This is a genomic window from Nonomuraea sp. NPDC050404 (assembly GCF_040655495.1).
Classification (GTDB): Bacteria; Actinomycetota; Actinomycetes; order Streptosporangiales; family Streptosporangiaceae; genus Nonomuraea.
This window is the reverse complement of record NZ_JBFAKB010000012.1, coordinates 1-396,833: the sequence shown is the minus strand read 5'-3', so window position 1 is coordinate 396,833 and position 396,833 is coordinate 1. Positions and strand designations below refer to the sequence as shown.

The window sequence follows — 396,833 nt, the reverse complement described above, 5'->3', positions numbered from 1 at the left end:
CCGGAGGCGGTCATGGTCTTGCCGAGGGCCAGGTTGGTGCCGCCGGGATTGTCGGGGGCGCTGCCCCAGACCTCGAACTCCGACAGCTGGCCGGCGGGCCATTGGCTGTTGGCGGTGATGTGCAGGCGCAGGTAGCGGGTGGTGGTGGCGGGGAAGGTGATGGTGGCGGCCGGGTTGAAGGTACGGGCGGCCGAGGCGGCCAGGGTGGTGAAGGTGGAGCCGTTGGCGCTGGCCTGCACGGTGAGGGTCTGGGTACGGCTGGGCCAGCCGGTGGGCAGCTTGAGCACCAGCCTGGTCACACTCGCGCTCACACCGAGGTCGACCTGGATCCACTGCGGGAAGGCGTTGTTGGCCGATTCCCAGTAGGTGGCCTGGTTGCCGTCGGTGACGTTGGCGGCGCGGTAGACGTCGGTGAAGCTGCCGGCGGTGGCGGCCTTGCCGGCCGCGAGGTTGACCTCGGCGGCGGCCTGCGCGGGCGGGGCGATGAGAAAGGCGAGCAGTAATGTGAGGGCGGCTAACAGAGCTCTCATGGGGGTGGCCCTTCGGGTAAGGCGGATGGCCGAACCATAAGATGTCGAGCAGATAGCCGCAATATTTCGACTGCATTTCGCAAACAGTTGACTGGCTTCGATCAGATCCCGCCGCGTTTCTGCGCTGGTCAGGGTGCGGAGATGGGCGGGAAGTCCGTACGAACGCGATGCAAGCCCTGACGTCCGATCCACGTAAGCCGTTGCAAGCGCTTGCGCTCAAGGCCGTATAGTTTGCGCATGACGCGACGACTCGCAGAGGTGGCCAAGAAAGTCGGAGTGAGCGAGGCGACCGTGAGCCGTGTGCTCAACGGCAAGCCGGGGGTGTCCGACGCGACCCGCGAGGCCGTGCTGACGGCGCTCGACGTGCTCGGCTACGAGCGGCCCACGCAACTGCGCGGCGACCGGGCCCGGCTGGTCGGCCTGGTGCTGCCCGAGCTGCAGAACCCGATCTTCCCCGCCTTCGCGGAAGTGGTCGGCGGCGCGCTGGCCCAGCAGGGCTTCACCTCGGTGTTGTGCACCAGGACGGTCGGTGGCGTGTCCGAGGCCGACTACGTGGACCTGCTGCTCCAGCAGCAGGTCAGCGGGGTGGTCTTCGCCGGCGGCCTGTACGCCCAGGCCGACGCCTCGCACGGGCACTACGAGCTGCTGCACGAGCGCAAGCTGCCGACGGTGCTGGTCAACGCGGCCGTGCGGCACCTGGACTTTCCGCAGGTGTCGTGTGACGACGTGGTGGCGGCGGAGATGGCCATCGCCCATCTGCGGGCGCTCGGGCACGAGCGGATCGGCATGGTGCTCGGGCCGAAAGATCATATGCCGTCGCGGCGCAAGCTGGAGACGTTCCAGGCGGCGGGCGGGGACGTGGAGCTGGTGGAGCACACGATGTTCTCGCTGGAGGGCGGGCACGCGGCGGCCGCCCGGCTGGTCAAGCGGGGGGTGACCGGGGTGATCTGCGCCAGCGACCTGCTGGCGCTGGGGACCGTGCGGGCGGCCCGGCGGGCGGGGCTGAGCGTGCCGGCGGACGTGTCGGTGATCGGGTTCGACGACTCGGCGCTGATGAACTGCACCGAGCCGCCGCTCACTACGGTGCGGCAGCCGATCGACGCGATGGGGCGCGCGGCGGTGGACCTGCTGGTGGCGCAGATCGACAAGGCGGTCGTGCCCGCCGACGAGCTGCTGTTCGAGCCCGAACTGGTGGTCCGCGCCTCCACGGCGAGGGTCCCATAATTTACGCGGTGCCATGGCCCGCCGCCCGCCACACTCGGGATGTCCTTCTGTTACGCGCTGCCGTGGCCCGCCACTCGCCTTACTCCGGCTGATGGCCCTCCAGGAAACGCCCTCTGATCCCTTCAGTGGTGGCCCGCCGTTACGCGAGCCCAAGTTGCCCGGCTCCGTGGTTTGAGGTGCCCCAGCGCGGCGTAACTCAGTCGTTATCTTGCAAAATGAAGTCGAAATATTGCGCTGATTGGTCGCTGATCCTATGGTGTGGGCACCTCGCATTAGAAGGGTCAGACCATGCAGAGATCCACCGGACTCTTGCTCGTAACCGCCCTGAGCCTCACCGCCACGGCAGCGTGCGGCTCGGGCGAGCCCGCCACCCCGTCCGCCTCCGGCGGCGCCAAGGCCGTGTCGATCACGGTGGCCTGCCAACCGGCGAAGTCCGCGCCGAAGGAGCGGCAGGCCTGGGACGACGACGTGGCCGCGTACGAGAAGGCGCACCCCGGCGTGACGGTCAAGAGCACGGACCAGCAGCCGTGCTTCGACCCCAAGACCTTCGGCCCCAAGCTGGCGGGCGGCCAGCTGGAGACGGCGTTCATGGTGCCCGTGACCAACTACGACGACGTGATCGCCAAGGGCCAGGCGCTGGACATCACGGCGTACACGAACGTCATCAAGAACTGGGCCGACCTGCGCGCCGACCACAAGGAGCTGGTCACCAAGGACGGCAAGGTGTACGGCGTCCCCAACGTGCACTACAGCGTGGGCCTGGTCTACAACCGCGCCCTGTTCACCAAGGCCGGGCTCGACCCCGACAACCCGCCGAAGACGTGGGCCGAGGTCCGTGAGGCGGCCAAGAAGATCGCCGGGCTCGGCGGCGGAAACGTCGGGTTCGGCGAGTACTCCGGCGGCAACACCGGCGGCTGGCACTTCACCCAGGCCCTCTACGGCCGCGGCGGCAGCGTCCTGACCCCGGACAACAAGCAGGCCGCCTTCAACTCGCCCGAGGGCAAGGCCGTGCTGCAGGCCCTGCACGACATGCGCTGGACCGACAACAGCATGGGCACCAAGCTGCTGGTCGGCTGGGAGTCGCTGATGGTCGCCATGGGCAGCGGCAAGGTCGGCATGATGCTGGGCGCGCCGGACGTGGTCACCGACGTGGTCACCAAGTTCAAGGGCAAGGTGGACGACTACGGCATCACCGGCTTCCCCGAGGCCAAGGCGTCGCTGAGCGGCGGCGAGGCATTCATGATCAACCCGAAGGCCACGCCCGAGGAGGCCAAGGCCGCTCTGGAGTGGATCGACTTCCGCTACAACACCGTCGGCAAGGGCCGCTTCGACTTCGCCCGCGGAAAGAGCCTGGGCAACCCCGTCGGCGTGCCCGACAACGCCGTCTTCGGCGACTCGCCCACCGGCCAGGCCATCCAGGCCGACCGGGTGAAGAACGCCTCGCTGCCGGTCACCAACTACGAGTCCTACGTGCAGGCCGCCGGCACGGTGCCGCCGAAGGCCGAGCCGCTGTTCGCCCAGGAGCTGTACGCCATCCTCGACGTGCCCATGTCTGGCGTGCTGAGCCGCAAGGACGCCAGCATCGACCAGCTGCTCAAGGACGCCGAGACGAAGGCGAACTCGGTGCTGGCGGCCAAGGGCTGACCTCAATGGCTTTCCTGAGGCGCAATCTGACGGCCTACGGGTTCTTGTGCGGCGCGCTGTTCTGCTTCACGGTGTTCGCCTGGTATCCCATGGTCAGGGAGTTCATCCTGAGCTTCCAGAAGACCGACCTGATCAACGAGCCGATCTGGGTCGGCCTGGACAACTTCACCACCGCGATCCAGGACCCGGCCTTCGGCGAGGCGTGGCTGAACACCCTTGAGTTCACGTTCCTCGCGCTGGTGTTCGGCTACGCCGTGCCGTTCGTCGTCGCGCTCGTGCTCAACGAGTTGCGCCACGCCCGGGCCTACCTGCGGTTCGTGGTCTACCTGCCGGTCATGTTGCCGCCGATCGTGGCGGTGCTGCTGTTCAGGTGGTTCTACGATCCGGGGCCCGGGCTGTTCAACCAGGTGCTCGGCGCCTTCGGGCTGCCGCCGTCCGCCTGGCTCGACAGCTCATCCACCGCGCTGATCTCGCTGGTCATCGTCTCGACGTGGATGAACATGGGCAGCGCGACCCTGATCTACCTGGCCGCGCTGCAGAACATCTCGCCGGAACTGTACGAGGCCGCCGAACTGGACGGGGCCGGCATCTGGAAGCGCATCAGGCACGTCACGATCCCGCAGACCCGGCTCATCCTGCTCCTCATGCTGATGTTGCAGATCGTGGCCACCATGCAGGTGTTCATCGAGCCGTACATGCTCACCGGCGGCGGCCCGGAGAACGCCACCGTCACCGTCGCGTACCTGATGTTCCAGAACGCGTTCACGCTGCAGGACTACGGGTCGGCAGGGGCGCTCGGCATGATGCTGATGATCGTGCTGCTCGTCTTCGCCGCCTTCCAGCTCCGGCTGACCAGGGAGGACAAGGCATGATTTCGGTCGGCGCCCGTGCCACCGCCGGGCGGAGACGGGGCAGGAAGCGGTCGCCGAAGCCGATCGAGGTGCAGTTCCGCACGATCGTCTCCCCGCACCAGCTCAACAGCCCGTGGGGCCGGCGCGTCTACTGGCTCGTGCTGGCCGCGGTGCTCGTGCTGTTCACGCTGGCCTTCGTCTTCCCGCTCTACTGGATGGCCACCGGCGCGCTCAAGACGCCGGAGGAGCTGGCGCAGATGCCGCCGACGCTCTTCCCCGCCGACCCGACGCCGGACGCCTTCTTCGAGGCGTGGGACCTGTTCGACATCGGCACGCTGCTGGTCAACACCGTCTGGTACTCGCTGGGCGGCTGGGCCGTCTGCATGGCCGTGGACGTTTCGGCGGCGTACGCGCTGTCGAAGCTGCGGCCGGCGTTCGGCAACGTCATCCTCGGCATGATGCTGGCCACGCTGATGATCCCGGCGATGGTCATCCTCATCCCGCTGTACGTCACGGTCGTGGACCTCGGCCTGCTCAACAACCCGTGGGCGCTGTGGCTGCCCGCGGCGGCCAACGGGTTCAACATCTTCCTGCTCAAGCGCTTCTTCGACTCGATACCCCGGGAGCTGATCGAGGCCGCGCAGATCGACGGGGCCGGCCCGGTGCGCATCCTGCGCTCGGTGGTCCTGCCGATCTCCAGGCCCATCCTCGGCGTGGTCTCGATCTTCACGATCGTCACCTCGTTCAAGGACTTCGTCTGGCCGCTGCTCGTCATGACCGACAGCGACAAGATGACGATCAGCGTGGGCCTGTCACAGACGGCCGGGGCCGTCACCCAGAACCAGGTCATGGGCGGCCTGCTGATCACCAGCATCCCCATGGTCATCGTCTTCTTCATCTTCCAACGACACATCATGGCGGGGCTCACCGCCGGAAGCATCAAGGGATAACGCATGTCGCAAACGTGGTGGCGGGGGGCCGCGATCTACCAGGTCTACCCGCGCAGCTTCGCCGACGGGAACGGCGACGGCGTGGGTGACCTCGCAGGGCTGCGATCTCGCCTGCCGTACCTGAAGGATCTCGGAATCGACGCGATCTGGCTCACCCCGTGGTACCCGTCGCCGATGGCGGACGGCGGCTACGACGTGGCCGACTACCGCGACATCGAGCCGGTGTTCGGCACGCTCACCGAGGCCGAGCGGCTCATCGAGGAGTCGCACGAGCTGGGCATCAAGGTCATCATCGACGTGGTGCCGAACCACAGCTCCACCGAGAGCGCCTGGTTCAAGCAGGCCCTGGCCGACCCGGCCGCGCGGGACCGCTTCTGGTTCGCCGACGAGCCGCTGAACGACTGGCAGTCCATCTTCGGCGGCTCGGCCTGGACCCAGGTGCCCGACGGCCAGTGGTACCTCCACTTGTTCGCCCCCGAGCAGCCGGACTTCAACTGGGCCAACCCGGAGGTCCGCCAGGAGTTCGAGGACGTGCTGCGCTTCTGGCTGGACCGGGGCGTGGACGGCGTGCGCGTCGACTCCGCCGCGCTGCTGATCAAGTCGGAGACCGGCTACGAAGACCTCGACGAGGTCCATGACGTCTACCGTCGGTGGCGCGAGGTGGCCGACGAGTACGGCGAGCGCATCCTGATCGGGGAGGTGTGGCTCCCCGACCAGGAGCGTTTCGCGCTCTACCTGCGCCCCGACGAGATGCACACCGCCTTCAACTTCGATTTCCTGTCCTGCGCCTGGGACCCGGCGGACCTGCGCAGATCCATCGACCTGACGCTGGCCACGCACACCCCCATCGGCGCCCCGCCGACGTGGGTGTTGTCCAACCACGACGTGACCCGCCCGGTCACCCGGTACGGCCGCGCCGACACCACCTTCGCCCACGGCGGCGCCCTGCACGGTAGCCCGACGGACCTGGAGCTGGGCTACCGCCGTGCGCGCGCCGCGGCCCTGCTGGCCATGGCGCTGCCCGGCTCGGTCTACGTCTACCAGGGCGAGGAGCTGGGCCTGCCGGAGGTGGAAGACCTGCCGGACGAGGTCCGCCAGGACCCGATGCACGCCCGCTCCGGCGGTACGAACCCGGGCCGCGACGGCTGCCGCATCCCGCTGCCGTGGTCGGGGGAGGAGCCTCCGTTCGGCTTCGGCGCGGGCACACCGTGGTTGCCGCAGCCGGAGGGCTGGCGCAAGCTGACGGCCGAGGCTCAGCGTACGGACCTCGGCTCGATGCTCAACCTCTACCGCACGGGGCTGCGCCTGCGCAGGGAACTGCTCGGGGACGGGACGCTGACCTGGCTGCCGATGGGTGAGCAGGTTCTGGCCTTCACCCGCGACTCGGGCCTGACCTGCGTCACGAACCTGGGCGCGGAACCGGTGCCGCTGCCCGCCGGCGAGATCCTGCTGGCCAGCGGCCCGATCGAGGACGGCCGCCTGCCCTCCGACACCACGGCCTGGTTGTCGGGAGGCTGACCGGTATGGCTCCGGCGCGAACCGGCGTCGGCGAGTCCCGCCCCCCGGCCACCGCACGGGGGGCGTGGCTCATTCCTCGTCCATGAGCCGGACCAGGATGTCCCAGGCCGGGGACGAGGCTCCGGGCTGGGACCGCTCGGCCAGGCGGGCGATGATGGGATTGTTGACGGCGCGGCTCTCGGACTGGCCCTGGTGGCCGGCGACCCACTTCTGGGTACGCTCCGCGAGCGCGACCAGGCGTGGATCGTCCGGCGGCCAGCCGTAGGCGGCGTCGTGTTCGAGGTAGAGCGCGCGGAACTCGGGATCGGCCATGGCCGCGCGCTTCTCGGCGATCCACACGGCGGCGTCCTCGGGCGAGGCGGTCTGCATGAGGATCCAGCCGTCGCGTTCCAGCTTGATCTGACGCTCGCTGATCCCGAGCCCGCGCAGGTCGTCGAGGTGGTCGGCGACCTCGGGGGAGACGTAGAGCCGGTCGCCGCCGCGCAACTGGGCGAGTTGACCGCGGACCCGCCGCAGTTGCGCGATGCGCTCATCGATGCCCTGGTCGACCTCGGCGATGGCCGCCGTGAGCGTGTCCTGGTCGGCGTCGAGCAGGTCCTTAACGCGGGCCAGCGGCACACCCGCACTGGCCAGGGTCCTGATCTTGACCAGGGCGATGGCGTCCTCGGCGGTGTAGCGCCGGTAGCCGGAGGAGTCGCGGTCGGGCTCGGCGAGCAGGCCGCGCTCGTGGTAGTGGCGGATGGTCTTGACACTCACCCCGGCGTACTCCGCGAGCTGCCCAATCGTGATCACGCCTGCCATCCTTTCACCCGGCCGAACTAAGCACGCCGGGTCATGCGGCCGCCGCCGTTGCGGAAGCGCGCCTGCCCGTCGCGGACGTCGTGGTAGGAGACCAGCAGCAGCCGCACGTACCCGTCGAACGCCTCCAGCGGAAAGCCGGCGGGCGCGAAGAGGCCGGGCCTGATCGGCACGTAGCGCTGCGGCGGAGCCGAGGTATTGCCGCCGGCGAACTCGGTGAAGATGCGCTCCTGCGTCTCGTCCTCCGGCTCGTACGTGGTCCGCTCCTCCAACTGGCCGTCCACGATGCTGACGTCGATGCGGAGCTGGTCGGAGCGGTAGGTGCCCACGTACGGGGACAGATCGACGTCCTGCTCCACCTCGGTGATCAGCGTGGGGATGCGGACGCCGAGATGCTCGCTCAGCAGCCATTCCAGGAGCTGGTCCTGCAGCATGAGCGCGGCCGGGGTGTTGCCGAAGGCGGCGAAGACCAGGTCGTGTTCGGGGATGACGCACAGGATGGACACGCCGCCGGGCGACGCGCCCGACATGGCCGCGACCGTGGTCTCGCCGAACGGGTACAACACCCAGCCCAGGCCCATCGGCGGGGAGTTCGGAGTCTGAAGGTCCCGCGAGACCTGCCGCATGAGAGCGGTCGACTCGGCCGACAGGACGCGCGCGCCGGCGGGGGACACGCCGCCGTTCAGGTGGGTGCGGCCGAAGGCGAGCAGGTCGGCGATGGTGCCGATCGGCGTGCCGCCCGCCGGTCCCCAGGCGTCGGGCAGCATGAACATGTTTGTGGGCCTGGGCGCCATGGTCTCGGGGTCGGGGAAGTGGCCGATCGCGGTGCCGCGCAGGATGGCCTGCTCGGCCGAGGTGCTGGAGTCCTTCATGCCGACGGGCGCGTAGATCTCGCGTTCGAGCAGGTCGGGGAAGGGCAGGCCGGTCACCACCTCCAGCAGACGGCCCGCGACGATCATGCCGCCGTTGGAGTAGCTGAGCTGCTCGCCGGGCTCGAACAGGGTGCCGCGGCTCGCCAGGCCGCTGACGTAGGTCTTCAGCGCGTCGCGGCCCTTGGCGTCGGGGAAGTACAGGTCGGCGTCGATGCCGTTGGTGTGCGAGATCAGGTGCCGGACCAGGATCGTGCTCAGCGCGAAGTCCGGCAGGTACTTCACCACCGGCGCGTCGAGGTCCAGCAGCCCCCGCTCGACCAGCCGCAGGACCAGCGTGGTGGTCAGGACCTTGGTGACGGAGCCGAAGAGGAACCCGGTGTCCTCGCGCATCGGCGCGCCGGTGGTGACGTTCGCGGTGCCGTGGGCGACGATGACCTGCTCGCCGGCGTGGTGCACGCCTGCGACGAACCCGGGGATGTGGTTGGCCTCGCAGTAAGCGGTGATCTGCTGCTTCAGGTTGTTCTCCATGCAGAGCATCGTCGAACCCTGCCCCAGGGGCGGGGTCAAGCCTCTTTCTCCGGGGATGTCAAAAAGCGCGGCACGGCACCGACCTTCCTGTGACAGACCCCCCGAAGACAGGAGCGACCATCATGGGCAAGGTGTTCTTCGACCTCGGCATGTCCCTGGACGGCTACGTGGCGGGGCCGAACGCGCGTCCCGGCAACCCGATCGGCGACGGCGGCCCCAAGCTGCACACCTGGATGTACCGCACGGCGGCCTTCGCCGAGCTGATCGGCGGAGCCCCGACCGACCGCCCGGCCACCGAGGACGACGCCCTGATCCGGCGGACGATCGAGCGGAGCGGCGCGACGGTGATGGGCCGGAACATGTTCGACGAAGGCGAGGTCGGCTGGCCGGAGGACGCGCCGTTCCGCCACCAAGTCTTCGTGGTGACCAACCGCGCCCGCGAGCCGTGGGCCAGGAAGGGCGGCACCACGTTCCACTTCGTGACCGACGGCATCGACAGCGCGCTGGCTCAGGCCAAGCATGCGGCCGGCGACAAGGACGTGCGGATCGCGGGCGGCGCGGACATCGTACGGCAGTACCTGGCCGCCGGGCTCATCGACGAGGGCAACCTCCACGTGGCCCCGGTGCTGCTCGGCGCGGGCGTGCGGCTGTTCGACGGGCTGCCGGACCCGGGCGCGGTCAAGCTGACGTCGCCGTTCGCGCACCTGAGGTTCCAGATCTCCTAGGATCACGGGATGGCACGGCTGCGCAGGACACCTCCGTACGAACTGGACCCGGACGCGCGGGCGCTCTACGACAAGATCACCTCAGGCCCGCGCGGCCGGTTCATGGTCGATGGCGACGGCGGCCTCACGGGGCCGTTCAACGCGATGTTGCTCAGCCCGCCGGTCGGCGATCCGCTCCAGGAGCTGGGAGCCGCCATCCGCTACCGCACCACGCTCACCGACCGGGCGCGGGAGCTGGCGATCCTGGTGGTGGCCGGCCACCACGACAGCGCGTTCGAGCGGGCGGCCCACGAGCCGATCGCCCGCGAGCTGGGGTTCACCGACGACCAGCTCCAGGCCCTGCGCGACGGCTCACCCCTGGACCTCGCCGACCCGGCCGAGGCGGCGGTGCTCGGCGTGGCCCGCGCCCTGGTCGCCAAGGGGGACCTGGACGAGGAGGAGTACGCGGCGCTGGGAGAGCGGGAGTTGTTCGAGCTGACCACGCTGATCGGCTACTACTCCACACTCGCCCTGCAACTGCGCGTCTTCAGGGTGTGAGCTAGGCGGACTCCCTGATCACCAGTTCGGTGGGCAGGATGATCGGATCGGTCGGGCCACCCTCGAACAGGTTGAGCAGCAGCTTGACCATGGCCGCCGCCTGCTCCGACACCGGGTGCCTGAGCGTGGTCAGCGGTGGTTCGGTGTACTTCGCCGCCTCGATGTCGTCGAAGCCCACCACCGCCACGTCGTCGGGCACCCGCCGCCCCGCCTGCCGCAACGACTGCAGCGCCCCGACCGCCATCAGGTCGTTGGCCACGAACACGGCGTCCAGCGCGGGATCGTCGCCCAGCAACTGGCGCATCGCCACCGCCCCCGACTCGCGCGTGAAGTCGCCGACCGCCACGATCGAGCGGCGGTCGGAGTCGCGCAGCACGTTGCGGTAGCCGGCCAGCCGGTCCTGGCCGGCGATCATGTCCTGCGGCCCGGCGATCGTGGCGATCCTGCGCCGCCCCGTCTCCACCAGGCGCCGGACCCCGGCCTCGGCCCCGCCCACGTTGTCGTTGTCCACGAACGGGATGTCCACCGGCACGGCGGGCCGCCCGTAGGAGACCACGGGCACGCGCAACCGCGACAACGCGGACGGCAGCGGGTCGGCGCCGTGCATGGACAACAACATCACGCCGTCCACGTGGCCGCCCGAGATGTAACGCTCCACCCGGGCGTGGCTCTTGGGGGAGGAGGCCAGCATCAGCACGACCTGCTTGTTGATCGCCTCCAGCTCCACCGACGCCGACCTGATCGCCGTGGAGAACAGCGGATCCTCGGAGAAGACCCTCGTCCCCGGCTCGCTGACGACCAGGGCGACCGAGTCGGTGCGCTGGGTGACCAGGCTGCGCGCGGCCGAGTTGGGCACGTAGCCCAACTCGTCGATCGCGCGCTGCACGGCGTCGCGGATGTGCGGCGCCACCGTGGTCTGCCCGTTGACCACCCGGGAGGCGGTGGCGCGCGAGACGCCCGCACGGGCGGCGACCGCCTCAAGCGTCGGGCGTCTCATATCCGCACCTGCCGGGATCGGAAGGGCCGCACCTGTCCGAAGGGCCGTGCCTGCCGGGAGAGCCGCACCTGTTGGGAGAGCACGTGAAAGAATCTACAGCCCGTTCCTGCCGATCACGTCCCGGTACCACAGCGCGCTGTCCTTGAGCACCCTGGTCTGCGTGCCGTAGTCCACGTGCACGATCCCGAAGCGCCGCCGGTAACCCTCGGCCCACTCGAAGTTGTCCAGCAGCGACCACACCAGGTATCCCCGCAGGTCGGCCCCCGCCTCGATGGCCCGGCGCACCTCGCGCAGATGCCCGTCCAGGTAGGCCACCCGCTGGTCGTCGTGCACCCGGCCGTCCTCCACGACGTCGTCGAAGGCCGCGCCGTTCTCCGTGACCATCAGCCCGACCTGCGGATAGTCCTGCGAGAGCCGGACGAGCAGCCGGGAGAGCCCGTCGGGCACGATCGGCCAGCCCATCGCCGTCGTCGGCGCGTCCGCGGCGGTGAACTTGACGTTCTCCGAGCCCGGCCACGCCGGTTCGGCCGGCAGGCCGGGGCCGGACTCGACCACGCACGGGTTGTAGTAGTTCACGCCGACCAGGTCGATCGGGGCGTTGATCAGCGCCAGGTCGCCGTCCAGGATGTGGCCGGTCCCGCCGTTGCGCGCCGCCGCCTCAAGGACCTCCTCCGGGTACGTGCCGTACACGGCCGGGTCCAGGAACTGCCTGGTCAGCAGCGCGTGGATGCGCTGCACGGCCGCCGCGTCCGCCTCGGAGGGCACCGCCGACGGGTCGTTGACCTGGGCGGGCGTGAGCACGGGAGCGGAGTTGACCACCAGCATGATGCTGCGGGCCCCCGCCTCGCGCAGCCGTCGCGCCGCCAGGCCGTGGCCGAGCAGCAGGTGGTGCGAGGAGCGCATGGCGCGGGCCGCGTCGTGGTGGCCCGGCGCGTGCACGCCGCTGCCGTAGCCGAGAAAAGCCGCCACCCAGGGCTCGTTCAGCGTGGCCCAGTCGGCCACCCGGTCGCCGAGCCGGTCGTAGACGGCCTGGGCGTAGTCGGCGAAGCGGTAGGCGGTGTCCCGGTTCGTCCACCCGCCCCGGTCTTCGAGAGCCTGCGGCAGGTCCCAGTGGTAGAGCGTTACATACGGCGAAATTTCGGCGGCTAGTAGTTCATCTACGAGCTTGTCGTAGAAAGCCAGGCCACGGGGGTTGATCGAGCCCTCACCGTCCGGCTGGATGCGCGGCCAGGCCACCGAGAACCGGTAGGCCCCCAGTCGCAGCTCGCGCATCAGGCCGATGTCGTCCCGGTAGCGGTGATAGTGGTCGCAGGCCACGTCGCCGGTGTCGCCGTCGGCCACGTTCCCGGGGGTGTGGGAGAAGGTGTCCCAGATCGACTGGCCCCGCCCGTCCTCCTTGACCGCCCCCTCGATCTGGTAGGAGGCCGTGGCGGCGCCCCAGACGAAGTCCTCGGGAAAGATCATCCCTTAACAGCTCCTTGCATGATTCCACCGATGATTTGCCTGCCGAACAGGGCGAACACGGCCACGAGCGGCAGGGTCCCGATCGCCGTTCCCGCCAGCCCCAGCACGTAGTCGTTGACGTATCCGCTGGCCAGGGTGGACAGCGCCACCTGGACAGTCGGATTGTCCGGGGTCAGCACGACCAGCGGCCAGAAGTAGTCGTTCCAGGCCGACATGAACGTCAGCATGCCCAGCACCGCCGCCGCGGGCCGCGCGGCCGGCAGCACGACGTGCCAGAACAACCCCCACGTCGTGCACCCGTCCACCCGCCCCGCCTCCAGCAGTTCGGTGGGCAGGGCGCGCGAGAGGTACTGCGTCATGAAGAACACGCCGAACGCGTTGACCAGCGCGGGCACGATCAGCGCGTAGTTGGTGCCGGTCCACTCCAGCTTCACCATGAGCATGTAGAGCGGGATGATGCCGAGCTGCGCCGGGACCATCATGGTCGCAACCGTGATCACGAGCATGATGTTCTTGCCCCGGAAGCGCAGCTTGGCGAAGGCGAACCCGGCCAGCGTGGAGAAGAACATCACCGCGACCGAGATCGACCCGGCCACGATGACCGAGTTGATCAGCGCCAGCCCGAACGGCACGGTGTCGAAGACCCGGGAGACGTTGGCGAAGAAGTTGCCGCCCGGGATCAGCGGGGGCGGCACCTGGCCCAGCGCCGAGTTGTGCCGGGAGGCCACCACCACGCTGTAGTAGAGCGGGAAGGCCGAGAAGAAGGCGACCGCGGTCAGGGTCAGGTAGCGCAGCCTCATCTTGACTCCTTAAGGCTGGAGACCCCCGGCTTCGGCCGTGGGGAGGAAGTCAAATCAGCCCGCCCTTCACCCTGCGCGTGATCAGGAAGTTGATCCCGGCGACGATCACCACGGCCACGAACATCAGCCACGACGCCGCGGAGGCGTACCCGAAGTCGAACGAGCCGCTGGCGAAGCCCTGCTCGTAGACGAACAGCGCCAGGGTCTGGAACTGCCGGTCGGGGCCGCCGGAGGCGATGCCGCCACCGCTGCCGGTGCTCTGCCCGAACAACATGGGCTCGGCGATGATCTGCATCGCGCCGATCGTGGAGACGATCACCACGAAGATGATCGTCGGCCGGATCATCGGGATGGTGATCTTGCGGAGCTGGGTGAAGCTGCTCGCGCCGTCGAGCCGCGCGGCCTCGTACAGATCGCGCGGTACGGCCTGCATCGCGGCCAGGAAGATCAGCGCGTTGTACCCGGTCCAGCGCCACATGATCATCACTGATAGCGCGATGTGCGAGGTGGCCGTGCCCGCCGCCCAGTCGATGTTCCCGGCCCCGAACCACGACAGCATCCAGTTGATCATGCCGAAGTCGCGGCCGAAGAGCTGGCTGAAGATCACCACCACCGCCACCACACTGGTGACGTTGGGCAGCAGCAGCGCGACCCGGAAGAAGGTCTGGAACCGCAGCCGCCGGTTCAGCAGGTGCGCCAGCCAGATGGCGAGCGCGAGTTGCGGCACGGTCGACAACACGCCGATGGACAGGGTGTTGAAGGTGGCGTTCCAGAAGTAGCCGTCGGCGAGCAGGGTGGAGAAGTTGTCCAGCCCGATGAACTCTTGCGTCTCCGACAACAACGTCCACTCGTGCAGGCTCACCCAGGCCGTGTAGACCAGCGGGAACAGCCCGAAGGCGCAGAACAGCAGGAAGAACGGGGCCACGTAGGCGTACGGCGACACCCTCACGTCGAGGGTGTGCCGCACGCTGCGCCTACGCCGTCGCGTGACCGCGATGGGGAAGGTGCTCATTTGATTTTCTTGACGTCCTCGAGCACCTGCGCCCACGCCTCGTCGGGGGTCTGCTTGCCCTGCTCGACGCGGCCGAGGCCGTTGCCGATGGCCACGCGCACGTCGCCCTCCTTGGGGCCGAGGTGCTGCGGCTTGAGTGACTTGGCGGCGTCGGAGTAGATCTTGCCGATGGGGGCGTCGCCGAAGAACGGCTTGGTGAAGTTCTGGATCGACGGGTCCTCGTACAGGGCCGGGATGGAGGGGAAGGTGCCCTCCTCCTTGAAGACCTTGGCCTGGTTCTCCTTCGAGGTGAGGAAGTTGATCAGCTCCGCCGCCTCCTTCGGGTGCTTGCTCTGCTTGGGCACCATCAGGTGGGAGCCGCCGCTGTTGCCGGAGCCGCCGGGCACGGTGGCGATGTCCCACTTGCCGGAGGCGTCCTTGGCCTGCTCCTGGATGAAGCCGGTCATCCAGGCCGGGCAGATGATCGTGGCGAACGAGCCCTTGGCGAAGCCGGTGTTCCACGGCGGGGAGAAGGCCGCCAGCTTGGCGGTCAGGCCCTCCTGGGTGAGCTGGTTCGACAGGTCCCAGGCCTTCTTCACCTCGGGGTTGGACTCCACGATGATGTTGTCCTGGGTGTCGTACAGGCCGGTCGCGGCCTGGTTGACCATGGCGCGGAAGAGCTCACCGGGGGAGTCGGTGAACTTGGCGCCGTCCACGTCCGCGCCGGCGAACTTCTTGCCGGTCGCGATGTAGTCCTCCCAGGTCGGCCAGAGCGCCGACACCTCGTCGCGCTTCTCGGGCAGCCCGGCCTTCTTGAACAGGTCCTTGCGGTAGCACATGGCCAGCCCGCCGACGTCGGTGCCCAGGCCCAGCACCTGCGAGCCGTCCTTGCTCATGCCCTGCTGCCACTTCCAGTCCAGGTAGTCGGCCTGCCGCTGGTCGAGCCCGAACTGCTTGAGGTCGGTGAACCTGCCGGGCTGGGCGGTGAAGGTGCTGATGTAGCCGACCTCGACCGCCTCGATGTCACCCGCCCCCGCGTTCGTGGCCAGCCGCTTGACCAGGTTGCTGTGGTGGTCGTTGAACTGGGTGACGTTCTCGACGATCTCGATGTTGGGGTGGGTCTTCTTGTACTCCTCGTAGAGCGGCTTGAAGCCGAAGTCGCCGAACAGGCCGATCGTCAGCTTGATCTTCTCACCGGGCTTGGCACTCGACTGGGCAGCGGTCTCTCCGCCGCCGCCGCCACCGCACGCCGTCGCCAGAGCGAGCAGGGACGCGGTGAGCAGGGGCAGGCCGAGCCGCCGGATGCGAGGGGTCATGGAAACCGTCCTGGGGTTCACGGTCGTGGAACTGATGAGAGAGCGCTCTCTCACGAGAGTCCCGGCGTTCACATGCCTGTGTCAACGGTGGTTAAATAACGATCCGTGTTACCCAAGAGAGCGCGTTCACGGACCGGCTATCCGGTGAGGGCGCGTCCGGCCATCCGGGCGTACATGCGGCCCGGGCTTGGGGCCTGGGTCAGGAAGCCGGGCAACATGGGCAGGCCGACCGCGAACGGGTCGAGCCGCCCGTACAGCTCGTCGGCGTCCGCGGGGCGGTCGTCCGGCTTCTTCTCCAGCAGTTGCGCCAGCAGCGCGCCCAGCGGCTCCGGCAGGCCGGGGATGACCGGGGGGCGCTGCTTGACCTGCTTCTCGAAGACCACGTAGTCGGTGGGCCCGGTGAAGAGTTGCCGGCCGGTGAGCATCTCGTGCAGGACGCAGCCGAGGGAGTACAGGTCGCTGCGCGGCTCGGCGATGCCGTGCTGGATCTGCTCGGGCGCCATGTACGCCGGCGTCCCCAGGATCTGCCCGATCCGGGTGAACGTGACGTCCGACTCCCGCAACATGGCCAGGCCGAAGTCGAGCACCTTCACGCTGCCGTCCGGGCAGAGCATGAGGTTGGTCGGCTTGAGGTCCCGGTGGCAGATCGCCAGCGCGTGCGCGGCCGACAACACCGCGCACGCCTGCGCCGCGATCGCCGCCGCCCACGACACCGGCAGCGGCCCGTGCTCGTGTACGAGGTCGGCCACCGTGACGCCTTCGATGAACTGCATCACCTGGTAGAGCCGCTGCTCGTGGGTGCCGAAGTCGTAGAGCACGGGCGCGCCGGGATGCTCAAGCCTGGCCAGGATGCGCGCCTCGCGGATGAACCTGCGTTCCAGCTCATGATCGGGGCCGCTGGGCAACCGCAGCAGCTTCACCGCGACCCGGCGATCGAGGTGGCGGTCGTGGCCCGCGTACACGGCTCCCATGCCGCCCTGCCCGAGGGGAAGGTCGTCGAGGTCATAACGGTCACCGATAACCATTGACCCCCCTCCCACGCCTACCGGAAAAAGTTACACCGTCAGGGCGGCGGCATGTGGCGACCAAGCCCGCCTCAAGGGGTGAGCCCGTGACCGGGCGGATGGAGGTGGCCGTCGGCCAGGCCGTCGAGACCCAGCCTGATCAACGTCTGTCCCAGCGTGGAGGTTTCCCTGATGGCGTCTTCGAGCACGGCCAGTTGCCTGAACGCCTCGCCGTAGGCCCGCTGCTCCTTCAGCGACAGCCGTGGCAGGCGCGTACGGCGCACGTCGAACCTGCTGGAGCCGGTCGTCACCCGGCCGCCGGCCGCGCGCAGGAAGCCGGCCAGGAAGTCGGGGTCCAGCCGGCGCGCGTCCACCCGGTACAACGTCAGGTGGGGCCCCAGCGCCGCACCCCCGCCGTCCTCCACCACCCGCACGGCCGAGTAGGAGGCCACCACGTCGCCGGGCCTGATCAGCACCAGCCCCTGCTGCATGGTGGTGTGCCCGGACGGCGCGCCGCCGTTGAACACGTCGTCGGAGGTCAGGACCGGTACGTCGCCCCCGTCCGCGGCCATCTTGGCCGGGGCCTGCGAGGTGGCCACCAGCCCTTCCTTGATCAGGTCGCCCAGCGTGGTGGCGGGCTGGTCGAGCGGCTGCTCCAGCACCTTCAGGTCCGGCGGCACCGCGGCGGCGGTCAGGAACCGGTCGCGCGCCTCGGCGAAGGCCCGTCCCACGTCGTCGTGCCGCTGGTGCCGGGCCGGCGTCATGTCGACCTCGTCGGCCAGCAGGTCGATGATGCGTACGGTCTGGTCGGAACGGTCCTCCAGGTACGCCTGCCAGGCCGGCTCCACGACGGACAGGTCGGCCGTGGCGTCCAGGATCAGCACCTCGGACGGCGGGCGCTCGCCCGCCGCCGGGCGGCGCAGCAACCACAGGTCGGAGCCGGGCAGTGCGACCACCGCCCGCAGCGCGCCCGCGCGCAGCAGGTTGGCGCGGATCCGGCGGCCCGCCTTGCGGCTGGCGGCGGCGGGCGGCATGAGGATGGCGACCAGGCCGCGCGGTTTGACGTGGGTGAGGCAGTGCTGCACCCAGGCCAGCTCGGGCTCGCCGCGCGGCGGCAGCCCGTACTCCCAGCGGGGGTCGCCGGTCAGCTCCTCATAACCCCAGGCCCGCTCGTTGAACGGCGGGTCGCACACCACCGCGTCGGCCCGCTCGCCGGCGAAGCCGTCGTGGCGCATGGAGTCACCCGCCACGACCCTGGCCTCGACGCCGCGCAGCCGCAGCCTGGCGGCGGTGATGGCGGCCGAGGTCTCGCTGAGCTCCTGCCCGAGCACCTTGCCCGCACCGGCAGGAGGGAACAGCAGTGTGCCGACGCCGCAGGCGGGGTCGAGCACGGTCGCGCCATCGCCGCTCACGAGCCGGACCATCAGCTCGGCGACGTCCTCGCGGGTGACGGAGAGCTGGCGGGAGTGGGCTTCGAGATAACGCTCACACAGGAACTCGTACGCGGCCGGCGCGCCGTGCTGCTCACCCAGCTCCAGCACGAGCCCCGCCAGCTCCGCGTCCAGCGCGCCCGATGTATCCAGCGAGCCCAGCGCGTCCGGCGCGCCCTGCCCGCCCGGCGCGCCGGGTCGCCGGTCGAGCTCGCCCGAATTGGCGTCAGCTTGGTGTGAGCCGTCCTGCCGGGAGCCGTCCACCTGGGGGCCGGCCGGGCCGAGGCCGTCGCCCGTGGCGTCGGCGGCCCTGGTCAGCAGGGCTCCGGCCTGGGCCACCAGCTCGCCCAGGCGCAAATCGCCCGCGGCTTTCAGGCGTTGCCAGACACGATCTCCCAGCGATACCTGGTAGGACTTCCCATAGCGACGCAGCCAGGACTCGACCTGCCGCAGTGAGAACAGCGGCTGGTTGGCGGTGCCGCCGATGGGCTGGGGGAAGTCGTCGTGGCGACGTCGCCAGTTGCTCACCGCGGCACGCCCGACACCCGCGAGCCGGGCGATGTCCCCGGCGTTCACGGTCGGGTCGTGGCTCATGAAGCCCACAGTAGTTCACAAGAGTCTTCAGCGCATCTGCTTGTGAAGTCTTTCAACCAATGATTTACTGCAAGGTATGAAGCACAACATCCGCTATGCCGCCGGATCAGACGTGGGCCGCCGCAGGGAGCAGAACGAGGATTCCGGCTACGCGAGCGGCCGGCTGCTCGTGGTGGCTGACGGCATGGGCGGGCACGCCGCCGGCGAGCTGGCGAGCTCGGCGGCGATCGCCGTCATGCGCGAGCTGGATGCCACGCTTCCCGAGACGGGCGCCGACCTGGAAGGCTCGCTGGAAGGCGCCGTCCACGAGGCGGCGCGCAGGCTGGTCGAGCTGGCCGACATCGACCCCGCACGCAGGGGGATGGGGACCACGGTCACCGCCATGCTGTGGGACGGCTACCACTTCTCCCTGGCTCATCTGGGTGACTCCCGTGGGTACTTGCTTCGCGACGGTGCGCTCTACCAGATGACCAAGGATCACACACTTGTGCAGTCGATGGTGGACGAAGGCCGGATAACGGAGGACCAGGCCGCCGTGCACCCCCGCCGTTCGATGGTGCTGCGCGTACTGGGCAGCGAGGGCAGGGCCGAGCCTGACATGGCGCTGCGCGAAGCCGAGCCTGATGATCGCTACCTCCTCTGCTCAGACGGGCTCACGACCGTGCTCGGGCCCGAGGTCCTGCACGAGGTGCTGACCACGGTGACAGACCCGGGGGCGGCAGTCCAGCGGTTGATCGATCTGGCCAACGAAGGCGGCTCTCCCGACAACGTGACCGTGATCGTGGCCGACGTGGTCGCGCCGGGCGCGGGGGACGCGGGCGTCTACCGCGTGGGCGCCGGCTCCTAACACGCGTAGTAGCGAGTCACACCAGTCACATCTGTCACTCTGCCTATATTTCGGCTCATATCAAGACACTTTCCCGGCGATGCGCGCAATTTCGCGATGGCGCTACTACAGTCCATCGTGATTTGTCGGTTTTCTGGGAGGAGTCACCCTGGACCCGATCGCGGATGAGCTGCTGAAGACGGTGCGGCAGGAACTCGGCTACAAGGAGAAGAACGGCCAGGTCACCAAGTTCGGCCAGTGGTACGCGGATCGCGTCCAAGACACCCAGTACCGCGACGCGCCATGGTGCGACATGTTCCTCGCCTGGGCCGCGGACAAGGCGGACCTGTCCGACTACGTCGGTGAGTTCGCCTGGACGCCCTCGCACGCGGCCTGGTTCATCCAGCAGGGCGCCTGGACGCAGAAGCCCGAGCCGGGAGCGCTGGTCTTCTACGACTGGCGCGGCGGCAAGAGCTACAAGGGCATCGACCACGTCGGGGTCGTGGAACGCGTCAGCGGCAAGAAGATCCACACCATCGAGGCGAACGTCGACCGCGTCTGGCTCAAACGCAAGACCAGGGAGACCGACAAGGTCGTCGGGTACGGCATCCCGCGCCTGGTCAAGGAGAACGTGGACCGGCTGGAGGAGATCCGCTCGACCGAGCGGCCGTTGGTGGGCCCGCCGCGTTCGGAGACCGGCGGTTCGGCGCTGGACTTCTTAGGCACCCCGCCCGCGCTGCTCGCCGCGATGGTGCTCATGACCGTCCTGCTCTCCCTCCGCGTGACGGGCCGCCGCCGCGGCCACCGCCGCCGCCCGTCCTGGCTCCCCTGGAGAACCACCCGCCCCCACGACGACCCCCAGCCGCCCGCGAGAATCCCGTCCCCCAGAAACCCCCTGGCCGGCGACGGAACGGCCGATGAACGGACGGCGCGGGTGCCGGCGGGCTCCGGCCGGCCCGCCCCCAAGAGACGCAAACCCTACGACCCGTCCTGAGCCGCGCCAGAGTCCTGGGCCGAGTCAGAGGCTCGGGCGTCAGGTCCGGGTCGTCAGGTCTGGGTCGTCAGGTCGATGATCGCCTTGATGTCGTTGTCGGCCGGTTCAAAGACCTCCGCGGCGCGCGCCAGCGGCACCCTCCGCGTGATCATCCGCTGCAGCCACTCCGCATCGGCCTGGGCCAGTGCCGCCGCCGCGTCGCGGAAGTGCCGCAGGTTCCCGTTGACCGTACCGAAGATCACGTCGTTCTCCAGGACGATGTCCCGGTTGATCACCCCGGCGTCCACCCGGTGCGAGCGCCCACCGGGTGAGAGCCCGCACAGGCAGACGATGCCCGCGGCGGCGGTGCAGGTCATGGAGTCGATGACGAGTTGCCCCGCGCCCGTGCACTCGATGATGACGTCCGGTTTGGCGGCGGCGAACGTCTCCAGGGTCGAGGCCGAGTGGTAGATTCCGCCCAGCGCCTCCACCAGGTCCGACTTGAGCCCGCGTCCGGCCCGGTCGAGCACGTGCACCTCAAGCCCCCGCTGCCGCCCGAGCAGCGCCGCCAGCAGCCCGATCGGCCCGGCGCCGGTGACCAGCAGCACGCGCGGCTCGTACCAGGCCCGCGAGCCGATCCGCTCGATCTGCTCCCACGCCTTGGCCACCACGGACGCGGGCTCGACCAGCACGCCGACGGCCGCCAGTGACGGGTCCAGCTTCACCGCGTAGGCGGCCTCGACGGTCCACAACTCGCTGGCGTACCCGTCGATCTCCTTGATGCCCCGTTCGGTGTAGCGGCCGTTGCGGCACATGTCGAACTCGCCGCGCGCGCAGGCTCCGCACGGTTCGGGGTCGGGCCTGCGTACGACGCCGACGACCAGGTCGCCGGGCGAGAACGCGGAGCCCTGCGGCACCTCCAGCACCCGGCCGAGCGACTCGTGCCCGATGACCATGCGGTCCCTGCCCGGCGGCGGCCAGCCGTACTCGGCCCGTTCCAGTTCCCTGTCGGTCCCGCAGACGCCCAGGGCCAGCCCCTGGACCAGCAACTCGCCCTGGCCCGGCTTGGGATCGGGCACCTCTTCCACCTCTAGCGTGCCCTTCACACCGGGCACGAACGTCAGCGCGCGCATCGCCGTCACCCCCTCGGACTGCCTCCTACCCAGGAGGCTGTTGGGAAATAGTAGGACGTCCTAGTATCTTCGTAGGTGAGGCCTCACGAAGGAGTGATCAGGCGTGCACGTCCCGGTACACCCCGTCCGTTTCGTCACCGCCGCCGCCCTGTTCGACGGTCACGACGCGGCGATCAACATCATGCGGCGCATCCTGCAGGCCCAGGGGGCCGAGGTCATCCATCTCGGGCACAACCGCTCCGTGGATGAGATCGTCACGGCCGCCATCCAGGAGGACGCCCAGGGCGTGGCGATCAGCTCGTACCAGGGCGGGCACGTGGAGTTCTTCTCCTACCTGGTGGAGCTGCTGCGCGAGCGCGGCGCCGGGCACGTCAAGGTGTACGGCGGCGGCGGGGGCGTGATCGTCCCCGAGGAGATCGAGCTGCTGCACTCACGAGGCGTCACCCGCATCTTCTCGCCCGAGGACGGCCAGCGCTACGGCCTGCCCGGCATGATCAACCAACTGATCGAAGAGTGCGACGTCGAGCTGGGCGACCCGCCGTCCGTGGAGGCCGTGGCCTCCGGCGACCAGGCGGCGCTGGCCCGCGCGATCACCCTCATCGAGTCCGGCCGCACCCCCGCCGGGCTGCTGGAGGGGCTCGCCACGGAGCGGCGCGCCCCGGTGCTCGGCATCACCGGTACGGGCGGCTCGGGCAAGTCCTCGCTCACCGACGAGCTGGTCCGCAGGTTCCGCGTCGACAACGACGACAAGCTGCGCATCGCGATCATCGCCATCGACCCCACCCGCAGGCGCGGCGGCGGCGCCCTGCTCGGCGACCGCATCAGGATGAACAGCCTCGGCCCTCAGACCTACTTCCGCTCCCTGGCCACCAGGGGCGCCGTCAACGAGGTGCCCGCCTGCCTCGACGACGTGATCACCGTCTGCCGGGCCGCCGGATACGACCTGGTGATCGTGGAGACGCCCGGCATCGGCCAGGGCGACGCGGGCATCGTGCCGCACGTGGACGTGCCGATCTACGTGATGACGCCCGAGTTCGGGGCGGCCTCCCAGCTTGAGAAGATCGACATGCTGGACTTCGCCGAGGCCGTGGTGATCAACAAGTACGAGCGGCGCGGCGCGGAGGACGCCCTGCGCGACGTGCGCCGCCAGCTCGTACGCAACCGCGAGGCGTTCGGCGTCTCACCCGACGAGATGCCCGTCTACGGCACCATCGCCGCCCGCTACAACGACTCCGGCGTCACCGCCCTCTACCACCACCTCAAGCCGCTGCTCCCGACCGGTTCCGGCAGCCCCGGGCTGCTCGCGCCGGTCGAGGGCCGCACGTCCACGGCGTCGGCCGCGATCGTCCCGCCCGCCAGGTCCCGCTACCTGGCCGACATCGCCGAGACCGTGCGCGCCTACCACGCCGAGACCCTCGCCCAGGCGGAGGTGGCCCGCCGCCACCAGCAGCTGACCGCCGTACGCGACCTGCTCGGTGCGGGAAGCGGCGGGCCGGCGGACGGGGGCGAGTCCGGCAGGGTGGCCGAGCTGATGGAGCGGGCCGGGCGGGAGTTGTCCGACGAGAGCCGGGAGCTGCTGGCCGGCTGGCCGGCGATCAAGGAGCGTTACACCGCCGACGAGCTGGTGGTGAAGGTCCGCGACCGGGAGATCCACACCCCGCTCTGGCGCGAGACGTTGTCGGGCAACCGCATCCCGAGGGTCGCCCTGCCCCGCTACACCGACCACGGCGACCTGCTGCGTTTCCTGCGCGGCGAGAACCTGCCGGGGATGTTCCCGTTCACCGCGGGGGTGTTCTTGTTCAAGCGCGACGACGAGGATCCGACCAGGATGTTCGCCGGAGAGGGCGACCCGTTCCGTACCAACAGGCGCTTCAAGCTGCTGTCCGAGGGCCAGCCGGCGACCAGGTTGTCCACGGCGTTCGACTCGGTGACGCTGTACGGCCACGACCCTGACCTGCGGCCCGACATTTACGGAAAAGTCGGCACTTCGGGGGTCTCGATCGCGACGCTCGACGACATGAAGGTGCTCTACGACGGGTTCGACCTGGCCGCTCCGAGCACGTCGGTGTCCATGACGATCAACGGCCCGGCCCCGACCATCCTGGCCTTCTACCTCAACGCCGCCATCGACCAGGCCAGGGACCGCTTCCGCGCCGAGCAGGGCCGCGACCCCGACGAGCACGAGGACGACCAACTGCGCGCCCGCACGCTCGCCACGGTCAGGGGCACGGTGCAGGCCGACATCCTCAAGGAGGACCAGGGCCAGAACACCTGCATCTTCTCCACCGAGTTCTCCCTGCGCATGATGGCCGACATCCAGGAGTGGTTCATCCGCAACGGCGTCAGGAACTTCTACTCGGTCTCGATCTCCGGATACCACATCGCCGAGGCCGGGGCGAACCCGATCAGCCAGCTCGCCTTCACGCTGGCCAACGGTTTCACGTACGTGGAGGCGTACCTGGCCAGAGGCATGAAGATCGACGACTTCGCGCCGAACCTGTCGTTCTTCTTCTCCAACGGCATGGACCCCGAGTACAGCGTGCTGGGCCGGGTGGCCCGCCGCATCTGGGCGGTGGCGATGCGCGAGCGCTACGGCGCGGGCGAGCGCTCGCAGAAGCTGAAGTACCACATCCAGACCTCGGGCCGCTCCCTGCACGCCCAGGAGATGAACTTCAACGACATCCGCACCACCCTGCAGGCCCTGATCGCCATCTACGACAACTGCAACAGCCTGCACACCAACGCCTTCGACGAGGCCGTGACCACGCCGTCGGCCGACTCGGTGCGCCGCGCCATGGCCATCCAGCTCATCATCAACCGCGAGTGGGGCCTGGCCAGGAACGAGAACCCGTTGCAGGGCGCGTTCATCGTCGAGGAGCTCACCGACCTGGTGGAGGAGGCGGTGCTGCGCGAGTTCGAGCGGCTGTCGGACCGGGGCGGCGTGCTGGGCGCGATGGAGACCGGCTACCAGCGCGGCAAGATCCAGGACGAGTCCATGTTGTACGAGATGCGCAAGCACGACGGCTCGCTGCCCATCGTCGGCGTCAACACCTTCACCAAGGACGACACCGGCGAGCCGGAGCCGCACAAGCTGGAGCTGGCCAGGGGCACCGAGGAGGAGAAGCGCTCGCAGCTCGACCGCCTGCGCGCCTTCCACGAACGCAACCGTTCGCAGGCGCCCGCCCGGCTCGCCAGGCTGCGTGAGGTGGCGATGACGGAGGGCAACGCGTTCGAGGCGCTGATGGAGGCGGCCCGCGACTGCTCGCTCGGCCAGATCACCGAGGCGCTGTTCGAGGCGGGCGGCCAGTACAGGCGCAACGTCTGAACAGAGCTGGCGGGGTTGTGACAAGGCGGGTTTTCGCCAGCCGGATGACCTTCACGGCGTCGGCATGAACCGGTGGAATCCGGTTCATGCCCCTCAAGAAGTTACCCGTCAGCCTGCTCGCCGTCGCCGTGGCGGCGACCGGCCTGGCCGCCATCCCCATGGCGGCACACGCGGAGACCGGCACCTCCCGGGATCCCGCGCTCCGCGAGACGGAGCTCACGCTCATCACCGGCGACCGGGTCCGGTACGTGGACGGCCCCGGCGACCAGGACACCGTCACCGTGGACCGGCCGGAGGGCGCCCAGGGCGGCGTCCAGGTCCAGCAGTCGGGCGGAGACGTCTACGTCGTCCCCGACGAGGCGGAGCCGCTGATCGCGGACCGGCGGCTGGACCGGCGGCTGTTCAACGTCACCGGCCTGGCCGAGATGGGATACCACGGCAGCCCGCCGGTGATCGTCTCCTACGAGGGCGCGACGCCGCGCTCGACGGCCGGAGCCCAGGTCGTACGCGCGCTGCCCAGCGTCAAGGGCGCGGCCCTGCGACTCGGCGCCGACCCCCGCCCGTTCTGGACCGCCCTGAGCGCCCCCGCCGCCAGATCGGGCGTGGCCAGGGTCTGGCTGGACGGCAAGTCGCGGGTCGCGCTGAAGGAGAGCGTGCCCCAGGTCGGCGCCCCGCAGGCGTGGGCAGAAGGGCTCGACGGCGCGGGCGTCAAGGTCGCCGTGCTGGACACCGGCGTGGACGACACCCACCCCGACCTCAAGGACCGCATCGCGGAGTCCACCAGCTTCGTGCCCGGCCAGGAGGTCAAGGACGTCAACGGCCACGGCACCCACGTGGCCTCCACGGTCGCGGGCACCGGCGCGGCCTCGGGCGGCGAGAACAAGGGCGTCGCGCCCGGCGCGCAGCTGCTCGTCGGCAAGGTGCTGGGCGACGACGGCTACGGCCAGGACTCCTGGATCATCGCGGGCATGGAGTGGGCGGCGGCCAGGGCCAAGGTCGTCAGCATGAGCCTGGGCAGCGACGTCCCCGACGGCGGCGACGATCCCATGGCCCAGGCCGTGGACGCGCTGTCGGAGCAGCACGGGGCGCTGTTCGTGATCGCGGCGGGCAACAGCTATGACGCGTACACGATCGGCGCGCCAGGGTCGGCCGCGTCGGCGCTGACCGTGGGCGCGGTGGACAAGAAGGATGAGCGGGCCGGGTTCTCCAGCATGGGGCCGCTCGACCGTACGCATGGGCTCAAGCCGGACATCTCCGCGCCGGGGGTGGCCATCAACGCGGCGCACTCGTCGTACAACACCGAGGCGTCGGGGCCGTACTGGAAGCTTCAGGGCACCTCCATGGCCACGCCGCACGTCGCGGGCGCGGCGGCCATCCTGCTGCAGCGGCATCCCGGCTGGACGTGGCAGCAGGTCAAGGACGTGCTGATGAGCTCGGCCAAGGCGCTGCCGTACGCGCCGTTCGAGCAGGGGACGGGGCGGCTCGACGTGGCGGCGGCCGTCAAGGCCACGATCACCGCGACCGGCTCGGTGCCCTCGGCGTTCTACGACTGGCCGCACGCCGCCGACGACCCCAAGGCGGACCGCACGATCGCCTACCGCAACGACGGCGACGCCGAGGTGAGCCTCGACCTCGCGGTCAGCGGCTCCGACGCGGCCACGCTGTCCGCGCCGCGGGTCACCGTGCCCGCCGGCGGCACCGCCGAGGTCACGCTGAGCATCGACCCGGCCAGGCTGGACCCGGACACCACGGTCTCCGGCCTGGTGACCGCCACCTCAGGGGAGACGTCCGTGCGCACCGCGTTCGGCGCGGTCAAGGAGCGCGAGCTGTACGACCTGACGCTGAAGCTGCGCGACCGGCAGGGGAAGGCCGCCGCCGGGCGGGTGGTGCTGGCCGGGCCGGACGGCAACATGGCGCCCTACGCGGTGGACGGTGAGCGGGTGCTGCGCCTGCCGCCCGGCGCGTACATGGCGTACTCGCTGCTGGAGGTGACGGGCGAGCGCGCCGACGCGCGCGGCATGGCGCTGCTGGTCGACCCCGAGACGGTGCTGGACGGAAACAAGGAGATCGTGCTCGACGCGGCGCGGGCCAGGCAGGTGCGCGCCACCACGCCCAAGCTCGCCGAACGCCGCCAGACCCACCTCGACTTCGCCAGGACCCTGCCGGGTCAGGAGGATCCGATCAGGCTCGGGTACGTGCTGCCCATCTGGTACGACAGCGTGTACGTCTCACCCACCGAGAAGGTCACCCAGGGCTCCTTCGACTACCTGACCCGCTGGCGCGTCGGCGAGCCGAACCTCACCCTGGACCTGCCCGGCCGCGACAAGCTGGTCACCACCGTGCAGGGCGGCTCCACCCTCACCGACGGCCGCTCGCTGCTGCGCACGGTCAGCGCAGGCAAGGGCGCGGCGCAGGACTACGCGGGCGTGGACGCCAGGGGCAAGGCCGTGATCGTGACCCGCAGCGCCGAGGTCTCCGCCGCGGAGCGGGCCGAGCAGGCCGTCGCGGCCGGCGCCAAGCTGCTGGTGGTCGTCAACAACGAGCCGGGACGCCTGTACGAGTCCTACGGCCAGGCGCTGCCGATCCCGGTCGCGCTGGTCACCCGCGACGCCGCGGCCGGGCTGGCGGGCAAGCTCGCCGTGGTCGAGCAGCGCAGGTACGCCTCCTACCTGTACGACCTGGTCGACCTGCACAAGGACGCCGTCCCCGACCGTGACCTGACCTACCGCGCCCGCGGCCTGGCCCAGGTCCGCGGCGTCTACCGGGGGGCCACGACCGGCCAGGAGGGCGGCGGGTTCCGCTACAGCCTGATGGAGGGCTGGGGCCCGGCGTTCGGGTTCCGCGAGCGTGAGTACTTCCCCGGGACGCGCACCGAATGGGTCTCCACCGGGACGACCGGCCAGAGCTGGTACGAGAACCACTTCATCGGCGGTGACGACGACTGGGAGATGCGGCAGAAGCCGCAGACCTACCGCGCCGGGCAGCACGTCACCCACGAGTGGTTCGCGCCGATCGTCAGGCCGCGGCTCAGCACCGAGTACTGGGGGCCGTTCCGTGACACCGGCAACGGCATGCAGTTCAACATCCCGCCGGTGGCCGACGGCACGCCGGGGCACTCCGGTGGCGGCGGCGACGAGTACGCGAACATGTCGATCGCGCTCTACCAGGGCGACAAGCTGCTGAAGAAGTCCGCGGGGCGCGCCCTGTCGTTCTGGGACGGGTTGCCCGAGGAGGCGGCGCCGTACCGGGTCACGCTCGACGTGAACAGGGACGCCGCCAGGTGGCGCACCTCCACCCGCACCCACACCGAGTGGGGTTTCACCTCGGCCGCGGTCGATCCCGAAGGCCCGTACAAGGTGGACATCCCGATGATGCAGCTCGACTACGACGTCAGGACGCTCGGCCCGATCGTCAAGATCGGCCTGTCGGCGACCACGCAGGAGTGGCTGGACTCGGCCAGCAAGGCCCGCAGGGCCACGCTCTCGGTCTCCTACGACGACGGAAAGACCTACCAGCCGGCCGTGCTGGTGCCGGTCGGCAAGGGTAAGTGGACCACCGCCGTCCGCGCCGGCTCCCTGTCGCTGAAGGCCACCGCCTCCGACGACAAGGGCAACACGGTGAGCCAGGAGATCATCCGGGCGCTCGTCAGCTGAATAACCGTGCAGTCACGATTCGGGGCCGAAGACGGCTATGTCGCCTTTGGCCCCATTTTCTCTCCCATACTTATCGGCGATCCGGCCGTTATCGGCGTTCCGGCCGAGCAGAGGGAGACGGGCACCGTGCTGGAGGCGCTGGGTCTCACGGCGGGCGAGGAGGCCGTCTACCGCTGTCTCATCGAGATGCCCGCGGCCGCCGCCGACCTCGCCGCGGCCCTCGACCGGCCACCCACCTCGGTGGAGGCGGACCTCACCGCCCTGATCGCCCGCGGCCTGGTCTCCCACCACGGCGGACGCCACGTCGCCGCCCCGCCGTCCGTGGCGCTCGGCGGCCTGCTCACCGCCCGCAGGGAGGAACTGCACACGGCCGAGCTGGCCATCGTGGCGCTGGCCGAACAACACCGGATGGCCGCCACCGACCGCGCCGCCGGCGACCTGATCGAGGTCGTCACCGGCGTGGAGGCGGTACGCCAGCGGTTCCTGCAGATCCAGTGGGCGGCCCGCGAACGGGTCCGCTCCTTCTCCACGGCGCCGTTCGTGGCGGTGCCGCCGAGCGACAACACCGCCGAGGACCGGGGGGTCGATCGCGGCATCGAGTACCAGGTCGTGATCGAGCGCGAGGTGCTGGCCACGCCCGGCGTGGTGGCCGGCATCGTCGACTCCGTGCGCAAGGGCGTGCAGGTCAGGGTGGCCGACAAGCTGCCCATCAAGCTCATGATGGCCGACGGGGAGCTGGCGCTGGTCCCGCTGACCACCGAGCCCGGCGGAGAGCCCGCAGCCGTGCTGCTGCACCGCAGCGGGTTGCTGGCCGGAGTCGAGGCGCTGTTCGAGGCGGTGTGGCGGCACTCCTACCCGCTGCGGGCCTCCGCTTGGGGCGAGTTGCAGGAGCAGCGGGAGCCGGTGATCGGCGAGCTGGACAGGAAAATCCTCGGACTGCTGCTCGCGGGCCTGACGGACGAGTCCGTGGCCGGGCAGCTCGACCTGTCGCTGCGCACTCTCCAGCGGCGGCTGCGGGCGCTCATGGATTTGGCCGGCGTACGCACCCGCGTGCAGCTCGGCTGGCACGCCGCCCGTAACGACTGGGCCTGACCAGGCCGTACGGTGGACGCCGATAGGATCAAAACCCCTGGGAAACATCGTTAACAGGAGGCTTTTCATGTCCGACGTCACCTTCAAGGGCAACCCCATCACCGTGGCCGGCACCTTCCCCAAGGCCGGCGACACCGCTCCCGCGTTCCGCCTGGTGGGCGCGGACCTGGCCGAGCGCACGCTCGACGACTTCGGCCAGAAGACCAAGGTGCTCAACATCTTCCCGAGCCTCGACACCGGCGTCTGCGCCGCCTCGGTGCGCCGCTTCAACGAGGTGGCCGCCGAGCACCCCGACGTGGCCGTGCTGTGCATCTCGGCCGACCTGCCCTTCGCCCAGAAGCGCTTCTGCGGCGCCGAGGGGATCGAGAGCGTGACCACGCTCTCGCTCATGCGGGGCCGTGAGTTCCTCGGGGACTACGGCGTCTCGCAGGAGAGCGGGCCGCTGGCCGGGCTGGCCGCGCGGGCGGTCATCGTGCTCGACGGGGACAACAAGGTGGTGTACTCGCAGCTCGTGCCGGAGATCACGACCGAGCCCGACTACGACGCCGCCCTGGCCGCCCTCAAGTAATCACCCTGCCTCACCCGGACGGCCGACCACGGCCACCGTCCAAGTGAGCCGCACCTCACCCGGACGGCCGACCACGGCCACCGTCCAAGAGAGCCGCACCTCACGCGACCCATACGCCGGGCCGCGTGAGGTGCGTGCGTACTCGGATCACTTGAGGCGCGTGCTCAGGTCGGATGTGAAGGCGGCGGCCAGGTCGAGCAGGTGCTGGTCGTCCGTGGCGGTTTGCTGGAAGTCCAGGATGAACTCCTGGGCCCCGGCCTCCGCCGCGTCGGCGAGGTAGGCGCAGTAGTCGGCCACCGATCCGCTGCCGGGCGGCGTACCGTGCTCGGTGATCATCGGGTTGGCGCGCACGATCATGCGCAGCCCGCCGGGATCGCGCCCCGCCTCCTCCGCCGCGCGGCGCACGACCTGCCACATCGACGTGAGCACGGGCAGCGGCACCGGAGCCGCCAGCCAGCCGTCGCCCCTGCGGCCGACGCGGCGCAGCGCCGCCTCGGTGAAGCCTCCCAGGTAGAGCGGCGGGCGGCGGGCCGGCTTGGGCTGGATGTTGCTGGGCGTGATCGTCCACAGCTCGTGCTCGAACGAGACGGGATCGGCGCCCCAGATCGCCTCCAGCGCGTCGAGAGTGGCGTCGTACCGTTTGCCCCGGTCCCGCCACGGCACCCCGACCGCGGCGTACTCGTCGGAGGACCAGCCGAGTCCGAGCCCGGCGTCGAGCCGCCCGCCACTGAGGCGGTCGATCGTGGTGAGCGAGCGCGCCAGGACGACCGGTGGATACCAGCAGGCGTTGAGCACGCTGGTGCCCAGCCGTACGGTCGAGGTGACCGAGGCGGCCACCGACAACACCGCGAACGGGTCGAGGTAGACCCGGTAAGCCTCGGGCATGTGCCCGTCGCCGCCCGGATAGGGGTCCTTCGGCGCCAGCGGCGTCAGCAGCCGGTCACTCGCCCACAGGCTGTGCAGGCCCATCGGCTCCGCCTCGCGCGCCACTCGCAGCACGCTGGACAGCGCCGCGAATCGGCCGTACTGCGGCACGGCCAGTCCGATCCTCATGCGTCAGTCCTTCCCGCCGACCTCGCGCAAGGTACGGCCGGCCTGCTCCCATGCTTCGGTCCTACCGCCCACCACCCCGACCAGAAGACGGTCTTCAGTCTTCACCAGCTTCGACCCTTCCCGCCCCCTCCGAAAGGGCGAAAGCGTCCGGAGATCTAAGCTGCGGTTGTGGATGACACCGGTGTGGCTGTGAAGATCCCCCCGACCGTACGGCGGATCGTGTCGCTGGTGCCGTCGCTGACCGAGTCGATGGCGGCGACCGTGCCGCAGGCGCTGGTCGGGGCGACCGACTGGTGTTCGCATCCGGCGGACCTCGACGTGGTCAGGGTCAGGGGCACCAAGAATCCCGACCTGGAGGCGATCAGGCGGCTGCGGCCCGACGTGGTGCTGGCCAACGCCGAGGAGAACCGGCCGCCCGACATCGAGGCCCTGCGCGAGTCGGGTCTCTCCGTCTGGGTCACGAAGATCGAGACGGTGGAGGAGGCGTTCGCGTCGCTGGAGCGCATGTTCGCCGTGGCGTGCCGTACGGAAGCGCCCGGGTGGTTGTCGCGGGCGCGGGAGGCGTGGCGCGCGCCCTGGGACGGCCCGCGAAGGACGGCGATCGTGCCGATCTGGCGCCGCCCGTGGATGGTGGTGGGCCGCGACACCTTCACCGGGGACGTGCTCAAACGCCTCGGCGTGGACAACCTCTACGCGGGCCACTCCGAGCGCTACCCCAAGATCCCGCTCGCCGAGCTGAACGAGCGCCGCCCCGACCTCGTGGTCCTGCCCGACGAGCCCTACGCCTTCACCCCGACCGACGGCCCCGAGTCCTTCCCCGGCCTGACCTGCGCCCTGCTCAGCGGCCGCCTGCTCACCTGGTACGGCCCCTCCCTCGTACAGGCCCCCGCCCTACTGAGACAGGCCCTCGGCTGACCCACACGCGGGTTCTCAGCTGACCGCGTCGGTCTTGTCGGCCAGGGCGCTGTCCACGGAGGTGGGGGAGAGCACGTGCTCCATGACGATCACCGCCATCCCCACGATCCCCGCCCGATCCCCCAGCGAACTGGTGACGATCTCCAGATTCCTGGTCGTGTACGGCAGGCTGCGCCGATAGACGACCTCCCTGATGCCCGTCAGATAGTGCTCCCTGGTCTCCGCCATGTCCCCGGCCAGCACCAGCACGCCCGGATTGAGCAGGCTGACCGCCGTGGCCAGCACGAGTCCCAGCGTGCGCCCGCCCTCCTGGACGCAGGCGATGGCCTCGGGATCGCCCGCCTGCGCGAGCCTGACCACCTCACGGCTGGAGGGCATGCCCAGGTCGGTGGCCAGGGCGTGGCCGCTGGCCAGGGAGGCCACGCAGCCGCGCGAGCCGCAGGTGCAGACGCGGTCGTCGGTCTCGCGTAGCCGCACGTGCCCGATATTTCCGGCAGCCTCCTCAACGCCGCGATAAATCTGTCCATCGAGGATGATTCCGGTTCCGATTCCCGTGGAGACCTTGACCAGGATCAGCGAGGCGGTGTCCCGCCAGAAGGACCACCACTCGCCCAGCGCCATCGCGTTGGCGTCGTTCTCCACCAGGATCGGCACGTCGTACATCTCGCCGAGCGCCTGCCCCACCGGGTGGTCGTCCCACCCCGGCATCAGGAACGACCTGATCACCCGGCCCGTGGTGTGATCCACCGAGCCGGGCAGGTCCAGGCCGATCCCGCACACCTCGTCGGCCGGCCGCCCCACCCGGTCCAGCAGTCGCTGGAAGGCGTCGCGCACCCACGACAACACCGCCTCGGGGCCGAGTTCGATGCGCATCTCGGTGCGCGCCTCGGCCATCGGGCGGGCGGCCAGGTCGGTGAGCGCCACCCTGGCGTGGGTGGCGCCCAGGTCGGCCACCAGCATCAGGCGCCTGGTGGCGTCCACGTCGAGCACCGAGGGCGGTCGCCCGCCCCCGGAGGTCCCGACGCCGGACTCGTGGATGTAGCCGGCGTCGATCAGCCGGTCGACCCGGTCGGTGATCGTCGACCGGGACAACCCGGTGTACTCGATCAGTTCTTTGCGCGTACGGCAGGAACCATTGCGGATGAGCTGGAGGATCTGGCCTGCCGTGAGCATGGTCTATCCCTTCTCCGCGCCTGCTGTGAGGCCCTCCGTCAGCAGCCGTTCACTGGCGAAGAACACGATCACGATGGGCAGCGTGAGCACCACCGATCCTGCCATCAGGACCGTCGTCGGGATCTCTATACTTCCCGCGAGCTGGGAGAGCCCGAGCGAAACCGTCCAGTTCTCTCTCCTGTCCACCAGGAAGAGCAGGGCGAACAGGAACTCGTTCCACGCGATCATGAACGCGTAGAGGCCGGTGGCCATCAGCGCGGGCTTGGAAAGCGGCAGCACCACGCGCCAGATGGTCGACAACCTCGTGCACCCGTCGATCGCGGCCGCTTCCTCCACGCTTTGCGGCACGGTCTCGAAGTAGTTGCGGAGCATGTATACCGTGACAGGCACCGTTTGCGCGATATACACGAGGATCAGCCCGACCAGTGACCCGCGCAGCCCGATCATGGTGAACAACACGAACAGCGGGATGGCCAGCACGATCGCCGGGAACAGGTAGACCGCGAGGAACAGGAAGTGCACCTGCCGCCGGCCGAAGAAACGCAGCCGCGCGACCGCGTACGCGCCCGGGATCGAGATCAGCAGCGTGACCGCCACCGAGGCCACCGCGATGATCGCGCTGTTGCGCAGGAAGTCCAGGAAGCCCTGCCTGGTCAGCACGTTGACGTAGGTGTCCAGGGTGAAGGCGCGCGGCCACAGCGAACCCGGTTCCAGGATGAGCTCCTGGATGTCGCGTACCGACAACATCACCATGTAGAAGAACGGGAACGCGGTGATCAGGAAGAGGAACGCGATCACCAGCGGCCTGAGCACCGCGAGCAGGCCCCGCTCGAACCTATCCCTGCTCATCGCGTTCACCTCCTCCGAAGAACCTCAGATAGATGACCAGGAAGACGACCAGGAAGATCGCCAGCACGATCGCCTGCGCCGCCGAGGCGCCGATGTCGTCGCGCGAGGTCAGGAAGTTGTAGACCCGCACGCTGACCACCTCGGTGCCGGCTCCGCCGCCGGTCAGCAGGTAGACGTCGTCGAACTTGGTGAAGGTGAACACGAAGCGCAGCACCGACAGCAGGGCGATGATCCGCCAGAGTTGCGGCATGATCACGTACCGGAAGCGCTGGGTGGGCGTGGCGCCGTCCACCACCGCGGCCTCGTCCAGCTCGGCCGGCAATGCCTGCAGCCTGGCCAGGATGAACAGGAAGGCGAACGGGAAGTACCGCCACGCCTCGAACGCGATCACCGTCAGCAGCGCCACGGGCACCTTGATGCCCAGGAAGTCGCCCTGGGCCTGGGTGAGGAACGCGATCGGCTCGCTCAGCCAGGTGTTGACGATGCCGTACTGCGGGTTGAGCATCGTTTCCCACAGAAAGGCCACCGCCACCACCGGGGCCACGTACGGGATCAGGATCGAGGCCCTGATCAAGGTGCGGCCGACGAACCTGTCACGCAGTGCCAGCGCCGTCACCAGCCCGATCGCGATCGACAACGCCGTCCCCGCGACGGTGTAGACGAGCGTGTTGACCAGTGACGACCAGAAGCCGGGCTCGGACATCACGTACGTGAAGTTCTCCAGCGTGTAGTGCCCGAAGACACCCACCCGCCGGATGTTGATCAGCCGCGCGTCCTGGAACGCCAGCATGATCGCCCACAGCAGCGGCAGCACCACCACGACCAGCGTGATGATCAGGGTCGGCGAGATGAGCGCGAGCCCGGCCCGCCCCTCCTGCTCCCGCAGCGTCCGTCCCCGCCGCGCCCGGTGCGCCGGCGACGGTGGCTTCGGCCCCGTCGTACGAGCGGGTGCCGTGGTCACTGCCTGATCCCGCGCTTGATGCTCTCCATGTCCGCCTTGGCCTGGGCCGCGGCGGCCTGGGGAGTCAGTGACCCGTCCACGACCGAGCTGAGCGCCTTGGGCACGGGCAGTTCGCCCATCGCGGCGCCGACCAGCTTGCCCTGGCCCTGCGGGATGCCCCACCTGGCGAAGGTGTCGGGGCTCTTGCGCAGGGCTTCCAGCACGTCGGCCGGGTAGGTGTCGGCCAGCGGCTTCTTGGCGTCCACGCCGGCGGGCAGCTTGTTCCACTTGTCCTCGAAGCCCTTGCGGGTCGGGAACTTGCCCTCCGGCGCCATGCCGATCCAGCGCTCGTAGCCCTCGTTCATCAGGTAGGCGACGAACTTGCCCGCCGGGTCCTTGGCGGCGTCACGGGTGATCACCCAGGAGACGATCTCGCCGAACTGCGCGGGCGCGCTCCCGTCGGGCCCCTTCAGCGCGGTGACCACGCCGGTGTTCTTGGCCAGCCACTCCGGATCCTTGCGACATTCCGGGCAGCTCGGCAGCGCGTCGTTCCGCAGCCCCGCCATCTCGTCGAGGATGAACGACGACCAGATCATCATGGCCGCCGTGCCCGAGAAGTACGTGGCCCTGGTGGAGTCGACGTCCTGCTTGCCCTTGACGGAGTAGGTCTTCGCAAGCTTCGAGTAGAAATCGAAGGCTCTGACGCACTGCGGCGAATCAAGGGTGATATTTCCGGAACTGTCGACCAGCTGGCAACCGTTCGCCAGCGCCACGTGCTCGAAGCTCTGCGCGGTGAAGCCGTCCTTCGGCGCGATGGCGAGGGTGATGCCCGCGACCCCGCCGGTGTTGAGCTTGGCCGCGGCGGCCTCCAGCGCCTCGTAGGTGTCCGGCGGCTGCAGCCCGGCCTTCTCGAACAGATCCTTCCGGTACAGGATGAGCTGCGCCCACCCGTCACTGGGCACCGCGAGCAGCTTGCCGCCCGAGGTGTTCAGCTCCAGCGCCCGCGGCGAGAAGGTGTCGCGGCCGAGCTGGTCGACGACCTTGCCCGGGGTCTCGGTGTCGAGCAGCTCGTTGGCCTCCAGCTCGCGTACGGAGGCCAGCTGGGTCGCGCCGATCACGTCGGGCAGGTCATCGGCCGCCGCGGCCGCGGTGAGGGTCTGGCTGAACTGGTCCTCGTCCACGCCGACCAGCTTCACCTTGATCCCGGTCTTCTGGGTGAACTCGGCGACGATCTTGTTCTGCACGGCCATCCGGTCTTCGATGTTCTCCAGGGTCCAGACCGTGATCTCGTTGGTGGCCGGCTGCTCGCCACCGCCGTCGCCGCAGGCCGCCAGGGAGGCGGCGGCCAGCAGCGCGACGGAGAGGACGGCGGTTACCTTCTTCGGCATGGCACGCTCCTCTGCTTGGGGAATATGCCGCCTTTACCCGTGGACGAGAGGCCGCAACGTGCGGTAGGCGATACCGAGACCGGTCTGTACTCTCTCCGTGCTTCCGCTCCATACGGGATCTTCGTGCTCGACGGAGACCACACCGTCATAACCCCCCTCATAGAGCGTGTCGATCACCCGGGTCCAGCCGACCTGCCCCAGTCCGGGCACGCGGAAGCGGTACCAGCCCTTCTCGCCGCTGATCGGCCCGTGGAAGCCGTACCGGTCGATCGCGCCCGGCAGGATCTGGGTGTCCTTGGCCTGGACATGCGCGATGTTCCGGACATACGGCACCAGTGCCGCGACGGGGTCGATCCCGAGCGCCACCAGGTGCGAGGGGTCGTAGTTGAGCTTGAGCCCCAGCGTGAACATCCACTCCCACAACTCGGGGGAGTAGGCCAGATTGCCCGGATACCCATCTGGATGCCAGCTCTTCATCGTGCAGTTCTCGATGACGATCTCGACGCCGCGCTGCCTGGCGTACTCGACCAGCGGGCCGAACACGTCGGTGGCCAGCTTCAGGTTCTCGCTGACCGGCCGCCCGGGATCCCGGCCGACGAACGTGCCCACCGTGGGACAGCCGAGCGCGGCGGCGGCGTCCACACAGCGCCTGACATGCGCGTTCACCTCCGCCCCAGCCTGCGGGTGCAGATTGTTCTCGTAGTACGCGATCGAGGAAAGCGTCAGTCCGGTCTCCGCGAAGATTCGCCCGACTCGGGCGTATTCAGCGTCGTCGAAACGATCCACTCTGATGTGATTTCTGGCATCAGAAGATGGCCATCCGGCGACCTCCAAAGCCTGGAATCCCAGGTGTACGGCCCAGCGTGCTATGTCGGTAAGATCACTTTCCGGAAGACACGCAGTCAGAAACCCCAATTTCATCAGCCACCTCCGACGGAAGTCGTAGACTTAAGAGTGTTACGCGCGCAACTATCGCGTGCAAACCAGCACTAAATCTTTGACTTTTGTTTGATCATTAAGCGTAAGTGTGGGGAATGCGCGTCATCACCTTCCAAGAGCCAGGCAATGTCCGCGTCAGCCTGGAGTCGCCCGCCGAACTGGTCCCGGGCACAGTGCGAGTTCGCACTCTCTATTCAGGAGTCTCAGCGGGCACCGAACTCACCGCCTATCGCGGTACAAATCCATATCTCACTCGCAAATGGGACACCGAGCGCCGGCTCTTCGTCGAGGGGCAGACGCACACATATCCGCTGTCGGGGTGGGGCTATCAGGAGGTCGGCGAGGTGGTGGAGGCCGCGCCCGATGTGGCCGACCCGCCGGTCGGCAGCCTGGTGTGGGGCATCTGGGGCCACCGCACCGAGGCCGTCGTCGCGGCGGACAAGCTCGTCGGCCACGTGCTGCCGCCCGGCGCCGACCCCCTGACCGGCGTCTTCGCCAGGGTGGGCGCCATCGCGCTCAACGCCGTGCACGCCGCCGACGTACACCTCGGCGACCAGGTCGCGGTCTTCGGCCAGGGCGTCATCGGGCTGCTCGCCACCCGCCTGGCCGTGCTCAGCGGCGCCAGGGTGGTCGCCACCGACGCCATCCCCGACCGGCTGGAGCTGGCCAGGAGGTTCGGCGCGGCCGAGGTGCTCGACGTGGCCGCCGGCTCGGTCGCCGAGTTCATGCGCAAGCGCGTCGAGGGCGCCGACACCGTCATCGAGCTCAGCGGCAGCCACTTCGGCCTGCACGAGGCGATCAGGTCCGTCCGCAAGGGCGGCCGGGTCGTGGCCGCCGGCTTCTACCAGGGCGACGGCATCGGGCTGCGGCTCGGCGAGGAGTTCCACCACAACCAGGTCCAGCTCATCTCCTCCCAGATCGGCGGCGTCGCCTCGTGGCTGGCCCACCGGTGGGACGTCGAGCGCCTGCAGCGCACGTTCATGGGGCTCGTGCACCGCGGCGAGATCGACGCCGCCGGGCTCATCAGCCACGTGATGCCCATCGACCGGGCCGCCGAGGCTTTCGACCTGCTCGACAAGCACCAGTCCGAGGTGCTCCAGCTCGTCTTCGACTTTGAGGAGTCACAGTGAAGCTCGCCGCACAGGAGCAGCTTCTGCCCGGTCGTTCGCTCCAGGAGAAGTACGCCTTCGCCCTCGATGCCGGCTTCGACGCCATCGAACTACGCGGCAAGGGCGACTTCCACTTCGCGGGCCGGCTCACGGAGCTCAAGAGGGCGCTGGCCGACGGCGTGGTGATGCCGACGGTGTGCGTGGACATGCCCCATTTCATCGGCGACTTCGATCCGGCCAAGCGCAAGGACGCCATCCAGCAACTGCGCTCGCAGCTCACCGTGATCGGTGAGCTGGGCGGCATCGGCGTCATGACGCCCGCCTCCTGGGGCCAGTTCTCGCGCCGGCTGCCCCCGTTCGAGCCGCCGCGCAGCCCCGAGGAGGACCGCGAGGTGCTGGCCGAGGCGCTGGGCATCCTCGGCGAGCACGCGCACCGCAACGGCGTGCTGATCATGCTTGAGCCGCTCAACCGCTACGAGAACCACATGGTCAACACGCTCGCGGAGGCCGTCTCCTACTGCGCCATGGACTCCATCAGGATCGTCGGCGACACCTACCACATGAACATCGAGGAGGACGACCCCTGCCGCGCGCTGGTCGAGGCGGCCCCCTACCTCGCGCACATGCAGATCAGCGAGTCCAACAGGAACCAGCCGGGCACCGGTCACCTCGACTGGGGCGCGCAACTGGCCACGCTCGACGCGATCGGTTTCGACGGCTACCTCGCCCTGGAGTGCCGGCTCCGCGGCGAACCCGAGATCGTCCTTCCCCAAACCGCAGCATTCGTCAGGAAATACCTATGATCCTCCGCGACGCCGTGCGCATCCTGGTCAGCAACTGGGACGGCAGTTACACGGTTCCCTCCCGTCGCCTCTACCCCCACCAGTGGAGCTGGGACTCCGCCTTCATCGCGATCGGCAACGCCCGATGGTCGCCGCGAAGGGCCAGGTCGGAGCTGCTGACGCTGTTCGGGGCCCAGTGGCATGACGGCAGGGTGCCGCACATCGTGTTCAACCCCGAGGTCCCCGAGGGCGCCTACTTCCCCGGGCCCGAGTTCTGGCGGACACGGGCCCCGTCGGGGGTCAGCACCTCCGGCATCGTCCAGCCCCCGGTGCACGCGCTGGCCGCCTGGAAGATCCACCTGGCCGAGCCCGATCCCGCGTTCCTGCGCCGGATCTACCCCCGGCTGGTGGCGCAGCAGGAGTTCCTGCGCGACGCCAGGCGCTCGGCCGAGGGGCTGATCTCGATCGTGCACCCGTGGGAGTCGGGCATGGACAACAGCCCGGCCTGGGACCTGCCGCTGGCGGCCGTGACGCCGGGGCCGCTGGGTTTCGTGCGCCGGGACCTCGACAGTGTCAGCGCCGAGGAGCGGCCCACCGACCGCGACTACTACCAGTACATCGAGCTGGCCAAGGCCTACCGTGAGTCCGGCTACCGCGAGCCTGGCGCGTTCCAGGTCGAGTGCCCGCTGTTCAACGCCGCCTACGGGATGGCGGAGGCGACGCTGGCCAAGATCGCCGAGGTCATCGGCCTGGACTCCGGGCCGCACGAGCGCGAGGCCGCGGCCATTACCCGCGCCATGGTCAAGCACCTGTTCGACGGGCGCCTCTTCCAGGCCCGCGATGTGCCGTCCGGCACCGTGTTGCGTTCCAGTAGCGCCGCCGGGCTGACGCCGCTCATGTTGCCGGGGTTGTCGCCCGAGGTCGCCGACGCGCTGATCGGGACCGCGCTCGACCGGTTCGGCATCAAGGAGATGCCGCTGCCCAGCTATGCCCCGGACGCGCCCGAGTTCGACGCCGCCCGCTACTGGCGCGGGCCGAGCTGGGTCAACGTGAGCTGGCTGGTCTGGCAGGGCCTGCGGGAGCGCCGCCCCGACCTGGCCAGGACGCTGGCCGACTCGATCATGCGGGCGGTGTGCCTGTCGGGCTTCCGCGAGTACTTCAACCCGCTCACGTTGCGCGGTCACGGCTGCCGGGACTTCAGCTGGTCAGCCGCCCTCATCCTGGACATCGTGGCGGAGCACAGCCTGAACGGACTGAAGCCGTCGTGCCGCGAGATCGGTCAGGAACCGGGGGCCGTCAGAAAAAGCGACGACGTCGGTGATCACGTGCTCGCGTAGCCGCCCGCCGCACTTCCTGAGCAGGGCGATGGTCTCGTACGAGAGCCGTTCCCTGTCCCAGGCGTGGGCCAGGCCGCGCGGCACCCGGCCGATCTGGGCGCAGCGCAGGGCCAGCCCGTTGTGGTGGAACTCCTCGCCGAGCCGTACCTCGTCGGCGCCCTGGGTGTAGAAGGCCAGGTCGACGAGCGTGCCCTGCGGGCGCAGCAGCCGCAGCCCGAGCGCCAGCGCCCTGGCCTGGCCGCGGCACTGGAAGACCACGTCGGCGCCGCGGTCGCCCGGGGCGTGCCGCCAGCGCTGCTTCAGCGTGACGGCCGGGTCGTCGCCGGCGGTCAGCGTGCCCGCGCCGAGCGCCGCGGCGATCTCCAGCCTGGCCGGGGTCTCGTCCACGACGACGACCTCGGCCGCGCCGCCGGAGATGGCGAAGGAGGCCGTCAGCAGGCCCACCACCCCCGCGCCGACGACCACGACCCGCCGCCCCTGTACGCCGTCCCCGAGTTGTCGCACGGCAGGGCCGTGCAGGTCGTGTGCCGCGTGCAGGAGGCCGTTGGCGCAGATCGGGCCCATGTGGGCGACGTAGATGCCGAGCATGGGGTCGAGGTCGCCCGGCAACTCCACGAACCTGTCGGTCATCGGGTCGGCCACGTACGCCGTGCGGTGCCCGTAGGCCATCGCGACCAGCGCGCCCTCGCGCACGGCCCGGGTACGCGTCTCGACCACCCGGCCGACCTGCATGTACCCGATGCCCCGCACCGGATACGACACCGACGGCTCCCCCTCGGAGAAGAGCCCGAGCGCCGGGTCCCAGGTGGCGGAGAGGTAGGGGTTGGTGCCCTTGACGAAGGTCAGCTCGGTGCCGGCGGAGATCCCGCTGTAGACGGTCCGCGCCAGGAACCCGCCGTCGGGCACGCCGGGCAGCTTCTCCTCGACCAGGCAGACCTCGCCCGGCTTCTCGATACTCAGGACTTCACTCGTCATCGAGCATCACCGGCCTCTGTTCGGCGGCGGACCGGGCGAGCGCGAGCGCCAGGCGGTGGGTGCGCAGCGCCTCACCGTACGGTACGCGCACATCGGCCGGCCTGCCCTGTACGGCGTTGATGAACTCCCGGTCCACCCGCACCTTGGCCTGCCCGTCGTCCTCGATCACGCGTTCGCCGTCCACGAGCAGCCGCGTCTCGCTGAGCTCCAGCGCTATCCCGTCGGCGCAGACCTCCAGCCCGACCCGGTGTTTGTGGGCGAGCAGGCAGGAGGTGGCCAGCAGCCCGGCCGCCCCGCCCGCGAAGCGCATCACGGCGGCCGTGGCCTGGTCGACCTCGCCATCGACGGTGCTCCCATCCGGTACGGCGTGCACCATGGACACCTCGCCCACCAGGAGCCGCGCCAGGTCCAGGACGTGGACCGCCTGCTCGACGATCTGCCCGCCCGACATATCGGGATTCCGCCACCAGGCCACCGGGGGCACCTTGTCCAGCCAGTGGCCGAGCGCGAGGCGTACGGGGCGTTCGGCGAGCAGGTCGTGGGCCTGCTGAACGATGTTCAGGTAACGCCAGTGATGCCCGACGGCGGAAACCAGAGATCTCTGCTCGATTTCGGACGCGATCTTTTCTGCGGTTTTGAGATCCAGCGAAAGGGGTTTTTCCACGAAAATCGGGAGATTGCACGACAGAACATCATGTTCCGGGTTACCGTGCGCGAAAGGAGGCACGCAGACGTAGACAGCGTCAAGACCGCCGGCACTGAGCAGGTCCGCATGGCCGCCATAGGCGGGGGCCCCATGCTTTGAGGCCAGCTCCCCGGCCCGTTGGGGGTCCGTGTCGGCGATTCCAGCGATCGTGACATCGGGGAACCCGGACAGGACGTTTGCATGGCGAACGGCGACATTTCCGGCACCTACGATGCCGACTCGGGTCATAGGGGACACAACCCGGCATATGCCACGTCCAGGTCGAATCAAACAAACATGTTCGATCCCCTATAGACCGGGCAGAAGCCGTGACCTTATGAGATCGGGGCTGATGCATGGAGAGAGAGATGCGAGCCTTGGCCAGGGTCCAGGAGTGGTACGGTCCGCACTCCAGCACCGCAGCCGAGTGGCCGGTGGACGCCTTAATGATGGCCAAGGGAGAGACCACGATCAGCGTGGTCCTGCCGGCACGTGACGAGCAGGAGACGGTGGGTGACATCGTCTCGGTCATCCGCCGTGACCTTGTCGAGCGCGTACCACTCGTCGATGAGATCCTCGTCGTCGATTCCAACTCCACCGACGCCACCGCGCAGCGGGCCCGTGAGGCCGGCGCCCGCGTGGTGGCACAGAACGAGGTGCTCTCCCACCTGCCGCCCCTTACGGGCAAGGGAGAGGCGCTGTGGAAGGGGGTGGCCGCCTCCAAGGGGGACATCATTGTCTTCGTCGACGCGGACCTGCGCAGTTTCGGCCCGCACTATGTGTCGGGACTGGTCGGTCCGCTTCTTGTGGACGGCGACACCCATTTCGTCAAGGCAACCTACGAGCGGCCGTACATCGGCTCGGACGGCATCGCCCAGCGGGGCGGCGGCGGACGCGTGACCGAGCTGGTGGCCAGGCCGCTGCTCAACATGTTCTGGCCGGAACTGGCGGGTTTCGCCCAGCCGCTCGGCGGTGAGTACGCCGCACGGCGCGAAGTGCTCGAACGGGTGCCCTTCGTCACCGAGTACGGCGTGGAGTTCGGACTCCTGGTGGACCTGCTCCAGCTCGTCGGCCTGGACGCGATGGCCCAGGTGGACCTGGGGCACCGCACGCACACCCACCAGTCGATGACCGCGCTCGGCCGCATGGCCGGGCAGATCATGTTCACCGCCTGGTCACGCCTGGAGCGCCAGGGCCGCGTGCTGGCGTCGGAACCCCCGGCGCACACGCTGCTGCAGTTCGGACTCGAAGGCCAGGCGGGCCTGGTGGACGTGGCGGTGGCGGAGCGACCTCCGCTCGTCTCCCTCGTGCTTGAGGAGGATGTGGCATGAAAGTCCTGGTGAACGCGGGGCCGTGGCTTGAGGTCCCGCCCGCCGGCTATGGCGGGATCGAGAACGTGGTGGCCACCCTGGTCCCGGCGCTGCGCGAGCGCGGGGTGAGCGTGGTGCTGGCCTCGGTCGGCTCCAGCACGCTGGCGGTGGACGAGCTGATCAGCACGTACGACGAGGGGCAGTTCGCCGAGTTGCAGAAGCCGTACAACCAGGTCATGGGCATCACCCACGCGCACCTGGCCAGGGTGGTGAGCGAACTGCGCCGGCGCGACGACATCGACCTCGTCCACGATCATGTGGAGGTGGTCGGCCCGGCGGTGCTGTCGGCGTACGGTGGCCCGCCCGTCCTGCACACCCTCCACTGGGACCTGCACAAACATCCGGCCTTCTACGGCGACTTCCCGCCGTCGATCGCCGTCAACGGCGTCTCGGCCTCCCAGATCGCCCGCGCCCCCGCGTCCCTGCGCGCCGCCTCGCTCGGCTCCATCCACCTGGCCACCCCGCTCGCGGACGCGGACCTGCGCGTCGAACGGGGCCAGCACCTGGTGGTGATGGGCCGCATCTGCGGGCTCAAGGGCCAGCACGTGGCCGCCAGGATCTGCCAGAAGCTCGGCCTGCCGCTGGTGCTGGCGGGCCCGGTGAGCGGCCACAACAACGCCGCCGAGCTGGACGTCGTCGCCCAGGACCCCTACCACCCGCTGCACAGCCACCCCGACGTGCGCTACCACCTCGACCAGGTGTCCAGCTACCTCGACGGGGAGCTGGTCAGATGGGTCGGTTCGGTGGGCGGCCAGGAACGGGACCACCTGTACGCCTCGGCCCGCGCGGCCCTGTTCCCGATCCAGTGGGACGAGCCGGGGGGCACGGCCGTGGTGGAGGCGCTGGCGCTGGGGGTGCCGCCGGTGGGGCTGCGGCGGGGCTGCCTGCCGGAGATCATCGACCACGGCCGCACCGGCTTCCTGGCCGACACGGAGGAGGAACTGGCGGAGTGGGTGCTGCGGGTGGACGAACTCGACCCGGAGGAATGCCGCCGCGAAGCCCGCCGCCGCTTCTCACCATCGGTGATGGCCGACCGCTACCTGGAACTGTACGAGAAGGTCACGCGCGGTCGATGAGCCTGGCGTTCAGGAGAACGCGCGGGGCAGGACGGTGACCGGGCAGGTGGAGGCTCGTAGGACCTTCATGGACAGTTCGCCGAGGAAGACGCGGTGTGGCTGGGCGTCCTCGCTGGCCGCGCACACCAGCAGTTCGCCGGGCAGCCACTCGACGTCCCGTAGCGCGGTCGCCACGTCATAGCCCTCGGCGACCTCCGAATCCGCCTCGATCCCGGTCGTCTCCCACGCCAGCCGGACGGCCAGCGCGAGATCGTCGCGCAGCAGGCTCTGGTCCTCTGTGCGCAGGTCGAGCGTGATCAGGCGGAGCGGTACGCCGAGTCGCAGCGCGGCCTGCGCCACCTGCTCGACCGCCGCGTCGCACTGCGGCCGGTGCACGTAGGCCAGCGTGAGGCGGTCGGGCTCGGCGGGCGGCACGTAGTCGGCCGGCGCCAGCATGACCGCCTCAGAGGACAGGTGGAGCAGGTGGTCGGCGGCGGTGCCGATCGCGATGCGGCCGTGCTGCCCGCCGGCCGCCGAGCCGATCACGATCAGGTCGGCCCTGATCCTGCTGGCCAGCACCGTCAGGCCGCGTCCCGTGCCCCTGCTCTCGAAGGTGAGGAACTCGGCCGGGATCGGGTACAGCTCCTCGGCCGCGTGCGCCAGGTTGGCCTGCGCCTCGACCGCCAGCCCCGGGCTGCCCGGCGGGTAGATCGTGGCGATCGTGAGCTCGCCGGCGGTGACGCGGGTGATCGCGGCACCGAGGGCCAGCGCGTCACGACCGCCTGAGTCGTTCGCGTACCCGACGACCACGTGAGCACCGATCACAAATGCCCTCTTACCCGCTCTGAACTGGGAATACGCGGTCTTGATCCGAACGTTGTAAACGTCCGGAGGCGCAAAAAAAGTGAAGATCACTCTTGATACCCGTTTCAACGGGTCCGCCGGAGCCGTCACGCTTCGTGAAGCGGTTCAGCAGCTGAAGGATCGGGACCTGGCCTGCACCGTGGGCGTGGACGCCCTGGAGCAGAAGGTCACCGTCTTCTCCGACTGTGTGCAGCGTGGGTTCACGCCGCTGCGGAGCGAGATCATGGCCGCGTACTACGTCGCCGAGCGTGACGCGACCGTCGAGGCGTTCGACCGAGGGTTGATCACCCGGGCCGAGCTGGAGATGAAGCAGTCCGCGCTGGCGCGGCAGTTCCTGTCCTGAGAGTTTCGGTTTTTCCGGGAGTTTCGGCCGATAGTTGGAGGCGGTTGACGCGTCCAGTTCGTAAAGTCGTGTCCATTGATCGTTCACGGATTGGACACGTGTGTACCAGGACATCGTCGACTTCGCCCTATCCACGCCCGCGTGGCTGCACACCTTCGCCGAGGTGGGCACGGACGCCGGGTTGTTCGTGTTCGCGGCGCTCTTCGTGGTGGCCGCGTTGCGGGCGTGGCGGGCACCGGCGCGTGACCTGGCGCTCGTGATCGCGGGGCCGGCCGGGATCGTGCTGACGTACGTGTTCAGCGAGATCGTCAAGCTGCTCGTTCAGGAGGATCGGCCGTGCCGGGGCGGGGTGACGACGATCGCCGCCTGCCCGCCCCTGGCCGACTGGTCCTTTCCCAGCAACCACTCCGTGATCGCGGCGGGCGCGGCGGCCACTCTCGTGCTGGTGTGGCGTTCGCTGGCGTGGGTGGTGTTCCCGCTGGCGGCGCTCATGGCGTTCTCGCGGGTGTTCGTCGGGGTGCACTATCCGCACGACGTGGCGGTGGGGTTCGCGCTGGGGGCTACGCTGGCGCCGCTGCTCGCGTTGCTGATGGTGGGGGCGGTCACTCCTGCGGTGCGTCTGGTGCGCGCCCGGCTGACCGGTGCCGTTCACGCGGCGGATCCGGTGGTACGCGTCCCGTCCGCCCCGCGACCGGCCCCCGTTCCTCAAATGGCGCAGCCTTACGGGATGGAGCCTTATGGGATGGAGCCTTATGGCGTGGAGCTGCCCCAGCGGTCTGTTGCCTCGACGAGCCGGTCCAGGACGCCGGGCTCCGAGTAGGCGTGCCCGGCGTCGTCCACCACGAGGAACTCGGCCTCCGGCCACGCCTGGTGCAGGTCCCAGGCCGTGGCCATGGGCGTACAGACGTCATAGCGGCCCTGGACAATCACGGCCGGGATGTGCCGGATCTGGTCCACGTTCCTGATGAGCTGGTCGGCGGGGTCGAAGAAGCCGCCGTGGCGGAAGTAGTGGTTCTCGATCCTGGCGAAGGCGACGGCCATCTTGTCCTCGCCGAACTCCTCCACCAGCGCCGGATCGGGCAGCAGCGTGACCGTGCCACCCTCCCACTGCGACCACGCCTTGGCCGCCGCCAGCCTGGCCTCGCCGTCCTGCCCCTCCAGCCTCCTGCCGAAGGCGGCGATCAGGTCGTCCCGCTCCTCCTCGGGGATCGGGGCGACGAACCGTTCCCACAGGTCGGGGAACAGTCGGCTGGTGCCCTCCTGGTAGAACCAGCGCAGTTCCTCCGGGCGCAGGGTGAAGATCCCGCGCAGGATCAGCTCGCTCGTCCTGTCGGGGTGGGTCTGCGCGTACGCCAGCGCCAGCGAGCTGCCCCACGACCCGCCGAACACCTGCCACCTGTCGATGCCCAGGTGCTCGCGCAGCCGTTCCAGGTCGGCCACCAGATTCCATGTGGTGTTGGAGCTCAGGTCGGTGGCCGGGTCGGAGGCGTGCGGCAGGCTCCGGCCACAGTTGCGCTGGTCGAACAGCACGATGCGGTACAGGGCGGGATTCCACTGACTGCGGTGCTTGGCGCTGCACCCGCCTCCCGGGCCGCCGTGCAGCATGACGGCGGGCTTGCCATTGGGGTTGCCGCAGACCTCGTAGTAGATCTGGTTGCCGTCGCCGACGTCGAGCAGGCCGGAGTCGTACGGTTCAATGGGCGGGTACAGAGTCCTCATACGCCCTGATCCTGCCGCATCCAGGGGCGCGAATCGAAATACCGGGGCCGTTTCTCAGGACCAGGCGTAACGGTTGAGGAACGAGCGATCGCCCGTCGCGTACTCGTTGAACGCCTGCCGTACCTCCTCCAGCTCCGTCACCATCGCGCGGACCAGCGTGCCCTCCTTGTACTCCAGCTCGAATCCCGGCGAGACTTGCAGGAAGTGCTGCCCGAAGTTCACCAGCGCCACGAACGGGTTCTGCGCCGACATCGTGCCCAGCACGTCACGTACCAGCCCCAGGTCGGGATCGTGGACGAGCATCCCGTCACCGGTGTGCAACTGCATGCCCTCATACACTCCCAGCGGAGCCACGTTGTGCACGAGGTCCCGCTGGGGGTCGTAGCAGACGAGGCCGTGCGCCCGCGCGACCGTGAACACCTGCGCCGACATCTCGTCCATCGTGTCCAGGTCCATCGTCACCAGCACGTGCCCCTGGTAGATCGTGACTTCGCCGGGCAACTCCTTGGCGACGTCGGGGACCGTGCCCTCCGCGCCGGGCGGGTTCCGCTTGACCGCCAGGTACGTCGCGCGCGCCTGGTCCCTGCTGATCGGCACCGGCTCGTCCCAGACCATCAACTCAACGCTCATCGGTCCATCTTGACTGACCGGCGCCGTGCGCCGCGCACCCCTAGCTGGGTTTTTCCGAATCCGGCACCAGCTGGGCGGTGCAGTTCGCGCAGCGGCGGGCCTCGGTGGGAATGTCGGACAGGCATTCGGGGCACTGCTTGGTCGTGGCCGACTTGTTCCGGTCGAGCAGGCTGATCAGCCGGGTCATCGGCGCCACGACCAGCCAGTAGATGATGGCCGCCATGATCAGGAAGCTGAGCAGGTGATTGAGGAAGTCCCCGTACATGAATCGGCTGCCGTTGATCGTGAAGGAGTACTGCGCGAAGTTCGGCTGCCGGCCGCCGGTCACCGCGCCGATCAGCGGGGTGATCAGGTCGCGGACGAGGGCCTGTACGAGGCCGCTGAAGGTGGCGCCGACGATCACCGCGATCGCCAGCTCGACGATGTTGCCGCGCAAAATGAATTGCTTGAATCCGCCCATGACACCCGCAAGTAGCCCGTAATAGCGACGGCAAACGGGGTAGAGCGCATGCTGTGTGCGTGGGTCGCCCTCGATACCGCGCCGTCGGGGGCGGCCCGCCCGGCCTCGAAGTCTGGTTCACCCCCTCTGACCTTGGACGGAGTAACTACATGCCGAGTGTGGGAAGGAACAAGGTGATCAGCGGGGCCCGGGGTTGTCGGGGGGAGCGGGGGAACGGAACATGGGGAGAGACCGCAAGGGAGCCTCGATGATCGAGATCTGGCCGGGAGACCCCTATCCACTCGGGGCCACCTATGACGGCGCCGGAACCAACTTCTCGCTCTACACCGAGGTCGCCGACCAGGTCGAGCTGTGCCTGTTCGATGAGGACAACGTCGAGTCGCGGGTGCTGCTGCCCGAGGTGGACGGGTTCATCTGGCACGGCTACCTGCCGGGGATCGGGCCTGGGCAGCGTTACGGCTACCGCGTGAGCGGGCCCTACGATCCGGCGCACGGGCTGCGGTGCAACCCCAACAAGCTGCTGCTCGACCCGTACGCGATGGCCATCGAGGGTGGTGTGAACTGGAACGAGGCGGTCTACGGCTACCGCTTCGGCTCGCCGGACATCAGGAACGACCGCGACTCGGCCTCGTACGTGCCGCGCTCGGTGGTGATCAACCCGTTCTTCGGCTGGGGGCACGACCGGCCGCCCGCGACCCCGTACCACGACACCGTGATCTACGAGGCGCACGTGCGGGGGCTGACCATCAGCCACCCCAAGATCCCCAAGCACCTGCGCGGTACGTACGCGGCGCTCGGCCACCCCGAGATCCTCGACCATCTCACCAGGCTCGGCGTGACGGCGCTGGAGCTGATGCCGGTGCACCAGTTCGTCACCGATCACATCCTGGAGCAGCGCGGGCTGTCCAACTACTGGGGCTACAACTCGATCGGGTTCTTCGCGCCGCACAACCGCTACTCCAGCCAGGGGCAGCGGGGCGGGCAGGTGCTGGAGTTCAAGGCGATGGTGCGCTCGCTGCACGAGGCGGGCATCGAGGTCATCCTCGACGTCGTCTACAACCACACGGCCGAAGGCAACCACCTGGGGCCCACGCTCGGGTTCCGGGGGATCGACAACATCAACTACTACCGGCTCGTCGAGAACGACAAACGGTACTACGTGGACACCACGGGCACGGGCAACAGCCTGCTCATGCGTTCCCCGCACGTGCTGCAGATGATCATGGACTCGCTCCGGTACTGGGTCATCGAGATGCACGTGGACGGCTTCCGCTTCGACCTGGCCTCGACGCTGGCGCGGGAGCTGCACGAGGTGGACCGGCTGAGCGCGTTCTTCGACCTGGTGCAGCAGGACCCGGTGTTGTCGCAGGTCAAGCTCATCGCCGAGCCGTGGGACGTGGGTCCCGGCGGGTACCAGGTGGGCAACTTCCCGTCCCGGTGGACGGAGTGGAACGGGCGTTACCGCGACACGATCCGCGACCTGTGGCGGGGGCAGGCGGCCACGCTGCCGGAGTTCGGCTCGCGGTTCACGGGGTCGAGCGACCTGTACAAGGACGACAGCCGCCGCCCCGCCGCCTCGATCAACTTCGTGACCTGCCACGACGGCTTCACCCTGCAGGACCTGGTCTCGTACGACCACAAGCACAACGAGGCCAACAAGGAGGGCAACCGCGACGGCACCGACGACAACCGGTCCTGGAACTGCGGCGAGGAGGGGCCGGCGGGCATCAACATCGAGTCGCTGCGCGAGCAGCAGAAACGCAACTTCCTGACCACGTTGTTCCTGTCGCAGGGCGTGCCGATGCTCTCGCACGGGGACGAGCTGGGGCGCAGCCAGCGGGGCAACAACAACGGCTACTGCCAGGACAACGACCTGACCTGGGTGGACTGGTCGGACGTGCGGGAGAACTGGTTGTTGCTGGAGTTCACCCAGAGCCTGGCTGAGCTGCGCAAACGACATCCCGTCTTCCGGCGGCGAAGATTCTTCTACGGCAAGCCGGTACGGGGGTTGCGCGACGTCGCGTGGCTCACCCCGTCCGGGGAGGAGATGAACGACGGCGACTGGAATGTCGGGTACGCGAAGTCGCTGGCCGTCTTTCTCAACGGTGACGCGATCACCGAGCCGGATCGGCGGGGGCGGCCGATCAGGGACGACTCGTTCCTGCTGCTGTTCAACGCCCACTACGACACGATCAAGTTCACGATCCCCAAGGATTATGGCGAGATGTGGCACACCGAGATCGACACGGCGATGCCTATCAGGCTGGACGCCCGGATGGTCAAGGCGGGCGATGCGATCGCGGTGCCGGGCCGCAGCGTGCGGGTGCTGCGCCGTGTCTAGCCCCCCCGACCCCCACCCCGCCACCCCCACCAGCCCCTCCACCCCCGACCATGCCGCTGTCTCTGGCCGCTCCTCCGTCTCCGGCCATCTCGCTGACGCCGGCCACTCCTCCAGCTCCACGCCATCCAGCGGCGCCGGCTACTCCCTTGGGCCAGCATCTTCCAGCGGCTCCGCCCCCGACCACTCCTCCGCCCTCGACCGCTCCTACGCTCCCGGTCACCCCGCTACTTCCGGCCGCTCCTTCAGCCCTGCCCCACCCAGCGGCCCCGTCTCCGGCCCCGCTCCGCCCAGCAACTCTGCCTCCAAGGCCGCTCCGTTCAGCAATTCCACGACAGCCGATCCAACCGGTGCCTCCTCCGGCCGACGGCCAGAAGGCTCCTTTGCGGCCGATCCGCAGGGCGGTTCCTCGGAATCTGGTCCGCATGGTCGGTCTGCTGGGGCCGATCCGCAGGGCGGTTCCTCGGAATCTGGTCCGCATGGTCGGTCTGCTGGGGCCGATCCGCAGGGCGGTTCCTCCGGATCTGGTCGGTATGGGCATGGAGGGTCATCCCGGCCGAGCCCGTACCACCGATCCCTTGGGCCCGGTCGTCCGTACGGGGGTGCTGTGGCGTCCGGCCCCGTGCTGCGGCCCATCTCCACGTACCGCGTGCAACTCACCCCCGACTTCGGGTTCGCCCAGGTTGCCGAGATCGCCGGATATCTGCGCGACCTCGGGGTGAGCCACGTCTACCTCTCACCCATCCTCCAGGCCACGCCCGAGTCGCAGCACGGCTACGACGTCACCGACCACTCCAGGATCAGGGAGGAGTTCGGCGGCGCCACGGGCTTCAGGGAGATGGCGCAGCAGTTGGCGGCCCAGGACCTGGGCATCGTGGTGGATATCGTGCCGAACCACATGAACACGGTGAACGCCCAGTTCTGGTCGGTGCTGAAGGACGGGCCCGGCTCGCCGTACGCGCACTGGTTCGACATCGATTGGGTGGACGGGAAGGTCGCGCTGCCCGTGCTCGGCGACGACACGCCGCCGGTCGTGGACGGCGACGTGCTGCGCTACTACGAGCACACCTTTCCCCATCCGGGCCACTATCGGCTGGTCGACTGGCGCGAGGGGCCCGGATACCGGCGCTTCTTCGACGTGTCGACGCTGATCGGGCTGCGCGTGGAGGACCCGTCCGTGCTGTTCGCCACGCACGAGGTGATCTTCTGGCTGCTCGATGAGGGGCTGGTGGACGGGCTGCGCGTCGATCACCCCGACGGGCTGGCCGACCCGCGCCGCTACCTCGAACGGCTGCGTAACCGGGTGGGCAGCGCGTGGACGGTCGTCGAGAAGATCCTCATCGGCCCCGAACAACTACCCGGCGACTGGCCGTGCGACGGCACCACCGGCTACGACGTGCTCAACCGGGTCAACGGCCTGTTCGTCGATCCTGCGGGCAAATCACCTCTGATCAAGACTTTCACCGAAATGACGGGGCAGCCGACCGAGTACCGGCAGGTCATGGCCCAGGCCAAGCACGAGGTACTCGACCTGTTCTTCGGCGCCGAGGTGAACCGCCTGGCCACCTGCGCCTCCTGCGACCCCGCCGCCGTACGCGAACTGCTCGCCGCGATGCCGGTCTACCGCGCGTACGTGGTGCCGGGGCAACCGCCGCCGCCCGAGTCGGCCGAGATCGTCGAACTGGCCGCCGAGTCCTGCTCACCCGCCGTACAGCCGCTGGTCCGCGAGGTCCTGCACGGCTCCGCCGAGTCGATCATCCGCTTCCAGCAGTTGTGCGGGCCGGTCATGGCCAAGGGCGTGGAGGACACGGCGCTCTACCGGTGGTTCCCGCTGGCCTGCCTGAACGAGGTGGGCGGCGAGCCGGACGCGTTCGGGTTGCCGGTCGAGGACTTCCACGACTTCTGCGCGACGATGCCGCCGTACGCGATGACCACCCTGTCCACCCACGACACCAAACGCTCAGAGGACGTACGGGCCCGGCTGTCGGTGTTGTCGGAGATGCCGGGGGAGTGGGCGGCGGCCGTGGCCGAGTGGTCGGCGCAGGTGAGCTTCGACCCGCACCTCGACTACCTGGCCTGGCAGAACCTCATGGCCGCCTGGCCGATCTCCGCCGAACGCTTCACCGACTACCTGCTCAAGGCCGCCCGAGAGGCCAAGACCGCCATCTCCTGGCTCAACCCGGACCCCGCCTACGAACGACGCCTGCGCGCCTTCGCCGAGGCCGCCGTACGCCTGCCGGTCGGCGGCTTCACCGAACGCATCGACCCTTACGCCATGTCCAACTCCCTGGGGGCCAAGCTGGTACAGCTCATGATGCCGGGGGTGCCCGACGTGTACCAGGGCAACGAAACCACCGACTTCTCCCTGGTCGACCCGGACAACCGACGGCCGGTGACCTACCCCAGCAAGCCCGAGACCCCGTGGGACTCCGCCAAACTCCTGCTCACCACTCAGGCACTGCGACTGCGCCGACGACTCGAGGGCGCGGGCCCGTACCTGCCGCTGTGGGCCGAGGGCGAACACGCAGACCACGTAATCGCCTTCGCCCGCAGCACCGCCACCCCCACCGACCACCCCCACCCCACCGAAACCACCACCAGCTGGCCCCACACCGCCACAGAAAACGAGACCGCCCCGGCCCTCAGCGGAGAGGCCATCCCAGGACGTCGCCCCGGGGCGGAGGGTGACTCCGCAGTTCGTCCTGGGGCGGAGGTTGGCTCCGCGGTACGTCCTGGTCCTGGGAAGGAGGGTGATTTCGCGGTGCGTCCTGGGGCGGCGGATGGCTCTGCAGTACGTCCTGGGGAGGATGGTTCCGCGGTGCGCCTTGGGACGGAGGATAGCTCCGCAGTGCACACCGGGACGGAGAGTGGAACTGGGGCGCATGCTGGCGTGGCCGGCCTGGATGCCGACGTTCAGGGTGATGCCGGACCGGGAGTTGCAGCGGGAGGTGGCCTCGCGCTGACCCTGGAGGCGTCATCCGATGCCCGGATCCGGGCCGCCGCGACGGTCGTCGGCTCCCACACGCATGCCACTGGGATAAGTGGCGGTGCCCACACGCATACTGCCGTGGATAGTGCTGCCCGAACACGTGTTGCTGCTTCGGGCGGTGGCGTCCACGGGCATGGCGCTGTGATGGACGGCGATGTCCACCGGCATGGTGCTGCGGCGGGCGGCAATGTCCACGCGCATGGCGCTGTGGCGGGCGGCGATAAATACGCGCATGGCGCTGCGGCGGGCAGCGTTGTCCACGCGCATGGAGCTGAGGCGGGCGGTGATGGATACGCGCATGGCGGTGCCGAAGATTGTGGTGCGTCGGGGCTTGGCGATGCCGTCGATGGGGGCGTGCAGGCGCTGCGGGCGCGTGGCGATGGTGAGGACGCGGGGCGGGGTCGGGAATCGGGGAGTGCTGTTGCCGGGGAGCGGGCGTGGGCGGGGGTCGATGCTGGGGTTCGGGTGCGGGCCGTCGTGGTTGCGACCCGGCTTCCTGTACGCCTGGCTGCGGCGGGGGGATGGGGTACCACCACACTGACGCTGCCCCCGGGCACCTGGCGGGACCTGCTCACAGGCGGCCTGTACACCGGGCGGATTCCGCTCGCGCACCTGCTCGGTCAGTATCCGGTCTCACTCCTGGAGAGACATGATCTTTAAGGTCTGGGCACCGAAGGCCACGGCGGTAGAAGTGGACGTCCTGGATGGGCGCCGGGTGATGTCGCTCGGGGAAGGGGGCTGGTGGTCGGCGGAGGTGGAGGGTGCCGGGCACGGCACTCGGTACGCCTTCGTGGTGGACGGCGACGGGCCGTACCCCGATCCGCGCTCCCGGCGGCAGCCGGAGGGGATCTTCGGGCAGAGCGCGGTGTACGAGCACGCCCGCTTCACCTGGTCCGACCATGACTGGAAGGGCCGTGACCTGCGCGGGGGCGTGATCTACGAGCTGCACATCGGAACGTTCACCCCTGAGGGGACGTTCTCGTCGGCCATCGAGAAGTTGCCCCATCTGGTCGAGCTCTGCGTGGACTTCGTGGAGATCATGCCGGTCGCGCCGGTGCCGGGCGGGCGGAACTGGGGCTACGACGGCGTGGACCTCTACGCCGTGAACGAGACGTACGGTGGCCCCGACGGGCTCAAGTCGTTCGTGGACGCCTGCCACCGGGCCGGGATCGGGGTCATCCTGGACGTGGTCTACAACCATCTCGGTCCTTCCGGGAACTTCCTGCGGCCGTTCGGCCCGTACTTTTCTGGATTCGATGGCAGTTACTGGGGTGAAGCGGTCAATCTGGACGGGCCGGAGTCCGATGAGGTGCGGCGCTACTTCATCGGGAACGCGCTGCAGTGGCTGCGCGACTTCCACATCGACGGGCTGCGGCTGGATGCCGTGCACGCGCTGCACGACAAGCGCGCCACGCACCTGCTGGCCGCGCTGTCGGAAGAGGTGGACGCGCTGTCCTGCTTCGTCGGCCGGCCGCTGTCGCTGATCGCCGAGTCCGACCTCAACGATCCGCGCATGGTGCAGCCGCTCGAAGCCGGCGGGCTGGGCATGACCGCGCAGTGGGACGACGACGTACACCATGCTCTGCACTGCGCCGTCAGCGGCGAGAGCCACGGCTACTACCAGGACTTCGCCCAGCTCTCGGCCCTGGCCAAGGTGCTGACGCACGGAGTCATGCACGACGGGACCTACTCCAGCTTCCGCGCCCGTGCGCACGGGCGCTCCTTCGCGGGCGTACCGGGGCATCGGCTGGTGGCCTGCCTGCAGAACCACGACCAGATCGGCAACCGGCCCGCCGGCGACCGGCTGTCTCTCCAGGCGCTCAAACTCGGCGCGGGACTGCTCCTGACCTCGCCGTTCACGCCCATGCTGTTCATGGGCGAAGAGTGGGGGGCACGTACGCCGTTCCTGTTCTTCTCCGATCACGTGGAGCCGGAACTCCGCGATACCGAGGGAGTGCGGAGGGAGCGGGAGTTCGATGGGTTCGGGTACGTGTGGGAGGCGCCCGATCCTTCGGACGAGGAGTCGTTCCTGCGGTCGAAGCTGGACTGGAGCGAGGTGAAGGAGGAGGCGCACTGGTCGCTGCTGTGCTGGTATCGCGACCTGATCGCCCTGCGTAAGGCCCTGCCCGAACTGTCGGACCCACGGCTGGACCGGGTCCGGGTGGAGATGGATCCGCTGGGCAAGTGGCTGCTGGTGTGGCGGGGGGAACTGGCGGTGACGGTGAACTTCTCGCAGGAGTCGGTGACGCTGCCGCTCTCGCCCGGAACGGTGTTGCTGGCCTCCGACGAGCCGGTGGTGGCGGACGAGGAAGGGTTGAGGTTGCCCGGCCAGTCCATGGTCATCAGCCGCCCCGCTTCCCGCTGAATCCGGTTGGTCGATCCTTCGCCTGGCAGTAAGCCTCTTTCGGGCTTGGGCGCTACTTGGGATCGAGGCTTTCGTCGCGTCTGCATCGCGTGGACGGACGGGTTCACTGAGGCGGCATTCCTTTCGGGATGAGCGTCTTTTTGGGGTTGGTGGTTTTAGGTCGGTGCGGGGATGCGTCTGGCGAGTGCGAGACCACGTCTGGTGAGCGCGGGGGATGCGTCTGGCGGATGTGGGGTCGGGACAGGATGCGCCCGGTGGGAGTGAGGGTCGGCGTGCGTACACGTTCGGTGGGTGTGGGTACACGTGTGGCGGGGGTGCGGGGGCGTGGGGTCGGTGTGGGTGCGCGTCTGGCGGGTGCGGGGTTGGCGGGTGTGGGGTTGGGCGTTGCGGGTTAGGCGGCCAGGACTTGGGCGAGGTCGGGTGGGCGGAAGTCGACCGAGGTCAGGGTGGTGTTCGGGGAGGCCTGCGTGGCGCAGAGCCAGTCGTTCAGCGAGCCGGTGAAGCCCGGCGGTGGGCCGACCTTGAGGCAGGTGACCTGGCCGGTGCCGGGGGTTGGTCCGATCTTCAGGCGGCGGATGCTGCCGGTGCGGCCCAGTTCTCCCATTTCTGTGTCGTACGGCGTGAGCCCGACGCCGAACGGGAGGCCGCCGTCCGGCTGGTCTGAAGGCTGGATCAGGAGGAAATCGTCGATCTTGCGGTTCGTGGCCTCCGGGTGGGTGGTGATGTAGGCGAGGTGGTCCGTCAGCAAGCGGTTGGCCACTGTGCGCAGGAGGTTGGTCGCGCACAGGTTGTGGGCGCAGGCGGCGCCGTCCAAGGTGATCTCTGGGAGAGCGAAGCGGCGCAGGCCCCGGGACGTGACACGCAGGCAGTCGCACACCCCCAGGTCGGCGGGGTTCCAGGGTGGGCAGGTGGCGGCGTCGTGGACCTGGACGTCCCAGGACAGCCAGTCGTCGTCGAGGTGGAACAGCGTGGGCTCGCCGGCGCATCTGCCGCATGTGAGGATGGCCGAGCCGATCAACGGGTCTATCAGCAGGCCGTCGCACTCCCTGGTCAGGGCCCTGGCTGCGGCGCGGGCCGCCTGAATGACCGACGGGAGCTTGTGCGGGGGTGCGGTGGAGGACACCACGACATGGTGTTTCGTACGGCGTAGACGGCGTCTTTCGTCGTCCGAGAGGCTGACTCCGGCCGGCTTCCATGGGGTCGTGTAGTGGGTCACCGCCAGCATGCCGTTGGCTGCTGAGCTGATCGCGGTCCTCTTGTACGGGCCGGTGATGCGCCAGGGTACGAATGACTCCACATCGAACGGCACTTGCTCCATGGCGATGACGAACAAGGAAGTCATGGTGCCGGGCAGCGGGAGAGTGATCTTCATGGTGATGGCCTCCATGCGGGTCGGATCGGGCTCGGGTCGGTCGGCTGGGTCAGGTTGATGCGGTCGGTCGGGTTGGGCGGGTCGGGGTCACGTTGGTTGGGTTGGGTGGGTCGGGGTCACGTCGGTCGGGTCACGTCGGTCGGGGTGGTGGTGGGGCTAGAGGTTGGGGTCGGGCGGGAGGCACTCAGGATCGTTGATGGGTGGTGGGGGCGGAGGGCTAGAACGGGATTCTGTGGATGGCGCTCGTGGGAAGGGGAGGGTCTGTGGAAAACCATGTGAGGGCTGGTGAGGGGCAGCGTTTGGGAAGGGTTGGGTTGGTCTGGACTGATTTGGTGGGAAAAGTCCAAGGTCGTCCTGAACCGAATGGGGACGTACCGCCGTCAAAGTGACGTGATCCCGTTTGAGATGATCGACGAAGATCTGCGCACGGCGCGTCGGCGGGCGCGGCGCTGGGATGAGCTGACCGAGAGCCGCACGGCGATCACTGGGCTGATGCGGGAGATGCGGCAGGAACTCGACGCCGCCGGGGTGTGGGATCAGGAGCGCGAGGCTGTGGCGGAGGCCAGGCTGGGGGCCTACACGATCGGATTGGCGAGGGTGGAGCGGGAACTGGCCGAGGTGGGGCCGGCGCGGGAGCTTTACGAGGAACTGCTTGTACGTGAGGAGCGTCGCCTGACCGGGTCGGCCGACCCGCGGGGTGCGGAATTGTTGGAGATTGGGCGGATGCTGGCCGAGCTGGAAGTGGAGTTGCCGGCTGGGGAGCGTGCCAGGGCGGCCGGGCTTGTGGCGCTGGGCGATGACGGCGACCGGGAGGGGGCGGTGGCCGGGTTCGTTCGGCAGGTTGAGGCGCTGGGCATGACTGTGGCGGCCGGGACCGGTGTGGGGGAAGTCGAAGGGGTCATGGAGAGGCTCGGGGAGCGTCGCGGAGAGCTCGAACGGCTGCGGGACGTGCTGCGCGCCCGGCGAGAGGAACTACTGCTTTCCTGAAACGCAGCTGCGGGAGCAACTGCAGGCGTCCAACTGCAGGCGTGCGACTGTAAGTGGCAACTGCAGGTGTGCGCCTGCAAGAGGCAACTGCAAGTGGCGGCCGCAGGTGGCGACCCCAGGAGGAGCGTAGGAAGGGCGGCTGGTCCTGCCATCACGGTCCCGGGTGCGAGAGAAGGCCGCTGGTGGTCGTATGCCAGGGCCTCGGGTGCGGGAGATGGTGGCTGGCCCTGCGACAAGTGCACTGTGAGATGCGGCTGGTCGAGCGAGAGGGCACTTGAGGATGCATTGGTTCGGGTTCCCGTGATGGGGCGCACGGGGGATGTGGCTGGTGCCGGCGGCAGGCGCACGAGGGGATGTGACTCGTCCCGGCGGCAGGCGCACGGGAGGGAGTGGCTGGTCCCGCGGCAGGTGTAGGAGAATGCGGCTGTTGGGCTTGTGGCAAGGGGTCGGGCGTAGAGGAGAAGGCGGGAGGCTCCGTAGGAGGGCTTTGCGCCGTCAGCCCTAGAGCGCGGAATTCTGGGGGCATCCGGCCTGGCGGAAGCGTCTGGCCTGGCGGACGGATCCGGCTGGGGCAGTATGGGTCGCTTGGGACCAATGATTGCGTCCGGGCCCAGGGATCGCGCTCGGGGCCCAGGGATCGCGCTCGGGCCCAGGGATCGAGCCTGGGATGAGGACCCCGCCTCGGGGTGAGGACGTCCGCGTGGGTGAGGACGCTCGCGTGGGGTGAGGACGCCCGCGCGGGGGTGATGATCCCGTGTGGTGAAGGCCGCGCTTGGGCTGAGGACCACCGCGTGGGGTTGAGGACCACCGCGTGGAGGGTGACGATCCCGCCTGGGGTGAGGGCCCGGCCGGGGTGAGGGGCCCCCTGGGGTGACGATCCCGGCTGGGGTGGGGAGCTCGGCTGGGGTGGGGGGACCCCGCCTGGGGTGAGGGTCTGGCTGGGGTGAGGAGCCGCCTGGGGTGAGGAGGTGGCGGGGGTGAGGATTGCGCTTTGGGTACGGGTCCGGCCTGGCCACGAGGATGGGGCTTTGGATTCGGGTTGGGCCGAGGGGCGGGGCTGGGGTTGGGCTTGGGTGGTGATGAGGTGGGGAGGAGGGTTGGGGGTCAGTGGTTGAGGAGTTGGCGGAGGACGTGTTCCAGGGTTGCTGCTGGGTTTGGGTCTGAGTCTGGTGAGCGCCAGGCCACGTAGCCGTCTGGCCGGATTAGTACGGCGCCGCCCCCGCGCACGCCGTACTGCTCTGGGAAGCGCCCGTCCACGTCCAGCAGTTCGTCATTCACCAGCAACCGCGTGAGCTGGATGCCGAGGCGGTCCTTGACGAGGCGGCCTGCCTCCATCCATGCGTGCCCGCCCGGTTTGGTGGCCATAAGGACGTACCCGGAGCCGAACAGGTCGAGGGTGGAGATGCGTTGTCCGTCCCAGTCGAGTGCCACGTGGGGAGCCGGGCTGCCGGGACGGCCGTCCGTGGTGTTCGGGTCCGTGGTGTTCGGGGGCGCTGGGGTTGGGGCGTCGAGGGTTTGGGCCGGGTGGCGCTCGACGTGCTTCATTGAACTCACCTCCGGGTACGCGTAATATCGCGTCTGTTGGGCGACACGATATGTCGGATGTCGGGAGGCGGTCAAGATATATCGTGTAAGGGTTAGGAAAGGTGGCGTTCGAGGGATTCCAGTTTGGAGGTCATGCCGTCTGTGACTCCCTGACGTACGTCGGCCTTGAGTACCAGGCTTACGCGGGGTGCGACCTCGGCCACGGCGTCCACGGCGCGCTTGATTACGTCCATGACCTCGTCCCATTCGCCCTCGATGGTGGTGAACATGGCGTCGGTTCGGTTCGGCAGGCCGCTGTCGCGGACGACCTTGACGGCGCGGGCGACGGGCTCGGCGACCCCTTCGCCGACGCCCAGCGGGGTGATGGAGAAAGCGACGATCATCAGAGAACCTCTTCTCGTGTCGAGTTGACCAGAGGTTTCTGATCTTAGGCAGCGCGCCTATCGGATCGGGTCGCGCGGGGGCGTGGTCCAGGAGGTCCAGGGCGCAGGGGGTCGAGGGGGCAGTTCGCCGCCGGTCGTGCAGCGCCACTCGACTGACAAGCCTTGGTGGCCGGGGGCGGTCGCGGTGCTGCCGCGCAAACGTTGCCGGGTGGACGTTGCCCGGCGGTTGCGGTCCTGTGGGTGGGCCGTTGCCGAGCGGACGTTGCCGGGCGGTGACGGTCCTGCAGGTGGAGGTTGCCGGGCGGTGGCGGTCCTGCGGGTGGGAGGCGGCCGGGTGGGGGCCGGTGGTCGGGCTGGGGGTGCGGGGTGTCAAGTGTGCTTGACATTGGTGTGGGTGCCTCGTACCGTGTCAAGTGTACTTGACATCACGCTCCGGAAAGGGGCAACTCGTGCAAGCGCACAACCAGACCGGTGACTACCGGGAATCGCTCAGAACAACCGTCCGGCTCCTGCTCTGGACGCTTGCCTGGCTGGGGACCCTTGCCTTAGCCAAGTTCGGCCCAGACCTGTCGTGGGGTTCAGGGCAGCCGCTGGCTAGCTGGGCCGCAGTCGCCGTCAATCTGCTTGCCGGCATCGGATGGATCGTCGCTTTCACGCGCTTCCTCCAAGGGCAGGACGAACTGCAGCGGAAGATTCTGCAAGACGCGCTGGCGATCACCCTCGGAGTGGGATGGGTGGGTGGATTCGCCTATGTGGTCGCGGATGCCGCCGATCTCGTCGCCTATGACGTGAATATCGCGGTCCTCCCCGCGTCCATGGGAGTCGTCTACGTGATCGCCGTCATGGTCGGCAAGATCAGATACCGATGAAGAATCGCATCACGGAACTTCGTGCCGAACACGCCTGGACGCAGGCCGACCTGGCTCAGCGGATCAGTGTGTCCAGGCAGACGATCAACGCCATCGAAACAGGGAAGTTCGACCCGAGCCTTCCCGTCGCCTTCCGTCTCGCCAAGGCGTTCAACCTGAAGATCGAAGAGGTCTTCCTCGACGATGACGATCAATGAAGAAGGAAATCGTCAGTGAGCGCGGATCGCAGGCAGCACAGCGAAAGCCAGCCGCGCAGCGAAAAGCCACGACGTTCGGCGAACGTCGTGGCCACCGCCGTACGTCATACGTCACGCGTGGTCGTGCGCTTCCTCGTCATCTTCCTCGCTCGGCCCCTCGGACGGCTCCACTCCGAGCACGGCCTCCCTGGGCTCGATCTCGCTGATGTGATCGACGAGCTGCAGCACGTGGTCCGGCTCGATCAACCACTGCAGCGCCGAGGCGCCGCTGTCGTCGGAGGCGACCAGTTCGGCCTGCTCCGTACGCTCCTCTTCGGTGAGATCGGCGTCGGGGTGCCTGATCTCGGCGAGCGCCGCCGCCTGCAGCGCATCCATGTCGAGCACCTCCACGGTCAGTTCGACCGTGAGGCGCAGGTAGTTGGGTTCATCCTTCATGGCGAAGATGCTAGGGCAGCTTCCACTCGACCGGTGCGGCGCCTTGCTGGACGAGGAGCTCATTGGCCCGGCTGAACGGCCGCGAGCCGAAGAAGCCGCTGCGCGCCGACAACGGGGAGGGGTGGGCGGACTCGACGCGCGGGATGCTGCCGAGCATGGGCGCCAGGTTGCGGGCGTCGCGGCCCCACAGGATCGCCACCATCGGCTTGCCGCGCCCGACGAGAGCGCGGATGGCCTGCTCGGTGACCTGTTCCCAGCCCTTGCCCCGGTGCGAGGCGGGCTTGCCTGGCATCACGGTCAGCACCCTGTTGAGCAGCAGTACGCCCTGGTCGGCCCACGGTGTCAGGTCGCCGTTGGCGGGGCGGGGCAGCCCGAGGTCGGTCTCCATCTCCTTGTAGATGTTGACCAGGCTGCCGGGCAGCGGCCGCACGTCCGGGGCCACCGAGAACGACAACCCGACGGGGTGACCGGGCGTGGGATAGGGATCCTGGCCCACGATCAGCACCTTGACGTCGTCGAAGGGCTGGCTGAACGCGCGTAGCACGTTCGCTCCCGCGGGCAGGTACTGCCTGCCTTCGGCGATTTCTTTGCGCAGGAACTCGCCCATCTGGGCGATCTGCTCGGAGACGGGCTCAAGGGCACGGGCCCATCCCGCTTCGACGACTTCGTTAAGTGGACGACCGGCCATGGCCGTTGAGCTTAGTCAGGTCTGGTACGGCTTGCGGCCCAAACCCGGGGACAAGCCGTACCAGAATGATCACATCGCCGGTTTGCCCGGCTTGAACAGCCACGCATCGAAGAGCGTGTCGAGCTGCTCGCCCGAGACGCGCTCCGACAGGGCGACGAAGGCCGCGGTGTCGGCGTTGCCGTACTTGTGCCTGCCCGCCCAGGCCCGCAGGATCGCGAAGAACGCGTCGTCGCCGACCTCCAGCCGCAGCGCGTGCAGCGTCATCGCGCCGCGGTCGTAGACGGGCGCGTGGAACAGGTTCTCGGGGCCGCCCGGGTCGGCGGGCGGGCTCTGCCAGAACTCGTCCTCGGCCGGGCGCGCGTACGCCTCGTCGAAGGCGGCCTGTACGGTCTGCGTCCCGAGCTTGTCGGCCCACAGCCACTCGGAGTAGGTGGCGAAGCCCTCGTTCAGCCAGATGTCGCGCCACAACGTCGGCGTCACCGAGTTGCCGAACCACTGGTGCGCCAGCTCGTGCGCGAGCAGCGACTCGCTGGGCGCCCTCGGGTAGATGGGCCGGGTCTGCGTCTCCAGCGCGTAGCCGACCTCCGGCGCGTTGTCCACGATCCCGCCGGTCGAGGAGAACGGGTACGGCCCGAAGAGCCCGGTGAAGAAGTCGAGCACCGGCGGATGCCGCTCGGGGAAGCCAGGTGCCTGAACCGTGGGATCGACGGCCGTGGTCACCCGGTACCCGCCGATGCGGCGGTCGGTGAGGTCGAACCTCCCGATCGACACCGTGGCCAGGTAGCTGGCCATCGGCTCGCGGGAGTTCCAGACGTACGTCGTCCGCCCGCCCTTCGACACCTTGGCCACCAGGTCCCCATTGGCCACCGCCACCCGGTCGCGCGGCACCGTCACCGTGAACCGGTAGGCGGCCTTGTCGGTCATGTGATGGTTGCCGGGGTACCAGGTCATCGCGCCCTGGGGCTCGTTGGCGTTGAACACGCCGTCGCCGGTCTTGATCCACCCGTCCATGGAGCCGTCGGGGTCGATGACGTGGGCGGGCAGGCCGTCGTACCGTACCGTGATCGAGAAGTCACGGCCGCGGCGGAGCGTTCTGGCGGGCGTGACCACCAGTTCGGAGCCGCTCTGCGCGTGCGTGGCGCGCCTGCCGTCCACGGTCACGGACCGCACGGTGAGCGTGTCGACGAGGTCCAGGTTGAAGCGGCTCAGCGCCTGCGTGGCGCGGGCGGAGATCCGCGCGAGGCCGGACAGGCGGCCGGAGGACGGGTCGTAGTCCAGCGTGAGGTCGTAGCGGGCGGCGTCGTAACCGCCGTTGCCCTGGCCGGGGAAGTAGGGGTCCCCGGCGCCCGGGGCGCCGGGGGTGCCTGCCGGTGTGGCGATGGCGGGAGCGAGCGGAAGCGAGAGGAAGGCTGCTGCGGTGAGAGCGACGAGACGCTTCATCAGGTCTCCTTGAGAGTGTGGATACTCCCGCCTTGGGACGGGGAGGTAACCCGCGGAACGGTGCCGGACTGTTATGGGATGACTTCTCTCTGTTAAGATCCGAACATGCGTACGGCCTACAAGGTCCGGGTGTACCCCACCCCGGCGCAGGCGGCGGTGCTGAACCGCACGTTCGGCTGCGTACGCTTCGTCTGGAACCGGACGCTGGCCTGGCGGCAGGCGCGCTATCGCAGCGAGCGGGCAAGCACGAGCTTCAGCGAGGCCAGCGCCTACCTGACGGCGATGAAGGCCACCGATGAGCTGGCGTGGCTGGGTGAGGTGTCGTCGGTGCCGCTGCAGCAGATCCTGCGCCACCAGCAGAGCGCCTTCACCGGCTTCTTCGCCCGGCGGGCCCGGTATCCGCGTTTCAAGGCGCGCGGCGGGCGGCAGAGCGCCGAGTACACCCGGTCGGGGTTCCGCTACCGCGACGGGCGGTTGTGGCTGGCCAAGATGGACGCGCCGCTGGCGTTCGTGTGGTCCTGGCCCGGCACCGACCCGATCAGCCTCGACCCGAGCACCGTCACCGTGTCCCGCGACCCGGACGGCCGCTGGTACGCCTCCCTCGCCGTGGACACGCCCGACCCCGGCCCGGCGCCCGACCCCGGCCCGGCGCCCGACCCCGGCCCGGCCGCCTGCCCGGCCGCCGGCCCGGCGGTCAGCGCGGCGGTCGGCATCGACCTGGGCGTCACGAACTTCGCCGTCACCTCCACCGGCGACACCATCGCCAACCCCCGTCACCTGGCCAGACGGGAGCGCAACCTGGCCCGCTACCAGCGGCGCCTGGCCCGCACCCGGCGCGGCTCGGCCAACCGGGTCAAGGCCAGGGCGAAGGTGGCCCGCGCGCACCGCAAGGTCCGGGCGTCCCGCGCGGACTTCCTGCACCGCACCTCGGCCCGGCTGATGCGCGACCACGACGTCATCGTGATCGAAGACCTCAACGTGCGCGGCATGGTTCGCAACCGCAAACTGTCCAAGGCCATCTCCGACGCGAGCTGGGGCACCTTCCGCGCCCTGCTGGCCTACAAGGCCGCCAGGCATGGCCGCCACCTGATCGTGATCGACCGCTGGTATCCCTCCAGCAAGACCTGCTCGGCCTGCGGGCACCTGCTCGCCGAACTCGCTCTCGGCACCCGGACGTGGCAGTGCCCGTCCTGCGGCACCCGGCACGACCGGGACGTCAACGCCGCCAAGAACATTCTGGCGGCAGGTCTTGCCGCAGCTGCCTGTGGAGGTGACGTCAGACATGCCGGGTCTCCCGGGGTGCGGTCGCCGGCGAAGCAGGAACCCCAGCCCGCGAGGGCTGGAATCCCCGTCCTTCAGGGCAGGGAGTAGTCAAGAAGAAGCATCGACGGCAGGTGAAGCCTTGTTACAACGGAAGGGCGCCCGCACAAGGCGGGCGCCCTTCACCACGGACAAGGCGGGCTCACTTCACGGAGCCGGCCATCATCCCCTGCACGAAGTACCGCTGGAACGCGAAGAACATGATCAGCGGAATGATCAGCGACATGAACGCGCCGGACGAGAGAATGTCCACGTTCGACCCGAACTGTCGCATCTGAGACTGCAGATACTTGGTCATCGGCTGGTTACCGGTGTCGGCGAAGACCAGCGCGATGAGCATGTCGTTCCACACCCACAGGAACTGGAAGATGCCCAGCGAGGCGATGGCGGGCTTGCCCAGCGGGAAGACCACCGACACGAAGATCCGCCACTCCGGCGCCCCGTCCATGCGCGCCGCCTCCAGCAGCGACGCCGGGATGCCGACGAAGAAGTTACGCAGCAGGAAGATCGCGAACGGCAGGCCGAACGCCACGTGGAACAGCACCACGCCTGGAATGCTGCCGAAGATCTGGGCGCCGCCGTAGAGGGCGGCGACCGGGATCAGGGCGATCTGGATGGGCACGATCAGCAGGCCGACCACGATGAGGAAGCCCAGGTCGCGGCCGGGGAAGTCCATCCAGGCGAACGCGTACGCCGCCATCGCCGCGATGCCGATCACCAGGATGGTGGTGGGCACGGTGATGAGGATGGTGTTCCAGAAGGACGCGGTGAACCCGCTGCCCAGCAGGTTGGCGTAGTTCTGGATGGTCAGCTCGGCCGGCTTGGTGAAGATCGTCCACCAGCCCTCGGCGTTGTTGACCTGGTTCGTACGCATCGAGACGACGAGCAGGCCCAGGGTCGGCACCAGCCAGAACAGGCCCAGCACCACCATGACCACCTGGACGGCACCGCTGCCCAGCCGATCGACGATCTTGCCGACCACACCCCTGCGCGGCGCGCCCGTCTCCAGCCCCGACGGCCCCGACGGCCCCGACGACGCTCCGGAAGGCGCGGTGGCGGTCGTGGACGTCATGATTCTCCCCTCCTGAAACGCCGGATGTTCATGATCATGAAGGGAAGGACCAAGATCAGCAGGAAGATGGCCAGCGCGCTGCCCAGCCCCTGATTGTTCCCGCCGCCGAACGACACGCGCCACATCTCCAGCGCCACCACGTTCGCCTGTGGCTGGACCGAGGAGGGCGCGATGATGAACACCAGGTCGAACACCTTCAGCGTATTAATGATCATCGTCACGAAGACGACGAGCAGGACCGGCGACAGCAGCGGCACGGTGATCTTGCGGAACACCTGCCACTCCGAGGCGCCGTCGATGCGGGCCGCCTCCAGGGCGTCGCGCGGAATGGCCGCCAGGCCGGCCGCGAGCAGCACCATGGCGAACCCGGCCCACACCCAGACGAACGCGCCGATGATCGCGGGCGTGATGAGCGTCGGGCCCAGCCAGGTCAGGCCGCCGTACGCGGCCTCGAAGTTCGACTGCGGCAGCCGTACGGTGTAGGAGCCCTCGGGCAGCCCGCTGAAGCTGAAGGAGCCGTTCTCCGTCGTCGTGGCGGTGCCCGCGACCTGGCCGTTCTGGCCGACCGCCTCCACGGTCATGCCCGGCAGGCCCTTCTCGCCGGTGTCCACGGCGTTGTTGCGTCCGCCGCCGCCCTGCGTGAAGTCGAACCAGATGACTCCCGACAGTCCGCCGCCGGACACGTTGGCCGGCGCGGCCTGGGCGTTGGCGGGCATGACGTCCGGCTTGACGCCGACGATGGGGATCAGCACCGGCTGCCCCGCCTGGGCGGGCTGCTTGGTGACGACCGCGCCGTCCTGGGCCGCGACCGGCGACTCGTCGCCCTCGCGCGGCCGGGCCTCCGGGTAACCCTGGGAGGAGGAGAAGGTGTCCTGCACGGTGGTGAGGATGGCGTTGGCCAGGCCCTTGTTCGGGTCCTCCTCGTACACGAGCCGGAAGATCACGCCGGCCGCCATGAGGGAGACCGCCATCGGCATGAACACGATCAGTTTGAACGCCGTCGCCCACCTGATGCGCTCGGTCAGCACCGCGAAGATCAGGCCGAGCATGGTGACGATGATCGGTGCGATGACCACCCAGATCAGGTTGTTGCGGATGGTGGTGAGCATCCCCTGATCGGTGAAGATCGTCACGTAGTTGCCAAGGCCCACGAATCCGTTGCCCGTCGCGTCGAACAGGCTGCGGAACAGGGAGTAGACGATCGGGTAGACCACCCAGATGCCCAGCAGCAGCGCCGCGGGGAGGAGGAAGGCTATGGCGACCGCCGGCGAGGGGCCGAGGCGTAGCGTCTTACGGGGGGATTCAGCCGGTCCGGTGGAAGGGCCGCCCGTGCTCTCCTTCACGGGCGGTTCCTGCCGGCCGTCCAACCGTTCGGTCACGGCCTTACCTCTTTACTTCCAGGCCTTCTTGGCCTCGGCTTCGAGCGCGTCCTGCGCGCCCTTGACGTCGCTCGGGTTACGCAGGAAGTCCTGCAGCACCTTCCATTCGCCCTTGCCGTCGGTGGCACCGAAGGCGCTCGGCGCAAGGTCGGACATGTCGTAGCGGACCGCGTCGCCGGCCGAGACGATCGTCTGGCCGAGCTGCTTGGTCAGCTCGTCGGGGTAGTTGTCGGGGGAGACGTTCTTGTTGGGGGACAGGTAGCCGGGCAGCTTGGCCCAGATCTCGCCGCCCTCCTTGGAGGCCAGGAACTGCACCAGCGCCATGGCGCCGGGGGAGTCCTTCATGGCCACCGCGACGTCGCCGCCGAGCACGACCGGGGCCGTGTCACCGACCTTGGGGAAGGGGAAGTACTTCGCCTGCTCGCCCACCTTGGCGCCGGACTGCACGGCCTCGACGGCCACGAAGTCGGCCTCGATGATCATGGCGCCCTTGTTGTTGCTGTAGACCTCGCTCACGCAGGTCGGGAACTCGGTCTGCAGCGCGCCGGAGTTCCCGTCGACCATGAGCTCCTTCTTGCCGAAGATCTGCGCCATCTTCTCCAGCGCGGTCTTCACGCTCGCGTCGGTCCACGGGATCTCGTGCTTGGAGAGCTTGTCGTAGTTCTCCGGGCCCGCGCTGGACAGGTAGACGTTCTCGAACAGGTCGGTCAGCGTCCATCCGGACGCGCCGCAGAGCGAGAACGGCGGCGTGCCGGAGTCGGCGATGGTCTGCGCGTTCTTGACCAGTTCGTCCCAGGTCGTGGCCGGCTGCACGCCCGCGTCGTCGAACGCCTGCGAGCGGTACCAGACCAGCGACTTGTGCGCGGCCTTGACCAGCACGCCGTACACCTTGCCGTCGACGGAGCCGAGCTCCTTCCAGTACGGCGTGTAGTTGGTGTCGATCTCCTGGGTGACCTCCGGGGTCAGCGGCTTGAGCGCGTCCTGCTCCACGTACTGCTGGACCAGGCCGGGCTGAGGCAGGATGGCGACGTCCGGCGGGTTCTTGCCCTGGATGCGCGGGCCGAGGTAGGCGCCGGTGTCCTCGCCGGTGGAGGCGTAGGTGACCTCCGCGCCGGTCTTGTCGGAGAACGCCTTCAGCACCTGCTCGAAGTTCTTCTGCTCGGCGCCGGTCCACTTGGCGGCTACTTCGAGCTTCACGCCCTGGAGCGTCTTGTCGCCGCCGCCGGTGGCGGGGGCCGACTCCGACGCGGTGGGCTGGGTGGTCGTCGGCGCGTTTCCGCAGGCGGCGACGGCTACCGCGAGCCCGGCCAGGATCGCTGCTGCTCTGCCTTTTCGCATGGCTGCCTCACTGGGTTCTGATGATCTCTTCGAGTTCTGACTTCATGGAGACCGCCACGTCGTCGGCGGTCTCCGGTGTGGGGTTGCCGAGCGCCTTGGCGACCGAACTGGCGATCACCAGGCTCAGCTGGTTGTAGTTGGCGCTCGCCGGCCGCGGCTCGGCGGCCAGGATGGTCTCCTTGAGCACGGGCAGGTACGGGAAGCGCTTGATCAGGGCAGGGTCGTCGTAGAGCTCGCTCCACACCGGCGGGAACGAGCCCTCGGTGAGCACCCGGCGTTCGTTCTCCAGGCTCGTGAAGTAGCGGATGAACTCCTGCGCGGTCTGCTGGTGCTTGGAGTAGGCGCTGATGGCCAGGTTGGCGCCGCCGAGCGTGCTGGACCCAGGCCCGTTGAGGCCGGGCAGCCTGGTCACGCCCAGGTTTCCGCCCAGCTCGGCCTTGGCGGGTCCGTACGCGTGCGGCCAGTTCCTGGCGAAGGCGAGCCGCCCCTCCTGGAAGGCCAGGCGCGACTCCTCCTCCTTGTAGCTCAGCGACTCCTTGGGAATCCAGCCCTCACGCAGTCCCTGCAGAAAGAATTCGAGCGCGGTCCCGCCCTTGACCGGGTCGAGGGCCACCTTGGTGCCGTCGGGGCTGACGATCTGCCCGCCGGCCGACTGCACGGCCTCGGAGAAGTTGACCGTGAGCCCTTCGTAAGCCAGAAACTGCCCGGCATAGCCCTCTATGTTGCGCTTTTTCGTGATCGCGCGGGCTTGGTCGCGTAGCTCGGCCCATGTCCTGGGTGGCTTCTTGACCAGGTCCTTGCGGTAGTAGAGCAGGCCGGCGTTGCTGGTGTAGGGGACGGCCCAGAGCTTGTCCTTGTAGATCGCCGTCTCCACGACGGGCGGCAGGAACCTGTCGAGCGGGAACAACCCGCGCTCCAGGGGGATGATCCAGCCGTTCTCCGCGAATTCGGCGGTCCACATCACGTCGAGCCCCAGCACGTCGTACCGGCTGCTCTGGGCCTGAAGGTTGGCCACCATCTGGGCGCGCTGCTCGTCGGCGGCCTCGGGCAGCTCCAGCAGCGTCACCTTCTCGGCCGGGTGGGCCTGGTTCCAGCGATCCAGCAAGGGTTGCAGGTACGCCGTGGTGTCGCGTCCGGTGGCGAAGGTGATGGGCCCGGTTCCGCCCGTCCCCGTCTCGCCGCGGCCCTCGTCGCCCGCCACGGTGCAGCCGGCCGCCAGGGTCACGGCGAGCAGCACTGAAAGCGAGCGAAGCACCCTGTTTCCTCCGTGTTCAAGTGGTTTTACATTCGTGTTAGGTAGATGCATTCATGTTATGCACACCTGTAATCTGTAGGTCAACGGATGACTCCGTAACGCATACGTAACAGGCGGGGAGGTGAAGTGGTGCGGCCTCACCTGCTGGCGCTTCTGGCGAAGGAGCCTGCCCACGGCTACGAGCTCAAACAGGCCCTCGAACAGACCTTCGGCAGCGCCTATCCCTCTCCCAACATCGGGCAGATCTATGTCACCCTCGGCAGGCTGGAGAAGGACGGCCTGGTGCGGGCGGTGGACGTGGAGCAGTCCAACCGGCCCAACAAGAAGGTCTACTACCTGACCGCCAAGGGCCGTGACTCCCTCGTGGCCTGGGTGGACGAGCCGACCGAGGGCCCCAGGGTGCGTGACGAGTTCTTCATGAAACTCGTGCTCGCGCCGCTCACCGGCATCGCGGACCGGATGGCGCTGATCAGCCGCCAGCGTCGCCATTACCTGTCGCTGATGGGCGATCTGCGCGAGCTGCAGTCCCACACGCCGGACACCGATCGGGTGGCGTTGTTGCTCATCGAGGGGGCCATGCTGCACCTGCAGGCGGATCTTGACTGGCTGGAGCGTTGCCAGGAGGATCTGGCATGAGCTCGGTTGTGAAAACGGTCAATCTGGTCAAAATCTACCAGGATGGGGCGGTCCCCGTACCTGCCGTCCGGGGGGTGGACCTGCAGGTCGAGCCGGGCGAGTTCGTCGCGATCATGGGTCCTTCCGGCTCCGGGAAGTCCACGCTCGTGCACATGCTGGGCGGCCTGGACACCAGGACCAGCGGGGAGATCTGGCTCGACGACAAGCGCGTGGACACGCTCTCCGAGAGCGCCTGGGCGCTGCTGCGGCGCAAGAAGGTCGGGTTCGTCTTCCAGTTCTTCAACCTGGTCGCCAACATGACCGTCGGCGACAACGTCGAACTGCCCGCGCTGCTGGCCGGGGCCTCGCCCAAGGTGGCCCGCGAGCGGCGGGAGAGCCTGCTGGCCGCGCTCAACCTGACCGACAGGGCCGACGCCGCGCCCGCCCAGTTGTCCGGCGGTGAGCAGCAGCGTGTGGCGCTGGCCAGGGCGCTGGCCAACGAGCCCAGCCTGCTGCTGGCCGACGAGCCCACCGGCAACCTCGACAGCCGCAACACCCGCGACGTGCTGCGCCTGCTCGGCGACGTGCACAAGGAGGGCCAGACCATCGTCATGGTCACCCACGACGCCCGCGTGGCGAGCCTGGCCGACCGGCTGGTGTCGCTGTTCGACGGGGAGATCGTGGACGACGGGCGCATCGCGCGCCGGCGTACGCGCACGGCCGGAGAGGTGATCGACCTCCGATGAGTGCCGCTCTGGCCGGGAGCCGGTGGATCAGGGCCGACCTGCGGGCCAGGAAGGGCCAGGCAGTGCTGACTGTGCTGGCCGTGGCCGGGATCGTGGCCGCGCTGATCACCGCGGCGACCCTGCTGGAGGACGGCACGAACCCGTGGCGCAGCCTGTCGGCCCAGACCGACGGGGCCCACGTCTGGCTCTACACCAAGGACAGCCCCCAGGTGGACCTGGGCGGCATCGACGGCGTGACGCGGACCGCCGGCCCGTACCGGTCGGCTCCCGTGACCGTGGCGCAGGACGGCCAGAAGGAGCCTGCGGCGCTGCGCGCGATGCCGGCCACCCTGCCCGCGGTGGCGCACCCCGTGCTGGCCGAGGGTCGCTGGCTGGACCCCGCCAGGCCCGACGGGGTGGTGGTCGAGCGCTCGTTCGCCGACTCCCTGGGGCTCAGGCTCGGCGCGCCCCTCTCGCTCATCGCGCTCAGCGGGGAGCGGCACACCCTGTACGTGCACGGCATCGCCGACACCGCCGAGCAGGGCTTCTACCCCGAGTGGACGCCCGGCCTGGCCTACGTGCTGCCCACCACGCTGGACCGCATCGAGCCCATGCTGGGCCGCAGCGAATGGGTGACCGGGCTGCGCCTGGGCGACCCCGAGGCGGCGCAGGTCGTCTCGCAGCGCGCGGTCGTCATGCTGGAGGACCGCCTCCAGCGCGTCTACACCTGGCGCGAGGTCAGGGCCGCCATGGAGCTGGACAACCGGCTGCTGGGCACGCTGCTGGCGCTGTTCGGCGTGGTCGGGCTGGTGGCCGCCGCGCTCGCGCTCGCCAACGCCGCCGGCGGCCGGGTGCTCGGCCAGCTCCGCGACCTGGCCACGCTCAAGGCCATGGGCTTCACCAAGCGCCAGGTCGCGCTGCTGCTCCTGGTCGAGCACGGCGCGCTGGGGCTGCTGGGCGTGGCGGCCGGCGCCCTGGCGGGCTGGGGCGTGATGGCGGCCGTGCTCGGCGCCGGCTCCGTGGCGCCCATCCCCGTGCTGGCCATCATCGCGGGCACGGCCCTGGCGGTGCTGGCCGCCGTCGGGGTGCCCGCCTGGCGGGGCGGGCGCACGCCGCCGATCCCCGACGTGCCCACCGGGCCGCCGCGCGGGCACCTGTCCAGGCTGGCCAGGCTGGCCCTGCTCGTACGCCTGCCGCCCGCCCTCATCCTGGGCACCAGAGACGCCTTCACCCGGCGGGTGCCGGCGTTCCTGACCGCGTTCGGCCTGGCCGTGCCGATGATGATGATCACCATCGGGCTCGGGGTGTGGGCCACGCTGGACAACTTCCTGGCCCACCCCGAACAGGTGGGCCAGCACGCCGCCCTCTACGTCAAGCCGGGCAAGCTGGAGCCCGCCGTGGCCGAGCGGATCGCCGGCCAGGACAAGGATGTGACCGCGCTCTACCCGGGCACCGACGTGAACGCGCTGGCCCCCGGCGAGGCCCGCTCGGTCAGGGTGCGGGCGATCGGCAGCTCGACGAGCCCGTACCCGTTCCCCGTGGTCGAGGGCCGCATGTACGGGCGTCAGGGCGAGGCGGTCGCCGGGCAGGGCCTGCTCGACCTGCTCGGCGTCAAGATCGGCGACCGGGTGCGGCTGACCGTGGGCGGCACGCCGCTGATCGTCAGGATCGTCGGCAGGACCGTCGAGCCCGAGCAGGACGGCGAGGTGCTCTCGGTGGGGCTGGACAGCCTGGCGGCCAAGGACTCGGTGCCGCCGGAGTACTACGCGCTGGCCCTGCGGCCCAACGCCGACCCCTCGGAGGTGAGCGGCCGGCTGCAGGCGGGCACCGGTCAGGGCCTGGACGTGCAGGCGGCGGTCAACCCGGCGCATCGCCTGGCGATCATCAGATGGGTGATCGTGGGCCTGATCGCGGTGCTGGCGCTGATCGGGCTGGCCAACCTGCTCACCGCCAGCGCGCTCGGCCTGCGCGACCACGCCTTCGACCTGGCCGTGCTCAAGGCCATGGGGCTGACCCCGCGCCAGGTCATGGCCACGCTCGTGACCGGCACCGGCCTGCTGGTGGTGCTGGGGGTCGGCGTGGGCGCGGCGGCGGGGCTGTTCATCGTCACCTGGCTGATCGACCTGCAGGGCCACACCAGCGGCGTCGGCGCGGGCATCGGCCGCGCGCCGTCGCCGCTGACATTGACGGTGACGGTGCTGGTCGCCGTGGGCACGGCCCTGGCGGTCGCGCTCATCCCGGCGCGCCGCGCGGCCCGTGCCCAGGTGCCGGTCACCTCTCGCTGAGGCTCCCGGCACCTTGCCCGGTCACCTCTCGTCGATGCTGTCCTCGGGCTTGCTCTTGAGCGCGAACCAGTAGAAGCCGTGCCCCGGCAGCGTGAGCAGGTAGGGCAGCTCCCCGATGGCCGGGAACGGCACCCCGCCGCGCGCCTCGACCGGCACCATGCCCTCGAAGCGCCGCAGGTCCAGCTCCACCGGCTGCGGGAACTTCGACAGGTTGTTCACGCACAACATCACGTCGTTGTTGTCCTCGCGCACGTACGTGAGCACGCACGGGTTCGAGGACCACATTTCCGTGTAGGCCCCGATGCCGAAGACCGGGTGCCTGCGCCTGATCTCCAGCATCTTGCGGGTGAAGTGCAGCAACGACCCTTCGTGCCGCTGCTGGGCCTCCACGTTGACCGCCTGGTAGCCGTAGATCGGGTCCATGACCGCGGGCAGGTAGAGCCGACCGGGGTCGGCCGAGGAGAAGCCGGCGTTGCGGTCGGGGCTCCACTGCATCGGCGTGCGGACCGAGTCGCGGTCCTCCAGCCAGATGTTGTCGCCCATGCCGATCTCGTCGCCGTAGTAGATGACCGGCGAGCCGGGCAGCGACAGCAGCAGCGCCGTGAACAGCTCGATCCGGTCCCTGTCGTTGTCAAGCAGCGGGGCCAGGCGGCGGCGGATGCCCAGGTAGGCCCGCATGCGCGGGTCCTTGGCGTACTCCTTGTGCATGTAGTCGCGCTCTTCCTCGGTCACCGTCTCGAGCGTGAGCTCGTCGTGGTTACGCAGGAAGATGCCCCACTGCGCGGTGTCCGGCAGCTTGGGCGTGCGCGACATGATCTCGGAGATCGGCTCGCGGGTCTCCTTCTTGACCGCCATGTAGATGCGCGGCATGAGCGGGAAGTGGAAGGCCATGTGGCACTCGTCGCCGCCCGTGGTGGGGTCGCCGAAGTACTCCACCACGTCCTCGGGCCAGCCGTTGGCCTCGGCCAGCAGCACCCGGTCCGGGTAGAGGCGGTCCACCTCCGCGCGGATCTTCTTCAGGTACGCGTGCGTCTCGGGCAGCCCGGAGCACGCGGTGCCCTCCCGCTCGAACAGGTACGGGACCGCGTCCAGCCGGAACCCGTCGATGCCCAGGTCCAGCCAGAACCGCAGGACCTCCAGCATGGCCTCCTGCACGGCAGGGTTGTCATAGTTGAGGTCCGGCTGGTGGTGGAAGAAACGGTGCCAGTAGTACTGCTTGCGCACCGGGTCGTAGGTCCAGTTTGACTCCTCCGCGCCGATGAAGATGATCGGTGCGTCGGGGTAGGCGCCGGGGTTGTCGGACCAGACGTAGAAGTCCCCGTACGGCCCCTCGGGATCGTGCCTGGAGGCCTGGAACCACGGGTGGCGGTCACTGGTGTGATTCATCACAAGGTCGGTGATGATCCGCAGGCCACGCTCGTGCGCCGCCTCGATCAACTGCACGAAGTCCCCCAGGTCCCCAAAATCGGGGAGGATCTTCATGTAGTCCGAAATGTCGTACCCGCCGTCACGCAGCGGCGACTCGTACAGCGGCAACAACCACAGGCAGTCCACGCCGAGCCACTCGAGATAGCCGAGCTTCTCGATGAGACCGCGCAGGTCGCCGGTGCCGTCGCCGTTGGAGTCCTTGAACCCCCGGACGAGGATCTCGTAAAACACCGCCCGCTTGTACCAGGCAGGATCCTCCGAGACGAACGCCTCGGAGATCGGCTCTGGAAATGGGGATGCGTTGTTCATGATGTCGCTCACAGGAAGAGATGTGGGCAGGACGAAGTCACCGGTTGCCCCGGCGTATTTATCTGGTGACCGCGCCGCGTGGAGTCGTCATCCCTGCGAACTCCACTGCCCTCAACGGGACCGGATTTGTGATCTGGTGCCCGTTTGTGCGGCGCTTACGGGCCGAACACTACCAGCCCGTTGGCTATCCGGAACCCGCTTCTGCTGTGCGACCTGTAATACCCACGAGATCGGGATGTAATCGCCCTGTTACCCAGAGTTCACGAAAAAGGTGTGGTCAAGTCCGCGAGATCGTTCTCGAAGTCGCTCAAATATAGCCCGAACAGCACCAGACCGCGCACCCAAAAACGATCGTTCCACCCGTTGAACCTGGTCAGCGCGTCAGGACCACCGGCGACCACCTCGTGCAACTCGTCAGAGAGCAGGCCGGGCACCCGGGTCGCCAATGTTTCCAGCATGTTGTGGGCGTAACTCCGGGCCGGCGCCGCCGTCGAACGCAGCGGCATGCGCTGGAGCGGCTGCTTGATCACGTTCGTCGAGGGCAGAGCGGCCACCCGCGGATTTGCCGCGTACAGCACCTCGCGGTAGAAGCGGCCCTTGTCCTTGCGTGCCACGCCGACCGACAGGGCGGCGTCGAAGAACTCCGGATGGATGAACGGCGCCGCGAACGACGCCTCGGGGCCCACGAGGTTCACCGCCGAGCGCGCGATGCCGCGCACGGTCCTGGTGTGCAGCACCGACAGCGGCAGCTCCGCGCGATGCCCGTGGAGCATGGACGTGGCCGCCGCGAACTGCTCGCGCACGGTCTCCTCCATCCACTGCGCCGCCGCCTTGGACAGGAACGGCTGCGAGGGCTGCCCGAGCGACAGCGAGCCCAGCACGGCGGCCGACCGCTCCGCCTGCGTCGTGGCCTCCAGCGCGGCGCCGCTGACCATGAAGTTCTTCAGCAGCGGCCCGCCGGCCAGGCCGTCGATGAGGATCCGGCCCGCGCCGTGCACCTCCTTGGCGAAGGGGGCGTACCAGGCGTGGTGCGGCGTCAGGTACTCCAGCCTGCGCGCCACCTCCATCGCGTCGGCCGGATAGGCGGCGGCGTCCTGCCCGACCACCCGGTGCGGGATGCCCAGCTCCCTGGTGATCGACCTGGCGAACGCGATGTCGGTGTCGGTGCCGTCGTCGGGGCTGGTCGTCCACGACTCCACGTCGAAGCCGCGGGCCATGGCCACGCTCGCCAGCAGCCGCGAGTCGTACCCGCCGCTGACCGGGACCAGCAGCTTGCGCCCCGCGTAGTCCTCGTAGACCCGGTGCAGCAGCTCCACGATCTCCTGCGGGCTGGTCCACGCCTCGTACGGCTCGGTGCGCAACCAGCGCGGCAACCGCCGCTCGGTCGCCAGCCTGCCGTGTTCGAACACCAGCGCGCTGGCCCCCGGCAGCCGTTTGATCTCGGTGAACGGGGTGGCCTCGCCCAGCGGGAAGGTCACCTGGAGGATCGAGGCCCACGCCGACCAGTCGATCGCCACGGGCACCAGGCTGAGCAGCGGCTGGATCAGGGAGGAGAAGTAGATCGCCTCGCCCAGGCGCACGTAGTAGACGTCCACCAGGCCGAGCGCGCCTGTGTGCAGGCTCACCCGGCGGCTGTCGCCGATCAGCCCGGGAGTCTCGTACGTCTCCGCGACCGTGATCCAGTCGTCCTCGGCCGCGTTCGGCCCGCGTTCGCCCCAGGCGAAGGCGTAGGAGTCGCCCGCACGGTGGTAGGGCGGCAGCGGCGTGGAGCTGAACAACGCCGCGTCCGGCGACTGCAGCGCGGGCCTGACCTTGGGCCCCGCGGCCATCAATTTGCCCAGCAGGGCGGTGTCGATCCGGCCGAGAGCGCCGCAGACGTAGGGCCGCACGTTGAACTGCACCGGATCTCAATCCCTTCGAGACGCTTCTTGCAAAAGAGTATCCTTTGCCGGGCTACGAGAGCGGAGGTCCGGTTCGCGAGCGTAGCGAGTGAACGATTAGACGCAGTGTCTTGTCACCGGGCCGACGGAGGAGGACTGGTGACCACGGAGCTGGAGAGCACGAGGCGGGCGTTGCGTGACGCGGTCGCGCAGGCCGAGCGGGCTGCTGAGCTGGCCAGGCTGCTGGACGCCGCCCAGGCGAAGCTGGCCGCGGCGGAAGAGAGTGCGGAGGAGGCCAAAGCGCTGGCCGAGCAGCTCTCCGAGACCGAGGAACTGCTCTCGGCCGAGCAGGCCGTCGCCGACAGGCTGCGTAAGGAGCTGGCGGAGCAGCGTTTCCAGGCCGAGGTCGCGCAGTGGAAGTTGTCGTCCATGAAGGTCGCGCGCTGGAGCAGGCTCGGCGACGCCATCAAGAGCGGCAAGAGCAACCCCGTGCGGCTGGCCAAGGGACTAAGGGGCGCCGCGAAGCCGGTCAAGCGCCCCAGCGCCCCCAAGCGCAAGCCCGTGGCCGCCGGGGTCAAGGTCAAGGACGATCGCCCGGGAGCCTCGTTCCAGGCCACCCACACGACCAGGACGCTCGAAGGCGCCTCCTTCAAGCTCAAGCCGTACCGCGTGCCGACCGGCCCCAACACCCGCCCGCACCTGACGGCCGCGGTGATCGCCGACCCGCACGCCGAGGCGCTGCTGCGCTACGAGTGGCGGCAGACCACCGGCTTCACGCCCCGCGACTTCGCCAGGGTGCTTCCCCTTGAGGTGCCCCACCTGCTGGTCGTCGAGTCCGTCACGCAGGGCCCGTGGGTCGAGGAGATCACCGGCGAGCCCGGTGAGAAGCTCAGGGCGCTGCTGGCCTGGTGCGCCGAGCGCGGCATCCGCACGGTGTTCTGGCACACCCAGGGCGAGGTGTCGGCGTACGCGGCCGCCGCCGAGCTGTTCGAGCACCGCTTCACCACGGACCTGACCGTGGCCTGGCCCCGGCTGCAGTTCGGCGTGCAGCCCCGGGTGCACAACCCGCTGCCGCTGGCCGGGGGCCGCATCGACCGGGTGCTCACGCTCGACCAGCTCCTGCCCGGCCACCTCGCCTACCCCGACGTGCTGACCTCCTACCGCTGGCCCGCCGCCGCCGACTGCCCGCCGGGCACCCCGCAGTGGCGGCTGGCCGAGATCGCCGCCTGCGGCACGCCCATCGGCACCGAGGTGGACTCGCGGCGCGCGCACGTGGCGCTGCGCAGGGCGTACTCGATGGGCACGATGAGCGAGCGCATCGACGAGATGCTCGACGCGATCGGGCTGCCCAGCGCCCGTCCCACCCTCAACACCTCCGTCATGCTGCCCATCCTCGACCCCTTCCTGATGGAGCACGCGCTGGCCCAGGTGGCCAAGCAGTCCGGGGTCGACCAGCTCATCGTCATCGGCCCGCCCGAGGCCGAGCTGCGGGCCCGTGACGTGCTGCCGGACGTGGAGATCATCTACCGCCGCCCGCAGCCCTCGATGACCGAGGGCGCGATGCTGGGCGCCGGCATCGACCTGTGCGAGGCCGACCTCGTGGCGGTCATGGACCCGCGCGACGTCTACGGCCCTCACTACCTGTCGGACCTGCGCCGCGCCTTCCTGTTCAGCACGGCCGACGTCGTGGGCAAGGCCGCCTTCTACGCCCACCTGCGCAAACCCCAGGCCACGCTGCTCAAGCAGCCGGAGACCGAGTACTCCTACGTGCCGGAGATCACCGGCGGCACCCTCCTGGCCCGCCGCAACGCCCTGCGCGAACTGGGCTTCGCCGACCTCACCGAGGGCTGGGACGAGGTCCTGATGCGGCAGTGCCGTACGGACGGGATCAAGGTGTTCTCGGCCGACCGGTTCGGCTACGTACGGGTCCGCGACGAGGATCGGTGGCTCCTGGGCGCGGCCCACCTGGTCGAGTACGGCTCGGCGGAACCGCACGCGCTCATCTGAGTAACCGGACCGGCATAGGGTCGTCGCATGACGACGCTCGACGAGCTGGCCGGGGTGCTCGGGGAGCCGGCGGTGCCCGAGGGGACGTGGGAGCGGGAGGCGTCGTACGTGTCGGCGGCGGCGTTGCGGCGGCGGGTGCCGGCCGAAGGGCTCGCCGAGCGGGTGCGGGCGATCGACGGGGTGGCCTCCGTGGAGGTGCGGGGGAAGGGGTTTCTGCGGATCGTGGTGGCCGTGCCCGGCGTGCTCGTGGAGGAGGAGCCGGTACGGGTGCCCTTCGAGGCGGAGTGGCCGGACTTTCCGCGTACCTGGGAGAATCCCGGCTTTGTGGTGCGGTACGGGCATGTGCGGGCCTGTGCCGTGCGGAGGTGGGCACGGGAGCTGGGGGTGGCCGAGGGCGGGTTCCGGGGCGAACTGCTCGATGATCCCTGGCATCGGCGGGTCCTGCGGGTGCTGGCGGAGTTGCCGGGGCGGCGGGTCAGCAGGGAGCCGGGGTGGGAGAGCTATCTGGTGCGGCTGGCGATGGCCTACCACGACGCCCATGAGCGGGCTCCGGCCGTTCCGGTCGGGGATGAGGAGCCGGGGGCGGTGCACACGGCGCGGGTGCGGGTGGCGGCGGTGGTGGGGAAACTGTTGCCAGGGCCTGACCGATTGTGAAGTGTCACAAAATATCCGGCTAAACGGCCAAAGAGCGTAAAAATATCCCTTCTGGGGCGTGATCGCGTCTCGATACGTGGTCACGGGGTCATGGCGCACTAGCGCTTCCGATAGCCTCGATCGGGTGAGTCGATTCGCCCATCCCGCCGGGGACCGGCACGCTGAGATGCTGCCCCACGAGCGCCCTCCGCTGGCGCCCGCCGACCTCAACCGGATCAACCCCGCGATCTGGCCGCGAACGTCGACCCGGGCCGATGGCGCGCTCACGGTCGGCGGGGTGGACGTCCGTGACCTGGCCCGCGAGCACGGCACGCCGCTCTACGTCATCGACGAGGACGACGTGCGCTCCCGCATGCGCGACTACGCCACCGCGTTCGCCGGCTCCGAGGTCCACTACGCCGGCAAGGCGTTCCTGTGCAAGGAGATCGTGCGCTGGTTGCAGGCCGAGGGCCTCGGGCTCGACGTGGCCAGCAGCGGCGAGCTGGCGGTGGCGCTGAGCGTCGGTTTCCCCGGCGAGCGCATCACCATGCACGGCAACAACAAGTCCCTGGCCGAGCTCGGCAAGGCGCTGGAGGCCGGGGTCGGGCACATCGTGGTCGACTCCTACGACGAGATCGCCAGGCTCGGCTACCTCGCCGAGCAGCAGGGCAAGCGGCCCAAGGTGATGATCAGGGTCACCACCGGGGTCGAGGCGCACACGCACGAGTTCATCGCCACGGCGCACGACGACCAGAAGTTCGGCCTGTCGCTGAACACGGGGGCGGCGGCCGAGGCCGTACGCAGGATCCTGGCCCTGCCCCAGCTCGACCTCGTCGGGCTGCACTCCCACATCGGCTCCCAGATCGTCGACACGGCGGGGTTCGAGGTGGCCGCGCGGCGGCTGGCCTCCCTGCTCGTGCAGATCAAGGAGGAGCACGGCGTGGTGCTGCCCGAGCTGGACCTCGGGGGCGGCTACGGCATCGCGTACGTGGAGGGTGACGAGGCTCCCGACATCAAGGAGCTGGCCGACGGCCTGCGCGAGATCGTCTCCAAGGTGTGCGTGGACGCGGGCCTGCCCGTGCCCCGCCTGACCGTCGAACCCGGCCGCACCATCGTCGGCCCCGGCGGCATCACCCTCTACGAGGTCGGGACGATCAAGGACGTCGAGGGCCTGCGTACGTACGTGAGCATCGACGGGGGCATGAGCGACAACGTGCGCACGGCCCTGTACGGCGCCGAGTACACCGCCGTGCTGGCCAGCCGGGCCAGTGAGGCCGAGGCCATGCTCAGCCGCCTGGTCGGCAAGCACTGCGAGAGCGGCGACATCATCGTGCGCGACTTCCACCTGCCCGCCGACCTCGCCCCCGGCGACCTGATCGCCGTGGCCGCGACCGGCGCCTACTGCCGTTCGCTGGCCAGCAACTACAACTACCTGCCCAGACCCGCCGTGGTCGCCGTCTCCGGCGGCGCGTCCCGTGTGATCGTGCAGGGTGAGACCGAGGACGACCTGTTGAGGGGGCAGCTGTGAAACCGCTGAAAGTGGCTCTGCTGGGCTGCGGCGTCGTCGGTTCCCAGGTCATCAGGCTCATGCACGAGCAGGCCGACGACCTGGCCGCGCGCGTCGGGGCACCGCTGGAGCTGGCCGGGGTCGCCGTGCGCAGGCTAGGCCGCAAACGCGACATCGACGTCGATCCCGCCCTGCTGACCACCGACGCCGAATCGCTGGTCACCCGCGACGACGTGGACATCGTGATCGAGGTCATCGGCGGCATCGAGCCCGCCCGCTCGCTGATCGTCGCCGCCCTGTCCAGGGGCAAGTCGGTGGTCACCGCCAACAAGGCGCTGCTCGCCGAGGACGGCGCCACCCTGCACGAGGCGGCCCGCACCGGCAGCGGCGACCTGTACTTCGAGGCCAGCGTGGCCGGCGCCATCCCGCTGCTGCGGCCCCTGCGCGAGTCGCTGGCCGGCGACCACGTCAAGCGGGTGCTGGGCATCGTCAACGGCACCACCAACTACATCCTCGACAAGATGGACTCCACGGGCGCGTCCTTCACCGACGCCCTGGAGGAGGCCCAGACGCTCGGCTACGCGGAGGCCGACCCGACGGCCGACGTCGAGGGCTTCGACGCCGCCGCCAAGGCCGCCATCCTGGCGGGGCTCGCCTTCCACAGCCGGGTACGCGCCGGGGAGGTGCACCGGGAGGGCATCACCGAGATCACCGCCACCGACGTGGCCTCGGCCAAGGCCATGGGCTACGTCATCAAGCTGCTGGCCATCTGCGCCCGCTCCGACGACGGCCGCTCCTTCGGCGTACGGGTGCACCCGGCGATGATCCCGCGCTCGCATCCGCTGGCCGGGGTGCGGGAGGCGTACAACGCGGTCTTCGTGGAGGCGGCTTCTGCGGGGCAGCTCATGTTCTACGGCAAGGGCGCGGGCGGCGCCCCGACGGCCTCGGCCGTGCTCGGCGACCTGGTGGCCGTGGGCCGCAACCGGCTGGCCGGCACGCGCGGGCCGGAGGAGTCGACGTACGCGGACCTGGCCGTGCACCCCATGGGCGAGACCGTCACGCGCTGCCACGTGGCGCTGGACGTGGCCGACAAGCCGGGCGTGCTGGCGCGGGTGGCGGAGCTGTTCGCCAAGCACGACGTGTCGATCCAGACGGTACGCCAGGAGGGCCACGGGGACGACGCCCAACTCGTCATCGTCACCCACCGGGCCACGGACGCGGCCCTGTCGGCGACGATGGAAGGGCTGCGGGAGCTGGATGTGGTACGGGCGGTGGCGAGCGTGATGCGCGTGGAGGGCGACGAGTAAGCGGATTGACTTCGGAATTACTTCCGAAGTACCGTCGGTCTATGAGTGCGCCGACTGTACCTTTCAGCGATCTCTCGAAGCATTCCAAGGAGGTCGCTGAGACGGTCAGTCGCGTACATCGCGTACATGTCAGGCGGCGGGACGGTGAAGATCTCTACCTCACGACCGCGCGGCACGACCATGAGCGGGAAGAGACCGCGAATGTTGTGGCCAACCTGCTCTCCGCGCTCGTGGTGAGCAAGGAGGGCGTTCGTGTGGTCGAGAACGCGCTTCCCGCCGTGTTCTCGTGGGCTCGGCACCTGTCGGACAGTGAGCGGCGCGAGTTCGTCCAGGACCTCGTCAATGCCACCAGAGACGCCGTGGAACTGGACGTTCACGCCACGCTGCACAGAGTCATCGTCGAATGGCGGGCCACCGCCCGGATTCTGGCCGACCCCACCCTGACGGCCGAGCTCACGCGCCCCCTGCCCGACGAGGACCACGGCGAGGTGCTCGCTCCGTGAGCCCCAAGCGCGGGGACGACGTGGCGCCTCTGCCGATCGGTGACGAGTGGCGCATGCGGTTCGCCACTAACGAGGCGGCGAAAGGATGGGCGGCGTTGTGCGCGGAGGTCCCGGCTAACGCTCGCCGATGCTTCGATGCCCTGCGAAGCGATCCGCTTTCCACCGACAACCCTGATCGGCAACACCGGCTTCGGGGCCGTCTGGCCACCTCGGCCATCGGTGGCCAGGTCCTTCCGCAATGGGAATACGAGGTCACCTCCGGTGGTCGTGTGAGGTATCTCATCGACGTGGACCGACGGACCGTGCACTTCGTGTACGCCTCCTCCCAGCATCCGAAGGACACCGACGTAACCGGTTAGTTGCCGGGGGAGGTCAGGTTGCGGATTCGGCGGACGGCCCGGTTGAGGAGGGTGCGGTTCTGTTCTCTGGTCAGCCGCATGGCCTCGCGGCGCCACGCCTCCGCCTTTTCGCGCCACCGTGCCGCGTCTCTGCCGTTCTTGCCCGACTCCCTGCGCAGTTGGGCGAGTTCGGCCCTGAGGGTGGCCACGCGCTTGCGGTAGAGGGCGATCTCCTTGTCGTGGGCGGTGGTGAGCTGGGCGAGCTCTGACGGCGGGCGTCTGCGGGGCGGGTAGGTGGCGGGGCGGCGGGTGAAGGCCCAGGTCTCCGCGTCCACCCATTCGAGGCCGAACAGGGCGTCGATCAGGTCGTCCCGGTGGTCGTCCGGTGTGGCGACCAGGTCGGCGCGGGACAGGGCCGCCGTGCGGTCCAGGCGGGCGGTCAGCACGCCGTTCTCCGGCGTCTCCTCCAGGGCCACGCAGATCGTGCCCAGGTCGTGTTGTTCCAGGCGCTCCACCAGGCGTTCCACCGTGTCCTTGGCCGCGACCCAGCCCGGCGGGACCGACAGGCGGAACGGGGCGGTGCCGGGGAGAGGGGTGAACCGCACGCGGGGGTCGTGTTGGAAGTTCGCGTGGATGAGGCGGAGGTCCAGGCAGGGGTCGGCGAGGGGGGAGCGGCGTTCGGCGGTCAGGAGGTGCCAGGGGGCCGTCACGGTGATTCTCAGGTCCGGGAGCGAGGAGGCCAGGAGGGAGTCCACGGTGGCCCGTACGTCCTCGTACGAGCCCTGCGGCACCGTCACCTCCACGTACGGCACCAGCCACTGCCGGCCCGCCTCCGCGCGCAGGTAGCGCCGGTACGGCACCCGGTCGGCGACATACGGGTCGTTGTGACGCTTCAGCGCCCGCCAGTCGCGCATCGCCGTGGGCAGCCCGAGATGCCACGCCCTGGAGTCGGGGTCGGGGACATACACGGCGCCCGCCTGCGTGAGCCGGTAGCCCAGCTCCGTGTCCTCGGCCAGGACCAGGGAGGTGTCCAGGCCGCCGACCGAGCGCAGCAGCGCCGCCGGGTAGGACGCCGTGGCCCCCACGTGGATCCGGGTGGCCAGGGAGTTCGGGGCGGTGCGCAGGCCGTCGTGGTCGCGGATGATCTGCTCAGCCCAGTCGTGGCGGTGCGGCGAGAGGGGGAAGAGATCGGGTTCCGTGCCGGTCCCCAGCGCCCGTACGACCTGCTCCTGGGTGGGCAGCGGGCCGTCGGTGAAGTCGATCCAGCCCAGCGCCACCACGTACGGGGCCAGGTGGTGCCAGCGGAGCTGGGCCTCCACGTGATGGCGGTGCGGCACCATGTCGGCGTCCAGCACGAACACGACCTCGCCGCGCGCCGCGTCGATGCCCGCCTGCACCGCCCAGGCCCGCCCCCAGCCGCCCGGCGGGCTGGAGATCAGTTTCGTCCTGGCCGGGACGATCTCCGGCAGGCGCAGCGGGGTGGAGCTGCCGTCGTCCACCACGATGACATCGAGCAGGCGCTCCGGGTAACTCTGCGCCGACAGCGCCGCCAGGGTCAGGTCCAGGGTCTCCTGACGCTCGTGGGCCGGGATCACGACGGTGACGGTGAGCGTGGGCTCCCAGGCGCCGAGGGCGGGCGGGGTGAGCACGCCGAAGTCGTTGTGCGGGATTCGGATCATGGGAGCGCGCTCTCGTCCATGGCCATCAGGGCGCTCGGGCGGAAGCCGCGCCACTGCCGCCTGTTGCGCCGCAGGAACGTCCCGATGGGCTCCTGCCAGGTGTGATTCGCCGCAGGGCCCCTGCGCAGGACGTACCCGAGCCCGTGCGTACGGTAGATCTGCCCGCCCGCCGCCTGCAGCGCCTCCTGGAACTGGGTGTCCACCGAGCGCCGCAGCGGCCTGAACCCGCCCACCGCCTGGAACGCCGACCGCTCGGCCAGGATCGTCCCGCCCGCCACGAAGCTGGTGATCTGCTCGGTGGTCTGCCGCCGGTGCACGGTGACGTCGATGGAGGACAGGTAGACGAACTCGGGGACGGTGCCGACGACCTGCGCTCCCGAGTACGAGTGCGCCAGCAGCAGATCGGCCAGGAAGTCGGGCCCGTACCAGTCGTCGTCGTCCATCTTCAGCAGGAACGAGCCCGAGGCCCTGGCGGCGGCGTCGTTCAGCACCTCGCCGAACACGGCCCCCGGGTCGGCCTCGAACACGGTCAGCGGCCCGTCGAAGGCGGCGATCGCGGCGGCCACGTCCGGATGCTCCCGGGGCACACCGTGCAGCGCCAGGATCACTTCGAGCCGGGCGTCGCGCTGGCGGGCGACCTGGTCGAGGGCGAAGGCGACCATGCCGGCGCGGCGCGTGGCCAGCAGCACCGAGGTGAGTGGGGGAGCGGGGGCCGGCGCGCCGAGTTGCTCCCATCTCGCCGCGACCCCATGGGTACGCAGCGCGGCGCGGCGCAGGCGGATGCTGTGCTCCTCGCGCCGCAGTTCGTCGGAGAGGTCGGGGGTGCGGGTGAGTAGATCGGCCAGGTCGTCGCCGAGCGCGCCCGCCCAGCGCGGCACCGCGTCGCTCACCAGCGGAACCCCGGCGGCGCTCAGCCCGGCCAGCACCCGTACGGCCGCCAGCGGGCCGCTGTGCGCCCGCCGCCAGTCGACCTCCACGCCCCTGATCTGGCGCAGCCTGGCCACGTCCGCGTCGGTGACGCCTCCCGACTCGGCGAACGACGTGACGACCTTCCCGTCCAGCAGCACCGACCAGCGCCCGTCGCGTTCGGCCAGGGACGCCATGGCGCGGGACGGGCTGGTCACGAAGCCCTGGGGGTTGACCAGGCGTTCGTCCACCGGGGGGATCATGGACGGCTCGGCCAGCACGTCGGGGTCGGCCAGCGGGGAGTCGGTCATGCCGGGGCGTCCCAGGTTCTCCCAGCTCACGGTCCGCAGTGTCGGCCGCTCGACGGGCCTCTCGTCCCCGGCCCATCGGTTGTCCGGCTCCGTTGTGAGTGTGCGCAACACCACATCGCCGCCCGGCGCGCCCACCCGCTCCGGCACGGGTCCGCTCACCTCGGCCGGCGTCGCGTTGGGATCCCCTGGCCGCCAGTCCGCCGCCCCCACGCCCGCGATCACCGCCGCGGGCGCCGTGATGACGTCCAGGCGGTGCCCGGCGAAGGCGCGGGCCATGGCCGTCACCGTGCGCCCGGCGGGCGTGGCGGCGGAGAAGCGCGCGTCCACCACCCAGACCCGGGCCTGTGGCTGGTGAACCCGCAGGTCCGTGAGCGACCGCCACCGATGCGCGGGAGTCGGCGTGGGTACGGGGGCGGGGTGCGCGGCCGGGGTGTCGAGCACGGCCACGACGACCCGCTCGGCCGGGGGCAGCAGCTTGTGCAGGGTGGCGATCCTGCGCAGGTCGGCGGGGGTCTTGGCGAGCACGAGCACGTCACGCGCCCGCTCCGGCTCGGCCACGGGAGCCAGCAGGTCCCGGTCCAGGTCCACCACACCAGTCCCGGTGGGGTCGGTGCCGGCAGGGCCGGTCTCCGCACGGTCGGTGCCGGCAGGGCCGGTCTCCGCACGGTCGGTCCCGGCAGGGCCGGTCTCCGCACGGTCGGTCCCGGCAGCGGCGATTTCGGTGGGGGCGATTCCGGCGGTGAACACCCGCGCGCCGGGCAGGTCCGCCAGCAACCGCTGGATCATCCGGCGCTCCGCAGGTGGCGGATGATGGTGTCCAACGGGCCCCGCCGCTCCCGCTCCGCGTCGGCCTGATCCGGCTCGGCGGTCAGGCGTTCGACCTCGCCGCGCAGCCGTTCCACCTCGGCCCGCAACTCCTTGACCTCATCGAGCCGCCGCCCCGCCAGGGCCCGCCACTTGGCGGGATCCCCGGCCGGCGCCTCCGCCTCGTCGGCCGGCGCGAAGCCGTACTCGGCCCCGCTGACCCACTCCGACCCGAACAGCTCATCCACCAGGTCATCCGGGGCCTCACCGGGAAACAGCAGCGCGGCGCGGGCGAAGGCGGACGTGCGCTCCAGCCGGGCGGTCACGACCCCGTCGGAGTCCTCCGCGAGCGCCGCGCAGACCAGCCCGAGCAGTTCGCCGTCGGCGTGCCGGACGAGCCCGGCGAGCGTGTCGGCGCCCAGCACCCAGCCGGTGGGCAACGTGAGCAGGAAGGGGGCGGGCGCCGCCGAGGCGATTACGCTCTCAGCGAAATCCACCCGGGGCTCGTGGGCGTAGAGGTTGTGCAGCAGCCGCAGCTCCAGCAGCGGCTCGTCCAGGCTCGCGCGACGCTCCCCGGTCAGCTCGCTCCAGGGCCCGACGAGCGTGACCGCCGCGTCGGCGAGCGTGCCCGCCAGCGCCGAGTCCACGGTCGCACGCGTCTGCTCGTACGTCGTGGCGACCACCGCGACCCGCACGTACGGAACCCGCCACTGCCGCCGCGGATGCGCCCTCAACCAGCGCAGGTCCGGGATCAGGTCACCGAGGAACGACCAGTTGTGCCGGTGCACGTCCTGCTCGCGCACCATCACGGTGGACGGCCCGACGTGCCACGCCCTGGCCTCCTCGTCCGGGATGAAGACCGCCCCGGCCTGCGCCAGCCGGTACCCCAGCTCGGTGTCCTCGGCCATGTTCAGGGAGGCGTCCACGCCGCCGGCGGCGCGCAGCAGGCCGGTTCGCACGGAGGAGGAGGCGCCCGTGTGCAGCAGGTACGGGTTCGCCCCCGCGTCCCTGAGCCGCCCGGTGGAGTCCAGGATCTTGCGCGTGTACGCGGACTGCGTGCCCTCCTGGCCAGGCTCGTCCACGAACCGCGTGTCGCCGATCACCACCGCGTAGTCGATCAGGTGGTGCCAGCGCATGTGCGCCTCGATGTGGTCGTCGGCCAGGAGCATGTCGGAGTCCAGCCAGTGGATCACGTCCCCGGTGGCCGCGAGCTGGCCGGTCTGCCGGGCCGCGCCGCGCCCCCACCCCTCGGACACCCGTACGACCCGCGCCCCCGGCACCTCCAGCGGCGGGCTGCTGCCGTCGTCGGCGACGATCACCTCGACCAGTTCGGCCGGGTACGTCTGCCGCGCCAGCGCAGGAACCAGGCGCGCCAGCGCGTCCGCGCAGTCGTGGGCGGGGATGATTACGGACACCCGCAACGACGGCTCCCACGAGCCGAGCGCGGGCGGTCGCAGCACGCCGTAGTCGTTGTGCCTGACCCGCGCCGTGCCCAATTCGCGACCCGTTTCGCGGTCGGCGCTCCGGCCCCGCGTCATACGCGGTCCTTGGCCAGCCCTCTGACCTCCTCGCGCAGCTCCGCCACCTCGCGCGCGGCCACCCTGGCGTTCACGCGGTCCTCGCCGAGCGAGGCCAGGATCGCTCCGACGTCGTCGGCCCGCCGCCCGGCGGAGTCCTCGACGGCCCGCACCAGCACGTCGATCCTGGTCTCGATGCTCTTCAGCGTGGCGGTGGTCCTGGCCAGCTCGGTCTCGTGTTTCTTGATCCGCAGGTCGATCCGGTGCGCCTTGCCGTCGAGGCGGCGCACGATGAGCACGAGCAGGGCGAGCGCCGCCAGCGCGATCATGAACGCGACGGCCGAGACCGCCGCGCCGAACGTGATCAGATCGGCGAATACGAGGAGCGCGAGCGCGCCGAGAGCCAGTGCTGCGAGTGGTGCGGCGGTCGCTGCCAGACGGCGGGGCGAGGGCATCCGCGCTTACCTTTCGTCGTTCATGACTTCAAGGACATCGGAGGTGTCACGGACATCTGGGGATTAACGGACACCTTAATAAACTTCAGGCACTGGCGTACAAGTTCCTGATCGAGCACGGCGAATCCGGAGCCGCTTCGCCTATGCCGCCGGGCCTGCCGAATCTGGCACCCGCGTCTACCCGTCAGTAAAACGGGCGTAATGTAGGCGCCGATTAGATCCCAAAGCGGTCGAGGAGCGCCCCAGCCATGTCCGTAACCCCTTGCGGCTTCACCCGTACGCCGGAGAAGGGGCTGGCCCGCCTGCACTGGGCCGGCAGCGGCTGGGAGGTGGAGGGCGGCCCGCTCGACCTGCCCGCGCTGCGCCCCCTGCTCGGCCTGGAGATCGAGTGGCCGGACGCGCCGGTCCCGCTCGCCGCGCTGCTGGAGCAGGCCGCCGCCGGAGTTCCGCTGACGGCCGCGCACGCGCCGCCGTGGGTGCCCGCCGACCTGGCCACGCTGCTCACCGACCGCGGCTGGCTCGGCCACGCCGCCGACAAGACCCCGCGCTCGCTGTCCGACCTGCGGCGCGAGGAGCACAGCGTACGCCTGCGCCGCCTGGCCCACGCCGTCGGAGCGACCCCGCAGGTCAGCATCGTCATGGCGACCAAGCGGCCCGGCCTGGCCGGCGTGGCGCTGGCCCAGATGGAGCGCCAGCGCGGGGTCGAGGCCGAGGTGCTGCTGGGGCTGCACGGCGTGGCCTTCGAGCAGGTGCGCGAGGCCGTCGAGTCCTGCTCGTTGCCGGTGAAGTGGGTCGAGGCGCCCGAGTCGACGCCGTTCGGCGAGGTGCTCAACCGGGCCGCCGGCCTGGCCTCCGGCGACTACCTGGCCAAGTGGGACGACGACGACTGGTATGGTCCCCGCCACCTGGCCGACCTGTTCATGGCCCTGGGGTACGCGCAGGCCGACGTGGTGGGCACCACGGCCGAGTTCTTCTACCTGGAACCGCTGAAGGCGACGATCAGGCGTACGACGTTCGCGAGCGGGGCGAGCTATCCGAGCGAGGTCTATGCCGATCACGTCGCCGGCGGCACGATCATGACCTCTCGGGCGAAATTCCGTGAAATAGGCGGATTTCCCGGATTGCCGCGCGCGGTCGATCTTGAATTCCTGAAAGCGGCACAAAAGGCGGAGGCCCGCATCTATCGCACCCACGGGCTGGGCTACGTCCTGCGCAGAGGGCTCAGCGCCGACCACACCTGGCAACTCCCGCTGGCCCACTTCGTCAAGGTGGCCGCCAACCAGTGGCGCGGCTTCCGGCCGAGCCTGCTGATGAAAGCCGCATGACCGTGCCCGGCAGGGTGCGCGGCAACGACTACCGCGTGCTGGCCCCCGACGAACACTTCACGCCCCGGCTGACGGTCAGTGTCGTCATCCCGGCCTACGGCGGCCAGGACAAGCTCGACCTGGTGCTCGCCGCGCTGGCCAGACAGAGTTATCCGGCCGGCCTCACCGAGGTCATCGTCGTCGACAACGGCACCTCACCGCCGTTGCGCCTGCCGGCCGGATCCGCCGCCCGCCTGATCGTCTGCGACCGGCCCGGCCGCGCCAGCGCCCGCAACGCCGGCCTGGCCGCCGCCACGGGCGAGGTGATCCACTGGCTCGACTCCGACGTGGTGCTCACCCCGGGCGCGATCGAGGCGCACATGCGCTGGCACCACGCCGCCCCGTACCTCGTCGTGACCGGCTACATCAGGTTCACCGACGCGCAGGTGCCCGCCGAGCTGCCGGAAGACCTTGAGAAGCACTTCGAGCCCGCCGAGCCGCACACCTGGATCGTGGACCTCGTCGAGCGCACCGGCGGCCTCACCGACAACCCCCAGCGGCCCTTCAGCCTGCACGTCGGGGGCGCGACCTCGGTCGGCGCGCGGCTGATCGAGGCGGCCGGGCCCATGGACGAGGAGCTGATCCTCGGCCAGGACACCGAGATGGGCTACCGGCTCGGGCAGGCGGGCGCGGTCTTCGTACCGGAGCCCGCGGCCCGCGCCTACCACCTCGGGCCGACCATGCGGATGCGCGACAAGCAGCCCATCGACCGGGTGAGCCACGCGTTCGTGGCCGACCGCATCCCGGCCTACCGCTGGCTGAGGGGTCATCCCGGGCGGCAGTGGAAGGTGCCGTACGTCACGGCGGTCGTGGACGGCACGGCCGGGTACGACGAGGTGCGCGCGACCGTGGACGCCCTGCTGGCCGGTACGGTGCCCGACCTGTCCGTGCTGCTCGTCGGCCCCTGGGACGGCCTCGACCGCGACCGTCGCGCCCCGCTCAAGGATCCGGACCTGGAGCTGGTGCTGGTCCATGGGCACTACCGGCACGAGGGCCGGGTACGCCTGGCCGCCACGTCCGAGGTGGATCCGGCCGTGCCGTTCGTCCTGCGCCTGCCCGCCGGCTGGGTCCCCGGTGAGGACAGCCTCGCCGGGCTGCTCGAACTGGCCCGCGAGGAGGGCCTGGGCCTGGTCAACGTGCTGCTGGACGAGTCGTCCGACGGCGTGGTGGCGGCCCGGCTGGAGCGCGCGGCCGCCTTCGCCAGGGCGCGTTTTGTGGCGGAGCCGGGAGAGGACCTGGACGACGTCGTGGACGCGGTGTCGGGCGTGTCCTGGGTGGCGGGCGAGACCACCGGGTTCACCAACGGGGCGGAGCCGCCGGTCGGGCGGCGGGGGGCGTATAAGGCCAGGGTGGCGGCGCAGGCCGAGGCGGCCAGGCTGGCCAAGGAGGTCGAGCGGCTGCGGGCGCAGGTGGCCAAGTGGAAGGACGAGTCGAGCAACTGGCGCAAGTCGGCCGTGGAGCTGCGCCGCGAGGTCGGCACGCTGCGCCGCCAGCTGCACGCCGCCAACCGCGCCCAGCAGAACCTGCGCACGCTGGTGTCCACCAAGATGAGAACCGCCCTGCGCAAACGCCTGCGCGACTGAACCGCGACGGCGCGCCGGCCGGCCGTGCGCGCCGCTCAAAGACCGTCCACGAGCCGGGCCGCCTGTCACGCGGCAGGACCGGGGGCCGGGCCGCCTGTCACAGGCGGGACCGGGGGCCGGGCCGCCTGTCACAGGCGGGACCGGCGGCAGGACCGGGGAGCCGTCAGTTGGGGCGCAGGGCCGACTTCAGGCGGCGCAGCAGCTTCTTCTCCGGCGTTTCCACCGGTGACGCCGGGGCCGGAGCCGGTGGCGGGGCCGGGATGGTGACCGGTTCCGGCTGCGTCGGGGCGGGCCAGTAGCGGTCCGGCGGCTCGTGGCGTACCCCGTGGGTGGTCTCGATGATCTCGTCGAGGTCGTCGCCCGGCTCGGTGAGCAGGGCGGCCCGGCCGAGGGCCGAGGTGCGCTCCAGGCGGGCCGTGCGCCCGTCGGGCAGGTCCACGATCAGGACGCCCGCCAGGTCCTTCTGCACCGACTCGATCATGCGCTCCAGCGTCGCCCGGTGCAGCGGCACGTCAACGGGCCCGCGATAGCGGAACGGGCTCGGCGCGGGCGTCGGGGCGGCCTCGTCGATGAGGCGGATGCGTTCGTCGCGGGCGAACAGGTCACGCATCAGCCGCAGCTCGAAGCACGGGTCGGACAACGCGAAGCGGCGCCCGTCGGCCAGCCGCGACCACGGCCCCACCAGCGTCACCACGACGTCCTGCAGCTTGCCGTCCAGCGCCGCCGCCACCGCCTGCCGCACCACGGACTCGGAGGTGTCTGTGACATCCAGCACGATTTCGACGTACGGCACCAGCCACCGCCGCCCCCGATCCTTGCGCAGGTCCCGGCGCAGCGGGATCCGGTGCGCCAGGTACGGCTCCACCGCCCGCACGGCCCGCTCCCGGTCGCGGTGCTGCGAGGGCAGCCCCAGGTGCACGGCCTGGGCATCCAGGTCGGGCACGAAGACCACGCCGTGCATGGCCAGCCGGTAGGAGAACTCGGTGTCCTCGCCCCGCGCCACGGTCGGGTCGAGCCCGCCCACGGCGTGGAAGACCTCCCTGGGCAGCGCGAATGTCGGGCCGGTGCACACGTGGTACGGATTGCGGCTCTTGCGCAGCCCGTCGGTCTTGGCGATCGTCGCCTCGGTCGAACTCGGCACGGCCGCGGCCAGGTCGAAGAGCTCACCCAGATGTCCCGCCTGGAAGATCTGCTCCGGTGTGACGGCCGGCGGCTCGATGAACTTCTTCATGCCGATCGTGACCAGGTAGTCCGTCACGTGGTGCCACCTGGCCAGGGCCTCGATGTGCTCGCGGCAGGCCACCATGTCGGAGTCGAGCCGCTGGATGATCTCGCCGTCGGCGGCCTTGGCGCCGGTGTTGACCGCGTTGGAGATGCCCCAGCCGTCGGTGACCCGTACGAGACGGGTGCCGACCGGTCGGATCTCGGGCAGCCGGATCGGCGGCAGGCTGCCGTCGTCGACGACCAGGACCTCCATGAGGTGTGCCGGATACGTCTGCGCGGCGAGCGCGGCCAGCGTCAGGTCGAGCTTGTCCTGCCCACCGTGCGCGGGTATCACCACGCTCACGGAAAGGGCGGGTGACCAGGCGCCGAGTGGCGGTGCCGCTACAGGTGAAAAGTCGTTCTGCCTCAGAGCAGGACGCGCGTTCATGGTCGTGACCCCCTGCCCCGACCTTATCGGGAGATGCTGAGAATTTCCTGAATAGCGCCCCTGTCCAACGGGCGAGTACCGGGCGTGTCCGACTCGTGGGACGCGGCTCCGCGACGACCCCCCGAACCCCGTACACTCGGTGCCCAACACCGCAGGTAGGGAGTCATCATGAGCAGGTCGTGGCGTGGCCTCATCGAGGAGTACCGCGAGCGCCTTCCGGTCACCGCGAAGACGCCGGTCATCACGCTGCTCGAGGGCGGCACGCCGCTGGTGCCCGCGCACCGCGTCTCGGCCCTCACGGGGTGTGACGTCTACCTGAAGGTGGAGGGGGCCAACCCGACGGGCAGCTTCAAGGACCGCGGGATGACCATGGCCATCAGCAAGGCGGTCGAGGAGGGGGCCAAGGCGGTCATCTGCGCCTCCACCGGCAACACCTCCGCGTCGGCCGCCGCCTACGCCGTGCGCGCGGGGCTGACCTGCGCCGTGCTGGTGCCGAAGGGGAAGATCGCCATGGGCAAGCTGGCCCAGGCGCTCGTGCACGGGGCCACGCTGCTGCAGGTCGAGGGGTCGTTCGACGACTGCCTGGAGATGACCAGGAAGTTGTCGACCAGCTATCCGATCGCGCTGGTCAACTCGGTCAACCCGTTCAGGCTGCAGGGGCAGAAGACGGCGGCCTTCGAGATCGTGGACACGCTGGGCGACGCGCCCGACATCCACTGCATCCCGGTGGGCAACGCGGGCAACATCTCGGCCTACTGGATGGGTTATCAGGAGTACTTCGACGACGGGGTGTCGACGAAGCGCCCGCGCATGTTCGGCTTCCAGGCCAGCGGCGCGGCGCCGATCGTCGGGGGAGCGCCCGTCGCCCATCCGCACACCATCGCCACCGCGATCCGCATTGGCAACCCGGCCTCCTGGTCGCTGGCCACCTCGGCCCGCGACGACTCGGGCGGGGCCATCCAGGCGGTGACCGACCGGCAGATCGCGGCGGCGTACAAGCTGCTGGCGCAGGAGGAAGGCGTGTTCGTGGAGCTCGCGTCCGCCGCGAGCGTAGCGGGCTTGCTGCAGGCCCACGCACAGGGCATGGTGGAGTCGGGGCAGCGCATCGTCTGCACGGTCACGGGCAACGGGTTGAAGGACCCTGACTGGGCCATTTCGGGGGCACCAGCGCCGGTGGTCATCCCTATCGACGTCCACGCCGCCGCGGCGGCTCTCAACCTCGCCTGACGGGGGCGCACGGGGAGTGACGAGGGAAAAGTGAATCAATGAGGAACGTTGACATTCGCGTACCCGCGACGTCGGCGAACCTGGGGCCCGGGTTCGACGCGCTCGGGCTCGCGCTGGGCCTCCACGACGAGGTGAGCGCCGCTCTCACCGGGGAGCGCGGCGTGCACGTCACCGTGGAGGGCGAGGGCGCGGGGGAGGTGGATCTCGGAGAAGGGCACCTGATCGTCAAGGCCATGCGCATGGCTTTCGACCGCATGGGACAGCCCCAACCCGAGGGCATACGCCTGCACTGCCGCAACAGGATCCCGCACGCGCGCGGGCTGGGATCGTCGTCGGCCGCCGTGTGCGCGGGCATTCTCGCCGCGCGCGCTTTGGCCGATAGCGAACTTGCCGCCAATCTTTCCGACGACGGCGTGTACGCGCTCGCCACCGAGATGGAGGGCCATCCCGACAACGTCGCCCCCTGCCTGGCGGGCGGGCTGACCGTGTCGTGGTCCGACCACGACGGGCTGCCCCATATGCTGAAACTGGCTCCCGACCAGCGGATCCGTCCAGTCGTCGCGATTCCGCGCACACGGCTGTCCACGGAGGCCGCGAGGGGGCTCTTGCCGAAGGACGTGCCCCACAAGGACGCCTCCTTCAACGCCGGCAGGGCCGCGCTGCTGATCGCCGCGCTGACCGGACGGCCCGAGCAAGGGCTCCTGCTCGCCGCCACGGAAGACCGGCTCCACCAGCATTACCGCGCGCCTGCGATGAAGGCGAGCGCAAATCTGGTAGAACGTCTCCGTGCAGTGGGCGTGCCCGCGGTCGTTTCGGGAGCGGGTCCCACGGTTCTTGCGTTTTCGACATCGGATACGCAGGATTTGATCGCGCCAGAAGTGGGTAATGACTGGCACATCCAGCAAATGGACGTCGACCCGGTTGGTGCGAACGTTCAGTTCCCCGAGACACGCTGATGCCTCTTTAGACCTTCAGGGAATAGCCGTGTGCGCTGGTGATGTTAGGCTGATAGCCGCACCAGATGCCCCCTTGGTGGGTGCGTGCTTGTCAGCCATACATCGCTGCATCATGTTTCACGTCGCGAGGCGTGAGCAGCGCGGCTGTCTCCCCGGAATCCGTTGCCTCCGGTTGGCCCACACCCGGTTGGCTCAACGTGAGGTGGCGACGACGGGGATCTGCGCGTTCGAATCATCTCGACATCTGGTTGGCGACAGCAATCTGGGGGCGTCTGCCACGCGCCAAGGGCCATCGGCGGCGTGGACGAGCCCTCACTCAAGAGTGGCGGCAGTCTCCATTGGCAGCCGAAGATCGCAAAAGTGCACCCCGACCCGGTCTGTCCCGCCGGATCGCAAGCACCTCCGGGACGCCCGGAAGAACAAAACCGGCGCCCGACCCCTGGGAAGGACCTTTTAGTTGAGCGACACCACCGAACTCCTCTCCGACGCATCAGGCGCTGAGCCGGCGTCCGGCGACACCCCCACCCGCGCAGCGGCCAAGCCGCGTGCGCGTCGCTCCGGCACCGGCCTGTCCGCCAAGGTGCTGCCCGAGCTGCAGAAGATGGCAGCGGAGCTGGGCATCAGCGGGACCGGGCGCATGCGGAAGAGCCAGCTCATCGCGGCCATCCAGGAGAAGCAGGGTGGCGGTTCCGGAGATGGCGCACCGACGGCCGCGCCCGCGGCCGAGGCTCCCGCCGCCGCCTCGACGGAGGCGGCCCCCGCGGCCGAGCGGCCCACCCGTACGCGCAGGGAACGTTCCCGCACCAAGACCGCCGACAAGCCGGCTGAGGAGCCCACTCCGCAGCCCGCCGCGGCGCAGGTCACCGAGGCCGCGCCCGCGCCCGTGGTCACCGCGCCCGAGCCGGTCGCCGCCCCGGCGGAGCCGGTCGTCGAGCAGCAGTCCCAGCCCGTGGAGGCCGGACAGGGCGAGACGCGGGACCGTGGCGAGAGCCGGCGTGAGCGCCGCAGCCGCGGCGAGCGCCGCGAGCGTGGCGACCGCAGCAGTGACCGTGGCGAGAACAGCCGCGATGGCGGACGTGACGGCCGTGACGGCGGGCGCGACGGTCGTGACAGTGGTCGCGATGGCCGTGACGGCCGTGGCGAGCGTGACGGCGGGCGCGGCGAGCGCGTCGCCGCCGACTCGGGCAGCCGCAGTGACCAGCGCGGTGACCAGCGGGGCGACCAGCGCAACGACCAGCGGGGCGGCGGCGACGATGACGACCGCGGCGGCCGCAGCCGCAGGGGCCGCTTCAGGGAACGCAACCGTGGACGCGGCCGCGAGCGCTACGACAGCAGCGAGCCCGTCATCGGCGACGACGACGTGCTCATCCCGATCGCCGGCATCCTCGACATCCTCGACAACTACGCGTTCGTCAGGACCAGCGGCTACCTGCCGGGCAGCAACGACGTCTACGTCTCGCTGGCCCAGATCCGCCGCAACGGCCTGCGCAAGGGCGACGTCGTCACCGGCGCCGTCAGGCAGCCGCGCGACGGTGAGCGGCGCGAGAAGTTCAACGCCCTGGTCCGCCTCGACACCGTCAACGGCATGGACCCGGAGCAGGCCCGCAACCGGCCCGACTTCAACAAGCTCACGCCGCTCTACCCGCAGGAGCGCCTGCGGCTGGAGACCGAGCACAACATCCTCACCACGCGGATCATCGACCTCGTCTCGCCGATCGGCAAGGGCCAGCGTGGCCTCATCGTCTCGCCGCCCAAGGCAGGTAAGACGATGGTGCTGCAGGCCATCGCCAACGCGCTGACCCGCAACAACCCCGAGTGCCACCTGATGGTCGTGCTCGTGGACGAGCGGCCAGAAGAGGTCACCGACATGCAGCGGTCGGTCAAGGGCGAGGTCATCCACTCGACCTTCGACCGTCCCGCCGAGGACCACACCACGGTCGCCGAGCTCGCCATCGAGCGGGCCAAGCGCCTGGTGGAGCTGGGCCACGACGTGGTCGTCCTGCTCGACTCGATCACCCGGCTCGGCCGCGCCTACAACCTGGCGGCCCCGGCGTCCGGGCGCATCCTGTCCGGTGGTGTCGACTCCACGGCGCTCTACCCGCCCAAGCGCTTCTTCGGCGCCGCCCGCAACATCGAGAACGGCGGCTCGCTGACGATCCTCGCCACGGCCCTGGTCGAGACCGGGTCGAAGATGGACGAGGTCATCTTCGAGGAGTTCAAGGGCACCGGCAACATGGAGCTCAAGCTCAACCGGTCCCTGGCCGACAAGCGGATCTTCCCGGCGGTGGACGTCGACGCGTCCAGCACGCGTAAGGAAGAGATCCTCATGGGCAAGGACGAGCTGCAGATCGTCTGGAAGCTGCGTCGCGTGCTGCACGCGCTCGACATGCAGCAGGCGCTGGAGCTGCTCCTGGAGAAGATGAAGGAGACCAAGTCCAACGCCGAGTTCCTCATGCAGGTCCAGAAGACCACCGTGAGCAACGACCGCGACTAGCGGCTTCGCCTTTCCGGCAAGGGGCGGTGGGAGTTTCCCGCCGCCCCTTCGCCATGCCGGGGTGGGGGTAGCCCCACCCCGGGACGGTTGTCAGCCGTATTCACTCGGCCGGGCCGCCGGGGCACGCTGTCAGCATGCGAACGGTGGCGTTGAAGGACCGCGTGCCGTTGGGGCCGATGGGTCCGTTCGGTGTGCTGGTGGATCCCATGACGTGGCGGGCTGTGCCGTACCTGCTGGTCAGTGCGTTTTTCGGGTTGTTGTGGTACGCCGTGCTGGCCCTCACGGTCCCCGGCTCCCTCGTGCTCTCCGTCGTCTGGGTCGGAGTGCCGCTGGCGATCGCGACCGTGCTGCTGTGGCGCGGCGGGGCCCGGCTGGAGCGGCGGCTGCTGCGGCTGGCGTTCGGGCTCGACCTGCCCGACCCCTACCGGCCGCGGCCGGAGCGCGGGGTGGGCGCGCACATCCAGTGGCTGATGAAGGATCCGGCGACCTGGCGGGATCTGGGCTACCTGCTCATGTTGCTGCCGCTCGGGGCGGTGGAGTTCATGGTGTCGCTCGGCATGTGGATGGGGACGGGCGGGCTGCTGCTGGCTCCCTTCCTGTACGGGATGGAGAACGCGTACGGGGACGGCGGGTACTTCATCTCCGACTGGACGGGCGCCTGGGTGGCCGCCGCCTTCGGACTGCTGTTGCTGGTGCTGAGCGCGTACCTGGCCAGGGGGATGGCCTGGTTGCACGCGACGCTGGCCACGGTGCTGCTGGGCGGCGGTGAGGAGGAGCGGCTGCGGGTCAGCAGGGCCAGGGGCATCGACGCCGCCGAGACCGAGCGGCGCAGGATCGAGCGCGACCTGCACGACGGCGCCCAGCAGCGGCTGCTGTCGGTGGCGGTTGACCTCGGGCGCGCGCAGTCGAAGTTCGACCACGATCCCGAGGAGGTCAGGGAGCTCATCGCGCAGGCGTACGCGGGCACCAAGGCGGCCATCGCCGAGCTGCGGAACCTGGCCAGGGGCATCCATCCGGCCATCCTGAGCGACCGCGGGCTGGACGCGGCGCTGTCGGGGCTGGCCGCGCGGGCGCCGATCCGGGTGGACGTGTCCGTGGAGCTGCGGGAGCGGCCACCGGCGGCGGTGGAGAGCATCGCGTACTTCATCGTGGCGGAGGCGCTGGCCAACATGGCCAAGCACTCCGGCGCCACCGAGGCGTCGGTCACGGTGGTCAGGGAGCAGCGCGGGGTGATCGTGGACGTGTGGGACAACGGCATCGGCGGCGCGATCGTCACTCCGGGCGGCGGCCTGTCCGGGCTGGGCGACAGGGCGGCCACCATCGACGGCGTGCTGGTCGTGCACAGCCCGGGGGGCGGGCCCACGCTCGTCCGCGCGGAACTGCCGTGCGAGTGGTAGGCGCGCGACGGTGGCCGGGAGCTCTGCGGGGGCGGGCTCCGCGGGCGACTGTGAGGCGCTGGGCGGGGGCCGCTGGCATCATGTGGCCATGCGCGTGGTCATCGCCGAGGATTCCGTACTGTTACGCGAAGGGCTCGCGCGGCTGCTGGCCGACGGCGGCATCGAGACGGTGGCGACCGTCTCCGACGGGTCGGCGCTGGTGGCCGCGGTCGCCGAGCACGAGCCCGACCTGGCCATCGTCGACGTACGCATGCCGCCGACGCACACCGACGAGGGGCTGAGGGCCGCGATGCGGGTCCGGGCGGCGCGGCCGGACTTCCCGATCCTGGTGCTTTCGCAGTACGTCGAGGAGCGCTACGCCGGCGACCTCATCGGCAAGGGCGTCGGCTACCTGCTGAAGGAGCGGGTGGCGGACGTGGCCGAGTTCCTGGAGACGGTGCGGCAGGTGGCGGCCGGCGGCACCGTCATCGACCCCGAGGTGGTCGTGCAACTGCTCAGCCGCCAGCGCCGGGGCGCGCCGCTAGACTCGTTGTCGCCCCGCGAGCGCGAGGTGCTCGCCCTGATGGCCGAGGGCCGCTCCAACACCGCCATCGCGGCCAGGCTGGTCGTCACCGAGGGCGCGGTGGAGAAGCACATCTCCGGCATCTTCACCAAGCTGACGCTCGGACCGGCGCCGGAGGACCATCGGCGCGTGCTGGCCGTGCTGACGTACCTGGGGCGCTCGGAACCGCCCCGCCGCGTGTGACGGCCGTTGCCGGTGAGCCTGATGTGGCCACTTGGCAAGACCAAGGGGAATGCGCGATGGCCTGGGATGGTTGCACGATCTGGCACACTGGTAGCTGACCATTTTGCGGTTCCGGTTCACGCCGTGCGTGAAGGCGACCCGGCGGCCGCACCCCGAAAGGACAGCGATGAAGCGCGACATCCACCCCGACTACCACGTGACCCAGGTGTCCTGCTCCTGCGGTAACACGTTCACCACCCGTAGCACCGCCAAGAACGGCGTCATCCACGCCGACGTGTGCTCCGCCTGCCACCCGTTCTACACGGGCAAGCAGAAGATCCTGGACACCGGCGGCCGGGTGGCCCGCTTCGAGAAGCGCTTCGGCAAGAAGGCCACGGGCAAGTAGCTCCACTCACGCCGGCCCGGACGCACCCCGTGCGCCGGGTCGGCGTTCTTGGTGAAGCGGCCATACCTTACGAAAAAGGACCTCACGGTGAACCTCGACGAGTTGCTCAAGGAGTATTCCGAGCTGGAGCTGCAGCTCGCCGATCCCGCCGTGCACGCCGACCAGAACAAGGCCCGCACGCTCGGTCGCAGATACTCGCAGCTCACCCCGATCGTCGGCACCTACCGCGAGCTGGACTCCGCCCGCGAGGACCTGACGGCCGCCAAGGAGCTGGCCGGCGAGGACGAGGCGTTCGCCGCCGAGGCCGCGGAGCTCGCAGAGCGCATCCCGCAGCTTGAGGAGAAGCTCAGACACCTGCTCATCCCGCGCGATCCCAACGATGACAAGGACATCATCATGGAGATCAAGGCGGGCGAGGGCGGTGAGGAGTCCGCGCTGTTCGCGGGCGACCTGCTGCGCATGTACCTGCGCTTCGCCGAGCGGCTCGGCTGGAAGACCGAGGTCATCGACAGCCAGCCCTCCGACCTCGGCGGATACAAGGACGTCACGGTCGGCATCAGGGCCAAGGGCGACGAGGGCGTGTGGTCCAGGCTGAAGTTCGAGGGCGGTGTGCACCGCGTGCAGCGGGTGCCCGTCACCGAGTCCCAGGGCCGCATCCACACCAGCGCCGCGGGCGTGCTCGTCTATCCGGAGGCGGAGGAGGTCGACGTCCAGATCGACCCCAACGACCTGCGCATCGACGTCTACCGCTCCAGCGGCCCGGGTGGCCAGAGCGTCAACACCACCGACTCTGCGGTCCGCATCACCCACCTGCCCACCGGCGTCGTCGTCTCCTGTCAAAATGAGAAGAGCCAGCTCCAGAACAAGGAGTCGGCCCTGCGCATCCTGCGCGCCAGGCTGCTGGCCATCGCGCAGGAGGAGGCCGAGGCCGCCGCGCAGGCCGAGCGCAAGTCGCAGGTGCGCACCGTCGACCGCTCCGAGCGCGTACGCACCTACAACTTCCCGGAAAACCGCATCTCCGACCACCGCGTCGGCTTCAAGGCGTATAACCTCGACCAGGTTCTCGACGGTGAACTGACCGCCGTCACCCAGGCCCTCATCGACGCCGAAATGGCGGAGAAGCTCGCACAACACTCATGACATTTCTGCTGGACGAGATCGCGCTCGCCACCGCCCGGCTGGCCGAGGCAGGCGTTCCTTCGCCGCGCACCGACGCGGAGGAGATCGCGGCGTTCGTCCACGCCGTGCGCAGGAGCGAGCTGCACACGGTCAAGGACTCCGAGTTCGACGCGCTGTTCTGGGAGGGCGTCGCCCGCCGCGAGGCCCGCGAGCCGCTGCAGCACATCACCGGCCACGCCTACTTCCGCTATCTGGAGCTCTCGGTCGGTCCCGGCGTGTTCGTGCCGCGGCCGGAGACCGAGGTGATGACCGGCTGGGCCATCGAGACGCTGCGCGAGATGGACGTGACCGCGCCGCTCGTCGTCGATCTCGGCACGGGCTCCGGCGCGATCGCGCTGTCCATCGCCCAGGAGGTGGCGCTGGCCGAGGTGCACGCCGTGGAGGTCGATCCGGCGGCGTACACGTGGGCCAAGCGCAACATCTCCGAGCTCGGCCAGGGCCGCACCCACCTGCACCCCGAGGATCTCGCCGAGGCGCTGCCCGAGCTCAACGGCAAGGTGGACCTGGTCATCTCCAACCCGCCCTACATCCCGCCCGGCGCCGTCCCGCGCGATCCCGAGGTGCGCGACTACGATCCCTCCAGGGCTCTGTTCGGGTCGGGCGACGACGGGCTCGGCGAGGTGCGCGCGGTGGAGCGCACGGCCCGCCGGCTGCTGCGTCCTGGCGGCTGGATGGCCGTGGAACACGCCGATGAGCAGGGCCGGGCCGTTTATCTGACCTTCCCCGAGGACAACGGCTGGCGTGACGTACGCCTGCGCCAGGACCTCACCAGAAGAGACCGCTTCGTCACGGCCAAACTGGGCCAGGATTAGGATTTCGCCGTGGGACGACGTTTCGACTGCTCTGACGTGGACAAGCGGGCCGAGGGCCTGACGGAGGCCGCGGCCGCCGTACGACGTGGAGAGCTCGTGGTGCTGCCGACCGACACCGTCTACGGCATCGGGGCCGACGCCTTCACGCCGGCGGCCGTCACGGCGCTGCTCGACGCCAAGGGCCGGGGGCGCGACATGCCGCCGCCCGTGCTGGTGGGCACCGTCAGAGCGGCCACAGCGCTCATAGACGACCTGGGGCCGTACGGGCAGGACCTGATAGACGCCTTCTGGCCGGGGCCGCTCACGCTGGTCTGCAAGGCCAACAGGGCCCTTTCCTGGGACCTGGGGGACACCAAGGGCACGGTGGCGGTGCGCATGCCGCTGCATCCCGTGGCCCTCGACCTGCTCAAGGAGACCGGGCCGATGGCCGTCTCCAGCGCCAACCGCTCGGGCTCGCCCGCCGCGACCACGGCGGAGGAGGCCGAGGAGCAACTCGGGGAGTCGGTCGCGGTCTACCTCGACGCGGGCAAGACCAACGAGAACACGCCCTCCACCATCCTCGACCTCACCACGGCCGTGCCCCGGATGTTGCGGCGCGGGGCCATCCCGGTGGAGAAGCTGCGCGGCATCATCGGGTACGTCGCCACCGACGACTGAGGTATACCGGCTGCTTATTCCGGCTGCGGTCGCGCTCTGACCATGATTACGGTGAGGCCCGGAGCGGTGATACGTCCGGGAGTGGCGCATGGGCAAGTTCGACGGCATGGATCCCAAGCTGGTCCGTGACCTGCTGGCCGAGGTGAAGGGCGCGGCCACGCACATGCGTACGGCCGAGCTCAAGGTCCGGGCGGCCATGAACAGGGCCGGGCTCCTCAACGAGGCCAACCACCGGCCCGTCCAGATCGCCGACATGGTCGATGAGATGGTCAAGGACGTCGACACCCGGCTCCAGGACCTGGAGAAACGCGTCGATTCGCCGGGGATGGGGACTGGACCGGCTCCGGGCGGAAGCGAACGCGGAGAGCATGGCGGGCTTGGGGGTCCGCGCGCCGGTGAGCCTGAGGGCAAGACGGGCTCGGAGGGCAAGACGGGTTCGGAGGGCAAGACGGGCTCCGAGGTCAGACCTGGCTCCGAAGGCAGGCCCGGCTCCGAAGGCACGACAGGCTCCGACGGCACGACAGGCTCCGACGGGAAGACTGGCTCCGACGGGAAGACTGGCTCCGACGGGAAGACTGGCTCCGACGGGAAGACTGGCTCCGACGGGAAGACTGGCTCCGACGGGAGGCCCGGCCTCGACGGGCAGGACTGCGGCGACGCCAAGGACACGGGAGTCGGCCAGCCCCCCGGAACCGGTCAGGGCACTGGGATCGGGCAGGGCACGGGCGTCGGGGTCGGGTCTGAGGTCGGGCAAGGCGGGGGCACTGGAGTCGGAACCGAGGTCGGGCAGGGCGCGGGTGTCGGGGTCGGAACCGAGGCCGGGTACGGCGCGGGTGTCGGGGTCGGATCTGAGGTCGGGCAGGGTGCGGGCGCCGGGGTCGGAACCGGAATCGGACAGGACGCCGGGACGGGGCAGGGCTCGGGGAACGGGCAGGTCACCGGGTCCGAGCAGGGCACCGGGGTCGGGACCGGGGTCGGGCAGGGCACGGGCACGGGGCAGGAAACGGGTACGGGGCGGGACACCGGGGCGGACGGCAGTGTGACGGGTGCTCCTGTCCAGGACGGGCAGGAGGCGACCAAGGCGCAGGTCGTGGTGGTCGATGGGGTCAAGGTCCTGCAGGTGCCACTGGAACCGCCCGCGGCGGCGGCGATCGAGGACATGCTCGAAAACCCGAGCGCCGTGCAACCAGCCGAAATGCCCCAAGTGCCGGTAGATGCCGGGACCGCGGCGAACGCCACAACCGGCAACGGCGGCTCGGTGCCACCCCCGTCGGCGGAGGTGCCCGGCAGCGGCGTCCCATACGGAGGTTCGTCGGCGGAGACTCCCTCCAGCAGCGCCTCGTACGGCGGCTCGACGGCGGGGACGCCGGACACCGTCACCACGCCGGACAGTCGCACGGACGCCGATGGCGATGGCTGTGCGCAGGACAAGGACACGAACCCGCCGCCGACCGGCAAGGACACCATCCCGGAGCAGCCACCGACGACGGGTGACCGACCGGATCGGGGCACTGGCGACGGCCAGGGGAGCGCTGACCGTGGTGTGGGTGGCCAGGGTGGTTCCGATCAGGGCACCGGTGGCCGAGGTGGTGCCGATCAGGGTGGCCAGGGTAGGCCGGTCGCGATCCCGCCGACCAACCCCGGCGAGACGCCCACCGGCACGATCACCGACACCCCAGCCACGGGCGGTCAGGGAGGCTCTGATCGCGACGCCGGCGGTCAGGGATGCGACGATCAGGGCGCGGGTGGCCAGGGAGATGCCGATCGGGGTACGGGCGGCCGAGGCGGTGCCGATCAGGGCGTGGGTGGCCAAGGTGGTTCCGATCAGGGCACGGGTGGCCGAGGTGATGCGGATCAGGGTGGCCAGGGTAGGCCGGTCGCGATCCCGCCGACCAACCCCGCCGAGACGCCCACTGGCGCCGCCACCGACACCCCGCCCACGGCCACGGGATCAGGGACAGGTACAGGGACGGGGACGGAAACCGGCACGACAGGCCGGACAGGCGACGGCACCCAACCAGGCGCTTACGGCACAGGGTCGGTGTCCGGTCCGGAAGCTGGTTATGGCGCGGGGTCGGTTTCCGGTTCGGAGGGTTACGGGGCGGGGTCGGTTTCCGGTTCGGAGGGTGGTTACGGCGCAGGGTCGGTGTCCGGTCCGGAGGGTGGCTACGGCGCGGCATCGATGCCCGGTCCGGAAGCTGGTTACGGCGCGGGGGTCGGGGGCGGTGGGGATCCGTACAACGGTGGTGGGGATCCGTACAACGTTCTGATCGCGTATGACGTGGAGCCGGGATATGTCACGACCTCCGGTGAGGGTGGCGGGGACGTTGTGAGCAGGGAGGCGAGGCCGCCGGATATGGGGGCGCTCGGGACGGTGGTCGAGGATCATCGCGACATCCCGCCCCAGGACATGCCCTCGGTCCAGATCCCGCCCGGTGAGTACGGCAGCGGCGAGTGGGCCGCGCGGGACGTCGGGCCGGACGGTCGGCCGGGGGCCGTTGAGCCCGGGCGGCCGGAGAGGAGTGCGTGATGTACGTCGATCCGCAGCCCCCCAGGGCCAGGGAGCGGAACGAGGCTCCGCCCCAGCCGCCGGGCGGCCTGGAGGCAGGTCAGCCGCCCTATATGTTCAACCCCGAATACCAGAAGCTGATCGACGCCTGGGACAGCGTCAAGCCGCAGCTCGAAACGCTCAGCGCGGCACTCGACAAGGCGTACCTGCTGGCCAGGAGCCCCCAGACGTGGGACGCGCCGGTGGGGGAGCGGTATGTGGAGACCATCCGCGAGTGGCGCAGGAGGCTCGCGGCCTACCGTAATTCCGTGCTGACGGAGATCAGTGACACGGCGCTGGAGACGCCGCGGTGGGTGCGGACGACGGAGACGCCGAAGCCGTTCTGGTGAGATGAAATCTCGGGGAATCATCGGCTGCTGGGAGAATCGGACATTGGGGCGTACAGTGGGGAAATGGGTGCAGTGCCCTACTACGGTCCGGACTTCGGGCTGCTCCGGCAGCGGGATCCCGAGATCGCGCAGGTCCTGATCGACGAGCTCGATCGGGTGCGCGGCGGGGTCCAGTTGATCGCGAGCGAGAACTTCACCTCTCCCGCCGTCATGGCGGCCCTGGGTTCCACGCTCACCAACAAGTACGCCGAGGGCTACCCGGGCAGGCGCTACTACGGCGGCTGCGAGGTGGTGGACCGGGCCGAGTCGCTGGCGGTCGAGCGGGCCCGCGGGCTGTTCGGGGCCGAGCACGCGAACGTCCAGCCGCACTCGGGCGCCTCGGCGAACCTGGCCGCCTACGCGGCGCTGCTGCAGCCCGGCGACACCATGCTGGCCATGGCGCTGCCGCATGGCGGGCATCTCACCCATGGCTCGAAGGTGAACTTCTCGGGAAGATGGTTCGACGTCGTATCGTACGGCGTGCGTCGCGACAGCGAACTCATCGACTACGACGAGGTGCGGGATCTGGCGCTGCGGCACCAGCCGAAACTCATCGTGTGCGGCGCCACGGCGTACCCGAGGCTGATCGACTACGCGGTCTTCCGCGGCATCGCCGATGAGGTGGGGGCCTGGTTGCTGGCCGACGCGGCGCATCCGATCGGGTTGATGGCGGGCGGCGCGATCCCGTCGGCGGTGCCGTACGCGGACGTCGTCACCTTCACCACCCACAAGGCCCTGCGCGGCCCACGCGGCGGCGCGATCCTGTGCACCGGCGAGCTGGCCAGGAAGATCGACCGGGCGGTGTTCCCGTTCGTGCAGGGCGGGCCGCTGATGCACGTGGTGGCGGCCAAGGCGGTGGCGTTCGGGGAGGCGATGCGGCCGGAGTTCGCCGACTACGCCCGGCGGGTGATCGCCAACGCGCGGGCGCTGACCGAGGCGCTGGCCGTGGAGGGGATGCGGGCGGTTTCCGGCGGCACCGACACGCATCTGGCGCTGATCGACCTGCGCGGGGTGGGGGTCTCGGGGGCCGAGGCGGAGCGCAGGTGTGCGGCGGCGGGGATCACGCTCAACCGCAACGTGGTGCCCTACGACCCCGAGCCACCCGCCGTGACCTCGGGCATCCGGGTCGGCACGCCCTGCGTGACCACCCAGGGGATGGGGCCCCAGGAACTTAAGGAAATCGGCACCCTGGTGACCCGGGCGGTGCTCCATCCTGGCAGTTCGGAGGAGGTCAGGGAAAGAGTATCGGCGCTTCTGGCCATCCATCAGCCATATCTCAGCGAATATTAAGCGGGTCTGTGTCGATTTCCGGTCACAGCGGGCCGGAGCATCCGGGAAACTAGGTACGTGCGCGAATACCTCTTCATGGCGCTCATCTCAGCAGCGGTGACCTACTTGCTGGTCCCGCTGGTGCGGCGCTTCGCCATCCGCATCGGCGCCATGCCCGAGGTCCGTGAACGGGACGTGCACACCACGCCCACACCCAGGCTGGGCGGCCTGGCGATGTACGGCGGCCTGGTCGTCGGCCTGCTGGTCGCCGGAGCTCTCACCCACACGGGCGGGGAGCTGGCCGCGTTCAAGCTCGAGTCCAAGGCGGACGTGGTCACGGCGCTGATCGTGGCCGGGGCGCTCATCACGGTGACCGGGTTCCTCGACGACTGGTGGGGCATGGACGCCTTCATCAAGCTCGGCGGGCAGATCGCGGCGGCGGGCGTGCTGGTCTTCTTCGACCTGCGGCTGCTCTACATCCCGCTGCCGAGGGACTGGGGCGGCTCGATCAGCCTCGACCCCACGCTCAGCACCATCATCACGATCCTGGTCGTGGTCGTGACGATCAACGCGGTCAACTTCGTCGACGGGCTCGATGGGCTCGCGGCCGGCATCGTGTGCATCGCCGCCATGGCCACCTGGGCCTATTCGATCTTCCTGGCCCAGAGCATGGCCGCGGGCAACATCACCCCGACCGCCGCCATCGCCGCCGTCCTCATCGGCACGTGCCTGGGCTTCCTGCCGCACAACTTCCATCCCGCGAAGATCTTCATGGGGGACACGGGGGCCATGCTGATCGGCCTGGTGCTCGCCTCCTGCATCGTGACGGTGACCCCGCTCGACCCGGCGGCCATCGACGACATGAACAAGGTCGGCGTCCTGGTGCCGATCCTGCTGCCGGGCGCGGTGCTGATCCTTCCGCTCGTCGACCTGATCACCGCCGTGGTGCGGCGCACCTCGCAGGGACTGTCGCCGTTCTCGCCCGACCGCGGCCACCTGCACCATCGCCTGCTGGACTTCGGCCACTCGATGCGGCGCTCGGTGCTGATCATGTACGCGTGGGCGTTCCTGTTCGCCTTCGGCGTGGTGCTGATGTCCCGGGTGGGCGTGCCGGTGTTGTTGTTCCCGGTCGTCATCGTGCTGGCGCTGGCCGTGCTCGTCCTGATGGCGGCTCCGCGCTGGCGGGGAAGGGGCAGCGGGGGCTCGCACTCCGCGCGGAGGGGCAAGCAGCCGGATGACGACGATGGCCCGCCGACGGGGCCGATGCCGCCGGTCCCGCCGGATCCGCAGGTCGGGCGCCAGATGCCCCGGGCGGACGGCCCTCCGCGCGAGCGGGCGTCGGCCGACGGTAAACCGGTCATTCCGGCATTTCCGAGCCGTCCTTGATCGTGAACTAGAAACGGCAGGTAAAAGCGGTCTTCCGTGAGCTTGTGATATCTTTCACGAGCAGGGACTCCAGACGCACCGCTTCTGGAGGTAGCAAACGCTCGCTTGATAACTCGTTGATGGAGCACCGATGCAGGCCAACGACGTGCGCGTACTCAAAAGCGCCGCGATTCCGACCGCACTGGTTGGAGTGGTCGCGATCATCGTGGCGTTCCTGACGGCAGGCGGCAAGGGAGCGCTGGGCGCGGGCATCGGAACCCTGCTCGTCGGAGTCTTCTTCAGTATCAGCGTCGTGGCGGTGTCCTACGCCGCCCGCGTCTCCCCGCAGATGATGGCGATCGCCGCGATGCTCAGCTACCTCGTCAAGGTCGTCGCCATCATGCTCGTGCTGAGCGTCTTCGGTGACACGACGGCCTGGAACAACGTGGCCTTCGCCTGGTCGGTCGTGGTCTGCACGCTGGTCTGGACGGGCTTCGAGGTGCGTGCCTTCATCAAGACCAAGATGCTTTACGTCGACCCCGAAGCCAGGGTCCCCGGTAAGGGCGACTCATGAGGCTGGTTTCCGGACGGGGTCCGATATGACTAGTCCTCTACTCGCCTGCTATCGTCGGGGCCGCGATGAGCGCACAGGAACGCCGACCGGAAGAAGACGGTCGCGACTTCGCCGACGCCATGTGGTCTATCCCCAGCTCCTTGCTCGCCGGGATGGCGATCTATGGCGGCCTCGGGTGGTTGCTGGACCGGTGGCTCGACATGTCCGCGTTCTTTCCTATAGGCACCGTCCTGGGGCTGGTGCTTGCCGGCTATCTGGCCTACCGGAAGTTCTCTCGCTAGTCCGACGTAGCGACAACTTCGCCGAGGAAACCCTTGTGATCCAATACGACGTTGAAGGGAACGCCGCGTGATTACGCTGACGGCCCCAGCCCACGGTGACGAGTTCAGCGCGCCGACGCCAGACGAACTCTTCAACCTGCCCCCGATCATTGCCGGGGTCGACTGGTTCACCAAGCCGGTTCTGCTGGCGATTCTCAGCGCGATCCTGGTGATCGGCGTGTGCTGGGGCGCCTTCTCCAAGCCGAAGCTGGTGCCCAGAGGTCTGCAGAACGTTGTCGAGTACGGCTACATGTTCGTCCGCGACCAGGTCGCCCGCCCCTTCCTGGGCAAGGACAGCGACCGGTTCATGGGCCTGCTGGTGACCATGTTCTTCCTGGTCCTGGTCTGGAACCTGATGGGCGTCGTCCCCTTCATCCAGTTCCCGGTGGCCTCGCACATCGCCTTCCCGGCGGTGCTCGCCATCTCGGTCTACGTGCTCAAGATCTACCTCGGCGTCAAGTACCAGGGCGCGGGCGGCTACTTCAAGAACATGATGTTCCCGCCGGGGCTGCCCAAGCCGATCTACCTGCTGCTCTCGCCGATCGAGTTCTTGTCGAACATGATCATCGCGCCGTTCACGCACATGGTGCGACTGTTCGCGAACATGTTCGCCGGGCACATGCTGCTGGCCTTCTTCAGCATGGTCGGCTTCTGGTTCCTGTTCGAGAAGCTCACCCCGCTGGGCGCCGGTGTCGGTGTCCTCGGTGTGGTGATGACGATCATCTTCACTGGTTTTGAGATCTTCATCCAGTTCCTGCAGGCATTCCTCTTCGCGATGCTGGCATCGATGTACATCGGTGGCTCATTGCACGCAGAACACTGAGAACCACATACCGGAATATCCATGACCGGTGAGACTCCACTTCACCGGCCGTCCAGTAAAGGAATAACAGTAATGAGCGTTCTCGCTGAGGTCTCCGGCAACGTCACCGCCATCGGTTACGGTCTCGCCGCCATCGGCCCCGGCATCGGCGTCGGCATCATCTTCGGTCAGGGCGTGCAGGCCATCGCCCGCCAGCCGGAGGCGTACGGCCTGATCCGCCAGAACATGCTCCTTGGCTTCGTCCTCACCGAGGCCCTCGCCCTGATCGGTCTGGTCGCGCCGTTCCTCTTCGCGAACCTGTAAAGGCCAGAAGAATCCCTGACGAAAGGCTGCACCCATGAAACTGGCAGCTACGCTCGCCGCGGAGGAGGGTTTCAACCCTCTCATGCCGCACATGTACGAGCTCGTCGTCGGTATCTTCGCGTTCCTCGTCGTCTTCTTCGTCGTCGGCAGGATGCTCGTCCCGCGTATTCAGAAGACGCTGGCCGAGCGTACCGACGCCATCGAAGGCGGCATCAAGAGGGCGGAAGAGGCCCAGGCCGAGGCGCAGGTCCTGCAGCAGCAGTACCGCGACCAGCTCGCGGAGGCCAAGCTTGAGGCTGCCCGGCTGCGCGAGGAGGCTCGCGAGCAGGCCGCGCAGATCAAGGCCGAGCTCCGTGAGGAGGCGCAGGCCGAGGCCCGTCGCCTCGTCGAGGCCGCGCACGCGCAGATCGAGGCGGACCGCCAGGCGGCCTTCTCGCAGCTGCGCACCGAGATCGGCCGCCTGTCGACCGACCTGGCCGGCCGCATCGTCGGCGAGTCCCTTGAGGACGATGCCCGTCAGAGCCGCATCGTCGACAGGTTCCTCGACGAGCTGGAGAACTCGAACGCGCAGGCGGTGCGCTGATGCGCGGTTTGAGCAGGACCTCGCTGGCCGAAGTCGAAGAGCGGTTCAACGCGGTCGCCGGCAGCGCCGACCTCGGCGCGCTCTCCGACGAGCTGTTCGCGGTCGCGGATCTGCTCGACCGTGAGCACGGCCTGCGCCGCGCCCTGTCCGACCCGGCCAGGCCCGGCGAGCAGAAGGCGGACGCCGTCCGCTCGCTGCTCGGCGGCAAGGTCGGCGAGGCGGCGCTGGCCACCGTCGAGGCCGCGGTCGCGGCCAGGTGGTCGCGCGCGGGTGACCTGCCCGACGTGCTCGAACGGCTCGGTGTCGTCGGCTCGGCGGCGGAGGCGGAGGGCCAGTCCCGGCTCGACGAGGTGGAGGACGAGCTCTTCCGCTTCGGCCGCATCGTCGCCGCCAACCCCGGCCTGCGCCGGGCGCTGACCGACCCTGCCGCGCCCGAGGCGGGCAAGCGCGAACTGCTGCGCGACCTGCTCGACGGCAAGGTCGCCCCGACCAGCCTGCGACTGGTCACGCAGATCGTCGTCCATCCGCGTGGGCGTAGCCTGGAGAGCGGCCTGGAAGAGGCCGGCCAGCTCGTGGCCCAGCAGCGGCAGCGTCTCGTCGCGGTGGTACGCAGCGCGGTCGAGCTGTCGCAGGCGCAGAGAGAGCGCCTGGCAGTGTGGCTGCGCAACTCGTACGGCCGTGATGTGCACCTGAACGTCGAGGTGGACAAGCGGGTGCTCGGTGGGTTCTCGGTCCGCATCGGCGACGAGATCATCGACACCACCATCGTGGGACGAATCGAAGAAGTCCGCCGCCGGTTGGCCGGCTGAGGCGCGCATTGGGCGCGAATGAATAGGGAGACAGAGTAGAGATGGCGGAGCTTACGATCCGGCCGGACGAGATCCGGGACGCGCTTGAGCGCTTCGTCCAGGCGTACGAACCGGAAGGCGCCGCGCGCGAGGAGATCGGGACCGTTGTCGACGCGGGCGACGGCATTGCCCATGTCTCCGGCCTTCCCTCGGCGATGGCGAACGAGCTGCTCGAGTTCGAGAATGGCACGCGCGGCCTGGCACTGAACCTCGACACCCGCGAGATCGGTGTCGTTATCCTGGGCGACTTCGCGGGCATCGAGGAGGGCCAGACGGTCCGCAGGACGGGCGAGGTCCTGTCCGTGCCCGTCGGCGACAACTTCCTCGGCCGCGTGGTCGACCCCCTGGGCAACCCGCTCGACGGCAAGGGCGCCATCGAGGCCGAGGGCACGCGTGCCCTTGAGCTTCAGGCCCCCACGGTCGTCCAGCGGCAGCCCGTGAAGGAGTCGCTGGCCACGGGTATCAAGGCCATCGACGCCATGACGGCGATCGGCCGTGGTCAGCGTCAGCTGATCATCGGTGACCGCGGCACCGGCAAGACCGCGATCGCCGTGGACACCATTCTCAACCAGCGTGAGAACTGGGCCTCCGGCGACCCCACCAAGCAGGTGCGCTGCGTCTACGTCGCGGTCGGCCAGAAGGGCTCGACCATCGCACAGGTGCGCGCCCGCCTGGAGGAGGCCGGCGCGATGGAGTACACCACCATCGTGGCCGCTCCCGCCTCCGAGGCCGCCGGCTTCAAGTACATCGCCCCCTACGCCGGGTCGGCGATCGGTCAGCACTGGATGTACCAGGGCAAGCACGTCCTGATCGTCTTCGACGACCTGACCAAGCAGGCGGACGCCTACCGCGCCGTCTCCCTGCTGCTGCGCCGCCCGCCGGGCCGTGAGGCCTTCCCCGGCGACGTCTTCTACCTCCACTCCCGGCTGCTGGAGCGCTGCGCCAAGCTCTCCGACGACATGGGCGCCGGCTCGATGACGGGTCTGCCGATCATCGAGACCAAGGGCAACGACGTCTCGGCGTTCATCCCGACCAACGTCATCTCCATCACCGACGGCCAGGTCTTCCTCGAGACCGACCTGTTCAACGCCGGTGTGCGCCCGGCCATCAACGTCGGTGTGTCGGTGTCCCGAGTCGGTGGTTCCGCTCAGGCCAAGGCCATGCGGAAGGTCGCGGGCACGCTGCGTCTGTCGCTGTCGCAGTACCGTGACCTTGAGGCGTTCGCGTCCTTCGCCTCCGACCTGGACGCCGCCTCCAAGGCTCAGCTCGAGCGCGGCCAGCGTCTGGTCGAGCTGCTCAAGCAGGCCCAGTACAGCCCGTTCGCGCTGGAGCGCGAGGTGGCCTCGATCTGGGCGGGCACGACGGGCGAGCTGGACGAGGTGCCGATCGAGGACATCCGCCGCTTCGAGAGCGAGTTCCTGGACTACATCCAGTCCTCGAACAAGGGCATCTTCGACACCATCCGGGAGACCAGGGAACTGGTCGACGACACGGTGACCGCGCTCAAGGACGCCATCACGGAGTTCAAGAAGGGCTTCACCACCTCCTCGGGTGAGCTGCTGGTCAAGGACGAGCCGGTGGCGCCGCTGGCGGCCGGAGAGGTCGGCCAGGAGAAGATCAAGAAGGTCGTCCGGTCTGCGGAGAAGAAGTAAGACATGGGTGCCCAGCTAAGACTGCTGCGGCGGCGGATCAACTCGGTCAAGTCGATCACGAAGATCTCCCGCGCGCAGGAGCTCATTGCCTCTTCACGGATCGTGAAGGCGCAGCAGCGGATGCAGGCGGCGCTGCCGTACGAGCGCGAGATCACTCGCGCCGTCACCGGCGTCGTCAGCAACGCCGCCAGCGTCGACCATCCGCTGACCGTGGCGAAGGAGAACCCCGCCAAGGCGGGCGTCCTCATCGTCACCTCCGACAGCGGGTTCTGCGGTGGCTTCAACGCCAACGTGCTGCGTGAGGCCGAGGCCCTGCGCGGGCTGCTCGAAAGCCGCGGGCTGACCGTGGTGCCGTTCGTCACCGGGACCAAGGGTGTCGTCTGGCACTCCTTCCGCAACCGGGAGATGGGTGGCAGCTGGGTCGGGTTCACCCGCAAGCCGGCCTACTCCAACGCGAAGGAAGTCGCGAGCACGCTGATCGACTCCTTCAAGGACGACAACGGGATCGACGAGATCCACATCGTCTCGACCGAGTTCGTCTCGATGCTCACGCAGAACGTCGTGGTCAAGCGGATTCTGCCGCTGGAGATCGAGGAGACCGAGGCGACGGAGTCGACCGCGATCCCGCCGTACTTCGAGTTCGAGCCCACCGCGGCGGACGTGCTGGAGTCGCTGCTGCCGCGCTACGTGGAGTCGCGCATCTTCAGCGCGCTGCTCCAGTCGGCCGCCTCCGAGGAGGCCGCGCGGCGGCGTGCGATGAAGGCCGCGACCGACAATGGCAACGAGTTGATGCGGGTGCTCACCCAGCAGATGAACCAGGCTCGCCAGGCCGACATCACCCAGGAAATCAGCGAGATCGTCGGTGGCGCCAACGCGCTCGCTGACGCCGCAGCGGGGAAAGAGTGAAATGACTGCAGAGGCTGTTGAAACTGTAGAAGCCCCCGCGGCCGGCACTGGCCGCGTGGCACGTGTCACCGGCGCCGTCGTCGACGTGGAGTTCCCCGTCGAGGCGATGCCCGACATCTATAACGCGCTCAAGGTCGAGGTGACCCTCGGCGGCGAGACCAAGACCCTGACGCTCGAGGTCGCCCAGCACCTGGGTGACAACCTCGTCCGCGCCATCTCCATGCAGCCCACCGACGGCCTGGTCCGCGGCCAGGCGGTCGTCGACACCGACGCGCCGATCTCGGTGCCCGTCGGCGACGTCGTCAAGGGCCACGTGTGGAACGCGCTGGGCGAGACGCTCGACGTCCCGACCGCGTCGCTGAAGATCGAGGAGCGGTGGGGCATCCACCGTCCCTCCCCGGCCTTCGACCAGCTCGAGTCCCGTACCGAGCTGCTGGTCACCGGTATCAAGGTCATCGACCTGCTCACCCCGTACGTGCAGGGTGGGAAGATCGGCCTGTTCGGCGGCGCCGGCGTGGGCAAGACGGTTCTCATCCAGGAGATGATCCGTCGAGTCGCCCGTAACTTCGGTGGCACGTCGTGCTTCGCCGGTGTGGGCGAGCGTACCCGTGAGGGCAACGACCTCTGGCTGGAGATGGAGGAGGCGGACGTCCTCAAGGACACCGCGCTCGTCTTCGGCCAGATGGACGAGCCGCCGGGCACCCGTCTGCGGGTCGCCCTGTCGGCGCTGACGATGGCGGAGTACTTCCGCGATGTGCAGAAGCAGGACGTGCTGCTGTTCATCGACAACATCTTCCGCTTCACGCAGGCCGGTTCCGAGGTCTCCACGCTGCTCGGCCGTATGCCCTCCGCCGTGGGTTACCAGCCCACGCTGGCCGACGAGATGGGTGTGCTGCAGGAGCGCATCACCTCGACGCGCGGTCACTCGATCACCTCCATGCAGGCGATCTACGTCCCCGCGGACGACATCACCGACCCGGCCCCGCACAACGCGTTCGCGCACCTCGACGCGCAGACCGTGCTTTCGCGGCCGATCTCGGAGAAGGGCATCTACCCGGCGGTGGACCCGCTGGACTCCTCCTCCCGCATCCTCGACCCGCAGATCGTGGGCGAGGAGCACTACGCGGTGGCCCAGGAGACCAAGCGGATCCTGCAGAAGTACCGCGAGCTCCAGGACATCATCGCGATCCTCGGTATCGACGAGCTGCCCGAGGAGGACAAGGTCACCGTCCAGCGGGCCCGCCGCATCGAGCGCTTCCTGTCGCACCCGATGTACGCGGCCGAGGCCTTCACCGGCCAGCCGGGCGAGACCGTGCCGCTCGACGAGACCATCGCCTCCTTCAAGGGGCTGTGCGCCGGTGACTACGACCACCTGCCCGAGCAGGCGTTCTTCATGGTCGGTGGCATCGAGCAGGCCATCGCGAAGGCCGAGGAACTCAAGCGCCGCTAATCGCCCCATGGTGATGGCGCGGCCCGCGGGTCGTGCCATCACCTGATCGGAAAGGAACCTACACAAGTGGCGAAGCTACGCGTAGGGGTTGTCTCACCCGAGCGTGAGATCTGGTCGGGCGAGGCCGACATGGTGATTGCCAAGACCGTGGACGGCGAGATCGGTATTATGCCGCAACACGCACCTGTGCTCGGCGTCCTGGTCGAGGGCGGCGTGCTGCGCGTGAAGCGGGAGGGCGAGGGCGACCTCGTGGCGGCGGTGCACGGCGGTTTCATCTCCGTGGCCGACGACGAGGTGTCCGTGCTCGCCGAGGTGGCCGAGCTCGGTTCCGAGGTCGACGTCGCGGCTGCCCGCGACGCTCTCGACCGGGCCCAGGCCTCGATCGAGGCCAACCAGGAGGATGCCGACGCGGCGATCGAGGCCAAGCGTGCCAAGGCCCGGCTCCGCGCGGCGGGCGAAGAGGTTTAATACATACAAGCGGGCATTCGGGGGGCGGCATGGTAGAGACGGTTGTGATTGTCCTAGTGCTGCTGGCCGCCCTCGTCGTGCTCCGCGGGGTGATGCTCGCCCGGTCGAGGGGCAGCGTGCCCTGTCGCCTGCGTGTTGGTGACCGCGGGTGGCAGAGCGGAGTGGCCCGGTATGCCGACGGGGAGCTCCATTGGATCCCGCTCGTCGGCGTCCGACTCAGGCCGCGCCACGCTATCGCGAGGCGCGGCCTTGTCGTTTCCGCCCGGCGGGAGATCGACGGCGGGCTGTTCGCGGTGGACTTCGAGGGCTCCACGCGGGGGATCTCGCTCGCGATGAGCGCCGATGCCCTGACTGGATTCCTGGCCTGGCTCGAATCAGCTCCCCCCAGCGCCTACCTGGATGTGGCTTGATTTTTTACGGCACAGCGGTGGTTTTCCACCCGCCGTACTTCGGCTGATGGCATTCCAGGGGAACGGCCTCTGACCCTTCAGTGGTGATCCGCCGTCACGGAGCGTCTTCTTGGCCGGTTACCGGGTGCCACCCGGTTTCCACAGGATCTCGTTGCCGGCGTGGGCTACCCGGCAGGCGACGAACAGCAGGTCCGACAGGCGGTTGAGGTAGGTGGCCGTCAGCGGGTTCATGTCGTTGTGCTGCTGTAGGGCTGCCCAGGTTGTGCGTTCTGCTCTGCGGACTGTTACGCGGGCTACGTGCAGGGCCGCCGTTGCGGGGTCGCCGCCGGGGAGGATGAAGCTGCGTAGGGGCTTGAGGGCCTCGTTGAAGTGGTCGCACTGTTCTTCGAGGCGGTCTATGTAGGACTGTTCCACGCGGAGTGGGGGGAACTCCGGGTTTTCTATGACGGGGGTGGCCAGGTCGGCGCCCACGTCGAACAGTTCGTTCTGGATGCGGACCAGGGCCTGGGCCAGGTCGTCGGGGAACGTGCCGTGGGACAGGGCCAGGCCCAGGTGGGCGTTGGCCTCCTCCACGTCGGCGTAGGCGGCCAGTCGGGTGTCGGTCTTCGGTGTGCGGCTGCCGTCCACCAGCGCCGTGCTGCCATCGTCGCCCGCGCGGGTGTAGATGTGTGAGAGGACGACCGGTTTGTCCTTGTCGGCACGCGTCATGGCCTCAGCGTAATGACAAATGTCATCCAGATCTTCCGCGGGATCCACATCGCGCCGATGATTTACACGACTACCTGGGCGAACGCGGCAAAAGACATCATTGAGCCATGACAAAGGAGATGACCTGATGCTCGAGATCAGCGAGCTGCGCAAACGCTTCGCCGGAGGCCCCGACGCCCCCGGCGGCAAGGTCGCCCTGGACGGGATCAGCTTCGCCGTACGGCCGGGCGAGATGTTCGGGTTCGTCGGCGCGAACGGTGCCGGCAAGACCACGACGATGCGCATCGTGATGGGAGTTCTTCAGGCGGACTCCGGCTCGGTGAACTGGCAGGGCGTGCCCCTGGCCTATGACGCCCGGCAGCGGTTCGGATACATGCCGGAAGAGCGCGGGCTGTACCAGAAGATGCGGGTCGCCGAGCAGATCGAGTACTTCGGGCGGCTGCACGGACTGAGCGCCCCCGCCGCGAAGCAGGCCACCGACGACCTGCTTCAGCGGCTCGGGCTGACCGAGCGCAGGAGCGACACCGTGCAGGCGCTGTCGCTGGGCAACCAGCAGCGGGTGCAGCTCGCCGTGGCGCTGGTGCACGATCCCGAGGTGCTGATCCTGGACGAGCCGTTCTCCGGTCTGGACCCGATCGCGGTGGACGCGCTGGCCACGGCGCTGCAGGAGCGGTGCAGGGGCGGCGTGCCGGTGATCTTCTCCAGCCATCAGCTCGAACTGGTCGAGCGGCTGTGCGACTCCGTGGGCATCGTCTCCTCCGGCCGGATGGTGGCCACCGGCACGGTGTCCGGCCTGCGGGAGGCCGAGGGAGACACGTTGCGCGTGGTCGTCCGCGACCCGGCCGCCGGCTGGGCCGACGGCCTGCCCGGGACGGTGACCGTGGACGGCGACCGGCACACCCTGCGTACGACGGGCGGCGACGACCAGGAGATCCTGCGCCGCGCCGTCAAGGCGGGTCACGTCGAGCACTTCGGCGTCGAGCACCAGACCCTCACCGAGATCTTCAAGGAGGCCGTGGCGTGAACGGACTGTTGCTGATCGCCCGGCGCGAGATCGCCACGCAGGTCCGTACCAAGGCGTTCGTGATCGGCCTGCTGGTCACGGTGGTGCTGGTGGCCGCGGTGTCCTTCCTGCCCTCGGTGATCGGCGGGAACGACTCCTACACCATCGGCACCGTCAACTCCCAGCAGCTTCCGCTGCACACCGCCGCGCCCGACGTGGAGTTCGAGTGGCGCAAGTTCGCCGACGAGGCGGCGGCCAAGAAGGCGGTGCTCGACGGGGACGTGGACGCGGCGCTGGTCAACGGCACCAAGGTGCTCACCGACGGTGAGATCGACTCCCAGCTCGGCGTGTTGCTGCAGAGCGTCAACCGGGAGTTCAAGCTGGGCGCCGCGGGCGTGGCCATCCCGCCGCTGGAGATGCAGTCCGTGGGCGCCGACACGCGCTACGAGGCCGCCCGCACGGGAATCGCCACCTTCCTCGTCTTCGTGCTGTTCCTGCTGCTCATGCAGCAGATGGTGGGGGTGGCCATGGGCGTGGTCGAGGAGAAGAGCAGCCGCATCGTGGAGATCCTGCTCGCCTCCGTACGGCCGTGGCAACTGCTCGGCGGCAAGATCCTCGGCCTGGGCGCGGTGGGGATGATCAACCTGGTCACGATCCTGGTGGTCGCGCTGGGCGGGTCGGCGGCCTCCGGGCTGATGGCCGAGTTCCCGCCGGGCGTCGCGGGGCTGGTGGTCTCGGTGCTGGTGTGGTTCCTGCTCGGTTACGCCTTCTTCGCCACGCTGTCGGCCTCCCTGGCCTCGCTGGTCTCGCGGCAGGAAGAGGTGAACAGCGTGTTGTCGCCGCTCACCATGCTGATCATGGGCACGTACTTCGTGTCCTTCTACGTCGCCAATGACCCCGCGGGCACGCTGGCCACGGTGCTGTCGTTCGTCCCGCCGTTCTCCGCGATGGTCATGCCGGTGCGGATGGCCGCCACCGAGGTGCCGCTGTGGCAGGTGGGCGCCTCCATGGCCGTGATGGCGCTGGCCGTGCTGGCGGTGCTCAAGATCGGATCCACCGTGTACGAGCGGGCCGTGCTGCGGACGGGGGCCAGGCTGAAGTTCGGCCAAGTGTTGCGCAGCCGGTAGTGAACGAGATCGAGCGGGCACGGCGCACCACCTGGCAGGTGCTGGTCTCGGGGTTCGTCGCCCTGTGGGTGCTCATCGCCGTGAGCGTCATGACGGCCGCCCAGAAGGACCTGCTCGTCTGGTGGCGGGTCGTGCCCGCGCTGGTCACCGCGATCGCCTTCACCTGGCTCTGCCTGCGCATCATCGACGCGCTGCTGAACCGCCGTTACCCCACCCGATGGATGGTGGTGGCGGCGGTCCTCGCCGTGATCACGGCCGGCCTGGGCGGCGCCGACGCGGTGGGATGGGGGTGGGCGATCGTGTGCTGGTTGTCCCTCGCCACGCTTGAGGTGCCCCGGCACAGGGCCTACCTGATCGCGGCCGGCACGTGGCTGGTCGGATCCGCGCTGTTCCCGCTGGGGTGGGAGACCGGCCTGGCCGCCGTGGGCTTCGACCTGACGATGGGCGCGGCGCTGTTCTTCAACACGCTGGTACTCGGCGTGCTCTGCTGGGTCCAGCCCGTGTCCAACAGGATCTGGGTCTGGATCTGGCAACTGGCCGTCGAGGCGCACCAGGGCCGGGCGGCGCACACGAAGCTCGCCGTGGCCGAGGAACGGCTGCGCTTCTCCAGGGACCTGCACGACCTCGTGGGACACCAGCTCTCGGCCATCGCCGTCAAGACCGATCTCGCGGTACGGCTGTCGGATATGGACGCGGCGAAGGCCGAGATGGCCGAGGTGAACAGGCTGACCAGGAAGGCGCTGAAGGAGCTGCGGCAGGCCGTGCGCGGCTACCGCGAGCTTGACTTGACCGCTGAGCTGAATAGCGTGAAAGGTGTGCTCGAAGCGGCAGGAGTCCGCTGTGAGGTGCGCCTGCCGCACCGCGAGCTGCCGGACGAGGTGGGGCCGGTGTTCGCGTACGCGGTACGCGAGGCGGTGACCAACGTGCTCAAGCACAGCACCGCGACGTCCTGCGAGATCACCATCCGCCTGGCCGGGCACGAGGCCGAGCTGAGCGTGCGTAACGACGGCGCGGCCCGGCAGCAGGCCCTCGACCTGGGCAGTGGCCTGGCGGGCATGAGAGAGCGGCTGGGCGCCCTGGGAGGCGAGATGACGGCCAATCCGACCGGAGACGGACAGTTCGTGCTCAGGGCGGTCGTGTCACTGCCGCTGAGTGGGTAGGGGACTTCGTACGGGAGGTTGACCTTGGCAAGCGCTTGGCAGGGGACGACCGCCGTGACTGAGGAGGTGGCATGCGCGTCCGGGGCAATCCGAGTGCCCAGGTGGTGCGGATCGGTGCCCGGCTCGACGCCGGCACGTCGGCGGGAGTGCGCGAACGCCTGCACAAGGCGATCGACTCCGGTGAGGGCGACCTGATCCTGGATCTCTCCAAGCTGGAGATGATCGACGCGACCGGGCTCGGAGTGCTGGTGGGTGCGCATCGGCGCGCGCTGAGCGTGCAACGCCGCCTCGTTCTTCGGGGGGTGCCACCGAGGATCATGCGGATACTCGCGGTGACCCGGCTGAATCGGGTCCTGAACGTCGAGGCTCCGGCGGCCGCGGTGGCCTGATGTGACATATTACTGAGCGGGTGACGATCAGCCGTTACCCGCTCTTTTCTTATGTAGACAAAATGTAGATTTCGGTTGGCCGGGTTGGGTAAAGGCCCGATGAATGAGTGGTGGATAACGCGTTCAGCCGCCTCCGAGACTCTGGTTGAAGATATGGACGGCGACGGCGACGAGTTCGTCGATCTCCGGTTGCTCTTCCGAGAGCAGCCATTCGATGAGCAACTCTTGTAACGCTCCGACCACTCCGAGTGCAAGCAGCCGCCGATTCAAGTGGGTGGTCTGAGGGAAATCCGACGACGCCTCCTCCACCAGTCGGGCGAACGCGTCCACCGCGCGCTGCCGGGAGAGCGTCAGGACGTCTCCCGATCTGCGTACCTCGACGTGCATGATGCGAGCCCGGCGCCAGTCCGCCGTTGTGAATTCGATATAGGCGCGAATCCCAGCCTTGACCCTGCCCTCAAGCGTGTCCGGCGCCTCCTGTAACGCCTTGGCGACGACGGCCAGGCTTTCCTCCACGCAGCGCCCGTGTAACGCCTGCAGGAGCTCCTCCCGGCCGCCGAAACATTCGTAGAAGGCGCGGTTGGAGATCCTGGCCTCCGAGCACAGTCTTTCGATCGTCGTCGCCGTGAAACCTGGCTTCGCGTATAGCGTGTAGGCGGCCGTCATCAGCCGCTCGCGTCTGTCTGCCAGCCTTTGCTCAGCCGACATTCCCCGGTAAGACCGGTTCACATTCCACCCGTCCAACATGATCGTGGCCCCCAGAGCACACAATTATGGACGGATGATCGGAATAGGGAAAGGGCAAGAAGATTATCTTTTACGTCGACCGTGCAAGAACGTGACAAGCCTGACCAGTCGCTCAAGCTCCGCGGGGCCCCTGCTGAACGATGTGAGGTTCATACCCGGCATTGCGAAGCGCTGCCGCGTGATGGCCTTCGGCCGGGTGAACTCGCGTAGTCCGTCGGCGCCGTGAATGCGGCCGAACCCCGAATCGCCGATCCCGCCGAAGGGCAGAGAGGGCACTCCGGCGAAGGAGATGACCGAGTTGATGGCGGTCATTCCGGTGCGCATCAGGCGCGCCAGCTCCATCGCGCGGCGGGCGTTGCGGCTGAAAATCGTGCCGCCCAGCCCATATGCCGAGGCGTTGGCCAGCTCCAACGCCTCCTGAGCGTCGCGGGTGCGGCGCACCGTGATGGTCGGGCCGAACGTCTCCTCGCGCACCGCGGGGGAGTCCTCCGGCACGTCCTCGACGATCACCGGGTCCACGTAGGGGGCGCGCACCGAGCCGGGGCCGCCGGTCACCGTCCTGCCCGCCTTGGTGGCGTCGTCGATGTGCCGCTTGATGATCTCCACCTGGCCGGGCATGGTGATCGGGCCGTAGTCCTCGCCGGCGCGCACCTCCGTGACCCGCCGGGACAGCTCGCGCATGAAACTTTCATAGACGGCGTCCACGACGTAGACGCGTTCGACGCCCGTACAGGTCTGGCCGGCGTTGGACATGGCGCCCCACAGGCAGGCCGCGGCGGCGGCTTCGAGGTCGGCGTCGGCGTCCACGATGAACGCGTCCTTGCCCCCGCACTCGGCCACGATCGGCGTCAGGTTCTCGGCGCAGGCCGCCATGACGCGCTTGGCCGTGGCGGTGGAGCCGGTGAAGGCGACCTTGCGCACCCGGGGGTCGGCCGCCAGGGCCGCGCCGGTCTCGCCCAGGCCCGTGACGGTCTGGAAGACCGGGTGCTCGGGCACGGACTCGGTGAACAACTCGGCCAGGCGCACGCCGATGCCGGGGGTCAGCTCGCTGGGCTTGAACACGATGGCGTTGCCGGCCGCCAGCGCGTAGGCGATGGAGCCCATGGGCGTGAAGATCGGGTAGTTCCACGGGCCGATCACGGCGACGACGCCGAGCGGCAGGTATTCCAGCGTGGCGGCCAGGTTGACGCCGACCATGCCGGGGGAGACGCGGCGGCGGCCGAGCACCTTCTGGGCGTTGCGGGCGGCCCAGTCGAGGTGGGTGATGGCCAGCACGATCTCCAGCGTGGCGTCGCCCACCGGCTTGCCCGTCTCCTCGTGGACGAGCGCCGCCAGCTCCTTGATGTGCTGGGTGAGGACCGCCTTGTAGTCCAGCAGCCGGCGCCTGCGCTCGGCGTGGCCCAGGCCGGCCCACCACGCGGCGGCCTCCTCGGCCCGGCCCACGGCCGCGTGCACGGCGTCCGGGGTGTGCTTGGGGTGACTGCCGACGACCTCGCCGGTAGCCGGATTGAGTGAGTCGAACGTCAGCGTCGTCATGGCGTCACGATAATGCGGTAAGGCGTCACTTACCAGAATCGAACGCCACGGATCCGGCCCCTTTGTGCCCGGGGCGCCTGGAGGGCCCTCACGGGTGCCCCAGAACCCCGAAGAAGGTCAAGGTGGGCTCGCGTGACGGCGGGCCACCACTGAAGGGTCAGAGGCCGTTTCCTGGAGGGCCCTCAGCCGGAGTGCGGCGGGTGGTGGGCCATGGCAGCGCGTAAAAGATCAGAAGAGGGTTGGATTTTCCGGTTCGATGCCGCGCAGAGCATCGTAATCCAGCGTCACGCAGGAGATCCCCCGGTCGGCGGCGAGGACGCGGGCCTGCGGTTTGATCTCCTGGGCCGCGAACACCCCCCGCACCGGCGAGAGCAGCGGGTCGCGGTTCAGCAGCTCCAGATAGCGGGTCAGCTGCTCCACCCCGTCGATCTCGCCGCGGCGCTTGATCTCCACCGCCACCGTCGCCCCCGCCGCGTCCCTGCACAGGATGTCCACCGGCCCGATCGCCGTCATGTACTCCCGGCGGACCAGCGAATACCCCTCGCCCAGCGTCGTGATGTGCTCGGCGAGCAGCTCCTGCAGGTGCGCCTCCACCCCGTCCTTGATCAGCCCCGGGTCCACCCCCAGCTCGTGGCTGGAGTCGTGCAGGACCTCCGCCATGGTCAGGACCAGCTTCTCGCCGGTCTTGCCGTGGGTGACCGTCCAGGTCTCGCCGTCCTCCTTGAGCTTGCACGGCGGGTTCATCCAGTTGAGTGGCTTGAAGGCGCGGTCGTCGGCATGAATGCTCACACTGCCGTCCGCCTTGATGAGTACGAGCCTCGGCGCCATCGGCAGATGAGCCGTGAGCCGTCCGATGTAATCCACGCTGCAGCGCGCGATGACCAGCCGCATGACTGTTCACCTTAGTGCCTCTGGAAAACTGGACGCATGGCGTTTGAACGGGTGAGAGGTGTCGGTGTGAACAGGTTCCCCAGCCGATGAGCCCGCGTCGCGCCCGCCGCAGGGAGTCCTCCCGCCCTTTCGGCTTCCCGACCGGCATGGACAAGGTCGAGCAGTGGCCCGACGGCGAGTGGAAGGTTCGCATGCTCACCGGCGCCTCCTCGGCCAAGAACTACCGTTGCCCCGGCTGCGAGCAGGAGATCCGCGGCGGTCAGCCGCACGTGGTCGCCTGGCCCAACTGGCCGGGAGGCGACGAGGAACGCCGCCACTGGCACCAGACCTGCTGGCGTAAGAGACTCGACCGCGGCCCCGGCCGCACCCGCTACTGAAGGGATCCTTGGTGGAGATTCGCGCGGCGACCGAGCTGCCCGCCCGGCGTGAGCCGATCGAACTGCACACGGCCGACGGCCTCACCCTGGTCGGCGAGCTGGCCCAGCCCCTCGACCGGCCGCCCGTGGCGACGCTGGTGACCCTGCACCCGCTGCCCACCCACGGCGGGTTCATGGACAGTCACGTCTACAAGAAGGCCGCCAACCGGCTGCCCGCGCTGGCCGACCTGGCCGTGCTGCGCTTCAACACCCGCGGCACCTCCTCCGACCGCGGCACCTCCGAGGGCGCCTTCGACGGCGGCGAGGGGGAGCGGTTCGACGTGGCCGCGGCGCTGGAGTACGCCGAGTTCCACGACCTGCCGCACGTGTGGGTGGTCGGCTGGTCCTTCGGCACCGAGCTGGCGCTGAAGTGGGCGCACGATCCCCTGGTGGAGGGCGCCATCCTGCTGTCGCCGCCGCTGCACAGGGCCACCGACGCCGACCTGGACTCCTGGGCCGGGTTCGGCCGGCCGCTGACCGCGCTGGTGCCGGAGTTCGACGACTACCTGCGCCCGCAGGAGGCCCGCGAGCGGTTCGCCCGGGTGCCGCAGGCCGAGGTGATCGGCGTGGACGGCGCCAAGCACCTGTGGGTGGGTGAGCCGTACGTGCGCATCGCACTGAACGAGATCGTCAAGCGGGTCAACCCCGCCGCCTGGCCGCTCCCGACCGAGGTCTGACGATTTCCTCCCATTTGAATATCGGGCATGAAAGAAACTTTGAGCAAAAGGCACAAAACTCTGGACCTACGGCCGGGGCCAGGGTGAGAATCCGATCGTCAACCGAAGATCGTGGAGACGCCGGGCGCTGAACTGTCCGCGCGTAACCCCTGCTCAGCATGGGCGAGGCACGTATGCGGTTAGTGCATGGTCTGGTCGCGGCGGCGTTATCCATCACCACGTTGGCGGTGATCCATCCGGTGGCGGCGGAACAACGCCCACCGGTTGCGATCCGGCCACCGTCCGATCCCCGATTGTCCGATCCCGAGGAGAGCGCCACCGCGCTGGCGCGCGGCAGCGGCCGGCCGGTGGAGGTCGAGTCGTTGCGCAGCGAGACCCGCACGGTCTTCGCCAAGCCCGACGGCACTTTGTCCATGGAGCTGAACGTTCGCCCCATCCGCGTGCGCAAGGACGACCGCTGGGTCCCCGTGGACACCACGCTGCGCCTGCGCCCCGACGGCGCGATCGAGCCGGTCGCCACCGCGGTCGGGCTGACCTTCTCCGGCGGGGGTTCCGCCCCGCTCGCCCGCCTGTCGCGCGGCGCCAAGTCCATGGCGCTGGGCTGGACGGGCACGCTGCCCAAGCCCACGCTGAACGGTGACACCGCCACCTACGCCGAGGTCATGCCGGGCGTGGACCTCCAGGTCACCGCAGATGTGGACGGCTTCTCCCACCTCCTGGTCGTCAAGTCGAGGGCCGCCGCCGCGAACCTGACCGAGCTGGCGTTCCCGCTGGCCGCCGAGGGACTGACACTGGAGTCGGACAAGGCGGGCAACCTGGAGGCCACGGACGAGAACGACGGCACGATCTTCATCGCGCCCACCCCGAAGATGTGGGACTCCGAGGGCATCACGAGCCCGCAGGCACTCAAGGAGGGCCGCTCACCCGAGGCCCGCGAGGCCACGATGGGCGTCGAGCTGAAAGGCAGGCAACTGCGGCTGCGGCCGGACCGCGCGATGATGACGGACCCGAAGACGGAGTTCCCCGTCTACCTGGACCCCTACTTCTCAGCCGCCCGCAACGCCTGGACCGCGGTCTGGAGCAACTGGCCCAACTCCAACTACCTCAACTCCAGCGACGTCGCCAGGGTCGGCCACGTCGAGTCGCAGAAGAACCGCACGTTCTACCAGATGAACACCGGCTCGACGATCCACGGCAAGCAGATCATCAAGGCGACGCTGCGCACGTACGAGACGTGGTCGTACTCGTGCTCCGCCCGCAAGGTCGAAGCCTGGGCCACCAACACCATCAGCAAGAGCACGACCTGGAACAAGCAGCCCACCTGGGTCACCAAGCTCGCCACCGTGAACGTGGCCAAGGGCTGGGGCCCCAGTTGCCTGCCCGGCGGCGTGGAGTTCGACGTCACCTCGCAGGTCGTCAACGCCGCCGCCAAGAAGTGGCCGAACGTGACGATCGGCCTGCGGGCCACCAGCGAGACCGACGTCTACGCGTGGAAGAAGTTCAAGAACAACCCGAGCCTGGTCATCGAGTACAACTCCACGCCCGCCGACCCCGTGGCCGCCGACGTGTGGTCGGACCCGGGCGGCCCCTGCCTCTCGGGCGACGACCGCCCGATCATTCCCACCGCCGCCCCCAAGCTGTGGGCGAAGCTGAAGGACACTGACAACTCGGTCAAGGGCCGCTTCGAGTGGTACGACGAGGCCGGCGTGAAGACCGGCGAGTACGTCACCCCCCTCGGCTCCACCGGCACCGCCTTCTACGCGACGATCCCCGCGGCCCTGTACTCCGACGGCGGGCTGATCCGCTGGCGTGTGCGCGCCGAGGACGGCAAGGCCACCAGCGCGTGGAGCCCCTGGTGCGAGGCCACCGTGGACGCCACGGCCCCCGGCCGCGAGCCCGAGGTGTCCTCACCCGACTTCACCGAGAATGCGTGGAGCGACGGCGTCGGCCTGCCGGGCACGTTCGCGTTCGGCCCGAACGGCATCGCCGACGTCTCCCACTACCTGTGGGGCCTGGACGGCACGCCCAGGACGGAGGTCGCGGCCGGCCAGGACGGCTCGGCCACGATCGCGCTGACCCCCCGCCACGACGGCCCGAACGTGCTCGCGGTGCGCAGCAAGGACCGCGCGGGCCAGCTCGGCCCGATCCGCACCTACGTCTTCAACGTCAACCCGGGCCGGGGTCCCAGCGGTCACTGGCCGATGGACGAGGGCCAGGGAAGCACGGCCGCCGACGCCACCGGCGCACACCCGGCCACGCTGAGCGGAGCCACGTGGACCCCCGGCAGGACCGGCACCGCGCTCAGGCTGGCCAACGCCCACGCGCAGACGGCGGGCCCGGTCATCGACACCAGCCGCAACTTCACCGTCACCGCCTGGGCCCGCCTGACCGGCACCGCGGCCTCCGCCACCGCCGTCACCCAGGAGGGCGGCAGGACGGGCGCGTTCGCCCTGCAGTACTCCAAGGCCGACGGCCGCTGGGCGCTGACCGTGACGGGCTCCGACACCGACGCCGCGCCCGCCACCCGCGCCCTGTCCGCCGCCGCCCCCAGGCTGAACGAATGGACCCACCTGGCCGGCGTCTATGACAGCGCGGCTGGTCAGATCTCGCTCTACGTGAACGGCCGGCTGGAGTCCACGGTCGCCGTCGCGCGGCCATGGAACGCCACGGGCCCCCTGACGATCGGCCGTGGCAAGACCGGCGGGGCGGCCTCCGAACCCTGGCCGGGAGACGTGGACGAGGTGCGCGTCTATGGCCGCGCCATGTTCGCCGACGAGGTCGCCGACCTGGTCAACAGCGCCGCCACGCTGGTGGGCCACTGGAAGCTGGATGAGGAGTCCGGCACGTCGGCGGCCGACTCCTCGGGCCGCGCCACCGCCGCGACGTTGTCCGGAGCCGCCTCGTGGACCGGCGGCTGGCTGGACGGGGCACTGGCGCTCGACGGCGTGGACGGCCACGCCCAGGCCGCCGCTCCCGCGCTCAACACCAGGACGGGCTTCACCGTCGCCGCCTGGACCCAGCTCGACTACCTGCCCGCCCGCGACACGGCGGTCGTGGCGCAGCCGGGCAGCAGGGCCGCGGGCTTCCAGCTCGGCTTCGACAAGGAGCAGGGCCGGTGGACCCTCGGCATGGCGGCCGCCGACACCGACACGGCCGCCCTCGTGAAGACGCGCTCCGACGCGATCCCCACCCCTCTGGAGTGGACCCACATCGCCGGCGTCTATGACTCGCTGGCAGGTCAGCTCCGCATCTACGTCAACGGCCGCCTGTCGACCGTCACCGCCACCGATCACCTGAGCGCCTGGAACGCCACCGGCCCGCTGCAGCTGGGCCGTACCAAGGCGGCGGGAGCCTTCACCGGCCACTGGCCGGGAACCGTTGACGACGTCCGCACCTATGACGGCGTGCTGAACGCCGAGCAGATCGCCCAACTAGCCGCCCAGTAATCCTCGACCGCACCCTCCGACTGGGAGAGATGGTTCATGGAATCGCCGGATGAGTTAGAGCTGCCAGAATCCCGCTGGAATCGTTTTCAGCAACCCGAGGAAACCGAGAATCCCGACCCCTCCTGGAACCGATTCCGGGAGGCCAAGCCCGAGTCCGCCTGGCCCCGCAGGCTGGCGGGGGTCCTGTCGATCGCCCTGGTCGTGCCGCTGGTGTACGCCATGCCGGCCTACGCCGCTCCCCGCGAGGCCCCGGCCACGCAGCAGGAGAAGCCGGTCACCGGAACGAAGGTGCCGGTGCTCCCGCCGCTGGCCGACCCGGTGCAGAAACAGGCATGGACAGCGCCGCCGGGCGTGACCTGGCCCAAACCGCAGAAGGCCGAGCTGGGCGGGGCCAAGGCGAGCACGCTGGCGGCCGGCTTCCCGGTGCGGCTGGCCCCGCAGAAGGGCGTCAAGGCCGCGGCGGCCGACCCGGTGAGCGTCGAACTGCTGGACACCGACCTGCTCGGCCTGGCGATGCGGGTGTCGCCGGGACAGGGAGCCACGCTCAAGGCGGCGAAGAAGACCCGCCTGGAGGTCGACTACTCCGGTTTCCGGCACGCCTACGGCGGCGACTACGGCGCCCGCCTGCGCATGGTCAAGGTGCAGGACTGCGCGCTCAAGGCCGCGACCGTCACGAACTGTCCGCAGCCGGAGCCGGTCTCCTCCAGCAACGACGCGGGCAAGGGCACGCTGACCGCCGAGGTCGAGACCGGCGCGGTGTACGCGCTGGCCGCAGCCCCATCCGGCCAGTCCGGCGACCACTCGGCCACCTCGCTGGCCCCGTCCTCGGACTGGAGCGTCGGCACCCAGACCGGCGACTTCAACTGGAGCTACGACATGCGCACGCCGCCCGCGCTGGGCGGCGACGAGCCGGAACTCTCCCTCGCCTACTCCTCCCAGAGCCTGGACGGCCGTACCGCCTCCACCAACAACCAGGCGTCCTGGGCCGGCGACGGCTTCGAGCTCAACCCGAGCGGCTTCATCGAGCGCAAGTACAAGTCCTGCATGATCGACGGCAAGAAGACCGGCGACCTGTGCTGGGACCAGGACAACGCGACCATGTCGCTCGGCAACTCCTCCGTCGAGCTGATCAAGGACGCCGCGACCAAGCAGTGGCGGCCCAAGCGCGACGACGGCACCAGGATCGAGGCGCTCACCGGCGCCGCGAACGGTGACAACAACGGCGAATACTGGCGGGTCACCACCCCTGACGGCACGCAGTACAGCTTCGGCCTGAACCGCCTGCCCGGCTGGGCCAGCGGCAAGGCGGAGACGAAGTCGACGCAGACGGTGCCGGTGTTCGGCAACAACAGCGGCGAGCCCTGCTACTCAGGAACGCCGGCCAACGCCTGGTGCCAGCAGGCCTACCGGTGGAACCTGGACTACGCGGTGGACACCCACGGCAACGCCACCACGTACTGGTACACGCAGGAGAAGAACTACTACGGCCGCAACATGAAGCCCGAACAGGGCACCGTGTACGACCGTTCCGCCTACCTCAACCGCATCGACTACGGCTACCTGAGCACCGAGCTGTTCACCAAGTCGCCCGCCGCGCGGGTGGTCTTCGACGTGGCCGAGCGCTGCCTGCCGAGTGGCACCGTGACCTGCGCCGCCGACCAGCTCAAGAAGGAGACCGCGAGCCACTGGCCGGACGTCCCGTTCGACCAGATCTGCAACTCCGGCGTGAAGTGCACCGACCGCCTGGCGCCGACGTTCTTCACCCGCAAGCGGCTGACCAAGGTCACCACCCAGGTCCGCAACGCGGCCGGTCAGTACGCCCCGGTGGACTCCTGGGCGCTGGGCCACCAGTTCCCCGCCACCGGCGACGGCCTCAGCCCGGCCCTGTGGCTGGCCTCGATCCAGCAGAGCGGTCACGTGGGCGGCACGCTCACGCTGCCCAAGGTCACCTTCACCGGCGTCCAGCTGCCCAACAGGGTGGACGCGACCGAGGGACGCGCCCCGCTGGTCAAGTGGCGCGTGCAGGCGGTCAACAACGAGTCCGGCGGCGAACTGCGGATCAACTACAAGCCCGCCGAGTGCAAGCCGGGCGAGCTGCCGGCCGCCGACAAGAACAGCAAGCTGTGCTTCCCGCAGCGCTGGGCGCCGCCGAACGAGTCCGAGGTCACCGACTGGTTCCACAAGTACGTGGTCGCCCAGACGATGGAGGTGGACCGCGTCGCGGGCTCGCCCGGCGTGGTGACCAGCTACGAGTACCTTGACGGCGCCGGCTGGCGTTACGCCGACAACATCCTGGTCAAGCCCGAGCACCGCACGTGGGCGGACTTCCGCGGGTTCGGCCGGGTCCGGGTGCGTGAGGGCGACGGTCAGGACACCAAGCGCACGCTGACCGAGTTCCGCTACTTCCGGGGCCTGCACGGAGACAAGCAGGCCGACGGCTCCAAGCGGGTCGCGCAGGTCGAGGACACCGAGGGCGTCAAGATGGACGACCTCGATCAGTACTCCGGCTTCGAGCGCGAAGAGATCATGCATGACGGCGACGGCGGGCCGATCACCACCGCCACCGCCGAGCAGCCCTGGTCGCTGAAGACCGCCGAGTCCACGCAGGGCGGCGTCACCAAGACCGCGCACCTGGTCGAGGCCAAGTCCATGGTCACCAGGACCGTCCTGGCCGACGGCAAGTGGCGGCGCACGGGCGAGGAGCGCGCCTACGACACCAAGGGCCTGCTCACCCAGGTCGAGGACAAGGGCGACCTGGCCACGGCCGACGACGACCAGTGCACCCGCTACACCTACGCCCGCAACGACACCTCCTGGATGCTCGACTTCCCCAGCAGGATCCAGAAGGTCGCGGCGGGCTGCGGCACCAGCGTGTCCACGCTGGCCGCCGGAGAGGTGATCTCCGACGAGAAGGCCCTGTACGACAACAAGGCGTTCGGCCAGGCGCCCAGCAAGGGCGACGTGACCAGCGTCCAGCAGACCGTCTCCGGGGACGGCGCGACGATCACCGACAGCGCCCACACCTACGACGTCTACGGCCGTGAGATCAGCGAGACCGACCCGGTCGGCACCAAGTCCACGACCACCTACACCCCCGCCACCGGCCTGCTGCCGACGGAGACCACCGAGACCAACCAGCTCGGCCACGCCGAGCGCACCATCCTGGAGCCGGCCTGGGGCGAGGCCGTCGCCGAGATCGACGCCAACAACCGCCGCGTCGACATGGAGTACGACGCCCTGGGACGCCTGGTCAAGGTCTGGCAGCCCGACCGCAGCAAAGCGGGCAACCAGTCGCCCAGCACCGAGTTCTCCTACACGATGCGCACCGACGGCCCCAGCATCGTCACCACCAAGACGCTGGGCAGCGACGGCGACTACACCAGCAGCCACGAGCTGTACGACGGCCTGATGCGCGAGCGCCAGACCCAGGAGCCCGCCCCCAGGGACGAGCAGGCGCAGGACCCCGCGCTGCGGGACGGCCGCACGATCACCGACACCTTCTACAACTCCCACGGCGAGAAGTACAAGGCGAACACCGGCTACTTCGCCACCGGGACGCCCGCCACCGAGCTGCTGGCGGTGGCCGACACGGACGTGCCGACGCAGACGGTGTCCTTCTTCGACGGCACGGGCGAGGTCAACGCCCAGGTGCTCAAGACGAAGGGGGAGGAGAAGTACCGGGTCACGGCCAAGCAGGAGGGCGACAGGATCCACCTGACGCCACCGCCCGGCGGTACGGCGACCACCCGCATCGGTGACGCCGAGGACCGGCTGGTCGAGCTGCGCCAGTACAAGGGCGCGACCCCGACCGGCGCGTACGAGGCCACCAAGTACACCTACGACCACGCCGGCCGCCTGTCCACGGTGACCGACCCCGCCGGGAACGTGTGGCGTCACCACTACGACTTCCGCGGCAGGGAGATCAAGAGCGAGGACCCGGACAAGGGCGTCACCACGACGACGTACAACGACGCCGACGAGGTCGTCTCCACCACCGACGCCCGCGGCAAGACGTTGTGGTACGGCTACGACCAGCTCGGCCGCAAGACGGAGATGCGCGACGGCTCCGCGACCGGCACGCTGCTGGCCGAGTGGAAGTACGACGCGCTGGCCAAGGGGCACATGAACGCCGGCATCCGGTACGTGGGCGGGCAGGCGTACAAGGCGGAGATCAACCAGATCGACGCCGACTACCGCACGCTGCGCCAGACCGTGACGGTGCCCGAGCGGGAGGGCAAGCTGGCCGGCTCGTACGTGCTCAACACCCGCTACACCCTGGACGACCAGGTCCAGTCGGTCACCTTCCCCGGCGTGGGCGGGCTGGCCGAGGAGCAGGTCGTCTACAGCTACGACCAGCTCAGCCAGCCGACCAAGGTCACCGGCCTGTCGGCGTACGTGAGCGCGACCCGCTACAACAAGATGGGCGAGACGCTCCAGTACGAGCTGGGCGAGGGCACGAAGAAGACCTGGCTCACCTACACCCACGACGAGTCCACCCGCCGCCTGACCGGCATGCGGCTGGACCGGGCCGGCACCACCGCGACCGACCTGGACCTCAGCTACGGCTACGACGCGGCCGGCAACATCACCAAGGTCGCCGACAAGGCCAACCAGGACACGCAGTGCTTCAAGTACGACCATCTGCGCCGGTTGACCTCGGCGTGGACGGCCACGGACGACTGCGCCTCCGGTTCGCCGCAGGCCGGCACGATCGGTGGCGTGGCGCCGTACGCGGTCAGCTACGCCTATGACGCGACCGGCAACCGTACCAAGGAGACCAAGCACGCCTGGGGCGGCGGCGGCGAGCAGGTCCGCGACTACGTCTACCCCGAGCAGGGCGGCAAGCAGCCGCACGCGCTGAAGAGCGTCGGCGCCGACCTGTTCGAGTACGACGCCACCGGCAACACCACCAGGCGCAAGGTCGGCAACTCCGACCAGAGCCTGGTGTGGGACGCCGAGGGCAACCTGGAGTCGGTGACGGAGGCGGGCAAGACGACCTCGTTCGTCTATGACGCCGACGGCGACCGGCTGCTGCGCAAGACCCCGTCCGACGCGACGCTCTACATCGACGACATGGAGCTGCGTCTCGACTTCGCCAAGAACGCGGTCGAGCAGACCCGCTACTACACCGTCAACGACCAGCCCATCGCGGTACGCACCCCGGACAACCAGCTCTACTTCCTGGCCAACGACCACCAGGGCACTGCCCAGGCCGCGGTGAACGCCGGCAACGGCGAGCTGGCGGTGCGCAGGCAGACCCCGTTCGGCGAGGAACGCGGCACACCACCGCCATGGTGGCCGGGACAGCGCGGATTCGTCGGCGGCACCAAGGATCCGACGACCGACCTGGTGCACCTCGGTGCCCGCGAGTACGACCCCAAGTTCGGCCGGTTCATCTCGGTCGACCCGGTCATCGACGAGGAGGACCCGCAGCAGCTCAACGCCTACGCCTACGCCAACAACAGCCCGGTCAGCGCGAGCGACCCCGACGGCCAGCTCTTCTGGTTCGCCGTGGGCATCGCGGCCAGGATCGCGGCCCGCGCGATCGCCAGGAGGCTGGCCCAGGCCGCCGCCAGGCGGGCGGCGGCAGCGGCGGCCCGCCGGGCGGCGGCCAGGCGTGCGGCCATCGCGGCGGCACGGCGCCGGGCGGCTGAGGCCGCCAGGAAGAAGGCCGCGGCGCTGGCCAAACGGCGGGCGGCAGCGGCGGCGCGGCGCAAGGCGGCCGCGGCGGCCAGGAAGAGAGCGGCGGCGGCGGCCAAGAGGGCGGCCCAGGCGGCGGCCAGGCGGCGGGCGGCGGCGGCTGCCCGCAGGGCCCAGGCTGCCAGGGCGCGGGCGGCCGCGGCTGCCCGGCGGGCCAGGGCGGCCGCCAGGTCGGCGGCGCGCAGCAGGCGGGCCAGCAGGGCGCCGGCGCGCACCCAGCGCTCGCGTCCGTCCCAGCGGCCGACGAGCCACCGCGCGACGCAGCGGCAGTCTCCGCCGAAGGTGAACAGGGCACCGGCCAGGCCGAACCCGGTTCAGTCGCGGCCGAGCCAGGTCTACCGGAACGACGGCACCGTACAACCGACCCAGTCCTTCACCGTCTACCGCAACGGGCGCATGTACCCGGACGGCCCGCCGCCGTCCAACCTCGCGCGGCCCGGCGGTTCGGGGCAGGGCGAGAAGCAGCTCTACAGGTTCGAGGAGCTCGAGCTTGAAGGGAGGAAGACGGGGACGATCGCTCAGACGGGCGCACAGGTGACCCGGTGGTTCGACAAGAGCGGTCTCGACGACTTCTTCGGGTTCTTCTTCTGATCCACCTTTGATCTGATCCACATTTGATCCGTCGGCGCGAGGCCCTCGTGGCTCCGCGCCGACGGCGTTCGTGTCCGATCAGGCGAGTTCGCCCACATGCTCGGCTGCCCCATGTGTTCGGTCAGGCGGGCTTGCCCAGCGGTTCGAAGACGAACACTATGTACGTCTCCTCCGCCTTCGAGCCCTCGCCTGCCACGCGGGCGGCGCCCATGGCCGTGGTGGCCTCCGCTACCAAGTGCCCTAAGTCGCCGTACCAGGAGTTCACCGCCTGTGCGGCGTCGCCCATCTCCTCGCCCTCGCTCCAGAACACGCTCTCGCCGGTGCCGGCGCGCAGCCCCTCGTGCCCGGCCCGCAGCCCCTCGTGCCTGGAGAGGGCGGCGGCCCTGGCCTTGGCGTACTCGACCAGCAAGGGGTCCATGGCCAGGGGCGGCACGTCGTGCGCGGCGCGGCGGGCGTTCACCTCGCGCAGCGCCTGGAGGAGGAAGTCGCCGTTGGTGGCGTCGGGGAGGGCGGGACGGGTTCCGGTGGTTCCTGTTCCTGCCATGCCTGTTTCACCTCGGGATGCACGGTCCTTCTGTCCTGCATTGTGCGTGGGAATTATTGCTCGGGCAATGTCAGATTTATGGCGGTCATTGGTGGAGTGCGGCTTTTATCGAAGTGGTCGGGACTCTGAGCGGATATCGGCATGCGACATTGAGTGCTCACCGCCGTGAACCGGGCTACCGTGTGGTCTTGTGCAGCTCTACACGAGATCTGCCGGGACCGGGGTCCCGGTTGTGCTGCTTCACGCGTTCCCGCTGTCGTCGGCCATGTGGCTGGCCCAGCGGGAAGGGCTGGCCAAGGTCTGCCGGGTCATCACCCCTGACCTGCGCGGCTTCGGCGGGTCGCGGCTGGGTGAGGACGAGCCGTCGCTCGACCTGATGGCCGACGACGTCGTCAGGCTGCTCGACGAGGAGGGCATCGACAGGGCGGTGGTCGGCGGATTGTCGATGGGCGGCTACGTGACCATGGCGTTCTGCAGGCGGCATCCCGACCGGGTGCTCGGCGTGATCCTGGCCGACACCAAGGCGAGCCAGGACCCGCCCCCCGCCAAGGAGAACAGGGAACGCATCGCGCAGGCCGTGCTCGCCGGCGGCAGCGACGTGCTGGTCACCGAGGTGCTGCCGGCACTCATCGGGCCGACCACCAAGGAACGGCGGGCCATGGTGTTCGGCCGGGTCAAGGGGCTGGTGCAGTCCGCCCCGCCGCGGGCCGTCGCCTGGGCGCAACGGGCCATGGCCGAGCGGCCCGACTCGTTCGAGACGCTGAACGCGCTGAAGGTGCCGCTGCTGGTCGTCGTGGGCGAGGAGGACGAGTTGTCCCCGCCCGCTGACGCCGACGCCATGGCTCAGGCGGCGCCCGACGGCCGGATGGAGATCATCCCCAAGGCCGGTCACCTGAGCGCGGTCGAGCAGCCGGAGGCGTTCAACACGGCCGTGGCGGAGTTCCTCACCTCGGAGCTGGGCGCCGGACGGCGATGAGACTCAGACCAGGTCTTGGCGGGGTAGTACGAGCTCGCGGATGATCAGCGCGATCGCCGCCGCCACCGGGATGGCCAGCAGGGCGCCGACGATGCCCAGCAGCGCGCCGCCGAACAGCGCGGCGATCACCGTGACCGCCGGCGTCACGTCCACCGAGCGTTTCATCACCTTGGGGTAGATGAAGTAGTTCTCGATCTGCTGGTAGAGCAGGAAGAAGATCGCGCACGCGATCCCGGCGGGCCACGACTCCAGCAGCGCCACGCAGGTCACGAGCGCCGCGCCGATCGTGGCGCCCACCAGCGGGATCAGGTCCGTCAGCGCCACGACCAGGGCGAGCGCGAGCGCGTACTGGACGCCGACGATCGACAGGAAGATCCAGGTCACCACGCCCGCGATGACCGAGATCAGCACGTTGCCCGCCACGTATCCGCCGATGCCGCCGAGGATCTCCTCGCTGATCGCGCGGGTACGCGGCCTGCGCGAGGCCGGGACGAGCTGGAGCAGGTAGTCCTTGATCGTGTGCAGCGAGCCGAGGAAGTACAACATGAGCACCAGCAGCGTCACGGTGGTGAACACGCCGTTCAGCACCACCAGGCCCGCGCCCATGATCCCGGTCGCCAGAGACGGCCCCAGCGTGTTCGTCACGAACGTGCGCAACTGCGGCAGGATCTGGTAGTCGGCGTCCAGCTGGCGCAGCGTCGGATGGTTGCTCAGCTCGGTGATGTAGCCGGGCACCGCGTCGATGAACTCGGTGAGCTGCTTGCTGACCGGCGGCACGATGGCCAGCCCGAACAGCGCGAACGCCACGACGACCCCGATGAACACGATCGAGATCGCGCCCCGCCTGGCCAGGCCGCGCCGCTGCAGGGCCTCGACGGCCGGGTTCAGCCCGACGGCCAGGAACATCGCCACGACGACCAGGATGATCGTGCTGAGCGAGGCGACGATCATCTGGGCGAGCGCGATCGCCGTCAGCACCCCGAGGCCGCCGACCAGACCGAACAGGAAAGGGCCGCGGGCGAACGGCTTGCCCGGCAGTCCGTACGGCATCGTGCCGCCGGACTCGGCCCGGTTCTTCTGCGGCGGGTCGTTCTGCTGCTCGGTCACGGGCTCGACGTCTGCTGACAAAGGTGCACTCCAGGGGGATCGGCGACGGGGATCGGCGACACAGCATGACGGACTCGTACCAGCTTGTACACGCCCGACGGCAAAGGAAGAGCCTAGCGACCACTCGGCCGCCAGGCTCTGCCCAGCCGTCGTCAGCCCCCGTGTATGGCTTGCGGCGTTACTCCTGCCACCACTCGGCGTCGTCCTCGGACTTGGGCTTGGACTCGACCCTCGCGGCCGGCGTCGTGGCCGGAGCCGGCTGCTCGATCACGGGCGCGGGCGCCGGTGCGGCGAGTGCGGGCTTCGGCGGGGCCGCCGTGACCGCGGGCTCCTGCGCCTCCATGCCCGGCAGGGCGGCCCCGCCGAGGAGCTGGCGCAGCTGGGCCAGGTGGCTGGTGATGCTGTCGCGCTGGCGGGTCAGCTCGTCGACCTGGCGCTGCATCGCCGTACGGGTGCGCTCGGCCTCGTTCTTGGCCTCGGTGACGATCGTGTCGGCGCTGGACTTGGCGTCGGCGACGATGGTCTCGGAGCTCTTACGGGCGTTCGCGACGAGCTGCTTGGCGTGCAGGTCAGCCTCGCGGCGGGTCTGGTCGGCCTGCTGGGTGGCCTTCGTGGCCCGCGACTCCGCGGTGGCGGCGCGCTGCTCGGCCTCGGCGACCAGCTTCTGCGTGGCGGCCTGGGCGGTGGCGTGCCGCTCGGCCTCCTGGCGCTCGGCCTCCTCGCGGCGCGAGGCGAGCTGGATCTCGAACTCCGCCTCGTCCTGCGCCCGCTTGGCCTCCGACTCCTCCAGCACCCGCTGCGCCTGCGCGCGCATCTCGTCGGCCTGCCGCTTGGCGGTGGTCAGCACCTCGTCGCGCTCACGCTTGGTCGAGGCGCGCAGCTGGGCCACCTCGCGCTCGGTGGTGGTGCGCAGCTTGGCGATCTCCCGCTCGGCGTCGGCCCGCTTCTCCGCCACCTCGTGGTCGGCGGTGGCGCGCAGCTTGGCGGCCTCCCGCTCGGTGGTGTTGGTCAGCTCGTCGGCCTCGCGGCGGGCGGTCGAGCGGATGTCCTCGGCCTCCCGCTCGGCGGTCGTGCGCATCTCGTCGCTCTCGCGCGTGGCCTGGGCGCGCTTCTCCGCGGCCTCGGCCTCGGCGGCGGCCCTCAGGTCGGCGGCCTCGACCTTGGCGGCGGCCTTGATCTCGTTGGCCTCGGACCTGGCGGCCTGCACGAGCTCGGTCGCCTGCTCCTCGGCGAGGCGGAGCAACTGCTCGATGCGGGCGCCCAGACCGGAGTAGGTGGGACGCTCCTGCTCCTGCAGTTGGCGCTGAGAGTCGGACAAATCGCGCTGCAGGCCGGCGGCCTGTTCACGGGCCTGGCGTAGCTCCCCGTCGAGCTGCTTTAGGTGATCATGGACCTGGTGCCGGTCGTAACCACGGAGCACCACGTCGAACTCGCGGGCTGGGGCGTCCTCGAAGAAGTTGTTCAGTTGGGCGTCGATGTCGGACTGCATGGAGGCTCGATCCTGGGTTGTCGAGACGGCTACACGGGCCGGACGGGGGGTTCGGGGCATCCGTACCAGGAGCCTGTGCCTCGCGGCAGGCCCCATGTCCGGTGGAAGGTCAAGCGTACTCCGCTGGTGCCACCTGCGAAGCCCCGTCCAACTTTCTGCGTGACTAGTTACATATGAACTTTTAGCGTATTTTCTGGTGTTTTGTCAGGGCCTGTCCGCTTGGACTAGCTCGGTCAGCATTCCGCCCACGTCCTTGGGGTGCAGAAACGCGATTTTTGAGTTCATCGACCCATGCCGGGGACGCTCGTCCAGCAGCCTCACGCCCTTCTCGTTGATCTTGGCCATGGCGTCGGCGACATCGGGCACTCCGAACGCCACGTGATGGACGCCTTCGCCCCGCTTAGCCAGGAATTTTCCCACAGGAGAATCGTCGGAGAGCGGCTCAAGCAGCTGGATGTAGGAGCCCCCACCTTCGCCGTCGGCGATGTGCAGCATGGCCTCCTTGACGCCCTGCTCCTCGTTCACCTCCCTGGCGACCACCGTCAGCTCGAACGTCCGGGAGAAGAGCTCGATCTTCTCCTCCAGGTCGCGGCAGGCGATCCCGATGTGATCGATCCGCATGAACATGTGTGCCCTACCTCCGTAGCGAGCGACGAACTGCCCGTGGGTATGGTGTCAAATACCGGACGCGCGAGCACAGGAGGCCGTTGTCATGTCCAGTTCCGTCATTGTGGCCGGAGCTCGTACTCCTGTCGGAAAGCTGCTCGGCTCATTGGCCGGCCTGCCGGCCGTCGAGCTGGGCGGCATCGCGATCAAGGCCGCGCTGGAGCGGTCCGGGGTCGCGCCGGAAGCCGTCGAGTACGTCATCATGGGCCAGGTTCTCCAGGCCGGAGCGGGCCAGATCCCCTCCAGGCAGGCCGCCGTCAAGGCCGGCATCCCCATGACGGTCCCCTCGATCACGATCAACAAGGTGTGCCTGTCGGGCCTGGACGCCATCGCCCTGGCCGACCAGCTCATCAGGGCGGGTGAGTTCGACATCGTGGTGGCCGGCGGCATGGAGTCCATGACCAACGCCCCCCACCTGCTGCCCGGCCTGCGCAAGGGCGTCAAGTACGGCGACACGAAGGTCGTCGACTCGATGGCGTACGACGGCCTGTTCTGCGCCTTCGACCAGCGCGCGATGGGAGAGTCGACCGAGCACCACAACACCCGCCTGGGCATCGGCCGCGAGGAGCAGGACGCCTTCTCCGCCCGCTCCCACCAGCTCGCCGCCGCCGCGATCAAGAACGGCGTCTTCGAGGACGAGATCGTCCCGGTGGAGATCCCCCAGCGCCGTGGCGAGCCCGTGGTCGTCAAGGAGGACGAGGGCGTACGCGGCGACACGACCGCGGAAACCCTTGCCAAGCTCCGCCCCGCCTTCGCCGCCGACGGCACCATCACGGCCGGCTCGGCCTCCCAGATCTCCGACGGCGCCTGCGCCGTGGTGGTCATGTCCAAGGCCAAGGCCGAAGAGCTCGGCCTGCCCTGGCTGGCCGAGATCGGCAGGCACGGCAACGTCGCCGGCCCCGACGCCTCCCTGCAGTCCCAGCCCGCCAACGCCATCAAACACGCGCTGTCCAAGCAGGGCCGCACCGCCGCCGACCTGGACCTGGTCGAGATCAACGAGGCTTTCGCGAGCGTGGTGGTCCAGTCGGCCAAGGAACTCGGCCTCCCCCTGGACAAGGTGAACGTCAACGGCGGCGGCATCGCCCTCGGCCACCCGATCGGGGCTTCCGGGGCTCGGATCGTGCTGACGCTGGCGTACGAGCTCCGCCGGCGCGGCGGCGGCCTGGGCGCGGCGGGCCTGTGCGGCGGCGGCGGCCAGGGCGACGCCCTCCTCATCACCGTCCCACCCACCAGCTAACCCCAACACCCACCCATGGCCTGATCGCCGGGCGTCATGTGGGACCGCGTCGCCGCGATGACGGACCGAGGCCGGCGCGGCTCAATTGCTTGAGGCAGTCGTGGTGTGTCGCCGGGTGCCAGTTACCGAGCTTCTTTTGCCGCAGGGTGAGGAGAATTGTTGTCGCCTTCTGCGCTCACCTGGCCGCAAAAGCCGCAAATCCCACGCAGATCATTTCTCGTTGATCGTCTGGTCCCGACCGGCCTGATAGACGCGTCCCTGCCCCGACGCCTCGGCCCGCATATTGACGTTGGTCGCCCCGTCGCCCGTGGAGACGGTGCCCGAGTTGTCGCCCCCGATGGCGACCGACCTTGACCCCGATGCCGACACATCAGGCCGATTCTCTTCGGCTTCTTTAGCCGGTTCGGGCGCGTTTTCCGCCCGCTTGGCGGATCGACCGCCCACGAGCCCATAAGCGGTGGTCCCGAGCCCGGCCAGGGCCACGAACAGGCCGATCACGCCGGCCAGTTTGTCGGCGTTGTCCAGCCCCACCCGTACGAAGTAGATGATCAGTGCTGCCACGGCCACCACGGCGACCACGGCCCCGCCCCACACCAGCACACGCTTGCGCATGCCAGTATCATCGCCTTTTCCGCGAGAATCACACAACGCGTAACAGAGTTATGTCCAGCGGGATCGAGAAGTCCGTTTCGCTATTCTTTCGGAATCATGTCGGCATATGCGCATGGGGAGGATCGTAACAACGGGGGCGGGATGCCTGATATCTCTATTGGGTTGGTGGTGTCGAGCGGTTGTGGTTGGCGGGGACTTCAAAGATTAGTTCGCGGCCATCCCGTTCGTCCCACTGTTCGCCGACCTCGATGAAGCCGAAACCGGCGATCGTGGCCAGGGACGCCACATTGTCGGGACTGATCGACGCCCGTACGGTCCTGACCGCTGGTTCGGTCGCGGCGCGGTGCAGCAACTCGATCAGGATGGCTCGGCCGTAGCCCTGGCGGCGGAAGCCGGGAGCGACCGAGTAGCCGATCTCCACCATGCCCGCCTCATCGGGTGGCCCGTGGAACCCGGCATGACCGATGACGGCGCCTTCGGGGCCGGTAACCGCCTGCCGCACCATCCACCGCGCGTTGCCGGGGTCGGCGGTCATCTGGTCGAGTCGAAACCGCCACAGCCATAGTGCGCTGTCGGTCAGGAAGTACTCGGTCAGGGTGGCGCCGGCCAGCTTGCCGGCTGCGGGCAGGTCCCCGTCGAGCAGGGCGGACATCGCGGTGCCCGACAACTCGACGAAGCGCACTCGCTGCTTCGGACCGGCGGGGGATGAGGTCGGGCGATCGGCTTCTTCTGTCATCTTGCGGATGGTCGCAGAGCAACTGACGGACGTCCAACGAAATTCGTCTGACGGGCGTTCGACGCAAATCGGGGTGAGCGGATCAACGGGACCGCCATGGGGAACCGGCCCTGACCGGTCCCGCATGGCGGGAGTGTTTCGGGGGCGAGCCGGTGCGGGCAAAGAGCTGCCAGCGAGCTTCCATGTAAAAGATTCTAGACATGGTGTCCGCCTTGTTTTACATTCGAGGTATGGCGCCCGAAGAGAGAAGCGCATGGGTCATGGTCGTGGTCTCGGCCGTCTCGTACGTGACGTACGTGGCGATCATCCTCGCGAGCGCGCGGACGGTCCCGCTCACCGAGGTGCCGTACGCGACCACGTTGTTGTGGACCGTCGGGGGAGCGATCGTGGCGGGCATCGTGCTGGCCATCGCGATCACGATCGCCTGGCCCGATCAGATCGGCAAGAAGGACCAGCGTGACCGGGAGATCCACCGCTACGGCGAGTACACCGGGCAGTGGTGCCTGGTCGCGGGCGGGGTGGCGGGGCTGGCGATGGCGATGGCCGAGGTGGACCACTTCTACATCGCCAACGTGCTTTACCTGGCGTTCGTCCTGTCGTCCATTCTGGGTTCCGTGTTGAAGATCATCGCTTACCGCCGGGGTCTGCCGACATGGTGAAGCCCACGAAGGTCACGAACACGATCCGCGCGCTGCGTTTCGCGCACGACGAGATGACGCAGGCGGAGCTGGCCGATCGTGTCGGCGTGACCAGGCAGACCGTCATCGCGATCGAGCAGGGCCGCTACTCGCCCTCACTGGAAATGGCCTTCCAGATCGCCAGGGTGTTCGGCGTCCCGCTCGACGACGTGTTCCAGTATCCGGATCTTTAGGGAGAATTCTCATGAAAGCGATCGTGCAGGAGGCGTACGGCAGCGCCGACGTCCTGAAATATGCGGAAGTCGGGCGGCCCGAACCGGGCGACGACGAGGTGCTCTTACGCGTGCACGCGGCGGGCCTCGACATGGGGGTCTGGCACCTGATGGCCGGGATCCCGTACCTGGTGCGGCCCGCGATCGGGCTGCGTGCACCCAGGTCCGGGCGGCTGGGCCACGACGTCGCCGGGGTCGTGGAGGCAGTCGGCGCGAAGGTGACCGCCTTCAAGCCAGGGGATCAGGTGTTCGGTACGTGCGCCGGCGCCTTCGCCGAGTACGCGTGCGCGAGGCAGAACCGGATCCTGCCGCTGCCGGCGAACCTCACCTACGACCAGGCCGCGGCCGTACCGACCTCGGGGGTCACGGCCGTGCAGGCGCTGCGTGGCATGGGGAAGGTGAAGCGAGGGGAGAACGTGCTGGTCATCGGGGCCGGCGGGGGTGTGGGGTCGTTCGCGGTGCAACTCGCCAGGACTTTGGGGGCGCAGGTCACCGGCGTGTGCGGCCCTTCCAAGGCGGAGTTCGTCCGTTCGCTCGGCGCGAGCCACGTCATCGACTACACGCGCGAGGACTTCACGGAGGGCCCGCGTCGCTATGACGTCATTCTCGACCTGGCGGGCCTGCGGCCGCTGTCGCGCCTGCGGCGCTCGCTCACCCGGTCTGGGCGCGTGGTGCTCGCCGGGGGTGAGGGGGGCGGGCGCTGGCTGGCCGGGCTGGAGCGTCAGCTTGGCGCCGCCCTGCTCGGAATCGTGTTGCGCCGGCGCAGGCCCCGCGTGTTGTTCGCCACGAGAGGCATGGAAGACCTCCGGTTCCTGTCGGGGCTTCTGGAATCCGGTGAGATCGTTCCGGCCATCGGCGGCACGTACGGGCTGAGCGACGTCCCGGAGGCGATGCGCGTGCTGGCGGCGGGCCACAACCTCGGCAAGACCGTGATCACAGTCGCTTAGGCGTACACCTGGGCCGGTCCCGGGTCGACCAGAGCTGATCGGACAGCGCGAGGTCGTGGGGGTGATCGGACGGCGCGAGGTCCCGGAAGGATCGGACGGCGCGAGGTCTCAGAAGGGTCGGGCAGCGCGAGGCCCCGGTCCGACCAGGAATGTATGGACCGGGGCGCCGCACGTCGCGCCCGCCGGCCTGACCAGGAATGCAGGCCGTGGGCGCCTTAGCCCCCTAAGGGGGCAGTTCAGCCCGGCCGCGAGGGAGGTTGCGGCCGGGCTGCTTGTGGGCGGTCATGAGGCGAGGAACCTGGCGAAGACCGAGCGGTGACGGCGCTCGGCCCGGCCCTTGCTGGCCTCGCGTACGCGACGCTGCTCGGCGGCGGCCTGGCGCAGCTCGGCGGCGTGGTGCTGCATGACGCTGTATTCGAGTTCGGCGTTCATCTGAGTGCCCCTCTGGTTCGTTTCCCTGCACTCTCAAGACTCGGCCTAAGGCCCCCTCCGGCACATCGGGCGGATGCCTTATCTCTGGGCATAGGCGCAGCTAGGGAGATACTTAGGGAGCCGCACAGAGGGCCTTAGGGACGGGTGAGGGGGCCTAGGGCTCGTCGGCGAACTTCACCGTGACCTTGGTGAAGCCGAGGGAACGCAGCATGCCGGTCAGCATCGTCTTGGTGTTGGCGTCGGCCCTGGCCCGCAGGTCGCTCGCCACGGCCGCCTCGCTGATCTTCTTCTCCGCCAGGAGATAGAGCTCGCGCTGGTCCGTGGGGGAGCCCGACAGGAAGTCCTGCACCCGGTCGAACAGGCCGCGTTCCTGGGCGAAGACGTAGGAGCGCTTGTTGTCCACGTTGGGTTTCTCCAACTGGGCGCGCGGGAGGCGGATGGTGGCCTCGGTGCGGTCCTGCGAGACCTGTACGCCGCCGCCGGCCATCGCCGAGAAGTCCACGTAGGCGTCCACCCCGCCCGCCCCGACGAACAGCGTCCGGGTGCCCTTGATCGCGTCGGGCAGGAAGTTGGCATCCTTCTCCAGGTCCACGACCACCTGGAAGTTGCCTGTCGCGGCCTCGAACCTGCTCATGTCCTTGATGGACTGCAGGAGCGCCGGCTGGCTGCGGTCGATGCTCTGCTCGCCTAACGGGTTGAGCCAGGACCAGGCCAGCCGCCCGCCCACCAGGATCAGGGCCGCCAGGACCAGGAGCGCCGCCGCGTATCGCCACCAGCGGCGCCGTCCGGGAGTCACCTCGGGCGGCGCCGTATGGGAAGTCGTCATGCGAGCATGACTACCCGCTGGGCGATCATCAGTGCCAGCCCTTTGGTGACATCTCCGGTCCCCAGCCGGTCCGCCGCGTGCCGGACCCGGTCTCGAACGCCTGCTGACCCCCGTACGGGAGGGAGTCGAGCACCGGCCTGCCGACCGTCGCCCCGGCGGATCCCCAGCCGGGGGGCGGCGCGGCCGGGGTCCAGCCGGCGGCGGGCGTGTCGGCGGTGGTGCCGTTCCGCGGCGCGCCGGTCGCGGAGCCAGAGCTGGAGCTTGAGCTGGGGTTGGGGTTGGAGCCCGAGCTGGGGCTGGAGCCTGAGCGGGGACTGGAGCCGCCGCCAGAGCCAGTGGTAGCGCCAGGGGCGGAACCGGCGCTCGGGGTGCCCGAGCCGGGCGCGTCCGGGGCCGAGTTGGCCGTCGCGGTGCCGCTGGGCCCCGGGTACACCGGGTAAACCTGGCTCGTCTCTGGGCTGGGCTGCGCGGGCGGATGCGCCTGGCCCGGCGTGATGCCGAAGTGCGTGCTCGACAGCCGGCAGCCCTGGAAGTCGCCGTAGAACATGCGCAGCCACTCCCTGCGCTGCGGCTCACTCCACGAGGCGAACCACGACGTCACATACTGGTGCTCGGGCAGCGGCGTCCCCGGCAGCGGCTCGCCGCGCAGCCAGGCCACCACGATCTGCCGGTAACCCTCGGCGACCGTGCCCTGGCACCTGGGGGCCAGGGATTCGACGTAACTGTGCGCCGCCTCGTCGGCGAAGCCGGCCGACAGGTCGGGCAGGTGCACCGCGGCCAGCCCGTTCGAGGGCTTCAGCGGGTCGTCCAGCGGCCGCTGCTCCACCCGCGTGAAGGCGGCGGGCGTGCCCGCCAGCCGGGAGGCGATCTGCGTGAACGCCGCCCCCAGCTCGGTCAGCCCCGCCCGCATTCCCGGATGCACGCACACCGTGATCGGCCACTCCTGGCAACTGTAGGCGATGTCCACGGCGGCGGCGGGCTTCGGCTGCGTCAGCACCCGCGACACGCCCATCCCCGCGGCCAGCACGGCGAGCAACGCGCACGCCAGCACCAGCGCCTGCCTGGTCACCAGCGCCGCCCAGCCGAGCAGCAGCGCCGCCGTGATGCCGAGCAGCCAGATGGTCTGGTCGAAGAACGGAGCCCCGTTCAACCCCTGGAACAGGTCGTACGGTTCCCCCGTGCCCGGCGCCAGCTTGTCGGCCCAGCCGCGGTCGTCGGCCAGCCACGAGAACAGCCCGTAGCAGGCCAGGCCGGTGAGCGGCGGGGTGAAGGCCCGCGGCAACACCCAGCCGGCCACCCACCCGATCACCGAGTACAGCGCCAGCCCGGCCATGCCCATCGCCAGCCCGGGCAGGCTCAGCCGGCCCGCCTGGTCGGTGAGCACCGTCTTGACCGCGAGCACCAGCACCGTGGCCCCGAACGAGCCCATCACCACCAGCACGATCGCCAGCGGCGCCTTGAGCGCACGCCAGGTCGTGAGGGGACGGCCGCGCAACGCCCGGCGTTTGCGCAGTGCCACCCAGGCGGCGAAGACGGCCGCCACCGGCCCGGTCAGCCGGAGCGAGCCGATCACCGCGGCCACGATGTTCTCCCACGCGTCCACGCCTGGGACCAGGATGTTCCACGCCGCGACCAGGCCGACAGCCAGTAGTACGGCGACCGTGACGGCCGCGCTGTGCTTCAGCTCCTCTCGTGAAACACCCGCGTGCTCACGCACCCTTATCCCCGATGACGTCCATCAAGCACCCCCCGTGCCCCCTTGGCTGAACGGAAGACGATCAGTCCCGGCGGTCCCCACCGCCCGGCGGACTTGGCATCCGCGTCACCATGTGTAGGAGAACCATAACTGAGCGTGATGATTGATGTCCGGATTCTTGGTCAAGCGAAGAAGCCTGTCGCTCCGGGCAGGCAGACGAACCGGGACGAGAGGCGCGCTACCGTAGCGCTGTGCCGCACCAGAAGCCGCTCAACCTGCCGTTCGACCCGATCGACCGCGCCGCGGAGAGCTGGCGCGCTCACTTCGGGCAGTCCGCCGCCATGGCCGCCGTTACCTCGATCATGAGAGCGCATCAGATCCTGTTGTCGCAACTTGACTCGCTGTTGAGGCCATACGACTTGACCTTCGCCAGGTACGAGGCATTGGTTCTGCTGACCTTCAGCAGGACGGGCGCGCTGCCGCTGTCCAAGATCGGAGAGCGGCTCATGGTTCATCCCACGAGCGTCACGAACACGGTGGACAGGCTGGAGAAGTCCGGATTCGTACGCCGGTTGCCCAATCCCCGCGACGGCCGCGGCGTGCTGGCCGAGATCACCGAGCCGGGCAGGGACGTCGTACGGCGCGCCACCGACGACCTGATGGCCGCCGAGTTCGGCCTGACGATGTACGCCGAGGACGAACTCCACGACCTGTTCGACCAGTTGCGCACCCTACGTGTGGCGGCGGGTGACTTCCCGGCTTCGTCTATGCGGCAAGATGAAGGGCATGGCGGACTTCTCTAGGCCCGGGTCACTCTACGGAGCGGTGGACTTGGGCGCGCGCAAGCAGGCACTGGAGGCGCAGACCCGGCGGGAGGCGGCAGGTCCCCAGGCGGCCTCGTCGGCCTCCGTCGTCGATGTGACCGAGGAGACGTTCACTACCGACGTCATCGAGCGGTCCATGAGCGTGCCGGTCGTCCTCGATCTCTGGTCGCCGAGGGCGCCGGGCAGCGCCCAGCTCAGCCCGGTGCTGGAGAAGGTGGTCGGCGAGCTGGGCGGCAGGGCCGTGCTGGCCAAGGTCAACGTGGACGGCAGCCCGCAGATCGCGCAGGCGCTGCGTGTGCAGGCCGTGCCGACCGTGCTGGCGATCTTCCAGGGTCAGGCCGTCACCGGCTTCCAGCAGGTGCTGCCCGAGCAGGAGGTGCGTCGCTGGCTCGATGAGCTGATGGGTGCGGTGGAGCAGTTCTACCAGGCCAACCCCGACGCCCGGCCCCCGGCCGAGGAGGGCGGCGAGCAGCAGGAGGCCCCCGCGGGGCCGCCCGCCGACCCCGACCTGCTGGCGGCCGAGCAGGCCATCGACAGCGGCGACATGGACGCGGCGAGCGCGGCCTACGAGCGCCTGCTGGCCCGCGTGCCGGGCCACGAGGACGCCAGGATGGGGCTCGCGGGCGTCAGCCTGATCAAGCGCACGGCCGACGCCGACCCCGCCGACGTGCAGCGGCGCATGCAGGACCCGGCCGACCTCGACGCCCAGCTCCTCGCCGCCGACCTGGAGATGTTGTCCGGCTCGGTGGACGAGGCGTTCGCCCGCGTCATCGGCGTGGTCAAGCGCACCTCCGGCGACGAACGCGAGAAGGCCAGGAAGCATCTGCTCGGACTTTTCGAGACCTTGCCGTCGGACGACCCATCTTTGGCCAAAGCTCGTAGGGCGTTGGCCAGCGCCCTGTTCTAACCTGGGGCTATGAGGGTCGTCACAATATCGGCGACATACGGCACGGCCGGGAGCCAGATCGGCCCGGCCGTGGCCGAGAGGCTCGGTGTGCCCTTTGTCGACCGGGCCATCCCCAGCGCCGTGGCCGAGGAGCTGGGCTGCACGCTGGAAGAGGCGCTGGCCCACGATGACCGGGCAGAACACGGGATCGGGCGGTTGTTCTCCGGGGCGATGCGGCTGCCGACGGTCACGTTCGGCGGCGTGGACATGTATGTCCCGGGGGTGATGCCGCACGCGCCTGAGGAGTTCGTGCGGCGTACCGAGCGCATGCTCACCGAGACGGCCCGCGCCCAGGGCGGCGTGTTCCTGGGGCGGGCGGGGGCCGTGGTCCTGGCCGACCAGCCGGGCGCGCTGCACGTCAGGCTCGACGCCCCGGTCGAGCGCAGGGTCCGGCAGACGGCCACGCTGGGGGAGCTGAGCGAACGCGAGGCCCGCCGGATCATCGAGGACAACGACCGGGCCAGGACGGCCTACGTGCGCCACTTCTACCGGGCCGATCCAGCGGATCCCTGCCAGTATCATCTGGTCCTCGACAGCACCACCATCCCGCCGGCCACCTGCGTCGAACTGATCGTCATGGCCGCTGAGGCACTGGATTGACCAATCGCCCCCTAACATGGGAGGGATTCTTGGTCAGTCCCGAAGGAGCGATTGACGTGGCGACCGTCCCGAGTGTGTCGTACTCCATAACCGTGCGGCTTGAAGTGCCGGCCGGCGGCAAGGCCGTCAGCCAGCTGACCCACGCCGTAGAGTCGGCCGGGGGCGTCGTTACCGCCCTCGACGTCACCAACGCGGGGCATGAGAAGCTCCGCATCGACGTGACGTGCGCGGCCAGGGACACCGACCACGCGCAGGCCATCGTCGACCAGCTCGAAGCGGTCGGGGGCGTGGTCATCCACAAGGTGTCCGACCGCACGTTCCTCATGCATCTCGGCGGCAAGATCGAGATGAAGTCCAAGGTGCCGCTGCGCAACCGCGACGAGCTGTCCATGGCGTACACGCCGGGCGTGGCCCGCGTGTCGATGGCCATCGCCCGCAACAAGGAGGACGCGCGGCGCCTGACCATCAAGCGCAACAGCGTGGCCGTGGTCACCGACGGCTCGGCGGTGCTGGGGCTGGGCAACATCGGCCCGGAGGCGGCGCTGCCGGTCATGGAGGGCAAGGCGGCGCTGTTCAAACGGTTCGCCGGCATCGACGCCTGGCCGATCTGCCTGGACACCCAGGACGTCGACGAGATCGTGCGCACCGTGCAGGTGATCGCGCCGGGGTTCGGCGGCATCAACCTGGAGGACATCGGGGCGCCGCGCTGCTTCGAGGTGGAGCGGCGGCTGCGTGAGCTGCTCGACATCCCGGTCTTCCACGACGACCAGCACGGCACCGCGATCTGCGTGCTGGCGGCGCTCACCAACGCGCTGCGGGTGGTGAACAAGAACATCGAGACCGTCAAGATCACCATGGCGGGCGCGGGCGCGGCGGGCAACGCCGTGCTGCGGCTGCTGCTGGCGGCGGGCGCGCGCAACGTGGTTGTCTGCGACTACCTGGGGGCCGTGCACAAGGGGCGCGACGACCTCGACGAGTCGCTGCGCTGGATCGCCGACCACACCAACGCCGAGGGCTACTCCGGCGACCTGCGCGGGGCGGTCAAGGGCGCCGACGTCTTCGTGGGGGTGTCCGCGCCGGGCATCCTGACCGGCGACGACATCGCGGCGATGGCCACGGACGCGGTGGTGTTCGCGCTGGCCAACCCGGAGCCCGAGGTCTCGCCGGACGAGGCCGCCCAGCACGCCGCGGTGGTGGCGACGGGCCGCTCCGACTTCCCCAACCAGATCAACAACGTGCTGGCCTTCCCGGGGGTGTTCCGCGGGCTCCTCGACGCGCAGGCGGGCGGGGTGACGCAGGAGATGCTGCTGGCGGCGGCGGGCGCGCTGGCCGCGGTGGTGACGCCGGAGGAGCTGGGCCCCAACTACATCATCCCGAGCGTCTTCCACCCAGACGTGGCAACCGCCGTCGCCGCAGCGGTCCGCGAATCCGCGGGCGGGCGCGCGAGGGGCTTCACAGAAGCATAAATTTCATCTTTTACGGCCAAGCCAACGGCACCCCACCCACCGACCAGGGCTGAGCGCCTCCAGGGAGACGCTTCTAGACCCGCACACGGCAAGCCGCCGCAACGGCGCACAGTGGGCCGGTTGCGTGGTCACATCTCAGCGGCAGGTCTCCTCTCGAAAGGGAGGGGCCTGCCGTTCTGTTTTTGCGCGCCAGGGCTGCCCTGCGGTCGGGTGGGAGGCGAGGGTTCCGGGCTACCACCCCGATGCCCTCGCCTCCCCTCAAGCTGACGGCTCAACATGCTCGGCAAAGAGGCTGGAGGCATCAGCGCTTCCATCGAACCCCACTGCCGGCGCGAACCCGGATGAGGGTTGATATGAGGTTGGTAGTTTCCCCCATGAGTTAAGAATCCTCCACTGGGTGGTGGTTTGTTTGTTACACGTGGAGGAGTATTTCTTGTCCGCCAATTCTGTCCGATGGTGGATTTGCAGCTCCCGGCTTCCTGTCGCAAATCACCAAATCCTGGCGTGAATCTCTGCTTGGCTCTAAGGTCGTCCTTGTTCGGACCGCTGTTGGTTCGTGAGATGAAAACAGGCTCGGCAAAGAGCGCAGGGAGAGTAATGAGAGACCAATTCACGTTCACCATTGGCGCACTCGTGGCCTTAGCCATCATGTGTGTCATCGGGTATGCCGCCGTGCGGCTCGCGAAGGCGGCGCCGGCCGCTCTGGTGCGGGCTCTTCTGGCGCTGGCCGTTGTCCTCGGCGCCATTCCGGCGATCCTGTATGCGCTCTACGGCTCCTAGGTCATGCCATGGATCGCCTCCCTCTCCAGCGTGCGGGCCAGATCAACTTCTGGCGGCACCTGTCACAGCTAGAGCGTGACGCGCTCGCGCGCATAGGAACCGAGCGCCCTGTCGAAGCCGGCGAAGTGGTGCCGGTTCGCGAGGAACGCGGAATCACGATCGTTACGACGGGATCCTGGATCCGGCTTCAAGCGGGAAGGGCACGCGCCAGTCGTAGCGTTATCGATCTGGCCGCACCCGGCGACCTCGTCAGCGCCCTGCACCCGACTGATCCCGCGGGCCCTCCGTGGTTGGGTGAGATGGCCGAAATCTATGGAATTGTGCTTACGCGGGGCACAATTCTCGACGTCGCGCAGGACATGATTCCCATCGTTTTCGGTGATTTACCCCACATTCAGGCTCTCATCAGGACGATACAGGCTGACCAGTTGCATTTCGCCCGGCAACTGCAGGCGGTGAGGCGGCTCAAAATAGACGTACGTCTTTCGCGTCTGCTGCTCGGTCTGCTCTACAGGTTCGGCGAACGGCCCATGGCCAAGCGCAATGTTCTCGCGGCGCCGTTGTCGCAGGCGGATCTGGCGGCATGGACAGGGTCCAGCGAGACCTCCGTCGGCCGGATCCTCAAGAAGTGGCGCTGTGACGGTCTGGTAAGAAGCGGCTACTCGTGGATCTCCGTCGAGGACCGCAAGGGCCTGCGTGACATCGCGAACTCCTCGGCCGTGCCCTATGCCAGGTTTCCCGCACCGGGGAGACGGAGAATGACGGCAGGCCCCAGCACTTCCGTCCAGGTGGCGGCGGGCTTGGACCTCACCACCGACCTGCCACCCGGACTGCACGCCCGGGACAGGACCGACCGGTATCGCGGGTGAACGACGCTGGGCGGTCTACGGCGCGGTGATCGCGGGCATCAGGCGATAGCTCTCCTGGAAGACCAGGTTGTGGGCGTCGCCTGCCGCGATCACCCGGAGCGTGTCCAGTTGACCGGCCGCGTCCGACTCGTCGAAGACGTTCAGCGGCCAGTCGCCGACGGTGTTGCCGCGCAGGTGCGGGTGGTGGAAGTCGCAGCCGAAGTGGGCGACCACCGCGATCGGCTGATTGCCGCTCTCGCGCTGCCGCGGCCACGTCAGCGACCACATCGCGTTCAGCCCGCCCTCGCTCGACCGGGTGACCCCGCTGGCCACCACCTCACCGGTGCCGAGCAGCAGGTCGGCGTTGGCCTCGTCCAGGGCACGGCGAGCCACGGGGTCGAGCAGTTCGACGGCCCTGGTGAAGACGGCCTCCTTGTCCTCCCGGGTGACCGCATCGCCGTGGCCGCCGTCACGCAGGTCCTTGAAGTGCCTGATCAGGGCTTCGTTCATGGGAGTACGCATGCCCACCCCCTGCCCACGCCGGGGGCTGTGCCACCTCGGCGGGATCACCTGGCACGGTCGATGTCCGCGGAGCGGTAGAGCCGTTCGGGGATGCTCGCCAGCCTGGACGGGTGGACCTGCGAGCCGAGCCCGTAGAACTTCTGGAAGCTCATGATCAACGGCCGCCAGGCGTCGGGATCGATGTGGTCGTCCGTACCGGTGAGCCGGACCTCCTGGTGCGTCCACACCCGCACGACCCGCGCCTCGAAGGTGAGCGTGCCACCGTCGCCGATCGCATGCACCTGCTCCACCACGCACTCCATCGCGACCGGGCACTCGGCCACCCGCGGTGGCGACACCGCCTCTGACGGCACGGCGGTCAGTCCCGCGTGGCCGAACTTGTCGCTCACGTGCCGGTAACCGCGCTCGTACTTGCGCTCGGGCACCGGATCGCTGCCCGTGGTGAGCGCCAGCCGGTCCACCTGCGGCGCGAGCGCGTCGGATGGCAGGTTGAGCACGCACTCGCGGGTACGGCGCAGGTTCACGGCCGTCTTCGACCTGGCCCCCAGCCCCAGCATGCAGCGCCAGCCCAGCCAGAACGCGGACGACATGGGGGCCAGGTTGGGCGTGCCGTCCTCGTTCGAGGAGGAGATCAGGACGACCGGCGTGCCGAAGTAGAGGATGTTCGGCTCGATGCGGACGTGTTCGTTGGCCAGGGTGTTGTCCATGGGCAACCACTCTCGTCCCTGGGCCCGCCGCGCGCTGGCGGACTTCGGACCTCCCGTTCGACGGGCGTCAGTCCAGCAGCCCCTCGATCCTGGCGCGGATCTCCTGAGTGTCCAGGCCGCGCACGGTCAGGGTGGTGCGGCGGCGTACGACGTCGTCCACCGTGGCCGCCCACTCGTGGTCGCGGGCGTAGACCGCCTGCGCCCAGATGTCGGGACCGTCGGGGTGGATGCGCTCCCCGAGCGCGGGATCCTCGCGGATGAGCCTGGCCAGCTCGAACGCGATCGAGCCGTAGTGCGTGGCCAGGTGCCTGGCCACCAGCGGATCCATCCGCGCGCCCCGCTCGCGGTCGGTCCACAACCGCATGGCCACCGCGTCGGGGCTGGCCAGGCCGGGCAGCGGGACGGTGGGCAGGATGGCGGCCAGATCGTCACCCAGAGGACGTCCCGGCAGGTGGGCGAGGATGTCCAGGACGTACTTGCCGATGTGCCGGTAGGTCGTCCACTTGCCGCCGGCCACCGACAACATGCCGCCGGAGCCCCGGGTCAGCACCGTCTCCCGCTTGGCCGCCGTCACCTGGCCGGGGCCGCCGGGCAGGACGCGCAGTCCCGCGAAGGCGTAGGTGATGTCCTCCCGCCGGAGCTGGGTGTCGCGTACGGAATGCCCCGCCTCGTCCAGGATCTGGGCAATGTCGGTGTCGGTGGCGCGCACCGCCCCCGGATCGCCCTCGTACGCCTCGTCGGTCGTCCCCAGCAGCAGGTGGTCCTCCCACGGGATGGCGAACGACACGCGGTACTTGTCGATCGGCGTGGTCAGCGCCGCCTTCCACGGCTCGTGCCGGCGCATGACCAGGTGGGCGCCCTTGGACAGCCGGATGCTGGGGGCGGCGTCCGGGTCCTCCATACGCCGCAGGTGGTCCACCCACGGGCCGGTGGCGTTCAGCACGAGGCGGGCGGACACGCCGAACTCCGTGCCGTCCATCCGGTCGCGCAGTTCGGCGCCCGTCACGCTGCCGCCCGTCTTGCGCAGGCCGACGACCTCGGCGTGGTTGAGCACGGTCGCGCCGGCGTCCACGGCGGCCCGTACGGTCATGACCGCGACGCGGCTGTCGTTCATCTGGTGGTCGCCGTAGACGGCCGCGGCCCGCAGCCCCTCGGTGCGCAGGGCGGGCACCTTGGCCAGCGCCTGGTGCGGCGTGATCACCTTGCCCATGCCGTCGCCGAACACCGACAGCGCCGAGTACAGGAACACGCCCGCGCCCAGCTTGGCGGCCCCGTGCGGCCCGCCCTTGTAGATCGGCACCAGGAACGTCAGCGGCTTGACCAGGTGCGGCGCGACGTCGGCGGCCAGCGCGCGGCGCTCGCGGTGGTTCTCGGCGACCAGCTTGACGTTGCCGGTCTGCAGGTAGCGCAGCCCGCCGTGGACGAGTTTGGAGGAGGCGCTGGAGGTCGCGCCGGCGAAGTCGCCCGCCTCGACCATCGCCACCCGCAGCCCCGTCTGGGCGGCCATCCAGGTCACCGACGTGCCCAGGATGCCGCCGCCGATCACGAGCAGGTCGTAGGTGGTGGTGGCGAGTTCCTGCCTGACCTCCGCCCGTCCGGTGCCGGTCGCGGTCGTCATCGCCGTTCCCCCTCTTGTACGCCCCCGGTAGCGGTCCTCATCGCGGTCCCCCCTCTTGCTCGACCCAGCCCAGGGTGCGGGCCACGGCCTTCTTCCAGTTGCGGTACTCGCGCTCGCGTACGGACTCCTCGATCGCGGGCTGCCACTCGGCGGCCTTGTGCCAGTTGGCGCGCAGGCTGTCGAGGTCGGGCCAGTAGCCGGTGGCCAGGCCCGCGGCGTACGCGGCGCCGAGCGCGGTGGTCTCGGACACCATCGGCCTGATCACCGGGACGGCCAGCACGTCGGCGAGCGTCTGCATGAGCAGGTTGTCGGCGGTCATGCCGCCGTCGGCCCGCAGCGTGCTCAGGTCGAGGCCCGAGTCGGCGTTCATCGCGTCAACCACCTCGCGGGTCTGCCACGCCGTGGCCTCCAGCACGGCCCGCGCGATGTGCCCCTTGTTGACGAACCCGGTCAGCCCCGCGATCACGCCGCGTGCGTCCGAACGCCAGTGCGGCGCGAACAACCCCGAGAAGGCCGGTACGAAGTAGCAGCCGCCGTTGTCGTCCACCGTCTTGGCCAGCGTCTCGATCTCGGCCGCGCTGGAGATCAGGCCCAGGTTGTCGCGCAGCCACTGCACCAGCGAGCCGGTGACCGCGATGGCGCCCTCCAGCGCGTACGTGGCGGGCCCGTCGCCGATCCGGTAACCGACGGTGGTCAGCAGGCCGTGCTTGGAGAAGACCGGCTCCTGACCGGTGTTCATCAGCAGGAAACTGCCCGAGCCGTAGGTGCTCTTGGTCTCGCCCGGCGCGAAGCAGGTCTGCCCGAACAGCGCCGCCTGCTGGTCCCCGAGCGCCGAGGCCACCGGCACGCCGGCGGCGGTGTGGCCGTAGACCTCGGCCGACGGGCGGATCTCCGGCAACATCGCCCGGGGCACGCCGAGCACGCCCAGCAGCTCGTCGTCCCAGGCCAGGGTGTGGATGTTCATCAACATCGTACGGCTGGCGTTGGTCACGTCGGTGATGTGGCGGCCGGTGAGGTTCCACAACAACCAGCTGTCCACCGTGCCGAACAGCACCTCGCCGCGCTCGGCCCGCTCACGCAGCCCGTGCTCGTCGAGCAGCCAGCGGATCTTGGGACCGGAGAAGTACGTGGCCAGCGGCAGCCCGGCCCGCTCCTTGAACAGCCCCTCGTGCTCGGCCAGCGTGTGGGTGAGCGCGTCGGTGCGGGTGTCCTGCCAGACGATGGCGGGACAGACCGGCTCGCCGGTGGCCCGGTCCCACAGGACGGTGGTCTCGCGCTGGTTGGTGATGCCCAGCGCGGCGATCTGCCCGTCCTCGATGCCGGCGCCGCTCACCGCGTCGGCCAGCACGACCTGGACGTTGCGCCAGATCTCGGCCGCGTCGTGCTCGACCCAACCGGGTTTGGGGAAGATCTGGCGGTGCTCGCGCTGGGCGACGGAGATGATGTTGCCGGCCTGGTCGAACACGATGCACCGGCTGGACGTGGTGCCCTGGTCTATGGCTGCGACGTATTGCGGTCGAGGCACTGGGTTCCTCGCTAGGGCTCAGGGTTCGGCAATGCCGAACGAATCGTATTTGGTAGCCGGAGGCTGTTCAAGTGTCATCTGGCGAGGTCGCGGGTTATGGCGCGGGCGGCGTCGCGTACGTAGGAGACGAAGTCCATGTTCATGGCGCCCTCGGGGGCGAGCCGCTCGACCGCGCCGCGGATGCCGATGGCGCCGACGACGATGCCGCGGCGGTCCTTGATGGGGGCGGCGATGGCCACCTCGCCCTCGGTCAGCTCTTCCGTCTCGGCCGCCCATCCGCGGGTCCTGACCTGGTCGAGCTCGGTCTCCAGCGCCGCGGGGTCGGTGATTGTGCGCTTGGTGTGGGGGTGCAGCGGCGGGGCCGGCGGCTCGCCGTACGGGTCGTGGGCGAGCAGGACCTTGCCCAGCGCGCTGGCGTGCGTCGGCAGGTAGGTGCCGACCTGGAGGGTCTGCATGCTGTCGTCGGGCCGGAAGACGTGGTGGATCACCAGGACGTGGCCCTCGTGCAGGGTGCCGATCCAGGTGCTCTCCCTGCTGCGCCCGGCCAGCGCGTCTGCCCAGTTGATGGAGCGGGTGCGCAGTTCGTTGACGTCGAGGTAGCTGCTGCCGAGGTGGAGCAGCGTGGCCCCCAGGCGGTACTTCCCCGTGCCCTGGTCCTGCTCGACGAATCCGACATGGACCAGCGTGCGCAGGATGCCGTGCAGCGTTCCCTTCGGCAGGCCCAGCGCCCTGGCCAACTCGGCCACCCCGAGTTGCCGGGAACCGGAGGCGAGCAGTCGTAGGATCGCGGCGGCGCGCTCCACCGATTGAATCGTCTCTCCCACATCGGGAACCCTAGCGCAGTTCGGCAATGCCGAACAGTCGGGGGCGCCGGGTTCGCCCGTTAATGGGACAGACGTGCCGGTAGGCTGCCATTGGACCCGCTCCGAAGGAGACTCGATGGACCAACTTTCCCGCTCGGCGGGAACCGTGCGGCCCGGAGGCCGCACTGCCCGGGTGCGCGCGGCCGTGCTTGAGGCCGCTCAGGACGAACTGGTCGAACGCGGCTTCCATGGCCTGACCATGGACCAGGTCGCGGCCAAGGCCGGTGTCGGCAAGACCACCGTCTACCGGCGGTGGGGCAGCACCCCAGGACTGGTGGCCGACCTCATGAACGAGCTGGCCAACCAGTCACAGCCGCACGCGGACACGGGCGGCATAGAAGGCGACCTGCGGGCCAACGCGCTCGCCGTGCTCGCCGCGATCACGGATGGGCGGCTCGGGGCCACGTTCCAGGCCGTGATCGCCGCCGCCACCTGCGACGAGCAGGCCGCCGAGGCGTTGCGCGCCTTCTACCTGCGCCGCATCGAGGAGTGGGCCAAGGCCGTGCACCTGGCCGTCGAACGGGGCGAGTTGCCGCCGGGGACCGACGGCGGCGAGGTGATCAGGGCGGTGTCGGCGCCGCTCTACTACCGGCTCGTGGTCACCAGGGAGCCGGTGACGCCGCAGGACGCCGAACGGTCGGTGGCACGCACGCTGGCCGCCGCACGGGCCGGGGCGTTCGTCGTACCCGATCCGTGAGGTTGCTCAAGCGAGGGTGATCGCGACCAGGCCGCGCCGGGAGCTCACGGGGTCGATCGCGATCAAGCCGCGCCGGGGAAGGACGGGCTCATGGGGTCGATCGCGATCGAGCCGCGCCGGGGAAGGACGGGCTCATGGGGTCGATCTCGGCCAGATGGAGCCGTACCACCACAGGATCCCGCCCATCACCACCAGGCCGCCCGCCGTGGCCAGTTTGCCCATCAGGTCGGCGGGCGGGCCCGTGTAGGGGAGATGGCCGTGGCGGTGTCCCCAGGGGCAGTCGTTCTCGACGCGGCTGGAGTCGATCAGCGTCTCCGGGGTGTGGTCGCCGACTGAGTACGCCTCGATCTCGGCGCCACTGCCCTTGCCCACCGGGATGTGCCGCTCGATGCTCTTGCGGGCCGGGATGGAGCCGCTGGCCACGCTGACGCCGTCGGCCTTCAGATCGAAGCGGGCGAGCTGGCGGGTCTGGTTGTGCAACCTGACGGCCACCTTGCCCGAACGGCAGCCCACGTCGTCCACGCTCATCGTGAACGGATCGCCGTGGTCGCCGCCAGGCCACGGCCAGGCGCCGGCGGCGGCGGGGAGCAGCAGGGTGACGCCCAGCGGCAGGGCGGCCAGGACGAGGCGGGTATAAATGCGCATGGGCTCTCCCGGAAGCGATCATTCGCTACCTAAAGTTCCCATCCGTGTACTAAAAGTAACATCGGTACTCCGGGGGAGCGCGCACCCCGTAGGTACTCCATGATGGAGGGTATGGCGGAAGCGATCTACGTCGGCGGGTTGCTGGTGGCGACGCCACTCCTCGACGACCCCAACTTCCGGCGCAGCGTCGTGCTCATCCTCGAACACGACCACGACGGCGGCACCCTGGGCGTCGTGCTCAACAGGCCGAGCGACATCTCGGTGACACAGGTGCTGCCGGTGTGGGATCCGTTGATCAGCGGGCCCTCCGTGCTCTTCGAGGGCGGGCCGGTGCAGACCGACAGCGCGCTCGCGCTGGCGGCCGTCCCGAGCGGTGAGGAGCCGCTCGGCTGGCGCAGGCTGCACGCGGGCACCGACGCCGTGGCCCGGCTGGGCACGGTGGACCTGGACGCGCCGCCCGAGATCCTGCAGGGGGAGATCGCGCAGATGCGTATCTTCGCGGGGTACGCGGGGTGGACGACGGGGCAGCTTGAGAGCGAGATAGCCGAAGGGGCCTGGTACGTCGTGGACTCCGAGGTCGGCGACACCTTCCACGCCAACCCCGCCACCCTGTGGCGGCAGGTCCTGCGGCGCCAGCGCGGGGAGCTGGCCTTCGTGGCCACCTGCCCGGACGACCCGACCCTGAACTGACGCCCCGCCCCTGAACCGACGTCCCTGACGCCCCGACCCTGAAATGACGGCAGGTTGGAAAGTCGGCGCCGCAGGTCCCGGCCCGTCCGCAGGGAGTTCTCCGCCAGTGCGATGCTCTCCGCCATCGGCACCGTGATCCTGGGCGGGGGCCGTACCGGCGGATGTGGAGGGACGGGGTCGCGGGCGGGCATAAACTCGATGGGGTGAGCACGAAGATCCTCCCAGAGCAGGAGACCACTCCGCGGACGTCGCACGGCGACGGCGATCACGAGCGGTTCGCCCACTACGCGGACAAGCACAAGATCACCGAGAGCATGGTGACCGGCACGCCCATCCGCGCCCTGTGCGGCAAAATCTGGGTGCCGAGCCGCGACCCCAAGAAATATCCGGTCTGCCCGGAGTGCAAGGAGATCTACGAGGGTCTGCCCCAGGGCGGCGGCGAGGGCGACGGCGACAAGCAGTGAGTGTTGCTGAGCGGTAATCCTCCCGCGGAGGGCTACGGTCTGTAGCCAGACCAGCTCATATCGCATTGGGGGATCGCATGGCCCGGCGTGCGACAGCCGTTTCCTTGGCATGCCTGCTCGCGGCCGGGCTCACGCCGCCGCTCCGGCCCGGCACCGCCCTGGCGGCGGCCGGATGCCTCACACAGGCGCACGGCACGGCCGCCGCACGACGTACCCCGGAGCCGCGCAGACCGGGACCGCGATCGCCCAAACTGCGAGAACCGGCGAGACCGGGAACGCCACACGTGCGAAAGCCACGCGAGCCGGCACCCGGATCAGGGACGCCGAAGCTGCGCGGGCCGGTGCCGAGTCCGGAGGATCGAAAGCCACGTAGACCGGTGTCCGGTCCGGGGGGGCGAGAGCCGCGCAGGCCGGTGCCAGGGCCTGGGGTGCCGAAGTCGCGAGGGCCGGGGCCGCGGTCGCCCAAGCCCGAGGACGTGGCCATGGTCGCGGGAGAGCTCGGCCGGCGGCTCGCGGGGGTCGCGCCGGCCAGCCAGATCACCGTGCCCACGCGGGTGCACGTGATCACCCGCGGCGCCCAGCGCGGCGTCTCCGACCAGGCGGTCGCGGCCCAGATCGACGCGCTCAACTCCGCGTACGGCGGCAAGTTCGGCGGCGTGGACACCGGCGTGCGCTTCAGGCTCGACGGCATCTCGGTCAAACAGGACGCCCTGTGGTTCGCCGACCCCGTCGGCCACGAGAAGACCATGAAGAACGCGCTGCACCAGGGCGGCGCCGACACGCTCAACCTCTACATCGCCCAGCTCAGCGAGCTCATGCTGGGCTTCTCCAGCTACCCCTACTGGTACGCCGACGCCCCGGCCCTCGACGGCGTCGTGATCGACTGGCGCAGTCTGCCCGGCGGGGCGATGAGCAACTACAACAAGGGCTTCACCGGCGTACACGAGATCGGGCACTGGCTCGGTCTGTTCCACACCTTCGAGAACGGCTGCCACGAGCCGGGCGACGGCATCGCCGACACGCCGGCCGAGGCCAAGCCGACCGAGGCGTGCCCGGACGACAAGGACACCTGCGCCGCGCAGACGGGCAAGGACCCCTCGCACAACTACATGGACTACGCCCACGACCGGTGTATGTGGGAGTTCACACAGGGGCAGGCCGAGCGCATGCACCAGATGTGGGCGGCCTACCGGAGCACCCCGCTGCTCTGATATTCCGGGCAAACTACGATGTGCAGGTGACAGCACCAAAGGCACTTGACACTCCCTACAAACCCCCGGGAATCCTCAGCCCCGAATACCGCATGGCCACCTTAGGCATCCTGCTGGTGGTCACGCTGATCGCGTTCGAGGGCATGTCGGTCGGGGCCGTCATGCCGCAGATCTCCGAGGACCTCAACGCGCTCAACCTGTACGGGCTCAGCTTCTCCGCCTTCCTCATCGCCAGCCTGTCGATGAACGTGGTGGCCGGGCTCTGGGCGGACCGGCGCGGCTACCCGGTCCCGTTCCTGGCCGGGGTGGTGTTGTTCGCGCTCGGCATGGCGCTGGCCGGGGCGGCCTCGTCCGCCACGATGTTCCTGGTGGCCAGGGCCGTGCAGGGGTTCGGTGGCGGGGCCGCCATCGTGGCGCTGTTCGTCATGATCGCCCGGGTCTATCCGGTGGACGTGCGTCCCAAGGCGTTCGCCGCCGTCTCCGCCGCCTGGGTGGTGCCCGCCATGATCGGGCCGTCCATCGCCGGGACCGTCGGGCAGATCGAGCCGCTCGGGTGGCGTTACGTCTTCTACGGGATCGTGCCGCTGGTGGTGCCCGCGCTGGCGATGCTCGTACCGGCGTTGCGGATGGGCGCCGCCACCAGGTCCGAGCCGGGCACCGGGCCGCGTTCGAGACCGGGCGCGATGGCGTTGGCCGCCGCAGCCACGGCGGGCGGGGCCGGGCTGCTGCTGCACGGCGTGGACCGGTTGCACGTGCAGTTGCCGTCCGCGATCGCGGAGACGGCGGCGGGCCTGGCCTTCCTGATCTACGGCCTGTACCGGCTGCTGCCGCCGGGGTCGCTGCGCCTCGAACGAGGGTTGCCCACGACCGTACTGATGCGCGGCTTCTTCTCGGCCTCCTTCTTCGGCGTGAACGCCTTCATCCCGCTGGCACTGCAGGACGTGAAGTCCTTCGGCATCACGGAGGCGAGCATCGCGCTGACGACCGGGGCGCTGGGCTGGTCCGCCGGATCGTTCCTGCAGAGCAGGCGGACCGGCGAGGCCCACAAGAGGATGCGGCTGAGCGCGGGCTGCATCACCGTCGCCATCCTGGTCTGCATGCTCTGCGTCCTGCCCGGGGTGAGCGGGTGGATCGCCGTGCCCGCGTGGATCCTGGCCGGGTTCGGCATGGGCTTCGGCATGACCACGGTCAGCATCACGGCCATGAAGCAGTCGCCGGTCGAGGAGCAGGGCGCGAACTCCGCGTCCCTGTCGGTGACCGACCAGCTCGGGTCGGCGCTGACCATCGGGATCGGTGGCGCGCTGGTGAACGCGATCGGGCACTCCTCCTCCCAGATCGCCACCGCCTTCCTGGTGATCTCGGTTCTCATGGCGGTCATCGCCTTCAGCGGGGCCCTGCTCGCCTTCCGCACCCGCTGAATTCCGTCCCTCCCGCCACAGCGATCACGGTTCTGCTGATGCCCGTGGCGGGGAGTGATAGGACAGCGGGCAAGGAGGTGCCATGGAGGGCGATCACCGTGTCTGGCCCCCTGAGCCGGAACCCGGCCGGGGCCGGCCTCCCGAACCGCCGCCCGGCTGGGGGCGGCGCGGCCGGCCGTACTCGGGCGGTCCGGCGGCCGGGGCGCCACAGGAGCCCGGCCGGGGGCGTACACATCCCATGGACCTGGAGGAGCCGGCCTGGAGCCCCCGCATTCGGCCCGGACCCGACCGGGGGCGTTCTGCGGAGGCGTGGGAGGACCTGCCCCCTTCGGCCCGCCTGCACGGCTCTCCGGCCGACCCGAAGCCGCCGCGCGGCAGGCACGGGGGCGGGACGCGGCGACGGGTGACGATGGTGCTGGTGGCCCTGGCGGCGGGGGCGGGGCTGGTGACGGGGACGACGGCGGTGACGTTGTGGCTCACCACGCCACGGGCGGACACGGGGAACCTGAGCGACGCGCTGGCCGGGGTACGGGCGACGCTGCCCGACGGCTGGAGCACCGGCCCGGTGGCGCCGGTCACGGGATTCACCTCGGTCGTACGGGACGGGCAAGGGGGCCTGGTGATGGCCAGACCGGTGCCTGGACCGATACCCGACCCCGAGCGGGCCACGGCGGACGCGGCGGAGCTGTACTCCAGGCTCCTGCTCAAGGGCGACCGCGTGTCCGTCGTCGAGGACAGGCAGATTCCCGGCGGGCACACCCGCGCGATCCGGGCCGAGTACTCGGATGTGGTGAACCGTCCCGCGTACCTCAGAGTGATGCTGCTCACTCGCGCCGACCGGCCGGTTCTGCTGGTCGGGCTGCTGCAACCCGAGCAAAACAGCCGCAGGCAGGCGCTTGACGCGGTCATGACGAGCCTCAGATAAGCCGCCTGGCACGTAAACGACGTTGGCCAGAATATTCGGCTCACCTTCCTTGACCGGCCAGGATGCCTTGCCGTTGGCAGCGGAGAGGAATGGCCATCGTCGGGCGCTCCGATCAGTTAAGGTTGGTCTGTCATCGATAACCAAGACGATGTGTTGGACGGCCCCAGGGCATGGGGTCGCAGCGCGGGGAGCCCTCCAGGCGTTGGCCGGGGCTGTGAATCGCGAACCACCTGGGGCAACCCAGGAATCTCAGTCCTTTGGGGCTGAGGGGATGTCAAGGCACGTCTTGTCGGTGGGCCCGATTACTCTTGGGTCACTGTGAGACAGCGAAGCACACGAACCCCAGAGGTGATGCGGTGAGCACCTTCGCCGCATCCCACCTTTCGCCTTCCTATCCAGACCGGGCCGCGTGGGGCACCGCCCCCGCGCTGCGCGCCTGGCAGCAGCAGGCGTTCGACCTCTACTTCACGCGGGAGCCGCGTGACTTCCTCACCGTGGCGACACCGGGCGCGGGCAAGACGACCTACGCCCTGCGCATAGCCAGCGAACTGCTCGCCAACGGGGTGATCAGGGCGATCACCGTCGTGACGCCCACCGAGCACCTCAAGCGCCAGTGGGCCGACGCCGCCGGCCGGGTCGGCATCGCCATCGACCCGGAGTTCAAGAACAGCCAGGGCACCACCTCGCGCGACTACACCGGCGTGGCGGTGACGTACGCGCAGGTGGCCATGCACCCGGCGCTGCACAGGGCGCGCACGGAGGCCCGCAAGACGCTGATCATCTTCGACGAGATCCACCACGCGGGCGACGCCAAGTCGTGGGGCGACGGCGTGCGCGAGGCGTTCGAGCCCGCCGCGCGCCGGCTCCAGCTCACCGGGACGCCGTTCAGGTCCGACGACAACCCGATCCCCTTCGTCGGCTACGAGGAGGACGCCGAGGGCTTCAAGCGCAGCATCGCCGACTACTCCTACGGCTACGGCCCCGCCCTCGACGACGGAGTCGTCCGGCCGGTGATCTTCCTGGCCTACTCCGGCGAGATGAAGTGGCGCACCCGCGCGGGCGACGAGATCGCCGCCACGCTCGGCACCCCGCTCACCAAGGACCAGCTCTCCCAGGCGTGGCGGGCCGCGCTCGACCCGAAGGGCGACTGGATCCGCCAGGTCATGCAGGCCGCCGACCGCCGCCTGTCCGAGGTGCGCAGGGGTGTGCCTGACGCGGGTGGCCTGGTCATCGCCACCGACCACGAGACCGCCCGCGCCTACGCCCGCCACCTGCGCAACATCACCGGCGAGGGCGCGACCGTGGTCCTGTCCGACGACCCGGGCGCGTCCAAGAAGATCAAGCAGTTCGCCGCCTCTGAGGACCGCTGGCTGGTGGCCGTGCGCATGGTGTCGGAGGGCGTCGACATCCCCCGCCTGTGCGTCGGGGTCTACGCCACCTCCACCTCCACCCCGCTCTTCTTCGCCCAGGCCGTGGGCCGCTTCGTGCGGGCGCGCAAGCGCGGCGAGATGGCCTCGGTGTTCCTCCCCTCGGTGCCCACGCTCATGGGCCTGGCCAACGAGATGGAGGTGGAGCGCGATCACGTGCTCAACAAGCGGCCTCCCGAGGACGGCCTCGACGACTCGCTGCTGGAGCAGGCCAACCGGCAGAAGGACGCACCCGACGTCCTGGGCGACGAGTTGCCGTTCGAGACGATGGAGACCTCGGCCACGTTCGACCGGGTGCTCTTCGACGGCGGCGAGTTCGGCACCGGCGCGGAGGTCGGCTCCGCCGAGGAGGAGGACTTCATCGGGCTGCCCGGCCTGCTGGAGCCCGACCAGGTGGCGACGCTGCTGCGCAAGCGGCAGTCCGACCAGCAGGCGGCCAAGCGTAAGCAGCAGGCGGAGGAGCCCAAGGAGGAGCTGGCGCCGCACGAGCAGATCGCGGAGCTGAGGCGGGAGCTGAACGGGCTGGTGGGGGCGTGGAACCACCGCACCGGCCAGCCGCACGGGGTGATCCACTCGGATCTGCGACGGGCCTGTGGCGGCCCGCCGATCGCCCAGGCGACGGTGGAGCAGATCAGGGAGCGCATCGCCATGATCCGCCGCTGGGCCACCCAGCGCCGCTGAAGGCTCCTCTCCGGTACGTGCCGCCTCTGCGGTACGTGTGCCGCCGGTCCCGGGGTGAGACGGTCCCGGGGTGAGACGGTCCCGGGGTGAGACGGTCCCGGGGTGAGACGGTCCCGGGATAAGACGGTCCCGGGGTGGGACACAGAGGTCCTCACCTCGGGACGTTCTGACCGCAGGGTGTGCCTGGGGCTCGGGGCGTTCGCAGCGCGGGATGTGCGGCAGGGCCCGGAGCCGTGTTGAGCTGTCTGACCATGATGCGGCACATCTCCGGCCGCAACTCGCGCTCGCCGTCCGCGCGGTAGACGACCTGCGTGGTGCCCACGTCGCCGTGCGGCCATTCCTCGTACCCGTGCCGCAGGTACAACCGCTGCGCCGCCGGATTGTCCAGTCCCACGCCCAGCGCGACCCGCTCGTGGCCCATGGCGGAGAGCCGCTGCTCCGCCTCCCGCAGCAGTCCGGTGCCGATGCCCTCGTTGCGCCGGGGCGGTACGACCTCCAGGTGCGTGAGCAGCGCGACGCCGGGCAGATGGACCCGCAGTTCGGGCTCCTCCGCCGGCGCCAGCCAGACGTAGACGTCTCCCAGCGCCGTCTCCCTCTCCCAGGCGACCAGCAGGAACCCGTGCCCGTCGGCCTGCAGGCTCAGCCGGTCGGCGAAGTAGGACCGCTGGCCCAGCGATCGGATCATGGCGGGGAGGTCGTTATGGTCGGCTTGTCGGATTTCAGGTGCCTCCACGGACGTCAAGATTCCCGGTTGACGCCGCGCCGAATCAAGGGCGCGGGTCTGTGCGGTGCTGGTAGTTGAGTCCTGGCGCGCCATCCTTGACCAGCCATTTCAGCGCGTCGGGCACGTCGGCGGCGAGCAGGGTGTGCTTCTTGAGATGCTCGATCCAGCGCAGGCGGTCCCGTTTCCACGCCTCGATGTAGGCCACGCAGAACGCCGGCTCGATCCTGCTGACCCTGCCGAGCGCCGCCCGCAGCGAGGCCTCCATGGCCTGGGGATCGGGCTCGGAACCGGGCGGCAACCGCTTGACCCGCAGCAGCACGTCCAGGATGAAGGCCCGGCGCCTGGCCAGGAAGCCCGCCCAGTGCCTGGCGCCGGCGGCGGCCGCCCAGCTCCCGTCCTTCGCCGAGTCGAGCAGCCAGTAGACGCCCTCGGCGAGCACGTCGCCGAACTCCTGGTCCCGCGCCCTGGCCGGGCGGTCGAAGGGATCGTAGGCGCGCTGCCTGACCATCCCCGTCACCGCGAGCCGGCGCAGCGAGGTGTCGTCCAGCAGGTAGAACCAGTCCTCGTTGTAGACGTTCGGAAAGAACGATGGGTTGCGGAACGTCTCGACCGCCAGCGCGCCGCCGCCGAGGAAGGAGTCCTGGTGGCCGCCGGTCAGGCGGTGGGCGTGGCAGACGACCGAGTTGTCCGGGTAGCCGCCGATGTGCATGCCCACCGCGTCATAGCGGTCGAGCAGCGCGGCCGCCCGTTCGACGTCCTCGTGCCCGCCGACCACGATGTCGTCGTCGAGGAAGATCACGCGCTCCCAGCCCATCAGGTTGGCCAGCAGCAGCCCGAGGTTCCGCTTCGCGCCGAGGTCGGTCGCGCGCTTGAAGATGCTGTCCTTGACCAGCGCCGTCGTCGCGAAGTCCGGCAGGTTGAGCCGGGTCGTGTCGTCCACGTCGATGGCGAGGTAGCGCACGTCGTCCGGCATGGTGGCCGCCGCCCGATCGGCTCTGCTCCAACGCCTGCTGTGCAGCGTGACCAGCGGGCAGCCCAACCGCGCCGCCAGCCGTACGGCGTGGTGCAGCCATCTCGGATGCCGGATCGTGGGGACGATGATGGCATCCACCCTGGCCCTGCCGGTGACGGCGCCGGGGGTGATGAGGTCGACGAGATGCCGGTGGGAGCCGCGGTGGTGCTCCGTGCGGGCTGGTTGCCCCTCAATCTCCATGCCCGGGCTCCGACCATTCGTGCAGCCGTACGGTGTCCAGCGCCCAGTCGGGGGTGACGACCGCTCTGCCCTCGATGCGGACCCGGGTGAGGATGCCGTAGGAGGTGGCGTCGCCGAAACGTTGCCGCAGGTACGCGGAGTTCCGGTCGCGGAACCGCTCGTCGGTCAGCGCTCGCACGGCTCCGTACACGCCTCTGCCGTACATGCCGTTGCAGATGGTCAGCGTTCGTTCGACGTTGTCGGGGTTGACCCCGCGGTAGAAGAACGCGACGTCCTCCAGCAGCGGGGCGTCGGCGTCCGGCCCTCTGCGGACGGGGTAGTGCCGGCGCGGTGCGTCGTTCCCCTCGGTCACCTCGAAGTACGGCCCCCGCTCGCCGCCCCAGTCGGCCACCTGCCGAACCGGCAGCTTCATCCGCGCCAGCATGGACTCCGTCACCTCGTTCCAGTCCACGCCGCCGAGCAGCGCGAGGTGGGTGGTGAAGTCGTCGGAGCGCAGCTCGTCGTGGGCACGGAGAGTGACCAGGCTGGCCGGGTTCGCGGCCCTGAGATGGCCGTGCAGCTCGAACAGGGAGTCCAGGTCGGAGTACTTGTAGTGCTCGATGTAGTCGGCGGACTTCGGCGACGCGTACGGGATCTTGGCCAGCTCGTCCTCGGGGAGCCGCGAGCAGATGATCGTGATCGGCTCCCCGTGGGGGAAGCGCCACGGGTTCGTGCCGAAGACGTCGTGCCTGGGGGCGGCGCCGGCGTTCTCACCCGTGAGCCTGGCCCGCAGCGCCGCCTGGCGCAGCTGGTTCAGCTCGGTGAACAGCCTGCGCTGCTCCTCCAGCTCGGCCGGCGTCAGGTCGCCGATCGGCAACATGCGGGTGCGTCCGTTGGCGACCGAGCGCCTCGTGGCGAAGAACGTGGCGTACTCCTCCAGCCGGTGCAGCGGTGGGATCTTGCCGGCGTGGACGGACTCCCACGAGGAGATCGACGGCACGCTGACCTGGAGCGCCTCGCGCAGCTGGCTCTGGGTGATCCTCAGGTCGGGCCAGTGGCCCTCACGGAGCTCGCGCAGACGGCGAGCCAGCGCGGCCTGCGCAATATCGTCGCCGCTCATGCCTGGCCTTCTTCTTTCGTATGAACTTCAGCTATTTCGAGTGAACATCACCCCGGCCGCGTACGCGAGGGGCGAATGCGCAGCTAGATCCGCACTTTGCGGCCGACGTGCGTAAACCCATGCCAAAGAGCCGCCAAAGAGCCACAGTCTAGCCACCTGACTATGCCGCACGGGCGGGACTGAGACACATCTGTCCGGGGTATGAATGAAAATGACAGAAGTTCAGGTTAATAAACTGAAGTTTCCTGAATACAGGTGGAGGTGGTTCGTGACGGATATCCGCTGAGCCACGTTTCCCACCAGGAGCGGCATCCCGGCGAAGAAGCAAGGTTCCGTTCAGAGCGCGTCTCCGCAGCAGGGAAAACCTCATGGACACAGTAGCCCTCCACCTCTCGGTGGCCATGCCCGCCTCACCCGACCCCCGACACCTGTCCCTCCTCATGCTGACCGTCCTGATCGGGCTGACGGTGACGGCGATCCGCAAGCTGTTCCGCCGGACCCAGCTCGTCATGGTGGTCAGCGGCACGAGCGTCATGCTCGTGATCCTCACGGTCCTGCTCCTCGCCTACATGATCACCTACGGCGGGGCCTGAAGGACACCGTCGCGCGCGGCGCGCCCCCCAAGGCGTCGCGCGCGGTTCAGGCGAAATACCAGGTCAAAGTGTACGAATCAGACTCCCGGCCGACGATTACGGTGAGTGACTCTGTGTGTTTGGACACAGAGCAGTGGCCTTCTGTTAGAAGCTCGACGGAAGCGGCAACAACAACTCTTGGCTGTCTTGCGGATATGCAGAAGGGCTTTGCCCATGTCGTCTGAGGCCACCGGAAAGTCGACGCTGAGCGTCACTTCCGGCCTCTCTCGAAACGCCATCATCATCAGGCTCGAGGGCGAGCTCGACGTGAACGCGCTGCAGATCCTCCGGGAGCACCTGCAGCACATCTGGGAGCTGCCCCCCAAGCCCTTCCTGATCCTGGACCTGGGCGAGATCTCGTTCTGTGACTCCATGGGCATGAACGAACTCGTCGACATGATGCAGCGCTGCGAGTCCAGGGGCACCAGGCTGCTGCTCGGCGGAGTGCAGGGGGTGATGGCCCGGGTGTTGTCGATCACCGGCCTGCGGCACGCCTTCGAGGTGTTCGCGAAATTCGACGACGCACTGCGACTGGCCGTGGCACAACCTTAGACATGCCGGCCGCGCCGCTCCGGATTCGAGCGGCGGGCCGGTCCGCGCTTCCCCGGCCGTTCACGCCTCCGATCGGGGGATGCGCCGTCCGCTGCGGCCATCCGTCGGAATGCAGTCCGGCCTGCCGGGTAACGGGACCCTCAGGCTGGCCATGCCGTCTGTGACGACGACGGGCCGTACGAGCACGTTGGGGTGGCTCCCGCGTTCCCCGAGGTGCGGGGACTCGTGCAGCCAGATCAGCAACTCCCTGCCCCGGGCACGCAGGGTGACCTCGGCCGCGCCGCACTCACGCGGCAGCGCCGGCCAGACGAGCACGAGCTCCTTCCCGACCCGCGCGGACCGGGGGACCGGGTCGTGCTCGTCACAGGAGCCGGGCAGGACCGTTGTGCGGGCGGCGGGCGCGGGCGAGACGGGGCCGGGCGAGGAGAGAGTGCGGTGGGGGGCGGGTGGGGCGGGCATGGTGTGCGCGGCGGCCTGCTGGACGGGGATGGTCGGATGCAGCGAGTTCATCGTGATCGTCCCCGCTTCCAGCAGGGCTAAGGTCACGATCGCGCCCGCCCGCTCGGATCTGCTGCCCTTGACGAGCAACCAGAGGCAGAGGGGCGCGAGCAGGAGCCAGGCCAAGCCGAGGGAGAGAGGCAGCATGAAAAACCCTCCACAGATTGGAAGATCTATTACTCTCCGTATTACTTTGGCTTCGGAGTGGGTTCGCTCTCTTCGATATCACATGAACTGAACGTTGCCCAGTGTGTACTCTTCGTGATCGACGGCGTCATGGGGCGCCGGGCTACCGTAGAAGGGTGCCTGAGGTGAGTCTGTATCTGCCTGAAGACATCAAGCACCGGGTCGCTGAGGCGGCGCGGGCGCATGGGATGTCCGAAGAAGCCTTCATGCGCGAGGCCATCACGCGCGCGCTGAGCGACGAGGCCGTCCGGGAGCGTCCGCGGCCGCGGCTTCCCCTGTTCGACAGCGGCGATCCGAATCTGGCCCGGAGCGTGGATGACGTTCTGGCCGAAGGGTTCGGAAAGGACGGACTCGACTGATGCTCATCCTCGACACAAGCGGCGCATTCGCTGCTGTCGACCGAGCTGCTCCGGAGCATCTCGCCGCGAAGAAGGTGCTCGACAACGAGACGGGAACGATCGTGCTCTCGCCGTTCGTCCTCGCCGAGTTGGACTACATGCTCCTCAACCGGATCGGGCTACGTGCCGAGCTGGATTACCTGCGTGAAGTCGGGCGTGGCGTCTACGAGCTCGTTCCGGTGACACACTACGAGGTCGAACGCGCGGCAGAGGTCATCCAACGCTACGAAGCCATGAAGGTGGGCCTCGCCGACGCGTCCGTGGCTCTCCTGGCCGCACGTTACGAGACGACCCGCGTACTCACGCTGGACCAGCGTCACTTCAGGGCGATGAAGCCGCTCTGGGGCGATGCGTTCACGGTCCTGCCCGCCGACGCGAACTGACTCAGCCCACCGCAGGCGCTCCCCGCAGGGTGGCGCCTGCCTGGCGCATTTCGGCCAGGGCCGCGTCCGTGGTCGTTCTGGCCACGCCTGCCGTCAGGTCCAGCAGCACGCGTACCGCCAAGCCGTGCTTGACCGCGTCCAGGGCCGTGGCGCGGACGCAGTGGTCGGTGGCGATGCCCACCACGTCCACCTCACGCACCCCGCGCTCCCTCAGCCAGTCCGCCAGTGCCACCCCGTCGCCCGAGGCGCCCTCGAAGCCGCTGTAGGCCGCCTCGTAGGCGCCCTTGCTGAAGACCTCCTCGACCCCCGACACGTCGAACGAGGGGTGGAAGTCGGCCCCCGGGGTGCCGGCCACGCAGTGGGCGGGCCAGGTGGAGACGTAGTCGGGGGTGCCGGAGAAGTGGGCGCCGGGCGAGATGTGGTAGTCGCGGGTCGCCACGACGTGGTCGTAGCCGTGGTCGGCCACGTGTCGGGTGATGCCCGCGGCCACCTCCGAGCCCCCGGCCACGGCCAGGCTGCCACCCTCGCAGAAGTCGTTCTGCACATCGACGATGATCAACGCGGTGCCCATAGGTAGCACGATACGTCAGGCGAATTCGGTGGGGATCGCCGCGTATCCGCGTCCGAGGTGGAGGGCCTCCTGGGGAAGGGTGGCGATGGCGGCGGCGTGGCGTTCGCGGGCGGCGGACAGGGTTTCGCGGCCGACGACCCGGCCGTCGCGGACCAGTTCGTGCAGCAGGGGGATGCCGTTCTGCGGGGCGAGCCCGCCGGTGGTGATCAGTTCGGTCTCGACGTGGCCCTGCTCGTCGAGCAGCCGGTAGGCCTCCTTGCGGCCCCCACGCGACGGCTTGCCCACCGAGCGCTTGGCCACGGGCTCCAGCTTGCCCGTCGCCGTCTCCCTGGCCACCAGCTTGTAGACCAGGGCCGCCGTCGGCACGCCCGAGCCGGTCACCAGGGAGGTGCCCACGCCGTAGCCGTCCACGGGGGCGGCGGCGAGCGCGGCGATGGCGTACTCGTCGAGGTCGGAGGTGACCAGGATGCGGGTGTTGAAGGCGCCGAGGGCGTCGAGCTGCTCGCGCACCTCCTGCGCCGCGGCCGCCAGGTCTCCGGAGTCGATGCGGACCGCGCCCAGCTTCTCGCCTGCCAGCTCCACAGCCGTGCGTACGGCCTGCGCCACGTCGTAGGTGTCGACCAGCAGCGTGGTCTCCGGCCCCAGCGAGGCGATCTGGGCCTCGAACGCCGCCCGCTCCGAGTCGTGCAGCAGGGTGAACGCGTGGGCCGCCGTACCGGCCGTGGGGACCCCGTACAGGCGTCCGGCCATCAGGTTGGAGGTCGAGGCGAATCCGGCGATGTAGGCGGCCCTGGCGGCGGCCACGGCGGCGCTCTCGTGCGTGCGGCGCGAGCCCATCTCAATGAGGGGCCGCTTGCCGGCGGCGTTCGACATGCGGGAGGCGGCGGAGGCCATCGCGCAGTCGTGGTTGAGTATCGAGAGTGTAACGGTCTCAAGCAGTACGGCCTCGGCGAATGTGCCCTCAACGACCATGATCGGCGAGGCGGGGAAATAGAGCTCGCCCTCGCGGTAGCCGTAGATGTTCCCGGAAAAGCGGTAATCGGCGAGAAACGCCAGGGTGGTCTCATCGACCACCTCGTGTTCTCGCAGGTAGGTGAGTTCCTCGTCACCGAAACGGAAGCGTTCGAGCTCGTCCAGGACACGTCCCGTGCCGGCGACAACCCCGTACCTACGGCCACCTGGCAGATGCCGGGCGAACACCTCGAAAACCGCGCGCCGTTGCGCCGCTCCGCTCCGCAACGCGGCCTGGAGCATCGTCAGCTCATAGTGATCTGTGAGCAACGCAGTGCTCATGGTCATTGTCACGACTCGAAGACTACGGCCCAGATAGGGCAGACTCGTGGATGTGGGTAGCACCGCTCCAATCGCCGTTGAGCGTCCGTCATCGGACGTCCGGCCCGATCTGCCATGGGTGACCATCGTCTGGAACGACCCGGTCAACCTCATGTCCTACGTGACCTACGTCTTCCAGACGGTCTTCGGATACAGCAAGGAGAAGGCCGAAAAGCTGATGATGGACGTCCACCACAAGGGCAAGGCGGTCGTGTCCAGTGGCACGCGCGAGGAGATGGAACGGGATGTGCAGATTCTCCACTCCTACGGCCTGTGGGCGACGGTCCAGCCGGACTCGGTCAAGTGAGGCACATGGCGAACGCGGCGAACGCAAGGAAACCGGAGCCGAGGACAGTGAGGCGACGCGGGTGAGTTCGGGGTTCTCGCGGGGCAGGGACGGGGCGGTCGTCACCGTGTTCGAGGCGGCGGAGGTGTCGCTGCTGCGCTCGCTCGTGTCCATGATGCTGGGCATCGTCTCGCCCGGTCACACCGGCGACGACCCGCTGGAGCGGGCGCTGGGCATCGGGGACGGGGCGGCGCCGTCCGATCCCGTGCTGGCCAGGCTGTTCCCCTCGGCGTACGAGGATGAGAAGGAGTCGGCCGAGTTCCGCCGCTACACCGAGGCCACGCTGCGCGACGGCAAGCGGGCCGACGCGCAGGTCGTCCACGAGACGGCCAGGTCGGGGCGGGCGGAGCTGACGGCGGAGCAGGCGCAGGCGTGGTTGCGCGCGCTCAACGACCTGCGCCTGACGCTCGGCACCAAGCTGGAGGTGACCGAGGAGGTGCACGACGAGATCGCGACGATGTCGGAGGACGACCCCCGTTACCCGGCCTACGTCACCTACGACTGGCTGACCTACCTCCAGGACAGCCTCGTCAGAGCCCTCTGGTAATTTCCGGGCATGCTGTCGATCTCGCAGGAACTGGTTGACAAGATCGTCGCCCATGCCCGGGCGGATCACCCGGACGAGGCGTGTGGCGTGATCGCGGGCAAGAACGGCGTGCCCGAGCGATTCATCCCGATGGAGAACGCCGAGCGTTCTCCCACCTTCTACCGATTCGACTCGATGGAGCAGTTCCGGGTCTGGCGGGAGATGGACGACCGGGACGAGGAGCCCGTCGTGATCTACCACTCCCACACCGCCACCGAGGCGTACCCGTCGCGCACCGACGTCTCCTACGCCTCCGAGCCCGAGGCCCACTACGTCCTGGTCTCCACGAGGGACGAGAACGAGGTGGAGTTCCGCTCCTACCGCATCCTCGACGGTGTGATTTCCGAGGAAGAGGTAAGGTTTCTCCCATGATGGTCAGGCCGGTGCAGAGCTTTCTCTTCGCGCACAGCCCGGCCGTCGTCGTCTACGACTGTCGATGAGGCGGAATCCGCATCCAGCCATCGGCGTTGCATGCCGATGGGACGACGACCTGACCTAGGAGACTGAGCGCGATGGCCATCGAGGTTCGCATTCCGACCATCCTGCGTAACTACACCGACGGCGCCAAGGCAGTGAACGCCGACGGCGCCACGCTCAACGAGCTGATCAGCAACCTTGAGGCCGCCCACCCCGGCATCAAGGAGCGGCTGGTGGACGACGGCAGCCTGCGCCGTTTCGTCAACGTCTACCTGAACGACGAGGACGTGCGTTTCCTCGGCGGCCTCGACACGCCGGTGTCCGACGGCGACACGGTGACCGTGCTCCCAGCTGTCGCCGGCGGGTGACATGCGTTTCGAATCTCTGATCGACTCGGTCGGCCGTACGCCCCTGGTCGGGCTGCCGAGACTGTCGCCCTCCGCCGACGTGCGGATCTGGGCCAAGCTGGAGGACCGCAACCCGACCGGGTCGATCAAGGACAGGCCGGCCCTGTGGATGATCCAGGAGGCCGAGAAGGACGGGCTGCTCACGCCGGGCTGCACGATCCTGGAGCCGACCAGCGGCAACACCGGCATCTCGCTGGCCATGTCGGCCAAGCTCAAGGGCTACAGGCTGATCTGCGTGATGCCGGAGAACACCTCGGAGGAGCGCCGCCAGCTCCTGCGCATGTGGGGGGCGGAGATCATCTCCTCGCCCGCCGCCGGCGGTTCCAACGAGGCCGTGCGGGTGGCCAAGGGACTGGCCGCCGAGCACCCTGACTGGGTGATGCTCTACCAGTACGGCAACCCGGCCAACTGGCGCTCCCACTACGAGTCCACGGGTCCCGAGATCCTCGCGGACCTGCCCACGGTCACCCACTTCGTGGCCGGGCTCGGCACGACCGGGACGCTGATGGGGGTCGGCCGGTTCCTGCGCGAGCGGGTCCCCGACGTCCAGATCGTCGCGGCCGAGCCGCGTTACGGCGAGCTGGTGTACGGCCTGCGCAACGTGGACGAGGGCTTCATCCCCGAGTTGTACGACGAGTCGGTGCTGACCACCCGCTTCTCGGTGGGCTCGGCCGACGCGCTGCGGCGCACCCGCGAGCTGCTGTCCTCCGAGGGCATCTTCGCCGGCGTCTCGACCGGGGCCGCGCTGCACGCCGCGCTGGGTGTGGCGGGCAAGGCGGTCAAGGCGGGTGAGCGCGCCGACATCGTGTTCGTGGTGGCCGACGGCGGGTGGAAGTACCTGTCGACGGGTGCGTACGAGGGCACGCTGGATGAGGCGGAAGAGCGCCTCGAAGGCCAGCTCTGGGCCTGAGTTCCAGGTCTGGGCCTGAGCTCCGGCTCTGGGCCCTGAGGGGTGCAAACGGAAGGGCGGCCGGTCCTCGTTGACCGGCCGCCCCCTTGTTCTAGCGCGCTCAGTTGAACAGCACGCGCAGCGAGAACGTCGCCTCGGTGTCGGTCTGCGTGCCACTCAGCCCGACGGCCCGCAGCACCTGCGCGTTGGCCTTGTCGTCGCCCTGCATGGACTGCAGGTACAGGTTCTCGATCTTGTCGAGGTCCACGAAGAGCGCGTAGTTCGACTCGCCCGGGTTCGGGATCGCCGCCTGGAACGTCTCCGAGTCGCCGAGCGTGCCCTCCTCGATCAGCTTCTTGGCGTACTCGTCGGTGGTCGCCACCGTGTAGACGCCGTCGCCGCTCTGCTTGGCCAGCTGCGGCGCCTGGCCGCCCTGGGACAACTTCTGCAGCACCTTGTCCAGGATCGCCTGCGCCTTGGCCGGGTCGGTGGCCACCCGCACGCCGCCCTTGATCTGGTCGCTGTTCAGGCCCTCGCCGTCCACCGCGACGGTGAAGTTCTGGCCGAGCACCGTGGCCAGGTCGCCGGGCAGCTCCACGCCGAGCTGGGTCTTGGCCTGCTCGATCATCTGCTTGATCTCCGCGCCGCCGGCCGCCGCGGCCTGCTTCTCGATCTCGGCCCACTGCTTGTTGACGACCTGGTCGAGTCCGGAGACGGACAGGGCGCCGGCCGTGGTGGCGGGCAGGGTGCCGAGGTTGGCCACGGGCAGGTCGCCCTCGGGGGCCATGCCCTTCGCGCCGCGTACGACGCCGGCGAGCTCGACGTAGGCGCTGTCGAAGCGCAGGGCGCCGGCGAAGCTGGCGTCCTTGATCTTCTCGACGGCCGACGCCTGCTCGGCGGAGACCTCCTGCTTGGCCAGCTCCATCAGGCCGCCCATGCTGGCCCAGAACGACAGCACACCCTGCTCGCCGACCGCGCCCATGTCCTCGCTGTACCTGGCGTTGTCGGACAGGCTGCCCTCACCCTGCGCGAACTTGTCGGCGAGTGCCTGGGTGGAGCTCAGTAGCGCGTAGTCCTCGCGGAAGGCGATGCCGTACTTGTCGCCCTCCATGAGCTTGGCGATGCCGGCCTTGGCCAGCTCCTGGTCGGTGACCTGGACGGCCACCGCGATGTCGGGCTCCTCCTTGCCGGAGGGGACCGCGGCGAAGCCGATCCGGCTGCCCAGCCACGGGTCGACGTCCTTGGCGAAGTCGACCTTGCTGTCGGCGTCCTGGCCGTTGATCAGGTCGAACAGCGCCTTGCGCGGGTCCTCGCCCGTGAAGCTGTCCTTCGTGACCGTGAACTTCCTGGCCAGCTCGAACAGCGCCACCTTCTGGTTCGCCGCCGGGTCCAGGTCGAGGCGGGCGTAGGCGATGGAGTCGGCGGGCAGGACGTCGTTCGGCTGCGTGCCGCCGCCGCCGAAGGCGCCCACGGCCCACACCGCGCCGCCGCCGAGCAGGACGACCGCCAGTGCCGCCGCCACGGCGATGATCCAGGTTGGGCGGCCCTTCTTGCCGGGCTCTGCCGGCCCGAAGCCCTCGGGGCCCTGCTGCTGCCAGCCACCTTGCGCGTACTGGCCCTGCTGCTGCCAGCCGCCCTGGGCGTGCTGCTGGTCCTGCTGCTGCCAACCTTGTTGCGGCTGTTGCTGCCAGCCGCCCTGGCCCTGCTGGGCCTGCTGGCCCTGCTGCCAGTTCTGCTGGGGCTGCCCGTACTGGGGGCCGTACTGGGATTGCTGGCCGTAGGACGCCTGCTGATCGTAGGCTCCCTGACCCTGGTTTCCCTGCTGACCATAAGGCTGCTGCTGCGGATACGGCTGCTGGGGCGGGTACGGCTGCCCCGGGTACTGCGCCGTGGGTGGGTTCTCCGGCTGCTGCCCCTGATTCCAGTTGTACGCCGTGGTCCGATCAGGATCCTGGCCATAGGGGGGATTGTTCGCAGACATCACTCAACTCACAATGTGGACTTTTGACCACAGAGAAGGTAGCTGATGTTGCTGTATCGGCGCTTGCAATGTACTGAAGTCGGAATTACACCCGATTCAGCTCTTTTCTCGGAACATCGAGGTAGACCTCGCCGTCGCCGTAGTCGCTGACGTTCGCCCAAGGCACGAAGGTGCACCCGGCGTAGACCGTCCGCGCCAGCGTCCGGGAGAGCCAGGCCGATCGGCCCTGGCGATCGCGGGTGAGGCCGAGCAGGACCGGCGCGCGCCGGCTCGACACGACCAGACCGTAGACGGTGTGGCTCTGCTGCAACTCGCCCTGGTGCTTGACCACCCGCATGTCCACCACGAAACCGACCCACACCCCGCCCGAGTCCCAAACGGACTGACCGATGAGTTCGGTGACACTTGCCATGAACGACACGTTGTCAGCCGAATCACGTTTTCGCAGGTAGGCGCGCTGATGGCGGAATGCTCTAGAGTATCTAGAACATAGTTCCAGACGTGAGGCAGGGCGGATGACGAAGTTCGACGAGGCCACGCAGGCGATCAGGGTGGACGAGAACACCTACGACGTGTGTCTCGACCCCGGATACGCGATCGGCGGCCCGCTCAACGGCGGTTACCTGATGGCCGTGATCCTGCGCGCGGCGGTGGACGCCTCGCCGTTCGAGCATCCGGTGAGCACGACCGCGCAGTTCCTGAAGGCGCCGGTCGCCGGCCCCGCGCAGGTCAGGGTGGAGCCGCTCAAGGCGGGCAGAACGGCCGCGTTCGCCAGGGTCACGCTGGTGCAGGGCGGGGTGGCGCAGATCGAGGGCTTGATCACCACGGCCACTTTGCAGGATGTGGAGCCAAATTATGCCGATAAAGCGGCTTATGAGATGCCTGCGGCGGAAGACTGCGTCAAGCTTCCCGACCCCAAGCCCGAATCCGGCATGACGTTGAACGCCCAGATGGAGCTGCTGTTCGACCCGCCCACGATCGGCTGGTTGAAGGGGGAGCCCACGGGCAGGCCGGAGTCGCGGGCGTACTTCAGGATGACCGAGCCCCAGGACCCCGACCCGTACGTGCTGGCGCTGGCCGTGGACGCGCTGCCGCCCGTGGTGTTCTCCGCCGGCGGGCGCGGCTGGGCCCCCACCGTGGACCTCACCTGGCACCTGCGCGCGCTGCCCGCGCCCGGCCGGCTCACGCTGCTCGGCAGCGGCCGGCTGGTCTCCGACGGCTGGTTCGACGAGGAGGTCGAGGTACGCGACTCCACCGGCCGCCTGGTCGCCCAGTCGCGCCAGCTCGCCCGCGTCGGCAGGGGCTGAACCCGGCTTCAACTTCAGCTCCAACTGTGACCGAGGTAACACCCCATCAGGCACGACGCGGTTCAATGTGAGCATTCTTACGCAGTGTTGATCGTGCAGGTCGCCTACCCTCAAGAGCGTGCCGGACGCGAGTATTGGGATCTTCGACAGCGGGGTCGGCGGCCTGACGGTCGCCCGTGCGATCATCGACCAGCTGCCCTGCGAATCCATCACCTACGTGGCCGACACGGCCCATCAGCCGTACGGGCCGAAACGCCTGGCGGAGTTGCGCGCCTACGCCTTGGAGGTGATGGACCACCTCGTCGAGCAGAACGTCAAGATGCTCGTGATCGCCTGCAACAGCGCCAGCTCGGCCGTGCTGCGCGACGCCCGTGAGCGATATGACGTGCCCGTCGTCGAGGTGATCATGCCGGCCACCAGGCGTGCGGTGCGCGCCACCCGCAACGGCAGGGTCGGCGTGATCGCGACCAGTGCCACCATCCAGTCCATGGCCTATCACGACGCCTTCACCGCGGCTCCCGACGTACAGCTCACCGGCGTGGCCGCCCCACGCCTGGTGGAGTACGTCGAGCGAGGCGAGACGATGAGCGATGAGCTCATCGAGGTCGTGCGCGAGTACCTGGAGCCCATCAGGGCCGCCGGATGCGACACGCTCATCCTGGGCTGCACCCACTACCCGCTGCTCACCGGCGCCATCTCCTACGTCGCCGGTGACGGGGTGACGCTGATCTCAAGCGCGGACGAGACGGCCAAGGACGTCTACCGGATCCTGCATGACCGCGAACTGGCGGCGGGAGGCGAGGCCACCCCCCGGCACCGCTTCCGCGCCACCGGCGACTCCCTGCTCTTCGCCCGGCTGGGGCGGCGTTTCCTGGGCCCGGAGATCGATGCGGTCGAAGTCGCGCCAGTGGGGGGTACTACCTATAACGGGAGGCCCACATGAAGGTGACCATCGTCGGATGTTCCGGAAGTTACCCCGGCCCCGACAGCCCCGCATCCTGCTACCTTCTCGAAGCCGACGGGTTCAGGATGCTGCTCGATCTTGGCAGCGGGTCGCTGGGCGCGCTGCAACGCCACATCGGTCTGTACGACGTGGACGCGATCTGCCTATCGCACCTGCACGCCGATCATTGCCTGGACATCTGCGGCTACCACGTGGCCCGCACCTACGGCCCCGCGGCCCCGTACCCCGCCGTGCCCGTCTACGCGCCGGCCGACGCCCCGCAGCGGCTCGCGGCCGCGTACGGCATGCCGGAGGAGCCCGGTCTTGAGACCGCGTTCGAGTTCGTGCCGCTGGCGCCGGGCACGTTCGAGATCGGGCCGTTCACCCTCACCGCGGGCCTGGTCAACCACCCGGTCGAGGCGTACGGCTTCCGCGTGGTCAACGGCGGCAGGAGCGTGGCCTACTCGGGCGACACCGGAGAGTCGCACGAACTGGTCAAACTGGCCACCGGCGTCGACCTGCTGCTGTGTGAGGCGTCGTTCGTCGAGGGCCCCGACCTGCCCACCGGCCTGCACCTGACCGGCCGCCAGGCGGCCGAGCACGCGGCCAAGGCCGATGTGGGCAGGCTCGTGCTCACCCACCTCGTCCCGTGGAACGACCAGGCCACCGTGCTGGAGGAAGCCACCGGCGGCGGCTACGGCGGGCCGGTGGAACTGGCCCGCAGCGGCGCCGTCTACGACTTGGCGTGAGCCTCGTCAAAGCCGCCTGCGACCTGGCGTGAGCCTCGTCAAAGCCGGTCTACGGCCTGGCCTGAGCCACGTCAAAGCCGTCTACGATCTGGCCTGAGCCTCGTCGAAGTCGCGCATGCGCGGCAGCGGCGAGAACAGTAGTGGCAGGAACGTCAGCGTCTTGCCGATCATGAGCAGCCACAGTGCCTGCCGCACCCCGATCTGTTCGGCGACGAGGCCGCCGAACAGGGCTCCCAGCGGCATCACGCCCCAGGTCAGGAAGCGCACCGACGCGTTGACCCGGCCCAGCAGGTGCTGGGGGGTGACGGTCTGCCGGTAGGTGACCTGCCCCACGTTCGTGAGGATCGCGCTCCACGTGATCATGATCGAGGTGATCGCGAAGCACACCACCCGCCAGTCGGCCTGCGTCATCGGCAGGAGCAGGGCGAAGGGCGGGCCGATCGTGCCGGCCAGCCACGTCATCCGCGCGGTGCCGAACTTCCTGGACAACCAGCCACCGGTCAGGCCACCGAGCAGGCCGCCGATCCCGCCCGAGATGAGCAGCAGCCCGACCGCGCCGGGCGACAGCCTGACGGTCTCGGTGAGGAACAACACCGACAGGCCCAGCACGCCGCTGACGAACAGGTTGCCGGTCGCGGAGGAGAGCACGAACGCCCGTAACAGGCGGTCGCTCAGCACGTACGCGAGCCCTTCGCGGATGCTGCGCAGCAGCGGGGTGCGTTCGACGTCGGCGGGCGGTTTGTCGGGCGCCCTGATCGTGGCCAGGAGCGCGACCGAGGCGAGCGCCCCGACCGCGCCGGCGACCACGGTGAACGGCGCGCCGAGCCACTGCACCAGCGTGCCGCCGAGAGCGGGCCCGCCCAGGACCGCTCCCGAGCGCACGACCTCGAGTTTCGAGTTGCCGTCGCCGAGTTGCGAGGTGCCGACCAGATCGGGCAGGTACGTCTGATCGGCCACGTCGTTGAAGATCTGGGACACGCCGACCAGCAGCGCGACCGCGAACAGCATGTGGATCGTCAGCAGGTCCAGCGCCGCCGCCAGCGGAATGCTGCCGAGCAGCATGACCTTGGCCACGTCGGAGACCATCATCACGCGGCGCTTGCGCAGGCGGCCGACCCACACCCCCGCGGGCAGGCCGACCAGCAGGAACCCCGCCGTCTGCAGCGACGACAGCACCCCGACCTCCGTGGGCCCGGCGTGCAGCACAAGCACCGCGACCAGTGGAAGCGCCACCCGTAAGATATTCGCTCCGAGTTCGTTCGCCACATGCGAACCGATGAACCGGAGGAAGTCAGGGTTTCGCAACACCCCCGTTGTCATTGCGTAAGGATCCATGTGTCGGACACATTTGGTCAAGAGTGTCGGGGCGCGGAGATAGGGTGATCTGCATGTCCCGACAGGATGGCCGCAACCCCGACCAGCTTCGCCCCATAACCATCACCAGGCAATGGCTGACGCACGCCGAGGGCTCTGTGCTGGTGGAATTCGGCGGCACCCGGGTGTTGTGCGCCGCTTCCGTCCAGGACAGCGTGCCCCGATGGCGCAGAGGCAGCGGGCAGGGCTGGGTTACGGCCGAATATGCGATGTTGCCGCGGGCAACCAATACGCGTAACGATCGTGAATCGGTTCGCGGGAAAATCGGTGGGCGCACACATGAGATATCGCGACTGATCGGCCGTTCGCTACGCGCGTGCGTCGATTACAAAGCGTTGGGGGAAAACTCCATTCTGCTCGACTGCGACGTGTTGCAGGCCGACGGCGGCACCAGGACCGCCGCGATCACCGGCGCGTACGTCGCGCTCGCCGACGCGGTCGCGTGGATGCGGGGGCGCAAGATGTGCCCGGGTGACCCGCTCATCGGCTCTGTCTCGGCCGTCTCCGTCGGCGTGGTCGGCTCCGTGCCGATGCTCGACCTCTGCTACACCGAGGACGTCGCCGCCGAGACCGACATGAACGTCGTGATGACCGGCGAGGGCTCGTTCGTCGAGGTCCAGGGCACGGCCGAGGGCATGCCGTTCGACCGGGGGGTCCTCGACCGGCTGCTCGACCTGGCCGTGGCAGGCTGTGAGGAGCTGACCCTCATCCAGCAGGAGGCCCTGGGTTCATGAAGATCGTGCTGGCGACCCGCAACGCGGGCAAGATCGCGGAGCTGCGCCGCATCCTCGCCGGGTTCGACATCGTCGGGCTGGAGGAGTTCCCCTCGATCGGCGAGGTCGCCGAGACCGGCGTCACGTTCGAGGAGAACGCCCTGCTCAAGGCGCACGCGGTCGCGCAGGGCTCCGGGCTGCCCGCGGTGGCCGACGACTCCGGGCTGTGCGTCGACGTGCTGAACGGCATGCCGGGCGTCTTCTCGGCCCGCTGGGCGGGACGCCACGGCGACGACCAGGCCAACCTCGACCTGCTGCTGGCCCAGGTCTCCGACGTGCCCGCCGACAAGCTGGGCGCGCACTTCGCCTGCGCCGCCGCGCTGGCGCTGCCGTCGGGGGAGTCCCGGGTGGTGGAGGGCGCGCTGCCGGGCCGCCTCATCAGGACGCCGCGGGGGACCAACGGGTTCGGGTACGACCCGATCCTCGTGCCCGAGGGCGAGGAGCGTACGACGGCCGAGCTGGCGCCCGAGGAGAAGGACGCGATCAGCCACCGCGGGCGGGCATTCCGCGCGCTGGCGCCCATCGTGCGCGAACTGCTCAGCTCGTAATCACCGCGTAAGGTTCGCGCGGCGCCGGCGGACGTACCTTCGGACTGTGCAGAGGAATGAGATCCCCGCCTGGGCGGGAGCGCTGCCGGGGCTGGTGGCCGGGGGCGTCTCCCTCGGCATCGCGCAGCTCGTCGCCGGGGTCGTGGGGCCCGAGACGTTTCCCGTGGTGGCCGTGGGCGATGTGACCGTCGATCTGACGCCCGCCCCGGTCAAGGACTTCGCCATCAGGACGTTCGGCGAGAACGACAAGGCCGTGCTGGTCGGCGGCGTGCTGGTGGTGCTCGCCGGGGTGGCCGCGCTGCTCGGGGTGCTGGCCCGCCGGCGGCTCGGCTGGGGCCTGGCCGGGCTGGGCGCGTTCGGGGTGGTCGGCGTGCTGGCGGTGGTGACCCGGCCGGACGCCGGGGTCCTGGACGCGTTGCCGACCGTGGTGGGGGTGGCCGCGGGGGCGTGGGCGCTGTCCTGGCTGGTACGGCGGGCAACGGGCGAACGCCGCGGCACAGCCCTCCCGGAGGGCACCGCCTCTCGGGCCTCAGCGCCCCGCGACGTCGCCCAGCACGACCCGGAGTCCAGGGACGTCGCCCAGCACGATGCGGACTCTAGGGGCGTCGCCCGGCAGGACGGCGTCTCTCGTGAGCCGCTGGAGGAGGCGGGTGGGGGAGAGGTTGAGCGGCCGGCGGTGATGCGGGCCGGAGGGCAGGTGCCGGAGTTCGATCGGCGGCGGTTGCTGACCGGGGTCGCCGGTGGCGTGGTGGTGGCCGGGGCCGCCACCGTGCTCGGGCGGCAGCTCGGCGGCCGGCAGACCGTGGACGCCGCGCGCGCCGGAGTGGCGCTGCCGAAGCCCGTGACCCCCGCCAGGCCCATCCCGGCCGGCGCGGACCTGCGGATCGGCGGCCTGTCGCCGTTCATCACCCCCAACCGCGACTTCTACCGCGTCGACACCGCCCTCGTCGTCCCCCAGGTCGATCCGGCAAACTGGACGCTGCGTATCCACGGCATGGTCGAACGCCCCGTCGAGCTCTCCTACGCCGACCTGCTGAAGCTGCCGCTCACCGAGGCCGACGTCACGCTGACCTGCGTCTCGAACGAGGTCGGCGGCCCCTACGTGGGCAACGCCCGCTGGCTGGGCGTGCGCATGGCCGACGTGCTGCGCAGGGCCGGACTGCGGTCCGACGCCGACATGCTGCTGTCCACCTCCGCCGACGGCTTCACCTGCGGCACCCCGGCGGACGTGGTGATGGACGGCCGCGACGCGCTGTTCGCGGTCGCGATGAACGGCGAGGCGCTGCCCGTGGATCACGGCTTCCCCGTGCGGCAGGTGGTGCCCGGTCTGTACGGATACGTCTCGGCCACCAAGTGGGTGGTGGACGTCAAGGTGACCAGGTTCGACACCGACGAGGCGTACTGGACCCCGCGCGGCTGGTCCGCCAAGGGCCCGATCAAGACCCAGTCGCGCATCGACGTGCCCCAGCCGGGCGGCTCGCTCAAGGCGGGCAACACCAAGATCGCCGGGGTGGCCTGGGCGCAGCACACCGGCGTGGACGCCGTCGAGGTGCGGGTGGACCGCGGCGAGTGGCGGCAGGCGAAGCTGGCCGAGGTGCCGGGGCCGGACACCTGGCGGCAGTGGTCGATCGACTGGGCCGCGACGCCGGGCGAGCACACGATCGCGGTGCGGGCGACTGACGCCGCCGGACGTACCCAGACCGACCAGCGCGCGCCGATCACCCCCGACGGCGCGACCGGCCATCACACCATCACCGTGCGGGTGGGCTGAGGTTCGACCTGTTTGCGCAGGTACGGGGCCTGGATCGAAGGGCGAATATCGCCGACTCAGCCTCACGGTCACGGCGTCGCCCCTACGATCGGTCGTCGAGCATGACGAGAGGCAGGCCGTGTTCCGCGAGCGTAAGCCGAGTGTCCGAGGGACCCTTCAGTACAACCCCGTGGTGGCGGACGGTGTGCGGTGGCTCGACTACGAGCAGGCCGCCGAGCCGGGTGCCGGCGACGCCTCAGGGGACGGCACCAAGCGGCCCGACCGGTTCGACGGCCCGCACCGGCGCGAGGGCGACCGGTTCGACGGTCCGCATCGGTCCGAGGGCGACCGGTTCGACGGCCTGCACCGGTCCGAGGGCAACCGGTTCGACGGCCCGCATCGGTCCGAGGGCAACCGGTTGGACGGTCCGCATCGGCCTGAGGGCAACCGGTTGGACGGTCCGCATCGGCCTGAGCGTGACCGGTTGGACGGTTCGTATCGGCCTGAGGGTGACTGGTTCGATGGCCCGCAGCGGCCGCCCAGGCTGGCCGACAGCCGCCCGTACGGGGTGCCGGGAGGGCTTGCGCAGCCGGACCCGCAGGTGGAGCGGGACCTGGCCGAGGCGCTGCGGCCCGGCGCCCGCTTCCCCGACCCGCGCGGCACCTGGGTACGGCTGATCAACGGCGGCGGCCCGGCCGACGACCCGTTCCGGGCCTCCAACGCCGCGGACTGCGCGCTGGCCGTGTTGTCCACCTGGCACGGCGAGCCCGCGACGGCCGCGCCCAGGCAGCCCGAGTACGACCGGATCGGCCGGCCGCTGCTGACCGGCGAGCAGGGCAGCGTGGCCAGGATCGAGCGGTGGGCGGGACAACGGCTGCAGTACGCGGGTCAGGGGCGGCACGCCTACCCGATGATCGCGCGGCGGCTGCTCGACGCCGGGCACGGCGCCGGGGCCGTCATCGTGGTGCGCTGGCCGGGCGGCGGCTCGCACGCCTGGAACGCGGTCAACTTCGACGGCGAGGTGCTCTGGGTCGACGCCCAGCGGGGGCACATGTCGGTCGAGCCGCCGTATCGGACCGTGACGGGTGTGTTCTGCGTGATACTCGATCGCCGGGGGCGGCCGCGATGAATCTGGACCAGGCCAGGGCGCTTGCCGAGGAGTACTTCAACGGGGTGCGTACGCCGCAGGAGGCGCTGCCGGTGGGCGTGTTCGGGTTCGAGGGCGGTTATGTGGCGTGGATCCGCGACCTCGAACCCGACGATCCGGTCCGGCTGCCGGAGACGGTGGGGGGCGGTTGCGTGGTGATCGACCGGGCGACGGGTGAGGTGGTGGTCAAGCCCTTGCTCGACCCGGAGAGCGTGGCCGACCTGTGGCCGGGCCGCACCCCCCGCTGACCGCCGCAGCAGGGCCGGGGCCGCGTGGTAGAGCCGGCCGCCGTTGACGGGCTGGGCGCTCGTTGAAGGGCCGGGCGCCGTTAACAGGCTGGGCGCCGTGGGAGGGCCGGGACGCCGTGGGAGGGCCGGGCGCCGCCCCCATAAGACGCCCGACCCCACGCGTACCCTCTATCCAGGTATTTCGTATTTATGCGGTTACGCGTGGTTCGCCCGGGTCAGTCTGTGGCGAGCGAGCCCACGATCGAGGCCCGCGCGGCCCGGCGGGCCGGAAGCACCGCCGCCAGCACCCCCGCCACCCCCGAAAGCACCACGAACAGCACGATCTGCGCGACCGGCACGGAGAACACGGCCCCGTCCAGCATCGCCCGCATCGCGGCCCACCCGAACACGACCCCCAGCACCACGCCCACCAGCGCCCCGATCAGGCCGAGCACCAGCGCCTCGATGGACAACATCCGGCGCAGCTGCGGCCGGGTCACGCCCAGGGCGCGCAGCAGGGCCGACTCCCTGGTCCGCTCGTGGACCGACAGGGAGAGCGTGTTCGCGATGCCGAGCAGTGAGATCAGGACGGCCAGGCCGAGCAGCCCAGTAATGATCATGAGCATCATGTCCAGGGTCTCGTCGAACTGCCCGCGGATCTCGGTCGAACTGCTCACCTGCACGGTCGGATGGCGCGCCGTGGCGGCGTCCACCACCGCGCGGGCCCGGTCCGGCGGCACACCGTCAGCCACGTTGACCATCACGCGGGAGTCGGGCACCGCGCCGAAGTAGGCGTCGAACTCCTTCTCCGGCACCGTGACGGGCGTCAGCGTGGACTGGTCGCCGTCGAGCAGCGCGACCACCTTCAGGGACACGGTCCCCGCCCGCTTGGTCCTGATCGTCGCCGTGTCGCCGAGCCGCAGGCCCAGCCGTTCGGCCACGGTGTCCTCCAGCGCGACCTGGCCGGCGCGGAAACCGTTCATGGAGCCGGCGGTGACGTACGGCTCGAAGGACCCGCTGAACGTGCCCACGACGACCCGCTCGCCCGCGACGGCGGCCTCCACCTCGCGGATCTGCGCCACCGAGGCCAGCTCGCGATGACCGCGCAGTTCCTCGGCCACGGACCTGGGGATGACCGAGTCGCGCTCCTGGGTGGCCAGCAGGTAGTCGACCGGGAACTGCTCGTCCAGCTTGTCCGTCATCGTCAGCCTGGTGGACGCCGTGACCACCGAGATCAGCGTCATCAGCGTCACCCCGATCGTCAGCGCGACCGTGGTGGTCGCGGCCCGCCTCGGGTTGCGGCCCGAATTGTCCACCGCCAGCCGGCCCGGCACTCCGAACAGCCTGCGCGGGATCCAGCCCACCAGCGCGCTCAGCGGCCCGACCAGCACCGGGCCCAGGATGAGCACCGCCAGGAACGTCAGCGAGCCGCCGGCCATCACGACGATGAGCGAGACCTGCCCGGGTTCGAGAGCGAAGGTCCCCACGCCGGTCGTGCCCAGGCCCGCCAGCAGGAAGAGGGCCGCGAAGCCGGCGCGTACCAGGCCGGTGCGGAACGTCCGCTCCTCCGCCTGATTGCGCAGCGCCGCGATCGGCGGCACCCGGGTGGCCGAACGGGCGGGCAGCAGGGCGGCGCACACCGTCACCACCAGCCCGACGGCCAGGCCGATCGCGATCGTGGCCGGGGTGAGCGTCACCGCCACCGCCGCGTCCGTGGGCAGCGGGGCGTCCACCGCGCCGAGCACGGCCAGGGTGGCGGTGGCCAGGCCGTACCCGATGAGCAGGCCCAGCGCGGAGGCCAGCAGGCCCACGACGGCCGACTCCAGCACGATCGAGCCGAACACCTGCTCGCGCGTGGCTCCGATGCAGCGCAGCAGCGCCATCTCCCGGGTGCGCTGGGCGACCAGGATGGTGAAGGTGTTGTAGATCACCAGCGCGGCCACCATCATCGCCACGACGCCGAACAGCAGCAGCCCCAGCGTGAACATCCTGGTCTCCACCCCGGCCGCCCTGGCCAGGTCGTCTGCCAGCTCGGCGCCCGTCATGACCTGGTACGAGCCGCCGGCGGCCGCCGCCACGGCCTGCTTCGCGACGGTGCCCGCCACGTCGATCTCCACGTACCCCTTGACGCCCGTCATCCGCTGCGCGGTGGCCGGTGTGAAGCCGACCGCGCCGGTGAAGGCGAGCATCTGGTCCACGCCGGTGTCGATCAGGCCGACGAGCCTGAACCGGTGCCCGGTCTTCTCCGCGTCGAGCACCGTGATCGTGTCACCGAGCCGGAAACCCTGGGCCTTGGCGGTGTTCTCGTCCAGCACGGCCGCCCGGTCGTCGGTGCCGGGACCGGTGCCGGAGACCACGTCGGTACGGCCGAGCGGGCCGGTGATGACCGAAATGGCGGTCGTCGGGGCATTGCCGAAGGTCTTGCCGTCCTTGCCGAGTACGGGCGCGCTGCCCCGGATCAGGCCCCTGGCCTCGCTCACGCCGGGAATCGCCCGGATCCGCTCCAGCACCTCCTCGGGCAGCAGGCCGTCGCTCTTCGCGGGCAGCACGGCCACGTCCACCTTGCCCGCATCGGCCGTGACCCGCTGGGCGAAACCGGCCTCGACGGTGTCGTTCAGCACGAACGTGCCCGCGATGAAGCCCACGCCCAGCATGATCGCCAGCGACGTGAGCAGCAGCCTGAGCCGATGCGCACGCAGCCCGGCCAGCGCCGTCTCAAGCACCTCGGCCCTCCAGCCACACGTGGGCCGTCTTCGACATCTCAGCTATCCAGCCGCACATAGGCCATCTCTGGCGCATCTCAGCCCTCCAACCGGACGAGGGTGTCCAGCACGCTCTGCGGCGTCGGCGCGGCGATCTCGCTGACCGGCTCGCCGTCGCGCAGGAACACCACGCGGTCGGCGTACGAGGCCGCCACCGGGTCGTGCGTGACCATGACGATGGTCTGGCCCAGTTCGTGCACGGACGTGCGCAGGAACGACAGCACCTCGGCGCCGCTGCGCGAGTCCAGGTTCCCCGTGGGCTCGTCGGCGAAGATCACCTGGGGCTTGCTGATGAGCGCCCTGGCCACGGCCACGCGCTGCTGCTGGCCGCCCGACAGCTCGGCCGGCCGGTGCGAGAGCCTGTCCCGCAGCCCGACGGTGTCGATGACCCGGTCGAAGAGGCTCTGGTCGGCCCGGCGGGCGGAGATGTCCAGGGGCAGGCGGATGTTCTGCTCGGCGCTCAGCGTGGGCAGCAGGTTGAACGCCTGGAAGATGAAGCCGATCCGCTCGCGGCGCAGCAGCGTGAGCTGCCGGTCGCTCAGCCCTGTCAGCTCCACGTCACCGATGTGCACGGTGCCCGACGTGGCCGTGTCTAGGCCGGCCAGGCAGTGCATCAGCGTGGACTTGCCCGAGCCCGACGGGCCCATGATGGCGGTGAACGCGCCGGTGGCGAAGGACACGTTCACCTCGCGCAGGGCCTGGACCCGGGTGTCGCCCTGGCCGTACACCTTGCTCAGATCGGTGGCCAGTACGGCGGGCGGGGCCTGGCTCCGGGTATCGGTGAGTGTCACGGTCACTCCTTGGTCGCGTCGGTTGGGCGTGACCAACGCTAGGAGCGGAAATTTCCCGATTTATGGGCACTGAGGAGGGACTTCGGGTGCGCCGGTGGATGACCCTTGTCAGACTTTCGGCCTAGGGGAGGGCATGATCAGGCCGGTCTCGTACGCGTACACGACCACCTGGGCACGATCCCGCAGCCCCAGCTTGGCCAGCACCCGGCCCAGATGCGTCTTCACCGTCGCCTCCGCCACCTCCAGGCGGGTCGCGATCTCCATGTTGGACAGCCCGCGCGCCACCATGAGCAGCACCTCGCGCTCACGCGGCGTCAGCTCGGCCGCCGCCGTCTCGGCCTCGCCGGACGGGAGTTGCGCGGCGAAACGGTCCAGCATGCGCCGCAGCGTGGCCGGTGAGACCACGGACTCGCCCGCGTGCACCACCCTGATGGCGCTGACCAGGTCGGCCGGCGGCACGTCCTTCAACAGGAACCCCGCCGCGCCCGCCTTGACCGCCGCGAAGGCGTACTCGTCCAGGTCGAACGTGGTCAGGATGAGCACCTTCGGCCCCTCGATGCGCCTGGTGGCCTCCACGCCGTCCATGGCGGGCATGCGGACGTCCATCAGCACCACGTCCACCTCGGTGGTCTTGAGCAACTCCAGCGCCTCGGCCCCGTCGCCGGCCTCCGCCACGACCTCGATGTCCGGCTGCGCCCCGAGCACCATCTTGAACCCCGCCCGCAACAACTGCTGATCATCCACCAGCATCACACGAATCACGCACCCGCCTCCTCAACACGCCCGTCCTCAGCACGTGCACTCCTCCGGCGGGCGCCTCTCACGCGGCCTCCCTGGCCATGGGAATTTCTCACACGGCCTCCTTCGCCCTAGGAGCCGCGCTGCCTCTCACACGGTCTCCTTCGCTATAGGCGTCGCGCTGCCTCTCACGCGGCTTCCTTCGCCATGGGCAGCCGGGCCAGAACCTCGAAACCGCCGCCCTGCCGGGGTCCCGCCGACACGGCCCCGCCGTACATGCCGACCCGCTCCCGCATGCCGATCAGGCCGTGCCCATCGGGACTGCCGGGAGCAGCCGCGCCCCGGCCGTTGTCGGTCACGCGAACGACCAGGTCGGACCCGCCATAGTCGATCTCCACAGCGGCCTCGACGCCGGGACCGCCGTGTTTGAGCGCGTTCGTCAGCGCCTCCTGGACGATGCGGTAGACGGTGAGCTGCTGGCCCTCCGGCAACTCACCCGGCACGCCGGCGACGCGCAGCCGGGTCGGCACGGCCGAGCCGAGCACCAGGTCCTCCAACTGCCCCAGCCCCGGCTGCGGGGTGTAGTCGGTGCCCGCCGCCTCGTTCTCCCGCAACACCCCGACCAGCCTGCGCATCTCGGCGAGCGCGGCGCGGCCGGTCTTGGAGATCGTCCTGACGGCCAGGCGAGCCTGCTCCAGGTCGCTCTCCATGGCATAACCCGCGCCGTCCGCCTGCACCACGATCACGCTGACATTGTGCGCCACGACGTCGTGCAGTTCCCTGGCGATCCTGGCGCGCTCGGCCGCGGCCGCCATCCTGGCCTGCTGGTCGCGTTCGCGCTCGGCCCGTTCCGCCCGCTCCTCCAGGCCCTCCAGGTAGCGCCGGCGCGTGCTGGCGTACAGACCGGCCAGCCAGACCGTCACCACGAGAATCGAGCAACTGAGGAACATACCCAGCGTGGGGGTCTCCCAGCTGACCAGCATCAGGAACACGCCCAGCTCGGCCACCAGGCACGCGGCCACCGCCCAGCGGAACGAGCACTGGTAGGCCACCGCCCAGAGCGCGAACAGCACCGCGAGATTGGCCGGCTGCGGATCGGCCTGCGCCAGCCACTGCCCGAAGCTGATCAGCGCCACGGCGGCGAACGAGACCAGCGGCCGCTCCCGCCAGACCAGCAGCGGCGCGAGCAGCAGCGCCGCCATGCCCAGGAAACGGCCGACGCTGAGCAGGGCGTCGCCGTCCGGGGGAAGGGTCGCCGCGTACGGCACCGCCGTCGCGACGCACAGCGCCGCCAAGGGCGCGACCCGCAGGACGCCCGCCAGCTTGTCATGGCGCCTGGACCACGCCCGTACCCTGCCGAACACACCATCACGATATGTAGCGGCGTCGCGAGATAGGTCCGTCTGAAGGTGGAAGTATGACTACGACCCAGGTCTTACATAGCCAGGCTCTTACGCGGGGCTTACGGTGGTTTTGCCATCCTTACTACTGGGAGCGCCCCCTGCGGGCGAGTAAAGGGAGATCGTGATGGCGGATCATGATCGAGACGCCGGGTCGCGCGGTGAAGAGGAAGCGCCGCGCGACCCGACCCCCACGGAGCCGATTTCCACAGAATCGGAATCGGCCTCGGCTTCGGCGGAGTCGGCCGCGACAGAACCGACCAGGGAACTCAAGTACGGCGAACAGGCGGACCGCGCCTACGCGGAAATCCCGACCACGAGCCCGAATCCGGTGGCGGATTGGGAACAGGAGCCGCCTGACAGCTCCTTCCCGCACCGCAGAAGGCCCCAGATCCTGGCGGCCGCCCTGATCGGCCTCTTCGTCGGCGGCCTGCTCGGCGGCACCACGGTGGCGGCCATGAACGACCACCCCCATGACCTCGGCGACCGGTACGACGTGTGGCTGGAACCTCATCAGCAATGGGAGCCACATCACCGCTACTGGGGCCCCGGCCCCGGCGACTGGGCCTGCGCCCCGGGAGACGAAGGCGCCCACTGCATACCGTCGGCGCCCCGCGTAGGGGTACCCGACGATTCAGACGAGGAGGACACAAACCCGGAGCCCAGCTGGACCGGGTAGGCGCGACAACACTGTTGTAGGGCCGGTGGGATTCGAACCCACACTAACAGCCACCTAAAGACTGCGCCTCTGCCATTGGGCTACGACCCCTTTTCGCCTTTCCCTTGCCTGCGAAGTTGGCAGTTTGGGAATGGCAATTCGGGCATAGGAAGCGAAGATTCTCCACGCGATTGTCGAGCCAGTCGCCACTGATGTGGTCGACATGGAGAGTCATCGGCCTTCCCTGCCACGTGTCGCCAATCTTACAGCCTGCGCACGTGTACGGGACCCCTGCTTCGCCCAGAGCCCGGCGCAGTGCCGGAGCCTTCTCGCGAATGGAGCCCGGCGGTCGTAGCACGAGAACTTCCTGGTAACGGCGGATAGTCGCGGAACGCCGTCCTTTGCCGTGGGCCTGTCCCACGAAGTGGGAGGTGTCTATGCCGAAGTGTCTCAGCCGACGGCTGATGTGGGCGTGGCTGCCGCCGGTCCACTTGATCCCCAGGCGCCGGAGCACGTCGGCGACACTGCGGGATTCGGCGGCTGCTTCCGTGAGCAACTCGCGAGAATACTTGATGTACGCTGCCACGGCTCGAGTCTAGAAAACGACTCCGACATTTCTTGGGTCGGAATTTAAATGTGGTAATTTGCGGTTTATTTCGTGCATGATGCGGGCCCTCTCGGCGAGGGAGGGCCCGCGGATGGCTCAGGCCAGGCCGAGCTTCTTCTTGAGTGAGGCCACGTGGCCCGTGGCCTTCACGTTGTAGAGCGCCTGCTCCACTTTTCCGTCCCCGTCGATGACGAAGGTCGAGCGGATGACCCCGACGACTTCCTTTCCGTACAACTTCTTCGGGCCGTACGCGCCGTACGCCTGGTGGACGGCCAGGTCGGGGTCCGACAACAAGGGGAAGGTGAGCGCGTCGCGGTCGACGAACTTGGCCAGCTTCTCCGGCTTGTCCTTCGACACACCGAGGACGACGAAACCCTCGGCGGTGAGCTGGGCGAGGTTGTCGCGGAAATCGCAGGCCTGCTTCGTGCAGCCGGGCGTCATCGCGGCGGGGTAGAAATAGAGGATCACCCGTTTGCCGCGGTAGGTGTCGAGAGAGGCGGTGCCGCCGTCGGCGGTGGGAAGCGTGAACTCGGGCGCGGCGTCGCCGGGCGCGAGTCTGGTCTCGGTCAAAGGGGCCCTCCTTGCGTTCTTCCCGCCAACTTACCGGTCTTCCCCGCTACCCAACGGCCTGGCCGCCGTGCCGTACAGGCCGCCGACCTGACAGACTGATCACGACCAGAACGGACCGAACCCGCACGGGACGCGGCGCGGGGCACGCGTACGGTCGAAAGGAGAGCCATGGCTGACACCGATCCCGACGAGCTGGAGCGGCAGATCGCGCGAACGCGCACGGAGTTGGCGCACACGGTCGACGCCATTGCCGACCGGGTGAGTCCCAAGCGAGTCGCCGAGCGTACGGTGGCCGATGTCAGGAGCCGGGCCGAGCACTTCGTGGCGTCCGTGGGGGACGCGCTCGGGGTCACGCCGCGGCCGGTCGACTACACCGACAATCCCGACGGGGTGTGGGAGGAGGAGCGGCCCGATCTGGGGCCGGTGCTGATCGGGGTGGGCGCGGTGCTGGTCGTGGGGGCGGCCATCGTGTTGTGGCGCCGCCGTCGTCGCCGCCGCTGACTTCTACCCTGGCTACAGGAAGGTCCGGCCCGGCTACAGGAAGGTCCGGCCTTCGCCGCGGTAGGTCGGGATCGACTCCACCAGGGTGTCGCCGTCGATGAGGTGCAGGGTGTCGAAGCGTTCGCACAGTTCGCCCGCCTTGGCGTGCCTGAACCACACCCTGTCGCCGATGCGCAGGTCCTCGGCCGCCTGGCCGAGCAGTGGGGTCTGCACCTCGCCGGCGCCCTCGTGCGGCGCGTAACGCAGCCCCGCGGGCAGGTACGGCTGGGGCAGGCGCGAGGGGTCCGCCGGGCCGGAGGCCAGGTAGCCGCCGCCGAGCACGGTCGCCGTGTCCGCGGCGGGGCGGCGCACCACCGGCAGGGCGAACAGGGCGGCCGGATGGCCGGTGACGCGCCGGTAGAAGTCGAGCAGTCGCGGGTGGAAGAAGCCGGAGCCCGCGGCCACCTCCGTGATGGCCTTCTCGCGTGCCGTGCGCTCGACGGAGCCGGTGCCGCCGCCGTTGACGAACTCGAGGTCGGCGATCTGGCGCACGGCGTTCACGATGAGGCCGCGGCGCAGGATGAGGTCCTTGGCGGAGCGGGCCTGGATGAGCCTGATGGCCTGGGTACGGAGGGCGTTCGCGGGCGGGGCGTCGCCGACTCCCGCGATCTGGGCCTCGTACGCCATCAGGCCCGTCAGCCGGAACCCGGGCCGCTTGGCGATGACGGCGGCCAGGTCGGCGGCGTCGTGCGGGCGGCGGACGGGGGAGCGCAGCACGCCGGCCCGGTATCTGCCCGCGAGGGTGACGTAGGCGGCGTCGATGTCGACGCAGACGCGGAGTTCGGCGCGGGGATGGACGCCGGCCACGGCCGCCTCGATGAAGTCCAGGTGGGCCGGTGAGTCGACGGTCACGGTGACGTGCCGGGCGGCGACGGGATCGCCGGCCAGGGTGGCGAGGGCGTGCCGGTCGGTCGTGGGGTAGGCCACGAGCAGGTCGGTGAAGCCGTTCGAGGCCAGCCAGAGCGCCTCGGGCAGGGTGAAGGCCATGATGCCGCGGAAGCCGTCCATGGCCAAAATGCGTTCGAGCAGCGGGCGGCTGCGTACGGACTTGCTGGTCACCCTGATCGGCTTGCCTGCCGACCGCCGCAGGAGGTCGGCCGCGTTGGCCCGCATGGCCGCCAGGTCGAGGATCGCGAACGGCGGCTCCAGAGCCGCTGTGGCGCGGTCGTAGCGCTGGCGGTCATCCATATGGGCAGCGTAACCGCATATCGGGCAAATGAATATGAGGCTTGTTCGCATTCATTTCCCTCCCCGTAATGTTCGGGCAAATCGGCGGCGAGGGCGCGGTTGCGGCCATGCGGGACCCATGTACGTCTGTCGTTGTGATGACCACGCTTCAGCAGATACTGCCCGCCGTCGCGGCCCCGCGGAACGCCGGATTGCGCAGGGCGAGCAGGGTACTGCGGCCGGCGCGTACCGTTCCGGGAGCCCTGGTCGCGCTCACGACGGCCGCCGGCCTGGGGGCGACCTCGGCCGAGGTGGTGTCGGGGCTGCTCGGCAAGCCGCTCGGCTGGGTGCCGGTGAACGAGCTGGTCGAGCTCGCGGGCAAGAGCACGTGGCCGGGCACCGCCACGACGGCTATGGCCGCGGCCGGGGCGGGAGCCCTGATGTTGTTGCTGGCGGTCGTGCCGGGCCGCTCCAGGCTGGTGCCGGTGGAGACGTCCGACCCGCTGCTCGTCATCGGCATCACCCGCTCGGGCCTGCGCCGTACGCTGCGCTCGGCGGCGCAGCAGGTGGCGGGCGTGGACAAGGCCCACGTACGGCTGCGCAGGCGCACCATCGAGGTCACGGTCACGACCGGCGCGGAGAGCTCCGGCCAGATGTTGCGCCAGGTCGGCACCGCCGTGGGCGACCGCCTGGCGGGCGTGGGCACGCTGGGCACCGGCGAGGTCGTGGTCCGCCTGCGCAAGAGGGCGGTGTGATGCCGATGCGCTCAATACAAGGCTGCCAGGGCCAGGGCCAGGGCCGGGGCCGGGGCCGGGGCCAGGCTGTCAGGAAGAAGGCCGTGTGATGCGTCAGTACACCGGCAACCGCGTCGGCCTGGCCATCGTCGGGGGGACGCTGCTCGGCGTGGGCGGGTACGCGTGGCTGCGCGGCCAGGACCGCTTCTTCGGCCTGTCGCCCACCGCCAAGGTCCTGCCCGCCCACGCCCACAAGGCGCTGGCCGAGCAGCCCTGGCCGCTGTGGCTGCTGGCCCTCGGCCTGCTGCTCCTGGCCCTGGTCGCGCTGCGCTGGCTGCTGCTGTGCCTGGGCTGGGGCCGCCGCGGCGTGCACAACGGCACGGGCACGGCCATGTTGTTCGTGGGCCTCAAGGGCGTGGACGGGCTGAGCAGGACGGGCGTCCGGGTCGGCGAGGACGGCCTGCACATGAACCTGGCCTGCCCGGCCGCGGCGGACGTGGGCTCGGTGGTGAGCAAGCTGGACCAGGACATCGTGGGCCGCATCCGCCGCGAGGCCGCCGACGACGAGACCCCAACCGTCATCCACCTGCACGTACGGCGTTAGAGGGAGATCAGCCGCCGTTGGCCGGTAGCGTCAGCCGGCAGTCGACAGGGGTGGCGTGGGCGGGGTCCAGGGCGTTGAGGACCAGGTGCAGGGCTCGGGCGTCGAAGGAGATGGCCAGATGGTCGGAGACGTCCAGCGGGCACTGGTGCTGCAGCACGATGTTGGTGACCTGCGGGCCGTCCAGGAACGCCGAACGCCAGGGGGTGACGACCTCGTCCAGGCGGCTGGCGATGACCGTGTACCGCACCCCCGGCACCGTGTCCCCGTCCTGGTTCAGCCTGCGCAGGAACGCCGAACCGGCGATCTGGTCCCGTACGCTCTCCCCACCCGCCGTGGTCAGCAGTTCCGGCACTCCGGGAATGCGTGACAGTCCCAGGAGCGTGGTGCCGTGGTTGGAGGGAGCGAGCCCCACCAGGCTGCCCACCTTGCGGGCGCCGCCGAGGAACTTCAGGTAGTGGCGCGGCATCATGCCGCCCTGACTGTGGCCGACGAGGTCCACGTCGGGCGCTCCGGTGGCCGCCAGCACACGATCGACGAAGACCGCCAGTTCCCCCGCCGACTCATCGACGGGCGCGGTGCCGCCGGGCGGGATCGCGCCCGGCAGGCCGAGACGCAGCGCGCTCTGCTGCCCGTAGTTGAAGGCGAAGACGCAGTAGCCCTGGTTGCGCAGCAGCGGGGAGAGGGTGAACCAGTTGATGGTCATGTTGGCCAGCGTGCCGTGCACCAGCACCACCGGCCGCGGATGCGCGACCGACGGCCGGCAGTCCCAGTCGTTGGCGCCCGCCGGATCGGCGCCGGGGTTCAGGGTGGCGTGGGCCGCCGCCAGCACTCCCGAGTAGACGACGGGAAGCGGCTTCTCGGCTGCTCTCGCCGGAGCGGCAAACCCCGAGGTGAGCGCCATAACCGTGACGAAAACCCCCACCAGCCGCCCCATGCGCGCCGTCCTCTCCGCGGAAACCCTCGGAGAGACTACAGGCAGTCACTGTATATGGCTCTGGGTAATGACAAGCTTGGGGCGGATCTTTCAGGAGCCCATCCCGGTCAGCGCTCGATCACGTTCTACTCGTAGTGGTAGCGGGCCTGCAAGACGACGATCTCGTCGTTTGCGGGGAGGTACACCAGACGGTGCTCCTCGGTGATGCGCCGGGACCATGCGCCCGCCAGCGCGTACTTCAGCGGCTCGGGCTTGCCGATTCCCTCGAAGGGGTCGCGCAGTGCGTCCTCGATGAGCCGGTTGATCCTTTTGAGGATCTGCGGGTCTGCGGTCTGCCAGTGGACATAGTCTTCCCAGCTCTGACTTGTGAAGGCGACCTTCACCGGGAGAGCTCGTCATCCAGCAGTTCGTGCGGCTCGTGGCCTCCCTCGACCGCTTCTCGGTACGACTCGATCAGACGGCGGGCATTGGCGGGGGAGCGCAGCAGGTAGGCGGTCTCACGAAGGGCTTCGTACTCTTCCGCGGCCACCAGGTAGGCGTTTCCGCTCTTGGAGACGATCTCCACGGCTGTGCGGTCGTTGTTGACCTCTTCGATGAGAGGGAAGAGGCGACGGCGCGCCTCGCTGGCGGTGATGGACATGGCCTTCCCTTCGAGTGGTACAACTTTATGGTACCACTCGAAGGCGATCAGCACTCGATCACGTTGACGGCCAGGCCGCCGCGTGAGGTCTCCTTGTACTTGTCCAGCATGTCCCGTCCCGTGTCTCTCATCGTTTTGATCGCCTTGTCCAAGGAGACGAAGTGGCGGCCGTCGCCGTGGAGGGCCATGCGGGCCGCCGTGATCGCCTTGGCGGAGGCCAGGGCGTTGCGTTCGATGCACGGGATCTGCACCAGGCCGCCGATCGGGTCGCAGGTCAGCCCCAGGTTGTGTTCGATGCCGATCTCGGCGGCGTTCTCCACCTGCTCGGGGGTGCCCCCGAGGACCTCGGTGAGTGCGGCGGAGGCCATCGAGCAGGCCGAGCCGACCTCGCCCTGACAGCCCACCTCCGCGCCCGAGATCGAGGCGTTCTCCTTGAACAGCACGCCGATCGCGCCGGCCGTGAGGAGGAAGCGGACCACGCCCTCGTCGTCGGCGTGCGGGACGAAACGGTCGTAGTAGGTCAGGACGGCGGGGATGATGCCGGCGGCGCCGTTGGTGGGGGCGGTGACGATCCGGCCGCCGGCGGCGTTCTCCTCGTTGACCGCCAGCGCGAACAACATCACCCAGTCCATGGCCTGCAGCGGGTCCTTCTCGGAGTGTTCCGAGCGCAGGCGGCGGTGCATCTGGTTGGCGCGGCGCTTGACCTTCAGGCCGCCGGGCAGGACGCCCTCCTTGGAGATGCCACGGCGCACGCACTCGGACATGACGTGCCACAGGTGCAGGAGGCCCTGGCGGATCTGCTCCTCGTCGCGGCCGAAGGCGCGCTCGTTCTCCAGCATCAGGGCGGAGATCGACAGGCCCGTGTTGGAGCAGTGCTTGAGCAGCTCCTCGCCGGTGGTGAAGGGGTAGGGCAGCACGGTGTCGTCGGGCTTGATGCGGTCGGCGCCGGTGGCCTTCTCGTCCACGACGAAGCCGCCGCCGACCGAGAAGTAGACCTTTTCCCGCAGTTGCTCCCCCGAGTCCGTGTACGCGGTGAAGCGCATGCCGTTCGGATGCTCGGGGAGGGAGATCTTGCGTTCGAAGACGAGGTGCTCGCCCACGACGAAGGGGATCTCCCGGGCGCCGTACAGCTTGACGGTGCCCGACTCGCGCATCGCGGCGATGCGGGCGTCCACGGTGTCCACGTCCACCAGCTCGGGCTTCTCGCCTGACAGGCCGAGCAGGACCGCCTTGTCGCTGCCGTGGCCCTTGCCGGTCAGGCCGAGCGAGCCGTACAGGATGGCCTCCACGCGCGCCACCCGCTCCAGCAGGCCGTCCTCGTGCAGGCCGCGCACGAACTTGTGCGCGGCGGCCATCGGGCCGCCCGTGTGGGAGCTCGACGGGCCGATGCCGATCTTGAAGAGGTCGAAGACGCTGATCGCCATTGATGTGCGCCCTTCATGAGAGGCCGGGGCCCGGGTGGGGCCCCGGCGGGTACGTCAGGATTCGCTCGAGGTGAGCGCCGTGTACTCCTCCGGCGAGAGCAGGTCCTCGGCGTCGCCTGCCATACGGATCTTGAACATCCAGCCGTCGCCATAGGGGTCGCCGTTGACGATGCTCGGGTCGTCCGCGACGGCCTGGTTCACCTCGACGATCTCGCCGCCGACGGGCGCGTAGATCTCGTTCACGGACTTGGTCGACTCCACCTCACCGACGGAGTCCCCCCGCTCGACGCTCGCCCCGACCTCGGGGAGCTGCACGAAGACCACGTCACCGAGGGACGCGGCGGCGAAGGCCGTCACGCCGACGGTCACGGTAATGCCGTCGTCGAGGCCGGCCACCCACTCGTGCTCCTTGGTGTAGCTCAGCTCTTCAGGGATGCTCATGCTCACTTGTTCCTCCTGTAAAAGGGCAGCTCAACCAGGTCCATAGGTTCATGGCTGCCCCGGATGTCCACAGCCAGGCCTGAATCGACGCCCGCGTCCACGTACGCCATCGCGATGGGCTTTCCCAGGCTCTGGGAGGGCGCACCGCTGGTGACCTCGCCGACGACGACGCCGTCCTTGGTGACCGGGTAACCGTGGCGCGGCACCCGGCGGGTCCGCGCGACCAGGCCGACGAGCCGGCGTCGCGGCGGGTCGTCCTTGACCGCCTCGAGCGCCGACCTGCCGACGAAGTCACCCGGCTTGTCGAATTTCACCACCCTGCCCAGCCCCGCGTCGAACGGGGTGAGCTCCGCGCTCAGCTCGTTGCCGTACAGCGGCATGCCGGCCTCCAGCCTGAGCGTGTCGCGGCTGGACAGGCCCGCCGGCCTGAGCCCGTGCGGCTCACCGGCCGCCATGAGCGCGTGCCAGAGCGGCACCGCGTCCTGGTTCGCGACGAACAGCTCGAACCCGTCCTCACCGGTGTAGCCGGTACGGGCGATGAGCGCCCGCCGCCCGTCCACCACGCCGGGCAGGCCCGCGTAGTACTTGAGCCCGCCGAGGTCGGCGTCGGTGAGCGTGGCGAGGATCTCCTGCGAGCGGGGTCCCTGGACGGCGATCAGCGCGTACTGGTCGGAGCGGTCCTCGACGACCACGTCGTACGACTTCGCGCGATCGAGCAGCTCGGCGGCGACCTTCCGGTAGTTCGAGGCGTTGGCCACGACCATGAACTCCTCGTCCCCGAGCCGGTAGACGATGAGGTCGTCGAGCACCCCGCCGCGCTCGTTCACGATCATGGTGTACCTGGCGCGCCCGGGTGCCAGCGCGGACAGGTGGCCGACCAGGGCGTGGTCCAGCGCCTGGCCCGCCTGCGGCCCAGTCAGGAAGATCTCACCCATGTGCGAGAGGTCGAAGAGCCCGGCCGCCTCGCGGACGGCCCTGTGCTCCGCCGACTCGCTGCCGTAGCGCAGCGGCATGAGCCAACCGGCGAAGTCGGTGAGCGTGGCGCCGAGGTCCTCGTGGACGTCTCGTAGCGGTGTCGGTCGGGACATATGTCGCACCTCAGGACAGGAGTGGATGCCAGCATCCTCCCCCTCTGTCATGGATGCCTGAGAGCTTCACCCGACTTTTTGGCCGGACTTTCACCTTCGGCGAGGCCCCGCAGGCCTGCTTTCCAGAGGACACCTCGGCCGCGCGGTCCTTTGCCTTGAGAGGTTCGCGGGGAGGGCTTGCTCCTTCAGGGGCCCTGACCGGCTGCCAGGACACTCTCCCGCACGGATTCGTCGGTGATGTCCGCCAGCCTAGTGCTGTTACGGGTGTGTTGTCGCGTCGCGGGCGGGGTGAACCATTGCGGGCGCGCTGACGTCTTTGAGATATGCGTCGGTTGGCGATAGTGGTGGCGTTGTCCGCCGTTGCGTCCTGCGGTACGGAAGTGGCCCGCCCGCCCGAGCCGATCCGCTACACGGCGAGCATTCCCGTGCTCGAAGGTGACGGGCACGGGCCGCAGTTGTGCCCTGTGCTCATGACCTCGGACCCGCCCCAATGCCACGGCCCCGACGTCCTGGGCTGGGACTGGAGCAAGGTCGAGCACGAGTCGGAGCGCGGAGTGAAGTGGGGCACCTACCGGGTGACGGGCACCTGGGACGGTGCCCGGCTGACGCTGACTGAGCCGCCGGGCGAGCCGGACGAGCGGAAGCCGCCGAAGGAGGACGGGCTCGGGCTCGACACCCCGTGCCCCGCTCCCGAAGGCGGCTGGCGGGTCCTCGACCCGGCGCGGACCACGGAGAAGACCATGAACAGGGCGCTTGAGCGGGCGAGGACCGCCGACGACTTCGCCGGGGCCTGGCTCGACCGGCTGGCCCCGATGCCGCCGCACCCCGAGGAGCAGATGGAGGTCGACGCCGAGTCATATGTGATCAATCTGCGTTTCACCGGTGACCTGGCGGAGCGAGAGGGGTGGATTCGTGAGGTGTGGGGTGGCGCGCTGTGCATCACCGCCGGGCAGCGCACCGAGGCCGAAATGCTCGCCATCCAGCGGCGCCTGGAGGGGGTGAAGGACGCCGGCATCGTCTCGACCTCGGCCAATCCCATCACGGGCAAGGTCGTGATCGGCGTCTGGGTGGCCGACGACGGCGTGCGCGGCAGGCTGGAGGGCGAATACGGCGCGGACGCCATCACGGTCGAAGGGAGGCTCCAGCCGGTCGGGTGAGCGTTCAGCAGGCCCGTACGAGCGCCTCGAACAACGCGGAGTCCTCATTCACCTCCGGATGCCACTGCACGGCCATGGTGAACGTACCCGAGGCGTCCGCCTCCACGGCCTCGATCGTGCCGTCCCCGGTGGCAGCCGTGACGGTCAGGCCGGGGGCGAGGCGGTCCACGGACTGGTGGTGGTAGTGGGCGACCGTCACCGGATCCTCGCCAAGCGCCTTGGACAGGCGGGTGCCGGGGGCCGGGCTGACCGGGAGCCGTCCGAAGAGGCCGGGGCCCGGGCAGTGGTCGGTGGTGCCGACCACGTCGGGCAGGTGCTGGTGGAGGGTGCCGCCGAGGGTCACGTTGAGCACCTGGAGGCCACGGCAGATGCCCAGGTAGGGGAGGTCGGCGTCGAGTGCCGCCGCCAGGAGGGCGAACTCGGCCTCATCGCGAAATTTCCGGACATAGCCGCTGCGTTCGTGCGGCTCCGCGCCGTACCTGGCCGGATCTATGTCACCGCCACCGGCCAGGATCAGGCCGTCCAGCCGCCCGACCAGCTCGGCGGGCGCGCCGGCCGGCGGCAGCAGGACGGGCTGGCCGCCGGCGCGCACGACGTGCTCCACGTACGCGTGCGGCAGCAGCGACGCGGCCGTGTCCTGCCACACCGTGAACGAGGCGGACTCGACGTAGCAGGTGATGCCGATGACGGGACGACGCATGACCTGCCCCCTACAGCGGCGTGACGTAGGCGCCGGAGATGCCGCCGTCCACGAGGAACTCGCTGGCCGTGATGAACGAGGCGTCGTCGCTGGCCAGGAACGCCACCGCCGCCGCGATCTCCGACGCCTCGGCGAAGCGGCCCAGGGGCACGTGCACCAGCCGTCGTTGCGCCCGCTCGGGGTCCTTGGCGAACAACTCCCGCAGCAGCGGCGTGTCCACGGGACCCGGGCACAGGGCGTTGACCCTGATGCCCTCCCTGGCGAACTGCACGCCCAGCTCCCGCGACATCGCCAGCACCCCGCCCTTGGAGGCGGTGTAGGAGATCTGCGAGGTGGCCGAGCCCATGACGGCCACGAAGGAGGCGACGTTGATGATCGAGCCCTTGCCCCGGCGCCGCATGTGCGGGATGGCGTGCTTGCAGCACAGGTAGACGCTGGTCAGGTTCACCTCCTGGACGCGCCGCCAGGCGTCGATGCCGGTTTCCAGGATCGAGTCGTCGTCGGGCGGCGAGATGCCGGCGTTGTTGAAGGCGATGTCCACGCCGCCGTAGGTGTCGCAGGCCGTCTGGAACATCCTGACGACGTCATCCTCGCTGGTCACGTCGGCCCTGACGAACAGGCCGCCGACCTCGTTGGCGGCCTTGACGCCCGCCTCCTCGTCGATGTCCGCGCAGACCACCTTCGCGCCCTCCTCGGCGAAGCGCCGGGCCGTGGCCAGCCCGATCCCCCCGGCCGCGCCGGTGATGACCGCCACCCGATCCTGCAACCGCTGCATATCCCACTCACTCCGTCGAAATGAAGACGTTCTTGGTCTCGGTGAAAGCCGCGAGCGCGTCAGGGCCGAGTTCCCTGCCGAGGCCGGACTGTTTGAAGCCGCCGAACGGGGTCCAGTAGCGCACGGAGGAGTGGGAGTTGACCGACAGGGCGCCCGCCTCCACGGCCCTGGCCACGCGCAGCGCCCGCCCGACGTCACGGGTCCAGATCGAGCCGCTCAGCCCGTACGGGGTGTCGTTCGCGATCCGTACGGCCTGCGCCTCGTCCTCGAACCTGACCACCGACACGACGGGACCGAAGATCTCCTCGGTGAACGCCCGGTCGGTGAGCTCGGGGGTCAGCACGGTCGGCGGGAACCAGTAGCCCTTGCCCCGGGGGCAGTCGCCTTGCAGGTGGGGTGTGCCCTCGACGAAGCCGCGCACTCGGTCCAGATGCTCGGCGCTGATCAGCGGGCCCATCTCGGTGGCCTCGTCGAGGGGGTCGCCGACCACGACGCCGCGTACGGCCTTGGTGAGGCGGTGCATGAACTCGTCGTACACGCCGGCCTGGACGAGGATCCGCGACCTGGCGCAGCAGTCCTGCCCGGCGTTGTCGAAGACCGCATAGGGCGCGGTTTTCGCCGCTTTTTCGAGATCGGCGTCGGCGAAGACGATATTTGCGGACTTGCCGCCCAGCTCCAGCGTCACCCGCTTGACCTGCCGCCCCGCTTCGGCGGCGATCTCCTTGCCCACCTCGGTCGAGCCGGTGAACACGATCTTGGCCACGTCCGGATGCCTGACCAGATGGGCCCCCGCGACCTCCCCTGCCCCAGGCAGAACCTGGAGCACCCCCTCGGGGAGGCCCGCCGCCAGGGCCAGCTCGGCCAGCCTCAGCGCGGTCAGCGGAGTCCATTCGGCCGGCTTGACGATCACGGTGTTACCCGCCGCCAGAGCCGGTGCGACCCCCCACATCATGATCACCATCGGGAAGTTCCACGGCACGATGATCCCGACGACGCCCAGGGGCTCCTGGAACGTCACGTCCACGCCGCCGGGCACCGGGATCTGCCTGCCGTGGTTACGTTCGGGGGCTCCGGCGTAGAAGTGCAGCACGTCGCGTACGTTGCCGGCCTCCCACCTGGCGTTGCCGATCGTGTGCCCGGCGTTGGCCAGCTCCAGCCGCGCCAGTTCCTCGCCGTGGGAGTCCACCAGGTCGGCGAACCGGCGCAGCAGCCGCGCCCGGTCGCCCGGCGCCACCTCGCGCCAGGCCGCCTGCGCCTTCCTGGCACGCTCCACGGCCCGGTCGACCTCGGCCGGGCCGGCGAGCTCGACCTCGGCGATGACCTCTTCTGTGGCCGGATTGACGATCTTCATGACCTACATCCGCTCGAATCCACGGAACATCTCCCAGTCCGTCACCGCCGCGTCGAACGCGGCCAGCTCCACCCGCGCGTTGTTCGCGTAATGCGCCACCACGTCGTCGCCGAACGCCTCGCGGGCCTGCTTCGAGCCCTCGAACAGGGCGAGCGCGTCCCGCAGCGTGTGCGGCACCGTCTCGGCCCCCGAGGTGTAGGCGTTGCCGCCGTACGGGTCCTCCAGCGGCAGTTCGGCGTCGATGCCGTGCAGCCCGGCCGCGATCAGCGCCGACACCGCCAGGTACGGGTTCACGTCGCCGCCGGGCACCCGGTTCTCCACGCGCAACGAGCTTCCGTGGCCGACCAGCCGCAGCGAGCAGGTGCGGTTGTCCACGCCCCACTTGACGGCCGTGGGCGCGAAGCTGCCGGGGACATAACGCTTGTAGGAGTTGATGTTGGGCGCGTACATGAGGGTCAGCTCGCGCATGAGGGCGAGCTGACCCGCGATGAAGCGGGCGCCCAGCGGAGAGAGCCCGTACGGCCCCTCGCCCGCCATCACCAGATCACCATCCGCGCCACGGAGGGAGATGTGGATGTGGCAGGAGTTGCCCTCGCGCTGGTTCGGCTTGGCCATGAACGTGATCGACCTGCCCTCCTGGGCGGCGATCTCCTTGGCGCCGGTCTTGTAGATGACGTGGTTGTCGCAGGTCCGCAGCGCCTCGTCGTAGCGGAAGGCGATCTCGTGCTGGCCCAGGTTGCACTCGCCCTTGGCCGACTCGACGTACAGGCCCGCGCCCTCCATGCCGCGCCTGATCCGCCGCAGCAGCGGCTCGACGCGGGCCGTGCCCAGCAGCGAGTAGTCCACGTTGTACAGGTTGGCCGGCTCCAGGTCGCGGTAGGCGCGCTTCCAGGCGTCCTCGTAGCTGTCGTCGTAGACGCAGAACTCCAGCTCCGTGCCCACGTACGCGGCCAGCCCGCGTTCGGCGAGACGGGCGAGCTGCCGGCGCAGGATCTGGCGGGGCGAGGCCACCACGTCGCCGCCGCCCTCCCAGGCCAGATCGGCCATCAGCATCGCGGTCCCCTCGTGCCAGGGCACCCGGCGCAGTGTCGCCAGGTCGGGCTTCATCACGAAGTCCCCGTACCCCCGCTCCCAGGAGGACATCGCATAACCGGGGACGGTGTTCATGTCCACGTCCACCGCCAGCAGGTAGTTGCACCCCTCGGAGCCGTGGTGCAGCACCTCGTTCAGGAAATAGCGCGCCGACAGTCTCTTGCCCTGAAGTCTTCCCTGCATGTCGGCGATCGCGAGGAGCACGGTGTCGATCCGGCCGGCCGCCACGTCGTCGCGCAATTCGGCGACGGAAAGGTACCCGGTGCTTCCTCGATCGTCCACGCTACGCAGCTCCGATCTGGCCTGAGGCGCTTTCCCGTTGATTGGGCTAGTCTCAGACCATTGATGTGTATGGCGGGATCGCTTGTCAAGACCTGAGGACACGTTGGACGAGTCGGCACGATTGATGACGGTGTTGCGCCCGGTCAGGGCGGGCAACGCCTTCGAGGAGACCGTGGAACGGCTGCTCCAGGCGATCAAGCTGGGCGTCGTCGCCCCCGGCGACAAACTCCCGCCCGAGCGGGAGCTGGCCGTCCAGCTCGGCATCAGCAGGGTGACGCTGCGCGAGGCCATCCGCGCGTTGTCGGAGTCGGGCTATCTCGACGTACGCCGGGGGCGCTACGGAGGCGCGTTCGTCACCTACGTGCCGCCCAGGCCGGATCCCGGCGACCTGCGTCAGGCGGTTAAGGAGATGGGCAGGGCGGAACTCGCCGACGCGCTCACCTTCCGGCTGGCGGTGGAGTGCGGCGCGGCCGAGGTCCTGGCGGCGACCGAGTTGTCGCAGGAACAGCGGGCCCTGCTCACCCGCAGGCTCGCGGACCTGAACCGGGCGGGGCTGGAGGACTACCGGCGCCTCGACACGGCCTTCCACCTGTCCATCGCGGAGCTGACCGGCTCCAACCTGCTCGCCACCACCTGCGCCGACGCCCGCTCCCGGGTGAGCGACCTGCTCAACGCCATCCCGATGCTCCAGGTCAACCTGGACCACGCCGCCGTGCAGCACCGCGCCATCGTGGACGCCATCCTCGCCGGGGACCCGGACGCGGCCAGGCGGGCGGTGGCGGAGCACCTGGAGGGCACGGCCGCACTGTTACGGGCATTCCTGTCCTGACGTGGGCATGCCGCCGAAAACGTCCCGGCGGCTCGTACCATCGAATTCAGGGCTATGGGGAACTGGTTTCAGCAAAGCATCGTCGCCACAGGACGGCTTCCGCTGTTCTGCTACTTCGTCATGCTCATCGCGGCCTTCATCGCCACCCGCATCAACGTGCGCCTGATCAGGGCGAAGATCGGCTGGTTCCGCAACATCAACGTGGGGGAGATGCACATCCACCACGTGGTCTTTGGCGTGGTGCTGATGTTAGTCGGCGGCGTCACGCTCATCGTCTCGCCGGAGTCGCAGATCGGCACCGCCGTCGCGGCCTCCGTGTTCGGGGTCGGCTCCGCGCTGGTGCTGGACGAGTTCGCGCTGATCCTGCACCTGCACGACGTGTACTGGGAGGAGGAGGGGCGGACCTCGGTGGACGCGGTCTTCATCGCGGTCGCCGTGACCGGCCTGCTCCTCATGGGGCTGCGTCCTCTGACGTGGAACTACGGCCCCCCGGTCAACCCCGCCGCGCTGATCGTGGGCAACCTGCTGCTCGCCGTCGTCACCCTGCTGAAGGGCAAGATCTGGACGGGGATGGCGGGGCTGTTCGTGCCGCCCATGCTGGTGGTGGGCGCGCTGCGGCTGGCGCGGCCCGGGTCGCCGTGGGCGCACTGGTTCTTCGCCAAGAAGTCGCCGCGCAAGATGGCCAGGGCCATTCACCGGGAGGAGCGGTGGCGGCGGCCGGTCATCAAGGCCAAGATCGCCTTCCAGGAGTTCCTGTCCGGGCGGCACGACCTGCCGTCCACCAGGCGGGGGCGTCGGCACGGCTAAGAGCGCTTTCCGAAGGTTCTGATGAACTGGACGATTCCGATCACCGCTCCGGTGACGACTATCAGGGCTCCTGCGCTGGTGTTGAACGCGGCCACCCCGTCCGCGCCGAGCGCCTGGAGGATAATCCAGCACAGAAGCGCCGCAATTGCCCCCAGGGCCAGCGACAGCGCGGCAATGAGCATTCCCATCTCGCACCTCCATGGGTGGAATGTAGGGGCTAGATACCCGCAGGGGTGGTCCCGGTAAAAGGAAAAGCGGCTATGACCTGCGTAAACTCTGTCGAGGGCGACAAATGAGCAAGCGTCCTGCCCGGGGTTCCGGTCAGGACGCTGGCACTCGGAAACTCCTACAGGGCGGTCACGGAACGCAGGGCCAAACCCGTGCCCAGGAGGACGACCATGGCGGCCGTGCCCAGCGGGGCCAGGCCCGAGATCCTGGCGGCCAGGCGGCGGCCGGCCGAGGCGCGCTCCTCCAGGCGGTCCACCAGCTTGACCAGGAGCAGGCCGGTGATCGTGAGGGTGGCGGCCATGCCGACGCCGTAGGCGGTCACCAGCGCGACGCCGAACCACGTACGGCCGAGGGCGATCGCGCCGAGCAGCACGATCAGGGCCGAGGGGCTGGGGACGAGGCCGCCCGCGACGCCTAGGCCGATGAGACCGGCCCGCTTGGTGGTGGCGGTGGCGTGCCCGTGGTGGTCGTCTTCCCCGTGCCCATGCCCGTGCCCATGCCCGTGCCCATGCCCGTGCCCATGCCCGTGCCCATGCCCGTGCCCATGCCCGTGCCCGTGCCCGTGCCCATGTCCATGTCCGTGGCCGTGGCCGTGGCCGTGCGGGGAGGGGCGGCGGAGGTTCAGGAGGAGGCGCAGGCCGATGAAGGCGATCAGTGCGCCGCTGGCCACCCCGAGCCAGGCCAGCACCGACTCCCCGGCCAGCGCCGTGAACACCGTCAGCAGCAGGCCCACCACCAGCACCCCGGCCGTGTGCGTGGCCGTCACCGTGGCGCCCACCACCAGCGCGTCGCGCGGCCGGCCACGGCGCCCGGCCAGGTACGCGGCCATGATGGTCTTGCCGTGCCCGGGGATCAGCGCGTGCCCGGCCCCGAGCACCACGGCCAGCCCGACCGCCAGCAGGCCCAGCGGAACCGTCAGCGTGTCCGAGCCGATCAGCCCCGTGAACGTGCGGTCCAGCGCGGCCAGCGCCTCCCCGATCGGGCCGCCGATCCCGATCTCCAGCCCGCCGGACGACGTTCCGCCGGAGGGGGCGCCGGAGCCGGCCGGCAGGCCCAGGGCGGGGCCCGAGACGGTGAAGGTGGCGACGCGCTGGTCGAGCGGGTCGGACAGCAGGTCCTCGGGGTAGGCGCGCAACTCCTGGCTGATGCTGGTCGTGGGCACCGAGGAGCCGGTCAGGCGCATCCCGTCCCCGACGGCGGTGATCTCCCGCCAGCCGATCCTGTCCTGCTCGAACCCGTCGGTGAACCTCACGGCCCCCGAGGCGCGAATTTCGGCCACGAGCCGGCAGGACAGGCGGCTGGTCTCCAGACCCCCCTCACCGGGGGCGTATTCGAAGGCGGAGTCCTGTACCCGCCACGGGACCGTCCTGCCGGCCACCACGAGCCGCTGGGCGGCGGCCAGGGCGGCACAACGGCGGGCGGCGTACTTGGCGTCCACCTCCGGCTTGGCCTGCAGGGTCGGCAACTCGGCCAGATCTACGACGGCGAGATTGCGCACCTGCGAGGCCGAGACCCGCAGGCCGTTGTAGTGGTTGACGGTGAACCGCCCGAGCGGGTGCATGGCGGTGCCCCGGTGTGCTTGGGCGGCGGTGCCGCTGCGTACTTGGGCGGCGGTGCCGCTGTGTGCTTGGGCGGCGGTGCCGCTGTGTGCTTGGGCGGCGGTGCCCAGGCCGATGCTCGCGCACAGTGACAGCAGCAGGCCCGCCAGAGCGGACAGCAGGCCGAGCCGGAGCAGTCTCATGAGAACCTCGCCAGTGCGGGCAGCGTCGGGTCGAATCCTGGATCCACCCGCACGGAACGGCCGAGGGCCTGCTCGATCTTGGCGCGGTGGTAGGCCAGCAGCGGGTTCTGCCAGCCGGTGGCGGTGGCCTTCTCCGCGTACGTCAGCGCCTCGCCCGGCTCGCCCGCCTTGTACAGCGCCCAGGCCAGGGCGTCGGCGGCGACGAGGTTCGGGTTGCGGGCGTACTCGGCCCTGGCGTACTTGACGGCCAGCTCCGGGTCGCCGTGGTCGGCCTCGAACTCGGCCCACATCAGGTCCTCGCGCACGCCCGCCGCCTCGAAGAGCTTGCGCTGGGCCTGGAGCAGCGTCCAGTCGGCCGGCTTGCCCGCCTTGATCCGGGTCTCGCCCTGCTCGACGAGGTACTGGGGCAGGGGCAGCCGCTGCACGACGCGGTCGTACAGGTCGAGCGCCTCGGTGAGTCGGCCGTCGAGCGCCGCCGTCCTGGCCTGGCCCGCGAGGGCGGGCGTGTAGGCGGGGTAGGCCCGCAGGGAGCCGGCGTACCAGTCGGCGGCCGTCTTCAGGTCGCCCGCGTGCAGGGCCAGCTCGCCCAGGTAGTAGCGGACGTAGGCGAGATCGGCGGGCGTGTAGGCGTCGTCCTGCGCGTACTCCAGGTACCTGCGTGCCCCGTCGCGGTCGCCGCGCAGCTCCGCGGCGTAGGAGGCGCGGGCGAAGGCCGGCACGCCGGGGTGCAGGTCCATCATCTTGTCGATGGCCCGCTGGGCCTCGGCCAGCTCCCCGAGCTGCGTCCTGGCGTCGGCCAGCACCCCGTGGGCCGCGACGCCGTACGGGTTGGCGTCGATGGCGCGCTGGGCCAGCCGGGCCGCCTCGGCGAACTCGTGGCGACCGGCGGCCAGCGCCGCCTGGCCGGTCAGCACCGCGTCGTCGCGGTCGTTGAGCCTGGTGGCCGTGGCGAGCGCGCCTTCCGCCTTGGTGTAGTACGACGGGTCGCCGGTGACCCTGGCCTGGTCCACGTACCGGGAGCCGAGCTCGGCCCAGCCGCGGTAGTCGCCGGGCAGGCGCTTGAGCCGCTCCTGCAGCGTCTCGCGGCCCGCGGCGTTCGCCGCCGGGTCGGGCGCGGGCGTGGCCGCGAAGGAGAAGATCGTGAAGAGCATCGCGCAGATGAGGGCGATGCCGGCGAATAGCGCGAAGACACGCATGTGCGAAGGCTCCAGAGCTGGATGTGGGGACGGCCGGCCGTGACGGGGAGCACGGCCGGCCGGCCCTTTCTCGGTCGGCGGCAGACGATGGGAGACGGGTGGTCTGCCGCCGGGGAGGACCGTCCGGTTTGGAGAGGGAACCGGCCGGCCAGGAGCGTTAGTTCTGGTTCACTGCCTTGTTGCTGGGCAGCGGGATGTACGGGAACGTCTGGCCGAAGGCCTTGTCGTTCTTGTCCACCTTGTCCGTCAGGCCGGGCACCAGCTTGCCGCTCTGCGCGGCGCCGGCCACGGCCTGCAGTTCGATGTCCACGACGTCGTCGGGGAGCCGGCGGCCGTTCGGGAAGCCCTGCAGGTCGCCGCCGAGGACGCCGAGCCTGTTCGGGTCCTTGGTGACCGGGATGGACATGTTCAGCCGCAGCTGCTCGGAGGCGCGCTGCTTGCCGGCGTCCTTATTGAGCGACTGAGCGTTCAGGTCGGCCGCGATCGGGCCGTTGTTCTTGGCGATGCCGCTCAGGAAGATCTGGACCAGGTCCTTACGCGGCGTCGCGGGCGCCTTGATGCCGTAGATGGCTTCGAGGAGCCTGGCCACCTCAGGGTCGGTGACCCGGTTGACCAGGGCCTGGACGTCGGCGTCCTTCGACGGGTCGAGGGCGTTGAAGGCGTCCTTCATGCCGGCGGCCGCCACCAGCTCGTTCACCAGCGGGTTGCACAGGCGGGAGACCTGCACGAACGAGCTGCCGTTGAACTTGTCGGTGGTGGAGCAGACGCCGATCACGGGGTTGCGCTTGGCGTCGCCCTTGAGCGCCACCTCGGACTGCGGCACCTGGAGCGCCACAGTGTTGGTGTTGTAGCCCTTGAGGGTGTCCTGGCCGACCTCGGACAGGTCGCCTCCGTAAAGGAGGTCGAAGACGCGCAGGTCGAGGAAGAACGCCTCGTCCGACTGTCCGGCGAAGGTCTTGCCGCCGCCGGCCAGGCTCTTGATGGACTGGTTGCGCAGCGTGTTGTAGTCGGGCATGGAGGCGGCGCCGACGTTGCTGGGCGCGACGATGCCGTCGCTGACCAGGGTCTTGGTTCCGCTGGGCGTGATCCGCTTGAGCGTGTAGCGCTGGCGGAAGAGCAGGTTGGGGTCGTCGAGCGAGGTGACGGGCCCGTTGTTGTACAGGAACGTGGTGTTGCCGCGCTTGTCCTCGTTGCGGAAGACCCACTGGTAGGTGATGTCCGTCTTGGAGTCACCGTCGTTGTCGATCTTTATGTTGTAACGCGACTTGGTGGCCCACGGGTAGAAGTTCGGGCCGCCGTTGGGCTCCTCCAGCGGGATCCAGTTCGCGATCAAGGTCACGGTGTCGGCTTTGTCGGGGCTGACGAACGCGTACACGTCCGTGTTGTCGTGCTGCGGGTCGCCGGAGATCATCGGGGCCTCGCGGTGCGAGGAGGCGATGCCGGAATCCGTCCGCAGCACGGCCATCGACGAAGCGGCGACCGCTACGGCGACACCAAGCCCGACTAGAGCGCGCCGGTTGATCCGGAGCTCCATGTTCGGTCCTTTCGGGAAGGGCTGATCGTGACTACGAGGTTCCGGCCGGATGCCTCGACGCCCTATTCGTCCGTGGGCCGCGCCCGGATGTCGGTCTCCTCCTTGAGAATGAGGGTCAACCAAAGTTGACATACTAAGGTCGTCAATTTAAGTTGACGTAGTCCGGGCGGTGCGGATCGTGCGGTCCCGTTCGTTGCAGATAAGTCGAGAAATGTCGTGAAAGGGGATCTGGTGATCAAGGAGCTGCTCGGCTACGTCCGCGCGCACCGGAAAGTCCTCATCCTGGGCGGCTTACTGAGCCTGGTCGGCTCGGCCGCGGGCCTCGCCATGCCGTTGCTGGCCAAGTACGTGGTCGACGCCTTCGGCCAGAACCGCTCGATGGCCGAGCCACTGCTCTGGCTGGCCGTGGCGGTGCTGGTCGGTGCGGTCGTCTCGGCCGGGGGAAGCTATCTGATGGAGCGCACGGGCGAGGGCATCGTGCTCGGCGCCCGGCGTGGGCTCGTGGACCGGATGTTGCGGCTCAGGGTCGCCGACGTGGACCGGCTCAAGCCGGGCGACCTGCAGTCGCGGGTGACCGGCGACACGACGTTGTTGCGCGCGGTGCTGACGAACGGCATCGTGGACTCGGTCAGCTCGGCGTTCATGCTGGTCGGCGCGATCGTCCTGATGGTGGCCATGGACGGCGTGCTGCTGCTGATGACGCTGCTCGTCCTGGTGGTGATCGGCGGGCTGGTCGCGCTCATCATGCCGAGGATCCAGCGGGCGCAGACGCACGCCCAGGAGGCCGTGGGCGAGATGGGCGCGGTGCTGGACCGGGCGCTGCAGGCGTACCGGACGGTCAAGGCCAGCGGTGCGGAGGAGCGGGAGATCGCGGTGGTCGGCGAGGCCGCGACGCGCGCCCGCGACCGGGGACTGCAGGTCGCCGGCTGGACGTCGCTCGCGGGGGTGGCGTCGTGGATGGCCGTGCAGATCGCGTTCCTGGCCGTGCTGGGCGTGGGCGGGGCCAGGGTCGCCTCGGGCACCCTGGAGGTGTCCTCGCTGATCGCGTTCCTGCTGTACCTGTTCTACCTCGTGCCGCCGATCGGGCAACTCGTCCAGGGCGGCGTGCAGTTGCAGCAGGGGCTGGCCGCGCTGAAGCGGATCAAGGAGATCGAGGACCTGCCGGCCGAGCCGGTCAGCGTCCCCGCACGGCAGGACGGCGTGCCGGTCGGGGTGACGTTCCAGGACGTGGTGTTCAGGTACGGCGACGACCGGCCCGTCGTGCACGACGGCGTCAGCTTCGAGGTGCCGGCCGGTGGGCTGACCGCGCTGGTCGGGCCATCGGGAGCGGGCAAGTCCACGGTGTTCGCGCTGCTCGAACGCTTCTACGAGCACCAGGACGGCCGGATCGAGATCGGCGGCAGGGACATCCGCGACTGGCCGCTCGGCGAGCTGCGGGCCGCGCTCGGCTACGTCGAGCAGGACGCCCCCGTGCTGGCCGGCACCCTCAGGGAGAACCTGGTCTTCGCCGCCAGGGACGCGACGGAGGAGGAAGTGCACCGCGCGATCGCGCGTACCAGGCTCGACGACCTGGTGGCGCGGCTGCCCGAGGGGCTGGAGACGGCGGTCGGGCACCGCGGCGTGTTGTTGTCGGGCGGCGAGCGCCAGCGCGTGGCCATCGCCAGGGCGCTGCTGCGCAAGCCCAGGCTGCTGCTGCTCGACGAGGCCACCTCGCAGCTCGACGCGGTCAACGAGCTGCGCCTGCGCGAGGTCATCGCCGAGGTCGCCGACGAGACCACGGTGCTGGTCATCGCGCACCGACTGTCCACGGTGACGGGCGCCGACCGGATCGTGGTCATGGAGGCGGGCGGCGTACGGGCGGTGGGCACGCACGACGAGCTGGTCGGCGCGGACGAGCTGTACCGGGAGCTGGCCGCCACGCAATTCCTGGTGAGCTGAGCGAAATCAAGGGCTAGTCTCTTCGTGAATGGGTTCATTCACGAAGGGATCACCCATGAGCAGGACAGTCCGCGCGCCGCGAGGCACCACGATCACCGCGAAGGGCTGGCCGCAGGAGGCCGCGCTGCGCATGCTCCAGAACAACCTGGACCCGGAGGTGGCCGAGCATCCCGACCAGCTGGTCGTCTACGGCGGCTCGGGCCGGGCCGCGCGCGACTGGCCCTCCTTCGACGCGCTGGTCAGGACGCTGACCACGCTGGAGGGCGACGAGACGCTGCTGGTGCAGTCCGGGCGGCCGGTGGGCGTGTTCCGCACCCACGAGTGGGCGCCCAGGGTGCTGATCGCCAACTCCAACCTGGTGCCCGACTGGGCCAACTGGGAGGAGTTCCGGCGGCTGGAGGCGGCTGGGCTGACCATGTACGGCCAGATGACCGCGGGTTCGTGGATCTACATCGGCACCCAGGGCATCCTGCAGGGCACGTACGAGACGTTCGCCGCCGTGGCGGAGAAGAGGTTCGGCGGCTCCCTGGCCGGGACGATCACGCTCACCGCCGGGCTCGGCGGGATGGGCGGCGCCCAGCCCCTGGCCGTCACCATGAACGGCGGCGTGGCCATCTGCGTCGACTGCGACCCCCGCTCGGTCACCCGCCGCATCGAGCACCGCTACCTGGACGTCGAGGCGGCCTCGCTGGAGGAGGCGCTGCGGCTGGCCTACGAGGCCCGCGACGCCCGCAGGCCGCTGTCGATCGGCGTCGTCGGCAACGCCGCCGAGGCCCTGCCCGACCTGCTGGCCCGCGGCGCCGAGATCGACATCGTGACCGACCAGACCTCGGCCCACGACCCGCTGATGTACCTGCCGCTCGGCGTGGCCTTCGAGGACATGGCCGGGGAGCGGGACAAGGACCCGGCCGGCTTCACCGAGCGGGCGCGTACGTCGATGGCGCGGCACGTGGAGGCGATGGTGGGCTTCAAGGACGCGGGCGCGGAGGTGTTCGACTACGGCAACTCCATCAGGGGCGAGGCCAAGCTGGCCGGTTATGAGCGCGCCTTCGACTTCCCCGGGTTCGTGCCCGCCTACATCAGGCCGCTGTTCTGCGCGGGCAAGGGGCCGTTCCGCTGGGCCGCGCTGAGCGGCGACCCGGCCGACATCGCCGCCACCGACCGGGCGATCCTGGAGTTGTTCCCCGAGAACGAGGCCCTGGCCAGGTGGATCAGGAAGGCCGGGGAAAAGGTGCACTTCCAGGGCCTGCCCGCGCGCATCTGCTGGCTGGGCTACGGCGAGCGCGACGTGGCGGGCGAGCGGTTCAACGACATGGTGGCCTCGGGCGAGCTGCAGGCGCCCGTCGTGATCGGCCGCGACCACCTCGACAGCGGCTCGGTCGCCTCCCCCTACCGCGAGACCGAGGCCATGGCCGACGGCTCCGACGCGATCGCCGACTGGCCGCTGCTCAACGCCATGCTCAACACCGCATCGGGCGCCTCCTGGGTGTCCATCCACCACGGCGGCGGGGTCGGCATCGGGCGCTCGATCCACGCGGGCCAGGTGACGGTGGCCGACGGCACCGCGCTGGCCCGCGAGAAGCTCAACCGCGTGCTCACCAACGACCCCGGGACCGGGGTGATGCGGCACGTGGACGCGGGATACGAGGAGGCCGCGCAGGTGGCCGCCGAGAAGGGGGTCCGCGTTCCGATGCGCGAATCCTGAGCGGGTTTGGTATCCGTGGTTGGGATGAGAATGCCGGGTGGGCGGTGTTGGAGGTGGAGTGGCGGACGGATATCACGGTGGGCTCGACGTGCTGCTGGATGGCCGGAGGCTGTCGCCGGTGCAGCGCAGGATCGCGCACTACCTCAACGAGCACCTGGACGAGGCGATCTTCCTGTCCAGCGTGGAGCTGGCCGAGCGGGCCGGGGTCAGCCAGCCGTCCGTGACCAGGTTCGCCATGGTCCTGGGCTTCGCCGGCTATCCGGACCTGCGCCAGGCGTTGCGGCCGCTGGTGCTGGGCGGCGGGGTGGAGGCGCCGCACGAGAGCCTGCTGCGCACCGCCATCGACTGCGAGATCCGTAACCTCGCCCTGGTCAGGGAGCGGCTGACCGCCTTCCCCCTCAAGGAGCTGGGCGAGCAGCTGGCCGCGACCGAGCCGCTGCCCGTGCTGGGGCTGCGCGTCTCGTGCGGCCTGGCCACCACCTTCGCCTACTACGCCCGCCGCATCCATCCCGACGTGCGGCTGCTCACCCACGGCGGCGCCGAACTGGTGGACGGGCTGCACGCGGCCCGCCGGGCAGGGGCCGAGTGGGTGGTGGCCGTGGTGTTGCCGCGCTATCCGGCGGAGGCGCTGCACGCCCTGGAGTACGCGGAGAAGCTCGGGCTGCGCGTGGCCGCCATCACCGACAAGTCCGACTTCCCCGCCGAGATCGTGCTGGACGCGCCCGTGGGCGACCGGCTCGTGTTCGACTCGCACGCGGCTCCGCTGGCCCTGGCCATGGCCCTGGTGGAGGCCATGGCCGACGCGGCACCGCTGCGCACCCAGGCCAGGCTCGACGAGTACGAGCGGATGACCGAGGAGACCGGCACCTTCCTACCCGGCGATCTTCCTTAGCGACCGCATGGACCAGAACGTGGTGAGCACCGCCAGCACGGCGAACAGCCCGAACGCGATCGGGATCGAGGGAGACCCGAGCTGCCCGTAGAACAGCGCTCGCCCCGCCTCGACCGCGTGGTAGAGCGGGTTGACCGGCGCGACGAACCGCATCCAGTCGGGCGCGAACGAGATCGGCACCAGCAGCCCGGCCAGCAGCATGGCCGGCAGCGTGAACAGGTTGATGGTCTGCGACATGCCGTTCTCGTCGCGCACGGTCAGCGCCAGCCCCTGCGACAGTCCCGAGGCGAACAGCCCGGTCGCGGCCATGAGCAGCAGCACCAGCACCAGCTCCACGCCGCCGATCCGCACGCCCATGGCGACGGCCACGATCAGCACCAGGACGGCCTGGGCGACCAGCATGACCATGTCCTTGGCCACCCGGCCGAGCACGATGGCCGGCCGCCAGGCGGGACTGACCGCGTACCGTTCGAGCGAGCCGTTGCGCAGGTCGGCGATCAGGCCGAACCCGGTGAACAACGAACCGAAGACGGCGATCATCATCATCGCCCCCGGGGTGAACATGCGCAGCGCGTCCACCAGCGTGCCGCCCGGCGCCATCGTCTTGAGCAACGGCGCGAACATCAGCAGGTACAACACCGGCTGCATGATGCCGAACAGCGGCCAGATCGGGTTGCTGAAGGACTTCCTGAGCTCGTAGCCGGTGAACAGGGCGACATGGCGGATCATTGGGCCGCTCCGGCGTCGCGGAGGGTACGGCCGGTCTTGGCCAGGAAGACGTCGTCGAGCGTGGAGCGGTCGAGCGCGATCGAGCTTAGCCCGAGCTTGCGCTCCTCCAGCGCCCGCAGCAGGACGGGCAGCATGTGCTCGCCGTCGTCCACGTAGACGCGCAGCAGATCGTCGTCCACCCGGGTCTCGCGGGCCAGCGGCCCGAGCGTCTCGGCGGCCCGCTCGGGCTCCTCCACCCTGAGCGAGATCACGTCGCCGGAGACCTCCCGCTTCAGGTCGCCCGGGGTGCCCTCGGCCACGACCAGGCCGTGGTCCACGATCATCAGCCGGTCGCACAACGCGTCGGCCTCGTCGAGGTAGTGGGTGCTGAGCAACACGCTCGTGCCCTCCTCGCGCAACTGCCTGATGCGTTCCCACAGGTTGGCGCGGTTCTGCGGGTCGAGCCCCGTGGTGGGCTCGTCGAGGAAGAGCAGCGGCGGGTTGTGCACCAGCCCGATCGCGATCGCCACCCGCCGCTTCTGCCCGCCGGACAGCGTACGGCCCGGACGGTCGGCCAGCTCGCCCAGCTCGAAGCGCTCCAGCACCTCATCGGTGGCCCGCTTCGGGTCGGGCAGGCCGTTGATCCTGGCCATCATCATGATCTGGGCCCTGGCGCCGGTGGTGTCCTCCACCCCGCCTTCCTGGCTCACGTAGCCGAGCTTGGTACGGATCGCGGCCGGCTCTTTCAGCAGGTCGTGACCCGCGATCGTGGCGGTGCCCGCGTCGGGGGCGATCAGCGTGGCCAGCATCCTGATCGTGGTGGTCTTGCCCGCGCCGTTCGGCCCGAGCACCCCGAAGATCTCACCCTTCTTCACCTCAAGGTCCACACCACGTACGGCCTCGACGCTCTGGGCGCCCTTCCTGCTCCTGGTGGTGAACGTCTTGTGTAATCCATGTGCCTGAATGATCATTGGGTGGGTCAGCTCCTCTTATGGCAATTCGATGCGCGGCATTGCCTTTTTCACCCAGTCAAGCCGGGCCATCTTGCCATGCGGCGCGGCCGATATCCTCTGCTTTTCCCGGCCGTTCACGGGGCCCGATCACCCGGCCCCCTAGGCTGCCTCTCATGACTGAACGACCGATCGCGCTGGTCACAGGCGCTTCACGGGGCATCGGCGCGGCCGTCGCCCGAGCCTTCGCCCCGACCCACGACGTGCTGCTCGGCGGCCGGGACGAGCGGGCGCTGGCCGAACTGGCGGCCGAGTTGCCCGGCGCGCGGCCCTGGCCGGTGGAGCTGACCCGGGTCACCCCCGCCGACGTGGCGGGCGTCGAGCGGCTCGACGTGCTCGTGCACAGCGCCGGCGTCGGCACGCTGGGCCGGATCGCCGACCAGGGCGCCGACGTGTGGCGGCAGACCATGGAGGTCAACGTCGTCGCGGTCGCCGAGCTGACCCGGCTGCTGCTTCCCGCGCTGCGGCGGGCCGGTGGCCACGTCGTGTGCGTGAACTCCGGATCGGGGCAGCGCGCCTACGCCGAATGGGGCTCCTACGCCGCCAGCAAGTTCGCGCTCAAGGCGTTCGCCGACGCGCTGCGGCACGAGGAGCCCGAGCTCAGGGTCACCACCGTCTACCCGGGCAGGACCGCCACCGACATGCAGCGCGGGATACGTGTCCATGAGGGCGGCGAGTTCGAGCCCGAGAAGTACCTCGTGCCGGAGACGGTGGCGCGGGCGGTGCTGGCCACGGTCACCGCCGGGCCCGACGCCCACCTCACCGAACTGACCCTGCGGCCCAGGGGCGGCTCCGTCTCCTGAATGGATCCATTCATCTACAGTGGGATCCATGCTTGAACCGATCGCGCACATAGGACGAGATCCGCGTACGGGCGGATACCTGCGGGACGCGTGGTCGGCGGCCGACCTGGAGCTGCGCGAGTGGTTCTCGGGCGAGGCCCGGCGGCGCGGGCTCGACCTGCGGGAAGATCGCAACGGCAACCTGTGGGCGTGGTGGGGCTCCCCCTCGCGGGAGCGCCCCGGCGTGGTGACGGGCAGCCACCTGGACTCGGTGCGGCAGGGCGGCGCCTACGACGGGCCACTCGGCGTCGTGTCCGCCTTCGCCGCACTTGACCTGCTCAGGCAGCGGGCCGTGCGGCCGTCCGTCCCGGTGGGCGTGGCCTGCTTCAGCGACGAGGAGGGCGCCAGGTTCGGCGTGCCCTGCATGGGCTCGCGGCTGCTCACCGGGGTGCTCGCGCCGGAGCGGGCGCTCGGGCTGACCGACGACGACGGCGACACGCTGGCCGAGGTCCTGGGGCGGGCCGGACGCGCGCCACGGGAGCTCGGGCGCGACGAGGAGACGCTGGCCACCGTGGGCACCTTCGTCGAACTGCACGTCGAGCAGGGCCGCGGGCTCGTCACCGAGGACCGCCCGGTGGGGGTGGCCGCGGCCATCTGGCCGCACGGGCGGTGGCGCTTCGACTTCCGCGGGCGGGCCGACCACGCGGGCACCACCAGGCTCGCCGACCGGGACGATCCGATGGTGCCCTTCGCCCGCATGGTGCTGGCCGCGCGGGAGGAGGCCGAGCGTCGCGGGGTGGTGGCCACGGTCGGCAAGGTACGCGTCTCGCCCGGCAACGCCAACGCCATCCCCGGCCTGGTCTCGGCCTGGCTCGACGCCCGCGGACCTGCCGAGCGCGACGTACGCGACCTGGTGGCCGAACTCGCCCGCGGAGCCGGAGCGGCTGGTCCCGAGTCGGTCCGGGGCGCGGACGCGGGCGGTGCCGTGGAGGTGCGGGAGGAGTCGTGGACGCCGGTCGTCGATTTCGACGTGGCGCTCAGGGACCGGCTGGCCCGGGTCGCCGGGGGCGACACGCCCGCGCCGATCCTGCCCACGGGCGCCGGCCACGACGCCGGAATCCTGGCCGCGGCGGGCATCCCGAGCGCCATGTTGTTCGTCAGGAACCCCACCGGCGTGTCCCATTCCCCCGGTGAGCACGCCGAGCGGGCAGACTGCGAGGCGGGAGTCGTGGCACTCGCGGACGTGCTGGAGGATCTGTGTCGCTGACCTACTGGTGCGAGCGGGCCCTGCTGCCCGGCGGGCTCGCGGGCGATGTGCTCGTCGAGGTCGAGGGCGCCAGGATCACCCGGATCGAGCAGGGCCCGCCCGGTACGGCGGTGCGCCTGCCGGGCCTGACCGTCCCCGGCCTGGCCAACGCCCACTCCCACGCCTTCCACCGGGCGCTGCGCGGCGTCACGCAGCAGGGCAAAGGCGACTTCTGGACCTGGCGCGAGCAGATGTACGAGGTGGCCGCCCGCCTCGACCCCGACTCCTACCTGCGCCTGGCCACGGCCGTCTACGCCGAGATGGCGCTGGCCGGGGTGACGTGCGTGGGGGAGTTCCACTACCTGCACCACGACCGTGACGGAAGGCCGTACCCCGGCGATCCCAACGTCATGGGCCACGCCCTCATCCGCGCCGCACGGGCGGCCGGCCTGCGCATAGCGCTCCTCGACGCCTGCTACCTCACCGGCGGCCTCGGCTCGCCGCTCTCCGGCGCGCAGCTCCGCTTCAGCGATGGCTCCGCCGAGCGCTGGGCCGTCAGGGCCGAGGCGCTGGCGGCGGCCTACGAAGGACAACACGACGTGGAGATCGGCGCGGCCATCCACTCGGTGCGCGCCGTGCCCGCCGAGCAGATGCCGGTCGTGGCCGACTTCTCCCACCGGCACGCGGCCCCCCTGCACATGCACGTCTCCGAGCAACGGGCCGAGAACGCGGCCTGCGTGGAGATGTACGCGGCCACGCCCGTCCAGGTCCTGCACGAGCGCGGGGCGCTGGGACCGCGCTCGACCGCGGTGCACGCCACGCACCTGACCGACGTGGACATCGAACTGCTCGGCCAGTCGGGCACCTGCGTCTGCATGTGCCCCACCACCGAACGCGACCTCGCCGACGGCATCGGCCCCGCCAGAGCGGTCGCCGACCGCGGCGCGAAGATCACCCTCGGCTCCGACAGCCACGCCGTGATCGACCTGTTCGAGGAGGCCAGGGCGGTGGAGCTGAACGAGCGGCTGCGCACCGAGAAACGCGGCCACTGGAGCGCCGCCGACCTGCTCGCCGCCGCCACCTGCGCCGGCCACACCTCGCTCGGCTTCCCCGACGCGGGCCTGCTCGTGCCCGGCGCGTGGGCGGACCTGGTGTCGGTACGCCTCGACTCCCCGCGCACGGCGGGCGCCTCGGAACTGGAGGCCATCGTGTACGCGGCCACGGCCGCCGACGTGCACTCCGTGGTCTCCGCCGGTCGCCGGGTGGTCGAAGAGGGCCGGCACGTGCTCGGCGACGTCGGCGCCCTGCTGAACGAGGCGATCGCCGACCTGCGATGACGGCCGGGCCGGATGGCGGTCTTGCTGGATGGCGGGATCGGGATGACGGGGCCGGGATGACGGATGAACGGGACGACGGAGGAGCCGCCATGACCACGACGACGCTCATTGACGGGATCGGGCTGCTGTACACCGGCGACCCGGACCGGGAGGAAATCACCAATGCCGCGCTCGTCATCGAGGACGGCCTGATCGCCTGGACAGGCCCAGCCGCCGAGGCCCCGGACGCCGACGAGCGGATGCACGCCGGGGGCCGGGCCGTGATCCCGGGGTTCGTCGACAGCCACGCCCATCTGATCTTCGCCGGTGACCGGACGGCCGAGTTCCAGGCCCGCATGTCGGGCGAGCCGTACACCGGGGGCGGCATCAGGACCACGGTCGAGGCCACCCGCCGGGCGAGCGAGGCGGAGCTGGCCACCCACGCGTTCGCCCTGGTGGAGGAGATGCGCCGGCAGGGCACCACCACCGTGGAGATCAAGAGCGGCTACGGGTTGTCCGTCGCGCACGAGAAGCGTTCGCTGGAGATCGCCACCGCGCTCACCGACGAGACCACCTTCCTGGGGGCGCACGTCGTGCCGGCGGACCTGGACGCCGACTCCTACGTGCGGCTCGTGGCCGGGGACATGCTCGAAGCCTGCGCGCCGTACGCGAAGTGGGTGGATGTGTTCTGCGAGCCGGGCAACGCGTTCGACGGGGACCAGACGCGGGAGATCCTCGCCTCCGGCCTGAAGGCGGGGCTCGGCGCGCGGGTGCACGCCAACCAGCTCACCGAGGGGCCGGGGGTGCGCGTCGCCTGCGAGCTCGGGGCCGCCTCCGCCGACCACTGCACCCACCTGAGCCCGGCGGACGTGGACGCCCTCGCCTCCTCGGAGACGGTGGCGACGCTGCTGCCGGGGGCCGAGTTCTCCACGCGGTCTCCTTATCCCGACGCGCGGCGGCTGATCGACGCGGGCGCGACCGTGGCGCTGGCCACCGACTGCAACCCGGGCTCGTCGTTCACCTCGTCGATGGCGTTCTGCGTGGCGCTGGCCGTGCGGGAGATGCGGATGACGCCGCTGGAGGCGATCAGGGCGGCCACGTACGGCGGGGCACGCGCGCTGCGCCGTACGGACGTAGGCTGGCTGCGGCGCGGGGCCCGCGCGGACCTCGTCATCCTCGACGCTCCCTCCTACGTGCATCTGGCCTATCGACCCGGCGTTCCCCTCGTTCACCAGGTGTTCCACGGCGGTCTCCTCCTTTAGGAGGACATCCAGAACCATCCCGCAGACGTAGTTGTTGAGGGAATCTTTGCTTCTGGCCGGACGTTGGCCGGGTATAGAACGCAGCTGCGGAACGAGGTGCCTGGGGATGGCAAGGCCTACGGGGAGTCGCACGCAGGAGCAGCACGTCGCTGATCGCGATCTGCTGGGGACCTACTTGGCCGAGATCGGCCGGGTCCCGCTGCTCACGGCGGAGGAAGAGGTGGAGCTCGCCAAGCGGATCGAGGCGGGCCTGTTCGCCGAGCAGCTGCTCGACAGCGGGGGCACGGAGCCGCGCATCGGGGATGCGGCCGACGAGGAACTGGAGCGGCTGGCGATTTCCGGCCAGCGGGCCAAGGAGGAGTTCATTCAGGCCAACCTGCGCCTTGTGGTCGCGGTGGCCAGGAAGTATTCGGGCCGGGGGATGCCGCTGATCGACCTGGTCCAGGAGGGGAACCTGGGCCTGGTCCGCGCGGTGGAGAAGTTCGACTACCGCCGGGGGTACAAGTTCTCCACCTACGCCACGTGGTGGATCAGGCAGTCGGTGGGGCGGGCCATTCACGAGCAGGCCCGGCCGGTACGCCTGCCCACGCACGCCGGGGAGCAGATGACCCGGCTGATGCGGGTCCGGCGCGACCTGCTGGCGGAGTTCGACACCGAGCCGACCGACGACGACCTCGCCGGGATCCTCGATCTGCCGATCGAGCGGGTCCGCGAGCTGCGCCGCTGGGCCTCCGACCCGGTCTCGCTCCAGCTCGGGGTGGGCGACGAGGACGAGACCGAGCTCGGTGACATGATCGCCGACGAGACGTGGGCCGATCCCGAGCAGCAGGCCATCGACATCCTGGAGCGCGAGCGCCTGGAGGAGTGGCTGACCGGGCTCGAAGGGGTCACCAGTGAGATGTTGCGCTGGCGTTACGGGCTGGTGGACGGGCGCGAGCACACGCTGACGGAGGTGGGTGAGCGCTACGGCATCGGCCGCGACCGCGCCCGCCGCATCGAACGCGACGCGCTGGCCCGCCTGCGCAAAATGGCCACCGCCGCCGCCTGACCCCCGCCGGAGCAGCGGTCGCGTCGCCTGGCGCGGTCCGGCGCCCGAGCAGCCGTCGTGTCGGCCGGCGCGGTCCGGCGCCTGAGCAGTCGTCATGTCGCCTGGCGCGGTCCGGCACCCGGGCCGCCCGCCGGGGAGCGGTCGTAAGCTCGTCGGCATGCATGTCGAAACGCTGCGCCGCTATCCGGTCAAGTCCATGCTGGGGGAAGAGGTCGGCGAGAGCGGGGTGAGCGAACGCGGCCTCGCGGGGGACCGGGCGCGGGCGGTGCTCGACGTCACGACGGGGAAGATCGCCAGCGCCAAGAACCCCAGGCTCTGGCGCGCGTTGCTGACGATCGAGGGGGCACGCGCGCCGGGCGACGCCGAGCTGTCCGAACTGCTCGGGCGCGAGGTCCGGCTGATCGACGTGCCGCCGGAGGGCGCCGAGTTCGAGCGGTCCGTGCCGGAGCGGGTGCTGGCGGAGGGGATCGAGACCGAGGTCCCCTACACGGTGGGTACGCTCGGCGGCGCCTCTCCCGACGGCACCTTCTTCGACTTCGCCCCCATCCACCTGATCTCCACCTCCGCGATCGAGCGGATCGGCGAGCTCAGCCCGCGCGGTCACGTCGAGGCCCTCCGGTACCGGCCGAACCTGGTGATCTCGACGGACGATGAGGGCTTCGTGGAGAACGCCTGGGTGGGGCGCGACCTGCACGTCGGCGACGACGTGGTGCTGCACGTGCTGGCACCCAGCCCGCGCTGCGCCGTGCCGACGCTGGCACACGGGCCGCTGGACCGGGACGCCGAGGCGCTGCGCACGGTGGCCGGGCACAACCGGATCCCGGTGTTCGACACCGGGCCGCAGGCGTGCGCGGGTGTGTACGCCCGCGTGGCCCGGCCCGGCCTCGTCAGAAAGGGAGACCCGGTCCGGCTGGCCTGACCCCACCCGGCTTCGGCCGACCCGATCCGATCCGGCCGACCCGATCCCACCCGATCCGGCCGGCCTGACTCGACCCGGTCCGGCTGCCCGGACTCGGCCCGACCCGGCTTTGGCTGGCCCGGCCCGACTCGGCTTCGGCGGGCCTGGAGGTCTGTCCGGCGAGCGGTGGGTGGTCTCACGCCAGCGGCGTCAGGTATTTGTCCAGGTCGTCGAGGATCTTGCCGGCCGCCGTGACGCCGATGCCGAGCATCCAGATCTCGTCGTCCACGTTGTGCGCGTTGCCCGACTTGACCGCTTCGAGGTTCTTCCACAGCGGCCCGCCGGTGACCGTGGCTTGCGACTTGGCCGCCGCCTCCCCGTAGGCGCTGTAGAAGACCGCGTCCGCGTCGGCCTTGGCGATGTTCTCCTGGCTCAGCTTGCCGAAGCGCTTGTCCGCCTGGCCGGCGAGCCGCTGCGCCTCGGGCCGGGGAATGGCCGCGTCGCCCACCACGATGCCGCTGAACGACTCGGGCCCGTACATGCGGATCTCCGTCGGCATGAACCGCACGATGCCGACCTGGAGCTTGGCGAACTTGGCCCCGACCTCCTTGGCCCGCTGCTCGTAGCCGGACAGGAGTTGCCGCGCCCGGTCCGCCTTGCCCAGCGCCTCCGCGTCGAGCAGGAAGTTCTCCTTCCAGGTGACGCCGACCCGCTCGGTGAACACGGTCGGGGCGATCTTGGCGAGCTTGTCGTAGAAGGGTTCCTGGCGGAACTTGGAGCCGAGGATGAGGTCCGGCTTGAGGGTCATGATGGCTTCGAGGTTGAGCTGCTGCAGCGTGCCCACGGGCTTGGTGTTCGACAGGGCAGAGCCGAGGTATTTCGGCCAGGCCTGATTCTCCTGGGCCTGCGCCGCGCCGACGGGGGTGAGGCCGAGCGAGACCATCGTGTCGAGCTTGTCCGTGTCGAGCACGACGACCCGCTTGGGAGTCATGGGCACCTGGGTCTTGCCCATGGCGTGGGTGACGGTCCTGGTGGGGCCGGCTTCCTGGGTGGTGGTGGAGCTCCCGCAGGCGGCGAGGGCTAACACGGGGAGCATGGCGGCGATGGCCAGGCGGAGACGCATGGGCAGTCCTTGATCGGTTAGGTAAGGCAATCCTAAGTATGGCATGCCCGATTTGACATGACCGGAACGGGAGCTGTGAGGGGCCCGAAACGAACGCGAAACACCAGTGCGGCGAGATTCACGAATGTGAAACACACCTGGTCAAGCCACGAAACCCCAGAAGAACACGCTGTGGCCACACGTCACATGTAAGAAGGAGGGTCGCTTCGATGATCGACAGCGGCACTACCGCCTGGATGCTGGTATGCACCGCCCTGGTGCTGCTGATGACTCCGGGCCTCGCGTTCTTCTACGGGGGCATGACCCGGGCCAAGAGCGTCCTGAACATGATGATGATGTCGTTCGTCGCCATCATCGTCGTGACCATCGCCTGGGTCCTTTATGGTTACTCCCTCGCCTTTGACACCGCCGGCGAAGGCGGTGGCATCAACCAGATCATCGGAGGACTCGACTACGTCGGTCTGAGCGGGGTCTTCAACGCCGTCTATGAAGGCTTGATCGTCGAAGGCGGCAACGTAACGGCAGAGGCCGCCGCCGCGGACAACTTCCCGCTGATGGTGTTCTCCGCCTTCCAGCTCACGTTCGCCATCATCACCGTCGCGCTGATCAGCGGTGCGATCGCCGACCGGGCCAAGTTCGGCGCATGGGTGCTGTTCTCCCTGGTGTGGGCCACGGTGGTCTACTTCCCCGTCGCCCACTGGGTCTGGGGCGGCGGCTGGCTCACCCAGCTCGGCATCGAGGACTTCGCCGGCGGCACGGTCGTGCACATCAACGCCGGTGCGGCGGCCCTCGCGCTCGCGCTCGTCCTGGGCAAGCGCCAGGGCTGGCGCAAGGAGCCCATGCGGCCGCACAACCTGACTCTGGTGCTGCTCGGCACCGGTCTGCTGTGGTTCGGCTGGTTCGGCTTCAACGCCGGCTCCGAGCTGGCGCCCGACCAGACCGCCGGTCTTGCGTTCATGAACACCCAGGTCGCCACGGCCGTCGCGGCCGGTGCCTGGCTCGTGGTGGAGAAGCTGCGCGACGGTCACGCGACCACGCTCGGCGTCGCCTCCGGCGCGGTGGCCGGTCTGGTCGCCATCACGCCCGCCTGCGGTTTCGTCGACCCCTGGGCGGCCGTGCTGATCGGCCTGCTCGCCGGTGTGGGCTGCGCCTACGCCGTGGGCCTGAAGTACAAGCTGGGCTTCGACGACTCCCTCGACGTGGTCGGCGTGCACCTGGTCGGCGGCGTGATCGGCGCGGTCGCGCTGGGCTTCGTGGCGGCCTACCCGTTCCTGCCCGGCCAGAACAAGGGCATCCTGATCGAGGGCGGGCAGATCAGCCAGCTCGGTCTCCAGGTGCTCGGCCCGGTCGCGGTCGGCGGCTACTCCTTCGTGATGTCCTGGGTCATCGGTAAGATCATCGACAAGACCATGGGCTTCCGTATCGCCGAAGAAGCCGAGGTCACCGGCGTCGACGTCAGCACGCACGCCGAAACCGGGTACGACCTCGGCACGGTTTACGCCTCCGGCGTGAGCGCCCCCAAAGGTCCCACCGCACCCGCTCCCAAGAAGGTGGACGCATGAGGCTCATCACGGCGATCATCAAGCCCTTCAAGCTCGATGACGTCAAGGCAGCGCTCGAACAGTTCGGCGTCAAGGGCATGACCGTCAGCGAGGCCAGCGGCTACGGCCGCCAGCGCGGCCACACCGAGGTCTACCGCGGCGCCGAGTACCAGGTGGACCTGGTGCCGAAGGTCCGGCTGGAGGTCCTGGCCGAAGAGGATGACACCGAGGACGTGATCGACGTCATCGTCAAGGCGGCGCACACCGGCAAGATCGGCGACGGCAAGGTCTGGTCCGTTCCGGTGGACACCGTGATCCGGGTCCGCACGGGAGAACGGGGTCCGGAAGCCCTGTGATGGGATCCGTACCCGGACAACGACGTCCGGCGACGCTCGGCAGAGGGGCAGCACTGTGAGGGGAGAGGCCCGTTCGTACGCCGCGGCCCGCAAGGAGCGGACCACGGACACCGATCGCTGGCTCAAAGACCTCTTCCGCACGGCGAGCGACGGCGACCACGTCTCACTGGTCGCCGTCGGGAGCCTCGGCAGAGGCGAGCTGGCGCCGGGTAGCGACCTCGACCTGGTGCTGCTCCACAACGGCCGCGGCGACGTGGCCAGGATCGCCGACCGGATCTGGTATCCGATCTGGGACTCGGCGGTCAACCTCGACCACTCCGTACGCACGGTGGACGAGGCCGTCTCCGTCGCCCGGCAGGATCTCAAGGCCGTGCTCGGCCTCATCCAGGCCAGGCACGTGGCCGGCGACCCCGACCTGACCAGGAAGGCCAGGGAGGCGGTGCTGGCCGAATGGCGCGCCGACTCCCGGCGCAGGCTCGGCGAGCTGCGTGACGCCTCCGACAAGCGGGCCCAGGTCAGCGGCGAGCTGGCGTTCCTGCTCGAACCCGACCTCAAGGACGGCCGCGGCGGGCTGCGCGACGTGCAGGCCATGCAGGCCGTGGCCGCCGCCTGGGTCGCCTCGGCGCCGGGGCCGCGGGCGCGGGAGGCGTACGAGTTCATTCTCGACGTGCGGCACGCGCTGCACGTCGTCACTGCCCGCGGCACCGACCGGCTGGTCCTTCAGGAACAGGACGCGGTGGCCGGGCTGCTCGGCCTGCTGGACGCCGAGGCGCTCATGCGCAGGCTCGCCGAGGCCGGCCGTACGGTCTCCCATGCCATGGACACCACCTGGCGCACCGTTGACAGGCTGCTGTCAGGCCCCGCCCCCCGAGGGCGCCGCCCACTGGCGGACGGGGTGGTCGAGCACGCCGGTGAGGTGGTGCTCGCCAGGGGGATCAACCCCCGCAAGGACCCCATCCTGGTGCTGCGCGCCGCCGCCGCGGCGGCCGACTCGGGGCTGCCGCTCGCACCGGCCACCGTGTCCATGCTCGCAGCTCAGTCCCCTCCGATGCCGGTGCCGTGGCCCGAGGAGGCGCGGGACGCGCTGGTGTCGATCCTCGGCGCGGGCCGTGCCGCCGTGCCGGTGTGGGAGGAGCTCGACCAGGCGGGCATCCTTGTCAAACTGCTTCCTGACTGGGAGCGCGTACGCCATCGCCCGCAGCGCAACCCGATCCACCGGTTCACGGTCGACCGTCACCTGATCGAGGCCGCCGCGAACGCGGCCAGCCACATCCGCGAGGTCTCCCGTCCCGATCTGCTGCTGATCGGCGCGCTCCTGCACGACGTGGGCAAGGGCTGGCCCGGCGACCACTCGGCGACCGGCGAGGTGGTGGTCCGCGACATCGCGGCCAGGATCGGCCTGCCCCCGCAGGACGTCGAGACGCTGGCCACCGTCGTACGCCATCACCTGCTCCTTCCCGAGACCGCGACCCGCAGGGACCTCGACGACCCCGTCACGATCGAGAAGGTCGCCGCCACGGTCGGCTCGCGCGAGGTGCTCGACCTGCTGGCCGCGCTGGCGGTGGCCGACGGCCACGCGACCGGTCCCGCCGCCTGGAACAGCTGGAAGGCCGGTCTCGTGGCCGACCTGGTACGCCGGGTCAGGTCCGTGCTGGCCGGCTCGCCCCCGCCCAAGGCGCCCACCCTGTCCGCCGAGCAGGCCGCGCTGGCCCGCCACGGCGGCGGCGCCATCCGGGTCAACGGCGGAGCCGTCACGGTCGTCGCCCCCGACCGGGTGGGCCTGCTGTGGAGCGCCGCCGGGGTGCTGTCCGCGCACCGGCTCGTCGTGCGCTCCGCGTCGTCGGCCTCCGCGGGCTCCACCGCGGTGATCGAGTTCTCCGTGATCCCCGAGTACGGCTCCCCTCCCGACCCCGCGACCCTGGAGTCCGACCTCCGTCTCGTCCTTGCTGGACGTCTTGACATCGAGCAGCGGCTGGCCCGTCGTACCCGCTCGGTCAGGCCGCCTCGCGTACCTGTGGCCCCACCTCGGGTGACGCTGGTCGACGACGCCTCCGCGACCGCCACTGTGGTGGAAGTCAGGGCCCATGACAGGCCGGGACTGTTGTGGCGTATTGGGCGGGCGTTCGGTGAGTGTGGTCTTGACGTGAGGGCTGCTCGCGTGGAGACTCTCGGCGCGGAGGCGGTGGACGTCTTCTATGTCGTGGACCGCGCTGGTCGCCCTCTCAGCGACGACGCGCAGCGGGCTCAAGTCCACGATCAAGTCCTTGCCGCACTGCGATAACCAACAGCACACAAGTGGCGGTCGCATTTGTAACGATTGTGTCCGATTTGCCGGATAAGTCAGAAGCTGCGGATACCTTGTGGACGGCTTGGGACCCGGGTGCGGACGGGACGATTGTGGGGTAGCGGGAGCGGTGACAACGGGGAATTCGGGCAGCGGCCCAGCCGCGCGACCAGACCGCGGCAAGCGGCCGCTACATCGGCTCAGTTTGCGAAACTGGCGGGTGAGGTGGCGGCTCACGGCACTCATCCTGGTGCCCACCATCGCCGGCGTCGTGCTCGGGGGAGCGCGCGTGGTGGAGTCGGTCCAGAGCATCGAGGACTACGACCGTACGGCCTCCGCGACCGAACAGGCCGGCCGGCTCCGCGACCTGGTACAGGCGGTCGGGCTGGAGCGTGACAGGGGCGGCTGGATCGGCGCCGGTGGCCGCGCGATCCGCAACGAGTACGCCGACGAGTACGCGGCGGAAAAGGCAGCCGTAGACACGCTGATCAAGACCGTGCGCACCGACCTCGCCGCCATGGACGACTCCTACGGCCCCCGTGTGGTCAAGGCCGCCGCGCAGGCGGAGTCCGACCTGGGCCGGCTGTCCAGGATCAGGGCCGAGGGCCAGACCAACACCAGCCGCTACGACTCCCTCACCGACACCCTGCTCGACCTGCACGACGAGCTGGCCCTGATGACGGACGACTCCCAGATCGTCGGCCAGTTCCGCGCCCTGAGCGCGCTCGCCTCGGCCAAGGAGGAGATCTCCCGCCAGCGCGTCCAGCTCCTGCAGGCCTCCTACCAGCCGAACAGGGTGGACGCCAAGGTGGTGGAGCAGTTCATCGCCTCCAACGCCCGCCAGCAGAGCGACATCGCCACCGTGGGCGCCGAGGGCGGCGCGGAGTTCGGCCTGGAGTTGTCCAAGGCGCTGACCTCCAGCCCCGAGTACGTCATCGTGCAGCTCACCAAGTCCCGCGCGATCACGCTGGCCAGTGGACGGCAGCCCGGCGCCCGCATCACCGACAACCTCATCTCCGCCGGCGGCGATCGCCTGAAGTGGTTCAACGACAACAAGACCTCCGTCGAGGTGCTGCGGGGCATCGAGAAGGACGTGGCCGACGCCGTCGCCCTGCGCAGCCAGGACCTGCGCTCCGCCGAGACCCGCAACGCGATCATCGCGGGCGGCCTGATCGTGGCGCTGCTGGTGGTCGTCCTGCTGCTCACCGTCGCCATCGCCCGGTCCCTGGTCGGCCCGCTGCGCAGGCTGCGTACCGAGGCGCTGGAGGTGGCCGGCTTCCGGCTGCCCGACGTGGTGCGCCAGCTGCGCGTCAGCGGCGACACGAACGTGCGCGACGTGCAGCCCATCGAGGTCGAGGGCCACGACGAGATCGGCGAGGTGGCGCGGGCCTTCGACCAGGTGCACCGGCAGGCCGTGCGGCTCGCCGGTGAGGAGGCCGAACTGCGCAGCAACATCAGCTCGATGTTCGTCAACCTCTCCCGCCGCACGCAGACGCTGGTCGAGCGGCAGATCTCGCTGATCGACGGCCTGGAGAAGGGCGAGCAGGACGGCGGCCGGCTGGCCGACCTGTTCAAGCTCGACCACCTGGCCACCCGCATGCGCCGCAACTCCGAGAACCTCCTGGTCCTGGCCGGTCACGAGGCCACCCGCCGGCGCAGCCAGCCGGCCAAGCTGGTCGACGTCGTACGCGCCGCGCTGTCGGAGGTCGAGGGTTACGAGCGCGTCCAGGTCAAGGTGCACCGGAGCACCTCGGTGCTCGGCAGCTGCGCCAACGACCTGGTCCACCTGGTCGCCGAGCTGGTCGAGAACGCCATCCAGTTCTCCCCGAGCACCTCCCAGGTCACGGTCACCAGCAGCCTCATCGAGGGCGGCGGCGCGCTGCTGTCGGTCAGCGACACCGGCATCAGCATGACCGAGGAGGAGTTGGCCGAGGCCAACCGCCGCCTCGCCGAGCCGCCCGTCGTGGACGTGTCGGTCTCCCGGCGCATGGGCCTGTTCGTGGTCGGCCGGCTGGCGCTGCGCCACGGCATCAGGGTGCAGCTGCGCAGGGGCGAGGGCAACGGCCTGATCGCCATGGTGCTGCTGCCGCCCACGCTGCTCGCCGACGGGACGCAGCCGCAGTTGCCGCAGCGGCCCGCGTTCGGCGGCGGCGCCTTGCCCGCCGGTCAGACGGGTCCGGGTCAGACGGGTCCGGGTCAGGCGGGTCCGGGGCAGGTGGGTCCGGGGCAGGTGGGTCCGGGTCAGGTGGGTCCGGGTCAGGTGGGCTCGCCCCCGCCGAACGGGTCGTTCAGGTCCTTCGCCAGCTTCGACTCCTTCGAGGCGGGTCCGGCCAGGCAGGGGCCGCCCGACAACGGCCGGCCACGGCACGCGGCGCCGCCCGCTCAGGGGTTCGTCCCGTTCGACGGCGGCCAGGGTGCTCCGCAGGGGCCGGGCGCGTACAACAGCGGGCCGCCGCCGAACCAACTGCCGGGCGCTCCGGGGCCGGGTGTTCCGGGGCCGGGTGTTCTGGGGCAGGGTCCGCGTTCGTACGACAGCATGCCGGGCGCCCCCAGGCCGTACAACTCGGAACCGGGCGTCACCGGCTTCACCGCCGACACCGACGGCGGCTCCTACCGCAGGCAGCCGGGCTCGTTCGACTCAGGGACCTACCCTTCGTACCCCAGCCCGCCCGTTTCGCCGTCTGGTAATGGCGCGTTCCAGACGCCGCCCCCGTCGTACCCGACCAACGAGGTACGCACCCCGGATCCCGCGCCCTCGGTGGACTATTCGCCGATGGAGCAGAAGCAGGAAGAGTTCCTGCCGATCTTCGCCTCGGTCGAGTCGGCCTGGTTCCGCAGGCCGCCGGGCGAGGCCGCACAGCAGCCGGGAGGCGGCGGTGAGCCCGGGCCCGCCCAAGCCGTACCCTCTGGGGAGGAATCGTGGCGAACGGCCGCGGACGCCGGGTGGCAAGCGGCGGCCAGAGCCAGCGATCCCAGCCTCGGCGGCATCACCGCCGCCGGGCTTCCCAAGCGAACCCCGAAGGCCAACCTCGTGCCGGGCACGGCGAGCCAGCCCGCGCGGCAGCAGCCGCAGCGGCCGGAGCCGACGCCCCCGGTCTCAGCGGACCGGATGCGCAGCAGGATGGCCAGCTACCAGCAGGGTGTTCGACGGGGCCGCCAGGAAGTACGTGGACAGGAGGAACAGAGTGAGTAAGCGTCCCGCCGGGGAGGATGCGTGACAACCCTTAGTCATGAGGCGCACAGGTTCGACTGGCTGATCACGGATTTCGTGCGTAACACGCCCGGAGTCGCGCATGCCGTCGTGGTCTCGGCGGACGGGCTCTGCCTGGCCGCCTCGGAGGGTTTCCCGCCGGACCGTGCCGACCAGCTCGCGGCGGTCTCCGCCGGCCTGCTGAGTCTGACCGTGGGTGCTTCCAGGGTGTTCGAGGGCGGCGCGGTGACGCAGACCGTCGTGGAGATGCAGCGCGGCCTGCTGCTGGTCATGGCGATCAGCGACGGCTCCGTGCTGACGGTTCTGGCGGGTCCGGATTGTGACATGGGCCTGGTGGCGTACCAGATGACGTTGCTGGTAGACAGAGCGGGACAGGCGCTCACACCGTCCCTTCGCGCGGAGCTCCAGGCCGCCAGGACGCGGTGATGTTATGGAACTGATGGGAGCGGGCCGTGTACGGCACTGACGGAGCCGGGGACGACGAGCCCCTGTTCCGTCCCTACGCGGTGACAGGCGGCCGCTCCGAGCCGCGCTATCACCTCGCGATGGAGACGTTGATCTCATCGATGTCGATCCCGGACGACGAGATGGCCATGCTCACCCCCGAGCAGGAGTCCATCATGCAGCTCTGCAGGTCGTTCCGGTCGGTCGCCGAGATCTCGGCCCTGCTCCGCGTCCCGCTGGGCGTTGCCAGAGTGCTTGTGGCGGACATGTCCGACGAAGGGCTTGTCCGCCTGCACCAGCCGCGCCTCAGCCAGGGACAGCCAGACCTCAACATGCTCGAAAGGGTGCTCAGTGGACTACGCAGGCTCTAGCCCCGGGCTAACGTCGACGAAGATCGTCGTCGCCGGTGGCTTCGGCGTCGGGAAGACGACGTTCGTGGGGGCGGTGTCGGAGATCCTCCCGCTCACCACGGAAGCGGTGATGACCGACGCGTCCGCGGGCATCGACGACCTCGGCCTGACGCCGAACAAGCAGACCACGACCGTGGCCATGGACTTCGGCCGCCTCTCGCTCGACCGCGACCTGATCCTGTACCTGTTCGGCACGCCCGGACAGCACCGGTTCTGGTTCATGTGGGATGACCTGGTCAAGGGGGCGATCGGCGCGGTGGTGCTGCTCGACACGCGCCGCCTGGCCGACAGCTTCCCGGCCATCGACTACTTCGAAGAGGCCAAGCTGCCCTTCGTGATCGGGGTCAACGGCTGGGACGGGCAGTTCCCGCACTCCGACGAGGAGGTCAGGGAGGCGCTCGCGCTGTCGCCGCAGGTGCCGATCGTGCGCACCGACGCCCGGCACCGCGAATCGGTCAAGGCGACGCTGATCTCGCTGGTCGAGCACGTCGTACGCCTGCGTGCCAGCGCCGTGCACTGACCCGCGCACGCCCGCGCGCCAGCGCCGTGCACTGACCCGCGCCACACCACCGCCGTGCACTGAGCGGCGCCGTGCACTGAGCGGCGTCTAATCGGCATTGGCGGTGGTGGCGCGCCTGGCGACCAGGGCCTCGATGCCGTCGAGCACGCGTTCCAGCCCGAACTCGAAGGCGTGCTCGGGGCTGTAGGCCGCGTTCAGCTCCTCGCCCGCGGCCTGCCCCACCCTGGCCGCCGTGGGGTAGCGGCTGGCGTCGGAGATCCGGCTGAGGAAGGGCGCGTGCGCGGCCCACCACTGCTGGTCGGTCAGCCCCGTCAGGCTCTCGGCCTGCGCCGACTCCACCGCGCCCCTGGCCGCGCCGTGCACGAACCCGGTGACCAACGTGATCACCGAGTCCATCTCCAGGTCCGACAGGCCGATGCCGTCGATGGCGCGCAACTCGTAGTCGTACTTGGCGGTGACGTTGGGCCCGAGCACCGGCCGGCTCGTCGCCACCTGCAACAACCACGGGTGCCGCAGGTAGAGCGCCCAGTTCTCCCTGGCGATCTGCTCCAGCCGCCCCCGCCAGCCGCCCGTTACGTCCTCCGGCCTGGCGGTCTCGCCGTAGACCTGGTCGAGCATGACGTCGAACAACTCCGGCTTGCCCGGCACGTACGTGTAGAGCGACATCGTCCCCACGCCCAGCCGCTCGGCCACCCGGCGCATGGACAGCGCCTGCAGCCCTTCGGCGTCGGCCACCTCGATGGCGGCGCGCACGACGCGGTCCACGCTCAGCTCCGGCTTGCCCTTACGGCTGGCCCGCTCGGTGGTACGCCAGAGCAGCGCGAGGCTGCGCGCGGGATCGCCCTTCCCTGAGAACTCAACTGTCACCTTCGTACGGTACACCGTACGGCAGACGCCTCAGCCGTGCCGGTAGAAGTCCACCGGTTCCGGGGCCAGCGGGGTGTGGCCGAGGATGAGGTCGGCGGACTTTTCGGCGAGCATCATCACCGGGGCGTAGATGTTGCCGTTCGTGACGTAGGGCATGGCCGAGGCGTCCACCACGCGCAGCCCGTCCAGGCCGTGCACGCGCATCGTGTCCGGGTCCACGACCGAAAGCTCGCCGGTGCCCATAGCGCAGGTGCACGACGGGTGCAGGGCGGTCTCGGCGTCCTTGGCGACCCAAGAGAGGATCTCCTCGTCCGTACGCACCGACGGGCCGGGGGAGAGTTCACCCCCGTCCAGGTCTGCCCACGCGGGCTGGGACAGGATCGCCCTGGCGTGCCTGATCGCCTCCACCCACTCCCTGCGGTCCTGGTCGGTGGACAGGTAGTTGAAGCGCAGGGCGGGCTTGTGGCGCGGGTCGGCCGAGGTGATGCGGACCGAGCCGCGGGCGTCGGAGTACATGGGGCCGATGTGCACCTGGTAGCCGTGGCCGCCCGCCGGGCCAGAGCCGTCGTAGCGTACGGCGATCGGCAGGAAGTGGAACATCAGGTTGGGGTAGGCCACCTCGTCGTTCGAGCGGATGAAGCCGCCGGCCTCGAAGTGGTTGGTGGCGCCGGGGCCGCGCCGGCGGAAGAGCCAGTCGGCGCCGATGAGGGGACGCCGCCACATCGCCAGGGACGGCTGCTGGGAGACCGGCCGCGTGCAGGCGTGCTGGACGTAGACCTCCAGGTGGTCCTGAAGGTTCTCGCCGACCCCGGGCAGGTCGTGGATCACCTCGATGCCCAGGGGCTCCAGCAGGGAGCGGGGGCCCACGCCGGAGAGCTGGAGGAGCTGGGGGGTGTTGACGGCGCCGCCGCAGAGGATGACCTCCGAGGCGTCGATGCGCCGGCCGTCGCAGATCACCCCGACCGCGCGGGCGCCGTCGAAGAGCACCTTCTCCACGAAGGCCCGCGTTCTGACCTTCAGGTTCGGCCGGTGGCGTACGGGGTGGAGGTAGGCGCGGGCGGCGCTGAGCCGCCGGCCGCGGTGCACGTTGCGGTCGAAGGCGGCGAAGCCCTCCTGGCGGTAGCCGTTCACGTCGTCGGTCAGCGGGTGGCCGGCCTGCTGGACCGCCTCGAAGAACGCCTCGAACAGCGGCCCGCGCGCGGGCCCGCGCTCCAGCTTCAGCGGGCCCGCGCCGCCGCGGAAGTCCGTGCCGGGGTCGGCCAGGCAGTTCTCCATCCTCTTGAAGTACGGCAGGCAGTGCGCGTAGTCCCAGCGCTTCATGCCGGGATCGGCGGCCCAGCGTTCGTAGTCCAGCGGATTGCCCCGCTGGAAGATCATCCCGTTGATGCTGCTGGAGCCGCCCAGCACCTTGCCGCGGGCGTGGTAGACGCGCCGCCCGCCCAGGTACGGCTCCGGCTCCGACTCGTACTTCCAGTCGTAGAACCGGCTGCCGATCGGGAACATCAGCGCCGCCGGCATGTGGATGAACACGTCCCACAGGTAGTCGGGCCGGCCGGCCTCCAGCACCAGCACCGACGTCGAGGGGTCGGCGCTCAGCCGGTTGGCCAGGGCGCAGCCGGCCGAGCCGCCGCCCACGATGACGAAGTCGAACCTCAACGGGGGATCCAGTCCTTCCACACGATCTTGTTCTCGGCCACCCACCGCTCGGCGGCGTCCTCGGCGCTCAGCTTCTCGTTGACCATGAGGCCGGCCACGACGTTCTGGTCGTCGTTGGTCCAGTTGAAGTTGCGCACCAGCTCGTACGCCTGCCCGCCCGTCTCCGCGAACCGCCGGCTGACGATCTTGTCCAGCAGGTACGGCGGATAGTCGCAGGCGACCTTGGACGGCTGGTCGTCGCAGCCCACGGCGTAGGCCGGCAGCGCGACCTTGACGAGCTTCACCTTGGTGAACAGCCATTGCGGTTCGTAGAAATACATGAGCAGCGGCGTCCGATTCTTCGTCGCCTCCTGCGCCGCCTTGATCAGCGCGGCCTCGCTGCCCGAGTAGACGACCTTGTAATTCAGCTTGAGATTCTTGACGATCGCCTCGTCATTGGTGACGAACGTCGGATCGCCATCCAAAACCTGACCGGCGTTTCCGGTCTTTTCGGTCCGGAAGAGGCTGGCGTACTTATTGAGGTTTCGGTAGTCCGTAATATCGGGATACTTTTTGGCCATCCACTCCGGCACGTACCACCCGATGACGCCCTTGTTTCCGGTCAGACCGGCCGACAACGCTACTTTCTTCTCCTCGATGAACTCCTTCTTCCAGTCGTTGTGACCCCAGCTCTCCACGATCACATCGACCTTGCCGGACTCGAAATCCCGCCAGGACTGGTCCTCTTTGATGGGCCGCTTGTTCACCTTGTAGCCCAGCTCGTTCTCCAGCAGGTGCGCCATCACGGCCGCCTGGGCCTCGTACCCCACCCAGGCGTGGATGTCCATGTTGACCGTGCCCTTGGCGCCCGCCGCCGCGGTCTCCGGCTCACCGCCGGAGCAGCCCGCCAGCAGCAGCACCAGGACGAGCGCCCCCACGAGCGGCCCCGCCGGGCGGGGCCGCGTTCTGAGCGGGATCATTTGGGAATCCACGCCTGCCACTTGGCGGTGTTGGCCTCCACCCACTTCTTGGCGGCCTCCTCGCCGGTCATGCCGTTGTTGGTCATGTCGTCGGCGACGGCGTTCTGGTCTTCGTTGGTCCACGTGAAGTTCTTGACCAGCTCGTACGCCTTCCCGCCGGTCTGCGTGAACTTGGTGCTGACGATCTTGTCCAGGTCCATCTCCGGGTAGTCGCAGGCCACCTTCTTCGGTTCGGCGTCGCAGCCCTCGGTGTAGGCGGGCAGGTTGACCCGGACCAGGTCGGTCTTGCTGAAGAGCCAGTGCGGGTCCCAGAAGTAGAACAGCAGCGCCTTCTTCTGCTCCTGCGCCTGCTGGGCGCCCTTGATCAGGGCCGCCTCGCTGCCGCCGACGACGACCTTGTAGTTCAGCTTGAGGTTCTTGATCAGGGCTTCCTCGTTGCTGACGTAGGACGGGTCGCCGAACAACAACTGGCCCTTGTCACCCGACTCCGAGGTCTTGAACAGGCTCGCGTACTTGTTCAGGTTCTTGTAGTCGGTGATGTCGGGGTGCTTGTCGGCCATCCACTTGGGGATGTACCAGCCGATGACGCCCTTGTTGCCGGTGGAGCCCGCCACCTGCGCGGTCTTCTTCTCCTCGATGAACTGCTTCTTCAGGTCCGGATGACCCCAGTTCTCGATGATGACGTCCACGTCGCCGGTCTCGAAGCCCTCCCAGGCGAGCTGCTCCTTGATCTCGGGCAGCTCGACGGTGTAGCCGAGCTCGTTCTTCAGCAGGTACGCGACGACGTTCGCGCTGGCCTCGTACCCCACCCAGGGGTTGATCGCGATCTTGACGGTGCCGGCGGACCCCGACGCGGAGGCGCTGGAACCGGATGCCGGTGCGGAGGCGCCGGTGGTGCCGTCCACGGTGGCTCCGCCGCAGCCCACGGCGGCGAGCCCGAGTACCATCAGGCCTGCGAGCAGGCGAATCTTCATGTGAACTTCCTCTTTCGGGGGGAAGGACGCCTGTCGGCGCCCTGCGTGATGCGGTCGAGCATGACTCCGAGGAGCACGGTCGCGATGCCCGCGACGAAGCCCATGCCGAAGTCGGTCCGCTGGGAGAACCCGGTGACCACGTCATAGCCGAGGGCCCCCGCCCCGACCAGGCCGCCGACGACCACCATGGCCAGCGTCATCACGATGCCCTGGTTGGCGGCGAGCAGGATGGCCCGCCTGGCCATGGGCAGTTGCACCTTCCACAGCAGCTGGCCGGGGGTGGAACCGGCGGAGAGGGCCGCCTCGACGACCGTCCCGGGCACCGCCTTGATGCCGTCCTCGACCAGGCGCACCACGGGCGGCACCGCGTAGATCACGGAGGCGAAGATGGCGGTGAACCTGGTCGTCTCGAACAGGGCCAGCGCCGGCAGCAGGTACACGAACGCGGGCATCGTCTGCGCGGCGTCGAGCAGGGGGCGTTGGATGGCCGAGTAGCGCGGCGAGCGGGCCGCGGCCACGCCCAGCAGCAGGCCGATGACCAGGGTGACCAGCACCGCGACGGCGACCGTGGTCATCGTCTGCATGGTGTGCTCCCAGACGCCGAGCAGCGCGATCGCCAGCAGGCAGGCCAGCGCCGTGAGCGCGGGACGCAGGCCGCTCACCCGGTAGGCGACGGCCAGCACGGCGAGCGCGACCAGCCACCACGGGGCCGAGGTGAGCAGCGACTCCAGGGGGTTGAGCAGGGCGAAGCTGGTCGTGTCCTTGATCCACGTGGTGACCCCGTACCAGTTGACCTCGGCCCAGCGCACGGCGTCGTTCACCTCGGCGACCATGTTGATCGTCAGGTTCTCCGGCCAGACCTTCGGCAGTACGGGGATCAGCGCGAGGCCCGCGACGATCAGCCCTCCGGCGGCGAGCAGATCCACCCGGCCGAACCTCGCGTGCGGGTCCCGGCGGGCGACGGCCATCATCATCCGGTCCAGCACCACCGCCATGATCACGATCGCGATGCCGGCCGGCAACATGATGCCGACCTGGGCCCGGTGCAGGCCGCGCAGGATCTCGCCGCCCAGCCCCGGGGCCGAGATGAGGGTCGCGATGACGACCATGGACAGCGCCATCATGATCGTCTGGTTGATCGCCAGCGCGATCGTGGACCTGGCCAGCGGCAGGTAGACCTTGAACAACGTCTGCCGCCGCGTGGCGCCCAGCGAGGCCGACGCCTCGACCGCCGTGGGGGAGACCTCCGAGATGGCCAGGGCGGTGATCCGGATGGCCGGCGGGATCGAGTAGATCATCGTCGCGATGGCCCCGGCGGGCGCCCCGATGTGGAAGAACAGGGCGAGCGGCGCGAGATAGGCGAACGTCGGCATGATCTGCATGACGTCCAGCACGGGAGTGATCGTCCGCCGCACCCGTACGGAGAACCCGGCCCAGATCCCCACCGGAATCCCGATCGCCAGCGACAGCAGCACCGCCACCGCGACCAGGGCCAGCGTGTCCACGCTCGACTCCCACAACCCCAGCACGCCGAACGCGCTCACGCCCCCGACCGCCACCAGCGCCACCCGCCGGCCGCCGGCCAGCCACGCCAGCCCGCCCATGATGCCGGTGATGCCGGGCCAGCCGAGCGCGTACAGGACGGTCTCGAACAGGGTGTAGAGCGCGCCCACGAAGAGCCGGATGTAGTTGAGGAAGTACAGGAAGAGCGGGTTGTCGTTGCGGTGGTCGTCGATCCACTCGCGTAGGTCGGTGACGGCCAGGAACTGCGGCGCCTCCTTGTCGTGCGGCAGCGTCCCCGTGCCCTGGAAGACGAGGTACGCCACCACGAACAGGGCCGCCACGCCGATCGGCGCCGCCCACCTCGGCAGCCCCCCGAGCCGGGAGGGGGTGGGGACGGCCGTGGAGCTCACGTGCCGGCCCTTGCGCCCGAAAGGAACGACAGCAGGTCCACCCGGTCCACCACGCCGGCCAGGTCTTCGCCGTCCATCACCCGGACCGGCCTGGAGGAGGCGGAGGCCGCGCCGATCGCGTCCTTGATGACGGTGGTGGCCGGCAACATCGGCCCGTCGAGCGGCTCTCCGGGCTCGGGGTCGCGGCAGATCCAGCGCAGGCTCAGCACGTTGCTCCTGGGCACGTCGCGCACGAAGTCGGCCACGTAGTCGTCGGCCGGCGCGCCGACCAGCTCCTCGGCCGTGCCGAGCTGCACGATCGAGCCGGCCCGCATGATCGCGATCCGTTCGCCCAGCTTGAGCGCCTCGGACAGGTCGTGCGTGATGAACAACATCGTCTTGCCGACTTCCCGGTGCAGCCGGATCACCTCGGCCTGCATGTCGCGCCTGATGAGCGGGTCGAGCGCGCTGAACGGCTCGTCGAACAGCATCACCTGGGGCTCCACGGCCAGCGCCCTGGCCAGGCCCACGCGCTGCTGCATGCCGCCGGAGAGCTGGTCGGGATAGGCGTCGGCGTAGCCGTCGAGGCCGACGAGCGAGAGGATCTCGGCGGCCCGCGCGTGCCTGACGCGTTTCTCGGTGCCCTGGACCTCCAGCCCGTACGCCACGTTGTCGATCACCCTGCGGTGCGGCAGCAGGCCGAAGTGCTGGAAGACCATGCTCACCTGGTGTCTGCGGATCTCGCGGAGCCGGGCGGGCGAGGCGGCGCGGATGTCCTCGCCGCCGATTCTGATCTCGCCGGCGCTGGGCTCGATGAGCCTGGTCAGGCAGCGTACGAGGGTGGACTTGCCGCTGCCGGACAGGCCCATGACGACGAAGACCTCTCCGGGGCGTACCTCGAAGCTCACGTCACGGACGGCGGCGGTGCAGCCGGTCTTCTCCCTCAGCGCGGCGGGATCGAGGTGCTTGTCTTCACTGTCCAGCACTCTTTGCGCCCTGGAGCCGAAGATCTTCCAAAGGCCCGCAACGGTGATGGCCGCGTTGCCGGGAGAATCTCCCACCACTCGCCTCCTCGTTTGACGCCGCTCAACATATGTCGCCAATAGCGAGAATCTCAACGTTTTCCGGCCAGTCGAAGATCGCTTGTTACTTCGTTGGAACGAGCCAACCACTCATAAGTGGACATTTATTCTGTTAAAGGATTGTTTCGTGCCGTACGTGCTTCCGGCATGGAGCGCCAGGTTCTATCCTCATGAGTCACGCAGGCCAACATTTGTCGCGTTATGTTCGCTTGGCCACGAGCCTTGGGATGTGTTCCAATTACCGGCACTTGCTGATTTCTCGCGAGACACAGACTCCTCATATACGCCGATTCGGGCGAGGTGCGTTGGGTGAGTACAGAGCTGGGCCGCAAGCAGGCCGGCGAAGGTCGCTGGCGGCTGCGTAATTGGCGTGTCCGGGCACGACTCGTCGCGCTGATCATGGTGCCGACCGCGGCCGCCGTGTTGCTGGGCGGATTCCAGGTGCTCGCCTCGACGTCGGCGGCGGCGGACTACGCGCGGACGAACCAGTTCGCCCGGCTCTCCGCCGAGCTGGGCGGGCTCACCCACCTGGTCTCCGCCGAGCGGGCCAGGACCGCCTCCTACATCGCGCGCAACCGGCCCGCGGCCGTGCTGAACGAGGTGCAGGCCCAGATGGACCAGGTGGACCTGGCGGCCAGGACGGTACGCGGGATCGCCGGGCAACTGCGGGCCGAGTCCACCGGCCGTACCGCAGACCAGCTGGAGAACCTGCTCAACCGCCTCGACGACCTGGCCCCGCTGCGCAAGCAGGCATTGGAGGCCAACCTGCTGCCGGGACCCGCCGTCGAGTTGTACACGACGGTGGTGGCCGACCTGCTCTCCGTGCACAACGAGCTGGTCAAGGGCAGCCTGGACGACGAGCTGTTCCGCCAGACGAGCATGCTCGACGGGCTCGCCCGCGCCAAGGAGAGCCTGTCCTATCAGCAGGCGCTGGTCACGGTCGTCCTGGTCGAAGGCGCGTTCGACCAGGACCAGCTCAAGCGCTTCCTCGGCGAGCAGTCCAAGGAGGCCAGCGAGCGCGGGGACTTCGCCGCCGAGGCCACCGCGGCCGAACGCCGCTTCTTCGACGAGACCGTCAACGGCAGGTCCGCCGACCGCATGTTGTTCCTGCGCGAGCTGGTGCTCATCCGGGCCACCAAGGGGCTGCCGCTGCGCGGGCTGGACCAGTCCAAGCCCGACGACGCCAAGGAGTGGTTCGACTCGGCGAACGTGGTCGTCGACTCCATCCGCCTGGTCGAGGACCGCCAGGCCCAGGGCATCGTGGCGCGCAGCGAGTCGCTCAGCGCGGCGGAGCAGAACCGGGCGTACCTCACCGCGGGCGCCGTGCTGGCGCTGCTCGTGGTCATCCTGCTGATCACCACCGGCGTGGCCAGGTCCCTGGTACGGCCGCTGCGCCGGCTGCGCGGCGAGGCACTGGAGATCGCCGGCCGGCGGCTGCCCGAGTTCGTGCAGCACCTGCGGGAGTCGCGCGACAGCGCCGTCAGCGCCGAGGTGCCGCCCATCGGGATCTTCTCCAAGGACGAGGTGGGCGAGGTCGCGCGGGCCTTCGACGAGGTGCACCGCGAGGCCGTACGGCTGGCGGGCGACGAGGCCACGCTGCGCTCCAACGTCAACGCCATGTTCGTCAACCTGTCACGGCGCAGCCAGACGCTGGTCGAGCGGCAGCTCACGCTGATCGAGAAGCTGGAGCGCGGCGAGCGCGACGACGCCAGGCTCGGCGACCTGTTCAAGCTCGACCACCTGGCCACCCGCATGCGCCGCAACAGCGAGAACCTGCTCGTCCTGGCCGGCCAGGAGGCGGCGCGCAAGTGGCGCGAGCCGGTCGAGCTGATGGACATCGTGCGGGCGGCGCTGGGCGAGGTCGAGAGCTACGACCGGGTCAGCATCCAGGTCCAGTCGGACGTCGCCATCGCCGGTCAGGCCGTCACCGACGTCGTACACCTGCTCGCCGAGCTGGTCGAGAACGCCGTCTCCTTCTCCTCTCGGGACACCAAGGTCATCATCTCCAGCAGCCGCATCGACGGCGGCAGCCTGATGTTGTCGGTCACCGACCACGGCATCGGCATGAGCAACGAGGAACTGGCCGAGGCCAACTTCCGGCTGGCCAACCCGCCTGTCGTGGACGTGTCGGTGTCGCGGCGGATGGGGTTGTTCGTGGTCGGGCGGCTGGCGCTCCGGCACAACATCCGGGTGCAGTTGCGGCGGCAGGACATCGGCGGGCTGACCGCGATGATGCTGGTGCCGCCCATGTTGCTCACCACGCCGCCCGGTCCGGTGCCGGGAGCCGGGCAGCGCCTCCAGGTGCCCAGGCAGGGCGGTGCCCCGGCGCCGTCGTACGGTCCTCCGCAAGAGCCCATGCCGCCGGCGGGTCCCATGCCGTCAGTGAACCCCCTGCCGTCAGTGAATCCCCTGCCAACGGGGGGTCCCATGTCGACGGGACCGGGGACCGACACCCCGGCGGGGTGGCCGTCGTTCGCCACCGGGCCCTCCTCCGGGCATCCGTCGTTCGATTCCGTGCCGCCGGCGCCCGACCCGTCCTCCTGGTTTAGCTCGTCGCACACCCACTCGGTCGACACGCCGCACCCGGACCCGCTCGCCTACCGCCCGTCCTTACCGGACCTGCCCCCGCCCGCGCGGTCCTTCCCGAACTCTCCTCCGCCGCCTCTTCCGCAGCCGCCCGTCCCGGACCTGGCCGCGCCCTCGTACCCCACGCCCGCCACCCCGCACCCCACCGGCGAGGAGTACCTGCCGATCTTCGCCTCCGTCGAGGAGAGCAGCTGGTTCAGCAAGCCCTCGCCGACCGCCGACCACCGCGACCCCGGCTGGACCTCCCCGGCCGACGAGGGCTGGCAGGCCGCCGACGCGGTCGCGGAGCCCGCGGGCAACGGCGTCACGAGCTCAGGCTTGCCCAAGCGCACCCCGCGAGCGAACCTGGTACCGGGCACCGCCAATCCCACGCCACCGCCCGCCCCCGCTCCTGCGGTCTCTCCCGACAGACTCCGCAGCAGGCTGGCCAGCTACCAGCAGGGCGTGCGCAAGGGACGCGCCGAGCTCGAGGAGGACTCATGAAGGAGCTGAGCCAGGCCGCCAGGGACATCAACTGGCTGGTCAGCGCCTTCGTCGAAGAGGTCCCCGGCGTGGCGCACGCCGTGGTCGTCTCCGCTGACGGCCTGCCCATGGCCTATTCCAGGGGTTTCCCGAAAGACCGCGCCGACCAGCTCGCCGCCATCGCGGCCGGGCTGGTGAGCCTCACCGCGGGGTCGGCGCGGGTGTTCGAGGGCGGAGGAGTCACCCAGACCCTCGTCGAGATGGAACGCGGCCTGCTGCTGGTGATGTCGATCAGCGACGGATCCTGCCTGTCGGTGCTGGCCGCGCCCGACTGCGACATGGGCCTGGTCGCCTACCAGATGACGATCCTGGTCGAGCGCGCGGGGCAGGTCCTCACGCCTGCCGTACGGGCGGAGCTGTCCGCAACGCGCCCGTGGTGATGGGAGTCAACCTTGGCATCGTGGCACAACGGGGAGCAGGAACCCGAGCGAAGTTCCCTCGTCCGCATGTACGCCGTCACCGGCGGCAGGACCACTCCGCGTACGGAGCTGGCCATGGAGGCCCTGGTCTCGTCGGCGACCTCGGCGCAGCTCGGCACGACCTACACGCGTGAATACCGCGCGATCAGCGAGCTGTGCCGCCAGGTGCGCTCGGTGGCGGAGATCTCCGCGCTGCTCAGCGTGCCCATCGGGGTGGCGCGGGTGCTGGTCGCCGACATGGAGGCCGATGGGCTGGTCAAGGTGTACCAGCCACAACTGGACGCGGGACTCCCCGACAGGGGCCTGCTCGAAAGGGTGCTGAGTGGACTTCGCAGGCTCTAGCCGGCTGACCGCCACGAAGATCGTCGTGGCGGGCGGGTTCGGTGTGGGGAAGACCACGTTCGTCGGCGCGGTGTCGGAGATCATGCCGCTGACCACGGAGGCGCTCCTGACCGACGCCTCCGGGGAGATCGACGACGTACGGCACACGCCCGGCAAGACGACCACCACCGTGGCCATGGACTTCGGGCGGCTCTCGCTCGACCGGGACCTGATCCTGTACCTGTTCGGCACGCCGGGGCAGCGCCGGTTCTGGTTCATGTGGGACGACATCGTGAAAGGGGCGATCGGCGCGGTCGTCCTGGTGGACTCGCGCAGGCTGGCCGACAGCTTTCCCGCCGTGGACTACTTCGAGGACTCGAAGATCCCGTTCGTGATCGGGCTGAACGGGTGGGACGGCGACTTCCCGCACGCCGAGGACGAGGTGCGGGAGGCGCTCACGCTCTCGGCGCACGTGCCGGTCGTCCGTACGGACGCGCGCCTGCGCCAGGCCGTCGCGAACACCCTGATCACGCTGGTCGAGCACGCGCTGACGGTCCGGTCCTATTGAGCCGTCCACCAGTAGGCCGCCACCAGCTCCGCCACCAGCGTCTCGGTGAGCAGGGCCACGTCCGGGTCGTCGTCGTGCGCGTAGCGGATCGCGGCCGTGGCGTCCTTCACCTCGCCGCCCACGGTGATCACCGTGGAGTCCCGCTGCCGCACCCAGTCCATGGCCTGCTCGTCGTAGCGGGAACCGGGGAAGAGCAGCGCACGGTAGTCGAGCGTCTTGGTGAGGTACACGTCCACGTGCGACCAGTCGCCGCTCTCACACGCGTCCGCCGGGCGGCGCGGTCCCTCGCGGAACATCAGCGCCGACTGCTCGGCCGACGACAGGCGCTCGGCGGGGGCGATCGTGTAGACGCCGTGCGGGCCGTCGAGCAGCTCCATGGTCAGCGGGAGCCACTCGTCCCTGCGTTCCAGCAGGTCGGCCGAGGCATCCGCGGCCCTGTCGAGCAGGGCGGGCAGGTCTCTGTCCCGGCCGGTGAGCCTGGACTCCAGGGCCAGGAGCAGTGCCAGGGTGTGCTGGAACGTACGGCAGGCGACGCCGCCGCGCTCCTCGCCCGCCCGCAGGTCGATCACCAGGTCGGCGGCCTCGGCCAGCGGGGAGTCCGCCTTGTTGGTCATGGCGGCCAGGTAGGCGCGGCCGCCCGCGTACCTGGCGGTGGCGTCGAGTGTCTCCCTGCTGGAGCCGGTGGCCGAGATGGGGATGACCAGCGTGCCTTCGGCGGGCGGGAGGCTCGCGGCGGCCGAGGCGTACTCGGCGTGGGCGTTCACCCCAGCGGCGCGCAGCCGCAGCGCCGCCACCCCGGCGGCGTAGCGGGAGCTGCCCATGCCCAGGAACAGGACCCTGTCGAGGTCGCGCGGGAGCGCGTGGAAGGGGTCCTCCGCCCTGAGCGCGTCGGCCAGGGCCCGCAGGGTGTCCGGCTTGGATTCCAGATCGGCCAGGTAGAGCTCGGAATTCACGCGAAGTTCTCCTCGGGGTACCAGGTGCGCAGAACACCCATGGGGGCGTAGCGCCAGCGGGGAAGGTGACGGGCGGCGTAGATCAGCTCACGGCACTCCTGCTCCACCTCGAACGGGCGGATCAGCCTCTCGTCCAGCAGGTCCGGCCGGTGCCCGGCCGCCAGACGGTCCTTGTAGGCGCTCAGCAGCGTCGCACGCCCCCGCCTGGCCCACTCGGCGGTCCGGCCGGGTGGGGCGGATCTTCTTCTGATCGCCACCTGGGCGACATGTTCGAGGCTCGTGGTGAGCTGGGCCACGTCCCTGGCGGCGGGCTGGTACGGGTCGGCGCCGGTGAGCGTGGGATTGCCGTCGAAGTCGATGACCGCGTAGCCGTCGCGCCAGCTGAGGATCTGGCCCACGTGCAGGTCCCCGTGAATTCTGATCAACGGGGTGGTGACCTCGGTGCCGAGCGCGGCCAGCTCCCGCCGCATCGCCCCGGCCCTGGTGGCCAGCCAGTCGCCGTCCTCGCCGCCGGTCAGCTCCAGGGCCTGGGCCAGCGCCTCCTCGGCCCTGGCCGCCAGGGGGCCGCCCGCCGTACCGGTGCCGGGTGAAACGGGAAAAGAGGACAGGGCGAGGTGGAGGTCGGCGGCCAGGCGGCCGAGTTCGGCGGCGAAGTCCACCGTGCCGGCCACCGCCTCGTCCACGCACCACTCCCAGCCGTCCCGCGCCTGCGGCAGGTAGCCCGTGACCAGGGCCAGCAGGTGCTCACGACCGTCCAGCACCGCGGTCAGCGCCGCGTAGGGAGGGGCCGTGTCGTTGAAGCCCGCCTCAACGAGGTGCGCGAAGATTTCCGGCGTCGGGTGAGGAAGGGGCACGGGCGGGGTCAGCCACTTGACGACGACCCGCTCGTCCACGATCACCGAGTAGTTCGTCTGGTCCACGTGCGCCCCGAAATCGCGCTCACCTGGGGCCCCAGTGTGGAGATCTCCAGGACCGTGCGAGAGGGTGGGCAGCGGGAGGAAGCGCCGTACGGCGAACGGCGGCGGCACCTCCCCCTCCAACCGCGTCAGGACCGCGGCTGTGAGCCCGCGATCTCGCGCGGTGAGTGGCTTCTCACCGAGAGAGATCAACCGGCGACTTATTGAATCCCAATTCAAGAGATGGACCAAACTTCCTGGTAGCAATGTCCTCAAAAGTCTTGCTCATGTTGATTAGGGCTGCAACACTCCTGGTCTGGTCTGCTGTGTCCGGTAAGGTCGCGCGACCCCTCAAACACCAAATTTCAGAAGGAGTAGCGGCCGTGTCCCGTACCCGGTTCACCCGTCGTCTCCCGGTCGCCATCACGGCGGCCGGACTCGCGCTTGCCGTCACGGCGTGCGGCGGTGAGTCGTCAAGCTCAGGTGGCACGACGGCGGCGGCGGCCGACCAGCTCAAGCCCAACGCGGTCCTGTCGGAGCAGTCCCTGCAGATCACGGTCTGGGACGGCTACACGCCCAAGGAACTGCCCCAGAGAGCGATGGACGAGCTCAAGATCGGCAAAGTGGACGTCCAGCTCCACGACACCAACGAGATGGCGATGACCAAGCTCACCGCGCCCGGTGAGAGCGGCATCGACGTGGCGTTCGTGTCCGGCCAGTACGCCCAGGCGCTCAACGAGCAGGGCCTGCTGGAGCCGATCCACCACGAGCTGATCCCCAACCTGGCCAACCTCTACCCCGAGGCGACCCAGCTCTCCTACGACAAGGGCAACAAGTACTCGGTGCCCTACACCTGGGGCACGACCGGCATCTGCTACCGCAGCGACCTGGTGAAGTCCGAGCCGAAGAGTTGGAACGATCTCCTGAAGCCCCCGGCGTGGGCCGAGAAGAAGGTCACCATGCTCGCCACCGAGCGCTGGCTGGCCCTGCCCGCCCTCAAGTCCCTCGGCTACTCGATCAACACCGAGAAGGACGAGGAGATCGCGAAGGCCAAGGAGCTGCTGGTCGCGCAGAAGCCGCACCTGCTCCGCTACGACGACACCACGTTCGGTGACCGGCTGCTGTCCGGTGAGGCGATCATGGCCGAGGCGTGGGACGGCTGGTGCCCGACCACCGACGCCAAGCAGAACATCAAGTTCAAGGTGCCGGACGAGGGCAGCGACCTCTGGGTGGACACCATGGTGATCATGAAGTCCTCCAAGAACAAGGAGGCCGCGCACGCCCTGCTGAACTACATCCTGAGCCCCGACATCCACCGCTGGGCCGCCGAGAACATCAACTACAAGGTGCCCAACAAGGCCGCCATGGAAGCGGTGAAGATCGCGAAGGGTTCGCTGCTGGGCATCACGCCCGCCACGCTGCTCGATGGTGAGACCGCCATCGACCTCGGCCAGGCGTCGACGAAGTACAGCCGCCTGGCCGAAGAGATCACGGCAAGCTGAGCCGTTGCCGCAGTGAAGTCAGAGGTCGAGGCTCAGCCGGTGTCCCGCTCGTGGGGGCGCCGGCTGGGCGCGTTCGTTTTTCTGTCGCCAGGGCTGACGTACCTGGTCGTCCTGATGCTGGTGCCGCTGGCGCTGGTGATGAGCTACACCGTCTTCCAGCGCGGGCGCTTCGGAGGCGTGGTCTACGAGTTCACCCTGGAGAACTTCGAGCGGTTGTTCGATCCGCTCTATCTCAACGTGGTGGGGGAGTCACTGAAGATCGCCGCGCTCACGACGGTGATCGCGCTGCTGGTCGGCTATCCGACGGCGTACCTGATCGCGCAGCTTCCGTCGAAGTGGAAGACGCTGGCGCTGGTGGCGATCGTGCTGCCGTTCTGGACGAACTTCATCATCCGCGTCTACGCCTGGACCATCCTGCTCAGCGGCCCCGGGCTGGTGAACTCGTGGCTGGGCAAGCTCGGGCTGGGGCCGTACGAGCTGCTCTACAACCAGGGCACGATCGTGACGGGGCTGCTGTACTCCTATCTGCCGCTGATGGTGTTGCCGTTGTACGCCGCGATCGAGCGGCTCGACCCGCAGTTGCGCGAGGCCTCGGCCAACCTGGGGGCCTCGGGCCTGACCACGTTCGGCAAGGTCACGCTGCCGCTGACGGTGCCGGGCGTGCTGACCGGCTGCATGTTCGTGTTCGTGCCGAGCTTCGGCAACTTCGTCATCCCCGAGATGCTGGGCGGCAACAAGTCGGTCATGGTGGGCACCCTGATTCGCAACCAGTTCATGTCGGCGCGCGACTGGCCCTTCGGCGCCACGCTGGCGCTGGCGCTCATCGCGGTGCTGGTGGTCCTGCTCATCGCCCAGGCCTGGGCGGCGCGTCGTGCGTAGGGCGAAGCTGCTGTACGTCCCGTTCTGGGCGACGTATGCCTTTCTGTACCTGCCGATCGTCGTGCTCGTCGTCATGTCGTTCAACTCCGGCGAGTCCGCCTACACCTACGAGGGCTTCAGCCTGAAGTGGTACGGCGTGCTCGCCGAGGACGAGCGGATCATGAGCGGCCTGGTCAACACGCTGATCGTGGCCACCGGCGCCACTCTGATCGCCACTGTCCTGGGCACGATGCTGGCCGTCGGCCTGGCCAGGTACAGCAGGTCCAAGATCCTCGACGCGGTGTCGCTGATGCCGGCCGTGCTGCCCGACCTGGTGCTGGCGCTGGGCCTGCTGGTCTTCTACGGGACGATCCAGCTCACGCTCGGCCTGTACTCCGTCGTCCTGGCGCATGGCCTGTTCGCGATGGCGTTCGTCGCGGCGGTGGTGCGTACCCGGCTGACCGGCACCGACACCTCGCTGGAGGAGGCGTCGCGAGATCTGGGCGCCGGGCCGGTGGTGACGTTCATGAAGATCACGTTGCCGCAGCTCACGCCCGGTATCGTGGCGGGGGCGCTGCTGGCGTTCACGTTGTCGCTGGACGAGTTCGTGATCGCGTTCTTCACGATCGGCAACGGCGAGGCCACGCTGCCGATCGTCATCTACTCAATGATCCGTTTCGGGGTCACCCCGAAGATCAACGCGCTGGCCGCCATCCTGCTCCTCGTGAGCTTCACGGCGGTGATCGCCGGCCAGCGCCTGACCAAGATCGGGGAATCTCGTGCTCAAAGTTGACGGGGTCTCCCGCAGGTTCGGGGACGTCACCGCGCTGGACGGGGTGTCGCTGGAGATCGGGCAGGGCGAGTTCTTCGCGCTGCTGGGCCCGTCGGGCTGCGGCAAGACCACGCTGCTGCGGATCATCGCGGGCTTCGAGACGCCGGACGCGGGCTCGGTCACGCTCGACGGCGACGATCTGCTGTCCCGGCCGCCGAACCGGCGCCCGATCAGCCTGATGTTCCAGTCGTACGCACTGTTTCCGCACATGACCGTGGCCAAGAACGTGGCCTACGGGCTGGAGCGCGAGCGGCTGCCCCGCCAGGAGGTCAAGCAGCGCGTCGGCGAGGTGCTGGAGACCGTCGGCCTGTCCGCGCACGCCTCGCGCAAGCCCGCCCAGCTCTCCGGCGGCCAGCGGCAGCGGGTGGCGCTGGCCCGTTCCATCGTCAAGCGGCCCCGGCTGCTGCTGCTCGACGAGCCGCTGTCGGCGCTGGACAAGAAGGTCCGCGCGGACATGCAGCTGGAGCTCAAGCGGCTGCAGCACGAGGTGGGCATCACGTTCGTGGTCGTCACGCATGACCAGGAGGAGGCCATGTCGCTGGCCGACCGCATCGCGGTCTTCGACAGCGGCAGCGTGCGCCAGGTGGATGAGCCCATCGCGTTGTACGAGCGCCCGCGCTCCCCGTTCGTGGCCGACTTCGTCGGCGCCAACAACCTCTTCCACGGCCAGGCCAGCGGCCTGGACGGCATCAAGAGCGAGAAGTTCGGCATGCTGGCCGGCACCCCGCTGGCGGAGCTGGGGGCGGGCGCCGGGGCGCTGCTGGCGGTGCGGCCGGAGAGCATCGAACTGGCGGACGGCAACGCGACCAGGGGCCTGCCGGGCAAGGTCCTGGACGTCAGCTTCTACGGCGGCGTCTCGCACATCTCCGTGGACGTGCCCGGCCACCCCAAGCCGGTCCTGGCGGCCGTGCAGGGCGCCGGCACCGTACGGGCCGGCGCCGAGGTCAAGGTCCGCTGGGAGGCCAAGGACGCGGTGATCATGGCGGCCGATCAGTGATTCAGGTCGTTGCCCGTGGCCGCGCGGGCGTAGGAGAGGATCAGCTCGGCGGCCTCCTCCGGGCCGATCAGGGGATGCCTGGCCGTGATGCGGTAGCCGTAGGCGTCCTCCAGTGCCACCAGGTTGCGCGCGATCGTCAGCGAGCCGGCGCTCAGCCTGAACACCCCCAGCGCGGCCCCGGTGTCCAGGATCGCCTGGTACATCGACACCTGCCGGTCGTAGAGCGAGGTGAGCAACACGCCATAGACCCGGTTGCGGCCCGCGGCCCCGCCCAGCTCGTTGAGCAGGCGCACGTCGGGGTCGAGCGGTCCCGTCGGAAGCCCGGACCTGATGGTCACCACCAGCTTCTCGACGGGGTCGGTGATGGTGGACAACTGGCGCAGGCGCTGCTCGTAGAAGCGCTCCATGCCCGCGTGCTGCGCCTCGACCAGCAGTTCGCTCAGGTCGGGGTAGTGGTAGAGCACGGCGCCCGAGGTCAGTCCGGCCTCCTCGGCGACGTGCGAGAGCTGTACACCGTCGATGCCATGGCGGATGATGGCCCTGCGCGCGGCTTCGATCAGGTCGAGCCGCCGGTCGCTCCGGCTTTTACGCTGAGCCACCCCCACCACCTTCACACTCGTTCGGCTGCTGTTCAGTTAGCCGTGACCATAGTGCCCTTAAGTTGACCTCCACGCTAGATCCCTTTTTGAATCTCTATTCAAAATGACGAGTTCCCCCGGAGTCACGATGTCTCTCACGTTCCTGTTCATGCCGGAAAGCGCCTACGGTCCCACCAACAACTCCCTCGGCGTCGGCGACATCCTGCGCCGCCGTGGCCACCGCGTCGTCTTCGCCGCCGAGGCGTCGTGGAAGGGCAAGCTCGAAGCACTCGGCTTCGAGGAGGACCTGGTCGACCTGGCCCCGCCGGCCGAGGAGGAGCAGGACCCCGGCCAGTTCTGGAAGGACTTCATCCGCGAGACCGCGCCCGAGTACCGCAAGAGCACGCTGGAGCAGCAGGAGACCGTCACCAAGCCCATCTGGGAAGGGCTGATCGACGGCGCGAAGTACTGCGAGGCGCAGCTCAAGGCCATCATCGAGCGGGTGAACCCGGACGTGATCATCGAGGACAACGTGCTCACGTTCCCGGCGCTGCTGACGAGCGGCAAGAAGTTCGTCCGCATCGTCTCCTGCCAGCCGCTGGAGATCCGCGGCGGGAACATCCCGCCGGTCTTCTCCGGCCTGCCCGCGGCCGACCGCTCCGGCTGGGACGCCTTCGACGCCGAGTACGAGCGCACCCACCGCGAACTGTGGACCGCCTACAACGAGTGGTGCGTCGAGCAGGGCACCGCTCCTCTGCCCGACCTCGAGTTCATCCACGAGGGCGACCTGAACCTCTACGTCTACCCGGAGATCCTCGACTACGACCGCCCGCTGGGCCCGACCTGGCACCGTCTCGACTCCTCCGTTCGCGAGACCGAGGAGGACTTCACGCTGCCCTTCGAGCGTAACGAGGGCGCGCTGATCTACTTCTCGCTCGGCTCGCTGGGCTCCTCCGACGTGGAGCTGATGCAGCGGGTGATCGACGTGCTGGCCACCACCCCGCACCAGGTCATCGTCTCCAAGGGCCCGCTGCACGAGGAGATCAAGCTCGCCGACAACATGTGGGGCGCGGAGTTCCTGCCGCAGACCAAGATCATCCCACAGTGCGACCTCGTCATCACCCACGGCGGCAACAACACCACCACCGAGGCGCTGCACTTCGGCAAGCCGATGATCCTGCTGCCGCTGTTCTGGGACCAGTACGACAACGCCCAGCGGGTGGACGAACTCGGCTATGGTGTCAGGCTCTCGACCTACGCCTTCACCGACGAGGAGCTGAAGGGGGCGGTCGAGCGGCTGCTCGGCGACACCGAACTGCGCGCCAGGCTCGCCGCCGCCGGTGAGGAGATCCGCCGCCGCGACGGCCTGCGCAAGGCCGCCGACCTGATCGAGCAACTCGGCCAGTAGCACGACCCCGAAAGATGATGTTTCCTGATGCGTGAACTGATCAACCCCGCCACCGGCCTTCCCTGCGCCGAAGTTCCGGACACGACGGTGGAGGGCGTGGCCGCCGCCGTACGGGCCGCGCGCGTGGCGTACGAGGAGTGGTCGCAGACCACCCCGGCCGACCGTCAGCGGCTGCTGCTGCGGCTGGCCGACCTGGTGGAGGCCGACGCCGAGGAGCTGACCAGGCTCGAAGTCGAGGAGACCGGCAAGCCGGCGGCGGTGTTCAGGGACGGCGAGCTGCCGTTCGCCGTGGACAACCTGCGCTTCTTCGCCGGCGCCGCCCGCTCGCTGGAGGGCAGCGGCGCCGGGGTCTTCAGCCCCGGCTACACCTCGGTCATGCTGCGCCGTCCCGTCGGGGTGGTGGGGTCGATCGCGCCGTGGAACTTCCCGTTCATCATGGCGGTCTGGAAGGTCGGGCCGGCCGTGGCGGCGGGCAACGCCGTGGTGATCAAGCCGGCGCCGCAGACCCCCCGCACGACGCTGCGCCTGGCCGAGCTGTTCGCCGAGGCGAGCGCTCCTGCCGGGCTCGTGCAGGCGGTCACCGGCGACGCCGAGGTGGGCCAGGCGCTGGTCACCGACCCGGGCGTGGACATGGTCAGCGTCACCGGCTCCACCGAGACCGGCCGCGCCGTGATGAGCGGCGCGGCGGCCACGCTCAAGCGGGTCCACCTCGAACTCGGCGGCAAGGCGCCGGCGCTCGTGTTCGAGGACGCGGACCTGGCGGAGATGGCCCACGGCGTGGCCATGGGGGCGACGTACAACACCGGGCAGGACTGCACGGCGGCCACCCGCGTGTACGTCGCGAGGCAGATCTACGACGACGCCCTGGAGGCGCTTCGGGCAACTCTTGCCGAAATCACCGTCGGAGATCCCTGGGACCCGGCGACGGACATCGGCCCGCTGATCTCCGCCGCGCACCGGGACCGGGTGCACGGGTTCGTCTCGCGCTCCGGTGGGCGCGTGCTGCACGGTGGCTCGCCGATCGGGGGCTCCGGCTTTTTCTACCCGCCCACCCTTGTGACCGACGTCGCACAGACCAGCGAAATCGTGCAGGGTGAGCTCTTTGGACCGGTCCTGGTGGCTTTGCCGTTCGACGGCGAGGACGAAGCGGTCCGGTTGGCCAACGACACTAGGTACGGTTTGGCCTCGTCGGTGTGGTCGCGTGACGTGGGACGCGCGATGCGCGTCTCACACCGGCTCGATGTGGGCGTGACCTGGGTGAACGACCACCTGCCCATCGCCAGCGAGGCGCCGCACGGCGGGGTGAAGGGCAGCGGGTTCGGCAAGGACATGAGCCAGGAGGCGGTGCAGGAGTATTCGGTGACGCGGCACCTGATGGTGAAGCATGCTGCACCGGCCGAGCGGGATTCGTTCCGGCCTGCCTGAAGACGTGCGCGGCGCAATGCACCCAAAGTGCCACTTTGGGTGCCTGTGATGGGATATGTTCGGTTGGCCGATCTGGTACGGGTTGTGTTCCAATTACCCCGCCGGACAGAATCCCATGCGCCCCACGCGTGTCTGATTTTCTTCGAGCACGTACCGGCGAGAGGTTGCGAGACTCAGTGAGACCGAAAGACCCCAGGCACACGAAGTCGGGGGAGTACACAGGCGGACGGTTCCGGCTGGCGAACTGGCGTGTGCGGACAAGGCTGGTCGCGCTGATCCTCATCCCCACCGTCGTGGGTGTGCTGCTCGCCGGCATCCAGCTCGCCGACGCCATCGGCACCAGCGCCGAATACCGCCGGCTCACCCAGGTGGCCGAGCTGGTCCAGCGCATCGGTGCGCTCAACCACGAGCTCGGCAAGGAGCGCACGCTCACCGGCTGGTACGTCGCCGACCGCCGCAGGACCGCGCGCCTGGTGCAGCTCAAGACCCAGCGCCAGGCCACCGACAAGGCCAAGGACCTGGTCCTGGACGCCACCACGGCCATCGACGCCGCCCACTCCGCGCGCGTGATCGAGGGCGTGGAGACCATGCGCCGCTGGCTCGACGGCCTCAACAGCCTGCGCGAGTCCATGGTCGCCCCCGACGTCCCCGCCCGCGCCTCGACCACCACCTACAGCTCGATGGTCGAGCTCTTCGCCACCATCCAGGACGACCTGGGCGCCGGCGTGAGCGACGAGACCCTCCAGGGTGACGTGGCCGCGCTCGGCTCGCTCCAGCGCATGAAGGAGGAGGTCTCCCGCCAGCAGATCGTCCTGCTCGTGCAGCTCGCCCAGCGAAAGATCGACAGCGCCGACTGGACGGAGTTCCTGGGCTCCTGGGACAAGCAGCAGTCCGAGCTGGCCGCCTTCGAGGCCGAGGCATCTCCGCAGGACCTGCAGGCCTACCACCAGGGAGTGCGCGGCCTGCAGATCGACTCCGCCGACGCCATGCGTCAGCGCGCGCTGGCGCAGGTCAGCCAGTCGAACCGGATCCGCGACCTCGACGTCACCACGACCCGCGACATCAACAACTGGTACGAGAGCACCACGGCCACCACCAACGCCATGCACAAGGTCGGGGACGCCCTGGCCACCAAGATCGTGACCAGGACCCGTGACCTGAGCGAGACCGAGCAGCGCAACGCCATCATCTCCGGCGCGCTGATCCTCGTCCTGCTGCTCCTGGTCCTGATCATCACCACCCGCGTGGCCGGCTCCCTCGTCCGCCCGTTGCGCCGGCTGCGCGCCGAGGCCCTCCAGGTCGCCACGACCCGGCTGCCCGACACCGTCCGCGTGCTGCGCGAGTCGGGCGAGGGCGCCCAGATCCCCGAGGTCCCGTCGGTCGGCGTCAACACGCGTGACGAGATCGGTGAAGTGGCGCGGGCGTTCGACGAGGTCCACCGCGAGGCGATCCGGCTGGCCGGCGACGAGGCCAAGCTGCGGGCCAACGTCAACTCCATGTTCGTCAACCTCTCCCGCCGCAGCCAGACGCTGGTCGAGCGGCAGCTGCAGCTCATCGAGGGCCTGGAGCAGGGTGAAGAGGACGAGCAGCGGCTCGCCAACCTCTTCCGCCTGGACCACCTGGCCACCCGCATGCGCCGCAACAGCGAGAACCTCCTGGTCCTCGCCGGCCAGGAGGCCGCGCGCAAGTGGAGCGACCCGGTGCCGCTGGTCGACATCGCGCGCGCCTCGTTGTCGGAGGTCGAGAACTACGAGCGGGTGCAGATCCAGATCGCGTCCGGCACCCTCATCGTCGGCCCCGCCGTCACCGACGCCGTCCACCTGCTCGCCGAGCTGATCGAGAACGCCATCTCCTTCTCCCCGCGCGAGAGCAAGGTCACCGTGACCAGCACGCCCGCCGAGGGCGGCGTGATGGTGACGATCAACGACCTGGGCATCGGCATGAGCCAGGAGGAACTGGCCGAGGCCAACTGGCGGCTGGCCAACCCGCCCGTCGTGGACGTGTCCGTCTCGCGGCGCATGGGCCTGTTCGTGGTCGGCCGCCTGGCCCTGCGGCACGGCGTCCGGGTGCAGCTCAGCGTGCGCGAGACCGGCGGCCTGACCGCGCTGGTGTTCATGCCCGACATGCTCATCAGCAGCGGCGCCGGCATGCCGCAGCAGGGCGGCCAGTACGAGGCGTTCACCACCTTCGACCCGAGCACCTTCGCCCAGCAGCCGCGCAACGGCTCCCACCCCTCCTTCGACGACGCCCCCGACCAGGTCGTGGACACCCAGTGGCCGGGCTCGCTGCCGGCGCCGGGAACCGGGAACTGGCCCTCGTTCGGCGAGCAGCCGCAACCCGCCGCGGAGCAGCCGTCGTCCTTCGGCGACCAGCCGTCCGTCTTCGGCGACCAGCCCTCGGTCTTCGGTGAGCAGCCGCCCGCCTTCGGTGAGCAGCGACCCGCCTTCGGCGAACAGCGGCCCGCCTTCGGCGAACAGTCACCGGCCTTCGGCGAGCAACCTGCGGCCTTCGGCGAGCAGCCGCAGTCCCCGCGGGCCGACGAGCCCCGCTGGCCGTCCTTCGCCGACGACTCGCCGTCCCCGGCCGCGCCGCAGCAGTCGCTCGGCGAGCAGCGCTGGCCCTCCTTCTCCGAGGAGCAGCCCGCACCGGCCGCCGACCCGCAGCCGTTCGCGGAGGGCAAGTGGCCCTCGTTCTCCGAGCAGCCGCCTCCGCTGCGGCCCGAGGAGCCGCGCTGGCCGTCCTTCGCGACCGAGCCGCCGCAGCAGCAGCCGTCGCAGGAGGAGGAGCCGCGCTGGTCGTCCTTCGCGGACCCGCTGCCGCGCAGGTCCCTGTTCGAGACGGAGGAGCGGCCCCGGCCGCAGTTCGGCGAGGACTACTCCTCCCCGTTCAGGGACGAGCCGAAGCCCGTCGACCAGTTCGAGCAGAACGGCGGCGCCGCCTACAACCCGTTCGGCCCCGGTGAGTACTCCTCCCAGGACATGACCGGTCCGCTCCCCGTGGTGCGCAACTCGCCGCTGGAGGAGCAGGGCGACGAGTTCCTGCCGATCTTCTCCTCGGTCGGCTCCGACTGGTTCCGCCGACCGGACCCCGAGATCCTCCAGCCGCGCGCGGAACCGTGGTCCGAGAGCGGGCCGGAGACCACCGCCGTGCACCCGGCCGTGCCCGCCGACCCGCCCGCTCCCATGCCCCCCGCGGCGACCCTCCCGGGGACGCTTCCCCCCGCCTCTCCTGGAACTCCTCCAGCGGCCACGACGAGCAAGTCCGGGCTGCCCCAGCGCACGCCGGGCCAGTCGGGGGCAGGGGCGTCCTGGTCGTCGCCGGCGGACTCCGGCTTCCAGGCCGCACAGGCCGCCGCGCAGCCCCAGCAGGGCGGCACGACGACCTCGGGCCTGCCCCGTCGCGTTCCCAAGGCCAACCTGGTGCCCGGTACGGCCAGCCTCGCCGAGCCCCAGGCCACGTCACCTGCGCCGCAGATCTCACCCGAGCGGTTGCGCAGCCGGCTCTCCAGCTTCCAGCAGGGTGTCCGGCAGGGCCGGGCGTTCACCCGCGGAGAAGAGAATGAGGAGGACAAATGAGAGAAATGAGCCAGGGAGCGCGCGGCATAAGCTGGTTGATCACGGACTTCGTGAACAACGTGCCGGGCGTCGCCCACACGGTGGTGGTGTCGTCTGACGGGTTGCCGCTGGCCTACTCTGAGGGTTTTCCCAAGGACCGGGCCGACCAGCTCGCGGCGGTCGCCTCTGGCGTGATCAGTTTGACCCAGGGCGCCGCGCGGGTCTTCGAGGGCGGTATGGTGACGCAGACCGTCATCGAGATGCAGCGTGGGCTCTTGATGATCATGTCGATCAGTGATGGATCCTGCTTGGCGGTCCTGGCCGCTCCCGACTGCGACATGGGCCTGGTCGCGTACCAGATGACCCTGCTGGTCGAGCGGGCAGGTCAGGTGTTGACTCCTGCCGTACGCGCGGAGTTGCAAGCGGCCCGTCCTCGCTAGTGGGACGGTGACAGGAGAAACATGGTGTCAGGTCAGCAGGGTTGGGCTGGTGATAGCACTCCGCCGCATCCGTCGGCTCCCCGTCCGCAGAAGCCGAGCTCTCTGGTGCGGCCCTATGCCGTGACCGGGGGGCGTACCGCGCCGCGGATGAAGTTCGCCATGGAGGCGCTCGTGTCCTCCGTGACGTCGGAATACCAAGACATTTCCCTACTAAGTCCGGAGTACCAGGCGATCATTCAGCTGACCAGGAACGTCCGGTCGGTTGCCGAGATCTCCGCCCTTTTACGCCAGCCCCTTGGTGTGGTCCGGGTGCTGATAGCCGACATGGCGTCGGAGGGCCTGATCCGCGTGCACCAGCCTGCGCTGGACGCCGGAAAGCCGGACCTCAACTTGCTCGAAAGGGTTCTCAGTGGACTTCGCAGGCTCTAGTCCCGGCCTCACCTCGACGAAGATCGTCGTGGCCGGGGGCTTCGGCGTGGGCAAGACGACGTTCGTGGGAGCGGTCTCGGAGATCCTGCCGCTCACCACGGAGGCGATCATGACGGACGCCTCGGCGCACGTCGACGATGTCTCTCTCACGCCGAACAAGACGACCACGACCGTGGCCATGGACTTCGGCCGGGTCTCCCTCGACCGTGACCTGATCCTGTACCTGTTCGGCACGCCCGGACAGCACCGGTTCTGGTTCATGTGGGACGACCTGGTGAAAGGCGCGATCGGGGCGGTCGTGCTGGTCGACACCCGTCGCCTGGCCGACAGTTTCCCCGCGATCGACTACTTCGAAGAGGCCAAGCTGCCGTTCGTGATCGGCATCAACGGCTGGGACGGCAACTTCGCGCACGCCGAGGAGGAGATCAGGGAGGCGCTGTCGATCGGCGGCCACATCCCGATCGTCAGGCTGGACGCGCGGCAGCGGGACTCGGTCAAGTCCACCTTGATCACCTTGGTGGAACACGCCCTGACCCGCCACATGCACACCCCGGTATAACTCCCGGCACGACCACACAGCCCACCCCTCGCCTGAGGCGGTGGGCTGTGGCATGCCGGCGAACCGCGGTGAAGCGGCGGTGAAGCCGTCATCCGCTTTGCTTGCTCTGTCGTGAGAAGTGCGTACTTCTCACGCATACGGAGGGAGACGAGCTCGATGGTCACGAAGAGACTGCCCGCACTGCTGCTCGGCGCCGCGACCCTGGCGATGTCCCTGGCCGCGGCCGCCCCCGCGGCCCAGGCCGCCACCACGGCGGCCACCGCGTCGGCCGCCGCCGACCCGTGCTGGTACCAGAGCGGGAACTGGTACTGCGTCAACAGGCGCGGCGCGCCGGTCTGGTCGCGGGGCGACAACCCGGTGGTGGTCGGCTACATGAACACCACGACGAGCTGGTTCAAGTGCCGCAAGGAGGGGGCGCGGAACAACAACGGCCCGCATCCCAACCGATGGTTGTGGACGCAGGCCGACAACGGCGCGTGGGGCTGGATGAAGGACGGTGACATCTACAGCGAGACCAACCCCGTCCCCGGCCTGCCCTGCCCGAGGTAACCCGCTCACATTCGGGCCGACAACTCGGCCGGCCCGGAACTCCTCCTCGGACAGCGGCCCGGCCGCCCGCAGCTCGCCCAGCTCGGAGCCACGGCCGGGCGGCAGCGGTATCGGGGGTTCCGAGGAGGAAACGGAATCGGTGCCGCGCCTGGGAACCACGCGCGGCACCACCGTGCCGCGCCTGCCGGGCGCGAGCGTGGCGTCGGCGCTGGCAGCCTGGGCGGCCTCGCCCGGAAGGGGCCCCTTCCGGGCGAAGAGGTCAGACGGTGGCGTGGCCGCGTACGAGCCGGCCCACTTCGGCGCGCAGATGCACGAAGTCGGGGTGCTCCCGGGTGGTGATCTGGTCGCGCGGGCCGGGCAGGTCCACCTTCAGGTCGCCCACCACGTGCGCCGGCGCCTTGGACAGCACCACCACGCGGTCGCCCACGTAGACGCTCTCGTCGATGTCGTGCGTGATGAGCACGATCGTCATCTGGTGGTGGCCGCGGACCTTGAGCACCAGGTCCTCCAGGTCCTCCCTGGTCTGCGCGTCCACCGAGCCGAAGGGCTCGTCCATCAGCATCAGCGTCGGCCGGTAGGCCAGCGCCCGCGCGATCGCCACCCGCTGCTGCATGCCGCCGGAGAGCTGGAACGGGTACTTGCGCCCCGCGCCCTCCAGCCCCACCGACTCCAGGGCCTCGGCGGCGGCCTCGCGACGCTGGCGCTTGTCCATGTTCTTGCGGCGCAGCGGCAGCGCCACGTTGTCGGCGACCGACATCCACGGGAACAACGAGCGGCTGTAGTCCTGGAAGACCACGGCGAGGTTGTCCGGCGTCTGGCTGACGAGCTTGCCCTCGACCTTGACCTGCCCGCCGGTCGGCGTGATCAGGCCCGCGATCGAGCGCAGCAGCGTCGACTTGCCGCAGCCGGAGGGGCCGACGATGCAGAGCAGCTCACCCTCGGCGACGCTCAGGTTGAGGTTCTCGATGGCGTGGTGCGCGTTGGGGGTACCGCCGCCGTACACGTGGGAAAGGTTGGCTATCTCGAGCAATGGATTTCCTAGGGGGCGAGACCGCGGACAGCACGGCAACTCTTTCAGAGCCGCAAACGACTCTAGCGGAGCCGGAAATGCTGGACATGTCAGTCAGGTAAACCTATTCAGGGCGCGATCTTACTCTTACCCGATCGCGCCTGCCATGGGCGTCACAGCCTCACTTTCAGCTTTGATTGCATACCCGGAATTGCGGGTGCACAGGCGCTAATCGGCGAGTCGCTGAGCCTCGTGGTGCCAGGCGAGCACGCGGCGCTCGACGGTCAGGAACAGTTCGTTGAACAGATAGCCCAGCACGCCGAGCAGCACGATCCCGGCCCACATGGCGGGCAGGTCGAAAGTGGCGTAGGCGTCGGTGAGCTGGAAGCCGATGCCGTTCGTGGTGCCGGGCAGCAGTTCGGAGAAGACCATCACGATCAGGGAGAGCGACAGGGCCAGCCGCAGCCCCGCGAACATCTTGGGCAGCGCCGACGGCAGGACCACCCGCCTGACGCGCTCGGCCCGCGACATCCGGAAGACCTGGCACGTCTGCAAATGCAGCGGCTCGACGGAACGGGCTCCGTCGGCGGTATTGAGCAGCACCGGCCACATGACGCTGAACATGATGAACGCCAACTGCATCCGCAGCCCGAATCCGAACAACACCACGAAGACGGTCACCAGCGCGGGCGGCGGGATGGCGCGCAGGAACTGCAGCACGCCGTCGAGGTAGTCGTAGGCGCGGGCCGACAGCCCCACCGCCAGCCCGAGCAGGACCCCGGCCAGCGCGCCCCCGGCCAGCCCGAGCGCCATCCTGCCCAGGCTGGGCAGGATGTTGCCGATCGCCGTGTCGGTGAGGAACAGCGTGGCGGGCGGCCCGGAGAACCACATCGTGTGCATCCTGGCCACGATCGTGCCGGGCGAGGGGAAGAACGGGTTGCCCGCCGCCCTCGTCGCGGCCTCCCAGGCCAGGACGAGCCCGACCAGCACCACGAGCCGGAACGCGGCCGCGTGCCGCCCGCCCGTCCTGCCCGCTCCCCGTACGGCCGGAGGCCGCCCGCCTGTTCTGTCCGCTTCCCGTACGGCCGGAGGCCGCCCGCCTGTTCCGTCCGCTTCCCGTACGGCCGGAGGCCGCCCGCCCGTGACTTCCGCTCCCGGTGTCGCCGCGTGCCGTCCGACTCTCATGGCCGCTCCCCGTACTGTGCGTGGTGCCAGCGGAAGGCCCGCCGCTCGGCGGCCACCAGCAGCGCGTTCACCAGGACGCCGAACAGCCCCACCCAGAACACCCCGGCCAGGATGTCGATCATCCGGGCCGGTACGGCGATGCCGGCGAAGAAGATGAACACGCCGATGCCCTCGCCGCGCCCGGCCACGATCTCCGTGCTGACGGTCAGGATGAGGGCGACCCCGGCGGCCAGCCGGACGCCGGTGGCGATGAAGGGCGCAGAGGACGGCAGCGAGACGCGCAGGAGCACCGCCAGGGGGCCGAAGCCGTACGCGCGCAGGGACTCCTTGGCCACGGGATCGACGCCGCGCAGGCCGTACATCGTGTTGTAGAGGATGGGCCACAACGAGGCGTAGAGCACCAGCGTGATCCGGTGTTGCAGGCCGGTGCCGATCACCAGGGCCACCAGCGGGATCAGCGCCACGGACGGGATCGGCCGCAGGAACTCCACGACGGAGCGGGTGGCCGCGTCGATGACCGGCACGCTGCCGAGCAGCAGGCCGAGCGGGACAGCGAGCACGGCCGCCAGGCACAGCCCGATGGCCCAGGCGAGCAGGCTGGTCAGGGCGTGCCCGCCGAAGGCCGGGTCGAACAGCAGCGCCGCCGCCCGCGCGACGATCTCGGTGGCGGGCGGCAGCACCTCGGGATCGACCACCCCGGTCCTGCTGAGTAGTTCGATCAGCGCGGCGAAGGCGAGAGCCCCGGCCGCCCGGCGCGACCAGCGGGTGACCGCGGACACCGGGCCGGACGCCGAGCCGGACACCGGGCGGGGACGGGGCAGGGTCTGGGCGCTCACCCTGACGTGGTGGGCGACATGAGCGTCTCGACGTCGATCTCCTTCGTCAGCCACTTGGCCTCCAGCATCCAGTCGGCCACCCGCTGGAGGCGGACCGGATTGTCGTTGCTGGAGAAGTAGGGGAAGGTCACGGTGGCCGCCGTGGCCGCGTCGATCTGGGTGAAGTTCGGCAGCACCTTGGCGACCACCTCGCGGTTCTTCTCCATCAGCTTGGCCGCGTTGTGGATGGCCCGCTGGAAGGCGGCGGCCGTCTTCGGGTACTTGTCGTACCAGTCCTGGGTGCTGACGTAGCCGGAGATGGGGAACTCGGCGGCGGGTCCGGAGGCCGGGTCGAGGATCTTGCGGGCTCCCATGGTGGAGGTGGCGGAGGTGACCATGGGCTCGCCCAGGTACGCGGCGTCGATCTGGCCGTCCTTCCACGATGGCATGATGCTCTGGAAGGTCACCTGGACGTACTTGATGGTGGTCGGGTCCACGTTGTTGGCCTTGAGCACCTGGGTGAGCGCCAACTCCTGGAAGTTGTGCAGGACGTTGACGTTGATCGTCTTGCCCTCCAGGTCCTTCGGCGTCTTGATGGGCGAGTTGGGCAGGGCCATGATGCTCAGCGAGTCGGGGGCCGCGCGAGAGCCCTCGGCCAGGATGCGCAGTTTCAGCGCCTGCTTGTCATGGGCCGCGAACATCGACACGTAGTTGCCGAACGCGGCGTCGATCTCTCCCTTCACCATCATGGGAATGGCATCAGGGGAGGACTGCAGGATCTCGGGGGTGACGTCCAGGCCCTCCTTCTCGAACAACCCCTGGTTGACGGCGACGTAGATGGCGGCGCTGTCGATGGCCGGCAGGGTGGCGACCTTGAGCTTCGTCTTCTCCAGCCCGCCGGCGGCGGAGGCGGAGGGCGGCGCGTTGGAGGTCGTGCCGGTGCCGGCGCTGCACGACACGGCGCCGAGCGTCAAAGCGAACCCGATGGTGGCGGCCATGGCGGTACGGCCAAGCCTCATGTCAGGGACTCCCTTCAGATGGAGCCAAGGGGGGACCGGGCGGCTTCTGCTCCCGGGGGCTGTGTGCCTGACGCACAACAGAGAGGGATCGACCGTAGCACCAAATTGGTGGTCATTATCGGAAAGCCGACACTTGCGGTTGCAAAGTCTGTTTGCCTATATATCGTGAAAATTTAACGACCTGTAAGAAAATAGATGATTGTCCGAATTGGGGAAGGTGGTGGCTTGCGGGACGGCGGATACTCATGTTGTTACTCGATTGATCTTTCCGCAGGTCAGGACATGGCTCGCGGAATGGCTGCCCGTTGTCTGTTTCACCTGGTAGAAGGCTGCCTACCAAAATCATCGAAATATCTGGACATCTTGGGATAAACATCCCATCGGGGCACTAGTAGTGGTTGGTCCTTGTGAGGCCGTGTGCTCAAATGACGCTTATCTCGATGTGCATATTGCCCCACGTGCACGTACCGCATGGTCACCGAGAATTCCCCTCCGGGGCGAGAGGTTGCGAAGGCAAGTGAGAACGCAGAGCGCCGAAGCTTCCGCTGACCGCGAGCCGCACGGCCATCAGAAACGACGGCTGTCACCGACACCCTCGAAAAGATTCGGGTTGGGCAACTGGCACGTACGGTCGCGCCTCATCGCGCTGATCGTCGTGCCGACGGCGGTCGCCGTGGGCCTGGGCGGGCTGAACGTCATCACCTCGCTCAGCGACGCCCGCACCTACCAGAGCCTGCGCGTGGTCGCCGAGCTGAGCCAGCAACTCGGGGCCGTGACGCACGAGCTGTCCTTCGAACGCGACGAGACCGCCCTCTACATCGCCCAGGGGCGGCCCAAGGACCGCGAGGCCGAGCTCCGCAGCACCTACAGCGGGGTGGACAACCTCATCGAGGAGGCCAAACGGCGGGCCGCCGAACTGGGCGACAGCCACGCCGACGCCGTACGCCCGGTGCTGCGCCGCCTGGAGGAGATCCCGACACTGCGCGAGACGGCCGTCAAGGGCAAGATCCAGCCCCTGCCGATGACCCAGAAGTACTCGCAGATCGTCGCGGCGCTGCTGCAGTTCCACGACCAGGTCGGCCAGGTCGCGGTGGACGACCAGGTGGCCGACGCCGCCAGCGCCATGGCGGCCATCTCCCGCGCCAAGGAACAGGCCTCCAAGCAGCGCGGCATCCTGGCCAGCGCCCTGGACAAGAAGGGCTTCGACAGCGGCGAACTCGACGCGCTCACCGACGCCAAGTCGCGTGAGGAGAGCGAGGAGACGCTGTTCGCCACGCTGGCCAACCTCGACCAGCTGGAGCTCTACCGCAACACCGTCGTGGGCCAGGACATCGACCAGACCGACCTGTTCAGGCTGCGCGCCATGGCGCAGGCGGCCGAGGGCAAGACGCTGAGCATCGGCCCGCAGCCCAACCAGGACGTGGCCACCTGGTTCGAGGTCAGCACCGGCAAGATCGACGCCCTGCGCACCGTGGAGAAGGAGCTGTCCTCCTCCGTCATCCTGCGCGCCAGGGGCCTGGAGGCGGCCGCCAACCAGGCGGCGATGATCTCCGGCGGACTCATCCTGCTCCTGCTGATCGTGGTGATCGCGATCATCTCGCTCATCGCCCGCTCGCTCATCAGGCCGCTGCGCAAGCTGCGCAGGGAGGCACTCGACATCGCCGGGCAGCGGCTACCGGAGACCGTACGGCAACTGCGCGAGAGCGGTGAGGGCGCGCTCAACCCCGTCGTACCGATAGGCGTGGACACTCACGACGAGATCGGCGAGGTGGCGCGGGCCTTCGACGAGGTGCACCGCGAGGCCGTGCGGCTGGCGGGCGAGGAGGCCCGACTGCGCAGCAACGTCAACGCGATGTTCGTGAACCTGTCGCGGCGCAGCCAGACGCTGGTGGAGCGGCAGATCACCCTGATCGACGGGCTGGAGCAGGGCGAGCAGGACGAGCAGCGGCTCGGGAACCTGTTCAAACTGGACCACCTGGCCACCCGCATGCGGCGCAACAGCGAGAACCTGCTGGTCCTGGCCGGTCAGGATCCGCCACGCCGGTGGAGCCAGCCGGTCAAGCTGGTCGACGTGGCCCGCGCCTCACTGTCGGAGGTCGAGAGCTACGAGCGCGTCGTGCTCCAGGTGCCGGACGGGGTGTCGGTGGCCGGGCAGGCCGTCAACGACGTCATCCACCTGCTCGCCGAGGTCGTCGAGAACGCCCTGTCGTTCTCCCCGCGCGAGACCAGGGTGACGGTGTCGGGCAGCAGGATCGACGGCGGCGGCGTGATGTTGTCGATCACCGACTCCGGCATCGGCATGACCATGGAGGAGCTGACCCAGGCCAACGAACGCCTGATGGACGCGCCCGGCGTGGACGTGTCGGTGTCGCGGCGGATGGGCCTGTTCGTGGTGGCCAGGCTGGCGCACCGGCACGGCATCCGGGTGCAGTTACGCCCGCACACCTCCGGCGGCCTGACCGCGATGGTGCTGATCCCGGAGAACATGCTGGGCTCCCAGGCGCCGAACTTCGCCGGAATGCCGTCCTTCTCCGGTAACCAGCCTCCCTTCTCCGGCAACCAGCCTCCTTTCTCTGGCAACCAGCCGTCGTCGCTCGCGGGTGGCCCGCCGTTCACTGGGAATCAGCCTTTCACGGGCAATCAGCCGTTCGCCGAGAGCCAGCCGTTCACGGGCGGCCAGTCGTTCGCCGAGAGCCCGCCGTTCGCCGGCAATCCGGCCTTCGCCGGCAACCCGCCTTCGTCAGGAAACCCGCCCATCCCCGGCAACCAGCCGCCCGCCTCGCCCGGTGACCAGCCGCCCGCCTTCGCGGGCGCGGGTTCGGGTGCGGGGCCCGGCGGGCCCGGCAGCGAGCCGTATTCGGGGCCGCACCCCGCCCCACCGGCCACCGACTGGCCGCAGCCCACGTTCCAGATGGGCCCGGGACAGATGGGCCCGGGACACCCGTCGTTCCCGTCGAACCCCGAAGCGGGCGGCAACTGGCCGGGCACACCCCCGTGGCAGCCGGACCCGTCCGCCTGGCCCTCGGAACCGCGCGGCGGCTTCGAGAGCGGCGACGTCTGGACGCCGCCCCGCGGCCCCGCCTGGAACAACGGCCTGCCCAAACGACCCGTGCCCCAGGCGCCGCCCGGCGGCTGGAGCCACGACACCAACCCGCCGCAGCGTCCGGGATTCGACTACTCCGAGTCCGACTCCGGCGCCGCGGGCCCCATGCCGGCGGCACCGCCCGCGTCCGCCGGCGACGACTACCTGCCGATCTTCGCCGCCGTGGAGTCCGCCTGGTTCGGGCGCGACACCAACGGCGCGAGCTGGGGCTCATCGAAGTCGGACGCGGGCTGGAGCGCGGCGGAGGCAGTGGTGGAACCGGCACGTGACGGCGCGACGTCGGCAGGTCTGCCCAAACGGGTGCCCAAGGCCAACCTGGTGCCCGGCTCGGCGGACACCTCGGCCTCACCCAAGGGCGTCACACCGATGCCGTCGGTGTCGCCCGACCGGATCCGCAACCGCCTGTCCAGCTTCCAGCAGGGCTTCCGTGCGGCGCGCGACGACATCAGCGAGGGCCGGGCCATCCCCTCGTCCGCCCCCTCTTCGGCCGAGGTGAAGAACAAGGAGAGGGAGGAGGGAGCATGAACGATCTGAGCCACGCGGCGCGCGGGGTCGACTGGCTGATCACCGACTTCGTCAGTACGGTGCCGGGGGTCGCGCACGCGGTGGTGGTGTCGTCCGATGGGTTGCCGTTGGCGGCGTCGGCGGGTTTTCCGGTGGATCGGGCTGATCAGTTGGCCGCGATCGCGTCGGGGCTGGTCTCGTTGACGCAGGGTGCTGCCCGGGTTTTTGAGGGTGGTGCGGTCAATCAGACGATCGTGGAGATGCAGCGTGGGTTGATGCTGATCATGTCGATCAGTGATGGTTCGTGTCTGGCGGTGCTGGCGGCGCCGGATTGCGACATGGGTTTGGTGGCGTATCAGATGACGCTGATGGTCGATCGCGCCGGTCAGGTGCTGACTCCGGCTGTGCGCGCCGAACTGCGCGCCAGCCAGACCAGGTGATGTACGTGACAGACCCGAGATGGAACAGCGGCGGTTGGGCCCCTCCTGACCAGCCCCAGCCCCAGCCGCAGCTGAATCCCGACCCCGCTTCGCCCGTCCGCCCGTACGCGGTGACAGGTGGACGGACGGCGCCGCGGGTCAAGCTGGCGATGGAGGCCCTGGTGTCCTCGGCGACGGCCGAGCAGCGGGAGTTCTCCCATATCACGCCGGAGTACCAGGCGATCAGTCAACTGTGCCGGCAGGTCAGGTCCGTGGCCGAGGTGTCGGCCCTGCTGCGGATCCCGCTCGGCGTGGTACGCGTGCTGATCGCTGACATGGCCGCCGAGGGTCTGGTCCGGGTGCACCAGCCACAGCTGGACGCCGGCAGGCCGGACGTTAATCTGCTGGAAAGGGTGCTCAGTGGACTTCGCAGGCTCTAGCCCCGGACTCACCTCGACGAAGATCGTGGTGGCTGGAGGATTCGGGGTGGGCAAGACGACGTTCGTCGGCGCGGTGTCGGAGATCATGCCGTTGACGACGGAGGCGGTGATGACCGACGCCTCCGCCGGCATCGACGACCTGGGTATGACGCCGCTGAAGTCGACCACGACCGTCGCGATGGACTTCGGCCGGGTCTCCCTGGACCGTGACCTGATCCTGTACCTGTTCGGCACGCCCGGACAGCACCGGTTCTGGTTCATGTGGGACGACCTGGTACGCGGCGCGATCGGCGCGGTCGTGCTGGTCGACACGCGCCGCCTGGCCGACAGCTTCCCCGCGATCGACTATTTCGAAGAGGCCCAGCTTCCGTTCGTGGTGGGGGTCAACGGGTGGGACGGCCAGTATCCGCACAGCGACACCGAGGTGCGCGACGCGCTCACCCTGGCGCCGCACATCCCGATGGTGCGGCTCGACGCCCGCAAGAAGGACTCGGTCAAGAACGCGCTGATCCAACTCGTCGAGCACGCGCTCACAGTACGGATGGCCGTGCCGGGCTGGGGCGGCTGACGCGGCTGGGTAGCTGACGCGCGTCGGCCCCGGGCCGTGCGTTGACATGCGGATCCCCACGCGCGTTGGGGCGGGCGGGTGCTCGCATGATCACGGCAGGTGTGCGTTGACGCGCGGGCGCTCACATGATCACAATTGGCTCCCGCCGAACATCGCAGGAGCACCATGTCCCGTGGCCGCACCGCATGAACGTGAGGAACCCGATCACCGGCCAGGCCGACAGGCCGTCGGCCCCGATCCCGCAGGACCGCCTGGCCGCCGTCGCCACCGGCCTGCGCCGCATGGCCCCCGCCTGGCAGGACGCCGACCGCGGCGCGGCGCTGTCCCGCTTCGGCGCCGCGCTGGCCGATGACGACGACCTGCTCGCCGCCCTGGTCGCCGACACCGGCAGGGTGGGGGAGTCGCTGCTGGAACGCCGGCTCGTGGCCGGCCTCATCGACCGATGGGTGCGCCAGGCGCCCGCCCTGCTCGCCCCGCCCGCCGAACGGCCGGCCGCCCTGCCGGGCGTCTTCGTGGCGGGAGACGCGGTGCCGTACGAGCTGGTCGGGATGATCACCCCCTGGAACCTGCCGCTCCTGCTCGGCCTCATCGACGCCGTCCCCGCGCTGGCCGCCGGCTGCGCGGTGCTGGTCAAGCCGAGCGAGGTGACGCCCCGCTTCATCGAGCCGCTCATGCGGCTGGTCCCCGATGAGCTGCCGCTCAGGGTCGTCGAGGGCGACGGCGGCACGGGCGCCGGGCTCGTGGACCTGGTGGACGCCGTGGTGTTCACCGGCAGCGTCGAGACGGGCCGGCGGGTGGCGCGGGCGGCGGCCCGCGCGTTCGTGCCGGCGTTCCTGGAGCTGGGCGGCAAGGATCCGGCGATCGTGCTGGCCGGGGCCGACCTCGACCGGGCCGCCGCGGCCGTCCTGTGGGGCGGCACCGCCAACGCCGGGCAGTCCTGCCAGTCCATCGAACGCGTCTACGTGGCCCGCGAGGTCCACGACGAGTTCCTCGCGCGGCTCGTGGACAAGGCCGCCCAGGTGCGCCTGACCTGCGAGGGCGGCCCGATCGGTCCCATCATCAAGCCGGGCCAGGAGGATGTGATCGCCGCCCACCTCGCCGACGCCGTGGCCAGGGGCGCGCGGGTGCACACGGGCGGCAGGATCGAACGGCACGGCGGCGGCCACTGGTGCCGTCCCACCGTGTTGTCCGGGGTCGATCACGACATGCTGGTCATGACGGAGGAGACGTTCGGCCCGGTGCTGCCGGTCATGGCCGTGGACGGTGAGCGGGAGGCGGTCGCGCTGGCCAACGACTCCACCTACGGCCTGTCGGCGGCCGTCTTCGCCGCCACGGAGGAGCGGGCGCTGGCCGTCGCCGCCCGCCTGCGGGTCGGCGCGGTCAGCGTGAACGACGCCGGCCTGACCGCGCTCGTGCACGAGGGCGAGAAGCATGCCTTCCGCCTGTCCGGGCTCGGCGGCTCCCGCATGGGCCCGGCCTCCATCGGCCGCTTCCTGCGCCGCCGGGCCTTCCTGGTCAACCGGTCCGACGCCGCCGATCCGTGGTGGCACAACCCGAAGGAGTGAGAGCCGCGATGGGACTTCGCGCGGACATGCCGCTGCTGGCCAGGCACGAGGGGGAGTGGGAGGGTGAATACCTGCACCTCGGCCGCGACGGCGAACTGCTCGACCGGCATCGGGTCCGGATGACCTGCGCGATCCTCGGCGACGCCACCTACCACCAGACCAACCGCTACACCTGGGACGACGGGCGTGCGGAGGTGCACGAGTTCCCCGGCACCTACCTCGGCGGCGGCCGGTGCGGTTTCGACACCGAGCGGCTCAAGGGCGAGTTCTGGGAGCTGGACGACGACACGATCTACCTGACCTGGCGGTTCAAGGGCCAGGACCTGCGCCTGTTCGAGCTGATCGTGCTGAGCGGGGACGGCCGCTCGCGCAGCAGGGTCTGGCAGTGGCTCAGGGACGGGGTGTGCGTACGGCGCACGCTCATCGACGAGCGGCGGATCACCTGATCGTCACGAGTCGCCGGTCCTGGCGCTCGTGTGCCAGCCCAGCATCATCCGCTCCGTCCGCAAGAACGCCGCGTTGAGCCCGATCCCCAGCAACCCGAGCAGCACGATGGCCGCCCACATGGCCGGGATGTCGAACTGGCTCTGCGCCTCCAGCATGCGGTGCCCGATGCCCTCGCTGCTGCCCACCAGCTCCGAGATGATCATCATGATCAGCGCCAGCGACACGCTCAGCCGCAGCCCGGCGAAGATCTTCGGGGCGGCGGCGGGCAGGATGATCCTGGTGAGCCGCTGCCAGGAGCTCAGCCGGTAGACCGCGCCCGTCTCGATGTACTGCCGATCGACGTGGCGGGCGCCGTCCATGCTGTTGATCAGTACGGGCCAGATGACGCCGTACACGATCGAGGCCAATTGCATCTCCGTGCCGACCTTGAACAGCACCAGGAACACCGGCAGCAGCGCCGCGGGCGGAACCGAACGGCCGAAGTGCACCAGCGGCTCCACCAGCCCCGACAACCAGTACGAGCGCCCCAGCACGACCCCGAGCAGCACCCCGGCCGAGCAGGCGATCGCCCATCCGGCGAACAGTCTGGCCAGGCTCGGCAGCAGGTCCGCCATCGCCTCCTCGGTGAGGAAGAGCCGCGACGGCGGGCCGGACAACCACAACTCGTGCAGCCGGACCACGATCTGCGAAGGCGGCGGGAAGTAGGTGGCCTGCGCGGTCCGCGTGACGAACTCCCAGGCGAGCACCGCCACGGGCAGCAGCCAATACCACGCCACCCGCCGTACGACGTTCACGCGACCTCCCCCGTACGCGCGCGGCACCGGACGTTCACGCGGCCTCCCCCGTACGCGCGTGGTGCCAGCGGAACAGCCGTCGCTCACCGGCGGTGAACAACACGTTGGCGGCCAGCCCGATCACCCCGGCCCACACCGTGGCCGCCAGCACCCGGTCGAGCCGGTTGGCGCTGCCGGCCAGCGACTGAAACGCCCCGATCCCGCCGCCGCCCGGCGCCAGCAGCTCCACGCTCACGGCCACGATCAGGGTGACCGCCACCGCGATCCGCACCCCGGTGGCGATGAACGGCGCCGCGCTCGGCAGGCTCACCCTCAGCACCACCGCCAGCGGGCCGAACCCGAAGCTGCGCAGCGTCTCCTTCGCCAGCGGATCGACGTCGCTCAGGCCGTACATCGTGTTGATGAGCAGCGGCCACGAGCAGGTGTAGACGACCAGCGCCGTCTTGGCGTCGTGCCCTTCGGGAAACAGGAACACCGCCAGCGGGATCAGCGCCACCGAGGGGATCGGCCGCAGGAACTCCACCAGCGGCCGGGTCGAGCGCTCCATGAACGGCACCGTCCCGAACAGCAGCCCGGCCGGGACGGCGATCGCGATCGCGATCGCCAGCCCGGCCAGGCACGGGCCGAGCGTGGCCAGCACGTCGCTCCTGAACTGCGCGTCCAGCGGCAGGGTGGCCGCCGTGGCGAGCACGTGGGACACCTCCGGCAGGTAGCCGGGCAGCAGCCCGGTCCGCCCGGCCAGCTCGGCGACGCCGAGAAACAGCACGACCCCGGCCGCGCCGAGCACCCCACGCCCGGATCTGCCCCGGAACATCCCGCGGCTGAGCCGCACAGGACGGGTCATTCGCCGACCGACGCGAAGAGCTGGTTGACGTCCGGCCTGGCCTTCAGGAAGCCGAAGCCGTGCATGAGGTCGGCCAGCCGCTGCACGCTCGGCCGGTCGGCCTCCATCGTGAAGTCGCCGACCCGCATGGCCGCCGCCACGTCCGCCGGAATCTGCGTGTACGTCGGCACCACCTCGTCGATGGCCTTGCGATCGGCGCCGGCGATCTCCTGGCCCTTGGCGAGCGCGCGGTGCAGGGCGGCGGCCGTCTTCGGATTCTTGGCCAGCCACTGCTCGGTGACGCCCCACCCGTCGATCGGCACGCCCGCCGTGGGCCCGCCGATGGTGTCCACGATCTGCCGCGCGCCGTCCTTCCTGGCCGCGCTCAGGAACGGCTCGGCCAGCCAGGCCGCGTCCACCTTGCCCGAGGCCAGCGCGCCGAGCTGGTCGGCGAACGGCACGGCGACGAACTTGACGTCGTCCACCTTGAGCCCGGCCTCCCGCAGGTGCGCGTTGACCACCGTGTGCCCGAGCGTCTTGAGCACGTTGACCGCGACGGTCCTGCCCTTGAGGTCGGCGACCGTCCTGATCGGCGAGTCCTTGTTCACGACCACCGCGCAGAAGCCGGGCGCGCCACCCATGGTGTGCTGGAACAGCTTCAGCTTGGCCGCGCCCGAGTCGTTGATCGTCATGAACGAGACGTAGCTCCCCAGGAACACGTCCATGCTGCCGTTGAGGATCTTCGGCATGACCGCCGTCGGCGCCTGGATGATCTCGGTCTTCACGGTGAGGCCCTCTTCTTTGAAGAAGCCGCGCTTCTCGGCGATGAACAACGACGCCGACGACGCGACCGGCACCACCCCGATCAGCAGCTCGGTCTTCTCCAGCCCGCCCGAGGACGCGGCACCGGTGCTGCCGCTCTGCCCTCCTCCTGTGCCTCCGCACGCGCTGAGCGTCAGCGCCAGCGCCATACCCGCGGCTACGATCCTGGTCAGTTGCATCGCCACTGCCTCTCCGAGGATCTCGATGGCCTACGCCCGGGGCCGCCCGCCCCGCCGGCGTGTTCTCATCAGGAAAGCGGCGCGAAGAGCTGCGCCACGTCCACCTTGCCCTTGAGATAACCGTAACCGTGCAGCAGGTCGGCCAGCTTCTGCACGCTGGCCCTGTCGGCCTCCATCGAGAACTTGCCGAGCGTCATCGCCGCCGCGGCGTCCGCCGGGATCTGCGTGTACTTCGGCACGACTTCATCGATGGCCTTGCGGTCCTCGCCCGCGATCCGCTGGGCCTTGGCCAGCGCGCGGTGGAAGGCGGCGGCCGTCTTCGGGTTCTTGGTCAGCCACTGCTCCGAGACGCCCCACCCGTCGATCGGCACCCCGGCCGTGACGCCGTCGGTGGTGTCGATGAGCTGCGTCGCGCCGCTCTTCTTGGCGGCGGTCAGGAACGGCTCGACCAGCCAGGCCGCGTCCACCTTGCCGGAGGCCAGGGCGCCGAGCTGGTCGGCGAAGGGCACGGCGACGTACTTGGCGTCCTCGGGCTTGAGCCCCGCCTCCTGCAGGTGGGCGTTGGTCAGCGTCTGGCCGAGCGCCTTGAGCACGTTGACCGCGATGGTCCTGCCCTTGAGGTCGGTGGCCGTCCTGATCGGCGAGCCCTTGGCGACGACGACGCCGGCCACGTTGGGGGCGGCCTCCTGGCTGTGCTGGAACAACTTCAGCTTGACCGCGCCCGTGTCGTTGATCGCCATGAGCGAGACGTAGCTGGTCAGGAACGCGTCCATGCTGCCGTTGAGTATCTTGGGCATGACCGCCTGCGGCGCCTGGATGATCTCCGTCTTGACCGTCAGGCCCTCTTCTTTGAAGAAGCCGCGCTGCTCGGCGATGAACAGCGGCGCCGAGGACGGCACCGGCACCACGCCGACCAGGAGCTGGGTCTTCTCCAGCCCGCCTGACGACGTGGTGCCGCTCTGCTGTCCCGCGCCTCCCTCACTGCCACACGCGCTGAGCGTCAGCGCCACTGCCATACCCGCGACGACGATCCTGGCCAGCTTCAATGCCACTGCCTTTCTCGATCCCTGTCATCAGGTGAAGGAGGCTGGGGGGAAGGTCAGCGGCGTCTCGCCTCGATGAGGTTCGCGCCCGCGCCCAGTTCGACGACCTCACCGATCGCCAGTCCCGCGTCGCCGAGCACGCTCTCGTACTCGGCGCGGCTGCGTTCGGTGCCGCCGTTGAAGATCGCCAGCATCCGCATGTCGATGTCCTTACCCAGATGTGCCTCCGAACCGTCGGGAAGCACCACTTCGAGAATCAGGACGCGCCCGCCGGGGTTCATGGCCTCGCGGACGTTGCGCAGAATCTTGACGGCGTCCGCGTCGTCCCAGTTGTGCAGGACGCTGCCCAGCAGGTAGACGTCGCCGCCGGTGGGGACCGCGGTGAAGAAGTCGCCGGAGACGACCTCCGTCCGGTCGGCCAGGCCCTCCTCCGCCAGGGTCCGCCTGGCGTGCCCGGCCACGTGCTCCAGGTCGAACAGGATGCCGCGCATGTGCGGGTTGGCGTGCAGGACCGTGGCCAGGATGTGGCCCTTGCCGCCCGCCACGTCCACCATGGTCGCGGTGGGCGGGAAGGTGTAGCGCTTGGCCAGGCCCTCGGTGAAGGGCACGGCCCTGGCGGTCATGTAGTCGTCGAACAGCCTGCTCGACTCCGGGTTCGCGGCGAGGTAGTCGTACACGTGCCCGTAGCGCTTGACGAACGCGGAGCTGCCGTCGCGCACGGTGCTGGGCAGGTTGCCCATGGCGTGCCAGAAGCCCTCCTCGCCGAGCATGCGGATCGACGAGCGCACGAAACCGGGCGCGTCCGAGCGCAGGGCCGTGCCCTTCTCCGTCAGGTCGTAGGTGTCGGCCCCCGCGGCCCTGATCAGGCCCATGCCGACCAGCTCGCGCAACACCCGGCGCAGCGAGGGGGCGTGCGCCCCGCACCGCTCGGCCAGCTCGCCGGCGCCCAGCGGCCCGTGCGCGAGATGGTCGGCCAGGCCCAGCTCGGCCATGGTCAGCAGGGCCGCGAACCGGGAGAGGTCTCCTACGGCCCCCCACAGAAGGTCATCGGAATGCGGCATGTGTCCTTCCAGAAGAAATCACGGATTGCGGGTGGCCTGCCGGTGCCACACGAGCACCCGGCGTTCGGCCAGCACGAACAGGGAGTTCACGAGATAACCGAGGATGCCCAGCAGCGCGATCGCCGCCCACACCCCCGCGCCGTCGAAGCTGCGCTGGGCCTGCAGGAGCTGGTAGCCGATGCCATCGGAACCACCGATCACCTCGGTGAGCACCATGAGGATCAGCGCCAGCGAGAGGCTCAGCCGCAGCCCGGCGAAGATCTTCGGCGAGGAGGCCGGCAGCACGACCACGCGCAGGCGCTGCAGCCTGCTCAGGTTGAAGACGGTGGCCGTCTCCGTGTACGTGCGGTCCACCGCCCTGGCGCCCTCGATCGTGTTCAGCAACACCGGCCAGACGACGCCGAAGACGATCGTCGCCAGCTGCGTGATCAGGCCGGCGTACTGGGTGGCCAGGCCGGCCTGGAGCACGAGGAAGACCGGGAGCAGCAGCGGCGGCGGGATGGAGCGGCCGAACTCGATCAGCGGGTCCACGTAGTCGGTGGCCGTGCGCGAGCGCCCGAGCAGCATGCCCGCCACGATCCCGATCAGCGCGGCCAGGATCCAGCCGCCGAACATGCGGCCGAGGCTCGGCAGGATGTTCTCGATCGCGTCCTCGGTGAGGAACACCTGGCCGGCGGGGCCGGAGAACCACAGCTCGTACATGCGGGCGACGATCGTCGTGGGCGGCGGGAAGTCGGTGTCCGCCAGTGCCCTGGCGATCAGCTCCCAGACGACGAGCACGACAGGGACCACCCAGAGCCTGGTGAGAGCCTTCATGGTCAGGCCGCCCCCGTCCGCACCCGGTGCCAGTGGAACAGGCGGCGCTCGCCGGCCAGCAGGAGCACGTTCGCGAGCACGCCGAGTATGCCGGCCCAGACGGTGGCCGCCATCATGAGGTCCATCCTGTTGCCGCTGCCGGCCACGTTGACGTAGACGCCGATCCCGGCCATACCGCCGGCCAGCAGTTCGGCGCTGACCGCGAGGACCAGCGCGATGCCGGTGGCGATCCGCACGCCGGTCATGACGAACGGGGCGGCGCTGGGCAGGCTCACCCTGGTCAGCACCGCGAGGGAGCCGAAGCCGAAGCTGCGCAGGGACTCCTTGGCCAGGGGGTCCACGTCGTGCATGCCGTACAGGGTGTTGATGAGGATCGGCCAGATGGAGGCGTACACGATGACCGAGACCTTCATCAGCTCATCGACCGGGATCAGCAGGATCGCCAGCGGGATGATCGCCACGGAGGGAATCGGGCGCATGAACTCCAGCAGGGGCCGGATCGCGCGCTCCACCGGCGGCAGCGCGCCGAGCAGCACGCCCAGCGGCACGGCTATGACGGTCGCGATGAGCAGGCCGAGCGCCCAGTTTCCGAGGGTCGTGGCGACGCCGGTGAGGAACTCGGAGTCGGTCGGCAGACGCACGGCTTCGAGCAGGATGGCCGATGGGGCAGGGAACAGCAGATCCTCGCTGATGCCGAAGCGGATGAACAGTTCGGCGAGAACAAGGAACCCCGCGGCGCCGGCGGCGCCGCGGAGCAGTCGTGCACTGGTCATCCGCTCGAGGCGCCGGTCGCGATGACGGACTTCACGTCGATCGGGCTCTTCAGGTACTCGTACTCGACCATGAGGTCGGCGACCTTCTGCAGGCGGTTGGCGCTCAGCTCACTGGGATAGACACCGAGCGTGATCACCGAGGCCGTCTTGGCGTCGATCTTCGTGTACTTCGGCAGCAGAGCCTCGATCTCCTTGCGGTCGCTGGAGGCGAGCTCCTGCGCCTTGGCGATCGCGCGCTGGAAGGCGGCCAGCGTCTTCGGGTACTTCGAGGCCCACTCCTCCGTGGCCATCCAGCCGGCGATGGGCAGGTCAGCGGTCTGGCCGGTCATCGTGTCGGCCAGCTTGCGGAAGCCGTGCTGGCTCTGGTTGGCCGTGATGAACGGCTCGGTGATCCACATCGCGTCCGCCTGGCCGCCGACGACCGCGTTGCCCATCTCCGGGAACGGCTTCTCAAGGAAGTTGACGTCCTTGGCCGTGAGGCCGGCCACCTTCAACTGCGTGGTCACCGCGAGGGTGGCGACGTTGTTGAGGTTGTTGACGAAAATCTTCTTGCCCTTGAGATCGGCCACCGTCTGGATGCGCGAGTCCTTCGGGACCATGATGTTGAAGGTGTTCGGGCCCGCCTGGTACATGTCCGCGACCAGCTTGATCTTCTTGCCGTTGCCGACGGCCTGGAAGGTCGAGACGTAGTTGGTCTGCGAGATGTCCAGCGCACCGCTTTCGATCTGCGGAAGTGCGGCCGCGCCACCGGTGATGGTGACGGGCTCCACCGTCAGGCCCTCTTCCTTGAAGAAGCCCTTGGTGTTGGCGATGTAGAGCGATACCGGGTCCGGAATGGGGAGCGCCCCGACCTTGATGGTGGTCTTCTCCAAGCCCTTACTGTTAGCGGACGTGTCCGCTGTGTCACCGGATCCACCGCATCCGGCAAGGGTGAGAGCGACTGTGACGCCGAGGACAATGGCGTGACAGCGCAGTTTGCGTGTCATCGGGGGGTTCTCCTACCAGGGGGAAGTCTTTTGGAGATCGGCACGTAGTTACCGGGCGTGAAGCGTACCGGAGGGGAGATCGGAACGGCAGCACTATGCCACGATTATGAGCTTTATCTGCTAAATATAACTGTCTGCCACTGTGGGGTAAATATATGTATAACTGCTATTTTGTGCCCCATGTCCAGATTGGTAGCCTGGTTGCGCTCCGTGTCCGGAGGTTAGCGACATGAACAATGTGTGACCTGGAACGGTTGAAAACCCCCGAAGCGTTGGCCTAACTATGAGGTTTGTGCTCAAATTGGGCCTCGAACTTGCCTGCGATCACTCGTCCGTGTGACGAAGCCGCTGAGACCCCCCTAAAGCAGGCCATGGCGAGAGGTTGCCACAGTGAGGACAACAACGACCGATTCCGGTCGTGGTAACGCTCCGGACGTGCCGGAACAGCCTGTGGGCGGAGCGTCGCCGAAGGCGTCGCAGCCCAAGACGGGCAGCTCGTTCGCGCTGCGCAACTGGCGCGTGCGCACCCGCCTCATCGCCCTCATCGCCATTCCCACGATCATCGCCGTGGTTCTGGGCGCACTGCGCGTCACCAGCTCGATCAGCAGCGCGCAGCAGTACCAGCTCATCAACGACGCGGGAAGGCTGGTCACGCAGCTCGGCGAGCTCTCCCGTGACCTGGGCCTCGAGCGCGACCTGGCAGCCCGGTACGTCGCCGCCGGCAAGCGCGCGGAGGAGGAGACGCGGCTCGTCAGCCAGCAGAACATCGTGGACGCCAGCGTCAACCGCACCCTGGAGCTGGCCAAGACCACCGAGACGTCGCTGTCCGACCTGGGCCGCAGGACCCTGGACCGGATCGAGGTCCGGCTCGGTCAGATCGCCTCGCTGCGCGACACGGTCATGAAGCAGCAACTGCCGCCACTGCCGACGGTGGAGAAGTACTCCGAGACCATCGCCGACATGTTGCTGCTCTACGACGAGGTCGGCCAGGGCTCCACCGACGAGCAGCTCACCGCCACGGCCGGCGCGCTGCGCGCCACCGCCCGTGCGGAGGAGCAGGCCTCCAAGCAGCGGGCACTGCTGACGATCGCGCTGGTACGCGGCTCCTTCGAACAGCCGGAGTTCACCGCCTTCCTCGACGCCCGCTCCCGCCGGGAGAGCGAGCGCACCTCGTTCACCGCGGTGGCCACGGCGGCGCAGCGCCAGAACTTCGACAACACGGTGGCCAGCCAGAAGGTCGGCCGCGCCGAGTTCTACATCAGCCGCGCCGTGCTGCTCAACAACAACGGCCAGTCCCTGCGCCGCCTCGACAACTCCACCGTCAAGGACGTCGACAACTGGTTCGACTCCATCTCCGACACCGTGGACCGGATCCACACGGTGCAGAAGTCGTTGTCGGAACAGGTCTCCACCCGCAGTGCCGACGTGGCCAGCGGCGACAGGCAACTGGCCGCGATCAACATCGGCATCGTGGTCCTGCTGCTGGTACTGGTGCTCGCGATCACCGCTCTGATGGCCGGCTCGCTCGTACGGCCGCTGCGCCGCCTGCGCGGCGACGCCCTGAAGATCGCCGGCCACACGCTGCCCGACCTGGTGCGCCAGCTCAGAAGCACCGACGTGAACCCCGACCAGCTCAGGGTTCCGCCCATCGAGATCGACTCCAAGGACGAGATCGGTGAAGTCGCGCGGGCCTTCGACGAGGTGCACCGCGAGGCCGTCCGCCTGGCCGGTGAGGAGTCCAAGCTCCGCAGCAACGTCAACGCGATGTTCGTGAACCTGTCGCGGCGCAGCCAGACGCTGGTGGAGCGGCAGATCACCCTGATCGACGGGCTGGAGCAGGGCGAGCAGGACGAGCAGCGGCTGGGGAACCTGTTCAAGCTGGATCACCTGGCCACCCGCATGCGGCGCAACAGTGAGAACCTGCTGGTTCTGGCCGGTCAGGAGCCGCCGCGCCGGTGGAGCCAGCCGGTCAAGCTCGTGGACGTCGCCCGCGCCTCGTTGTCGGAGGTCGAGAACTACGAACGCGTGGTGCTGGAGGTGCCGGAAGGCGTCTCCATCGCCGGCCAGGCCGTCAACGACATCATCCACCTGCTCGCCGAGCTGATCGAGAACGCCCTGTCGTTCTCCCCGCGCGAGACCCGCGTCCCGGTCTCCGGCAGCCGGATCGACGGCGGCGGCATCATGTTGTCCATCAGCGACTCCGGTATCGGCATGACCGGCGAGGAGCTCGCCCAGGCCAACGACCGCCTGATCGACGCGCCAATGGTCGACGTCTCCGTCTCGCGCCGCATGGGCCTGTTCGTGGTCGCCAGGCTGGCGCACCGGCACGGCATCCGGGTGCAGTTGCGCCCGCACGGCTCCGGCGGCCTGACCGCCATGGTGCTCATCCCCGAGTCGCTGCTCGGCACGCCCGCCCCGACCCCCGCCGCCGCGGGCCCCTCCCGCGAGGAGGCCTTCCACACCCCGCAGCCGACCGGGACCGGATCGTGGCCCTCCTCGTCGTACCAGCTCGGTCCGGGACACCCGTCCTATCCGGGCCCCGCGCACCCGTCCTATCCGTCCTACCCGTCGGAGCCCGTTCCGCAGGGCAGCGCGTGGCCGTCGTCGGGACAGCCCTTCCCCGCCGAGGCCGGCGGCTGGATGTCGGCCAACTCCGCCGACTCCTCCAACGACGTGTGGGTGACCTCGCGCGGACCCATGACCGGCGACAGCGGGCTGCCCCAGCGCGAGCCCGGAAGCGCCCAGCGAGGCAACGGACTACCTCAGCGGGACCTCCCGCAGCGGGACCTTCCTCAGCGGGAGAACGGGCTGCCGCAGCGCGGCGTCCTGCCCGACGAGACCCGCCCCTGGATGCGGACCCCCGCGCCGCCCGCGCCGAGCCAGTTCAACAGCTTCCCCGAGACCGAGTCCGCCGCGACGGGCCCCATGCCCGCCGTCCAGCCGGCCTCCGCCGGGGACGAGTACCTGCCGATCTTCGCCTCGGTGGAGTCGGCCTGGTTCGACCACGGAGCGGCCGAGGCCAACGGCACGTGGAGCTCGGCCGGGGCCGACGCGGGCTGGACCGCGGCGGAGGCCGCACGCGAGCCGGTACGTGACGGCGCCACGGCGGCGGGCCTGCCCAAGCGGGTGCCCAAGGCCAACCTGGTGCCCGGCTCGGCCGAGACCGTGTCGGCGCCGAAGGGCGTGGCGCCCATCGCGGCCGTCTCGCCCGACCGGGTACGCAGCCGCCTGTCCAGCTTCCAGCAGGGCTTCAGGGCGGCGCGTGACGACATCAGCGAGGGCAGGGCCTACGGGTCCGGCTCCAGAAGTGATAGTAGGGATGAGGGCGCATGAGCCGGCGGCCACTTGAACAAAGCCGACTGTTGACGTTCATGCGACTGACGAAGGAGAGGGTATGAACGACCTGAGCCACGGGGCACGCGGAGTGGACTGGTTAATCACCGACTTCGTCAGTACGGTGCCGGGGGTCGCGCACGCGGTGGTGGTGTCGTCTGATGGGTTGCCGTTGGCGGCGTCGGCGGGTTTTCCGGTGGATCGGGCTGATCAGTTGGCCGCGATCGCGTCGGGATTGATCTCGTTGACGCAGGGTGCTGCCCGGGTTTTTGAGGGTGGTGCGGTCAATCAGACGATCGTGGAGATGCAGCGTGGGTTGATGCTGATCATGTCGATCAGTGATGGTTCGTGTCTGGCGGTGCTGGCGGCGCCGGATTGCGACATGGGTTTGGTGGCGTATCAGATGACGCTGATGGTCGATCGCGCCGGTCAGGTGCTGACTCCGGCTGTGCGCGCCGAACTGCGCGCCAGCCAGTCCAGGTGATGTAGGTGTCGAATTCGTGGAACAGCGGCGGCTGGGAGCCGCCGCCCCCGCCGCCCAGGTCTGACCCCGCCTCGCCGGTACGGCCCTACGCCGTGACGGGCGGGCGGACCGCGCCCAAGGTCAAGCTGGCGATGGAGGCTCTGGTGTCCTCGGCGACGGCCGAACACCGGGAGTTCTCGCACATCACGCCCGAGTACAAAGCGATCAGCCAGCTGTGCCTGCAGGTCAGATCCGTGGCCGAGGTGTCGGCGCTGCTGCGGATCCCGCTCGGCGTGGTGCGTGTTCTGATCGCGGACATGGCGGCGGAGGGCCTGGTTCGGGTGCATCAGCCGCAGCTCGATGCAGGTAGACCGGATGTCAACCTGCTGGAAAGGGTGCTCAGTGGACTACGCAGGCTCTAACCCCGGCCTGACCTCGGCCAAGATCGTGGTCGCCGGCGGGTTCGGGGTGGGCAAGACGACGTTCGTCGGCGCGGTGTCGGAAATCATGCCGTTGACCACGGAGGCCGTCATGACGGACGCCTCCGCCGGCATCGACGACCTGGGCATGACGCCGCTGAAGTCGACCACGACCGTCGCGATGGACTTCGGCCGCCTGTCGCTGGACCGCGACCTGATCCTGTACCTGTTCGGCACCCCCGGACAGCACCGGTTCTGGTTCATGTGGGACGACCTGGTGAAAGGCGCGATCGGCGCGGTCGTGCTGGTCGACACCCGCCGCCTGGCCGACAGCTTCCCGGCGATCGACTACTTCGAGGAGGCGCAGCTCCCGTTCGTGGTCGGCATCAACGGGTGGGACGGCTCCTACCCGCACAGCGACTCCGAGGTACGTGACGCGCTCACCCTGTCGCCGCACATCCCGATGGTGCGGCTGGACGCCCGTTCCAAGGACGCGGTGAAAACCGTCCTGATCCAGCTCGTCGAGCATGCGCTGACGGTTCGGATGGCCGTGCCAGGCTGGAGCGGCTAGCGGAGCGGATAGTCTGGAGTCTTAGACGTACATTCGCTTCGAGGACTGGCCAACCACGTGTTCGAGACGCTTTCCGACCGGCTGACTTCGGTCTTCTCCTCCCTTCGAGCCAAGGGGCGGCTGTCCGATGCCGACATCGACGCCACCACCCGCGAGATCCGCATCGCCCTGCTGGAGGCCGATGTCGCGCTGCCGGTGGTCAAGGCGTTCGTCGCCCAAGTCAAGGAGCGCGCCCGCGGTTCCGAGGTCTCCCAGGCGCTCAATCCGGCGCAGCAGGTCGTCAAGATTGTCAATGACGAGCTGATCGGGATCCTCGGCGGCGAGACGCGCAGGCTCCAATTCGCCAAGACGCCCCCGACCGTCGTCATGCTGGCGGGTCTGCAGGGCGCGGGCAAGACGACCCTGGCGGGCAAGCTGGCCAGGTGGCTGCGCGAGCAGGGCCACGCGCCCATGCTCGTCGCCGCCGACCTGCAGCGGCCCAACGCCGTCCAGCAGCTCCAGGTGGTGGGCGAGCGCGCCCAGGTCGCGGTCTACGCGCCCGAGCCCGGCAGCGGAGTGGGCGACCCGGTCGGGGTGGCCCGCTCCTCGATCGACGAGGCCAGGCGGCTCAACCACGACATCGTCATCATCGACACCGCCGGCCGCCTGGGCATCGACCAGGAGATGATGAAGCAGGCCGCCGACATCCGCGACGCGGTCTCGCCCGACGAGGTCCTGTTCGTGGTCGACGCCATGATCGGCCAGGACGCCGTCACGACGGCGCAGGCGTTCATGGAGGGCGTCGGCTTCGACGGCGTCGTGCTCACCAAGCTCGACGGCGACGCCCGCGGCGGTGCGGCGCTCTCGGTCCGGCACATCACCGGCCGGCCGATCATGTTCGCCTCCACGGGCGAGAAGCTGGAAGACTTCGACGCCTTCCACCCCGACCGCATGGCCTCCCGCATCCTCGACATGGGTGACATCCTCACCCTGATCGAGCAGGCCCAGAAGACGTTCGACGAGGACCAGGCCGCCAAGATGGCGGGCAAGCTCACGTCGGGCGAGAACTTCACGCTCGAGGACTTCCTCGAGCAGATGCAGATGGTCCAGAAGATGGGGCCGATCAAGAACCTGCTCGGCATGATGCCCGGCATGGGGCAGATGCGCGACCAGATCAACTCCATCGACGACCGCGACCTCGACCGCATCGCGGCCATCATCCGCTCGATGACCCCGGCCGAGCGCCAGGACCCGAAGATCATCAACGGCTCCCGGCGGGCGCGCATCGCCGCCGGCTCCGGCGTCTCGGTGAGCGCCGTGAGCAGCCTGGTCACCCGCTTCTTCGACGCGCAGAAGATGATGAAGAAGATGGCGGGCGGCATGGGCATTCCCGGCATGCCGGGGGGCCGGGGCAAGTCCAGCAAGGCGCAGAAGAAGGCGAAGAAGGGGCGGCGGGTCAGCGGTGACCCGCGCAAGGCGGCGCTGGGCAAGTCCGCCGCCGAACCGGGCGCGGCGGAGCCGCAGCCGAAGCAGGGGGGTGGCGCGCTGGGCAACCTCGGTGGCAAGCTGCCGCCGGGGATCGAGCTGCCGCCCGGGTTCGACCCGTCCAAACTGCGCTTTCCCGGACAGAAGTAGAGCCTCCCTCGTCCCTGTACGCGCCGGTGAGCCGTGCCGGACTCGCGGTGGTGCGAGGTGCGGCACTGGCCCCTCGGGTCTGTGCGTCGGTGGGTCGATGGGTCACGTCGGGCTCGCCGCGCGTGCGGTGCCGCACGGTGCGTGCGTGGCAGTGCGCGTTGCGCGGTACCGGGCTTGGACCTGTGCTTCGGGAGGCGCTCAGCCCTTGCCGGACCTTTGCGGTCCGCTGTGGTGATGGGTCGTGGGCACTGCCGTCGATCTGGCACAATGGCATGTTGGAACACCGTGTCCATGCGGGTGCCCTCTCATCTCCCGCCGGACACGCCTGTCCCTGGAACGTCGTCCCGTCGTGCCCCACTCGGCGAGATGCCGTTCACCCACGCTCGAATGCAGGAGAGACCACACCCGTGGCAGTCAAGATCAAGCTCAAGCGGCTCGGCATGATCCGCAACGCTCAGTACCGCATCGTCGTCGCCGACAGCCGCACCAAGCGTGACGGCCGGGCGATCGAAGAGATCGGCCTGTACCACCCGAAGCAGAACCCTTCGCGCATCGAGGTCAACGCCGAGCGCGCGGCTTACTGGCTGGGTGTCGGCGCGCAGCCGACCGAGCCGGTGCTCAAGCTGCTCAAGCTCACCGGTGACTGGCAGAAGTTCAAGGGCGAGCCCGCCCCCGAGCCTCTCAAGGTCGCCGAGCCCGCTCCCGACCGCCACGCCCTCTACGAGGCCGCGGCGAAGGAGACGGTGTCCGGTGGCGACACCGGCAGCACGGCCGCCACCACGCCGAAGAAGAGCAAGAAGAAGGACGAGGCGGCTGAGGCCCCCGCGGCCCCCGCGGCTTCCGCCGAGACCCCGTCCGAGGGAGAGGCCTGAGGTGCTCGAGGAGGCTCTCGAGCACCTCGTTAAGGGCATCGTCGAACATCCCGACGATGTCCGGGTCCGCGCACGCCGCATCCGCAGCGGGCGCGTCCTGGAGGTCCGGGTGCACCCCGAGGACCTGGGCAAGGTCATCGGACGCGGCGGGCGCACCGCCAAGGCGCTGCGCACAGTCGTGAACGCCCTGTCCGACGGGAAGTACGTACGGGTCGATCTGCTCGATCTGCACGAAGCGGTCCGTTAGCGTCAGGTTTGCGCGCCCTCATCGGCTTCGTTCCGGTGGGGGCGCTCCGCGTTGAAAGCAGAAGAAAGCAGGTTCACGTGCAGCTGGTCGTCGGCCGGATAGGCCGTCCGCACGGGGTACGCGGTGACGTGACCGTGGAAGTGCGCACCGACGATCCCGAGCTGCGCTTCGTCACCGGCAAGCCGATCGCGACCGACCCCGCTGACCGGGGACCGCTCGTGGTCGCCGGCCGCCGGTGGCACAAGGGCGCGCTGCTGCTGTCGTTCGAGGGCATCGCCGACCGCGACGCGGCCGAGGAACTGCGCGGCACCATGCTGGTCATCGACTCGGCCGACATCGCGCCGTCCGACGATCCCGACGAGTTCCACGACCACCAGCTCATCGGGCTGGCGGTGCAGACGGTCTCCGGCGAGCCGGTCGGACAGGTGGAGGAGGTGCTCCACCATGGACAGGACCTCCTCGTGGTCCGCAGGAAGGGCCAGGAGGACGCGCTCATCCCGTTCGTCAGGACGCTGGTGCCGGAGGTCGACCTGGAGGCGGGGCGGCTGGTCGTCGATCCTCCTGAAGGGTTGTTGTGATGCGGCTCGACATCGTCTCGATCTTTCCCGAGTACTTCGCGCCGCTGGACGTGTCGTTGATCGGGAAGGCTCGGGAGCGCGGGACGCTCGATGTTCGGGTGCATCAGCTGCGTGACTGGGCGCGGGACGTGCACAGGACCGTGGACGACACGCCCTATGGCGGCGGGCCCGGCATGGTGATGAAGCCCGAGGTGTGGGGCGAGGCCATCGACGCGGTGATCGGCCTGTCCGGGGACGATGCTCCGGGGGACGGTGCTCCGGGGGACGGTGCTTCCGGTGACCTTGCGGATGGCGGCCTTTTGAGCGACGACTCTTCGGGGGGCGGCGCTTCGGGCGACGGCGCTTCGGGCGACGGGGCCTCGGATGGCGGGGCCTCGGATGGCGGGGCCTCGGACGGCGGGGCCTCGGATGGCGGCTTTCCGCGGATGATCGTGCCGACGCCGAGTGGGCGGCCGTTCAGCCAGGAGCTCGCGCAGGAACTGGCCGATGAGCCGTGGTTGTTGTTCGCGTGCGGGCGCTACGAGGGCATCGATTCCCGGGTCATGGCCGAGTACTCCGCGCGGATGCGGGTGGACGAGGTCAGCATCGGCGACTATGTGCTGGCCGGCGGCGAGGTGGCGGTGCTGGTCATGGTGGAGGCCATCGGCAGGCTGCTGCCGGGGGTGCTCGGCAACGCGCAGTCGGCCGTGGACGACTCCTTCGCGCCCGGCTCGATGCGGAACCTGGTCGAGGGGCCGGTCTACACCAAGCCGCCCGTGTGGCGGGAGCACGAGGTACCGGCCGTGCTGCTGTCCGGACATCACGGAAATGTCGCCCGCTGGCGTCGGGATGAGGCGATCCGGCGTACCGTACGGAATCGGCCGGAACTGGCGGCGGCGCTTGACCCCGCGACGCTGGACAAGCACGACAGAAAGCTCCTGGAGGAGCTCTCGTTTCGCCTTCAGCCGGAAGATATGGCAAACTGAATCGCTGCCAACCGTCACCCGGTTGGTCCGTCATGCCCGGGAGACAGTCCCGGGTTCATCAAATCAGCAAGCGCGTCCGCCGCGAGCCACGGCCGGGTGGACCTCCGCGTGCTCGCGAGGACTTGAGGACTGCTCTCATGCACACGAAGATCCAGGAGCTCGAGAAGTCGACCCTGCGCAGCGACGTGCCGGATTTCCGCCCCGGTGACACGCTCGAGGTTCACGTTCGAGTCGTCGAAGGAAACCGCTCCCGTATCCAGGTCTTCAAGGGCTTCGTGCTGCGCCGTCAGGGCAGCGGCGCCCGCGAGACCTTCACGGTCCGCAAGGTCAGCTACGGCGTCGGCGTCGAGCGTACCTTCCCCGTGCACAGCCCGGTCATCGAGAAGATCGTGCTCGTGACCCGCGGCGACGTGCGCAGGGCCAAGCTCTACTACATGCGTGACCTGCGCGGCAAGGCCGCCCGCATTCGCGAGAAGCGCGAGACGACGGCCGCCAAGTAAGCGGTGTTCTTCCGACGGCCCGCGCATCGCGCGGGCCATTCGGCTTTACGGGGCCGTTTCCTTTATGTGGAGCGACTCGTGCACGGTGTAACGTCGGTCGAGGCTTGTCGAGCCGACGCATCATCTAGGCTCGTCAGCGATGACTAGCGAAAGCCAGGAGCACGGCGCCGCGCGCCGCCCTGTCGAGGACGAGGTGGACGTGGTCGCGGAAGAGACTCAGAAGCCGGCCAAGGGCGATAAAAAAGAGAAGAAGGGGTCGTTCTGGAAAGAACTGCCCGTCCTCATCGTCGTAGCCCTTGTGCTGGCCCTGATCATCAAGACATTTGTGGTCCAGGCGTTCTACATTCCATCGGAGTCGATGGAGAACACTCTGCTCACGAACGACAGGGTTCTGGTCAACAAGCTCGTCTACCACACCCGCGACATCGAGCGCGGCGACGTCGTGGTCTTCTCCGGCGTCGACTCCTGGGACGGCGAGTTCCAGATGGAGGAGCCGTCCAACGCGTTCGTGGCGTTTTTCCGGTGGGTCGGCACGGCGTTCGGCATCGTGCCCGGCGAGAAGGACTACATCAAGCGGGTCATCGGCGTCGGGGGCGACCACGTCAAGTGTTGCGACTCCAAGGGTCGCATCACGGTCAACGGCACGCCCATCGACGAGGAGAGCTATCTCTACCCCGGTGACGTGCCCTCCGACCGGTTCTTCGACATCACGGTGCCGCAGGGGCGGCTGTGGGTCATGGGCGACCACCGGTCGGTGTCGCTCGACTCGCGCTCGCACACCGGCGATCCGGGTGGCGGCTCCATCCCTGAAGGCCAGGTCATCGGGCGGGCCTTCGTGATCGTGTGGCCGTTCAACCGGTTCACCTCGATCGACATCCCCGAAACGTTCGCCCAGCCCGGTCTCCAGGCACTCGGCGACTCCGCCGCGAAGCCCGCCGCCCAGGCGTCCGGCGGCTCGGTCGCACAGCCTGCCGCTCTGGCGCTCGGCGGATCGGTGCCGCTGGTCGCCGGGTTCGGGATGGCCGTACCCTTGGTGCTGGTTCGTCGGCGTCTGCGGAAGAGGCGTTGATGGCCAACACCGAGAAGGCGGAGGGTGTGGGCAAAGAGAAGAAGAAGGGCGGTTTCCGCGAAACCGTCCTGCTGCTCGTCATGGGCGTCGGCATCGCGCTGCTGCTTCAGGCGTTCGTGATCGGCTCGTTCTACATCCCGTCCGAGTCGATGGAGAACACTCTGCAGATCGACGACCGGGTGTTCGTCAACAAGCTCGCGGGTAAGCCCGAGCGCGGTGACATCGTGGTCTTCAAGGGCTGGAACGGTGAGGACACCATCAAGCGGGTCATCGGGGTCGGCGGCGACAAGGTGGTGTGCTGCGACAAGCAGAAGCGCCTTTCGGTCAACGGTACGCCGCTGGACGAGCAGTCCTACCTCTACCCGGACGATTACGCTTCCGGCGATAAGTTCGACGTCACAGTGCCCGCTGGGAAGCTCTGGCTGATGGGCGACCACCGCAGCGCCTCGGCCGACTCCCGGTCCCACATGGAGGAGCCCGGAGGGGGCTTCATCTCGGAGGACGCGGTCGTCGGCAAGGCCGTGGTGCGCTACTGGCCGCTGTCGCGCGGCTACCTCTTCTCCCAGCCCGACATTTTCGACAAGGTCAAGTAAGCCCGTCTTCCGGTCGCGGTTTGCGGCGAATGGGGCGTACGCTGCCTGTGTCATGACAGTTGCGTTCCGCCCTCGACCGAGCGTCGTCCGGCGCGATTCCGGACTCTATGCCTACGAGCGGGCGCTGGCCCGGCGCGGCCTCACCCCCATCGCGGGCGTGGATGAGGCCGGTCGCGGCGCGTGCGCGGGGCCGCTGGTGGTCGCGGCCGTCATCCTGCGCAAGCAGATCGACGGCCTGGGCGACTCCAAGTTGCTGACCCCGATGGTGCGCGAACGCCTGTACGAGGAGATCTCGCGCGTCGCCCATGTCGGCATAGTGATCATCCCGCCGGGGGAGATCGATGCCAAAGGTCTTCACAAGAGCAATGTTTCAGGAATGCGGCGGGCTGTCGCACAGTTGCCCTGTGACCCGGAGTACATCCTGACGGACGGCTTCCCGGTCCCGGGGTTGCCGGCGCCGTCACTGGCCGTGTGGAAGGGGGACCAGGTGGCCGCGTGCGTGGCGGCCGCGTCGATCGTGGCCAAGGTGACCCGAGACCGGCTCATGGTCACGCTGGACGGGCGCTACCCGCACTACGGCTTCGCCGAACACAAGGGGTATGTCACTCCAGGACACCGGCTGGCGCTGGAAACGCACGGCCCGTGTCCTGATCACCGTTACTCCTTCGTCACGGTGGCGAGGGGGATGGGTGAAAATGAAATGGGGGCCGGGGTTGCCTGAGCAGGCGAACCGGGGGACCGGTACGACAGGAGGACCGCGATGAGCGCAGAGGATCTCGAAAAGTACGAAACCGAGATGGAGCTGCAGCTTTACCGCGAATACCGCGATGTCGTCGGTTTGTTCACGTATGTGGTGGAGACTGAGCGGCGCTTCTATCTGACCAACTCGGTCGATCTCGACGTCCGTACCGCTGAGAACGGCGACGTCTTCTTCGACGTGAAGATGCAGGACGCCTGGGTGTGGGACATGTATCGGCCGGCGCGGTTCGTCAAGAACGTGCGAGTGGTCACGTTCAAGGATGTGAACGTGGAGGAACTGGCCAAGGCAGACCTGGAAATGCCCAAGGAGGGCTTCTCGGGGTAAGGGCCTGGCAACCGGACGGGTAGCGAGCCGTCGCCGGAGAAGGATTCCTCCGGCGATCGGCCTCCGAGGCCCCAAGGGGGTGGCCTCGGGAAGGCCCTGGGGATGGCCTCGGGAAGGCTCTGGGGGCGAGCCTCGGAAGGCCGTGGGGGCGGCCTTGGGGCGGCGCTGAAGATCAGCCGCTGCCTTGATGGCCTGGCTCCCCCCCACCTCTGCATCCGCCACCTCACATCCGCCACTCCCAAGCCCAGGTATCCCACGCCCCCATCCACCTCTGCGTCCGCAGCCCCACGTTCGCCACTCCACGTCTGGGTTTTCGCGGGGTCGCGTCCGTGACCCCGTGTCCGGGTGTCCCGCTTTCACCCACCTCTGCGTCCGCCGCTCCGCGTTCGCCACTCCGTGTCTGGGTTTCTTGCGGGTCGTGTCCACGGCCCCGCTCCCGGGTCTCCTACGTGGTCTCTCCTACGTGGTCACGTTCACCCACCACCTCTGCGTCGGCCGCTCCGCGTTCGTCACCTCGCGTCTGGGTTTCTCGCAGGTCGCGTCCGCGACCCGTGTTCGGGTGGCTCACGTCGACTCATCCTTACGTCCACCCATCTCTACGTTCGCTGCCTACCATTGCCCCACCGCTTCCGCCCAGGGCGCCTGGCCCGTACCTCCCCGACCTGCCGTTGTTTCTGCGCCCCCATCACCATCACCGCCGCGGCCCCTGACCACCGCCGCTGCGCCTCTGCATCTCCACCCCGCCGCGACTCCTGCGCCCTTCACCGCCTCCGGACCTCATCCGCACCCCCCTCATCGCCACGTCGCGCCTCTGCCTCCACGCCGCACCCCCTCACACCACGCCGCGCCTCTTGCCTCTTAAGCCGCGCCTCGGCGTTTCCTGCTTCTGCGCTTCCTGCCTCCGCGTCTCTCGCCTGTCGCGCTCTCCTGCGCCCTCCCCGTTCCGCGCTCCCATCCCGAGCCCAGTCCGGCGCTGCTGTCTCGAAGAGGACGGCGGGTGGACGGGCGAACAGGCGGCGGGCGGACGGGCGGCGGGCGGACGTTGGACGGGGTCGGTGATGCGTGCGCGCCAGCACGAATATGCCGCCCCTCCCACGCCCTTGCTCGCAGGCCGGCTCCCAGAAGCCAACCGAGGACGACGCGCTCCTTATCCACAACCCCTCCACCACATCGCACCTCCATCCCCAGAATCCCGTTCGGCCTCTCGCCATCACGCCGCATTCCGAGATGGTCATGCCCTGACCTCGCACCAGCAGGACAGGACAGAACAGGACACGACAGGAGCTGGCACATGGCCAAGGAGAGCAAGCTCGAACTCGGCAAACGCGGCGAACAGGTGGCCGTGACCTACCTGGAGGCCGAAGGGATGAAGGTGATCGACCGCAACTGGCGTTGCCGCCACGGTGAGCTCGACATCATTGCGGAGGAAGGCACCACCCTGGTCGTGGTCGAGGTCAAGACCCGATCGGGCAGATCCCACGGCACGGCGCTGGAGTCGGTGAGCCCGGTCAAGCTCGCCCGCCTGCGCATGCTCGCCGCCAAGTGGCTCTCCGGTCAGCCCCGTACGTTCGCATCGGTACGCGTGGACGTGATCGCCCTGGAGCGCTTCGCGGGAGATTTCGCCCTGAGCCACGTACGGGGAGTGGTCTGAATGGCCGTGGCCCGCACACGCAGCGTGGCCCTGATGGGAGTGTCAGGCCGTACCGTCGAAGTCGAGGCCGACGTCGGCAACGGGCTGGCCGGCATCCATCTCATCGGCCTGCCCGACACCGCGCTGAGCGAGGCCCGTGACAGGGTCAGATCGGCGATGGTAAATAGCCACTACCCGTGGCCCGACGCCCGCATCATCGTCAGCCTCTTCCCGGCCAGCCTGCCCAAACGCGGATCGCAGTTTGATCTTGCCATAGCCGTCGCGATCCTGGGCGCGGCGGGCGTGGTCCCGGCCGAACGCATCGCGGAGCCGTTCTTCCTGGGGGAGCTCGGCCTCGATGGCCGTCTGAGACCCGTACGCGGCATACTTCCCTCCGTTCTGGGCGCGGCCAAGCACGGTGACGTCACGGTCGTGGTGCCCTCCGCGAACTCGGCGGAGGCCGTCCTGGTCCCGGACGTGCAGGTGGTCCCGGTCGCGGACCTGCGTCAGCTCGTGGAGTGGCTGCGCGGGGGAGCCGACCCGCCCAAACCGGAGGCCGAGGAGTTCGTCGAGACTCCCAGAGGCTCCAGCAGCACCGACCTCGATCTGGCGGACGTCGTGGGTCAGCCGGTCGCCCGGCGAGCCCTCGAAGTGTGCGCGGCGGGCGGCCACAATCTCTGGATGCTCGGCCCGCCGGGCACCGGCAAGACCATGCTGGCCGAACGCCTCCCCACCCTCCTGCCGGATCTGGAGCTCGATCACGCCTTGGAGGTCACCGCGATCCACTCGGTCGCGGGCGTGTTGCCGCCCAACGCCCCCATGATGAGCCGTCCCCCATTCGTCAGCCCGCACCACACGGCGACCTCCGCCGCGATCATCGGCGGCGGCAGTACGGTCGTCCGCCCCGGAGCGGTCTCGCTGGCCCATCGAGGAATCCTGTTCATGGACGAGGCTCCGGAGTTCCCGCGTCCCGTCCTGGACGCGTTGAGACAGCCGCTGGAGTCCGGCCGGGTGACGGTGTCCAGGGCCGCGGGCTCGGTCACGTTCCCCGCCAGATTCATGCTCATTCTGGCCGCGAACCCCTGCCCCTGTGCTCAGGCGGAGGACCAGGGAGACACCTGCAGATGCTCTCCCACGGTAAGACGTCGCTATCTGGGCAGGCTCTCGGGCCCGCTCCTCGACCGCATCGACATGAAGGTCACGGCCACCCGCTCGTCAAGACGCGAACTCCTGGCCGACCGCCAGTTCGTGGAGACCAGTAAGACCGTGGCCGAACGTGTCCTGATGGCCCGGGAACGAGCCGCCAAGCGCCTGGCCGGCACACAGTGGCGCTCCAACGCCGAAATCCCCTCCTCCGTACTCCACTCCGACTATCGCCCGTCCGCAGAGGCCATGCGCCCCATGACGGCCTGCCTGGACTCAGGCGCCCTCACCGCACGAGGCCTCGACCGCGCCGTCCGAGTCGCCTGGACCCTCGCCGACCTGTCCGACAAGGACGCTCCCGGACAAGACGAAACCAACACAGCCCTCAGCTTCTGGCTAGGCGTGAGCTGACCCACCCCTCAAGACAGCCCACCACGACCACCGAGAGCCCGCCACGACCACCGAGCCCTCGCACACTCCGTCCCCCAGCAACCTTCAACACCCCCGATGCCTCCCCAGCCGCCCACTCAGAAACCCACCAGCACCTCACCCCGCAGGAGAAGCCCATGACCACCACACCTTCCAGGTTTGCAGAGGCCACAGAAACCACCACGCCTTTCAGGGTTATAAGGCCCCGCGCATCTCTCACGACCGCAGTGCCCGCCCCGCCGTCCACAACTGACAAGACCGGCATGCCGTCCGCGACCGCGAGGGTTGCCATGCCGTCTGCGACTGTGGGGCCCGACATGCCGTCTGCGGCCGAGGGCACCGGTACGCCGTCTGCGGCCGTGAGCACCGATACGCCGTTTGCCGGCACCGGTACGCCGTCTGCGGCTGAGAGGGCTGGCACGCCCCTCACGCCTGTTGGGACAGGCCCGCTTTCCACAACCGTCGGGACCGGCACGCTTCTCGGGATCGCGGAGGCGGCCAGTACGCCTCCCAGGATTGCGGAGACCAGCACGTGCTTCAGAGCCGAGGCCGCGAGAACCGGCGAACCTGCGACAACCCCCGCAGCTTTCCCCAACGAGGCCACCGCAACCCCTATGACCAGCAGTTACCCGTTCTCCGAGACCGCGATCGCCAGCGACCCAACACCCGAGATCTCAACCTCAACCACACCCGCGCCCGGGTCCGGAACCGTCTGCAGAGCCGGCCCTGCGACCAGCGAATACGGGCCTCCTTCGATCAGACCCGACCCCGCGCGCCCAAAGCTCCTGACCCACACTGCGGCCCCAACCCAGCCCAGGCCACCCCGCACCGGCACCACGATCCCTGAACCCCCTGAGTCCCCTGAGCCGCGGAACGAAGAACCCTGGGATCAGGCCGAAGTCGAGGCCAGAGCCGCCCTCATGAGGGCCGCCGACGTCGGAGACACCCTCATGGGCCGCCTCGTGGCCGAGTACGGCGCCCCACAAGCAGTGGAGTCGATCCGCACTCGCACCCTTCCGCCGGAATTCGTGACTCGAGAAGCCCAGCAAGAACGCCCTCCGGACCTCACATCCCGTCTGAACACCTGGTACGCCCGCCTGGCAGCCGCCAACCCCATGGCCGACATCGAAGCGGGACTAGAATCCGGCGCCAGACTGATCATCCCCGGTAGCCCCGAATGGCCGACTCAACTGAACCAACTCGGCCACAGCCGCCCCCTGGGACTCTGGGCACACGGCAACGCGGATCTGCGCTTCTCCTGCCTGAAGTCCGTGGCAGTGGTCGGCGCCAGAGCCGCCACCGCGTACGGCACGCACATCGCGGCGGAGTTCGGCGTCGGTCTCAGCGAGTCCGGCTGGACGGTCGTGTCGGGTGGAGCATTCGGCGTTGACGGGGCGGCCCACAAGGGCGCCTTGGCAGCAGGCGCCCCGACAGTCGTGGTGCTGGCCTGTGGCGTGGACGTCTGCTACCCGAGCGCTCACGAGCCCCTGTTCGCCGCGATCAGAGAGAAGGGCATCGTGATCAGCGAATGCCCACCCGGCGTCCACCCCACTCGGGCCCGCTTCCTGATCAGGAACCGCCTGATAGCCGGCCTGTCCAGAGGAACGGTGGTGGTGGAGGCCGCGATCCGCAGCGGCGCCATCAACACGGCCACCCACGCCCTGTCCCTCAACCGTCACCTGGGAGCAGTTCCGGGCCCGATCACTTCGGCGATGTCAGCCGGATGCCATAAGCTCCTGCGAGAACGCAAAGCCGTATGCATCACCTCACCAGAGGACATGATCGACCTCGTTGGCGTGCTGGGCGAAGACCTGGCCCCACAGATCCGGGCTCCGGTGGTCCCCAGGGACAAGCTCAACGAGCCGACCAGAAGAGTCCTGGACGCGGTCCCTGCCCGAGGCGGCGCGGGCCTCGCCTCAATCGCGGTGGCCGCCGGCCTGGGCCTGGACGTGACGCTGAGCGCCTTGGGCGGGCTGGCGGCCGCAGGCTTCGTAGAACGAACCACAAACGGCTGGCGCCTCCGCAAACAGACGGCCACGTACCGCAGAGCTCCCGACTCCACCGCCCTCGAACCCCCACCCACCCCAGAACCCGAACCCACCGACCTCCCACCACCCCCAGACGACTTCCCAGCCCCTGACTACAACCACCCCGACCTGCAGGAACCCACTGCGATCCATAAACGCCCGAGCCGGGAGGCGCTCTGGTAACGTCCGGCCTCAGCCTGATTCTGAGCCTCACCCTCTCCCGCGACCCAACCTCCCGACCCCACCCCCCTCGATCTTGAGCCGCAGCCTTGGTCGTAGAACCTGGGCTCCCACGACCTAAGCTTCTCGGCATCTCCTACACGCTCAGCCTTGGTCGTTGAACCTGGGCTCCTACGGCCCCAGCTTCTCGGTTTCTCCTACGCCCTTAGCCTTGGTCGTGAGCCTCGGCTCCTTCGGCATCGGCTTCTCTATGCCGTCAATCTGGGTCTTGAGCCTCGACCTCTTCCACAACCTGAGCGTCGGGGCCGGGGTCGCCGGCGGTGGCGGTGCTGGGTGGGGAGCTCTGGGCCTCGAGGGGAAACAGAATCGGGCTGAGCAGGTATTGCGTGCGTCCTGGCGCGGCTTGATTGGCGAGCCGGGGCGCAATGGCACCACGCAGCTCGCTGATCAGCTCCAGAAGTTCGTCCCGACTGAGCCAGATCGCGTGTTGCCGATACCCGACGAGGTCGGCCATCGGGTCGGCGTCGCCTCGGTTCAGGTAGGTGTTGAACTCGGCGAGCAGGATGGCCATCGCCGTGGCGAACCCACGCTGGTGGTCGTCGAGCGACAACGACTCGACCATGGCGGCGTCGATCACCGCCAATTCCTGACGTAGGCGATACCGGCGCTCCACCGCTCCTCGTACCCGCCGCTCATCGGCCACCTCAAGGACCCCCTCGGAGGCCAGCAGGTCGATGTGCCGATAGAGCGTGGCCTTGGAGACGTCGGGGATCCGCGCACAGAGCTCGGATGTCGTCAGTAGGCGTCCTCCGCTCATCGCATGTACGACCCGCAACCGAACGGGGTGTGCCAGGAGTTCCAATGCGTCCACTGGCGTATGGTCTCATATGTGCTACCTTTCTCAAGAATAAGAATAGTGAGGTGGTGTGGGATGAGAGTCGATCCGGCGGCTATCGCCGTCTCGGTGGTGGAGCTGGCGCGCGAAGGGCGCTTCGGAGAGATCGAGAAGCTGTTCGGTGCGCAACTGCGAGCGGTGGTCTCCGCGCAGATGCTGCAGGTCGCTTGGGTGGCCGAAGTTGGTAAGCGTGGCTCGGCGTCTGGTGTCGGACAGCCGGTGAGTGAGGCGGCGGGCGCGGGGTTGGTGCGCGTGAGCGTTCCGGTCGTCTGCGAGCAGGGAGAACTCACGCTCATCGTGTTAGTGGACGACATCGGCGAACTGCAGGGTTTGCAGCTTGCGCCTGCGAACACGGCTCCATGGTCACCACCGCCGTACGCCGAAGTGGAACGCTTCTCCGAGCAAGAAGTCACGGTCGATGCCGATTCGTTCGCCGTGTCCGGAACGCTGAGCCTGCCGCGCGATCGAGAGCCTCTGGCCGGTGTGGTGCTCCTCGGCGGAGGAGGGCCGTTCGATCGCGACGGGACCAGCGGGCCGAACAAACCGCTGAAGGATCTCGCCTGGGGGCTGGCGACCCGCGGCGTGGCCGTACTGCGCTTCGACAAGGTGACCCACACGCACAGCCAGGTGATGAACGCACCCGGCTTCACGATGACCAGCGAGTACGTGCCGCACGCGGCCGCGGCCGTGCGGCTGCTCCAGCGCCGGCCGGAAGTGGATCCGGACCGGGTCTTCGTCCTGGGGCACAGCATGGGAGGCAAGGTCGCCCCGCGTGTGGCGGCCGCCGAGGGTTCCGTGGCCGGGCTGGTGATCATGGCCGGAGACACCCAGCCGATGCACCACTCCGCCGTGCGCGTGGCCCGCTACCTCGCATCGTCGAGCCCCGCATACCTCGACCAGGACGCCGTCGACATGATCGTTCGGCAAGCCGCGATGGTCGACAGCCCTGATCTCTCGTCCTCAACCCCGACGGCGTCGTTGCCCTTGGGCCTGTCGGCCTCGTACTGGCTGGACCTGCGTGACTACGACCCGGTCGCGACCGCGGCGGCGCTGGACAGGCCGATGTTCATCCTTCAGGGCGGCCGCGATTATCAAGTGACCGTCGCGGACGATCTCTCGGGATGGAGGGCCGGTCTCGCCCACCGATCAGACGTCACGATTCGGGTGTACGACGCCGATGACCACCTGTTCTTTCCTGGCGAGGGGCTGTCCACACCTGCGGACTACGAAACCGCGCAACACGTGGATCCGGTGGTCGTCGGTGACATAGCGGAGTGGTTGACACGTACAGGACCAGGCAGGATCGCGAATTAGTCTCACATGCGACCGTCGCCCTCGGCTGACATAAAACGCTTCGGTCGTGGTCCGCACCATGGGTCGCAATAGACCTGGGTCACTGCTCCCGACCTGCTGCGCCGGCGGCGGCGGCCGCGCGGGCGCGGCCACTGGTCAGGCGGCACACTGCTGTCTACGGTCGTCGCTGTTTCTCCTTCATGGAATCGTGCTGGAAAGGGTCACGCGATGGCCATTCTCATTCCACGGCGCCGCATCTGCTGACCAGGCCATATTCGTGCACCACTCCACGCAACCAGGATCGCCGTTCGCTCGCCCGACCAGGCGGCGGTCGGCGTCACCTACATCCGGCGCGCTGTTCGCCTGTCTGCGCCCCGATCGCGCCGCTGCCTTGTGCCGTTGGTCTGGATTGCCGGAAGCGACCGGGGTAGGTTCGGGCGCGCGATCGGGTGCGATGGTGTTGTTGGTCGGGTTGCGGCGTGGGGTGGTGAAAATGGGGGTCTTGGTTGGTTGTTCGGGGATCGATGGATCTGCAGAAGCTACCGTCGTTGGGGTTCTGGAGTAGCTCGGGCTAACTGAGGTAGCTCGGGGTGCTGAGGGGGTTGGGGCGTGGACAGAGATGAAGTCGTGGCGGAGTTCGGGCGGTATCTGCGGTTGGAGCGTGATCTTTCCCCGAATACGGTCCGGGCGTACCTGACCGACGTCAACTCCCTGCTCGATCACATGGGTGGGTCGCTCGAAGGGCTCGATGTCGGGGCGCTCCGGGAGTGGCTGGCCGGGCAGCATGCGGCGGGAAAGGCACGGGCCACCCTGGCGCGAAGGACCGCTTGCGCGCGCACGTTCACCGCTTACTGCCATCGCCGGGGTTGGCTGACGGTGGATCCGGGGCTGCTGCTGGGGAGTGCCAAGTCCCCCCGGTCGTTGCCCGCCGTACTCGATCAGCAGCAGGCGCAGGCCGTGCTGGACGCGCCTCCGACGGAGGGACCCACCGGGGAGCCCAAGGAACTGCGGGATCAAGCGCTACTTGAGTTGCTGTACGCCACCGGTGTGCGGGTGAGTGAGCTGTGCGCGCTTGATGTCGATGACGTGGACCGCGAGCGGAACGTCGTCAGGGTGCTGGGGAAGGGGCGTAGAGAGCGTTCGGTGCCGTTCGGGTTGCCCGCGCTCCGAGCGCTGGACCGGTGGTGCATTCATGGCCGGCCATTGTGGATGCGGGCCGGGTCGGGGCCGGCCCTCTTCCTCGGGGTTCGAGGCGGTCGTATCGATGCGGGGACCGTACGGCGGGTGGTGCACGCGCGGCTGGCCCAGGTGGAAGGCACGCCGGACATGGGCCCGCACGGGTTGCGGCACAGTGCGGCCACTCATCTGCTGGAAGGTGGTGCGGACCTACGCAGCGTTCAGGAACTGCTTGGTCATGCGTCCTTGAACACCACGCAGATCTACACGCACGTCTCGATCGAACGGCTGCGCACGGCGTACCGACAGGCGCATCCAAGGGCGTGATCGCGAAGAAAAGCGAGCCAGGAGCCATAGTAAAAACGACGGCTGAAATCTGACCTAGTTGTACCTAATGCAGTGACCGCAGACGTACACCGGGTTGGTCAGGTATACGTTTGCCAACCCTCGGGCTGGTGCATGGTGACAGGCAAACGGCGCTGGACTCTGTCTCGTACCCCACGACGCAACTTCTTGTAGAGCGATGGGTCCATCCATCCGGCGGTGAACAAAGCGTCCGTGAAGGCGTCAACACTCATGGAAGATGCCTCCCGCAGCAGCCGCTCCTGCTCCTCGGCTGGGAGGCAGAACCCAAGATCAACGCACAGCTCCTTCAGGAGCCACCGAACTTGATCGGACCGGGTGTCATCCTCCATACGCGAAGTATGGTCCGGGAAAACCGACCCACCCAACGTTTGTGGTCACCGCCCTATAGTGCTATGACCGGAAACGTTCGCCGGGTTATCCATCCATGACAAGTTCGGCGGCCGTGGATAGCCTCGGCCTGTGGCGGATCGGGAGCAATACATCCGGTATCTGGATGACTCGAAGGTGTTGGCAGCGATCGGGGCGTATGTCGACGCCCAGGTTGGTCTGGTTACCGTGCGGCTGCCGAGAGCCGTAGCCGGGGCCGCGGTGGATGCCTGGGAACGTGAGGAGCTCGGCGGCCTCGGTGCGGAGACTCGTGAGCAGTTCGCGGTGCGGAGCCAGGCTGCGGAGCTGGCGCTGATCGGCCTCGTGATCTCGCAGAGCGGCCGCTGGGAGGGTGAGGACCTCGTGGTCGACCTGGACGTCGCCTCCGCCGGGGCGGCCTTGCGGGCGTCCCAGGAGCCAAGTCCTCAGGCCCTGACCGATAGCGTCCCCGAACCCCCTGACGCCATTTAGATGTAGTAGCCATCCCACTGGCGTTACATCCCTCTCAGCCACCTGGCACCCTGGTGAACGTTTCCGGTCACAGCGCTAGCCACGTCGGCATCGGTCACGAGGGCCTCGGTTGCGACGGCACCGGCGTCCTGGAAGGCTGCTATGCCTTCGGCTGGGATTTGTACTGAGCGGCCTGGCCGTTTGGTGCGACCCAAGTCCGTTTGAAAAGGGTAGTTTGGCCGCCCTGTCTGCGATCAGTTCCATCGCTCCACCAGGTCTCCACTCTGGGCGACCTCTACGGCCGAGGAGGAGTTTATGGGCAAGGTCATTTACTGGATGAACACCTCGATCGACGGCTATATCGAGGATGCCGAGGGTGGCGTGAACTTTATGGACCCGGCCGAGGACTTCAAGCAGGCGGCGAACGACCATGTTCGCCGGATCGAGGCGTTCCTGTTCGGGCGGCGGTTGTATGAAGCGATGGAAAAGCCCTGGGCACAGGACCTCGGCAAGGAAGACGCACCCGCCCTCGAACGGGAGTTCGCCGAGCTCTACAAGCAGACGCCGCGGTACGTCTTCTCCGACACTCTCCAGACCGTCCCCGAAGGGCTTACGATCGTCCGTCGCAAGGAGGCTGTGTCCGTGGTGACACGCCTCAAGCAGGAGATCGACGGCACTCTCCAGCTCGGTGGCCCCGAGTTGGCCACCTCCCTGCTCGACCTGATCGACGAGTTCTAGGTGTACACGTTTTCGGTGATCATCGGGGGCGGCAAGCTGTACCTTCCTGTAGCGGAAAAGCTGCGGTTGCGCCTGGTCGAGTACCGTTCCTTCGCCTCAGGAATCATGTTCCAGCGCTACGTGAGACCCTGATCGACCAGAAGCGGATCCGGGCGTACCCACGAGAGATCGGTGGCCGTACGCCCTTCCGCGCCCCGGTCGAGCGCTCGTTGCTCCAGGCCAGGTCAGCGCCTTTGGCATGGTGCCGAGCAAAGCCCAGAAGTGCCCACAACCCGGTGAACAGATCTCCGGCCTGCCGCTCCCAACCGAATCGCCCGCGCCAGCAGCGGGCGCGGACGTCTCGCTTGCCAGGACCGGTGATGACATTCAGCGCGGACGTCTCGTCGTCCAGGATTAGGTGACGGCCAAGTACACCCAGAGCACGAACGTCTCGTTGTCCAGGACTCGGTGATGGCGTTCAGCGCGGATGTCTCGTCGACCAGGACCCGGTGATGGCGTTCAGCGTGGACGTCCCGACGACCAGGGTCAGCACCGGCAGACTCACCACCCGATCAGGCCCGACTGGGATGCGTGTCGGCGGGAATCATAGATCGCAGTGGGTCAGTTCGCCCGGCTGATAGCCAGTCCGCGAGGCCGGATGCGGCGGTCGGGACTCCGGTCGGTACTGCCGGATCTTCCGGATGCGGTTTCTGGGCGCCGTCGCCAGCCGATCCGTTTGGCGATCAGCGTCTCTGGCATTTTGGCCACTGAGGTCAATGCGTTCCCGGTCATCTTGCAGAGCGGTCTTTGCGGTATTGGGCTGCGTGGCGTCGTCGTTTGCGGTGGTGTCCGCCGGTCCAACTGTGGTGTTGCGTGGGGGTGCGGCGTTTGTGGCGGCTGCGGTATAGAGCGACGAGCAGGATCAGGGATGTGAGCGCTACGCCGAGGCTGATTACGGGAGCGCTGTGGGACAGGGCCGAGGGGACGTGGCTTTTTGGGCGCTGGGTCGGATCTGCTGTGTGGTGAGGTCGGTGGTGATGCAGCTTGATGGTGGTGGAGGGCAAGCGTGCATCGGTGTGGGGGGCTGCGAGGGCTGTGGCGGTGTGGTTCGCGGTATTGGAGATTGTGCTGGTGGTGGGGGCTCGGGGGTTGGCGCTGATAGGGCCGGTGTTCGACTTGGGTTGAGGTGTCGTCTGGCGTGGTTTTGCTGGTCCTCTTGCCGAAGATGACCGGGTTGTTGTCGTTGTCGTATTGGGGTGATCTTGCCATGCGGTGGGGGGTGGTTGTGGGGTCGGTTCTGTTTGAGGGGAGGGCCAGGCTGCCGGTGCAGGAGAGCTGGTGTCGGCGGTCCTGCTTCTGTGGGGGGTCTGGTGGGGCTCGAAGGTGTTGAGGGTGGGGTGATGTTCTTTTTCTGAAGAGAGCCAGAAGGGGAGGAGGCGGATGGGGGCGTTGCCCAGGAGGTGGAGGGGGTTCAGGTATTGGGTGTCGCGTAGGAGGCCCCAGTGCAGGCAGGAATCTTCGCAGTGGGGCTTTGTTGCCTGCAGGATGCCTAGTTTGGCGCCGGAAGTGATCGGTTGGCCGCGGCGTACGGAGGCTGTTACTGGGAGGTAGGTCGTGCGTAGGCCGTCTTGGTGGTTGATGGTGATCACGCCTCTTCCGGCTACGGGGCCGGCGAAGTGGATTGTGCCGGGGCCTGCTGCCAGGACAGGGGTGGATGCGGGGGCGGCCAGGTCGATGCCGCGGTGGCCGGAGAGCCAGGGTTCTGGGGGTGGGGTGAAGTGGCGCACGATCTGCGGTTGTCCGTCAAGGGGCCAGCGCCAGGTGGAGGCGGCAGGGGAGGCTCTGGCCGGAGGTGTGCGGACAGGCAGGATCAGGGACGCGGAGATGAGCGCCGTCAGGGTGAGGGATGCGGTCCTTGTGAGTGTTCTGGAGGCCGGGCGGGCCTGCGGGAGGTTGGGCGTTCGAGGGTTCATGCTGTGGAGTTTGGCCGAGGTGCTTGGGGCGGCGGGGCGGTGAACGTCGTTCTGTGGATGAGGAGTCGGGGGTGGGGATGGGCTGTGGATGAAGGGGCTGGGCGGTGGCGCAGAGGAAGGATGATGGAGGTGCGCGTTTCGGACGTGAATGCTGGAGACGTGGGCGGTCGCGGCTGCTGCGCCTATTACCTGCCTGGGTGGTGCTGGTTGGGGTGGAGGCAACCATTGGGTGTAGGCGGCGTTAGCGGCGAAGCCTCCTGTGGAGCAGGAGGCTGGTAGCGAGCTGGAGCGCGTGCTGTCGGGCGGGGCGGTGTGTCCCGAGCGCTGATGGTGTTCGGGCGGGGCGGTGCGTCCCGAGCGGTGACGGTGTTGGCTGGGCGGCCTGTCTCGTGCGGTGACGGTGTTCGGATGGGGCGGTGCGTCTCGTGCGGTGACGGTGTTGGCTGGGCGGCCTGTCTCGTGCGGTGATGTGTTGGGCGGGTTGTCCCATGCAGTGATGGGCCGGGTGGGGATGGGCCGGGTGGGGATGGGCCGGGTGGGGATGGGGCGGATCAGGGCCAGGAATGACGTTTGACGTTGATCAAGTGGTCGGCTGACGTGTCGAACGGGCGGACCGGAGTACCCAAGTGATCGGCCGATGTGGTGAATGATCGGACCGCGGAATTCAGGTGGTCGGTGGATGCGGCGAGCGATTGAGTTGCGGAGTCCGAGGAGTCCGTGGATGGGGTGAGCGATCGGGTTGCGGGGGCCGAGGAGTCGGTGGATGGGGTGGGGGATTGGGGTTTGGAGGCTGGCTCGAGAGGGGTGGGTTTGGGGTGGTGTGGGCGGAGGGGGGATGTCCAGAGCCAGAGGGTGCTTAGGGCTATTCCTGCTGCGCAGATGAGGATTGTTGGGCGTAGGCCGAGGGATTCGCCTAGGAAGCCGCCGGTGAGGCCGCCCAGGGCCAGTACGCCTTGTACGGCGAATGTTGTGGTGGCGTTGACTCGGGCGCGGAGTTCTGGGGGGCTTACGCGCATAGTGATCGTGCCCATGCAGGTGGCGAAAGCGACGATTATGCCGCCTGTGATTGTGCTGGTCAGGGCCAGGAGCGAGAGTTTCCACCACAGAGGGCCGGTCAGCAGGCCTACCGCGAGGATTTCTATGGGGAAGAAGAGCACCGCGATGAGGAGAATGCGGGTTTCGCCGTGATTCTTGGATAGGCGGGCCGTTATCCAGGCGCCGAGGAGGCCGCCTATGCCGCTCAGGGCGGTGAGGACGCCGATCAGTCCTTTGGGGATGTTGAGGGTGTTCAGCATGTAGAGCATGTAGACGGCTGTGTAGGCCATGGCGAAGAAATTGATGGTGACGCCTGCGGCCAGGAGTGCGCGCAGTACTGGATGGGTGACGCTGGTTTTCAGGCCTGCCATGACGTCGCGCCACATGCCGTGGGAGGTCGCGGGAGTGTTTTTCTCGGGTTTGCGGATTGAGCGGAGCAAGAAGGCCGAGGTCAGGAAGGACAGTGCTTCCGCGAGGATGGCCAGGGGGGCTGTGAGGATCTGTACCAGGAGGCCTGCCAGACCCGGGCCGGCGACTGACGCCACTGAGTAAGAGGCATGGAAGCCGGCTATCGCCTCCGTACGTTGTTCAGGGGCGACCACTGCTACCACATGAGGGAAATTCGCGGCCTTGAAGAGTACTGAGGCTGTGCCGATCACCAGGGCTACGACTATTAACCAGACGACATTCAGTACGCCCAGGAGCCAGGCAATGGGGATTGTGGCGGCGGCGGCGCAAGAGACAAGTTCGCAAGCGATCATCAGGGGTCGGTGACGGGTGAGCCGGTCGGCGATGGCTCCCGACTGGAGGCCGAACAGCAGGGCAGGGACCGATGCGGCGGCGGTCAGTAGGCCCATCTGGGAGGGGGAAGCGGTCAGCAAGGTGATCGCGGTCAAGGGGATGGCCAGCTTTGAGACCTCTGAGCCGGTGATCGAGATCGTCCTGGCCGTCCAGAGCAAACGGTAGTCGCGCTGTTGTCGCAGGGGAGTGAGCTCTGTCGGCGGCGAGGCGTGAGGTGAGTTGTGAAGGGAATGCTTCATAACTGTGAAGGTAGTCCTTCATAGTTATGAAAGCAATCTTTCAGGCCTGAAGTGGGTACGTTTGGCCCATGACGCAGGGCAAGGACTGGATCAGTGACCCCAAGGAGATGCGAGCGCTGGCCCATCCCGCGAGGCTGGCGATGCTCAACAGGCTCGCGGGGGGTGGCAGTGTCACCGCGACCGAGGTGGCGGAGGTAGCGGGGATCACACCCAGCGCTGCCAGCTATCACTTGCGGATCTTGGCCAAGTACGGGTACGTGGAGGATGCGCCGCCACGAGGGGATGGCCGGGAGCGGCTCTGGAAGATCGCGAACAAGTCAGTTGGCTTTGGGCTCGGGCCGGATGATCAACCCGACGTTCGGGACGCCAAGATCAGGCTGACCGCGGTGTTCCGGCGCGATGCCAATGAGGAGGCGGAACGTGCTCTGGCGAACCTCGACAGGGAGCCTCAGGAATGGCGTGATGCGAGCTGGTTCGCCCGATATCGGCTTCGGGTTGACGCCGAGGAGATGTTGCGGCTGAACCAGGAGATTGAGAAGTTGCTCAAGCCGTATGCGGCCAGGCATCGGGATGAGAGCTCCGCGCCGGAGGATGCCAGGATCGTTGAAGCGCAGGTCAATCTGTTCCCGCTGGCGGAAAGGGTGGCTCCTGGGCTGCCGACCGAGGATCACGACGCGAATACCACCGCATGATTCGCTCCTCGATGATGAGGATGGTGAACGCGCCGCCGTGACGATCCTCAAGCGACCCATGCGGCTAAGTGGTTAAGCGGTGGATGCGGTTAAGTGGCCAAGTGGCCAAGTGGCCAAGTGGCCAAGCGGCCTATGCGGCTGAGCGGCTCAAGCGGCTCAAGCGGCCAACGGTCATCGTGGTGTTCAATGGCCGCTGCGCTGCGGGCGTCCTTGCTGTGGCGCGGGCGGACGGCATGTGTGTACTACCCGAGAGCGCGTTCGTCGTGGGCCTCGGCGATGCAGGTGTCGTGCCGGACGGGCTCACGGCAGCAGCCAGGATGCCCCCGAAACAATCGCGATGGAGCGGGTCGTCGCCCGCGGGTCAACGGCGAGAACGTGATCGGCCCCGTCCTTGCGGAACGGGGGACCACATCCACGGACGACGGTGCCGTCTCTGAAGCGTCGGGTCATGTACGAGGCTTTCGCTCGACCGGTGGACTCCGCCAGGTCGGGCTGGGCGTGCTGACCTTACCTGGCTGAGCGTGCTGACCTTGCCTGGCGGGGCGTCCTGACCCCTACCGGGCGGGGCGTCCTGACCCTGCGATCTGCCCCTGCCCGCAGCATCTGCCCCTGCCTGCATCTGCCCCTGCCCGCATCTGCCCTGCTCGCATCTGCGCCCGCCCGTAGCCGAAGGTTGGGCCGCCGGTGAGGTGTTGGTGGCTGCTCGGTGGGTGGTAGTCCGGTTGCCCCGGCGGACTTTACGCATCCGTCGATGATGTTCCACGAGGGCGAGCGGGTCGGCGGCCAGGTGCAGACAGGTTGTTCGTCTACGCAGGCTGAGCCCGGCATGGGATTTTCACGCCGTACGGTGCTGGCCGGCACCTCCCGCTGGCGTGCCTCGTCAGCAGAGGACTCCTTTCAGGCGAAGGCAAGGTGCTACTTGATGCCGGTGGTGGCGATGCCTTTGATCAGGAAGCGTTGGCCGAACAGGAAGACCAGGAACAGGGGTAGCAGGGTGATGATGGACATTCCGAACATGCCTCCCCAGTCGCTGCCGCCGGTGGAGTCGAGGAAGGAGCGCAGGGCGACCGAGGCGGTGTACTTGTCCGGCGAGGTCAGGTAGATCAGGGCGGTGAAGAAGTCGCTCCAGGTCCAGATGAAGGTGAAGATCACTGTGGTGGCGATCGCCGGGACCATCAGGGGCAGCATGATCCGGGAGAAGATCCGCCAGTGGCCGCAGCCGTCGATCCGGGCGGCTTCGTCGAGTTCGCGGGGGATGCCGCGGATGAACTGCACCATCAGGAAGACGAAGAAGGCATCGACGGCCAGGAACTTGGGCAGTACGAGCGGGATGAAGGTGTTCAGCCAGCCGAGGTTGTTGAACAAGATGTACTGAGGTACCACCACGACGTGCATCGGCAACATGATGCTCATCAACATCACCGTGAACCAGAGCGTACGGCCGCGGAACTTGAGCCGGGCGAAGGCGTACGCGGCCAGCGAGCAGGAGATGACGTTGCCGAGGATGGCGCCGATCACCACGATCGCCGAGTTGATCATGTAGTGGCCGAACGGGGAGTCCAGCGCGACCCAGCCGTTGCGATAGTTCTCCAGCGTCGGGTCGGACAGCCACAGATCCGGGGTGCTGAAGATCTCGTTGGTCGGACGGAATGAGCTGACCAGCATCCACAGCAGCGGATAGATCATGATCAGGCTGACAACGATCAATGCGAGGTGCTTGATCACGGACCTGACCCTGAAGGTGATCGAAAAGCGGTGATGAGTGGTCGGCCCACCGGAATCGCGACCGGTTGAGTCGGCGGACGAGCGAGTGGCTGAGCGGCCAGTCGAGGGGCCAGCCGAGGAGTCAGTCGAGGGGCCAGCCGAGGGGTCAGTCGAGCGGGCGGCCGAGCGGCCGGTTGAGCGGCCGGACGAACGAGTGGCTGAGCGGTCGGTTGAGGGGGTGGCTGGGCGGTCGGTTGAGGGGTCGGGGGCGGCGCTGTTGGCGTCAGTCGTCATAGAACACCCAGAATTTGGCGAGGAAGAAGTTGAGCGCGGTGAACGCGGCCACCATGGTCAGCAGGAACCACGCCATCGCGGAGGCGTAACCCATCTGGAACCGGCCGAATCCCATCTCGTACAGGTAGAGGGTGAAGAACATCGTCGAGTCCGACGGTCCGCCGGTGCCGCCGGAGACGACGAAGGCCTGGGTGAAGGACTGGAAGGCGTTGATCACCTGCAGGACGACGTTGAAGAAGATGATCGGCGACAACAACGGCAAGGTGATCTTGAAGAACCTGGTCCACCGGCCGGCGCCGTCAACGGCGGCGGCTTCGTAGTACATGGCGGGGATCTGCCGCAGCCCGGCGAGGAAGATCACCATCGGCGAGCCGAAGGTCCACACGTGCAGCAGGATGATCGCGCCGAGCGCGTAGTCAGGATCGGAGATCCAGCCGGTGCTGCTGTTGATCCCGATCGCGCCGAGGAACTGGTTGACCAGGCCGTCGGTGCCGAAGATCTGCCGCCACAACACCGCGATGGCCACCGAACCGCCCAGCATCGACGGCAGGTAGAACACCGACCGGTAGAAGGCCAGTCCGCGCATCCCCCTGTCCAGCAGCATCGCGATCGCCAGCGCCAGCGCCAGTTGCAGCGGGGTGCCGACCAGCACATAGATGAGGGTGACGCGGATGGAGTTGTGCAGCCGCGTGTCGCCGAGCATGCGCTGGAAGTTCTCCAGCCCGATCCACTCCGGCGGCTGGATCAGGCTGTACTCGGTGAAGGACAGGTACAACGAGGCCAGCATCGGGCCGATCGTGATCACGATCAGGCCGATCAGCCACGGCAACAGGAACAGGTAACCGGCCGCATTGTCCTGGCCGGCCTTCCGGCGCAGCCGGGCCTCCTCGGGGTCACGCGCCCGGCCGCGCCGGAGCGAGGAGAGTTCGGATATGGCGCTCATGGGCGAGCTTCGCTCACGGTCGTCCTCCAAAGTCGATCATGCTGCGATGGGTACGGACGACTACTGCCACAGGTTCGCCTGGAGCTCGTCGACCATTCTCTGAGCGGCCTCGTTCGAGGGCAGCCGGCCGAACATCACCTCGGACGCGTGTCGTGCCAGCACGCCGGGCAACTCGCCCCCGCCCGCGGGTATCGGATCGGGCGCCGGTCCCAGCTCGGGCGCGATGGATTCGAGATAGTCGACCGCGCGCTGGTCCGGCGGCGGCAGGGCGTCCGCGATGTGCTCGCTGACCTTCTTGTTCGGCGGCAGTCCTCGCTCTGCCAGCAGGACCTCGCCGGCCTCGTTCGAGTTCGCCAGGAAGTCGATCAGGGCCTGCGCCTGCGCCGGATGTCTGGTCCGTGATGATCCGCTCCAGAACATCGAGGCGCGCAACCAGAGCCGGCCGTCGCCGGTCTTGCCGGTACATGTCGGGTAGCGCAGCGGGCGGATCTCCTCGCCTGACGCGTCGTCGTACACGGCCAGCAGGTTGGAGTAGTCGGGCGCCATGGCGTACCGCTGCTGGGCGAACCCGCGCTGGCCGATCGGCGCAGCCACGTCCTCCGTGGACTCGGCGGCAGGCGGTACGGATCCCCGCTTCAGCAGGCCGAGATTGAAGTCGAACCAGGAGGCGAGGTGCGCGGCGGTGAAACCAAGCTTGTCTCCGACGAAGAGCGCGGCCCCGAACTGGCGCAGGTACACGCCCAGGGCTGCGTCCTGGGCGACCATGCTCGCCATTCCGCGGGTGCCGGGCCTGGCCGCGGTGAGCCGGGCGCTGAGGTCGGCCAGGTCGTTCCAGGTCCAGGTCCGGTCGTCGGGCAGGTCCACTCCTGCCGCACGGAAGACCGCCGGGTTGGCCAGGATGGTGGGTGCGTTGACCCCGGCGTTGATGCCGACCAACGCACCGTTGCTGACCCCGGGCTCCCTGGTCCCCGGCGTGAAGTTGGCGACGTTCACGTTCTTCAGGTCGAGCAGGGCCTCACGTCGCGCGTACTCGGGCAGGAACTTCTCATTCATCTGGAACACGTCGGGCGCGTCATTGGCCGCCATCTGCGTGGCGAGCTTGTCGAAGTAGCCTTCGATCTGACCGAATTCCAGCGACACCCGAATGCCGGGATGGGTCTGCTGGAAGACCTTGACCGCCTGGGTGGTCAGCTTCTGCCGCACCGCGTTTCCCCAGTAGGCGAACCGCAGCTCCACGCGTCCGGAGGACCCGGTACTGGGCTGGGAGCAGCCCGCCAGACCGCCCGCGATCGCACCGGCGGCCGCGGCGCCGAGTGCCAGTACCGAACGCCGGCTGTACCGGGGGCTGGTGCTCTTCGACATGGAACTCGTTCCTTCCGTCCAACCGCCGGGCCGTCGGGACCGGGCTGACACGACCGGGTGCGATCGGTTCAGGCAATCAGCAGCCCGCCGGGCAACCAAGGGGGTTGCGTTACTCGGCGGCCGGCGCGGCGACTTTGTCAACGTCCCCGCTGCTGCCTCGGGATGGCGGTGAGGATGGCGCAGCACGCTTCCGATCCCGCTGAACGTCTGGAGATGGCCCGCACAGATGAGTTCTCAGAGCCCGAACATCATTCTGATCCACTGGCACGATCTTGGAACCCACCTGGGCGCATATGGTCACCAAGGTGTCCAGAGCCCGCGGCTCGACCATCTGACTGAGACATCCGCGCTCTTCACGAACGCGTTCTGCACCGCTCCACAGTGCAGCCCGTCGCGTGGGTCACTGTTCACCGGCCGCTATCCGCACGCGAACGGGCTGATGGGCCTGGCTCACACGGGTTGGGAGTACCACCAGGGAGAACAGACCCTGCCGATGATGTTGCGGCCGGCCGGATACGAGAGCACGCTGATCGGTCTGCAACACGAGAGCAGCGATCCACACCGCCTCGGATTCGATCATGTCTACTCGCCGGCGCCCTCGATGCCGGCCGATGAGGTGGCGGCGCGGGCGGCGCAGTGGCTCGCGAGCCCTCGCGACCGGCCATTTCTCCTCACGGTCGGCTTCCTGGAAACCCATCGGCCCTACCCGGCCGAGCGCTATCCGGCAGTCGATCCCGACTCCGTGGCGGTGCCGCCGTACCTCCCCGACCGCCCCACGACCCGCGACGATCTCGCCGCCTTCTACGGTTCGATCAAGGTCGCGGACCGGGCCGTCGGCGCGATCCTCGACGCTGCCGATCAAGGACCGAACGCGAGCGACACCTGGATCATCTTCACCACCGACCACGGCGCGGCCTTCCCGCGGGCAAAGGGAACTCTGTACGATCCGGGCCTGCGGGTGGCGCTCCTCATCCGCCCACCTGAGGACCGGCGCCGGACGGCCGTCATCGATCACCCGGTCAGCCTGGTCGACGTGGTGCCGACCCTCCTGGATCTCGTCGGGCAGCCCATCCCGCCGACGGTGCAGGGCCACAGCTTCCTGCCCGCGCTCTCCGGACGGCCGATGGGATCACCGGCCGCGATCTTCGCCGAGAAGACCTCCCATCGGGAGTACGATCCGATGCGCTGTATCCGGGACGACGGGTTCAAGTACATCCGCAACTACGAGCCGGGTCCGCGCCTGCTGCTACCCAGCGACATCGAGGGCAGCTTGACCCGGGAGGGAATGGGTGATGAGCATCTGCGCCCCCGGGCGGCGGAAGAACTGTACGACCTGAACGCGGACCCGCTGGAGTCGGTCAACCTTGCGGACGTCGCCGAGTACGCCCCGGTACGCGACCGGTTGGCGGCCCGGCTTGATCGCTGGCAGCACGAGACGGGCGATCCGATCCTGGCCGGGCCGATCCCCGCGCCCATCCGGGGCTGATCCCGGAGTCTCAGCCGGCCGCCTGCTCCCAATGGGGCTTGCCCGTACGGTCGATCACCAGGCGTCGCGACGCGTCCATCAGCACCAGGGCGGCCGCACCCAGCGGCTCCGGGCGGCGCAAGGTACTGAAACGCAGGGCTACCGCCCGCCTTGCCGCCGGCAGCGCACGCCGATCCATCTCGACCCGGATGGCGTCCAGGATCACCGGCCCGCACTGCCGGCTGAGCAGCCCGCCGACGATGAACAACGACGGGTTGAGAATGTTGATCAAGGTGCTCACCGCCACCCCGACCTGTGTGCCGATGTTCGTTATGGCGCGCAGGGCCGGGGGTTCGCCGCGGTTGATCAACTCGAAGATCCGGTCCGGCTCGACCTGGCCGTAGACCGGGTGAAGGGCCCGTTGGATGCTGCCCAGCGAGGCGACCGTCTCGAGACAGCCCTGGCTGCCGCACCGGCAGATCTCACCGTCCGGATCGACGACGATGTGACCGAGTTCGCCGGCGAATCCGTCCCGGCCACGCAGCAGTTGCCCGCCCGAGCAGATTCCACCGCCGACATTGGCGTCGAGCCCGATCCAGATGAAGTCGTCCACCCGGCGTCCGGCACCCCAGAGCCGCTCGGCCATCACCGCCAGATTGCCATGATTGCCGACGTAAACGGGGAGCCCCACCTTTTCCTGGAGGAGCTCCCTGACCGGGGCATCGACCCACAACTGATGGCAACTGGACGGTGCGGGGCGGAGTGTCTCCGGGTCGATGGGGGCCGGGATGGCGACGCCCACGCCGAGGCACGTGCCGTGCGTGCCCACCGCCTCGTCGATGACATCCCGGACCGCACGGGCGACGATGCCGAGCGCCTGGTCGATGTCGAGCGGGTCGATGAGGGGATAGTCGGACGAAGCGACCACCACGTGGGCGAGATCGGCGGCCAGGCACCGGACGTGGGCATGGGTGATGTTCACCCCGACCACGAAACCCAGGCCGGGGCGGAGACGTACCGCATGGCCGGGACGTCCCATGCGCGTCTCGGGATCGGGTGGCGCGGGAGCGTCGGTGACGAGGTTCATTCGTGCGAGCTCGGTGATGACCTGGCCGACGCGGGTGCGGCTGATCCCCAGGGTTCGGGCGAGGTCGGCCCGGGAGGCGGGGCCGGAAGTCCGTAGCGCCAGGAGAATCTGCTCCTCGGAGCTCCCCGCCTGCAGCCCGTCCCGACCCTTTCCCTGCGAAAGGGGGCGACTGCCCAAGCTGGTGTCATCCACGCCGCCATTATCACTGCGTCACGGTCGGCTCGCTCCCTGCGGCGACGGCTGGGTGGCGGATTGGAGCGGGGCGAAGGCCGAGAAAAGAGGGCGGGCCGGGGTGGGTCTGGCACGGGGCGGCAGGTGGGTCTGGGGCGGGTGTGGCTCGGGATGGCGGGTGGGCGTGGCTCGGGGTGGAGAGGGCTGGAGGCGGGGAGTCGGCTCAGGGTGGGGCTACGCCGGGAACTGGGCTGGAGGGCAGGTGAGGGGTGGCGCGGGTGGTGGGGGAGGCGGGGGCTGAGCGGGTGGTGGTGTCGGGGAAGGGATGGATGTCCGTTTGACCGCAGACGGTCAGCCTGGGGTGGTGTGGGAGGTAGACTTTTCGGTGGCCTGTGACCACAGGCCGACTTCGCATGCCCCATTGCGGACCGCGCCATCGGTCCGGGCTACTTGTCCGGCGGGAGCGGGTTCGGGGCATCAGGGCGGCAGACAACGCGCTGTCGCGGAACAACCGAGAACCGCGCCCATCCGCAGGGCGCCCAGACCTGGAGGACCAGCACATGGCCCCCGTCGTCACCATGCGACAGCTGCTCGAGAGTGGCGTTCACTTCGGTCACCAGACTCGGCGCTGGAACCCGAAGATGAAGCGCTTCATCTTCACCGAGCGCAACGGCATCTACATCATCGACCTGCAGAAGTCGCTGTCGTACATCGACCGCGCCTACGACTTCGTGAAGGAGACTGTCGCCCACGGCGGCACGATCCTGTTCATCGGGACGAAGAAGCAGGCTCAGGAGGCCATCTCCGAGCAGGCCGCCCGGGTCGGGATGCCGTACGTCAACCAGCGCTGGCTGGGTGGCATGCTCACCAACTTCTCCACCGTGCACAAGAGGCTGCAGCGTCTGAAGGAGCTCGAGGAGCTCGACTTCGACAACGTCGCCGCGTCGGGGCTCACCAAGAAGGAGCTCCTCATGCGCCGCCGTGAGAAGGACAAGCTTGAGCGTACGCTCGGCGGAATCCGTGACATGGGCCGCGTGCCCAGCGCGGTGTGGGTCGTCGACACCAAGAAGGAGCACATCGCGATCAGCGAGGCCAAGAAGCTTGGCATCCCTGTCGTCGCGATCCTCGACACCAACTGCGACCCCGACGAGGTCGACTACCCGATCCCCGGCAACGACGACGCCATCCGCGCCGTCGGCCTGCTGACCAGGGTCGTCGCCGACGGTGTCGCGGCCGGTCTGATGGCTCGCTCCGGCGCCGCCCGCGGCGACGAGAAGCCCGCCGCCGCCGAGCCGCTGGCCGAGTGGGAGCGCGAGCTCATCGAGCAGGGCACCGGCGAGCGCCCGGCCGACGAGGCCCCCGCTGCCGCTCCCGAGGAGGCCGCCGCGGCTCCCGCCGAGGCCGAGGCTGAGGCTGAGGCTCCCGCCGAGGTTGAGGCTCCCGCCGAGGCCGAGGCCGAGACCAAGACCGAGGTTGAGGCTGAGGCCGAGACCCCGGCCGCCGAGGGCGACGAGAAGCAGGCCTGACGCTTCTCCGAGGGTGTCGCCGGCCTGCCGGTCCGGTGTTCTGAGCCCTGCCGTCCGATGAGGACGGCGCGGGTCAGGAGGGCCGGCAGGCCGGCGTCCCCGAGGTAGACGGTTGGTTGTTGCGGCGGGCAGGCTCTCAGAGAGGGCCGGGACACGGCAGCGGGCAGGCTTCCCTTGCCGTGGAGTGCCTGGGCATTGTGGTGGTGAGGGCAGGGTCTTCTCACACCATGGCGTCGAGGTGAGTGGTAAGCCGAAGCGAGGCTGGGCAGTATGCCGAGCGAAGCAGCAGCGAACCGGGCCGACCCGAGCTCCGGGCAAGACAAGGCTTCCCGTACGGCGCACGCCTGCCGTACGAACCCCGGGTGGGTGGCCGATCACGGCACCCGCCCGATCCACGATGACGACGACGAAATCCCACGACGAAATCCCACAAGGAATAAGAGCAATGGCTTCCGTGAACATGGCCGACGTCAAGCGGCTTCGCGAGATCACCGCTGCCGGCATGATGGACTGCAAGAAGGCGCTGGAGCAGTCCGAGGGCGACTTCGACCGCGCCGTCGAGCTGCTGCGCCTCAAGGGCGCCAAGGACGTGGGCAAGCGCGAGTCCCGTACCGCCTCCAACGGTCTGGTCGCGCTCAAGCAGGACGGTGACACCACCGCCGCGCTGGTCGAGATCAACTGCGAGACCGACTTCGTGGCCAAGGGCGAGCGCTTCCAGGAGCTGGCCGCCCAGGTCGTCGCGCACATTCTGGCGACCAGGCCCGCAGACGTGGCCGCGCTGGTCGAGTCCTCCTTCGACGGCAAGACCGTCAAGGAGCACCTCGACACCGCCAACGCCGCGCTCGGTGAGAAGATCGAGATCCGCCGGTTCGCCGTGCTTGAGGGCGGCTACGTCGGTGCCTACATGCACAAGACCGACCCGGCCCTGCCGCCGGCCGTCGGCGTGCTGGTCCAGCTGGACAAGCCGAACGCCGAGGTCGCCAAGGACATCGCGCAGCACGCCGCCGCGATGGCCCCGCAGTACCTCAAGGCCGCCTCCGTTCCCGCCGAGGTCGTCGAGAAGGAGCGCAAGCTCTTCGAGGAGATGACCCGCGACGAGGGCAAGCCCGAGGCCGCCATCGGCAAGATCGTCGAGGGCCGCGTGAACGGCTGGTACAAGGACTTCACGCTGCTGCAGCAGGCCTTCGTCAAGGACAACAAGAAGAGCGTGGGCAAGTACGCCGAGGAGAACGGCGTCGAGGTCCTCGGCTTTGTCCGCTTCAAGGTCGGTCAGGCTTAGGCTTAGGCAAGCTGCCAGCTCAACGATCCGCCGAATGAAGGAGGCCGCCGCCGTGCAGGACCACCGGGAGTCAGCCCACGAATCCACACGGACGGCGGCTTCCCCATTTCCAAATCCGCAAGGACCACTCCGGTGGAAGCGGGTGATGTTGAAGCTGTCAGGGGAGGCGTTCGCCGGCAGCGAGCCGCTGGGCATCGATCCGGTGGTCGTCGATCACCTGGCCGATTCGATCGCCGAGGCGGTCGCGGAGGGCGTGCAGGTCGCGGTGGTGGTGGGCGGCGGCAACATGTTCCGCGGCGCCACCCTGTCGCAGGGCGGCATCGACCGGACCAGGGCCGACTACATGGGCATGCTCGGCACGGTGATCAACTGCCTGGCCCTGCAGGACTTCCTCGAACGGCGGGGCGTGGAGACGCGCGTACAGACCGCCATCACCATGCAGCAGGTGGCCGAACCGTTCCTGCCGCGCCGCGCGATCAGGCACCTTGAGAAGGGCCGCGTGGTCATCTTCGGAGCGGGGCTCGGCTCGCCGTTCTTCTCCACCGACACCGCGGCGTCCCAGCGGGCCCTGGAAATCGGCGCCGAGGCGCTGCTCAAGGGCACACAGGTGGACGGAATCTACGATTCCGACCCACGCAAGAACCCGGACGCGGTCAGGTTCGACCACCTCGACTACGGTGAGGTGCTGCTGCGCGACCTCGCGGTCATGGACGCCACCGCGATCAGCCTGTGCAAGGACAACGATCTGCCTATCGTGGTCTTCGACCTCATGGGCGAGGGCAACATCCTGCGAGCGGTACGCGGTGAGAAGATCGGCACGCTGGTGAGTCCCGCAGGCAAATGACGGAGCGAGCCCGACACCGCCAGCTAGAAGACAGGGAGCCGCTGTGATCGACGAAACCCTCCTCGAAGCCGAGGACAAGATGGACAAGGCCGTTTCGGTCGCGAAGGAGGACTTCGCGAGCATCCGTACGGGCCGAGCCACCCCTTCGATGTTCAACAAGATCAACGCCGAGTACTACGGCACGCCGACGCCGATCCAGCAGCTGGCGTCCTTCCACGTGCCCGAGGCGCGCATGGTCCTCATCCAGCCCTATGACAAGGGCTCGATGCAGGCGATCGAGAAGGCCATCCGCGACTCTGACCTCGGCGTCAACCCCACTGACGACGGTCAGGTGATCCGTGTGACGTTCCCGGAGCTGTCCGAGGAGCGCCGCAGGGAGTACATCAAGGTCGCCAGGAACAAGGGCGAGCACGCCAAGGTGTCGATCCGCAACATCCGCCGCTCCGCCAAGGAGATCCTCGACAAGATGATCAAGGACGGCGAGGCGGGTGAGGACGAGGTCAGGCGGGCCGAGAAGGAGCTCGACGACCTCACCCAGAAGCACGTCGCCAAAATCGACGAGCTGCTCAAGCACAAGGAAGCCGAGCTGCTCGAGGTCTGAGCGCGCGCCGGCACGGCAGGCCGTGCCAGGCAGGTCGCACGGCGGGCCGTGCTGCTGGGCCGGCCGTACCGCGGGCCGTGCCGAGCGGTTCGCCGCTGGTAGCGGGTCACCTACGGCCCTCGCCGCCGATGGCGGGGGCCGTGGCCTTTGGAGAAGTCTGTGGAAGAACGTACGGCCGGCACCAGCGCGGACGGCGGCAGCCGTGGCGGCAGGAACCTGCCCGCCGCCATCGCGGTCGGCCTGGTCCTGGCCGGGTTGGTGATCGGTACCGTCTACACGATCAAGGAGCTGTTCCTCCTGGTGGTCGTGTGCGCCGTCGGCGTCGGCGTGCTGGAGCTGGTCAAGGCCTTCGCGATTCGCGGTATCAAGGTTCCCGTCATCCCCGTGCTGGCGGGTCTGGTGGCGATGCAGGCGGGGGCGTACTGGGGCGGGCCGTTCTGGTTGCTGGCCTCGTTCGCGATCTTCGTGTTCGTGTTGCTGATCTGGCGGATGTTCAGCGACGGCACTGACGGGTACGTGCGGGACGCCACCGCCTCGGTGTTCACGCTGTTGTATCCCGCGATGCTGACCTCGTTCGTGGCGCTGCTGCTCAAGCCGGACGACGGCGACCACCGAGTGGTGATCTTCGTCGCGGTGACGGTGGCGAGCGACATCGGCGGCTACATCGCGGGCGTGCTGCTCGGCAGGCACCAGTTGACGTCGATCAGCCCGAAGAAGACCTGGGAGGGGCTGGGCGGATCGGTCGTCGCGTGTACGGCGGTCGGGGCCTGGCTGGTCGTCTGGCTGCTGGGCGGGGAGATCTGGCAGGGCGCGCTGATCGGCGGCCTGGGGGCGCTGCTGGCGACCGTGGGTGACCTGATCGAGTCGATGATCAAGCGGGATCTCGGCATCAAGGACCTCGGCACGATCCTGCCGGGGCACGGCGGGCTGATGGATCGGCTGGACTCGCTGGTGACGACGCTGGTGCCGGCCTGGCTGCTGATGACGTTGTTCTTCTGAGGCTAGCCGCGCCGGGCTTCCAGGGGCTGGGTGGTCGTGGGGGACAACCAGAGCCAGCGGACCATCTCACCGCCAAACGCGAATCCCGACATGTCGGGCATGTGGGGTGGGCCGGCCTGCATGAGAACGCCCGTGTACTGCGGCCCCAGCGGGAACGTCGAAGGCTCGTGATACCACTTCGCCGTGTGCCCATGGCCCAGCCACGTCACCGAGTGCCACGGATACTGCGACAACCACACCAGCAGCAGCGCCGCGTCCTTCGGATCCTCGCGGGTGGCCACGGCCAGCTCGATCCTGGCGTACGCGCCGGGTTTGTCGATCCACTGCTCGACCGTCGGCATGCGCTGGCAACTCATCCCGACCGTGGACAACACGGTGAAGCCACGGTCGGCGTGCGGCGGGCGCTCGGTGATCCCGACGGTCGGCAGCCGCTCGCCGCTGGCGTCCCAGTACCGGTCGGCCGGCCCCAGCACCCGGTCCAGATGCCCCATCACGAACTGCTGGAACGACGGCCACGAACCCTCGCTGTGCCGCCAGCGCCAGTAGGATCTGGCGTTGGAGATACGGGGCTCCAGCCCTTCGAGCGCCTCCGACAGCGCCCAGGCGAACGGCGACTCGCCCACCGCGTCACGCGCGTAACCGGGCATGCCCCTGCTCATGTCGGCCCAGCCGGGGATGACCGCGAGCAGCTCGTCGTCCTCGTAGAGGGCCACGCCGTCGCCCTCCTCGAACCACAGCGGGCTGAGTTGCCCGAGCGGCCGGCGGCCTTCCGGGTGCAGCGTGTTGGGGCGGGGCATCAGCGGCGGCAGGCCGGCGTTGATCCGGACGAGGTCCACGACGGGCGGGGCGGCACGGTGGTTGGCCAGCCAGACGGCTCCGTGGACCGTACCGTCCGGCGAGCACAGGTAAGCTACCGAGGAGTCCTCGTCCCGCTCGACCACGAGCGTCCGGCTCCCGTACGGGTTGCCGGCGGCGAGCACGACCTCGGTGCCACCCTCGCCAGATGCCGACCGAAAAATCGCCATACGAGATGACTGTAGATCGGTCGGAGACCATGATGCGAGTCGTCCCGTGACCAGGAATGCCACCTCCGATCCGAACGTTGATTACCCTGGTCGCAAAGCCCTCAAGCCAAGCAAAGGCAGCAAAGTGTCACAGCCTCCAGGTCAGCTCACCTTCGTCGCGCCCCGGCGGGCCAAGCCCGCCCGGCACCTCGCCGACCTGTCGATGGCCGACCGGCGGGCCGCGGTCACCGAGCTGGGGGAGAAGGCTTTCCGGGCCGACCAGCTCTCCCGCCACTACTTCGAACGCCTGACCACCGACGTGGGGTCGATGACCGACCTGCCCGCGGCGGCCAGGGAGAAGTTGTCCGCGCTGCTGCCCGATCTGCTCACCTCGGTCAGGGAGATGACGACCGACGGGGGCACCACCCGCAAGACGTTGTGGCGGCTGTTCGACGGGGCGCTGGTCGAGTCGGTGCTCATGCGTTACCCCGACCGGGTCACGATGTGCGTGTCCTCGCAGGCCGGGTGTGGCATGAACTGCCCGTTCTGCGCCACGGGACAGGCGGGCCTGACCCGCAACATGTCCACCGCCGAGATCGTCGAGCAGGTCGTGTCGGGGGCGCGGGCGCTGGCCGCCGGCGAGGTGCCCGGCGGGCCCGGCCGGGTCAACAACGTGGTGTTCATGGGCATGGGCGAGCCGCTGGCCAACTACAAGCAGGTGATCGGCGCGGTGCACCGCCTGGTGGATCCCGCGCCGCACGGGCTGGGCATCTCCGCGCGCGGGGTCACGGTCTCCACCGTCGGCCTGGTGCCCGCCATCGGCAAGCTCGCCGACGAGGGGCTGCCCGTCACGCTGGCGCTGTCGCTGCACGCGCCCGACGACGAGCTGCGTGACACGCTGGTGCCGATCAACACGCGGTGGAAGGTGTCGGAGGTGCTGGACGCGGCGTGGGCGTACGCGGCGAAGACCAAGCGGCGGGTCTCGATCGAGTACGCGCTGATCAAGGACATCAACGACCAGGAATGGCGGGCCGACCTGCTCGGCAAGCTGGTCAGGAACAAGCTCGTGCACGTCAACCTGATCCCGCTCAACCCGACGCCCGGCTCCAAGTGGACGGCTTCGCGGCCCGAGGATGAGCGGGCTTTCGTGCGGCGGCTGGAGTTCCACGGCGTGCCGGTCACCGTGCGCGACACGCGCGGGCGGGAGATCGACGGCGCCTGCGGGCAGCTCGCCGCCGCAGAGTAGGAGCTTCACGTTCTACGGCGCAGCCAGGCGTAGGCGGCCAGGCCGACGAGGCACCAGACCAGCGAGATCGCGGCGAGCTGGGTGAACTGGCCGAACAACTCGCCGGAGTTGGCGGCCTTCATCCACGGGATGAGCGGCACCGTGAGCCAGTACAGGGACGTGGCGCCCACCAGCAACATCGCCAGGAAGCCGAGCAGCAGGGTCATGATCGACATGGCCGGGGACGGCAGGATGACCCGGCTGGTGAGGGCGCCGAGAGCGGTGCCGGTCAGGGCGGACAGCGCGTACAGGACGAGGGCCACCGAGAGCAGGCCGGACGGAGGGGCGCCGGTGATGCCCAGCAGCAGGCCCCAGAGCAGGCCGAGCGCCGCGAAGACGGCGCAGGCCGCGAACGCCGCCAGCAGCCCCGCCGCCACCTCCCTGCCACGGCCGCCCACCTGGACCGCCGACATCTCGCGCTGAGCGTCGGGCTCGGTGTCCAGCAGGCTTCTGGCGGTCCAGGCCAGGATGGGGACGAGGAGGATGGCGCCGTCCACGAGCACGGTCGCCTCGGCCCCCCGGGGTGCGCGGTTGCCGTGGACGATGGCCAGCACGGCGAGGGTGAGGAGCAGCGCCTGGTACACGCGGTGCGAACGGATATAGGCGGCCAGGCGGAAGGCGGCCAGGGCGATCATCCGGTCTCCTCGATCTCGCGAGCCTGATAACCCTCGTCGCGCATCCTGGCCAGGAAGCGCGCGAGTTCGCCCGCCGGTACGGTGACGGCCACGGTGGCCGGCGCGGAAGCGACTGACAGGGGCGCGGCGGTGCTCTCCTTGAGGTGGCCGTCCACCACGGACCAGTGGCGCAGGTCGGGCAGGCCGCGCAGGCCGCCCTGGTGGTCGCTGGCGATGACGATGCCGCCACGGCCCGCCACCTCGGTCGTGATCGAGGGAAGAGCCTCGCGCGTGTCGGCGTCCAGGCCCGCGAACGGCTCGTCCAGGATCAGCAGCCCGGGATCGGCCATCAGCGCCTGGGCCAGGCCGACCTTGTGCGCGCTGCCCTTCGACAGGTCGCCGAGCGGGGTGCCGAGGAGATGACCCATGTTCAGGCGCTCGATCCACGGCTCCCAGCGCGCGCCGCCGCGCACCCGGGACATGTGCCGCAGGTACGCCGTGACCGTGAACGGCTGGCTTGCGGGAAAACGGTCGGGGGCGAAGCCGACCACGGCGGGTCGTTCGGTGATCGTGCCCGTGGTGGGCCTGGCGAGGCCCGCCAGGAGGCGGAGCAGGGTGGACTTTCCCGCTCCGTTCACGCCGGTCAGCTCGATGATGTCGCCGGGGGCGAGGCTGGCGTCGGCGTCTTCGATGACGAAAGGTTCACGTCTTCGGTAACGGAAGGAGACGTTGGACAGACGCATGGTCCCGTAACGGTATATGTCAGGTCGCAGGGTCAGGATAAAGGCCCGACAATGGGGGTACCCCAGCCGCACATCTCAAAAGGAGTGAGCTTGAACCGCTTTCCGCGCGTCATGGGTATGCGTTCAGGCTATGACCCCGTCGAAGTTGACGCCCTGATCGGGCGGATCGAGTCGACCCTGGGCCGAGGCACGCACACGTTGGAACCCGTCACGGCCGACGAGGTCCGCACGGCCACCTTCCGCGCCAAACGCGGTGGCTACCAGGAGACGGCGGTCGACTTCGCGCTGGAGGCGTTCGTGGTGGCGCTGGAGACCCAGTCCAGGCGGCCCATCCGGCTGGCGATGGCCGAGCCCACCGGTGAGATGTTGCGCGAGGAGTGGTTCGAGACCCAGGCCGCCCGGGTCGAACGCGTGGCCTTCCGCTCCGGCCGCATGGGCACCGGCTACAACGAGGACGAGATCGACGCCATCCTCGACCGGATCGTGGCCACACTGCGCGGCACGACCGACTACCCGGTGACGGCCAAGGAGGTGCGGGAGGCGAAGTTCTCGACCGTGATGTTCCGCGCCGGCTATCTGATCGCGGACGTGGACTCGTTCCTCGCGGGCATCGCCGACGTACTGGAGCAGCGGCTATAGAGCGTCAATAAGGCCACGCAGATCGGGCAGGACACGCTGGACCACCGACGCGTCGGCAGGCTCCTCACCGAGCCGGTTGATCCACACCCGGGGCAGGCCCAGCCGATGCGCGGGCACCATGTCGTGGAAGTAGCTCTGGGCCACGTGCACCCACACCTCGGGCTCGTACGAGCTCCGGAACAGCTCGAAGTGCGCCGAAGCCGGCTTGTAGGCCCCCGCGTCCTCCGCCGTCACCACCGCGTCGAACGGCACGGGCAGGCGGCGACGCGTCCCGGCGACGAGGTCGCGGTCGCAGTTGGTCAGCAGCGCCAGCCGCCACCCGGCCTCCCGCAGCGCCGTCAGCGACTCCCGCACGTCGGGGAACACCGGCCAGTACGGCAGCGTCTCGGCCGCCACCGAGGCGTCGTCCGCGTTCAGCTCCACCTTTGCTTCCGCGCACGCCCTGCGCAGCGCCTCGGCCAGCACCTGCCGGTAACGCATCGAGGGAAATTCGCCCTGGACGGCCGGCTCGTGCCGGTTGTACGCCTCCAGCAGCCGCGCCCCCTCCCCGGGAGCGATCAGTTCGGCACTGGTGCGCAGGCCGTGCCGCCAGTCGACCAGAGTTCCGTAGCAGTCGAACGTAACCCATCGCATAGACCCCATAATGACGGCCATGACTGTTGTTGTCCGTCCCATCGGCCCCCAAGATCTGTCCGTGGTCACGCGCGTGCTGACGGCAAGCTGGGGCGGCTCCACGGTGGTGGCGCTGGGACGCGGCGAGCTGGTGGACGCCGCGAAGCAGCCGGGCTTCGTCGCCGAACTGGAGGGCGAGGTGGCCGGCGTCGTCACCTACGCCGAACGCGACGGCTCCGTGGAGATCATCACGATCGACGCCCTCGTGTCCGGCAAGGGGGTCGGCCGCGCGCTGCTCGACGCGGTGCGGGCGGTCGCGGCCGAGCTGGGCGCGGCCAGGCTCTGGCTGATCACCACCAACGACAACACCCACGCCCTGCGCTTCTACCAGCGCTACGGCTTCGACCTGGTGGCCCTGCACAGGAACGCCGTGGACCGGGTGCGCGCCGAGCTCAAGCCCACTATCCCCGCCGAGTCCGACGGCATCCCCATCCGGCACGAGCTGGAGCTGGAACTGCTTCTAAGGTGAGGCGGTCCTGCGGTGGTGCAGGAGGGCGACGATGACCGAGGTCACCGGGGCGGCCAGGAACGCGCCCGTGATCCCGGCGACCAGGCTGCCCACCGTGATCGCCACCAGGATGACCGCGCTGGGCAGGTCGAGGGCCCGGCCGTAGATCTGCGGCGCCAGTATGTGCCCCTCGATCTGCTGCACCGCCACGGTGACCGCCACCACGATCAGCGCCACCAGCCACCCCTTGGCCACCAGCGCCACCACGGCCGCCAGCAGCCCGGCGAAGAACGCCCCGACCACCGGCAGGAACGCGCCCACGAACGTCAGCACCGCCAGCGGCAGCGCGATCGGCACGCCCAGGATCCACAACGCCATCCCGATGAAGAACGCGTCCACCAGCCCCACGATCGCGACCCCGCGAATGTAGCGGCCGATCACCCCGAAGACCAGGTCACCGGCCTCGGACAGGCGTGTTCTGGCGGATTCGGGGGCGAGCTCCACGAGCCAGCGGAACAGGTGGTCGCCGCCGTGCACGAAGTACACCGACAGGATGACCGCCAGGATCGCCCCGATGACGACCTCGCCCACTGTCCTGACCCCGGCCAGCGCCCCGGTGGTGATCGTGCGGCTCTGGTCGGACAGGTAGTCCCTGGCCTGCGCGAGGATCTGCCGGTCGTTCAGCCCGAATCTGGCCGTCAGGTTGTGCAGGTCGGCGAGCACCTGGCCGACGCTGGAGCGCAGCTCCGTCACGCTGGCCACGGTGGGCGGCACCACCAGCGCGACCAGCGCGCCGGCCAGCAGGAGCCCGCCGACGAAGACGATCGCGGTGGCCGCCGCCCGGCCGAGCCCGCGTGACCTGAGCCAGCGGGCCGGGGGCAGCAGCAGAGCCGTGAGGAAGACGCCGATGACGATCGAGATGGCCACCGTGCGTACGTGGTAGAGGCAGAAGAAGACGACCGCGACGACCGCGATCCACCCGAGCAGCCGCCACGGCCTCATCCCCTGCCCCCTCATCGTGCCTGGTCAGAGGCATTCCCGGGGGTGATCGCGGGCAACCCTAGGTGGGCGGGCCCAGGTGGTGGCGCTGGGAGCGCTTGTTCCTCTCGTACGTCTCCCGCGCCGCATACGTGGCACTCGTCGTCGCCACCTGCGCCACGGGCACGTCCCACCACGCCTCGGAGGACGGCACGTCATCGGCCAGCCGGTCGGTGCGTACGTAGATCACCGTGGTCTCGGCGGCGGAGCGCGCCGTGTCCAGCGCCTTGCGCAGGTCGGCGACCGACTCGGGACGCAGCACGGTGGCGCCGAGGCTGGCCGCGTTGGCCGCCAGGTCCACCGGCAGCGGCCCGCCGTCGCGGCGCTGGTAGGAGGTGCCGAGCCGCTCGGCGCCGACGCTCTCCGACAGGCGGCCGATGGAGGCGAAGCCGGAGTTGTCCACCAGGACCACGACCAGCTTGACGCCCTCGGAGACGGCCGTGACGAGCTCCTGGGCCATCATCAGGTACGACCCGTCGCCCACCAGCACGAACACCTCCCGCTCCGGGACCGCCAGCTTCACCCCCAGCCCGCCGGCGATCTCGTAGCCCATACAGGAGTAGCCGTACTCGACGTGGTAGCTGCCTGGGCCGCTGGGCCGCCAGAGTTTGTGCAGGTCACCGGGCATGGACCCGGCCGCGCACACCACCACGCCGTCGTCCCCGGCCGCCGCGTTGACCGCCCCGATGACCGCGGCCTGCGACAACAGGGGGCCCTCCACCGCGTACGCCGCGTCCACGGATGCGTCCCACTCGCGGGTCAGCTCGGCGGCCCGCTCGCGATGGCCGGCCGGAGCGGTCCAGCCCGCGCACGCCCCGGCCAGGTCGGACAGACCTTCGCGGGCGTCGGCGACCAGTTGCAGGCCGGACAGCTTGGCCGCGTCGAAGCCGGTGACGTTGAGGTTCACGAAGCGGGCGTCGGGAGCGAAGATCGTCCTGGAGGCCGTGGTGAAGTCGCTGTAACGGGTGCCGACCCCGATGATCACGTCGGCGTCGCGGGCCAGCGTGTTGGCGGCGGTGGTGCCGGTGGCCCCGATGGCGCCGACGGCGAGCGGATGCCCGTGCGGCAGCGCGCCCTTGCCCGCCTGCGTCTCGGCCACGGGAATGCCGAACGTCTCGGCGAAGGCCCGCAACTCCTCGGTGGCCTCGCTGTAGATCGCCCCGCCGCCGGCCACGACGAGCGGGCGCTCGGCGGACCTGAGCAGCTCGGCGGCCCGCGCGAGGGCGGCGCGCTCGGGGCGCGGCCTGGGGATGTGCCAGACGCGGCGGGCGAACAACTCGTCGGGCCAGTCGTGGGCCTCCGCCTGCACGTCCTGCGGCAGCGCCAGCGTCACCGCGCCGGTCTCGGCCGGGTCGGTGAGCACCCGCATGGCGGCCAGCAGCGCGGACGGGAGCTGTTCGGGGCGGTTGATCCGGTCCCAGAAGCGGGAGACCGGCTTGAAGCAGTCGTTGACCGAGATGTCGTAGGAGCTCTGGTCCTCCAGCTCCTGCAACACGGGGCTCGCGGCGCGGGTGGAGAAGATGTCGCCGGGCAGCAGCAGCACGGGCAGGCGGTTGATGGTCGCGCCGGCCGCGCCGGTGATCATGTTCGTCGCGCCGGGGCCGATCGAGGTGGTGCAGGCCAGCGTGGACAGCCGGTTGCCCGCACGGGCGTAGGCGGCGGCCGTGTGCACCATCGCCTGCTCGTTGCGGCTCAGCCGATAGGGGAGATCCTCGGCACCGGTGGCCAGGGCCTGGCCGAGGCCCGCGACGTTGCCGTGGCCGAAGATGCCGACGCAGCCGCCGAAGAACCGGCGCTCCACGCCGTCCCGCTCGCTCCACTGGCGGGCCAGGAAGCGTACGACGGCCTGCGCGACGGTCAGCCGGGTCATGAGATCCTCCCGAACGGCAGTCTGGGATCGGTCGGCTGGGCGTCCCAGGAGGCGCGGATCCAGGCGTGGCGGGGGTCGTCGCAGAACGCCATCGAACGTTGCTCCGCGGGACCGGCCAGGACGTTCAGGTAGTACAGGTCGTAGCCGGGCGCGGCCATGGACGGGCCGTGGTAGCCGTACGGGACGAGCACCACGTCACCGGAGGAGACCTCGGCGAGGGTGTCGATCCGGCCGCCCTCGGAAGAATAGACGCGCTGGTAGCCGATGCCCTGGTCGGCGACCTCGAAGTAGTAGACCTCCTCCAGCACCGCCTCGCCCGGGTTCGGGGTGTCGTGCTTGTGCGGCGGATAGGAGGACCAGTTGCCGCCGGGGGTGAGCACCTCGACGGCCATGAGCTTGTCGCAGCCGTCGAACGCGTCGGGGGAGCAGAAGTTGTTCACCTGCCGGGTGGCCTGGCCGGCGCCCCTGATCTCGACGGCCACCTCGGTGGCGGCGACGTAGCGAGGGGGCAGGGCCCTGGTGGCGCGGGCGGAGGGGAAGGCGATCCTGCCCGCGCCCTCGACGGTGACGGGCGTGTTGATCGGCAGGTAGGCGAAGTCGCTGGGGGCCTCGAACACCGACGTCCTGCCCGCGAGCACGAACTTCTCGCCGGGGATGGTGACCGTGCAGGAGCCGGCCAGCGGCAGGACGAGCATCTCCGCCTCGCCCGTGTCGAACGTCAGCGGGGCGGCGGTCAGGTCCGCCACGCGCAGGCCCGAGTAGGTCCAGCCGGCCGTCGAAGGGGTGATCTCCACCGACCAGGGGCCGGCGGCGGTCTTGCCGTAGGGCAAGTAGGTCATGTGCGAACCTCTCGTACCAGTCCTGCGGCGCTGTCCACGGCGCTCGCCACATCGTCGTCGGGTGGATACAGCAGGGCGCGCCCGACGACGAGCCCGCGCACGCCGGGCAGGCTCAGGGCGCGGTGCCAGTCGGCGTAGGCGGCGTCGATGTCGGGCGGGTCGCCCCCGAGCAGCAGGGCGGGCAGCGTGGTGGCGGCCATCACGCGTTCCATCTCGGCCACCGCGGGGATCTTCAGCCAGGTGTAGGCCGAGGTCACGCCGAGCGCCTGGGCGACGCTGATCGAGCGGATCACGGCGTCGGGCGACAGGTCGTTGCGCAGCGCGCCCGACTCCGAGCGGCCCGCCCAGAACGGCTCGACCATGGCGACCAGCTTCCTGTGTGCCAGGTCGGTGACCGCGCGGGCGCAGGACTCCAGGGTGGCCACGGTGGCGTGGTCGGAGGGGTCGATGCGGCAGAGCATCTTGCCGCCGTCGAGCCGCATGGCCTCGATGGCGGCGGCGTCGTAGCCGGTGAAGCGGTCGTCGAGTTCAAACACCGAGCCCTGCAGGCCGCCCCTGTTCATGGAGCCGAAGGCCAGCTTGTCCTCCAGCGCGCCCAGCAGGAGCAGGTCCTCCAGCACGTCGGGGGAGGCGAGGATGCCGCCCACGCCGGGCCTGGACAGCGCCAGGCGCAGGCGGTCGAGCAGGTCGGTACGGCTGGCCATGGCCAGCGGCCGGTCGCGTACGCCCAGGGAGCCGCGGGCCGGATGGTCGGCGGCGATGATCAGCAGCCGCTCGTCCTCGGCGGGCAGCCCGCGCCGCTGCCTGCGGGCGGCGGCCTCGGCGATCTCCTCGGGCCGGGAGGCGCGGATGGCCGTGAGCCGCTCGTAGTCGGCCGATCTGGACAGCGTGATGTCGCTCAAGAGCGCGTTCCGTTCAGCAGGTCGTCCACTTCGGAGGTGGTCGGCATCGCATCGGCGCAGGCCAGGCGGGCGGCGACGAACGCGCCCGCCGCGTTGGCGAAGCGCAGCGTGCGCTCCAGCGGCCAGCCGCGCCGCAGCCCGAGACAGATGCCGCCGCCGAACGCGTCGCCGGCCCCGATCCCGTTGATCACCTTCACCTCCATGGGCTCCACCAGTGCGCTCTCCTCGGAGGTACGCGCGAAAACCCCTTCGGGGCCCATTTTCACGATCGCGAGCCGTACGCCGGTGTCCAGCAACGCCTGCGCGGCCGCCTCCGGATCGCGTACGCCGACCGCGACCTCCACCTCCTCCAGGTTGCCCACGGCCACGTCGGCCAGCGGCAACATCCGGCGCGCCGCCTCGTGGGCCGCCTCGCGCGACTCCCACAGGGTGGGCCGGTAGTCCAGGTCGAACACCGTCCACCCGGATCCGCGTACTTGAAGGGCGGCGGCGTGCGCGGCGGCGCTCGGCTCCTGGCTCAGCCCGGTCAGCGAGAACCAGAACAGCGGGGCCTCACGGATCGCCGCGAGGTCCAGCAGGTCGGGGGCGATCTGCAGGTCGGGCGGATGCTCGCCGCGGTAGAAGTAGATCGGGAAGTGGTCGGGAGGGAAGATCTCGCAGAAGGTGACGGGCGTGGGCCGGCCCTCGATGGTGTGGACGAAGGCGTCGTCCACGCCGAAGCCGCGGATCGCCCGGCGTACGTAGTCGCCGAACGGGTCGGCGCCCACACCGGTGATCACGGCGGAGCGCAGCCCGTGGCGGGCGGAGGCGACGGCGACGTTGGTCGGGCTGCCGCCGAGGAACTTGCCGAAGGTCTCGACATCGGCCAGGCCGACACCGGTCTGCAGCGGGTAGACGTCGACACCACTGCGGCCGATCGTGATCAGGTCGTACAACAGCACCTCCAGGGACGCAGCTTTCCCATGACACTATGGCATATTGTCATGACATTCAGATGTCCGCTATGTTGCCGGTTCCGGCTATGCCTTTACGTCATATGAATGTCATGACATATTGGGCTCTGGCTGCCTCCCTTAGGACACGTCGGAGGGTTTGCATGGCATTGCGGAAACGGGTGGTCGCGGTAGCGGCCGCGGCCTGTCTGGGACTCGCCGCCTGTGGACAGTCGTCCGGCGGAGGCGGTGACGCGATCGAGCTGACGATCACCCAGAACGCCATCGCCGGCGGCAAGAACGCCGCCGCGGCGGAGTGGATCGCCGACTGGGTGATCCCCAAGTTCGAGGCGGCGCAGAAGGCGAAGGGCAAGGACGTCACAGTCACCTTCCTTCCCAGCGGCGTCGACGATGAGCAGTACAAGACCAAGCTCTCCCTCGACCTCAAGTCCGGCAAGGGCGCGGACGTGATCGACATCGACGGCATCTGGGCCGGCGAGTTCGCCGAGGCCGGCTACATCAAGCCGCTGTCGGAGCTGGTCGGGCCCGAGGCGGACGGCTGGGACGGGTGGTCGCAGATCCCCGAGGCCGTCCAGGGCATGGCCGAGTTCAACGGCAAGAAGTACGCCCTGCCGGTCGGCACCGACGGCCGGGTCCTCTACTTCAACAAGACGCTCTTCACCAAGGTCGGGCTGCCCGCCGACTGGCAGCCCAAGAGCTGGCAGGAGATCCTCGACGCCGGTGCCAGGCTCAAGTCCTCGGGCGTGCCCGTGCCGATCCAGATCAACGCCGGCACCGCCATGGGCGAGGCCACGTCCATGCAGGGCGTGCTGCCGCTGCTCGCGGGCGCGGGCGGTGAGGTGCACAAGGACGGCAAGTGGACCGGGGCCGCGCAGCCGATGAAGGACGCGCTCGGCCTCTACCAGAAGATCTACGGCGGCGGACTCGGCGATCCCAAGCTCCAGCAGGAGGCCAAGGGCCGCGACAAGTCGTTCCAGCAGTTCGCCGAGGGCAAGATCGGCATTCTGATGGAGGGCGACTACTTCTGGCGCGGCGTGGTCAACCCCAAGACGGGCGTGGCCAAGATGGCCGACCGTGACCAGGCCGTCGGGTACGCCATGATCCCGGCCATCGAACCCGGCAAGGGCATCAGGGGCCAGGACTTCGTCAGCATGTCCGGCGGCGCGCTGCGTACCGTGAATCCCGGGAGCGAGCATCCCAAGGAGGCGTTCGAGCTGCTGGCCTTCACGCTCTCGCCGGAGGCGCTGAAGGAGGAGACCAAGGACGGCAACGTCCGCGTCACGCCGCGTACCGATGTCAACAAGGAGATCCTGGCCGGCGAGCCGCTGCTCACGTTCATCTCGGAGAAGGTGTTGCCGCTGACCGCCTACCGGCCGCCGGTGGCCGTCTATCCGCAGGTGTCGGTGGCGCTGCAGGAGGCCACCGCCGCGGTGGCCGGCGGCACGGCGCCCGACCAGGCGGCGGCCGCGTACCAGAAGAAGCTCGAAGGAATCGTCGGTGGCGCAGGCAACATCGCCTCCTGAAACACGGGGTGAGGCACGGGCTGAGGCACGGGCCTACAGCTCCGACGCGGCGGGCCTGGGCAGGGCGCGGGCCGGGATCTTCGCGGCCCCCGCCCTGCTGCTGGTGGCGGCCTTCCTCGTCTTCCCGGCGCTCTGGGTGCTCTATCTGGCGCTCACGAACTACCGCCTGACGGGCGTCGCCGCCGCGGAGCCGGAGTTCGTCGGGCTCGGCAACCTGCTCGACGCGGTCGCCGATCCCGCGTTCTGGAACTCCACGCTGCTGACCACGCAGTTCGTGCTGGGCTCGGCCGTCATCGGGCAGGTCGGGCTCGGCTTCACCATCGCCTGGTTGCTGCGCGACCGGCTCGGGCCGCTGAAACGGCTGGTCGAGGGCCTGGTCATCCTGGCCTGGATCCTGCCGGGCGCCATCGTGTCGTTCCTGTGGGTGGCGCTGCTCGACCGCGACGGCGGCACGCTCAACGCGCTGCTCGGCCTGCCCGGCTTCGCCTGGCTGCTCGACCACCCGATGTTGTCGATCATCGTGTTCAACACCTGGCGCGGCACCGCGTTCTCGATGATGTTGTACGGCGCCGCCCTGGCCAACGTGCCGCCCTCGCACCTGGAGAGCGCCCGCCTGGCCGGGGCCTCCGGCTGGCAGCAATTGCGGGACGTGGTCTTCCCGCACATCAGGGGCCACATCCTGACGAACCTGCTGCTGATCAGCCTGTGGACGTTCAACGACTTCACCCCGTTCCTGCTCACCGCCGGCGGCCCCGACGGCAAATCCGAGGTGCTGGCCGTGCACGTGTACAAGGTGGCCCTGCAGAGCGGCGAACTGGGCTACGGCGCCGCCATCTCCGCGATCATCCTGTTGATCAACCTGATCGTGGCGGTGTTCTACCTGCGGCTGCTGCGGAGCAAGAGATGACGCGTTTCGTGCTGGGCCGGATCGGCTTCTACACCCTGATCGCGGTGTTGCTGGCGTTCTTCACGGTGCCGCTGCTGTGGCTGGTGACCGCGCCGTTCACCTCCGACCCCACTTACGAGGTGCGGGTGCCCGACTTCACCTGGGACAACTTCGCGGCCGTCATCGAACACCCCTACGCGCTGCCGTCGTTGTGGAACTCGGTGATCCTTTCGGCCGGCACCGCCGCGCTGGTCGTGATCTTCTCGGCGCTGGCCGCCTACGCCCTGAGCCGGGTGCGGATCCCCGGGCGGGACGCGCTGCTCTATGCCCTGCTGCTGCTGTCGTCGATCATCACGGGGACGGCGGCGATGGTGCCGTTGTTCCAGCTCGCGGTGGAGCTCAACCTCATCGACTCGCAGTTCGGGTTGATCCTCATCCTGACCGGCGGGCTGTTGCCCGCGGCGATCTTCATGCTGAAGGACTTCGTGGATGCCACGCCGAAGTCGTACGAGGAGTCCGCCAGGGTGTTCGGGGCCTCGCCGCTGCAGATCGTGCGGCACGTGGTCGTCCCCCTGGTACGCCCAGGGTTGGCGACCATCGCGGTGTGGGCCGTGGCCAACGTGTGGGGGAACTTTCTGATGCCGTACCTGCTGCTGAGCGACGTGGGCAAGCAGCCGGCGGCGGTGATCACGTACACGCTGTACACGGAGGGCGGGCAGGCCAACCTCAGCATGTTGTCCACCTTCGGGCTGCTCTACTCGATCCCGGTGGTGCTCATGTACCTGTTCGTCAGCAAGAAGTACGGCTTCCGCTTCCACGGAGGGATCAAGCGCTGATGGCCGCCATCGAACTACGCGGGCTGAGCAAGGTCTACCCCGGCGGGGTGCGCGCGCTCGACGCGCTCGACCTGTCCATCCCCGACGGGGAGTTCTTCGCCCTGCTCGGGCCCTCCGGCTGCGGCAAGACCACGCTGCTGCGCACGATCGCCGGCCTGGAGATCGCCACCGGCGGATCGGTCGTCATCGGTGGGCGGGACGTGACGGGCGTGCAGCCGGGCGGCCGGGACGTGGCGATGGTGTTCCAGGACTACGCGTTGTTCCCGCACATGGACGTCACCGACAACATCGCCTACCCGCTGCGGATCAAGAAGGTCGCCAAGAAGGCGCGCCACGACAAGGCGGCCGAGGTGGGGGCGCGGCTCGGGCTGGAGCACCTGATGGATCGACGGCCCGGTCAGCTGTCCGGCGGGCAGCAGCAGCGGGTGGCGCTGGCCAGGGTGATGGCCACGCAGGCGCAGGCGTACCTGTTCGACGAGCCGCTGTCCAACCTGGACGCGCGGTTGCGGCTGGAGGCCCGTACCTTCCTGAAGAAGTTGCAGCGGGAGCTGGGCGTCACGACCGTCTTCGTCACCCACGACCAGGCGGAGGCGCTGGCCATGGCCGACCGCATGGCCGTCATGGAGGAGGGGCACATCAGGCAGATCGGCACGCCGGCCGAGGTGTTCCAGCGGCCGGCCAACACCTTCGTGGCGGGGTTCATCGGGTCCACACCGATGAACCTGCTGGACGGTTCCGTACGGGGTGACACGCTGGAGGTGGCAGGGTGCCGGCTGGCGGTCCCGTCCTCCGCCGGAGGGCTGACCGACGGCGAGAAGATCGTGTACGGCGTGCGGCCCGAGTACATGACGTACTCGGCGCGGCCCTCGGACGGCGCGCTGAGCGGGAAGGTGGCCATCGTGGAGAATCTGGGCGCGTCCCACCTGGTGACCCTCGACGTGGGCGGCGTGAACGTGCAGGCAGTGGTGCCCGAGGGCAGCGAACCGGCGGTCGGCGACGACGGCCACGCCGTGCCGAGGGGCGATCGGGCCTTGGTCTACCGGGACGGAGAGCTGGTGTGAGGGGCCGCTGGAGCCTGGACGACCGGCTCGAACAGATCCTGCGGGAGGTGCCGTTCGAGGTGCCCGCCGGGAGCGCGGCCGTCACCGTGCGGCTCTCCTACGACAGGTCGCAGGGCGTGATCGATCTCGGCTGCGCCTCGCCCGAGGGCTTCCGCGGCTGGTCGGGCGGCGCGCGCGACGAGTACACGATCGCCCGCGACTGGGCCACCCCCGGCTACCTGCCCGGCGAGCCCGAGACCGGCACCTGGCACGTGTGGCTGCGCCTGCACCGCATCCCGCCGCAGGGCCTGGACTACACGCTGGACATCTCCTTCGACGACGTTGCCCCTCCCGTCGCGGAGGAGCCGCCGCACGGGCAGTGCCCGCCCAGGCGCGACATTCCCGACATCGACGGCCTGCGCTGGTACGCCGGGGACTTCCACGCCCACACCGTGCACAGTGACGGCAGCCTGACCATCGCCGAGCTGGCCGAGCTCGCCCACGGGCGCGGCCTGGACTTCCTGGCCGTCACCGACCACAACACCGTCAGCCACCACCCCTGGCTGAGCAAGATCGACCGAGGCGTCACGCTCCTGCCCGGTCAGGAGGTCACCACCGACCGAGGGCACGCGAACGTGTTCGGCGAGGTCGGCTGGGTGGACTTCCGGCAGCCCGCCGACTCCTGGGTGGAGCACGCCGAGCGGTCCGGCGGCCTGATCTCGATCAACCATCCGCTCGGCGCCGACTGCGCCTGGCTGCTGCCGATCAGCCGCCGTCCCCGCGTGGCCGAGGTGTGGAGCTCCGGCTGGTGGGACCGCCGCTGGGGCGCGCCGCTGGCCTGGGCCGACGCCTGGCGCGACGACGTGATCGCGATCGGCGGCAGCGACTTCCACCGGCACGGTTCCGACGGCCTGCCCGGCGCGCCCACCACCTGGGTGCTGACCGAGGACACCGGCATGGTGCTGGACGGGGTGCGCGCCGGGCGCACCGCCGTCTCGGCAGGGCCGGACGGGCCGCTGCTGCTCAGGCTGGGCGACGAACTGCTCGCCCTGGACGCCGACGGATTAGTCCTGGTACGCCCCGACGGCTCGCGGCAGGTGGTCCGCGGCGAGCGCGTGCGACTGGCGGCGATGGACGGACCACATCGGTTGGAGAGCTACGAGAACGAGGTGATAGCCCTATGCGCGTGAGGAAAGTCGCGAACGCCCCTGTCAGCTTCGGCGTGTTCGAGCTGAGCGACGGCCCGCCGCCGCTGACCGCCGACCAGATGGTCCGCGCGCTGTCCGCGGCGGGCTACGAGGGCATCGACTCGGGGCCGATCGGCTACTTGGGCACTGGCTCCGAGCTGGCCGAACGGCTGAGCGGGGCCGGGCTGCTGCTGTGCGGCGGCTGGGTGGACATGCCCTATCGGGACGCGCGGGCGTACGAGAAGAATCTGCCCGTGCTGGAGGCGGCGCTGGAGGTGTTCGCCGCCGCCCCGGAGGGTGAGCTGCCGCCGCGGCCGACGATCGCCTGCTCGGGCTCGCCCGAGCGGTTCGCCCGTCCTGGCGGGAACGCGCCGGGGCTGCCGGCCGGGGAGTGGCCGCAGTACGCCGCCCGCGTACAGGACGCCACCGACCGGTGCCGGGCGCGCGGCTTCGAGCCCGTCTTCCACCACCATCTCGGCACCTACGTCGAGACCCCCGAGGACATCGAGCGGCTGCTCGAACTGACCGACGTGCAGCTCTGCCTGGACACCGGCCACCTGCTGCTGGCCGGCGGCGACCCCATCGCGGCGCTGCGCACGTGGGCGGACCGGATCGGGCACGTGCACATCAAGGACGGTGACCGGCGGCTGCTGGCCCGCGCCCTGGAGGACGGCGTGGACCTGCGCGAGCTCATGGGCCGCGGCGGGTTCCCGCCGATCGGGGACGGCGAGCTGGACCTGCCCGCCGTGGTCCGCGCGCTGGACGAGACCGGCTTCGCCGGCTGGATCGTGGTCGAGCAGGACACCCTCCCCGGGCGGCGCACCGTCGCCCAGAACATCGCCGACCAGGCGGCCAACCGCCAGAAGCTGAAGGACCTGGGACTGTGAGAATCGCGCTGGTGGGTTGCGGAGCCGTCACACAGGCCGTCTACGTGCCGCTGCTGTCCAGGCGGCGCGACCTGTTCGAGGTGAGCGCCGTCTGCGACCTGTCGCGGACCCTCGCCGACGCGGTGGGCGACCGGCTGGGGGCCGCGCGCCGCTACACCTCCGTGAGCGACATGCTCGCCGACGGCGGTTTCGAGGCCGTCGTCATGCTGGCCTCCGGCTCCCACGGGGAGACCGTGCGGCAGGCGATGAACGCCGGGTACGCCGTGTTGTGCGAGAAGCCGCTCGCGCTGACCAGGGCCGAGGTGGCGGCGCTGCCCGAGGGGCGGCTGATGGTCGGCTACATGAAGCAGTACGACCCGGCCGTGCGCCGGGCCGAGGAACTGCTGGCCGAACTCGGCGGGCCGGAGGTGATCAGGTCGGTCGAGGTGAGCGTGCTGCATCCGAGCGGGGAGTCGCAGCTCGCGTTCGCGAACCTGACGCAGGCGCGGGACGTGGACGCCGGCCTGCTGGCCTCGCTGCGCGCGCAGGAGAGCGCGCTGGTGTCGCAGGCGCTGGGGGAATCGGCGCCGGAGTCGGTGCGGAGCCTGTACGGGGTGGCGATGGGCTCGATCTGCCACGATTTGTCGCTCTTGAGGCGCTTTACCGGCTCGCCCACCGAAATTTCGTACGTTGAGACCTGGGGGCCCGCGCCCGGCTCCATCGAGATCTCCGGGCCGCTGCCGGTACGGGGACGATTCACCATCCGCTGGCACTACCTGGAGGACTACCCCGCCTACCGCGAAACCGTCACCATCCATCACGAAAAGGGCTCGCTTGAGCTGGTCTTTCCCTCGCCCTACCTCATGAACGCCCCCACCACGCTCACCGTGGTCTCCGACGCCGAAAGTCGCAGGCATTGGAGGGAGGTGACTGAGGCGTTCGAGGTACAACTCGCGGCCTTCCATGCTTTTGTGAACGATGGCAAGCCGCCGCTCACCGACGCGGGCGGCGGGCTCGAGGACATCGTCACGGCACAGCGGATCGCGGCGCGCTACGCCGTACTGCATGATCTGCCCATTGGAGGGGAGGCAGTGTGAGCACCGAGATCGTCGTCGTACCGCACACGCACTGGGACCGGGAGTGGTACGAACCCTTCCAGCGCTTCAGGCTGCGCCTGGTCGCGCTGCTCGACGAGGTGCTCGACACGATGGAACGCGAGCCCGAATACCGCTTCACCCTCGACGGGCAACTCGCCTGCGTGGATGACTACCTGGAGGTGCGGCCGGAGAACCGCGACCGGGTGGCCGCGCTGGTGAAGTCGGGGCGGCTGGCGGTGGGGCCGTGGCAGATCCTGCTGGATGAGTTCCTGTGCTCGGGCGAGAACATCGTGCGCAACCTGGAGCTGGGCATGGACCGGGCGGACAAGCTGGGCGGCGCCATGCCGGTCGGCTACCTGCCGGACATGTTCGGCCACGCGGCCCAGATGCCGCAGATCCTGCGCAAGGCCGGACTGGCGTACGCCTGCGTCTACCGTGGCGTGCCGTCGTCCGTGACCACCGACGTCTTCGCCTGGGTGGCGCCCGACGGGACGGCGGTGCGTACGCAGTACCTGCCGGTGGGCGGTTACGGCAACGGGGCCCACCTGTTCCACGACGGGCAGGGGGCCGGTGAGCGGGCGGCGGCGTTCGTGCGGACCATGCGCGAATGGCACGGTCCCGAAGGGCCGCTGCTGGCGATGTACGGCGCCGACCACTCCGCCCCCGTGCGAGGGTTGCCGGAGATGGTGGCGGCGATCGGCGCCCGCATGAACACCTTGTCCGGATATATCGGGGCTTATCCGGCGAGCGTTGACGGGCTGCCGAAGGTGCACGGCGAGCTGCGCTCCCACGCCCGCGCCAACATCCTGCCCGGCGTCATCTCCGTGCGCGCCCACCTCAAGCAGGCCATGGGCCGCGCCGAACGCATGGTCGAACGCTACGCCGAACCGCTGGCCACCCTCTGGGGCGCCGAATGGCCGGGCCGCTTCCTCGACATGGCGTGGTGGCGGCTGGTGGACGCCAGCGGGCACGACTCGGTGACCGGCTGCGGCGTGGACGAGACCGCCCAGCAGGTCGCCGCCCGCATCGCGGAGGCCGAACACCTCGGGCAGGCCGTACGCGACCTGGTGACCGCCCCGCTGGCGCGCGCCGTGCCGTCGGACGGGGTGCTGATCGTCAACCCCACTCCCGCCGCGCGGCTCGGCGTCGTGGTCGTGGACGTGGCGGGCGTGGACCCGCTGGTGGGCCCGTCGGGCGAGCCGGTGCCCAGCCAGCCGCTGGAGTACGCGGCCACGCTGCTGCTCGACGAGGAGATGGACCCCGCCACGGCGCTGACCTTCGTCCACGGCACCGAGCTGTACGGGCAGCAGATCACCGGCTGGAAGATCGAGGACGGGACGCTGGAGTTCACCGTGGCCCGCGAGACGTCGGTGGTGTTCGACCCGGACGACGTGCGCGCCGCGCTGGACGGCGTGACCCGCGTCCGCATCGTCGCCGAACCCCGCCGCACGGTCGCCGCCCTGGTCGAGGCCCCGCCGCTCGGCCACACCAGCCTCCGCCCCGCCCCCCGCGACCATGTCTACGGCCCGGACCCGGCGGACCTGCCCCTCAGCCACCTGCCAGGCGAGCACCACCCGTCCTGCTGGCTCAGCTCCGACTCGGCCACCCTGCCGGTGCGCGGCGACGAGGAGATCCTGGACAACGGCCTGCTGCGGGTCGTGATCGCCGGCGACGGCACGCTGACGCTGGTCGGCCAGGACGGCACGACCGTCACCGGCGCGGGCCGCATCGTGGACGGCGGCGACGTGGGCGACACCTACAACTTCGCGCCGCCGCTGGCCGACCTGATGGTGTCTGAGCCTTCGTACGTGGCCTCCGAGGTGATCTGCACCGGCCCGCTGGTGGCGGCGGTGGAGATACGCCGCACCTACGACTGGCCCGCCTCGTCCGAGCTGGCAGACGGCGCCCCCGAACTGCCCTCCATCACGCGCGGCTCCCGGCTGGAGGAGGTCGTCGTCACCACCCGGGTCGAACTGCGCGCGGGCGAGCCGTTCGTACGGCTGCACGTCGAGTTCGACAACCGCTGCGCCGACCACCGGGTACGCCTGCACGTACCACTGCCGTCTCCCTCGGCGGCGCAGTCACACGCTGAGGGCCAGTTCGCGGTCATCACCCGCGACCTGAAGCCGGAGGGCGGCTGTGGCGAAACCCCACTACCCACCTTCCCCGCCTCATCCTGGGTGGCCGCCGGAGGCGTCGCGGCCCTGCTCGAACACGTGACGGAGTACGAGGTCGCGGACGGGGAACTGGCCCTCACTCTGCTCCGCTCGGTCGGCTACCTCTCCCGCAACCGCAACACCAACCGCCCGGAACCGGCCGGCCCCCAACTGCCCACTCCGGCGGCGCAGTCGCGCGGGGTGCGCTCGGTGAGCCTGGCGCTGATGCCGTACCAGGGGTCGTGGGAGGAGGTCGTGCCACACGCCGAGTCCTTCCGCCACGACCTGCTGGCCGTCCCCGGCACGGGCGAGCCGTTCCTCCCACTGCCCGCGTCCGCCGCCGGGCTGTCGGTGGCCGGTGACGGTGTGGTCATGACCTCGCTCCGGGATCGGGACGGATGGCGCGAACTCCGCGTAGTGGCCCTGACTCCCAATTCCACCGAAGCTGTTATTTCGGGCGACCTTGTAGAAGCCCGGCATGCGGATCTGCGCGGGCGTCCGGGGGAGTATGTGCAGGTCACTGATGGTGTAGTGCGGTTGCCGCTGAGTTCGTGGGAAATAGCGACCATCCAGTTTCGTCAACTCTAGGTAATGAATCGAACGCGAGTAGTAATGTCGCGGCATGGTCACGTCACAACACGAAGGTCTCACGCAAATCGCGACCTTCGATCTCGAGGGCACGAGAGACATGCTCCGTGCACTGCTCCCTGTGCCGATTCCGAAGGCGGGCGGGTCGGTCATCGCCTCGCCCGACCTCTCGGAAGCGGATCCTGGCGTGTGCCGCGCTGATGCGGCGATCCTGTACGGCAAGGGAAAGGAGAAAATCGGGGTCATCGTCGAGACGCAGCGCTCGCCGGACCAAGAGAAGCACTACTCGTGGCTGGAGTACATCGCCAATTTCCGGGCGCGGGAGAAATGTCGGGCCTGCCTGGTCGTCATCTGCCCGAACGAGAAAGTGGCTCGATGGGCGGAGCAAGAGATCGTCACCGGCCATCCGGGGCTGACGTTGAAGGTCCTGGCCATCCACAAGTGGAACACGCCGGTCATCACCGACGTCGCTCAGGCGTCGGAGAACATCGTGCTGGCGGTCATCTCGGCCGTCACACAGAGCGAACATCCGAAGTTCGTTCAGATCGCGGCGGCGATGCAAGGAGCGCTGGGAGGTATCGATCCGGCCATCGCTTGCAGGTACGCTCGTTATACCAGTCTGTCACTGGAAGGTGACGCTCAGCGAGAATGGAACCGAGGCATGAAGACCATGACGTATCCGTACCAGGACGAGTACGCCGAGAGTCTTAAGGCGGAAGGCAAGGCGGAAGGCAAGGCGGAAGGCAGGGCAGAAGGCGAGGCGCGGTCTGTGCTGCTTATCTTCGACAAGCGCGGGATCGTGGTGTCCGACGAGGTCCGGAGCCTGGTCATGCGCTGCGCGGACGAGGCCGTCCTGGCCGAATGGCTAGGGCGGGCGATCGAGGTCGAGTCGGCGGAGGAGATCTTTGACTGAGCATCAGACGGTGTCGGGTCGGCCTTCGACGAGGTATCCGTACCAGGACGAGTACGCCGAGAGTCTCTTCGCGAAAGGCTTCGCGAAAGGCTTCGCGAAAGGCAGGGCGAAAGCTCTACTGGTGTGCCTCGGCGAGCTCGGGATCACGGTGTCCGATGAGAACCGAAGCGGGGTCATGCGCTGCGCGGACGTAGCCGTCCTGGACGAATGGCTAGATCGGGCGCTCGAGGGCAAGTCGGCGGAGGAGATCTTCCAACCCGAGGATTTCGAGGCATAGCAAACCCGGTCGGCAGGCCATTCTGATGGTCGGCCGGACCCCGGCATACGCGGCGCGGGAAGGGCGGCTCCCGCCCGTGGATCGCGCGAGCCGGCACAGACGATACCCCGGCACGGGTTCCACCAGCGGGCACGACGGCGGCCGGAACGCCGGGGGATCTTGCAGCAGATCGACGGTGTGGCGAACACTGACCGCATGCGCATCGGCCCCCACAGGCCGGTGGCCTCGCGGGAGGAGCGCCGGATATGAGCGGCACGTCCATCACCGACATAGAGACCTACGGCGTCGAGCGCATCCCCGACGCCGACCGCACCGCCCGCCCCTTCGACCTGTTCAGGGTCGCGTTCGGAGGTGCGAACACCTTCGCCACCTGCGTCCTGGGCGTCTTTCCCGTGCTGTTCGGGCTGTCGTTCTGGCACGGCGTGGCCGCCACCGTGCTCGGGCTCGTCGTCGGATCGCTGATCCTGGCGCCGTTGTCGTTGTTCGGCCCGCGCAACGGCACCAACAACGCCGTCTCCTCCTCGGCGCACCTGGGCGTGCACGGCCGGGTCGTGGGGTCGTTCCTGTCGTTGCTGACGGCGGTCACGTTCTTCTCCATCTCGGTGTGGTCGTCGGGGGACGCGCTGGTGGGCGGGGCGCACCGGCTGGCGGGGCTGCCGGACACCGACCTGTCGCACGGCGTCGCGTACGGGATCTTCGCCGTCCTCGTGCTCATCGTCTGCGTCTACGGCTTTCGTTTCATGCTGTTCGTCAACAAGATCGCGGTCGTCGCGGCGTCGTTGCTGTTCGTCCTGGGCGGGCTGGCCTTCGCGGGTGACTTCGATCCGTCCTACGCGGGCACGCTCACGGCCGGTGACCCGCTGTTCTGGCCCTCGTTCATCGGGGCGACGCTGATCGTGTTGTCGAGCCCGGTCTCGTTCGGGGCCTTCCTGGGTGATTGGTCCCGGTACATCCCGGAGCACACCCCGCGCGGCAGGGTGATGGCGGCGGCGTTCCTGTCGCAGCTCGCCACCGCGCTGCCGTTCCTGTTCGGGCTGGCCACCGCCTCGATCATCGCCGCCAAGGCCGCCGAGTACGTGGATCCGGCCGCCCCCAACTACGTCGGCGGGCTGCTGGCCATCTCTCCCGGCTGGTACTTCGTGCCCGTCTGCCTGCTCGCCCTGATCGGCGGCATGTCCACCGGCACGACCGCCCTCTACGGCACCGGCCTCGACTTCTCCAGCGTCTTCCCCCGCTTCTCCCGGGTGCGGGCCACGGTGCTCATCGGCACGCTGTCGATCGCGGGAATCTACGCCGGCCGTTTCGCGGCGAACCTCACGCAGAGCATCTCCACGTTCGCCACCCTGATCATCACGTGCACGGCGCCCTGGATGGTGATCATGATGCTCGGCTACGTGACGCGGCGCGGCTGGTACGACCCCGAGGCGCTGCAGGTGTTCAACCGCCGCCAGCGCGGCGGCCGGTACTGGTTCACCCACGGCTGGAACGTGCGCGGCCTGGTCGCCTGGCTGGTCTCGGCCGGGCTGGCGCTGTCCTTCGTGAACCTGCCGGGGCAGTTCGTCGGTCCGCTCGGCGACCTGGCCGGCGGCGTGGACGTCTCACTCCCGGTCGGCCTGGCCGCCGCGGGCCTGCTCTACCTGGTGCTGCTGCTTGTCGCTCCGGAGCCCCGGGAGGTGTTCGGGCCTGACGGGCCGAGCCTGGTGCGCGCGTCGGACACCCCGGTACTCCCGATCATCGAGCCGGCGGCCAGGGTCGGTCAGCGGGTGCCCCAGGAGTAGGTCTGTTTGCGCAGTTTCAGGTAGACGAACGACTCCGTGGCGCGGACGGCGGGGATGGCGCGGATCTTGCTGAGGATCTCCAGCAGGTGGCCGTCGCCTTCGCAGACCACCTCCACGATCACGTCGAAGGAGCCGGCCGTGAGCACCACGTAGTCGATCTCCTCGATGGCCGACAACTCGTCCGCCACCGACTCCAGGTCGCCCTCGCAGTTGACGCCGATCATGGCCTGCCGGGGGAAGCCCAGCGTGAGGGGGTCGGTGACGGCGACGATCTGCATCACGCCGGCGTCCTGGAGGCGCTGCACCCGCTGGCGCACCGCGGCCTCGGACAGGCCCACCGCCTTCCCGATCGCCGCGTACGGCTTGCGCCCGTCGGCCTGGAGTTGCTCGATGATCTGCTTGGACAGGTCGTCGAGCACCACGGGGCCGGAAGCGGCGCTGTTGCGGCGTACGCGCGGCGGCGTCGTCATCGAGAGGGATCCTCCTAGCGGTACGGCGTTACCGGGGCGTTCCCGCCGGGTTGCCGTCCTGGTGCGACATGTTCTCAGTTCTTCGCGGTGTGTCAAGCGAATTCGTAGCAATTTGATATCTTCGCCACGAAATCCCTTGTCCATATGCCCCTGCTCTGTCAGAGTCGCGGCATCTCAGCCACCTCACGAGGAGGCCAATCACCTTGACGACACGTCTGCAGAACTTCATCAACGGTGCATATGCGGACGCCAGGAGCGGCCGGTTCTCCGACATCGTCGATCCGTGCAAGGGCGAGGCGTATGTCCAGGCCCCCGTGTCCGGCCAGGAGGACGTGGACGCCGCCTTCGCGGCCGCGGCCGCCGCGTTTGAATCGTGGGGCAGGACCACCCCGGGTGAGCGGGCCAACCTGCTGCTCAAGGTGGCCGACGCGATCGAGGCGCAGGCCGATGAGATCAACGAGGCCGAGTGCCGCAACACCGGCAAGCCCCGCGCCCGCATGGCGGAGGACGAGACGCCGGTCGCCGCCGACCACTTCCGTTTCTTCGCGGGCGCCGCGCGTACGCTGGAGGGCCCCACGGCAGGGGAGTTCCTCGCCGAGCACACCAGCGTCATCAGGCACGAGCCGATCGGCGTCGTGGGCCAGGTGACGCCGTGGAACTACCCGCTGATGATGGCGGTCTGGAAGATCGCCCCCGCGCTCGCGGCCGGCAACACGATCGTGCTCAAGCCGTCCGACACCACCCCCGTCTCCACGCTCAAGCTCGCCGAGATCCTCGGCTCGGTGCTGCCCGCGGGCGTCTTCAACGTCGTCACCGGCGACCGCGAGACCGGCGCGCTGGTCGTGGGCCACCCGACGGCCGCCATGGTGGCCATCACCGGCTCGGTCGGCGCGGGCATGTCGGTCGCCAGGAGCGCCGCCGAGGACCTCAAGCGCGTACACCTGGAGCTTGGCGGCAAGGCGCCGGTCGTGGTGTTCGAGGACGTCAAGGACCTGCGCAGGGCCGCCGGCGACATCGCCACCGCGGGCCTGTACAACGCGGGCCAGGACTGCACGGCCGCCTGCCGGGTGCTCGTGCACGAGAGCGTGCACGACGAGTTCGTGGCCGCGCTCACCGAGGCCGCCGCCGGTACGGCCACCGGCGACCTGACCAACGAGGAAGCACTTTTCGGCCCGCTCAACAACGAGACCCAGCTCGCCAGGGTCCAGGGCTTCATCGACCGCGCCCCGGCGCACGCCAAGGTGCTCACCGGCGGCCACCGCGTCGGCGACAAGGGCTACTTCTTCGCCCCGACCATCGTGGACGGGCTGCGCCAGGACGACGAGATGGTGCAGAACGAGGTCTTCGGCCCGGTGATCACCGTGCAGACGTTCAGCGACGAGGCCGACGCCCTGGCCAAGGCCAACGACGTGCGGTACGGCCTGAGCGGCTCGGTCTGGACCTCCGACCACGGCCGCGCCATGCGCATGTCGAACCGCCTCGACTTCGGCGTGGTCTGGGTCAACACGCACATCCCGTTCGTCTCGGAGATGCCGCACGGCGGCTTCAAGCACTCCGGCTACGGCAAGGACCTGTCGGTGTTCGGGCTGCACGACTACACCAGGGTCAAGCACGTCATGCACTACATCGGCGAGTAACAAAGGAAAAATCCTGGAAATGACCGGGCTGAGTGCGATTGAGCTTGAAGACGTCGTCAAGGAGTATCACTCGCATGGCGAGGTCGTCCAGGCGGTCAAGGGTGTGACGCTGGACGTCGCCGAGGGGGAGTTCTTCTCCCTCCTCGGCCCGTCCGGCTGCGGCAAGACCACGACCATGCGCATGGTCGCGGGCTTCGAGGCCCCCTCGAAGGGCCTGGTACGGCTGCACGGCCAGGACGTCACGAACGTCCCGCCGAACAAGCGCGACGTCAACATGGTCTTCCAGTCCTACGCGCTCTTCCCGCACATGAGCGTCTGGGACAACGTGGCGTTCGGGCTCAGGCAGCGCAGGACGCCGCAGGAGGAGATCGCGCGGCGGGTCGGCGAGATGCTGGAGATCGTCGACCTCGCGGGCCGCGACAAGCGTATGCCGCGCCAGTTGTCCGGCGGCCAGCAGCAGCGGGTCGCGCTGGCCAGGGCGCTGGTCAACCGGCCGCGCGCGCTGCTGCTCGACGAGCCGCTCGGCGCGCTCGACCTCAAGCTGCGCCAGGCCATGCAGATCGAGCTCAAGCGCATCCAGCGCGAGGTCGGCATCACCTTCGTGTACGTCACGCACGACCAGGGCGAGGCGCTGACCATGAGCGACCGCATCGCGGTGATGAACGACGGCCTGGTCGAGCAGCTGGCCGGGCCGCGTGAGATCTACGAGCGGCCCGCCACGCCGTTCGTGGCCGGCTTCATCGGCACCTCCAACCTGCTGACCGGCACCGCGAGCGGCGGGGAGCTGAAGGTCGGCGGCGGCCGGGTGCTGGTGCCGGGGTACGACGGCGAGGTGACGGTGACCGTCCGCCCCGAGAAGATCAACATCGGCACGGAGGAGCCCGATCGGGAGCGCAGCGCCGTGCGCGGCACTGTGGCCGAGGTGGTCTATCTCGGCACGTACAACAGCTATGCGGTGAGCCTCGCTGACGGGGTCGAGATCACCGTTTTCCAGCAGAATGTGCTGGACGCCACGGCCACGGCGGAGCGGGGCGACTCCGTGTGGTTGTCGTGGCTGGCGCAGCACTCGTATGTGATTGGAAGTTGACAGCACCTCATGAACCCCCTCATGCGTGGAATGACGCAACCCCGCACCCGTCGTGACGTCTTCAGGCTGGCCGGCTACTCCGCCGCCGGGCTGGCCGTGGCCGCCTGCGGCGTGCAGGGGCAGAAGGCGGCGCCCCCGAAGGCCGACGCCGTCGCCGACTACTGGGCCAAGCAGAAGAAGAACGGCAAGGTCGTCTTCGCCAACTGGCCCGAGTACATGCCCGAGGACAAGGGCCCGCTGGAGAAGTTCAAGCAGGACACCGGCATCGCGTACGAGTACAAGGAGGTCATCCAGGAGAACGCCGAGTTCTTCGGCAAGGCCGACCCCGTGTTGCGCGCCGGGCAGTCGCTGGGTTACGACATCGTCGTCATGACGAACGGCATCCAGCTCCAGCACATGATCGAGCTGGGCTACGTGGTGCCGCTCGACCACGCCAAGCTGCCGAACTTCCAGGCCAACGCCGGGCAGAAGTACAAGGAGCGCTCCTACGATCCCGGGAACAAGTACACGGTTCCGTACACCTCCGGGGTGACCGGCATCGCGTACAACACCGAGTTCGTCAAGGACAAGATCACCAGCATCGAGTCCCTGTTCGACCCCAAGTACAAGGGGCGGGTGGGGATGATGTCCGACGCGCAGGAGATCGGCAACTTCGGGATGATCGCGCTGGGCATCGACCCGGAGAAGTCCTCCGAGGCGGACTGGCGCAAGGCCGGGGAGAAGCTCAAGGCGCAGCGCGACGCCGGAATCGTACGGAAATATTATGATCAGTCGTATATCGACGCGGTGGCCAAGGGCGACGTCTGGTTGACCATGGCCTGGTCGGGCGATGTGTTCCAGCGCCAGCTCGCCGGCGAGCCGGTCGAGTTCGTGGTGCCCGCCGAGGGCGGCACCATCTGGACCGACAACATGCTCATCCCCAAGAACGCGGCCAACCCGGTGGACGCGCTCATGCTGATGGACTACCTCTACCAGCCGGCCGTGGCCGCCGAGCTGGATGAGTTCATCCAGTACGTGACGCCCGTCGCCGCCGTGCGGGACCTGCTGCGCGAGAAGGCGGAAAGCGCCAAGGGCGAGGACAAGAAGGCCCTTGAGGACATGATCGACAGCCCGCTCATGTTCCCCACCGAGGCCGACTACGCCAAGCTGCGCACCTACACCACGCTCACGACGCAGCAGGAGCAGGTCTTCAACCAGATCTTCCAGACGATCACCCAGGCATAGCCATGAAGCGGCTCACCCCCTACCTGCTGGCGCTGCCGAGCTGGATGTGGCTGGCGATCTTCCTGGTCGTCCCCATGGTCGCGATGGCGTCGGTGTCGCTGCAGACCGGCAACGCCATCGACGGCTTCGCCATGACGTTCAGCTTCTCCAACTACGGCGACGCGATCGGCCGCTACAGCACGCAACTCCTGCGCTCGCTGCTCTACGGCGGGCTGGCCACGGTGGCGATGCTGGTGATCGGGTACCCGGTGGCGTACTGGATCGCCTTCAAGGGCGGCAGGCGCAAGGCGATGTACCTCTTCCTGCTCCTGCTGCCGTTCTTCGTCTCCTTCGTGCTGCGCACGATCTCGTGGAACTTCCTGCTGTCGGACAACGGCATCCTGCTCGGCACGCTGAAGGGCTGGGGGTTGTTGCCGGCCGAGTTCCACGTGCTGGCCACGACGTTCGCCGTGGTGGGCGGGCTGACCTACAACTTCCTGCCGTTCATGATCCTGCCGATCTACGTGTCGCTGGAGCGGGTGGACCCGAGGGTGGTGGAGGCGGCCCAGGACCTGTACGCGACCAGGGCGGCGGCCTTCCGGCGGGTGGTGTTGCCGCTGTCGCTCCCGGGGGTGTTCGCCGGGGTGCTGATGACGTTCGTGCCGGCCACGGCGGACCCGATCAACGCGGCCATCCTCGGCGGCACGTCCAACACGATGATCGGCAACATCATCCAGACCGAGTACCTGACCAACCTCGACTACCCGACCGCCTCGGCGTTGTCGTTCACGCTGATGGCGGTGCTGCTGGTGGGCATCTTCATCTACGCCAGGGCGCTCGGGACCGAGAACGTGCTGGAAGCGGCGGCCCGATGAGGGGGTCCAGGCTCGGCGACCGGCTGCTGCACCTCTACACGTGGCTGATCATTCTCTGGCTGTCGTCGCCGATCGCGGTGATGATCCTGTTCGGCTTCAACGACAAGCGGAGCAAGTCCAACACCACCTGGCAGGGCTTCACGCTGCGCTGGTACGCCGAGCTCTTCGACATCCCCGACCTGACCACGGCACTGGTCAACTCGCTGGTGATCGCGCTGGTCAGCACGGTGATCACGGTCGTGATCGGCACCATGCTGGGCCTGGCGCTGGGCAGGCACCGCTTCCGGGGCAAGGGCGTGACGAACTTCTTCGTCTTCGCCGCCATCTCCACGCCCGAACTCGTCATGGGCGCGTCGTTGTTGTCGTTGTTCGTCTCGGGCAACGTGCCGCGCGCCGCCGGCACGATCGTCATCTCGCACGTGCTGTTCTCGCTGGCGTTCGTGGTGGTCACGGTGCGGGCGCGGATCGTCACGCTGGACCCGTCACTGGAGGAGGCGGCCAGGGACCTGGGGGCGACGGCGTGGGGCACGTTCCGGCAGGTGACGCTGCCGGCGATCATGCCGGGTGTGCTGGCGGGCGCGATGCTGGCGTTCGCGCTGTCCATCGACGACTACGTGGTGACCAGCTTCGTCAACGGCTCCACCGTCACCTTCCCGCTGTGGATCGTCGGGGCGGTGAAGACCGGCATCCCGGCACAGGTCAACGTGATGGGTACGCTGATCTTCGGGATCGGGGTGCTGATCGCGATCGGTAACGCGGTCGCGGCGCGGCGTCGTACCTGAGAACGTATGTGGTCCGGCAGTTTCTTCACTCAGACCTCGTAAGGGAAGTGGGATTTGTGGATCCGCTGAAGGCGCTGGCTGATGCGGAGCGCAAGCCGTACTGGCTGGACGATCCGGCCAGACCCGAGCCGCAGGAGCGGCTCTTCGGAAACGTCAGCGCCGACCTGGTCGTCGTCGGCGGCGGCTTCTCGGGGTTGTGGACGGCCCTGATGGCCAAGGAGCGCGACCCCTCGCTGGACGTCGTCCTGCTCGAAGGCCGCAGGATCGGCTGGGCGGCCACCGGCCGCAACGGCGGGTTCTGCATGGCGACCCTCACGCACGGCCTGGCCAACGGGATGGAACGGTGGCCGGAGGAGATCGAGCAGCTCGAACGCATGGGTGTGGCCAACCTCGACGAGATCGAGCGCACGCTGGAGCGCTACGGCGTGGACTGCTCCTTCGAGCGCACCGGCGAACTGCACGTGGCCACCGAGCCGTGGCAGCTCGAAGGGCTGGCCGAGCACCTCGACCTGATCTCCGAGCTGAGCCTGGACTACCTGCCGCTGGATGAGCAGCAGGTGCGGGCCCAGGTGAACTCGCCGACGTACCTGGGCGGGCTCTGGGAGCGCCGTGGGTGCGCCATGCTCGATCCGGCGCGGCTGGCGTGGGGCCTGCGCGAGGCGTGCCTGAGCCTGGGCGTACGCGTCCACGAGCGCACCCCGGTCCGCTCGATGTCCGACGACGGCACGACGCTCACCCTGCGCACGCCGCACGGCCAGGTGGACACCCGCCACGTGGCGCTGGGCACGGGGGTGTTCCCGCCGCTGCTGCGCCGCCTGCGGCACTTCGTGGTCCCCGTGTACGACTACGTCCTGATGACCGAGCCGCTGACCGAGGCCCAGCTCGCCGAGGTGGGCTGGCACAACAGGCAGGGCGTCGGCGACTCGGGCAACCAGTTCCACTACTACCGGCTCAGCGACGACAACCGCATCCTGTGGGGCGGCTACGACGCCGTCTACTACAACGGGGGCCTGGTCAAGCCGGAGTACGACCAGCGCGACGAGACGTTCGTCAAGCTCGCCGGGCACTTCTACGACACCTTCCCGCAGCTCGATGGGGTGCGCTTCACCCACAGGTGGGGCGGCGTCATCGACACCTGCAGCCGCTTCAGCGCCTTCTACGGCCAGGCGCACGGCGGCCGGCTCGTCTACGCCGCCGGCTACACCGGCATGGGCGTCGGCGCCACCAGGTTCGGCGCGAACGTCATGCTCGACCTGCTGTCCGGCGAGCCCACCGACCGGACCGAGCTGCGCATGGTGAAGGAGAAGCCGCTGCCGTTCCCGCCCGAGCCGGTGCGCTCCGGGGTGATCCAGTTCACCCGGTGGTCGATCGCGCAGGCCGACGAGCACCAGGGCAAGCGCAACCTGTGGTTGCGCGCGCTGGATCGGATGGGGCTGGGTTTCGACTCTTAGCGCACACTTGTGCCTATGAGAGTCGAGTTCACATCCGACGGCCTCACGCTGGCCGGGGATCTGCGGATGCCGGCCGGCGCGGGGCCGTGGCCGGGGCTGGTGTTCACCGGGCCGTTCACCGGGGTGCGCGACCAGGTGACGGGGCTGTACGCGGCGCGGCTGGCCGAGCGCGGCTATGCCACGCTGGCCTTCGACCACCGCAACTGGGGCGGGTCGGAGGGGCTGCCGCGCCACCATGAGGATCCGCAGGGCAAGCTGCACGACCTGCGGGCGGCCGTGTCGTTCCTGCGGTCGCGGCCCGAGGTGGACGCCGGCCGCATCGGCGCGGTGGGCATCTGCCTCGGCGGCGGGTACGCGCTGAAGTTCGCCGCCTTCGACCCGAGGGTGCGGGTCTTCGCGGGGATCGCGGGGGCCTACAACAATCCCTACGCGATGCGCGGCGTGGATCTCGCGCCCTACTTCGAGGCGCTGGAGCGGCAGGACCTGGGCGGGCCCGTCGAGTACCTGCCCGCCGTCGCGGAGCAGGGTGAGGCCGCGATGCCGGGGGACGAGCCGCACGCCTACTACGGCGGCGAGCGCGGCGCCACGCCGCTCTGGTCGAACGAGGTGACCACGGCGAGCGTGCTCGAACTGCTCACGATGGACAACATGACGGGCAGCGACTTCCTGTCACCGAAGCCGGCGCTGATCGTGCACGGCGTCGTCGACCGGTTCTGCGCGCCGGAGGGCGCCGAGGAGGTGTTCAAGCGGCTCGACCAGCCGAAGCGGATCGTCTGGCTGGACGCCAAGCAGCACATCGACCTCTACGACCGCGAGCCGTACGTCACCCAGGCCGTGGACGCGACCGCCGGCTTCCTCTCCGAGCATCTCTGACCTGTCGCGGGCAAGGTCGCGCTGAAGGTCTGGCCAGGAAAGCGCCTGTCGTGAGAGCCCGGTCGCCCGGCCGGGCATGATCCGGTACGACCCCCGGTGAGATCACGGGGGTTGGCGCGTGCGTGCGAAGTGGATGGCCTGGATGGGCCTGGCGCTCATGGCGGGATGCGGGGCCGGGCGGGCGCCGGTCGTGCCCGTGGCGGTGGAGGCGCCGGTCAAGGTGGCGCGCTGCCTGCTGACGTTCAAGGACGGCCGCGCGGCGGGCAAGGCCAAGGTCCGGCTCGAACGTGCCATCGCCCAGTACGTACGCGCCCGCCCCGGCCGGATCGTCTACGGCGCGCTGGACCTGGTGACCGGGATCAGCCTGGGCCACGGCGAGCACGAGCACGACATGATCACCGCCAGCGGGTCCAAGGTGGACATCCTCGCCGCGCTGTTGCAGCAGCGGGACGGCCGGCTCGGCGACGGGGATCGGGACCTGGCCGCCCGCATGATCAGGGAGAGCGACAACCGCGCCGCCGACACGCTGTGGTCGCGGGTCGGCGGCGGCGGGGCCATGAGCGACTTCTACCGCAGGATCGGGCTGAAGGAGACCACGCCGGGCCCGAGCAAATTCTGGGGCGGCACCAACACCAGCCCCGCCGACCGCATCCGTCTGCTGAAGGTGCTGATCAGCGGGGGCAAGGGGCTGACCGCCGCCGATCGCGGGCTGGTGCTCGGGCTGATGGGGAAGGTGCAGAAGGATCAGGCGTGGGGTGTCAGCGCCGCGGCCAGGCCCGGGGATCAGGTGGCGCTCAAGAACGGGTGGACGCCCCGGCCGTTCATCCACAACACGTGGGCGGTGACCAGTTACGGCCGTATCACCGGGCCCGGGCGCGACCTGCTGCTGTCGGTGCAGACGGATCGGCAGCCGGGGGAGGGGACGGGTGTGCAGACCATCGAGGGCATCGCCCGGATGATCGGCGCCCGGCTGGACGGCCTGTCCCCGACGAGGACCCGCCCCTGCCCGACGAACCCCATCGCCTGAGCCGGTGCGCGTCGGTCGGCTGAGCTGGTGCGCGTCGGTCGCCTGGGCTGGTGCGCGCCGGTCGGCTGGGTCAGTGCGCGCCGGTCAGGACCTCCTCCGGGATGACCTTCGGCACGCCGCGCAGCCCCACCAGCGCGACCACCGCCACCACGGCCAGCAGCCCGGCCGTGACGAGCGACGTCACGTGCACGGCCTCGATGAAGGCCGCCTGCGCCGCCCGTACGAGCTGGGCGGCCTGCTCGGCGGGCAGCGACCCGGCCGCGTGCATCGCCCCGGCGATCGACTCCCGCGCGGCCTCGCCCGGCACGCCGGAGGGCAGGTCGAGGTTGGCCCGGTAGGCGCTGGTCAGCACCGTGCCCAGGATCGCGATGCCGAGCGCGCCGCCCAGCTCGAACGCCGTCTCCGACACCGCGGCGGCGGCCCCCGCACGCTGCCGCGGCACGGTGGCCAGCACGTTGTCGTTGTTGACGGTGAAGGCGAACCCGGTGCCGATGCCGCCGGCGATCAGCACCGGCAGCAGCGCGAGGTAGTTCAGCTCGTCGCCGAGCGTGGCGTAGTACAGGAACGCGCCCGCGTTCAGGGCCAGGCCCAGCGCGACGACGCCGTTCCTGCCGAGGCGGTGGATGAGCCTGGCGGCCAGGATGCCGCCGAGCGCGCCGCTCAGGCCGCCGGGCAGGTTGGCCAGCCCGGCCTGCAGCGGCGACCAGCCGAGCACGAGCTGCAGGTACCAGGCGAACATCAGCATCATGGCCGACATCGCGAAGATCGCCAGCAGGTTCGTCGCGATGGACGCGCTGAACGCCCTGCGCCGGAACAGCCGCACGTCGATCAGCGGCTCGGGCAGCCGAGTCTGACGCCACACGAACAGCGCCAGCAGCACGATCCCCGTCGCGCCCGCGCCCAGCACGTCGGCATGCTCGAACCCCTTGTGCGCGGCCTCCTTGATCGCGTAGACGGCGGTCACGATGCCGCCGAAGGACAGCACCACGCTGATCGGGTCGATCCGGCCGGCGTCCGGGTTGCGCGACTCGGGCAGCACCATGGCGCCGCCGACGAGCACCAGCGCCATGATGGGCACGTTGATCAGGAAGACCGAGCCCCACCAGAAGTGGTCGAGCAGCAGGCCGCCGACGACCGGGCCGAGCGCGAACCCGGCCGCGCTCATCCCGCTCCAGATGCCGATGGCGGCGGTCCGCTCGCCCGGCTCGGTGAACGCGTTGCGGATGATCGACAGGGTCGAGGGCATGATCGTGGCCCCGGCCACGCCCAGCAGCGCCCTGGCGGCGATCAGCAGTTCGGGGCTGGGCGCGTACGCGGTGACCACGGAGGCGGCGCCGAACGCGGCCGCGCCGATCAGCAGCAGGCGTTTGCGGCCGATGCGGTCGCCGAGGTTGCCCATGGTGACCAGCAGGCCGGCCAGCGCGAAGCCGTAGATGTCGCCGATCCACAACAGCTGGGTGGAGCTCGCGCCGAGATCGGACACCAGCCGGGGCAGGGCCAGGTGCAGGACCGTGAGGTCGAGCGAGAGCAAGAGGGTGGCCCCGCACGCGATGGCCAGGACGGACCATTTGTTCTTCATGCCGTCCACTGTCGGGAGAGCGGCTGACGGCGGGCCTACCGTTCGCTGACCGTCCTCGCTGACCCGCGCCGGCGCGGCTGAGGGCGGGCCTGCCGTTCTCGGGCCCATGCTGGCGCGGCTGAGGGCGGGCCTGCCGTTCTCGGGCCCATGCTGGCGCGGCTGAGGGCGGGCCTGCCGTTCTCGGGTCCACGCCGGCGCGCCCGAGGGAGGGCCTACCGTTCGCCGACCTGTGCCAGCGCGGCGTCGATGCGGGCGCGGGTCTCCTCGGTGCTGAACCAGTTGTCGGGGCACATCTCGCGCGCCTGCGTCAGCAGGGCCCGCGCCTCCTCCGGCTCGCCGCGCCCCACCGCCACCTCGCCCAGCCCGAGATAGGCCCAGGCCAGGTTCTCCATCGAGCCGTTCCTGCGCGCCACCTCGACCGCGGCGGTGTAGTCGGCGCGCGCCCCCTCCGGGTCCTCCAGGCACCGCCGCGCGTCACCTCTGCGGCAGAGGGCCTCGGCGATCTCCGTGGGGCCGCCCAGCTCGGTCGCCAGCGTGAGAGCCTCGCCGGCCAGCGCGTACGCGCTGCGATAGTCGCCCTGCGACCGGCGCAGGGAACCGAGCCCCGACAGCACCAGCACGGTGCCCCACCGCTCCCCGATGGCCCTGAACCCCTTCAGAGCCTCCTCGAAGTACAGCAGTGTGTCGTCGGTCCGGCCGAGCACCTGGCAGACGAAGGCGTAGCCGCTGTTGCCCAGCGCCTTCTTCCAGGGCGGGAGGTCCTTGATCGCCCCTATGAGGTGCTGCCGGGTATTCTCGGGTTCGTCGGGCGGCCCGGTGAACATCGACAGCAGCATCATCATGAACTCGACCCGCACCGGTATGTAGTAGATCGGCAGCATGCGCCGCACTTCTGCCAGGCGCGTGCGTACCGTTTCGCCCTCCTTCGCCGCCCAGGACACGACGAGCACGCACACGGTGTACTCCTCCTCGCGGCCGGGGATCCGTGTGTCGCCGAGCGCGGTCAGGAGCGCGTCGGCCAGGTTCGCGCTGGCGAAGCGATGTCCGCGCATCCACCAGTAGCACGCGGCGTGGGCCACCAACCGCATCGCCAGCTCAAACTGGCGGGACTCGGTCGCCCAGCGCACGGCCACGTCGAGGTCGTCGCTCTCCTCGTCGAGCCGGGCCAGCCACTCCAGCTGTTCGGCGGTGCGCAGCCACGGGTCGGCCGTCAATATCAGGTCGAGGTGGTAGCGGGCGTGCGCGTCGCGGACGGCGTCGCGCTCGCCCGACTCCGCCAGCCGATCCAGGCAGAACGCCCGGATCGTCTCCAGCATCCGGAACCGCCCGTCCACGGACTCCACCAGCGACTTCTCCGCCAGCGAGAACAGCACCTCCTCCGGCAGCCCGCACACCCGTTCCGCCGCCTCCGGCCGCGCGCCGCCCACGAACACGCTCAGCCGCCTGGCCATCCGCTGCTCGTCCGCGTCCAGCAGGTCCCAGCTCCACGCCACGACCGCGTGCAGCGTCTGGTGCCGGGGCAGCGCCGTGCGGCTGCCCCTGGTCAGCAGCTTGAACCGGTCGTCCAGGCGGGCCGCCACCTCGGCGAGCGACAGCGTACGCAGCCGCGCCGCGGCCAGCTCGATGGCCAGCGGCAGCCCGTCGAGCGCCCGGCAGATGCCCACGACGAGCGCGGCGTTGCCCGCGTCCGCCGCGAAGCCGGGACGTACGGCGGCGGCGCGGTCGGCGAACAGCCGCACGGCCGGAAAGCGGTAGGGGTCGTCCGTCTCGGCGGGCGGCAGCCGCAGGGGCGCCACGGGCAGGATCGACTCGCCGGTGATCCCGAGCGCCTCCCGACCGGTCACCAGCACGCGCAGGTCGGGGCAGGCGGCCAGCAACTGGTCGGCCAGCTCGGCCGTGGGGGCCACCAGGTGCTCGCAGTTGTCCAGGACCAGCAGCAGCTTCCGGTCGGACAGCGCGGTGATCAGCCTGGTCAAAGGGGCCACGGTGGGCCGCTCGTGGGTGAGCAGCACGGCGTCGCGGACGCCGAGGCCGTCCAGCACCGCCTGCGGCACGCCGTCTCCGTCCGAGACGGGCGCGAGCGGCACGAAGCACACGTCGCCCGGCTCCTGGGCGGCCGCCTCGATCGCCAGCCGCGTCTTGCCCGCGCCGCCCGGACCGATCAGCGTGACCAGCCTGCTGTCCTGGAGCCTCGCGCCCACCTGGGCCAGCTCCTCGGTCCTGCCCACGAAGGTGGTGAGCTGCGCCCGCAGACCGCGCCTGGCAGGCTGCCCGGCCGAAGCCTCGGCCCCTGCGGCGCCCGGTCCCGGCGCGGAGTCGGTCCGCGACACAGCGAGGTGGGTGGGGTCGGTCCGCGACACAGCGAGGTGGGTGGGGTCGGTCCGCGACACAGCGCGGTGCGCGGGGCCCAGCGCGGGGTCGGCCCGCAGCACGGCCAGGTGTGCGGCGGCCAGTTCGGCGCCCGGCTCCACGCCCAGCTCGTCGTCCAGCAGCTTTCTGGTGTCCTCGAAGACGGTCAGCGCCTCAGCCTGGCGGCCGCTGCCGTACAGGGCCCGCATGAGCTGGGCGCGCAGCCGCTCGCGCAGCGGGTGCGCGGCGGTGAGCTGGCTCAGTTCGGCCACCAGTTCGCGGTGCCGGCCCAGGTCGAGGTCGGCCTGCACGCGGTCCTCCGTGGCGGTCAGCCGCAGCTCCGTCAGGGCCGCCGCGGCGGCCTCGGCGTGCGGGGCGTCGGCCAGCGGCGCGCCCCGCCACAGCTCCAGCCCCTCGCGCAGCAGCGCCGCCGCCCGCCAGGCATCCCCGTCGGCCAGCGCCTGCCGGCCGGACCGCGTCAGGAACTCGAACCTGCGCGCGTCCACGTCCTGCGGATCCGCCACCAGCCGGTATCCGGCCGCGTGGAACTCCACCAGGTCACGGCCCAGCGCCCGGCGCAGCCTGGACACCTGCGACTGCAGCGCGTTGGCCACGCCCTCCGGCGGCCTGGTGCCGTACATGCCGTCCACGAGTTGTTCCGCGCCGACGATGTGGCCGGCGTGCAGGGCGAGCAGGGTCAGCAGGGCACGTACCCGAGGGCCGCCGAGCACGACCTGCTCGCCGTCCTCGTCCAGCACGCTGGTGGGACCGAGGATCTGGAAGCGCATACCTCGATTATCGCGGCAAGCTCTCCACCATCTGGCTGTATGTCGGCATCTCGGGCGCCGGCTCGCCGCGCGCGGCGAGCACCGTGCCGAGCGCCGCCCGCAGCGCGGCCCGGTAGAGCAGCGAACCGGTGCTCACCCTGGCCACGCCAGCCTCCGCCAGCCGCGCCAGGCCGGGGCCGCCCGGCTGGTAGAGCACGTTGAGCGGCAGCGGCGTGCTCGCGACCACCGCGGCGATCTCGTCCGGGTCGTTCAGGCCGGGCACGAAGATCCCGTCCGCGTGGCCGTAGGCGCGCACCCGCTCGATGGTGTCGTCGCCGGCCTTCAGCCAGTACGTGTCGGTACGGGCGTTGACGAACACCCCGTGCCCTCGGGCGGCCTCGATGATCCGCTGCTGCAGCTCGATCGGGCGCAGCGTGCCGTCGGGCCGGCCGTCCTCCAGGTTGACGCCCGCCACACCCAGCGCGGCCAGGCTCGCCACCAGGTCGGACACCTCGGCGGGATCGTCGCTGAAGCCGCCCTCGACGTCCACGGTGACCAGGACGCCCAGCCCGCTGATCAGCTCGGCCAGCTCGATCGTCTCGGCCTTGGTGACGCCGGCCGCGTCCGGCTTGCCGTGCACGGCCGCCACGCCGAGGCTGGTCGTGCCGATCGCGGGGAAACCGTGCCCGGCCAGGTAGACGGCCGAACCGTAGTCCCAGGCGTTGGGCAGCAGCAGCGGGTCGCCGGGGCGGTGCAGGTCGTGGAAGCTCATCCGAGCACGCCCTCCAGTACGCCGGCGGCCAGCGCGAGCGCGTGGGCGGAGGCGGGGCAGGGCCGCACGCCGTGGCCGAAGGTCAGGTGCGGGGTCTGGCCCCGGGTGGTGTCGAACAGCTCCGGCGCGGGGAAGACGCCGGGGTCGCGATTGGCGGCCACCAGATCGATCGTCACTTCGTCGCCGGTGCGCGTGTCGAGCCTGCGCGTGGCCTTGAGCGGCGGATCCTGCCTGAGCGTCTCGTGCAGCAGCGCGTCGATGTCGCCCGGCGCCATGCGCTCCCGTGCCGGTACGGCGCCCAGGCCGGGCGCTGACGAGGCGGCGTGGCCGGATGCCGACGTGGGGGTGTGGCCGGTGTGCGTGAGGGCGTTCTCGATCAGTGCCTCCGTGGAGGCGTGTGCCTGGAGCAGCAGGGTGATCGCCGGGATGCCGGCCGACTTGAGCAGTTCGGCGACGGCGGCGTCGGCCTGCGGGCTCTCCTCGCCCGACAGGTAGCCGGTCGCGGCAGCCGCCACCGCGTCGGCCACCGTGCGCGGGTCGTCCAGCCCGAGCGCGGCAGCGAGCACGACCGTGGGCACGCCGCGCCATCGGCCGCCTCGATCCGAGGTGGCGGTTCTGGCCGCCGAGCGCAGCGCGGTGAGGTCCAGGCCGCTCAGCAGGCCGGTCAGCTCGCGGCGCCGGAGCGCGTGCGTCTCACCGGTGCTGAACCGCGACACCCGGGCACGCAGCCAGGCCAGCGTCCCCTCCTCGCCGTCCTGACGTACGGGAGGCGGCACGTACCTGGTGTCGCGCAGGACCGCCTCGGCTTCGGCATGGCGTGTGATGAGCATGGCTTCACGCTAGGGCGAGCTCCTTTCGCCGGTGGTCGAAGTGTGCCTGCCGGCCCGTCAGGCGGCCAGCTCCTGCTGCTCCGGCTGCCCAGTGTCGGGCTGCCCTGTGTCCGGCTGTCCCGTGTCGGGCCCGGCCTGCCGCGGAGGTGTCACCGCGGCCCTGACGGTGGTCTTGCCCATGATGGCGGCCAGCGTCATGGCGATGAGCAGCGCCATCTCGCTCAGCACCACGCCACGCTCCAGCAGCCCGTAGTAACCGCTGCCGCCGATCAGCGGCGAGGTGATGGAGGCGGGGTGTGAGGCCAGGTAGAAGGCCAGCGTCGCGCCGGAGGCCACGCTGATGGCGCGGACCGCGTTCCAGAGCGGCGTGGCCTTGCGGCCCCTGGCCAGGATCCAGCCGGCGACCGGCAGCGAGGTGAACACGACCGCGGAGGACCACCGGTGGATCTCGCCGGACAGCGTGCCGACCTGCGAGGTTCCGGGGTCCGTGGGGAAGACCGCGCTCATCATCAGCCCGGCCGCCCCGGCCAGCAGCAGCACTCTGGTGGCCGCGGTGCGCGACGGGTCCACGGCCGCCAGCCCGTACGCGAGACACAGGCACGCCCCCGCGAGTGCCAGCATCCCGATCAGGGTGGGCGCCAGCCCGCCGGAGACCACGGCGTAGTCGCTGATCAGCACCTGGGTGGGCAGCGTGACGTCCGCGTAGACGAGCGCGCAGGCCGCTACCAGCGTGCCGATCACCGTGCTCCAGACGGTCTGCCGTGGAGTCATCGCGCGACCTCGTCGTAGATCTCCTCGAACCGGGCGAGCGAGGACTGGAGGCCGTGGGTGAAGGCCAGTTCCCTGCTGGCCTTGCCGAGCCTGGCGCGCAGCTCGTCGTCGGCGAGGATGGTCGTCAGATGCCGGGCCAGCTCGACGATGTCGCCGGGCGGGAACAGGTAGCCGTTGTCGTCCACCAGGTGCGGCAGCGCCATCGCGTCGGCGGCCACCACGGGCAGCCCCGAGGACATGGCCTCCAGCGTGGCGATGCTCTGTAGTTCGGCGATGCCCGGCATGGCGAAGACGTCGGCGGCGGCGAACGCCTGCGGCAGGCTCTCGTCGGGCACGAAGCCCAGGAAGAACACCCGCTCGCTCACGCCGATCCGCTTGGCCAGCCGCTCCAGCTCCGCCCGCTGGTTGCCCTTGCCGACCAGCGCCACCTGCGCGTCGGTCTCGTTGAGCACCATGGGCAGCGCGCGTACGAGCTCATCCAGGCGCTTCTCCTCATCCAGGCGGCCGACGAACAGGATCGTGGGCCGGTCGGGCAGGTCGAACATCTTGCGCGCCCACGCCTGGGGCTCGGCGCGCGGCTGGAACCTGGCCAGGTCGATGCCGCAGGACACCGGCTCGACCGTGCGCTCGAAACCCTGGTCGGCCAGCAGCTTGGCGGCCAGCGGGGTGGGCGTGGTGATGTGGTCGGCCCGGTTGTAGATGCGGGTGAAGTCGCGCCAGGCCAGCCGGCCCGCCTGCGTCCGCAGCCGGTCGGGGATGTGGGCGAACTGGAAGAGGTTGTCGGGCATGAAGTGGTTGGTGGCCACGATCGGCACCCCGGCCCGGCGGGCGGCCCCCATGGCGGCCCGGCCGACCACGAAGTGGCCCTGGGTGTGCAGCACGTCGGGCCGGATGGCGGAGACCAGCCGGTCCAGCCGGGTCGGCACGGTGACGCGCATGGTGGGGTGGACCAGCAGCGGCGCCGAGCGCAGCCGGTGCACGATCACGCCCTCCGTCACGTCCGAGCTGGGCGGGCCCGCATCCGACTGACAGACCACGTGCACCTCGTTGCCGCGCGCGGCCAGGCCGGTGGCCAGGCGGTGGGTGAAGTAGGCGGCGCCGTTGACATCAGGTGGGTAGGTGTCGGACGAGATCAGGATCCGGCGCGGGCGCTTCGGGGCGGGCGAGAGGGCGGGGACGTCGGGGACGGTACGAAGGGGCATGGCCATTTTCAGTGAACTCCAATTTCGTACACCGGCCTGGGGAGGGCCGGTAGAGCGTGGGAACAGGAAGAACATGGGGAACTAGGGAGGGTCTGGGTGCCGGTGGGTTTACGGGGAGCCGACGTCAGGCAGGTTCGCGGTGGGCCTCCAGAGGGCTGGTCCGCGCCAGTGCGACAGTGCCCGCGGCGGTCAGCGCCGCTGCCGCGATCGGCAGGACCCCGGTCGGCAGCGGCTCACCCAGCAGCAGCGCGCCGAACACCACCGCGGTCACCGGGTCGGCGATCTGCAGCGCGGCGAAGGAGACGCCGAAGTGACCGGCCGCGTACGCGCGCTGGAGCATCACCAGCCCCAGCAGCGCGGGAACCGGCAGCGCCAGCAGGTACCACCAGTTCCATGAGCCGTCCACCAGCACGCGTGTGAGGGTCGCCGTGGCGCCGTACAGCACGCCGGAGCTGATCGCCAGGAGCGCGGCCCGGCCGGCGGGCGAGGCCGCCTTCGAGCCCGCCCACAGCAGCACGACCGCGGCGCCGGCCACGCCCATCAGTGTGAGCACGCCGTTCGGACTGAGGTAGGTGGGACCGTGGGATTCGGGGACCAGCAGCACCAGGCCGATCAGCCCGATCGCCACCACTCCGGCCGCCGCCAGTTCCTTGCGCGAGGGCTTGCGGCCGTGCAGAGCGGCGGTGAAGGGCAGCGCGAACAGCAGGCTGGCCACGCCCATCGGCTGCACGATGGTCAGGGGGCCGAGACCGAGGGCGAGGATGTGCAGGCCACCACCCGTCAGGATGGAGACACCGCCGAGCAACCAGCGCGGCCGCCGCAACAGTTCGAGCAGCTTCGGCTGCGCGGAGCCGAACGCCTCGAACTGCTGCAGCGCGGCTCCGAGCGCGAAGAACAACGAACCGACCAGGGCGATTACCGCGGCCAGCACAGTCATACGCACTCCTTTCAGACGGATGGTTGCCAGGCAGGGTCAAAGGTGCGTGTCTGCCGGGAGACGTTCTGGGGAAGCCTGGATGGCGCGTCGCTTCTTGGTCCATCGCACGACCTCCACCAGAGCGGTGATGGACAGCGCGATCCCCAGGCCGAGCAGCAGGCCCTTGATGGGATCGTTCTCGAACGCCATCCCGCCGAAGAAGCCGATCAACCCGGAGTACACACCCCACGAGCCGGCCGCGATGGCGTCGAAAAAGCTGAACGAGCGCAGCGGATAGCGCACCGCGCCCATGGTCAGCGTGGTCGCGGTACGCCCGCCGGGGATGTACCTGGCCACGACCAGGACGAGCCCGCCCCGCTCCGCCAGGGCACCGCGCGCCCAGACGAACGCCTTCTTCTCGCGAAGCCGGCCGCCCGACTTCTTGCCGATCAAGTAGGAGATGTGGTCACCGGCGAAAGCGCCGAGCGCCGCGACCACGATGACCAGGGCCAGGTTCGTCTCGCCCGTGGCGGCGAAGACCCCGGCGGTGATCACCGACGTCTCGGCGGGCACGATGGGGAAGAACCCGTCGAGCAGCGCCAAGGCGAACAGCGCGAGATACAACCAGGGAGACGACATCACCTGTTGCACCAGGTCCAGAATGGCGTGCGACATCAGCGTGAACTCCGATCGTTTAGGGCACCCACAAAGCGTGGCCTTTTGCCTCGGCCGGGGATATCGGGGATCCCCCCGGTCGAAGGCCGCCCTTTCCCCTATGCGGGTCAGGGCCGGTACCCTATGAAGGTAGAAACTCCGCAGGTCATGGCACATCGGACGATCGGCACGCACCATCCCCTACTTTCGTCAGGGGTGAGCTTGCGACCTCCGGGTGACACCATCGATCCAAGCGAATCCGGCGGTGGGAATCAGCAGTGCGTGTAGGCGCATTCGTGGTGGGGTTAGCCCCACCTCGATGGTGAGCCCCACCCCACCCCGACTTTCGTCAGGGTCGCCACCCGACCTTGGACGGCATCCGCCGCGCGCGGCAGTGGATAACGTCGGTGTCGTGAAACGTCTGCGTCGGGACAGCCCTCGTCAGGTGGTCTATGACCTGCTGCTCTGGGCAGGTCTGTGTGTTTTCGTGGCCGCGATGGGGCCCGACCCGTTCAAGGACCCGGCGGGCTTCGGCCTGGTGACCGTGCCCCGGATCGGGCTGGCCACGGTCGCCGTGCTGGTCGGCCGGCGCTGGCCGATGGCCGCCCTGGTGCTGCTGCTGCCGATGGGGCCGTGGCAGTTCAGCGAGGGGTTCGCGACGGTGGACCTGAGCTGGTTGTTGCCCAGGCGCAACGTGAAGATCCTTCCGCTGCTGGCGACGTCGCCGTTCATCATGTGGTACGCCTACCTGACCGGGCGGCGCCTGGCCGCGATCATGCCCGCGCTGGTCGCGTTCTGCCTGATCGCGCTGGTCGGCGTGACGGTGGTGCTGAGCAGGGGTGGTGACCTGGCCCTGTGGGTGTCCATGGTCACGGCGCTGGTCGGCACCTATCTCGTGCCGTACCTGCTCGGGGTGCTGCGCCGCAAGCTGCTGCAGCAGCGGCGGCAGGCCAGGCTGTCCGCCGAGGCGCAGGCCCGGTTGCGCGAGCGGGCCAGGATCGCGCGCGACATGCACGACTCACTCGGCCACGACCTGGCCCTGATCGCGGTCAGGGCCGCCGGCCTCGAACTGGCTCCCGGGCTCGCCGCCGCCCAGGTCAAGGCGGCGGGAGAGCTGCGGCTCGCGGCGGCGGACGCCACGGAGCGGCTGCGCCAGATCATCGGGCTGCTGCGCGAGGACGCCGACGCGGCGCCGCTGTCCCCGGTGCTGTCCCCGGCGGGGGAGGACGTGTCGGAGCTGGTACGCCGGGCCGCGGACTCCGGCCTGCCGATCACCCTGGACCTGGCTCCCGGGCCGGTGCCCGCGCTGGCCCGCGCCGTGGTGCAGGAGGGGCTGACGAACGCGGCCAAGCACGCCCCCGGGGCGACCGTCGAGGTGTTGATCTCGGAGCGCCGGGTCCGCGTGCGCAACGGGCCGCCCCGCTCCCGGCCCACCGCGCGGCCGGGCGGGCTGGGGCTGGCGGGCCTGCGCGAGCGCGTACGGCTGGCCGGCGGCCTGCTCACCGCGGGCCCGGCCGGCGACGGCTTCGAGCTGGCCGTGACCCTCCCCCCAGCGGGGGAGGAGGATCCCCGCACGTAGGGAGGCCGCCGGCGGCCCGGCACGCGAGTCTCGGACCATGACCGAACAACGACTTGACAGAGCGCGCGAGTCTCGAGCCACGACCGGACAAGGACCTGGCCGGGCGCGCGAGGCTCGGGGCACGACCGGACAAGGACCTGGCGGGGCGCGCGAGGCTCGGGCGGGCGAACAACGACCTGGCGGGGCGAGCGAGGCTCGGGTGGGCGGACAACGTCCGGGCATCGGCCGCCTCACCGCCGCGATCGTGGCCGTCGCCGCCATGCTGCCCTACCTCACGCTGAAGGCCCTCTGGCTGACCGGCAGCTCCATCGGCGTCCGCGGCCCGAACCTGATGAACGACCCGGCGATGATCGGGCTCAACGCGATGACCTTCGCCATGGACGCCGTGGCGCTCCTGCTGGCCCTGGCCTTCACCATGCGGTGGGGTTCGCGGCTGCCGGCCTGGCTGGTGCTGCTGCCCCTGTGGGTGGGCACGGGCCTGCTGTCGGTGGTGGTCGTCGCCGCGCCGATCGTCATGGCCACCGCGGGACTGACCGTCTTCGACGGCCCCATCGAGCCATGGGTCTACCTGATGGTCTACGGCGGGTTCATGGCGCAGGGCATCGGCCTCATGGCGGCCTTCGTCCTGTACGCCCGCGACCGCTGGCCCGGCGTCTTCACCACCGCCACGAACGCCGTCTTCCCCAGCCCGACCAGGCCGTTGCAGAGGTTCCTGGCCTGGGCCGCGGCGGTGGTGGCCGTCGCGATCGGCGGGGTGCGGCTGGTGTCGGCGTTCGGCGCGGAGGTGAGCGTGGCCGCGCAGGACGGGCTGAAGGGCCTGCTCGCCATCGCCGGGGCCGCCGGGCTGGTGACGATCGTCGCGCGTTGGGGGCGGGGCCCGTTCTGGCGTCCGGTGGTCCTGGCGTGGCTGGGGTCGGGCTCGATGTTCGCCTGGAGCCTCTACTTCATGATCATCATATTCGCGGGCGGGCCGCTCAGCGCGGGGGCGAGCGGCCCGGCCGGCCTCGTGGAGCTGTTCGGCCTGCTGACCGGGCTGGTGATGGGGATGTGCGGGGCGTTCCTGCTGGTGGAGCGGTCAGGCGTGGGCGACGTGCAGCCGGCGCAGGAGCCGCTTGAACGCGATGACCGAGAACACGATCGCCGTACCGCTGATCACGGCCACCGCTGAGGTGCGCAGCACCATGTACCCCCCGAGCGAACCGGCCAGCGACTCGTAGACGGCCAGGAAGATGCTCAGCGTCGAGTTCATCAGCAGCACGAACGCCCACAGCAGGGTGATCCTGGCGAAGAACCTGCGTACCCGCTCGTGCTTGAGCACCGCCGACGGAAGGTGGATGTAGTCGAGCGTGAGCTTCTGCACCAGCGGCCTGTTCAGCCGGACGGAGGCGAGGAAGGCCATGCTGATGCAGATCGTGCCCATCTCGGGCTGGATGAAGAACCACATCCAGGTGCCGGTCCAGAGCCCGACGATCCCCCTGATGGTGATCGCGAACGCGGCCAGCCACATGGTGGCCGGCACCTTGACCCGCCTGACGAGCCGCCAGGCCACCCCGAGGTAGACCCAGGCGACGGTGCAGATGAGCGCCCACTGGAAGCCGAGGACGACCATGGCCAGGTAGAAGACGGCCAGAGGGGCGACCACGCCTTCGAGCAGCCGGGGGGCTGCCTGCCGGGCGAGCGCGGTGAGGCGTGGGAGGGTGACCGGAGGATGGTTCAAGGCTGCTCCGCAGATAGGCCGACGATCAGCGACTACCCGGGCTTCGAAGGACCAGGCTTTCCAGATGGATGGCTCGATGTCACCGAGGCAACATCACCGGTGTCCCGGGAAGCACGCCGGTGGCCTACCGTACCCGAGGCGAGGTGGTGCGACTGCCTCTTTTGACGCGTTCCATCTGTCTCCACGAAAACAGCATCGGCTTGAATGCGTCTTTCATCCCGGTGACGCGGTGGCGAGCTTGGCGGCGAAACCCACGAAGACGGCGCCGACACCCGAGGTCAGGCCGGCGCTGAGCCTGCGGCGGCGGCGGAACTGGCCGGCCAGGAACGTGCCGCCGAAGATCAGCGCGGTCAGGTAGAGGAAACTGAAAAGCTGGATGATCGTACCCAGGATGACGAACGACAGGGCGGGGCTGGCGTAGGCCGGGTCCACGAACTGGACGAAGAACGAGACGAAGAACAGGATCGCCTTCGGGTTCAGCAGGCTGATCGCCAGTGCCTTGCGGAACGGGCGCGAGCGGCCCTCGACCTGCACCGGGGCGGGGACGTCCTCGACCGGGGCGGCGTGCCGGCTCTTCCAGGCGCCGCGGATCATCTGCAGGCCGATCCAGGCCAGGTAGCCCGCGCCGGCGTACTTGACGATCGTGAACAGCAGCGGGTTGGACATCAGGAGGGAGGCGGCGCCGGCGGCGGTGAGGACCATCAGCACGGTGTCGCCGACGAAGACGCCCGCCGCGGCGCGGTAGCCCTGGCGGACGCCGTACCGGGTGGCGTAGGTGAGGACGTAGAGGGAGTTGGGGCCGGGCAGGAGGATGATCAGGAACGCGCCGACCACGTACGCCCAGAAATCCGTGATACCGAAGAACATTGACGCTCGCTCGTGGGGATGGTTAACGACATATCACGGTATCTCGTACCAGATTCCGCCGTACGCCTGCCGATACCCCAGCGCCCGGTACGTCGCGTCCACCAGCGCCTGGCCGCGTGGGTTGACGCCGAGCCCGGACCCCTGCTTGTTCATCGTGTAGCCGAACGCCAGCCGCGCCGCCGGATCGCAGAACCCGACGGACCCACCCATACCCGGATGCCCGAACGCGGTCTCCGACAGCAGCACGCCCTCGCTGTCGGGTGCGGGCAGATGCCGGTTGTCCACCGACTTGGCGAAGCCCAGCGAGAAATGGGTCGGCGCGAGCAGCACCGCGTCGGTGCCCGCCGAGGCGATGAGCGACATCAGGGCCAGGTGCTCGCCGCTCACCAGGCCGCCGCCGCCCAGCGACAGCGGACGGTACAGCCCCGCGAGCCCCCGCGCGTTGGTGATCGCTCCGACGGCCCCGATCTCGGCGGCGTGCGCGGCCCGGCTGTCGGACTCGCCCGGCCGCATGTAGCCGCCCTCATGGGCCAGCACCAGCGCGGACATCGAGGCCGGGTCGCCGAACGCCTTGACGTAGAAGGAGGGCGGCGCCGGCGGCGGATCGGCCGGGATCGTGGGCGCGACCCGGCCCTCCTGCTCCTCCGGCAATCCCAGCCAGAACTCCAGCCCGAGCGGCTCGGCCACCTCCTCGCGGAAGAACGTGCCGAGCGAGCGTCCGCTCACCCGCCGCACGACCTCGCCCACGAGGAAGCCGAACGTCAGCGCGTGGTAGCCGTGCCTGGTCCCCGGCTCCCAGAACGGCTCCTGCCCGGCCAGCCTGTCCGCCATCAGCTTCCAGTCGTAGAAGCCGCCCGGCGGCAGCGGCTCGCGCAACACGGGGAGGCCGGCCTGGTGGCAGAGCAGGTGACGGACGAGCGTGCCGCCCTTGCCGTGGACGCCGTACTCGGGCCAGTAGCGGACGACCGGCGCGTCGAGGTCCAGTTCGCCGCGCGAGGCCAGCAGGTGGGCGCAGAGCGAGGTCGCGCCCTTGGTGCACGACCACACGTGCCCGATCGTGTCCTGTGCCCAGTCCCTGCCGGGCGTCGCCTGGCCGCCGTACAGGTCGACGACGACCTCGTCATCGACGATCACGCACACCGACGCGCCCACCTCGCCGCGCCTGGCCAGGTTGGCCTCGAACTCCTCGGCCACCTGGGAGAACCTGGGATCGCAAGTGCCGTGCACGGTCATTTCCCGAATCCATCACGAAAGCCGGCGCCTGTAAACCGATGACTTTCCCGCCCGGCACTGGTCAGATGCGGTAACAGGAGAGGAGCACGAGATGGATCTCGGAATCGGCCTTCCCGTGACAGGACCGCAGGCCACCCCTGAGCGCATCGCCGAGGTGGCCCGGAGCGCGGAACGGGCGGGACTCGGCGCGGTGTGGACCTACGAGCGCCTGCTGCGGCCGGAGCAGCCGTGGATGCTGGGGCTCGACCAGGTGGTGCCGCTGCCGGAGGAGAGCGGCACCGTGTACGACCCGCTGGAGACGCTCGCCTACCTCGCGGCCACGACCAGCACGATCCGCCTGGGCACCAGCGTCATGGACGCGCTGTTCCACTCGCCGGTGGTGCTGGCCAAGCGCCTGGCCACGCTCGACCGGCTCAGCGGCGGCCGGATGTGGATCGGGCTGGGGCAGGGCTGGATGGCGCAGGAGTTCGAGGCGGCCGGCGTGTCCCCCAAGCGGCGCGGGGCGGGGTTCGCGGAGCACATCCGGGCCATGCAGGCATGCTGGGGCCCCGACCCGGTGAGCTTCTCCGGCCGCTTCTACACGATCCCCGAGGCGCTGATCGGCCCCAAGCCGACCGGGCTGACCCTGCTCGCGGGCGCGGGATCGCCCGTGGCGCTGGAGCGGGCGGCCGCACTCGGGATGGGGCTGACCACGGTGATCTTCGACTGGGATCAGCTCGGGCAGGGCGTCGAGACCTACCGCAAGGCCGGTGGCGCCGGCCCGCTGGTGATCCAGGTGAACGGCTCGATCAGCGACCGGCCGCTGGACGAGCGCATGCCGCTCACCGGCTCGCCCGAGCAGGTGGCCGAGGACCTGACGCGGGCCAGGGCGCTGGGCGCCGACCACGTTCTGTGGCAGCCGATCGGCGCGGAGCCGGAGGAACTGGTCGAGCGCATCACGGAGATCATTACCTATTGACCGGGTAGGGAACCGGGCGAACTGTGAAGGGATGACCCTCTGGACGCCAGATCCCACGTTCTATCCCTCCCCAAGAGACGCCGCCGGCGCCCCCGCCGAGAAGCTCGCCTACGTCGCCGCCTTCGACCGTTCCTGCGGCCGGCCGGACGCCCTTGCCGTGGTCGACACCGACCCGTCCTCCGCCGGCTACGGCACCGTCATCGGCTGGACCGACCTGCCGGACCTGGGCGACGAACTGCACCACTTCGGCTGGAACGCCTGCAGCAGCGCCCTGTGCCCGAACGCGCCGCACCCGCACGTGGAGCGGCGCTACCTGGTGGTGCCCGGCCTGCGCTCCTCGCGCATCCACATCTACGACACCAAGGACCGGATCAGCCCCGAGCTGGTCAAAGTGATCGAACCGGAGACGCTGGCCGCCCGCGCCGGTTACTCGCGCCCGCACACCGTCCACTGCGGCCCGGAGGGACTGTACGTCTCCATGCTCGGCGGGGCCGACGGCAGGGACGGGCCAGGCGGCATCGCGGTGCTCGACCACACGACCTTCGAGGTGCAGGGCCAGTGGGAGCTGGACCGGGGCTCCCAGTACCTGGCCTACGACTTCTGGTGGCACATCAACCACGACGTGCTGATCTCCTCCGAGTGGGGCACGCCGTCGATGATCGAGGACGGGCTGGTCGGGGAGTTGCTGCTCGGCCGCAAGTACGGCCACCGGCTGCACTTCTGGGACCTGCGCAAGCGCACCCACATGCAGGAGGTGGACCTGGGCGACGAGCACCAGATGCCGCTCGAACTGCGCCCCGCCCACGACCCGACCCGCCTGTACGGTTTCGTCGGCGTGGTCACCAGCGTCGAGGACCTGTCGGCGTCCGTCTGGACCTGGTTCCACGAGGACGGCCGCTGGCAGGCCCGCAAGGTCATCTCCATCCCGGCGGAACCGGCCGACCCCGACCTCCTCCCGCCGATCCTGCAGCCGTTCGGCGCGGTGCCGCCGCTGGTGACCGACCTGGCCCTGTCGGTGGACGACCAGCGCCTGTACGTCTCGTGCTGGGGGACGGGGGAGCTCAAGCAGTACGACGTCTCGGATCCGTACAAGCCGGTGGAGCTGGGCTCGCTGCGAGTGGGCGGCATCGTCCGCAGGGAGCCGCACCCCGCCGAGCCGTCGCTCCCGCTGAGCGGCGGCCCGCAGATGGTCGAGGTCAGCCGCGACGGCCGCCGCGTCTACCTGACCAACTCCCTGTACGGCGCCTGGGACGACCAGTTCTATCCCCAGGAGGTGGGCGCCTGGATGGCCAAGATCGACACCGATTCGTTCACCTTCGACACCCGCTTCTTCCCACACGGGGACGCCTTCCGCGGCCTGCGCCCCCACCAGGTACGCCTCCAGGGCGGCGACGCCTCCTCCGACTCCTACTGCTACCCGTGACGGCGGTGGGGATCGGCGCTCAGGTGGCGGTGATGCCGTGACGCTGACGCTGATCGGCGTACAGGGGGAGGCGATGCCGTGACGCTGACGCTGACGCTGACGCTGCACGGTGCTCAGGTGGCGGTGATGCCGTGACCCTCACGGCGATCTTCCTGCTGGGCGCTTTCCACGGCCTGAACCCCGCCATGGGCTGGCTCTTCGCCGTGGCCCGCGGCCTGCAGGAACGCAGCCTCGACCGGCTGCTCCAATCCATCCCGGTGATCGCCATGGGCCACCTCGCCTCGGTGGCCCTGGTGGCACTCGTCGTCGCCGCCACCGGCTCGCTGGTCACGGGCACGGTCCTGTCGATCGGTGGCGGCGTGGTGCTGGTGGGCTTCGGCCTGTGGCGGCTGCTGTCGCGCCGGCACTTCCGGTGGGTGGGGATGCGGCTGTCGTTGTGGCAGCTGGCCTGCTGGTCGTTCCTGATGTCGTCGGCGCACGGGGCCGGGCTTATGCTGCTGCCGCTCTTCACCACCCTGCGGACGGAGGGCCACGCGGGCCACGCCGCCTCCGGAGGTCTGGGCGTGGCGGCCCTCCATACGCTGGCCATGTTCGTGGTGGCCGGGACTGTCGCGGTGGTGGTCTACAAGGTGCTCGGGCTTGCCGTCCTCCGGCGGGCCTGGTTCAACGTGGACCGGATGTGGGCCGTGGCACTGGTGGCCGCCGGTCTGGTCACCTTGCTCCAGGCCTGACCGAGCATCAGCCGAAGAGCTCTTCGGCGGTGGTGACGTGCAGGGCGCGAATGAGCCAGGCTTCGAGCAGCCCCATGTCGGTGGTGCCGAGCACCTTGACTTGGAAGGACTCGTTGAGCGGGATGCCGCGTTCCTGGAGGATCTTCAGAATATCCTCGGCCCTGCCCTTGGCTTCTCCCTCGACCTTGCCCTTGGCTTCGCATTCGGCCATCAGCGCCCGCGCGGACTCCGACCTGAAGCGGTAGTGGCTCATGGCGATCAGTTCCTTCCAGATTCGTCCGGCTTTGGTATTCCCGAGGCCGATTTCTGTCTGTTCGGCGAGGACTTCGGCGGTTGAGACGTCGATCGTGCGCAGGGCGTGGTCCAGCGCCTTCAGTATGGCAGCCACCTGCGGAGAGCGCGCGTGTGTGAGTGCGGAGAGCATGGTGAGCACCACGTCGGCAGCGGCTTCCTGCGGATCGGTGATGGCTTTGACGTTGTCCGGACCGATGACGATGGGGATGACGATCAGGGAAGGGTGGTCCTCGAGCCCGATCGCCAGCGGCCCCTCCCGAGCCCACCTGGCCGTGGCGAGGTCGTTGCAGACCACTACAAGCGTCACCGGACACTCGTACTTGGTGTGCACGTAGCTGAGGTAGTGGGCCCAGGAGGAGACCTTTTTCAGGTCTATCTCCTGTTGGGCTTCGGTGATGATGATGTGCTTCTTGTGCGCTGTTGAGATGGACAACATGACAGTATCGGCATGCCGAACTATCGGCCTTATTTCCGTCATGTCCGTATCGACTACCGAAATCTCCAACGGTGCTGGGAAATCGATGTTGAGCATCTTGAAGGCACGGGTGTAAAGCTCCGGATTATCGCGAAATATGCGATGGAGCCCCTCGTGCTGTGCGGTGGGCATGAGCGGAACGTTATCGCGGAGTCGCGCCAAGTTTTGCAAGTTTTTCATGTCCGACGACCACCTGTATAACTTTCTCCACTCAGGGAGGGAAATCTTGCACCGCGGGTGTGATTCTTTTCCGGAGCAAGCTGTGCGCGCAACAGGCCAAATTGGGATATGTGCGTATCGCATTATCCGGCGTGGAGCCACGGCCGGGCGGCGGATGGGTATCAGCGGGTGGCGGGGGCGTACGCCGTGATCGGTGTTTGGTCGTGACCGGAAATTTGGGCCTTTCCTAGGGCATGCAACCTCATCACTCTCGGTTCAGGCGCGAGTCATCACCCCCCATTCCGAGCGCCCGAGGAGGACGAGGTGAAGAACCGTTTTGTCATCCTGCTGGCCGCCCTCAGCCTGATCACCCTGACCGGTGTGACAGGAGCGGGAGCCACCGCCGAACCACCGCCCAACAAGCAGTACCGCGTGTCGGGCCCGGCCAACGCGCAGCAGCGCAGTGCCGTGGCCTCGACCGGAGCCGCCATCGAGGAGGTGGCCACGGACTCGGTCCTGGTCACGGCCACGGAGACCGAGGTTTCCGCCATCAGGCGGCTCGGTTACCGGGTGGCGGAGGTGCCGCGCCCGACACCCCCGTCCGCCGAGGCGTTTGACTTCCCTCCGGCGGACTCCGGTTACCACAACTACGCGGAGATGAACGCGGAGATCAACTCCCTGGTGGCGGCCAATCCGGCGATCATGAGCCAGGCCAACTACGGCACCTCGTACGAGGGCAGGAACCTGCGGCTGATCAAGATCAGCGACAACGTCGGCACGGACGAGGCCGAGACCGAGGTGCTGTTCACCGCGCACCAGCACGCCCGCGAGCACCTCACGGTCGAGATGGCGCTGTACATCATGCGCCTGCTGACCAGCGGCTACGGCAGTGACTCGAGGATCACCAACCTGGTGAACACCAGGGAGATCTGGATCATGCCGGACATGAACCCGGACGGCGGCGAGTACGACATCGCCACCGGCTCCTACCGTTCCTGGCGCAAGAACCGCCAGCCCAACTCGGGTTCGAGCGCAGTCGGCACCGACATGAACCGCAACTGGGCCTACAACTGGGGCTGCTGCGGCGGCTCCTCGGGCTCGACGTCGAGCGAGACCTACCGGGGCGCGAGCGCCGAGTCGACGCCCGAGGTCAGGGCGGCGGCCAACTGGGTGCGCAGCCGCGTGGTCGGCGGCGTCCAGCAGATCAAGTCGCACATCGACTGGCACACCTACAGCGAGCTCATCCTGTGGCCCTACGGCTACACCTTCAACGACACCGCGCCCGGCCTGACCCAGGACGACCGCGACGCGCACGCCACCCTCGGCCAGAACATGGCGAGCACGAACGGTTACACGCCCGAGCAGGCCAGCGACCTGTACATCACCGACGGCACCATCGACGACTGGATGTGGGGCGTCTACAAGATCTTCAGCTTCACGTTCGAGATGTACCCGACCGGCGCCAGCCCGGGCTTCTATCCGCCGGACGAGCAGATCGGGCCGCAGACCACCCGCAACAGGGAGGCGGTGCTGCGCTTCCTGGAGTACTCGGACTGCGTCTACCGGATCATCGGCAAGGAGGCCCAGTACTGCGGCACCGGCAACCCGCCGATCACCGTCTACTCCGACACCTTCGAGACGGCCACCGGCTGGACCACCAACCCGTCCGCCACCGACACGGCCACCACCGGCCAGTGGGAGCGCGGTGACCCGGCGGCCACCACCTCCAGCGGCGCCAAGCAGCTCGGCACCACCGTCAGTGGCACGAACGACCTGGTCACCGGCCGTCTGGCGGGTGCCGCGGCCGGCGACTACGACATCGACGGCGGCATCACCTCGGTCCAGTCGCCGCCGATCACGCTGCCTTCGACGGGCGCGCTGAACCTGTCCCTGTCCTGGTATCTGGCGCACGGCTCGAACGCCTCCAGCGCCGACTACTTCCGGGTCCGCGTGGTCGGCGGCACCACCTCCACGGTGCTCAACCAGGCGGGCGCGGCCTCGAACCGCAATGGCTCCTGGGCCACGGCCTCGGCGAGCCTGAACGCGTTCGCGGGCCAGACGGTCCGCATCCTCATCGACGCGGCCGACGCCTCGGGAGCCTCCCTGGTGGAGGCGGGCGTGGATGACGTAAGGATCACTCAGCAGCCGTAGATCGCGGCCATCACTCCGCCGCACGGGATTTCGGTCCCGTGCGGCGGAGTCGTGTTTGGGCCTTGTAAGCGTCCGGTGTCAAAGCTACGATCGCGACAACCTTTAGGAAACTTTCCTAAAAGTAATCACCAATCGGACAAAACCTAACAACCGCTGCAAGGTTCCTCGCGCCGACACCCCCCAGGCCCGTGCTTCGCCTCCGCGGGCAGTGCCGTACGGCTTGCGCTCTCACCCCCCGGTGCAAGCCGTACGGCACGCACACCCCCCAAAGGAAGAACCGTGAGACCACGCGCGATCCTCTTAGCGCTGACGACCCTCGCACTCAGCCTCATCGCCCTGCCCGCACAGGCCGCCGCGGCCACCGCGACATTCGTCAAGGTGTCCGACTGGGGCTCGGGCTTCGAAGGCAAGGTCACCGTCACCAACGGCACCACCACCGCCATGCCGGGCTGGAACGTCCAGTTCGACGTGCCCTCGGGCTTCAGCATCCCCTCCGCCTGGGACGCCGTCATGACCCGGAGCGGCCAGCACTACACCTTCACCAACCCGGGCTGGGCCTCCCCGCTCGCGCCCGGGGCCAGCGCGAGCTTCGGCTTCAACGGCGCGCCCGGCAACTTCCCCGGCATCACCGGCTGCACGCTGAACGGCGCCTCCTGCGGTGGCGGCGGCACGAACCCGGGCGTCCCCGGGCGGCCCGGCGCCGTGAGCACCTCCTCCACCAATTCGAGCATCGCGCTGAGCTGGGGCGCGTCCAGCGGTACGGTCACCGGCTACCGCGTCTACGAGGGCAGCGCCGTCAAGGCCACCACCACGGCCACCTCGGCGACCATCTCCGGGCTCGGCACGTGTGAGAACCACACCTACACCGTCAAGGCGTACAACGCCCAGGGCGAGTCGCCGGGCCAGGACGCCACCGCCACCACCACGGGCTGCACCGGAGGCGGCGGCACGCTGCCCAAACACTTCCTCACCGGCTACTGGCACAACTTCGTCAACCCGGCCGTCGAGCTCAAACTGTCGGCGGTGCCCAACGAGTACGACCTGGTCGCCATCGCGTTCGGCGAGGCCACGGCCACCGCGGGAGAGGTCGTCTTCGGGGTCGACCCCGGGCTGGCCACGGCCGTCGGCGGCTACACCGACGCGCAGTTCAGAGCCGACGTGCAGGCCCTGCACCAGCGCGGCAAGAAGGTGATCCTGTCCGTCGGCGGCGAGGCCGGGCGGGTGCAGGTGGCCAGTGCCGCCGCGGCGACGAGGTTCGCCGACTCGGTGTACGCGCTCATGCAGAGCTACGGTTTCGACGGCGTCGACATCGACCTGGAGAACGGGCTCAACGCCACCTACATGGCCCAGGCGCTGCGCTCGCTGCGCGGCAAGGCCAGCTCCGGGCTGATCATCACCATGGCCCCGCAGACCCTCGACATGCAGTCGACCGGGATGGAGTACTTCAAGCTCGCCCTGTCCATCAAGGACATCCTCACGGTCGTCCACACACAGTTCTACAACTCAGGCTCCATGCTCGGCTGCGACCAGGCCCAGGCGTACACGCAGGGGTCGGTCAACTTCATGACCGCCCTGGCCTGCATCCAGCTGGAGAACGGCCTGCGCCCCGACCAGGTGGCGCTGGGTCTGCCGGCGGGACCGGGCGCGGCGGGCGGCGGAGTCGTCGCGCCCTCCCTCGTCAACCAGGCGCTCGACTGCCTGGCCAAGCGCACCGGTTGCGGGAGCTTCGTGCCACCGCGCGCCTACCCCGACATCAGGGGCGCGATGACCTGGTCCATCAACTGGGACGCGAGCCACAACTGGTCCTTCTCCAAGACCGTCAAGCCCCACCTCCAGGGAATGCCATGAGACTTCGCAGCAGACTCACCGCCTTGGTGGCCGCCCTGGCGCTCGCGCTGACCGGCGCCGCGCTGGCCACGGGAACCTCCGCGTACGGCGCGGTCCAGCAGTTGGCCGCCGCCTGGGCGCCGTGGACCGCCTACACGGCCGGCACGGTCGTCACCTACAACGGCGTGGACTACGTGTGCCTGCAGAGCCACACCTCCCAGCCCGGCTGGGAGCCGCCGAACGTGCCCGCGCTCTGGAAGCAGGGCTCGGGCGGCGGCGGTGGCGACACCACGGCCCCGTCCGTGCCGGGCAACCTCCGCTCGACCGGCGTCACCTCCAGCAGCGTCTCCCTGGCCTGGAACGCCGCCACCGACAACGTGGGCGTGACCGGCTACAACGTCTACCGCGGCGGCACCCTGGTCACGACCGCGACCGGCACGTCCTACACCGACACCGGCCGCGCCGCGAGCACCGCCTACACCTACACCGTGCGCGCCCGCGACGCGGCGGGCAACCTGTCCGGCGTCAGCAACTCCGTCACCGCCACCACCTCCTCCGGCGGCGGCAACCCCAATCCCACCAGGATGCCGGGCGCGCCCTACCTCTACATGGGCTGGGGCAACCCGCCGAACCCGGGCACGGTCATGGACGCGACCGGCGTCAAGTCGTTCACGATGGCGTTCATCCTGTCCAGCGGCGGCTGCACCCCGGCCTGGGACGGCAACCGCGCGCTGACCGGCGGCGCCGACCAGCAGGCGATCAACACGATCAAGTCCAAGGGCGGCAGCGTCCAGATCTCCTTCGGCGGCTGGTCGGGCAACAAGCTCGGCCCCAACTGCTCCTCGCCGCAGGCGTTCGCGAACGCGGTGCAGCAGGTCATCAACGCGGTCGGGCCCGCCGTCGTGGACTTCGACATCGAGAACACCGACGAGTTCGAGAACTACACCGTCCAGGACCGCATTCTGAACGCGCTCAAGATCGTCAAGCAGAACAACCCGAACGTCAAGGTCGTGGTCACCTTCGGCACCACCAGGACGGGCCCGAACAGCCACGGCATTCGGCTCATCAACCAGTCCAGGGCGCTCGGCGTGCCGATCGACAACTACACGATCATGCCGTTCGACTTCGGCAGCGCCAACATCTACCAGGACACCGTCAACGCCTCCGAGGGCCTGAAGAACGCGCTCAAGAGCGCGTTCGGCTGGACCGACGCGCAGGCGTACGCGCGGATGGGCATCTCCGGCATGAACGGCCTGTCCGACCAGCAGGAGCTGACCTCGCCCGCGACCTGGGTCCAGATCCGCGACTGGGCCAGGTCCAAGGGGCTGACCAGGCTCGCCTACTGGTCCGTCAACCGCGACCGCCCGTGCCCCGGCGGCGGCGTGGTCTCCAACTGCAGCGGCATCGCGCAGTCCGACTGGGAGTTCACCCGCACCACCGCGGGCTTCTGACCCCCTCCGGGCGGGCCGCTGCGACGAGCAGCGGCCCGCTCTTTCCCCACGAGCGTGAGGAAACCGCATGAGACTCCGAGCGCCGGCGGTCCTTCTCGCCGCGTCCCTGCTCGTCTTCCCCGCAACCCCCGCTTTCGCCGCAAATATCGCGATAAATCCGGGCTTCGAGGACGGCCTGACCGGCTGGACCTGCACCGCGACCGCCGGCGCCCAGGCCGTCTCGGCCCCCGTGCACGGCGGGACCAAGGCCCTGCGCGCGACTCCGGCGGGCAGCGACACGGCCCGCTGCCAGCAGTCCGTGACCGTCCGGCCGGGCACGACCTACCAGCTCTCGGCCTGGGTGCAGGGCGGTTACGTGTTCCTCGGCGCGACCGGCACCGGCGTCAACGCCAGCACGTGGGGCTCGCCGGGCACCCAGTGGGCTCAGCTCAGGACCTCCTTCACCACCGGCGCGAACGCCACCTCGGTGACGATCCACCTCAACGGCTGGTACGGCCAGGGCGCCTACCTGGCCGACGACGTGGTGCTCGACGGGCCCGGCGGAACCCCGGACACCCAGGCGCCGACCGTACCGGCGGGCGTGTCCGTCGGCGGCGCGACCGCCACCAGCCTCAACGTGACGTGGACGGCCTCGGCCGACAACGTCGGCGTGGCGCGCTATGAGGTGTCCAGGGACAACGGCACCCCCGCGACCGCCACCTCGACCAGCCACACCGCCACCGGGCTCACTCCCCAGACCGCCTACGCCTTCCGGGTCCGCGCCTGCGACGGGGCCGGCAACTGCTCGGCCTACAGCCAGGCAGTCAGCGGCACCACGACCACCGGTGGCGGCGGGGGAGGCGGGTTGCCGAAGCGGGTGCTGGTGGGCTACCTGCACGCCTCGTTCGCCAACGGATCCGGATATATCCGTATGAGTGAGGTCCCCGACGAGTGGGACGTCATCAACCTCGCCTTCGGCGAACCCACCTCCGTCACCTCCGGCGACATCAGGTTCCGCCAGTGCCCGGCCGCCGAATGCCCGAACGTCGAGCCCGAGGCCGACTTCATCGCCGCCATCAAGGCCAAACAGGCCGGGGGCAAGAAGGTGCTGATCTCGATCGGCGGCCAGAACGGCCAGGTCCAGCTCACCACCGCCGCGGCCAGGGACAAGTTCGTCGAGTCGGTCTCCGCGATCATCGACAGGTACGGCCTCGACGGCCTCGACATCGACTTCGAGGGCCACTCCCTGTCGCTCAACCCCGGCGACACGAACCTGGCCGCCCCCACCACACCGGTCATCGTCAACCTGATCTCCGCGCTCAAGACGCTCAAGAGCCGCTACGGCGCGAAGTTCACGCTGACCATGGCCCCGGAGACGTTCTTCGTCCAGCTCGGCTACCAGTTCTACGGACCGGGCCCGAACGGCGCGGCCGACAGCAGGAGCGCCTCCTACCTGCCCGTCATCCACGCCATGCGCGACGACCTGACCCTGCTCCACGTGCAGGACTACAACTCGGGGCCGATCAAGGGCCTGGACGACCAGTACCACACGATGGGCGGGCACGACTTCCACGTGGCCATGACGGACATGCTGCTGGCCGGATTCCCCATCATGGGCAATCCGGGCAATGTGTTCCCGCCGCTGCGCCAGGACCAGGTCGCCATCGGGCTGCCCGCCTCGGTCAACGCGGGCAACGGGTTCACCACCGTCGCGGAGGTGCAGAAGGCGTTCGACTGCCTGGCCAAGGGCAGCAACTGCGGGCCGTACAAGCCGCGCGGGGTCTATCCGAACCTGCGCGGGCTGATGACCTGGTCGATCAACTGGGACCGGTACAACGGGCACGAGTTCTCCCGCAACCACCGGGCCTACCTGAACGCCCTCACGTGAACCGGACCAGCTGCGTCGGTTTGAGCGGGATGCCCAGGCCGGGCGGACGGTAGGTGGGCAGCGCCTCGCCGTACTCGTGCATCCAGGCGTGGTCCACCAGCAGCCGCATCCGCCCGGCCGGCGGCACGCCGTCGGCCTCCGCCGGGGCCGCGCCGCCGGACATCCCGGCCAGCGCCGCGGCCACCAGCTCGGGCGCGGGCGGGGACAGGTCGCAGTGCTCGTCGGGGCCGATGAGCAGGTCCACATCCGGCGGCAGCGGGTAGATCGGCCGCGGCAGGGCCAGCACGCGCGGCGGCGGCGCCATCGGCCAGCCGTCGCGCACCGCCTCCAGCAGCACCGAGCGCGACGTCCTGCGCGCGAACAACCCCTCCGCCAGCGCCCAGCTCAGCGCGCCCACGTCGGCGCGGTCCTCGCCGCAGGCATGCAGGCACAGGTACGGCACCAGCGGGATCCCCGCCCCGCCCGTCTGCGCCCACCCGCCGCCGCACCCGGTGAGCACCAGCAGCGCCAGCATCGCCCGGTAGGCGGTGTCGGCGTGCGGCGTCTCCAGCCGGCCCGGCACGATCACGCACCGCCCGCCGGTCTTCTCCGCCGTCACCCCCAGCTCCCGCGCCGTCTTCAGCGCCCGCGACGCGGCCACCCCCGTGTACGCCTCCTGCCAGCCCGGCGTGTACGGCTCGGCCGGATCCTCGTACCCGGCGGGCCACACGCCGGGCAACCCAGGACGAGCCACCCCATAGACGGCAAGCAGCAGGTCGAACACCGTCGTCACCAGCTCACCCCCGTCCCGCAACACGGGCACGCCCCGCCGCAGCACCCCCGTCCCGTCGTCGAAGCGCGGCAGGAGCACCTCCACGGCCTGCCCGCCGTACAGGCTGAGCCGCTCGCACACCCCGCCTGCCAGCCCGCTCGGCACGTACGTCGCCGCGTCCCGTTCACGCAGCCGCACCAGGAACGGCAGATCGGTACGCTCCAGGGCGTGCCCGGCGAACGGCGTCCTGTCCAGGAAGAACTCCTTGAGCAGCACGTGCCCCATGGCCATGGCCAGCGCCCCGTCCGTGCCGGGCCGCACCACCAGCGTCTCGTCCGACAGCCGCGTGGGATGCGTGCCGATCGCGACGACCTTCTGCCCCTTGTACCGCCCGGCGATCACCGTGGGCGTGTCCGCCGTACGTACCTGACGGTTGTTCTCCCCCCACAGCAGCACATATGCCGCCCGCGCCCAGTCCTCGGCCTTCGGGCCCGCGAAGCGGGGGCCGAGCACCTGCTCGGGCGCGCACGGGTGCTCGGTCAGCACCGCGCCCCCGAGCCCGCCGACCAGCCGCGCCAGCGGCGAGGTGGCCAGCGCCGCGACCTGCTTGGCCCCGTGCGCGGCGGCGGTGTGCACCATCGCCGCCGCGGTCAGCTCCGCCGCGGTCCCGTCGTCCAGCGGCACCCGGCGCCCACCCCGGGCATGCCGGTATTGCTGTGAGTTGGCTGTGAGTTTCGCCCAGGTGGTGACCGGGTCCCGGACCCCACCTCCCACCTCGAAGTAGAGCCTGACCAGTGCCTGGTTGACCTGCGATCCCCCCATGGAAAAAGTTGAGCACAGACCGTGATGTCGTATCGGGATACGTGTCGGCATGTCGGGGATAAGAATTGGAAGCCCTGGTGGCGGCAGTCCTCTGGGTACGGCAGGCTAGATCCCGCCATGGATTACGCACTTCTCACGGGGATCGTCCTCGTTGCCGGTGTCGCACTCGCTCTTATCGCCCAGAAGCGCGACTGGCGACCGTCCCTGCTCGTCGCCATCCTCGTGGGCATCGCCGTGCGCGTGCTCATCATGTTCACCTCGGCGATCGACACCTGGCAGCCGGTCGACTTCGTGGAGAGCTTCAAACCGGCGGGCGAGGCCGTGCTGCGGGGCGAGGACCCCGTGCTGGCCAGCGAGGGCGGCTGGCACTTCCTGCCGACCATCCCCTACGTCTACGGCATCCTGCTGTGGCTGGGCATCCCGTGGGAGTACGCGGGCCGCCTGGTCACCGTGGTCGCCGACATCGTGCTCATCCCGCTGGTGGCCAAGCTGGCCGGCGGCCCCAAGGCGTCGCTGCGCGCCTTCCAGTACGCGCTCAACCCGCTCGGCGTGCTCGTCGCCTCCGTCCATGGCCAGGTGGAGCCGGTCGCGCTGGTGTTCGGGGTGGCCGCGTTCGTGGTCGCCCGCGGCCCCGGCGACCCGCACCGGCCGGGCCTGGTCACCGACGTGGTGGGCAGGGTGCGCCAGGGCGTGGCGGCGTACGGCGTGCGCGCCTCCGTCCCGAGGGTGATCGGCCGCGGCGGCATGTTGCACCGGGCCCTGCTGCCCGGCGAGGGCGACCGCGCCAACCTCAAGCGGGCCGCGTGGGCCGGCGTTCTCATGGGCCTCGCGCTGTGCGCGAAGAGCTGGCCGATCTGGCTGATCCCCGGCTTCCTGCTGCTGCTGCCCAACCTGCGCGCCAGGATCGCCGCCCTGTTCATGACCGGGTTCGTGCCGCTGTTCTTCCTGGTGACGCTGCCGATCTTCGCGGGCACCTCGCTCAGCCAGATCCCGCAGGTCATCCACACCATCCAGGACATCAGGCCGATCGTCGGCGAGTGGGGCTGGACGCCGTGGCTCACCGACGGGAGCTGGTCCCTTGAGCCCACGATGGCCTCGATCGGCACCAACCTGATCTACGCCTGCGTGGTCGGGGTCATCCTCCTCTGGCGTCGCGCCGACCCGATCGACATGACCACGGCCATCCTGCTCGTCTTCATGGTCGTGACGCCCCGGCTCGGCGCCCAGTACCTGCTGTGGTTCATGCCGTTCCTGGTCGCCAGGCCCACCAGGTTCGCCTGGCCGGCCATCATCGGCTCCTCGCTCTGGGCCGCCTACGGCTACGTCGTCATGACGCAGTTCGACTTCCAGGGCTGGTACGTACAGCACCAGTACTGGTCGCGGGCCTCGATCGTGCTGCTGCCGATCCTGGCGCTGGCCATGCCCTGGGGCCGCCGCATCGCGACGGCCCCGGGCCTGGACGACAACCACACCGGGCCCGCGCCGCAGGCCAAGGTCAAATCACCCGCATAGGCGCCCCCACAACGTGACCCACTGGTCGGGGTGGACGTGGCCGACGACGGTGTCGCGGGCCACGCCCGCCGCCGCCAGCGCGGCGTCCACGCCGTCGTAGCGCTGCCTCAGCGACGCGCGCACCGAGCCGCCCACCCCGCCGAAGCCCAGCTCGACCAGTTCCTGGTAGGAACGGCGGTCCTGGACGAGCGGCCGCGCCCTGCGCTCGATGCGCAGGATCGCCGAGTCGACGGACGGCACGGGACGGAAGCTCTCCCTGCCGACGGTGTCGCCCAGCCGCCAGTCGAACCACGGCCACGACTCCACCGTGACCAGGCTCCACCGGCCGTAGTCGCCGGAGCGTTTACGGGCGTACTCCCGCTGGGTGAGCAGGGTGGCCGCGGTCAGGCCGTGCGCCCGCAGGCACCAGTCCACGATCTTCGAGGTGATCGAGTAGGGGATGTTCCCCACGACCGCGAACGGCTCACGCGGCACCCGCGCGGCCGTGAAGTCGCCCCTGACCACGTCGATCCTGGGATTGCCGCGCGTACGCGAGGCCAGCCGCCCGGCCAGCCTGGGGTCGATCTCGTAGCCGACGACCTGCGCGCCGGCCTCGGCCAGCGCCAGGGTGAGCACGCCCTCGCCCGAGCCGGGCTCCAGCACGAGCCCTTCGGGTTCGGCGGCCTTGACCACCGCTTCGACGGCATGCCTGTCGACCAGGAAGTTCTGCGAGAACTCGCGCCGCGCCCTGTCTTGGGGCGTGCGACCGCCGCCGCCGTTCCTGGCCTTCTTCTGGGTGTGTGAATAGTTTCGGTGAGAATGGTCTTTCGCCACAGCACTGCCCTTCCGGGTCCTCGAGATTGATGGGTCTCGAAGGGCCCTGGGCGCGCCTGTGGACGCTCAGCCTCAGGTCATCCGGATCATCGCGTCCGCAGGCGGGCCAGAGCCCCGCCGCGGCGGATGCGGATGTAGTACGAGCCTGCGAACATGCATGACATGCCCGTCACTGTACGGAGCGGGCCTCCTGACCTGCAACGCAATAAACGCTTTGAGCCGGCGTTGAAGTGGGTCGGGTACACCTGAAACATGGACCGACCGGCCAGGGTGCTCGTCGTGGACGACGAGCCGAACATCCGCGCCCTGCTCTCCCAGACCCTGCGACTGGTCTCGTTCGAGGTCAGGACCGCCGAGACGGGCGCCGAGGCGGTGCGGGCCGCCGGCGAGTTCCGGCCCGACATCGTGGTGCTCGACGTGATGCTGGGCGACATCGACGGCTTCGAGGTCGCCAGACGGCTCGGCGAGCGCGTCCCCGTGTTGTTCCTGACCGCCCGCGACGGCGTCGAGGACCGCGTGCAGGGCCTCACGCTGGGCGCCGACGACTACGTGGCCAAGCCGTTCAGCCTGGAGGAGGTCGTGCTGCGCATCCGCGCCATCCTGCGCCGCAGCCGCGCCGCCCCCGAGCCCGACATCCTGCGCCACGCCGACCTGGAGCTGGATCCGCAGGCCCACGAGGTACGCAGGGCCGGCGTGCTCATCGACCTGTCGCCCACCGAGTTCAACCTGCTCGAATACCTCATGACCAACGCCGGGCGGGTGGTGAGCAAGGCGCAGATCCTGGACAGCGTCTGGCGCTACGACTTCGACGGCGACTCCAGCATCGTCGAGTCCTACGTCTACTACTTACGCAAGAAGATCGACATCTTCGAGCCGCAGCTCATCCACACCGTGCGCGGCGTCGGCTACACGCTCAGGACGCCCCGATGAGGGCCTGGAGCCTGCGCGCCCGCCTGGTCATGGCCGTGCTCGGGCTGGCCGTGCTCGGCCTCGTGCTGTCCAACGTCGTCGGCATCGTGCTGCTGCGCAACAACCTGCTCGGCCGCGTGGACGGGCAACTCCAGCAACTCGCCAAGGCGGTCAGCGTCAGACCCGGCCTGTTCACCGAGCGGCCCGGTTCGGTGGGCGAGTGGAACGACATGCTGAACAGGCGCGTCACCCCCGTACAGCGGATCATGATGCTGGGCCCCGACGGCACCCTGCGCTCCCGCGACCTCGACGACCAGGACCGCCCCGTCATCGAGGGCGAGGTCAGGATCGACGTCACCTACACCGTGCCGGGCACCACGGAGAACGCGTGGCGGATCCGCGCCACCAGGTCGGCGGAGGGCAACGTCATGGTGCTCGCCCAGTCCCTCGCGGAGGTGGCGGAGACCCAGACCTCGGCCACCGTCAGCGCCGTCGCGGTCAGCGCGTTCGTTCTGCTCCTGCTCGGGCTGGCCGCCAACGCCGTGGTACGCCTCGGCCTGCGCCCCCTGACCAGGATGGAGGCCACCGCCGGGCACATCGCCCGGGGCGACTTTGCCCGCCGGGTGCCCGCCGGCGACCCGCACACCGAGCCGGGACGCCTGGCCACGGCCATGAACGTGATGCTCGACCGGCTCCAGTCCGAGATCGCCGCCAGGACCGACTCCGAAGCCCGCATGCGGCGCTTCCTCGCCGACGCCTCCCACGAACTGCGCACCCCGCTCACCTCCGTACGCGGCTTCGCCGAACTGCACCGCAGAGGCGGCGACGCGGACGAGGCCATGCGCCGGATCGAGGAGGAGGCGGCAAGGATGGGTGTGCTGGTCAACGACCTGCTCACGCTGGCCCAGCTCGACGAGGAGCGCCCGCTCGACCGCCGGCCCGTCGATCTGCTGGAGGTGGCCGCCGACACGATCCGCGACGCCCGCGTACGTGTGCCGGAGCGGCAGGTCAGGCTGGCCGGGCTGGACGGCAGGCTCACCCCGGTCTCGATCGTCGGCGACGAGGCCCGCCTGCGCCAGGTGGCCGCCAACCTCGTCGGCAACGCGCTCGGCCACACCCCCGCCGAGGCCGACGTCACCGTCAAGGTCGGCAGGTCGGGCGGCATGGGCGTGCTGGAGGTCAGCGACACCGGGCCCGGCGTGCCGCCCGAGCACGTACCGCGCCTGTTCGACCGCCTCTACCGGGTCGGCCAGGGCAGGACCAGGGCCGACGGCGGCGCGGGACTCGGCCTGGCCATCGTCTCCGCCATCGTGCGCGCCCACGGCGGCCGCGTCGAACTGGACAGCGAGCCCGGCCACGGCGCCACGTTCCGCGTACTCCTACCTGACTCCGAGGCGGCTCCAAGCCCGCATTGAAACGCGCTCGGCACATTCGGAGCATGAGAAGGACACTCATCAGCACCGCGCTCCTGGCCGCGCTCGCCGCCGGTTGCGGTAGCCAGCAGGGCGGCTCGGGCGTCGCCTCCGTGACCGCCACCAGCGCCAAACCCACCGCCAGCGCCACCCCCACCGCCACCGCCGACCGGCAGGAACAGGGCAGGAAGTTCGCCCAGTGCATGCGCGAGCACGGCGTGCCCATGGAGGACCCCGACCCCAACGGCGGCGGCGGGCTCAACCTGGCCACCGAGGGCATCGACAGAGGCAAGGTGAACGACGCCATCGAGGCCTGCCGCGCCCACGCGCCGTTCAGGGACCGGGAGGCGCTCAAGCCGGAAGACGTCGAGAAGTTGCGCCAGTTCGCCCAGTGCATGCGCGACAACGGCGTGGACATGCCCGACCCCAGCCCCGACGGCACCTTCGGCACCGGCGCCGCAAAGAGCTTCAACCGCGACGACCCCACATACAGGAAGGCGATCGAGGTCTGCAACGAGAAGTTCCCCAGGATGGGGGCGCGCCAGTGACGACGGCCCCCCGGGCACTGCCGCCGCGGCGGCCCGGCCCGCTGAAGATCCTCGCCTGGACCGGCGGCGCCGCCCTGCTCGCCGCCGCCGTCACGATCGCCGCCGTCGGCTTCGGCGGCGAGAGCGCCGGTACGGCCGTCGCCGGCCGCACACCCCCGGCCACCGCCAAGGTGACCAGGACGACGCTCACCGCGACCAAGACCGTGGACGGCACCCTCGGCTACGGCAAGGCCACCACCGTCACCGGCAAGTCCCAGGGCACGATCACCTGGCTGCCCGCCGAGGGCGCCACCATCACCAGGGGCCACGCCGTCTACAGCGCCGACGCCGACCGCCGCCCGCTCCTGTACGGCACCATGCCCCTCTACCGCGACCTGCACGAAGGCATCGAGGGCAAGGACGTCGAACTCCTCGAACGCAACCTGGACAAGCTCGGCTACAAGGGGTTCGACGTGGACCGCGAGTTCACCTGGACCACCAGGGAGGCGGTCGAGGACTGGCAGGAGGACCTCGGCCTCGACGTCACCGGCACCGTACAGCCGGGAGACGTCGTCGTGGCCGACGGCCGCGTCCGCGTCGCCAAGCTGCGCAAGGCACTCGGCGACGGCGCGGCCGGCCCCGTGCTCGACACCACGGGCACCACCCGCGAAGTGCTCGTCGCCCTCGACGTGGCCGACGAGCACCTGGTCAGGAAGGACATGAAGGCCACCGTCGAACTGCCCGACGGCAGCACCGTGAACGGCCGGGTCACCGGCGTGGGCAAGGTCGCCACCAAGACCACCAGCGGCAACGACACCGTCACCACGGTCGAGGTGCGGGTGTCGGTGAGCGGGCTGAAGAAGTCCTACGACGCCGCGCCCGTGGACGTCACCATCGTCTCGGAGCAGCGCGAGAACGTCCTGGCCGTCCCCGTGGGAGCGCTGCTCGCCCTGGCCGAGGGCGGTTACGGCGTGCAACTCGTGGAGGGCTCGGCCACGCGCTACGCCGCCGTCGAGACCGGCCTGTTCGCCGACGGCCAGGTCGAGATCGAAGGACTCCCCGAGGGAGCCACCGTGGCGGTGCCCAAGTGATCGCCGAACCGCCCGACGCGGGCACGATCGCCGAGCTGCCAGGCCCCGGTCCCGGCATCGGCACTGGAACTGGCACCGGCATCGGCACGCTCGCCGAACTGCGCGACGTCAGTAAGACCTACGGCGAGGTCGCCGCGCTGAGCGGAGTCTCGCTGGGCATCGGCCACGGCGAGCTGGTCGGCATCGTCGGCCCGTCCGGCTCGGGGAAGTCGACCATGCTCAACATGATCGGCACCCTCGACCGCCCCTCGGGCGGCACCGTGCTCATCGCCGGCCACGACGTGCTCTCCCTGACCGACAGGCAGCTGTCCGCACTGCGCGCGAACGTCATCGGCTTCGTCTTCCAGCAGTTCCACCTGGCCGGCGGCGTGCCCGTGCTGGACAACGTGGCCGACGGGCTGCTGTACGCGGGCCCGTCGTTGCGCGAGCGGCGCCTGCGCGCGTACCGGGCGCTGGAACGCGTGGGGCTCGGGCACCGGCTCGGCCACCGCCCGCACGAGTTGTCCGGCGGCGAGCGGCAGCGCGTCGCGATCGCCCGCGCCGTCGTCGGCGAGCCGCGCCTGCTGCTGGCCGACGAGCCGACCGGGAACCTCGACTCCCGCTCCGGAGCGGGAGTGATGGAACTGCTGCGCGAGCTGAACGCGGCGGGCACCGCCGTGGTCGTGATCACCCACGACCGCGACATCGCCGCCTCGCTGCCCCGTCAGGTCGAGATGCTCGACGGCCGGATCGTAGAGGGAGCGCTGACATGACGTTCCCGCGATTGAACGGGGTACGGACATGACGACAGTCCTGGATTCCGCCCGGATGCACCCCCGCGACGTGCTCAGGGTCGGCGGGGCCGGCCTGCGGGCCAGGCCGCTGCGCGCGATCCTGTCGGCGCTCGGCATCGCCATCGGTATCGCCGCCATGCTCGGTGTCGTCGGCATCTCCGCCTCCAGCCGGGAGGACCTCAACCGGCAACTGGCCGCGCTCGGCACCAACCTGCTCACCGTCTCGCCCGGCCAGAGCCTGTTCGGCGAGGCGTCCCACCTGCCCGCCGAGGCCGAAGGCAGAATCGGCCAGATCGCCCCCGTCACCGCCGTCACCGCGATCGGCACCACACAGGCCAGGGTCTACCGCAACGACCACATCCCCAAGGCGGAGACGGGCAGCATCTCCGTCACCGCCGCCCGCCTCGACCTGCTCCGCGACGCCGGCGCCACCGTCGTCAGCGGCGCCTGGCTGAACGAGGCCACCCACCGCTACCCGGCCACCGTGCTCGGCGCCAAGGCGGCCGACCGGCTCGGCGTCGTCCGGGCCGGTCCCGACCAGCGGGTCTGGCTGGGCGGGCAGTGGTTCACCATCGTCGGCGTGCTGGCCCCCGCGCCGCTCGCCCCCGAACTCGACTCGGCCGCCCTGATCGGCTGGCCGGTCGCGGAGGAACGGCTTGGCTTCGACGGGTACGCGACCACGATCTACACCAGGGCGGAGGAGGCGTACGTCGTCGAGGTACGCGGCGTGCTGGCCGCCACCGCCAACCCGGAGACGCCCAACGAGGTCGAGGTCTCCAGGCCCTCCGACGTGCTGGCCGCCAAGCAGGCCACCGACGCCACCCTGAACGCCCTCCTGCTCGGCCTCGGCGGCGTCGCGCTGCTGGTCGGCGGCGTGGGCGTGGCCAACACGATGGTGATCTCGGTACTGGAGCGGCGCGCCGAGATCGGCCTGCGCCGCGCGCTGGGAGCCACCCGTGGGCAGATCCGCCTGCAGTTCCTGGCCGAGTCGCTGCTGCTGTCGGCCATCGGCGGGATCGGCGGCGTGCTGCTCGGCATCGGGGTCACCGCCGCGTACGCGGGATGGCGGGGCTGGCCCGCGATCGTGCCCTCCTGGGCCATGCTGGGCGGCGTCCTGGCCACGCTCGTCATCGGCGGCATCGCCGGCTTCTACCCGGCGGTGCGCGCGGCCAGGATGTCCCCGACCGAGGCCCTGGCCACTCCCTGACCTGTCCGGTTTTTACAAGAACACCGGCCGGGCAGAGGGATAGCTTCGAGTTTCTCGGAACCGAAAGGACGTTACGGTCATGGACATATTGGACCGCGCCGAACACTATCTGCACGGCCACGGGAGGCTGCTCGACCGGCTGCGTTTCGAGGCGTTGTTCCGGGGTGGCTCCCGGTCCCGGGTGCTCGACGCGCTGCGCTGTTACCGCAACGACGACGGCGGGTTCGGCAACGCGCTCGAACCCGACCTGCGCGGTGCGGGCAGCCAGCCCGAGCCGGTCGAGGTGGCCTTCTGGATCCTGGACGAACTGGGCGGGTTCGACTCCCCGATGGTGCCCGCGGCCTGCGACTATCTCGCCTCCGTCAGCACCCCTGAGGGCGGCGTGCCGTTCGCCCTGCCCTCCGTCCGGGACACGCTGCGCGCGCCCTGGTGGCAGTCCGAGGACGACCCGCCCGGCAACCTCGTCCCCACGGCCTCCATCGCCGGGCTGCTGCACAGGCACGGCATCGCGCATCCGTGGCTGGCCGCCGCCACCGACTTCTGCTGGGCGCGGATCGGCGGGTTGACAGAGCTGGAACCGTACGTGGCCCGGGCGGTGGTGACGTTCCTGGAGCGGGTGCCCGACCGGGAGCGGGCGGAGGCGGAGTTCGCGCGGCTGCGCGAGGCCATCCTCGCCACCGTCGCCTTCGACCCGGCCGCCACCGGTCACGTTCACTTCCCGCTGGACTTCGCGCCCGCGCCGATGCGGCTGCCGCTGTTCACGCCGGACGTGCTGGACACCCACCTCGACGCGATGATCGCCGCGCAGTCGACCGACGGGGGCTGGGGCGGGAACTGGGCGATGTGGACGCCGCTGGTGGAGCACGAGTGGGGCGGCTACATCACCGTGCACAACCTCAAGACGCTGCGCGCGTACGGCCGCCTGCCCGGCTGAGGCGGCCTTGTCGGTGGAGTCGCATACGTTGGAGGCATGTACGCGGAACGGCCGCCGAGCGCCGACCTCACCGACCGCGTCGCCTGCGGGTGGCACCGGATCAGTGGAGTCGCCTACACCCAGCTCGTGGTGCCCGATGCCTGCGTCGACCTGATCTGGGGGCCGGACGGCCTGTTCGTGGCCGGGCCGGACACCGGGCCCATGCCTTCGACGGTCGGGGCGGGTGACACGCTGGTGGGGATCCGCTTCAGGCCCGGCGCGGCCGGCGACTTCTTCGGCCTCCCGCTGCAGGAACTGCGCGACCGGCGCGTCCCTCTGACCGATCTCCCCATCCTGCGCCCTCTCGTGGCAGATCTCATGGGCCGGCAGCTCATGGACGAGCCGGACCCCATGAATCGGAAGCTCATCAACAAGCCGGACCTCATGAACCGGTCGGGCCTCGCGGACCGGCGGCTCAGCGAACGCGGGCTTATGGACCGGCCGGAACTCTCGGATCATCACCGGCTGGTTGTGGTCGAGGAGCGGCTCCGTGCCATGCAGGACGCGGTCCGCAGGCACCTGGCGACCGGTCGCTCGGGCCCCGCCGACCCCGCGGCCCCGGCGATTGCCGCCGCTCTCAGACAGGGCAGGTCGGTGGCCGAGGTGGCGTGGGACCTCGGCTACAGCGAGCGCCACCTCCAGCGCCGCAGCCTGCACTCCTTCGGTTACGCGCCCAAGACCCTGCAACGCATCGTCCGCTTCCAGCACGCGCTGCGGCTGGCCCGCGCGGGCGCGCCACTGGCGGAGGTGGCGGTCACGGCCGGCTACACCGACCAGGCCCACCTCGCCAACGATGTCAAACGGCTAAGCGGGCTGCCGATGAGCCGCCTGATCTCACCCGCTCGCGTTCGGCAGCCTGCCTGACACCAGCGCCTGCACCCATTTCGCGCTCGGATCGCTGTCGATCAGCAGCGCCCGCGTCAACAGGCTCAGCGGAATGGCGAGAATCGCGCCAAGCGGCCCCAGCACGAATGTCCAGACGATCAGCGAGATGAACGTCATGGTCGTCGAGAGCCCCACGGCGTCACCCAGGAACTTGGGCAGAATGAACGACTGGGTGACGACATTGATGACGATATACGCGGCGATGACGAGCACCATCGTCTGCACGCCGCCGTCCAGCAGCGCGAGCATGGCCGGTGGCAACAACCCGATGACGAAACCGACGTTGGGAATGTAATTGGTGATCAGCGCGAGCACGCCCCACAACAACGGCAGCGGCACATCCAGCAATGACAGTGCCACCATGTCGAGGATCGCGTTGATGAGTCCGAAGACGGTGGAGACGATCAGATAACGCCTGGTCTTGTGCGCGAATGTGCCCAATGCCGTCACCAATTGCGGGCGATTGCCTTCGCCCGCGGTGAGGATTTTCGCGGTGACCGGCGCGTCGAGCGACATCGCCAGCAACAGCACCACGATGAGGAAGAGCGCCGACAACACGCCGATCAAACTACCGAGCAGGCTCTGCGCCAGTCCGAGAACGCGCCCCGGATCGAACGCCGACAACCCCTTGTCGATCATCTCGTTGCTGAGGCCGTGCGTGGAGGCCCAGCGCTGGGCGTCGAGGAGCAACTTGTCGAACTGGTCGGTGTAGGAGGGAAGCAGCGAGACGAGCTGGGTGACCGACATGGTCAGGATGCCGACCATGCCGAGCAGCACGAGGACGACAATGAGGAACGGCACGGCCACCTGCAACCAGACCGGGGCGTTCTTGGCGCTGAGCCAGCCGCGTACCGGGGAGACGGCGATGACGAGCACGAGCGCCAGCACGACGGGGCCGGCGATGGAGGCCACTTCGCGAATTCCGAAGACGACGAGCACGCCTGCGGCGAAGCCCACCAGGATGATGAGCGCCCTGGGCACGGATTGATCTCGCACGTCCCCGTTCTACCCCTGCGGCGAGGGCGAACCATCGATTTGACGGTTCCGGGAGGCGTACATAGAGTTCAGCAGTCCCAAGGGGGCGGCGTTGATCGTCGGCCCCACTCGGGGACCACCTCCTGAACCACCATCGCGGTGAAGTGTGCTCATGCACTCGGATCGGCTGGTAAGTTAGAGGGGTTGTCCTCGAAAGGGGGCGGCGCTTAATTCCCGCAGGTCGAGCGAGTCCGGTCAATTTGACAGGAACTTGAACGGCTGAGAGAGTTAAGACACAACGAACGAACGGAAAACGCCTCCGAGTGGGGGCCGCGAGAGTGGCTCTGGCAAGGAAGTACGCGTCCGTTTCTTGAGAACTCAACAGTGTGTTAAAAGCCAGTGCATGATGCACAACCCCGTCATTGATTTGACGGATTCCTTTGGTTGACA

The 396,833-nt window shown here is 69.4% G+C and carries 364 protein-coding genes, 1 tRNA gene and 1 riboswitch; of the genes, 217 read left to right on the top strand and 148 right to left on the bottom strand.

Annotated features, from left to right (window positions below; all coding sequences use genetic code 11):
* Positions 1-530, bottom strand: a 530-nt coding sequence (locus tag AB0I81_RS32865; RefSeq protein ID WP_360664404.1) for a discoidin domain-containing protein, incomplete at its 3' end; no start/stop codon positions are given.
* A gap of 237 nt (positions 531-767) precedes the next feature.
* Here AB0I81_RS32865 and AB0I81_RS32860 point away from each other — a divergent pair.
* The 5 genes from AB0I81_RS32860 (at position 768) to AB0I81_RS32840 (ending at position 6,717) form a co-directional block, all read left to right on the top strand.
* Complete coding sequence (locus AB0I81_RS32860) at positions 768-1,754, top strand: LacI family DNA-binding transcriptional regulator (RefSeq protein ID WP_360664401.1); 987 nt, start codon at positions 768-770, stop codon at positions 1,752-1,754.
* Between the two features lie 288 nt (positions 1,755-2,042).
* Positions 2,043-3,398, top strand: coding sequence for an extracellular solute-binding protein (locus tag AB0I81_RS32855; RefSeq protein ID WP_360664398.1), 1,356 nt, complete (start codon positions 2,043-2,045; stop codon positions 3,396-3,398).
* Positions 3,399-3,403: 5 nt separating this feature from the next.
* Positions 3,404-4,270: a sugar ABC transporter permease gene (locus AB0I81_RS32850; RefSeq protein ID WP_360664395.1), complete on the top strand. Its 867-nt coding sequence runs from the start codon at positions 3,404-3,406 to the stop codon at positions 4,268-4,270.
* A complete protein-coding gene (locus AB0I81_RS32845; RefSeq protein WP_360664392.1) occupies positions 4,267-5,199 on the top strand; it encodes a carbohydrate ABC transporter permease in 933 nt (310 codons plus the stop codon). Before AB0I81_RS32850 ends, AB0I81_RS32845 begins: the two co-directional genes overlap by 4 nt.
* A 3-nt stretch (positions 5,200-5,202) precedes the next feature.
* Positions 5,203-6,717 (top strand): glycoside hydrolase family 13 protein, encoded by a 1,515-nt coding sequence (locus AB0I81_RS32840; RefSeq protein WP_360664389.1) that lies wholly within the window; start codon positions 5,203-5,205, stop codon positions 6,715-6,717.
* A 69-nt stretch (positions 6,718-6,786) separates the two neighbouring features.
* On the opposite strand, the gene AB0I81_RS32835 is transcribed toward AB0I81_RS32840, so the two are convergent.
* Entirely contained in the window at positions 6,787-7,509 is a 723-nt protein-coding gene (locus AB0I81_RS32835) for a MerR family transcriptional regulator (RefSeq protein WP_360664386.1), read from the bottom strand.
* A gap of 26 nt (positions 7,510-7,535) precedes the next feature.
* On the bottom strand, positions 7,536-8,915 hold the full coding sequence (locus tag AB0I81_RS32830; RefSeq protein WP_360664383.1) for a serine hydrolase domain-containing protein: 1,380 nt from the start codon (positions 8,913-8,915) through the stop codon (positions 7,536-7,538).
* A gap of 122 nt (positions 8,916-9,037) precedes the next feature.
* Between AB0I81_RS32830 and AB0I81_RS32825 the strand changes: the two genes are divergently transcribed.
* Both AB0I81_RS32825 and AB0I81_RS32820 read left to right on the top strand, forming a co-directional pair.
* The gene (locus AB0I81_RS32825) at positions 9,038-9,640 is read left to right on the top strand and encodes a dihydrofolate reductase family protein (protein WP_360664380.1); all 603 of its coding nucleotides are present in this window, start codon (positions 9,038-9,040) and stop codon (positions 9,638-9,640) included.
* 9 nt (positions 9,641-9,649) lie between these two features.
* Positions 9,650-10,177 carry a carboxymuconolactone decarboxylase family protein gene (locus tag AB0I81_RS32820; protein WP_360664377.1) on the top strand — a complete coding sequence of 176 codons (528 nt, stop codon included), beginning with the start codon at positions 9,650-9,652 and terminating at the stop codon, positions 10,175-10,177.
* Position 10,178: 1 nt separating this feature from the next.
* On the opposite strand, the gene AB0I81_RS32815 is transcribed toward AB0I81_RS32820, so the two are convergent.
* The 7 genes from AB0I81_RS32815 to AB0I81_RS32785 all read right to left on the bottom strand — a co-directional run bounded on the left by AB0I81_RS32815 (position 10,179) and on the right by AB0I81_RS32785 (position 18,773).
* Positions 10,179-11,174, bottom strand: a complete 996-nt coding sequence (locus AB0I81_RS32815) for a LacI family DNA-binding transcriptional regulator (RefSeq protein WP_360664374.1) — start codon at positions 11,172-11,174, stop codon at positions 10,179-10,181.
* Positions 11,175-11,267: 93 nt separating this feature from the next.
* Complete coding sequence (locus AB0I81_RS32810) at positions 11,268-12,638, bottom strand: GH1 family beta-glucosidase (RefSeq protein ID WP_360664371.1); 1,371 nt, start codon at positions 12,636-12,638, stop codon at positions 11,268-11,270.
* On the bottom strand, positions 12,635-13,438 hold the full coding sequence (locus tag AB0I81_RS32805) for a carbohydrate ABC transporter permease (RefSeq protein WP_360664368.1): 804 nt from the start codon (positions 13,436-13,438) through the stop codon (positions 12,635-12,637). The genes AB0I81_RS32810 and AB0I81_RS32805 overlap by 4 nt, the downstream gene beginning before the upstream one ends.
* A gap of 49 nt (positions 13,439-13,487) precedes the next feature.
* Positions 13,488-14,450: a sugar ABC transporter permease gene (locus tag AB0I81_RS32800; RefSeq protein ID WP_360664365.1), complete on the bottom strand. Its 963-nt coding sequence runs from the start codon at positions 14,448-14,450 to the stop codon at positions 13,488-13,490.
* A complete protein-coding gene (locus tag AB0I81_RS32795; RefSeq protein ID WP_360664362.1) occupies positions 14,447-15,745 on the bottom strand; it encodes an extracellular solute-binding protein in 1,299 nt (432 codons plus the stop codon). The genes AB0I81_RS32800 and AB0I81_RS32795 overlap by 4 nt, the downstream gene beginning before the upstream one ends.
* A 137-nt stretch (positions 15,746-15,882) precedes the next feature.
* Positions 15,883-16,770 (bottom strand): serine/threonine-protein kinase, encoded by an 888-nt coding sequence (locus tag AB0I81_RS32790; protein WP_360664359.1) that lies wholly within the window; start codon positions 16,768-16,770, stop codon positions 15,883-15,885.
* 71 nt (positions 16,771-16,841) lie between these two features.
* Positions 16,842-18,773, bottom strand: coding sequence for an N-6 DNA methylase (locus AB0I81_RS32785; protein WP_360664356.1), 1,932 nt, complete (start codon positions 18,771-18,773; stop codon positions 16,842-16,844).
* 76 nt (positions 18,774-18,849) lie between these two features.
* Between AB0I81_RS32785 and AB0I81_RS32780 the strand changes: the two genes are divergently transcribed.
* Complete coding sequence (locus AB0I81_RS32780) at positions 18,850-19,620, top strand: protein phosphatase 2C domain-containing protein (RefSeq protein ID WP_360664353.1); 771 nt, start codon at positions 18,850-18,852, stop codon at positions 19,618-19,620.
* A gap of 181 nt (positions 19,621-19,801) precedes the next feature.
* Entirely contained in the window at positions 19,802-20,593 is a 792-nt protein-coding gene (locus AB0I81_RS32775) for a CHAP domain-containing protein (protein ID WP_360664351.1), read from the top strand.
* A 53-nt stretch (positions 20,594-20,646) separates the two neighbouring features.
* On the opposite strand, the gene AB0I81_RS32770 is transcribed toward AB0I81_RS32775, so the two are convergent.
* Entirely contained in the window at positions 20,647-21,705 is a 1,059-nt protein-coding gene (locus tag AB0I81_RS32770) for a glucose 1-dehydrogenase (RefSeq protein ID WP_360664348.1), read from the bottom strand.
* A gap of 103 nt (positions 21,706-21,808) precedes the next feature.
* Here AB0I81_RS32770 and icmF point away from each other — a divergent pair, with 103 nt between their 5' ends.
* From icmF to tpx, 4 genes are all read left to right on the top strand, one after another.
* Positions 21,809-25,030, top strand: coding sequence for a fused isobutyryl-CoA mutase/GTPase IcmF (gene icmF, locus AB0I81_RS32765; protein WP_360664345.1), 3,222 nt, complete (start codon positions 21,809-21,811; stop codon positions 25,028-25,030).
* Between the two features lie 86 nt (positions 25,031-25,116).
* Entirely contained in the window at positions 25,117-28,683 is a 3,567-nt protein-coding gene (locus AB0I81_RS32760) for a S8 family serine peptidase (protein ID WP_360664342.1), read from the top strand.
* Between the two features lie 126 nt (positions 28,684-28,809).
* Positions 28,810-29,775: a hypothetical protein gene (locus AB0I81_RS32755; protein ID WP_360664340.1), complete on the top strand. Its 966-nt coding sequence runs from the start codon at positions 28,810-28,812 to the stop codon at positions 29,773-29,775.
* Positions 29,776-29,842: 67 nt separating this feature from the next.
* A complete protein-coding gene (gene tpx / locus AB0I81_RS32750; protein ID WP_360664337.1) occupies positions 29,843-30,343 on the top strand; it encodes a thiol peroxidase in 501 nt (166 codons plus the stop codon).
* A 147-nt stretch (positions 30,344-30,490) separates the two neighbouring features.
* Here tpx and AB0I81_RS32745 read toward each other — a convergent pair whose 3' ends face one another.
* Positions 30,491-31,396 carry a TIGR03619 family F420-dependent LLM class oxidoreductase gene (locus AB0I81_RS32745; RefSeq protein ID WP_360664335.1) on the bottom strand — a complete coding sequence of 302 codons (906 nt, stop codon included), beginning with the start codon at positions 31,394-31,396 and terminating at the stop codon, positions 30,491-30,493.
* A gap of 168 nt (positions 31,397-31,564) precedes the next feature.
* Here AB0I81_RS32745 and AB0I81_RS32740 point away from each other — a divergent pair, with 168 nt between their 5' ends.
* Entirely contained in the window at positions 31,565-32,311 is a 747-nt protein-coding gene (locus AB0I81_RS32740; RefSeq protein ID WP_360664332.1) for a helical backbone metal receptor, read from the top strand.
* Between the two features lie 15 nt (positions 32,312-32,326).
* Here the strand turns inward: AB0I81_RS32740 and AB0I81_RS32735 are convergent, their stop codons facing one another.
* From AB0I81_RS32735 to AB0I81_RS32715, 5 genes are read right to left on the bottom strand one after another with little or no spacing between them, the layout of a single operon-like run.
* Positions 32,327-33,484: an ROK family transcriptional regulator gene (locus tag AB0I81_RS32735; RefSeq protein ID WP_360664329.1), complete on the bottom strand. Its 1,158-nt coding sequence runs from the start codon at positions 33,482-33,484 to the stop codon at positions 32,327-32,329.
* 3 nt (positions 33,485-33,487) lie between these two features.
* Positions 33,488-34,333 carry a carbohydrate ABC transporter permease gene (locus AB0I81_RS32730; RefSeq protein ID WP_360664326.1) on the bottom strand — a complete coding sequence of 282 codons (846 nt, stop codon included), beginning with the start codon at positions 34,331-34,333 and terminating at the stop codon, positions 33,488-33,490.
* Positions 34,320-35,294: a sugar ABC transporter permease gene (locus AB0I81_RS32725; protein WP_360664323.1), complete on the bottom strand. Its 975-nt coding sequence runs from the start codon at positions 35,292-35,294 to the stop codon at positions 34,320-34,322. Before AB0I81_RS32725 ends, AB0I81_RS32730 begins: the two co-directional genes overlap by 14 nt.
* The gene (locus AB0I81_RS32720; protein ID WP_360664321.1) at positions 35,291-36,661 is read right to left on the bottom strand and encodes an extracellular solute-binding protein; all 1,371 of its coding nucleotides are present in this window, start codon (positions 36,659-36,661) and stop codon (positions 35,291-35,293) included. Before AB0I81_RS32720 ends, AB0I81_RS32725 begins: the two co-directional genes overlap by 4 nt.
* A 33-nt stretch (positions 36,662-36,694) precedes the next feature.
* The gene (locus tag AB0I81_RS32715; RefSeq protein WP_360664318.1) at positions 36,695-37,582 is read right to left on the bottom strand and encodes a sugar phosphate isomerase/epimerase family protein; all 888 of its coding nucleotides are present in this window, start codon (positions 37,580-37,582) and stop codon (positions 36,695-36,697) included.
* 113 nt (positions 37,583-37,695) lie between these two features.
* Between AB0I81_RS32715 and AB0I81_RS32710 the strand changes: the two genes are divergently transcribed.
* A complete protein-coding gene (locus tag AB0I81_RS32710) occupies positions 37,696-38,730 on the top strand; it encodes a zinc-binding alcohol dehydrogenase (protein ID WP_360664315.1) in 1,035 nt (344 codons plus the stop codon).
* Positions 38,727-39,512: a sugar phosphate isomerase/epimerase family protein gene (locus AB0I81_RS32705; RefSeq protein WP_360664312.1), complete on the top strand. Its 786-nt coding sequence runs from the start codon at positions 38,727-38,729 to the stop codon at positions 39,510-39,512. Before AB0I81_RS32710 ends, AB0I81_RS32705 begins: the two co-directional genes overlap by 4 nt.
* 1,184 nt (positions 39,513-40,696) lie before the next feature.
* Here AB0I81_RS32705 and AB0I81_RS32700 read toward each other — a convergent pair.
* Positions 40,697-41,803 carry a zinc-binding dehydrogenase gene (locus tag AB0I81_RS32700; RefSeq protein WP_360664309.1) on the bottom strand — a complete coding sequence of 369 codons (1,107 nt, stop codon included), beginning with the start codon at positions 41,801-41,803 and terminating at the stop codon, positions 40,697-40,699.
* A complete protein-coding gene (locus tag AB0I81_RS32695) occupies positions 41,793-42,737 on the bottom strand; it encodes a Gfo/Idh/MocA family oxidoreductase (RefSeq protein WP_360664306.1) in 945 nt (314 codons plus the stop codon). The genes AB0I81_RS32700 and AB0I81_RS32695 overlap by 11 nt, the downstream gene beginning before the upstream one ends.
* 119 nt (positions 42,738-42,856) lie before the next feature.
* On the opposite strand from AB0I81_RS32695, the gene AB0I81_RS32690 reads away from it, so the two are divergent.
* Together AB0I81_RS32690 and AB0I81_RS32685 are read left to right on the top strand one after the other, a co-directional pair.
* Complete coding sequence (locus tag AB0I81_RS32690; RefSeq protein ID WP_360664303.1) at positions 42,857-43,819, top strand: glucosyl-3-phosphoglycerate synthase; 963 nt, start codon at positions 42,857-42,859, stop codon at positions 43,817-43,819.
* Positions 43,816-44,934, top strand: coding sequence for a glycosyltransferase (locus AB0I81_RS32685; protein WP_360664300.1), 1,119 nt, complete (start codon positions 43,816-43,818; stop codon positions 44,932-44,934). The genes AB0I81_RS32690 and AB0I81_RS32685 overlap by 4 nt, the downstream gene beginning before the upstream one ends.
* A 9-nt stretch (positions 44,935-44,943) precedes the next feature.
* Here AB0I81_RS32685 and AB0I81_RS32680 read toward each other — a convergent pair whose 3' ends face one another.
* The gene (locus AB0I81_RS32680; RefSeq protein WP_360664297.1) at positions 44,944-45,738 is read right to left on the bottom strand and encodes a universal stress protein; all 795 of its coding nucleotides are present in this window, start codon (positions 45,736-45,738) and stop codon (positions 44,944-44,946) included.
* Between the two features lie 79 nt (positions 45,739-45,817).
* Between AB0I81_RS32680 and AB0I81_RS32675 the strand changes: the two genes are divergently transcribed.
* Complete coding sequence (locus AB0I81_RS32675) at positions 45,818-46,120, top strand: hypothetical protein (RefSeq protein ID WP_360664294.1); 303 nt, start codon at positions 45,818-45,820, stop codon at positions 46,118-46,120.
* A 100-nt stretch (positions 46,121-46,220) separates the two neighbouring features.
* On the top strand, positions 46,221-46,940 hold the full coding sequence (locus AB0I81_RS32670) for a phosphatase PAP2 family protein (protein ID WP_360664291.1): 720 nt from the start codon (positions 46,221-46,223) through the stop codon (positions 46,938-46,940).
* Here AB0I81_RS32670 and pip read toward each other — a convergent pair.
* Genes pip through mscL form a run of 3 tightly spaced genes read right to left on the bottom strand, consistent with a single transcriptional unit; the run spans position 46,871 to position 48,929 of the window.
* A complete protein-coding gene (gene pip / locus AB0I81_RS32665) occupies positions 46,871-47,839 on the bottom strand; it encodes a prolyl aminopeptidase (RefSeq protein WP_360664288.1) in 969 nt (322 codons plus the stop codon). The genes AB0I81_RS32670 and pip overlap by 70 nt on opposite strands.
* 54 nt (positions 47,840-47,893) lie before the next feature.
* Positions 47,894-48,469 (bottom strand): hypothetical protein, encoded by a 576-nt coding sequence (locus AB0I81_RS32660; RefSeq protein WP_360664285.1) that lies wholly within the window; start codon positions 48,467-48,469, stop codon positions 47,894-47,896.
* Positions 48,470-48,509: 40 nt separating this feature from the next.
* Positions 48,510-48,929 carry a large conductance mechanosensitive channel protein MscL gene (gene mscL / locus AB0I81_RS32655; protein WP_360664282.1) on the bottom strand — a complete coding sequence of 140 codons (420 nt, stop codon included), beginning with the start codon at positions 48,927-48,929 and terminating at the stop codon, positions 48,510-48,512.
* A gap of 247 nt (positions 48,930-49,176) precedes the next feature.
* Between mscL and glgX the strand changes: the two genes are divergently transcribed.
* From glgX to treZ, 3 genes are all read left to right on the top strand, one after another.
* Entirely contained in the window at positions 49,177-51,270 is a 2,094-nt protein-coding gene (gene glgX / locus AB0I81_RS32650) for a glycogen debranching protein GlgX (RefSeq protein ID WP_360664279.1), read from the top strand.
* Between the two features lie 604 nt (positions 51,271-51,874).
* Positions 51,875-54,916: a malto-oligosyltrehalose synthase gene (treY, locus tag AB0I81_RS32645; RefSeq protein WP_360664276.1), complete on the top strand. Its 3,042-nt coding sequence runs from the start codon at positions 51,875-51,877 to the stop codon at positions 54,914-54,916.
* Entirely contained in the window at positions 54,906-56,621 is a 1,716-nt protein-coding gene (gene treZ / locus AB0I81_RS32640; protein WP_360664273.1) for a malto-oligosyltrehalose trehalohydrolase, read from the top strand. The genes treY and treZ overlap by 11 nt, the downstream gene beginning before the upstream one ends.
* A 391-nt stretch (positions 56,622-57,012) precedes the next feature.
* On the opposite strand, the gene AB0I81_RS32635 is transcribed toward treZ, so the two are convergent.
* Positions 57,013-57,993, bottom strand: a complete 981-nt coding sequence (locus tag AB0I81_RS32635; protein ID WP_360664270.1) for a hypothetical protein — start codon at positions 57,991-57,993, stop codon at positions 57,013-57,015.
* A gap of 405 nt (positions 57,994-58,398) precedes the next feature.
* Here AB0I81_RS32635 and AB0I81_RS32630 point away from each other — a divergent pair, with 405 nt between their 5' ends.
* On the top strand, positions 58,399-58,980 hold the full coding sequence (locus AB0I81_RS32630) for a hypothetical protein (RefSeq protein ID WP_360664267.1): 582 nt from the start codon (positions 58,399-58,401) through the stop codon (positions 58,978-58,980).
* Between the two features lie 1,104 nt (positions 58,981-60,084).
* Here AB0I81_RS32630 and AB0I81_RS32625 read toward each other — a convergent pair.
* Both AB0I81_RS32625 and AB0I81_RS32620 read right to left on the bottom strand, forming a co-directional pair.
* Positions 60,085-60,525, bottom strand: coding sequence for a hypothetical protein (locus AB0I81_RS32625; RefSeq protein WP_360664264.1), 441 nt, complete (start codon positions 60,523-60,525; stop codon positions 60,085-60,087).
* A gap of 92 nt (positions 60,526-60,617) precedes the next feature.
* Entirely contained in the window at positions 60,618-60,908 is a 291-nt protein-coding gene (locus tag AB0I81_RS32620; RefSeq protein ID WP_360664261.1) for an MTH1187 family thiamine-binding protein, read from the bottom strand.
* A 449-nt stretch (positions 60,909-61,357) separates the two neighbouring features.
* On the opposite strand from AB0I81_RS32620, the gene AB0I81_RS32615 reads away from it, so the two are divergent.
* Positions 61,358-61,777: a hypothetical protein gene (locus AB0I81_RS32615; RefSeq protein ID WP_360664258.1), complete on the top strand. Its 420-nt coding sequence runs from the start codon at positions 61,358-61,360 to the stop codon at positions 61,775-61,777.
* Complete coding sequence (locus AB0I81_RS32610) at positions 61,774-61,974, top strand: helix-turn-helix transcriptional regulator (RefSeq protein WP_360664256.1); 201 nt, start codon at positions 61,774-61,776, stop codon at positions 61,972-61,974. The genes AB0I81_RS32615 and AB0I81_RS32610 overlap by 4 nt, the downstream gene beginning before the upstream one ends.
* Positions 61,975-62,085: 111 nt before the next feature.
* Here the strand turns inward: AB0I81_RS32610 and AB0I81_RS32605 are convergent, their stop codons facing one another.
* From AB0I81_RS32605 to AB0I81_RS32595, 3 genes are all read right to left on the bottom strand, one after another.
* Entirely contained in the window at positions 62,086-62,409 is a 324-nt protein-coding gene (locus tag AB0I81_RS32605) for a hypothetical protein (protein ID WP_360664253.1), read from the bottom strand.
* Between the two features lie 10 nt (positions 62,410-62,419).
* A complete protein-coding gene (locus AB0I81_RS32600) occupies positions 62,420-63,097 on the bottom strand; it encodes a uracil-DNA glycosylase (protein WP_360664250.1) in 678 nt (225 codons plus the stop codon).
* 69 nt (positions 63,098-63,166) lie between these two features.
* Positions 63,167-64,537 carry a M1 family metallopeptidase gene (locus tag AB0I81_RS32595; RefSeq protein ID WP_360664247.1) on the bottom strand — a complete coding sequence of 457 codons (1,371 nt, stop codon included), beginning with the start codon at positions 64,535-64,537 and terminating at the stop codon, positions 63,167-63,169.
* A gap of 105 nt (positions 64,538-64,642) precedes the next feature.
* On the opposite strand from AB0I81_RS32595, the gene AB0I81_RS32590 reads away from it, so the two are divergent.
* Positions 64,643-65,908: an RNA-guided endonuclease TnpB family protein gene (locus AB0I81_RS32590; RefSeq protein ID WP_360664244.1), complete on the top strand. Its 1,266-nt coding sequence runs from the start codon at positions 64,643-64,645 to the stop codon at positions 65,906-65,908.
* Positions 65,909-65,999: 91 nt separating this feature from the next.
* On the opposite strand, the gene AB0I81_RS32585 is transcribed toward AB0I81_RS32590, so the two are convergent.
* Genes AB0I81_RS32585 through AB0I81_RS32570 form a run of 4 tightly spaced genes read right to left on the bottom strand, consistent with a single transcriptional unit; the run spans position 66,000 to position 70,901 of the window.
* Positions 66,000-66,929 carry a carbohydrate ABC transporter permease gene (locus AB0I81_RS32585; protein WP_360664241.1) on the bottom strand — a complete coding sequence of 310 codons (930 nt, stop codon included), beginning with the start codon at positions 66,927-66,929 and terminating at the stop codon, positions 66,000-66,002.
* Positions 66,926-68,308, bottom strand: a complete 1,383-nt coding sequence (locus AB0I81_RS32580) for an ABC transporter permease subunit (protein ID WP_360664238.1) — start codon at positions 68,306-68,308, stop codon at positions 66,926-66,928. Before AB0I81_RS32580 ends, AB0I81_RS32585 begins: the two co-directional genes overlap by 4 nt.
* Before the next feature lie 12 nt (positions 68,309-68,320).
* The gene (locus tag AB0I81_RS32575) at positions 68,321-69,646 is read right to left on the bottom strand and encodes an ABC transporter substrate-binding protein (protein ID WP_360664235.1); all 1,326 of its coding nucleotides are present in this window, start codon (positions 69,644-69,646) and stop codon (positions 68,321-68,323) included.
* Positions 69,647-69,653: 7 nt separating this feature from the next.
* Complete coding sequence (locus tag AB0I81_RS32570; RefSeq protein WP_360664232.1) at positions 69,654-70,901, bottom strand: ABC transporter substrate-binding protein; 1,248 nt, start codon at positions 70,899-70,901, stop codon at positions 69,654-69,656.
* A gap of 126 nt (positions 70,902-71,027) precedes the next feature.
* On the opposite strand from AB0I81_RS32570, the gene AB0I81_RS32565 reads away from it, so the two are divergent.
* Genes AB0I81_RS32565 through AB0I81_RS32555 form a run of 3 tightly spaced genes read left to right on the top strand, consistent with a single transcriptional unit; the run spans position 71,028 to position 74,526 of the window.
* On the top strand, positions 71,028-71,537 hold the full coding sequence (locus tag AB0I81_RS32565) for a PadR family transcriptional regulator (protein WP_360664229.1): 510 nt from the start codon (positions 71,028-71,030) through the stop codon (positions 71,535-71,537).
* Positions 71,534-72,262: an ABC transporter ATP-binding protein gene (locus tag AB0I81_RS32560; protein ID WP_360664226.1), complete on the top strand. Its 729-nt coding sequence runs from the start codon at positions 71,534-71,536 to the stop codon at positions 72,260-72,262. The genes AB0I81_RS32565 and AB0I81_RS32560 overlap by 4 nt, the downstream gene beginning before the upstream one ends.
* A complete protein-coding gene (locus AB0I81_RS32555; protein ID WP_360664223.1) occupies positions 72,259-74,526 on the top strand; it encodes an FtsX-like permease family protein in 2,268 nt (755 codons plus the stop codon). Before AB0I81_RS32560 ends, AB0I81_RS32555 begins: the two co-directional genes overlap by 4 nt.
* A gap of 21 nt (positions 74,527-74,547) precedes the next feature.
* On the opposite strand, the gene treS is transcribed toward AB0I81_RS32555, so the two are convergent.
* Together treS and AB0I81_RS32545 are read right to left on the bottom strand one after the other, a co-directional pair.
* Positions 74,548-76,263, bottom strand: coding sequence for a maltose alpha-D-glucosyltransferase (gene treS / locus AB0I81_RS32550; protein WP_360664220.1), 1,716 nt, complete (start codon positions 76,261-76,263; stop codon positions 74,548-74,550).
* A gap of 260 nt (positions 76,264-76,523) precedes the next feature.
* Positions 76,524-78,164, bottom strand: a complete 1,641-nt coding sequence (locus tag AB0I81_RS32545; RefSeq protein ID WP_360664217.1) for an asparagine synthetase B family protein — start codon at positions 78,162-78,164, stop codon at positions 76,524-76,526.
* 138 nt (positions 78,165-78,302) lie between these two features.
* Between AB0I81_RS32545 and AB0I81_RS32540 the strand changes: the two genes are divergently transcribed.
* From AB0I81_RS32540 to AB0I81_RS32515, 6 genes are all read left to right on the top strand, one after another.
* The gene (locus tag AB0I81_RS32540) at positions 78,303-80,150 is read left to right on the top strand and encodes a hypothetical protein (protein WP_360664214.1); all 1,848 of its coding nucleotides are present in this window, start codon (positions 78,303-78,305) and stop codon (positions 80,148-80,150) included.
* 27 nt (positions 80,151-80,177) lie between these two features.
* Complete coding sequence (locus AB0I81_RS32535) at positions 80,178-80,804, top strand: anticodon-binding protein (protein WP_360664211.1); 627 nt, start codon at positions 80,178-80,180, stop codon at positions 80,802-80,804.
* A 124-nt stretch (positions 80,805-80,928) separates the two neighbouring features.
* A complete protein-coding gene (lysA, locus tag AB0I81_RS32530; protein ID WP_360664208.1) occupies positions 80,929-82,311 on the top strand; it encodes a diaminopimelate decarboxylase in 1,383 nt (460 codons plus the stop codon).
* Positions 82,308-83,597 carry a homoserine dehydrogenase gene (locus AB0I81_RS32525; RefSeq protein WP_360664205.1) on the top strand — a complete coding sequence of 430 codons (1,290 nt, stop codon included), beginning with the start codon at positions 82,308-82,310 and terminating at the stop codon, positions 83,595-83,597. Before lysA ends, AB0I81_RS32525 begins: the two co-directional genes overlap by 4 nt.
* Positions 83,598-83,803: 206 nt before the next feature.
* Positions 83,804-84,100, top strand: a complete 297-nt coding sequence (locus tag AB0I81_RS32520) for a hypothetical protein (RefSeq protein ID WP_360664202.1) — start codon at positions 83,804-83,806, stop codon at positions 84,098-84,100.
* Positions 84,097-84,459, top strand: a complete 363-nt coding sequence (locus tag AB0I81_RS32515) for a hypothetical protein (protein ID WP_360664199.1) — start codon at positions 84,097-84,099, stop codon at positions 84,457-84,459. The genes AB0I81_RS32520 and AB0I81_RS32515 overlap by 4 nt, the downstream gene beginning before the upstream one ends.
* Here the strand turns inward: AB0I81_RS32515 and AB0I81_RS32510 are convergent.
* The 4 genes from AB0I81_RS32510 to AB0I81_RS32495 are packed head-to-tail and all read right to left on the bottom strand — an operon-like array spanning position 84,456 to position 90,110.
* Entirely contained in the window at positions 84,456-86,117 is a 1,662-nt protein-coding gene (locus AB0I81_RS32510; protein WP_360664196.1) for a glycosyltransferase, read from the bottom strand. The two genes, AB0I81_RS32515 and AB0I81_RS32510, sit on opposite strands and share 4 nt — an antisense overlap.
* On the bottom strand, positions 86,114-88,120 hold the full coding sequence (locus tag AB0I81_RS32505; RefSeq protein ID WP_360664193.1) for a glycosyltransferase: 2,007 nt from the start codon (positions 88,118-88,120) through the stop codon (positions 86,114-86,116). The genes AB0I81_RS32510 and AB0I81_RS32505 overlap by 4 nt, the downstream gene beginning before the upstream one ends.
* Entirely contained in the window at positions 88,117-89,676 is a 1,560-nt protein-coding gene (locus tag AB0I81_RS32500; RefSeq protein ID WP_360664191.1) for a glycosyltransferase, read from the bottom strand. Before AB0I81_RS32500 ends, AB0I81_RS32505 begins: the two co-directional genes overlap by 4 nt.
* Positions 89,673-90,110: a hypothetical protein gene (locus tag AB0I81_RS32495; RefSeq protein WP_360664188.1), complete on the bottom strand. Its 438-nt coding sequence runs from the start codon at positions 90,108-90,110 to the stop codon at positions 89,673-89,675. Before AB0I81_RS32495 ends, AB0I81_RS32500 begins: the two co-directional genes overlap by 4 nt.
* Before the next feature lie 248 nt (positions 90,111-90,358).
* Between AB0I81_RS32495 and AB0I81_RS32490 the strand changes: the two genes are divergently transcribed.
* Both AB0I81_RS32490 and AB0I81_RS32485 read left to right on the top strand, forming a co-directional pair.
* Positions 90,359-91,435 carry a family 2 glycosyl transferase gene (locus AB0I81_RS32490; RefSeq protein WP_360664185.1) on the top strand — a complete coding sequence of 359 codons (1,077 nt, stop codon included), beginning with the start codon at positions 90,359-90,361 and terminating at the stop codon, positions 91,433-91,435.
* The gene (locus tag AB0I81_RS32485; RefSeq protein WP_360664182.1) at positions 91,432-93,057 is read left to right on the top strand and encodes a glycosyltransferase; all 1,626 of its coding nucleotides are present in this window, start codon (positions 91,432-91,434) and stop codon (positions 93,055-93,057) included. Before AB0I81_RS32490 ends, AB0I81_RS32485 begins: the two co-directional genes overlap by 4 nt.
* A gap of 163 nt (positions 93,058-93,220) precedes the next feature.
* On the opposite strand, the gene AB0I81_RS32480 is transcribed toward AB0I81_RS32485, so the two are convergent.
* Positions 93,221-94,624, bottom strand: coding sequence for a glycosyltransferase (locus tag AB0I81_RS32480; RefSeq protein ID WP_360664179.1), 1,404 nt, complete (start codon positions 94,622-94,624; stop codon positions 93,221-93,223).
* A 252-nt stretch (positions 94,625-94,876) separates the two neighbouring features.
* Here AB0I81_RS32480 and thrC point away from each other — a divergent pair, with 252 nt between their 5' ends.
* From thrC to AB0I81_RS32360, 24 genes are all read left to right on the top strand, one after another.
* A complete protein-coding gene (thrC, locus tag AB0I81_RS32475; RefSeq protein WP_360664176.1) occupies positions 94,877-95,935 on the top strand; it encodes a threonine synthase in 1,059 nt (352 codons plus the stop codon).
* A 38-nt stretch (positions 95,936-95,973) separates the two neighbouring features.
* Positions 95,974-96,891, top strand: coding sequence for a homoserine kinase (gene thrB / locus AB0I81_RS32470; RefSeq protein WP_360664173.1), 918 nt, complete (start codon positions 95,974-95,976; stop codon positions 96,889-96,891).
* Positions 96,892-97,348: 457 nt separating this feature from the next.
* Positions 97,349-99,385 carry a transcription termination factor Rho gene (gene rho, locus AB0I81_RS32465; RefSeq protein ID WP_360664171.1) on the top strand — a complete coding sequence of 679 codons (2,037 nt, stop codon included), beginning with the start codon at positions 97,349-97,351 and terminating at the stop codon, positions 99,383-99,385.
* Between the two features lie 134 nt (positions 99,386-99,519).
* Entirely contained in the window at positions 99,520-100,782 is a 1,263-nt protein-coding gene (locus AB0I81_RS32460; RefSeq protein ID WP_360664168.1) for a sensor domain-containing protein, read from the top strand.
* Between the two features lie 88 nt (positions 100,783-100,870).
* Entirely contained in the window at positions 100,871-101,527 is a 657-nt protein-coding gene (locus tag AB0I81_RS32455) for a response regulator transcription factor (protein ID WP_360664165.1), read from the top strand.
* A gap of 166 nt (positions 101,528-101,693) precedes the next feature.
* Positions 101,694-101,912 (top strand): 50S ribosomal protein L31, encoded by a 219-nt coding sequence (rpmE, locus tag AB0I81_RS32450; protein ID WP_043616312.1) that lies wholly within the window; start codon positions 101,694-101,696, stop codon positions 101,910-101,912.
* A 51-nt stretch (positions 101,913-101,963) separates the two neighbouring features.
* Entirely contained in the window at positions 101,964-103,052 is a 1,089-nt protein-coding gene (gene prfA / locus AB0I81_RS32445) for a peptide chain release factor 1 (protein WP_360664161.1), read from the top strand.
* The gene (gene prmC, locus AB0I81_RS32440) at positions 103,049-103,903 is read left to right on the top strand and encodes a peptide chain release factor N(5)-glutamine methyltransferase (protein WP_360664159.1); all 855 of its coding nucleotides are present in this window, start codon (positions 103,049-103,051) and stop codon (positions 103,901-103,903) included. The genes prfA and prmC overlap by 4 nt, the downstream gene beginning before the upstream one ends.
* A 9-nt stretch (positions 103,904-103,912) precedes the next feature.
* Complete coding sequence (locus AB0I81_RS32435) at positions 103,913-104,560, top strand: L-threonylcarbamoyladenylate synthase (RefSeq protein ID WP_360664156.1); 648 nt, start codon at positions 103,913-103,915, stop codon at positions 104,558-104,560.
* Positions 104,561-104,648: 88 nt separating this feature from the next.
* Positions 104,649-107,090 carry a hypothetical protein gene (locus AB0I81_RS32430; protein ID WP_360664153.1) on the top strand — a complete coding sequence of 814 codons (2,442 nt, stop codon included), beginning with the start codon at positions 104,649-104,651 and terminating at the stop codon, positions 107,088-107,090.
* Complete coding sequence (locus tag AB0I81_RS32425; RefSeq protein ID WP_360664150.1) at positions 107,090-107,458, top strand: hypothetical protein; 369 nt, start codon at positions 107,090-107,092, stop codon at positions 107,456-107,458. Before AB0I81_RS32430 ends, AB0I81_RS32425 begins: the two co-directional genes overlap by 1 nt.
* Before the next feature lie 63 nt (positions 107,459-107,521).
* A complete protein-coding gene (gene glyA / locus AB0I81_RS32420; protein WP_360664148.1) occupies positions 107,522-108,787 on the top strand; it encodes a serine hydroxymethyltransferase in 1,266 nt (421 codons plus the stop codon).
* Positions 108,788-108,844: 57 nt separating this feature from the next.
* Positions 108,845-110,152, top strand: coding sequence for an MraY family glycosyltransferase (locus AB0I81_RS32415; protein ID WP_360664145.1), 1,308 nt, complete (start codon positions 108,845-108,847; stop codon positions 110,150-110,152).
* Between the two features lie 130 nt (positions 110,153-110,282).
* The gene (locus AB0I81_RS32410; RefSeq protein WP_360664142.1) at positions 110,283-110,705 is read left to right on the top strand and encodes a hypothetical protein; all 423 of its coding nucleotides are present in this window, start codon (positions 110,283-110,285) and stop codon (positions 110,703-110,705) included.
* A gap of 65 nt (positions 110,706-110,770) precedes the next feature.
* Positions 110,771-110,986, top strand: a complete 216-nt coding sequence (locus tag AB0I81_RS32405; protein ID WP_360664139.1) for an AtpZ/AtpI family protein — start codon at positions 110,771-110,773, stop codon at positions 110,984-110,986.
* 67 nt (positions 110,987-111,053) lie between these two features.
* The gene (gene atpB, locus AB0I81_RS32400) at positions 111,054-111,848 is read left to right on the top strand and encodes a F0F1 ATP synthase subunit A (protein WP_360664136.1); all 795 of its coding nucleotides are present in this window, start codon (positions 111,054-111,056) and stop codon (positions 111,846-111,848) included.
* A gap of 72 nt (positions 111,849-111,920) precedes the next feature.
* On the top strand, positions 111,921-112,151 hold the full coding sequence (gene atpE / locus AB0I81_RS32395; protein WP_103955992.1) for an ATP synthase F0 subunit C: 231 nt from the start codon (positions 111,921-111,923) through the stop codon (positions 112,149-112,151).
* Between the two features lie 34 nt (positions 112,152-112,185).
* A complete protein-coding gene (locus AB0I81_RS32390) occupies positions 112,186-112,734 on the top strand; it encodes a F0F1 ATP synthase subunit B (protein ID WP_360664133.1) in 549 nt (182 codons plus the stop codon).
* Complete coding sequence (locus tag AB0I81_RS32385) at positions 112,734-113,543, top strand: F0F1 ATP synthase subunit delta (protein WP_360664130.1); 810 nt, start codon at positions 112,734-112,736, stop codon at positions 113,541-113,543. The genes AB0I81_RS32390 and AB0I81_RS32385 overlap by 1 nt, the downstream gene beginning before the upstream one ends.
* A gap of 41 nt (positions 113,544-113,584) precedes the next feature.
* Entirely contained in the window at positions 113,585-115,234 is a 1,650-nt protein-coding gene (gene atpA, locus AB0I81_RS32380) for a F0F1 ATP synthase subunit alpha (protein ID WP_360664127.1), read from the top strand.
* 3 nt (positions 115,235-115,237) lie between these two features.
* Positions 115,238-116,140: a F0F1 ATP synthase subunit gamma gene (locus AB0I81_RS32375; protein WP_360664124.1), complete on the top strand. Its 903-nt coding sequence runs from the start codon at positions 115,238-115,240 to the stop codon at positions 116,138-116,140.
* A 1-nt stretch (position 116,141) separates the two neighbouring features.
* Positions 116,142-117,590, top strand: coding sequence for a F0F1 ATP synthase subunit beta (gene atpD, locus AB0I81_RS32370; RefSeq protein ID WP_360664121.1), 1,449 nt, complete (start codon positions 116,142-116,144; stop codon positions 117,588-117,590).
* A gap of 66 nt (positions 117,591-117,656) precedes the next feature.
* The gene (locus AB0I81_RS32365; RefSeq protein WP_189126113.1) at positions 117,657-118,058 is read left to right on the top strand and encodes a F0F1 ATP synthase subunit epsilon; all 402 of its coding nucleotides are present in this window, start codon (positions 117,657-117,659) and stop codon (positions 118,056-118,058) included.
* A gap of 29 nt (positions 118,059-118,087) precedes the next feature.
* The gene (locus tag AB0I81_RS32360) at positions 118,088-118,468 is read left to right on the top strand and encodes a DUF2550 family protein (protein ID WP_360664118.1); all 381 of its coding nucleotides are present in this window, start codon (positions 118,088-118,090) and stop codon (positions 118,466-118,468) included.
* Positions 118,469-118,585: 117 nt separating this feature from the next.
* Here AB0I81_RS32360 and AB0I81_RS32355 read toward each other — a convergent pair whose 3' ends face one another.
* A complete protein-coding gene (locus AB0I81_RS32355) occupies positions 118,586-119,176 on the bottom strand; it encodes a cob(I)yrinic acid a,c-diamide adenosyltransferase (RefSeq protein ID WP_360664115.1) in 591 nt (196 codons plus the stop codon).
* A gap of 127 nt (positions 119,177-119,303) precedes the next feature.
* Between AB0I81_RS32355 and AB0I81_RS32350 the strand changes: the two genes are divergently transcribed.
* The 4 genes from AB0I81_RS32350 (at position 119,304) to AB0I81_RS32335 (ending at position 122,855) form a co-directional block, all read left to right on the top strand.
* On the top strand, positions 119,304-120,200 hold the full coding sequence (locus AB0I81_RS32350) for an ATP-binding cassette domain-containing protein (protein ID WP_360664112.1): 897 nt from the start codon (positions 119,304-119,306) through the stop codon (positions 120,198-120,200).
* On the top strand, positions 120,197-121,306 hold the full coding sequence (locus AB0I81_RS32345; RefSeq protein WP_360664109.1) for an ABC transporter permease: 1,110 nt from the start codon (positions 120,197-120,199) through the stop codon (positions 121,304-121,306). The genes AB0I81_RS32350 and AB0I81_RS32345 overlap by 4 nt, the downstream gene beginning before the upstream one ends.
* A complete protein-coding gene (locus AB0I81_RS32340) occupies positions 121,306-122,466 on the top strand; it encodes a histidine kinase (protein ID WP_360664106.1) in 1,161 nt (386 codons plus the stop codon). Before AB0I81_RS32345 ends, AB0I81_RS32340 begins: the two co-directional genes overlap by 1 nt.
* Before the next feature lie 71 nt (positions 122,467-122,537).
* On the top strand, positions 122,538-122,855 hold the full coding sequence (locus AB0I81_RS32335) for an STAS domain-containing protein (protein WP_360664103.1): 318 nt from the start codon (positions 122,538-122,540) through the stop codon (positions 122,853-122,855).
* A gap of 123 nt (positions 122,856-122,978) precedes the next feature.
* Here AB0I81_RS32335 and AB0I81_RS32330 read toward each other — a convergent pair whose 3' ends face one another.
* The 3 genes from AB0I81_RS32330 to nucS all read right to left on the bottom strand — a co-directional run bounded on the left by AB0I81_RS32330 (position 122,979) and on the right by nucS (position 126,029).
* Positions 122,979-123,521: a TetR/AcrR family transcriptional regulator gene (locus AB0I81_RS32330; protein ID WP_360664100.1), complete on the bottom strand. Its 543-nt coding sequence runs from the start codon at positions 123,519-123,521 to the stop codon at positions 122,979-122,981.
* A 144-nt stretch (positions 123,522-123,665) separates the two neighbouring features.
* Positions 123,666-125,138 carry an aldehyde dehydrogenase family protein gene (locus AB0I81_RS32325; protein ID WP_360664097.1) on the bottom strand — a complete coding sequence of 491 codons (1,473 nt, stop codon included), beginning with the start codon at positions 125,136-125,138 and terminating at the stop codon, positions 123,666-123,668.
* Positions 125,139-125,366: 228 nt separating this feature from the next.
* Positions 125,367-126,029, bottom strand: coding sequence for an endonuclease NucS (nucS, locus tag AB0I81_RS32320; RefSeq protein ID WP_360664094.1), 663 nt, complete (start codon positions 126,027-126,029; stop codon positions 125,367-125,369).
* 86 nt (positions 126,030-126,115) lie between these two features.
* Here nucS and AB0I81_RS32315 point away from each other — a divergent pair, with 86 nt between their 5' ends.
* From AB0I81_RS32315 to AB0I81_RS32300, 4 genes are all read left to right on the top strand, one after another.
* Complete coding sequence (locus AB0I81_RS32315; protein ID WP_360664091.1) at positions 126,116-126,406, top strand: ATP/GTP-binding protein; 291 nt, start codon at positions 126,116-126,118, stop codon at positions 126,404-126,406.
* Between the two features lie 11 nt (positions 126,407-126,417).
* Positions 126,418-127,122, top strand: coding sequence for an alpha/beta fold hydrolase (locus tag AB0I81_RS32310; RefSeq protein ID WP_360664088.1), 705 nt, complete (start codon positions 126,418-126,420; stop codon positions 127,120-127,122).
* A gap of 293 nt (positions 127,123-127,415) precedes the next feature.
* Entirely contained in the window at positions 127,416-130,568 is a 3,153-nt protein-coding gene (locus AB0I81_RS32305; protein ID WP_360664086.1) for a LamG-like jellyroll fold domain-containing protein, read from the top strand.
* Positions 130,569-130,604: 36 nt separating this feature from the next.
* Positions 130,605-136,859, top strand: coding sequence for an RHS repeat-associated core domain-containing protein (locus tag AB0I81_RS32300; RefSeq protein ID WP_360664083.1), 6,255 nt, complete (start codon positions 130,605-130,607; stop codon positions 136,857-136,859).
* Positions 136,860-136,980: 121 nt separating this feature from the next.
* On the opposite strand, the gene AB0I81_RS32295 is transcribed toward AB0I81_RS32300, so the two are convergent.
* A complete protein-coding gene (locus AB0I81_RS32295; RefSeq protein ID WP_360664080.1) occupies positions 136,981-137,403 on the bottom strand; it encodes a CAP domain-containing protein in 423 nt (140 codons plus the stop codon).
* 232 nt (positions 137,404-137,635) lie between these two features.
* On the opposite strand from AB0I81_RS32295, the gene AB0I81_RS32290 reads away from it, so the two are divergent.
* Entirely contained in the window at positions 137,636-138,379 is a 744-nt protein-coding gene (locus AB0I81_RS32290; RefSeq protein WP_360664077.1) for an alpha/beta fold hydrolase, read from the top strand.
* Positions 138,380-138,382: 3 nt separating this feature from the next.
* Here the strand turns inward: AB0I81_RS32290 and AB0I81_RS32285 are convergent, their stop codons facing one another.
* From AB0I81_RS32285 to mce, 3 genes are all read right to left on the bottom strand, one after another.
* Positions 138,383-139,507: an AI-2E family transporter gene (locus AB0I81_RS32285; RefSeq protein ID WP_360664074.1), complete on the bottom strand. Its 1,125-nt coding sequence runs from the start codon at positions 139,505-139,507 to the stop codon at positions 138,383-138,385.
* 157 nt (positions 139,508-139,664) lie between these two features.
* Positions 139,665-140,975, bottom strand: a complete 1,311-nt coding sequence (locus tag AB0I81_RS32280) for a DivIVA domain-containing protein (RefSeq protein ID WP_360664071.1) — start codon at positions 140,973-140,975, stop codon at positions 139,665-139,667.
* 204 nt (positions 140,976-141,179) lie between these two features.
* The gene (mce, locus tag AB0I81_RS32275; protein WP_360664068.1) at positions 141,180-141,602 is read right to left on the bottom strand and encodes a methylmalonyl-CoA epimerase; all 423 of its coding nucleotides are present in this window, start codon (positions 141,600-141,602) and stop codon (positions 141,180-141,182) included.
* Positions 141,603-141,687: 85 nt separating this feature from the next.
* Between mce and AB0I81_RS32270 the strand changes: the two genes are divergently transcribed.
* The gene (locus AB0I81_RS32270) at positions 141,688-142,878 is read left to right on the top strand and encodes an acetyl-CoA C-acetyltransferase (protein WP_360664065.1); all 1,191 of its coding nucleotides are present in this window, start codon (positions 141,688-141,690) and stop codon (positions 142,876-142,878) included.
* 210 nt (positions 142,879-143,088) lie between these two features.
* Here the strand turns inward: AB0I81_RS32270 and AB0I81_RS32265 are convergent, their stop codons facing one another.
* Both AB0I81_RS32265 and AB0I81_RS32260 read right to left on the bottom strand, forming a co-directional pair.
* The gene (locus AB0I81_RS32265; RefSeq protein ID WP_360664062.1) at positions 143,089-143,490 is read right to left on the bottom strand and encodes a hypothetical protein; all 402 of its coding nucleotides are present in this window, start codon (positions 143,488-143,490) and stop codon (positions 143,089-143,091) included.
* A gap of 154 nt (positions 143,491-143,644) precedes the next feature.
* Entirely contained in the window at positions 143,645-144,226 is a 582-nt protein-coding gene (locus AB0I81_RS32260) for a GNAT family protein (RefSeq protein WP_360664059.1), read from the bottom strand.
* A gap of 230 nt (positions 144,227-144,456) precedes the next feature.
* Here AB0I81_RS32260 and AB0I81_RS32255 point away from each other — a divergent pair, with 230 nt between their 5' ends.
* From AB0I81_RS32255 to AB0I81_RS32245, 3 genes are read left to right on the top strand one after another with little or no spacing between them, the layout of a single operon-like run.
* Positions 144,457-144,885 (top strand): hypothetical protein, encoded by a 429-nt coding sequence (locus AB0I81_RS32255; protein WP_360664056.1) that lies wholly within the window; start codon positions 144,457-144,459, stop codon positions 144,883-144,885.
* The gene (locus tag AB0I81_RS32250; protein ID WP_360664053.1) at positions 144,879-145,097 is read left to right on the top strand and encodes a helix-turn-helix transcriptional regulator; all 219 of its coding nucleotides are present in this window, start codon (positions 144,879-144,881) and stop codon (positions 145,095-145,097) included. The genes AB0I81_RS32255 and AB0I81_RS32250 overlap by 7 nt, the downstream gene beginning before the upstream one ends.
* A gap of 11 nt (positions 145,098-145,108) precedes the next feature.
* A complete protein-coding gene (locus AB0I81_RS32245; RefSeq protein WP_360664051.1) occupies positions 145,109-146,083 on the top strand; it encodes an NAD(P)-dependent alcohol dehydrogenase in 975 nt (324 codons plus the stop codon).
* A 282-nt stretch (positions 146,084-146,365) separates the two neighbouring features.
* Here the strand turns inward: AB0I81_RS32245 and AB0I81_RS32240 are convergent, their stop codons facing one another.
* From AB0I81_RS32240 to AB0I81_RS32230, 3 genes are all read right to left on the bottom strand, one after another.
* Positions 146,366-146,515 carry a hypothetical protein gene (locus tag AB0I81_RS32240; protein WP_360664048.1) on the bottom strand — a complete coding sequence of 50 codons (150 nt, stop codon included), beginning with the start codon at positions 146,513-146,515 and terminating at the stop codon, positions 146,366-146,368.
* A 154-nt stretch (positions 146,516-146,669) separates the two neighbouring features.
* Positions 146,670-147,341: a DUF4230 domain-containing protein gene (locus AB0I81_RS32235; protein WP_360664045.1), complete on the bottom strand. Its 672-nt coding sequence runs from the start codon at positions 147,339-147,341 to the stop codon at positions 146,670-146,672.
* Positions 147,342-147,369: 28 nt separating this feature from the next.
* A complete protein-coding gene (locus tag AB0I81_RS32230; RefSeq protein WP_360664042.1) occupies positions 147,370-149,058 on the bottom strand; it encodes a hypothetical protein in 1,689 nt (562 codons plus the stop codon).
* Between the two features lie 230 nt (positions 149,059-149,288).
* Here AB0I81_RS32230 and AB0I81_RS32225 point away from each other — a divergent pair, with 230 nt between their 5' ends.
* The 6 genes from AB0I81_RS32225 (at position 149,289) to AB0I81_RS32200 (ending at position 154,522) form a co-directional block, all read left to right on the top strand.
* Positions 149,289-149,840, top strand: coding sequence for a MarR family transcriptional regulator (locus AB0I81_RS32225; protein WP_360664039.1), 552 nt, complete (start codon positions 149,289-149,291; stop codon positions 149,838-149,840).
* 22 nt (positions 149,841-149,862) lie between these two features.
* Positions 149,863-150,768, top strand: a complete 906-nt coding sequence (locus AB0I81_RS32220; protein WP_360664036.1) for a tetratricopeptide repeat protein — start codon at positions 149,863-149,865, stop codon at positions 150,766-150,768.
* Between the two features lie 9 nt (positions 150,769-150,777).
* Complete coding sequence (locus tag AB0I81_RS32215) at positions 150,778-151,407, top strand: cytidylate kinase-like family protein (protein WP_360664033.1); 630 nt, start codon at positions 150,778-150,780, stop codon at positions 151,405-151,407.
* Between the two features lie 56 nt (positions 151,408-151,463).
* On the top strand, positions 151,464-152,873 hold the full coding sequence (locus tag AB0I81_RS32210; protein ID WP_360664031.1) for an NAD-dependent malic enzyme: 1,410 nt from the start codon (positions 151,464-151,466) through the stop codon (positions 152,871-152,873).
* Positions 152,874-153,470: 597 nt separating this feature from the next.
* The gene (locus AB0I81_RS32205) at positions 153,471-153,653 is read left to right on the top strand and encodes a hypothetical protein (RefSeq protein WP_360664028.1); all 183 of its coding nucleotides are present in this window, start codon (positions 153,471-153,473) and stop codon (positions 153,651-153,653) included.
* Positions 153,654-153,661: 8 nt separating this feature from the next.
* Positions 153,662-154,522: a helix-turn-helix domain-containing protein gene (locus AB0I81_RS32200; RefSeq protein WP_360664025.1), complete on the top strand. Its 861-nt coding sequence runs from the start codon at positions 153,662-153,664 to the stop codon at positions 154,520-154,522.
* Between the two features lie 15 nt (positions 154,523-154,537).
* Here AB0I81_RS32200 and AB0I81_RS32195 read toward each other — a convergent pair whose 3' ends face one another.
* From AB0I81_RS32195 to AB0I81_RS32175, 5 genes are all read right to left on the bottom strand, one after another.
* Entirely contained in the window at positions 154,538-155,023 is a 486-nt protein-coding gene (locus AB0I81_RS32195; RefSeq protein ID WP_360664022.1) for a hypothetical protein, read from the bottom strand.
* Between the two features lie 44 nt (positions 155,024-155,067).
* Positions 155,068-155,730 (bottom strand): flavin reductase family protein, encoded by a 663-nt coding sequence (locus tag AB0I81_RS32190; RefSeq protein WP_360664019.1) that lies wholly within the window; start codon positions 155,728-155,730, stop codon positions 155,068-155,070.
* 67 nt (positions 155,731-155,797) lie between these two features.
* On the bottom strand, positions 155,798-157,348 hold the full coding sequence (locus AB0I81_RS32185) for a glycerol-3-phosphate dehydrogenase/oxidase (protein WP_360664016.1): 1,551 nt from the start codon (positions 157,346-157,348) through the stop codon (positions 155,798-155,800).
* Between the two features lie 37 nt (positions 157,349-157,385).
* Positions 157,386-158,873 carry a glycerol kinase GlpK gene (glpK, locus tag AB0I81_RS32180; RefSeq protein WP_360664013.1) on the bottom strand — a complete coding sequence of 496 codons (1,488 nt, stop codon included), beginning with the start codon at positions 158,871-158,873 and terminating at the stop codon, positions 157,386-157,388.
* A gap of 74 nt (positions 158,874-158,947) precedes the next feature.
* Entirely contained in the window at positions 158,948-159,697 is a 750-nt protein-coding gene (locus AB0I81_RS32175; protein ID WP_360664011.1) for an IclR family transcriptional regulator, read from the bottom strand.
* Positions 159,698-159,812: 115 nt separating this feature from the next.
* On the opposite strand from AB0I81_RS32175, the gene AB0I81_RS32170 reads away from it, so the two are divergent.
* On the top strand, positions 159,813-160,433 hold the full coding sequence (locus tag AB0I81_RS32170) for a TetR/AcrR family transcriptional regulator (RefSeq protein WP_360664008.1): 621 nt from the start codon (positions 159,813-159,815) through the stop codon (positions 160,431-160,433).
* 132 nt (positions 160,434-160,565) lie between these two features.
* Here AB0I81_RS32170 and AB0I81_RS32165 read toward each other — a convergent pair whose 3' ends face one another.
* The gene (locus AB0I81_RS32165; RefSeq protein WP_360664005.1) at positions 160,566-161,078 is read right to left on the bottom strand and encodes a hypothetical protein; all 513 of its coding nucleotides are present in this window, start codon (positions 161,076-161,078) and stop codon (positions 160,566-160,568) included.
* A gap of 111 nt (positions 161,079-161,189) precedes the next feature.
* On the opposite strand from AB0I81_RS32165, the gene AB0I81_RS32160 reads away from it, so the two are divergent.
* The 6 genes from AB0I81_RS32160 to AB0I81_RS32135 all read left to right on the top strand — a co-directional run bounded on the left by AB0I81_RS32160 (position 161,190) and on the right by AB0I81_RS32135 (position 167,894).
* A complete protein-coding gene (locus AB0I81_RS32160) occupies positions 161,190-161,768 on the top strand; it encodes a YqgE/AlgH family protein (RefSeq protein ID WP_360664002.1) in 579 nt (192 codons plus the stop codon).
* 203 nt (positions 161,769-161,971) lie between these two features.
* A complete protein-coding gene (locus AB0I81_RS32155) occupies positions 161,972-162,232 on the top strand; it encodes a DUF3039 domain-containing protein (protein ID WP_360663999.1) in 261 nt (86 codons plus the stop codon).
* A 428-nt stretch (positions 162,233-162,660) separates the two neighbouring features.
* Positions 162,661-163,443, top strand: coding sequence for a zinc metalloprotease (locus AB0I81_RS32150; RefSeq protein WP_360663998.1), 783 nt, complete (start codon positions 162,661-162,663; stop codon positions 163,441-163,443).
* A gap of 92 nt (positions 163,444-163,535) precedes the next feature.
* Positions 163,536-164,861, top strand: a complete 1,326-nt coding sequence (locus AB0I81_RS32145; protein ID WP_360663995.1) for an MFS transporter — start codon at positions 163,536-163,538, stop codon at positions 164,859-164,861.
* Positions 164,862-164,943: 82 nt separating this feature from the next.
* Positions 164,944-165,786 (top strand): hypothetical protein, encoded by an 843-nt coding sequence (locus AB0I81_RS32140; RefSeq protein WP_360663992.1) that lies wholly within the window; start codon positions 164,944-164,946, stop codon positions 165,784-165,786.
* Positions 165,787-166,142: 356 nt separating this feature from the next.
* Positions 166,143-167,894, top strand: coding sequence for a DEAD/DEAH box helicase (locus AB0I81_RS32135; RefSeq protein WP_360663989.1), 1,752 nt, complete (start codon positions 166,143-166,145; stop codon positions 167,892-167,894).
* Positions 167,895-168,045: 151 nt separating this feature from the next.
* Here AB0I81_RS32135 and AB0I81_RS32130 read toward each other — a convergent pair whose 3' ends face one another.
* The 3 genes from AB0I81_RS32130 to AB0I81_RS32120 form a co-directional block, all read right to left on the bottom strand.
* On the bottom strand, positions 168,046-168,579 hold the full coding sequence (locus tag AB0I81_RS32130; protein WP_360663986.1) for a GNAT family N-acetyltransferase: 534 nt from the start codon (positions 168,577-168,579) through the stop codon (positions 168,046-168,048).
* 82 nt (positions 168,580-168,661) lie between these two features.
* Positions 168,662-169,831: a hypothetical protein gene (locus AB0I81_RS32125; RefSeq protein WP_360663983.1), complete on the bottom strand. Its 1,170-nt coding sequence runs from the start codon at positions 169,829-169,831 to the stop codon at positions 168,662-168,664.
* Positions 169,821-170,930, bottom strand: a complete 1,110-nt coding sequence (locus AB0I81_RS32120) for a helix-turn-helix transcriptional regulator (RefSeq protein WP_360663980.1) — start codon at positions 170,928-170,930, stop codon at positions 169,821-169,823. The genes AB0I81_RS32125 and AB0I81_RS32120 overlap by 11 nt, the downstream gene beginning before the upstream one ends.
* 368 nt (positions 170,931-171,298) lie before the next feature.
* On the opposite strand from AB0I81_RS32120, the gene AB0I81_RS32115 reads away from it, so the two are divergent.
* Positions 171,299-171,523 (top strand): hypothetical protein, encoded by a 225-nt coding sequence (locus tag AB0I81_RS32115; protein ID WP_360663977.1) that lies wholly within the window; start codon positions 171,299-171,301, stop codon positions 171,521-171,523.
* Between the two features lie 213 nt (positions 171,524-171,736).
* Complete coding sequence (locus AB0I81_RS32110) at positions 171,737-172,114, top strand: STAS domain-containing protein (RefSeq protein WP_360663975.1); 378 nt, start codon at positions 171,737-171,739, stop codon at positions 172,112-172,114.
* A gap of 60 nt (positions 172,115-172,174) precedes the next feature.
* Here the strand turns inward: AB0I81_RS32110 and AB0I81_RS32105 are convergent, their stop codons facing one another.
* Positions 172,175-172,759: a hypothetical protein gene (locus AB0I81_RS32105; protein ID WP_360663973.1), complete on the bottom strand. Its 585-nt coding sequence runs from the start codon at positions 172,757-172,759 to the stop codon at positions 172,175-172,177.
* Positions 172,760-172,923: 164 nt separating this feature from the next.
* Here AB0I81_RS32105 and AB0I81_RS32100 point away from each other — a divergent pair, with 164 nt between their 5' ends.
* Complete coding sequence (locus tag AB0I81_RS32100) at positions 172,924-173,157, top strand: CopG family transcriptional regulator (protein WP_360663971.1); 234 nt, start codon at positions 172,924-172,926, stop codon at positions 173,155-173,157.
* A complete protein-coding gene (locus tag AB0I81_RS32095; RefSeq protein WP_360663969.1) occupies positions 173,157-173,579 on the top strand; it encodes a PIN domain-containing protein in 423 nt (140 codons plus the stop codon). Before AB0I81_RS32100 ends, AB0I81_RS32095 begins: the two co-directional genes overlap by 1 nt.
* A 1-nt stretch (position 173,580) precedes the next feature.
* Here the strand turns inward: AB0I81_RS32095 and AB0I81_RS32090 are convergent, their stop codons facing one another.
* A complete protein-coding gene (locus tag AB0I81_RS32090) occupies positions 173,581-174,150 on the bottom strand; it encodes a nicotinamidase (RefSeq protein WP_360663968.1) in 570 nt (189 codons plus the stop codon).
* Positions 174,151-174,165: 15 nt separating this feature from the next.
* Positions 174,166-175,455 (bottom strand): nicotinate phosphoribosyltransferase, encoded by a 1,290-nt coding sequence (locus AB0I81_RS32085; RefSeq protein ID WP_360663966.1) that lies wholly within the window; start codon positions 175,453-175,455, stop codon positions 174,166-174,168.
* Positions 175,456-175,495: 40 nt separating this feature from the next.
* Between AB0I81_RS32085 and clpS the strand changes: the two genes are divergently transcribed.
* The 5 genes from clpS to AB0I81_RS32060 all read left to right on the top strand — a co-directional run bounded on the left by clpS (position 175,496) and on the right by AB0I81_RS32060 (position 178,148).
* Positions 175,496-175,789, top strand: a complete 294-nt coding sequence (clpS, locus tag AB0I81_RS32080; RefSeq protein ID WP_360663964.1) for an ATP-dependent Clp protease adapter ClpS — start codon at positions 175,496-175,498, stop codon at positions 175,787-175,789.
* A 61-nt stretch (positions 175,790-175,850) separates the two neighbouring features.
* Complete coding sequence (locus tag AB0I81_RS32075) at positions 175,851-176,375, top strand: DUF2017 domain-containing protein (protein ID WP_360663962.1); 525 nt, start codon at positions 175,851-175,853, stop codon at positions 176,373-176,375.
* A gap of 9 nt (positions 176,376-176,384) precedes the next feature.
* Entirely contained in the window at positions 176,385-176,786 is a 402-nt protein-coding gene (locus AB0I81_RS32070; protein WP_360663960.1) for a M67 family metallopeptidase, read from the top strand.
* Between the two features lie 140 nt (positions 176,787-176,926).
* Positions 176,927-177,199 (top strand): MoaD/ThiS family protein, encoded by a 273-nt coding sequence (locus AB0I81_RS32065; protein ID WP_360663958.1) that lies wholly within the window; start codon positions 176,927-176,929, stop codon positions 177,197-177,199.
* Between the two features lies 1 nt (position 177,200).
* Positions 177,201-178,148 carry a cysteine synthase gene (locus AB0I81_RS32060; RefSeq protein WP_360663956.1) on the top strand — a complete coding sequence of 316 codons (948 nt, stop codon included), beginning with the start codon at positions 177,201-177,203 and terminating at the stop codon, positions 178,146-178,148.
* Between the two features lie 100 nt (positions 178,149-178,248).
* Here the strand turns inward: AB0I81_RS32060 and AB0I81_RS32055 are convergent, their stop codons facing one another.
* Both AB0I81_RS32055 and AB0I81_RS32050 read right to left on the bottom strand, forming a co-directional pair.
* The gene (locus AB0I81_RS32055) at positions 178,249-180,108 is read right to left on the bottom strand and encodes a DUF3352 domain-containing protein (protein WP_360664442.1); all 1,860 of its coding nucleotides are present in this window, start codon (positions 180,106-180,108) and stop codon (positions 178,249-178,251) included.
* Between the two features lie 85 nt (positions 180,109-180,193).
* Positions 180,194-180,520 carry a hypothetical protein gene (locus AB0I81_RS32050; RefSeq protein ID WP_360663954.1) on the bottom strand — a complete coding sequence of 109 codons (327 nt, stop codon included), beginning with the start codon at positions 180,518-180,520 and terminating at the stop codon, positions 180,194-180,196.
* Positions 180,521-180,623: 103 nt separating this feature from the next.
* Here AB0I81_RS32050 and AB0I81_RS32045 point away from each other — a divergent pair, with 103 nt between their 5' ends.
* The 3 genes from AB0I81_RS32045 to AB0I81_RS32035 all read left to right on the top strand — a co-directional run bounded on the left by AB0I81_RS32045 (position 180,624) and on the right by AB0I81_RS32035 (position 183,107).
* Positions 180,624-181,415 (top strand): thioesterase family protein, encoded by a 792-nt coding sequence (locus AB0I81_RS32045; protein ID WP_360663952.1) that lies wholly within the window; start codon positions 180,624-180,626, stop codon positions 181,413-181,415.
* 118 nt (positions 181,416-181,533) lie between these two features.
* The gene (gene murI / locus AB0I81_RS32040) at positions 181,534-182,358 is read left to right on the top strand and encodes a glutamate racemase (protein ID WP_360663950.1); all 825 of its coding nucleotides are present in this window, start codon (positions 181,534-181,536) and stop codon (positions 182,356-182,358) included.
* Positions 182,355-183,107: an MBL fold metallo-hydrolase gene (locus tag AB0I81_RS32035; RefSeq protein WP_360663948.1), complete on the top strand. Its 753-nt coding sequence runs from the start codon at positions 182,355-182,357 to the stop codon at positions 183,105-183,107. Before murI ends, AB0I81_RS32035 begins: the two co-directional genes overlap by 4 nt.
* An 81-nt stretch (positions 183,108-183,188) precedes the next feature.
* Here AB0I81_RS32035 and AB0I81_RS32030 read toward each other — a convergent pair whose 3' ends face one another.
* Positions 183,189-184,427: an MFS transporter gene (locus AB0I81_RS32030; protein ID WP_360663946.1), complete on the bottom strand. Its 1,239-nt coding sequence runs from the start codon at positions 184,425-184,427 to the stop codon at positions 183,189-183,191.
* Between the two features lie 68 nt (positions 184,428-184,495).
* Between AB0I81_RS32030 and rph the strand changes: the two genes are divergently transcribed.
* From rph to AB0I81_RS32005, 5 genes are all read left to right on the top strand, one after another.
* Complete coding sequence (gene rph / locus AB0I81_RS32025; RefSeq protein ID WP_360664439.1) at positions 184,496-185,215, top strand: ribonuclease PH; 720 nt, start codon at positions 184,496-184,498, stop codon at positions 185,213-185,215.
* Positions 185,212-185,802 carry an RdgB/HAM1 family non-canonical purine NTP pyrophosphatase gene (gene rdgB, locus AB0I81_RS32020; protein ID WP_360663944.1) on the top strand — a complete coding sequence of 197 codons (591 nt, stop codon included), beginning with the start codon at positions 185,212-185,214 and terminating at the stop codon, positions 185,800-185,802. Before rph ends, rdgB begins: the two co-directional genes overlap by 4 nt.
* Before the next feature lie 46 nt (positions 185,803-185,848).
* Positions 185,849-187,573, top strand: a complete 1,725-nt coding sequence (locus AB0I81_RS32015) for a molybdopterin-dependent oxidoreductase (RefSeq protein ID WP_360663942.1) — start codon at positions 185,849-185,851, stop codon at positions 187,571-187,573.
* 172 nt (positions 187,574-187,745) lie between these two features.
* Entirely contained in the window at positions 187,746-188,681 is a 936-nt protein-coding gene (locus AB0I81_RS32010; protein WP_360663940.1) for a toxin glutamine deamidase domain-containing protein, read from the top strand.
* Positions 188,678-188,947, top strand: a complete 270-nt coding sequence (locus AB0I81_RS32005) for a hypothetical protein (protein WP_360663938.1) — start codon at positions 188,678-188,680, stop codon at positions 188,945-188,947. The genes AB0I81_RS32010 and AB0I81_RS32005 overlap by 4 nt, the downstream gene beginning before the upstream one ends.
* A gap of 215 nt (positions 188,948-189,162) precedes the next feature.
* On the opposite strand, the gene AB0I81_RS32000 is transcribed toward AB0I81_RS32005, so the two are convergent.
* From AB0I81_RS32000 to AB0I81_RS31985, 4 genes are all read right to left on the bottom strand, one after another.
* A complete protein-coding gene (locus AB0I81_RS32000) occupies positions 189,163-191,649 on the bottom strand; it encodes an FtsX-like permease family protein (RefSeq protein ID WP_360663936.1) in 2,487 nt (828 codons plus the stop codon).
* Between the two features lie 77 nt (positions 191,650-191,726).
* Positions 191,727-192,479 (bottom strand): ABC transporter ATP-binding protein, encoded by a 753-nt coding sequence (locus AB0I81_RS31995; protein ID WP_360663934.1) that lies wholly within the window; start codon positions 192,477-192,479, stop codon positions 191,727-191,729.
* Positions 192,480-192,587: 108 nt separating this feature from the next.
* Positions 192,588-193,241, bottom strand: a complete 654-nt coding sequence (locus AB0I81_RS31990) for a response regulator transcription factor (protein ID WP_360663932.1) — start codon at positions 193,239-193,241, stop codon at positions 192,588-192,590.
* Positions 193,242-193,405: 164 nt separating this feature from the next.
* Positions 193,406-194,581, bottom strand: coding sequence for a histidine kinase (locus tag AB0I81_RS31985; RefSeq protein ID WP_360663930.1), 1,176 nt, complete (start codon positions 194,579-194,581; stop codon positions 193,406-193,408).
* Positions 194,582-194,744: 163 nt separating this feature from the next.
* Between AB0I81_RS31985 and AB0I81_RS31980 the strand changes: the two genes are divergently transcribed.
* Positions 194,745-195,296 carry a hypothetical protein gene (locus AB0I81_RS31980; protein ID WP_360663928.1) on the top strand — a complete coding sequence of 184 codons (552 nt, stop codon included), beginning with the start codon at positions 194,745-194,747 and terminating at the stop codon, positions 195,294-195,296.
* Between the two features lie 17 nt (positions 195,297-195,313).
* On the opposite strand, the gene AB0I81_RS31975 is transcribed toward AB0I81_RS31980, so the two are convergent.
* From AB0I81_RS31975 to bcp, 3 genes are all read right to left on the bottom strand, one after another.
* Positions 195,314-195,386: transfer RNA gene (locus tag AB0I81_RS31975), tRNA-Leu, on the bottom strand.
* Positions 195,340-195,633: an HNH endonuclease gene (locus tag AB0I81_RS31970; protein ID WP_360664436.1), complete on the bottom strand. Its 294-nt coding sequence runs from the start codon at positions 195,631-195,633 to the stop codon at positions 195,340-195,342. Before AB0I81_RS31970 ends, AB0I81_RS31975 begins: the two co-directional genes overlap by 47 nt.
* A gap of 345 nt (positions 195,634-195,978) precedes the next feature.
* On the bottom strand, positions 195,979-196,452 hold the full coding sequence (gene bcp / locus AB0I81_RS31965; RefSeq protein WP_360663926.1) for a thioredoxin-dependent thiol peroxidase: 474 nt from the start codon (positions 196,450-196,452) through the stop codon (positions 195,979-195,981).
* 168 nt (positions 196,453-196,620) lie between these two features.
* Here bcp and AB0I81_RS31960 point away from each other — a divergent pair, with 168 nt between their 5' ends.
* Complete coding sequence (locus AB0I81_RS31960; protein WP_360663924.1) at positions 196,621-196,953, top strand: DUF3618 domain-containing protein; 333 nt, start codon at positions 196,621-196,623, stop codon at positions 196,951-196,953.
* 33 nt (positions 196,954-196,986) lie between these two features.
* Here AB0I81_RS31960 and AB0I81_RS31955 read toward each other — a convergent pair whose 3' ends face one another.
* The gene (locus tag AB0I81_RS31955; RefSeq protein ID WP_360663922.1) at positions 196,987-198,180 is read right to left on the bottom strand and encodes an amino acid deaminase/aldolase; all 1,194 of its coding nucleotides are present in this window, start codon (positions 198,178-198,180) and stop codon (positions 196,987-196,989) included.
* Between the two features lie 137 nt (positions 198,181-198,317).
* Here AB0I81_RS31955 and AB0I81_RS31950 point away from each other — a divergent pair, with 137 nt between their 5' ends.
* The gene (locus tag AB0I81_RS31950; RefSeq protein WP_360663920.1) at positions 198,318-198,914 is read left to right on the top strand and encodes a DUF6286 domain-containing protein; all 597 of its coding nucleotides are present in this window, start codon (positions 198,318-198,320) and stop codon (positions 198,912-198,914) included.
* 88 nt (positions 198,915-199,002) lie between these two features.
* Positions 199,003-199,497 carry a hypothetical protein gene (locus AB0I81_RS31945; RefSeq protein ID WP_360663918.1) on the top strand — a complete coding sequence of 165 codons (495 nt, stop codon included), beginning with the start codon at positions 199,003-199,005 and terminating at the stop codon, positions 199,495-199,497.
* Between the two features lie 7 nt (positions 199,498-199,504).
* On the opposite strand, the gene AB0I81_RS31940 is transcribed toward AB0I81_RS31945, so the two are convergent.
* The 6 genes from AB0I81_RS31940 to gcvT all read right to left on the bottom strand — a co-directional run bounded on the left by AB0I81_RS31940 (position 199,505) and on the right by gcvT (position 204,024).
* Positions 199,505-200,431, bottom strand: coding sequence for an alpha/beta fold hydrolase (locus tag AB0I81_RS31940; RefSeq protein WP_360663916.1), 927 nt, complete (start codon positions 200,429-200,431; stop codon positions 199,505-199,507).
* Positions 200,432-200,556: 125 nt separating this feature from the next.
* A complete protein-coding gene (locus AB0I81_RS31935) occupies positions 200,557-200,814 on the bottom strand; it encodes a Txe/YoeB family addiction module toxin (protein WP_360663914.1) in 258 nt (85 codons plus the stop codon).
* Positions 200,811-201,125 carry a type II toxin-antitoxin system prevent-host-death family antitoxin gene (locus AB0I81_RS31930; protein ID WP_360663912.1) on the bottom strand — a complete coding sequence of 105 codons (315 nt, stop codon included), beginning with the start codon at positions 201,123-201,125 and terminating at the stop codon, positions 200,811-200,813. Before AB0I81_RS31930 ends, AB0I81_RS31935 begins: the two co-directional genes overlap by 4 nt.
* Complete coding sequence (locus tag AB0I81_RS31925; RefSeq protein ID WP_360663910.1) at positions 201,119-202,495, bottom strand: L-serine ammonia-lyase; 1,377 nt, start codon at positions 202,493-202,495, stop codon at positions 201,119-201,121. Before AB0I81_RS31925 ends, AB0I81_RS31930 begins: the two co-directional genes overlap by 7 nt.
* Before the next feature lie 54 nt (positions 202,496-202,549).
* The gene (gene gcvH, locus AB0I81_RS31920; RefSeq protein ID WP_360663908.1) at positions 202,550-202,936 is read right to left on the bottom strand and encodes a glycine cleavage system protein GcvH; all 387 of its coding nucleotides are present in this window, start codon (positions 202,934-202,936) and stop codon (positions 202,550-202,552) included.
* Between the two features lie 2 nt (positions 202,937-202,938).
* Positions 202,939-204,024, bottom strand: a complete 1,086-nt coding sequence (gene gcvT, locus AB0I81_RS31915; RefSeq protein ID WP_360663906.1) for a glycine cleavage system aminomethyltransferase GcvT — start codon at positions 204,022-204,024, stop codon at positions 202,939-202,941.
* A 133-nt stretch (positions 204,025-204,157) separates the two neighbouring features.
* Positions 204,158-204,255: riboswitch (glycine riboswitch) on the bottom strand.
* Between the two features lie 119 nt (positions 204,256-204,374).
* Between gcvT and AB0I81_RS31910 the strand changes: the two genes are divergently transcribed.
* On the top strand, positions 204,375-205,181 hold the full coding sequence (locus AB0I81_RS31910) for a hypothetical protein (protein ID WP_360663904.1): 807 nt from the start codon (positions 204,375-204,377) through the stop codon (positions 205,179-205,181).
* A gap of 4 nt (positions 205,182-205,185) precedes the next feature.
* Here the strand turns inward: AB0I81_RS31910 and AB0I81_RS31905 are convergent, their stop codons facing one another.
* From AB0I81_RS31905 to AB0I81_RS31890, 4 genes are read right to left on the bottom strand one after another with little or no spacing between them, the layout of a single operon-like run.
* Positions 205,186-205,881 carry a gamma-glutamyl-gamma-aminobutyrate hydrolase family protein gene (locus AB0I81_RS31905; RefSeq protein ID WP_360663902.1) on the bottom strand — a complete coding sequence of 232 codons (696 nt, stop codon included), beginning with the start codon at positions 205,879-205,881 and terminating at the stop codon, positions 205,186-205,188.
* Between the two features lie 10 nt (positions 205,882-205,891).
* Positions 205,892-206,656: a 3-oxoacyl-ACP reductase gene (locus AB0I81_RS31900; protein ID WP_360663900.1), complete on the bottom strand. Its 765-nt coding sequence runs from the start codon at positions 206,654-206,656 to the stop codon at positions 205,892-205,894.
* A 7-nt stretch (positions 206,657-206,663) separates the two neighbouring features.
* Complete coding sequence (locus AB0I81_RS31895; RefSeq protein WP_360663899.1) at positions 206,664-208,007, bottom strand: aldehyde dehydrogenase family protein; 1,344 nt, start codon at positions 208,005-208,007, stop codon at positions 206,664-206,666.
* Positions 208,008-208,010: 3 nt separating this feature from the next.
* Complete coding sequence (locus tag AB0I81_RS31890; RefSeq protein ID WP_360663897.1) at positions 208,011-209,381, bottom strand: glutamine synthetase family protein; 1,371 nt, start codon at positions 209,379-209,381, stop codon at positions 208,011-208,013.
* 124 nt (positions 209,382-209,505) lie between these two features.
* Between AB0I81_RS31890 and AB0I81_RS31885 the strand changes: the two genes are divergently transcribed.
* Together AB0I81_RS31885 and AB0I81_RS31880 are read left to right on the top strand one after the other, a co-directional pair.
* The gene (locus tag AB0I81_RS31885) at positions 209,506-210,210 is read left to right on the top strand and encodes an FCD domain-containing protein (protein WP_360664433.1); all 705 of its coding nucleotides are present in this window, start codon (positions 209,506-209,508) and stop codon (positions 210,208-210,210) included.
* A gap of 54 nt (positions 210,211-210,264) precedes the next feature.
* Positions 210,265-211,017, top strand: a complete 753-nt coding sequence (locus tag AB0I81_RS31880) for a hypothetical protein (RefSeq protein ID WP_360663895.1) — start codon at positions 210,265-210,267, stop codon at positions 211,015-211,017.
* On the opposite strand, the gene AB0I81_RS31875 is transcribed toward AB0I81_RS31880, so the two are convergent.
* From AB0I81_RS31875 to AB0I81_RS31860, 4 genes are all read right to left on the bottom strand, one after another.
* Complete coding sequence (locus tag AB0I81_RS31875; protein ID WP_360663893.1) at positions 211,014-211,205, bottom strand: hypothetical protein; 192 nt, start codon at positions 211,203-211,205, stop codon at positions 211,014-211,016. The two genes, AB0I81_RS31880 and AB0I81_RS31875, sit on opposite strands and share 4 nt — an antisense overlap.
* A gap of 158 nt (positions 211,206-211,363) precedes the next feature.
* Positions 211,364-212,986 carry a High-affinity nickel-transporter gene (locus AB0I81_RS31870; protein ID WP_360663891.1) on the bottom strand — a complete coding sequence of 541 codons (1,623 nt, stop codon included), beginning with the start codon at positions 212,984-212,986 and terminating at the stop codon, positions 211,364-211,366.
* Complete coding sequence (locus tag AB0I81_RS31865) at positions 212,983-214,182, bottom strand: tetratricopeptide repeat protein (RefSeq protein WP_360663889.1); 1,200 nt, start codon at positions 214,180-214,182, stop codon at positions 212,983-212,985. The genes AB0I81_RS31870 and AB0I81_RS31865 overlap by 4 nt, the downstream gene beginning before the upstream one ends.
* A 157-nt stretch (positions 214,183-214,339) precedes the next feature.
* Positions 214,340-215,716 carry a DUF4331 domain-containing protein gene (locus tag AB0I81_RS31860; RefSeq protein ID WP_360663887.1) on the bottom strand — a complete coding sequence of 459 codons (1,377 nt, stop codon included), beginning with the start codon at positions 215,714-215,716 and terminating at the stop codon, positions 214,340-214,342.
* A 216-nt stretch (positions 215,717-215,932) separates the two neighbouring features.
* Between AB0I81_RS31860 and AB0I81_RS31855 the strand changes: the two genes are divergently transcribed.
* From AB0I81_RS31855 to AB0I81_RS31845, 3 genes are read left to right on the top strand one after another with little or no spacing between them, the layout of a single operon-like run.
* Complete coding sequence (locus tag AB0I81_RS31855) at positions 215,933-217,654, top strand: ABC transporter ATP-binding protein (RefSeq protein WP_360663885.1); 1,722 nt, start codon at positions 215,933-215,935, stop codon at positions 217,652-217,654.
* A 55-nt stretch (positions 217,655-217,709) separates the two neighbouring features.
* The gene (hutU, locus tag AB0I81_RS31850; RefSeq protein WP_360663884.1) at positions 217,710-219,359 is read left to right on the top strand and encodes a urocanate hydratase; all 1,650 of its coding nucleotides are present in this window, start codon (positions 217,710-217,712) and stop codon (positions 219,357-219,359) included.
* A gap of 58 nt (positions 219,360-219,417) precedes the next feature.
* A complete protein-coding gene (locus tag AB0I81_RS31845; RefSeq protein ID WP_360663882.1) occupies positions 219,418-220,251 on the top strand; it encodes a MurR/RpiR family transcriptional regulator in 834 nt (277 codons plus the stop codon).
* On the opposite strand, the gene AB0I81_RS31840 is transcribed toward AB0I81_RS31845, so the two are convergent.
* Entirely contained in the window at positions 220,231-220,980 is a 750-nt protein-coding gene (locus tag AB0I81_RS31840; RefSeq protein ID WP_360663880.1) for an ABC transporter permease, read from the bottom strand. The genes AB0I81_RS31845 and AB0I81_RS31840 overlap by 21 nt on opposite strands.
* Complete coding sequence (locus AB0I81_RS31835) at positions 220,977-221,930, bottom strand: ATP-binding cassette domain-containing protein (RefSeq protein WP_360663878.1); 954 nt, start codon at positions 221,928-221,930, stop codon at positions 220,977-220,979. Before AB0I81_RS31835 ends, AB0I81_RS31840 begins: the two co-directional genes overlap by 4 nt.
* A 155-nt stretch (positions 221,931-222,085) precedes the next feature.
* Between AB0I81_RS31835 and AB0I81_RS31830 the strand changes: the two genes are divergently transcribed.
* From AB0I81_RS31830 to AB0I81_RS31805, 6 genes are all read left to right on the top strand, one after another.
* Positions 222,086-222,772 (top strand): SDR family oxidoreductase, encoded by a 687-nt coding sequence (locus AB0I81_RS31830; RefSeq protein ID WP_360663876.1) that lies wholly within the window; start codon positions 222,086-222,088, stop codon positions 222,770-222,772.
* A 28-nt stretch (positions 222,773-222,800) separates the two neighbouring features.
* Positions 222,801-224,018, top strand: coding sequence for an allantoate amidohydrolase (locus tag AB0I81_RS31825; RefSeq protein WP_360663874.1), 1,218 nt, complete (start codon positions 222,801-222,803; stop codon positions 224,016-224,018).
* Positions 224,009-225,334, top strand: coding sequence for a formimidoylglutamate deiminase (locus AB0I81_RS31820; protein ID WP_360663872.1), 1,326 nt, complete (start codon positions 224,009-224,011; stop codon positions 225,332-225,334). Before AB0I81_RS31825 ends, AB0I81_RS31820 begins: the two co-directional genes overlap by 10 nt.
* Before the next feature lie 89 nt (positions 225,335-225,423).
* A complete protein-coding gene (gene hutI, locus AB0I81_RS31815) occupies positions 225,424-226,575 on the top strand; it encodes an imidazolonepropionase (RefSeq protein WP_360663870.1) in 1,152 nt (383 codons plus the stop codon).
* 106 nt (positions 226,576-226,681) lie between these two features.
* Positions 226,682-227,623 carry a sigma-70 family RNA polymerase sigma factor gene (locus AB0I81_RS31810; protein WP_360663868.1) on the top strand — a complete coding sequence of 314 codons (942 nt, stop codon included), beginning with the start codon at positions 226,682-226,684 and terminating at the stop codon, positions 227,621-227,623.
* Between the two features lie 157 nt (positions 227,624-227,780).
* Positions 227,781-228,542, top strand: a complete 762-nt coding sequence (locus AB0I81_RS31805) for an MOSC domain-containing protein (RefSeq protein WP_360663866.1) — start codon at positions 227,781-227,783, stop codon at positions 228,540-228,542.
* A 175-nt stretch (positions 228,543-228,717) separates the two neighbouring features.
* Here AB0I81_RS31805 and AB0I81_RS31800 read toward each other — a convergent pair whose 3' ends face one another.
* Entirely contained in the window at positions 228,718-229,644 is a 927-nt protein-coding gene (locus AB0I81_RS31800; protein ID WP_360663864.1) for an iron-siderophore ABC transporter substrate-binding protein, read from the bottom strand.
* A 209-nt stretch (positions 229,645-229,853) separates the two neighbouring features.
* On the opposite strand from AB0I81_RS31800, the gene AB0I81_RS31795 reads away from it, so the two are divergent.
* From AB0I81_RS31795 to AB0I81_RS31765, 7 genes are all read left to right on the top strand, one after another.
* Positions 229,854-231,206, top strand: a complete 1,353-nt coding sequence (locus tag AB0I81_RS31795; protein ID WP_360663862.1) for an ammonium transporter — start codon at positions 229,854-229,856, stop codon at positions 231,204-231,206.
* On the top strand, positions 231,203-231,541 hold the full coding sequence (locus AB0I81_RS31790) for a P-II family nitrogen regulator (RefSeq protein ID WP_360663860.1): 339 nt from the start codon (positions 231,203-231,205) through the stop codon (positions 231,539-231,541). Before AB0I81_RS31795 ends, AB0I81_RS31790 begins: the two co-directional genes overlap by 4 nt.
* A 4-nt stretch (positions 231,542-231,545) precedes the next feature.
* A complete protein-coding gene (locus tag AB0I81_RS31785) occupies positions 231,546-233,822 on the top strand; it encodes a [protein-PII] uridylyltransferase (RefSeq protein ID WP_360664430.1) in 2,277 nt (758 codons plus the stop codon).
* 253 nt (positions 233,823-234,075) lie between these two features.
* On the top strand, positions 234,076-237,018 hold the full coding sequence (locus AB0I81_RS31780) for a nitrate- and nitrite sensing domain-containing protein (RefSeq protein WP_360663858.1): 2,943 nt from the start codon (positions 234,076-234,078) through the stop codon (positions 237,016-237,018).
* A 21-nt stretch (positions 237,019-237,039) separates the two neighbouring features.
* Positions 237,040-237,462: a roadblock/LC7 domain-containing protein gene (locus tag AB0I81_RS31775; RefSeq protein WP_360663856.1), complete on the top strand. Its 423-nt coding sequence runs from the start codon at positions 237,040-237,042 to the stop codon at positions 237,460-237,462.
* 26 nt (positions 237,463-237,488) lie between these two features.
* Positions 237,489-237,851, top strand: a complete 363-nt coding sequence (locus tag AB0I81_RS31770) for a DUF742 domain-containing protein (protein ID WP_360663854.1) — start codon at positions 237,489-237,491, stop codon at positions 237,849-237,851.
* Positions 237,832-238,410: an ATP/GTP-binding protein gene (locus AB0I81_RS31765; protein WP_360663852.1), complete on the top strand. Its 579-nt coding sequence runs from the start codon at positions 237,832-237,834 to the stop codon at positions 238,408-238,410. Before AB0I81_RS31770 ends, AB0I81_RS31765 begins: the two co-directional genes overlap by 20 nt.
* Before the next feature lie 87 nt (positions 238,411-238,497).
* Here AB0I81_RS31765 and AB0I81_RS31760 read toward each other — a convergent pair whose 3' ends face one another.
* Genes AB0I81_RS31760 through AB0I81_RS31735 form a run of 6 tightly spaced genes read right to left on the bottom strand, consistent with a single transcriptional unit; the run spans position 238,498 to position 245,819 of the window.
* A complete protein-coding gene (locus AB0I81_RS31760; RefSeq protein ID WP_360663850.1) occupies positions 238,498-239,277 on the bottom strand; it encodes a TetR/AcrR family transcriptional regulator in 780 nt (259 codons plus the stop codon).
* A 30-nt stretch (positions 239,278-239,307) separates the two neighbouring features.
* Positions 239,308-240,933, bottom strand: coding sequence for a choline dehydrogenase (gene betA, locus AB0I81_RS31755; protein ID WP_360663848.1), 1,626 nt, complete (start codon positions 240,931-240,933; stop codon positions 239,308-239,310).
* Entirely contained in the window at positions 240,930-241,892 is a 963-nt protein-coding gene (locus AB0I81_RS31750; protein WP_360663846.1) for an ABC transporter substrate-binding protein, read from the bottom strand. The genes betA and AB0I81_RS31750 overlap by 4 nt, the downstream gene beginning before the upstream one ends.
* Positions 241,889-242,866, bottom strand: coding sequence for an ABC transporter substrate-binding protein (locus AB0I81_RS31745; RefSeq protein ID WP_360663844.1), 978 nt, complete (start codon positions 242,864-242,866; stop codon positions 241,889-241,891). Before AB0I81_RS31745 ends, AB0I81_RS31750 begins: the two co-directional genes overlap by 4 nt.
* Positions 242,863-244,779, bottom strand: coding sequence for an ABC transporter permease subunit (locus AB0I81_RS31740; RefSeq protein ID WP_360663842.1), 1,917 nt, complete (start codon positions 244,777-244,779; stop codon positions 242,863-242,865). Before AB0I81_RS31740 ends, AB0I81_RS31745 begins: the two co-directional genes overlap by 4 nt.
* Positions 244,776-245,819 carry a glycine betaine/L-proline ABC transporter ATP-binding protein gene (locus tag AB0I81_RS31735; protein ID WP_360663840.1) on the bottom strand — a complete coding sequence of 348 codons (1,044 nt, stop codon included), beginning with the start codon at positions 245,817-245,819 and terminating at the stop codon, positions 244,776-244,778. Before AB0I81_RS31735 ends, AB0I81_RS31740 begins: the two co-directional genes overlap by 4 nt.
* Positions 245,820-246,149: 330 nt before the next feature.
* Here AB0I81_RS31735 and AB0I81_RS31730 point away from each other — a divergent pair, with 330 nt between their 5' ends.
* From AB0I81_RS31730 to AB0I81_RS31715, 4 genes are all read left to right on the top strand, one after another.
* Positions 246,150-248,909: a nitrate- and nitrite sensing domain-containing protein gene (locus AB0I81_RS31730; protein ID WP_360663838.1), complete on the top strand. Its 2,760-nt coding sequence runs from the start codon at positions 246,150-246,152 to the stop codon at positions 248,907-248,909.
* The gene (locus AB0I81_RS31725; protein WP_360663836.1) at positions 248,906-249,328 is read left to right on the top strand and encodes a roadblock/LC7 domain-containing protein; all 423 of its coding nucleotides are present in this window, start codon (positions 248,906-248,908) and stop codon (positions 249,326-249,328) included. Before AB0I81_RS31730 ends, AB0I81_RS31725 begins: the two co-directional genes overlap by 4 nt.
* 66 nt (positions 249,329-249,394) lie before the next feature.
* Positions 249,395-249,709 carry a DUF742 domain-containing protein gene (locus AB0I81_RS31720; protein WP_360663835.1) on the top strand — a complete coding sequence of 105 codons (315 nt, stop codon included), beginning with the start codon at positions 249,395-249,397 and terminating at the stop codon, positions 249,707-249,709.
* 4 nt (positions 249,710-249,713) lie between these two features.
* On the top strand, positions 249,714-250,256 hold the full coding sequence (locus AB0I81_RS31715; protein WP_360664427.1) for an ATP/GTP-binding protein: 543 nt from the start codon (positions 249,714-249,716) through the stop codon (positions 250,254-250,256).
* On the opposite strand, the gene AB0I81_RS31710 is transcribed toward AB0I81_RS31715, so the two are convergent.
* The gene (locus AB0I81_RS31710; protein WP_360663833.1) at positions 250,250-251,209 is read right to left on the bottom strand and encodes an SIS domain-containing protein; all 960 of its coding nucleotides are present in this window, start codon (positions 251,207-251,209) and stop codon (positions 250,250-250,252) included. The two genes, AB0I81_RS31715 and AB0I81_RS31710, sit on opposite strands and share 7 nt — an antisense overlap.
* The gene (locus tag AB0I81_RS31705; protein WP_360663831.1) at positions 251,206-252,237 is read right to left on the bottom strand and encodes a hypothetical protein; all 1,032 of its coding nucleotides are present in this window, start codon (positions 252,235-252,237) and stop codon (positions 251,206-251,208) included. The genes AB0I81_RS31710 and AB0I81_RS31705 overlap by 4 nt, the downstream gene beginning before the upstream one ends.
* 251 nt (positions 252,238-252,488) lie before the next feature.
* Here AB0I81_RS31705 and AB0I81_RS31700 point away from each other — a divergent pair, with 251 nt between their 5' ends.
* The 4 genes from AB0I81_RS31700 to AB0I81_RS31685 are packed head-to-tail and all read left to right on the top strand — an operon-like array spanning position 252,489 to position 256,294.
* Positions 252,489-253,607, top strand: a complete 1,119-nt coding sequence (locus AB0I81_RS31700) for a spermidine/putrescine ABC transporter substrate-binding protein (RefSeq protein WP_360663829.1) — start codon at positions 252,489-252,491, stop codon at positions 253,605-253,607.
* Between the two features lie 39 nt (positions 253,608-253,646).
* Complete coding sequence (locus AB0I81_RS31695; protein WP_360663827.1) at positions 253,647-254,486, top strand: ABC transporter permease; 840 nt, start codon at positions 253,647-253,649, stop codon at positions 254,484-254,486.
* Entirely contained in the window at positions 254,479-255,258 is a 780-nt protein-coding gene (locus tag AB0I81_RS31690; RefSeq protein WP_360663825.1) for an ABC transporter permease, read from the top strand. The genes AB0I81_RS31695 and AB0I81_RS31690 overlap by 8 nt, the downstream gene beginning before the upstream one ends.
* Complete coding sequence (locus AB0I81_RS31685) at positions 255,245-256,294, top strand: ABC transporter ATP-binding protein (RefSeq protein ID WP_360663823.1); 1,050 nt, start codon at positions 255,245-255,247, stop codon at positions 256,292-256,294. Before AB0I81_RS31690 ends, AB0I81_RS31685 begins: the two co-directional genes overlap by 14 nt.
* Here the strand turns inward: AB0I81_RS31685 and AB0I81_RS31680 are convergent.
* The gene (locus AB0I81_RS31680; RefSeq protein ID WP_360663821.1) at positions 256,288-256,893 is read right to left on the bottom strand and encodes a TetR family transcriptional regulator; all 606 of its coding nucleotides are present in this window, start codon (positions 256,891-256,893) and stop codon (positions 256,288-256,290) included. The two genes, AB0I81_RS31685 and AB0I81_RS31680, sit on opposite strands and share 7 nt — an antisense overlap.
* Before the next feature lie 127 nt (positions 256,894-257,020).
* On the opposite strand from AB0I81_RS31680, the gene AB0I81_RS31675 reads away from it, so the two are divergent.
* The 7 genes from AB0I81_RS31675 (at position 257,021) to AB0I81_RS31645 (ending at position 265,236) form a co-directional block, all read left to right on the top strand.
* On the top strand, positions 257,021-258,280 hold the full coding sequence (locus AB0I81_RS31675; RefSeq protein WP_360663819.1) for a glycosyltransferase: 1,260 nt from the start codon (positions 257,021-257,023) through the stop codon (positions 258,278-258,280).
* 27 nt (positions 258,281-258,307) lie between these two features.
* Positions 258,308-259,705 carry an aminobutyraldehyde dehydrogenase gene (locus AB0I81_RS31670; RefSeq protein ID WP_360663817.1) on the top strand — a complete coding sequence of 466 codons (1,398 nt, stop codon included), beginning with the start codon at positions 258,308-258,310 and terminating at the stop codon, positions 259,703-259,705.
* A gap of 251 nt (positions 259,706-259,956) precedes the next feature.
* On the top strand, positions 259,957-263,280 hold the full coding sequence (locus tag AB0I81_RS31665) for a nitrate- and nitrite sensing domain-containing protein (protein ID WP_360663815.1): 3,324 nt from the start codon (positions 259,957-259,959) through the stop codon (positions 263,278-263,280).
* 5 nt (positions 263,281-263,285) lie between these two features.
* A complete protein-coding gene (locus AB0I81_RS31660; protein ID WP_206067544.1) occupies positions 263,286-263,699 on the top strand; it encodes a roadblock/LC7 domain-containing protein in 414 nt (137 codons plus the stop codon).
* Between the two features lie 21 nt (positions 263,700-263,720).
* A complete protein-coding gene (locus AB0I81_RS31655; RefSeq protein ID WP_360663812.1) occupies positions 263,721-264,128 on the top strand; it encodes a DUF742 domain-containing protein in 408 nt (135 codons plus the stop codon).
* A 28-nt stretch (positions 264,129-264,156) separates the two neighbouring features.
* Positions 264,157-264,687: an ATP/GTP-binding protein gene (locus tag AB0I81_RS31650; RefSeq protein ID WP_360663810.1), complete on the top strand. Its 531-nt coding sequence runs from the start codon at positions 264,157-264,159 to the stop codon at positions 264,685-264,687.
* A 156-nt stretch (positions 264,688-264,843) separates the two neighbouring features.
* Complete coding sequence (locus AB0I81_RS31645) at positions 264,844-265,236, top strand: hypothetical protein (protein ID WP_360663808.1); 393 nt, start codon at positions 264,844-264,846, stop codon at positions 265,234-265,236.
* A 259-nt stretch (positions 265,237-265,495) separates the two neighbouring features.
* Here the strand turns inward: AB0I81_RS31645 and AB0I81_RS31640 are convergent, their stop codons facing one another.
* The 4 genes from AB0I81_RS31640 to AB0I81_RS31625 form a co-directional block, all read right to left on the bottom strand.
* On the bottom strand, positions 265,496-266,266 hold the full coding sequence (locus tag AB0I81_RS31640) for an ABC transporter ATP-binding protein (RefSeq protein ID WP_360663806.1): 771 nt from the start codon (positions 266,264-266,266) through the stop codon (positions 265,496-265,498).
* Positions 266,267-266,473: 207 nt separating this feature from the next.
* A complete protein-coding gene (locus AB0I81_RS31635; protein ID WP_360663804.1) occupies positions 266,474-267,430 on the bottom strand; it encodes an ABC transporter permease in 957 nt (318 codons plus the stop codon).
* Entirely contained in the window at positions 267,427-268,266 is an 840-nt protein-coding gene (locus tag AB0I81_RS31630; RefSeq protein ID WP_360663802.1) for an ABC transporter permease, read from the bottom strand. Before AB0I81_RS31630 ends, AB0I81_RS31635 begins: the two co-directional genes overlap by 4 nt.
* Positions 268,263-269,264, bottom strand: coding sequence for an ABC transporter substrate-binding protein (locus AB0I81_RS31625; protein WP_360663800.1), 1,002 nt, complete (start codon positions 269,262-269,264; stop codon positions 268,263-268,265). The genes AB0I81_RS31630 and AB0I81_RS31625 overlap by 4 nt, the downstream gene beginning before the upstream one ends.
* A gap of 610 nt (positions 269,265-269,874) precedes the next feature.
* Here AB0I81_RS31625 and AB0I81_RS31620 point away from each other — a divergent pair.
* From AB0I81_RS31620 to AB0I81_RS31595, 6 genes are all read left to right on the top strand, one after another.
* Positions 269,875-272,892 (top strand): nitrate- and nitrite sensing domain-containing protein, encoded by a 3,018-nt coding sequence (locus tag AB0I81_RS31620; RefSeq protein ID WP_360663799.1) that lies wholly within the window; start codon positions 269,875-269,877, stop codon positions 272,890-272,892.
* Positions 272,889-273,311 (top strand): roadblock/LC7 domain-containing protein, encoded by a 423-nt coding sequence (locus AB0I81_RS31615; protein ID WP_360663797.1) that lies wholly within the window; start codon positions 272,889-272,891, stop codon positions 273,309-273,311. Before AB0I81_RS31620 ends, AB0I81_RS31615 begins: the two co-directional genes overlap by 4 nt.
* 71 nt (positions 273,312-273,382) lie before the next feature.
* On the top strand, positions 273,383-273,730 hold the full coding sequence (locus tag AB0I81_RS31610; RefSeq protein ID WP_111179488.1) for a DUF742 domain-containing protein: 348 nt from the start codon (positions 273,383-273,385) through the stop codon (positions 273,728-273,730).
* The gene (locus tag AB0I81_RS31605; RefSeq protein ID WP_360663795.1) at positions 273,711-274,298 is read left to right on the top strand and encodes an ATP/GTP-binding protein; all 588 of its coding nucleotides are present in this window, start codon (positions 273,711-273,713) and stop codon (positions 274,296-274,298) included. The genes AB0I81_RS31610 and AB0I81_RS31605 overlap by 20 nt, the downstream gene beginning before the upstream one ends.
* Positions 274,299-274,489: 191 nt before the next feature.
* On the top strand, positions 274,490-275,863 hold the full coding sequence (locus tag AB0I81_RS31600) for an aldehyde dehydrogenase family protein (RefSeq protein ID WP_360663794.1): 1,374 nt from the start codon (positions 274,490-274,492) through the stop codon (positions 275,861-275,863).
* A gap of 8 nt (positions 275,864-275,871) precedes the next feature.
* Positions 275,872-276,309 carry a hypothetical protein gene (locus AB0I81_RS31595; RefSeq protein ID WP_360663792.1) on the top strand — a complete coding sequence of 146 codons (438 nt, stop codon included), beginning with the start codon at positions 275,872-275,874 and terminating at the stop codon, positions 276,307-276,309.
* Between the two features lie 3 nt (positions 276,310-276,312).
* On the opposite strand, the gene AB0I81_RS31590 is transcribed toward AB0I81_RS31595, so the two are convergent.
* The 8 genes from AB0I81_RS31590 to AB0I81_RS31555 all read right to left on the bottom strand — a co-directional run bounded on the left by AB0I81_RS31590 (position 276,313) and on the right by AB0I81_RS31555 (position 283,493).
* Positions 276,313-277,104 carry an ABC transporter permease gene (locus tag AB0I81_RS31590; protein WP_360663790.1) on the bottom strand — a complete coding sequence of 264 codons (792 nt, stop codon included), beginning with the start codon at positions 277,102-277,104 and terminating at the stop codon, positions 276,313-276,315.
* A 34-nt stretch (positions 277,105-277,138) separates the two neighbouring features.
* Positions 277,139-277,948, bottom strand: a complete 810-nt coding sequence (locus AB0I81_RS31585; RefSeq protein ID WP_360663788.1) for an ABC transporter permease — start codon at positions 277,946-277,948, stop codon at positions 277,139-277,141.
* Positions 277,945-278,928: an ABC transporter substrate-binding protein gene (locus tag AB0I81_RS31580; RefSeq protein WP_360664423.1), complete on the bottom strand. Its 984-nt coding sequence runs from the start codon at positions 278,926-278,928 to the stop codon at positions 277,945-277,947. The genes AB0I81_RS31585 and AB0I81_RS31580 overlap by 4 nt, the downstream gene beginning before the upstream one ends.
* A gap of 68 nt (positions 278,929-278,996) precedes the next feature.
* A complete protein-coding gene (locus tag AB0I81_RS31575) occupies positions 278,997-279,980 on the bottom strand; it encodes an ABC transporter substrate-binding protein (RefSeq protein ID WP_360663787.1) in 984 nt (327 codons plus the stop codon).
* Positions 279,981-280,027: 47 nt separating this feature from the next.
* Positions 280,028-281,032 (bottom strand): methyltransferase, encoded by a 1,005-nt coding sequence (locus AB0I81_RS31570; RefSeq protein WP_360663785.1) that lies wholly within the window; start codon positions 281,030-281,032, stop codon positions 280,028-280,030.
* Positions 281,033-281,050: 18 nt separating this feature from the next.
* A complete protein-coding gene (locus AB0I81_RS31565) occupies positions 281,051-281,848 on the bottom strand; it encodes an ABC transporter permease (protein WP_360663784.1) in 798 nt (265 codons plus the stop codon).
* A 2-nt stretch (positions 281,849-281,850) separates the two neighbouring features.
* Entirely contained in the window at positions 281,851-282,621 is a 771-nt protein-coding gene (locus tag AB0I81_RS31560) for an ABC transporter permease (protein WP_360663782.1), read from the bottom strand.
* Positions 282,618-283,493, bottom strand: coding sequence for an ABC transporter substrate-binding protein (locus tag AB0I81_RS31555; protein WP_360663780.1), 876 nt, complete (start codon positions 283,491-283,493; stop codon positions 282,618-282,620). The genes AB0I81_RS31560 and AB0I81_RS31555 overlap by 4 nt, the downstream gene beginning before the upstream one ends.
* Before the next feature lie 549 nt (positions 283,494-284,042).
* Between AB0I81_RS31555 and AB0I81_RS31550 the strand changes: the two genes are divergently transcribed.
* The 16 genes from AB0I81_RS31550 (at position 284,043) to AB0I81_RS31475 (ending at position 299,099) form a co-directional block, all read left to right on the top strand.
* On the top strand, positions 284,043-286,940 hold the full coding sequence (locus AB0I81_RS31550; RefSeq protein WP_360663778.1) for a nitrate- and nitrite sensing domain-containing protein: 2,898 nt from the start codon (positions 284,043-284,045) through the stop codon (positions 286,938-286,940).
* Between the two features lie 61 nt (positions 286,941-287,001).
* The gene (locus AB0I81_RS31545; protein ID WP_360663776.1) at positions 287,002-287,424 is read left to right on the top strand and encodes a roadblock/LC7 domain-containing protein; all 423 of its coding nucleotides are present in this window, start codon (positions 287,002-287,004) and stop codon (positions 287,422-287,424) included.
* Between the two features lie 5 nt (positions 287,425-287,429).
* Positions 287,430-287,825, top strand: coding sequence for a DUF742 domain-containing protein (locus tag AB0I81_RS31540; protein ID WP_360663774.1), 396 nt, complete (start codon positions 287,430-287,432; stop codon positions 287,823-287,825).
* Between the two features lie 7 nt (positions 287,826-287,832).
* The gene (locus AB0I81_RS31535; protein WP_360664420.1) at positions 287,833-288,393 is read left to right on the top strand and encodes an ATP/GTP-binding protein; all 561 of its coding nucleotides are present in this window, start codon (positions 287,833-287,835) and stop codon (positions 288,391-288,393) included.
* 57 nt (positions 288,394-288,450) lie between these two features.
* Positions 288,451-290,007, top strand: a complete 1,557-nt coding sequence (ffh, locus tag AB0I81_RS31530) for a signal recognition particle protein (protein WP_360663772.1) — start codon at positions 288,451-288,453, stop codon at positions 290,005-290,007.
* 407 nt (positions 290,008-290,414) lie between these two features.
* A complete protein-coding gene (gene rpsP, locus AB0I81_RS31525; protein WP_360663770.1) occupies positions 290,415-290,879 on the top strand; it encodes a 30S ribosomal protein S16 in 465 nt (154 codons plus the stop codon).
* Between the two features lies 1 nt (position 290,880).
* Entirely contained in the window at positions 290,881-291,126 is a 246-nt protein-coding gene (locus AB0I81_RS31520; RefSeq protein WP_344879671.1) for an RNA-binding protein, read from the top strand.
* A 77-nt stretch (positions 291,127-291,203) separates the two neighbouring features.
* The gene (gene rimM, locus AB0I81_RS31515) at positions 291,204-291,704 is read left to right on the top strand and encodes a ribosome maturation factor RimM (protein WP_360663767.1); all 501 of its coding nucleotides are present in this window, start codon (positions 291,204-291,206) and stop codon (positions 291,702-291,704) included.
* Positions 291,704-292,669, top strand: coding sequence for a tRNA (guanosine(37)-N1)-methyltransferase TrmD (trmD, locus tag AB0I81_RS31510; RefSeq protein WP_360663765.1), 966 nt, complete (start codon positions 291,704-291,706; stop codon positions 292,667-292,669). The genes rimM and trmD overlap by 1 nt, the downstream gene beginning before the upstream one ends.
* Positions 292,670-292,806: 137 nt before the next feature.
* A complete protein-coding gene (rplS, locus tag AB0I81_RS31505; protein ID WP_360663763.1) occupies positions 292,807-293,169 on the top strand; it encodes a 50S ribosomal protein L19 in 363 nt (120 codons plus the stop codon).
* 139 nt (positions 293,170-293,308) lie between these two features.
* Entirely contained in the window at positions 293,309-294,238 is a 930-nt protein-coding gene (gene lepB / locus AB0I81_RS31500; RefSeq protein ID WP_360663761.1) for a signal peptidase I, read from the top strand.
* Complete coding sequence (gene lepB / locus AB0I81_RS31495; protein WP_360663759.1) at positions 294,238-294,831, top strand: signal peptidase I; 594 nt, start codon at positions 294,238-294,240, stop codon at positions 294,829-294,831. Before lepB (AB0I81_RS31500) ends, lepB (AB0I81_RS31495) begins: the two co-directional genes overlap by 1 nt.
* Positions 294,832-294,883: 52 nt before the next feature.
* Positions 294,884-295,552 carry a ribonuclease HII gene (locus tag AB0I81_RS31490; protein ID WP_360663757.1) on the top strand — a complete coding sequence of 223 codons (669 nt, stop codon included), beginning with the start codon at positions 294,884-294,886 and terminating at the stop codon, positions 295,550-295,552.
* A gap of 39 nt (positions 295,553-295,591) precedes the next feature.
* Positions 295,592-295,915, top strand: coding sequence for a DUF2469 domain-containing protein (locus AB0I81_RS31485; RefSeq protein ID WP_026215037.1), 324 nt, complete (start codon positions 295,592-295,594; stop codon positions 295,913-295,915).
* A 1,291-nt stretch (positions 295,916-297,206) separates the two neighbouring features.
* Positions 297,207-297,566 (top strand): YraN family protein, encoded by a 360-nt coding sequence (locus AB0I81_RS31480; protein ID WP_360663754.1) that lies wholly within the window; start codon positions 297,207-297,209, stop codon positions 297,564-297,566.
* Positions 297,567-299,099, top strand: a complete 1,533-nt coding sequence (locus AB0I81_RS31475; RefSeq protein ID WP_360663752.1) for a YifB family Mg chelatase-like AAA ATPase — start codon at positions 297,567-297,569, stop codon at positions 299,097-299,099.
* Here the strand turns inward: AB0I81_RS31475 and AB0I81_RS31470 are convergent.
* Positions 299,074-299,721: a hypothetical protein gene (locus AB0I81_RS31470; RefSeq protein WP_360663750.1), complete on the bottom strand. Its 648-nt coding sequence runs from the start codon at positions 299,719-299,721 to the stop codon at positions 299,074-299,076. The genes AB0I81_RS31475 and AB0I81_RS31470 overlap by 26 nt on opposite strands.
* Before the next feature lie 316 nt (positions 299,722-300,037).
* Between AB0I81_RS31470 and dprA the strand changes: the two genes are divergently transcribed.
* A complete protein-coding gene (dprA, locus tag AB0I81_RS31465; protein WP_360663748.1) occupies positions 300,038-301,327 on the top strand; it encodes a DNA-processing protein DprA in 1,290 nt (429 codons plus the stop codon).
* A 253-nt stretch (positions 301,328-301,580) separates the two neighbouring features.
* On the opposite strand, the gene AB0I81_RS31460 is transcribed toward dprA, so the two are convergent.
* Positions 301,581-302,195 (bottom strand): helix-turn-helix domain-containing protein, encoded by a 615-nt coding sequence (locus AB0I81_RS31460; RefSeq protein WP_360663746.1) that lies wholly within the window; start codon positions 302,193-302,195, stop codon positions 301,581-301,583.
* 60 nt (positions 302,196-302,255) lie between these two features.
* On the opposite strand from AB0I81_RS31460, the gene AB0I81_RS31455 reads away from it, so the two are divergent.
* Together AB0I81_RS31455 and AB0I81_RS31450 are read left to right on the top strand one after the other, a co-directional pair.
* Positions 302,256-303,533, top strand: coding sequence for an alpha/beta hydrolase (locus AB0I81_RS31455; RefSeq protein ID WP_360663744.1), 1,278 nt, complete (start codon positions 302,256-302,258; stop codon positions 303,531-303,533).
* Between the two features lie 588 nt (positions 303,534-304,121).
* Positions 304,122-305,015: a tyrosine recombinase XerC gene (locus tag AB0I81_RS31450; protein WP_360663742.1), complete on the top strand. Its 894-nt coding sequence runs from the start codon at positions 304,122-304,124 to the stop codon at positions 305,013-305,015.
* 98 nt (positions 305,016-305,113) lie between these two features.
* On the opposite strand, the gene AB0I81_RS31445 is transcribed toward AB0I81_RS31450, so the two are convergent.
* Positions 305,114-305,383 carry a hypothetical protein gene (locus AB0I81_RS31445; RefSeq protein WP_360663741.1) on the bottom strand — a complete coding sequence of 90 codons (270 nt, stop codon included), beginning with the start codon at positions 305,381-305,383 and terminating at the stop codon, positions 305,114-305,116.
* 130 nt (positions 305,384-305,513) lie between these two features.
* On the opposite strand from AB0I81_RS31445, the gene AB0I81_RS31440 reads away from it, so the two are divergent.
* A complete protein-coding gene (locus AB0I81_RS31440) occupies positions 305,514-305,891 on the top strand; it encodes a hypothetical protein (RefSeq protein ID WP_360663739.1) in 378 nt (125 codons plus the stop codon).
* 294 nt (positions 305,892-306,185) lie between these two features.
* On the top strand, positions 306,186-306,608 hold the full coding sequence (locus AB0I81_RS31435) for a dihydrofolate reductase family protein (protein ID WP_360663737.1): 423 nt from the start codon (positions 306,186-306,188) through the stop codon (positions 306,606-306,608).
* Between the two features lie 767 nt (positions 306,609-307,375).
* On the opposite strand, the gene AB0I81_RS31430 is transcribed toward AB0I81_RS31435, so the two are convergent.
* Positions 307,376-308,560, bottom strand: coding sequence for a M23 family metallopeptidase (locus AB0I81_RS31430; protein ID WP_360663736.1), 1,185 nt, complete (start codon positions 308,558-308,560; stop codon positions 307,376-307,378).
* Positions 308,561-309,111: 551 nt separating this feature from the next.
* Entirely contained in the window at positions 309,112-310,635 is a 1,524-nt protein-coding gene (locus AB0I81_RS31425; RefSeq protein WP_360663734.1) for an MFS transporter, read from the bottom strand.
* Between the two features lie 68 nt (positions 310,636-310,703).
* Between AB0I81_RS31425 and AB0I81_RS31420 the strand changes: the two genes are divergently transcribed.
* Positions 310,704-311,327 (top strand): winged helix-turn-helix domain-containing protein, encoded by a 624-nt coding sequence (locus tag AB0I81_RS31420; protein ID WP_360663732.1) that lies wholly within the window; start codon positions 310,704-310,706, stop codon positions 311,325-311,327.
* Positions 311,328-312,242: 915 nt separating this feature from the next.
* Here the strand turns inward: AB0I81_RS31420 and AB0I81_RS31415 are convergent.
* The 3 genes from AB0I81_RS31415 to AB0I81_RS31405 all read right to left on the bottom strand — a co-directional run bounded on the left by AB0I81_RS31415 (position 312,243) and on the right by AB0I81_RS31405 (position 315,630).
* A complete protein-coding gene (locus AB0I81_RS31415) occupies positions 312,243-313,013 on the bottom strand; it encodes a carbohydrate ABC transporter permease (protein ID WP_360664417.1) in 771 nt (256 codons plus the stop codon).
* Between the two features lie 301 nt (positions 313,014-313,314).
* Positions 313,315-314,268, bottom strand: coding sequence for a sugar ABC transporter permease (locus AB0I81_RS31410; RefSeq protein WP_360663730.1), 954 nt, complete (start codon positions 314,266-314,268; stop codon positions 313,315-313,317).
* Between the two features lie 60 nt (positions 314,269-314,328).
* A complete protein-coding gene (locus AB0I81_RS31405) occupies positions 314,329-315,630 on the bottom strand; it encodes an extracellular solute-binding protein (protein WP_360663728.1) in 1,302 nt (433 codons plus the stop codon).
* A 226-nt stretch (positions 315,631-315,856) separates the two neighbouring features.
* Between AB0I81_RS31405 and AB0I81_RS31400 the strand changes: the two genes are divergently transcribed.
* Positions 315,857-317,116, top strand: a complete 1,260-nt coding sequence (locus AB0I81_RS31400) for a sulfatase (RefSeq protein WP_360663726.1) — start codon at positions 315,857-315,859, stop codon at positions 317,114-317,116.
* A 10-nt stretch (positions 317,117-317,126) separates the two neighbouring features.
* On the opposite strand, the gene AB0I81_RS31395 is transcribed toward AB0I81_RS31400, so the two are convergent.
* On the bottom strand, positions 317,127-318,182 hold the full coding sequence (locus tag AB0I81_RS31395) for an ROK family protein (RefSeq protein WP_360663724.1): 1,056 nt from the start codon (positions 318,180-318,182) through the stop codon (positions 317,127-317,129).
* Positions 318,183-318,913: 731 nt separating this feature from the next.
* Here AB0I81_RS31395 and rpsB point away from each other — a divergent pair.
* From rpsB to AB0I81_RS31370, 5 genes are all read left to right on the top strand, one after another.
* A complete protein-coding gene (gene rpsB / locus AB0I81_RS31390; RefSeq protein WP_360663723.1) occupies positions 318,914-319,879 on the top strand; it encodes a 30S ribosomal protein S2 in 966 nt (321 codons plus the stop codon).
* A 445-nt stretch (positions 319,880-320,324) separates the two neighbouring features.
* Positions 320,325-321,158, top strand: coding sequence for a translation elongation factor Ts (gene tsf, locus AB0I81_RS31385; RefSeq protein WP_360663721.1), 834 nt, complete (start codon positions 320,325-320,327; stop codon positions 321,156-321,158).
* Positions 321,159-321,303: 145 nt separating this feature from the next.
* Complete coding sequence (gene pyrH, locus AB0I81_RS31380) at positions 321,304-322,002, top strand: UMP kinase (RefSeq protein WP_360663719.1); 699 nt, start codon at positions 321,304-321,306, stop codon at positions 322,000-322,002.
* Between the two features lie 43 nt (positions 322,003-322,045).
* Positions 322,046-322,603 (top strand): ribosome recycling factor, encoded by a 558-nt coding sequence (gene frr, locus AB0I81_RS31375; RefSeq protein WP_360663718.1) that lies wholly within the window; start codon positions 322,046-322,048, stop codon positions 322,601-322,603.
* Between the two features lie 159 nt (positions 322,604-322,762).
* Positions 322,763-323,602 carry a phosphatidate cytidylyltransferase gene (locus AB0I81_RS31370; RefSeq protein WP_360663716.1) on the top strand — a complete coding sequence of 280 codons (840 nt, stop codon included), beginning with the start codon at positions 322,763-322,765 and terminating at the stop codon, positions 323,600-323,602.
* A 2-nt stretch (positions 323,603-323,604) separates the two neighbouring features.
* Here the strand turns inward: AB0I81_RS31370 and AB0I81_RS31365 are convergent, their stop codons facing one another.
* On the bottom strand, positions 323,605-324,627 hold the full coding sequence (locus tag AB0I81_RS31365; protein ID WP_360663714.1) for a suppressor of fused domain protein: 1,023 nt from the start codon (positions 324,625-324,627) through the stop codon (positions 323,605-323,607).
* 124 nt (positions 324,628-324,751) lie between these two features.
* Between AB0I81_RS31365 and rlmN the strand changes: the two genes are divergently transcribed.
* Complete coding sequence (gene rlmN / locus AB0I81_RS31360; RefSeq protein WP_360663712.1) at positions 324,752-325,852, top strand: 23S rRNA (adenine(2503)-C(2))-methyltransferase RlmN; 1,101 nt, start codon at positions 324,752-324,754, stop codon at positions 325,850-325,852.
* Between the two features lie 5 nt (positions 325,853-325,857).
* Here the strand turns inward: rlmN and AB0I81_RS31355 are convergent, their stop codons facing one another.
* Both AB0I81_RS31355 and AB0I81_RS31350 read right to left on the bottom strand, forming a co-directional pair.
* Positions 325,858-326,526, bottom strand: coding sequence for a hypothetical protein (locus AB0I81_RS31355; protein ID WP_360663710.1), 669 nt, complete (start codon positions 326,524-326,526; stop codon positions 325,858-325,860).
* Positions 326,523-327,248 (bottom strand): ATP-binding cassette domain-containing protein, encoded by a 726-nt coding sequence (locus AB0I81_RS31350; protein WP_360663708.1) that lies wholly within the window; start codon positions 327,246-327,248, stop codon positions 326,523-326,525. The genes AB0I81_RS31355 and AB0I81_RS31350 overlap by 4 nt, the downstream gene beginning before the upstream one ends.
* Before the next feature lie 90 nt (positions 327,249-327,338).
* On the opposite strand from AB0I81_RS31350, the gene AB0I81_RS31345 reads away from it, so the two are divergent.
* Positions 327,339-327,887: a DivIVA domain-containing protein gene (locus AB0I81_RS31345; RefSeq protein ID WP_360663706.1), complete on the top strand. Its 549-nt coding sequence runs from the start codon at positions 327,339-327,341 to the stop codon at positions 327,885-327,887.
* Here AB0I81_RS31345 and AB0I81_RS31340 read toward each other — a convergent pair.
* Positions 327,882-328,520, bottom strand: a complete 639-nt coding sequence (locus AB0I81_RS31340) for an HAD family hydrolase (protein ID WP_360663704.1) — start codon at positions 328,518-328,520, stop codon at positions 327,882-327,884. The genes AB0I81_RS31345 and AB0I81_RS31340 overlap by 6 nt on opposite strands.
* 19 nt (positions 328,521-328,539) lie before the next feature.
* Between AB0I81_RS31340 and AB0I81_RS31335 the strand changes: the two genes are divergently transcribed.
* Complete coding sequence (locus AB0I81_RS31335; RefSeq protein ID WP_360663702.1) at positions 328,540-329,028, top strand: GNAT family N-acetyltransferase; 489 nt, start codon at positions 328,540-328,542, stop codon at positions 329,026-329,028.
* On the opposite strand, the gene AB0I81_RS31330 is transcribed toward AB0I81_RS31335, so the two are convergent.
* Genes AB0I81_RS31330 through iolC form a run of 5 tightly spaced genes read right to left on the bottom strand, consistent with a single transcriptional unit; the run spans position 329,020 to position 334,597 of the window.
* Positions 329,020-330,009 carry an AI-2E family transporter gene (locus AB0I81_RS31330; RefSeq protein WP_360663700.1) on the bottom strand — a complete coding sequence of 330 codons (990 nt, stop codon included), beginning with the start codon at positions 330,007-330,009 and terminating at the stop codon, positions 329,020-329,022. The genes AB0I81_RS31335 and AB0I81_RS31330 overlap by 9 nt on opposite strands.
* Positions 330,010-330,067: 58 nt before the next feature.
* Positions 330,068-331,915, bottom strand: a complete 1,848-nt coding sequence (gene iolD / locus AB0I81_RS31325) for a 3D-(3,5/4)-trihydroxycyclohexane-1,2-dione acylhydrolase (decyclizing) (protein ID WP_360663699.1) — start codon at positions 331,913-331,915, stop codon at positions 330,068-330,070.
* Positions 331,912-332,754, bottom strand: a complete 843-nt coding sequence (gene iolB, locus AB0I81_RS31320) for a 5-deoxy-glucuronate isomerase (RefSeq protein ID WP_360663697.1) — start codon at positions 332,752-332,754, stop codon at positions 331,912-331,914. Before iolB ends, iolD begins: the two co-directional genes overlap by 4 nt.
* A complete protein-coding gene (locus AB0I81_RS31315) occupies positions 332,751-333,647 on the bottom strand; it encodes a deoxyribose-phosphate aldolase (protein ID WP_360664414.1) in 897 nt (298 codons plus the stop codon). The genes iolB and AB0I81_RS31315 overlap by 4 nt, the downstream gene beginning before the upstream one ends.
* 5 nt (positions 333,648-333,652) lie before the next feature.
* Entirely contained in the window at positions 333,653-334,597 is a 945-nt protein-coding gene (iolC, locus tag AB0I81_RS31310; RefSeq protein ID WP_360663695.1) for a 5-dehydro-2-deoxygluconokinase, read from the bottom strand.
* A 155-nt stretch (positions 334,598-334,752) separates the two neighbouring features.
* Between iolC and AB0I81_RS31305 the strand changes: the two genes are divergently transcribed.
* The 11 genes from AB0I81_RS31305 (at position 334,753) to AB0I81_RS31255 (ending at position 347,756) form a co-directional block, all read left to right on the top strand.
* A complete protein-coding gene (locus AB0I81_RS31305) occupies positions 334,753-336,132 on the top strand; it encodes an extracellular solute-binding protein (protein ID WP_360663693.1) in 1,380 nt (459 codons plus the stop codon).
* Complete coding sequence (locus AB0I81_RS31300; protein WP_360663691.1) at positions 336,107-337,039, top strand: sugar ABC transporter permease; 933 nt, start codon at positions 336,107-336,109, stop codon at positions 337,037-337,039. Before AB0I81_RS31305 ends, AB0I81_RS31300 begins: the two co-directional genes overlap by 26 nt.
* Positions 337,036-337,854, top strand: a complete 819-nt coding sequence (locus tag AB0I81_RS31295) for a carbohydrate ABC transporter permease (RefSeq protein ID WP_360663689.1) — start codon at positions 337,036-337,038, stop codon at positions 337,852-337,854. Before AB0I81_RS31300 ends, AB0I81_RS31295 begins: the two co-directional genes overlap by 4 nt.
* Positions 337,854-338,915 (top strand): ABC transporter ATP-binding protein, encoded by a 1,062-nt coding sequence (locus AB0I81_RS31290; RefSeq protein ID WP_360663688.1) that lies wholly within the window; start codon positions 337,854-337,856, stop codon positions 338,913-338,915. Before AB0I81_RS31295 ends, AB0I81_RS31290 begins: the two co-directional genes overlap by 1 nt.
* Positions 338,912-340,084, top strand: a complete 1,173-nt coding sequence (locus AB0I81_RS31285; protein ID WP_360663686.1) for a CehA/McbA family metallohydrolase — start codon at positions 338,912-338,914, stop codon at positions 340,082-340,084. Before AB0I81_RS31290 ends, AB0I81_RS31285 begins: the two co-directional genes overlap by 4 nt.
* The gene (locus AB0I81_RS31280; protein WP_360663684.1) at positions 340,075-340,968 is read left to right on the top strand and encodes a TIM barrel protein; all 894 of its coding nucleotides are present in this window, start codon (positions 340,075-340,077) and stop codon (positions 340,966-340,968) included. Before AB0I81_RS31285 ends, AB0I81_RS31280 begins: the two co-directional genes overlap by 10 nt.
* Positions 340,965-342,044 carry a Gfo/Idh/MocA family oxidoreductase gene (locus AB0I81_RS31275; RefSeq protein WP_360663682.1) on the top strand — a complete coding sequence of 360 codons (1,080 nt, stop codon included), beginning with the start codon at positions 340,965-340,967 and terminating at the stop codon, positions 342,042-342,044. Before AB0I81_RS31280 ends, AB0I81_RS31275 begins: the two co-directional genes overlap by 4 nt.
* Complete coding sequence (locus tag AB0I81_RS31270) at positions 342,041-344,788, top strand: alpha-mannosidase (RefSeq protein WP_360663680.1); 2,748 nt, start codon at positions 342,041-342,043, stop codon at positions 344,786-344,788. The genes AB0I81_RS31275 and AB0I81_RS31270 overlap by 4 nt, the downstream gene beginning before the upstream one ends.
* A gap of 34 nt (positions 344,789-344,822) precedes the next feature.
* Positions 344,823-345,701 carry a hypothetical protein gene (locus tag AB0I81_RS31265; protein WP_360663678.1) on the top strand — a complete coding sequence of 293 codons (879 nt, stop codon included), beginning with the start codon at positions 344,823-344,825 and terminating at the stop codon, positions 345,699-345,701.
* Positions 345,694-345,978, top strand: a complete 285-nt coding sequence (locus tag AB0I81_RS31260) for a hypothetical protein (protein ID WP_360663676.1) — start codon at positions 345,694-345,696, stop codon at positions 345,976-345,978. The genes AB0I81_RS31265 and AB0I81_RS31260 overlap by 8 nt, the downstream gene beginning before the upstream one ends.
* 245 nt (positions 345,979-346,223) lie before the next feature.
* Positions 346,224-347,756, top strand: coding sequence for a cytosine permease (locus AB0I81_RS31255; RefSeq protein WP_360663674.1), 1,533 nt, complete (start codon positions 346,224-346,226; stop codon positions 347,754-347,756).
* Here AB0I81_RS31255 and AB0I81_RS31250 read toward each other — a convergent pair.
* Positions 347,735-348,226, bottom strand: a complete 492-nt coding sequence (locus AB0I81_RS31250) for an Lrp/AsnC family transcriptional regulator (RefSeq protein WP_360663672.1) — start codon at positions 348,224-348,226, stop codon at positions 347,735-347,737. The genes AB0I81_RS31255 and AB0I81_RS31250 overlap by 22 nt on opposite strands.
* Positions 348,227-348,429: 203 nt before the next feature.
* Here AB0I81_RS31250 and AB0I81_RS31245 point away from each other — a divergent pair, with 203 nt between their 5' ends.
* The 8 genes from AB0I81_RS31245 to AB0I81_RS31210 all read left to right on the top strand — a co-directional run bounded on the left by AB0I81_RS31245 (position 348,430) and on the right by AB0I81_RS31210 (position 357,161).
* Positions 348,430-349,863: a gamma-aminobutyraldehyde dehydrogenase gene (locus tag AB0I81_RS31245; protein WP_360663670.1), complete on the top strand. Its 1,434-nt coding sequence runs from the start codon at positions 348,430-348,432 to the stop codon at positions 349,861-349,863.
* Positions 349,864-349,882: 19 nt separating this feature from the next.
* Positions 349,883-350,950: an ABC transporter ATP-binding protein gene (locus tag AB0I81_RS31240; protein ID WP_360663668.1), complete on the top strand. Its 1,068-nt coding sequence runs from the start codon at positions 349,883-349,885 to the stop codon at positions 350,948-350,950.
* A gap of 30 nt (positions 350,951-350,980) precedes the next feature.
* On the top strand, positions 350,981-352,174 hold the full coding sequence (locus tag AB0I81_RS31235; protein ID WP_360663666.1) for a spermidine/putrescine ABC transporter substrate-binding protein: 1,194 nt from the start codon (positions 350,981-350,983) through the stop codon (positions 352,172-352,174).
* Between the two features lie 2 nt (positions 352,175-352,176).
* Positions 352,177-353,028: an ABC transporter permease gene (locus AB0I81_RS31230; RefSeq protein ID WP_360663664.1), complete on the top strand. Its 852-nt coding sequence runs from the start codon at positions 352,177-352,179 to the stop codon at positions 353,026-353,028.
* A complete protein-coding gene (locus AB0I81_RS31225) occupies positions 353,025-353,810 on the top strand; it encodes an ABC transporter permease (RefSeq protein WP_360663662.1) in 786 nt (261 codons plus the stop codon). Before AB0I81_RS31230 ends, AB0I81_RS31225 begins: the two co-directional genes overlap by 4 nt.
* Before the next feature lie 56 nt (positions 353,811-353,866).
* Positions 353,867-355,261 (top strand): FAD-dependent oxidoreductase, encoded by a 1,395-nt coding sequence (locus tag AB0I81_RS31220; protein ID WP_360663660.1) that lies wholly within the window; start codon positions 353,867-353,869, stop codon positions 355,259-355,261.
* Between the two features lie 15 nt (positions 355,262-355,276).
* The gene (locus AB0I81_RS31215) at positions 355,277-356,134 is read left to right on the top strand and encodes an alpha/beta hydrolase (protein ID WP_360663658.1); all 858 of its coding nucleotides are present in this window, start codon (positions 355,277-355,279) and stop codon (positions 356,132-356,134) included.
* A gap of 118 nt (positions 356,135-356,252) precedes the next feature.
* Entirely contained in the window at positions 356,253-357,161 is a 909-nt protein-coding gene (locus AB0I81_RS31210; protein ID WP_360663656.1) for a serine hydrolase, read from the top strand.
* A gap of 70 nt (positions 357,162-357,231) precedes the next feature.
* Here AB0I81_RS31210 and AB0I81_RS31205 read toward each other — a convergent pair whose 3' ends face one another.
* From AB0I81_RS31205 to AB0I81_RS31170, 8 genes are all read right to left on the bottom strand, one after another.
* A complete protein-coding gene (locus AB0I81_RS31205; RefSeq protein ID WP_360663654.1) occupies positions 357,232-358,740 on the bottom strand; it encodes a DHA2 family efflux MFS transporter permease subunit in 1,509 nt (502 codons plus the stop codon).
* A gap of 212 nt (positions 358,741-358,952) precedes the next feature.
* Positions 358,953-361,877: a BTAD domain-containing putative transcriptional regulator gene (locus tag AB0I81_RS31200; protein ID WP_360663652.1), complete on the bottom strand. Its 2,925-nt coding sequence runs from the start codon at positions 361,875-361,877 to the stop codon at positions 358,953-358,955.
* Between the two features lie 7 nt (positions 361,878-361,884).
* Entirely contained in the window at positions 361,885-362,628 is a 744-nt protein-coding gene (locus tag AB0I81_RS31195) for an isocitrate lyase/phosphoenolpyruvate mutase family protein (protein WP_360663650.1), read from the bottom strand.
* Entirely contained in the window at positions 362,625-363,458 is an 834-nt protein-coding gene (locus tag AB0I81_RS31190) for a hypothetical protein (protein ID WP_360663648.1), read from the bottom strand. Before AB0I81_RS31190 ends, AB0I81_RS31195 begins: the two co-directional genes overlap by 4 nt.
* Before the next feature lie 57 nt (positions 363,459-363,515).
* Positions 363,516-364,229, bottom strand: coding sequence for a DUF998 domain-containing protein (locus AB0I81_RS31185; protein ID WP_360663646.1), 714 nt, complete (start codon positions 364,227-364,229; stop codon positions 363,516-363,518).
* Positions 364,226-365,431 (bottom strand): glycosyltransferase, encoded by a 1,206-nt coding sequence (locus AB0I81_RS31180; RefSeq protein WP_360664411.1) that lies wholly within the window; start codon positions 365,429-365,431, stop codon positions 364,226-364,228. The genes AB0I81_RS31185 and AB0I81_RS31180 overlap by 4 nt, the downstream gene beginning before the upstream one ends.
* 124 nt (positions 365,432-365,555) lie before the next feature.
* Complete coding sequence (locus AB0I81_RS31175; protein WP_360663645.1) at positions 365,556-366,368, bottom strand: DMT family transporter; 813 nt, start codon at positions 366,366-366,368, stop codon at positions 365,556-365,558.
* A 36-nt stretch (positions 366,369-366,404) separates the two neighbouring features.
* The gene (locus AB0I81_RS31170) at positions 366,405-367,022 is read right to left on the bottom strand and encodes a DedA family protein (RefSeq protein ID WP_360663643.1); all 618 of its coding nucleotides are present in this window, start codon (positions 367,020-367,022) and stop codon (positions 366,405-366,407) included.
* 391 nt (positions 367,023-367,413) lie between these two features.
* Here AB0I81_RS31170 and AB0I81_RS31165 point away from each other — a divergent pair, with 391 nt between their 5' ends.
* Together AB0I81_RS31165 and AB0I81_RS31160 are read left to right on the top strand one after the other, a co-directional pair.
* Positions 367,414-368,580 carry a histidine kinase gene (locus AB0I81_RS31165; protein ID WP_360663641.1) on the top strand — a complete coding sequence of 389 codons (1,167 nt, stop codon included), beginning with the start codon at positions 367,414-367,416 and terminating at the stop codon, positions 368,578-368,580.
* Positions 368,581-368,779: 199 nt separating this feature from the next.
* Positions 368,780-369,748, top strand: a complete 969-nt coding sequence (locus AB0I81_RS31160) for a hypothetical protein (protein ID WP_360663639.1) — start codon at positions 368,780-368,782, stop codon at positions 369,746-369,748.
* Here the strand turns inward: AB0I81_RS31160 and AB0I81_RS31155 are convergent.
* From AB0I81_RS31155 to AB0I81_RS31145, 3 genes are all read right to left on the bottom strand, one after another.
* Positions 369,656-370,297, bottom strand: a complete 642-nt coding sequence (locus AB0I81_RS31155) for a VC0807 family protein (protein ID WP_360663637.1) — start codon at positions 370,295-370,297, stop codon at positions 369,656-369,658. The two genes, AB0I81_RS31160 and AB0I81_RS31155, sit on opposite strands and share 93 nt — an antisense overlap.
* A 213-nt stretch (positions 370,298-370,510) precedes the next feature.
* Positions 370,511-371,164: a leucine efflux protein LeuE gene (leuE, locus tag AB0I81_RS31150; RefSeq protein ID WP_360663635.1), complete on the bottom strand. Its 654-nt coding sequence runs from the start codon at positions 371,162-371,164 to the stop codon at positions 370,511-370,513.
* A gap of 33 nt (positions 371,165-371,197) precedes the next feature.
* On the bottom strand, positions 371,198-372,397 hold the full coding sequence (locus AB0I81_RS31145) for a serine hydrolase domain-containing protein (protein WP_360663633.1): 1,200 nt from the start codon (positions 372,395-372,397) through the stop codon (positions 371,198-371,200).
* A gap of 91 nt (positions 372,398-372,488) precedes the next feature.
* Between AB0I81_RS31145 and AB0I81_RS31140 the strand changes: the two genes are divergently transcribed.
* From AB0I81_RS31140 to AB0I81_RS31130, 3 genes are all read left to right on the top strand, one after another.
* Positions 372,489-373,355, top strand: coding sequence for a TIGR03619 family F420-dependent LLM class oxidoreductase (locus tag AB0I81_RS31140; RefSeq protein ID WP_360663632.1), 867 nt, complete (start codon positions 372,489-372,491; stop codon positions 373,353-373,355).
* A 31-nt stretch (positions 373,356-373,386) separates the two neighbouring features.
* On the top strand, positions 373,387-374,778 hold the full coding sequence (locus AB0I81_RS31135) for a selenium-binding protein SBP56-related protein (protein ID WP_360663630.1): 1,392 nt from the start codon (positions 373,387-373,389) through the stop codon (positions 374,776-374,778).
* A 131-nt stretch (positions 374,779-374,909) separates the two neighbouring features.
* A complete protein-coding gene (locus tag AB0I81_RS31130; RefSeq protein ID WP_360663628.1) occupies positions 374,910-375,509 on the top strand; it encodes a hypothetical protein in 600 nt (199 codons plus the stop codon).
* A gap of 7 nt (positions 375,510-375,516) precedes the next feature.
* On the opposite strand, the gene AB0I81_RS31125 is transcribed toward AB0I81_RS31130, so the two are convergent.
* Positions 375,517-376,410, bottom strand: a complete 894-nt coding sequence (locus AB0I81_RS31125; RefSeq protein WP_360663626.1) for a hypothetical protein — start codon at positions 376,408-376,410, stop codon at positions 375,517-375,519.
* A 351-nt stretch (positions 376,411-376,761) separates the two neighbouring features.
* Between AB0I81_RS31125 and AB0I81_RS31120 the strand changes: the two genes are divergently transcribed.
* From AB0I81_RS31120 to AB0I81_RS31105, 4 genes are all read left to right on the top strand, one after another.
* Complete coding sequence (locus tag AB0I81_RS31120; protein WP_360663624.1) at positions 376,762-378,588, top strand: M14 family zinc carboxypeptidase; 1,827 nt, start codon at positions 376,762-376,764, stop codon at positions 378,586-378,588.
* A 279-nt stretch (positions 378,589-378,867) separates the two neighbouring features.
* Entirely contained in the window at positions 378,868-380,436 is a 1,569-nt protein-coding gene (locus AB0I81_RS31115; protein WP_360663622.1) for a cellulose binding domain-containing protein, read from the top strand.
* Positions 380,433-381,866 carry a carbohydrate-binding protein gene (locus AB0I81_RS31110; protein WP_360663621.1) on the top strand — a complete coding sequence of 478 codons (1,434 nt, stop codon included), beginning with the start codon at positions 380,433-380,435 and terminating at the stop codon, positions 381,864-381,866. Before AB0I81_RS31115 ends, AB0I81_RS31110 begins: the two co-directional genes overlap by 4 nt.
* A gap of 67 nt (positions 381,867-381,933) precedes the next feature.
* Complete coding sequence (locus AB0I81_RS31105; RefSeq protein WP_360663619.1) at positions 381,934-383,733, top strand: glycoside hydrolase family 18 protein; 1,800 nt, start codon at positions 381,934-381,936, stop codon at positions 383,731-383,733.
* On the opposite strand, the gene AB0I81_RS31100 is transcribed toward AB0I81_RS31105, so the two are convergent.
* A complete protein-coding gene (locus tag AB0I81_RS31100) occupies positions 383,726-385,306 on the bottom strand; it encodes a molybdopterin-dependent oxidoreductase (RefSeq protein WP_360663618.1) in 1,581 nt (526 codons plus the stop codon). The genes AB0I81_RS31105 and AB0I81_RS31100 overlap by 8 nt on opposite strands.
* 117 nt (positions 385,307-385,423) lie before the next feature.
* On the opposite strand from AB0I81_RS31100, the gene AB0I81_RS31095 reads away from it, so the two are divergent.
* The gene (locus AB0I81_RS31095) at positions 385,424-386,818 is read left to right on the top strand and encodes a hypothetical protein (protein ID WP_360663616.1); all 1,395 of its coding nucleotides are present in this window, start codon (positions 385,424-385,426) and stop codon (positions 386,816-386,818) included.
* Here the strand turns inward: AB0I81_RS31095 and erm are convergent.
* Positions 386,807-387,631 (bottom strand): ErmE/ErmH/ErmO/ErmR family 23S rRNA (adenine(2058)-N(6))-methyltransferase, encoded by an 825-nt coding sequence (gene erm / locus AB0I81_RS31090; protein ID WP_360663614.1) that lies wholly within the window; start codon positions 387,629-387,631, stop codon positions 386,807-386,809. The two genes, AB0I81_RS31095 and erm, sit on opposite strands and share 12 nt — an antisense overlap.
* A gap of 252 nt (positions 387,632-387,883) precedes the next feature.
* On the opposite strand from erm, the gene AB0I81_RS31085 reads away from it, so the two are divergent.
* From AB0I81_RS31085 to AB0I81_RS31050, 8 genes are all read left to right on the top strand, one after another.
* Positions 387,884-388,561 (top strand): response regulator transcription factor, encoded by a 678-nt coding sequence (locus tag AB0I81_RS31085; RefSeq protein ID WP_360663613.1) that lies wholly within the window; start codon positions 387,884-387,886, stop codon positions 388,559-388,561.
* Positions 388,558-389,955 (top strand): ATP-binding protein, encoded by a 1,398-nt coding sequence (locus AB0I81_RS31080; RefSeq protein WP_360663611.1) that lies wholly within the window; start codon positions 388,558-388,560, stop codon positions 389,953-389,955. Before AB0I81_RS31085 ends, AB0I81_RS31080 begins: the two co-directional genes overlap by 4 nt.
* A gap of 23 nt (positions 389,956-389,978) precedes the next feature.
* A complete protein-coding gene (locus AB0I81_RS31075) occupies positions 389,979-390,500 on the top strand; it encodes a hypothetical protein (protein WP_360663609.1) in 522 nt (173 codons plus the stop codon).
* Positions 390,497-391,570, top strand: a complete 1,074-nt coding sequence (locus tag AB0I81_RS31070; RefSeq protein ID WP_360663608.1) for a peptidoglycan-binding domain-containing protein — start codon at positions 390,497-390,499, stop codon at positions 391,568-391,570. Before AB0I81_RS31075 ends, AB0I81_RS31070 begins: the two co-directional genes overlap by 4 nt.
* Before the next feature lie 80 nt (positions 391,571-391,650).
* On the top strand, positions 391,651-392,322 hold the full coding sequence (locus AB0I81_RS31065) for an ABC transporter ATP-binding protein (protein WP_360664408.1): 672 nt from the start codon (positions 391,651-391,653) through the stop codon (positions 392,320-392,322).
* Between the two features lie 28 nt (positions 392,323-392,350).
* Positions 392,351-393,550: an ABC transporter permease gene (locus tag AB0I81_RS31060; protein ID WP_360663606.1), complete on the top strand. Its 1,200-nt coding sequence runs from the start codon at positions 392,351-392,353 to the stop codon at positions 393,548-393,550.
* A gap of 79 nt (positions 393,551-393,629) precedes the next feature.
* On the top strand, positions 393,630-394,484 hold the full coding sequence (locus tag AB0I81_RS31055; RefSeq protein WP_360663604.1) for a hypothetical protein: 855 nt from the start codon (positions 393,630-393,632) through the stop codon (positions 394,482-394,484).
* Positions 394,485-394,520: 36 nt separating this feature from the next.
* The gene (locus AB0I81_RS31050; RefSeq protein WP_360663602.1) at positions 394,521-395,387 is read left to right on the top strand and encodes a DUF6597 domain-containing transcriptional factor; all 867 of its coding nucleotides are present in this window, start codon (positions 394,521-394,523) and stop codon (positions 395,385-395,387) included.
* Here the strand turns inward: AB0I81_RS31050 and AB0I81_RS31045 are convergent.
* The gene (locus AB0I81_RS31045) at positions 395,358-396,404 is read right to left on the bottom strand and encodes an AI-2E family transporter (RefSeq protein WP_360663600.1); all 1,047 of its coding nucleotides are present in this window, start codon (positions 396,402-396,404) and stop codon (positions 395,358-395,360) included. The two genes, AB0I81_RS31050 and AB0I81_RS31045, sit on opposite strands and share 30 nt — an antisense overlap.
* Positions 396,405-396,833 lie beyond the last annotated feature (429 nt).

What these genes read in the sequence shown, in the direction of transcription:
- AB0I81_RS32860 (WP_360664401.1), top strand. Translation starts at nt 768, where the DNA reads ATGACGCGACGACTCGCAGAGGTGGCCAAGAAAGTCGGAGTGAGCGAG.
- AB0I81_RS32855 (WP_360664398.1), top strand. Translation starts at nt 2,043, where the DNA reads ATGCAGAGATCCACCGGACTCTTGCTCGTAACCGCCCTGAGCCTCACC.
- AB0I81_RS32850 (WP_360664395.1), top strand. Translation starts at nt 3,404, where the DNA reads ATGGCTTTCCTGAGGCGCAATCTGACGGCCTACGGGTTCTTGTGCGGC.
- AB0I81_RS32845 (WP_360664392.1), top strand. Translation starts at nt 4,267, where the DNA reads ATGATTTCGGTCGGCGCCCGTGCCACCGCCGGGCGGAGACGGGGCAGG.
- AB0I81_RS32840 (WP_360664389.1), top strand. Translation starts at nt 5,203, where the DNA reads ATGTCGCAAACGTGGTGGCGGGGGGCCGCGATCTACCAGGTCTACCCG.
- AB0I81_RS32830 (WP_360664383.1), bottom strand. Translation starts at nt 8,915, where the DNA reads ATGGAGAACAACCTGAAGCAGCAGATCACCGCTTACTGCGAGGCCAAC.
- AB0I81_RS32825 (WP_360664380.1), top strand. Translation starts at nt 9,038, where the DNA reads ATGGGCAAGGTGTTCTTCGACCTCGGCATGTCCCTGGACGGCTACGTG.
- AB0I81_RS32820 (WP_360664377.1), top strand. Translation starts at nt 9,650, where the DNA reads ATGGCACGGCTGCGCAGGACACCTCCGTACGAACTGGACCCGGACGCG.
- AB0I81_RS32815 (WP_360664374.1), bottom strand. Translation starts at nt 11,174, where the DNA reads ATGAGACGCCCGACGCTTGAGGCGGTCGCCGCCCGTGCGGGCGTCTCG.
- AB0I81_RS32810 (WP_360664371.1), bottom strand. Translation starts at nt 12,638, where the DNA reads ATGATCTTTCCCGAGGACTTCGTCTGGGGCGCCGCCACGGCCTCCTAC.
- AB0I81_RS32805 (WP_360664368.1), bottom strand. Translation starts at nt 13,438, where the DNA reads ATGAGGCTGCGCTACCTGACCCTGACCGCGGTCGCCTTCTTCTCGGCC.
- AB0I81_RS32800 (WP_360664365.1), bottom strand. Translation starts at nt 14,450, where the DNA reads ATGAGCACCTTCCCCATCGCGGTCACGCGACGGCGTAGGCGCAGCGTG.
- AB0I81_RS32795 (WP_360664362.1), bottom strand. Translation starts at nt 15,745, where the DNA reads ATGACCCCTCGCATCCGGCGGCTCGGCCTGCCCCTGCTCACCGCGTCC.
- AB0I81_RS32790 (WP_360664359.1), bottom strand. Translation starts at nt 16,770, where the DNA reads ATGGTTATCGGTGACCGTTATGACCTCGACGACCTTCCCCTCGGGCAG.
- AB0I81_RS32785 (WP_360664356.1), bottom strand. Translation starts at nt 18,773, where the DNA reads ATGAGCCACGACCCGACCGTGAACGCCGGGGACATCGCCCGGCTCGCG.
- AB0I81_RS32780 (WP_360664353.1), top strand. Translation starts at nt 18,850, where the DNA reads ATGAAGCACAACATCCGCTATGCCGCCGGATCAGACGTGGGCCGCCGC.
- AB0I81_RS32770 (WP_360664348.1), bottom strand. Translation starts at nt 21,705, where the DNA reads ATGCGCGCGCTGACGTTCGTGCCCGGTGTGAAGGGCACGCTAGAGGTG.
- AB0I81_RS32760 (WP_360664342.1), top strand. Translation starts at nt 25,117, where the DNA reads ATGCCCCTCAAGAAGTTACCCGTCAGCCTGCTCGCCGTCGCCGTGGCG.
- tpx (WP_360664337.1), top strand. Translation starts at nt 29,843, where the DNA reads ATGTCCGACGTCACCTTCAAGGGCAACCCCATCACCGTGGCCGGCACC.
- AB0I81_RS32745 (WP_360664335.1), bottom strand. Translation starts at nt 31,396, where the DNA reads ATGAGGATCGGACTGGCCGTGCCGCAGTACGGCCGATTCGCGGCGCTG.
- AB0I81_RS32735 (WP_360664329.1), bottom strand. Translation starts at nt 33,484, where the DNA reads ATGCTCACGGCAGGCCAGATCCTCCAGCTCATCCGCAATGGTTCCTGC.
- AB0I81_RS32730 (WP_360664326.1), bottom strand. Translation starts at nt 34,333, where the DNA reads ATGAGCAGGGATAGGTTCGAGCGGGGCCTGCTCGCGGTGCTCAGGCCG.
- AB0I81_RS32720 (WP_360664321.1), bottom strand. Translation starts at nt 36,661, where the DNA reads ATGCCGAAGAAGGTAACCGCCGTCCTCTCCGTCGCGCTGCTGGCCGCC.
- AB0I81_RS32715 (WP_360664318.1), bottom strand. Translation starts at nt 37,582, where the DNA reads ATGAAATTGGGGTTTCTGACTGCGTGTCTTCCGGAAAGTGATCTTACC.
- AB0I81_RS32710 (WP_360664315.1), top strand. Translation starts at nt 37,696, where the DNA reads ATGCGCGTCATCACCTTCCAAGAGCCAGGCAATGTCCGCGTCAGCCTG.
- AB0I81_RS32700 (WP_360664309.1), bottom strand. Translation starts at nt 41,803, where the DNA reads ATGACGAGTGAAGTCCTGAGTATCGAGAAGCCGGGCGAGGTCTGCCTG.
- AB0I81_RS32695 (WP_360664306.1), bottom strand. Translation starts at nt 42,737, where the DNA reads ATGACCCGAGTCGGCATCGTAGGTGCCGGAAATGTCGCCGTTCGCCAT.
- AB0I81_RS32690 (WP_360664303.1), top strand. Translation starts at nt 42,857, where the DNA reads ATGCGAGCCTTGGCCAGGGTCCAGGAGTGGTACGGTCCGCACTCCAGC.
- AB0I81_RS32685 (WP_360664300.1), top strand. Translation starts at nt 43,816, where the DNA reads ATGAAAGTCCTGGTGAACGCGGGGCCGTGGCTTGAGGTCCCGCCCGCC.
- pip (WP_360664288.1), bottom strand. Translation starts at nt 47,839, where the DNA reads ATGAGGACTCTGTACCCGCCCATTGAACCGTACGACTCCGGCCTGCTC.
- AB0I81_RS32660 (WP_360664285.1), bottom strand. Translation starts at nt 48,469, where the DNA reads ATGAGCGTTGAGTTGATGGTCTGGGACGAGCCGGTGCCGATCAGCAGG.
- mscL (WP_360664282.1), bottom strand. Translation starts at nt 48,929, where the DNA reads ATGGGCGGATTCAAGCAATTCATTTTGCGCGGCAACATCGTCGAGCTG.
- glgX (WP_360664279.1), top strand. Translation starts at nt 49,177, where the DNA reads ATGATCGAGATCTGGCCGGGAGACCCCTATCCACTCGGGGCCACCTAT.
- treZ (WP_360664273.1), top strand. Translation starts at nt 54,906, where the DNA reads ATGATCTTTAAGGTCTGGGCACCGAAGGCCACGGCGGTAGAAGTGGAC.
- AB0I81_RS32635 (WP_360664270.1), bottom strand. Translation starts at nt 57,993, where the DNA reads ATGAAGATCACTCTCCCGCTGCCCGGCACCATGACTTCCTTGTTCGTC.
- AB0I81_RS32630 (WP_360664267.1), top strand. Translation starts at nt 58,399, where the DNA reads ATGATCGACGAAGATCTGCGCACGGCGCGTCGGCGGGCGCGGCGCTGG.
- AB0I81_RS32625 (WP_360664264.1), bottom strand. Translation starts at nt 60,525, where the DNA reads ATGAAGCACGTCGAGCGCCACCCGGCCCAAACCCTCGACGCCCCAACC.
- AB0I81_RS32620 (WP_360664261.1), bottom strand. Translation starts at nt 60,908, where the DNA reads ATGATCGTCGCTTTCTCCATCACCCCGCTGGGCGTCGGCGAAGGGGTC.
- AB0I81_RS32610 (WP_360664256.1), top strand. Translation starts at nt 61,774, where the DNA reads ATGAAGAATCGCATCACGGAACTTCGTGCCGAACACGCCTGGACGCAG.
- AB0I81_RS32605 (WP_360664253.1), bottom strand. Translation starts at nt 62,409, where the DNA reads ATGAAGGATGAACCCAACTACCTGCGCCTCACGGTCGAACTGACCGTG.
- AB0I81_RS32600 (WP_360664250.1), bottom strand. Translation starts at nt 63,097, where the DNA reads ATGGCCGGTCGTCCACTTAACGAAGTCGTCGAAGCGGGATGGGCCCGT.
- AB0I81_RS32595 (WP_360664247.1), bottom strand. Translation starts at nt 64,537, where the DNA reads ATGAAGCGTCTCGTCGCTCTCACCGCAGCAGCCTTCCTCTCGCTTCCG.
- AB0I81_RS32590 (WP_360664244.1), top strand. Translation starts at nt 64,643, where the DNA reads ATGCGTACGGCCTACAAGGTCCGGGTGTACCCCACCCCGGCGCAGGCG.
- AB0I81_RS32585 (WP_360664241.1), bottom strand. Translation starts at nt 66,929, where the DNA reads ATGACGTCCACGACCGCCACCGCGCCTTCCGGAGCGTCGTCGGGGCCG.
- AB0I81_RS32575 (WP_360664235.1), bottom strand. Translation starts at nt 69,646, where the DNA reads ATGCGAAAAGGCAGAGCAGCAGCGATCCTGGCCGGGCTCGCGGTAGCC.
- AB0I81_RS32560 (WP_360664226.1), top strand. Translation starts at nt 71,534, where the DNA reads ATGAGCTCGGTTGTGAAAACGGTCAATCTGGTCAAAATCTACCAGGAT.
- AB0I81_RS32555 (WP_360664223.1), top strand. Translation starts at nt 72,259, where the DNA reads ATGAGTGCCGCTCTGGCCGGGAGCCGGTGGATCAGGGCCGACCTGCGG.
- treS (WP_360664220.1), bottom strand. Translation starts at nt 76,263, where the DNA reads ATGAACAACGCATCCCCATTTCCAGAGCCGATCTCCGAGGCGTTCGTC.
- AB0I81_RS32535 (WP_360664211.1), top strand. Translation starts at nt 80,178, where the DNA reads ATGACGACGCTCGACGAGCTGGCCGGGGTGCTCGGGGAGCCGGCGGTG.
- AB0I81_RS32510 (WP_360664196.1), bottom strand. Translation starts at nt 86,117, where the DNA reads ATGATCCGAATCCCGCACAACGACTTCGGCGTGCTCACCCCGCCCGCC.
- AB0I81_RS32505 (WP_360664193.1), bottom strand. Translation starts at nt 88,120, where the DNA reads ATGATCCAGCGGTTGCTGGCGGACCTGCCCGGCGCGCGGGTGTTCACC.
- AB0I81_RS32500 (WP_360664191.1), bottom strand. Translation starts at nt 89,676, where the DNA reads ATGACGCGGGGCCGGAGCGCCGACCGCGAAACGGGTCGCGAATTGGGC.
- AB0I81_RS32495 (WP_360664188.1), bottom strand. Translation starts at nt 90,110, where the DNA reads ATGCCCTCGCCCCGCCGTCTGGCAGCGACCGCCGCACCACTCGCAGCA.
- AB0I81_RS32490 (WP_360664185.1), top strand. Translation starts at nt 90,359, where the DNA reads ATGTCCGTAACCCCTTGCGGCTTCACCCGTACGCCGGAGAAGGGGCTG.
- AB0I81_RS32485 (WP_360664182.1), top strand. Translation starts at nt 91,432, where the DNA reads ATGACCGTGCCCGGCAGGGTGCGCGGCAACGACTACCGCGTGCTGGCC.
- thrC (WP_360664176.1), top strand. Translation starts at nt 94,877, where the DNA reads ATGAGCAGGTCGTGGCGTGGCCTCATCGAGGAGTACCGCGAGCGCCTT.
- thrB (WP_360664173.1), top strand. Translation starts at nt 95,974, where the DNA reads ATGAGGAACGTTGACATTCGCGTACCCGCGACGTCGGCGAACCTGGGG.
- AB0I81_RS32460 (WP_360664168.1), top strand. Translation starts at nt 99,520, where the DNA reads ATGCGAACGGTGGCGTTGAAGGACCGCGTGCCGTTGGGGCCGATGGGT.
- AB0I81_RS32455 (WP_360664165.1), top strand. Translation starts at nt 100,871, where the DNA reads ATGCGCGTGGTCATCGCCGAGGATTCCGTACTGTTACGCGAAGGGCTC.
- rpmE (WP_043616312.1), top strand. Translation starts at nt 101,694, where the DNA reads ATGAAGCGCGACATCCACCCCGACTACCACGTGACCCAGGTGTCCTGC.
- prmC (WP_360664159.1), top strand. Translation starts at nt 103,049, where the DNA reads ATGACATTTCTGCTGGACGAGATCGCGCTCGCCACCGCCCGGCTGGCC.
- AB0I81_RS32430 (WP_360664153.1), top strand. Translation starts at nt 104,649, where the DNA reads ATGGGCAAGTTCGACGGCATGGATCCCAAGCTGGTCCGTGACCTGCTG.
- AB0I81_RS32425 (WP_360664150.1), top strand. Translation starts at nt 107,090, where the DNA reads ATGTACGTCGATCCGCAGCCCCCCAGGGCCAGGGAGCGGAACGAGGCT.
- glyA (WP_360664148.1), top strand. Translation starts at nt 107,522, where the DNA reads ATGGGTGCAGTGCCCTACTACGGTCCGGACTTCGGGCTGCTCCGGCAG.
- AB0I81_RS32410 (WP_360664142.1), top strand. Translation starts at nt 110,283, where the DNA reads ATGCAGGCCAACGACGTGCGCGTACTCAAAAGCGCCGCGATTCCGACC.
- AB0I81_RS32405 (WP_360664139.1), top strand. Translation starts at nt 110,771, where the DNA reads ATGAGCGCACAGGAACGCCGACCGGAAGAAGACGGTCGCGACTTCGCC.
- atpE (WP_103955992.1), top strand. Translation starts at nt 111,921, where the DNA reads ATGAGCGTTCTCGCTGAGGTCTCCGGCAACGTCACCGCCATCGGTTAC.
- AB0I81_RS32390 (WP_360664133.1), top strand. Translation starts at nt 112,186, where the DNA reads ATGAAACTGGCAGCTACGCTCGCCGCGGAGGAGGGTTTCAACCCTCTC.
- AB0I81_RS32385 (WP_360664130.1), top strand. Translation starts at nt 112,734, where the DNA reads ATGCGCGGTTTGAGCAGGACCTCGCTGGCCGAAGTCGAAGAGCGGTTC.
- atpA (WP_360664127.1), top strand. Translation starts at nt 113,585, where the DNA reads ATGGCGGAGCTTACGATCCGGCCGGACGAGATCCGGGACGCGCTTGAG.
- AB0I81_RS32375 (WP_360664124.1), top strand. Translation starts at nt 115,238, where the DNA reads ATGGGTGCCCAGCTAAGACTGCTGCGGCGGCGGATCAACTCGGTCAAG.
- atpD (WP_360664121.1), top strand. Translation starts at nt 116,142, where the DNA reads ATGACTGCAGAGGCTGTTGAAACTGTAGAAGCCCCCGCGGCCGGCACT.
- AB0I81_RS32360 (WP_360664118.1), top strand. Translation starts at nt 118,088, where the DNA reads ATGGTAGAGACGGTTGTGATTGTCCTAGTGCTGCTGGCCGCCCTCGTC.
- AB0I81_RS32355 (WP_360664115.1), bottom strand. Translation starts at nt 119,176, where the DNA reads ATGACGCGTGCCGACAAGGACAAACCGGTCGTCCTCTCACACATCTAC.
- AB0I81_RS32350 (WP_360664112.1), top strand. Translation starts at nt 119,304, where the DNA reads ATGCTCGAGATCAGCGAGCTGCGCAAACGCTTCGCCGGAGGCCCCGAC.
- AB0I81_RS32335 (WP_360664103.1), top strand. Translation starts at nt 122,538, where the DNA reads ATGCGCGTCCGGGGCAATCCGAGTGCCCAGGTGGTGCGGATCGGTGCC.
- AB0I81_RS32330 (WP_360664100.1), bottom strand. Translation starts at nt 123,521, where the DNA reads ATGACGGCCGCCTACACGCTATACGCGAAGCCAGGTTTCACGGCGACG.
- AB0I81_RS32325 (WP_360664097.1), bottom strand. Translation starts at nt 125,138, where the DNA reads ATGACGACGCTGACGTTCGACTCACTCAATCCGGCTACCGGCGAGGTC.
- nucS (WP_360664094.1), bottom strand. Translation starts at nt 126,029, where the DNA reads ATGCGGCTGGTCATCGCGCGCTGCAGCGTGGATTACATCGGACGGCTC.
- AB0I81_RS32315 (WP_360664091.1), top strand. Translation starts at nt 126,116, where the DNA reads ATGAGCCCGCGTCGCGCCCGCCGCAGGGAGTCCTCCCGCCCTTTCGGC.
- AB0I81_RS32300 (WP_360664083.1), top strand. Translation starts at nt 130,605, where the DNA reads ATGGAATCGCCGGATGAGTTAGAGCTGCCAGAATCCCGCTGGAATCGT.
- AB0I81_RS32295 (WP_360664080.1), bottom strand. Translation starts at nt 137,403, where the DNA reads ATGGCAGGAACAGGAACCACCGGAACCCGTCCCGCCCTCCCCGACGCC.
- AB0I81_RS32280 (WP_360664071.1), bottom strand. Translation starts at nt 140,975, where the DNA reads ATGCAGTCCGACATCGACGCCCAACTGAACAACTTCTTCGAGGACGCC.
- mce (WP_360664068.1), bottom strand. Translation starts at nt 141,602, where the DNA reads ATGTTCATGCGGATCGATCACATCGGGATCGCCTGCCGCGACCTGGAG.
- AB0I81_RS32270 (WP_360664065.1), top strand. Translation starts at nt 141,688, where the DNA reads ATGTCCAGTTCCGTCATTGTGGCCGGAGCTCGTACTCCTGTCGGAAAG.
- AB0I81_RS32265 (WP_360664062.1), bottom strand. Translation starts at nt 143,490, where the DNA reads ATGCGCAAGCGTGTGCTGGTGTGGGGCGGGGCCGTGGTCGCCGTGGTG.
- AB0I81_RS32260 (WP_360664059.1), bottom strand. Translation starts at nt 144,226, where the DNA reads ATGACAGAAGAAGCCGATCGCCCGACCTCATCCCCCGCCGGTCCGAAG.
- AB0I81_RS32255 (WP_360664056.1), top strand. Translation starts at nt 144,457, where the DNA reads ATGGCGCCCGAAGAGAGAAGCGCATGGGTCATGGTCGTGGTCTCGGCC.
- AB0I81_RS32250 (WP_360664053.1), top strand. Translation starts at nt 144,879, where the DNA reads ATGGTGAAGCCCACGAAGGTCACGAACACGATCCGCGCGCTGCGTTTC.
- AB0I81_RS32245 (WP_360664051.1), top strand. Translation starts at nt 145,109, where the DNA reads ATGAAAGCGATCGTGCAGGAGGCGTACGGCAGCGCCGACGTCCTGAAA.
- AB0I81_RS32240 (WP_360664048.1), bottom strand. Translation starts at nt 146,515, where the DNA reads ATGAACGCCGAACTCGAATACAGCGTCATGCAGCACCACGCCGCCGAG.
- AB0I81_RS32235 (WP_360664045.1), bottom strand. Translation starts at nt 147,341, where the DNA reads ATGACGACTTCCCATACGGCGCCGCCCGAGGTGACTCCCGGACGGCGC.
- AB0I81_RS32215 (WP_360664033.1), top strand. Translation starts at nt 150,778, where the DNA reads ATGAGGGTCGTCACAATATCGGCGACATACGGCACGGCCGGGAGCCAG.
- AB0I81_RS32205 (WP_360664028.1), top strand. Translation starts at nt 153,471, where the DNA reads ATGAGAGACCAATTCACGTTCACCATTGGCGCACTCGTGGCCTTAGCC.
- AB0I81_RS32200 (WP_360664025.1), top strand. Translation starts at nt 153,662, where the DNA reads ATGGATCGCCTCCCTCTCCAGCGTGCGGGCCAGATCAACTTCTGGCGG.
- AB0I81_RS32195 (WP_360664022.1), bottom strand. Translation starts at nt 155,023, where the DNA reads ATGCGTACTCCCATGAACGAAGCCCTGATCAGGCACTTCAAGGACCTG.
- AB0I81_RS32190 (WP_360664019.1), bottom strand. Translation starts at nt 155,730, where the DNA reads ATGGACAACACCCTGGCCAACGAACACGTCCGCATCGAGCCGAACATC.
- AB0I81_RS32185 (WP_360664016.1), bottom strand. Translation starts at nt 157,348, where the DNA reads ATGACGACCGCGACCGGCACCGGACGGGCGGAGGTCAGGCAGGAACTC.
- AB0I81_RS32170 (WP_360664008.1), top strand. Translation starts at nt 159,813, where the DNA reads ATGGACCAACTTTCCCGCTCGGCGGGAACCGTGCGGCCCGGAGGCCGC.
- AB0I81_RS32165 (WP_360664005.1), bottom strand. Translation starts at nt 161,078, where the DNA reads ATGCGCATTTATACCCGCCTCGTCCTGGCCGCCCTGCCGCTGGGCGTC.
- AB0I81_RS32160 (WP_360664002.1), top strand. Translation starts at nt 161,190, where the DNA reads ATGGCGGAAGCGATCTACGTCGGCGGGTTGCTGGTGGCGACGCCACTC.
- AB0I81_RS32145 (WP_360663995.1), top strand. Translation starts at nt 163,536, where the DNA reads ATGGCCACCTTAGGCATCCTGCTGGTGGTCACGCTGATCGCGTTCGAG.
- AB0I81_RS32140 (WP_360663992.1), top strand. Translation starts at nt 164,944, where the DNA reads ATGGAGGGCGATCACCGTGTCTGGCCCCCTGAGCCGGAACCCGGCCGG.
- AB0I81_RS32130 (WP_360663986.1), bottom strand. Translation starts at nt 168,579, where the DNA reads ATGATCCGATCGCTGGGCCAGCGGTCCTACTTCGCCGACCGGCTGAGC.
- AB0I81_RS32125 (WP_360663983.1), bottom strand. Translation starts at nt 169,831, where the DNA reads ATGGAGATTGAGGGGCAACCAGCCCGCACGGAGCACCACCGCGGCTCC.
- AB0I81_RS32120 (WP_360663980.1), bottom strand. Translation starts at nt 170,930, where the DNA reads ATGAGCGGCGACGATATTGCGCAGGCCGCGCTGGCTCGCCGTCTGCGC.
- AB0I81_RS32115 (WP_360663977.1), top strand. Translation starts at nt 171,299, where the DNA reads ATGGACACAGTAGCCCTCCACCTCTCGGTGGCCATGCCCGCCTCACCC.
- AB0I81_RS32110 (WP_360663975.1), top strand. Translation starts at nt 171,737, where the DNA reads ATGTCGTCTGAGGCCACCGGAAAGTCGACGCTGAGCGTCACTTCCGGC.
- AB0I81_RS32105 (WP_360663973.1), bottom strand. Translation starts at nt 172,759, where the DNA reads ATGCTGCCTCTCTCCCTCGGCTTGGCCTGGCTCCTGCTCGCGCCCCTC.
- AB0I81_RS32095 (WP_360663969.1), top strand. Translation starts at nt 173,157, where the DNA reads ATGCTCATCCTCGACACAAGCGGCGCATTCGCTGCTGTCGACCGAGCT.
- AB0I81_RS32090 (WP_360663968.1), bottom strand. Translation starts at nt 174,150, where the DNA reads ATGGGCACCGCGTTGATCATCGTCGATGTGCAGAACGACTTCTGCGAG.
- AB0I81_RS32070 (WP_360663960.1), top strand. Translation starts at nt 176,385, where the DNA reads ATGCTGTCGATCTCGCAGGAACTGGTTGACAAGATCGTCGCCCATGCC.
- AB0I81_RS32065 (WP_360663958.1), top strand. Translation starts at nt 176,927, where the DNA reads ATGGCCATCGAGGTTCGCATTCCGACCATCCTGCGTAACTACACCGAC.
- AB0I81_RS32060 (WP_360663956.1), top strand. Translation starts at nt 177,201, where the DNA reads ATGCGTTTCGAATCTCTGATCGACTCGGTCGGCCGTACGCCCCTGGTC.
- AB0I81_RS32055 (WP_360664442.1), bottom strand. Translation starts at nt 180,108, where the DNA reads ATGTCTGCGAACAATCCCCCCTATGGCCAGGATCCTGATCGGACCACG.
- AB0I81_RS32050 (WP_360663954.1), bottom strand. Translation starts at nt 180,520, where the DNA reads ATGGCAAGTGTCACCGAACTCATCGGTCAGTCCGTTTGGGACTCGGGC.
- AB0I81_RS32045 (WP_360663952.1), top strand. Translation starts at nt 180,624, where the DNA reads ATGACGAAGTTCGACGAGGCCACGCAGGCGATCAGGGTGGACGAGAAC.
- AB0I81_RS32035 (WP_360663948.1), top strand. Translation starts at nt 182,355, where the DNA reads ATGAAGGTGACCATCGTCGGATGTTCCGGAAGTTACCCCGGCCCCGAC.
- AB0I81_RS32030 (WP_360663946.1), bottom strand. Translation starts at nt 184,427, where the DNA reads ATGACAACGGGGGTGTTGCGAAACCCTGACTTCCTCCGGTTCATCGGT.
- rph (WP_360664439.1), top strand. Translation starts at nt 184,496, where the DNA reads ATGTCCCGACAGGATGGCCGCAACCCCGACCAGCTTCGCCCCATAACC.
- rdgB (WP_360663944.1), top strand. Translation starts at nt 185,212, where the DNA reads ATGAAGATCGTGCTGGCGACCCGCAACGCGGGCAAGATCGCGGAGCTG.
- AB0I81_RS32005 (WP_360663938.1), top strand. Translation starts at nt 188,678, where the DNA reads ATGAATCTGGACCAGGCCAGGGCGCTTGCCGAGGAGTACTTCAACGGG.
- AB0I81_RS31980 (WP_360663928.1), top strand. Translation starts at nt 194,745, where the DNA reads ATGGCGGATCATGATCGAGACGCCGGGTCGCGCGGTGAAGAGGAAGCG.
- AB0I81_RS31960 (WP_360663924.1), top strand. Translation starts at nt 196,621, where the DNA reads ATGGCTGACACCGATCCCGACGAGCTGGAGCGGCAGATCGCGCGAACG.
- AB0I81_RS31955 (WP_360663922.1), bottom strand. Translation starts at nt 198,180, where the DNA reads ATGGATGACCGCCAGCGCTACGACCGCGCCACAGCGGCTCTGGAGCCG.
- AB0I81_RS31950 (WP_360663920.1), top strand. Translation starts at nt 198,318, where the DNA reads ATGACCACGCTTCAGCAGATACTGCCCGCCGTCGCGGCCCCGCGGAAC.
- AB0I81_RS31945 (WP_360663918.1), top strand. Translation starts at nt 199,003, where the DNA reads ATGCGTCAGTACACCGGCAACCGCGTCGGCCTGGCCATCGTCGGGGGG.
- AB0I81_RS31940 (WP_360663916.1), bottom strand. Translation starts at nt 200,431, where the DNA reads ATGGGGCGGCTGGTGGGGGTTTTCGTCACGGTTATGGCGCTCACCTCG.
- AB0I81_RS31925 (WP_360663910.1), bottom strand. Translation starts at nt 202,495, where the DNA reads ATGGCGATCAGCGTCTTCGACCTCTTCAAGATCGGCATCGGCCCGTCG.
- gcvH (WP_360663908.1), bottom strand. Translation starts at nt 202,936, where the DNA reads ATGAGCATCCCTGAAGAGCTGAGCTACACCAAGGAGCACGAGTGGGTG.
- gcvT (WP_360663906.1), bottom strand. Translation starts at nt 204,024, where the DNA reads ATGTCCCGACCGACACCGCTACGAGACGTCCACGAGGACCTCGGCGCC.
- AB0I81_RS31905 (WP_360663902.1), bottom strand. Translation starts at nt 205,881, where the DNA reads ATGCGTCGTCCCGTCATCGGCATCACCTGCTACGTCGAGTCCGCCTCG.
- AB0I81_RS31900 (WP_360663900.1), bottom strand. Translation starts at nt 206,656, where the DNA reads ATGCAGCGGTTGCAGGATCGGGTGGCGGTCATCACCGGCGCGGCCGGG.
- AB0I81_RS31895 (WP_360663899.1), bottom strand. Translation starts at nt 208,007, where the DNA reads ATGAAGATCGTCAATCCGGCCACAGAAGAGGTCATCGCCGAGGTCGAG.
- AB0I81_RS31885 (WP_360664433.1), top strand. Translation starts at nt 209,506, where the DNA reads ATGACGGTGTTGCGCCCGGTCAGGGCGGGCAACGCCTTCGAGGAGACC.
- AB0I81_RS31880 (WP_360663895.1), top strand. Translation starts at nt 210,265, where the DNA reads ATGGGGAACTGGTTTCAGCAAAGCATCGTCGCCACAGGACGGCTTCCG.
- AB0I81_RS31875 (WP_360663893.1), bottom strand. Translation starts at nt 211,205, where the DNA reads ATGGGAATGCTCATTGCCGCGCTGTCGCTGGCCCTGGGGGCAATTGCG.
- AB0I81_RS31870 (WP_360663891.1), bottom strand. Translation starts at nt 212,986, where the DNA reads ATGAGACTGCTCCGGCTCGGCCTGCTGTCCGCTCTGGCGGGCCTGCTG.
- AB0I81_RS31865 (WP_360663889.1), bottom strand. Translation starts at nt 214,182, where the DNA reads ATGCGTGTCTTCGCGCTATTCGCCGGCATCGCCCTCATCTGCGCGATG.
- AB0I81_RS31860 (WP_360663887.1), bottom strand. Translation starts at nt 215,716, where the DNA reads ATGGAGCTCCGGATCAACCGGCGCGCTCTAGTCGGGCTTGGTGTCGCC.
- hutU (WP_360663884.1), top strand. Translation starts at nt 217,710, where the DNA reads ATGAGCAGGACAGTCCGCGCGCCGCGAGGCACCACGATCACCGCGAAG.
- AB0I81_RS31840 (WP_360663880.1), bottom strand. Translation starts at nt 220,980, where the DNA reads ATGATCCGCCATGTCGCCCTGTTCACCGGCTACGAGCTCAGGAAGTCC.
- AB0I81_RS31835 (WP_360663878.1), bottom strand. Translation starts at nt 221,930, where the DNA reads ATGATCATTCAGGCACATGGATTACACAAGACGTTCACCACCAGGAGC.
- AB0I81_RS31830 (WP_360663876.1), top strand. Translation starts at nt 222,086, where the DNA reads ATGACTGAACGACCGATCGCGCTGGTCACAGGCGCTTCACGGGGCATC.
- AB0I81_RS31825 (WP_360663874.1), top strand. Translation starts at nt 222,801, where the DNA reads ATGCTTGAACCGATCGCGCACATAGGACGAGATCCGCGTACGGGCGGA.
- hutI (WP_360663870.1), top strand. Translation starts at nt 225,424, where the DNA reads ATGACCACGACGACGCTCATTGACGGGATCGGGCTGCTGTACACCGGC.
- AB0I81_RS31810 (WP_360663868.1), top strand. Translation starts at nt 226,682, where the DNA reads ATGGCAAGGCCTACGGGGAGTCGCACGCAGGAGCAGCACGTCGCTGAT.
- AB0I81_RS31805 (WP_360663866.1), top strand. Translation starts at nt 227,781, where the DNA reads ATGCATGTCGAAACGCTGCGCCGCTATCCGGTCAAGTCCATGCTGGGG.
- AB0I81_RS31800 (WP_360663864.1), bottom strand. Translation starts at nt 229,644, where the DNA reads ATGCGTCTCCGCCTGGCCATCGCCGCCATGCTCCCCGTGTTAGCCCTC.
- AB0I81_RS31795 (WP_360663862.1), top strand. Translation starts at nt 229,854, where the DNA reads ATGATCGACAGCGGCACTACCGCCTGGATGCTGGTATGCACCGCCCTG.
- AB0I81_RS31790 (WP_360663860.1), top strand. Translation starts at nt 231,203, where the DNA reads ATGAGGCTCATCACGGCGATCATCAAGCCCTTCAAGCTCGATGACGTC.
- AB0I81_RS31750 (WP_360663846.1), bottom strand. Translation starts at nt 241,892, where the DNA reads ATGATCCCGCTCAGAACGCGGCCCCGCCCGGCGGGGCCGCTCGTGGGG.
- AB0I81_RS31745 (WP_360663844.1), bottom strand. Translation starts at nt 242,866, where the DNA reads ATGAAGATTCGCCTGCTCGCAGGCCTGATGGTACTCGGGCTCGCCGCC.
- AB0I81_RS31725 (WP_360663836.1), top strand. Translation starts at nt 248,906, where the DNA reads ATGAAGGAGCTGAGCCAGGCCGCCAGGGACATCAACTGGCTGGTCAGC.
- AB0I81_RS31720 (WP_360663835.1), top strand. Translation starts at nt 249,395, where the DNA reads ATGTACGCCGTCACCGGCGGCAGGACCACTCCGCGTACGGAGCTGGCC.
- AB0I81_RS31675 (WP_360663819.1), top strand. Translation starts at nt 257,021, where the DNA reads ATGTCTCTCACGTTCCTGTTCATGCCGGAAAGCGCCTACGGTCCCACC.
- AB0I81_RS31670 (WP_360663817.1), top strand. Translation starts at nt 258,308, where the DNA reads ATGCGTGAACTGATCAACCCCGCCACCGGCCTTCCCTGCGCCGAAGTT.
- AB0I81_RS31660 (WP_206067544.1), top strand. Translation starts at nt 263,286, where the DNA reads ATGAGCCAGGGAGCGCGCGGCATAAGCTGGTTGATCACGGACTTCGTG.
- AB0I81_RS31655 (WP_360663812.1), top strand. Translation starts at nt 263,721, where the DNA reads ATGGTGTCAGGTCAGCAGGGTTGGGCTGGTGATAGCACTCCGCCGCAT.
- AB0I81_RS31645 (WP_360663808.1), top strand. Translation starts at nt 264,844, where the DNA reads ATGGTCACGAAGAGACTGCCCGCACTGCTGCTCGGCGCCGCGACCCTG.
- AB0I81_RS31635 (WP_360663804.1), bottom strand. Translation starts at nt 267,430, where the DNA reads ATGAGAGTCGGACGGCACGCGGCGACACCGGGAGCGGAAGTCACGGGC.
- AB0I81_RS31625 (WP_360663800.1), bottom strand. Translation starts at nt 269,264, where the DNA reads ATGAGGCTTGGCCGTACCGCCATGGCCGCCACCATCGGGTTCGCTTTG.
- AB0I81_RS31615 (WP_360663797.1), top strand. Translation starts at nt 272,889, where the DNA reads ATGAACGATCTGAGCCACGCGGCGCGCGGGGTCGACTGGCTGATCACC.
- AB0I81_RS31595 (WP_360663792.1), top strand. Translation starts at nt 275,872, where the DNA reads ATGGGACTTCGCGCGGACATGCCGCTGCTGGCCAGGCACGAGGGGGAG.
- AB0I81_RS31585 (WP_360663788.1), bottom strand. Translation starts at nt 277,948, where the DNA reads ATGACCCGTCCTGTGCGGCTCAGCCGCGGGATGTTCCGGGGCAGATCC.
- AB0I81_RS31580 (WP_360664423.1), bottom strand. Translation starts at nt 278,928, where the DNA reads ATGCAACTGACCAGGATCGTAGCCGCGGGTATGGCGCTGGCGCTGACG.
- AB0I81_RS31570 (WP_360663785.1), bottom strand. Translation starts at nt 281,032, where the DNA reads ATGCCGCATTCCGATGACCTTCTGTGGGGGGCCGTAGGAGACCTCTCC.
- AB0I81_RS31565 (WP_360663784.1), bottom strand. Translation starts at nt 281,848, where the DNA reads ATGAAGGCTCTCACCAGGCTCTGGGTGGTCCCTGTCGTGCTCGTCGTC.
- AB0I81_RS31560 (WP_360663782.1), bottom strand. Translation starts at nt 282,621, where the DNA reads ATGACCAGTGCACGACTGCTCCGCGGCGCCGCCGGCGCCGCGGGGTTC.
- AB0I81_RS31545 (WP_360663776.1), top strand. Translation starts at nt 287,002, where the DNA reads ATGAACGACCTGAGCCACGGGGCACGCGGAGTGGACTGGTTAATCACC.
- trmD (WP_360663765.1), top strand. Translation starts at nt 291,704, where the DNA reads ATGCGGCTCGACATCGTCTCGATCTTTCCCGAGTACTTCGCGCCGCTG.
- rplS (WP_360663763.1), top strand. Translation starts at nt 292,807, where the DNA reads ATGCACACGAAGATCCAGGAGCTCGAGAAGTCGACCCTGCGCAGCGAC.
- lepB (WP_360663761.1), top strand. Translation starts at nt 293,309, where the DNA reads ATGACTAGCGAAAGCCAGGAGCACGGCGCCGCGCGCCGCCCTGTCGAG.
- lepB (WP_360663759.1), top strand. Translation starts at nt 294,238, where the DNA reads ATGGCCAACACCGAGAAGGCGGAGGGTGTGGGCAAAGAGAAGAAGAAG.
- AB0I81_RS31490 (WP_360663757.1), top strand. Translation starts at nt 294,884, where the DNA reads ATGACAGTTGCGTTCCGCCCTCGACCGAGCGTCGTCCGGCGCGATTCC.
- AB0I81_RS31485 (WP_026215037.1), top strand. Translation starts at nt 295,592, where the DNA reads ATGAGCGCAGAGGATCTCGAAAAGTACGAAACCGAGATGGAGCTGCAG.
- AB0I81_RS31480 (WP_360663754.1), top strand. Translation starts at nt 297,207, where the DNA reads ATGGCCAAGGAGAGCAAGCTCGAACTCGGCAAACGCGGCGAACAGGTG.
- AB0I81_RS31475 (WP_360663752.1), top strand. Translation starts at nt 297,567, where the DNA reads ATGGCCGTGGCCCGCACACGCAGCGTGGCCCTGATGGGAGTGTCAGGC.
- dprA (WP_360663748.1), top strand. Translation starts at nt 300,038, where the DNA reads ATGAGGGCCGCCGACGTCGGAGACACCCTCATGGGCCGCCTCGTGGCC.
- AB0I81_RS31455 (WP_360663744.1), top strand. Translation starts at nt 302,256, where the DNA reads ATGAGAGTCGATCCGGCGGCTATCGCCGTCTCGGTGGTGGAGCTGGCG.
- AB0I81_RS31445 (WP_360663741.1), bottom strand. Translation starts at nt 305,383, where the DNA reads ATGGAGGATGACACCCGGTCCGATCAAGTTCGGTGGCTCCTGAAGGAG.
- AB0I81_RS31435 (WP_360663737.1), top strand. Translation starts at nt 306,186, where the DNA reads ATGGGCAAGGTCATTTACTGGATGAACACCTCGATCGACGGCTATATC.
- AB0I81_RS31430 (WP_360663736.1), bottom strand. Translation starts at nt 308,560, where the DNA reads ATGAACCCTCGAACGCCCAACCTCCCGCAGGCCCGCCCGGCCTCCAGA.
- AB0I81_RS31425 (WP_360663734.1), bottom strand. Translation starts at nt 310,635, where the DNA reads ATGAAGCATTCCCTTCACAACTCACCTCACGCCTCGCCGCCGACAGAG.
- AB0I81_RS31420 (WP_360663732.1), top strand. Translation starts at nt 310,704, where the DNA reads ATGACGCAGGGCAAGGACTGGATCAGTGACCCCAAGGAGATGCGAGCG.
- AB0I81_RS31415 (WP_360664417.1), bottom strand. Translation starts at nt 313,013, where the DNA reads ATGATCTATCCGCTGCTGTGGATGCTGGTCAGCTCATTCCGTCCGACC.
- AB0I81_RS31410 (WP_360663730.1), bottom strand. Translation starts at nt 314,268, where the DNA reads ATGAGCGCCATATCCGAACTCTCCTCGCTCCGGCGCGGCCGGGCGCGT.
- AB0I81_RS31405 (WP_360663728.1), bottom strand. Translation starts at nt 315,630, where the DNA reads ATGTCGAAGAGCACCAGCCCCCGGTACAGCCGGCGTTCGGTACTGGCA.
- AB0I81_RS31400 (WP_360663726.1), top strand. Translation starts at nt 315,857, where the DNA reads ATGAGTTCTCAGAGCCCGAACATCATTCTGATCCACTGGCACGATCTT.
- AB0I81_RS31395 (WP_360663724.1), bottom strand. Translation starts at nt 318,182, where the DNA reads ATGAACCTCGTCACCGACGCTCCCGCGCCACCCGATCCCGAGACGCGC.
- rpsB (WP_360663723.1), top strand. Translation starts at nt 318,914, where the DNA reads ATGGCCCCCGTCGTCACCATGCGACAGCTGCTCGAGAGTGGCGTTCAC.
- tsf (WP_360663721.1), top strand. Translation starts at nt 320,325, where the DNA reads ATGGCTTCCGTGAACATGGCCGACGTCAAGCGGCTTCGCGAGATCACC.
- pyrH (WP_360663719.1), top strand. Translation starts at nt 321,304, where the DNA reads ATGTTGAAGCTGTCAGGGGAGGCGTTCGCCGGCAGCGAGCCGCTGGGC.
- AB0I81_RS31365 (WP_360663714.1), bottom strand. Translation starts at nt 324,627, where the DNA reads ATGGCGATTTTTCGGTCGGCATCTGGCGAGGGTGGCACCGAGGTCGTG.
- AB0I81_RS31355 (WP_360663710.1), bottom strand. Translation starts at nt 326,526, where the DNA reads ATGATCGCCCTGGCCGCCTTCCGCCTGGCCGCCTATATCCGTTCGCAC.
- AB0I81_RS31350 (WP_360663708.1), bottom strand. Translation starts at nt 327,248, where the DNA reads ATGCGTCTGTCCAACGTCTCCTTCCGTTACCGAAGACGTGAACCTTTC.
- AB0I81_RS31340 (WP_360663704.1), bottom strand. Translation starts at nt 328,520, where the DNA reads ATGCGATGGGTTACGTTCGACTGCTACGGAACTCTGGTCGACTGGCGG.
- AB0I81_RS31335 (WP_360663702.1), top strand. Translation starts at nt 328,540, where the DNA reads ATGACTGTTGTTGTCCGTCCCATCGGCCCCCAAGATCTGTCCGTGGTC.
- AB0I81_RS31330 (WP_360663700.1), bottom strand. Translation starts at nt 330,009, where the DNA reads ATGAGGCCGTGGCGGCTGCTCGGGTGGATCGCGGTCGTCGCGGTCGTC.
- iolD (WP_360663699.1), bottom strand. Translation starts at nt 331,915, where the DNA reads ATGACCCGGCTGACCGTCGCGCAGGCCGTCGTACGCTTCCTGGCCCGC.
- iolB (WP_360663697.1), bottom strand. Translation starts at nt 332,754, where the DNA reads ATGACCTACTTGCCCTACGGCAAGACCGCCGCCGGCCCCTGGTCGGTG.
- AB0I81_RS31305 (WP_360663693.1), top strand. Translation starts at nt 334,753, where the DNA reads ATGGCATTGCGGAAACGGGTGGTCGCGGTAGCGGCCGCGGCCTGTCTG.
- AB0I81_RS31295 (WP_360663689.1), top strand. Translation starts at nt 337,036, where the DNA reads ATGACGCGTTTCGTGCTGGGCCGGATCGGCTTCTACACCCTGATCGCG.
- AB0I81_RS31290 (WP_360663688.1), top strand. Translation starts at nt 337,854, where the DNA reads ATGGCCGCCATCGAACTACGCGGGCTGAGCAAGGTCTACCCCGGCGGG.
- AB0I81_RS31280 (WP_360663684.1), top strand. Translation starts at nt 340,075, where the DNA reads ATGCGCGTGAGGAAAGTCGCGAACGCCCCTGTCAGCTTCGGCGTGTTC.
- AB0I81_RS31265 (WP_360663678.1), top strand. Translation starts at nt 344,823, where the DNA reads ATGGTCACGTCACAACACGAAGGTCTCACGCAAATCGCGACCTTCGAT.
- AB0I81_RS31255 (WP_360663674.1), top strand. Translation starts at nt 346,224, where the DNA reads ATGAGCGGCACGTCCATCACCGACATAGAGACCTACGGCGTCGAGCGC.
- AB0I81_RS31250 (WP_360663672.1), bottom strand. Translation starts at nt 348,226, where the DNA reads ATGACGACGCCGCCGCGCGTACGCCGCAACAGCGCCGCTTCCGGCCCC.
- AB0I81_RS31240 (WP_360663668.1), top strand. Translation starts at nt 349,883, where the DNA reads ATGACCGGGCTGAGTGCGATTGAGCTTGAAGACGTCGTCAAGGAGTAT.
- AB0I81_RS31235 (WP_360663666.1), top strand. Translation starts at nt 350,981, where the DNA reads ATGACGCAACCCCGCACCCGTCGTGACGTCTTCAGGCTGGCCGGCTAC.
- AB0I81_RS31230 (WP_360663664.1), top strand. Translation starts at nt 352,177, where the DNA reads ATGAAGCGGCTCACCCCCTACCTGCTGGCGCTGCCGAGCTGGATGTGG.
- AB0I81_RS31225 (WP_360663662.1), top strand. Translation starts at nt 353,025, where the DNA reads ATGAGGGGGTCCAGGCTCGGCGACCGGCTGCTGCACCTCTACACGTGG.
- AB0I81_RS31215 (WP_360663658.1), top strand. Translation starts at nt 355,277, where the DNA reads ATGAGAGTCGAGTTCACATCCGACGGCCTCACGCTGGCCGGGGATCTG.
- AB0I81_RS31205 (WP_360663654.1), bottom strand. Translation starts at nt 358,740, where the DNA reads ATGAAGAACAAATGGTCCGTCCTGGCCATCGCGTGCGGGGCCACCCTC.
- AB0I81_RS31200 (WP_360663652.1), bottom strand. Translation starts at nt 361,877, where the DNA reads ATGCGCTTCCAGATCCTCGGTCCCACCAGCGTGCTGGACGAGGACGGC.
- AB0I81_RS31195 (WP_360663650.1), bottom strand. Translation starts at nt 362,628, where the DNA reads ATGAGCTTCCACGACCTGCACCGCCCCGGCGACCCGCTGCTGCTGCCC.
- AB0I81_RS31190 (WP_360663648.1), bottom strand. Translation starts at nt 363,458, where the DNA reads ATGCTCATCACACGCCATGCCGAAGCCGAGGCGGTCCTGCGCGACACC.
- AB0I81_RS31185 (WP_360663646.1), bottom strand. Translation starts at nt 364,229, where the DNA reads ATGACTCCACGGCAGACCGTCTGGAGCACGGTGATCGGCACGCTGGTA.
- AB0I81_RS31180 (WP_360664411.1), bottom strand. Translation starts at nt 365,431, where the DNA reads ATGCCCCTTCGTACCGTCCCCGACGTCCCCGCCCTCTCGCCCGCCCCG.
- AB0I81_RS31175 (WP_360663645.1), bottom strand. Translation starts at nt 366,368, where the DNA reads ATGACTGTGCTGGCCGCGGTAATCGCCCTGGTCGGTTCGTTGTTCTTC.
- AB0I81_RS31170 (WP_360663643.1), bottom strand. Translation starts at nt 367,022, where the DNA reads ATGTCGCACGCCATTCTGGACCTGGTGCAACAGGTGATGTCGTCTCCC.
- leuE (WP_360663635.1), bottom strand. Translation starts at nt 371,164, where the DNA reads ATGTTCTTCGGTATCACGGATTTCTGGGCGTACGTGGTCGGCGCGTTC.
- AB0I81_RS31145 (WP_360663633.1), bottom strand. Translation starts at nt 372,397, where the DNA reads ATGACCGTGCACGGCACTTGCGATCCCAGGTTCTCCCAGGTGGCCGAG.
- AB0I81_RS31140 (WP_360663632.1), top strand. Translation starts at nt 372,489, where the DNA reads ATGGATCTCGGAATCGGCCTTCCCGTGACAGGACCGCAGGCCACCCCT.
- AB0I81_RS31135 (WP_360663630.1), top strand. Translation starts at nt 373,387, where the DNA reads ATGACCCTCTGGACGCCAGATCCCACGTTCTATCCCTCCCCAAGAGAC.
- AB0I81_RS31125 (WP_360663626.1), bottom strand. Translation starts at nt 376,410, where the DNA reads ATGCCCACCGCACAGCACGAGGGGCTCCATCGCATATTTCGCGATAAT.
- AB0I81_RS31110 (WP_360663621.1), top strand. Translation starts at nt 380,433, where the DNA reads ATGAGACTTCGCAGCAGACTCACCGCCTTGGTGGCCGCCCTGGCGCTC.
- AB0I81_RS31105 (WP_360663619.1), top strand. Translation starts at nt 381,934, where the DNA reads ATGAGACTCCGAGCGCCGGCGGTCCTTCTCGCCGCGTCCCTGCTCGTC.
- AB0I81_RS31100 (WP_360663618.1), bottom strand. Translation starts at nt 385,306, where the DNA reads ATGGGGGGATCGCAGGTCAACCAGGCACTGGTCAGGCTCTACTTCGAG.
- AB0I81_RS31095 (WP_360663616.1), top strand. Translation starts at nt 385,424, where the DNA reads ATGGATTACGCACTTCTCACGGGGATCGTCCTCGTTGCCGGTGTCGCA.
- AB0I81_RS31085 (WP_360663613.1), top strand. Translation starts at nt 387,884, where the DNA reads ATGGACCGACCGGCCAGGGTGCTCGTCGTGGACGACGAGCCGAACATC.
- AB0I81_RS31080 (WP_360663611.1), top strand. Translation starts at nt 388,558, where the DNA reads ATGAGGGCCTGGAGCCTGCGCGCCCGCCTGGTCATGGCCGTGCTCGGG.
- AB0I81_RS31075 (WP_360663609.1), top strand. Translation starts at nt 389,979, where the DNA reads ATGAGAAGGACACTCATCAGCACCGCGCTCCTGGCCGCGCTCGCCGCC.
- AB0I81_RS31060 (WP_360663606.1), top strand. Translation starts at nt 392,351, where the DNA reads ATGACGACAGTCCTGGATTCCGCCCGGATGCACCCCCGCGACGTGCTC.
- AB0I81_RS31055 (WP_360663604.1), top strand. Translation starts at nt 393,630, where the DNA reads ATGGACATATTGGACCGCGCCGAACACTATCTGCACGGCCACGGGAGG.
- AB0I81_RS31050 (WP_360663602.1), top strand. Translation starts at nt 394,521, where the DNA reads ATGTACGCGGAACGGCCGCCGAGCGCCGACCTCACCGACCGCGTCGCC.